Below are 461373 nucleotides of genomic sequence, written 5' to 3'. Positions count from 1 at the left end.
CGTCCTGAGGCAGTTGAGCCGGGCCGTGGGACCGGTCCGGGCCCCGGAGCCCGGCCGCGGCGCCCGCCTGCTCCCCGGGTCCTTCGGTGAGGATCCGCTGCTGGAGCTGGTCCAGGCCGGGGCCCGGGCGGATGCCCAGCTCCTCGGCGAGCGCGCGGCGGATCTGCGCGTGGACGGCGAGTGCGTCGGCCTGCCGTCCGGCGTGGTGCAACGCCGTCATCAGCAGCTCGTGGACGCGCTCGCGCCAGGGGTGTTCGGCGGCCAGCCCGCGCAGCGGGCCGATCGCGTGGTCGCTCCCGCCGCAGGCGATCTCGGCCTCCCAGCGGGCCTCGACCGCCGTCAGGCGCAGCTCCTCGAGGCGGGTGCGCTGGGCCTCGGCGAAGGGGCCGGGCACACCGGCGAGCGGCCTGCCCTGCCACAGGTCGAGGGCGGAGACGAACAGGGACCGCGCCTGTTCCAGCCGGCCGGCGGCCCGGGCCCGCCGCGCCTCGGCCGTACGGAGCTCGAAGACCGTCAGGTCGACGTCCTCCGGGGCGACGTGCAGGGTGTAGCCGTCGCCCGTCGTCCGCAGCGTGCGCGCGGCGGCGCGGGGTGCCCGGTCGGGCTCCAGGAGTCGGCGCAGGGTGAAGACGTGCGTACGCAACGACGCCAGCACGCCGGGCGGGGCCTCGTCGCCCCAGGCCCCGGCGATCAGCTCCCAGGCGGACACGGGGGTACGCGCCCGGAGCAGCAGTACCGCGAGCACCGCCTGCAGCTGGGGCGCGCCGACGGACACCTCGGCCGAGCCGTCATGGACACGAAGGGGGCCGAGAACGGTGAAGCGGTGGGCGGCTCGACCGGATGCGCCGTCGGAGGAGCGGCCTGGCGGGGCGGTGGGGGGCATGGGATGTCTCCAAATGACGTCAGGACCAGGTGGCGTGCGGGCCATGTGGGGTGACGGCCTTTGACGTGAGGGGCCATGTGACGAGAGGGGCTTGGGGGGCGTGAGGTCACGGCTTGGGGGCGTGCGGAAACGGCTTGAGGACCGTGCGGTCAGGGCTTGAGGGGCGCGAGGTCACCGCAGGGGGATCACCCGTGGCGCCGGTTCCGCTGTGGCGGGTTCGGCACGGGAGGTGAGTCGGCCGGTCCCGCCGGGGAGAGACGTGCCGCTTCCCCCGTTCGGGAGACCGGTCCCGGTTCGCACCCGTCCCGGCTCCCGGGCCCGTCGCCGAGCAGGGCCAGCAGGTCGTCGGCCTCCGGCATGCTCAGGCGGGCACAGATCTCGTACGCGGCGCGCCGGTGGGCCCGGGCGCCGTCGTGGTCCCCGAGCCGGACGAGGGCGGAGCCGAGCACGGCCAGCGCGTGGGCGCGGCCCCAGTCGTTCCTGACCTCCTCCAGCGTCGTGGCCGCGGTCCGGGCAAGCCGCGCGGCCTCCTCGGCACGGCCGGTGGCGAGCCGGTTCTCCGCGAAGCGGAAGAGGGCGAGCCCCTCCCACAGCCGGTTGCGGCGGTCGCCGAAGAGGGCCAGCGCCTCGGTGAGGCGTGCGGCGGCCTCGGCGGTCCGCCCGGCGGTGTCGAGGACGACGCCCAGTTCGTACAGGGCGAACCCCACCCGGTGGCCGCCGCTCAGACCCTGGTGGACCGCCAGGGCCCGCTCGGCGTCCGCGACCGCCCGGTCCGTCTCGCCCGCCGACTGGCGCACCCGGCAGCGCACTCCGAGGACGTTCGCCTCGCCGAACCGGTCGGCGTGCGCCCGGAAGACCTCCGACGCCTCGGTGAGGAGGGCACGGGTCTCGTCGTAGCGGCGCAGGTGGTACGAGCAGCGGGCGAGGAGCACCATGGCGTCGGCCATGACGAGCGCGTCGTCGGCCGCGCGGCTCGCCGCCACCGCCCGGCGGCAGACCTCGACCAGTTCGGGAAGGCGGGCCGCGTAGTAGTAGCCGTGGCCGAGGGCCAGGTAGGCGCGTCCGGCGCTGCGCCGGTCGCCCAGGCGGAGCGCCGCGGAGATCACCGCGTGGGCGGCCTGCTCGAACTCCGGCCCGGGGCCCCCGCGTTCGAGGAGCTCCTCCATCATGAGCAGCAGGTCGGCCGCCGGGGCGACGGCGTGGGCGGGGCCTTCGGCCGCTTGGCGCACGGCCGCGAACAGGCACGGCGCCTCCTCGGCGAGCCAGGCACCGGCGGCCCTGGCCGTGGCGAACGACAGGCCGGGGACCGTAGCGGTCACCCCCAGGCGCTCGGCCCTGCGCAGGGCGTCGGGGTGCGAGGCCCGCACGGTGGACACCAGGAAGTCGAGGAGGCGGCGCAGACCGGCGGCCTGTTCCTCCGGATGCTCCTCCGCGCCGGCGCGTCCACGCGCGTAGAGGCGGAGCAGGTCGTGGTAGCGGTAGCGGCCGGGCGTGGGCGACTCCAGCAGGCTGACGTCGACCAGGGACTCGCACAGCGCCTCGGCCTCCGCCTCCGGCAGGCCGAGGACGGCGGCCGCGGCGGCGGACGAGACGTGCGGGCCGTCGGGCAGGGCCAGCAGCCGGAAGGCGCGCTGCTGGTCCGGCCGGAGCTGGGCGTGGCCGAGGGCGAAGGCGGCCTCGACGGTCAGGTCGGCGACGCGCAGTTCGGCCAGGCGGTGCCGCTCGTCGGCGAGCCGGGCGTGCAGCGCGCCGAGCGGCCACGCGGGGCGCGTGGCGAGGCGGGCCGCCACGATCCGTACCGCCAGCGGAAGGTGGCCGCAGGCCGACACCAGCCGGGCGGCGTCGTCCGCCTCGGCGGCGACGCGGGCCGGGCCCAAGGCCTTGCCCAGCAGGTCGAGCGCCTCGTCCGGGGTCATGACGTCGAGGTCGACCAGGCGCGCGGACGCGGGCCCCGCGAGCTTGGCGCGGCTGGTGACCAGGACGGCGCACCGGGGCAGCACGGGCAGGAAGGGCCGCACCTGCTCGGGGCCGTGGGCGTTGTCGAGGAGGACGAGGACGCGGCGGCCGTCGAGGCGGGCGCGGAACAGCGCGGAGCGTTCCGCGAGGCCGTGGGGTATCTCGGCGTCGTCCACGCCAAGGGCACGCAGGAACGAGCCCAGTACGGCGGCCGGGTCGGCCGGGTGGCCGCCGACGCCTTGGAGGTCCATGTAGAGCTGTCCGTGCGGGAAGGACTTCCGTACCAGGTGCGCGACGTGCACGGCGAGGGCGCTCTTGCCCACCCCGCCCGCTCCGGAGACGGCCACCATGGGGGCGGCCCCGGGCCGGTCGGACGTCAGCAACGCGCACAGGTCCGCCACGAGCGTGGCGCGCCCGGTGAAGTCGGCGAGGTCGCCCGGGAGCTGGGCGGGCAGCGGCGGTGCGCCCTGCTCCGGTGCTCCGGTGCTGCCGGTGGCCTTCGGTGTCGTGAGCAGATCGCGCGCCTGGGCGAGGTCGTGGCCGGGTTCGAGCCCGAGTTCCTCGCTCAGCAGCAGACGGGTCTCGTCGTAGAGGGCGAGCGCTTCGGCGGACCGGCCGTCGCGGTGCAGGGCCTGCATCTGGAGGGCGCGCAGCCGTTCCCGGAAGGGGTGGCGCGCGGCCAGGCGAGCGAGTTCCGCGAGGACCGGCTGCGGGCCGTCCAGTTCCAGGTCGAGTTCCAGACGGGCTTCGAGGGCCGTCAGGCGCTGGTCGGCGAGCCGGGCGCGGTGCGCGTCCATGGCCGCGCCGGGGACGCCCGCCAGGGGGTCGTCCCGCCAGGGTTCCAGCGCGAGGCGCAGCCGGGCGCGGGCCTCCGCGAGCTGCCCGGCCGCACGGGCCCGGCCCGCCGCGGTGACGTGGTCCTCGAACCGGGCGAGGTCCACGGCCTCGCGCGGCACGTGCAGCGCGTAGCCGTCGGGGACGGAGACCAGGACCCGGGGGGACTCGCCCGCGGCCCGCTCAGGTTCGAGGAGTTTGCGCAGCCGCGAGGCGTACGTCCGCAGGGCCCCCACGGCGCGGGGTGGCGGATTCCCGCCCCACAGTGCCTCCACCACGTCGCCCACCGAGGCGGCCCGCTCCTGGCGCAGCAGCAGCACCGCGAGGAAGGCCTGCTGCTGCGGGGAGCCGAGCTCCAGCTCCCTGTCGCCGCGCCACGCCCGCAGCCGGCCGAGCAGCACGAAGCGCAGCCCGGTCTCCCCCGTGACCATCTTCCGCCCCACCCCATTGACGCCTTCAGGCGCGCATGCCGCGCGACGGGCCGCCCCCGTCTTCCCGTCGGGGCTCGGCACGTCGCCGTCCCCGTCGTCGTCCTCACGGGTCGTCCCCGTCGTCGCCCCCACGGCGTGCGCTGGCCTGAATCGTACCTGGGTGACGCCCGTCAAACCGTCGCCGGACCGCCCTCGGGACCTGACCGCCGTGCGGCTGGGCGCCGCGCTGCCACGCCTTTCGGCGACCACCACCGGCGCACTCGCCCCGTACCGGGCCCGCCCTTCGCGTACGCGCTCTCCGACGATCAGGAACCGTGCATTGTCCACGCACATTTCGGCCAGACCTCGGTGCGCCTCTGCCAGGGGCGGTCAGGGAGCCGGAGGCTAGTCACCTCCGCCTCCGCCTCCGTCGCCACCGCCACCGCCGTCGCCTCCGCCGTCACCCCCGCCACCGTCCCCGCCGTCGCCGCCGTCCGAGCCCCAGCCGTCCCCGCCGCCGGACTCGTTGTCGTCGCTGCCCCGGCCCAGGTTGCTGAACCAGGGGCGATCCCAGTCCTCGTCGAGGACGATCGGTTCGCCCCCGTCCGACGGGCGTCGTTCCGCCCGGAACCGTGCCGAGCCCGTCGTGTCGCCGAGCCCGAAGGCCGTGGCGAAGACGTGCGCCATGACGGCGTCCAGCGGATCGGCGCTCTCGTACCGCACCGGAGCCAGCGGCAGCAGCACCGTGCCCGGCTCCAGGACCGGTCGGCGCGGGGGCCGTGCCAGCAGGGCGACCCGGCGCTCGTCGCGCAGCAGCCACGAACTCGTCGCGTTCTCCCGCCGCAGCGTCCACGCCTGGCCGGGCAGCCGCACCTCCACCCAGCTCTTGGACTTGCGCAGCTTCTTCTTCAGGGTGAGCTCGGCGGTCACGTCGCCGACCGTCAGCCGCAGGCCCTGGGACGGTTCGGGGGCATCGCGGAAGAAACCGTACGGAGCCCGGATCCGTACGACAGGAGCCTGCGGCCCCCACACGTCCACGCGCACCAGGCGCCGGTCCACGGCCACGGCGACCGGCCCGAGGGGCCCCGGCGCGGACCGCCGCGCCATCCACAGCGGTACGTCCTCGGCACGCGCCCGGGCCGCGAGGGCGGCCACCTGGTCGGGGCCGCCGCACTGCCCCACGGCCAACTCCCCCAGCTTGCAGGCGAACGCGAAGGCCTGCCGTACCTTCAGCGGTGTGGCCGTGCCGGTCACGCGGGTCACCGGGACGACGCCGGGCCCCTCCGCGAAGCGCTCCAGCGGCCGTTCCGCCCCGCCGCCGCCGAGCCAGGATCCCCGCAGGAACGCCTCGGCCATCGCGCCGAGGTTCAGCTCGCTCAGCGGCGTGGTCCTGCCCCCTCGCCGCAGCCCGTCCTCGGACAGCTCCACCGTCCGCGCCAGCGGATTCCACGAACGCTCGCCATAGAGCACTTCGCTCACAGCTCCCCCGTACCTCACCCGAACAGCCGGCTCAACGGGCTCACCCTCACACACCGCACGGCGGCGAGTGGCACCGAGCCCCCCCCGTCAGGTCAGGGTGGCGGCTTCGAGGACGGCGTCGGTGAAGGCCCCGGGTTGTTCCTGGGGGAGGTTGTGGCCCGCGCCCGGCACGACGTGGTGGGTCCAGGGGCCGGAGAAGTGGGCGGCGTACCCGCTGCCGTCGGTCGGCGGGACGGCGCCGTCGGCCTGGCCGTCGAGCGTGACTGCGGGAACGGTGATCTTCGGCTGGCCCAGCAGCCTCCGCTCCAGCGCGGCGTACCGGCGGTCTCCGGGTGCGGCCGCCAGGCGGTGTCGGTAGCTGTGGATCACCACGTCGACGTAGTCGGGGTTGGTCCACAGCCGCGCCGCCTCCGCGAACTCCGCTTCGGTGAAGCGCCATTGGGGCGAGTTGCGGCGCCAGACGACGCGGGCCAGGTCCTCGCGGTTGCCCTGGAGCCCCGTCCGGCCGCGCTCGGTGAGGAAGTAGAAGAAGTACCAGTAGGCCTCCTCCCGCGCGGGGGCCAGGGGCTCTTGGGCGGCGGCGAGGTTCTGGACGAGGTAGCCGTTCACGGAGACGAGGGCGGTGCAGCGCTCGGGCCACAGGGCCGCGGCGACGTCAGCGGCCCGGCCGCCCCAGTCGTAGCCCGCGAACAGGGCCCGGGGGATGCCCAGGGCGTCCATGAAGGCGATGAGGTCCGCGCCGAGCGCCGCCTGCTGGCCGGAGCGGACGGTGTCCTCGCGCAGGAAGCGGGTCCGTCCGTGGCCGCGCAGATAGGGGACGTAGCAGCGGTGGCCGCGCCGGGCCAGCGCGGGCGCGACCTCGGCGTAGGAGCCGACGGGGCTGAACGGCCAACCGTGCAGGAGGATCACCGGCTCGCCCCGGGCCGGTCCGACGTCGTGGTAGGCGATGTCCAGTACGTCGGTACGGGTGTGGCGCACCGGCCCCAGGCCGTCCGCGGCCCGCCCGGGCGCGGGCGCCGCAGCGGTCACGGCCCGGGCCGGTCCTCGCCTACTGATCATGTCGCTTCCTCGCGTTCGACAGGGGTGCCGGGGGTGTGCGGACAGCGCGTCAACACACCCTTCAAACGTCACCACCTTAACCAGTGACGCCGCTCGGCGTCAGCCTTTTCACCAAGCCGGGAGAACGTCGCGCCGAACCGGCGGACAGCGACCTCGGTCGACACCCGCAGCCGCGGCCTTGCCGTAGCGCGGATCACACAGTGATGGTCTTGTACTCGGTGTACGTACCGAGCCCGACCGTGCCGAACTCGCGGCCGACACCACTCGCCTTGAAGCCGCCGAACGGGCCGTCGAAGCCGACGGAGGCGCCGTTGACCGTGACGGTGCCGGTGCGGACGCGGCGGGCCACCGCCAGGGCGTGCTCCTCGTCGGAGGACCAGACGCCGCCGGACAGGCCGTACTCCGAGTCGTTGGCGATGCGGACGGCGTCGTCCTCGTCGTCGTAGGCGATGACGACGAGGACCGGGCCGAAGATCTCCTCCCGGGCGATGCGCATGGAGTTGTCGACGTCGGCGAAGACGGTGGGGGTGACGTAGTTGCCCCGCTCCAGGCCGACGGGGACCTGCGGGCCGCCAGTGACCAGGCGGGCGCCCTCCTCGATGCCGAGTCGGACGTAGTCGCGGACGCGCTGCTGCTGGTCGGGGCGGATCATCGGGCCGATGAACGTGTCGGAGTCGCCCGGGTCGCCGACCTTCAGCGACTCCACCAGCCCCTTGAGCCCGGCCACGACCTCCTCGTACCGGCTGCGCGGAGCCAGGATCCGGGTGTGGGCGATGCACGACTCGCCGTTGTTGAGCAGGGAGGCGAACCTGACGCCCGCCACGGCCTTCTGGATGTCGGCGTCGGGGAGGATGATCGCGGCGGACTTGCCGCCGAGCTCCAGGCTGACCCGCTTGAGCTGTTCGCCCGCGATCGAGGCGATGCGACGACCGGCCCGCGTCGAACCGGTGAAGGCGATCTTGTCCACCTCCGCGTGCGACACCAAGTACTCGCTGGTCTCCCGGTCCGCGGGCAGGACGCTGATGACCCCTTCGGGCAGGCCCGCCCGTTCCAGGAGTTCGGCCAGGACGCCCATGCTCAGCGAGTTCTCCGGGGAGACCTTGAGGACCACGGAGTTTCCGGCGAGCAAGGCGGGGACGACCTTCGAAGTGGCCGAGGAGAAGGGCGAGTTCCACGGGATGACCGCGGCCACGACGCCGACCGGCTCGCGGCGCACCACACTGCGCAGGGGGGACGCCGGGTCGGACGGGGCAAGCGTCTCCTCCCAGGCGAAGTCCTCCGCAGCCTTCAGATAGGCGTTCGCCTGCCGGGTCAGGCCCGTCTGTCCGGCGCGGGTGAACCATCCCGCCGAACCGGTCTCCACGGAGATCAGACGGGCGATCTCCTCCGCGGCCTCCTCGCGCAGCGCGTTGAACTGCCGCAGGCGCGCGATCCGTTCGACCGGAGGAGTCAGCCGCCATGTGCCCGCCTCGAAGGACTCCCGCGCCGCGGACACCGCCCGGTCGACGTCCGCCGGTCGCGCCTGCGCGGCGCGGCCGATCACCGTCCGGTCGTGCGGCGAGGCGATGTCGAGCAACCGCGGGTCGCTCGGCTCGACCCAGGAGCCTCCGATGAAGAGCCGACCGTAGGCGATCATGCGCTTCCCCTCTTCCGTGATCTCGGTTCGTTCTTGAGTGCTCATTAACTGTCACATCAATGTAGCAGTTCTATCTATTAACCGCCTCGGTCGCGAGGCCATCACAGGGCGTTGGACATCACCCACCGCCCGGTCAACGCGGCGCCATTCGTCACCCCCTTGACCGGTGACACACCATCTGCGAGTGTCGCCCCGACACCCGCACACACGAAGAAGGGCTTCAGATGATCAACAGGCGCACCTTCAGCAAGGCCGCTGCCCTGGGCACCGGCGCCGCGGCCGTCTCGCTGTCCGGCCCGCACACGCGGGCCTCTGCGGCGTCTGCCGATTCCGCCTCACCCCGGCCGCACGGCGGCCCCACGCCCGCCGTGCCCGTCGTCACCCCCGGCACCCACACCGCATTCGCCACGCTGAAGCACGTCAAGGCGGGTGTCCTCGACGTCGCTTACGCCGAGGCGGGACCGGCTCACGGGCCGGTCGTCCTGTGTCTGCACGGGTGGCCCTACGACATCCACAGCTTCGTCGACGTGGCACCGCTGCTCGCCGGGATGGGCTATCGCGTGATCGTTCCCTATCTGCGCGGGCACGGCAGCACCCGCTTCCTCTCCCGGCGCACACCCCGCACCGCCGAGCAGTCCGCCGTCGCCCTCGACGTCGTCGCCCTGATGGACGCGCTCAAGATTCCCCGAGCGGTCCTCGCCGGTTTCGACTGGGGCTCGCGCACCGCCGACATCATCGCCGCCCTGTGGCCCGAACGCGTCAAGGCCCTCGTCTCCACGGGCGGTTACCTCATCACCGACGTCAAGGCGCAGCGGGAGCCCGCCGCCCCGGCCGTGGAGCACACCTGGTGGTACCAGTGGTACTTCGCCACCGAACGCGGCAAGAAGACGATGGAGGACGTGGACGACCGCATCGCCCTCTGCCGCTACGTGTGGACCCTCGTCTCCCCCAACTGGCGCTTCGACGACGCCACTTTCGCCCGCACGGCCCACGCCTTCCGCAACCCGGACTACGCCGCCGTCGTCCTGTACAACTACCGGTGGCGCATCGGCCTCGTCGAGGGCGAGCCCCGCTACGACCGCTACGAGAAGCTCCTCGCCGCCCAGCCCTCCCTCCACGTGCCCACCGTCACCCTCGACGCGGCCCTCGACCCCTTCACCCCGCCCGGCGACGGTTCGGCCTACCGCCATCACTTCACGGGGCCCTACGAGCACCGCACGATCGCGGACGTCGGGCACAACCTGCCGCAGGAAGCGCCCACCGCCTTCGCCCAGGCGGTCGTTGACGCCGACCACCTCTGAACCCTGCCGGTGGGACGGCTCCGCCGGTGCGGCGGCTCTGCCGTCAAGCTGCACACCACTGTGGCGTTAGGCAGCTCAGACGCCCCACTTCACGGCTAGACTCCGTGCGGTGAGAGCCGACGCAGCACGCAACCTGGAAGCCGTCCTGACCACCGGGGCCCGCATGCTCGCCACCGACCCCGGTGCCAGCATCGCGAGCATCGCCGCCGAGGCGGGCGTGGACCGGCGTACGGTCTACCGGCGCTTCGCCTCCCGCGAGGACCTCCTGGCCGCCATCCACGACGCCCGCCTCACCGCCGTCGAGCAGGCCATCGAGGACGCCCGGCTGCGCGAAGCGCCCGTCGCCGTCGCCCTGCACCGCTACGTCGAGAACGTCATCGCCGTCAACCGCACCTGGCCCGTGGACCTGGCCCGCATGCTCACCGACGACGCCGTCCGCCGGCGCAGGGACGCGTCCGTGCACGAGGTCGACGCCTTCCTCCAGCGGGCCACCGACGACGGCCTCCTGCGCCGCGACAGGCCCGAGGGCTGGGCGAGCGTCCTCCTGCCCCAGCTCATGCACCTGGTGTCACGGCACCTGCCCGACCTGAGTGCCGGTCAGGCGGCGGACGTCGTCGTCGACACCCTGCTCCACGGCATCGGCACGCCCTGACGGGGACGCCACCGGGCGCATCCGGTGCACGGATGCGCCCGGCCGGGCTCTAGTAGGTGGTCACCAGGGGCTTCGTCTCGTCGACGACGTAGGTGGAGAGCATCATCGTCGTCACCTTGCCCACGTTGCGGGCGTTGTGGACGACCCCTTCCGGGATGAAGAACGGGTCACCCGTGCGCAGGCGGAGCGGCGGCCTGTCGTCGAACTCCATCAGCACGTCACCGCGGATGATGTAGCCGACCTCGACACCGGGGTGACTGTGCCGCCCCGACTCCTTGTGCCGCGGAATCCGTACGAGTGTCTGTACGGTCTCCCACCCCTTCGCGGGCGAGGGGTGCTCCTGGAGGAGCGTACGGGTGACGCCCCCGGTCGGATCCGGGTCCCCGCCGGGGCGCGGGGACGGGCCTCGGGCGGGCTCCGCGGCCGAGGCGCCGGCCGACGGAGCGGCAGCGCCGAGGGCGCCCGCCGCGGCGGCACCGCTCGTGCGTAAGAGGCGGCGTCGATCGATCATCGTGGCTCTCCATTCATGTCGTGTCATGCGGTTCATGACGTGTCGTGCCGTGCCATGGATGTCATGGCGGAGGGAAGGTGAGGCGGTCAGCGCCGCTCGCAGCGGAAGCTGGCGGCGTCGGCAGGGTCGCCGTGGCCCCGGTAGCGGGAGACGCGCGGGTAGCCGCACAGGTCGCGGGTGACGCTGCGCCCCCGGGCGTCGACGAGGGTGGCGGGCAGGACCGCGGGGGCCTTGCCGCGCTCGACCCAGGCCCGCAGCGCGCCGAGGTCGTCGGTGGTGCCCCTGCCCCTGTTGAGGCCGCAGTGCACCGTGCCCGGGGCGAGGAAGAGCCGGTAGAAGTCGTCGACGCGCCGGGCGCCGCCCATCGTCCGCTCGACCTGCCGGCGGTAGTCGACCGTGCCCTGTGTGGGGATGTACTCGTCGGCCTGGCCGTGCCAACTCAGGAGCTTTCCACCGGACTTGCGGAAGGCCGAGAGGTCGGGGTCGTCGGTGCCGATGACCTTGCCGTACTCGGCCTGCGACTGCCGGAACAGCCGGGCGAACCGCTCGTAGGTGATCGTCGCGACGTCGAACGACGGCTGCTTCTCCAGCCAGGTCGCGACCCAGAACCGCGGCACGGGGAACGGCTCACCCTTGACGTCGCCGTGCGCGTCGGGCTCGGTGACGCGGGCCAGGCCCGTCAGGTCGGCGCCGACCGGGACGCCGGACCACAGCTTCTCGCCCGAGGGGGTGCGCGGGCCGTCCCAGACCTTGCGGACCACGGCCGCTTCGGCCGCCGTGATCGTGTGCTTCCCGCCGTCGCACAGCACGTCTGTGCCGATCAGGCGGCGCGGGTCGAAGTCGCACCGGGCCGCGTCGTTGACCAGGCCGTCCCTGACTCCGTCGAGCGGGTCGCAGGCCTTGACGGCGGCGTCGGTGAAGGCCTTGAACGCGCAGGAGGACGGGTAGGTCCGCTCGTTGTTCATGACCACCTGCGGCCACAGGGTGGCCACCTCGAACTCGTCCCAGCTGACGGCGGGCGCGTTCGCGAGGATGCCGTCGTAGTCGTCGGGGTGGCGCTGGGCCTCCATATGACCCTGGCGTCCGCCGGTGGAGCAGCCGTTGAAGTAGGCGAAGGAGGCACGTCTGCCATAGGCCCCGGCGACGGCCTGCTTGCCGAGGACCGCCGCCTCGTGCTGGGAGCGGGAGGCGAAGTTCGTCAGCAGCGCGGTGTTGACCCGCCCGTCGCCGCGCAGCCCCCAGCCGACGTCGAGGACGTCACCGACTCCTGCGTCGGTGGTGGTCGCCGCGTAGCCGTTCTTCACCGCGGTGGCCAGGCCGACGCCGTTGTCCCCCGCCGCGTACGCGCTGCCGCCGAGCCCCTGGAAGCGGCCGTTCCAGCCGTCCTCGGGCAGCCAGGTCCGCACCGTGGCGCGGTCGTGGGCGCCCGGGTGGGTGAGAGTGACCGTCACCTCGCAGTAGGCGGGGACGCCGGTGACCGTGCCGCCCAGGATTCCGCTCCCGTGGACGGTGCCGCCCGGTCGGCGGACCGCCGTCACGGACTCCACCTCGGCACCGGCCGGAGCCTTCAGGGACGGCGCGACGCAGGCAGCCCTCGCCGGGCCGGAGCTGTCGTGGCCGGCCGCCGTCGCGGTGGGCAGGTACACGGACGCGGCCAGCGGGGCACCGGCGGCCAAGACCGTCAGAAGTCGTCTCATGGATCGTCCCGTCAAGGAAAGAGGTGGGCGCGAGTGCGCCGTCATGGGGTCCGGATGCCACTGACGGTATCACCGGTTAGACCGGTGACGGCAAGAGTGGCGGGTCGACGTCACTCCGGACCGGCGGCCCGGCCAAGGCCCGCACCACGGGCGCGACGCGAACGCGACGGATGCGGCCGCCGCCCGACGCACGTCGGCGAACACGCCTGCTACTGTGTGCGCGACGTGGACCCATCGAACTAGGAGTGGCAGTCGTGGCAGGTGACGACGACATCTCCGGGTGAGACCCGGATGTGACCGGCCGTCGGACGGCGCTGTACGAGCGCCCGTACCGAGGCCCCTTCGTCGTACCCCTTTTCCCCCACCTGCCCAGGGCAGAGCTCTGTCTGCCCTCAAGCCTCCGAGGTCACCTCCATGTCCGACGCCGCTGTCGTCTGCTCGAACGTCTCCTTCGCCTGGCCCGACGACACCCCCGTCTTCCACGACCTGTCCTTCACCGTGGCCACCGGCCGCACCGGCCTGGTCGCCCCCAACGGCTCCGGCAAGAGCACCCTGCTCAAGCTGATCGCCGGTGAACTCACGCCCGCAACCGGCTCGTTGTCGGTCGGCGGCACGCTCGGCTACCTCCCGCAGAGCCTCCCCCTGACCGGTGACCTCACGGTCGCCGAGGTGCTCGGCGTCGCCGCGGTGATCCGTGCCCTCGACGCCGTGGAGTCCGGTGACGTGAGCGAGGAGCACTTCACCACCATCGGCGACGACTGGGACATCGAGGAGCGCACCCGCGCCCAGCTCGACCGTCTCGGCCTGGCCTCGCTCGCCCTGGACCGCACCCTGAGCACGCTCAGCGGCGGCCAGGTCGTCTCCCTCGGCCTCGCCGCCCAACTGCTCAGGCGCCCCGACGTCCTGCTCCTCGACGAGCCGACCAACAACCTCGACTCGGAAGCCCGGCACAAGCTCTACGACGCCCTGTCGGACTTCACCGGCTGTCTGCTCCTGGTCAGCCACGACCGCGCACTGCTCGACCGCATGGAACGCGTCGCGGAGCTCGGCAGCGACGAACTGCGCTTCCACGGCGGCAACTTCACCGCGTACGAGGAGGCCGTACGGGCCGAGCAGGAAGTCGCCGAGAAGAACGTCCGCAACGCGGAGCAGGAGCTAAAGCGCGAGAAGCGCGAGCTGCAACAGGCCCGCGAACGCGCCGAACGCCGCCAGAGCAACGCCGCCCGCAACCTCAAGAACGCGGGCCTGCCCCGCATCTTCGCGGGCAATATGAAGCGCGGCGCCCAGGAGTCCGCGGGCCGCGCCGGGCAGATGCACGCCGCCCGGGTCAGCGAGGCCAAGTCCCGGCTCGACGAGGCCGGGCGCGCGCTGCGCGACGAACAGCGCATCACCCTCGAACTGCCCGACACCCACGTGCCCGCAGGACGCAACCTCTTCCTCGGCGAGGGGATGCAGGTCCACCACGACGGCACGGCCGTCTTCGCCGACGGCGGCGTCGACCTCACCGTCCGCGGCCCCGAGCGCATCGCCCTGACCGGGCCCAACGGCGCGGGCAAGACCACCCTGTTGCGTCTGGTCACCGGCGAACTCGCCCCGGACAGCGGTGAGATCAAGCGGAACGACGGGCGGATCGCGTATCTCTCGCAGCGCCTCGACCTGCTGGACGTGGACCGTACCGTGGCGGAGAACTTCGCCGCGTTCGCCCCCGAACGGCCCGAGGCGGAGCGGATGAACCTGCTCGCCCGCTTCCTCTTCCGCGGGCCGCGGGCCCACCTGCCCGTCGGGGTCCTCTCCGGCGGGGAGCGGCTGCGCGCCACGCTGGCCTGCGTCCTGTGCGCCGACCCCGCCCCCCAGCTCCTCCTGCTCGACGAACCCACCAACAACCTCGACCTCGTCAGCGCGGCCCAGCTGGAGGGCGCCCTCAACTCCTACCAGGGCGCCTTCATCGTGATCAGCCACGACGAGCGGTTCCTCACCGAGATCGGCGTGGACCGCTGGCTGCGGCTCGCCGACGGACGCCTCAAGGAGACCGGGGCACCCGCGATGTGAGGCCGGCGCGTGCAGTGGCCCGCGCCGAGGCCGTGCGCCCCGCGGGCCGACCACCGCCACCGACCACGTGGAGCGGATCCCTGTGTCCCAGCACGCCCAGCACTCCCAGCACGCCTTGCTCGCCCATGACCTCGTCCGCGTCCTCGGCGGCCGACGCGTCCTTGACGGCGTCGGTCTCACCGCGTCGCCCGGCCACCGCATCGGCCTCATCGGGGAGAACGGCGTCGGCAAGTCCACCCTCCTGCGGCTCCTCGCGGGCACGGACCGCCCCGACGCCGGAACCGTCACGCGCCCCGACGACCTGGGCTTCCTGCACCAGGAGATGCCCTTCGCCACGGACGCGACCGTCGCCGCGGTCCTCGCCGACGCGCTCCGCGAGGCCCGCGCCGACCTCGCCGAGCTCGCCCGGCTCGGCGACGAACTCGCCCGCGTCCCCGAGGACGCCCCCGGCCACCAGGAGCTCCTCGGCGCCTACGGCAGGCTCCTCGAACAGGCCCAGGACCGCGAGTCCTGGGACGCCGACCGCCGCGCGGCCCTGGTCCTCGACGGCCTCGGCCTCGGCGCGCTCGACCACGACCGCACGCTCGGATCGCTGTCCGGCGGGCAGCGCGGCAGGCTCGCCCTGGCCGCGCTGCTCGTCCGGCGGCCGTCGGCGCTGCTCCTCGACGAGCCGACCAACCACCTCGACGACGGCGCCGCCGCCTTCCTGGAGGAGCAGCTCCGCGCGCTGCCCGGAGCCGTGGTGTTCGCCAGCCACGACCGGGCGTTCCTCGACGCCGTCTGCACCGACCTCATCGACCTCGACCCGGCGGTGGCGGGCCCGGTGCGCTACGGCGGCGCCTACACCGCGTACGTGGACGAGAAGCGCGCCGAGCGGCGGCGCTGGGAGCGGCGGTACGCCGAAGAACAGGAGGAGTTGACGGAGCTGCGGCGCGCGGCGCAGGTGACCGCGCACCGCGTCGCGCCGGACCGGGGGCCGCGCGACAACGAGAAGATGGGCTACGGCCACCGGGCCGGACGCGTGCAGCACCAGGTCTCCCGCCGCGTACGCAACGCCGCACGGCGCCTCGCGGAGTTGGAGCGCGACCGGGTCGCCGAGCCGCCCGCCCCCCTGCGGTTCGCGGCCGGGGTGCTCGCCGCGGTGACCGAGGACGAGCACCGGCCCCTGGTCGCCCTGCGGAACGCACGGATCCCGGGCCGGCTCGCGCCGACCGCTCTGGAGGTGTCACCGACCGACCGGCTGCTGGTCACGGGCGACAACGGAGCGGGCAAGTCGACGCTCCTCGCCGTGCTCGCCGGACGCCTCACCGCCGAGGGCGTCGTCCGCGCACGGCGTCAGGTGTCGGTGGGCCTGCTCGACCAGGACACCGTGTTCCACCGGCCCGAGCGCACGGCGCGTGCCACCTACGCGCGGTCGCTGGGCCCGGCGCGGGCCGAGCAGGTGCCCCTCGGCTCGCTCGGCCTGCTGCACGCGGGCGACCTGGACAAACCCGTCGGGCAGCTGTCCGTGGGGCAGCGGCGGCGGCTCGCGCTCGCCCTGCTGGTGGCCCGCCCGCCCGAGCTGCTGCTCCTGGACGAGCCCACCAACCACCTCTCCCCGCGCCTGTGCGACGAACTGGAGGAGGCCCTGGGCGGCGGCCCGGGCGCCGTCGTCCTCGCGAGCCACGACCGCTGGCTGCGCCGCCGGTGGCCGGGCCGCACGATCCACCTGGAGCGCGACCACGAGCGGTGAGCGGGCGGCCCGGCGCGGTGGCGATTCTTGCGTCCCTCGACAGTCACCTGCCAGGATGGTGATGTGAATCTGGACCACGTCTTCGTCTGCGGGCATCCGGCGCTCGACTTCGCGGCCACGCTCCGTGCTCGGCGCTCGGTGCGGTTCGAGATGTTCGTGACGCCGGAGCGCCTCAACGCCTGGTATCTGGAGTCCGGGCTCGTGGACACGATCACACCCGGCCACGAGGAGGACGTCCGGGCGGCGATCGCCCTCCGCGAGGCCGTCTACCGGCTCATCACCAACCGCCGCCTCGGCGAGGAGTTCGACCGCGAGGCCCTCGCCGTGCTCAACGGCGCCGCCCGCGCCACCCCGGTCACGCCCCAGCTCTCCCTGTCCGGCCGGCACAACGAGGCGACCCCCGCCCAGGCCCTCGCCACCGTCGCCCGCCACGCCGTCGAACTGCTCAGCGGCCCCGACGTCCCGCTCCTGAAGGAGTGCGGCAACCCGGAGTGCACCCGCGTCTACGTCGACCGCTCCCGTGGCATGCGGCGCCAGTGGTGCGGCATGGAGTCCTGCGGCAACAAGATCAAGGCCGCTGCCTACCGCGCGCGGAAGAAGACCGCGCCCGCCCCGACCGCCTGAGTCGGCCCGGTACGCCCCGGCGGCGTCGGGACGCGCCTGGACCCGCCTCACCCGCACGGCCCGGCCGAGGTGCTCCCCGCCCCCGGAGTCCGCAGGATGGTGGCCCGGACCAGGCGGCGGAGGGCGGAGCACGGCATGCGAGGGCGGCCACGGGCAGGGCGCGGATGACGGGCTCCGGCAGCGGCGCCGCCGCGCGGCTCCTCGCCCGCCTGGCCGTGCTCGCCGCGCTCGGCACCTTGGCGGTCCTCGTCCTCGTGTTGCGGGAGGGCGGTCTGCTGATCCTCGGGGCCGGGCTGCTGGGTCTCGTCCTCTGTGCCGCCGGGCTGTGGTGGTTCCTCGCGCACCGCGGCGTGGTGCGCCTGTCCGGGGCACTCGTCGCGGTCGCCGCGCCCGTCGCGGTCCTCGTGTACTTCGCGTACGACGGCCTGTGGCTGGCCGCGCTCGTCCTGATCCTGTGCTGGGGCGCGACGCTGCTCTGCGCCCGGGCGGCGCTGCGCGAGGCGGTCCCGGCGCGGCCGCGACGGGCGGTCGCAGCACCAAGGCCCCGGCAGCCGGTGCTCATCATGAACCCCGAGTCCGGCGGCGGAAAGGTCGGCCGCTTCGGCCTCGCGGAGCGGGCGCAGGAGCTCGGCGCGCGCGTGCTCCTGCTCGACCCGTCCGCCCCGGCCGACGTCGCCGAACTGGCCCGCCGGGCCGTGGCCGACGGCGCGGACCTGCTCGGCGTCGCGGGCGGCGACGGCACCCAGGCGCTGGTCGCGGCGGTCGCCGCCGAGCACGGCCTGCCGTTCCTCGTGGTCTGTGCCGGTACCCGCAACCACTTCGCCATGGACCTCGGCCTCGACCGGGCCGACCCGACGCGGTGCCTCGACGCCCTGACCGACGGCGAGGAGGTCCGGGTCGACCTCGGTGACGTGGCGGGCCGCGCCTTCGTCAACACGGTCTCCTTCGGCGTGTACGCGGACGTCGTACAGCGGCCGGAGTACCGCGACGACAAGGCGGGCACGGCCCTGAGCCTCATGCCGGACCTGCTGGTCGGCGAGGGGGTGCGACGGCTCGACGCCCGGGCGGACACCACCGCGCTCGCGGCCCAGCAGGCGCTGCTCGTCAGCAACAACCCGTACGGCTCGCCCGACGACCTCGGCGTCGGCGGCCGACGGCCACGGCTCGACAGCGGCGAGCTGGGAGTCCTCGCCCTGCGCGTCGAGGGCGCGGCCCAGGCCGCTGACCTGGCCGTGCGCGGGTCGCAGTCCACGGGCCTCACGGTCATGACCGCGCGGCGGGTCGAGGTGACCTCCGACGCCGCCGAGATCCCCGTGGCGGTGGACGGCGAGGCGCTGCGCATGCCCACGCCGGTGGTGTGCACGCTGCGCCCCGGCGCGCTGCGGGTCCTGGTGCCGCGCGACCGCCCGGGCGTCGTGGTGCCCGCGCCGCCGGTGAACTGGCGGCGGCTCCTCGACCTCGCGTTCGGCGGGCCGGGGCGGACCTCCGGACGGGAGACCCATGGCTGACGAGGACACTGTCACGGACCGGCCCCGGTCGACGGCGGCAGCCGTGCTCGGGGACCTGCGCGCGATCGACGGGGCGCTGTACGCCGCCGTGGCCGCCACCCCCACGCCCACGCTCGACCGGGCGCTGCGGCGCCTGTCCCACGCGGCCGACCACTCGAAGATCTCGTTCGCCGTCGCTGCGGGCCTGGCCCTCGTGCCGGGACGACCCCGGCGTGCGGCGCTGGCCGGGACCGGAGCGGTCGCGCTCGCCTCGGTGGCGGCGAACCTGTTCGGCAAGCGCATGGTCCGCCGGAGACGGCCCGACCGGGAACAGGCCCGCGTCGTCGTGGACCGGCACGTGCCGATGCCTCAGTCGGCGTCCTTCCCCTCCGGCCACACGGCGTCGGCGGCCGCCTTCGCCACCGCCGTGGGCGTCGTCCTGCCCGCGGCGGCCGTGCCGCTCGGGGCGCTCGCGGTCGCCGTCGGCTACTCCCGCGTCCACACGGGCGTGCACTACCCCGGCGACGTCGCGGCCGGCGCGGTCCTCGGCCTCGCCGCGGCGGCGGTGTCCCTCGCGGTCGTGCGCGTCCCGCCGGACCGCCGCGGCGGCTGACACGCGTGCCTGGACCGGGCAGTCACGGTGGCGAACAGGGCACCCGTAGCGTGCCCGACGGCCACGGCCCCCGGTACCGGGCCGCGTACGTCGACAGGTGGTACGCCGTCGTGCGGCCGCCCGGCGTCAGCGAACGGGACCTCGCCCGCCTGCGGGACGTCGTGGCGGGTCGCACCTGACGGACGGCGGGGCGCCGGTCGCGGTTGCCGACTCGCGGTGGATGCCTCGCCGATGCCGTCGGCGCGGCGCTACGTGCCGGGGTGCTCGTCAGGGGCCGGGCCCGTGCCCCGCCCCTCGGCCGGCTCCGTGCTCGGCACCTCGTCCCGGTCCTTGCCCCGGTCCTTGTCGGGGTCCCTGCGGAAGCGGCCGAACGCCCGCGTGAGGGCGCTCAGCGGTGAGCCTTCCGCCTTGGCGGGGCCCGATCCGGACAGCAGGGGCGCGCCGGGGCCGGACGCGTCGGCCAGCGCGGCCTGAGCCGCCTCGGCCGCCTCCCGGTACAGGTCGCGCGACTTCGTCATGGCGTCGAGCGCCTCGGCGTACTTGGTGACCATGTGCTGGGCGTGGGCCAGCTCCTCGTCCGGGGTGAGCAGGTGCCAGCCCTGGCGCAGCCGGGTCAGGGCCCGCTCGGCCTCGTCCGGCAGCGGCCGGGGCAGCGCGGCGAACTCCGCGATCTTGTCGAGGAGTTCCGTGGGCTCCGAGCCGTCGAGGAAGACGCTGCGCACGGTGAAGCGCTCCGCGTCGTAGTCCGGGCTCCGCGGCTCCACGGGCAGGATGACGGCGCCGCCGCGCGGCATCCGGACGCTCAGTTCGCGCTTCATCGCGAAGTCGGCGATCTGTGCCTGCTCCGGCGTGCCCCGGTGCTCGACCACCCGGTGCCGCAGGCCCGGCGGCAGGAACGCCGAGACGGGCTGCTGCCCCGTCGCGTCGGGCGTCATCGCCTCGTGCACGACGACATGGATGAACCAGCTCTGCCGGATGCTGTCCCGCAGCCTGCGGCGCAGTTCGTCGTCGTCCTTCGGCAGGTGGTTGGTCGTCCGCAGGCGCAGCTCCCCCACCGTGTCGTGGTCCCAGGCGACGCGGTCGCTGTCGGGCCAGAACATGGTGGCGGGCGAGGGCCAGTGCGCGTCCCACACGTGGTCCGCCTCGGCGGCGAGGACCCAGACGACGCCCTCGCCGTCCTTGCGGCGGCCCTCGAGGTCGTACGTCGTCAGCTGCGCGCGCACCGTGACGTCGTCGGCCACGTGCCAGCGGGCCTCGAAGAGGCGGCGGGCCGAAGGGCCGGGGTCGGCGGCCCCGTCCCGCGGGTGCAGGACACTGGAGCGGGCGGCGTCGGCGGGGTCGAGGTCCAGGAAGTCGTCGAGCACCCCGGCCGCCTTGAGGGCGATCAGGTTGCGCCGGACGTCCTGCTCGGGTTCGGGCCCGAGGTGGCGCCCGCGCCCCAGCCACGCGGTGTCGGGGGCGGTGGTCGCGGAGGTGCTGTTCTCGGCCATGGACTCGTTCTGTGGGTGGTCAGGGCATGACCAGTATGGTCGGTGATTCCGTCGGAGGAAGCGCTACCCGTCCACAACTTCGACACTCCTGCCGCACGACGGGCGAGGTTCCGGCCACCTTCGGTATGCCGGGTGTTTCCGGCGCGGCCGCCTTGGGCCGGTCGGCCGGGTGGTTCCGCCTGGCCGACCCGGCCGGTCAGAGGCCGGCCAGCAGCCCGTCGAGCGGGGCGGGCACGCGGTCGGGCGCGAGTCCCTCGACCAGGACGCGGCCGTAGCGGATCTTGCGGCCCTTCTTCGTGCCGAAGAAGCGGCGCAACTGCTGGTGCGCGGTGCGGTCCCGCTGCGCGGGCTGGCGCAGGAAGGTCTCCAGGGCGCGCAGGTCGCCCTCCGCCCGGACCAGCTCCTCGACGCGCGGCACGCCCAGGGCGCGGATGAGCTCGTCCTCCAGGTCCGCCGCGCAGACGAAGAAGTCCCGCGGCGCCGCGCTGGCCCGCTCCCAGCCGCGGACGTAGTAGCCCCGCTCGGCCTCGTCGCACAGCCCGGTGAGCCTGAGGCCGAGTCCGGAGGGGCCGAGGAGCCGGGCGAAGCGCCCCACGCTCATCGCGCCGCCGATGGCCAGGACACAGACGCCTTCGGCCGCCAGGTCCCGGCCGCGGCTCGCGGCGAGCGCGTCGACCGCGGCGACGTCGCTCGGCCCTTCGAGCAGGACGACCGCCCGTACGGGCAGGCGCTCGGCCAGCTCGCGCGCGAGGTCGCCGGGGCCTCCCGCCACCCACGCGATGACCGCTTCACGGAACGCCCCCATGTCAGACATGAGGCGAGTCTCCGCTGTTTCCGGCCCTCGGGACAGTGAATTTCCGCCGCGCCACTCGGCACCACGCTGCACCACTCGGCACCGCTCGGCACCGCTCTGCCTCACTCAGCACCGCTCCACGCCGCTCCGCACTGCTCAGCGCTGTGCGGACGGCAGCGCCGGGCCGGGCACGCGGAGCCGCTCGATCCGCGCCTGCCCGGGCGGGTACGGGAAGAAGGACGTCGACCCCACGGCCCAGTACGCGCGCGTCCCGGGCACCCGCGCGATCCCGTTCATCAGCACCGGAGACGTGGACTCCGGCCCCCGCTCGCTCACCCAGCCGCCATTCTCCCAGCGGAGGTAGTGCGCCTGGTTCCAGTTCGGGTACTCCCAGCCCGCGATGCGGTCCGGCCGGTCCCGGCCGTCCCCGACGATCCCGACGAGTTCCCCCGCGACGAAGGGCAGCTCGACGTGGTGCCACGCCGTGCCGTCGTAGTGGCGCAGCCGCGCGCCGGGAGGGCGGCCGCCGGTGAGGGTCCAGTTGTAGCCGCACACCCAGATGTCGTCCGCCGCGACCGGGAGCTGACCGGTGACGTAGTTCGGGTGGCCCTCGACCGGGATCTCGTGCCAGGCACCGTCCCAGCGGGCGCACACTCCGTTGCCGTGGATCCAGACGTCCCCGCGGCGGGTGCGCCGCACCCCGACCGCGGGGCTGGTGTTGCCGCTGGGCAGCGGTCGGAGCCAGCGCCAGCGCCGTCCGTTCCAGTGCATCGTCCGCGACCCGTTCTCGTACGAGCCGACGGCCCAGGCGTCCCCGTCGGGGGCAACCGTGAGGCCGTGGACGGTGGTGCCCGGGGTGCCGTCGCCGGGGAAGGGGACGCGCTCCCAACCGTCGCCGTCCCAGGCGTACAGGTGCCACAGGCTGTTCTCGTGGTCGAGCCCGACGGCCCACGCGTCGCCGGAGGCGTTGGCCGCGACGTCCATGAGGAAGCCGTTGAAGCGCAGGCCCGCCGTGTCCGTGCGGGACCAGTCGGTGCCGTTCCAGAGGTACGAGAGCGGCCTGCCGTACGTGCCGCGGTCGAGGCCCTCCGTGCCCACGGCCCAGGCCAGGCGCGGCCCCGCGGCGGCCACGGCACGCAGGCTCGCCATCTCCGTCGCGCCGGGCACCGGGACCTGCCGCCAGCCGTCGGCCCGCGCGGCGGCCCCGGCCTGCGACACCGGCAGCAGAGCGGCTCCGGCCGCCGTGCCCAGCGCGCCGCCGACGAAGCGTCTCCGGTCCATGGCGATGCCCCCTGGGACGTGCGGCCGTGTGAGCGGTGCGAGCCGTGCGTGGGGAGAGCGTGCAGCAAGCGGCGCGAAGAGGGAACGCACGCGCGTGAGTGTTTTCCGCCCGCTCCGCTTCCGTACGCACACACGCACACCCACACGCGCACCCGCACCGAGCGGCCGACGCGGTCCCGCCCCCGGGCCAGGTGGCCTCAACACCACCCCCGTCTCGGGTCCTAGGCCGACTGCCCCGGCGCCTCCCGCGGCGGAGGCTTGTCCGTGTCACAGCTGAGCGGTTCGACGAGCGACAGGGAGACATGATGGCCAGTCACACGCGGCGGAGGGTCCTTCAGGGGGCGGCACTCGCGGCGGCGGGCAGCGTGGTCGGCGGCTACGGAGGCGGCCACTACGCGGCGGCGGCACAGGCGAGGCCCGGCCACGCGGCCAAGGGCGGTCGTCTCCCCTTCCTGGAGGGCGCCTTGGCGCCGGTCACGGAGGAGCTGACCGCGTTCGACCTGGAGGTGACCGGCCGGTTGCCGCGCGACCTGGACGGCCGCTATCTGCGCACCGGCCCGAACGCGCTCGGCCTGGAGGACCCGCGGGCGCACCACTGGATGCTCGGCGACGGCATGGTGCACGGGGTGCGGCTGCGCGACGGGCGCGCCGAGTGGTACCGCAACCGCTGGGTGCGCTCCTCCGGGGTCGCGGAGAAGCTGGGCGAGCCCTACCCGGGCCGGGTGCCGCCGGACGACTTCGCGTGCAACACGCACGTGATCCCGTACAAGGGGCGGATCCTGGCGCTCCAGGAAGGCGGGCCGCTCCCGTACGAGTTGGACGGGGAGCTCGGTACGGCGGGTCCGTACGACTTCCGCCACACCCTGAAGGGCTCGTTCACCGCGCACACGAAGTACGACGCGGCGGCCGACGAGCTGCACGCGGTCACGTACTACCCGACCTGGGACCACGTGCGGCACCTGGTGATCGACAGCACCGGGCGGGTGGCGCGGACCACCAGGATCCCGGTGGCGGACGCGCCGATGATGCACGACTTCGCCCTCACCCGGAACCACGTGGTGATCGTGGACGTGCCGATCACGTTCGACCCGGCGGCCGCCGAAGCGGGGGCACTGGTGCCGTACGTCTGGAACGAGCGCCACCCCCCGCGCGTGGGTGTCATGCCGCGCGCAGGAGGCGCCACGCGCTGGTTCGAGGTCGACCCGGTCTACTACTCGCACACGCTCAACGCCTACGACCAGGGCGACGAGGTGGTGGTGGACTTCACCTCCATGCCCGCCCCCTTCCACGCGGCGGGCCGGGGCAGCGGCGGCCCCTCCGCGACAGGGACGCCGACGCTCGACCGCTGGCGGATCGACCTGCGCGGCGGCCGGGTCCACGGCACCCGCGTCGACGACCTGCCGCAGGAGTTCCCCCGCGTCAACGAGTCCCTGGTCTCCCGGAGGCACCGCTTCGGGTACACGGTGAGCGCGGCGGAGATGTGGCGCGCGTACCTGACGGTCGACGGCGTGCCCCCGGCGGGGAAGTCGACCGACCACCTGGTCAAGCACGACATGCTGCGCGGCACGCGGCAGACGCACCGCCTCCCGAAGGGCGCGGCGGCGAGCGAGCCGGTGTTCGTGCCGCGCCGGGGCGCGCGGGACGAGGACGACGGCTACGTCCTCACCTATGTGAACGACCCCGATCGCGGCGCGACCGACCTGGTGGTCCTCGCGGCCCAGGACTTCACCGGCCGCCCGCTGGCCCGTGTCCGTCTGCCCGGCCGGGTGCCGCTCGGCTTCCACGGCAGCTGGGTGGCGGACCGGTAGCCGGGGCTCGTCCGCGAGGAGAAGCGCCTGACCGGGCCGTGCCCCGTCAGGCGCCTTCGCGCGGGATCAGGCGCCGGGCGGGGTGACGCACTGCACGCGGGTGGTGGGCGTGGTGAAGATGCCGTCCTTCTTGCCCTGGCCGTCGTCGTACTCGTAGTAGACGTACGAGTCGAAGGCGATGTTGCCGTTGCAGCCGGAGTCCGCGGCGATCTGGACCGGCAGCGTGACGGTGCGGGCCTGGCCGGGCGGCACGGGGACGGAGTAGCTGAAGCCCAGCTGGTGGGTGCCGGTGGTGCTGCAGGTGACGCCGGTGCCGGTGCAGGCGCCGAAGGCGTACTTGAGGTCGGGGCGCTGGGTGGTGGCCCAGGTGGGCTGCATCGTCTGGTAGACGAACCAGATGTCGGTCGCCTGGTTGTTCGTGAAGGTCATCGTGAGGTTGACCGTCGAACCCGGAGTGACCGTGGCCTGGTCGGCGCTGAACGTGACGTCAGCGGCGGCCGCGCCGTCGGCCCGGGCGGTCTGCCCGAGGCCCAGCAGCGCGAGACAGAAGGCGAGGAACGCGGCGAGGCCGAAACGCCGCAGGTGTGTGATTCGCATGGGGGTGGAGAGTACGAGCGTGCCCACGGGCCGTCTGCCCTCCCGCAGAGGTGAGGGAGGGCTCCTGTCTCATCCCCATGTCCGCCCGGCTCCCGTCAAGTAGCGTGCTTCCCACCCTTGCGTCCCGCGTCTCGCGACGCCGGGCGCGCGCCACCGGGTGCGCGCGCACCGGAGCTGTCCGGTAGTCGCCGCACCGCGCGGCGGGGTGAATGGCGGGAACCGGGCGAGGGCGGGTCCGGTCGGCCGCCGACGCGGCGTCGTCACGCCTCCGGTTCGGGGAGCCTGACGGGTTGGTCGGTGTAGGGCCTGCACTCGAAGGTGGGCCCGGCGTAGTACCCCGCGTACTCTCCCTCGGCGATCCGGCACGCGAGGACCTCGTCGGCGAGGACCTCCAGCTGGTGCATCTGCCCCACCGCGCTGTCGACCTGCTGCGGGTGGCCCGTGAGGCCGGTCTCCAGGTTCGCCACGAGCCGCTCGTAGAAGCGGTTGAAGGCGTCCGCCGCCCGCCACTCGGGGGAGCCCTTGCGGTACTTGCACATCTGCGGATCGGGCAGGACGCGCACGATGTCGGTGTCCACGGGCAGGGTGAGGCGCGGGCCCGTGGGGTGGCAGGGCTTGTCCTGCGGCAGATAGCGGCGGCCCTGTGCCAGCTCGTCGAACTTGTAGTAGTGGGACAACTCGCCGTTGTCGTCCCACATGCGGTGCGGGTCGCCCTCGCCCTCGTGGATGACGTCGGTCAGCAGGGCGACGGCTTCCGCGGAGGTGCGCACGCCGATGTTGTCCTGGCCCCCGAAGTGCGTGTACTGCCGTGTGATGGTCTCCGGGTGGAAGACGTCCTCCTCCTTCCCCTGCTCCACCAGGTAGCGGATGCCGTCGATGAGGGCGTTGTAGAAGTCCCCGATGGACTCGAAGCGCAGCGGGATGGGGCTCGGCAGGGCCTTGATCAGGTCGAGCCCGCCGCCGGTGCGCAGCCGCGGCGACTCCAGGTCGATCGCGCCGCGGATCCGCTCCCGTGTGTCCGTCGGCAGGGGGTCGGGCTGCTCGATGAAGAGGCCGAGCCGCCAGAGGTCGTCGCCGCAGGGGAGCAGCCGCACCAGGCCCGCCCGGGTGAAGTCCGGGATCTGGCAGGGGTACACGGGCGTCGCCTTCGTGACCTCCGGTCGGCCGCCCACGGCGGTGAGCACGTTCGCGGCGATGGCCATGTGCCGCATCTCGGAGATCACGACGCTCTGGACGATCCGGGTGACGTCGGGGAACCTCGTCCGCCGGTCCTTGATGGTGAGCCATCCGGAGAGGTAGGCGGGAATGGTGGTGAACTCCAGGGCCACGGCGTCCTGGAGCTCCGCGCGCAGCGCCTCGATGGTGTGGATCGGCGGCGGATCGGTCTGGGCCATGTCGGGGTCTTCCTCCCTGCGAGGTGCGGCGGCTACCTGCTGAGCACGTCGCCGACCCCGGCGAGCAGGCCGGGGGTCGGCAGCAGCGCGGCGAAGACGACGTTCTGGGCGATGACCTCGTCCGGGTGGAAGAGCTCCGATGCGGTGTTGCGCCCCACCTTCTCCAGGTACTGGTCCCACAGGGTCCTGTTGTCGTCGGGCCTGAACGGCATGAGGTACGTCAGGGGGCGCCCGTCGTCCCCAGTGACGGGCGCCCACCGCCCCCCTCCTTGGTCCTCGACCGCCATGAAGTACCACCGCAGATAGCCGAAGAAGCTGCCGCCCGCGTACGGTCCGTCCGCCATCAGGACCGGCACCAGGTCGCGCGGGACCAGGTCCTGCGCCGGGCCGTCGTAGGGCCCCTTGGGCACGTTCAGCCGGATCCGGACGTCGAGGAGCGGGGTGTCCGGGTTGGTGATCTTCAGTTCCGGCATGGTGGTGGGCGAGGCCGCCTCCGGCCAGGGCACGGACGGCAGCTGGACCGGTGCGGTCATGAGGGTGTATCCGACGAGGTCGTACAGCCGTGCGCGCAGCTCCCGGTTGTTCTTGCTCACCAGGTGGAAGAGCTCGTGCACGAGCAGGTCCCGCAGGCTCGTGGTGTTCTGCGCGGCGAACAGCGGGTCGCTGTCGGGGGACGGCAGGTGCAGCGTCTCCACCTTGCCCGCGGGGACCACGATGGTGTCCTCGCCCCGGGTGTAGGCAGCGCGCCCCTCCTCCTGGCCGGAGGTCTTCACCAGGAGGACGGTCGGGGGCAGTTGGAAGGACCAGGGCTTGAAGAGCCCGTCGATCTCCTCGACGATGCGGGTGAGGGCGGCCAGTTCGTCGTCCGTCCAGTCGAGGGCCTGGTTGCCCACGTAGTCGAGGTAGCCCTCGACCGTCACGTCGAGCACGTCGGCGCGCAGACACAGCCGCGCCTGCCGGTCGAAGGGGCTCAGCTGCCGCACGAAGGCGTCCCGCCGCCGCAGCAGCTCGCGGCCGCGCTCCACCGAGGCGGCGACGACCTCCGACGCCGCGACCTCGCCCACCCTGGTGCCCGCGCTCGTTCCCGTCATCGCCACTCCCCCAGCTTCTCCGCCGGCCAGCCCTTGCCGACCAGGCCCTGATACGTCTTCAGTACGCGCCGCTGCCCCTCGGAGAGCTCGCGCGTCACGGGCATGTAGAGGGTGGAGTGCAACAGGTCCCGCTCGGCGAGGGCCACGATCTGGTCGATGTTGCGGTCCACGGACTCCTTGTCGCCCAGGTCGAGGTGGGCGTAGTGCTTCATCACCGGATACACGACGTCGTGTACGTACAGGACCTTCCGGTAGAGGAAGTCCCAGGCGTCCTGCGGTGAGAACCCCGCGTTCCAGCAGTCGGCGAACTGCCGGGGCAGGTCGTCGTGGAACGGCAGCACGCGCACACAGGCGTAGGAGGCCCACGAGATGCCGTAGGGCACCCCCGAGCCGTCGTCCGTGCCGGGCGCGGGGCCGATGGCCGCGGGCGGCGTCCCCGGGCCGTAGCGCTCGACGGGGAAGAACGCGACGGTGGCGCAGCCGGAGCGCACGGGCCGGAAGGAGACGGTGGCCTCACCGGTCCCCGCCGACACCGTGACGGTCTGCGTCGTGAGGTCCAGCACCTCCTGGTAAGCGCCGCCGTCCGGCTTGCGCCAGGCACCGCCCTCCGCGCACGGCTGCGGCGGGTCGGGCACGTACTGCTGGACCACGAGCTCCACGTCCCGCCGGGGGATGGCACCGCGCTCCCGTATCTGCACGGTGATCGTTCCGGGCTCGCCCTGGTCCAGATAGACGCTGCGCTGGTCGGTCTCGGCGGTGACGGTGCTCTCCGTGAGCAGCGCCACCGGGTCGCCGCCCGGGGCGTGGTGGAGTTCCAGGGTGCCCGTGTCGAGCAGCGGCACGACCTCCGCGGGCGCCTTGATGTCGACGATGCCCGCGGTCGTCTCGTACGCCGAGGTGCGGTAGGCGTCGAAGGGGAGGTCGCCGACGGCGTGCACGACACCGTCCCCGTCGCGCACGACGAGCCGCAGATCGCCGAGGTTCGCCTTCTCCCCCAGGGAGTCGATCTCCGGAAGGGTGTTGCCGAGGTCGAGGCTCACGTACACCGCGTCCCGGGTGTGCCGGGTCTCCGCCACCGCCGGGGCACACCACCCTTGCAGGGCCGTCCCTCGGGGAGACGTTCCGCGCTTCTCCTGCCGGCCCTCGTACGCGCACTGGAACATCCGTGCCGGCAGCAGGCACCGGCCGCCGGGCGCGCTGGTCGGCTTCTCGCCGTCGTGCCAGAGGCCGACGGTCCCCAGGACCGTGGACACGCACGGGTTCTGGGTCGGCGTCCGCCCTTCCCTGAGCTCGCGGTCCCACAGCTCGGTGAGCCGCCGGTACTGGGCCGTCGTCCGTTCCTGGGGGTCGCTGATGCTGTCGCAGTGCTCGAACTCGGCGGCTGTGAAGTACAGCGTCCGGTACGCGGTGAGGCGCACCATGAGGCCTTGGACGCCCCGCTGGGCGAGGGCCGCCCGGAGCGCGTCGAGGAGGGCCGAGGTGCCGGACGCGATCCGCAGCGTCTTCGGGTCGCCGGGAACGCAGGCCTGGAGCACCGCGCCGCCCACGCCCGCGATCTGGAGCTGCCCGTCGGCGTTGAGGTTGCGGGCCAGGCTCAGCCACCGGGAGTTCATCGACGAGCCCGGTGCGACGTCCCCGCTGAGGTGGCACTGCGGCGCGATGCGCGAGCCGACCTGGAAGCGCTTGAGGTAGAAGGAACTGCCCCACCAGGCGTCCGGGTTGTTGTCGACCATGCGGCCCGGGGTGTGGAAGGTGCTGTGCGGGAAGGCGTCCCCGACGATGTCGATGATCCCGCCGCTGTCCGGGTCCTCGGGGTGGTGGACCAGCGGGTCGGAGGTGATCACGGGACCGCCCGGCTCCAGCTGGCCGCCGGTGAACCGGGTGTCCGTCGACGCGCCGGGCCCGGGGTCGTCGGGCCGGGCGGTGTCGTGCAGACACCACTCCATGCCGCCGAAGTAGCCCCACTCGCCGGGGTTCTGCCACCAGCCCGGCGCCGGCCTCCCCTGGTCGTCCACCGGCTGGTACCACCGCAGGGTGCGGGCCCAGGCGGGGAACTCCTCGCGGACGTTGTCCGGCGTGATGCCGATGGGCGGTTGCTGCGCCGGATCGTTCAGGAACTCCCAGTTCAGCTCGGCGCGGGTGAAGTCGTAGAGCGGCCACTGGTCGTTGTTGTTCCCGGTGGCCGGGTTCCACGACGCCCTGCCCTTGAAGAAGAGGCGCGGGACGGACAGCACACTCACGGTTCCTCCCGATGGGACGCGCGGGCGGGGTACGGGGGGTGGTGCCGGGCTGCGGGTTCCGCGTCAGTACAGGCGGGGCCTGGCCCGCACACCGAACGTGCCGAGTTCGAGACCGCCCGCGAGCAGGACGAGTTCGCTCGCCTCGTCGCCGTACAGCTCCAACTGGGCGCGCAGCGCTTCCCGTTGCTCGCCGGTGAGCTCGATGAGGATCCGCTTCCGCTCCGGCTCGCCGTCCGGTGCGGGCCGGGCGGGGACCGCACCCGGCGCGCCCGCGAGGGACCTCAGATTTCCGACCATGGCCTTGTCCGCCGTCCTTCCGACGCCGCTGCGCCTGCCGATGGCAAGCGCCGGGCGCACAGTTTCGAGGCCCGCGGGGGCCGCGGAAACCCCCGCGCGGCGCGAACGAGCCGACAGGATGTTGGGAAAAACCAGGCGCTGCGGAGCCGCACGGGACGGGAGCATTCGAGCGATTCCGGCTGCCGCGGCGCGTACTTCGGGCCACCCTCCCGCGCCGGACGCGCACCCGGACGGCCGTGTGCCCAGCGGTGCCCGCGCGCCCGGGGCGCGTGCCGTGCCGCGAACCGCGCCCCGCAGGCCGCGGGGCTCCGGCCGAGACCCACCGCGGGGCCCGGCCCCAGTTCGAATCCGATTCCGCCGTCGCGACAGTGAGGGGCGGCCCGCCCTTTGGCGCGCGGAGCGCTCCGCCCGGCCCGTGCGTCTACGCTCCGCCTACGTCAACCGTCGCTCCGCACGCCCGCCGTCGGGCCCGCTCCCGCCGGACCGTCACTCCGTAGCGCGAACCGTCACAACCGGTGATCGCTGTCGTCGTTAGGCGACCGGAGGGGCCGAGACCGGTGCAGGGACGACGGGCGGGCGAGGATCCATGACAGACACGTCGCTGTACGACACCGGCCCGCCGCGCGCGTCCGCCCCCGGGGCGGACGGCGAGGAGCTCCTGCGGCGCGGGGCGGCGCTCGTCGATCCCCCGCTGCGGGCGGCCGTGGCCGGGCTGCACCCGTCCACGGCCGCCGTCTGCCGCTACCACCTGGGGTGGGACGCCGACGAGTCCCCCACGTCGGTGCGGCACGTGGCCAAGCGCGTGCGCGCGGCGCTCGCGCTGCTCTCGGTGCGCTCCGTCGGGGCCCCCGAGCGCTTCGCCGCCGTCGCCGGTACGGCCGTGGAACTCGTGCACCAGCTCTCCCTGTTGCACGACGACATCATGGACGGCGACGCCGAGCGGCGCGGCAGGCCCGCCGCGTGGGCGCGGTTCGGCACCGGCGCCGCGGTGCTCGCCGGTGACGCCCTCGTGGTCCAGGCCGTCGCCACCGTCTTGCGGGCCGAGGCGCCGGGCGCCCGGGCCGCCATGGAGGACCTCATCACCGCGGTGGAGCAGATGGTGGAGGGCCAGGCGGAGGACCTCGCCCTGGAGCGGCGCGCGCTGCGCGAGGTGTCGACGAGCCGGTACGCGCGCATGGCGCGCGGCAAGACCGGGGCGCTCTTCGGCTGCGCGGCGGCCCTCGGCGCCGTGCTCGCGGACGCGCCGGCGCCGGTGGTGCGCGCGCTGCGCGCGGCGGGCGGCGACCTCGGCGTGGCCTTCCAGATCCTGGACGACGTGCTCGGCCTGTGGGGCGACGGCGCGCTCACCGGAAAGCCCGTCGGCGCGGACCTGGTGCGCGGCAAGAAGACGCTGCCGCTGGTGCTCGCCGCGGCGGTGGACTCCCCCGAGGGCCGCCGCGTCGCGGAGCTGCTCGACGTCGTGCCACTGCCGCAGGACCGCGTCCCCGAGGTCATGCGCCTCCTGGAGGCCGTGGGCGGCCGGGAACGCGCGGAGGAGGCGGCGGCCCGTCATGTGGCGGCGGCCCTCGCCGCGCTCGACGCGGCGCGGCTGCCCGGCGAGGTGCGGCAGGAGTGGAGTTCCCTCGTCGCCTGTCTGTCCCGCCGCAGGCGCTGAGGCCGACCGCGCCGCACCGCCGCGCGCCCCCGCCGCCGCCCATCCCCCGCAGGAGGAGATCGCCGTGCCGACCGCCCCGTACGCCCTGCGCGTGCGCGACGTCCACAAGGCCTATCGCTCGCGCCGCGTCCTGAGAGGGGTGTCGTTCAGCCTCGAACCGGGCACCCTCGCGGGCGTCGTGGGCGAGAACGGCGCGGGCAAGAGCACACTCCTTCGCGTCCTGTGCGGGCAGGTCGCCGCCGACGCGGGGCGGGTGGAGCGCCGCGGCTCGCTGGGGTACTGCCCGCAGGAGGCGGTGCTCAACGAGGCGCTCACGGTCGACCAGCACCTGCGCCTGTTCCGCACGGCGTACCGCGTCGACGGGCCGGGGCGCGCGGAGGAACTCCTCGACGAGCTGCACTTCGCCGAGTACCGGCACACCCGCGTGGGCCTCCTCAGCGGCGGCACCCGGCAGAAGCTGAACCTGACCCTCGCGCTCCTGCACGACCCGCGGGTGCTGCTCCTGGACGAGCCGTACCAGGGCTTCGACTGGGAGACGTACCTGCGGTTCTGGGACGTGGCGACCCGGCTGCGCGAGCGGGGCCGCTGCGTCCTGGTCGTGTCGCACCTGGCCTGGGACGCCGGGCGCCTCGACGTCGTGCACCGGCTGCGCGACGGCGTGGCGACGCCGTGGAGCGCGGAGGGCCGGCCGGCCGGTGTCCCGGGGGCGGCGCGATGAGCCGGACCTGGGAGGCCTTCCGCACGGGTGCCGCCTTCGCGCTGCTCGAACACGCCCGCAACCGGCTCGCCCTGGTGCTCGTCGTCGTGTACATCCCGCTCTGGCTGACCCTTGAGCACTGGTTCGTCACCCCCGACCGGCTGCGCTTCCTGCTGCGCGCCGCCGGGCGGACCGTGACCGTCGACGGCAACCACCTGACGATGGTGTCGGGGGCCGTCAACACGGTGACGCTCATCGTGGGCTTCATGATGTTCATGACGACCTTCAAGGCGCTCGCCTTCGACCGCAGGCTCGCGCTCGCGGGCTACCCCCGCTCCTGTCTGCTGCTCGGCAAGGTCGTCGCGATGGCGGTCGCCTCCGCGCTCATCGCGGTGTACGCCACCGCCGTGGTGTGCTGGTACTGGGATCCGGTCCGGCCCGTCCTGCTCGCGCTCGGCCTGTTCGCGGCCGCCGTGAGCTACGGCGGCATCGGCATCCTGCTCGGCGCCTTCCTGCGCAACGAGCTGGCCGGTCTCTTCGTCATCATCATGGCCAGCCTGCTCGACACCATGCTCCAGAACCCCATGAGCAACGCGGGAGCCGATAAGGACGGGCTCCAGCTCCTGCCCGGATTCGGCCCCACCCAGGTCGCGGTCGCCGCGGCCTTCACGCCCGGCGTCACTCCGTACGGTCATCTGCTGCTCGGCCCCGCCTGGTTCCTCGCCGTGTGGCTGCTCGGCACGGGCGCGTTCTTCGTCAGGACCCGTGACCATCTGCCCCCGCCCTCCGCCCCCCTGCCGACCGGGAGAACCGCGTGAACCGTCACGACATCCGCCTCTTGGGCACCTGGCGCGCCCCGCTCGCGCCGGACACCGTGTACGCGCTCCTCGCCGACGTGCCGTCCTACCCCACGTGGTGGCCCGCCTTCCGCTCCGTGCGGCGGACCGGCGAGCGGGGGTGCGAGGTCGTGATCAGGTCGGCGCTCCCCTACGCGCTGCGGGCCACGCTGACGGCCGTGGCGGAGGACCCGGCCGCGCGCGTCCTCGAAGCGGCGCTCGACGGGGACATCGCGGGCAGCGTCCGCTGGACCGTGGCCCCCGACGGGAACGACGGCTGCGTCGCCAGGCTCGCCCAGCACGTCACCGTCCGCAAGGCCGCGCTCCGGCGCTGGATGCCGATGGCCCGGCCGGTCTTCCGCGTCAATCACGCGCTGGCCCTGCGGGGCGGCCGGAGAGGGCTGACGGTCCGGGCCCGCCAAGGGCGTTAGGGCGTCAGGGCAAGCCGTCGGAGACCGGCGCGGGGCCGGGGTCCGCGTCTCCGTCGGCGTGGCGCAGGACCCAGTCGTCGAGGTCGCGCGCGGCCTCGCCGGGGGCCCGCCGCACGTGGGCGTGCCACCAGCGCTCCGGGGCCTCGGGGGTGCCCGCGCGGAACCGGGCCTCGGCGGGTGCGTACCGCTCGCTCGCGGTGCGTGCCGGTACGCCGAGCACGTCGCCGACGAGCTGCCAGGCGGCGCCGCCGAGACGTTCGTATACGACGGCCGCTTCGAGCAGCCGCCGTGCGGCCGTGAGCACGTGCGCGGCGTCGGCAAGGGCGGCGCCCGGGGTCCGGGGCGTGCCGTCGGGGCGCAGCTCGCGCGGGCCGACCGGCACGGCGGCGCGCGCGAGTTCGGAGAGCTCGTACGCCTCGTACGCGAGGAGCAGCCGGGCGCGCGCCGCCTGCGGGGAGAGGTCCGGGGACGGCGTGGCGGTTCCGGCGGTGCCTTCGCCTTCGCCCTCGTCCCCGGCGCCTCCGGTCGTGTCGGCCACCCCGGTCAGCCCCAGCTGCGGACGAAGTACAGGACGGTCATGGTGACGGCGGTGGTGAGGATGACGCCCCGCAGCACGCGCGCGGACAGGCGGCGGGCGAAGTGGGCGCCCGTGAAGCCGCCGGTCACCGCGCCGGTGAGCATGGCGGCGAGGAGCCAGGGGGTGTCCAGGGCGTCGGAGCACACGAGGAAGAGGACGGCCGCGGTGAGGTAGATGGCCGCGATCTGGACGGTCCGCATGGGGTTGCTGACCGCGGTGTCGAGGCCGAGGCCCACGCTCCACAGGGCCATCATCATGATGCCTACGGCTCCGCCGAAGTATCCGCCGTACAGGGCGAGCAGGAACTGCCCGCCGAGCACCGCCGTGGAGCCGAGGCCGAACGGGCGCCCCGTGGCGTCGCTCAGCGCCCGCGCCAGACGGCGGCCGCAGGCCAGGACCACGGTGGCGAAGGCGAGCAGCCACGGCACGGCCGCGTCGAAGGAGGCCGCGGGCAGGGCCAGGAGCAGTCCCGCGCCGAGGCCGCCGCCGACCGCGCTGACCGAGGTCAGCGCGGTCGTGGAGGTCTCGCCCACCGGTGCGACGTCGCGGCGGTACACCCAGGCGCTGGCCATGGTGCCGGGCAGGAGGGCCACGGTCGACGAGGCGTTCGCCGTCACGGGCGGCACGCCGACCGCGACGAGCGCGGGCAGCGCCACGAACGTGCCTCCGCCGCCGAGGGCGTTCAGCGTGCCGGCGGCGACTCCGGCGATGAGGGCCAACAGGATCTCGGACACCCGCCGAGCATCACGCGGTCGGGGGCGGGCCCACAATGCGTAATCGACACACTGTGCCTCAGCCTGTGCCATAGGCTCGCGGAGGTGCGTTACGACTTGGACGACCTCCGGCTCTTTCTGCACATCGTGGCGGAGGGGTCGATCACGGCGGGTGCGCGGCGGATGCATCTGAGCCTGCCCTCGGCCAGCGCCCGGGTGCGCTCCCTGGAGCGGCACGCCGGGGTGGCCCTGCTGATCCGGGGGCGGCGCGGGGTGCGGCCGACGCCGGCGGGCACCGCCCTCGCCCGGCACGCCCGCGACGTGCTCACGCACACGGCGCGCCTGGAGAGCGCCGTCGCCAGCTACACCCGCTCTCCCGCCGCGCCCCTGACCCTGTTGAGCGGCGGGTCCGCGATGCACGGGCTCGTGCCGCGGGCGCTGGTGTCGTTCCTGCGCGCGCACCCGGACACCGACGTCACGGTGTCCGAGAGCCGGACCCCGCGGACCCTGCGGATGCTCGCCGACGGCGAGGCCGACCTCGGGGTCGTCGTCGACGACGAGGCCCACGACAGCGGGCTCGTCCTGGAGCCCCTCGGCGACGACTCCCTCGTGGTGATCGGCCAGGCGGGCGGGATCCTCGCCGGGCGCACCGCCCTGACGTACAGCGAGGTCGCCGAGCATCCGCTCGTGGGGCTCGACGCCGAGTCCTCGCTGCGCCGCTGGATCGAGCAGCACCTCGGCCCGCACGCGCCGGTGGTGCGCTACCGCACGAGCGTCGCCGGACTGAGCACCCTCGTCGCGCTCGTGGCCGCGGGGGTCGGGCTCGCCGTCGTTCCGCGCCGCGCCCTGGACCCGCACCGGCCGCTCGACGTGTGCGCGCTCCAGGACGGCTGGTCGCGGCGGCGCCTCCTGCTGGCGTGGGGCGTCGGGGACCGGGCCGCGGCGCCCGCGGCGGTCGCCCTCGCCGAACACCTGCGGCGCGCGGCCTCGGCCGAGGCCCCGCCGCCCGGCGCACCGGGAACGGGGCCCGGCGACGGCTGAGCGGCGGCCGGGCGTCGAAGAGCGAGGCCTGCCGGCGGGGTTGGCCCACACGGGCCTACGAGCCCGCGGCCCATGGGTTCACGGCCCGCGGGCACGGCGGCCGGTCGACGGCAGCGGCACGGGGCGGTGGGCGGTCGCACCACGGAGCAGTGGGCGGCCACGGCGAGCCCGATCCCGGTGGCCACGGCGCACAGCGGTCCGTGACCCTCACACGCAGCGGTCCGCGGCCCCGCACGCAGCGGTCCGTGGTCTCCGCACGCAGCGGTCCGCGGCCCCGCACGCAGCGGTTGGCCCAATCTGCCCGGAACCGGCCCCTCCAGGCAATACCCGAGCCTAAGTCTATGACCTTTCCCATACCGCTCGTTTGCGGCGGGGCAGGACAGGCGCAGCCATATTGACAGACCCTCAAGGACTGATCGATCATCCCGTTGACGGCTCCCCACGTGTCCGGAGGTATCCAGGCCGCACAGCAGGTCAGACGGCACGTCGGGCCACGCGGCAACGAATTCGCTTACGATCAGCGCCCCTTGGGCCCAAAGGCCCGACGCATTATGGATCCGATTGCAAATTCGGAACTGCCGGGATACTCGGCCGACCTCGCTGAGTGATATCTCCGCGCCTTTCCGTCACCACTCCCCTCACCACCGTGAATAAGCCACCCGCAGAGTGGAAGAGTTAGCTTTGTCCGCGAACAGCGACGTCCCCCTTTCCGTGACCCTCCCGACCGCGGACCGCGCCGCCCCCTTGGCCGCGTCCTCCGCACAGCAGCGGCTGTGGTTCCTGTCGCAAATGCCGGGCGCGAGCGAGGCGCACCACATGCCCACGGCGGTGGAGCTGCGGGGCGCCCTGGACCGGGTGGCGCTGAGCCGGTCCCTGGACGCGCTCGTCGCCCGCCACGAAGTGCTGCGCACGCGCCTCGTGGCCGACGGGGGCGCGGCGGTACAGGAGATCGACCCGCCCGGCGGGGGCCTGCCCCTCACGGCCGAGGACCTGACCGGCAGGGCCGACGCCGAGGCCGAACTCGCGCGCGTGCTCCGGGAGGAGGCCGCGGCCCCGTTCGACCTGGCGCACGGCCCCCTGATCCGCGGCCGTCTGGTGACGCTCGGCGCCGACCGGCACGTCCTGATGCTCACGGCGCACCACATCGTGGCCGACAGCTGGTCCCTCGGCGTCCTGACCCGCGAGGTCGGCGCCCTGTACGCGGCCTTCCGCGAGGGCGCGCCCGACCCGCTGCCGCCGCTGCCGGTGCAGTACGCCGACTACGCCGCCTGGCAGCGGCAGTGGCTGGCCGACACGGCGCCCGACGGGGCCGCGGCCCGGCAGAGCGCCTACTGGCGCCAGGCCCTCGCGGACGCCCCGGCGCTCCTGGAGCTGCCGACCGACCGGCCGCGCCCGGCCGAGCAGGACTACCGCGGCGGACAGGTGCGGCTCGACGTCGACGCGGAGCTGACGGCCGCGCTCAAGGAGGCCGGCGGCGACGCGACGCTGTCCATGACGGTCCTGGCCGCGTGGGCTCTGGTGCTCGCGCGCGCCGCGGGCCAGCCCGACGTGGTGATCGGCACGCCCGCCGCCCACCGGAGCCGCCCCGAACTCGAAGGGCTCATCGGCTCCTTCGCCCACACGCTGGCGCTGCGGATCGCGGTGTCCGACGACCTGACGGTGGGCGGGCTCATCGAGCGCGTCCGCGCGGCAACGTTGTCAGCACAGCGCCATCGGGATCTGCCGTTCGAGCAGGTCGTCGAGGTCGTCAAGCCGGCCCGCAGCCTCGCGCACACCCCGCTGTTCCAGGTCCTCTTCGACTGGCAGGACGGCGCGGAGCAAGGCGCGTGGGCGCTGCCGGGCGTCGACGCGACGCCGCTCGCGACGCCGCTCCCGGTCGCCAGGTTCGACCTGACCCTGACCCTGGCGGAGGAGAACGGCGGGCTCACGGGCACGCTCGACTACGCCACCGCCCTGTTCGACGCCGGGACGGCCGAGCGGTACGTCCGTCAGCTGCGGCACGTCCTCCAGCAGCTGGCCGCGGGCCCCGGCACGCCGGTCGCCGAGCTGTCCGTGCTCGACGAGGACGCCCGCCGCCAGGTGCTCGTGGACTTCAACGACACCGCCGCCACGGGCTCGCCCGCCGGTCTGGTGGAGCGCTTCGAGGCCCAGGTGCGGGAGCGGCCCGGCCAGACGGCCGTGGTCCACGCGGGCGACGCGCTCGACTACGCCACCCTGGAGCGGCGGGCCAACCGGCTCGCCCACGCCCTGATCGCGCGCGGCATCGGCACCGACCGCGTCGTCGGCCTGCACACGCATCTGTCGGTGGACCTGCTCGTGGGCATCCTGGGCGTCCTGAAGGCGGGCGGCGCGTATCTGCCGCTCGACCCGGCGCTGCCCGCCGAGCGGCTCGCGGGCATGGTGGCGGACGCCGACGCCCTGCTCGTCCTGAGCAACGACGCCGCGCCGCCGGACGGGGCCTGGCTGCCGCTCACCGCCGTCGAGGCCGAGGGGCTGAGCGAGGACGCGCCCGGCCGCGGCTTCCGCCCCGACGACCTGGCGTACGTCATCTACACCTCCGGCTCCACCGGCCGCCCCAAGGGCGTGGCCGCGACGCACCGGGGCATCCTCAACCTCCTGGACTACTGGCAGACGCGGTTCGACGCGACGCCGGGCCAGGCCTCGGCGATGTGGCCGAGCTTCGCCTTCGACGCCTCGGTGCAGGAGCTGCTGCTCCCGCTCACCTCGGGCGGCGTCCTCCAGCTGGTGCCGAAGGAGGTGCGTGACGACCCCGAGGCGCTCCTCGCCTGGATGCGCGAGCACCGCATCGTGGAGGCACTGCTTCCGCCCGCCTACGTCAAGTGGATCTGCGAGGCGCCCGAGGAGCGTCTCGCGGGCCTGTCCCTGCGCTACATCCACACCGGCCTCGAACCCCTGCCCGAGGACAGCCTGCACCGCATGACCCGGGTCCTGCCGGGCCTGCACATCCTCAACGGCTACGGCCCGACCGAGACCGCCCTGTACTGCACGGCGTACCTCACCCCCCAGGACCTGGAGCGCCAGGCCCCGATCGGCCCGCCGGTGGCCAACACCCGTACGTACGTGCTCGACGAGCGGCTCAGGCCGGTGCCCGTCGGCGTGGTGGGCGAGCTGTACATCGCGGGGGCGGGCATGGCGCGCGGCTATCTGGGCCGCCCCGGCCTGACCTCCGAGCGGTTCGTGGCCGACCCGTTCGTGCCCGGCGCGCGCATGTACCGCAGCGGCGACCTGGTCCGCTGGCTGCCCGACGGCAACCTCCTGTACGCGGGCCGCCGCGACCACCAGATCAAGCTGCGCGGCTTCCGCATCGAGCTGGGCGAGATCGAGGCGACGCTGCTCGACCAGCCCGGCGTGTCCGAGGCGGCGGTCATCGCCGACCGCGACGGCGCGGGCGAGCCGCAGCTGGTGGCCGCCGTCGGCGTGGGCGACGCGACCCCGCGCCCGGCCGCCGAGTGGCGCGCGGCCCTGGCGCGACGGCTTCCGGCCCACATGATCCCGGGCGTGTTCGTCGAGGTGCCGCGGCTTCCGCAGACCCAGAACGGCAAGCTCGACCGTGCCGCGCTCCTGGAGCGGGCCCGCACCGACCGGCCCGCCCAGGTCAATCTGGCGAGCCCGCGCGACCACATAGAACTGACGCTGTATCAGATATGGCGGCGCCTGCTGCTGCAGCCGGACATCGGCATCCGCGACAGCTTCTTCGACATCGGCGGCACCTCCGTCTCCGCCATCAAGCTCGTGCACGCCGTCCGCGAGGCCTTCGGCGAGACCCTGTCGGTCCGCGACGTCATGCTGCACCCGACCATCGAGGAGATGGGCGGACGGCTGCGCCGGGGCGCCTCGGGGGCGCCGCCGAGCAACCTCCTGCGGTTCCGCGCGGGCGACGGCGACGCGCACGTCGTCTGCGTCCACCCGGCGGGCGGCACCGCCTTCTGCTACCTCTCGCTGGCCAAGGCGCTACCGGAGCACATCGGCGTCCACGGCATCCAGTCCCCGGGCGTGAACCCCGGGGAGTCCTTCCTGCCCACGGTCGAGGCCATGGCCGAGGCCTATCTGAAGCTCATCGAGCCGCTGTCCAGCGGGCCGCTGATCCTCACCGGTCTGTCCTACGGCGGTCTCGTGGCCCACGAGATGGGCCGCCTCCTCGCCGCCGCGGGCCACGAGGACGTCAGCGTGGTGCTGCTCGACGCCCAGGGCGCGGGCAACGCCGAGCAGCGCGCCAACATCGCCACCGTCGACATGGCCGAGTTCCGCGACAAGCTGGTGAAGTTCAACGGCATGTACCCGGGCATCGACGACCGGCAGATCGAGCAGTACTTCCACATCTACAACCACAACCGCACCACCGCGGTCGCCTACGACCCGCTGCCGACCGCGGCACGCACCGTCTTCCTCCAGGCGATCGAGGGCGCGACGGAGAACTTCCTCGCGGACGTGCGCGCCTTCTGGCGGGAGCGCGCCGACGGCGACTTCGAGGTGGAGTCGATCGCCTGCGACCACTGGGGCATGCTGGAGTCCGCCGAGATCCTCCGGGTCGCCGCGCGGATCGAGTCGGAACTGGCCCGCATCGCCGGGACCGGTCAGCCGCGGCTCGCCGAGTCCGCTCCGGCGCGGGAGGCGGAATGACCATCGCCGCACCGGTGCCGTCCCCGGCCCCCACGCTCGCCCGGTCGGTGCTCGACCGGGCCCGCCGCCACCCCGACGCCGTCGCGGTCGTCGAAGGGGAGCGGTCCCACACCTACGGCGAGCTCGACACGGCCAGCGCCGCCGTCGCCGCCGCGCTGCGCCACCACGGCGTACGCCCGGGCCAGGCGGTCGCGGTCTGTCTGCCGCGCTCCTGGGAACTGGTCTGCGCCATGCTCGGCACGCTGCGCGCGGGCGCGGTGGTCGTACCGCTCGACGCCCAGAGCCCGCCCGAGCGGCGCCGCCACATCCTGGCCGACTCGGGTTGCGTGGCGGTCGTCCACGGCGGCGCGGCACCCGACGCGCTGCCCGACGACGTGCGCCCGCTGCCCGTGGCCGCGCTGCTCGACGGCGGCAAGGACGCGCCGGACGCGCTCGCGCCCGCCGCGCCGGTGTCGTTCGTCTTCTACACCTCCGGCACCACCGGGCAGCCCAAGGGCGTCGAGGTCCGGGACGCGGGCATCCTGCGCCTGGCCGAGCCCGGCTACGTCGAGACCCACGAGGGCGCCGGCTTCGCCTGCATGTCCAACCCCGCCTTCGACGCGATCAGCTTCGAGGTGTGGGTGCCGCTGCTCACCGGCGGCCGCTGTGTGATCCTCGGCGACGCCACGGTCCAGGACCCCGAGGTCCTCGCGGCCGCCCTGGAGCGGCTGCGCGTCGACATCGTGTTCATCACGGTGGCGCTGTTCAACGCTGTCGTGGACAAGGTGCCGCACTGCTTCTCCTCCGTCGGCCAGCTCCTGACCGGCGGCGAGCAGCTCAACGCCCGTCTGATCCGCCGCTGGTACCGCGACAACGCCGACAGCGGCACCCGTCTGCACAACGTGTACGGCCCCACCGAGGCCACCACGTTCGCGCTGTGCCACCCCATCCCGCGCGACTTCGACGGCGACGTGGTGCCGATCGGGCGCGCCCTGCCGGGCACCGGGACGCTGCTCGTGGCGGCCGACGGCAGCCGCGCGGCCGAACCCGGCGAGGTGGCCGAGCTGTATCTGTCGGGCGAGGCGCTCGCCGCGGGCTACCGCAACCTCCCCGAGGAGACCGGGCGCCGCTTCGTCACGCTGCCCTGGCACGGAGACGGCTCCACGCGCCACTACCGCACCGGCGACCTGGTGCGCCTGGACGCCGAAGGCCACATCGCGTACGTGGAGCGCGCCGACCGCCAGGTCAAGGTCCGCGGCTTCCGCGTCGAACCGGGCGAGCTGGAGCGGCAGATCGTGGCGCACCCTGCGGTGCGCCAGGCGTACGTGTGCACCCGCCGCGACACGAGCGGCGTCAACGAACTCCTTGCCTATCTGGTCCTCGGCGCCGACCTTTCGTACGACGACTTCGACGCGCACCTGGCGGCGAGCCTGCCCGCGTACATGCGGCCGCACCGCGCCTACCTGGTGGACGCGCTGCCGCTCAACGCGAACGGCAAGGTCGACACGGCGGCGCTGCTGCGGCGCCCCGACGCGCCCTGGCGGCGCGCCGACGAGCCCGGTGCGGCCGAGGCCGTCACCGCCCTGGAGCGCGAGGTGCTCGATCTGGCGGGCGAGGTCCTCGGCCTCACGGGGCTGCGCCTCGCCGACCGCTGGATCGCCTGCGGCGGCGACTCCCTGAAGGCGCTGCGGCTGCGCTTCGAGGCGCGCCGCCGCTGGGGCTGTGAGCTGCCCCAGGCCCTGGTCCTGCACGGGGACTTCGCCCAGCTGGCCGCCGCCGTCGAGGCGGGCGGCGCGGACGGCACCGGCGGCTCGCCCTACCCGGCGGCGCCCGCCCCGGCCGGTGCGCGCTCCGCCCCCGCGACCTCCGAGCAGCAGCGGCTGTGGCTGCTCCACCAGCGCGACCCCGCGTCCCGGGCGTACCACGTCCCGATGGTCTTCCGCGTGGACGGCGAGGTCGACGCCGAGGCGCTGCGGCGCGCGCTGCGGCGTCTCGTCGACCGCCATCCGGCGCTGCGCACCGCCTTCGAGGCCACGCCCGAAGGGGTGCGGCAGGTGGTGGCCGAGCCCTACGACCCGTGGACCGAGCCCGACGCACAGGCGCTGCGCGACGAGGACGGCCGCCGCGCCTTCACCGAGCGGTTCCTCGCCGCCCCCTTCGACCTGGCGCTGCCCCGGCTGCTGCGGGCCTGCTGGCTGCCCCGGCCCGGCGGCGGCGAACTGCTGCTGCTCCTGCACCACATCGCGGTCGACGGCTGGTCCCTCAACGTGCTCTTCCGGGAGCTCTCGGCGGACTACGCGCGAGACGGCGCGGACCCGGCGCCGCAGGCGCGGCCCGCGCCGACGCCGCTCGACTACGCCACCTGGCAGGGCGAGTGGTTCTCCCGCGACGCCTACCGGGCGCTGCGCGCCGAACTGCGCGCGCACTACGCCGAGTCGGCCGACGCCGCGCCGGACAGCGCGCCGCTGGAGCCCGTCCGCGCGGGCGACCGCGCGGGGCTGTTGCACACCACGCTCGACGCGGACCGCCGCGCCGTGCTCGACCGGCTCTGCGCCGATCTCGGCCTCACCCGCTTCCAGCTCCTGCTCGGGGTGTACGCCTGGAGCCTGTACGGGGTGACGGGCCGCGCCCGGCCCCGGATCGCGGGGCCCGTGGCCAACCGGCCGGTGCAGGACTTCGAGGCCAGCGTCGGCATGTTCGCCAACACCGTGCTCCTGCCCCTGGACCTGTCGCCCGGCGAGCGGCTCCGCACCCAGGTGCGGCAGCACGGCGCCGCGGCGCGCGCGGTCCTCGACCGGCAGGACGTGGCCCTGGCCGACGCCCTGGCGGACCGGGGCGCGGGCGCGGGTGACGCGCCGTTCGACTTCCTCTTCGTCCTGGAGAACACCGACTTCGACGCGTTCGCGCTGCCCGGCTGCGCGACCCGCCCCGAGTGGCCGGTCCCGGACCGGGCGAAGTGCCCGCTGACCCTGTCGGTCATCGAGCGCGGCACCGGCTTCGACTGCCTGTGGGAGTACGACGCGGGCCACTTCGACACCGCCCAGGTGGCGGCCCTCGACGAGCTGTTCCGGCGCGGCATCGACCGGCTCGCCGACGGCTCCGACACCACCCTGGCCGAGCTGGTCGCGCCCTACCGCCGCGCCCTGCCGGAGCCGGGCCGCTCCGTCGCCCCCGCCCTGCCCTTCACGACCGTCGCCGAGGGCTTCGCCCAGCAGGCGCGGCGCACGCCCGACGCCCCGGCGCTCGCCACCGGGGACCGCACGGTGACGTACGCCGAACTCGACGCGCACGCCGCCGCGCTCGCGGCCGAGCTGAGCGAGCGGCACCCGCTGCCGCCGCGGGGCCGGTGCCAGGTCGCGCTGTACTTCCAGCCGTCGGTCGAGCACGTGGTGGCGCTCCTGGCGCTCGCCCGGCTCAACCTGACCGCGGTGCCGCTCGACCCGGCGTACCCGCCGGGACTGCTGCGGCAGATCCTGGAGCAGGTGGAGCCGCTGTGCGTGCTCGTCACGCCCGGCGACGAGGCGGCGCTCGCCGCGCTCGCCCCGGACGGACTGCCGCGCCACGAGGTCACCCTGGGCCCGGCGGCCGCGGACGCGCTGCCGCAGTCCCCGCCGCACGACGGCGCGCGACCGCTCTACACCCTGTTCACCTCCGGCTCCACCGGCACCCCCAAGGGCGTCCAGGTGCCCGACCGGACGATGGCCAACCTGCTCCAGTGGCAGCGCACCACCGGCGGCCTCACGGCGCCCGCCGCCACCCAGCAGTTCTCCATGCTGTCGTTCGACGTCTCCTTCCAGGAGATCTACAGCACGCTGTGCGGGGGCGGCACCCTGCACCTCGTGCGGCCCTCCTGGCGCCAGGACGCGCCCGCGCTCCTCGACCAGCTCGAAGCCGCGGGGATCGAGCGGCTCTTCCTGCCGTACGTGGCGCTCCAGGTCCTCGCCGAGCACGCGGTGCGGCTCGGCCGCTTCCCCGCACGCCTGCGCGAAGTGATCACGGCGGGCGAGCAGTTGCTGTGCACCGACGCGATCCGCGCCTGGTTCGCCGGGCTGCCGGGCGCGCGCCTGTTCAACCACTACGGGCCGAGCGAGACGCACGTGGTGAGCGCCCTGTGCCTGGAGGGCGACCCGGCCGACTGGCCGGAGCGCCCGGCGATCGGCGTGCCCGTGGCGGGTTCCTGGCTGCGCGTGGTCGACGAGGCCGACGAGCCGGTGCCGCCGGGCTGCCCCGGCCGGCTGCTCGTCGGCGGGCCGATGGTGACCCCCTGCTACCTCGGCTCCCCCGCCCTGAACGCGGAGCGCTTCGTCGAACTGCCCGGGCTCGGCACCTTCTACCGCACCGGCGACGTGGCCCGCTTCGACCACGACGGCCTGCTGCACTACCTGGGCCGCGACGACCAGCAGATCAAGCTGAGCGGCCACCGGCTCGAACTGGGCCAGGTCGAGGCGGCGCTCCTGCGCCACCCCGACGTCGCCAACGCGGTGGTGGCCCGGGACGACGACGCCCGGCTCGTGGCCTGCCTGGAGTGCCCAGGGAGCGTCCCGTCGCCGGAGGACCTCGCGCGCCATCTGGCGCCGCTGCTTCCGGCGTACGTACGCATCGACCGGTTCCGGCGGCTCGCACGCCTTCCGCTCACGCCGAGCGGCAAGCTGGACCGCCGCGGGGTGCTGACCGCGCCCGGTGAGGAGCTGCGGCCGCGGGGCGGGGCCGCGCCGGTCCTCTCGGCGCGCGAGGCCCGGCTCACCGAGCTGTTCGAGGCGGTGCTCGGCCGTCCCGTCGGGCCCGAGCAGCGCTTCTTCGACGCCGGGGCCACCAGCCTCGACCTGATGCGCTTCCATCTGCGCTGCGGCGCCGAACCCGGCCTCGACTTCACCATCCCCGACCTGTTCGAGCACGTGACGATCCGCAGCCTGGCCCGCTTCCTCGACCGGGGGGCGGCCGAGGCGGACGCGGGCCCCGCGCCCGCGCGCGGGGAGTCCGGGCCTGCGGGCCCGGCCGACGAGCCGATCGCCGTGATCGGCATGGCCGTGCGGCTGCCCGGCGCCGACGACCTGGCCGCGTTCTGGGACCTGGTGCGGTCCGGGGGCCGCGGCATGGAGCACTTCGAGGCCGCCGAAGGCCTGGTCGGCGCCCGCAGCCAGATGTCCGGTCTCCTCGGCTTCGACCCGGAGCACTTCGGCATCAGCCGCCAGGAGGCGCGGCTGATGGACCCGCAGCAGCGCCATCTCCTGATGAGCTCCGTCCAGGCCCTGGCGCACGCCGGGATCGCGGACCCCGCGGGGCGGCGCGTCGGCATCGTCGCCGGGTGCGGCGAGAACACGTACCACCAGTCCCTGATGCGCGAGGCCGACCCCGAGCGGCTGCCCGACAGCTTCCAGATGGCCCTCCACCAGGAGAAGGACTTCCTCACCACCAAGGTCGCCTACCACCTCGACCTGACGGGTCCCGCCTTCACCGTCCAGGCGGCGTGCGCCAGTTCGCTGGTGGCCGTGCACGTGGCGGCCGGGCTGCTGCGCCAGGGCGACGCCGACGTGATGCTGGCGGGCGGCGTGCTCGTCGACACGCTCCTCACGGACGGCTACCGCTACCGCCCGCAGCACATCTTCTCCAAGGACGGCCACTGCCGGCCGTTCAGCGACGACGCCAGCGGCACCATCGGCGCCAGCGGCGTCGGCGTGGTCGTGCTCAAGCCGCTGCGGCTCGCCCGGCGCGACGGCGACACCGTGTACGCGGTGATCACCGGTTCGGCGCTCAACAACGACGGCTCGGGCAAGCTGAGTTACAGCGCGCCCTCGCTGCCGGGCCAGCGCGAGGTGATCCGCTCGGCGCTGCGCCGCAGCGGCCGCGCCGGCGCCGACCTCGGCTACGTCGAGGCGCACGGCACCGGCACCCAGCTCGGCGACCCGGTCGAGGTCGGCGCGCTGCGCCAGGCCTTCGCCCTGGACGGCTCCGACCGGTGCGCCCTGACATCGGTGAAGAGCCAGATCGGCCATCTGGGCGCCGCCGCGGGCGTGGTCGGCCTGGTGCGGGCCGCGCTCGCGGTGCACCACGGGGTGATCCCGCCCAACGTCGACTTCCACCAGCTCAACCCGAAACTCGGCCCCGACATCGCGCCCTTCTACGTGCCGACGCGGGAGCTGCCCTGGCCCGACGGCAGACCCCGGGTCGCGGCGGTGAGCAGCTTCGGCATCGGCGGCACGAACGCGCACCTGGTCCTTGAGGCCGCCGAGGCGCACGAGGCCGCCGCCGAACCCCCCGCCGTCCCCTGCCTGGTGCTCTCCAGCAGCAGCGCGGAGGGCCTGCGCGCCGACGCCGCGCTCGTCGCCTCCTACCTGGAGGCGCGGCCGGAGGCGTACGCGCAGGTGCTGCGGCACCTGCAGGCGGGTCGCACGCCGCGCCGCCTGCGGGCCGCGGCCGTGTGCGCCGACGCCGCCGCGGCGGTCGCGTGGCTGCGCACGGTGTCCGGTGTCGAGGTGACCGCCGAGGCCACCGCGGACGACGAGCCGTACCGCGCCGAGGGCCGCACGGCCGCCGAGCTCGCCGAGGCCTGGCTGTCCGGCCGGGCCGTGCGCTGGCCCGCCGGCCCCGCCCCGGCGCCGTGGGACTTCCCCCCGCCGGTCTTCCGCCTCACCCCGTACGCCTTCGAGCGCGCCACCGCCCCCCGCGAGTCCGTCGCGGAGCCGCAGCGGCTGCCCGAGGCCGACTGGCTGCACCAGCCGCACTGGGTGCGCCTGGCCCGTGCCGCCCGCACCGACGGCCCCGCCGCGTCCGGCCTCCTCGTGGTCATGACGACCGGGCCGCTGCCTTCCGAGGCACTGCGCGTCTTCGAGGCGGCGTACGAGCGGGTCGTGCGGGTCGACGCGGCCGGTGCCTTCGCCCGCGTCGACGACGACGTGTACGAGGTGGACCCGGCCGACGCGGACTCGCTGCGGGAGCTGTTCGCCGCCCTGGGCGACGCGACCCGGGCCGGCGTCGACTGGCTGCACGCGCTGCCGCTCGCCGTCGAGGGACCGGTCGGCGGGGCGAACCTGGAGCGCGCCCGGTGGGCCTGTCTGGACACTCCGGCCGCGCTCGTGCAGGCGGCCGGTCCTCTCCGGCTGCGGCCCTGGTGGCTGTCGTACGGCGCCCAGCCCGTCGTGGGCGACGTGGACCGGCCCGAGCTGGGGCTCCTCGCGGGCGCCGGTGAGGTCGTGCCGCAGGAGTCGGGCGTCGACGGCCGCTGGCTCGACCTGCCCGGCGCCGCGCCCGCCGACTGGGCGCGTGCCGTCGCGGGCCTGCTGACCGGCGCGGACGCCACGGCCGACCTGCCGCGGCGGCTCGCCCTGCGGCAGGGCTACTGGTGGCGCCAGGCGCTGCTCCCGGTGCCCGCGCCCGCGCTCGCGGCGCCCTCCGGCCTGTGCGTGACGCCGGGCGGCACCTATGTGGTCCTCGGCGGCACGGGCGGCATCGGCTGCGCCCTCGCGGCCGTGCTGCTCACCCACGCCGACTGCCGCGTGGTCCTGCTGTCCCGCAGCGGACGCCTTCCGGCCGACCTGGCGCAGTGGGCGGACCGGGTGGACCTGGTCGCGGCGGACCTGGCCGAGGACACGGCCGACGACGTCCTGGCCAGGATCGAGCGGCACACCGGCCGGGTCGACGGCGTGGTGCACGCCGCCGGTGCTGCGGGCGGCGGTCTCCTCGCCCGCCGCGACGGCGCCGCGATGCGGTGGGTGACGGCGGCCAAGCTGGGCGGCGCCCTGCTCGTGGAGCGCCTGATCGAGCGGCACCGGCCGGACTTCGCCGTGTACTGCTCGTCCATGGCGGCCCTGTTCGGCGGCATCGGCCAGTTCGACTACGCCGCGTCCGCGGGCCTCCTCGACGGCTTCGCCCGGCACCGGTCCGGCGCGGACGAGGCCACGCTGCGCATCGGCATCGACTGGGACATCTGGAGCGAGGTCGGCATGGCGCGCGACGCGCTGCGCTCGGACGCCCGCCACCAGGCCCACCTCGCGTTCGGCCTCGCGGTCAAGGAGGGGCAGCGGCTCTTCGAACGGGCGCTGCGCCTCCAGCTGCCGCAGCTCCTCGTCTCCACGACGGACATCGAGCGGGTGCGGGACTTCTACGCGCCACCGGACGACGCGCCCTTGGCCGGACGCCAGGACGCGCCGCCCCTCGCGGAGCGGGACGCGCCGGTGAGCGCCGGCGGCGACGCCGGTGAGCTCGCCGGGTGGCTCCGGGACGCGCTCGGCCTCGACGAGCTCGACCCGGACGCCTCGCTGTACGACCACGGCGCCGACTCGCTCACGCTCATCGACCTGATCGCCGAGGTGGACGAGCGGTTCGGCGTCGACATCGAGCTGTCCCGGCTCAGCCACCGGGTGAGCCTCAACGAGGTGCTCACCCACCTCGGCGAGGCCGCGCCCGCCACCGCGGAGCCGGTCACCCTGGAGGTCTGGCAGGAGGGCACGGGCCGCGAGCTGGTGTGCCTGGTGCACCCGGTCGGCGGCGACATCCAGGCGTACCGCGCGCTGGTGTCGGCCCTCGACCCCCGCCTGACGGTCTGTCTGATCGCCGACCCGGCGCTCCGTGCCGGCGACCCGCCCTCCTGGTCCCTCGCCGAGCGGGCCCGCCAGTACCACGCCGCGCTCCAGGCGCGCTTCCCGCACGGCACGTGGCAGTGGCGGCTCGCGGGCTGGTCGTTCGGCGCCTGGGTGGCCCAGGCCATGGCCGCCGAGGCGGAGGCGGCCGGACGCCCGGCCGACGGGCTCTATCTGCTCGACCCGCCGCCGCCGGACGCCGGGCCGCACTTCCGGGCGTACGACGACACGCGTCTGGAGGCGGTCTTCGCCCACGAGCTGAACCAGGGCGGCGGCGCCGGGCAGGCGAGCGCCGGGGCGGCGGCCTACGCGGAACGCCTGGCGCGCTGCTGCCGGGCCAACATCGCGGGCATGGCGGAGCACGAGCCGCCCGTGCTCGCGGCGACGCCCGCCTGGCTGTGGCTCGCGACGCGGCCGGTGGCGGGGCTGCCCGCGCTCGGCGCGCCCGAGCGTCAACAGCGGCTGTGGCAGGAGCGGCTGCCCGCCCTGCGGGAGTGCCACCCGCTCGACACCACGCACTACGACATCGTCCGGGCACCTCGGGTGCGGGCGGTGGCCGACACCGTCAACGCCACGTCGGCACCGCTCCCCGGGGCCTGCTGACACCGCCCGACGCACCATCGAAGGACCCTCATGAACCCCTATCAATCGCTGCCGCCGCGCTCCTTCTGGCGCACCGCCGTGGCCGAGCCGGACCCGCGTGACATCGCGGAGCTGTGGACGCCCAAGTTCGCCCTCGGGCAGGACGACGTGATCCTCACCGCCGGGTCGTGCTTCGCCCGGCACATCGGCCGCGCCCTGCTGGAGCGCGGCATGAACTGGCGCGACGCCGAACCGGCCCCGCCGGGCCTGACCGCGGCCGAGCGCGAGGCCCGCCAGTACGGCGCGTTCTCGTTCCGCACCGGCAACATCTACACCGCCGCCACGCTGCGGCAGTGGCTGTCGTGGGCGCTGGGCGAGAGCGCCCCGCCCGAGGGGGTGTGGCAGGACGAGGGCCGCTTCTTCGACCCGTTCCGCCCCTCGGTCGAGCCCGCGGGCCACGCCTCGCCCGAGGAGGTGGCCAAGGCGCGCGAGCACACCCTGGCGGCGGTCCGGGGCGCGGTCGCCGAGGCGAGCTGCCTCGTCTTCACGCTCGGCCTGACGGAGGCGTGGCTGGACCGCGTCGACGGCACGGTCCACCCGGTCTGCCCGGGCACCGTGCGCGGCACCTACGACGCCGAGCGGCACGCCTTCCACAACTTCACCTTCGCCGAGGTGTACCGGGACCTGTCCGCGGCCGTCGAGCTCGCCCGGGGCGTCAACCCGGGGCTGCGGGTGCTCCTGACCGTGTCCCCGGTCCCGCTGACGGCGACCGCGACGGGCGGTCACGCGCTCACCGCCACCACGTACTCCAAGTCCGTCCTGCGCGCGGTGGCCGGGCAGCTCGCGCAGGAGCTCGACCACGTCGACTACTTCCCCTCGTACGAGATCGTGACCGGCGCGCCGTTCCGGGCCGGGTTCTTCGAGCCGAACCTGCGTACGGTCACGCCGGAGGGCGTCGACTTCGTCATGGGCCGGTTCTTCGACGGCCTCGCCGGGGCCCCGCGCCCGGCCGAGCGGCCGCGGCCCGCCGACCGCCCCACCACCCCGAACGCCGGAGAGGACTTCTGGTGCGATGACGCCGTACTCGACTACTACAACTCCCACTGACACGGCCACGGCCCGCTTCCTGCTGCTCGGCGACTCGCACGCGGGGGTGATCGGCCGTGCGGCCAAGGCCGCGGGCATCGCCTTCAGCGGCGGTCCCGTGGGCGCGGGGCGCGAGTTCAACGCGGGGTTCTTCGACCGGCGCGGGAACGACGTCGCCTTCCGCAAGCCCGAGACCGACACGCTCTACCGGGGCTTCCTCCAGGAGATCGGCGTCGACGGGCTCGACGAGCTCACCGTGCCGCTGGTGTGCACGTTCGGCTTCAGCGCGCACTTCGTCGCCACGACGGCGAACTGGGACGTGTACCGCGTCGGCGGCGCGTTCGTCCCGGGCTTCCTGGAGAGCCGCCTCTTCGACGACCTCGTCCGGGCCACGGTCCGCGACGCCCTCGCCTTCTACGGCCACGCGCGGGACCTGGGGCTCCGCGTCGTCTCCGTGATGCCGCCGCAGCGGGTGCCCGGCATGTCCGACCCGGTGGTCTTCATGGCGGCCCAGGACGTCGTGCGCCGCGCGCTCCTCGAGCTCGGCGTCGAGGTCGTGGACCTGCGCGCCCGCGTCACCGACGGGGCGGGCGTCCAGCGCCCGGAGTTCAGCGAGGCCACCGACGCGATCCACGGCAGCCTCGCCTTCGGCCGCCTGATCCTGGCCGAGCTGCTCGACCTCGGCCTCTGACCCGCCGCACGGCCGCACCGCGCGGGCCGGCACCGGCCCCGCCCACTCATCCGATCCGCAGGAGGAACACCACCATGGAACAGTTCGCGCTCGACGCCATCGAGGCCATCACCACCCGGCCGCCCGAGGTCTACGACCACATCACGGTCGACGCGCTGACCCCGGTGATCGGCGCCGAGGTGTCCGGACTCGACCTGTCCAAGGAGCTCACCGAGGAGCAGGCCGCCGAGGTCAAGCGGGCGTTCCTGCGCCACCACGTCCTCGTCTTCCGCGACCAGGAGATCAACGGCGAGGAGCACAAGCGCTTCGCCCGGCACTTCGGCGAGCTGCACCCGGTGGCGCTCGCCCCCGAGGGCTCCGACCCGCACATCCTGGAGATCAGCGCCGACGCGGAGTCGCGGAACGTCGCCGGGCACGGCTGGCACGCCGACGGCACCGCCGACCTGCGGCCGTCGCTCGGCTCGATGCTGTACGTCACGCGCACCCCCGAGGTCGGCAGCGGCGGCGACACCATGTTCGCCAACATGCACCTCGCCTACGAGATGCTGTCGCCCGCGATGAAGGCGCTCCTGGACCCGATGACCGCCGTGCACAACGGCCTGCTCGCCTGGGAGGGCGCCACCCCGCCGCCCGAGTACGACGTGCCGGTGAACACGCACCCGGTGGTGGCCCGCCACCCCGACACCGGCCGCAAGCTGCTCTTCATCAACGGCATCTACGTCTCGCACATCGAGCAGCTCTCCAAGGGCGAGAGCCGGGCGGTCATCGACATGATCGTCAAGCAGATCACCAACACCGCGCTGCTGAGCTGCCGCGTCCGCTGGACCCCGAACACGCTGGTGTTCTGGGACAACCGCTGTGTGCAGCACCACGCGATCTGGGACTACTTCCCGTACTCGCGCTACGCCCAGCGCGTCGCGATCGCGGGTCACCGGCCCACGGCCTGACGCACGACGAGAGGGGGCGGAGGCCGCTGTGGCCTCCGCCCCCTCGTCCGTTCCTCACAGGTGTGTGAGCGTCCTTGCGCGTCCTGCTACCTACCGGTTCGCGGCGCGGTCCAGGGCCGCGGCGAGCCCGTCCGCGAGCCGCGCGCACGCCGCCCGGTACCGCTCGTCGCGTCCGGTCTGCTCCGCGCGCTCGGCGTCGGCGAGCGCGTAGGCGTGGACGTACGCGAACGGATACGCCTGCGCGAACGCCTGCCCGTCGGCCGCGGCGAAGGCGGCGGCCAGCGCCCGGGTGTTCGCCAGGGCGTTGGCGTCGGCGTAGGAGCGGGCGTTGGCGTCGGTGTTGAGCTTCGCGTACATGGCGGCGAACTCGGCTGCCTTCTCCTCGCCGTAGTCGTTGTCCATCGCGTACTCGCGTGCGTTGACGGAGGCCGTGGCGTAGGCGTCGGCGTACGCGTACGCGTAGCCGTAGACCTGGGTGAGGGCGGGGCCGAGCGCCTCGGTCCACTCCTCCTCCGTCGCCCGCTCCCCGGCCAGGGCCCGCTCGTGCAGGCGGCGTACGGACTCCAGGGCCGCGCCCTCGCCGCCGCGCCGGGCGCTCACCTCGGCCAGGAGCAGCGCCACGGCGTGGGCGTGCCAGTCGTGGACGACGGCGAAGGGAACCGGCCCTTCGAGGCGGCCGAGGGCGGTGTGCGCGCTCCGCGCCCAGCGCCGCGCCGTCGGTTCGTCCTGGCCGCGGAACAGGGCGGCGGCCAGCTGGGCCAGCCACGACGGCAGCTCGGCTCCCAGGTCGGCGGGGGCCGCCGGGTGCTCCGGCCCGACGGGTCCTGCCGCGAGCCGGGCGACGAACCGGTCGAACGCCTCCGTCGTCTCCGCCGCCTCCGCCGGTTCCGGGGCGTCCGGTGTGCGACTCATCTGCCTGTCTCCTGTTCCGTCCGTCCCACGGCTCGGTCACCGGCCGTCCGTACACCCTCTCATGGGGCCTGACCAGCGGCGCGGCCGGTGAAGACGGGGTGAGCGCGGGGGGCCGGCGGGCAGGGGGTCAGCCGCTCGCCGCCGCCAGGTGCTCCAGGGTGTCCGTGAAGCCCTTCCACGCGGACTCGGTGTCCTGCGTGCGCTGGTGCTCGCCGCGGAACCACTCCACGAACTCGGCCACGTCCAGGAGGCTCCAGCGCAGCCGGTAGAGCGCGAGGGCGTCCGGGTCCGGGGTGCGCCCGGTCAGCTCGGTGTAGCGGGTGAGGGCCGCCGGGTCGTCCGAGAGCAGGGAGAGGTCGCGCTCGGGAAGGGCGAGGCCCACCGTGTCCCAGTCGACCAGGAGATAGCCCTCCTCGCCGAGGATGAGGTTGCCCGGATGCGGTTCGCCGTGGGTGACGACCAGCGGCGCGCCCCGGCCCCGCACGCGCGCGACGAGCGTCTCGAAGGCGGCCAGGCGCTCGCGGAGCGTCGCCTCGTGCTCGCGCAGGAGCTTCCGCGCGGGCTCGGCGAACGGTCCGCCGGGCCAGGGCCCTTCCGACGCGTCGAGGGCCGCGAGGACGCCGTCGAGGCCCGGGGGCTCCACCGCGGCGGGCGGCGTGGTGTCCGGGGGCGTCCGGCCGTGCAGCTCCGCGAGCAGGTCGAGCACCTGGTCCCGCTCGGCATCGGACAGGCGCTGCCCGAACTCCCCCGCGCGGCCCGGGACATGCGGGAACACCGTGAGGGCGTACCGGGCGTCCAGGGGCAGGACCGGACCGCCGTCGGTGGCGGCGACCGGGGCCACGACGAAGCGCAGTCCGTCGCGCTCCCGGAGGGTCAGCGCCGTGTCCATGGCCTGGCGGAGGCCCTTGAGCGCGGCCACCGCGCCCTGTCCGCAGTGCTCCTTGTGCTCCAGGTCGGAGACGGTGGCGAACCACGGCCGGCCGTCCTCGTCGGTCACCGTCCAGTGGTAGTCCCCGAATCCGACCGGGGCGTAGGTGACACGCGACGGGGACACACCGAATCCCCTCAAAGCTTCCCATAGACGCGTTTCATCAAACTTTTCAGGAAGATTCTGCATTGCTCCACGCTAGCAACTAGAGTGCGTGGTGGGGAAGTTGATGTCGAAGTCCCGCGTCCGGCGCAGCGGGGAGCAGAGCAGGAGCGGCGCCACGGCGAGCAGCGCGACCGCGAGGGCCCACAGCGCGGGGCGGACGCCGAGGTGCGTGGCGAGGGCGCCGCCCGCGAGGGCTCCCAGGGGCGCGGCCCCCCACACCGCGCAGCGGAAGATCGCCGACACCCGGCTGAGCATGCCCGGCGGGCACACCCGCTGCCGGTAGGTGACTTGAAGGATGTTGAAGACGGTGACGCCGACGCTGATGGCGATGTGGGCGAGGGCGAAGAGCAGCACCCGCCAGTCGTCCTGGGCCAGCGGCGCCAGCAGCAGGAAGGGGGCGGCGACGGGCACCGCGAGGACCACGGTGCGGGCGTCGCCGAAGCGCCGGGCGAGGCGCGGCGTCAGCCAGGCCCCGGCGAGCGCACCCACCGCGCCCGAGGCGAGCAGCACGCCCACGAGCCCCGGCGAGATGCCGACGACCTTGCTGAGGAACACCACGTCGAGTGCGAAGGCGGCGGAGAAGACGAGGTTGTTGAGGCCCGCGGAGAGCGCGATCATGCGCAGGACCGGCTGGCGGCGCACGAAGCGCAGGCCTTCCCAGGTCTGGCGGGCCAGGCCGTGCGCGAGCGCGGGCGGCTCGGGCTCGGGCACCTTGATGCGCCACAGCAGCACCGCCGAGACGGCCGAGCCGACGGCGTTCGCCGCGAGCGCCCAGTACGCGCCGAGCCACTGCACGGAGAGCCCGCCGAGCCCGGGGCCGCCCAACTCCGCCCCTGAGCGCACCAGTTGCAGCGTGCTGTTGCCCTGGACGAGCCGCTCGTCGGGCACCAGGCGCGGCAGATAGCTGTGGTCGGCGATGTCGCCGAACAGCTGCGCGCAGCCGAGCAGCAGCGCCACGCCGTAGACCATGGGCAGGGACAGCGCGTCGGCCGCCCAGGCGAGCGGCAGCGACGCGAGGGCCAGACAGCGGACCAGGTCGGCGCCGATCATGACGCGGCGCGGGCGTGCCCGCTCGACGAGGGCGCCCGCGGGCAGCCCGAGCACCAAGTAGGCGGAGAAGTAGGCGGTTTCGATCAGGGCCGTCTGCCAGGCCGAGGCGTCCAGGGCCAGGACGGCGGTCAGCGGCAGGACGACGAGCGTCGCCGCCGCCCCGGTCTCGTTGAGCACGTGGGAGCCGACGAGCAGCCGGAAACCGTGCCGCACGGCCCGCCCGGCACCCGGGTCCGGCGCCGTCAGCGTGCCGGAGGCCGGGGACTCCACCGGGTCAGGCATGGCCCACCAGGGCGCGCAGTTCGTGCGCCACGTGCGGGGCGGACGCGATCGTCATCGCGTCGCCGGGCGGCTCCCCGGCCGCGCCGCCGCCGACCCAGGCCCCGGCCTCCCGCGCGATCAGCACTCCGGCCGCGCGGTCCCACAGACGCGTACCGGATTCGTAGTACGCGCCCAGGCGGCCCGCCGCCACCCAGCACAGGTCGAGGGCGGCGGAGCCGCTGCTGCGGATGTCCCGGACGTGGCGCACCACGTGGGCGGCGAGGGCCGCCTGCCGGGCGCGTGCCGCCGGGTCGCTGCTGAACCCCGTGGAGACCAGGGCCTGTTCGAGCCGATCGGGGCCGGACACGGACAGCGGCCTGCCGTCGCGGGCGGCGCCCCGGCCGCGGATCGCGGTGAACGTCTCGCGGCGGGACGGGTCGTGCACGACGCCCACCTCGGTACGGCCGTCGCGCTCGGCGGCGACGGACACGACGAACGCCGGATATCCACTGACGAAGTTCGCGGTGCCGTCCAGGGGGTCGATCACCCAGCGCACCCCGGAGCGGCCCGGGCGCTCGCCGCCCTCCTCCCCCAGGATGCCGTCGTCCGGGCGGGCCGCGGTGAGGACCTCGACGACGCGCTCCTCGCTCGCACGGTCGAAGGCGGTCACCAGGTCCGTGGGGGACGACTTGGTCCGGACCTCGGGCGGTCCCGACGCGGCCCCCTCAAGCAGCAGGTCACCGGCCAGGCGCGCGGCCCTGACGGCGAGTTCGAGTAAAGCGGCACCGCCCTCGGCATGTGCCAAAGACATGGACAACCCCCTTGTGGTGTACACGCGACTATGTAAAGGTATCACCAAGTCGTTCCAAGGGTGTGAGCCGTGCCGAGCACTTATCGGCACGCAGGAACTCGCCTGCCGTGTACGTGCCTTGGTGCCGTCCCAAGCACGGGGGATTTGAGTCAGGTTCGTTAGCCGAACGATGTCCGGGCACAGAGGAGACCTGTGTGGAATTCCGCCCAGTTTCATCGGTGACGTAAGCCAGTAGACGTCATCGCTCGTTTCCCTCCGGGCGCCGCGCCCCGTTGGGTTAACCCCTTTTCGGGACAGCAGGTCCGGCCTTTTCGTGCTGCCCTGCTTCCCCGCTCCACCGCTCCCCTCCGCTCCTGTCGAGAGAAGTTGGTGCCGTGCAGAAAGAACGTGTCCGCGTGGGCGTCATCGGTTGCGGAACCGTCGCCCAGATCATGCATCTGCCCTATCTGCGGAGCCTCTCCGACCAGTTCGAGATCACCGCGCTCAGCGACCTCTCCCCCGGCCTGCTCGACGCCCTGGGCGATCGGTACGGGGTGCCGCCCGAGCGCCGCTTCACGGATCACCGCGCGCTCCTCGACACCGACGTGGACGCCGTCCTGGTGCTCAGCGGCGGCAGTCACGCGCCGCAGGTCCTCGCCGCCGTCGAGGCGGGCAAGCACGTCCTGGTGGAGAAGCCGCTGTGCTTCACGCTCCGCGAGGCCGACGAGATCGAGGCGGCCGCCGCCCGGGCCGGAGTGCGCCTCATGGTCGCCTACATGAAGCGCTACGACCCCGGCTTCCTGTATGGGAAACAGCTGGTCAGCGCCATCGAAGAGCCTCGGTACGCGCAGATCAACACCCTGCACCCCAGCGAGGACCAGTACATCTCCATGCACGGCGTGCGCCGCTTCGACGACGTGCCGCGCCAGGTCGCCGACCGGGCGCACCGGGCCCAGGAGGAGCTGCTCGACGAGGCGGTCGGCGCGGTCCCCGACGCCCTGCGCTTCGTCTACCACGACGTGTTCCTGGGCAGCATGGTGCACGACGTCAACGCGCTGCGGGCCCTCGTGGGAGAGCCGGACGACGTGCTGTTCACGGAGATCTGGCCGCGGGACTCCCGCTATCCGTCCGTGACGACGATGCTCTCCCATCCGGGCGGCCTGCGCACCAGCTACACCTGGACCTATCTGGACGACGTCCGCGACTATTTCGAAGAGATCGCGGTGCTTTCCCCGGCCCAGCGGGTGCGCATTCAATTCCCCTCGCCTTTCCTCAAGCACTGGCCGACTCCCGTCGTCGCCCAGCACATGGAGGACGGCGCACTCGTGGAAAGACGGATCCAGGTCTCGTACGACGAGGCGTTCCGCGAGGAACTGCGGGCCTTCCATTCCTGTGTCGTGGACGGCACACCGCCGCTCACCGATGTGCGCGACGCCCGGGAGGACATCGCGGTCCTCCAGCGCGTCTTCGCCCGGTGCGCGCCCGAAGGGCTCGGCGGCGAAGCGGGCAAGTGCCGCTGAGGCGCGGCCCGAAACCCGTCGTCTCGAACTTCAAAGGAATGTAAAGCGATAGCGCGAGAGGCAATGCGCAGCGGACGCAATCGTGGCAGAAAGGCCCAAGGAAGCATGAGTCCCACCGCCCTGCCCGCGTCGTCGACCCACCACACCATCGCACTCGAGCGGAGCCACCGGCTGCCGGGCGGACAGTCCATGACGGACCTGTCCGGCCTCGTCGTGGACCGCGCGCGCAACGCCGAGGTGTGGGACAAGGACGGCAAGCGGTACATCGACTTCTTCACCGGCGTCGGCGTGTGCAACATCGGCCACGCCCACCCCAGGTTCCTGGCCGAGGTCGGGGAGCAGCTGAGCGCGTGCGCCGTCGGCACGTTCTACACCGACGCGCGCTCCCGCTACTACGAGCTGCTCGCCGCCCAACTCCCGGAGCGGCTCGGCAAGATACACATGTTCTCGACCGGCAGCGAAGCGGTCGAGGCCGCCGTGAAGCTCGCCCGCGCCGCCACCGGCAAGCACGAGGTCGTCAGCTTCTGGGGCGGCTTCCACGGCAAGACCCAGGGGGCCCTGAGCCTGCACGGCGGGCCCCGCAAACACCGCTCGGGACCGTTCCCGCCGGGCTCCCACCAGGTGCCGTACGCCTACTGCTACCGCTGCCCGCTCCAGCTGGAACACAGCAGCTGCGGCCAGGCCTGCGTGGACCTCGCCGAGCAGTCCATCGAGAACGGCTCCGTCGGGGACATCGCCGCGATCATCGTGGAGCCGGTGCAGGGCACGAACGGCAACATCATCCCGCCCGCCGGATATCTGCGGGCCGTGCGCCGCCTCGCGGACCGGCACGGCGCCCTGCTGATCCTGGACGAGGTCATCACCGGCTTCGGCAGGACCGGTGCGCTGTTCGCCTTCGAGCACGACCCCGAGGTCCGCCCGGACGTCGTCGTGCTCGGCAAGGCGATGGCGTCGGGCGTCCCCGCCAGCGCGATCGTCAGCCGCGCGGAGCTGGTCGAGGGCACCTCCTTCGGCGAGCCGAGCGCGGCCGCGTCCACCTTCGGCGGCAACCCGCTGGCCAGCGCCGCCGCCCTGGCCACCCTGCGGATCCTGCTCGACGAGGGCCTGCCCGAACGGGCCCGCGCGCTCGGGGGGACGGTGGCACGCCGCCTCGCCTCCTGGACCGAGGAGTTCCCGTTCGTGGGCAACGCCGCGAACGTGGGCCTGATGGTCGGCGTGGAGCTCGTCGAGCCCGGCACGCGGCAGCCGCTGCCCAAGGACGTCACCCGCCGGATCTTCCAGGACCTCCTCGCCGAGGGCGTCCTGGCCATGGCGTACGACAGCCGGATCCGGATCTACCCCCCGCTGAGCATCCCGGAGGACCACCTCGACGAGGGGCTCGCGGCCTTCGAGTCGGTCTTCCGGTCGCTGCGGTCACTCCGGTCGACGCAGCGATGACGCAGCAGTGCAGCAGCGATGAAGCAGAAATGAGGAGCGCCATGGAACTCGGGTGCGTGGTGCGCAGCGCCCCGGAGGCCGAGCAGGCCGCCCGGCTGCCGCTGGACTACCTGGAGATCAAAGGAGACATGCTGTGTGTCGAAGGCGATGAGTTCGCCGCCCTGCGCGCCCGCCTCGGCGCGGCGGGCCTGCCCTTCAAGGCCATGACGTCACCGCTGCCGCGCCGCTACGGGTGCCGGGTCGTGGGCGCGGAGGCCGACCACGCGGCGGCCCTGGAGGTGTTCCGCGACCTGTGCGACCGGGGTGCGGCGCTCGGCGTGCGCACGGTCGTGCTCGGCAGCGGGCAGGCCCGCGGCATCCCGCCCGGCTTCGCCGCCGACCGGGCCCTGCGGCAGTTCAGGGAGTTCCTGGCCCGGGCGCACCAGGAGTGTGCCCGGCGCGACATGACGCTCGCCCTCGAACCCCTGAACCGTACGGAGACCAACTTCGTGAACTCCTGCGCCGAGGCGCGGGAGGTCGTCGACGGCCTCACCGGGGCGGACGTGCGGATCACCACCGACTGCTTCCACATCCTGAGCGAGCAGCTGCCCGTCGCCGAGGAGGTGGCCGCCGCGGGTCCGGCCATCGGGCACGCGCACACCTCGTCCGTGCCGCGCGGCAGCGGTGACTTCCACGAGGGCGCGCAGAAGGAGTTCGTTGCGGCCCTGCTCGCCGCGGGACACCGGGGCGGGCTCACCATCGAGGACGACTTCGGCGACTTCGGGCGCGAGGCGTCCGCCGCGGTCGACGTCTTCCGCCGCGTCCTCGCCGCCGCGTCCGACCCGTCCCCGGCCTGAGGAGTCCGTATGCCCTTGAGCTTCCTCACCGACCACACCTCCCCCCTCATGCGCGGCTTCGCGGACGAGGTCGTCGCCCGCTGGAACGAGCGGCGGCCCGACTCGCCGGTCGACCTGGCGGTCCAGGACCACGAGGAGTTGCGCGCCCTGCTGCACGCCGGGCTCACCGGCGAGAGCCCGCCGGACGTCATGACCTGGTTCGCGGGCAACCGCATGCGCGCCCTGGTGGACCAGGGCCTGATGCTCGACATCTCCGCGATGTGGCGCGCGGAGGGCTTCGCCGATGTGTACCTGCCGAGGTTCAGCTCCATGACCGGTGGCATGGGCCCGTCGTGCTTCCTGCCGACCTCGCACTACTGGTGGGCGGTGTACTACCGACCCTCGGTCTTCGCCGAGCTCGGCATCCGCACGCCGGTCGAGACGTGGCAGGACCTCGACGAGGCGTGCGCCGTGCTGCGCCGCGCGGGCCTCACCCCGTTCTCCCTCGGGGCCCGGCACCGCTGTCCGGCCGCCGCCTGGTTCGACTACCTCGACATGCGGCTGAACGGTCCCGCGTTCCACCAGGACCTGATGGCGCTGCGCGTGCCGTACACCGACGCGCGCGTGACCAAGGTGTTCGCCTTCTGGCAGCGGCTCGTCGAGAGCGGCTGGTTCCTCGGCGACCCGGCGGCGTACGACGAGGAGGAGGCCGTCGCCGCGGTGCTGCGCGGCGAGGCGGGCATGACGCTCGTGGGTGCGTACGCGACCGACGAGTACACCCCGCCCGGCGAGCCGGACATCGACTTCTTCCGCTTCCCCCTGATCGACCCGGGCCTGCCCGTCGGCGAGGACACCCCGGTCGACGGCTACTTCGTGACCGGGACCAGCGAGGCGCCCGCCGAGGCCACCGCGTTCCTCGCGCACCTCGGGTCGCGCGAGGTGCAGCAGCTGACGATCGAGCGGCTCACCACGCTGCCCACCCGCACCGACGTCGACGTGGCCCGGGGCGGGCGGCACGTCACCAAGGGCATGGAGATCGTCCGGGGCGCCGACCACCTGGGGCAGTTCTACGACCTCGACACCACCTGGGAGCTCTCGGACACCGGCATGGCGGCGTTCGTGTCCTTCCTGCGGGAGCCGTCGCGCGCCAAGGAGCTCCTCCAGGAGGTGGAGGCGGCCCGCGGGGAACTCCTCGCGGCCCCGGCCTCCGCACGGGCCTGACCACCCGGTCCGCCCGTCCACCGGCCCGGCCGGCCGGGCACCCCACCGCCCTTCCCGTACCTCCCGATCCCGCACCCCCGTTCCTGACGACCAAGGGGACACACATGTCAGCGGTACGCAGTTCACCCCTCGCCCTGCACGGCGGCACCCCGGTCCACGACGGCGCCTGGCCCGCCTGGCCACAGGCTCCCGAGTCCACCCTGACCCTGCTCAACGCGGCCGCCACGTCCGGGCGTTGGGCGGTCAGCGGCGTCTACACCGGCACCCCGAGCTTCGAGCGGCGCTTCTCCGAGGCGTTCGCCGCCTACCACGCGGCCCCCGGTCTGACGCCCTACGCGGTGCCCACCACGAACGGCTCGGCCGCGCTCACCATCGCCATGGAGGCCCTCGGCGTCGGCCCCGGCACGGAGGTCATCGTGCCGGGCCTGACCTGGGTGGCGTGTGCGTCGGCCGCGCACGCGCTCGGCGCCACGCCGGTCCTGGTGGACGTCGACCCGCACACCCTGAGCATCTCGGCCGACGCGGCGAAGGCCGCGGTCACCGACCGGACCCGGGCGATCCTCGTCGTGCACGCCTACTGCTCGGCCGCCGACGTCGACGCGTTCCAGGAGCTCTCGCAGAGCACCGGCATCCCCCTCATCGAGGACTGCTCACAGGCGCACGGAGCGGAGTGGCGCGGGCGCAAGGTGGGCACCTTCGGCACGATCGGGGTGTTCAGCCTCCAGCAGACCAAGGTGCTCACCTGCGGCGAGGGCGGCGTCGTCCTCACCACGTCGGCCGAGCTGCACGACCGGCTCCAGCAGTACCGCGCCAACGGACGGCGCTACACGGCCCGGCCGGTCGCGGGCCAGCTCGAACTGGAGGACGTCGGCGCGGTCGAGGGCCACAACCACTCGATGTCCGAGTTCCACGCGGCGGTCGCGCTCAGCCAGCTGGAGTTCCTGGAGGAGCAGACCGCGCGCCGGGAGCGCAACGCCGCCGCCCTCACCGACCTGCTCGCCGGCATCCAGGGCGTGTCCACGCTGCCCGCGCCGCCCGGTCTGACCCGGCGCACCTACTACGACTTCGTCATCCGCCTGGACGCGGAGCTGCTCGGCCCGGTGCCCGTCGGCCGCGTCGTGGACGCCATGTCCGCCGAGCTGAACATGTTCTTCGAGACCCTCGACACACCGCTGAACGCCAACCCGCTGTACGTGCCGCTCAAGTCCCCGCGCACCCCCGGCTCGGACGACGCGCGGCGGGGCCTGGACCCCGCCCGGTTCGACCTGCCCGCCGCGACGGCCGCGTACCGCACCTGCTTCGCCTTCCTCCACCAGGCGCTGCTCGGCACCGAGCGGGACGTGACCGCGATCGCGACCGCCGTCGAGAAGGTCGTCACCCACCTCGACCGGCTCGGGGACGGGGCGGAGAGGGGCCGGGCATGAGCGTGCGCCTGGCCGACGGCAAGGTGTTCAACCCGGAGGGAGTCGAGGTCAACGCGAGCCTCCAGTGCAACATGCGCTGCCAGTCCTGCGCCCACCTCTCGCCGCTGTACCGCCGCGAGAACGCCGACCCCGCCGAGATCCACGACACCCTGAGCGTCCTCGCCAGGAGCTACCACGCCTCGTACGCGAAGATCATGGGCGGTGAGCCGCTGCTGCACCCGGACGTCGTCGGTCTGATCGAGGCGGTGCGGGCCACCGGGATCTCCGACACGATCCTCGTGGCCACCAACGGCACGCTCCTGCACCGCGCGCCGGAGCGCTTCTGGGAGGCCGTGGACTCCCTGGAGATCTCGGTCTACCCGAGCCGGATGCTCGCGCCCGAGGAGGTCGAGCGGTACCGCGGGCTGGCCCGGGACCACGGGGTCTCCCTGCTCGTCAACTACTACGGGCACTTCCGCGCGGTGTACTCGGAGTCGGGCACGGACGCGCCGGGCCTGGTGCGGGACGTCTTCGACACCTGCAAGCTCGCCCACTTCTGGAACTCGCACACCGTCTACGACGGCTGGCTCTACCGCTGCCCGCAGAGCGTGTTCATGCCCCGGCAGCTGCGCGACGGCGGCTGGGACCCGCACGTCGACGGCCTGCGGATCGAGGAAGGACCGGACTTCCTGGAGCGCCTGCACCGCTTCCTCACCGGTGCCGATCCGCTGCGGGCCTGCCGGAACTGCCTGGGCAGCGTCGGCAAGCTGCATCCGCACCAGGAGCGGCCGCGCGCGGGGTGGCAGGTGACCGAGCAGCTGGAGGAGCTGGTCGACTTCCCGTTCCTCGAGGTCTGCAAGGACGACATCACCGCCGACGACGGCTGCGTGGAGCGGTCCCTCTCGGCGCCGGTGGGAGGTGCCTGACATGACGGCGAACGAGAACCCGACCGGCGGGGCGGCACCGGAGGAGGGCGGCGAGAGCATCACCGTCGTCACCCTGACCCGCTACCGGCCGGTGCTCGTCCAGCGGGCCATGCGCAGCGTCCGCGCCCAGGTGACCGACGTGCCGGTGCGCCACCTCGTCCTCATCGACGACAGCGAGGAGACGCTCACCGCGCTGCGCGAGGTGACGGACGCGTTCCCGCGCTGCGAGATCCGGTACGTGCCGCGCGAGCCGCACGAGAAGTCGGGTCCGGGCCGGTCGTCGCGCCTGCGCAACCTGGGGGTGCGGCTCGCCGACTCCTCCTGGATCGCCTTCCTCGACGACGACAACGAATGGACGCCCGACCACCTCCAGTCCCTGCTCGACCAGGCCCGCGCGCACGCGGCACGCGCCGTCTACAGCGAGGTCGGCCTCCTCGACAAGGACGGCGCCCCGTACCTCGAACCGCGCTGGCCGTGGGCGAACAGCGTCGCCGAGGCGGAGCGGATGTACGCGGACTACGTGGCCAAGGGCATCTGCGTGCCGGGCTCGAACGTCATCAAGGACCGGCCGGGGACGTTCGAGGTGCCCGTGGACACCAGCGCCTGGCTGCTCGCGCGGGAGCTGCTGCTCGACGTGCCCTTCGAGGAGGAGTTCTCGGCGGCCGACGCGGACGGTCTGGTCAGCGAGGACGACAAGCTCTACTACCGCCTCGTGCAGCGCGCGGAGCCGATGGTGTGCACGGGGCGCGCGACGCTCCGCTACTACCTGGGCGGCTACTCCAACAGCGGCGAGACCGTCGCCCCCGAGGAGCGGGGCGCGATCGCCTGGGCCTCGGAGTGAGCCGCTCCGACAGCCGCCGTACGCAACGACGACAGGGAAGGGAGAGGGTCCCGTGGTGACCGAGTCGACGACTGTGGCGGGAGACCGCTGCGCTCTGGGGGCCGAACACGGCTCCTACTACTGGGGGGACAGCCTCGCGCTGATCAAGGGGGTGCCCGACGGCAGCGTGCGCGCGGTGGTCTGTTCGCCGCCCTTCGAGGGGCCGCGGCTCATCGCCGACGAGGACCGCACGGGCGCGGAGTTCCTCGACTGGATCCTGCCGTTCTTCGAGCAGTTCGACCGGGTGCTGCGCCCGGACGGCTGTGTCGCGTTCGAGCTGGGCGGCATCTGGCTCTCCGACGCGCCGGGCAAGGCGGTGCAGCACGCCGGTGCCGTGCACGCCCTGGCCGCGGCGGGCTGGCGCCTGGTGCAGGACTTCTACTACTACAACCCGCAGTTGCTCAACCCGGAGCCGGACGGCGCGGCACGGGCCCCGGACTCCATCACGCCCATCTGGGTCATGGCGCGCACGCACGACGTGCACTACGACGTCGCGGCGCTGCGGCACCCGGCGCGGCAGCCCTTCGTCCGGGGCAATCTGCTGGAGTTCGACACGTCGGGCGTCTACGACCAGGCGTATGAGAAAGCGCTGGCGGAAACGTCTCTGCACCCGTATGTGGACCGTTGGCCCACGGTGGTCCCGGAGTTGTTCGTGGAGCTCCTGACCGAGCCGGGCGACCTGGTCCTCGATCCGTTCGCGGGCAGCGGGGCGACCTGCTTCGCCGCCGAGCGGCTGCGCCGGCGGTGGCTCGGCTTCGAGCTGGACCGGGGGCTCGAACAGCACGTGCGGGCGATGTTCGCCGCCCGCCGCGCGGGCTAGCGGGTGGTCCCGTGCCCCTCCGGCACGGGACCACCGCACGTCCCTGTCCGCGATCTTGACGACCCGTCAGGCCGGGGCCAGGAGCGCCTCGGGCACGCGGCAGTCGACCCACCGGCCGCCGTCGGCGGCCGACGCGTAGGCGCCGTCGATCACGAACGAGGTGGTCAGCGCCTCGCGGATGAGGTCACGGCCCCGCTCGGGCGCGGCGACCACCGCCGTGAAGTCGCGCAGCATCCGCTCGAACCACTCCTGGTGGGACGGGTCGTCGAAGCCGGACTCGATGGACGTGCGGACCACGTCGCCGTCCGCCGCGTAGGTGAGGTCGTCACCGTCGACGACCACGGAACCGGAGGTCCCCATGATCGAGTACCCGGTGCTGCGATGACCGGCGGCCCACGACAGGTGCAGCGCGATCTCGACGCCGTCCTCGCACCGCAGCCGCATCAGGGCGGTGTCCTCGGTGTCGGCGTACGCGGCGCCGTCCCGCAGCCGCCCCGTGAGGCAGGACACCGAGACCGGGGTCAAACCTGTCAGGTTCATGGCGAGGTACACGCTGTGCGGGCCGTGGTCGCGCAGGATGCCGCCGTGCGAGGTGCCGGGTTCGCGCCGCCAGTGCGGCCGCCAGTCGGGCACGCCCTTGGCGTGTCCGGCGCGCAGCGTGCGGAAGTGGGCGCCGACGACCTTGCCGAAGCCGGGTGCGGCGATGCGCTCCTTCATCGCCGCGAGCACGGGCGCGTACTTGTAGACGTGGCACGGGTAGTAGACGCGGTCACTGGCGCGGATCCTGCTCAACTGGCCGGCGTAGCCGTCCTCGTCGGGCAGGAAGACCGGTTTCTCGCACAGGACGTGCAGTCCGTGGGCGAGGCCGAGCGCCGAGTACTCGGCGTGGCTGCTCGGCGGTGTGCAGATGTCGATGAAGTCCAGGTCCTCGTTCGCGACCAGCTTGGCGAAGTCGCTGTAGGCGGAGAGTCCGAACGATTCCTCCGCATGGCTCCGCCGTTCCTTCGACACGTCGACGACCGCGGCAATGGATAAATCCTGTACCCGCGAATAGCCGACCATGTGCCCCAGGGCGATGGTGCCGAATCCAATGATGGCTCCGCGCATGGCGAACCTCCTTCGTCAATACGGCTGCCGGACGCGTGGAGAGCACGCGAGAAAGGGGGATGCGTGCACAATTTTTAAGCGCCGTACGACGTGCTGTCAACCTGCGGCCAGAATTAAAGAGAAGCCATTTCCGGCTCCCCTGAATTACCCGGAGCCGTTTATCAGGCACGCCCGGAAAGAAATATCAGGAAGCGGTTTTCGAGGAATGTGGGGGCCACGTCATGACATCGAGCCGAGGCGGTGCGGCCGGATCGTCCGCGGCCGCGCGGGTCGCCGTGGTCGGCGGTTCCGGGTTCATCGGCAGGAACCTCCGCGCCGCGCTCGACGCGGCGGGCCTGCGGACGTGCTCCTTCACCCGGCGGCACCCCTTCATGCGGGGCGACCGGGTGCACCGCGCCCTGCTGCGCTCGCACACGGTCTTCTACGTGGCGGGCGGCGTGACACCGGCGCGGGCGGAGCGGGAGCCCCGGCTCGCCGCGCAGGACTACTGGAACCTGCAACTGCTCCTGTGGGGGCTGCGCGGCGCCGCCCACCGGCCGCTGGTGGTCCTCGCCAGCTCGGGCGGGACCGTGTACGACCCCGACGCCGGGGCGCCCTACCGGGAGGACGCCCCCACCCGGCCCGTCACGGCGTACGGCGCGGTGAAGCTCGCCCAGGAGCGGGCCCTGGTCAGCGCCGAGTGGGCGGCGCCGGTGATCCTCCGGCTCGCCAACGTCTACGGCCCGGGGCAGCCCGCGGGCGCGGGGTTCGGGGTGGTCCCGCACTGGGCCGCGGCCGTGCGGGCGGGCCGGGCGCTGACGCTGATCGGCCGGGCCCGGCGGGACTACGTGCACGTCGCCGACGTGTGCGCCGCCCTGCTCGCGGTGCACCGGCGGGCGGACCGGCTGCGGGCCGCGCCCGGGCCGACGACCCTGAACATCGGCTCCGGCGTGCCGACCTCGCTCGACGAGCTGCGCCGGCACTTCGAGCGGGCGGCGGGCCGCGCCCTCGACGTGCGGCGCGAGCCCGCCCGCAGCTTCGACCGGTCGGACGTGTGGCTGGACGTCACGGCCGCCCGGGAGCAGATCGGCTGGCGCGCCCGGATCGGCCTGGCGGACGGGCTCACGGGCACGCTGGCCGCCGCGGGGGCGCCCGCCCGGATGCCGTCGTGACCGGGCGGGCGGGGGCGTCCCGGCGGTGGTTACGCCGGGGTCCGCAGGGCCGCGCGCCGCTTCAGCGGCTCCCACCAGGAGCGGTGGTCCGCGTACCAGGCGACGGTCTCGGCGAGGCCGCGCTCGAAGCCGACCAGCGGCGCGTAGCCCAGCTCCGTGGCGGCCTTGGTGCAGTCCAGGGAGTACCGCGCGTCGTGCCCCTTGCGGTCGGGGACGCGCTCGACCCGCTCCCAGCCGCAGCCGGTCGCGGCGAGCAGGTGCCCGGTCAGCCGCTCGTTCGTCAGCTCCGTGCCGCCGCCGATGTGGTAGACCTCCCCGGCCCTGCCGTGGCGCAGCGCCAGCTCGATGCCCCGGCAGTGGTCCGACACGTGCAGCCAGTCGCGGACGTGCTGTCCGTCGCCGTACAGCGGCACCGTGCCGCCGTCGAGGAGGCGGGTGATGAACAGCGGGATGACCTTCTCGGGGAACTGGTACGGCCCGTAGTTGTTCGAGCAGCGGGTCACCACCACGTCCATGCCGTGCGTGCGGTGGCAGGCGAGCGCGAGCAGTTCGGAGCCCGCCTTGGTGGCCGCGTACGGCGAGTTGGGCGCGAGCGGGCTCTCCTCGGACCAGGAGCCGACCGGGATCGAGCCGTAGACCTCGTCGGTCGACACGTGCAGGAACCGGCCGACGCCGTGCCGGCGCGCCGCGTCGAGCAGCAGCTGCGTGCCGAGGACGTTCGTCGTCACGAACGGGGCGGAGCCCGTGATGGACCGGTCCACGTGGGTCTCGGCGGCGAAGTGCACCACCGCGTCGTGGCCCGGCACCACCTCGTCGAGGAACGCGCCGTCGCATATGTCCCCGTGCACGAAGGCGTGGCGGGGATGGCCCGCGACCGGGTCCAGGTTTTCCCGCACTCCGGCATACGTCAGCTTGTCCAGGACCGTGATACGGATGTCGCGCGCCGCGCCCGGCGCCAACAACATGGACCGGACAAATTCGGACCCGATGAAACCGGCACCGCCCGTCACAATAATCCGCATGGAGAAAAGATACACACGGACGGGGGTACCGCGGTAGGGACCCCGAACAGGAAGGGAGGAAAGGGCCGGTCCGTAAGAACGTCCGGCCCGCCGTCAGCAATGCGCGGAATCATACTTGCAGGTGGCACAGGATCCCGTCTGTGGCCGGTCACCCAGGCCGTTTCCAAACAGCTCATGCCGGTCTTCGACAAACCCATGGTCTATTACCCGCTGTCCACGCTGATGCTGGCCGGAATCCGCGAGATCCTCGTCATCACGACGCGCGAGGACGAGGACGACTTCCGGCGGCTGCTCGGCGACGGCTCGCACCTCGGCCTGAGCCTCACCTACCGGGCGCAGGACCGCCCCGGGGGCATCGCGGAGGCCTTCCTCATCGGCGCCGACTTCATCGGCGGCGAGCCCGTGGCCCTGATCCTCGGGGACAACATCTTCCACGGCCGCAGCTTCGGCGTGCAGCTGCGCGAGCACACCGCCCCCGACGGCGGCCGCATCTTCGCCTACCCCGTGGCCGACCCCACGGCCTACGGCGTCGTCGAGATCGACGAGCACGGCACGGCCCTGTCCATCGAGGAGAAGCCCGCCAAGCCCAAGTCCCGCTACGCCGCCGTCGGTCTGTACTTCTACGACAACCGCGTCGTCGACATCGCCGCGGGCCTGCGCCCGAGCGAGCGCGGCGAGCTGGAGATCACCGGGGTCAACGAGGAGTACCTGCGCCGCGGCGCCCTTGCCGTGACGGTCCTCGACCGGGGCACCGCCTGGCTCGACACCGGCACGTTCACGGCGATGGTCCAGGCGTCGGAGTACGTACGCGTCATCGAGGAACGCCAGGGCCTGAAGATCGGCTGCGTGGAGGAGGTCGCGTGGCGCTGCGGCTACATCGACGACGCGCGCCTGCGCGCGCTGAGCGGCCCGCTGCTCAAGAGCGGGTACGGGCGCTATCTGCTGAGCCTGCTCGACGAGGAGGCGCTGTTGTGAGGCGCGGGCCCGGCGCGGTGCGCTGCGCCGGGCCCGTGCGGTGCGGGCGGGCGGCGGCCTCGGCGGCCGTCACCCTCCGTCGGCGGATCAGGGGTTGATCTTGGTCCAGGTGAAGGCGACCTTGTCGCCCGCCTTGATGTGCAGCTGGCAGCCGCCGACCTGGGTGGCCTCGCCGTTGACAGCGATGTTCCAGTAGTACGCGTTGCCGCCGTTGTGGCCGCCGATGGTGGTGACGAAGTAGTCGTCGAAGGACGGGTACCAGGTGCCGTCCCAGGTGAAGCCCTGCTTCTTGGCGGCGTCGTCGAGGGCGGCCGTCGGGGTGGGCCCGGCCGAGGTGTTGGCCTCGTTGTTGGTGCCGTCGCACTTGTGGGTGCCGCCCGTGGCCGTGGTCACGGAGTGGCCCTTGGTGGTGACGCTGCCGTTGAAGAGGGTGCTGTTGGGCCCCTTCACGGTGACGGTCACCTTGACCGCCGTGTTGGCGGTCGCCTTCGCGGGCGCCGCGTCGGCGACCGGAGTGACGGCGAGGGCCAGGCCCAGGGCGCTGACGACGAGGGCGGCTCTTCGGACGGGCGACAGCGTCGAGGTCTTGTTCATGGTTCTCCTTGCGTAGGTGCGGAGTTGCTGGTGCTGGGGAGGGAGGTTCAGGGGGTGGGGCGGCGGCGCCGGGCCACCAGGACGGCCGTCGCGCCGGCGGCGAGCAGGGCGCCCGCGGTGGCCGTCATCGGCAGGGGGGAGGTGCCGGTGGAGGCGAGGCTGCCGCCGGGGTTGCCCACGGGCTGCACGCCGGAGCCGCCGACGTCGCCGCTGCCGCCGGAGCCGGTCTGCGGGGCGGGTGTGTTGCCGCCGCCGCCCGTCGCGTCGTCGTCCGAGCCGCCGATGGTGGTGTCGTCGCCCCCGCCGCCGCCCCCGGAGCCGGTGCCGCCGTCGGATCCGGTACCGCCGTTGTTGTCACCGCCGGTGCCGCCGGTGTCACCGTCGTCGCCGCCGTTTCCGCCGTTTCCGCCGTTTCCGCCGCCGGACGTGCCGCCGTCGTCACCGTTGCCGCCGGACGTGCCGCCGTCGTCGCCGCCCGGGGTGCCACCACCCGGTACGCAGGTGATCTTCTCTAGCTCCGGAGCGGAGTCGGCGGCGTCCACCTGGGCCAGGGACTTGCCTGCGAGAGCGGGCACGACCTGGGCGGTGGCGCGCAGGGCCATGCCGTCGGCCTTCGGTTCCAGGAAGCCGACCGCGCCCCGGTCCTTCGCCGGGGCCGAGCAGTTCACCTGGCGGGACCTGAGCCAGGCGACGCCCTTGGCTGCGGCCTCGGTGCGCCCGCCGACCGCGAGGGCCTGGACGGCGAGGGCGGTGCTGTTGGAGTTGGCCTTCGCGCCGGAGCCCATGGAGTTGTCGGGGAATCCCCCGTCGGGCAGCTGGTTCTTCACCAGCCAGTCGAGCGCGGGCTTCACGGCGGCGGTGCGGCCCGACCCGAGCAGGGCCTGCACGGCGAGGCCGGTGCTGTCCATGTGGGACTTGCACGTGGCGGGGGTGGCGCCGAGGCCCAGCGGGAAGCCGCCGTCCGGGCAGCGGGACCCGGCGATGAAGTCGACGGCCTTCGCCGGTGCTCCGCCGGTGCGCTGGAGCGCCAGGACCGCCAGGGACTGGGTGAACTGCTGGGAGCCGTCCCCGGTGGGGTTCTTGTCGGTGAACCGGCCGTTGTCCTGCATGCGTTCGGTGAGGGTCTTCACCAGGTCGCGGCCGCCGAAGTCCTTCGGGTCGCGGTGCTCGACGGCGGCGACGAGGGTGAGCTTGGCGAGGCCGCCCGCGAAGACGGTGCCGGGCCCGCCCTTGCTCTCGATGTAGGCCCCCGCGTTGGCCTCCAGCCAGTCCGTGGCCTTCTTCTGCACGGCGCCGCCGGTGTCGGCCGACGCCAGGCCCATGATCACGTCGGCGGTCAGCCCCTGGTCGCCCTTGGCGTTGGAGCCGTCGGTCAGCTTCGAGGCCATCCAGGTGGCGGCAGCGCTCGCCGGGGCCTTGGGGACGGGCGCCGCCCCCGCCGCCGGTGGCGCGGGCTCAGCGTGGGCGGTGACCGGAAGGAGCACCGTGGCCAGCGCGGCCACCGGTATCCCCACCGCCGTTCTCGACCGTACGGACAGAGGCATGGTGAAGCTCCTTGTGCTTGCGGAAGAAGGGCGGGGAGGAGGGCGCGGCCTCGGTGTCCAAGAGCGGCGCGGCGGGCGCCGACAGTGTCACCGGCGCCCCGAAGGCGGCCCGGCGCGCGGCCCGGCGCAGGACGGCGAGGACCGCCGGGCCGAGCGTGACGACGGCGACGAGGTTGGTGAGCGCGCGGCCGGTGTCCCAGCCGAAGGTGGAGGTGAGAAGCGTGAAGACGGCGAAGCGGTGCAGGTTCTCGCCGACCGGCGCGCCGGGCACGAAGGACAGGTCGGTGTCGGGCCCCGCCGTGAACGGCCAGAACCACATGTTCAGGAGGAAGCCGAAGAGGTACGCGACGACGACGCCGTAGGCGGCGAGCATCGCGATCTCCGCGCGCCCGGACACCCGCTTGGGCAGCAGCCCCGCGCCGAGGCCGATCCACCCGGAGGCGATCATCTGGAACGGCAGCCAGGGCCCGACGCCCGCGGTGAGCAGCGCCGAGGCGAACAGCGAGGTGCAGCCGAGCACGAACCCGAAGCCGGGGCCGAACACCCGGCCCGCGAGGACCAGCAGGAAGAACACGGTCTCGATGCCCGCCGTGCCCGCGCCGAGGGGCCGCAGCCCGGCGTTGACGGCGGAGAGCACGCCGAGCATGGCCAGGGCCTTGGTGTCGATGCCGCCGGACGACATCTCGGCGAGGACGACGGCGAGGAGCACCGGCATCGTCAGGAGGAAGACGAGGGGTGCGTCGGCGGTGTGCGCGACGCCCTCGGGCCGGGGCGCGGCGAACAGCGGCCAGAAGAACATGGCGAGCCCCGCGAGGCTCGCGAGGGTGAGCACGGTGGCGGTGCGCGCGCCGAGGGGCAGCACGGGCACGCGCAGCCGCCGGGCGCCGCGTACTTGACGGCCTGTCATGGATGGCCGCTGGGTGCTCATACGGCCTCCAGAGCGGTCCGTACCTGCTCCACCGTCAGCCACTCCTGGGGGCTCAGCACCTTGGCGACCTGCGGCGCGAACGCGGGTGAGGAGACGACCACGTCGGCCGTCGGGCCGTCGGCGACGATCTCGCCCTCGGCCATGACGACGACGCGGTCGGCGGCCCGCGCGGTGAACTCCACGTCGTGCGTGGCGACCACGACCGCGCGCCCCTCGGCGGCGAGGCGCCGGATGACGCCGGTGAAGGCCTCCTTGGCGTGGTAGTCGAGGCCGCGCGTCGGCTCGTCGAGGAGGACGACGCCGGGTGCGGCGGCGAGCTGGACGGCGAGGACGAGGGCGAGCTGCTGTCCCTCGGACAGGTCGCGCGGGTGCCGGTCGCCCGGGATGCCGGGCGCGAGCGCGTCGAGCAGCTCCCGGCAGGTGCCGTCGGCGGTGTCCGACTCCCGGTCGGCCTGCGCGCACTCGGCGTCCACGGTGTGCAGGTAGAGCAGGTCGCTCGCGGTCTGCGGGACGAGCCCGACGAGCGCGCGGGCTTTGCGGGCGGCGACCTTCCCCGGGTCGGTGCCGCCCACGTCGACCGTCCCCGAGTGGCGGGGCCCCGAGCCCTGGAGCGCCCAGAGGAGCGAGGACTTGCCGGAGCCGTTGCGGCCCATGAGGGCGGTGACCTCGCCGCCCGCCAGGTCCAGGTCCAGCTCGCGTACGGCGACGGTGTCGGCGTACGCGACGGTGACCCGCCGCGCTCTCAGGGAGGGCTCGCCCCGGGGCGCGGGGGCGGCGGCCGGGGTGTGGCCGGTGAGCCGGGTGCGCAGCGCGGCGGCCCTGCGGCGCGCGTCGCGCACCGAAAGCGGCAGCGGCTCCCACCCGGCGAGCCGCCCCAGGCGCACGACGGGCGGCGCGACGTCGCTGTCGCGCATCAGGTCGGCCGGGTCGCCCTCGCGGATCCGGCCGTCGCCGGTCAGGTGCACGAGCCGGTCGGCGTACTGGAGCACGCGTTCCACGCGGTGCTCGGCGACCAGGACGGTGGTGCCGAGGTCGTGGACGAGCCGGGTGACGGCGGCGAGCACGTCCTCGGCGGCGGTGGGGTCGAGCGCGGACGTCGGTTCGTCCAGGACCAGGACCTTGGGGTGCGCGGTGAGGACGGAGCCGATGGCGACGCGCTGCTGCTGCCCGCCGGAGAGGGTGCGCAGCGCGCGCCGGCGCAGCTCGGCGATGCCGAGCAGGTCGAGGGTCTCCTCGACGCGCTTGCGCATGACGGCGGCGGGGACGGCCAACTGCTCCATGCCGTACGCCAGTTCCTCCTCGACCGTGTCGGTCACGAAGGAGGCGAGCGGGTCCTGCCCGACCACGCCGACGACGTGCGCGAACTCCTGCGGCGGCGCCTCGGCCGTGGAGAGGCCGCCGACGCTGACGCGGCCCTGGAGGTGTCCGCCGGTGAAGTGCGGCACGAGGCCGTTGACAGCGCCGAGCAGGGTCGACTTGCCGACGCCGGTCCGCCCGGTGACCAGGCACAGCTCGCCCTCGCCGATGGTCAGGTCGACGTCGCGCAGGGCGGGCTCGGGAGCGCCCGCGTAGGTGAGGGTGACGTGCTCGAAGCGGATCACGCGGCGGCCTCCCCCGGCCGGGGCGCGGCGCGCGGCGGTGCGGGCGCGAGCCAGGCGGGCAGGGCCCCGGCCAGGGCGGCGAGCGCGGGGAGCACGGTCACCTCGGGCCAGGCGAGGGGCGAGAGCGAGGGGTAGAGGGAGGCCGCGTCCGTGCGGGAGACGACGTACATCAGCGCGCCCGCGGCGAGCCCGGACGCGGCCACGGTCCACTCGGCGCCGCGCCACGGGTCGGGCCGGTACGTGCTGCGCAGGACGCGCCGTCCGCCGAGCACGAACCCGGCCACGGCCAGGGCGAGTCCGGCGAGCAGCAGCGGCGTGCCCAGATAGGGCAGCGTGCTCGCGCCCAGGGCGCCGTACAGGCCGCCGCACACGCCGAGCAGCCCGGCGATGACCAGCGAGCCGGTGAGCAGTCGGGTGCGCGGAGCAGTGCGCCCGGTGCGGCCGTAGCCGTGGGAGGCCATCGCGGCGGCGAGCGCCAGGGAGCGGTTCATGGCGTCCTCCAGGACGGGGACGACGATGCCGCGCAGCGCGCCGATGCCGCGGTAGCCCTTCTTGACCGTGCCGCCGCGCAGCAGCCGGGCCCTGCGCACCCGCTGCACGCTCTCGACCAGCTGCGGCGCCACGGTGAGCGTGACGACGACGGAGGTGCCGATCTCGTGGAGCGCGCCGGGCAGCGCCTTGAGCATCCGCTTGGGGTTGGCGAGGGCGTTGGCCGCGCCGACGCACACCACCATGGTGGCGAGCCGCAGCCCGTCGTACAGACCGCCGAGGAGCTGCTCGGCGGCCACGGGTCCGAACAGGCGGATTCCGGCGGCCCATGCGGGCAGCGGCACCTCCGGCAGCGTGAACAGGACGGTGTCGCCCTGGCCGCCGCCGAAGACGATGCGGAAGCCGACGCGCATCACGACGATGAAGGCGCCGAGGCTCAGATACATCCGGAACGCCAGGGCCCACGGCGCGTCGTCGCGCCGCTGGGCGACGACGAAGCCGACCGCGGCCAGGATCAGGACGAGCAGCACCGGGTTGGCAGTGCGGCTCGCCGCGGCGGCCATGCCGAGCGCCCACAGCCACCAGGCGCCCGGGTGGACCGACCGGGCGAGCCGGGTCACGGCGCACCGCCCGAGGCGCGCCGGCGACGGCGCCGGGCCGTCACTCCCCCGGCGACGGCGAGGGCCACGGCGGCGGCCGCAGCGACGACCGTGCCGGTGGGCACCCCTTCGTCCTTGCTCGCCGACACGGTCCGCGTGTCCTCGCCGCCGGTCCAGTCGGCGGCCTCGCTCGGCTTCGGCGCGGGGCCCGAGCCGGAGCCGGCGGGCGGGGACGGCTCGGCGTGCTGCTTCTTGCCGGTGTCCTTGGCCTTGCCCTTCCCGGCGTCCTTGCCCTGCTTGCCCTTGGCGTCCTTGGCGCCGTCCTTCTTGTCCTGGTGCCCGGGCGGCTTCGCCAGGCCGCCGCCGTCGGCGGGCGGCCGGGCGCCGTTGCCGGGGCCGGTGCCTCCTCCGGCGGGCGGCTGCACCCGGTCCGGGCGGTCGGGCGCGGTGCCGCGGTCGGGCGCTCCGGGGCCCGGCCTGCCGCCGCCCGTATGTCCGCCGCCCGTATGTCCGCCGCCCGCTCCCCCGCCGCCACCGCTGCCGGGGGCGGCGGGGCGCCGGGGTGCCACGCGCGGCGCGGGGGCCTCGCCCTGGTCCCGGTCGAGGGAGAACGACCAGCCTTCGAAGCTGCCCTTCGGCGGGGTGCGGTAGGTCGCCCCGTACTGGCTGTAGGTCCAGCGGCCGCCGTTGGAGGCGTGCCAGTAGGACCAGTAGGCCTTGGCGGGCGGGGTGTCGACGCAGGGCTCGCGGTCGGCGTTCGGCCTTCCCTCCAGGCGGCAGACGAAGGACTCGCCCCAGCGGTTGGTGCCGGTGACCTGGATGCCCGCGTCCTTGAGCGCGGCGAGGCCGGTCCGCTGGGAGCCGACGGCGCACCGCACCAGGGTGGTCCCGCCGAGCTCCCGGAAGTCCACGACGACGGTGACGCCTTCGCCCGCCTTGCAGAAGCCTCCGTGGCCGCGCCCGGTGTCCACCGCGGCGGCGGGCGTCGCCGGGCCGGGGCCGACGCCGAGTACGGCCGACGCGAGCAACAGCCCGAGCGCGGCGGCGGACGCGCGGATCGCACCGGCCATGTCGTGGGGGCCCTTCGGTTCGGGGTCGCACGAGGACCCCGCGCCACGGGCCGCCGGTGCCGCACGAAAAACCCCTACGCGCGTTCCAGGAAGGAAGCGGCAGGGGGCCGTAGAACCGGTGACGGGCTCTGGGCTCCACGCTGCAGACCATGACAGTGAGAAGCAGTGCACGTGCCACGCTGGGCAGCCCGACTCGCGGTCACGCCGAGGCGTGCCGCACACGGTTGCAGGTCAGTGCCGGAGTCTCACCGGCTTTCCCCAGTCGCGTACGCATTCAGTTGTCCGTGTGCCCTCGGCCGCACGTTCCGCCACGGCCGGAGCACACGCATCGTAGGCCCGCCGCCACCGGCCGCGCCAGGGCGGCGAGTTGTGACGCCCGCCACCGAATGGCCTGATCCTTACGGACGATGACGTTCCCTCATCGATCACTCGATCGGCCCAAGCGGAAACGATCCACCAGGTGAGCCCCTCGCGTTCGCCCGTCCGGGGCGGGGCGCGGCGGCGATCCTCGGGGCCGACGACCGGGGTCCGGCGGCCGCTCGCGCGGCTGGTCCGGACCCCTTCTTCCGGCCTCTTCCGGCCCCTTCCTCTTGAGGAGTCCTCTGGTGCGTATCCGTCGCAAGGTGATCGGCGCCCTCGGTTCGGCCGCTCTCGCGCTGACGTCGTTCGGGGTGGTGACCGTCTCCGCGAGCCCGGCGGCCGCCGATCCGTGCGGCTTCTTCGAGACGAGCTCCGACGCCTACTACCGGCACTGCACGTCGGACGGCTCCCGTGTGGTGATCAAGGTCAGGGTCGCCCTGGCCCCGGACTACGAGCGGTGCGTCGCGCCCGGCAAGACCTGGCTGGGCTCCGCCGACAAGATCCAGGGCGCCCACTACGTGGGCCGCACCTGCTGACACCGGTCACCGGCGGGGCGCTCACAGGGGGGCGCCCCGCCCGGCCCCGCGGGCATCAGCCCCAGACCGCCCGGGCCACCGCCGCGCCGGTGACCGCGGCGCCGAGCCCCGCCACCACACTGGCCGCCGCGTTGGCCGCGGCCAGGAACCGCGCGCCGGTCTCGGCCAGGCGCAGGGTCTCGTACGAGAAGGTGGAGTACGTGGTCAGCGCCCCGCACAGGCCGGTGCCGACGAGCAGTTGCGCGGAGTGCGAGGCGGCGCCGTAGGTGACGGCGCCGCTGAGGACGCCCAGGACCAGACAGCCCACCACGTTGACCGTGAAGGTGCCCCAGGGGAAGACGGAGTCGTGGCGGCTCTGGACGGCCCGGTCCGTCAGATAGCGCAGGGGCGCGCCGACGGCGGCCCCGGTGAGCACGAACACCCAGTTCATCGTCGCCTCCCGGAGAGCACGCGGCGGGTCGTCGCCGCCGCCGTCCACACCGCCACGAGCGCCAGCGCCGGGGTGGCGGCCAGATAGGCGAGCGCGATCCGGGCGTGGCCGTCCCCGAGCAGCCGCTGGATGTCGATCGCGTACGTGGAGAACGTGGTGAAGCCGCCGAGGACGCCCGTGCCGAAGAAGGGCCGCAGCAGGCGGTGGACGCTCCACGCCTCCGTGACCAGGACCAGGAACACGCCGATCACCGCGCAGCCGAGCGCGTTCACCACCAGCGTGGTCCAGGGGAAGGCGTCCGTCCCGGTGGGCCACAGCAGTCCCGCGCCGTAGCGGGCCGCCGCGCCCGCCGCGCCGCCCGCCGCCACCGCGACGAGCACGGGCGCCTGGCCGGGTGCCGGTCCCGCGTGCCCGGCGGGCGCCGGGACGTCGAGGTCCGGGTCGATGGGTTCGGGCCCTGCGGTCCGGTCGCGCGGTGCTGTCATCCGGTCGTACGTCTCCCACTCGTGCGCCGCCCGGGAGTGTGCGGGCGCGTGTCCTCACAAGCAGGGACCGTCGGCGGCGTCGTCACCGCGGTTGGGGTACGGCGGGCCCCACCGCCGTGCGGCCGTCCCCCGCGTACGGGGCCGGCCGTGCCGCCCAGGATAGTCGGCGCCGGGCGGACCGGCCGGAAGGGGCCGCGGGCGTGCCGGGCCGGTCAGCGCCGCAGCTTGACCCGCGAGAGCGCCGCCACGCCGAGCGCGGCGAGGCCGATCTGGATGAGCCACTCCGTCCAGTCGACGCCCTTGGTGTCGGCGACGTCCAGGCCCGAGGCGATGGCGGTGCCGATGAGCGCCGCGACGATGCCGACGACGATGGTCCACAGGACGCCGATGCGCTGCCGCCCGGGGACGACGAGCCGCCCCAGGATCCCGATGACGGCGCCGATCACGATCGCACTGATGAGCCCTGAGATCTCCATAGCTCCGCTTTCCTTCGGCAGAAGTCCGTTCCGCGTCCCCGGGTTCCCTGGAACGCGCCCGGCAGTCGTGGCGGCGTCCGGGGGCCGGGCACAGCGGTGGACGTTTCCGCCCCGGTCGTCAGGGCACCCGCGACCATGCAGGTCCGGCTGTTCGCGGAGTGGGGCAGTCGTGCGGGCCGTACGGCGGACGGCCTCCTGGCGGAAGCCCGCCGGGGCCTTGGGCGGGGGCCCGTACCCCGCGCCCAAGGTTCCTCACTCCCCGTGGCTTCCCAGCCGGGGCTGCGAGTCCCCCGGCGGGCCACCGGCAAACCCGGATCCGCCGGTCACCGCCCACCGAAACATCCACCGCGAAACGAGGGGCACCATGGCCACAGTGGAAACGGCGATCCTTGTGCTCGACAGCGGCGAACCGGAGCAACTGGCCGAGTTCTACGCCGGTCTCCTGGGCGAGGACGTGACCTACAACCCGCAGGCCGACCGGTTCGAGACCGTCGGAGCGTCCGGTACGCGCCTGGGCTTCCGGCGCGACACCGGCTTCGCGCCGCCCAGCTGGCCGCGGCCCGACGACGCCCACCAGACCCATCTGGAACTGCTCGTCGCCGAGGGCGACATGGACGAGGCCGAGCGCGCGGCCATCACGGGCGGTGCCCGGCCGGTGGACACCCAGCGCGACGGGGTGCGCGAGGTGCGGCTCTACTCCGACCCGGCCGGGCACACGTTCGCGCTGCGCACCCGCTGACGCGTTCCGGGTACGCGGCGCGTTCGCGGGTACCCGGCGCCCATGACGACGCAGAACGCACCGATCGCACTGGCCGCGCCGGGCGGCTCCCCGCTCGCGGCCTCGCCCTCCGCGAGCGCCTTCCTGGCCTTCGGGCTCGGCCTGCTCATCGTCGCGGCGCTGACGTGGGCGGTCTGGCTCGGCATCCGGGTGCGCAGGAGGGAGCCGGACCGGCCGCGTCCCGAGGAGCAGCCCCGGCTGCCGGACGGCGGTCCGGTCCGCGAGGTCCGGGAGCGGCGCGAGCCCGACGAGGTCCCGCGGGACGGCGGCAGCCTGACGCCCCACCAGCTCAAGGGCGGGGGCACGGTCGGCAGCAAGCCGAGCGACGACCAGGAGCCCAAGCGCTGGACCCCCGGCTCCAGCGGGGCCTTCGGCAGCGGCGGCCCCGGCCGGACGTAGCGCCGGTGGCCCGAGTGGGGCGTGCCGCGGGGCGCCCGGCTGCAACCTCCTCGCAACCTCCGGCGGTGTTGACTGGCCCGTCCGGGCCACCGCCCGGTGACCCGTGACCCGGAGGAGGCCGACCGGCCATGGCCGACACCCCGCGCGTGGAGCTGACCCCCGCGGCCGCCGAACTGCTGCGGCGGCTGCGGTCGGCCCACGGCCCGCTGATGTTCCACCAGTCCGGCGGCTGCTGCGACGGCAGCGCGCCCATGTGCTACCCGGAGGGGGAGTTCCGCACGGGTGACTCCGACGTGCTGCTCGCGTCGCTGACCGTGGACGGCGTGGCGGAGCCGGTACGGTTCTGGATGTCCAAGAGCCAGTACGAGGTGTGGAGTCACACCCGTCTCATCGTCGACGTCGTCGAGGGGCGCGGCAGCGGCTTCTCGCTGGAGGCCCCCGAAGGCGTCCGTTTCCTCATCCGTTCGCGGCTCGTGGGCGCCTAGCCCTGTCATCGCCGTCTGGTGAACTCCCCCTACTGCTGGGACAGTTGGACGGCCCAGCCGACCCGAGGGGGATCCGTGACACGACGCGGGCAAGGCAGCAGACGCTTCAGAGCGGTGCGCGGCGCGTTCGCCGCGCTGACGGCCCTCGGCACCCTGGCCGGTGCCGCCCTCCTCGGGGCGGCACCGGCCAGCGGTGTTCCGGGGGCCGCGCCCGCGGTCACCGAGATCGCGCCGGGCGTGGAGTACCGGGACTACGACATCCCGACGCCGCGCGGGACCGCGCACGCACACGTCCTCGACGTCGATCTGCGCCACCCGGGCGTCCGCGTGGGGCTGCTGTACCCGGGCGCGGTCGGCGCCCGGCAGCCCGTGTCCACGCTGGCCGACGAGGCGGGCGCGGTCGCCGGGGTCAACGGCGACTTCTTCAACATCACCGAGACCCAGCACCCCGGCGTCGAGGCGACCGGCGCGCCCGTCGGCCCCGCCGTCGCCGCCGGGCACACCCTCAAGGCGGCCGTCCCGAACGGCCAGCGCTTCGGCCCGGCCCTGCCCCCGGGCACCACCACCGAGGACGTCATCGGCGTGGGCGTCGACCGCAGGGCCCGTCTGGACCGTCTGACCCTCGACGGCAGCGTGCGCACCCGCGAGGCGCGGCTTCCGCTCGGCGGGCTCAACCAGTACGCGCTGCCGGTGGGTTCGGTGGGCGCGTTCACCAGCGACTGGGGCACCACCTCGCGCGTGCGGGCGACCTGCGGCACCGACACCGACCGGGGCGCGCCGTGCAGCACGGACACCTACGAGGTGACGGTGCGCGGCGGGCGGGTCGCCGCCGTGGCCGACACCCCCGGCCGCGGCGCCATCGCCGCGGGGACGACGGTGCTCGTGGGCCGGGAGGCGGGCGCGCAGCAGCTGCGCAAGCTGGCGTCCGGCGACCCCGTGCACGTGCGCCACCGGCTCGTGCCGTCGGTGTCGGACACCCCGTACCGCTTCGTCGTCGGCGGCTATCCGCTGCTGCGTGACGGGGCGCCGCTGCCGGGCCTCGACGACCGGACGTCCGCCGTGCGCACGGCCGCCGGGATCGACGAGGGGGGCCGCCGTCTGGTCCTGCTCGCGCTCGACGGCGCGCCCGAGTTCCGTGGCGGCCTGACGATCGCCGAAGTGGCCGCGTCCCTGCGGGAGTTGGGCGCCGAGGACGGCTTCAGCCTCGACGGCGGCGGCTCCAGCACGCTGGCCGCCCGGGAGCCGGGCGCGCCCGCCGTCTCGGTGCGCAACCATCCGAGCGGCGGCGCGGAGCGCCCGGTGCCCAACGGCATCGGGGTCTTCTCCCGCGCGTAGGGGGCCGCCGCCCTCACTCCCCCGCGTCCCGCACGGCCACCAGGCCGTTGAAGACACCCACGTACGCGGTGCCGTCGGGCCCGAGCGTCACGGGCGCCCAGTTGTTGTCGTACACGACACCGGTCCCGGCGAGCCGCTTCCAGCGGGTCTGGCCGGTGCGGAAGTCGACGGCCGTCAGGTACCAGGCGTCGATGCCCAGGGGGTGGGGGTCCTTGGTGTAGAGGTAGAGCAGTCCGTTGGTGGTGGACAGCTTCGGCACGGTGGACGGGGAGCGCTCCCGGCTCTGCCACACCGTGTCGCAGCCGCTGCCGTCACCGCGGACGTCGACGCGGGTGACGCCGCCGACGACGCTGCGGCCGAGGGTGAGCGAGGTGATGTTCTCGTAACCGTAGTTGTTCTCGACGACGAGGCTGTTGCCGTAGCTGATCAGCGAGTTGTCGGTGGTGGACGCGCCGGACCCGAAGACGGGGACCGAGCAGACCAGGCGGCGACCCTCGGGGACGCCGGCGCCGCGCCGGTAGACGAGGACGTGCATGCGGTCGTCGGCGTTGTCGGTGATGGCGACGTACTTCTCCGCCGTGCCGAAGAGGTCGGGGGTGGTGCCCGAACCCTGGTTCACGGAGCCGGGTTTGGTGCCGGTGCCCCGGTCGTAGGTTTGGCGCCAGGTGACCTCCGGCGTGCCGTCGGCGGCGGCCTCGAAGCCGTACAGGGCGTGGTCGGAGACGATCGACACGCCGTCCTCGGCGACCGAGAACGAGTTCTGGATCTCCTCGCCGCGCAGTCTCGTCGACCGTATGGCGCCGGTCTTCGGATCGACGGTGCCGACGCGGCCCTGTCGGGTCACCCACCAGATGCGGCCGTCCCAGTCGGGCTGCACGGAGGTGACCGGGTCGCACTCGCCGCTGGGGTGGAGGTTCGTCCAGCTGACGCAGTCGTGCGGGACGTGCGCGGTCAGGTCCCAGTCCTTGTCGACGACGAAGCGCCACCCGCCGCCGTCGGTGCGTTCGTGCGCGAGCCGTACGACGTGCTGGCGCGAGTCGGCGAGCACGAGGCGGTCCTTGTCGTCGAGGTAGGAGTACGCGCCGCCGGACGTGTCCTTGAAGATCCGGGAGAAGTCGAGGCGCGTGATCGCCTCGACGGTGGAGGGGCGTTGCGGCAGCTTGTACTCGGCGAGCGTACGCAGCGTGCGCGGGTCGAGCAGCTTGACCAGGAAGCCGGAGAAGGTGCCGCACACAGTGACGATCCGGCCGTCGCGGTCGAAGGTGACGGTGGCGCACTCGCCGCCGAGCGCGGCCATCTTCTCGCTGCCGACCTCGGGCGCGCGGCCGAGCGGACCGTGCCACGGATATGTGCCGCTGCCCGCCGCGTCGGCGTGCATGCCGCTGCGCCCGTTCGGGGCGAGGTGGGGGTGCTGGGGCGGCGGGTCCCCGGGGACGGGCGCGGCGGTGGCGGGCGCTCCCGTGTACGGGGCGACGAGCCGGTGCCCCGGCGCCTTGGGGATCTCGTCCGCCTGCGCGGCGGGCAGGGTCAGGGCCGTGGCCCCGAGGGCCAGGGCGAGGACGCGGCCCACGAGCGTACGGGGTCGGAGCGTACGGGTCAGACGAGGCATGCGCCGAAGCTAGGACCGGCCTCGTGAAGTGTCCATGCGCGTGCGGAAGTTGTTCACGGGGCCGCAACGCTCACCCGGCACCGGGCTCCGGCGCGGTCACGGCCGGATGCCGCTGACGATGTCCGCCGTGGCCGTCAGGCCGTCGTGGATGGTCGGCGCCACGCTCGTGCCCGCGAGGTAGAAGCCCAGCAGACCGCAGACCACGGCGTGCGAGACCTTCATGCCCCCGCTGCGCAGCAGCACCACCGCGATGATCAGGAGCAGCAGCCCCACCGAGATCGAAAGGAACATCACGGACCTCCTCCGCCACGCCGACACCGTGGCTTTCGGCGGCAAGTGTGGCGTAGCGGAGGGTTTGTCCGGGTGAGCGGCGTGTCCGCCGGACGAGTGGTGTGCGGGGGACGTCGCCGTGCGGGCCGTCAGCCGCGGCGGGCGTCGAGGAACGCCTGGAGGCCCGCGAGGTCGTCGGTGTTGAGGTGGTCGACACCGGCGTCGAGGAGTTCGGTCCAGACCGCGTCGCGGGCCGGGCCCGGCAGGTCGGGCGTGGCCCAGAAGCGGACGCGCTGCCCGCGCTTGTGGGCGGTGGAGACGATGCCCCGCAGCCTGGCGCGCTCGGCGGGCGGAATCGGGCCGACGCCGTTCCAGGTGAAGTTCAGGGACCAGTTGTCGCTGATGAGCGGGGCGAAGGAGGCGGGCGCCGGGCCGCCGAGGTCGGCGAGGCGGCCGTCGTAGAAGGCGCGGCGCACCGGCTGCGCCTCCATCACCGGGCGGGCCGCGCGGTCGCCGGAGACCACGGCCGTGATCGCGGAGCGGCGGACCTTGCCGTGCGCGTACGTGGTGAACAGGCGCCGGTAGGGCCGCAGATGGCGGTCCAGCTCGCGGTACGTCGACGCGCCCTCGGTCTTGAGGTCGATCAGGAGCTGGAACTGGCCGTGCCAGTGGCGGTACACGGAGCCGTGGTGGGCACGGACGCGGGCCGCGAGGGGCTCCAGGTACAGCGACTCCAGGGTGCGGCTCGGGTCGAGGTCCGCCGGGTCGTGGGCGACGAGGAGCTGTCCGCCGACGAGGAAGACGTCGGCCTCGACGCTGGTGAAGCGGTGGTCGAGGGCGTCCAGGAGGGGCCGGGGGTGCTCGTAGTCGTTGTGCGCGTGGGCCTGTGCGAGGGGGCGGGTGCGGGGGTGCCGGCCGTGCGCGAGCGGACGGGTGCCCGGCACGGGGTCGGTCGCGTGGGCGATCCCGGGCGCGGCGACGGCCGTCGCGACGGCCGCGCCGAGGGTGGTCAGGGCTCTGCGACGGGTGACGAGGGCCATGGAGTACCTCCCGAAAGGGCGAAAGTGGGGACGGGAATCGGCCGGAGCCTCAGTGAGTATGGCCTCCGACCACTCCGAAGAACCCTTCTGGCCTGGGAGTTGGCGTGATCGACGCCTTCAGTTCACCGCGCCCGCGGCCCGCCCCGCGCCGCTCGCCCAGCGGCCGGGCACCGCCCTTCGTGCGCGCGTCGACGGTGCGCCGAGCCGACAGCGGCCCGCCTCGGCCCAGGCGATCCGGCGGCCTCGCGGGCCGGCCCCTTGCCGCCGCCCGCGACGTGCGGGGCATGACGATGCCGGGGCGGACGGCGCCGGGGGGCGCGACGAGGCCGGGCGGACGGCCGCTTGGCCCTTTCTCCAGGCACCTTGCATCTGCCACGTAGAATCGCATCAATATCTGTAAATGCAAGATGAAGACGGCTATCTTGTCGCACATGCAATCCCACACCATCGGTCAGGCGGAGGGCGAGATCCAGACGGGGCCCCACCGGCTCGTGTCCCTGCTCACCCGCGAAGCCGTCGAGGAACTCGGCCTGGAGGTCGGCAGGCAGGCCACCGCCCGCGTGAAGTCCACCGGCGTGCCCATCGACCGCGTCTGATCCATCCGTCCCCAGCGGCACCGCCCGTCCCCGGTCACCGCGTCGTTCCGTTCTCCCGGGCGGCCCCGCACCGTCCGCAGCAAGAGGAGCCCCACCGCATGAACACCGTGATCACCAAGCGGCGTGCCGCCGCCGCGCTCGTCACCGCCGCCCTGCTCCTGCCGCTGACGGCGTGCGGCAGCGACGACGACAAGAAGGACGAAGGCGGCAAGAAGGACGGCGGCACGCGGCAGAAGGCCGACCTCACCGTCCTCGCCGCCGCCTCCCTCACCGACGTGTTCAAGACCGCGGGCGCCGCCTACGAGGACGCGCACCCCGGCACGAAGATCACCTTCTCCTTCGAGGGCTCGCAGGAACTGGCCGCCAAGGTCCGCCAGGGCGCCCCGGCCGACGCGCTGGTCACCGCCGACACCAAGACGATGGACGGCCTCAGGTCCGACACCGGCACGCCGACCGTGATCGCCAAGAACCGCCTGGTCATCGCCACCGGCAAGGGCAACCCCAAGAAGGTCGGGCAGCTCAAGGACCTCGCCGACAAGGATCTGAAGGTGGTCCTCGCCGCGCCCGAGGTGCCGGTCGGCCGCTACAGCGAGCAGATCCTCGACCAGCAGAAGGTCGACGTGAAGCCGGTCTCCCAGGAGCCCAACGTCCGTGCCGTCCTGTCCAAGGTCGAGCTCGGCGAGGCCGACGCCGGCCTCGTCTACAAGACGGACGTCCAGGCCGCCGACGGCAAGGCCGAGGGCGTCGACATCCCCGACGGCCAGAACGCGATCGCCGAGTACCCGGCCGCTACCCTCAAGACGTCCGAGCACACCGCCGCCGCGGCCGCGTTCGTCACGTGGCTGAACTCCGCCGAGGCACAGAAGATCCTGCGGGACGCGGGCTTCCAGAAGCCGTAGCCCCCGCGCACCGACCTGGGAATCCCCGATGAGAACACGCCGTGGAGCCGGTGCGCGCCCGCCGCTCACCCTGGCCGTGCCCGCGCTCCTCGCCGTCGCGTTCCTGCTGCTGCCGCTCGTCGGCATCCTCAGCAGGACCGCGTGGGGCGACCTCGGGACGCATCTGAGCAGCCCCGGAGTGACCGAGGCGCTCAAGCTCTCGCTGTACGTGTCCTTCTGGGCGCTCGGCCTCTCCCTGGTCCTCGGGGTGCCGCTGGCCTGGCTGCTCGCGCGCGTGCCGTTCCCCGGCAAGGCCCTGGTGCGCTCGCTCGTGCTGCTGCCCATGGTGCTTCCGCCCACCGTCGGCGGGGTCGCCCTGCTGCTCGGCTTCGGGCGGCGCGGGCTGCTCGGGCCCTGGCTGGAGGACACCTTCGGGATCGTCCTGCCGTTCCACACGTCCGGGGCCGTCGTGGCCGCCACGTTCGTGGCCATGCCGTTCCTGATCATCAGCCTCGAAGGCACCCTCGCGGGCATGCGCCTCTCGTACGAGGAGACCGCGGCCTCCCTCGGCGCCTCGCCGGTACGGGTGTTCTTCACCGTCACGCTGCCGATGGTCGCGCCCGGGCTCGCCGCCGGGGCCGCGCTCACCTGGGCGCGGGCGCTCGGCGAGTTCGGCGCGACCATCACCTTCGCGGGCAATCTGCCGGGCACCACACAGACGCTGCCGCTCCAGGTGTATCTGCTGCTCCAGGACCAGCCCGAGGCCGCGACCTCCGTGTCGCTGCTGCTGCTCGTGATCGCCATGGCCGTCCTCATCGCGCTGCGCGGGCGCTGGACGGGCGGGACGACCGACCGCGCGGCGCGCCCCCGCGGCGGCTCCGCGCCCCTGCCCGACGAGCCCACCGGCGCACCGGAAGCGACCGGGCCCGTCCCGGCCGAGGCCGCGCGGGAGCGCTGGCCCCTGCACGCGGACGTCACCGGCTTCACCGAGCTCACGCTGACGGCCGAGCCCGGCACCACCATCGCCGTCGTCGGGCCGAACGGCGCGGGCAAGACCACCCTCCTGCGCGCCCTGCTCGGGCTCACCCCCCGCGCCCACGCCCGGCTGCGCCTCGGCGCGGCGGACGTCAGCGCGCTGCCGCCGCACCGGCGCGGCGTCGCCTGGGTGCCCCAGGACGGCGCGCTCTTCCCGCACCTGAGCGCCCTGTCCAACACCGCCTACGGCCTGCGCGCCCAAGGGGTGCCGCGCGCCGAGGCCCGCCGCAGGGCGCGGCTCTGGCTCGACCGGCTCGGCGTCGGGCACCTCGCGCACCGCAGGCCCGCCCAGCTCTCCGGCGGCCAGGCCCAGCGCGTCGCCCTCGCCAGGGCCCTGGCGCCGCACCCGCGGCTGCTGCTGCTCGACGAGCCGCTGGCCGCCCTGGACCAGACGACGCGGGCCCACGTCCGGCACACCTTGCGCACGCATCTGGCCGGCTTCGGCGGGGTCTGTCTGCTCGTCACCCACGACCCGGTCGAGGCGGTCTCGCTGGCCGACCGGGTCCTTGTCCTGGAGGACGGGCGGGCCCTGCAGGACGCCTCGCCCGCCGAGGTCACCCGGCGCCCCCGCTCCCCCTGGGTGGCCCGCATGCTGGGGAGCAACGCCCTCGCCGGGACGGGCACCGGGGACGGCACGCTGCTGCTCGCCGACGGCGGGCGTCTGGTGGCCGCCGACCCGCTCGGCGAGGGCACGCCGGCCCTCGCGGTCATCCCGCCCGAGGCGGTGTCGCTGCACCTGGAGCACCCCGAGGGCAGCCCGCGCAACGTCTGGCACGGCACGGTCCGGGAGATCACCGCGGTGGGCAGCAGGCTGCGGGTCCTGGTCACCGCCGAGAAGGCGCCGGACCTCGTCGCCGAGATCACCCCGCAGGCGGCGGCCGAACTGGGCCTGGCCGACGGCACCCCGGTGTACACGAGCGTGAAGGCGACCGAGGTCACGCTGGTCACGGTCTGACGCGCGGGATGTGGGCAGAGGGTCCGGCCGGCCAGGAGGCTCGTGGGTGAGGTTGCCCGCGTCTCCGTGGTGGCCCGACGCGAGCAACCGGCATCCGGCCGGGCCGGCCTCGCGCCGTCGGGGAGGGCCCGGGTACGGAGTGATCGTTCCTGATGTCAGGCGTTGAGTCGCTCTTGCAGGTGGACGGTCACGGTGTCCCCTTCCTCCTTGCCGATCGCCTTGCGCACCTCCGCCTTCACCGGCAGCTTGTGCGTCCCGTCCCCCAGGGCCATGAACGAACTCCGGAACGGATGGCCGTCGATCGTGCCCCGGACCTTCACCAGGCCGCGGGTGCCGAAGAACGCGGCTGACTCGGGCCACACGACGTAGGTCCAGCCGCCGTAGTTCGGGCTCTTTTGCAGGGTTGCGGTGAACTGCTTGTCCATCACGGACACCACCTGTTCAGGAGCCTTCGATGAGGATGAGGTCGTTGCCGTCGGGGTCACGCACAGCGAACATGGGCGGCACCGCGGGCCCCGTCCGCAGGACTTCCGCATCCGCATCGACGCCGCGTGCGCGCAGGTCCGCGTGGTCGGCGTCGGCGTCCCGGGTCGTCAGACGGATCCCGGCCGGGACGCCTTCGGGAACGAGCGCGACAGTCGTCGTCGCCCCGGGCGGCGCCACCTCGATCCAGCGCCCGTCGCCGAAGGGGACGTCCCGGCGCACCTCGAAGCCGAGCTCATCGACGTAGAACTCGATTGCCTTCTGCTGGTCGGTGACGCGCATCCCGACCGTGGCCACCTGTGTGATGTGAGTGGTCCTGCTCATCCCGTGCCTCCGCTTCCTTGGTATGCACAAGGTGAGACGGAGGCAAGCGGGGAAACTCATCGCCGGCCACGAGGTTCGGCCGAACAGGGTACGTCAGCAGCGCGCACGCCGCCTGAAGCGGCCCTAGGGCACCGACCCGCCGGTCAGCTCGTCCCAGTGCACCGTCCGGTCGCACCACCGCTCCAGGAGCACCTTGTCGTGCCCCACGGCGAGCAGCCCGGCCCCGGTGGCGGCCCGGTACTCCTCCACGGCGGCGACCAGGGCGGCCGTCGTGGACGCGTCGAGCATCGCCGTCATCTCGTCGCAGATCAGCCAGCGGGGCCGCAGGACCAGGGCGCGGGCCAGACAGGCCCGCTGGAGCTGGCCGTCGCTGACCTCGTGCGGGCGGCGGCCGAGCAGGTCGGCGCCCAGGCCGACGGCGGGGGCCAGCTCCGCCACGCGGTCGGCGGCCCCGGCGGCGCGGCCGGTGGCCCGCAGGGGCTCCGCGATCAGCTGGGTGAGGGTCAGGCGCGGGTCGGCGGAGAGCCGGGGCTGCTGGAAGACCACGCCGAACGCGGTGCGCTGGGCGCGCGGGGCCCGGTGGCGCCAGCCGCGCGCGGCCTCGCCGTCGATGACCACCTGGCCCGCGTCCGGCCGGTGCAGCAGGGCCGCGACCCGGGCGAGGGTCGACTTGCCGCAGCCGCTGGGGCCGAGCAGGCCCACGGACTCGCCGGGCGCGAGGGTGAGGCTGACGTCCCGTACGACGGGGTCGCGGCGGTCGTACCCGGCGGTCAGGGAGCGCAGTTCAAGCACGGGGCGCCTCCAGCGCGGCGGTGACCGGGTGGTGGCAGGCGACGCCCGCCGTGAGCGCGGGGCGGGTCGCGCAGCTCTCGTCGGCCCGCGCGCAGCGGGCCGCGAAGGCGCAGCCCTCGGGGAGCGCGGACAGCTCGGGCGGCATGCCGGGGATCGGGGTGAACTCCCGCTCGGGCAGGGCGTCCAGGAGGCCGCGCGCGTACGGGTGGCGCGGTCCGGGCTCGCCGAAGAACGCCTCGGCGGCGGCGATCTCGACGACACGGCTCGCGTACATGACGGCGACGCGGTCGGCGATGCGCCGGGCGGCGGCCAGGTCGTGGGTGATCAGGAGCAGCGCGCGGTCGGCGCCGACGTGGCGGCGCAGCTCGTCGACGGTGCGGTCGACGAGCTCGCGGTCAAGCCCTGTGGTGGGCTCGTCGGCCAGGAGCAGCGGCGCGTCGCCGATCAGGGCGAGCGCGGTGGCGGCGCGCTGGGCGAGGCCACCGGACAGCTGGTGCGGGTAGCGGTCGAGGTGGCCGACGGGGAAGGAGGCGCGCTCGGCCGCCGCCTCCGCGGCCGCGCGCAGCGCGGGGCGGCGCACCCCCGTCAGCTCCCGCAGGGTCTCCTCCAGCTGGGAGCGCACGGTGCGTACGGGCGTCAGATGCGCGGCGGGGCTCTGCGGGACGAGGCCGACGCGCCGGCCGCGCACGGTGCGGGCCAGGGTGCGCTCGTCGGCGGTGAGCAGGTCGAGGTCGCCGAGCAGGGCGGCCCCCGCGGTCTCGGCGTTGCCGGGCAGGAGGCCGAGCAGGGCGGAGGCGAGCACGGACTTGCCGCAGCCGCTCTCGCCGACCAGGGCGAGGCATTCGCCCGGCGCGAGGTCGAAGCGGGCGTCGGTGACGGCGGCGACGTGGCCGCCGCCGCGCATGCGGAAGCGCACGGAGAGCCCTCGTACGGAGAGCACGGGTGGCCTGGACGCGGCGGTCACAGCATCAGCTCCGATCGGCGGCGCGGGTTGATCCGCTCGCGCCAGGCGCCCGCAAGGCCCGCGATCGCCAGGGTGGGCACGATGATGAACAGGCCGGGGAAGAGCGTGGGCCACCAGTCGCCCGCGAGCAGCGAGCTGCGGGCGCCCTGCACGAGCGTGCCGAGGCTCGCCTGGTGCGTGGGCAGGCCGAGGCCGAGGAAGGACAGCGCGGACTCGTGCCAGATGGCGTGCGGCACCATCAGGACGGCGGCGAGCCCGGCCTGCGGCAGCACCCCGGGCAGCAGGTGGCGCACGGTCACGCGCCAGCGTGAGGCGCCGCCGGAGATCGCCGCGTCGACGTAGGGGCGGGAGCGAAGCGACAGGACCTCGGCGCGCACGATGCGGGCGGTGGACAGCCAGTGGGTGAGCCCCACGGAGATCACCACGGGCCAGACGCCGGGCCGGAACATCGCGACGATGAAGATGCCGAGCAGCAGGTGCGGGACCGACGCGAAGACGTCGACGACGCGCATCACGATCCGGTCCACCCAGCCGCCGCAGGCGGCGGCGAGCGCGCCCACCGCGGTGCCGACGACGGTGGCCACGACGGCGGCGACCACGCCGACGAGCAGCGAGACGCGCAGCCCGTACACACAGCGCACCAGCAGGTCGCGGCCCACGTCGTCGGTGCCGAAGGGGTGGGCGAGGGACGGCGGGAGGAGCTTGTCCGCGAGGTGCACGGCCTGCTCGTCGAGGTCGACGACCGGCGGCACGATCAGGACGGCGAGCACGACGGCCGCGACGATCGCGGCGGAGCTCCACACGCGCCACGCGCGCGTGGCGGCGGCCGAGGTGCGCGCGGCGCGCGCGGAGGCCGGGCGCCAGGTGGTCTCAGCCATCGAATCCCACCCTGGGGTCGGCGAGCCCGTACAGCAGGTCCGCGAGGAGGTTGCCGAGCAGGACGGCGGCCGTCGCGAGCGCGGTGAGCGCGGCGAGCAGCGGGAAGTCCACGGAGGTGGCGGCGCCCACGGTGGCCGCGGCGATGCCCGGCCAGCTGAAGACGGTCTCCACGAGCAGCGCGCCGGTGATGAGTTCGGGCACGCGGGAGCCGACGAGGGTGAGCACCGGCAGCATGCCGGAGCGGAAGGCGTGCCGCAGCAGCACGGTGCGTTCGGCGAGGCCGCGGGCGCGGGCGCCGCGCACGGGGTCGTCGCCGAGCGCGTCGCCGACGCTCTGGCGCACGTACAGGACGAACCACGGCAGCTGGGAGATCGCGAGGACGGCGGCGGGCAGGATCAGATGGCTGGTGACCTGGCCGGACGTCACCGTCGTACTGGCGGTGTCGGTGAGTCCGCCCGCGGGGAGCACGTCGAGCTTGAGCGCGAACAGCCACATCACGAGGAGGCCGAGCCAGAACGGCGGGGCGGCTTCCAGGGTGTAGGCGAGCGAGGTGATGCCGCGGTCGAGCCAGCCGCCGGGGCGGCGCGCGGCGAGCACGCCGAGGGCCGAGCCGAGCAGGATCGCGAGGAGGAAGGCGGTGGCGGCGAGCAGCACCGACCAGCCGATGCGCTCGCCGATGGCGTCGGCGACGGGCTGGCGCAGCGTGCTGGAGTCGCCGAGGTCACCGGTCAGGGCCGAGGTGAGCCAGTCCCACCAGCGGCCGGCGAGCGGCTTGTCGACGCCGAGGTTGGCGCGCAGCTGGTCGAGGTTGTCCTGGGACGCGGTGAGCCCGGCCGTGCCCGCGTACGCCTTGACGGGGTCGAAGGGCGAGGCCTCGGCGACGGCGAAGACGCCGAAGGTCACGACGAGCAGGACCGGGACGGCGAACACGGCCCGTCGTGCGACGAGCCGTGCCATGGGCCCCCAGGGGACCCGTCGGGTCCCCTGGGCGCGCCGCTTGTCGGGCGCGGAGGTCACTTCTTCGGCTGCCAGTCCTCGACGTTCCACCACGGGCCGGAGGCCAGGCCGTGGTCGTGCGGCTCGACCTGGGTGGTGAGGTCGCCGAAGGACTTGTTCACCACGTACAGGTGGTCGATGTGCGTGAGGAAGGTGTAGCCGGGGTTCTTCACCAGCTCGCGCTGGATGGTGTCGTACGCGGCGCCGCGCTCGGCCCGGTCGCCGCTCTTGCGGGCGTCTTCCAGGGCCTTGTCGACCGTGGCGTTGTCGTAGTGCGCCATGTTGTTGAAGCCGTCACCGGCGAGCGAGGACTTCAGGAGGGTGTACTGGTCGAAGTCCGGGTCGGCCGGGGAGCCGCCGCCCGCGAGGACCGCGTCCTTGGCCATGCGCGGCTCGATGACCTCCCAGGTGCCGGACTGCACCTCGACCTTGATGCCGAGCTTCTTGGCGTCGGAGGCGTAGGCGAGCGCGTGGTCCTGGCGGAGCTTGTCGCCGGTGAGGTACCAGAGCGGGAAGGAGGCCTGGACGCCGTCCTTCTCGCGGATGCCGCCCTTGCCGGGCTTCCAGCCCGCGGCGTCGAGGATCTTCTTGGCCTTGGCGGCGTCGAACTTCCGCTCGGTGCCCTTGGTGAACCAGGGGCTGTCCGTCGGGACGGGGCCGTAGGCCTCCTTGCCCGCGCCTTCGAGGATGGAGTCGACCATGGCCTTGCGGTCCACGCCGATGTCGAGGGCGCGCCGCACGGCCGTGTCGCCCGCGACCTTGTTGCCGGTCGGCAGGGTCACGACGCGGTAGTCGAAGGTCTTGGCGGCGTACGTCTTCTTGGCACCGTCGGACGCGAAGGTCTCGGCGAGGTTCGGCGGCAGGATGGCGCCGTCGAGGTCGCCGGTGCGCAGCCGCGTGGCGCGCACGTCGTCGTCCTTGATGATCGCCATCGTGAAGTTCTTGATCTTCGGCGCGCCGCCCCAGTAGCCGGGGTTGGCCTTGAAGACGATCTTCTCGCCCTTGGACCACTTCACCAGCTCGTAGGGGCCGGTGCCGACGGGCGCGGTGGAGAAGTCGCCCTTGTTGACGTCCTGCTTGCCCGCGATGTGCTCGGGCGCGATGGGCAGGACGGTGCGCTCGGCGAACGGCGCGTAGGGGTACTTCAGGTGGAAGACGACGGCGTCGTCGCCCTTGGCCTCGACGCTCTTGAGGGCGTCCAGCTCGGTCTTGGAGGCGTTGTTTGTCTTCTTGTCGAGGATCGTCTCGTACGTGAAGACGACGTCCTTGGCCGAGAAGGGCTTGCCGTCGCTGAACTTGACGCCCTCGCGCAGCGCGAAGGTGTAGGTCTTGCCGTCGTCGCTGACCTTCGGGAGCTTCGCGGCGAGCGCGGGCCGCAGCTTCATGTCGGCGTCGTGCGTGAGCAGACCGTCGAAGATCTTGGAGTTGCCGTCCTTGCCGTAGCCGAGGAGCGGGCTGAGCGTCTCGGGTTCGTACGCGATGCCGACGACGGCGGAGTCCTTGGCGCCGCCCGAGCCCTTCCCGTCGTCCGGCGACGAACAGGCCGAGGCGGCGACCGCCAGTGCGGCGGTCGCCGCGACCGCGCCCGTGGTCCGTATGGATCGGGCCCTCATGCTCCACACCCCTACTGAAGATCAATCCTTCTTGCGAACAGCTCGCAATTATGCCTCAAGTAATGGGTGCGTAAGGCACGGGTCCCCTACGGATTTCGGACTACGTGCAGGTCAGGGCGCTGGCAGGGCGACCAGTCCGGCCAGGGCCTCCTTGTGCCGCCCCGCCGTGCCGAGGGCGAGGGAGTCGGCCTTCGCGCGCTTGAGGGCGAGGTGGACGGGGTGTTCCCAGGTCATGCCGATGCCGCCGTGCAGCTGCAGGGCCTCCTCGGCGGCGCGCACCGCGACGGGGGACGCGTAGGCCTGCGCGAGGGCCGTGGCGAGGTCCGGCTCGTCGCTGCCGGTGGCCAGGGCGTCGGCGGCGTTGCGGGCGGCGGCGCGCAGGTTCACCACGTCGAGCCAGACCTGGGCGAGGCGGTGCTTGAGGGCCTGGAAGGAGCCGACGGGGCGGTTGAACTGATGGCGTTCCTTCGTGTGGCGCACGGTCTCCGCCAGGCACCACTCGGCGAGGCCGAGCTGCTCCGAGGCGAGCAGCCCCGCCCCGGCGCGCAGGGCGAGGGCCACCGGCGCCGCCGCGTCGGGGGCGAGCGGGCGCGCCGGGGCCGCGTCGAAGGTGACCGTGGCGAGCGGGCGGGTGCGGTCGAGCGAGGTCAGCGGGGTGACGGTGACGCCGCCCCGGCCGGTGTCGACGGCGCACAGGCCGCCGTCGGACGGGACGAGCAGCACGTCGGCGGCGCCCGCGTCCGCGACGCCGGTCACCTCGCCGCGCAGGACGCCGTCCGCGTACCGCGCGAGCGGGTACGCGTCCCCGGGGGCGGTGGCGAGGGGCACGGCGAGCGCGCCGACCGTACGGCCCGAGGCGAGCGCGGCGAGCAGGTCGGCGGCCGCCTCGCCGCAGCCGAGCAGCGCCTCGGTGGCGATGACGGCGCTCGTCAGATACGGCACGGGGGCCACCGCGCGGCCGAGCTCCTCCAGGACCACGGCCGCCTCGCGGTGCGTGGCGCCCTGGCCGCCCCGGTCCTCGGGCACCAGGAGTCCGGCCAGACCCATGCCCTCGGTGAGGGCCTTCCACAGGTCGCGGTCGCAGGCCTGGTCGGACTCGGTGCGGGCGAGGACGGTGGGCGGGTCGCAGTGATCGGTGAGGAGGGCGCGCACGGCGGCGCGGAGCGCCTCCTCTTCCTCCGTGTGGAGCAGATGGCTCGGCGGGGTCATCGGGTCAGGTCCTTCCAGGCGACGTCCTTGTCGGTGCGCGGTTCCGGCGGCAGGCCGAGGACACGCTCGGCGACGATGTTCAGCAGGACCTCGCTCGTGCCGCCCTCGATGCTGTTGCCCTTGGCGCGCAGATAGCGGTAGCCCGCCCCGCGCCCGAAGAAGTCGACCCCCTCGGGCCGCCGCATCGTCCAGTCGTCGTACAGCAGCCCTTCCTGGCCGAGGAGTTCGACCTCCAGGCCGCTGATGGCCTGGTTGAGGCGGGCGAAGCCGAGCTTGGCCGCGGAGCCCTCGGGGCCCGGCTGGCCCGCCGCGAGCTGCTGGCGCAGGCGCTCGCCGGTGAGCCGGGCGACCTCCGCCTCCACCCAGAGGGTGAGCAGGCGCTGGTGCAGGTCGTGGGTGCGCAGCTCGGGGCGCTCGCGCCAGGTCCGGGCGAGCGGCTCGATCATGCCGCCCTCGCGCGGCAGGCGCGTGCCGCCGATGGACACGCGCTCGTTCATGAGCGTGGTCTGCGCGACCCGCCAGCCGTCGCCGACCGCGCCGAGCCGGTGCTCGTCGGGGATGCGGACGTCGGTGAGGAAGACCTCGTTGAACTCGGCCTCGCCGGTGATCTGCCGCAGCGGCCGCACCTCGACGCCCGGGTCGGTCATGTCGCACACGAAGTACGTGATGCCGCGGTGCTTGGGCACGTCCGGGTCGGTGCGGGCGATGAGGATGGCCCAGCGGGCGAGGTGCGCGCTGGAGGTCCACACCTTCTGTCCGTTGACGACCCAGGTGTCGCCCTCGCGCACCGCGCGGGTGCCGAGCGCCGCGAGGTCGGAGCCCGCGCCGGGCTCGCTGAACAGCTGGCACCACACCTCCTCGCCGGCCCACAGGGGCCTGAGGAAGCGGCGCTTCTGGTCCTCGGTGCCGAAGCCGAGGATCGTCGGCGCCGCCATGCCGAGGCCGATGCCGATGCGGCGCGGGTCGTTGTCGGGGGCGCCCGCGGCCTCCAGCTCGGCGTCCACGACGGACTGCAGCGGGCGGGGCGCGCCGAGGCCGCCGAGGCCCTCGGGGTAGTGCACCCAGGCGAGCCCGGCGTCGAAGCGGGCCTTCAGGAACGCGTCGCGCTCCGTCGTCCCCGGCGGGTGGGCGGCGAGGAACTCCCGCGTGCGGCGCCGCAGTTCGGCGGCGTCGGACCCATCGGGGGCGTCGGGCCTGTCCGTGGTGTCGGTCATGCGGCCGCTCCGTCCGTGAGACCGGGCAGGACGACGACGCGGCCGGTGGTGGCCCCGTCGGCGACGCGCTGGACGGCCGCCGCCGCGCCGGCCAGCGGCACCCGTTCGCTCACCAGGGGCTTGACCGCGCCCTTGGCGGCGAGCGCGGTCAGCTGCTCGTGACAGTCGAGGACGGCCCGCGGGTCCTTCCTGGCGTACAGGCCCCAGTGCAGGCCGACGATCGAGTAGTTCTTCACCAGGGCGTGGTTCAGGGCCGGCGCCGGGATGGTGCCGCTCGCGAAGCCGACGACCAGGAGGCGGCCCTCGAAGGCCACGCACTTGGCGGACTGGGTGTACGCGGCGCCGCCCACGGGGTCGTAGACCACGTCGGCGCCGCGCCCGCCGGTGGCGTCCTTCACGGCCGCGACGACGTCGTCCGCGTGCCGGTCCACGACCGCGTCGCAGCCCAGTTCGCGGGCGACCCGGGCCTTCTCGGCGCCGCCGACGACGCCGATGACGCGGGCGCCCGCCGCCTTGCCGAGCTGCACGGCCGCGCTGCCGACGCCGCCCGCGGCCGCGTGCACCAGGAGCGTCTCGCCCGCCTGGAGCCGGGCCCGCCGGTGCAGGCCGAACCAGCCGGTCTGGTAGCCGATGTGCAGGGCCGCGGCCTCGGCGTCGTCGAGGGCGTCCGGGGCGGGCAGCAGCGCGGCGGCGTCCGCGACGGCGTACTCGGCGAAGCCGCCGTACGGCAGCACGGGGTTGGCGATGACGCGCCGCCCGTCCGCCGTCGTGCCGCAGACCTCCACGCCGGGCGTGAACGGCAGCGGCGGGGTGATCTGGTACTCGCCCCGGCAGAGCAGCGCGTCCGGGAAGTTGACGTTCGCGGCGCGGACCTCGATCAGCACCTGGCCGTCGCCGGGCACCGGCGTCAGCGCCTCTTCGAGCCGCATCACCTCGCCCGGCTCGCCGTTGCGGGGTACGTGCCATGCGTGCATGCGAGGCCTCCACGGGGCGTCGGTGGACCGTGCTCCCGCGCATACTAAGCGGTCGCTTGCCTCAAGGGAACAGGGTCAGCCCTCCGCCGCGGACCGCTTCTTGGGCTGGGCCCGCACGTGCATGCGCTCGCCCTGCGGCCCGAACAGGCTCAGGAACTCGGCGGGGCCCTCACCGGTGGAGCCGAACCAGTGCGGCACCCGGGTGTCGAACTCGGCGGCCTCCCCCGCGGTCAGCACCACGTCGTGCTCGCCGAGGACCAGGCGGAGCCGCCCGGACAGGACGTACAGCCACTCGTAGCCCTCGTGCGTCCGCGGTTCGGGCTCGGCCGCGCGCTGGGGCTCGATGACCTTGTACGCCTGGAGCCCGCCGGGCTGGCGGGTCAGCGGCACCATCGTGCGGCCGTGGCGGACGATCGGCTTGGCCCGCACCCGGGGGTCGCCGACGGGCGGGGCGCCGACGAGCTCGTCCAGGGGCACCTGGTGGGCGCGGGCGATGGGCAGGAGCAGTTCCAGGCTCGGCTTGCGCCCGCCCGACTCCAGGCGGGAGAGGGTGCTGACGGAGATGCCGGTGGCGGCGGAGAGCCCGGCGAGCGTGGCGCCGCGCTCCTTGCGGATCCTGCGGAGACGGGGGCCGACGGCGGTGAGGACCTGGTCGGTCGCGCCGTCGTCCCCCTCGGGGGTGTGACTCTCTTCGCGTGCCATGCGCCCATTGCAGAATCGGCAACGCGTGATGTCAAACCCGCACCATCGGTCCCCGGCCGGAGAGGCCTCAGGCCGGAGGGGTCCCGACCGGAGGGGGCCCGGGAGGCCTCAGCGGGCGAAGACCTGGAACGCCACCGCGGGGACCCCGCCGAAGCGCGGCGCGAGCCCCTCGGCGATGCCGCCGAGGAACGAACGGCAGTACTTCTCCGGGTCCTCGTCGGTGAGGGCCTCCAGATAGGCGCGGTGTTCGAGCAGGGACCGGACGGAGCGCTCCAGGCCCGGCCGCGCGTCGACCGCGTGCGTGGGCCGGTCCGTCCCGGCCACGGCGACCCAGCGCACCCCGTTCCACGGCTCCAGGCCCTGCTCGGTCAGCTCCGGGAAGATCCAGCGGTTGCCCGCGTCGGCCACCGCGTCCAGGGTGGCGCGGCCGACGGCGACGTGGTCCGGGGTGTTCCAGGCGACGCCGCCCCACGTGTCCTGGTAGTTGAGCGTGACGACCAGCTCGGGCCGGTGCCTGCGGATCGCGGCGGCGATGTCGCGGCGCAGCGCCGTGCCGTACTCGATCACGCCGTCCTTGTGGTCGAGGAACTCGACGGTGTCCACGCCGACGACGGCCGCGCTCGCGCGCTGCTCCCGCTCGCGCACCGGGCCCGCCTCGGCGGGCGCCAGGGTGTCGATGCCCGCCTCGCCACGGGTCGCGAGGAGGTACGCCACCTCGCGGCCCGCGTCCGTCCAGGAGGCGACGGCGCCCGCGCAGCCGTACTCCAGGTCGTCCGGGTGGGCGACGACGGCGAGGGCCCGCTGCCAGTCCTCGGGCAGGGGGGCCAGCTGCTCGGGCGCGGCCGTACTCGTGTTCTGCGACTCGGTCATGCCCGCAGCCTATCCAGCGTCACATTCCGTGGCCCACCAGGCCGACCGGTGCCCGGCGCCCTGTCAGACCTCGCCCCGCACCAGGTCGATGAGCCGGTCGAGGACCCGGTCGCCGCTCGCGCGCAGGCCGTCGTGCTCGTACTCGTCGGTGACCCAGGTGCGCAGGCCGCCGATCGTACGGGCGGTGCGCAGCGCGTCGGCGGTGTCGACGTACAGGTCGTCGTGGTAGACGGCCGCGGCCACCGGCACCTCGTTCGCGGCGAGGCGCTCGGCGTCGTACAGCGGGGCCCAGTCGGCGCGTTCGGCGAGCAGGTCCGCGGTCTCGCGCAGCGGGCGCAGCGCCGGGTCGCAGTCGAACATCCAGCGCTGCACGGCCTCCCCGGTGAACAGGACCGGTTCGCCGCCCGCGAGGCTCTTGCCCGCGTCGAACGCGGGGAACTCGCCGCGCACCCGCTCGGCCGACCACGCGGTGGCCCGGCCGCCCTGGGCGTAGCAGGCCTCGTGCAGCAGGGCGTACAGCGGGTGTCCGGCGTACGACAGGAGCGCCTGGGCCTTCTCCTGGAAAGCGTCGGACAGTTCGTGCCCGCCGGGGGTGGGCACGAAGGCGTCCTCCAGGAGGTGGTGCAGGCGGTGGCTGCCGTCGCCGGTGCCGAGGAGGATGCCGAGGGCCTGGAAGGCCTCGACGGTGAAGCGGTAGCCGCCGTTCAGGACGGGCTCGTGCTCGGCGGCGTACTCGGCGACGCGCCGGGCCCGCTCGACGTCCTGGGGGTAACGCGCGTAGTGGGCCAGGGACTTGCGCTCCATGCGCGGGTAGGCGGCGCGGTAGACGTCGTCCGCGTGCCCGTCGAGCGTCGGGAGCCCGCCGGTGATCAGCGCGGTCGCCAGGCCCTCGGGGGCGGTGGACAGGTAGTGCGTGGCGCAGAAGCCGCCGAAGCTCTGGCCGAGGACCGTCCAGGGGGCGCCGCCGGTGACCTCGTGCCGGATCGCCTCGCAGTCGCGCACGATCGCGTCGGCGCGGAAGTGGCCGAGGTAGTCGGCCTGTTCGCGGGGTCCGCCGCGCAGCGGCAGGGTCTGGCGGTTGGCGGGCGTCGACGCGGCGGTGCCGCGCTGGTCGAGCAGCAGCACGCGGTAGTCGCGCAGGGCGCGGCCGAGCCAGGCCTGCTTGCCGACGAAGCGGTCGGAACCGAAGCCGGGGCCGCCCTGGAGGTACACCAGCCAGGGCAGGTCGGCGTCCTGCCCCGCCGCCGCCACGCACTCCCGCGCGAACAGCTCTATCCGCTCCCCCGCCGGGTCCGCGTGGTCGAGCGGGACGCTGAAGCGGCGGTCGGTGAGCACGACTCCGGGCTGGCGGTAGGTGGGGCTCAAGGCATCTCCTCAACAGTGCGCGGAAGCGGAACCGTCCTAGTGGAGCACACCGCCCACCGGGGCTCGTGTGCCGCCGTCCGCGCCAGTACGCTCGGGCCATCCGATGATCGACGAGGAGGAACGCACCATGCGTGTCGCACTCTTCCTGACGTGTGTCAACGACACGCTCTATCCGCACACCGGCCGCGCCACCGTGAAACTCCTGACCAGGCTGGGCGTCGAGGTGGACTTCCCGCAGGCCCAGACCTGCTGCGGACAGGCGCACTACAACACCGGCTACCGCCGTCAGGCGGAGCCGCTCGCCCGCCACTTCTCCGATGTCTTCGCAGGGTACGAGGCGATCGTGACGCCGTCCGGCTCGTGCGGGGCGATGGTACGCGAGCTGTACCCGCGCCTCGGCGAGCGGGCCAGGGCCGAGGGCCGCGGCGGAGGGCTCGCGGCGGCCGTGGCGCCGGTGGTGCCCCGGACGTTCGAGCTCACCGAGTTCCTGGTGGACGTCCTGGGCGTCACGGACGTAGGCGCGTACTACCCGCACACGGTGACGTATCACCCGACGTGTCACGGCCTGCGCTCGCTCGGGCTCGGCGACCGGCCGACGAAGCTGCTCGGCGCGGTGAAGGGGCTCGACCTCGTGGAGCTGCCCGGCGCCGAGGAGTGCTGCGGCTTCGGCGGCACCTTCGCCGTGAAGAACCCCGACGTGTCGGCGGCGATGGGCGCCGACAAGGTGCGCAACGCGGAGTCGACCGGGGCCGGGGTGCTGTGCGCGGCGGACAACTCCTGTCTGATGCACATCGGCGGCACGCTGTCCCGGCTGCGGGCCGGCCTGCGGCCCGTCCACATCGCCGAGATCCTGGCGAGCACGGAAGAGGAGCCCCTGGCATGAGCGGCACCTTCGTGGGCATGCCCGCGTTTCCCGAGGCGGCGCGCGCCGCCGTCGGTGACGCCACGCTGCGCGCCAATCTGCGGCACGCCACCCGTACCATCCGCGACAAGCGGGCCCGCGCCGTCGCCGAACTCGACGACTGGGCGCAGCTGCGCGAGGCGGGCAAGCGCATCAAGGACCACACGCTGCGCCACCTCGACCACTATCTGCTGCGCCTGGAGGAGGCGGTGACGGCGGCGGGCGGCACCGTGCACTGGGCCGCCGACGCCGCCGAGGCCAACCGCGTCGTGACCCGGCTCGTCGCGGAGACCGGCGAGTCCGAGGTCGTCAAGGTCAAGTCGATGGCCACCCAGGAGATCGGCCTCAACGAAGCCCTGGAGGCGGCGGGCATCCGCGCCTACGAGACCGACCTCGCCGAGCTGATCGTGCAGCTCGGCCGGGACCGGCCCTCGCACATCCTGGTGCCCGCCATCCACCGCAACCGCGGCGAGATCCGCGACATCTTCGCCGCGGAGATGGGGCGTTGGGGCCGCCCCGCCCCGGACGGGCTCACCGACACGCCCGCCGAGCTCGCCGAGGCGGCGCGGCTGCATCTGCGGGAGAAGTTCCTGCGCGCCAAGGTCGGGATCTCCGGCGCCAACTTCATGGTCGCCGAGACCGGCACGCTGGTCGTCGTCGAGTCCGAGGGCAACGGCCGCATGTGCCTGACGCTCCCGGAGACCCTGATCTCCGTCGTCGGCGTCGAGAAGGTCGTGCCGACGTGGCGGGACCTGGAGGTGTTCCTCCAGACCCTGCCGCGCTCCTCGACGGCCGAGCGCATGAACCCGTACACGTCGACGTGGACGGGCACCGCGGACTCCGACGGCCCCCGGGCCTTCCACCTGGTGCTGCTCGACAACGGCCGCACCGACGCCCTCGCCGACGAGGTCGGCCGCCAGGCGCTGCGCTGCATCCGGTGTTCGGCCTGCCTCAACGTGTGCCCGGTGTACGAGCGTGCGGGCGGGCACGCCTACGGCTCGGTGTACCCGGGGCCGATCGGCGCGATCCTCAGCCCGCAGCTGCGGGGCACGGCGAGCGCGGTCGACGCGTCGTTGCCGTACGCGTCGTCGCTGTGCGGCGCCTGCTACGAGGTGTGCCCGGTGGCCATCGACATCCCGGAGGTCCTGGTGCACTTGCGGGAGCGGGTCGTCGAGGGCGGCGAGGTGACCCGCCGCGGCGTGCGGGTGCGGCTGCGGCCCGCCAAGGGGCACGCGGCGGAGCGGGCGGCGATGCGGGCCGCGCGGTGGGTCTTCCGGCACCCCGGCGCCCTGCGCGCGGGCCAGCGCCTGGCCTCGCGCACCCGGGCCGTGCACCCCCGGACGCTGCCGGGGCCCGGCCGGGCGTGGAGCGCCACACGGGACCTGCCGCCGGTGCCCGCCGAGCCGTTCCGCGACTGGTGGCGGCGTACGCACGACGAAGGGAGCGGGACGTGAGCGGCAGGGACGTCGTCCTCGGCCGGATCAGGCGCGCGCTCGGCCCGGCGCCGGACGACGCCCCCGACCCGTACGCCGTCCACGAGACGGCCGTGCCGCGCGACTACCTGCGCGAGCACGGGACGCGCACCGAGGCCGAGACCGTCGACCTGCTCGCCGAGAACCTCGCCGACTACCGGGCGGTCGTGCACCGCGCGGACGCGGACGGCCTCGCGGAGCTCCTCGCGCGGCTGCTCGCCGCGCGGGGCGCGCGGACGGTGCTCGTCCCGCCCGGTCTGCCGCCGTGGTGGCTGACCGCCGCCGACCCCGTCCGCGTCCACGACCGGGCGGCGGACACGCCGCGGGAGCTGGACCGCGTCGACAGCGTCGTCACGGGCTGCGCGGTCGCCGTCGCCGAGACCGGCACGATCGTCCTCGACGGCTCCCCCGATCAGGGACGCCGCCGCATCACCCTGGTCCCCGACCACCACGTCTGTGTCGTCCGCGTGCCCGAGCAGGTCGTCGCCTCAGTGCCGCTCGCCCTCGAACGGCTCGACCCGCGCCGCCCGCTCACCTGGATCTCCGGTCCCTCCGCGACCAGCGACATCGAGCTGGACCGGGTCGAGGGCGTGCACGGCCCCCGCACCCTTGAGGTGGTGCTGGTGAGCGGGGTGCGACCGGCGCGGCTAGCGTGAGGGGATGATCCGGTTCGAGCAGGTGACCAAGCGCTACCCGGACGGCACGACGGCCGTGGACGACCTCTCCTTCGAGGTCGCCGAGGGCGAGCTGGTCACGCTCGTCGGCCCGTCCGGCTGCGGCAAGACGACCACCATGATGATGGTGAACCGGCTGATCGAGCCGACGTCGGGGCGCATTTTCGTGGACGGCGCGGACATCGCGGGCGTCGACCCCGTGCGCCTGCGCCGCCGCATCGGCTACGTCATCCAGCAGGTCGGCCTCTTCCCGCACCGCACGGTCCTCGACAACACGGCGACCGTGCCCGCGCTCGTCGGCTGGAAGCGGGCCAGGGCGCGGGCCCGCGCCGCCGAACTCCTCGACCTGGTGGGCCTCGACCCGAAGACGTACGGTTCGCGCTACCCGGAGCAGCTCTCGGGCGGGCAGCGCCAGCGCGTCGGCGTGGCCCGCGCGCTGGCCGCCGACCCGCCGGTGCTCCTGATGGACGAGCCGTTCGGCGCCGTCGACCCGGTGGTGCGCGAACGCCTGCAGAACGAGTTCCTGAGCCTCCAGCGCACGGTGCGCAAGACCGTCCTGATGGTCACGCACGACATCGAGGAGGCGGTGCGGCTCGGCGACCGGGTCGCCGTGTACGGGCAGGGCCGCATCGAGCAGTTCGACACGCCGGGCGCGGTGCTCGGCACGCCCGCCACGCCGTACGTCGCCGAGTTCGTGGGCGCCGACCGGGGCCTCAAGCGGCTCTCGGTGACCGTGATCGAGGCGGACGACCTGGAGCAGCCGCCGGTCGCCCGCCTGGAGGAGCCGGCGGCGCAGGCCGCGGCCCGGCTGCGGGCCGACGGCGCGCGCTGGGCGATGGTCCTGAACGCCGGGGGCGATCTGCACGGCTGGGTCGGCGTCGACGAGGTGGCGCTCGCCGGGGACGGCGCCGCGGTCGGCGACCTGGCCCACCGCATGAACGCCTGGCTGCCCGTGGGGGCCTCCCTGAAGCAGGCGTTCGGCGTGATGCTGCAGCACGACGCCGGGTGGGTCGCCGTGGTGGACGGGGCGCGCTTCGTGGGGGTCCTCACCCCGGCGAAGCTGCACGAGGCGCTGCGGCGGTCGGTGGACGCGGATGCTCAGGGGGTGGGCAGGGACGAGGTGGAGTTCGACTCGGTCGCCGACGCGTGACGCTGCGCTGTGCCGGTGCGTCGTCGCTGTGCCTGTGCGTCGTTCGCCTGCGGGTTCGCTGTGGCTGGTCGCGCAGTTCCCCGCGCCCCTTCGGGGCGCGCCCCCGACGGGGCGCTCAGGCGCGGCGGGCCAGTACGTACGCCCTGTGCGTCGGGGCTTCGTCAGGGCCGGGGGCCCGTTCCATGCGCATGTCCACGGTGAAGCCCGCCTGCTCCAGGAGGGCGGTCACGTCGTCGGTCACGAGGAAGCGGAAGTCCAGGTCCACGTCGTGGCCCCACCACTCGTCCAGGTGACGGACCTCCGTGCCGAGGTGGAAGGACACGAGGAGGAGGCCACAGGGGCGCAGCACCCGGCGGGCCTCCACGAAGGCGGGGAGGAGTTCGTCCGGCGTCAGGTGGATGACCGTGTAGAGGGCGGCGGCCGAGCCGAACTCACCGTTCTCGGCGGGCAGTGACAGCAGGTCGCCCTCGCGGAACTCCACGCCGGGGTGGCGCCGACGGGCCTCGGCGACCATGCCCGGGGACAGGTCGATGCCGACGGCACGGGCGCCGAGGCCGACGAGGTGGGACGCCACGTGGCCGGGGCCGCAGCCGAGGTCGGCGATCGGGGCGCCGGGCTCCGTCCGCTCCACGAGACAGGCCAGGAGCGCCCGGTCGAGCGGCTTGGCGTCGAGTTCGTCGTACAGCCTGCTCGCGTACTCCTCGGCAACCGTGTCGTAGCTGTGCCGGACTGCCGCGTGGTCCCCGTGATCAGCCATGCGGGCCAGCATGGCAGGTGCGGGGTCGCGGCCCTACAGCAGGCCCTTGTCCTTGAGGTACTTCTTCGCGACGTCCTCGGGGAGTCTGCGCCAGCTGTCCACCTGGCGGTTCATGTCGGCGAGGTCGTCCGTGGTCAGGACGGTGTTGAGGCGGCCGAGGGCGCGGGCGACGCCCTCGCTGCCCGCGCGGGAGCGGTTGACGACGGGGACGACGTAGTCGGCGTTCTGGAGGTGCTTGTCGTCGGCGAGCAGCACGAGGCCGAACTCGTCGAGGGTGGCGTCGGTGGACGTGGTGAGCACCATCTGGTCCTGGCCGCTCTGCACCGCCTTCTTGGCCTGGGTGGTGCCGACGCCCTTGGGGTCGACGGCGGTGACGTCGATGCCGTACACCGACTTCAGGCCGGGCTCGCAGTACGGGCGCTGCACGCACTCGTCGCCCGCGGCGAGCCGCACCTTGAGGCCCGACTTCCCCAGGTCGGTGAGGGTCTTCAGGTGGTGCTCGCGGGCGTAGGAGGCCGCGACCGCGAAGGCGTTCTGGTCGACGGCCCTGCCGGGGTCGAGGACGGTCAGGCCGCGCGGGGCCGCGAGGGCGCGCAGGGCCTTCATGGTGGTGTCGAGGTCGGGTGAGCCGACCGGCTCGGCGTCCGCGCCGTTGACCTTGGCGTTCAGCCAGTCCGCGAAGGTGGCCGCGTACTCGGGCACGACGTCGATCTGGCCGGACTCCAGGGCGGGTTCGTACAGCTCTCGGTTGGCGACGGACAGGAACTCGGTGCCGTATCCGGCCTTCTCCAGGAGCTGCGCGTACATGTGCGCGAGCAGGTCGCTCTCGGTGAAGCCCGCGGAGCCGACGACCAGGTGCTTGCTGTCGCCCGGCGGCAGGCTCGCCTCGCCCCGGTTCTCCAGGGCGGGGCCCGAGTCGCAGCCGGAGGCAAGGACGGCGGCCGCGAGGAGCACGCCGCCCAGCAGGCGGGTGCGCCACGCCGTCGCGGCGGGCCGCCCGCGCCGGGGGCCTCGGGCGGAGCGGACGCGCCACGTCATGGAGTTCTCCTTCCGCGCGCCGTGCGGGACCGGCCGGGCGTGAGCCGCTCCGCCGCCTCGAAGCACGCCTCGACGACCAGGGCGAAGACGGCCACGAGCACCGCGCCCGCGACGACCTGCGGGGTGCTGGCGAGGTTGAAGCCCGCGGTGATGATCCGGCCGAGCCCGCCGCCGCCCGCGAGCGCCGCGATGGTGGCCGTGGCGACGAGCTGGACGGCGGCGATGCGCACCCCGCTCATGATCAGCGGCAGCGCGAGCGGCGCCTCGACCCGCCACAGCATCTGCCACCCCGTCATGCCCATGCCGCGCGCGGCCTGGACGACGCCCCGGTCGACCTCGCGCATCCCGACGTAGGCGTTGGTGAGCAGCGGCGGCACGGCGAACAGCACGAGCGCGACCACGGTGGGCCCCTCGCCCCACTTGCCGACCGGGGTGAGCAGCAGCAGGACGAGGACCGCGAAGGTCGGGACGGCCCGGCCGACGTTGGAGATGTTCACGGCGAGCGCCCCGCCCCTGCCGAGGTGGCCGAGCACGAGCGCGACGGGCAGCGCGATGAGACAGCTGATCAGCAGGCACACCACCGTCAGGACCAGGTGCTGGACGAGGCGGTGCCAGATGCCGCCGTCGCCGTTCCAGTGCGCGGAGGTGCTGAGCCAGTCCCAGGCGTCGCCGAGGGTCTTCACGCGCGCCCCGCCCTCGTCCAGGGGGTGAGCAGGCGCTGCACGCCGAGCAGCGCCACGTCGGCGGCGACGGCGATGACCACGCACAGGACCGAGGCGGTGAGGACCTGCGCCTTGAAGTAGGTGTTCATGCCCGCGTAGATCAGGTTGCCGAGGCCCCCGAAGCCGACGATCGCGCCGACGGTGACGAGCGAGACGGCGGAGACGGTGGCGATGCGCAGGCCCGCCATGGCGGCGGGCAGCGCGAGCGGCAGCTCCACGGTCAGCAGCAGCCGGATCGGCCCGTAGCCCATGCCGCGGGCGGCCTGCCGGGTGTCCTCGGGCACGGCGCGGAGCCCGGCGAGGATGTTGCGGACAAGCAGCGTCAGCGAGTACAGGACGAGCCCGGCCACGACGAGCGGAGCGGACAGGCCGTACACGGGCAGGAGCAGCGAGAACATCGCGAGCGACGGGATCGTGTACAGCACGGTGGTGACGGCGAGGACGGGTCCCGCCGCGAGGCTCCAGCGGCGGGCGAGCACGGCCAGGGGCAGCGCGACGGCGAGCCCGATGAGGACGGAGACGGCGGTCAGCTCCAGGTGCTGGACCACGGCGTCGAGGAGGATCCGGCGGCGGGTGCTCAGGTACTCGCCGCAGATCCACTCGTTGCGGGCCAGGCAGTCGTCCGGGGGCGTCACCTTGTCCATTCCACCGGCGGTGGCGCGCCGCGGCGCGTCTTGCTGGACCGTACGGGGGCCGCCCCCTGTCGGCGGGGCGGCCGCGGGCCCTATGCTTCCGGGCCGGTGCGTCCAGGGAGGACTGTTGACTGTCGGACCCGCGACCAGCGCGACCGTCTACGAACCGGTGCCCTATTGGGCCAGGATCCCGCACGGGATCTGGCTCCAGGAGGCCACGTCCGTCGCCGTCGACTCGGACGACCGGGTCTACGTCTTCAACCGGGGCAACATGCCGGTCCTGGTCCTCGACCGGGAGGGGAACGTCGTCGACATGTGGGGCAACGACACGCCGTTCACCGGCACGGAGCTGATCGAGAACCCGTACGGCGCGCTGACCCCGCGCTGGAAGGGCTGCCGCTTCCTGCATCCGCACGCCGTCACCGTCGACCACGAGGACCACCTCTGGCTCGTCGACGACATCGGCAACAAGATCACCAAGACGGACCGTGCGGGAAACACCCTGCTCGTGCTCGGCACCGGGAGCCCCAGCGGCTTCCAGAGCGGCGAGCCCTTCAACCGCCCGACCGACGTGGCGATATCCCCGCTGACGGGCGACGTCTTCGTGACGGACGGGTACGGCAACTCGCGGGTGCACCGCTTCGACGCGCGCGGCCGCCATCTGCTGTCCTGGGGCGCGCCCGGAAGCGACGACGGGCAGTTCAGCCTCCCGCACAACATCGCCCTCCTCGGCGACGACGCGGTGATCGTGTGCGACCGCGAGAACCACCGCGTACAGGTGTTCTCCCTGGACGGCGATTTCCGCGCCTCCTGGCACGCCCACAAGGCGGTCGCCGTCTGCGCGGGCAAAGGCGCGGACACCCGTGTGTACGTCGCCGAGCAGGGGCCGCCGCCGGTCCAGTACGGCGTGCCCGGGCTCGGCCACAAGGTGCGGGTGTACGACCGGGACGGCCGCCGTGTGACCTCGTTCGGCGCCGACCTGCCCGGGGAGGCCCCGGAGCAGTTCAACTGGCCGCACAGCGTGGCCGTGGACTCCGAGGGCAGCGTGTACGTGGCGGAGGTGTCCTACGTGGAGGTCGGCAGCGGGCTCACGCCGCCGCGCGAGCTGGTGAGCCTGCGCAAGTGGCGGCGCGCACGGGGGTGAGCGCGCGCGGGGCGGCGTCGGCCCCGGGCCCGGTCCCCCGCGTACGCCTTTGCGAATCACCGCCCGACGGGGAGAACCACGCCAGGTGGCACGAACTCGCCCTGCACCCAGGACATTTAAGGCTGTACCGCCGCAACGGGACTCCTTGACACCCCGGATTGGTATAGGCCAACATCCGGCACGGTCGCCCGCTTCGCCGCGGTCAACCGATTCCGACCGCACTGCCCGTCGCGCGCCCCTGTGGAGGTCTCCCATGGCAAGCACCAGCCACCCGCACCTCACCCGCCTTGCCAACTCCGTCCTCCAGCCGGGGTTCGTGGGCACGACCGCCCCGGACTGGGTGCGGCGCAGGATCGCCGACGGGCTCGCCTCCGTGGTGCTGTTCGGGCGCAACATCGAGAGCCCGGAGCAGGTCGCCGCGCTCACCGCCGAGCTGCGCGCCGAGAACCCCGATCTGATCGTGGCCATCGACGAGGAGGCGGGCGACGTCACCCGCATCGCCGCGCGCACCGGCGCCTCCTGGCCCGGCAACCTCGCCCTCGGCGCCATCGACGACCCCGATCTCACCGAGCGCGTCGCGCGGGACATCGGCCGCCAGCTCCGCGAGATCGGCGTGTCCCTCGACTTCGCGCCGAGCGCCGACGTCAACTCCAACCCGATGAACCCCGTCATCGGCGTGCGCTCCTTCGGCGCCCGCACCGACGTCGTCTCCCGGCACACCGCCGCCTGGATCCGGGGCCTGCAGTCCGCCGGGGTCGCCGCCTGCGCCAAGCACTTCCCCGGCCACGGCGACACAGCCGTCGACTCCCACCACGGCCTGCCGCGGTTCACCGCCGACGCCGAGGAGATCGCCCGCACGGCGCTGCCGCCGTTCACCGCCGCGATGGAGTCGGGCGTACGCGCCGTCATGACCGCGCACATGCTCGTGCCCGCGTACGACGCCGAGCTGCCCGCGACGCTCAGCCCCGCGATCCTCGGCGGCGTGCTCCGCGGCCAGTTGGGCTTCACCGGCCTCGTCGTCACCGACGGCATCGAGATGAGCGCCGTGTCCGGGCCCTACGGCATCGCCGGCGCCACCGTCCGCGCGGTCACCGCGGGCGTGGACGCGGTGTGCGTCGGCGGCGAGAGCGCCGAGCAGTCCACGGCGGACGAGCTGCGCGACGCCCTGGTGCGGGCGGTGCTCGACGGTACGCTCCCCGAGGAGCGCCTGACCGAAGCGGCGGGCCGGGTCGGGGAGTTCGCCGCCTGGTCGGCCGGGCTCGGCCGGGAGGCCGCCCCGGCGGCGGACGCCTCCGACATCGGCCTGGTCGCCGCGCGGCGCGCGGTCCGGGTGCACGGCGAGTCCGGCGCGAAGCTCCCCCTGACCGCCGATCCGCACGTCGTCGAGCTGTCCCCGACGATGAGCCTCGCCGTCGACGGCGCGACCCCCTGGGGCGTCGCCGAGCCGCTGCGCGCGCTGCGCCCCGGCACCACGTCCGTGCGCGTCGGCGAGGCCGAACTCACCCGCGAGGCCGGCCTCCTCGACCGCGTCGCCCTCGCCCCCGCCAGCGGCCGCGAGCTGGTCGTGGTGGTCCGGGACGCGGCCCGCCACCCCTGGATGGCGAAGGCGCTCACGGGCCTGGTGAACAGCCGCCCCGACGCCCTCGTCGTCGAGATGGGCGTCCCCGCGGGCGACCGGGTCGGCGCCGTCCACCTGACCACGTACGGCGCCACGCGCGTGTCCGGCATCGCCGTCGCGGAGGTGCTCGCCGGCGCCGCGTGAGCGTAGTTCCGCCGCTCCGACGGCGTACTCACCCTTGGCGATACGACCCACTCACCGGCGTCCGCGCAGCGGCGCCCGCGCAGCTCGACGGCGGCGTGCGGGATCCTTCCCGCACGCCGCTGACCAGTACAGACGCCGCCAATGCGGGCGTCAGGTGAACAGCCGGACACACCAACACAGCTCGTCAGGACGGGGCTTGACTCCACCGGTGGCCTAGTCCATCTTTGGAGCACCCAAGAGCTGGTCTAGTCCTTTGCGGCCCCGGTCGGGCCACCGTCCCGCACACGTCACCACCGTCGCTCGAACCGACCCGCCGGGGCGCTCCGCGCCCGGCCCTCCACTTCCCGGCCAGGGGAACGCCGCTGTTCCCCGGCCGCGTCGGCGACAGCGCTTCCACCGCTTCCGTCCGCCTCCGCCCGAGGCTCCCCCACGCCCGGAACCACGAAGCCGCGGTCGCTCCTGCCCGCCCGACACCACTCACCACGCCAGGAGTACGTGCATGCCCGCACCCGCCGCCCCCCTGCACCGAGCCGCGTCCTCGACCCCGTACTTCAGTGCCGACGGCGAGACCTACCTCGCGCAGACGCCCCTGAAGGACATCCGCAAGTCCCGCCCGCTGCGCGTCCTGAGCGAGGAGGAGTACACCTTCTGGCAGACGTACGGCTACGTCGTGGTCGAGGAGGCGATACCCGCCGAGGCCGCGCGCCGACTGCTCGACTTCACCTGGGAGTTCCAGGGCCTCGACCCGGACCGGCCCGAGACCTGGTACGAGGAGCGGGAGTTCCGCACCGACCTCGACCGGGACCTGTACGTCTACGGTTTCGTCGAGGCCTACCACCACCAGCTGCTCTGGGACAGCCGCCAGACCCGGCGCGTGTACGACGCGTTCGTCGACGTGTGGGACTGCGAGGAGCTGTGGGTGACCCTCGACCGGCTGAACCTCAACCCGCCCAACGTCAACAACCGCTCCCGCTCGCTGATCGCGCCCACGGACGAAGGCTTCGACATCGAGCTGCACTGGGACGTCGACTCCACGCTGAGCGTGCTGCCGCAGCGCGTCCAGGGCATCATCGCGCTCCACGACACCGACGCCGAGCTCGGCGGCTTCCAGTGCGCGCCCGAGCTGTTCCGCCGCTTCGACCGCTGGCGGCTCGACCAGCCCGCGGACCGCGACCCGGTGCGGCCGAACACCGACCGCGCGGAGTTCCCCGTGGTCCGGCCCGAGCTCAAGGCGGGCGACCTGCTGATCTGGAACGGCATGCTGGCCCACGGCGTGGCGCCCAACACCTCCGCCGACGGGGTCCGGGCGGTGCAGTACCTGTCGATGATGCCCGCCCTGGAGGAGCACCACGCGCTGCGCACGTCCCGGGTCGCGTCCTGGCGGCACCTGAGCACCCCGGACTGGAACGCGACGCTGCTCGGCGACGCCCGGCTGCCCGAGTCCGAGCGCTACGGCACCGCCGCGCTCACCGATCTGGGCGAGCGGCTCCTGGGGCTCACGCCCTGGCACTCCGCCGACACCCACCGGTGAGGCGGGGAGCCGACATGCGCAAGATCTGCCTCACCCTGCCCACCGACCGGGCCTGCGTGCCCATGGTGACGGCGCTCGGCCGGGAGGCCGCCCACGCCGCCGCGCACTTCGACGTCGAGGTGCACGTGCTGATCCTCGACTCCGCCGAACCGACCGCCTTCGCGGAGCACGCCCGGGCCGCGCGCGCCGCCATCGGCACGCCCGACGTCGTCGTCCACCACCTCGGCGAGGCCGCCCAGCGCGTGTTCCTGCGGCAGGTGATCCAGCGCTCGGGCCTGCCGAAGCCCGAGCTGCTGCTCGACCTCATGCTGCCCGCCGAGCCGTCCTACGGGGCCTGCACCAACCGGGCCTTCCTGATCGCGAGCGCCCTCGGCTGCGCGTCCGTGCACCGCAGGGACTCCGACAGCCGCTACCAAGTGCTGGACGGCGCGACCGTGTTCCCCATCCACCAGGAACTCACCTCGCTCGGCAAGCGCGCGGGGGACGCCGCGTCCGGCGTCACCGAGACGACGCTCGACCCGGCGCACGCGGACAAGCCGGTGGTCCTCGTGGGCAGCTCCTTCATCGGCGAACTGTCCGTCGACATCAGCGAGATCCGCGACCTCGACCCCGACGTCTACCACGACGTCGTCAGTCTCTGGGCCCCCGCCGACTGGTCCCAGGACGACAAGCGCGCGCTCGTCGAGGAGTCCTTCACGGGCGCGGGCACCGCGCCGTTCACCGGGGACCACGCGGTCCTCGGCCTCGTCGAACCCATGCGCGTCGACATGTGCAACGTCAGCTTCCACCAGGTGCACGAGCGCGTGCCCCTGCCGCCCGCCACCAACACCATCGGCAGCGACTACTTCCTCCTGCACGTCGTGTACAACGGCACGCTGCCCGGCGTCCTGCACAACCGCCACATCGTGAACTTCCACACCGGCGAGCGGCGCACCGACCGCGGCTTCGCCGCGTACCAGACGCGGTTCACGAAGTTCTTCCTGTCCATGCTCCACCTCCACCACGTCTACGCGGAGCTGGCGCGGGAAGGGGCCGCGCTCCTCGACCGCCGCCACGGCGTCCGGGCCCGGCGCGTCGCCGACCTCGTGCGGGCCAGCACCCTCCTGGACCCGGCCGAGAACGAAGCCCGCCTCGACGTCATCGAGCGCGCGTACCGCGGGCTCGGCGGCCGCTACGCGGAGTTCGCCGCCACGCTGCCCGGGCGCCGCTCCCGCCTGATCGACGAGGCGCGCCAGGACATGGAGGACTTCGCGCTGCTCATCGAGAACTGGGCCGCCCTGGTGCGGGCGAGCGCGTCGACGGGCGTGCCCCGCCTCGACGGGCACGCCCCCGAGCTGGACCGCTAGCGAGGGACTGAGCATCCACATGAACACCATGTACGTCACCCCACGGCTGCGCGCCGCCCTGGAGGCCGCGACCGAGGACCGGCTCGTCTTCGACCTGCCGGGCATCGAGGAGCGGTACGACGCGCTGCTGCGCGAACTCCCGGGCGTGGCCGTCCGGTTCGCGATGAAGGCCTGCCCGCTGGACGAGGTCCTCAACGGCCTGGCCCGGCGGGGCGCGGGCTTCGACGCGGCGAGCCCGCACGAGATCGCGCAGGCCCTCGCGACCGGCGTGCCCACCGACCGGGTCCACTACGGCAACACCGTCAAGTCCGACCGGAACATCGCCGAGGCCCACCGCCTGGGCATCAGGGACTTCGCCACCGACAGCGTGGAGGACGTCCTCGCGATCGCGTCGCTCGCCCCCGGCGCCCGCGTCTTCTGCCGCCTGGCCACCGACGGCGGGGGCGCGCTGTGGGGCCTGAGCCACAAGTTCGGCTGCTCGCCCGCCGACGCGCTGCGCGTCCTGGAGACGGCGCGGGACGCGGGCCTGACCCCGGCGGGCCTGTCCGTGCACGTCGGCTCCCAGCAGATGACGGCCGAGGCCTGGCGCGACGCCCTGGGGCGCCTGGCCGACGTGATCGCGGCCCTGCGGCCGCGCGGCATCCACCTGGACCACGTCAACCTGGGCGGCGGCCTGCCCGCGCTCGGCTACCGCGACCGGCACGGCACCCCCCTCCGACCGCCCCTCGACACGATCTTCGCCGTGATCCGGGAGGGCATGCGGCGGCTGCGGGCCGTGTCGCCGACGCCCCTGGACTTCGTCATCGAGCCGGGCCGCCATCTGGTCGCCGACCACGGGGCGGTGCGGGCCCACGTGTCCCGGCTCTCCACCCGGCAGCAGGCCACGGGGGAACGCGGGCACTGGCTGTATCTGAGCTGCGGCAAGTTCAACGGCCTGTACGAGATGGACGCGCTGCAGTACGCGCTCGTCTTCCCCACGCACCGGGGCGCGGACCGCGTCCCCGCCGTGATCGCCGGGCCCACCTGCGACAGCGACGACGCGTACGGCCACGAGCGCGGCCTGGTCCAGGTGCCGCGCCGGGCCGCGTCGGGCGACCCCGTCTGGGTGCTCTCCACCGGCGCGTACGCCACCAGTTACACGACGCAGGGCTTCAACGGGTTCCGGCCGCTGCCGCACACCTGGATCCGCGGCGAGCGCGACGCCCTCGCGGGCGCCGCTCCGGGAGGGACGCGCTAGATGACCGACGTCACCGCTGTCGCGGCCGGGGCACCCCCCGGCATCCGGATCCGCCCCCTCGCCCGGGACGACTGGGACGCCGTCGCGGCCCTGGAGGCCGAGGCGTACACCCCCCTCGGCCTCAGCGAGGGCCGGGCCGCCCTGGAGTCGCGGGCGCGGGCCTCGCCCGGCACCTGCTTCGTCCTGGACGGGGGGCGGATCGCGGTGGGCTACGTACTGGCCCTGCCCTACCCGCTGTTCCAGTGTCCCGACCTCTCGCACGGGGAGGACACCGCGTTCCCCTCGGGCAATCTCCACCTGCACGACCTGGTCGTCGCCGAGGCGTTCCGCGGCCGGGGGCTCGCGCGACGGCTGCTGCGCCATCTCTCCGCGACCGCGCGGTCGCGGACGTACGAGCGGATCTCCCTGGTCGCCGTCGGCGGCAGCGACACCTTCTGGTCGGCACGGGGCTTCGCCGCCCACCCGGAGGTCCCGCTCCCGGACAGCTACGGCACAGACGCCCTCTACATGTCGAAGGCGCTGCCGGCCACCGCTTCCCAGGCTCCATCGGAAAAGGCTCCATCGGAAAGACGAAGAGGCTGATGCACATGTTGCGTGTTCGCGAGGGATTTCGCCGGACACAGATCGCCATCGCGGCGCTGTTCTGCGCCCTCGGCTTCCAGTACGCCACGTGGGCCGCGCGGCTGCCCGCGCTCAAGTCCCGGCTCGATCTGAGCGAGGCCGAGCTCGGCCTGCTCCTGATGGCCTGCGGGGTCGGCGCCGCGGCGTCCTTCCCGCTGGTCGCCGTGCTCACCCGGCGGTGGGGGTCGCGGCGCCTGGCGTTCGTCTCCGCCGTCTTCCTCGGCCTGCTCCTGCTCGCGCTCGCCGTGGCGCCGAACTATCCGGTGGCCCTGCTGATCATGTGCGCGGACGGCGTGGGCGTCGGCTGTCTCAACGTCGCCATGAACGCGCAGGGCGCCGCGCTCGAATCCCGCTACCGGCGCACCGCCATGGCCAAGCTGCACGCCACGTTCAGCGCCGGTTCCCTCGGCGCGGCCCTGCTCGCGTCCGGCACGAGCGCGCTGACGTCGTCCGTGGCCGCGCACTTCGGGGCGGCCGCGCTCCTCGTCGTCCTGCTCGCGCTGTACGCCCATCCGGCGCTCCTGACGGACGATCAGCCCGCCGATACGCCCGCGGAGAAGCAGCGCCGCGGCTTCGCCCTGCCCGCCGCCCTCACGCTCTGGCTGGGGTTCGCCATGGTCTTCGGCACCGTGGCGGAAGGCGCGATGAACGATTGGTCGGCGCTCTACCTCAAGGACGTCGCCGACGCCTCGTCCCGGGTGGCGCCGCTCGGCATCGCCGTGGTGTCCGTGATGATGGTGCTCGCGCGCCTCTTCGCCGACGGCTGGCGCACCCGCTTCGGCGACGGCCGCGTCGTGCGCGCGGGCAGCGTCCTCGCCGCCGCCGGACTCGCCGCCGCCCTGCTCCTGGGCGGCGTCGTCCCGGCCCTGATCGGCTTCGCCTGCATGGGACTCGGGCTGGCGGCCGTCACCCCGTGCGTGTACGTCGCCGCCGCCCGGCAGGGTTCACGGGCCCTCGCCCTGGTCGCCGCGATGGGCACGACGGGGCTGCTCGCCGGTCCCCCGGTCATCGGCTTCGTCGCCAGCGGCAGCAGCCTCGTCTGGGGCATGGCGGCCGTCGCGGCCTCGGCCCTGCTCGTGTCGTGCTGCGCGCTGCGGATCGACTGGACTCCGGCGGCGTCGGCGGCGGACGGGGTCGCGGACGGGTCGGCACGCCCGGACCAGTCGGCAACCGGAGGCGAGCCGAGGCTGCTGGACGAGCCGACCGCTTCCACAACTTGACCGCCTTTGTCCCGCCTCTGACCGATATCTACCCGCAATCCGCTGCATGTTGACGGAATCACCGAGCGAATCGCGACACTGACGAAGCAACCCGACGGCCCCCGCAGCCCTCTCCAGGTCCGGAGGAGCCCTGTGACGTGAGGGCTCTCGGGGGAGCAAGTGACGAGGAGGACTGTCTTGATCCGTGTCCCGCGCTTGGCGACTGCCGCTGTGACGGCACTCGCACTGGCGGTGGGCTTGCCGGAGCTCGCGCACGCGTCGCCGGACCAGCCGCGTGCGCAGCGCTCCGACGACCTCATATCGCCCGACCGGACGGACGGAGCCGGGGACCGGCTCCCGCCGGGCTGGGAGCTCACCGGTGACGGCGCCGACCAGCATCTGGTGTGGCGCGCGCCGGAGCCGGTACCCATGGGGAACGCCCGCGTCGAGTTCTACGCGGGCGACCGGCTGCTCGGCCGCCCCACGGCCACCGACGACCAGCGGACGTTCCGGCTGAAGCTCGACGACGGCGTCGGCGCGAAGGACGCCCTGGGCGACCTCCAGGCGCTCGCGGGCGGCCGTCGTCTCGACAAGCCCGAGTCGGCCGCGCCGCGCAGCGCCCCGGCGCCCGCCCCGGCCCAGCTGCCCGCGGGCGAGGTCGACCCCGGCAAGCCGGGCAAGTACCGCACCGTCAAGGGCGAGTACGACCTGAAGTCGGTCAAGCTGCCCGGCTTCCCCGAGAAGGTGGAGATGCGGGCCACGGTGGTGGGCCCCGTCGACGCGCCGGGCAAGCGGCCCCTGGCCCTGTTCCTGCACGGCCGCCACGGCACCTGCTACAAGGGCCGGGACGCCGACGGCAGCTGGCCCTGCAAGGCCGGCTGGAAGCCGATCCCGAGCTACCAGGGCTATCTGCACGACCAGAAGCTCCTGGCCTCCCAGGGCTATGTGACGGTCTCGATCTCCGCCAACGGCATCAACGGCCAGGACGACCGCGCCCCCGACGGCGGTGCCCAGGCCCGCTCGTCCCTGGTGCGCCAGCACCTGGGCCGCTTCGCCGACTGGGCCGCCGACCCGAGGACGGCGCCCGACGCCGTCCGCGGGACCGCCCCGGTCGACCTGTCCCGCGTCATGCTCGTGGGGCACTCGCGCGGCGGCGAGGGCGTCAACCGCGCGGCCTTCGACAGCCGTTACCAGCCGCCCGCCGACGTGGACGGCTACCCGCGCAAGGCGCGCTGGCAGATCCGCGGCACGGTCCTCATCGGCCCCACGGTCTTCGGGCACAACCCGGACCCGGACGTGCCCTCGATGACGGTCCTGCCGGGCTGCGACGGCGACGTCTCCGACCTCCAGGGCCAGCTCTACCTGGACAACACCCGGGGCGTGGGCAACGGTTCCGCGCTGCACAGCGCGGTGTACATGGTCGGCGCCAACCACAACTTCTTCAACACGGAGTGGACACCGGGCCAGGCGCAGGCGCCCGCCGACGACGACTTCTCCTCCGGGCCGCGCCCCGACCCGGTGTGCTCGCCGGGCCACGGCCCCCGGCTGAAGGCCAAGCAGCAGCAGAAGGCGGGCTCCACCTACATCGCGGCCGCCGCCCGGCTCTTCGTCGACGGTGACGACGAGGTGCGTCCGCTCCTCGACGGCTCCGGCAAGGGCGCGCCCTCGGCGAACCCGGCCCGCGTGCTCACCCACGCCGTCGGCGGACAGCGCACGCCCGCCGTCGTCCCGGGCCGCTCGCTCGCGGTGACCGGCGGCAAGCTGTGCGACCAGACCGCCTCCAGGGGGGCGGGCGCCTGCTTCAAGCGCGGCACCAAGGGCCAGTCCCCGCACTTCGCGAGCTTCGAGGTGTCCCCCGACCCCGGTCGGTACGCCCTCGCGATGGGCTGGTCCCGCACGGGCTCCACGATGTCCGTCAAGAACGCGCGCCCGGTCTCCCTCGAGGGCTCCGAGTCGCTCGCCCTCCGGGTCATCGTGCCGCCGAACACCAAGGGCACCAAGCTGGACGTGACGGCCGTCGACGCCTCGGGCCACCGGGCGAAGCTCGGCCAGGTCCGCGCCGACGGGCTGCCGGGCAGCGGGTACATGGCCTCGTACTGGGGCCAGGAGCTGCGGGTTCCGCTCGCGGCCGCCGCCCGCGCCGGGCTCGACCTGAAGCAGATCGCGTCCCTGGAGCTGACCTCGCGCACCGCCTCCGGGCAGGCATGGCTGATGGACGCCTGGGGCTGGCGCCCCGGCACGGCCGAGGTGCGCCCCTCGAAGCTGGCGCGCGTCGACGTCGGGCAGCTGCGGGTCGACGAGGGCGACTCCGGGGTCCGTACGTACCGCGCTCCGGTCCGCGTGACCGGTGACGGCACCGGCAAGGTGCGGCTCTTCGTCCCGGGCACGGACCCGGACAAGTACGACACCAAGACGGTCACCGTGCGCCCCGGCGACACCTCCATCGGCGTGCCCTTCAAGGTCAAGGGCAACAAGCGCTACGGCGGTTCGAGCACGCACCCCGTCCTCGCCAAGTCGATCAGCGGCGCGGTCGTCGGCTCCCACCACGGCGGGGTCTTCGTCCGTGAGGACGACCCGATGCCCAAGGTCAGCGTGAAGCCGGTCGCGGCCAAGGTCACCGAGGGCAAGCCGCTGAAGTGGCGCGTCTCGCTGTCCGCGGCCGCCGACGTCGAGACGTACGTGGCGTTCCGCGTCGAGCGCGTCAGCGGCGGCAAGGAGCTGTCCACCAAGGACGTCGACAAGACGTGGCTGAAGCGGCAGTTCGACGCCAAGCCGAACCCGGCCCGCCCGCTGTCCAAGGTGGCGCGGGAGCCGTATCTGTCGGTGGTGGTCGACGCGGGCAAGCGCAGCGCCGACCTGAGCATCCCCACCGTGAAGGACCGGGTCCGCGAGGGCCAGGAGTCGGTGCGGCTGCGGCTCTACACGTACGACGAGAACTGGAACGAGCACCGGGGTCCGGTGTTCACCGGCCGGGTGCGCGACGCCGGTTAGGCACGCGCACCGCGACGGTCAGGGCGGGCGGCTCCCTCACGGGGGCCGCCCGCTCCGTCGTGTGCGGGGCCGCTCAGCTCCAGGGGTTGGCGGGCTGGTCGTTGATGTACGTCCAGAAGCGGGTGCCGATGGGCACGTCGCCGTACGCCCAGAAGCTCCAGCCGCCCGAACTGTCGAGGTTCGGGCCGTACTTGCCGTCGTGGAACTCGGCCATGCGCCAGCCCGCGCCGAAGGTGTTGGCGCACAGGCCGTCGGCGGCCGCGAGGCTGGTCAGACGGGTGCCGCGGATGGGGTTGCTGGCCGCGACGGTGCCCTTGGCCCAGCCCGCGTAGAAGTCGGGGGTGATGCCCGCGGGCGCGGGGCTGCCGTCGACCTTGAGACAGAGCACGGGCAGCGCCGTGCTGGTGGCGGTGTCGCCCTGGTACGGGTTGCTCAGCGGGCCGCCGCCCACGCGCACGGTGCCGTCAGGCCCGTCGGCGAGGAAGGTCCAGGTCATGGCCTTGGTGTTCCGGGTGTCGGACGGCGCGGCGGCCGCCGGGGTCACGGTGCCCGCCGCGACCGCGACGGCGGCCGCGGCGAGGCAGAGGGAGCGTACGGACGTCTTGATCGAACGCAAGGCTTCTCCTCATGGCTGGTGTGGAGCACGGCTCCTGGGGAGCAGGACCCTTGAGATGCCGGTCGATCGAGGATTCTTCACTTCCTTCACAGCTTCTCCTAGAGCCATAACCGGACATCCACGGCCCCTTGGTCACGGCGGCCCCGGCCTGGATGATCGACGCAAGGGAACAGGCCCGGAGAACCAGCTCAAGGAACCGGCCCGAGCCAGCGGGAGAAACCGGAAGGAACACGGGTGGGAGACACACAGCGGCACGAGCCGGGCGGCGGCCACGCCCCCGGGCATCCGCCGCTCACCTTCGCCGACAACCGCCGCCCCACCCCGCACGCGCTCATCGGCGCGGGCGTCGTCGTCACCGACGGGCGGGGCCGGGTGCTGCTCGGCCACTCGCGCCGCGGGGCCTGGGAGCTGCCCGGCGGCAAGCCCGACGCAGGGGAGTCGTTCGAGGAGGCCGCCGTCCGCGAACTCCTGGAGGAGACGGGCCTGCGGGCACGACCGGCCGACGCCCGGGTGCTCGCGGTCCTCATGGACGCCACCCATGGCGTGCCGCGCCTGACGGCGGCCGTCCACGTCACCCGCGCCACCGGCGTGCCCACCGTGACCGAGCCCCAGCTCATGCACCGCTGGGAGTGGCACGAGGTGACCGCGCTGCCGGGGCTCGGCGCTGCCCTGTTCACCCCGAGCGCCCACGTCCTGGACACGGTGTGGCCGGGCCTCCTGCCCGGTCTGCCGCCGGTGCACCGGCATGCCGTGGCACGGCACGCGGGCGAGCCGGGGGCGGCCGGATCCCGCGCGGCGGCGGACGGAGTCGATCACTCCGGATAAGGCGGAGGGGAACCCGTTCCAGGAAGGGTGAAATCCGTTTGCATGGCCCCGCCGCCACCGGGTACCAGACGTGTGGGCCCCGCCGCGCTCCCCCGTCGCGGCGGGGCCTTCTCACGCCCCCGCCGGGTCAGACCGCCGGAGCCGGGTAGGTCGGGTACTCCACCCCGGAGACGTGCTGGACGACGCGGATGACCTGGCAGGAGTAGCCGAACTCGTTGTCGTACCAGAGGTAGAGGATCGCGTTGTCGCCGTCGACCTTGGTGGCGCCCGCGTCGACGATCGAGGCGTGCCGGGAGCCGATGAAGTCGTTGGAGACCGCGTCGGGGGCGCTCGTGAAGTCGATCTGGCGGCGCAGCGGCGAGGTCAGCGACACCTCGCGGAGGTGGTCGAGGACCTCCTCGCGGGTGGTCTCGCGGCCGAGCCGCAGGCTGAGGATCGCGATCGAGACGTCCGGCACCGGGACGCGGATCGAGCTGCCGGTGATGGGCGCCTTGAGGTCGGGCAGCGCCTTGGCGACGGCCGAGGCGGCGCCGGTCTCGGTGATGACCATGTTGAGCGGCGCGGAGCGGCCGCGGCGGTCGGCCTTGTGGTAGTTGTCCAGGAGGTTCTGGTCGTTGGTGAACGAGTGGACGGTCTCCACGTGGCCGCGCAGCACGCCGTACTCGTCGGCCATCGCCTTCAGCGGCGGCACGATCGCGTTGGTGGTGCAGGAGGCGCAGGACAGGACCCGCTCGTCCGGCTTGATCGTGTCGTGGTTGACGCCGTGCACGATGTTCGGCACGTCGCCCTTGCCGGGCGCCGTCAGGACGACCTTGTCGATGCCCGGACGCAGGTGCTGCGACAGGCCCTCGCGGTCGCGCCACTTGCCGGTGTTGTCGATGAGGATGGCGTCCTTGATGCCGTACGCCGTGTAGTCGACCTCCGACGGGTCGCCCGCGTAGATCACCTTGATCTCGTTGCCGTTGGCGATGATCGTGCTGTTCGCCTCGTCGACGGTGATCGTGCCCTGGAACTGGCCGTGGATGGAGTCGCGCCGCAGCAGCGAGGCGCGCTTCACGATGTCCTGCTCGCCACCCCGGCGGACCACGATGGCGCGCAGCCGCAGGCCGTTGCCGGACCCCGCCTTCTCGATGAGGAGCCGGGCCACGAGGCGGCCGATGCGGCCGAAGCCGTACAGGACGACGTCGCGCCCCTGGCGGCACTCGATCTTGTTGGCGCCCGTGGCACCGGCGACGGCCTCGGCGGTGAACTCCTCCACCGACAGACCGCGCTCGTCGGTCTTGTACGTCGCGGCGAGCATGCCGATGTCGATCTGGGAGGGGCCGAGGTCGAGCGTGGTGAGGGCCCGCAGGAACGGCAGCGTCTCGGTGACCGAGAGCTCGTCGCCGGCTATCTGGCGGGCGAATCGGTGGGTCTTGAGGATGCTGACCACCGACTTGTTCACCAGGGAGCGGCTGTGCAGCAGGACCGTGACGTCCTGCTCGCGGTGCAGCTTCCCGATGAGCGGGATCATCGACTCCGCGGTTTCCTCGCGGTGCTTCCAGTTGGTGAACGAGTCGTCATTGACAGTCACAGGAATATCTTTCGAGCTAGGCGGCGCTCATATGCTAACCCCACGTTCATTCGAGCCCGCATGAGGTGTTGCCCACACCACGCCCCGGATTCACTGAAGCGCCGCTGACCTGGGCTTGTGCCAGGGCGCCCGGGAGGCTCGTGCGGAGGCGGCCGCTCAGCCGAGCGCGGTCGCCGCCACGGCCGTTCCCCCCACCACCAGGCAGCCCACGGCCCACCGCAGCCACCGGTACTTGACCGCCAGGATGGCCCCGAGCGCGCACGACTGCTCCAGGAGCCAGTGGCCGGGGTCGCGGCCCGCGGTGAGCACCGCCGCCGCCACCTCCCCCGGGTCGGCCCGCCGGTGGAGCGACACCACCGAGGGGCCCCGCCCCGCGGCGGCCGTCCCGGACCTGGCGTCCGGCCTGGTCCGCGGCAGGATCACCAGGGTCAGCATCACGATCCCGGCCAGCCACAGCACGGCGCCCGCCCGGTCCAGCGGGCCCGGGCCGAGCCCGCCGCCATCGGCCGACACGACGAGCGCGGGCAGGGCCACCGCACCCGAGAGCAGGATCGAGGCCTTGGTGTCGGCCCGTGTGACCTCCTCGCGCACGGTGGTGAGCAGCCGCTCCGCGACGTACCGGCAGCCCGGCTCGGACAGCGGCGACACCGGGGTGCCGCGCACGGCGGCGCCGCGCCGGGGCGCGGGGCCCGTGCCGGAGCGGGTGCCGGTGCCGGGCGGCGTCAGTCCTCCCCCGGTCACCGGGGTGTCCGCTCGTCGGAGCCGTCGCCGCGCGCGTCCGCGGCGTCGTCGTCCCGCGCGTCGTCCGCCCGCTTCCAGAAGGGGGTGCGCCGGGACTCGCCGCCGCCCGCCGCGTGATCGGTCAGGACGTGGCGCGCGCTCGACCGCAGGAACTCCACGACCACCATGGCCTGGTCGCCGAGTTCCCAGCGCTCCAGGAGGCCGCCCTCGATCAGACGGGACATCAGCTCCATGCCGTCCTGGCGCTCTTCGCGCTGCTCCTTGCGGAACAACTGCCGGATCTCCGCCAGGTCCTGGGGGTTGCGCGCCATCATCTGCGCCATCACGGCGTGGTCGCCGCGCTCGATGGCGCGCTGGAAGTCGGCGGCCCACTGCCGGATGAGCTCCCGCTTGTTGTCGTCCCTGAGCTGGCGCAGCTCCTGGTTGAGCCGCTCCAGGTCGGTCTGGTGCAGCACCCGGCCCAGGCTCCTGCCGTGGTCCTGGATGAGCGTGTCCCAGGAGATGGTGACGAAGACGTCCGTCTCCAGGCCGAACTGGCCGCCGAGGTGCTGCCCGGCCAGCGCCTCGTGCACCGCGTCGCGGACCTCCTCGGCCCGGTTGATGGAGTAGCCCCGGGACACGTCGCGCAGCCGCTGCTCCAGCTCCGGGACGAGCAGCGCGGCGACGTCGGTGACCTGGCTCCTGGCCACGAGGCAGGGGTCACCCACCCGCCAGCGCACGCGCACCTCGGCGGGGAAGGACCTGCCGTGCTCCGCCGCGGGCAGCTCGACCTTGAACGAGACCGTGTGCCAGCCCAGTTGCAGCTCGAACGCCGTGTACGGGCGGGCGAACCAGCGCAGCAGGAACCCCTCCTCGCCCTCGGGTCCCACCGCGCGGGGAGGCCGCCCGCGGTAGTAGAGCACGACCGCGACCTGTGCGCTGCGGTGCCGGTAGGGCCAGTCCGGGCGGTACTCGCGCAGGAAGGGGCCGGCCAACTCCTGGGTGGCCGCCGGGCGTTCGGCGGGCGAGCGCCACGTGCCCGGGTCCGGGGAGCGCGGCAGGGGCGTCGACGCCACCGGGATCGGGGCGCCACCGGCGCGCGGCGGCACGACGGGCCGCGCCAGGGGTGCGGGCGGAAGGGCGTGCGGCGGGTTCTGGGTGTTCATCTCACTCCGTCTCCTCGGCTTGCGGGCTGGGCGCGGTCACCTGCACGACCACGTGCGGCTGTCCGTCGATGGCGGCGCGCAGCCTGCGTACGGTGGTGGGTGCCACGGATTCGTCGGGGTCCCGCTCCAGGCCCCGGACCAGGTTCCGCAGCCGCTCGGCGTCGGCCTCGCCGCTCACGAGGGCGGGCAGGAAGTCGCACAGGACGTCGAGGAGCGGGGGGTCCTCCTCGCCGCGCCGTATCCACTCGCACAGCGACCACTGCACGTCGGGCCGCCAGCGGGCGGTGTCAAGGCCCGACCAGACCAGGTCCGCCAGCATCCCGGCGTACCGGGGGCGGGCGGTCAGGAGGGCCGCGGCGAGCGGCCAGTTCGTGTGCTCCTTGAGCGCGGGCGTCTCCTCCAGGCCCCACAGGTGCGCGGCGCGCTGCCAGATGAGGCGGTCCACGGTGAGCAGCGCCAGGTCCCTGCGGTTGGTGCGCCGGTCACCCATCCAGGCGCCGAGCCGCCGCAGCACCGTCTCCGGTTCTCCACCGGCGACCAGGCGGCCCACGCTGAAGGAGGCGTGCACGAGCAGGTCCCAGTCCTCCCGGCTCGCGAGGCGGCCCAGTTCGTCCAGGGCGGCCGGGACGGACCGCTCCACGGTGCCGAAGCCGTGCACCAGGGCGGCCGTGCTGAGCCGCGCCTCGTCGTCGCCGCGCGCCCACCCGCGCACGGTGTCCCGTACGACCGGCCGCACCGACTCGCTCAGGGCCGCCGCCTGGGCGAGCGCGGTGGCGGCCGCGAGGCGCTGCTGGACGGAGTCGCTGGAGGCCATCGGGAAGACGATCTCCTCCAGCGCGTAGAAGTACTCCAGCGCGCACAGCGCCCCTGCGGTGATGGCCGCGGGCACCCACACGGCCGGTCTGGCGTCGTCGCACTGGGTGCGCAGCCACAGGCACAGCGGCCTGCGCGCGTTGTGGTGGTCCTCCCACACGTGGGCCAGGACCGCCCGCGCGAGCGCGCTGCCCTGGAGCCGCACCTTGCGGGTCTCCAGGCTCCGGCCGTCGTACGTGACGTCGCCGGTGAAGAGTTCGGCCCGCGCGGCCGCGAGCCGGGCCGGGCGGTGGTCGCCGAACAGGGGCCGGCCCGGCTCCCCCTCGGGGTCCATGGACTGCGCCCACTCCCAGGCCAGTTGCTCCGCCGCCTCGGCGGCCACGCTGTGGGGCGAGCCGTTGTAGACGGCCACCGCCGTGCGGAAGGCCGCTTGCCGCAGCGCCGCGGACACCGTGTCGCGGTGGCGCGGCGCGGCCCGGCCGGTGGCGGCGAACCACGCCCCGGCCTGCCGGTGGGCGAAGGCCCGCAGCTCGCCGAGGAGTTCGTCCTCGGCGGTCTCCTCCTTGAGCCGCCCCACCAGAAGCCGGGCCAGGGACTCCACCTCGTGGGGGCGCAGCGGGTCGAGCCCCACGGCCCGCACCACGCGGGGCTCGCGCGCGAGGGCGAGGGCCTGCTCGACGCGGTCGTTCTCGGTGTGGCCGAGGAGCGCCACGAGGTGCTTGCGCAGCATGCCGTCGGCGGACGGGGGGCGGAACAGCCGCCCGTAGCGGCCGCGCAGCAGTTCGTCGGCGAAGGCGCCCGCCCCGACGACGAGGACGGCGTACGCCCCGCGCCGGTCGAGGAGGGTGCTGAGCCGGTCCAGGTGCAGTTCGGCGGGGTGTTCGGGCTCCCGCCCGCGCCGCCGCTCGGGCGCGTCCCGCTCGTCGCGCCCGCGGCGCCGCGGGGTGGTGATCGCCTCCTCGCCGGTGATCTCCACGACGTAGCCGCAGCCCTCCTCCAGGTCCGCCTCCCCGATCCGGTCCAGTTCCGTGCGCGGGTCCAGGCGCGCGACGCGCCCGTGCGTGACCTCGTCGAGGAGGGAGAGGGCCGTGTAGCCGCGCCCGCTGCCCGGGTCGCCGCACAGGGCGATCAGCCGCTGCCGCTTCAGGAGTCCGCCCAGGTCCGCGTAGCCGAGCGGCTCCTCGAAGACCCGGCGCAGACGCCGCAGTTCGTCGCGGGGCACGGGGCCGGACACCAGGCGGGGCGCACCGGCCCGGGCGTCGTGGTAGTGGTGGTGGTCGCCCAGGTGCACATCGCCCTGGGTGCCGTCGAGGATCGCGCTGCGCCCGTTGACGTCGACGAAGTTGGCGCGCGCCTGGCGCACGGCGTCGCCCGCACCCGCCGCGGGCAGGTCCCCGAGGAGGCCGGAGCGGGCCGCGCCGTGCCTGCGGCCCTCGTCGGCTCCCGCCGCACCGGCGCCGCCGGGGGCACCGCGCCCCGGCCCGCCGCCCGCCGCCTTGTCGCCGCCACCGCCGCCGGGCGCCGGTCCGCCGCCGCCCCCCTTGCCTCCGCCGCCTTGCGGCCCGGCGCCTCCCCCGGCTCCTCCCCCGTCGTCGCTCACGTCGGCCCGGCTCCTTCCGCGCTGTCGTCGTCCGGCGCGACGCGCACGCCGACGATGTCGCCGTGGACCTCCGCGCCGTCCACGATCTGGTTGTGTCCGTTGACGTTGATCCAGTACTTCGTCGGCCACTGCCGCGCCTCGTCGACTCCGGCCCCCTCAGGGGGAGTCGAGCCGGTTCCGGGAGCGGGCGGCGTCGCGGGCGCGGGCAGGGGCGGCCGGGTCCTGCGGGGCACGTGGAACCACGCGACCTCGTCGGTCTCCTTGGCCCGTACCGGCAGCGGGCGGTAGTGCTCGGGCTCCACGAAGCGGCCGCCCTCGGCGACCACCGAGCGGTAGAGGACGTCGGAGACGACGAAGACCACGTCGACGCCGTCGTCCGCGGCCAGGATCGCCCTGGCCGGTTCGCTGTCGCACAGCCGGCACGTCAGGTCGACCGCGCGGCCCACCAGGCCCCGGCCGTCGTGACTGACGGGGCCGCCGTGCATCGCGATCCGCAGCCGCAGCGGCTCGCTCGCGCCCCGGTTGTGCTCGCGCACCCCCTGGTGGACCTCCTCCAGCCACAGCCCCACCATCGCCGCGGGCGGCACCTGCGGGGCGAGGGCGGCGAGCACCCCGTCGCCCCGGTCCTCCACATGGACCTGACCGCCCACGCCCACGGCGGCGAAGGCGGCTTCGAAGACCCCGTACATCGCCCGGCGCGACCGGAGCTTGGCCTGGTGGCCGAGGCGCCCGGACCCCTTGACGTCCGCGCTCACCACCAGCCGGTGGACGGCCTCGTGACTGCTCACTGCATCCCCCCTCGACGACGGTGCGGCACCACCCAGGATGAGCGCGGACGGCCGCGGTGTATGTAGCCGTTTACACAACCGGCCCCACTCCTGATGACCCCTCGCCCGCGAGCAGCCGCAGCACTTCGACGTCGGTGACGACCAGGCGCCGGGTGGCCGTGCGGACGACGCCCTGCTCGCGCAGCAGCCGCAGCGCCTTGGCGACGGCCTCCCGGGTGGAGCCCACCGAGGCGGCGAGGTCGTGCTGCGGCAGCGGCAGGTCGATGGTGACGCTGCCGTCGGGGTGGTGGCGCCCGGCGCGGTGGGCCAGCTCGACGAGGCGCGCCGCTAGCCGCTGGAGCACGTTCTCCGAGGCCAGCGAGCGGCGTTCGCCGTCGGAGCTGCGCAGCCGGGAGCTCACCTGCCGGAGCACGAGGACGCTGACCGCGGGGCTGGAGCCGAGGAAGCCGCGGAACCGGTCCCCGGGGATCACGACGGCGTCGACGCGCCCGAGCGCCGTCACCGTGGCGCTGCGCGGCCGCCGGTCCACGGCCGCGAGCTCGCCGACGAGTTCCCCGGCGCCGCGCAGCGCGAGGATGAGCCGCTGGCCACGCTCGGTCGCCACGGAGACCACCGCCCAGCCGCCGAGGATCGCGACGACGTACGAGGTGGTGGCGCGCTCGGGCACGAGCACCTCGCCGGACGCGTAGCCGCGCGGGGTTCCGAGGGCGAGCAGGGCCGCCCGGTCCCGCGGCCGCAACGCGTCGAGCAGGGGCTGTTCCTGTTCGATGAGACTCAAGCTGACCGCCCCTGGACCGGCGCCTACGCGGAATCGACCTGCGATCGACCCCTCATCGACCGGGCCCGGCCCGGATCGCCCTGGAATCGACAGCACGCTAGGCAGCTGACAAGCGCACGTCAATGAGATCGGCGCGGTCCGTCTCCCCCCGACGGCGGCCGAGGCGCCGCTCGCCGCGCCCGGCGCGCTCCGCACTCACCCCTGCTCACCCCTCCCAGACGGCCATTCGGCCCCGCACCTGCTGCACCCGCCCGTGCGCCGAGTGATCGTTCTCGTGCCCGGACCGTTCGTCCGCGTACACGAAGGAGCCCCATGATCCCCGCCAGGTTCGCCGTGGTCGGAGCCGCCGCCGCCCTCGCCACCACCCTGCCCGCGGCCCCGAGCCCCGCCGCCGCGCCGCCCGCCCCCGGCCTCCCCGGCCTGCTGCGCACGGGCGAGGCCGACTGGCCCGAGGGCACCTTCCGCGCCCTGTGCCGACGCGGGCCCGTCACCGCGGCACCCGACCGGCGCGTCCTGCCGCTGCCCGGGGGCAAGTCCGTCACCGCCCAGGCCCTGAAGGTCTCGCGCGACCGCGAGGGCACCCTGTTGTGGAGCGGGCACCTGGCCGGGCACCCCGACCGGCCGGTCACCCTCGCGGTCGACGGCGCCTGCGGCAAGGGCAAGCCGCGGGTCGCCGGAGAGATCCACGAGGGGCGGGTGCGCCACGCCCTGGACGCCGTAGGGCCCGGGGTGTCGCGCGTCCACTCGTTCGACACCGTGCGCCAGACCCCGCTCGTACGCGACGCGCTGCGCCTGGCCGGACCCGCACGCCCGGCCGCGCCACCCGGCCGCCGCGCCGAGCCCAAGAACCCGGTCATCGACGTACTCATCGGCTACACCCCGGAGACGGCCGAGGGGACCGAGGGCGGCGCGGACGCCATCGAGCTGAAGGCCAAGGCCGCCGTCGAGGGCACCAACCAGGCGTACGCCGACAGCGAGGTGAAGGCCCGCCTCAACCTGCTCGGCACCTTCGAGACCCAGAGCTGGAGCGGCGCCGCCAGCGACATGGACGGCATGACGAACGCCCTGGCCAATCCGGAGGACCCGCGCTACTCCGACGACTGGGCCACCGGCGTCCGCGCCACCCGGGACGAGAAGGGCGCCGACCTCGTGCACGTCCTGTCGAAGTTCACGCCCCCCGAGGGCCTCTACACGGCCGGGACCGGCATGACCCCCTCCCTGCCGCGCCTCATGCCGGGCGACAACGCCAAGTACAGCACCGACGACACCGGGTTCGGCGCGCAGCAGGCCGACACCTTCGGCACCCACCACCTCGCCCACGAGATCGGTCACAACTTCGGCCTGAACCACGACTACGTCACCGACCCCGTCGACCCGGACGAGGACAACTACCGGCCGGGCAACTACAACCCCTACTACCCGGACAACCACGGCTTCCTGCCGAAGGACCGCACCTGGGTCGACATCATGGGCTACAACATGAGCTGCGCCGACGAGGACAGGTGCGAGAACAAGATGTGGTTCTCCAACCCCCGTCAGGACTACGACGGCGCGCCGCGCGGCGTGGCGCTCGGGTCCGAGAAGCCCGCCGACTCCACCCGCGTCATGAACCTCACGGGCCCGGTGCTCGCCAACTACCGCACGCCCGCCGACAGCGCGGAGGCCAAGCGCCACGCCCTCACCGCGGTGCCCCAGGACGGCACGGGCGGCACGGTCAGCGCCCCCTCCACGGGCCTGTTCGCCACCGGGGACAAGGTCACGGTCACCGCGACCCCGGACTCCGGCTACAAGATCGACCGCTGGTCCGTCGACGGGAAGGTCCAGCCGACCCGCGCCGCCTCCCTGAGCGTCACCATGGGAAGCGACCACTTCGTGACCGTGAAGTTCATCAAGGCCACCGCGCCGCTCAGCCCGGTCCCGGCCGCGCTCACCGCCGTCAGCCCCGCCACGGGCCCCGTCAAGGGCGGCTTCACCGTCACGCTCACCGGCGCCGGGCTCACCGGCACCACCCAGGTCCTCGCGGGCACGCCGACGGCGGGCGGCTTCCGCGGGGTCGCGGCCACCGACGTGCGCGTCGTCGACGACACCAAGGTCACCTTCACCGCGCCCGCCTATCCGGAGGCGGGTCCCGTCCAGTTCGCCACGGCCCGCGGCAACAGCCTCACCGCGTCCATCGGCTTCACGTACACCGACTGACCACGGACCGCCGCGGAGGGCCGGGGATTCCCCGCCCTCCGCGGCACGCGACGCGCTCAGGCCTGCGTGGCGACCTTCCACAGATGCCCGTCGGGGTCGCTGAAGTAGCCCTCGTACCCGCCCCACTCGGCCGCGGTGGCCTCCTTGACCGCGGTGCCGCCCGCGGCCACCGCGGCGCGCATGACCTCGTCCACCGCCGCCCGGGAGTCGGTGACGAAGTGGAACGAGCAGCCGCGGAACCCTGATCCCTCGGCCGGGACCCCGGCGTCCCGCGCCGCCGCATCGCGCGGGTAGAGCACCAGGGACGAGGAGCCCTCGCCCAGGCCGCACCGGACGAACCCGGGGTGGTCCTGCTCGACCTCGCAGCCGAGCCCTTCGACGTAGAACTTCTTGGCGCGCACGACGTCATCGACGCCCAGCATGATGGCGTTCACCTGCAATTTGATGTCCATGACGACCACGGTAGGCACCCGACGACAGGCGTCGCTTCTCGAAAACTGACCGTCTTCGCGCGGGGTCGGCCCGGGGCGTCGGCGGGGTCGGCCCGGACTCAGCGCCCGCCCGTGCGGACCGCGCCCACGCTCGCCGCCACCACCAGCGCGATCGCCGCGCACTGGACCGGCGAGAGGCCCTGGCCGAGGACCAGGTATCCGGCGAGCGCGGCCAGGGCGGGCGACAGGCTCGTCAGGACCGCGAAGGTCGCCGCGGGCAGCCGGCGCAGGGCCAGGAGCTCCAGGGCGTACGGAATGCCCGAGGACATCACCGCGATCACCAGGCCCAGCGCGAGCACGCCCGGTTCCAGCAGCGTCGCGCCCGCGGCCCCGATGCCGAGCGGCAGGCTGACCAGCATCGCGACGGTCATCGCGATCGCCAGCGCGTCAAGACGCGGGAAGCGGGCCCCCGCGCGGGCGCTGAAGACGATGTACGCCGCCCACATCGCCCCGGCCCCCAGCGCGAACGCCACTCCGGCGGCGTCGAGGCGCCCGAACCCGCCCTGGCCCAGCAGGAACACCCCGGCCAGCGCGAGCCCCGCCCACAGCAGGCTGGCGGCGCGGCGCGAGGCGACGACCGAGAGCAGCAGCGGCCCGAGCACTTCGAGGGTGACCGCCGCGCCCAGCGGGATCCGGTCGATCGCCTGGTAGAAGAGGACGTTCATGCCGCCGAGCGCGAGGCCGTACCCGCCCGCCACCGCCCAGTCCGTACGCGTGTGGCCGCGCAGCCGGGGCCGCGTGACGACCAGCAGCAGCACCGCGGCGAACGTCACCCGCAGCGCGACCGTGCCGAGCGCCCCCGCGCGGGGGAAGAGGAGCGCCGCGACGGCCGACCCGAACTGCACGGTCACCGCCCCGGCGAGCACCAGGCCGACACCGCCGAGGGTGCCGCGCCCGGCGGCCCGGCGGAGGACGGCGGGCGCGGTGGGCCCGGGGGAAGCGGCCGGGGCGGATGCGGCCGTCACCGTCGTCGCAGCCGCCGTCGCCGGGGACGAGGTGCGCGCCGCAGCCGGCGCCGCCGGGGACGAGGTGCGCGCCGCCGCCGCATTCGCAGCCGTGGTCGTCGTCGCTGTCGTAGAAGTCATGTGCTTCACGCTAGGGAGCCGTACGCGCCGCGTGAAATGCCTATTCCACCGCGGTTATGCTCTGGAGGCATGACCATTGAGCTGCGGCATCTGCGCGCCTTCCTCGTCATCGCCGAGGAGGGCAACGTCACCCGCGCCGCCGCCCGCCTCCACGTGGGCCAGCCCGCGCTCTCCCGCACCCTGCGCCAGCTGGAGGACCACCTCGGCGCCCGCCTCGCCGACCGCTCCACGCATCATCTGGAGCTGACCGCCGAGGGCCGTACGTTCCGCGACAAGGCCACCGCCGCGCTCGCCGCCGTCGAGACCGCCCTCGACCCGGCGGGGCTCACGAGCCGGCCGCTGCGCCTGGGCCACACCTGGGCGGCGCTCGGGGACCACACCGTCGCGCTGCTGCGCCGCTGGGACGAGACGCGCCCCGGCGTCCCGCTGGAGCTGCTGCGCGTCGACGACCGCACCGCGGGGCTCACCCAGGGCAAGGTCGACGCGGCCCTGCTGCGCGGCGCGGTCGCCGCGCCCGGGCTGCGCACCGAGCTCCTGCGGATGGAGGAGCGGGTGGTGGTCATGCCCGAGGACAGCCCGCTCGCGGCGCTCCCCCGGCTCACCCTGGCGGATCTGACGGCCCGCCCGATCGCCCTCAACACCGTCTCCGGCACCACCACGGCGGAGCTGTGGCCGTCGGCCGCCCGGCCCGCCGCGACCCTGGAGGTGACCAACACCGACGAGTGGCTCATCGCCATCGCCGCGGGCCGCGCCGTGGGCGTCACCACGTCGGCCACGCCGGGCAACTACGCGCATCCGGCGCTGGTCTACCGCCCGCTCGCGGACGCCCCGCCGGTCCCGCTCGTGCTGGCCTGGCGCGAGGGCCTCGGCCACCCGGCCGTCCCGGACCTGGTGACGCTCGTCCACGAGATCCTCGCGACCGGAGCGACCGGAGCGACCGGAGCGACCGGAGCGACCGGAGTGACCGGAGCGACCGGAGCGACCGGGACGGCCGGGACGACCGGGACGGCGTGAACCGGGGCCGCGCGGCCCCTCGTACCGCGTGACCCGATCCTGTCGCTCCCTGGCCCTCAGGCCCCTACTGGAGCCCTCTTCGCCCCGGCACGCTGAGGACGCGCCCCGGGCAGCACCCGGCGCGCGCCACCGGAACATCCGCAGGAACGACCGCCGAAGAGGGCACACGCCACCATGCACCGCACCACCACCCCCAGGACCATGCGCGCCGTCTCCCAGGACGCCGCCGGAGCGCCGGACGTCCTCAAGGTCGTCACGGTGCGGCGACCGGATCCGGGCCGGGGCGAGATCCTGGTCCGGGTGCACGCGGCGGGCGTGAACCCCGCCGACTGGAAGACCCGCGCGCGGGGCGTCTTCGCCGACGGTACGACGCCGCCCTTCACCCTCGGCTTCGACGTCTCCGGCGTGGTGGAGGCGGTCGGCGACGGCGTGGCACTCTTCCGGCCGGGCGACGCGGTGTTCGGCATGCCGCGCTTCCCGCACCCGGCGGGCGCCTACGCCGAGTACGTCACCGCCCCGGCCCGGCACTTCGCCCCGCGCCCCGAGGGCCTGACCCACGTCCAGGCGGGGGCCCTGCCGCTGGCCGCGCTGACCGCGTGGCAGGCGCTCGTGGACACGGCCGACGTCCGGCCGGGGCAGCGCGTCCTGATCCACGCCGCCGCGGGCGGCGTCGGCCACCTGGCCGTGCAGATCGCCAAGGCCCGCGGCGCGCACGTCATCGGCACGGCCAGTGCCGCCAAGCACCAGCTGCTGCGCTCGCTCGGCGCCGACGAGCTGATCGACCACCGCACCCAGGACTTCGCCGCGCTGCTCCGGGACGTCGACGTCGTCGTGGACGGCATCGGCGGCCCCCACTGGGCCCGGTCCCTGCGCACGCTGCGGCCCGGCGGCACGCTGGTCTCGCTCCTTCCGCCGGACGACGCCTTCCCCGTGCGGGAGGCCGAGGCGGCCGGGGTGCGGGCGGTGTTCATGCTCGTCGAGCCCGACCACGGCGGCCTGCGCGCGATCGCCTCGCTGGTCGAGGAGGGCCTGCTGCGCGTGCTCGTCGACGCGGTCCTGCCGCTCGAAGAGGCCGCCCGGGCCCACGCGTTGGGCGAGAGGGGCCGGACGACCGGCAAGATCGTGCTCTCCGTCGCCGGGGCGTGATCAGACGGCGCAGGCCGGGCAGAGCCCCCGGTAGGTGACCTCGGCACCGGAGACCGCGAACCCGAACCGCTCCTCCTGCGGAAGGGCGGACAGCGGATCGCCCGTCGGGTGGACGTCGCGGATGGTGCCGCAGCGGGAGCAGACCAAGTGCTGGTGCGGGTGGTGCGCGTTGGGGTCGTAGCGCTTGGCGCGGCCGTCGGTGGAGACCTCCATGACCTCACCGAGGGAGACCATCTCGCCCAGCGTGTTGTAGACGGTCGCGCGGGAGATCTCTGGCAGTCTCTCGGCCGCGCGCGCGTGCACCTCGTCGGCGGTGAGGTGCACGTGGTCGCCGTCGAGGACCTCGGCGACGACACGTCGCTGGGAGGTCACCCGCCAGCCACGGCCGCGCAGTCGCTCCAGCAGGTCGCTCATATGTCGGTTCACCTACTCGGTTCGGTGGAGTACCCGGAGTTTACGGCAGCGCTACTTGCTCCGAATGAATATGGATCAGGTGAGCTTCTTGACCTGGATCCCGTCCATCGTAGGATCGGTTCCCGACGATGGCCAAGGGCAGCCTCGCCCCTGTCCCAAGGACGCGTCAGGGACAACCACCACAAGTCGTACGGAGTCGTTCCTGACGTCGATCACGCGGTCGGTGCGGCCCCTTCCACCGCCTGCTGTTCTTCGAGCACCACGATTCGCCTAGACCGATCCGAGAGGATTCCCATGGCTGAGAACCCCGACGCAATCGTCACCGACCCGAAGACGGAGGAGACAGGCGGCTGCCCCGTCGCGCACGGGCGCGCCCCGCACCCGACGCAGGGCGGCGGGAACCGCCAGTGGTGGCCGGACCGGCTGAACCTGAAGATCCTCGCCAAGAACCCGGCCGTGGCGAACCCGATGGGCGAGGACTTCGACTACGCCGCGGCGTTCGGCTCCCTCGACCTGGCCGCCGTGAAGCGGGACATCGCCGAGGTCCTGACCACCTCGCAGGACTGGTGGCCCGCCGACTTCGGCAACTACGGCCCGCTGATGATCCGCATGGCCTGGCACAGCGCGGGCACGTACCGCATCAGCGACGGCCGCGGCGGCGCGGGCGCCGGTCAGCAGCGGTTCGCCCCCCTCAACAGCTGGCCGGACAACGCGAGCCTGGACAAGGCCCGCCGCCTCCTGTGGCCGGTCAAGAAGAAGTACGGCAAGAACATCTCCTGGGCCGACCTGATGGTCCTCACCGGCAACGTGGCCCTGGAGACGATGGGCTTCGAGACCTTCGGCTTCGCGGGCGGCCGCGAGGACGTGTGGGAGCCGGAGGAGGACGTCTACTGGGGCCCCGAGACCACCTGGCTCGACGACGAGCGCTACACCGGCGACCGCGAGCTGGAGAACCCGCTCGGCGCGGTCCAGATGGGCCTCATCTACGTCAACCCCGAGGGCCCCAACGGCAACCCGGACCCGGTCGCCGCGGCCCGCGACATCCGCGAGACGTTCCGCCGCATGGCGATGAACGACGAGGAGACCGTCGCCCTCATCGCCGGTGGCCACACCTTCGGCAAGACCCACGGCGCGGGCCCCGCCGACCACGTGGGCAACGACCCCGAGGCCGCCCCCATGGAGCAGCTCGGCCTCGGCTGGAAGAGCACGTACAACACGGGCGCGGGCAAGGACGCCATCACCTCGGGCCTCGAGGTCACCTGGACCGAGACGCCCACCCAGTGGAGCAACCTGTTCTTCAAGAACCTCTTCGAGTACGAGTACGAGCTCACGAAGAGCCCGGCGGGCGCCCACCAGTGGGTGGCGAAGGACGCCCCGGAGATCATCCCGGACGCCTTCGACGCCACGAAGAAGCACCGCCCGACGATGCTCACCACCGACCTGTCGCTGCGCTTCGACCCGGTCTACGAGCCGATCTCGCGCCGCTTCTACGAGAACCCGGCCGAGTTCGCGGACGCCTTCGCCCGCGCCTGGTACAAGCTGACGCACCGTGACATGGGCCCGGTCGTCCGCTACCTCGGCCCGGAGGTTCCCTCCGAGGTGCTGCTGTGGCAGGACCCGCTGCCGGAGCGCACCGGCGAGACCATCGACGCCGCGGACGCCGCCGCCCTCAAGGAGCGGATCCTCGCCACCGACCTCACCGTCGCGCAGCTCGTCTCCGCCGCGTGGGCGTCGGCGTCCTCCTTCCGCGGCAGCGACAAGCGCGGCGGTGCCAACGGCGCCCGCGTCCGCCTGGAGCCGCAGCGCAACTGGGAGGTCAACAACCCGGACAGCCTCGCGCAGGTGCTGCGCGCGCTCGAGGGCGTCCAGGAGTCCTTCAACTCCGCCCAGTCCGGCGGCAAGCAGGTCTCCCTCGCCGACCTGATCGTCCTCGCGGGCAACGCGGCGGTCGAGCAGGCCGCCAAGGACGCGGGCGTCGAGGTCGAGGTGCCCTTCTCGCCCGGCCGGGTGGACGCGGCGCAGGAGCAGACGGACGTCGAGTCGTTCGCGGCGCTGGAGCCCGCGGCCGACGGCTTCCGCAACTACGTGGGCAAGGGCAACCGCCTGCCCGCCGAGTACCTGCTCATCGACAAGGCGAACCTGCTGACCCTCAGCGCGCCCGAGCTGACGGTCCTCGTCGGCGGTCTGCGCGTGCTCGGCGCGAACCACGGCGGGTCGAAGCACGGCGTCCTCACCGACCGCCCCGGCACGCTCACCAACGACTTCTTCGTCAACCTGCTCGACCTGGGCACGACGTGGAAGTCGACGTCCGAGGCGCAGGACACCTTCGAGGCCCGGGACGCGAGCGGCGCGGTCAAGTGGACCGGCACCCGCGCCGACCTGGTCTTCGGCTCGAACTCCGAGCTGCGGGCGGTCGCGGAGGTCTACGCGAGCGACGACGCCAAGGAGAAGTTCGTGAAGGACTTCGTCGCGGCGTGGGCCAAGGTCACGGACCTGGACCGGTTCGACCTCGTCTAGTCCTCCGTAGCCTCCCGGTCGTTGTGCGACCCGAAGTCCGGGCCGGGCCCGTGCGGGCCCGGCCCGGACTTCTTCGTGCCCCCGTGCGCCCCGTGCCGACGGCCGCCGCCCCGCTCCCGGCCGCGCTCAGAAGTCGTCCGGCGTACGCACCCGCTCCCGTATCCAGGCCCCCGCGGGCTTGAGCCGGCTCGTGCCGGTCCAGGGGCCGCCGGCCTCGCAGGTGCCGGGCTTGTAGACGGCTCCGGTGCGGTCGTCGTCGGAGAAGTTCCAGTTGACCCAGCTGATCTTCTTCGAGGCCATCAGGTCCAGGTACTTCTGCGCCATGGCGAAGTCGTTCGAGCCCTCGCCCGCGTAGTTCTGGGTGCCGAACTCGGTGACGAACACCGGGAGCTTGCCGGCCGCTCGCGCGAGGGTGTCCAGATACTCCTCGCGGTGCGAGTCGGCGTAGAAGTGGAACGTGTACATGATGTTCTGGGCGTTCACCGGGTTGTTGACGACCTCCTTCTCGTCGCCGTCCTCCGAGACGCCGAACGACGACCAGGCGCGGGTGCCGACCAGGACGGGCGCGTCGGCGTCGATGTTCCTGATCACCGGGATGATCTGCTCGGCGTAGGACTTGATCCGCGACCAGCTCACACTGCTGGGCTCGTTGGCTATCTCGTAGATGATGTTGTTCTTGCCCTGGTGGCGCCGGGCGATCTCGGTGAAGAAGGTCTTGGCGCGCGCGAGGTTGGCGTGCGGGTCGCCGGGGTCGAGCATGTGCCAGTCGACGATCACGTACATGCCGCGGGCGCTGGCCATGTCGATGAACTTGTGGGCCAGGTCGGTGAACTTGCGCGGGTCGGACGCGTAACCGCCCTCCTGCACGTACGTGGACACGCGCAGGACGTCGGCGTTCCAGTCACCGGCGAGGGCGTCGAGCGAGCCGTCGGTGAGACAGCCCGCGTACCACTGGGTGCCGTGGCTGCTCAGCCCGCGCAGCTGGACGGCCTTGCCCCGCTGGTTGCAGAGCTTGGTGCCGCAGACGGTGAGCTGCCCGTTGGCGGCGACCGGGGTCGCGGCGGCGGGCCGCGGCGCGGTGGGGCCCGTGGCGGTGGCGGGCGCGGCGGCGGACACGACGCCCGCCACGAGCGCGGCGGCGAGGGTGGCGGCCAGGCGAGGGGATTTCATGGGGGGACTCCAGCCGTTGAAGGTTAGGAACCTTTCCTAACCATGAGATACCAGCGGCGGGAGTGGCTCACAAGGTTCATGACAAAACAGGGGTGGTCGTGGGGCCCGGCAGTCGCCGGGCGACCGGTTCGTGGACTACACGCTCGGCGAGAACGGGCCGGCGGCGCGCGACTGGCGCTTCCGCCGCGGGGCAACCGCTGCTCCGGCGCCCGGCCGGGCCCCCCTCACACGCCCCACGCCGTGAACGCGCCCCAGTGGACGGGAGAGTCGAAGGGGCGCTCCCGCCTGGCCCGCGCGCGGGCGGCGTACGCGTCGCTGAGGACGGCCAGGTGGCGGTGCGTCTCCGTGTACCGCGCGAGCTCGTCCCAGGTGAGTCGGCGCAGCCATCGGCGGGAGCGGCGCAGGGCCGGTACGGGGTCGTGGGTCTGGGAGAGCAGTTCGTAGAAGCGCGTCATGAGGACCGCCGTGGCCATGTCGTCCACGAGCCACAGGCTGCTGACCGCGCAGGCCGCGCCCGCCTGGAGGAAGGCGGCGGGGAGGCCGAGGAACTCGTCGGGGGCCTCGATGATTCCGTAGTGCCCCGATTGGCAGGCGCTGGCCACGGTCAGGCGGCACACGGGCAGTTGGTGGTGCACGAGGGCGTCCATGTCCACGTGGCCGTCGGCGAGCGCCAGCGCTCCGCCCCGGCTGTCGAACCCGGCGCTGCCGTGACAGCTGAGGTGCAGGTACGACGCCGTGGCGAGCCGGTCGAGCACCCAGGCCACGGTGGCCTCGGGCCCCACCGCGTGGGCCGTGTCGCACCGGCCCGCGAACAGGTCGAGGATCTCGGCGAGTTCGCTGCGGCTGCCGGGCAGCGAGCCGTCGGGGTCGGCGACGGCCACCAGGCGCGGCGGTGACTGCGGCGGCCGCGCGGCCCGGGAGCGCGAGGCCTCGTGGACGGCGGCGGACGGCGCCAGGATCAGGGTGCCGACGTCGTCGAGCACGTCGTCCGCCCCCGGGGCCACCGGCAGGGCGTGCAGGGGCACCAGGCCCAGCAGGCCCGTCGGCACCAGGACCGCCTCGTGCCGGGCGTCCTCGGTCAGGAGCGCGGCGAGGGGGCGGACGAGCGGTTCGAGCGCGGTCAGGCGGTCCAGGGCCGCCGGGAGCAGCCGCCGGTACGTCGAGGTGGGGGACTGCTGCACCAGCCACAGGCCCACGGTGTCGGATTCCGGGTCGTCCAGGTCCAGGAGCAGGAGACGGGCCAGGGTGATGCTGGTGACCTCCGGCACGAGCACGGCGCGCACGGTCGGCCGCGTGCCGACGACCGCGAGGACGTAGCTGCCCCAGGGCGAGTTCACCAGATACGCCAGCGGCCTGCCGCCCGCGGCCCGGACGATGTCCCGCAGTTCGGTGGTGCGCAGGAAGTCCTCGAAGCCCGGGATCGCCTGGACGTCCCGGACGACCGCCCGCAGGTCACGTTCGGCCGCGGCCTGTTCCCGGCTCGCGGGCGCCGCCCCGTCGGGGGTCATCGGTGCGGGCGCCGCGACCGCGGACCGGTAGCGGGCGCGGGCCTGCCGGTAGCGGCGGGCGATGACGGGGTCGACGCGCTCCAGCTCCTCCAGGTCGGCGGCTCCTCGTCCGGCCACCACGGACAGCTCGCAGGCGAGGCCGCGTTCGAGCGCCGCCACAGCGTGCTCGGGGCGGCCCGCCCGCGCCAGCAGGAAGGCCGTCCAACGGGCGAGCCGGTCCACTTGGACGAGGACGCCGCGGCGGCTGGCGACCGTGACCTGGGCGTCGTAGAGCGCGCTCACGGCGGTCAGCATGTCCGAGGCGACGTCGGCGGCCTCGGTCCAGCGCTCGGCGGAGGCGTAGGTGCTGAGGAGCTCCCTGGCGATGTTGAGGTGCAGGGAGGGCGCGACCGCGGGCGGCGCGGCCGCGAGGGCCTCGCGGCGCAGGCGGGTGCTCGCGGCGCTGCCGGGCCCGTCGAGCAGGTCACCGGCCTGGGCGAGGAGCCAGGCGATGCGGCTGGTGTTGAGCAGGCCGGGGCGCGTCACGGAGAGGTCACGTGCCGCGGTCGCCGCGGCGCGGGCCCCCTCGGCGTCGGCGGGGTCGCGGCTCAGCAGCAGATGGGCGAGGTTGCACTGAAGCTGCGACCACAGCACGGAATCGTCCTCGGGGCGCAGATGGCGCAGGGCGTCCCGGTAGCAGCGCTCCGCCTCGGGCAGGTCGTCCGGCTCGGCGCGGCGGAACAGCACCAGACCGAGGTTGACCATGGAGTAGGCCCAGTTCACCACGGAGCGCTCGGGGGACCGCTCGGTGAGCCCGGCCCTGATGTGCTCGATGCCGCGCGTGAGGTCGTCGGCGCCGCCGCCCGGCCGCTCGGCGAGCAGCAGCCCGTAGTTGGTCTGGATCCGCGCCCAGAACTCGGGGTGCTCGGATCGGTCCAGCGTGCTCGCGCGCTCCAGCAGGGCGCGGGCGGTCTCCCAGACCTCGTGGCGGTCGCCGTCGTCGCGCGCGTAGTGGGCGCTGGCGAGGTTGTTCGCCACGCGCACCCAGGCGAGGCTGCCCTCGGGCAGCATGCCGAGGGCACGTTCGAGGGCCTCGCAGGCCTCGGAGAGCTCGGCGTCGAGCCCGGCCCGGAAGGCGGCGGTCAGGCGTTCGCCGAGCATCTCGGCGAGCGCGCTCTCCGTCTCCCGCTCGCCGAGGTCGGCCGCGAGTGCCAGGGCCTCGCGGACCAAGGGGATGCTCTCGGGGCCCGGGGTGTCGCGGGCCCTGTCGTACAGGTCGCGCAGCTGGGTGCGCAGATCACCGCCGAAGCGGCTCAGGGACGCGAAGTAGCGGTCCACCGCCACCTGCGTGGGCGTGTGGTCGTCGCAGAGGCCGTCGAGCAGTTCCTGCCGCCGCTGGAGAACCGGCTCCAGCGGCGTTCCGGCCGCCGCGCGCAGTTCCTCGCGGGCGGCGTCCCGCACCCTCGTGTCCTCGGTCAGCTCCGGGTGGGCGCGCAGGAGTTCGGCCAGCGCGTCCGGCGGGCTCGTCAGGACCGCGCGCAGCAGCTCCGCCGTCCGGGCCTCGCCCCGCGCGTCGGCGAGCAGGCGCAGGAAGACCTCGTAGTGGGCGACGGTCTGCGACCCCTGCGGCTCCAGGTCGCGGCATGCCGCCCCGGGGTCGCCCAGGTCCCGCTCGACGTCGCGGGTCAGGATGAAGGGAAGCAGCCCGCGCGGCACGGGGATCGCCTGCCCGGTGAAGACGTCGTCGCGGAACGCCCCGGCGCGCTCGGCCTCCTCCAGCAGCGGCAGGGCGAACTGAGGCGGGCCGCCCCGGAGTTCCGCGAGCGAGGTGGCGTACAGCAGCGGTGCCGTCGCGCCGGGGCGCAGGACGAGCAGCGGCGCGTCGACGTGCGCCCTCGCCCCGCAGGCCGGGCAGTCCGCCCAGGCCACGCCCGGTCCGGGCCCCTGAAGGACGTCGGCGCGCTCGCGGGCGTCGACCACGCGCCACACGGGGGCGGCGCACTCCCGGTCACATTTCTCGCAGCGCCATGTGTAGGACGCCCTCACCGAGACCGTCACGCCCCGCCCCCCGACCGTTGTCCTCCTTGCCGTACGGACATTCTGACGCGCGCCGCCGACCGGCCGGGAGGGATCGCGCGAAAGCCCGGCGGACGGGGAGGCAGCCTGGTAACCGGGCGCTGCGCAGGGCCCAGGGCCCGGCGTCCGAGGAGGGCGAGGCGCGCCCCGCCGCGCCGACCCGTCGGACAGGCCCTAGCCCGCGCGGCCCCGCCCCCGCCGTGTGAGCGCGTGGCGTGCCACCTTGGCCAGGACCGCGGGGTGGAACAGCAGGGAGGGCGGCGCCGTCATGTTCAGCACGCGGACGAACCGGGCCCACACACCCGGGTCGTGGACGGCGAGGGCGAAGACGTGCTGGTTGTACCAGTGGGCGAAGCGCGCGGCCAGCGGCTGCTTGCCGGGGGCCCACATGAGGTCGGAGCTGCTGGCCATGGTCCAGGGGACCTGGATGACCCGGGCCGCGGCGCGCTGGTAGGCGCGGCTGAGCCCGTCGAGCCCGGACGCGTGCGTGCGGCGGTGGCGCAGCAGACGGCCGAGGAGTTCCGCTTCGAGCGCGGCGACCGTGAGGCCCTGGCCGTACACCGGGTTGAACACACAGACCGCGTCCCCGACGGCGATGAGGCGCTCGGGCCAGCGGGGGTTCTTGTGGTGCAGGCGCCACTCGTTGCCGGGGTTGGTGTAGCGGTGGATCTCGCCCTCCCTGGTGCCGCGCTTGATCTGCTCGGCCAGGCGCGGGTTGCCCAGGGAGCGGGCGAAGTCGAGATAGTCCTCGTCACCGGTGGGCGGCACGTGCCGGTCGACGCCGAACAGCGAGCACATCCAGCGGTGGCGCTCCACGGCGAGCACCACGCCGCCGCGCGGCACGTCGGGCGCGAAGGCCATCTGGTACGCGACGTCGAAGTCCTGCTCGTCCCCCGGCGGGCGGGCGTAGCACGCGGACGTGTAGGTGATCTTCGCCTTGACGACGGTCCTGCCGGACACCGGGAGGCCCGCCTCGGTGAGCCAGCGGTCGACCGACGTGGAGCGGCCGGAGGCGTCCACGACCAGGTCGGCGGCGACCTCGGTGGGCGCGTCGGCGCCGCGGGCTCGGTAGCGGACCCGGTCGAGCCGGTCCGGGGCGCTGCCCGTCACCGTCTCGCAGGACGTCGCGGCGAGCAGCCGCACGGCGGGCAGCTCCGCCACGCGCTGCCGCAGCCGCCGCTCCAGCTCGTCACGGGTGAAGGTCTGGATGGACACGCCGACCGGGTCGGGCGGCGCGTAGCCGGTCGGCAGCAGGAAGCTGATCCGCTCGCCGTAGTCGAAGACGGGCGCGCCCAGGTCGGCGAGTTCCGCCCGCAGGCCGGGGAAGAGCTCCTCCAGGACGTCGCCGCCCTTGGCGAGGAGCGCGTGCGCGTGGTAGCCCTGCGGGACGCCCGGGTGCACCCCGCTGTCCGGCCGCAGCGCGTCGCGCTCCAGGACGAGCACCTCGTCGAAGTGGTCGGCCAGGACCCGCGCGGTGACCAGACCGGCGTGCCCGCCGCCGACCACGACGGCCCGGCCCCAGCTGCTGTCGGACGACGGGCTGCGCTTGCTCTCGGCCATGGCGGGGTCCGTTCCTCTCGGGGCGGCTGCGCTGACACTTCATCCCGTGCGACCGGGGCGATCAAGACCGGGCGGGGAGCGCACGGAAGCACACCGCGTCACGCGCCCGGCGTTCCGCAAGGCCATCACTCCCGGCAGGAATAGAGAACCCCCTCTCGCGCCTTGGCTTCAGACATGACTGACACCCCCTTCGCCCCGCGCGCGCTGCTCGCGGAGAGCCGGCTCGGCGTCCTCGCCACGATCAAGTCGGACGGCCGCCCCCAGCTCTCCCCCGTCATGCCCTACTACGACCAGGAGGCCGACGTCGTCCACGTGTCGATGACCGAGGGGCGGGCCAAGACGGCCAACCTGCGCCGGGATCCGCGCGCCGCACTGGAGGTCACCAGCCCCGACGGCCGGTCGTGGGCCACCGCCGAGGGCACCGTGACCCTCACCGGGCCCGGCACCGACCCCTACGGACCCGAGGTCGAGGCCCTGGTCCGCTACTACCGCGCGGCGGCGGGCGAGCACCCGGACTGGGACGAGTACCGCGCGGTGATGGTCGCCGACCGCAGGGTCCTGATGACGATGCCGGTCAGCCACGTGTACGGCGAGAAGCTCGGCTGACGCGGTCGCGCCCTCGGCCTCGGCGCTCGTGCCGACCGCGCCGTCCGCCCCAGGGGCCCGCGGGAGCCCCAGGGGTCGCGCGGTGGTGAGCGCGCTCTTGCTAGGCGCACGCCTCCCGGCATAACTTCACGCTGTCACCGTGGTGTCGCGCCCGTCGCCCTCGTGTGCGCCACGGTCCCCACAGGCCGGAGCCACCCATGACCGCCTCCCTCCTGCGCACCCCGGAAGCGCCCGTCCTGGTCGGCCGGGCGGCGGAGTTGCGCGCGCTGGCGGATGCGGTGGCGCGCCCGCCGTCGGTGGCCCTGGTCGAGGGCGAGGCCGGGATCGGCAAGACCCGGCTGATCCGCGAGGCCCTGCGCCACCGGGGCGGGCGCGGGCGCCGCGTCCTGACGGGCAGTTGCCGCCCGCTGCGCGAGCCCTTCCCCTACGGGCCGGTCTTCGACCTGCTGCGCCCGCTGGCCGAGGGCGGGCTGCCCGCCGCGCTCGACCCGGTCTGCGGCGCGCTGCGCCCGTACCTGCCGGAACTCGCCGGGCGGCTGCCGCCCGCCCCCGAGCCGCTGCCCGAGCCGCGCGCCCACCGGCACCGGCTCTTCCGGGCCGTGCGGGCGCTGCTGGCCGCGCTCGGCCCGGCCGTCCTGGTCGTGGAGGACCTGCACTGGGCCGACGACGGCACCCGGGACCTGCTGCGGTTCCTGGTGGACGACCCGCCGGCCGCCCTGTCGGTGGTCCTCAGCTACCGCCGCGAGGAACTGCCGGGCGCGCGGCTGCCGTTGGGGCGCGCCTATCACCACCCGCCGGGCACCACGGCGGTCGTCGTCCCGCTGCGGCCCCTGGACGTGGCCGCCGTGCGCACCATGTGCGCGGCCCTCACCGGCACCGAGGACGCCTCCGCGGCCCTGGCCGCCGAACTGCACCGGCGGACCGCGGGCATCCCGTTCGTGGTGGAGGAGGTCGTGCGCGCCCTGCCGGAGACCGTGCGGCACGCGCCGCGCGCGGGGCGCGAGGCGCTGGACGGGCTGACGGTGCCCACGCCGCTCCAGGAGGCCATCGCCGACCGGATGAGCGCGCTCTCCCCCGGGGCGAGCGCCGCCGTGCACGCCGCCTGCGTGCTGCGCGTCCCCGCGGGCGAGGAGCTGATCGCGAACGTCGTGCGCGGCACGGCCGGGCTGCCCGCCACGGCCGAGGACGCGGCGGGCGTACGGGAGGCGCTGCTCGCCGGTGTGCTGTACGAGTGGGGCGACGACCAGTACGGACTGCGGCACGCCCTCGCCCAGCAGGCCGTCTACGCGAGCCTGCCGGGGCCCGACCGGCACCGGCTGCACCGGCAGGCGGTGCGCGCCCTGGCGGCACAGGACCCGCAGCCCCTGGTCCAGCTCGCGTACCACGCCCGCAGGGCCGGGGAGTTCGCGCACTGGCAGCACTACGGCGAGGCCGCGGCGGCCTCGGCGCGCGAGATGGGCGACCTGGCCCTGGCCGTGGAGCTCCTGGAGGAGCTGCTCTCCGACGGCCGCCTGGGCCGGATGGCGTGCGCCCGCGTCGCCGTGGACCTCAGCCGGGACGCGGTGGTCGGGCTCACCCACCGCAGGGCGACGGCGCTGCTGTGCCGCATCGTGCGCGACCAGCACCTGCCCGAGGGCCTGCGCGGCGAGATCCGGCTCCATCTGGGCCTGTTGCTCTACAACCAGGCGGGGCGGCACGAGGAGGGCCGGATCAACACGGAGTGGGCGATCAGGGAGCTGCGCCGCCGCCCCGCCCTCGCGGCGCGCGGCATGGCCGCCCTGGCCATGCCCGCCTGGGGCGACCACCCGTACCAGGTCTACGAGCGCTGGATCGAGCAGGCCGAACACCTCGCGGCCCGGGAGCCGGGCCCTTCGGCGTCCACCGCCGTGCGGGCCAACCGGCTCGCGCTCGCCATGTACGTGGGCGACCCGGCGGTCTGGGAGCACGCGGAGCGCCTCATCGACGCGGCCGGGCCCGGGGGCGACCGCCGCCAGGTCGCCCGCGCCTGCGGCAACTTCGCGGACGCCGCGACCTGTCTGGGCCACTTCCGCGCGGCCCACCGCTTCCGCAGGCTGGGGCGGCGCCTGGCCGCCGAGTGCGGTGCCGCGTTCCTGTCGGGCATCGTGGAGGGCACCGCGCTGCGCCTGGACTGGTACGAGGGCCGCTGGCAGGGCCTCGCCGAACGGGCCCGGCACGTCCTGGACATGATGCCGGGCGTCTCGGGCATCGCGGCCGACGCCCACCTCGTCCTCGGCCTCCTGGCCTCCGCGCGCGGCGAGTGGGACGAGGCCGCGGCGGAGCTCGGGGCCGCCGGGCTCGCCGCCCCGCACAACGCCCCGGGGCCGGTCCTCGCCACCGCGTCCGGCGCGATGACCCGGCTGCTCCAGGCCCGCGGCGACGGCGCGGAGGCGCGCATCGAGGCCGAGCGCGGCATCGCCAGGATCCGCCGCAAGGGCATCTGGTCCTGGGCGGGCGACCTGGCGCCGATGGCGGTGGCGGCGCTGGTGCGCGGCGGCCGGCAGGCGGACGCGGAGCGGGTCACCGCCGAGCTGGCCGACGGCATCGCGGGCCGGGACGCGCCGCTGGCCGCCGCCGCTCTCCTGGCCTGTCGCGGCTCCCTGGCCCTCGGCCGCGGCCGCCCGGAGGAGGCCGCGGCGGCCTTCGACAGGGCGCGGACCGCGTACGCCGTCCTGCCGCTGCCCTACGCGGCGGCCCGTGCGGGCGAGGCGGCGGCGCGCTGCCGTCTGGCCGCGGGTGACAGGGAGGCCGCGGAGCAACTGGCGGCGATGGCCGAGCGGTTCACCGGACTCGGCGCCACCCGCGACGCGGCCCGCTGCCGCCGGGTGCTGCGCGGCCACAACGTGCCGCTGCCGTCCCGGCGCGGCCGTCGGGGCTACGGCGACGAGCTCTCTCCCCGGGAGCGGGAGGTAGCCCGGCTCGTCGCGCTCGGGCACACCAATCGGGAGATCGCCGACGTGCTGTTCCTCTCCCCGCGCACCGTCGAGCAGCACGTCGCGAAGGTGCTGCGGAAACTGCGCGTCGGCTCACGGGCCGAGGTCCACCGACAGGGGCGCGCGCTCGCGCCCTGAGGAGTGCGTCGGCCCTCCCCGAGCGGTCCGGGAGAGCCGACGCGTCCTCGGGGCAGGGCCGGTGGTCAGCCGGTGAAGCCCGCGGTGATGGAGGTGAACTGCCACGAGGGCCGGTCGCGGTTGACCGCCCAGAAGGCGAGCCGGCCGATGTGGTGGGCGTTGGACCAGTCGCGGATCTGGGTCCAGATCTGGGGCGTGGTGACCTCGCCCGCGTCGCTGTTGCCGTTCATGCCCGAGATGCCGATGTGGGCGTAGGCCTCCGCGTCGGACCAGCCGTACACGGCCTTGAGCTTGGTCTTGAGGCCCTCGGTGGCCTTGACGGTGTTGCCGTACATGTCGGCGTGGCCGCCGAAGTTGAACGGCATGATCGTGAAGTTGTCGATGTCCGCCTGCAGGGCCTTGGACCGCTCGATGAGGCGGTTGCCCCAGGAGTTGGGCCCGGTGTTGAGCGTCGGGAAGGTGAGGATCGTCCTGAGGCCCGGGTTGTTCTGCTTGACGATCTTCAGGGCGCCGAGGATCCGGTCCTGGACCGCCGGGCTCTCGAATTCGTCGGTGTTCTCGATGTCGACGTCGACCGCCTTGAGCCGGTAGGCGTCGATGACCTTCTGGTACGCGCCGGCCAGGGCCTGCGGGGTGGAGCAGTTGGGGCCGAGCTTGTTGCCGCTCCAGCCGCCGATGGAGGGGACGATGTCCCCTCCGGCCGCGCGGATCGACTTGATGGTGGTCTCGTCCACGCCGCCGGTGAGGGGGCGCTGGCTGTCCCAGGCGGGGTTGCAGCCGCCCCGGGCGAGGATGAAGGCCATGGTGTACCACTTGATGCCGGTGGCTCGCATCACGTCGGTGGCGCTGGGCGGGTTGCCCCAGCCCAGGTAGAGGTAGGGCGCGGCCTGGACGAAGGGCGCGTGCCCCGCGTCCGCCGCGGGGGCGTCGGCCGCCCGCGCCGGAGCGGCCAGGGCGGCGAACGGGACGACCAGGCTGACGAGCGCCGTGGCGAGCCGTCGGGGAAGGCGTCTGCGCGTGGGGGATCTCAAGGGGTCTCCCTCGAGTGTCGGTTCCGGATGGGTGGTGCGGACGGCGCGTCCGGACACTGCCGCCCGTCGCTCACGAGCCCGTTGGCCGCGGCACCGCAGTGGCTCGCTCGGAGGTTATTGGCATGTACCAATCTGGTCAATAGGTCTGGACCACGCGACGCGCCCCGGTTTTCTGCGTACCCCTACCTACCGATACCCGGATTGTTCTCACCAGCGCTTCCGCCAACTCTGGGACTACACAACGCCGTTGGCCCAGACCAAACGGCGTACCGGCGGGCGAGCCCCCGTCGGCGCTCCCCCGCACCGGCACGGCACCCCCGCCCCCTCAGCGCCACCCCCCACACCCACCCCCCACACAGAACGCCTCCCCCCACGGAACTCCCCCCACAACGCACGCCCCCCCCCCACAGCAGGAGGAGAACCATGCGAAGGAACCTGCTCCTGAGATCCGTCGTCGCGGTCGTGGTCACGGTGGCCATCGCCCTGCTGGGCTCCGGGGCCCAGGCCGCGCCCTCCCCCCAAGGGCGGCCCGCCGCGGCGACGGACACCCCGGCGAAGGGCCACGGCATCACCGCCGACGAGCTCACGGCGCTCGCGGCGGCGGGCCAGGGGACCCTGCAGCCCCCGCCGGGCGGCTGGCCGGTCCCCTCCGACCGCAGCTACCGCCTCACGCCCTCCTGCCAGCAGTACGCCGCGACCATCCGGCAGGGCGCGGCCGCGTGGGCGAACCTGGACGAGACCACGAACCGCGACACCCCGGTGGAGTGCCGCAACAGCTACATCACCGACTGCGGAGGAGGCGGCAGGATCGTCGGCTGCAACTGGGGCCGCGGGCAGCGCATCGCCCTCTACATGGGCGGCGTACGGGACCAGACGTTGCTGGCCGCGCACGAGTTCGGCCACGACTGGTACAACCACTCCGGCTACCAGTGCGCGGGCTGGACCAGCCCGCAGCACGTGATGGCACCCTCGATGTGCGGCTTCGGGCCCGGCACGAAGAACCCGGTCCGCATCGACTGAGCACGCCCTCCCCTCCAGGGCGTGCGCACGAGAGCCCCTGTGGTGCCTTCCCCTTGACGGGGCCGGTGGCGGCACATCGCCACCGGCCCCGTCAACGCGCGGGCGCGACCGCCGGGCCGCTCACGTCCGGCCCGCCTCCAGCACGACGGGGCCCTCCGTCCCCAAGTGCCGCCAGCGCACCGGGTCGTGGTCGTCCGCTCCGGGCCTGCCTGCGGGCAGCGGGCCGGGGGACCTGGCGTCGAGGATCAACGCCTCGTCGCCGCCCGGCTGGAACGCGTAGTCGACCCGGTCGAGGCGGGACGGCACGCCCAGGGCGTCCAGGGCGGCGCGCAGCCGTTCCAGGGCCTCGTACCGGCGGTCGCTGGTGTGCAGGACCACCGGGAAGAGCCGCACCTCGCGGCGCGCCACCCGCACCAGCTCGATCAGCGCGCTCAGATGGAACTCCTCGCTCAGCTGCGCCCCGTAGGAGAACAGCAGGTGCGAGCTGAGCACGAGGTCGAAGGAGCGGTCCTCGAAGGGCAGGTGCGGCAGCGAGCCCGCGACGTAGCGGTCCGGGCGGGCCGCCAGGTCGGCGCCGAAGGCGCGCGCCGACGCCGCCCTCAGGCGGGTGTAGCGCTCGGGGCCGCCGAACCAGTCCCACACGTAACGCTCCGCGTGGTCGGCCACGTCCGCGTGCTTGTGCTCGATCTCGCGCAGCGCGAGCGTGCCGAGGAGGTCGCGGCCCTGGCCGTACTGCGGATCGACGGCGACCGCGTCGGTGCCCCGGGCCCCGGCCTCGGCCACGAAACTCGCGGCGCCGCCGGGGCAGTCGAGGATCCGCAGGCCGAGGTCGTCGTCCGTGAGCGCGAACATCGCCCGGTACTCGTCCAGGGAGCGGGCACTGACCAGCATCGCGTCACCCCCTGCCGACGTAGGGCATCGTCGTGGGCAGCACCGTCAGGGACTGGACGTTGGTGTCGAGCGGCATCGACGCCATCAGCACCAGGGCCTCGGTGAAGCGCTCCACCGGGATGGTCGCCTCGACGGCCAGCGTGCCGTCGCCCTGCCTGGAGGGCGGCTGCGGGCTCCCGTCCACCGGCGTCACGTTGCCCACGTCGATCTGTCCGCAGGCGATGCGGTAGGGGCGGCCGTCCAGGGACAGGCCCCGGGTGATGCCGAGCACCGCGTGCTTGGCCGTGGTGTAGGCGATGGCGTGGGGGCGCGGCGCGTAGGCGGACGGCGCGCCGTTGTTGATGATGCGGCCGCCCTGCGGGACCTGGTCGCGCATCACGCGGAACGCCTCCTGGGAGCAGAGGAAGGTGCCGGTGACCGTGGTGGCCATGATCTGGTTCCAGTCGTCGACGGCCACCTCCCCGACCGGCTTGCGGGGCACCACCGCGCCCGCGTTGTTGAACAGCAGGTCGAGGCGGCCGAAGTGGTCGACGACCGCGCGGAACAGCGCCGCGACCTGGTCCGGGTCGCTGATGTCGGTGGGCACCGCGAGCACCCGGTCCGCGCCGGCGCCCGACAGGGCCGCGGTCTCCTCCAGGGTCTCCTTGCGCCGCCCCGCGAGCGCGAGCGACCAGCCCTGGTCCAGCAGGGCGAGCGCGGCGGCGCGGCCGAGGCCGCTGCCGCCGCCGGTGACGACACCGATCCTGCCGTGTCCGCTCATCGCTCGTTCATCCAGGCGCGCAGGATGCGGCGGGCCTGCGGGCCCGGGGCGTCCACGTACGGGGAACGGCCGTGCAGCACCCGGCTGTTGCGGATCATCAGCAGGTCGCCCGCGCCGAGCTGGAGGCCGAAGGCGATCTCCGGGCGGTACAGCACCTCGTCCAGGTAGTCGAGGGCCTCCAGGCGCCGCGCGTCGAGCTCCGCGGACGCCCGTACCGTACGGGTCTGGTAGTAGCAGCCGATCGTCCCGTCGTCCTGGGTGAACAGGATCGGGGTGACGACGATCTGCTGGCCCGCGCGGCCGCTGCGGTCGAAGCGCCACTCCTGCTGCAACAGGGCCAGCACGTCGGGGCGTTCGCGCTCGATGATGTCGTACACGTGCCGGGCGCTGGCCAGCTTGGTGGTGCCGCCGCCGTCCGCCGCGGGCTGCAGACAGAGCAGCACGAGCAGGTCGCAGGTGTCGCAGTGGAAACCGAGCTCGGTGGCGCCGTCGCCGTCGCGGTCGCGCAGGATGGTCCACAGGTCGCCCTGCGAATTCTGCGGAATGGCCCCGCCGATCTCGTCGAGGACGCGGGAGAGACCGGTGATGAGGTCGGCGTCGGACGCGTCCGGGGACATGACGTTGCGCACGTTCACGAAGCCCACGGCGTCCAGGCTGCTGCTGATGAAGGAGCGCACGGTGGCGTACGCGGCCTCGCCCGCGCCCCAGCGCCCGGTGAGGGCGTCCGGCCACAGCAGCCGCCGGTCGTCGTCGGAGACCGACAGCGACCACACGTCGCGCGCCGACTCCAGGTAGTCGCTGGTCCAGCCGATGTCGTCGATGGTGGTTCCGGTCATGGCGTCATCAGTCCTTTCGAAGGCGTACGGGCGGGGTGCTGGCGCGGTGGCGGGCGGTCACCGCACGGCCGCGGCGACGGCGTCGGACCACAGCGTCAGCGCCTCGTCGATCTGCTCGGCGGTGACGACGAGCGCCGGGATCATCCGTACGACGTTGCCGTGCACCCCGCAGGTCAGCAGGAGCAGGCCCCGCTCGGCGGCGGCCTGCTGCACACCGCGGGCCAGGGCCGTGTCGGGGGATCCGTCGGGGCTCTGGAACTCGCTGGCCAGCATCAGGCCCGTGCCGCGCACGTCGGCGATCGCCGGGACCTCGGCGGCCACCTTGCGCAGGCCGTCCGCGAGGCGGCGGCCCTGCACGGCGGCGTTGGCGACCAGGCCCTCGTCGCGGATGACGTCGAGGGTGGCGAGCGCGGCGGCACAGGCCACGGCGTTGCCGCCGTAGGTGCCGCCCTGCGAGCCCGGCCGGGCCCGGCCCATCAGCTCCACGGACGCGGCGATGGCCGACAGCGGGAAGCCGCTGGCCAGGCCCTTGGCGGTGATCAGCACGTCCGGGGCGACCCCGGCGGCGTGCTGGTGGGCCCAGAACCGCCCGGTGCGGCCGAAGCCGGTCTGGATCTCGTCGAGGACCAGCAGGATCCCGTGCCGGTCCGCGCGCTCCCGCAAGCCCGCGAGGAAGGCCGCGGGCGCGGGCACGTAACCGCCCTCGCCCAGGACGGGTTCGACGAAGATCGCGGCGGTCTCCTCGGGCGCGCTCACGGTGGCCAGGACGTGGTCGAGGCCGCGCAGCGCCTGCGCGACGGCCGCCTCCTCGCTCAGGCCGAGCCGGAAGGCGTGCGGGAAGGGCGCCACCGCGACGCCGGGCATCAGCGGGCCGCTCGCGGCGCGGAACCGGGTGCCCGCGGTGCTCATCGCCGCCGCGCCCATGGTGCGCCCGTGGAAGGAGCCGTCGAACACGATCACGTTCTGCCGTCCGGTGGCCTGCCGGGCGAGCCGCAGCGCGGCCTCCACGGCCTCGCTGCCGGAGTTCAGGTAGAACAGCGCGTCCAGGCCCTCGGGCAGGACGTCGCCCAGGCGCTCGGTCAGCGTGAGCAGCTGGTCGTGCAGCACGGTCGTGTACTGGCCGTGGATGAGCCGGCCCGCCTGCTCGCGCACGGCCTCGACCACCCGGGGGTGGCAGTGGCCGGTGTTGGTCACGCCGACGCCGGCGGTGAAGTCGAGGTAGCGACGGTCGTCGGCGTCGTACAGGTACATCCCCTCGCCGCGGGTGGCGACCACGGGCGTGGCCTGCTGGAGCACCGGGGAGAGCTGGGGCATCGCGTCACTTCCTAGGGGTTCGGTGGCCCGCCCGGCGGGCGGGACCAGGGGAGCTCGGCCGGGTGGGCCGCATGGGGGGTCAGCGGCCCGGGTCGGCCGGGACCGGTGAGCGGTGCGGCAGGAAGCCGACGTCGGCCGCCCAGGAGAGCGCGGCCGACCACCACTGCGCGGTCGGCTCGGCGAACCGCACGCCGAGCCGGTCGAGCACGGACTGGGTCCACGCGCTGTCCACGACGACGTTGCGGTCGCCGAGCTGCGACCAGGTCGAGGCGAGCCGGGCCATGGTCGGATGGTGCTGCTCGGCGCGGGCGAGCGCCGCGGCGAACGTGGCGTCGTCCGTGAGCCGGATCGGATAGCCGTGCCGGACCATCCACGCCACGAGCGCGTCGTGGGCGACGGTGTGCGGCGACTCCTCGTGGTAGACGCCGGGCGCCGCGTGCGGATGGACCGCGAGCGCCGCGATGCCCGCCGCCACCGTGTCCACGTGGGAGAACTCGAACGTCGTCGAGGGCCTGCGCGGCGCCGCCCCGGCCAGGACGTAGCCGCGCACGGTCTGGTAGATGCGGTTGTCCGCGACGTTGCGCTGGAAGGCCCCCGTCCTGCTGTGCGCCGCGATGTGGCCGCTGCGGTGGACGTAGGCCTGCCGGCCGGTGGCCGCCCAGGCGCGCACGGTCTCCTCGGCGTGGAACTTCACCTTCTCGTACGGGGTGCGGAAGGTCTGCCCGATGCGCAGGTCGGCCTCGCTGAAGCGGCGCGCGGGCCCCTCCACCTCGCCCGAGACGGCCAGCGTGGAGACGTGGTGGAAGCGGGCACCGGGGGTGTGGGCGTCGATCCAGTGGAGCAGCCGCCGCACCGCGGTGTGGTTGGTCCGCTCCAGGTCGGCGGGCGAGGCGACCAGGCGGACGTCCGCCGCCGCGTGGACGACGACCCGGGCCGTGCGGGCGCGGGCGAGTCCGGCGGGGGTCAGGCCGAGGCCGTCCGCGGTGATGTCACCGGCGATCGCGTCGGCGCCGCCGAGCCGCCGGGCCGCCTCGGCATCGTTGTCGCCGCGCACCAGGCAGGTCACGCGGGCGCCGCGCTCGACCAGTTCGGTGAGCACGTGCCCGCCGAGATAGCCGGTCGCCCCGGTGAGGAGCACGGGCACCGGCTCGCGCACCACCGTCCAGTGCCCGCGCGCGGGCGCGACGGCGGTGTGCACCAGCTGGCCGGACGTGGAGACCGCCGTCTGCACGTACGCGGGCGGGGCGGCGTCCGCTGCGGCGGCCACCGCGGCCGAGAAGGAGGCGACGATCCGCTCCGCGCTCTCGTGCGACAGGCGCGGCCAGGCGTAGACCAGGTCGGTCACCAGGCGGCCTTCGACGATCCGGGCGGTGAGCCGCAGCCGGTACAGCGAGTCCCCGGTGGCGCAGCGGGCCGCCCCGGCCTGCTCGTCCGCCACCGTCCAGTCCAGGGACGGCTCGTCGGGCAGCCGGAAGGTGCCGAGGAAGTTGAACGCGGCCTCGGGGCGGGCTCCTTCGACGTCCATCGGCAGCTGGGGCGCGCCGCGCACGAGGTCCTCGACCTCCGCCGTGCGCGCGGTCCCCCCGGCCGTCTCCGCGGCCTTGACGGCCAGCCACTTGACGGCGGTGAACCAGCCCACGGTGTCCAGGTACTGACCGTCGTCGCCGTCGGTCCCCCGGCCGTGGGTCTCCACCTCCACGCCGAGGCTGCGCTGCCCGCTCCAGGCCAGCGTGGCGTCGGCGAACGCCGCGAGCAGGACCGCCTCCAGGCGCTGGGCGCCGCCGTGGCGCTCCAGGAGCCTGCCGGTCGCCTCCTCGTCGAGGCTCCACACGAGGGTCGCGGGTTCGGTGCTCGACGTGGCGTCGTCCACCGGGAGCCGGGGGGCGACCGCCGGGTGCGCGGGCGCGGTGCGGGGCGTGGTGGCGGCCCAGGCGTAGAAGTCGGCCGTCGGCGCCAGGTCGGCCCGCTGTCCGGACCGGGCGGCCCGGTAGGCGGCGGCGAGGTCGTCGAGCAGGATGCGCCAGGAGAGGCCGTCGACGACGAGGTGGTGCGCGATCAGCGCGAGCCGGTCGTCGACGCCCTGGCCTCCGGAGAACAGATGCACCCTCAGTAAGCGCCCGGCCTCCGGGTCGAGGCTGCGGTGCAGCTCGGTACAGAGCGCGCCCACCGTCTCGGGGAGGGCGTCCTCGGGCCGCAGCCGTGAGTGGCTCACGGCGTCCAGGTCGCCCGCGGGGCGCAGCGGGCCGAGGCCGCCGGGGCCGACCGGCCTGCGCAGCGCCGTGTGCCGGTGCAGCACGGCCTCGACGGCCCGTGCCAGGGCCCCGGGGTCCACGCGCTCCCGGCAGCGCAGCAGCACGGACTGGTTCCAGTGCCGGGGCTCGTCGACGGGCTGGCGGAACAGCCACCGCTGGGCGGGGGCCAGGTGGCGCGGCTCGGCGGCCAGGCTCTCGGCGCGCGCTTGTGGGCGCCGCCGGGAGGAGGCGGCGACCGCGGCGAGCCGGGTGGGCGTCGGGTGGGCGTAGAAGTCCTCGAACGCGACGCGGTGGCCGCGGCGGCGCAGGAAGGCGATGGTGCGCATGGCGAGGATCGAGTCGCCGCCGAGGCCGAGCACGTCCGCGTGCGGGTCGACCACGGGCAGGCCGAGCGCGTCCGCCCACAGCTCGCACAGGGCGTGCGCGAGCGAGGCGGCGGAGCGGTCGGCGGGCCGGGTGGCGGCAGTGGGCTCGGGCCGCGCGGTCCGGGCCCGGGACTCGATGAGGCCGGACACGGTGTCGCCGAGGCGGGCGCGGTCGAGCTTGCCGTTGGCGCCGAAGGGGAACTCCGCGAGGGCGAGGATCGGCTGCGGCACGGAGTATCCGGGCAGCCGGTCGTGCAGGTGGGAGCGGAGCGCGGCGAGGGTGTCGGCCTCGTCGCGCCCGGCGGTGAGGCGTACGGCGGCCAGGAGTTGGTTGCCCGCCGGGGTCGCGCGCACGATCACCGCGCCCTGGCCGACGCCGGGGAACTCCTCCATGGCCCGCTCGATCTCGGCGGGGTCGACGCGGAAGCCCCGGACCTTGACCTGGCGGTCCGAGCGGCCGACGAAGACGAGGTTGCCGTCGGGCCTGCGGCGGCACACGTCGCCCGTCCGGTACATGCGCAGGCCCTCGTGGGCGATGAAGCGGCGTGCCGTCTCGTAGGGGCGTCCGAAGTACCCGGCGCTCACGCCGCGCCCCCCGATGTACAGCTCGCCCTCCGCCGCGTCGGGCTGCGGCGTCTCGGGCGCGCGGGTGTCGGGCACGAGCCGCAGTTCGGCCTCGCCGATGGCGGTGCCGATGGGCACGGTGGGTTCGTCGGCGGGCAGGTCGGCCACGGCGGCGGCGAGGAAGCAGGTGGCGCCGACGGTGGTCTCGGTCGGGCCGTAGTGGTTGGCGACCCGTGCGGCGATCCCCTCGTCGAGCAGGCGCGCGGCGAGCGACCGGGGCAGCGCCTCGCCGCCGAGCAGGACGGTGTCCAGGGCGGGCGCGTCGGACGGCCGCCCGGCGAGCAGCGCCGTCAGGTGGGACGGTGTCGTCTTGAGGACCGAGACCCCGGCCTCGCGTATCGCGGCCCAGAACGCCTCGGGGTCCCGTGCGGCCGCGTCGGGCACGACGTGCACCGACCCCGCGGTCGCGAGGGCGAGCAGCCAGGAGGTGTGCCCGAGGTCGGCGGCCAGGGTGGTGACGTGGGCGACGCGGGGCGCGGCGGTGCCGGTGAGGCCGAGCCGGTCGCGCAGGGCGAGCGCGTAGTGGGCCGCGTTGGCGTGGGTGACCGCGACGGCCTTCGGCTCCCCGCTGGATCCGGAGGTGAAGGACAGGTACGCCAGGTCGTCCGGCGCGCAGGGCGGCGCGGCGGCGGGTGCGGCGGGCGGGCTCGCGGCGAGGTCGTCGACGTCGACGACCTCGGTGCGGTAGGGCTCGGGCGCGCGCAGTTCCGGCGCGGTGGTCAGGGCGTGGCGCACCTTGACCGCGTCGAGGCGGCGGTGCACGTCGCGCGGGCTCCACCCCGGGTCGACCAGGACGGCGGCGGCACCCGCGCGCAGGACGCCGTACAGCAGCGCGCACATGCGGGCGTCCCGGGGGCCGAGCAGGGCGACGCGGTCGCCGCGGTCGGTGCCGAGGCCGATGAGGCGGGCGGCTATGTGCCCGGCGGCGGTGTCGAGTTGCCGGTGGTCGAGGGTGCGGGTCCCGTCACTGAGGGCGGGCCGGTCCGGGTGGGTCCTGGCGTTGAGTTCGAGCAGGCCGGGCAGCGTGGCGTCGGGCAGCGAGGCGGGGGGTCGCATCGCTCGCGTCATGGGCGCAGACCTCCGGTGGTGGCGTTCGGTGCGTCCGCGCCGCCGGTGAGCGGGGTGAGGTCACCGGCGATGTACGCGGTCAACTCCTCGCTCGGCGAGAGGCGTTCGGCCAGCTCCCAGGCGAGCAGGCGGTGCAGGCCGTCGAGGTGGACCAGGCCGTCGTCGGTGGGCAGGTCCGCGTAGTGGTCGTGCGGGATCGGCCGGGTGGTGAGGTAGATGGAGCTGAAGGCGGAGCCGCGGAACAGGGCGATCTTGCCGGTGCAGACGGGGTTGGCCGCCGTGAACTCCGCCGCGTGCGCGCGCAGCAGGTCCGCCGCCTGGCCGACGGTGAGGCCGGTGCGCGGCACGAGTTCGCGGCCGCCGCCGCAGCCGAGGTGCCAGGGGAGCAGCACCGAGCGGACGTCGGCGCGGGACAGCCCGATCGTGGACCAGGTGCCGAAGGTCGCGTCGGCCAGGCGCAGCGCGCTGTCCGCGTCCTCGTTGGTGTTGACCTCGTGGGCGCGGCCGACGGGATGGTCCCGGTGGAAGCGGGCGCGCACCTCGTCGAAGGTGGTGGGGCCGATGATGTGCATCCGTGCTGTCCCTTCTCACGCCGACCGGGCGTACTCGGTGAAGTGCCGTTCCGCGAACAGCTCCGGCCAGCGGCCGCCGTCCAGGTCACGGGCGCGGGCCGTGGCCAGCATGTGTCGCCAGTACGGCTTCACGGGCCGCCAGCGCGCCCCGGTCTGGCAGTATGAGGCGTCGACGAAGTAACGGGGTAGGGTGCCCGGCGGACTGGGCGCGGGCCTGCGGGCGTGCAGCAGCGCCGAGTTGATGAGCACGGTCGAACCGGGCGGCAGGTCGTCGATGACCACCTCGTCGGGCAGTTCGGTGGTGCCGAGGTGGGCGAGATCGGCCTTGCTCCAGGGGTCGCGGTGGGAGCCGGGCACCACGGTCAGGGTGCCGACCGTGCCGTCGAGCCCGCCGAGGTAGTGCAGCGCGTGCACCATCACCAGGTCGCGGTCGCCCAGGTCGTTGGGTTCGTGGTCGTGGTGCCAGGACTTGCCGGGCGCTCCCGGGTTGTGCCGGTCGCTGTGCAGATGGTGGAAGACGAACGGCGCGCCCAGGAGGTCCGCGATGATCCGCAGCAGCGGATCGTAGGTGAGGAGTTCCCCGTGTGCGGAGAGTTCCAGCTCCATGACGGGCGGTGGATCGTCGTGTGGCCCCGGGTCGAGGCAGGCGGCTATCGAGCGGGAGCGCAGCCCCTCGTCGACCCAGCGGTCCACTTCCGGTACGAGCCGGTCCCGCAGCGCCGCCGGCAGCAGGGCGGGCAGGACCAGATAGCCCGAGTCCGCGAAGTGCTCCCGCTGCGCCGACAGCGTCTCACTGCCTTCAAAGGATAATGGCATCTACCCCACACCTTTCTGTGACCAGGAATGACGCAGTGAATTGTGGATGTTATCAGTGCGACCGGTCCGGACAACCGTTGTCGGCTTAATTCCCGCCGGTGCGACTCGGCTGTGCCGCCGGAATTACCGACGGACCTGCCACTTCGACACTCGACGAGCCGGATCTCCCCAATGGCGAGAAACGAGTACCGAGCCAGACGAAGAACTGAATGACCGCGATGGCCGTGAACAGGGTGGCCACCCCGAACTCGACGACCAGCCAGCTGCCGAGCAGCGAACTGACCGGAACGGCCGCGAACGGAATGGCCCGCTGGAGCCCCACCACCCTGCCGAGGAATTCCGGGTCGACCGCGCCCTGCCGATAGGTCCGCCACGGCACGATGAACGTGGAGGTCGTCGTGCCGACGACGAACCAGCACACGGTCAGCGCGCCGATGCCGGGCCACAGCGCGGGCAGCGTCAGGGCGAGGGCCTTCACCGCCATGGCCGCCGCCATGAGCGCGCCCGCGGAGAACCTCCGCAGGAGCACGGGGGACGCGGCGGCGCCCAGGACGGCGCCGAGCCCCTGGGCCGCGGCGATCACCGCGAGGGAGGCGGGGACGTCCCCGGTGGGCCCGGCCACGATGTAGACGAGGTTGGCCGCCGCGGCGGGGAAGGTGAAGTTCGCCAGGGTCAGCAGGATCGTGGCCCACAGGAGGGCGCTCTGCGTCATCACCATGCGCAGCGCCGCGACGGCGTCCGGCACGAGCGAGCGGCACGCGGCCCCGATCGAGGCGCTCAGCCGCCGCCCCACCGCGACGACGGCGGTGGCCGCGATCAGCAGGGCGGAGACGGCGAACGACGCCGCGTTCACGAAGCTCGCCGCGGTCGGCCCGAGCAGCGTGACCACCGCGACGCCCGCGACCGGGCCCAGCATGCCGAGGGTGCCGTCCGCCCCCTGGACCCAGGCGTTCATCGAGGCCCGCCGGTGTTCGGCGACCCGCTCGGTGATGAACCCCTGGAACGCCGGGAACGAGAACGGCCGTACGCACCCCAGCAGAAAGGCGGCCGCCATCACCAGGACCGTCGGCGGATCGATCAGACAGAGCACGCCGATCCCGGCGACGATCACCGCGGAGACGACGTCGCAGGCAATCATCAATTGCCGTCGGTCGGCCCGGTCGGCGACGACTCCGCTGAAGAGTCCGATGACCACGAAGGGCACGAATTCGATCGCGTAGGTCAGCGCCGTCGAGACCGCCGAACCGGTCAGCTGGAGCACGAGCACGGGTAAGGCGAAGCGGAATACCCAGTCCCCGGTGCTGGAAATGATGAAGGCCGTCCGCAGCAGCCGCTCGTCGCGCCGCTGGGCGTCCCGTTTCACCACGGGCCGCCGACACCGGGTGCAGGCCGCACGGGATGAGCGCGTGACGTGCGGGCGCCGCCCATGCGTGTGCACAGCAATCACTAACCCTCCCCGCCAAGAAAAGGAAAAGAAAACGGAAGCGCGCACGGGGTGGTCCGTACGGTGCCCTCGGATGTCGCTCGGCTCGGGCTCAGAGAAGCACAGGAAGCTCCGGTTCCACCATCCTTGTCCTGCCATCTGAGACCATTTCAACATGTGCAACGCCAGGGATTTCACCATGTGCAACGGCGGCTAATTCCAGGCGGTGCTTGGCCGGGGAATCTACCCGCGCCCCGAATGGAAAGACAAGACGTTGACTGGGTGCCGCGCCAGGAGTATGGTCTACACCACTTCTACGGGAATGTGATGGCTTTGCGCTGCCCACTCGCGCCCTTGGCGCCGACGCGCCCCATAAACTACTCGTAAGTTATACCGGCGAGTTAACATCGGCCGCCCGGCCGCATTCGAGCCGCCCGCCGCCCTTTCCATTCCAGTGGGTCTGCTTCCCCCGTGCGCACTCCCCTCGGAACACCGGGAAAGCAAGGCGGCGCGCCGGTGGACCGCCGCCGGGATCGACCTCCACGGCCCGCCCCGGCCCCCACACCCGGCCGCCGGATCCACCGCTTCCGCGTACCGCTCCAGAACCACCGCGTACTCCGCGGGGTTCGGGGCAAGCGATCGGTGTGAACCGCGGAACGACGGGAGGTTGTCGTGATGCACCCTCCGAAGGAGCAGCGAGTGGTGCGCGAGTGGGAGCGTAACGGGGCGGTGTCGGCGGCCGAGGCACGCGCGGCGGCGCGTGACTTCATGGCGTCGGTGGGATACGGCGACGAGCGGCAGGCGGAGGCGGTGCTCCTGGTCGTGTCGGAGCTGGTGACGAACGCCCTGCGGCACGCCCACGGCGTGACCGCCCTGCGACTCGACCACAGCGACCGGGGTCTGACCGTGTCCGTGTACGACGCCGCCGACGAGCCGCCGCGCACCCTGCCCCTCGACCCGGCGCGGCCGGGCGGCTTCGGGCTCCACCTGGTGCGGGACCTGGCAGGACGCCTCGACGTCGAGTGGTGTCCGGGCGGCAAGAGAGTGCGCGCCACCGTGCCGCTGGCGTGAACTCCGCGGCACTCCAGGTCCGTTCGCCGTCCGCGGGCGTGCCGCGTGCGCGGTGTGTGAGCAAGGCGACATGGACCCTGATCACCGACGCGCAGGTAAGGGCGTCGAGTCGGGGTACAGGTCAGCTCCACGAACGCACGTCAGCAGCGAGTCGGGCGGTGACGGCCCGGGAGAGGTGCGCAGCCATGGACAACCGCTTCTGGCTCGGCCGCGAGGACGAAGAAAAGATCGGCCACGAGGGCGAACCCCCGGGAGTGCGGGCCGTGTTGCGGCTCTCGGGCGAGCTGGACCTGGAGGGCGCGCCCTCGCTCGCCGAAGCCGCGGGACCGCTGCTCGGGGATGGCTCGCGGACGCTGGTCCTGGACTGCCACGGTGTCACGTTCTGCGACTCCAGCGGGCTCAACACCCTGCTGAACCTGCGGCAGCGGGCGGCCGACTCGGGCGCTCGGCTGCTGCTCGCGCGGCCGTCCGCCAGCGTCCGTCACCTGCTGCGCCTGACGCACACGGAGCGGGTGTTCCACGTCGTCGAGGCCACCGACGCCGTGGGCGACGCGTCGGTGCCGCGCTCCTGACCCCGCCCTACTCCCGCGGCCCCGTCGGCCCCGCGCCGAGGCGCACCGCGAGGGCGAGGGTGTCGTCGGCGTGGAGTATCACCGCGTGCATCTCCTTGGCGAGCGCCCTGGGGAGGTGGGCGGTGGGGCGGTGGGCGTGGTCGCGGACCGCGCGGGCGAGGCGTGCCTCGCCCTCCTCGGGGTCCCTGCGGCTCTCGGTGAGGCCGTCGGTGTAGAGCAGCAGCAGGTCACCGGGGCGCATCCGGGTGCGGCGGACCTTCTCGCTGCCGGGCAGCGGGAAGCCGATGCCGCGGCCGGGGGTTTCGAGGTACTCGGTGCCGCCGCCTTGGCGCATGAGCAGCGCGGGCGGATGGCTGCCGCCCGCGAGGTGGAGCTCACCGGTCTCCGGGCGCAGCCGGGCCAGCAGGACGGTCGCCATCAGGGCGGGGTCGAAGGGCGCGAGCACCTCGTTCGTGCGGACCACGATCGAATCCAAGGGGTGGCCTTCGAGGGCCAGGGTGCGCACGGCGTGCGTGACGTTGAGGGCCGTGCGGGTGGAGCGGACACCGTGGCCGAGCGCGTCCACGACGGTGATGTGCACGGTGCCGTCCGGCAGGACGAACCAGTCGTACAGGTCGCCTCCCGTGGGCGCCTCGGAGTCGGCCGGGGCGTAGTGCACGCCCAGTTCGAGGCCGGGCACGTCCAGGACGGGCGGGCGCAGGGCGTCCTCCAGTTCCCGCAGGACGCGGCCGTGGGCGCGGCGCACCTGCTGGTCGCGCTCGTCGAGCTGGACGTACAGGGCGAGCACACCGCTGTTGGTCTCGGCCAGTTCGTGCTTGAGGAGGCGGTGTTCGGCCTTGAGGGCGTCGACCTGGGCCAGGGCGGCGCCGAGTTCCTTGAGGAGCACCTCGGTCTCGCCGTGCGGCAGTTCGTCCGCGGCCCGCGGCTCCGGCGTCACCCCGGCGGTGTCGAGGGCGATGTGCCAGGTCACGGTGGACGGCGTGGTGCTGTGCGCGGTGAGGGGCAGCTCGTCGTCGCCCACGTCGACGCGGCACGCGCGGTGGCCGAGGGTCACGACGAGCAGCGGCGCCCCGTCCTCGACGCCGTCCTCCCGGGTCGCGGCCAGGGTGACCGGGTGGTCCGCCGCCACGAACGGCGCTGCCACGCGGGTCACGGCGAGCGCGAGGCGGGCGCGTACCTCCACGCCGAGTCCGTGGGTGTCGGCGAGCGAGCGGACGGCGTGTCTGAGCGCCGGGAGGGAACGCAGGTCGGTGACGGTCATCGGGGCCTCTGAGGGGTCTTGACGGTGACGACGGTCGCGTCGTCGCGGCTGCGGCGGAAGCCGTGGACGAGGGCGGCGGCGAGCAGCGGCGGCGGAAGGCGCAGCAGGAACGGCTCCGGGTCCCGGGACCACCGCTGGTCGACGCCGTCGGTGTGGAGCACGGCCGTCGTGCCCGGGGGCGCGCCGAGGCGGCGGACCTGCGGCGGCGGCATGTTCCAGCCGACGACGCCGGGCTGGCCGCTGAGCCTTTGGCCGACGTCGTCGGCGGACAGGAGCGCGACGCGTACGTTGCCGACGCCGCAGTAGTCGAGGGTGTCGTCCCGCAGCCGCAGTACGCCGATGGCGGCGCCCCGGGAGTGGCGCAGGGCGCGGTGCGCCGCGGCGAGCAGGTCGGGCAGATCGGCGTCGGGCACCCGGTGGAAGCAGCGCACGGCGGCGCGGGCGGCCTCCTCCGCCTCCGCTCCGTGGCCGAGCCCGTCGACGGCGAGGGCGGTCAGGCCGCGGTCGGTGAGGGCCACGGCCGCGGCGTCGCCGCAGTGCCGCTCCCCCTCGGCGGGCAGGCACAGGGTCCCCACGGGCCGTTCGGCGTCCGTGGTGCGGTGCGGGGGCGCGAGGCGGGCGCAGACCAGGGTGCCGGTGCCCGCCCGGGTGCGGATGGTCAGGGTGGTGGCGATGCGGCGGATCGCGCCGAGCCCCGCGCCGAGGGTGTTGGTGGTGGTGTAGCCGTCGGTCAGACAGCGCTCCAGCTCGCGCATGCCGGGCCCGCGGTCGGCGGCGATGATCTCCAGGCCGTCGCCGTGCGGGAGGCGCTGGAGGTAGAGGCTGCCGCCGCTGGCGTGCTTGGCGATGTTGCTGGCCAGCTCCGACGCGACGACGGCCGCGCGGTCGGGCAGGGCACCGGGCAGCCCGCACCGCCGGGCCAGGGTGCGGGCGGTGGCCGCGGCGAGGTGCACGGCGCTGAAGTGGTCGATGGGGACGGCGCGGGTGGGCTCCGCGAGGCCGGGCCGCGCGGCGCCGGGTCCACCGCCGGGGCCAGGGGTCACGCGCGCCTCTTGTGCCACCGCACGGCCGTGACGACCGTGCCCCGCCCGGCCTCGGTGCGCAGCGTGAAGTCGTCCATGAGCCGGCGGGCGCCGCCGAGGCCGTGGCCGAGGCCCGCGCCGGTGGTGAAGCCGTCGGTGAGGGCGGCCTCCACGTCGGCGATGCCCGGCCCGTCGTCCTTGACCGTCAGCCGCAGGCCCGTGGTGCCGAGCCTGCGCACGATCTCGACGGTGAGGGTGCCGCCACCGCCGTGCACGTAGGCGTTGCGGGCCAGTTCGCTGGCGGCGGTGACCACCCGGGTCTGGTCGACGATGCCGAAGCCCGCGAGCACGGTGGCGGCCCGCACGGCGTGCCGGACGTGCAGCAGGTCCTCCTCGCTGTACACGGTGTGGGTGGTGGACTCCTGCGGGCGGACCCGGCCGGACGCCCCCTCGGTGCGGGGCGCGGCGGCGGTCCCCGCGTCGGCTCGCGTCATGGCTCCGCCCTCTCCCGCGGCGGCGCGCCCTTCCGCCAGCCCAGGGCGGTCAGGCCCTGTTCGGCGCTGAGCGCCGTCTCGACGCCCGCCAGCTCGATGCCGAGCTCGACGAGGGTGATGGCGACCGGCGGGCGCATCCCGGCCACGATGACGCGGGCGCCGAGCAGCCGCGCCATGGTGCTGAGGTCCATCAGCATGCGGGCGACGAAGGAGTCGACGAGCTCCAGGCGGGAGATGTCGATGAGGACGCCGCGCGCGCCGCTGGCCGCGATGGTCTCGGTGAGTTCCTCGGTGAAGGCGAGGGCCGACTTGTCGTCGAGCTCGTTGAGGAGCCCGCTGACCAGGACGTCACCGAGGCGCAGGATGGGCACTCCCGCGGTGGGGCGCTCGGTCACCGGCCGTCCGTCCCGTCGGGGCCGGGGGTGTCGGCGAGCTTGATGGCGGCGGCGAGCGCGTCCGCGAGCGTGGCGCGGGTCAGGATGGTCGACAGGTCGATGCCGAGCTGGGCGATGGTCTGGGCGATCGGCGGCCTGATCCCGCTGATGACGCAGTCGGCGCCCATCAGCCGTACCGCCTTGACGGTCTGCATGAGGTGCTGGGCGACGGCGGTGTCGACGGTGGGCACACCGGTGATGTCGATGATGGCGACCAGCGCCTGGTCGTCCTGGATGGCCTGGAGGAGGTTCTCCATGACGATCTGGGTGCGCGCGGTGTCCAGGGTGCCGATCAGCGGTACGGCGAGGACCTGGCGCCACAGCCGTACGACGGGGGTGGACATCTCCAGGAGCTGACGGCTCTGGCGGCGGATGATCTCCTCGCGGCCCTCGACGTAGACCTCGAACGACAGGGCCCCGGCGCTGTCCAGGAGCTGGTTGATGAGCAGCGCGGCCGCGAGCATCTCGTCGCTCTCGTGCGTGCCGCGGCGCACGGCTTCGAGGAGCGCCTGTTTGAGGGCCTGGACGGCGAGCGAGGCCACGGTCGGCGTCGCGCCGGCGCGGGCCCGGCGCAGGGCGAGGTCGGTGACGCTCCTGTTGAGGTCCTCGTGGGTGTGGACGAGGCCGTGCGCGTTCCCCGGGCCTGCGAGGGCCCCGGTCAGGGCGCCCACCAGGGCGTCGGCCTCCTCGTGCAGTTCGCCCTCGGTCAGGTCGCTGCCGAGCACGGCTTGTTCGCGCTGTAGGCGCACCCAGCGGTCCGCGATGTCGTCGGCGTTCGCGCGCAGGACCTCGGTGACGCGTTCACGTACGGCGGTGTCGCTGCCAGTCACAGCCCAACCTCTCACCTTCCGGAGACGCCCGACGGGGCGTCATCCTTATTGCTGCTGACCGGGAGTTGGGCGGACGTTCGGCTCACCCGGCCGGTTGTCGCCCGCTGCCCGGCACATGTTATCGATCCCCTTCGCGCCGCTACCGGCGGGTTCCGCGCGGCGGCGGAGCGGGGGCCGTCGTACTCGTCCGACTCCGTGTACCCCTCAGTCCCGTACGAACCATGGCACTTAAGGGTGAGCCCGGAACACATGAGCGGGCGCGATCGGGGAACCGAGACGAACGTGGCGGGGCCGCATGCGGCCCCGCCACGTTCCTGTCGTGCTGCGGCGTGGGGACGCCGCGCACCGCGTGCAGTTGTCCGGTCGGCCCGTGACCGGTGGGGCTCAGGCGCCTTCGGGCAGCAGGCCCGCGCGCAGACGGCCGAGGATGCGGTTCAGCAGGCGGGAGACCTGCATCTGCGACACCCCGATCCGCTCGCCGATCTCCGCCTGCGTCAGCTCCTCCACGAACCGCATGTGGACGATCTCCCGGTCCCGCTCGGACAGTTCGCCGATCAGCGGGGCCAGGCTGTTCAGGTCCTCCACGAGTTCGTATCCGGCGTCCTCCGCGCCGATGAAGTCGGCGAGGACGGCCTCGCTCTCGTCCCCTCCGGCGCCGGTGAGCAGCGTGGTGTCGAGGGACGAGGACGTATAGGCGTTGGCCGCCTTGCGGGCCTCGACGACCTCCTCCTCGGGCAGGGACATCAGCTCGGCCAGCTCGGCGGTGGTGGGGTCGCGGTCGAGGCGGCTGGACAGCTCCTCGGTCGCCTTGACCAGCTCGATCCGCGCCTCCTGGAGGCGGCGCGGCACGTGCACGGCCCAGCTGGTGTCCCGGAAGAAGCGCTTGATCTCGCCGACGATGTAGGGGACGGCGAACGTGGTGAACTCCACTTCGCGCGTCAGGTCGAAGCGGTCGATGGCCTTGATCAGACCGATCGTGCCGACCTGCACGATGTCCTCCCGCTCGTCGCCGCGGTTGCGGTAGCGGGTGGCGGCGTAGCGGACGAGGGAGAGGTTCAGCTCGATCAGCGTGTTGCGGACGTACTGGAATTCATGGGTGCCTTCTTCCAGCACGGCGAGGCGGGCGAAGAACTGCTTGGACAGCACCCGGGCGTCGCGCGGCTCGACGGACAGCGGCGCTTCGATCAGTGGCAGTTCACCGTCCGCGCCGCCGTGCGTTGCGGGCACCTGGACCTCGGACACTGCACCTGTCGCGGCAGCCACACCTTCCACCCTTCTCTCGACGTCACTGGCTCTCTCCCCTCCCCCGAGGGGGATGTGACGTGCGTCTGCCCGCCGTTCGCTGTTCCATGCACGCGGATTCGCGTGATCCCTGAGTACGGCTACTCATCCGCGGGCCGCGCCCCTCGGCCGCCGGTCGGGTCGACGGCGACGAGTTCGACCTCGAAGCCGTCGGTGTTCTCCAAGTAGGCGGCGTAGGTCCGTTCACCCCCGGCGTGCGGGTGGCGGTCGGGGAACAGCAGGCTCCAGCCGTGCCGCGGCGCCTCGGCGGCCAGCGCCTCCACGGCGTGGGCGTCCTGGACGTGGAACGCCAGGTGGTTCAGGCCGGGCCGGCACCGGTCGTGCCGGTCCGAAGTGAGCGCCGGGGACTCCTCAAGGACCAGATACGTCGCTCCGAGCCGCCAGCTGCGGCCCGTGCCCCAGCGCTGGAACTCCGTGTGGCCGAGGGCCTCCAGCAGCCAGCCGAAGGAGGTGACGGCGCGGGCCAGGTCGGGCACCCAGATCTCGACGTGGTGGAGCGTCCCGGTGGCCGGTCGGGTCATGGGGCTCTCCCTTCTTCTCTTCGGTACGTCCCCGGAGTTCGCTCCTCGGGGCCGCGTGGACGGACGGTGGCGTGCGGGCACCCGCCTCAGGACAGCGAGGCGAGCAGCCCGAGTTGCGGTTCCAGCACTCCGGGCTGCCCGAGGGCACGGAAGTCGGCTTCGACGGCCGCCAGGTCGAGGACACCGGCGCGCACGGCGTGGTACCGGACGACCGACCACACGAAGACGTCGAGACTGTCGTACTGGGTGTGGGCCTCGATGACCTCCTCCTCGTGGAACCACACCGCGACACGGCCACTGGTGAGCACGACGTAGTAGTTGCCCCCGCCGTCGGCGCCGACGGACCACACGTCGTCGTCGGAGAGCTCCGTCTCGTGGTCGGAGTCGAGTATCCGGCAGCCGTTGGCCGCGAAGTCGAAGCCGTACGACCAGTCGGCCACGTCCAGGACGCCCGGCAGGGTTCCCGACCGGACCCGGCGGTCGAAGGCGGCAAGGGCGGCCGCGGCGTCGCGCGGGAGCCCGGCGAGGAACGGGGCGACCGGGCGGGTCGACGCGGGCACGTCGACCCGCGGCCCGCCGGGGAACCAGCGCGCCAGATCGGCGTCGAGGCCCCGCTCCACGTATCCGGTCAGCTGATCAACGGTGAGAGGCATGCGGGGAGGCTAGCGGAGGGGTCCGACACACCCGGTCGCCGGCCAGGAGGAAGCCCCTACCGCGGCGGCGCCGCATGGGGGATATTGACCATGACGATGCGTCTCGTCTCGTCCGTTCATCCATCACCAGGGGGCACCACCCATGTCGAGCACAGCACACGGCACCGGCCGCGTCTGGTTCATCACCGGCGCAAGCCGCGGACTCGGCCGCGCCTTCGCCGAGGCGGCGCTGACCGCGGGCGACCGCGTGGCCGTCGCCGCACGCACCACCGGGCCGCTGGAGGAGCTGGCGGCGGCCCACGCCGGGCGCGTCCTGGCGCTCGGCGTCGACGTGACCGAGCGGGACGCCGTGTTCGCGGCCGTCGCCGAGGCCGTCGAGCACTTCGGCCGACTCGACGTCGTCGTCAACAACGCCGGTGCGCTGTCGATGGGGATGGTCGAGGAGTTCACCGAGGCCGAGGCGCGGGCCCTGATGGACCTCAACTTCTTCGGCGCGCTCTGGGTGAGCCAGGCCGTGCTGCCCACCCTGCGCGCGCAGGGCTGCGGGCACATCGTGCAGATCTCCAGCATCGGCGCCCTCGGCGGCTTCCCGAGCAGCGGCCTCTACAGCGCGAGCAAGTTCGCCCTCGAAGGCCTCAGCGAGTCCCTCGCCATGGAGGTGGCCGACTTCGGGATCAAGGTGAGCATCGTCCAGCCGGGCGGCTACTGGACCGACCTCTACACGCGCATGGGCAGCACGGAGCCGCGGGAGGCGTACGCCCCGCTGCGGGCGGAACTGGAGAAGCAGTTCGCGCAGGGCTCCGTCGACAGCGACCCGCGGCTCGCCGCGCGGGCCCTCCTCACGCTCGTGGACAGCGAAAGGCCCCCGCTGCGGCTCCTGTTGGGCAGCATGGTCTACGACCTCGCCTTCGACCTGACGCGCGGCCGCATGGACACCTGGGCGTCCTGGGAAGAGGTCAGCCGCGCCGCGGAACAGGCGATCGCCGCCCCGGGCACCACCGACGAGGAGCCGACGGCCTGACGATGTCCGGGCGACGACCCGGCGACGACCGAGGGCGACCGACGACGGCACCGCCGGTCGGGCCGGGCCTGCCGGGCGAGGCCGCCGTCCGCCGCCGGTCAGCGCGGATCGTCCGGTGAGGTGGCCGGGAGGCGCAGGGCGGTCCTGCTCGCACCTCCGGGTGTGCCGCGCCGGCCCGTCGGGCGCTGGAAGTGGTCCAGCAGCGGGCCGGTGATGACGGTGGTCACGACGGCCATCATCACCATCGCCGTGAACATCTGGCCGTCCAGGGCCCCGATGCCGAGGCCGACGTTGAGGATGATGAGTTCCGTCAGGCCGCGCGCGTTCATCAGCGTGCCAAGGACGGCCGCCTCCCGCCCGGTCGCTCCCGTGAGCCGTGCCGCGCCCGCGGCGCCGAGGAACTTCCCGGCGCACGCCACCACGAGCACGGCCAGCAGGATCACCACGCCCCTTCCGCCGAGCCCGCCGAGGTCGACCGCGAGGCCCGTGACGACGAAGAAGACCGGCAGCAACAGCAGGCTGGTCTGCTCGATGCGCTCCGGGATCTCGGGGGCGCTCGCGTCGACCTCGGCCCGGGGCACGACGGCCCCGAAGGCGAAGGCCCCGAACACCGCGTGCAGCCCGATGACCTCGGTCGCCCAGGCGCTCAGGAGCAGCCCCACGACGAGCACGGCGTGGGTGACCAGGGCGCCGGACCACGGGCGCGCCGGGGCCAGCGCCCAGGTCAGCGCGGGCCGGACGAGCCAGACCAGGCCGGCGAGCAGCGCGGCCGAGGCGAGCGCCATCCGGGCGAGCGGCCAGGGGGCGGAGCTCTCCGCGAGCGCGACGACCAGGGCGAGAATGATCCAGGCGAGGACGTCCTGGACGGCCGCGCACGCGATGGCGACGGCCCCCATGGGGTCCTTCTGGAGGCCGCGTTCGCTGATGATGCGGGCGAGTACCGGAAACGCGGTGATGGACATCGCGGCCCCGAGGAACATCGCCGGCACGAGCAGGCCGTCCGTCTTCATGTCCGACCGCTCGAACCAGGGGGCCAGGGCCACGGCGAGCCCGGCCCCCAGGGCGAACGGCAGGGCGACGGAGCTGAGCGACACGGCCGTGATGCGGCGGCCGTGTCGCCGCAGGTGCGAGGTGTGGAACTGATAGCCGACGCCGAACATGAAGAGGGCGAGCCCGAGTTGGGACAGGGCCTGGAGGACGGGCCTGATGTCCGCGGGGAACAGCCTCTCGACCAGGTCGCCCGGCAGCAGCCCCAGCACGCTGGGCCCCAGGGCGATGCCGGCGACGATCTCACCGACGACCGCGGGCTGCCGGGCGCCCTTGGCGAGCCTGGCGAAGAGGAAGGCGGCGGCGAGCACGAGGGCCAGCGCGCCCAGCAGGCTCGCCGTGGTCACGGAGGAGGACCCGGCCGCGGCGACGTGTGTACTCACTGTCCGGCTCTCCGTTCGCGGTCCGGCGGAACGCTACTGCCCCTTGTGCAGCCTGCGCAGGTACTCGTAGGTCGACGGCAGCGTGTCGACGAGTTCGGTCTGTCGGCGTTTGATGTCGGCGAAGACGGCGCCCGACGCCTCCACGGCCTCCCGCCGCAGGGACAGCGACGGCAGCGGGTGGTCCGGGAGCATGCCGAGCCCCGTGAAGATGCAGTAGTAGCTGGAGTTGTTCCAGAAGTTGCGGAACTCCGCCTCGAAGTTGCCGTAGTAGTTGCCCTCGTCGACGACCGGCGTCTCCACGGAGAGGCCCGCCTTGTACATGTTCACCTTCTCGACGAAGTCGTCGGAGAATTCGAGTTCCTTGCAGGCCCGCCAGAACGGTGTGTCATTGCGGGGCGCGAAGCCGAAGTGCCCTTGGATGAAGTCCCGGGTGTCGTCGAACATCTTCTCCACTTCGGTGTTGAACCGTTTCGTCAGGATCGGCTCGAAGTGTTTGTCCGGGAAGTGCTTCACCAGCTGGTAGAGGGAGGCGTAGATGAAGTAGATGCCGGTGGACTCCAGTGGTTCGACGAAGCAGGAGGAGAGGCCGATGCCGACGCAGTTGCGCACCCAGGCCCGCCGGTTGCGGCCCACCCGGAATTTGATCTGGTTGAGCGGCTGTGTCTCCGGGTCGAGGTTCCACATCCGGCAGAATTCAGCTGTTGCCGAATCCACGGACTGGAAGCGGCTGGAGTAGACGTAGCCGGTGCCGAACCTACCGAGCATGGGAATCTTCCAGGTCCAGCCGGAGGACATCGCGATGGCGGAGGTGTAGGGCTCGATGCCGTCCTTCTCGTCGTCGTTCGGGACCGCGGTGGCGACCGCGCTGTCGTTGAGCAGGTAGTCGCTCATGTCCAGGAACGGCTCGCGCATCACCTGGTTCATCAGCAGGCTGCGGAAACCGGAACAGTCCACGAAGAGGTCGGCCTCCAGCCGGTTTCCGGTCTCGGTGTTGATGGCCGTGACGAACCCGCGGTGGTCCATCTCGGCGTGTGTGTAGCGGTCCTTGACGTGGGCCACGCCCAGCTTCCCGGTGGCGAAGCGGCGCAGGTAGTCGGCGACCAGGTTCGCGTCGAAGTGCCAGGCGTAGTTCGTCCACCTGGTGCCGTCGAGGTGGCGCGGCGCGAGGTTGCGGTCGAGGACCGGGGGCTGTACGTAGCAGGCGCGGTCGAAGGACTCGTCGGTCGCGCCGGACGCCCGGCGGTACGTCCAGTAGTGCGAGAGCGGCAGGTTCTCGTGGTCGGGGAGCAGCCCGAAGAGGTGGTCGAAGTGGTCCCCGCGGCCGTCGGCCGCGGGCCGCGCCGCGCTCTCGCCCGCGCCGGGCGTGCGCCAGTTGATGAACCTGATCCCCGCTTTGAAACTGGCGTTGCACTCGCGCATCCACTCCTCTTCGGCGAGGCCGAGGAAGTCGAAGAAGACTTTGTGCAGGTTCGGGATGGTCGCCTCGCCCACGCCGATTCTCGGGATCGCGGGCGCTTCCAGGAGCGTGATGTTCACCTGGGGGCCGAGAGCCTTGCCGAGATAGCACGCCGACATCCATCCCGCGGTACCGCCGCCCAGAATTACGATGTTCCGTATGCGGTTGTCGTCCATGGGGCACTCCTTGTCTTGGTCGCGGTGTGAGAGAACTCGCTGGAATCCGAAGGTTTCGGAGCCGGGCGGCCAGTGATACGTTCGCTGTGCTTCAGTGCCTGGGGCACTGCGCCACGGTGATCCGTCCGGGCCACCGATTGGCCCCCTCGCGATGCTCCGTTCCCGTCAGTCGAAATCCTCCCGCGTCACGTCCGTTGATGATTCCTTCATGGGTGTGGCATGCGACCGTCGGCTCGATGCCGGCAGAAAGAGGGCAGGAATGACAGAGTCGATCGAACACAGGGACAGGGCGGCAACAAAGGGTGAGGGATTCCGTGCGATGATGCGTGGTTTCCCGACGGGAGTGGCCGTGGTCACCGCGCTCGATCTCGACGACCGTCCGTGGGGGATGACCTGCTCGTCGTTATGCAGTGTCACGCTCGATCCGCCGACCCTGCTGGTGTGCCTGCGCGGGAAGAGCCCGACGCTGGCGGCCGTGGTGGACCGGGGGGAATTCGCGGTGAACCTGCTGCACGCCGAGGCGCAGACGACCGCCGAGCTGTTCGCTTCGGGCGCCCCGGACCGGTTCGACCGCGTGCCCTGGCACCTCGACGGCGACTGCGCCGGTCCGCACCTGCGGCAGGACGCGCACGCGGTCGCCGACTGCTGGACCCGTACGCCGCAGCCCGTCGGCGATCACGTCATCGTGTTCGGCGAGGTCTACGGGGTGACCAACGGCTCGCGCTGCCGGCCGCTGCTGTACGGGCTGCGCCGCTACAGCGTCTGGCCGCACTCCTGAGGCGGGTCCTGGACTGTCGTACCGCATCGCTCACTTCTCCCCCGGCCCTGTCGTGGCGCCTTCAGCGGGCGTGGGCGCGGCTTCGATGACGTGGTAGTCGGGCAGCCCGTCGGCGGCCGGTACGGCGGTGGCCGCGACGCGCGTGAGTCCCGCCGCTTCCAGGAGCGCCTGGTACTCCTCCGCCGTGCGTTCGCGGCCACCGGTGTAGATGAGGTTGTTGAGGTCGGTGAGCCCGAAGCTCGCGGAGTCGGCGGAGGTGAGCAGCGGCGGCATCACGGTCTCGAACAGGAGCACTCGGGCGGTGGGGGTCATGGCGGCCCGGCACCGGGCGAGCAGGGCGACCGCCGCGTCGTCGCCGACGTCCCGGACCAGGTGGTTGAGCAGGTAGGCGTCGGCGTCCGTGCGGATCCGGCCCGTGACGTCGCCTTCCACGACGTCACAGCGCTTGCCGACCCCCGCCGCGTCGAGGGTGGCCCTGACGCCGTCGAGCGCGGTGGGCAGGTCGTACAGGACGCCGTGCAGTTCGGGGGCGGACGACAGGACCGCGGCCATGAGGGCGCCGTCGTCGCCGCCGAAGTCGACGACCGTACGGAAGCGGGAGAAGTCGTACACCTCGGCGAGGCCGGGGGTGAACTCCTGCGAGCTGCGGGCCTTGGCCTCGCGGTACAGCGCCGCCGTCCGCGGGTCGCGCAGCGCCGACTCGTGGGCCGTGAGCCGGGTGCTGGCGTGCCGCCAGGGCTCGCCGGTGCGGACGACGTGGGTGAGCGCGCCCCACGCCTGCCACAGCTCCGGCGTGACGGACAGCAGGACGTCGTCGCGGAGCGAGTCCGGCGCCGCGGTGCGCAGCTGGCCACCGAGCGGGGTGAGGGCGAACCGGTCGGCGTCGAGCTGTTCGACGAGGCCGAGGCCGACCAGGGCGCGCAGCAGGCGGCGCAGGGCGGCCGGGTCGGTCCCGGTGTGCTCGGCCAGCTCGGTGTATCGGCGCGGGGCGTCCGCGAGTGCGTCGGCGAGGCCCAGTTCCGCCGTCGCGTGGACGATCTGCGAGGACACATAGCCCGACACCATGGCGGGAAGGGGGGACTGCATCGTGGTGGCTCCCTCGTCAGACGGTGTGGAGGGGAAGCTTGTTGACCCCGATCATGTCGGGCGTGTCGAAGAAGCCGGGCGGTGTGTCCGGGTCGGTGCGCAGCACGGGGAAGCGGTCGAGGAGCGCATTCAGCGCGATGCGTCCTTCGAGACGGGCCAGTCCGGCGCCGATGCAGAAGTGGATGCCCCCGCCGAACCCGAAGTGCGGGTTGGGGTCCCTGGTGGGGTCGAAGCGGTCGGGGTCCTGGAACTCCAGCGGGTCGCGGTTGCCCGCGCCCAGCCACAGGAACATCAACTGGTCCTTCGGGATGCGCAGGCCGCAGACCTCGGCCTCGGTCTCGGTGGCGCGTGTGAGCACGGTCGCGGGCGGCAGCAGCCGCAGCGCGTCCTCGATGGCGCCGGGGACCAAGGACCGCTCCGCGCGGACGCGCCGGCCCTGCTCGGGGTAGGCGTCCAGGCAGAGCACGGTGTTGCCGAGCACCATCGAGGTGGTGATGTGCCCGGTGATCAGCATGATGTTGGCGATGTTGACCGCCTCGTTGTCGGTGAGGCGTTCGCCGTCGATCTCGGCGGTGGCGAGCACGGTCATCAGGTCCTCGCGGGGCCGGCGGCGGCGTTCGGCGATGTGCCCGCCCAGGTACTCGAGGAGTGGTTGCAGCTGCTGCGTGCCCTCGCGGATGTCCTCGGGCCCCTGTTCGGTGTCCAGGGAGGTGAACCCGCTGAAGCTCTCGATGACGTTGTCCGCCCAGCCCTTGAACAGGGCGCGGTCGCTCGCCGGGACCCCGAGGAGTTCGGCGACGACGATGACCGGCAGCGGATAGGCCAGGTCGGCGACGAGGTCGATGTCGGGCTTGCCCGTGACGGCGTCGAGCAGCTCGTCGGTGATCGCGGCGATCCGCGGCTCCATCGCGGCGATGCGGCTGGGCGCGAAGGCCGGGGTGAGCAGTTTGCGGTACTTGCGGTGGTCCGGCGGGTCCATCTGGGAGAGGTCGCCCTCCATGAGGGAGGCGTCCACACTGACGGGCAGCAGGCGGGCCGTGCCGGAGGAGAAGGTCCGGTAGTCGCTGAGCATCTCCCGGCACGCGGCGTAACCGTAGACGTTCCACAGGTTCTGGGTCTCGTCGAACTGGATGGCCGGGTCGGCTCGTTCGCCGCGCAGCCAGCGGTGCTCGGGGTGGATGTTCCACCGGTCGACGACCGTGGTCATGGTGGGCTCTCCCTGCGCTGGGTGGGTCAGTTGACCAGGACGGGCAGGCTGTCCATGCCTCCGGCGTCGGCGATCTGGATGAACGAGGGGGGACGGTCCGGGTCGGTGCGCAGGGCCGGGCACCGGTCCAGGAGCACGTTCACCGCGGTCTTGGCGATCATGCGTCCCAGGCGCCTGCCCACACAGAAGTGGACGCCGCGGCCGAAGCCCAGATGGGGGTTGGGGGTGCGCGCCGGGTCGAAGGTGTGCGGGTCGGCGAAGACGCGCTCGTCGCGGTTGGCGGCGCCCGTCCACACCATGACCACCTGGTCCTTGGGGATGCGGGTCCCGGCCACCACGACGTCGGTGTTGGTGGCCTTGCCGACGGCCGAGATGGGCGAGATGTACCGCAGCGACTCCTCGATCGCGGTGGGCACGAGGGAGCGGTCCGCGCGGACCCGCGCCGCCTGGCCGGGGAAGGCGTCCAGGATCAGCACGGTGTTGCTGAGGAGCATCGACGTGCTGTGGTGGCCGTTGATCACCAGGCGGTTGGCGATGTTGAACACCTCCGTCTCGCTCAGCTTCTCGCCCTCGACCTCCGCGTGCACGAGGTGGCTGAGCAGGTCCTCGCTCGGCTCGCGCCGCCGCACCTCGGCGAGGCCGGTCCAGTACTCGCGCATCTCGCGGAGCAGGTCGAAGGCGCGCTGGAGCGCGTGCACGTCCTCCTGCGCGGCCTCGGGCGACTCGAAGTCCCCGGAGTCGTCGACCATCTTCTGGGACCAGTGGTGGATCCGGGCGCGGTCCTCGCGCGGCACCCCGAGGAGTTCGCAGATCACGGTCAGCGGCAGCGGTGTCGCCAGGTCGGCCACCAGGTCGAAGCCGTCCTTGCCCGCCTGGTCGTCCAGCATCTCGTGGACGAGGGCCTCGACGCGGGTCTCCAGGTCGGCCACCAGCTTCGGCGTGAAGGCGAACTCGACCAGGCCGCGCACCGTGCGGTGCTCGGGCGGGTCCATCTGGGAGAAGTCGCCCGCGCAGATGTCCTCGGGCAGCTCGCCCACGTCAAGACGTCCGCAGTTGTTCGAGAATATCGAGGGCTGGGTGAAGATTTCGACGGCCTCCGGATAGCCGTAGACGTTCCACATTTTCAAGGTCTCGTCGTAGTCCACGATCTTTCCCGGGCGTCGGCCGTGCAGCCATAAATGCTTCGGGTGGACGTCCCATTCGTCAACGTGCATTCCCGAACACGTCCTTCCGGGGAGTCTCTGAAAATGCAGGCCAGCCCATCGTTCAAGATGGGCTTCCGACTGTCAAGGAATCGCTTCAACTCCCGTCGGCGCAGCGCTCTTCCACCAGCTTGATGAATCGGCTCGCAGTCGAGTTGACGTAGAAGTCGCGGGGGGCGACCCGAGGAAGTCCCCTTTCCCGCATGGCGGTGATGACGCGCAGGATCAGGAGCGAGTTTCCGCCGAGTTCGAAGAAGTTGTCGTCGGCGGTCGCGTCGGTGTCCAGGCAGTGGCTCCAGACGGCGAGGACCCGCCCCGCCACGTCGTCGGGGCCGGGGCCCGGGTCCCGTACCCCGCCGGAGTGCTGTCCGGCGCGCGTGGCGGGCGCCGGGAGCCGGGCCAGGTCCGGCTTGCCGTTCGCGGTGAGCGGGATCGAGGGGACCGCGGTGAGGGTCGTCGGGGTCATGTAGTCCGGCAGGAGCCGGCGGGCGTCGGCGAGGATCTGCCGGGGGTCGCACGGCTCGACGAGCACCACGTAGCCGTCGATCCGGCTGCTCGCGCGGTCGGCCGCGGAGGCCTGGGTGACCGTGACGACGGCCGCGCCCACCCGGGGGTCGGCCGTCAGGACGGACCGGATCTCGCCCGGTTCGATGCGGTGACCGCGGATCTTGACCTGGTCGTCGAGGCGGCCCAGGTGGTCGAGTCGGCCGTCGGGGCGCAGCCTGCCCCTGTCGCCGCTGCGATAGAGCCGTTCGTCCGAGACGTCGTCCAGGACGAAGTGCTGCCGCGTCAGCTCGGGGTTGCCCAGATAGCCGTGGGCGACGCCCGCGCCGCCGACGTGGATCTCACCCGCCGCTCCCGGGGGGAGCACCCGGCCGCGGGGATCGCGTACGGAGACCGACCAGCCCGGCAGGGGGCGGCCGACCGAACGGGATTCTCCGGCCACATCGGCCGGAGTGACGGAATGCGCGGTGACGTGGACGGTGGTCTCCGTGATTCCGAACATGTTCACCACGTGGCAGCGCGCGGGGGAATAGCGGGCGAACCAGGGGGCGAGCAGCTTCACGTCGAGCGGCTCGCCCCCGAATATCAGGAGCCGAACGAGAAGGTCGCCCTGCGCCCCGCGGTCTGCCTGGGCCAGTGCGGAGAACGCCGAGGGAGTCTGATTGAGTACGGTGACGCGCTGCGTCAGCAGAAGCGCGCGGAATCCATCGGCGTCCCGCGCCGTCCAATAGGGCACGACGACGAGTCGACCGCCGGTCAGCAGGCAGCCCCAGATCTCCCAGACCGAGAAGTCGAACGCGGCGGAATGGAAAAGCGTCCAGACGTCTTCGGGGCCGAATGAGAATTCCGGGGCGGTGGCGGAGAGGAGGGAGAGGACATTGTGGTGGGGGACGACCACTCCTTTGGGGCGGCCCGTCGATCCGGAGGTGTAGATGACGTACGCGGGGTCGGCGGCGGAGCGGGTCGGCGGCACCCGGTGACCGCGGTCCGTGGCCGTGGCCAGGTCGTCGAGCCCGACCGTGCGCACGCCGGCGCTCGCCGGGAACGAGGCGTGGTCGGTGATGACCACGGGGACCCGGGCGTTCTCGGCGATGTACCGCATGCGCTCCGGCGGGTAGCCGCGGTCCATGGGCACGTAGGCGTACCCCGCTTTGAGGACGCCGAGCAGGGCGATCACGAGGGGCGCGTCGCGGTCCAGGCAGACGCCGACCTTGCCGGCCGGGGGCAGGCCCAGGGCGCGCAGGCCCGCGGCGACGGCGTCGGCGCGCTCGTCGAGTTGGCGGTAGGTCAGCTCCGTGCCGTCGCCCGTGACGGCCACCGCGTCCGGCCGCGCCCGTGCCACCTCCTCGAAGCGCTGCTCGATCCGCACGTCGCCGACGCCGGGGCGCGGGCGGCCGCCACCGCCGAGCCGCAGGACGTGGGCCGTCTCCTCCGCGTCCAGGAGGGGAAGCGCCGTCAACGGCACGGCTCCCAGGCTCGCGGCCCCGCCCTCCCCCGCGCCCTCTGCGAGGCATCCGGCCAAGCGCTCGACACAGGCGCAGAACGCGGCCGCGACGGAGGGACAGAGCACCCCTTCGTCGAACCAGCAGGACGCCTCCACCGAGCCGTCGGCCCGCTCCATGACCTGGAGGGTGCAGGGGAAGGGGGGCGTCTGGAACGGCAGATGGATCCGGTCGTACCGCCCCGGGGAGAACACGACGCCCACGCCGGGCCGTTCGGTCCGCGCCGTCGCGTCGGGGGCGGCGCCGAGCGCGGCGTCGACCTGGGTGAGATAGTCGGCCAGGCTCCGGTCCTCGTCGATCCCTTCCACGGTGACGGCCGCGCCGGGGCCCGCGGCGGAGCCCGGGTCGAGCCGGCCCACCTCGGCCGTCGCAGCACCGGAGTAGCGGGCCAGGGCGAGCGCCACGGCGCCGATGACCAGCCGTCTGCCGCCTCCTCCGGCGGGCTCGGGCAGGGTCAGCGGGCGCACCTGGACGGTACCGGCGCGTCCGGGGTCGGGCAGCCCCCAGGGCAGGTCGGCGCACCGCGGCGGCGGGGGCTCCGCCCCGTCCGGCAGGGCCGGGGGCGGGCCGGGTGCTGAGCCGGTGGCCAAGAGGTCGGCGACTTGGTCGAGCACGGCGTGGGGAACGCGGGAGCGCCGGGCCGCGAGCACGAGGTCGGCGCTGTCGTCGGCGTATCGCAGCAGGACCGCGCGCAGGGGCGGTGAGGCCTCGCGCACGGGGCGGAGTGCCTCGCGGCGCGTCCGCTCGCGGGCACATGACGCCTCGGGCGGCGCGGGAACGGCGGTCTCCCACAGCCGCGAGTCGTGCAGCGCGGGCCAGTGCCGCAGGGCCTCGTCCCACCGCTGGTGGACCTGTGCCGGCTGGACCGCACGGGGCAGCCGTACGATCACCGCGTGGCAGGCGTGGCCCTGTTCGGGCCGGGCGTGCCGGAAGGGCGGCAGGTCGTGGAGTGCGGCCGAGGGCCTCGCTCCCCCGGCCGCGCGCGGCGGTGTCCCGGTCGTCGTCGCCATGCCCGGCCCCCTGCCGTGTCGGAGTGGTCTCGGCCGCTCACCTGCTGGTGAAACCCGCGTCGACGGTGAGCACGGTGCCCGTCACCCGGGGGGATTCGTCCCCGGTCAGCCACAGCGCGGCGGCGGCGACGTCGGCGGGCTCGACGAGGGCGTTCATCGGCTGGTCCCGCAGGAAGAGCTGCTCGTGCTCGTCGTCGGGCAGCCGCAGCGCGTGCCCGATCTCCCGGAGCATCCGCCCCTCGACCAGCGGATCGTCGCGTACGGACCCGGGGCACAGCGCGTTGACCCGTACCCGGTGGGGCGCGTAGTCGAGGGCCGCCGCCTTGGTCAGGCCGACGAGGCCGTGCTTGGCGGTGACGTATCCGCCGAAGTCGCGGTAGCCGACGAGGCCTGCCGTCGAGGAGACGTTGACGATGCTGCCGGTCCCCCGCTCCACCATGGCCGGGGCGACGGCTTTGATCATGCGCCAGGCGCCGGAGAGGTTGACGTCGAGCATGAGCGCCCAGTCGGACTCGGCGATCTCATGGACCGGGACGCCGGCCGGTGCCGCGATGCCCGCGTTGTTGACCAGCCCGTCGAGCGAGCCGAACCGGTCGAGGGCCTCGGCGACCGCCGCCCGGACGGCCCGCGGGTCACGCACGTCGACCGCCGCGGTGAGGACGGCGCCGCCTTCCCGTTCGCACAGGGTCGCGGTGTGCCCGAGCTGCTCGGGGCCGCCGAGGGGGTAGCCGACGCCCGGCAGGTCCGCGGCGATGTCGAGGAGCGCCAGGTCGGCGCCCTCGCGGGCGAACCGGACGGCGCACGCGCGGCCGATGCCGCGGGCGGCTCCCGTGATCACGACGGCCTTGCCTTCGAGTGACCTGCCCATGCCCGCGCCCGGTTCAGTCGCGGCCGAGGGCCCGCAGCAGGGCGTCGGGCCCGTCGGTCAGGTACATGTGCCCGCCCGGGAATTCGCGATAGCTGAACGGGCCCCTGGTGACCTCGCGCCACTGCCGCGCGTGCTCCCTGGTGACGAGCGCGTCCTCGGCGCCGCGCAGCGCGGTCACCGGCACGTCGAGCGGTTCGTTCGACGAGGGCTTGTAGTTCTCGTGCATGGCCACGTCGGCGCGGAGCGGGGGCAGCAGCAGGTCCCGCAGGTCCGGGTCGTCGAACGCCGCGTGCCGGTATCCGGCGAAGTCCTGGACACGGGCGAGGAACTGGTCGTCGTCCAGGCCCGTCGCCCGGTCGTCGCGTCCGGTCCAGGGCCCGGGAGAGCCGCTGACGTAGAGGTGGGCGAGGCCGGCCCGGCCGAGTCTGCCGAGTTCGCGGGCGATCTCGTACGAGAGCACGGCGCCGAGGCTGTGCCCGAAGAGACCGAACCGGGGTACGTCGGCGACGAGTTCGGCCACCTGCGGGGCAAGCGCGGCGGCGGCCTCGACGACGTCGGTGAACGGCTCCTCGCAGAACAGCTCCTCGCGGCCCGGCAGCTGCACGGGCAGCACCGTGACGCCGTGGTCCTGACTCTTGCTCCAGGCGCGGTAGAAGCCCGCGCCGCTCCCGGCGAAGGGGAGGCAGACCAGCGGGTAGGACGCTGCAGTCATGGTTTCCTCGCTAAGGCGTACCCGTGGACGGTGGTGGCGCCGCGGCCGGTCGTGCCGAGACGGTTTCGCGGTCCTCCGTGCCGAGTCGGGCCATCAACGCCGCGACATCACGATGGGCGGTGGACGCTTCGCACGCGAATGAGGCCCGGACGCGCTCGCGCACGTGCGGGGGTTGCTCCTGGCTGAGCTTGAACATGCCGTCCGCGAGGGAGATGGCGATCCGGAAGGCTCCTACGCCGGGCAGAATCCGCCGAAAGTATTCGACGGATTCCTTCATGGACCAGTCGGCCCCGAATTTGCGCTCGTATGCCCGGACCGTCTCCTGCACCGTCGCCAGCGTCTCGTCGGTGGAATCAACCTTACGCAGTACGCCCGCGATATGGACAGCCGTGAAGTTCCAGGTGGGTGCCGCGGGCCGGGTCTCGTACACCGTCGGTGACACATAGGCGTGCGGACCGCTGAACGTCACGGCCACGGGTGTGGCCGGCCCCAGGGCACGCCAATGGGGATTTCCCCTGTTCATGTGTCCCCACAAGGTGGTGCCGGACAGCGAGGTCACCGGTTCGGTCACCCGGGGGTCAATGATGATCGGCACATGAGTCACCCACGGGGCCTCTCCTTCCGCGCCATTGCTCACCAATTGGCCCAGGGGGTTCCCACGTACAAGATCTATTTTCCAGGACTCCTCGGGCTCGCGGTAGACACGAGGAACGAACACGGGACGCTCCTTCCGCTCTCGCTGCCGAGTCGGTCTCCCGCAGCCGGGTCGATCGGGCTTCAGGTGAGGTGAGACCGGGCGATGTCCTGCTGCCGGGACATCGGGGGCCGCTCCATCGAATGGCCCCGAATCGGGTGCGGAGATCGCGGTCATTGCCTGCCGGTCTCCCGGGGCACCCGGATCTGTTCCGCGGGGCATGAGCGTGGTTACCGTACAGACGAATGCCTGCCATTGCCAGGATCATTTCGCGGACGGGTGCGGGGGGCGCTGGTCAGGGCAACCAGCCGGTCTCCGTTGCGATACGGACGGCGTCCACCCTGTTGCGCGCATTCAGTTTCGCCACCACCGCCGTCAGGTAATTGCGAATCGTGCCGACCGACAACTGAAGGGCGGTGGCGATCTCTATGGGTTCGGCCCCCTGCGCGACATACCGCAGCACCTCGGCCTCCCGCTCCGACAGCGGGTTCTCCCCCACGTCCCACATGAGCGTGGCCAGTTGGGGATCGACGAGGCGGTGGCCGGACGCCACCTCGCGCACGGCCTCCGCGAGCCGTTCGGACGGGGCCGTCTTGAGCAGCAGGCCGGCCACGTGGGCCGTGCGCGCCCGCAGCAGCACGCCCGGTCGCGCGAGGCCGGAGAGAATCACCGTCCGGCAGGTCGGCAGGGCCTCGTGCATCGTCTCCGCCAGGGTCAGGCCGTCGAGCCGGGCGATGTCGAGGTCGATGATCGCGACATCGGGATGGCATTCCAGGGCGGCCGGGACGACGAGTTCGCCGCGGCCGATGCTGGCCACCACTTGAAGGTCACGTTCCGTCTCCAGTAAATTCACCAGCGCCCCACGGACCATGTGCTGCTCGTCGGCGACCAGTACTTTCAGCACCCGCATGGTTCACCTCTTGCCTCAACAGGACATACCGGGAACGGCCACCGCAGTCACGAAATCCCGCCGGAGCGGGATGGGCCGTGGGTGTCTGGTGGACCTTCACAGGCCCACTGTTGAACGCTCTGCCGCTTGATCGATGCGCCCGTCAACCGGACCACGCTGGTCGGCGTGTCCGGCGAGAGGCGGTGCGGCGCGAGGAAGAGGCGCTGTCTCGATATGCGTCGGCGGCTCTTTCGCCGGAGAGGATCACGACTCGGTTCGGTGTCGTCATCAGATTTTCCCCGTGTGATCAAAAAGACGTCCGAAAGCCGTGGCCCCCGGACTGGTCTCGGGACGGACCGATCGCTGTGGGACGGAAATCCGAGTGGTCGGCTTGCACGGGATCCTCGCAGCGGCTCCACTGCGGCTGATGCCGGTGCAAGCGGCAGACAGGCTGATCACTATGTGTGCAACTCCCCTCTTCTCAGAATCTCCGTGCCGGGGCGATATCAGCGAACGTGATCCGAACGAGCGGGACGTTATGCCCGGAGTGAGCGGCGGGCGCCGGTCACGCGAGCGCGACACCGGACCGGGAACGAGCATGGAGCCCCTCGGCGGTCGAGGTCTCACTACCCGTACCTCGATGTACCGTGAAAGGGCTCCAGGTGACTGCCCATCATGCCACGGCCGATGTCTTCGGGGAAGCGCGATGCCCCCCGGGAATTCTGGTGCGGCATGTGGCTCATTGCCGCCCGGTGACGCCGTATCAGCGGCCCCGCAATTTCGTTCACGACTCATGTTTCTCCGGCCGCGCGCCGCCGGGTCCGTTCCGGCCACGGCCCGCGCGAGCCGGACGGACAGCGATCGGGGCGGCCGGTGTCCCGGCCGCCCCGACCGTGGTGAGCTGTCGCCTTCGCCCGGTCCTAGCCGGGGCGTTGCAGGGCCTTCTCGCGGTACTCCGCGACGCGGGCCCCCGACTGGCGCCGCGCCATCCGGCCCAGGACGAGCGGAGCGAGGACCAGCCCCAGGGCCGCCCACGCGCTGAGGACGCCGAGGGTCTCCAGGTGCCGCCAGGAGTCGTTGATCTCGACCACGACCATGTCCTCGGGCAGCAGCGCGGACCGCATGCCCAGGCCCAGCCAGTACACCGGGAAGACCTGGGCGACCCACTGCAGCCAGTCCGGCATCGAGGTGATCGGGTAGAAGATCCCGGAGATGCCGATCAGGCCCATGACCGGGACCGACATGGCGCCCGCCGCCCGCGGGTTGGACACCAGGGCGCCGAGCACGGCCCCGATGGACTGCGTCGCCACGAGTCCCAGAGCCAGCACCCAGGCCAGGGTGAGCCAGGCGCTCACCGCGTCGAGCCTCAGTCCGTCGACGATGAACGTCCCGGGGATCAGCAGGATCGCGAGGTACACCACGATCGACCCGGACGTGGTCACGAGTTTGCCCAGGAAGTAGGCGCGGATGCCGTGCGGCAGCGCCTTGGCGCGCAGCAGCGTACCGTCCTCGCGCTCCACGGTGAGGTACTGGATCATGAGGAGCATGCCCAGGGCGATGAACATGCCAAGGACGCCGGGCATCACGAGGGTGCCCAGCTTGAATCCGCTGTCCTGGAACTCCTTGTTGCGCAGGAAGAAGACGGCCGTGAGGGTCAGCACGGGCCACAGCAGCTGGTTGATCAGCTCGGAGCGGTCGAATGCCTGGCGCAGCTCGATCAGGCCGCGGGAGAGCCCGGAGCGCATCGGTGTCGTGGCGGGATTCATGGCGTCGGCACCTTCACCTCGTCGGCGCGGGTCTCGGATCGGCCGGATTCGGCCCGGCGCACCAGGAACAGATAGGTGTCCTCCAGGGAGGACCGGTGGACTTCGAGGTTGGCGACGGCCCCGCCGTGCCGCTCGAACAGCTCGCGGACGAACTGCGTGGAGTCGCTCACCGACCGCACGTACCGCTGGCCCTCGATGGACCAGCGCACCTCGTCCTCGCCGACGAACTGCTCGGCGAGTTCGCCGGCCGTGCCGTCGGCGACGATCCGGCCCTCGTTGAGGATGATGATGCGGTCGGCGAGCTTCTCCGCCTCGGCCAGATCGTGCGTGGTGAGCATGATCGTGGTCTCCTGCGTCGCGACGACGTCCAGGATGAGGTCGTGGAACGCGCGCCGCGCCTCCGGGTCGAAGCCGGCGGTGGGCTCGTCGAGGAACAGGATCTCGGGGCGGCCGACCAGGCCGATCGCCACGTCGAGGCGTCGGCGCTGTCCGCCAGAGAGCATCCTGACCTGTTTGTCGGCGTGCTCCGTCAGGCCGACGTGGTCGATCAACTCCGTTATGTCCCAGGGGCGTTGGGTGTCCGGGGTGGCGTAGGCGGCGTAGTAGGTGCCCATGTGGGCCAGGAGTTCGCGCACCCGCCACTTCGCGTGGTCCCGCCAGGACTGCAGGACGATGCCCACGCGGGCCCACCAGGCCTCGCCGCCGTGCTCCGGGTCGACCCCGAGGACGTCGACCTGCCCGGCCGACCGCTTCCGGAAGCCTTCCAGAATCTCGATGGTGGTGGTCTTGCCGGCTCCGTTGGGGCCCAGCATGACCAGCACCTCGCCCTTGCGCGCCTGGAAGTTCACGCCTTTGAGGACGTCGTTGGCGCCGTAGCGCATGCGCAGCCCGTCCACCTTCAGGGCGACTTCGTCGCTCGGTTTCATCGGCTTGCCTCTCGTGTCGTGGTGTAAGTCGTCCATCGGGGCCGTCCCTTGAGGAAGGTGTGTCGTATCGGTGGCCGCCGCCGTGGCCGGTCGACCGGAACGTGGGCGGGGCGTACGGGGTGTACGGGGCGGGCGGCCTCCGCCCGGGCGGAGAGGGCGCGCGGCCGCGAGCCATCGGCGTGGCGTCACGACGGTCTCCGTGACGACGGTCTCCGTGACGACGGTCTCCGTGACGACGGCCTCGTGGAGAGCGAGGAGCGTCCGCGAGGAACACGGGCGTCAGGGGTGCCGCCACGGGTCGACCGGCGGTTTGGTGCGGCGCTCCGCCGCGTGATGCGCGGCGCCGCCGGGCGGCGGGGAAGGCCGCCGCGAGCGCGGTGGCGACGTTTGGCGCGAGGGACCGGCGCCGCAGCCGGCTCGTAGTCAATTCACTGGACGGGCCCGGCCGTTCGGCGCCGAAGCCGCCGAGGGGGGCGGGAACGCCGTCCGTCGTGCGGGTACGTCTCGGACCGGGCCGCCCCGGCCCGCTCGTCTAGGCCTGGTCGTCGCGCAGCGACTGCTCGACGCGCCGCCTCAGGGCACCGCGGTCGACTCCCGCCACGGACAGGGCGCGCGGGACCGTGCCGTGCTCCAGCCGCAGGATGCCGAGGAGCAGATGCCCGGGCCGCAGGTCCTTCTTGTTCTGGACGGCCGTCAGGCCGCGCTCCAGGGCCAGCTTGGCGGACTGCCCCATCTTCGAGGGCGGCACGGTGGACACCCGCGGCGCGGGCAGGTCGCGGTCGGCGATCGACACGCCCGCCACCTCCAGGCTGGCCCGGAACTCCCGCCGCAGCGCCTCGCGGATCGTCGCGGGGTCGAGCCCGGCCGAGCCGAGCGCCTGCCCCGCCGCGCTCTCGCGCTCGGCGGCGATCGACAGGAGCAGGTGCTCCGCTTCGATGGTCACGGAGCCCGCCTGCTGGGCCTCGCGCGCGCCGGCTTCCATGATGGCTCCGGCGTAGTCGTCGAAGAGCTGTCGCTTCACTTCATCCTCCTCTTCAACTCGACCCCGGCATCGATCAGACGCCGGGCATGCTTCTTGTGGACCGCTTGGCGTGTCACGCCGAGCGCCTCGGCGACTTCCAGCCAACTCCAGCCCGTCCGCATGGCCTTCTCCACCGCGGAGTCCTCCATCTGATCGGCCAGTCGCCGCAGCGCCGCCACCGCCGCCAGCTGCTCGGCGGGGTCCTGTGACACGGCCCTCTCACTCACACTCGCCATGTAAGCAACCTAGGTTGACAGCCGAAGCTTGTCAAGTCAGGTTGCTTAGCGAGGGGGGCGGACCGCGGGCCGCGGCCCCGCCGGGACCGGACGATCACCGTCCGCACACCGGGACCGATTCACGCTTTTCCCGTGAGAATTTCACGACCAACGCATGAAGTTCGCAATGGCGTATATGTGTTTGACTCGTGCATACTGTGCCCAGCCGTAATTCCCCTACACACGTTCATATGCACGCACCACTAAACGGAGGGACGATTACTCATTTATCCGGGTTCCACATGACCAGTGGAGAGAAACATGGACCTGGCACTGACCGACCCGAGGGCCGGAATCCGGTCCGGCGGCACGCGTGGCTCGCATGCGACGCGACCCACGGCGGCGGGGAACAGGGACAGAATGTTCGTCACGGCAGGGCTCGGCAACGATGTCGGCATCCAGACGCGCCGCGCCGAGCTTCGCATACCCGCGGGCCTGACCTTCGAATCCTGGCGGCACATCGGATGCAACCTGACCATGATCTCCAACTCTTCCGGTTGGTGGCTCGGCGACTGGCTGGTGTACGGGGAGAACAGGTTCCCTGAGCGATATCGCGTCGTTCTCGACGAGACAACGCTCGACTACAAGACCCTGCGGAATTACGCCTGGGTGGCCCGGAGGTTCCCGCCCTCCCGGCGGCGCGACGGGCTGAGCCTCCAGCACCACGCCGAGGTGGCCGCCCTGCCGAAAGCGGATCAGGACCGCTGGCTGAAACAGGCGGAAAGAGAGAAATGGTCGACCCGGCGGCTGCGCAAGGAACTGCGCCAGACCCAGGGAACGGCGGACGAAGCATCGGAAGAGAAATCCATAAAGTTCGTCATGAGCCTGGACGCCGGCCGGAAGGACCTGTGGACGCACGCCGCGGACACGGTCGGCATGCCGCTCCAGGACTGGATGGCCAAAGTGCTCGACGAAGCGGCCGTCGCCGTGGAATGACGGTGTACGCCCCGCGGCCCGGTGCCGCCCCCGACCCCGTGGGTCGCGGGACGGCTCCGGGCCTTTCCGCGTGGCTCGTGCCCCGCTCGCCCGTGACTCCCGCGCGGCTCAGCCGGCGCGGACGCGGACCGGCAGCGACGAGACGCCCATGGTGTCGGGCGCCTGCATGAAGGTGGGGGGCTTGTCAGGATCGGTGCGCAGCTCCGCGTAGCGGTCAAGGAGCATGTTCAACGTGACCCGGCCCTCCATCCTCGCCAGGGAGGCGCCCAGACAGAAGTGGATGCCCCGGCCGAAGCCGAGCTGCGGGTTGGGCGTGCGGCCCGGGTCGAACGCCATCGGGTCGGCGAAGATCCGCGCGTCGCGGTTCGCCGCGCCGAACCACAGCAGGACCATCTTCCCGGCGGGCAGCCGCTGTCCGGCCAGCTCCACGTCGCTGGCGGTGGCCCGGTAGGTCGCCGCGACCGGGCTCAGATAGCGCAGGGACTCCTCGATCAGACCCGGCACGAGCGTGCGGTCCGCCCGGACGCGCGCCAGCTGGTCGGGGAAGTGATCCAGGCACAGCACCGTGTTGCCGAGCAGCATCGTGGTCGACAGGTACCCGGCGATGAGCAGCATCTTGGCGAAGCCGACGATGTGCTCGTCGCTGAGCCGCTGCCCGTTCAGCTCGGCCGCGAGCAGCCCGCCCAGCAGGTCGTCCCGGGGGCTGCGGCGGCACCGTGCGATGTGCTCCCGCAAGTAGCCGAGCATCGCGCGCATGTACTCCATCGCGGCCCCGAAGGCGCGCTCCTGTTCCTCGGCGCTGTCGGCGAGGGACGTGTCGCCCATCTCGCCGACCACTCCGGTCATCCACGCCTCGAACAGATGGCGGTCCCCGGCCGGGATGCCGAGCAGCTCGGCCACCACCGTTACCGGCAGGGGATAGGCGATCGACGTCATCAGGTCGAACTCGTCCTCGTCCCGGACGGCGTCGAGGAGTTGGCGGGCGAGCCGGGTGATCTGGGGCTCCAGCTCGGCCACGACCTTCGGCGTGAAGGCGTGCCGCACCACGTCGCGCAGCCAGCGGTGGTCGGGCGGGTCCATCTGGAGCAGATCGCCCTCGGTGAAGGAGTCACCGGCGTTGTCGGGCATGAGCCGCGCCGTCTGCGCCGACGAGAAGGCCCCGGGCATGCCGAGGGCCTCGAGCACCTCCGCGTGACCGTAGACGTTCCAGGCGTCCATGGCCTCGTCGTACCGCACGGGCTGCTCCAGCGGGCGGCCGTACAACCAGAACTGATCGGGGTGGATGCCCCACCGTTCCGCGAGGGAGGTCATCGGCCCGCACCCGCCGTCGGCCCGTCGGCCGGTGCGGCCATGGCCGCGCGCAGGCTCCGGGGCCGCAGATCGGTCCAGTGCTCCTCGACGTACGCCAGGCACGCGTCCCGCCGCGCGGTGCCGAAGACCACGCGCCAGCCCTGGGGAACCGAAGCGAACGACGGCCACAGCGTGTGCTGGTCCTCGTCGTTGACCAGGACGAGGAAGTCCCCGTCCGCCGCGTCGAAGGGGTTGGCGCTCATGGACGGACTCCCTTGTCTCCGCCGGCGTTCGCGCCGGCCAGCCTGTTCGCGATCGACACGGTGATCTCGCCGCTGCGCGTGGCCAGGTTCGACAGCAGCGACGAGGACAGTCCGTGGGTGTGCTCGGTGCCGCCCTGCAGATAGATCCCGCACTGCAGGCCGGGCGCGGTGACGAGCCGGAAGTCCCGGTCGACGTGGAGCCGTCCCTCGGCGTCGCGCAGGCACCAGGGGGCGAGGTCGCCCAGGACCGCCGCGGGGTCCATGGGCTCGTACCCGGTGGCGCAGACCAGCACGTCGAGGTCCATGTCGTAGGACTCGTCGCGGGCCGTCGAGTGCAGCGTGACCCGGACGTCGTTCTGGACGGACTTCACGCCCGCCACCCGCGTCAGGTTGAGGAAGCGCAGCCGCTCCGTGCCCGCCAGCTCGTCGTCGTAGGCCCGCCGGTAGAGGTCCCTGATGACCTCGCTGTCGACCACCGAGTAGTTGGTGTTCTTGTGGTAGTGCCAGAAGGCGTCGCGCGAGCGCCGCGTCCCGTGGAAGTAGTCGTCGATCGCGTCCGGGTCGAAGACCTGGTTGGCGAACGGCGTGTTGTCCGCGATCGAGTAGCCGTACGCCGGGACGATCGCGTGGATCTCCGCGTCCGGCAGGGCGTCGTGGAGGAACCCGACGATCTCGGCGGCGCTCTGCCCCGCCCCGGCGACGGCCACGCGCCGCAGCGGGCGGTGGTGCCGCCGGAACCGGTCGAGGAACTCCGAGCTGTGCCACACGGACGCGTCGGCCTCCACCCCGGCCGGCATCCTCGGCACGAGCCCGGTGGCGATGACGACGTTGCGCGCCTTCACCAGGCGGGTGGCGCCGCCGGGGGCCGTGTCGCACACCGTGAGCAGGGCGTGGTCCAGCGGCGTGCGGGCCCCGGCCGGTGTGCGCAGGGCGGTGACCCGCGCGCCGTAGCGGACGCGCGGGCGCAGCCTGGCCTCCGCCCACTCCAGGTAGTCGTGGAACTCCTTGCGGGTCGGATAGAAGTCCTGGTTGTTGACGAACCTCGCGAGGCGGCCCGACGCGTGCAGGTAGGCGACGAAGCTGTAGGGCGAGGTGGGGTTGCGGAAGGTGGCCAGGTCCTTGAGGAACGAGACCTGCATCTTCGCCGACGGCAGCAGCATGCCGCGGTGCCAGCTCAGCGAGGCCCGCTGTTCGAAGAACGCGGAGGTGACCGGGTCGGGGTGCTCCTCCAGCGCGATGGCGAGCGAGAGGTTGGCGGGTCCGAAGCCGATGCCCACGACGTCGTAGGTGTCCGGTCCTTTCATGTCCACGGGGAAGTCCCTTCGTCTTCTTCCACCGGCATCGGCCGGCGGCCGCCGTCGTCGCCCACCGGCGTCCACCGGCACGCCCTCGTTCACCGTCGTTCTCCGGCGAGATGACGGGCGATGACCTGGCAGATCCCGGTGGCGGGGCCGGGCAGATACAGATCCTCGTGTGCGCCGGGGATGTCGTACTGGTGCAGCGAGCCGTGGACGTACGGGCGCCAGTGCCCGGCGAAGCCGCCCGCGGGCCGCGGCACCGCGTTGAAGAGCAGGGCGTCGCCCCGGTACACGGGTGAGGCGAAGTCCCCGATCAGGCCGGTGTAGTTGACGATCGCGGCGACCGCGGTGTCCACGAACGGCGCGTCGACCCCGCCGGTGAGGTGTTCGGCGAAGTAGTCCCGCACGGCGGCCTCGGTGGGCGGTGCGTGGGCTGCCAGGTGCTCGCCGGGCGCGCTGTCGAGCAGGGCGAGAAGGCCCACCTCGTGGCCGCGGCGCTGCAGTTCCGTGGCCACCGCGTGCGCGAGCGTCCCGCCGACCGAGTGGCCCATCACGTGGAACGGGCCCCGCGGCTGGACGGCCAGGATCTCGTCGGCGTAGTCCGCCACCATCTCCTCGATGGACCGGGGCAGCGCGGCCGACCCGTCGAGCCCCTTGGCCTGGATCCCGTACGCCGGCCGGTCCCGCGGGAGCAGCGCGGCGAGCCCCAGATAGGGCCAGCAGATCCCGCCCCCGGGGTGGATCCACCACAGGGGTTCGCGGTCCCCCCGGGTCCTGAGGGGCAGGACGGGGCCCAGGGGGTCCGTGGGCCCGGCCGGGGCGTCGCCCGCCGCCACGGCCTCGGCGAGTTCGGCGACGGTCGGGTGCTGGAACACGGTGGCGAGCGGTACGTCGGCACCGATCACGACGCGGATCCGGTTGACCAGGCGCGCCGCCGAGAGGGAGTGCCCGCCCAGGGCGAAGAAGCCGTCGTCGAGGCCGACCCGGTCAAGTCCCAGCGTCTCGGCGAACAGCTCGCACAGCAGGCGTTCCCGCAGGGTGCGCGGGGGCCGGCCGGTCGAGGACCGGGCGTAGTCCGGGGCCGGGAGGGCGCGCTTGTCCGGCTTCGCGCTCGCCGTCAGCGGAATCTCGTCGACGACCATGACGACGGCGGGTACGGCGTGCTCCGGCAGGCGCTCCCGCAGGTGGGCCCTCAGCTCGGCCTGTGCCGTCGCGCCGGCCTGATCGGTGGGCGTGACGTATCCGACCAGGCGCTCGTCGCCGCCGGGCGCGTCGACGACGACCACGGCCCGGTCGACCGCCGGGTGCTCAAGCAGGGCCGCCTCGACCTCCCCCAGCTCGATGCGCAGCCCGCGGAGTTTGATCTGGTCGTCCTCGCGTCCGCGGAAGGTCAGTTCGCCGTCCGCGGTCCACGCGACGACGTCGCCGGTGCGGTACATCCGCTCGCCCGCGGGCCCGAACGGGCAGGCCACGAAGCGCTGTGCGGTGAGCGCCCGGCGGCCGAGATATCCGCGCGCCACTCCGGCACCGGCGATGTACAGCTCCCCCGGGACCCCGGCGGGGAGCGGCCGCAGCGCGGCGTCGAGCACGTACACCCGGGTGCCGGGGATGGGGCGGCCGATCGGTGGGATGCCCTCGTCCCCGGTGAGCGGGGCGGTCATGAGGGTGGCCGCGGTGGTCTCGGTGAGGCCGTAGATGTTGACCATGCGCCGTCCCGGTGCCCACCTGCTCACCAGGTCGGGCGGGATCAGCTCGCCGCCGGTCGCGAGCGAGGTGACGGTGGACAGGGCTCCCGGCGGCAGCTGTGCGAGCGCCCCGATCGGGCACATCAGGTGCGTCACGCGGTTCTTCGCGACGGTGGCGGCGAGCACCGGCCCGGCTGTCAGCTCGGCCTCGTCGGCCACCACGAGGGTCGCCCCCGACAGCAGCGTCGTGTAGATCTCGCACAGCGAGACGTCGAAGCTCGGCGACAGCAACTGGAGCATGCGGCTGCCGGACGTCACCTCCAGCCTCTCGGCGTGCGCCGCGACGAGGGCGGCGATGCCCCGGTGCGGGACCGCGACGCTCTTGGGCCGCCCCGTGGACCCCGAGGTGTACAGCACGTACGCGAGGCCGTCGGGGTCGGTGGCGCCGGGGACGGTCACCTCCTCGCCCTCGGGCAGCGGGCGGTCGAGCCGCAGCACCGGTACGGGGAACCGTGACAGCGCCTCGGCGGTGGCGGCGTCCGCCAGGGTCAGGCACGCCCCCGAGTCGGCCATCATGTAGGCGATGCGCTGGTCCGGGTAGCCGGCGTCGACGGGGAGATAGGCGCCGCCCGCCTTGGCCACGGCCAGCAGCGCCACGATCAGCTCGGGTGAGCGCCGGCAGGAGACCGCCACCACCGACTCCGGGCCCACCCCGTGCTGGAGCAGTGCCCCGGCGACCCGGTCGGAGCGGGCGTCGAGGTCCTTGTAGGTCAGCGCGTGCGGCCCGTGCGCCACGGCGGTCGCGTCGGGGCTCGCGGTGACCTGGGAGGCGAAGAGTTCCGTGAGCGTGCCGGGGACCGGCTCGGGCGTCCGTCGGCGCGCGGGGGCGTCCTCGGTGGTGATCGCCCCGATCGGCGTGTGCGGGGCCTCGGCCAGGGTGCGCAGGGCCGCGGCCAGCCGGTTGACGATCTCCGCGGCGGTCTCGGGGGCGAACAGGGCTTGTTGGTACTCGACGACGACGCGCAGGGCGGGGTCGGCGGACGCCGCGACGCCGAGGGGGTAGTGCGTGCCGTTGGGTGAGGTGACTCCGGTGATCGTGATGCCACCGGTGTCCTTCGGCTCGTCGTCCGGCAGCGGACGGGAGGGGTCGGAGGCCTTGGAGGGAGCGGCCTCGAAGACGGCGACGGTGTCGAAGAGGTCGGGCAGGCCCGTCTGCCGCCGGATGTCGGTCAGCGGATGGTGGTGATGGTCGAGCAGCGCGGTCTGCCGCCGCTGGAGGTCGCCCAGGACGTCCTGGAGGGTGGTCCAGGGCGTGCAGGTGAGCCGGACCGGGACGGTGTTGATGAAGAGGCCGACCATCGACTCCACGTCCGCCACGGCGGGGGGACGTCCCGAGACCGTGGTGCCGAACAGCACGTCCCGCCGTCCGGTCAGGCCCGCGAGGACGATCCCCCACACTCCGTGCACCAGGGTGCTGAGGGTGACGCCCATCCCGGCTGCTCTGCGCGGCAGTTCGGCCGCGACGTCCTCGGGCAGCGGGACCTCCAGGCGCCGGGCGGTGCTCTCGGGTGCCGTCGGCTGCGGCTGCCGGGAGGGGGCCAGCAGGGTGGGTTCCTCGACACCGTCCAGCTCCTGTGCCCAGGCGCGGGCGGACGCCTCCCGGTCCCGTCCGCCCAGCCAGGTGAGGAAGTCCCGGTAGGCGGGCGGCGGCGGCAGCGCCGAGGCGTCGCCGCCGGCCGCGTACAACCGCAGCAGTTCGCGCATGAGCAGCGGCACCGACCACCCGTCGAGCAGGACGTGGTGGGCGGTGAGCACCAGGACGGCCGACTCGGTTCCCGTCAGGACCAGGGTGAGCCGGATCAGCGGCGGCGCCGCCGGGTCGAAGTGGGTGGCCGCGTCGTCGGCGAGGAGCCGCCGCAGCGCCCGGTCCCGCTCCGGTTCGGCGAGGTCGCGCAGGTCCGCTTCCCGCCAGGGCAACGTGACGCCGTCCAGGACCAGTTGGACCCACTCGCCCGCGGAGGCGCCCGCGAAGGCGACACGCAGGTTGGGGTGCCGGTCCAGCAGGGCCTGCCCCGCGCCGCGCAGGCGGGCCGGATCCACCGTCCCGGCCAGGTCGTGCACCAGTTGTACGTGGTAGGGGTCGTGGCCGGTGCCGGAGAGCAGGGACTGGAAGAGCAGGCCGGACTGCAGGGCCGTGAGCGGCCAGACGTCCGAGAGCGCGGGGTGGCGCTGCCGCCAGGTGTCGATCTGCGCCTGCCGCACCGCCACCAGGGACACGTCGGCCGGGACGAGCCCGCCCGCGCCGGGCCGGGCGGCGTGGCGCGCCAGTTGGGCGAGGGCGGTGCGCCACAGCTCGGCGAGAGCGCTCACCTCGTCCCGGGTCAGCACCTGGCCCGCGAAGCCGAACCGGGCGGTGAGGCGGGGCCCGTCCGCGGTCTCGGTGACGTACGCGTTCACGTCCAGCGTGGACATCAGGGACATGTCCGGGTCGCACCGCACGGTCAGGCCGACGGCACAGGGGGCCTCGGTCCAGCCCAGGGAGCGCAGGTGCTCGGGCATGTCCGTCGCCGCGAAGCGTCCGAGGTAGTTGAAGGTCACCTGGCCGGAGGGGTACCGCGCCAGCTCGGCGGCGGTCTCCTCGTTCAGGTGGCGCAGCATCCCGTAGCCGAGGCCCTTGTGCGGCATCCGGAGCAGTTGGGTGCGGACGGCCTTGACCACGTCGTCGACGGCCGCGTCCACGAGGGCCGGATCGGCGTCGTGGGCGGCCGGTCGCAGCGCCGTCCCGGGCAGCTCGACGCGGAGCGGGAAGAGGCTGGTGAACCAGCCCACCGTGCGGGACAGGTCGGCCCCCGAGGCGATGGCCTCCTCCCGGCCGTGGCCTTCCACGCGCAGCAGCGTCGAGGGCTCGCTCACGCCGCGCGCCCGGCGCCACCGGCCGAGGGCGAGCGCGAGCGCGGCGAGGAGCCCCTCGCTCGGCCCGCAGCGGAAGGCGGCGGGCACCGTCGTGAGCAGTGCCGTCGTCAGGTCGGGCGGCACCTCCACGTCCAGGCTGTCCGCCGTGGCCTGGACGTCGATGGCCGGGTCGAGGGCCCGGTCGCCGAGGAGCGGGTCGGGGCCGTCCAGGACGGACCGCCACAGCGGCAGCTCCGCCGTCAGCTCGTCCGTCGACGCCAGGTGGGCGAGCGTGCGCGCCCAGTGCCGGAAGGAGGTGCCGACCGCCGGGAGCCGCGGTGTGTCACCGGCCCTGACGCGGTCCCACGCGGCGGCGAGGTCGGGCAGCAGGACGCGCCAGGACACCGCGTCCACGACCAGGTGGTGCAGGGCGACGACGAGCAGCCCCGGGTCGGCCCGGACGAAGCGCGCCATCACGCCTGCCGCCGGGTCGAGCAGGCCGAGGGCGGTGTCCAGCGCGCGCTGGAGGCCGGCCGTGCCGTCGCCGTCGCCGCGCTCGACCCGGGTGACGAGGGCGCGGACGTCCACCGAGCCCGGCGGCTCGACCCGCAGCGTGCCGTCCACGAGGCGGGAGCGCAGCACGTCGTGGTGGTCGACGACCGCGGTCAGCGTGGCGATGAGCCCCGCCTCGTCGATGTCGGCGGGCAGGTCGAGCACGGTGGCCATGGCGAAGCGGTCGATCGTCCCGTGCTCCAGCAGGTACGCCCCCATGGGCGGCAGCGGCAGGGTGCCGAGGCCGCTGTCGCCCGGCTCCGCCGGGGTGCGCGCGAGGGCGGCCCGTTCGTCGGCCCGCGCCGCGAGCTTGGCCACTGTCCGCAGCTCGAACATCTCCCGCGGGGTGATCTCGACGCCCCGCGCCTTGGCCCGCGAGACCACCTGGATGGACCGGATGCTGTCGCCCCCGGCCAGGAAGTAGTCGTCGTGGACGCCGACCCTCTCGATGCCGAGGACGTCGACGACGACGGCGGCGAGCGCCGCTTCCGTCGCCGTGCGCGGCGCCCGGTACTCGACGGCGAGCGCGGTCGGCTTCGCGGCGGCCGGGGCCGGGGCGTCGACCACGCCGAGCGGGGCGCGGGGGTCGGCCACGGCGCCGCGCAGCAGCTCGACGAACCGGTGCGCCAGGTCCTCGACGGTGGCGCGGTCGAACAGGTCGGTCGCGTACTCGACGTAGCCCGTCACGCCGCGTCCGGGTACGTCGACCATGATGAAGGACAGTTCGAGCTTGGCCGTGGCGGTGTCGACGGTGTCCATGGCCGTCCGGAGCCCGCTCAGCTCGAAGTCGCCGTCGGTGACGTGCTGCCAGGAGAACATGACCTGGAACAGCGGGTGGTAGGCGGTGGACCGTTCCGGGTTGAGCAGCTCCACCAGCCTTTCGAAGGGGACGTCCTGGTGGTCGTAGGCGGCCAGGGCGCGGTGCCGCACCTCGTCGAGGATCTCGGCGAACGTGGGGTTCCGCGGTGTCCGGACGCGCAGCACCCAGGTGTTGACGAAGAACCCCACCAGGTCCGTCAGCGCCTCCTCGGTGCGGCCCGCGATCGGGGACCCGATGGTGAGGTCGTCGCCGCAGCCCAGGTCGCGCAGGAGCGCCGCCAGGGCCGCCTGGAGGACCATGGAGGTCGTCGCGCCGCGGGCCGCGGCCAGTTCCTCCACGGCGGTCATCAGGCCGGGGTCCAGCGGGAAGGTGACGAGGTCGCCGCGGTGGCTCATGACGGCGGGCCGGGGGCGGTCGGTCGGCAGGCTCAACGGCTGGGGGACGCCGTCGAGTTCGGCCCGCCAGTAGTCGGCCTGGGTGGCGAGCACGCTCGCCGGGTCGTCCTCGTCCCCCAGCAGTTGCCGCTGCCACAAGGTGTAATCGACGTACTGCACGGGCAGTTCCCGCCACTCCGGCGCGGCGCCGCGCAGCCGGGCCGCGTACGCCGTGCTCAGGTCGCGCATCAGGGGGGCGATGGACTCGCCGTCGCCCGCGATGTGGTGGATGAGCAGCAGCAGTACGTGCTCCTGGGGGCCGCACCGGAAGAGGCGGGCGCGCACCGGGGGTTCGGTCGCCAGGTCGATGAGGTGGACCGCGGCGTCGGCGACGGCGTCGTCGAGGGCCGCGGGGTCGACCTGGACGACGGGGACGTCCAGGGACACCTGGCCGATCGGCAGGATCCGCTGGAAGGGCACCGCGTCGTCGTCCTGCGCCACCAGCGTGCGCAGGCTCTCGTGGCGCGCCACCACGTCCCGCAGCGCCGTGCGCAGGGCGGCGACGTCCAGGGCGCCGTCCAGGCGCAGCACGATGGGGACGTTGTAGGTCGCGGACGCCCCGTCGAAGCGGTGGGCGAACCAGACGCGGTGCTGGGCGGGTGACAGCGGCACGTGGCCGGGCCGCGGCTCGGCGCGGTGCAGCCCGGGGCGTTCCGACGGCCCGGTGGGCAGGTGCTCGACCAGCTCGGCGACGGTGGGCGCGTCGAAGACGGCGCGGATGGGCACGTCCACGCCCAGGGCCACCCGGATCCGGCTGACCAGCCGGGTGGCGAGCAGCGAGTGGCCGCCAAGGGCCGAGAAGTCGTCGTCGATGCCCACCTTCTCCAGGCCGAGGACCTCGGCGAAGAGCAGGCACAGCAGCTCTTCGCGCCGGGTGCGGGGGGCCCGTCCGCGCCCCGCGCCCGCGCCGAGGTCGGGGGCGGGCAGCGCGGCCCTGTCCAGCTTGCCGCTGCTGGTCAGCGGCCAGGCGTCGAGGGCCACGACGGTCGTGGGCACCAGGTGGGCGGGCAGGCGGTCCGCCGCGTGGGCGCGCAGGTCCTCGCCGAGCTGCCGGGGGTTGAACCAGCGCTGCTCAGCGGGTGCGGGGGCGGCCGACGGGATCACGGCCCCGGGGCGGACGGCGTAGAGCGAGTGCATGTCCGTGCCGGCCAGTTGGTCCTCTTGCCGCACGGTGACGTCGAAGCCGTGCTCGCGCAGGAGGCCGCAGATGTGGGCGAGACGCCCTTCGATGTCGTGGACCTCGACGGCCAGCTGGCGGATGAGCGGCCAGTGCTCGGCCTCGATGCCCCGCAGGACGTCCAGCTCGCTCTTCTCCGCGTCGATCTTCAGCAGGTCGATCACCGGGAGGTCGTGGTCGCGTATCACCTGCGAGAGCGTGCGCATCTCGATGTCGAGCCGCTCGCTGTGCAGCCGCTCCGTCAGCAGTTCGGCGAGTTCCGCCTCGTCGAGCCCGGCCCGCTCGCCGTCGTCGCCGACGACCAGCTCCAGCATGCGGCGCTCCTCGCCCTCGTCGGCGAAGCGCCCGGAGAGCAGGGACAGGTCGGGGTAGTAGGTGAACTCGGCGGTGCCGGTCGCGCTGCCGATGCCGCAGTTGGTCACCACGGCGTCGATGCCGTGCAGTTCGGCGTTGAGCTGGAACATCCGGGCGAGTTCGGGGATCGGTTCGAACGCGTGGATCCGGGCGTCGGGCCACTGCCGGCCGACGAACAGCGAGAACAGGCCGACGTGGCCGCCGACGTCGACCACCCGGGCGCCCGGCGGCAGGGTGATCCCGGCCCGGAGGTAGGCGTTGTGCGCGAAGATCTCGTCGTACAGGAACGCGGTGCTGGAGGGGTTGCGGGCGTGGACGGTCATGCCGTTGGGCAGCTCGTGCAGCTCCTTTCCGTCGAGCCGTCCCTCGCGGCGCAGGCGGCACAGGTTGGCCACGGCGGACGCCGTGGCCGGGTCCGGCACCACGTATCCCACCAGCAGGGGTCCGGCGCCGCTCTCGCGGGCGAGGACGACGGCCCGCTCGACGCCGGGGTGAGCGGTGAGCACGCTCTCGATCTCGCCGGGTTCGACGCGCCAGCCCCGGATCTTGACCTGGTGGTCGGTCCTGCCGAGGTAGGTGACCTGTCCCTGGCTGTCCCAGCGGACCAGGTCGCCCGTGCGGTACATGCGCGTGCCCGGCGCGCCGAAGGGGTCGGCGACGAACCGGTCGGCCGTCATCCCCGGCCGGTGGACGTAGCCGCGGGCCAGCTGGTCGCCCGCGAGGTAGAGCTCCCCTGCCATGCCGGGGGCGACGGGGGCCAGGCGCTCGTCCAGGACGTAGAGCCGGGTGTTCCACACGGGGCGGCCGAGGGTGACCGGGCCCGGCCCCGCCGGACACGGCGCGGCGGTGACGTCGACCGCGGCCTCGGTGGGTCCGTAGAGGTTGTTCAGGCGGGCGCCGAGGACGGTGTGGTACTGGTCCCGCAGGGCCGGGGGCAGCGCCTCGCCGCTGCAGATGACCTCGCGCAGGCTGGTGCACCCGGCCGCCGCGGGGTTCTGGACGAAGTCCTGGAGCATCGACGGGACGAAGTGGGCGAGCGTGACCTGGGCCCGCTGGATCAGCGCGGCGAGATACGCCGCGTCCCGGTGTCCGTCCGGCCGCGCCACCACCAGCGTGGCGCCGGACATCAGGGGCAGGAACAGCTCCCACACCGAGACGTCGAAGGTCAGCGGCGTCTTGTGCAGGACACGGTCCTGTGAAGTCACCGCGTAGTGGTCGCGCATCCACAGCAGCCGGTTCACGATGGCGGCGTGGTCGACCGCCACGCCCTTGGGCCGACCGGTCGAGCCCGAGGTGTGCAGGACGTACGCCAGGTTCGCGGGGGTCGCGCGGGTGCCGCGCCCGTCGCTCGCGGGAGCGACCACGGCGTCGGTATCGGTATCGGTATCGGCAGGGTGGTCCGGCTCGTCGACGGTGACGCGGGTGGCCCCGCTCGGGAGCGGCGCGTCCGGCGTCGTGAGGGTGAGCACCGGACGGGCGTCAGCGTGGACGTGGGCGATCCGGTCGGCGGGGTGCTCCGGGTCGACCGGCACGTAGGCGGCGCCGGTCTTCAGGGTCGCCAGGAGGGCGACGACCATCTCCACCGAGCGGGGCAGCATCACCGCCACCACGGTCTCCGGCCCGGCGCCGCGGGCCGCGAGGCGGCGCGCGAGCCGGTCGGCGCGCTCCGTGAGTTCGGCGCAGGTGATGGCCTCGTCCTCGTACCGCACCGCGACGGCCGCCGGTGTCCGGGCGAGCTGCTCCTCGATCAGTTCGGTGAGGGTGACGGAGGGCACCGCGTGGGCGGTGTCGTTCCACCGGGTGACCACCAGCTCGCGCTCGGCCGGGTCGAGCAGGGTGACGCGGCCGACGGGTGTCCGCGGGTCCTCGGCGAACTGCCGCAGGATCCACTGGAAGCGGTCGGCGATGCCGGTGACCACCGCGTGGTCGAAGACGTGCTGCTGGTACTGGAGGACGAGCCGCAGCTGCGGGTCGGCGTCCGCCACGACCGCGAGCGGGTAGTGGGAGCCGCCGTAGGGCGTCAGGCCCGTGACGGTCACCCCGGTGCCCGCGTAGGCCTCGCTGAGGCCGACGTGGTCGATGGGGTACGACTCGAAGACCACGAAGGTGTCGAACAGCGGATTCAGGCCCGCGGCCCGCTGGATGTCGGCCAGGCCCCGGTGATGGTGGTCGAGCAGCGCCGCCTGGCGGTCCTGCTGGCGGGTCAGCAGGTCCGCGAGGGTGTCGTCGGCGAGGCAGTTCACCCGCACGGGCAGCGTGTTGATGAACACGCCCACCATGGAGTCGACGTCGGGGATGGCGGGCGGGCGGCCCGAGACGGTGGCGCCGAACACGACGTCCGAGCGGCCGGTCAGCCGGCCGAGGAGGATCGCCCAGGTGCCCTGGACCAGCGTGTTGAGGGTGATGCCCAGCTCGGCCGCGCGCCGGGACAGGGCGCGGGCCAGGGCGGGGGGCAGCGGGACGGCCACCTGGCCCACGTCGGCTGCGCCGACCGCGGAGGCGCCCGGGGCCAGCAGGGTGGGCCCCTCCACCCCGTCCAGCTCCGCCGCCCAGGCGCGCGCGGCCGCCTCGTGGTCCTGCTCCGCGCGCCACTGGAGGAACTCCCGGTAGCCGCGCACGCGGGGCAGCGCCGAGGCGTCGCCGCCCGTGCCGTACAGCTTCAGCAGGTCGCGCAGCAGCAGGGGAACCGACCATCCGTCGAACAGGACGTGGTGGGCGGTGAAGACCAGCTCCGCGGTGTCCGCGCCCGTCGTCACCAGGGACAGGCGCAGCAGCGGCGGCGACGCCAGGTTGAAGTGGGTGCTGCGGTCGTCCTCCAGGAACCGCTCAAGCTCCGCGCCCCGGTCGGTGCGGCCTTCCTGGCCGCTGAGGTCGAGGTGGTGCCAGGGCAGCTCGATCCGGTCCGATATGACCTGTACATGATCGCCGTCGCCGTTCGGTACGAAGGCGGCGCGCAGGTTCGCGCAGCGATCGAGCAGGCTCTGTCCGGCCGCTCGCATCCGGTCCGGGTCGACCCTGCCGGACAGGTGCAGGACGAGCTGTACGTGGTAAGGGTCGAAGCCCGAACCCGCCAGCATCGCGTGGAACAGCAGCCCGGACTGCAAGGGCGTCAGCGGCCAGATGTCGGCCACCGACGCATGGCGGCGCTCCCACTCCTCGATCTGGGCCTGGCGCACCGTCACCAGCGGCACGTCCGAGGGCGTCAGGCCCCCGGCGCCCGGCTCGGCGACGTGCCGCGCGAGGGCCGTCAGCGCGGCGCACCACAGGTCGGCGAGCTCGCGCACCTCCGGCGCGGTCAGCACCCCGCGGGGGAAGCTGAACCTGGCCGTCAGCAGGGGCCCCTCCTCGGTGTCGGTGACCAGCGCGTTGACGTCGAGCGCGGACAGGGCGGGCATGTCGGGGTCGAGGTCGGCGAGGAGTTCGGCGGTGCCGGGGGCGCGGGTCCAGCCGAGCCCGCGCAGGTTCTCCGGCATGTCGGCCTCGGAGTAGCGGCCGACGTAGTTGAACGCGATCTGGCCGGAGGGCAGCCCCGCGAGCTCGGCCGCGGTGTCCTCGTTCAGGTAGCGCAGGAGGCCGTAGCCGAGCCCCTTGTCCGGGATGCGGAGCAGTTGCTCCTTGACCGCCTTGACGGCGCGGCCCACGGCCGGGCCCGAGGCGAAGGCGCCGTCCGGCGTGCCGTCGCCCGGTGCGGCGCCGTCGTCCGCGTCGGCGACGTCCAGGCGTACGGGGAACATGCTGGTGAACCAGCCCACCGTGCGGGACAGGTCCGCGCCAGGGACCACTCCCTCCTCGCGGCCGTGGCCCTCAAGGCGCACGAGCAGGGAACTCTCGTCGACGCCCCGGGCCCGCCGCCACCGCCGGACCGCGAGGGCCAGGGCGGCCAGCAGGCCGTCGTTGACGCCGCCGTGGAACGTCCGGGGCACGTCCGTCAGCACTGCCTCGGTGACCTGGGCGGGCACCCGCACCCACAGGTGCTCGACGGTGGACATGACGTCCACGGCGGGGTCCGGGCGGCGGGTGCCGAGCACCGGGTCCGGGCCCTGGACCACGGAGCGCCACAGGGGCATCTCGGCGGCCCGGCGCGGCGCCTCCTCCGCCAGCGCGTGCGTCCAGCGGCGCAGCGAGGTGCCCACGTCGGGGAGGGTCGGCGTCCGGTTCTCGCGCACCCGCTCCCACGCCGCCGCGAGGTCCGGGAGCAGGATCCGCCAGGAGACGGCGTCCACCACGAGGTGGTGCAGCACCATCAGGAGCCGCCCAGGGTCGCACCACACGTACTGCGCCATGACTCCGGCCGCGGGGTCCAGGCGGCCGGTGGCCGCGTCCAGTTCGGCGCGGGCCAGGTCCTCCCACGGCCCGTCCCACGTCACGCGGCGCAGCAGGGCGCGGGCGTCCACCGAGCCGGGCGGCAGGATCCGCAGGCCGTCGGCGTCGAGGCGGGACCGCAGCACGTCGTGCCGGTCGAGTACGGCGGCCAGGGTCGCCACGAGACCGGCCTCGTCGATGCCCTCGGGAAGGTCGAGCACCATGGACATGGAGAAGCGGTCGTACCCCCCGCCCAGCTCCCGCATGAACCGGGCCACGGGCGGCAGCGGCAGGAACCCCACGCCGCCTCCGTCCAGCTCCGCCAGGTGTTCGTCGGTGCCCGAGCGCGAGCAGGCCAGCTCCGCGAGGCGCGCCACCGTGCGGCACTGGAAGACCTCGCGGGAGGTCAGCTGGATGCCGTGGGCACGGGCACGGGCGACGACCTGGATCGAGCGGATGCTGTCGCCGCCCCGGGTGAAGAAGTCGTCGTCGACGCCGACCCGGTCCACGCCGAGGACTCCGGCGTACACCGCGACGAGGATCTCCTCCTCGGGGGTGCTCGGGGCGCGGTACTCGCCGCCGGTGAACTCGGGGGCGGGCAGCGCCGCGCGGTCCAGCTTGCCGGTCGGGGTCAGCGGCAGCTGGTCGAGGACCACGAAGGCGGCCGGCACCATGAACTCCGGCAGGCGCTTCACGACGAAGGCGCGCAGCTCGGCGATCGAGAGCCCGGCGGACAGGTCGACGTTCTGGTGGCGCCCGCCGCTGCCGGTGTCGCGCGCGGTGCGCCCGGTCGGGACCACGTAGCCCACGAGGTGGCGGCCGGTGGGCAGGTCGTGCGTGGTCACCACGGCGTGGGTCACGCCGGGGTGCGCGGTCAGCGCGGCCTCGATCTCGGCAGGTTCGATCCGGAAGCCGCGGACCTTCATCTGGCTGTCGTCGCGCCCGACGAACTCCAGTAGGCCGTCGGCGTCCTGGCGGACGAGGTCGCCGGTGCGGTACATGCGCTGCCCGGGGGGCCCGAAGGGGTCGGCCACGAAGCGTTCGGCGGTCAGCGCGGCACGGCCGTGGTAGCCGCGGCCCACCTCGCCGGCGACGTACAGCTCCCCGACGACTCCCGGTGCCACGGGTGCGAGTCCCGGGCCCAGGACGTAGGTGCGCATGTTGCCGAGGGGGGTGCCGATGGGTGAGCTGCTCGACGCGTCCGGCGGGGGCGGGCCCTGGATGACGTGCGCGGTCGCGTAGAAGCTCTCGCTCTGGCCGTAGCCGTTGACCACGCGGACCCCGGGGAACGCCTGCTGCACCTGGCGCACCAGTGACGTGGGCAGCGCCTCACCGGCGAAGACCAGGCTGTCGACCCGGGTGTGCGGGGCGATCTGGTCGACGAGTTCGGCGAAGACCGAGGGCACGGAGCTGATCACGCTGCCGGACCAGCCGCCCCGCTCCCCCAGTTCCAGCACGTCCCGCACGACCTCGACGGTGCCGCCGGTGGCCAGCGTGGTGACGATCTCGAAGACGGACACGTCGAAGCCGATCGACGTGCCCGCCAGCATCCGGGCGCCCGGCCCCAGTTCGAGCGTGGCCGCGAGCCGGGTCACGCCGTTGACCACGCCGCGGTGGGTGATCGCGGCGCCCTTGGGCGTGCCCGTGGAGCCGGAGGTGTACAGGACGTAGGCCAGGCCGTCCGGGTGCGGCGCGGCCACCGTGACGTCCGGGTCCGTGTCCTGGGCCGTCAGGTCCTCCAGGCACACCACGGGGAGGTCCCCCGTCGGCAGCGCACCGGCCGTGCCCGCCTCGGTGAGCACGAACACCGGGCGGGCCTCGGCCAGCACGTGCTCCAGGCGGGTGCTCGGATAGCGGGGGTCGACGGGCAGGTACGCGGCGCCGGACTTCAGGATCGCCAGCAGGGCGACCACCAGGTCCGCCGACCGCGGCAGCGCGAGGGCGACCAGCCTCTCGGGGGCCGCGCCCCTGCGGACCAGGGCGCGGGCGACACGGGTCGCGCGCTCGTTCACCTCCCGGTAGGTCAGCTCGCGCCCGTCGTGGACCAGCGCCACCGCGTCGGGCGTCGCCTCGGCCTGGCGCTCGAAGAGTTCGGGGACGGTCGCCCGCGGTGTCGGGGCCGCGGTGTCGTTCCACCGCGTCAGCAGCACGTGCTCGGCCGGGGTCAGCACGTCCACCGCGCTGATCGGCGCGTCGACGTCCGCGGTGAGCCGGCGCAGCACCCGTACCAGGCGTTCCCCGACGCGCACGACGGTGTCCCGCTCGAAGAGGTCGGTGGCGTACTCCAGGTTGCACACCATCCCCGGGGCGGCGTCGGCGAAGTTGAACTCGAGGTCGAACTTGGCCGTCGGTGTCGCCACGGTCCGCATCGACGCGCGGAGGCCGGGCAGGTCCAGGTCCGTCCGCTGGTTGTTCTGCCAGCTGAACATCACCTGGAACAGCGGGTGGTAGGCGGTGGAGCGCTCGGGGTTGAGGGCCTCGACGAGCCGCTCGAAGGGGGCGTCCTGGTTGTCGTACGCGCTCAGGGCCTTGTCCCGTACCCGGTCGAGCACCGTCCCGAGCGAGGGGTTGCCGCTGAGGTCGGCCCGCAGCACCCAGCTGTTGACGAAGAACCCGATCAGGTCGGCCATGGCGTCGTCGTTGCGGCCCGCGACGGTGGCGCCCATCGTGATGTCCTCGCCCGCGCCCAAGTGGTGCAGCAGGACGGCGAGGGCGGACTGCAGCACCATGGCCGTGGTGACGCCCCTGGCCGCCGCCAGGTCCTCGACGGCGGCCACCAGGCCGGGCTCGATCGCGACGGTCACGAGGTCGCCGCGGCGGCTCGGCCGCGGGGGCCGCGGCCGGTCGGTGGGCAGCCGCAGCTGCTCGGGGGCACCGGCCAGTTCGGCCTTCCAGTACCTGAGCTGGGTGGCGAGCACGCTGTCGGGGTCGTGCTCGTCCCCCAGGATCTCCCGCTGCCACACGGCGTAGTCCCGGTACTGCACCGGCAGGTCCGGCCACTTCGGCTCCTGCCCGGTGACGCGGGCCCGGTAGGCGGTGGTCAGGTCGCGGGCGAGCAGTTCCGTCGACTCCCCGTCGACGGCGACGTGGTGGACCACCAGGACCAGCGCGTGCCGGTCAGGACCGGACCGCAGCAGACACGCGCGTACGGGGATGTCGGTGGACAGGTCGAAGCGGTGGGCCGCCTCCTCCGCCACCGCGGCCTCCAGGTCGTCGGGCGGCACGACCGTCACCGGCACGGGCAGCACGAGGCGGGCCACCGGGACGATCTTCTGCGTGGGCACGCCGTCCTCGTCCTCGATGAACACCGTGCGCAGGGACTCGTGGCGGACGACGACGTCCCGCAGGGCCGCGCGCAGTGCGGTGACGTCCAGCTCGCCGTGGAGACTCACCTCGAAGGGCACGTTGTAGACCGCTGAGGGCCCTTCGAGCCGGTCGATGAACCACAGCCGCCGTTGTGCGAAGGAGATAGGGATCACTACGTCCGCTCCTCGATCGTTCTTGCCACGCGAGCCAGGGCCGGTAGACAGCGCACGCTCTTCAGAAGGGAGGCCTCGGAAGGGGGGATTCGGGGGGAGGCGCAAGGGGGGTGACTTCCGCCGGGGGCGTGCGGCGTCGTTCGACGGTCGCGGCCATGCCCGCGACCGTCGGGTCCTCGTAGAACTCCTGGGTGGTCATGCGGACCGCGATCCGGTCGTCGACCAGGCCGAGCAGCCGGGCGGCGCGCAGGGAGTCGCCGCCGAGTTCGAAGAACGAGTCGTCCCTGCCCACCCGTGGGCGGTCGAGGGCGTCGGACCAGATGCGGGCCAGGCGCCGTTCGAGTTCGGTGGCCGGCGGGGTGTGGGCGCGGGCGGCCCGGCGCGGGGACGCGTCGAGCAGGAGCCGCGGCACGTCGACGGTGCCGTCGGCGTGCCGGGGGATGCGCGGCAGCTCCACGAGGCGCACCGGCACCGGACAGGCGCGGACATGGGGCTCCAGGGCGGCGCGCACGGCCTCGGGGCGGGCGTCCTCAGCGGCGGCCCGCGGGGTGGAGGGGGCGTCCCGCCGGGTGTAGGCGACCACGAGTTCGCTGACGCGCAGCCCTTGCGGGGCCAGTTCCTCGACGATCCGCGGATGGGCGAGGTCGAGGCCGAGGAGCAGGTAGTGGTGGGGGGAGGTCAGGGCGCCCAGGAGCAGCTTCAGGCCCTCGTCGGGGTCGACGGCCAGGAACCCGCGGCGCCGCGCGGGCTCGCTCGGCTGGTCCCGGTTCATGCCGACGCCGCTCCACATGCTCCAGGCCAAGCACCGTACGGAACGGCCGTGTTCGTGCCGCCAGTGGTCGGCGAAGCCCACGAGGAAGGCGTTGGCCGCGGAGTAGGCGCCGAACGAATGGCCGCCGAACTCGCCGTTCACTGAGCCGAAGAGGACGAGCGTGGCGTCCGGGCGGCGGTGGAGCACCCGGGCCACGGCGAGCGTTCCGGCCACCTTGGCGTGGTACTGCTCGGCGAAGGTCGCCGCGGTCTCCCGGGCGAGGGTGTGCCGTTCGAGGGCCGCCCACTGCCCGGTCGGGTCGGCGGCGGCCAGATGCAGCACCCCGTCCACGGGCGCGCCCCAGGCCTCCTCGGCCGAGGCGAGCGCGGCTTCGAGGGCGATGTCGTCGGCGACGTCGGCCCGGTGGTGTCGGACGTCGCCCAACTCGGCCAGTTCGGCGAGGCGGGCGGCCTTCTCCCCCTCGGCGGGCGAGCGCCCCACGAGCAGCAGCTTGGCCCCGTACGCGGCCAGCAGGTGTCCGGCGATGTCCAGGGCGATGCCGCCGAGGCCGCCGGTGATCAGGTACCGGCCGCCCGTGATCACCGGCGGTGCGGCGCCGTCCGTGCCGCTGTCCTCGGGGACGGGTACCAGGACCGGCCGCCAGCGGTGCTGGTCCCGTGCGGCGACGACGCCGGTACGGTCCCGGTCGGTCAGTTCCGTGCGCAGCGCCTGCTCCCACCGCCGGTGGTCGGCGGGCAGGTCGAGGTGCCGGATCCGCGGCGTGGCGGACTCTCCGGCCGCGGTCCTGACCAGGCCGGGCACCGCGCAGGTGCCGAGGTCGACCCGGTCGCCGTCGCGGACGTGCAGCGCTCCCGCGGTGAGGACGAGCACGAGGGGACTGCCGAACTCCTCCTCGGCGAGCGCGCCGATCAGCGCGGTCAGTTCGGCCGTCGTCGCGGTCAGCTTCGTCAGGGGGTCGCCGTCGCACGACAGCGGGAGGGCGAACACGACGGTGGAGATCGCGCCGTGCCGGCCGGTCACCGACCGCAGCAGGTCCCGCATCCGCGCCCGGTCGTCCGGCCGCACGCGGTAGCGGTCCGGTACCTCCTCGACGAACCCCTCGCCCCGGGCCGCGACGACCAGCGGGCCGTCGGGGCGCAGCCGCCTGAGCACCTCCTTGTCGGCGAGCAGCAGCCGCACGCCGTCGTCGGCCCGGGGGGTGTGCCTGGGCAGGGGTGCCCACTGGCGCCGGGCGACTCCGCGTCGTTCCGTCTCCCCGGTGGTCGTGATGAGGCGGTCGTCGAACGCTCCGGCGCGCAGCCGGTCGGCCAGCGCGGACCGCTGGATCTTCCCGCTGCTGGTCTTGGGGAACTCGTCCTCCCTCAGGGGCACCAGCAGGTCCGGGGCGAGCCCGGCCTCCCGCCCCAGGACCAGGCGCGTGTCCTCGGCGATCCGGGCGAGCGTCTTGGCCTCGTCGTGCCCGGCCGGGTCCTCGGGCACGAAGAAGACAGCGAGGCGGTCGGACGTGGCGGCGGGTTCGCGCACCCCCGCCGCGGCCACGAACGTGGGCCGTACGCCGTCGACCCGCTCGACGACGCTCTCCAGTTCGTGCGCCAGGTAGTTGATGCCGCGCACGATGATCTGGTCCTTGGCACGCCCGGCGATGACGACCTCGCCGTCGCTGACGAAGGCGAGGTCACCGGTGCGGAACCAGCGGTGCTCGTCGTACGCGGCACGGTTGGCCTCGTCGTTGCGGAAGTAGCCGCGCGTCATCGTGGCGCCCTGGATGCGGAGTTCACCCACCCTGTGCTCCGGCAGGACGGACCCGTCGTCGCCCGTGACGCGCAGCCGGACTCCGGGAATCGGCCGTCCCACGGTGGAGAGCACCGTCGCGCGCCGGTCGTCGGGCGGCAGCAGGCGGACGGCGCCGCCCAGGGACGCGGGGTCCACGGCGACGGTGCCGACGGCGGGCTCGGTGCGGCTCTGCCGGGTGTAGGTGACCCCCGAGCACGTCTCCGACATGCCCCAGCACGGCACCATCGCGTCGGCGCGCAGCCCGTGCGGCGCGAGGAGTTCCAGGAACCGGTGGCTGGTCGCGGCGACGACGGGCTCCCCCGCGTTGACCAGCTCGCGGACGCGGGACAGGTCCCAGGACCGCCGGCGGATCTCCGCGCCCTGTTCGTTGACCATGGAGAAGGCGAAGTTGGGCGCCCAGGTGTTGGTCACCCGGTACCGGTCCATCCAGTCGAGCCAGAGCAGGGGGTCGACGAGGAAGTGGTCGGTCCTCGCGTTGACGTGCCAGCACCTGACGAACACGTCGCGCACGTTGTACATCGCGACGGTCACGTGGTCCAGCGGCATCCAGATGAGGCTGACGTCGTGCTCGGTCAGTCCGCAGTGCGCGGCGACCGCGTACGTACGGGCCGCCACTGAGGCGTGGGTGTGCCGTACGCACTTGGGCACGCCGGTGCTGCCGGAGGTGAGCAGGTCGAGGACGGTGTCCTCGGGGGTCGCGGGGAACCAGTCGTGGTCCGGCGGCGCCTGGAGGAGGTCGTGGGTGGTGAGGACGCGCACGTCGGGCTCGCCCCACAGCGCGCGCACCTCGGCCAGCGTCCCCGCGGTGGCCGTGTCGGTGAGCAGCACCGGCCGGCCGAGCAGTTCCCAGGCGTTGTGCAGCTTGCGGTTGGGTTCGTTGCGCGTCCGGTACGTCGGGGCGACGGCGACGGGCGCCGGGACGAACCCGCCGAGCACGCACGCCCAGAAGGCCGTGAGGTAGGCGCGGTTGTCGGCGAACACGAAGAGGGCGGAGTCGCCGGGGCGCAGTCCCGCCGCGCGCAGACCGCCGAGGGCTCGCTCGGCCTCGGCGAGCAGCTCCGGGTACGTCTGGACGTCGTCGTCGTGGTCGCGCCTGATGAAGACCGTGCCGCGGTCGGGGGCGTACGCGGCCGCCGTACGGAGGGCCGCTTGCAGCGTGGCGGGCGCGCCGTCGGGAACGGTCAGGGGCCCGCCGTCGAGGTCGGCGAGCGGGCCCTCGGCCGCGGCCGCGGGCGGCGGCGGGCCGGGGGCGGCGGACGCGGGCGGCGCGGCGGGGCCGGCCGTCCTGCGGGCGACCGCGGCCGCGTCGGCGACGCCGGGGAGCCGCCGGGCCGCGTCGGCGACGCGGTCGAGGGCCTCCTCGTCGAACTGCCCGGACGCACCGCACCGGCCGAACCGACCGGTCGGGGAAGGCCGGTCGGCCCGGTCGCGCGGGCCGGGCCCGTCGACGTGCGTCATCTCGTTCCCCCATCCGTCGCCGGGGCCAGTGTCCGCTCGCCGACGAACGCGACCACGTCGGCCAGCTCGTCCAGGAAGTAGAAGTGGCCGCCCTCGTACAGCCGGGTGGTGACGTCCTTGGTGGTGCACGCCGACCACCCGCCCAGGGTGTCCACGGGGGACCGCGGGTCGGCCGTGCCCGCGAGCACGGTGACGGGGCACTCCAGCGGCGGCCCCGCGGTCAGGCGGTGTCGTTCCCACAGCGCGAAGTCCGCGCGCAGGACGGTCAGGAGGGAGCCCAGCACGTCCTCGTCGGCGAGGATCTCGGCCTCGATCCCGCCGAGCCGGACGATCTCGGCGCGGAACTCGTCGTCCGGCAGTTCGTGGAGCTGCCGTACGCCCGTTCGCCCCGGCGCCGGTTGCGCGGAGAGGAAGAGCTGCTCGGGGCCCCGGTGGCCCCGCGCGCGCAGCGCCTGGGCGAGTTCGTAGGCCAGCGCCGCCCCGCAGGAGTGGCCGAAGAAGGCGACCGGGCCGTCCAGGACGGCGCGCAGGGCGTGGACCAGGACCCTGACCAGCGGGCCGACCTCGGTGAAGGGCTCCTCGGTGATCCGGTTCTGACGGCCGGGCAGCTGCACCGCGACCAGTTCGACGTCCGCGGGAAGCCGCTCGGCCCAGGCCGTGTAGGCGGCGGCGCCCGCGCCCGCGTGCGGGAAGCAGATCAGCCGCCGCCGGTGACCCGGCCTGCGCGCCCGCCAGACGTAGGGGCTCTCCGGGACCAGCTCGTCGATGTCGACACTCATGCGCGGCTACTCCTCAGGGATCTCGGTGACCCGGCGCAGCCCGGGGCGGCCGACCGCGGCGACGGTCGTCCACCGCGCGGCCAGCTCGGCGACGGTCGGGTACGCGAAGACGGTCCGGATCGACACCTGCGCCCCCAGCTCGGTGCGCATGCGGTTGATCAGCCTGGTCGCCCGCAGGGAGTTGCCGCCGCAGGCGAAGAAGTCGTCGTCGATGCCGAGCCCGTCGTGCCCGAGCGCCTCGGTGAACAGCTTGACCAGCGTGGTCTCCCGCTCGTCGCGCGGCGCTCTGCGGCCGGCCGCGGTCCGCCGCGGGCGGCGGGCGGCCCCGGCCGCGCCGGACAGCAGCCGTTCGACCCGCGTCACGGCGAGGGGGACCACCCGGGCGGGCAGCCGCTGGACGACGAGGTCGAGCACCTCGTGCGTGGACACCGGACGCCCGTCGACCGTGACGACGTACGCGGTGGACCCGGTCGTCCCGGGTCCACCGGTGACCACGAGCGCTTCGGCCACCTCGGGGTGGGACAGCAGCACGGTCTCCACCGCCGTGGCCTCGGTCCGCGCCCGGTCGCCCACGGGCTCGACGCGGTGGTCGGCGCCGCGCCGGGCGCGTACTCCGGTACGGAGCATGCGGGCGCCGGGCGGCCCGTAGGGGTCGGCGACGAAGTGCCCGGCGCTGAGCCCGGGGCGCCGGTGCAGGCCGCGGGCGAACTCCCCGGCGACGTACAGCTCGCCCACGGCGCCCGGCCCGGCCGGGGCGAGGGTGGGGCCGAGCAGCCGGATGTGCGCGCCCTCCGCGCGGAGGGCGTCCGGCGGCGGTGCGTCGCGCCGCACGTCGACGGCGCGGCCGCGGCACAGGCCGAGCAGCGGGTCCCAGACACCGGCCCCGGGGCCGGTCGCGGGCGCGCCGTCGGCCAGGGCGGCGTGGGTGAGGGCCACGGCGTACGGCTGCGCTGCCGCGTCCGGACCGTAGCGGAGGTAGGCGAGGTGTTCCGGCCGGACGGGTCGGGCCGGTGGCGGGGTCGGGTCGCCCGGCGGGGGCGCGGGATCCGTGCCGTCGTCGCCGGGGGCGTCGACCGGTATCGGCGTCAGGCCGGGCCAGGTCAGGGCGGCGGCGGCCGGGTCCGCGACGAGCGCGTGCGGGCGGGCGTCCGCCAGGACGGCGGCAGTCCACGCCCGCGGGTCACCGGGGTCGATCGGCAGCAGGCAGGCGCCGCTCCTCACCACGGCGAGCAGGGCCACGGCCCGGTCCGCCGGGTCGGAGCAGCAGGCGGCCACCACGGCTTCGGGTCCCAGGCCGCGTCGGCGCAGCCGCCGCGCGAGGCGGTCCGCCCTGTCGTTCAGGTCCCGCCAGGTCGGCGCGGAGCCGTCGGCGATCAGGGCTTCCGCACCGGGGTCCGTGGCGGCGCGCCGGGTGAAGAGGTCCGTGGCCGAGACCCGGCGCGTTCGGGCGGCCGACCGTGCCGGGCCCGGGGTGTCCGGGACCGTCACGCCGGGCTCCGTCACGGCCACGGAGGCAACCGAACGGCCGGGATCGTCAGCGAACGCGCGCAGCACGCGCCCGAACGCGTCCGCGACCCGCGTGGCCGCGGTCCGGTCGAAGGCGCCGCGCCGGTACTGGAGCCGCAGCCGCAGCCGGTGGTCCTGGTCCGCGTACACGACCAGCGGATAGTGCGACGCGCCGACGGACCGGCACGCCGTGACGTCAAGGCCTCCCGTGGCGCCCGCCGCGGCGATCTCCGGGTGCCGGGGCGGATGGGACTGGAAGGCGACGAGGGTGTCGAAGAGGACGTCGAGACCCACGGCCTCGTGCACGTCAAGGAGGGCACAGTGGTGGTGGTCGAGCAGGCCGTTCTGGGTGGCGCGCACCCCCGCCGCCACCTCGGCGAGCGTCTGCCAGGGCCCGCACCTCGCCCGCACCGGCACGGTGTTGAGGAACAGCCCCACCATCGACTCGACGCCGTCCACCTCCGGGGGCCGGGCGGACACCGCGCCGCCGAACACCACGTCGGTGCTCGCGGTGAGCCGGCCAAGCACGATCCCCCAGGCCGCCTGCACGACGTTGTTGAGGGTGCAGCCGAGTTCGACGGCGCGCCGGGCGAGCGTGTCCGCGTCACGGTCGCTCAGGGGTACGTCGAGTTCGCCGGGGCCGGTGGAGTCGGTGGTCGCGGGCGGGGCGGCGGCCGGGTCGGGTGCGCGGGCGGGGGCCACCAGGGTGGGCTCGCTCAGCCCCGCGAGCGCCTGCGCGTGCGCGCGCGCCGACCGCTCCCGGTCCCGGCGCGCGAGCCAGCCCAGGAAGTCCTTGAAGGAACGGGGGTCCGCGACGGCGCTGTCCCCGCCGTACGAGCGCAGCAGGTCCCGCGCCAGGATCGGTTCCGACCAGCCGTCGAACAGGGCGTGGTGGGCGGTGAGGATCAGCTCGGCGCGGCTCGGGCCGACGCGGGCGAGGGTCCACCGCAGCAGGGGAGGGCCCGCCAGGTCGAAGGGCGCGCCGCGCTCCTCGGCCAGGAAGGCCTCGAACGCGGTGTCGTCGGGCAGCGTGACCTCGCGCCACGGGGGCTCGGCGCGCGCGACGACCAGCTGGACCCGGTCCCCCGCCTCCGTCGTCACGAATGCGGTGCGCAGAGCCGCGTGCCGGTCGACCAGGGAGCGGGCCGCCGCGCGCATCCGCGGGGCGTCGACCGCGCCGCGGACCCCGATCACGAGCTGTACGTGGTAGGTACCTGAGTCCGTGCCCGCGAGCGTCGTGTGGTGCACCATCCCGGCTTGCAGGGGCGTCAGCGGCCATACGTCCACGAGGCCCGGGTGTTCCTTGCCCCACGCGTCGAGTTCGCTCTGCGCCACGGCGACCAGCGGTACGTCCGAGGGGGTCAGGCCTCCGGCGCCCGGGGCGCGCGCGTGCCGGGCCAGGCCCTCCAGGGCGGCGCACCACAGGTCGGCCAGCTCGCGCACCTCGGCACGGGAGAGCACGCCTTGCGGCGCGGCGAACGTGGCCGCGAGGCGCGGCCCGTCGGCGTCGTCGGCCACCGTGGCGTTGACGGCCAGTTCGCAGGGCGCGGGCATGAGGGGGTTGTGTCCGGCGTCGAGCGCCGCGAGGGTCTCCAGCTCGGCGCGGTCACCGGTGCGTGTCCAGCCGAGGCCGCGCAGTTCGTCGGGGAGGTCGGCGGCGGAGAAGCGGCCCAGGTAGTTGAACCCGACCTGGCCGAGCGGGTAGGGCGCGAGCGCCGGGGCGGTCCGGCCGTTCATGTAGCGCAGCAGTCCGTATCCCATGCCCTTGCCCGGGACGGCTCGCGACTGCTCCTTGACCAGCTTGAGGGCCGTGCCCGCGGCCGGCCCCCCGGCGAAGGCCTCCGCCACGTCGATCCCGTCCAGGTCGAGGCGGACGGGGAAGACGCTGGAGAGCCAGCCCGCGGTGCGGGACAGGTCCGCGCCCGGTGCGATCTCCTCCTCCCGCCCGTGGCCTTCGAGGTGGAGCAGCAGGGACGGCTCGTCCGTGCCGCGTCGCCGGCGCCAGTCCGCGACGGCCAGGGCGAGCCCGGTCAGCAGGCCGTCGTGGACGCCGCCGTGGAAGGCCGAGGGCACGGCGGTCAGCAGCGTCCGCGTGACGTGGGGCGGCAGCGAGACCCGCACCCGTCGCACGGTGTCCATGGTGTCGACGGCCGGGTCGAGGCGCCGCGCTCCCAACTCCGGGTCCGGCCCCTCCAGGACGGAGCGCCAGTAGGGCAGTTCGGCCACCCGCGCCTCGGCGTACGCGGCGTCCGCCATCGCGTGCGCCCAGCGTCGCGCCGAGGTGGCCACCGGCGGCAGCGCGGGCCGCTCCCCCGCCCGTATCCGCTTCCAGGCCGCGGCGAAGTCCGGCATCAGGATCCGCCAGGTCACCCCGTCGGCGGCCAGGTGATGCACCACCATCAGCAAGCGGCCCGGCCCCGCGGCGGCGTCGAACCACACGCATGCGGCCAGCAGGCCCCGGGCGGGGTCCATCTCGCCTGCTGCCGCGTCGAGTTGGGCCGTGAGCAGGGGATGCCAGCTCTCCTCGTCCCAGTGCCCGTCGCACTCGACCCGCCGGACCAGGCGGCCGACGTCCACCCGGCCCGGCGGCTCGACGACCACTCCGTCCGGTACGAGGCGGGCCCGCAGCAGGTCGTGCCGGTCGACGACGGCGGCCACCGTGGCGACGAGACCGTCCCGGTCGATTCCCTCGGGAAGTTCCAGGACGGCGGCCTGGGTCAGCCGCTCGAACCCGGCGCCCCTGTCCTTGATCCACCGCGCCGCGGGCAACAGCGGCATCCACCCCGCTCCGGCGCCTTCGAGCTCCTCCAGCTTCCTTTCGGCCTCGCCGCGCCCCGCGGTGGACGCCGCCGTCGCCAGGGTGGTGACCGTGCGGCGCTGGAGGATCTCCCGTACGTCGAGCGTGAGGCCCCGGGCACGGGCGCGGGCCGCCACCTGGATCGACTGGATGCTGTCGCCGCCCAGGGCGACGAAGTCGTCGTCGCCCCCGACCCGCTCCAGACCGAGCACCTCGGCGAACACCTCCGCGACGACCTGCTCGTGCGCGGTGCGGGGAGCGCGGTAGGCGCCGGCGCCGAACTCCGGTGCGGGCAGGGCGGCCCGGTCCAGCTTTCCGTTCGGGGTGAGCGGCAGCCGGTCCAGGGTCACGAACACCGAGGGCACCATGTATCCCGGAAGGCGCCGCGCGAGGAACTCCCTGAGCCACTCCGCCTCGGCACCGCCCGGCGCGGTCGGGTCGTCGGCGGGCACCACGTAACCCACCAGGTGCTTGCCCAGGCCGTCGTCGGCGTGGACGGCCGCCGCCGCGTGTGCCACCGCCGGGTGGGCGAGGAGGGTCGTCTCGATCTCGCCCAGCTCGATGCGGAACCCCCGCACCTTCACCTGGTCGTCGGCCCGGCCCTGGCAGACCAGCGTGCCGTCCGGCGTGCTGAACCCCATGTCGCCCGTGCGGTACATGCGTGTCCCGGCGGGCCCGTACGGACAGGCGACGAACCGCTCGGCGGTGAGCCCGGCCCTGTTCAGATAGCCGCGCGCCAGTTGGACGCCCGCGAGGTAGATCTCGCCGCGCGCCCCCGGAGGCGTCGGCCGCAGCCGCTCGTCGAGCACCAGGGCGCACATGCGCTCGAAGGGACGCCCGACGGGGACCTCCCCGGCGATCTCGACGACGGACTCCGCAGCGGACGACGTACCTACGTCAGCCGGTACGCCCGCTTCGGCCTGTATGCCTGTCTCCACCGGTGCGTCCGAGCGCGCCGCGGGCGCCATCACGTGGGCGGTGGCGAACACCGTCGTCTCGGTCGGTCCGTACAGGTTCGCGAAGACGGTGTCCGGGCAGGCGGCCCGGGCGCGCCGGACGAAGGGCGGCGAGACGCGTTCCCCGCCGATGACCACCTCACGGATGCCCGCGAGGCAGCGCGCGTCCTCCTCGACCAGCAGGTTGAACACCGAGCTGATCACCATGGCCGCGGTGACTCCGTGGTCGGCCACCATCGCCGCCAGCGTGGCAGGCGTCAGCTCCCGCGCGGTACTGACGACGAGCCGGCCTCCGTTGATCAGCGGCACCCACAAGGGATACACCGAGGCGTCAAATGCCAAGGGCAAGTGCAGGAGTACGCGTTCCTGGGTCCCCGTGCGCCAGACGCGGTCGCTCGCGAAGGCCACCAGGGCCCGGTGGGTGACGGCGACTCCCTTGGGCACACCGCTCGACCCCGACGTGTAGATGACGTAGACGAGTTGATCGGGGTGGCAGGCCGCCGTCCCGCAAGAGGGTTTCGCGGACGAGGCGGGGTCGGCCCGGCCCGTGGCGGCCGGGGCGGCGAGGCCGGCCGCGTCGCCATCGTGGTCATGGAGGCCGGCCGCGTCGTCGAGGCCGTCGAGCGTCACATGGGGGCAGGTTCGCGGCAGCCGGGCCGACGCTTGTTCCGTGGTCAGCACCAGGACCGGCTGCGCGTCGCCGAGCATGAACGCGACCCGCTCAGCGGGATAGTCCGGGTCGATCGGCAGGTACGCGGCACCGGCCTTCAGCACTCCCAGCAGGACCACCATCAGGTCGGCCGACGCGGGCAGCACCACGGCCACGACCGACTCCGGCCCCACACCGCGCCCGGCCAGCGCCCGCGCGAGCCGGCCCGCCCGGTCGACGAGGTCCCGGTAGGTCAGGCGGACGTCACCGCACGCCACGGCCACGGCCTCGGGGGTCTGTACGGCCCAGCGGTCGACCAGGGCCGGAACCGTCACGTCCAGGTCGGGTGCGGTCGACTCGACGGCCCTGCTCGGCGACCGCTCCAGGCCCACCGGTTCTCGCACGTCCATCACCCCACCACAAGAAATGCACCAGAGAACGAGTCACATCGGGGCACGGCCGAACGCGGTCTCGCCCAACCGAAAAGGCACCCCTGTCCTGGGCCGTCCGCAAAGAAAATCTCCGGCAGCCAAAGCCTTCCGGAGTCGATAAGGGCGGCAGCCGTTCATCCGGCGCCCGGCCCTCAGGCATCCCCACTGTCCAACGTCGGCACTATGAGGTCAAGCGCCGTACCCGGGCCGAACTCCCCACCACGTTCCGATTAATGTCCTGGCACCAGGACATCCCTATGCTGGATGGCCCGTCATGCTGGCATTCACGTAATGCGGACGATGCCAGATTAAGACCGTCGTGACGGTGAAACAGCTCCCACGGCACCGGCGGCACAGGGTGTCACGAACCGGAGGAGGGCACACATGACAGCGCCGAGCAAGGAACCCTGGTGCGTGAAAGTCGACACCTCCCTCTGCATGGGGTCCGGCATGTGCGAGGGCATCGCACCCGACTATTTCCAGCTGGTCGACAACCGCGCGCAGCCGACCCACCCCCGCGTCGAGCAGAACGATCTCGTACGCGAAGCCGGCGAGAGCTGTCCGGTGGAGGCAATCCTCGTACGCGACGAGCGGACGGGCACCGTGATCGCACCCCGCGAACACTGACCCGCCCCCGGCTTCAGGCCCGTCGGTTCCCTCCGCTCCAAAAGACCGGATTACGGCGCGCGGCAGGGCGAAGGCATACCGCGAGAACGCGTCAGCCAGGTATTCCCCGCCCGTCCTTGCGCATTCCTTGCACCCGGGTAGGGCATCTGCAAGCCTCGCATGGCCACCTGCTGTCCCCTGACCCGGCCGCGTCGTTCGCCCTTCCCCTGTCACCCGTCGTCCCTGATCGATGCGCCGCGCCTCCGTCCGGAGGGAGCGGTTTTCGGCGGGGCGCGCCGCGACACGGGCGTGACGGCCCGAGCGCCCGGCAGGACGCTCCGACCCAGCACGGAGAAGGAGAGCATCATGCGGATCGCCCTGGTCAACATGCCGTTCGCCGACTGGTACCGCCCATCGGTGGCGTTGAGTCAGCTCGCCGCGCACACCGAGCGCGAGTTCGGCGATTCGGTGCGGACCGACATCTGCTACGTCAACATTGACTTCGCGCTCTCGTTCGGAGCCGGTGAATACAACCGGCTCGCCAACGAATACGGCAACCTGACCACCGGAATCGGCGAGTGGCTCTTTCGCAACCTGGCCTTCCCGGACTCCGACGACAACACGTCCGACTACTTCCAGCGCTACTTCGCCGACGAACGGTCGGGCGATTTCCGGTCCCATCTGCTGCGCATACGAAATCGTCTGGGCGACTTCTGCGAAGGCGTCATCGACGACTACGGCCTCGCGACGGCCGACATCGTCGGGTTCACCTCCATGTTCTCCCAGAGCATCCCCAGCATCGCCCTCGCGCAGCTGATCAAGCAGCGGAATTCCAAGGTCACCACGATCATGGGCGGAGCCAATTGCGAAGCCCCCATGGGCGCGGTCCTCGCCGAGCGGATCCCCGCCCTCGACTACATTTTCTCCGGGCCCGCCCTGCACACCTTTCCCGAGTTCGTCCGGCGCCTGCTCGACGGCGAGCCCGCGCAGGCCGAGGCCATCCCCGGAGTGATGACCAGGCACAATGTGAGCGTCGACCGATTCCGCCGCGCCATCGGCCGGGACTGCGACATCGACGACTACGTTCAGCCGGAGTACCAGAGCTTCGTCGACAAGTTCAAGGATTCGCAGGAAGCCCTGCGCGCGAGCGGCGGCACGGACGAACCCACGCTCTACTTCGAGACGTCACGCGGCTGCTGGTGGGGAGAGCGCTCGCACTGCACGTTCTGCGGGCTCAACGGCTTGGGCATGGGATATCGCGCCATGGCCCCCGAGAAGGCGCTGGCGCAGCTCCACTGGCTCTTCGAATACCACCCCTGGTGCACCGCGTTTCACGGCACCGACAACATCATGCCGCGCAACTACCTGCGTGACGTCTTCCCGCACCTCAAGACGCCGCCCGGAGCGCGCCTCTTCTACGAGGTCAAGGTGCCCATCTCGGACCGCGACTTCCGCACCATGGCGCAGGCCGGGGTGCGCGAGGTGCAGCCCGGCATCGAGGCCCTCGCGACCTCGACCCTGAAACTCATGGCCAAGGGCACCACGTCGTTCCTCAACCTCCAGTTCCTCCAGAAGTGCCTGCGGTACGACATCGCTCCGGTGTGGAACCTGCTCATCGGCTTCCCCGGCGAGGAGGAGGACGTCTACCGGAAGTACGCGACGGACCTGCCGAACCTGGTCCACCTGCCGCCGCCCGACGGGACCTTCCTGGTCCGCTTCGACCGGTACAGCCCGTACTTCACCAAGCGGGACGAGTACGAACTCGCCCTGCAACCCCTGGAGTTCTACCGGCTCGCCTATCCCGTGGTGCCGGACGAGCAGCTCCACGACCTCGCCTACTTCTTCGTCGACGAGAACCTGGCGCCGTATCAGCTCCAGTCCATCGAGTGGATCACGAAGCTGCGCGAGCTGACCGACGCCTGGCACGCCGCCTGGCAGCAGGACACCCCGCCCCGCCTGGTGCTCACGGCCGACGGCGCCGGAGAGCCCGGCGTGCTCGACACCCGGTTCGGCACCCGCCGGTGGATCCCGGTCGAGCCCGAGACCGAGGCGATGCTGCGACGGCTCACGTCCCCCGCCCGCCCCGCCAAGCTCGCGTCCGACCTGGGCATTCCGATCGACCAGGTGCGGGCACGGCTGGCCGAACTGGCCGACCGGAAGGTCCTGTTCGAGGAGAGCGGCACCGTCATCAGCCTCGTCACGACGGAAACGGCCGCCACGGAAGCCGAGACCGACGAGGACGCCGGCCACCGGCCCGAAACGCTCAGCATCCTCGGTCTGTGACCGGCACGACGGCCCGGGAAGGCGCCGCGCCACGACGGATCCGAGGCCTGGCTCGTGGAGCCGCGCCCCGGGCGGCCGGGCCTCAGAGCAGTGCCGCTCCCACCACAGCCGTCGCCGCGAGGACCACGATCGCCAGGACGTTGACCACCACGTCCAGGTTCTCCGAGCGCCGCTCGGCCGCGCGGTCCAGCGTGAAATCGGACGGATCGGCGGGCGTGTGGTGGACCGTGACGTCACGGCCGTACGCACGGGCGGGGTCGGGCAGGTGTGCCGTGCAGTGGGCGGTGACAGCCGTACCCTCGCGGGTGGTGAACGAGACGACCGGGGTGATGGTGGTCGAGGTGTGGCCGTCGGCCTGGTCGACGGTGACGTCCTTCAGGACCGCGACGATCCGCCCCTGCGCGGCCTCCATCGCGGCCAGCCTGCCGATGCGGTCGTGCTTGGCACGTACCGTCCCGGGAAGGTGGACGGCCGCGTAGACCGCCAGCGGCCCGCCGAAGCCGATCAACGCCCACGGCCACCCCCGGTCGACCGCGGCGAGGGCCACAAGCCCGGCGTAGACCAGGAAGAGCGCGCAATGCGGCCCGCCCAGCCCCCTGCTGGCCTGCTCGGGGCCGGTGGAGAACCGGTAGGCGTGCGGTCTGCCCCGCGGGTGGCTGACCCCGACCTCCCGGCCCTCCCACGCCGCGGTGATCACCTCGCCGCGCTCACCGTCGTTCGTCACCGTCACCTCCTGCCCGGAGGCCGGATCGCGGTACGAGACGACCACGGATATCCCGCCCACCCGGGACCCGCCGTGACGGGGCTCCCGCACCCGCTCGATCCGCCCCGTGAGCCGGACCGCCCGCTGCGCCTTGGTCACCCCGGCCAGCGACATGCCGTACCCGACCACCGCCGCCGCGCCCCACACCGCACACCACAGCACCAGGAACTCGTCCCACCCCATGCGCCCCTCCTCCTGCCGACCCGGTCAACTGCCGCTGTGCCGCAGCACTTTGCCCCGCCCGTCCGCCTCCAGCGTCCCCGTGCCCCCCTCGCCGGTCACCACGACCCTGAGGGTGAGCGAGCCGCTGACGCCGTCGGCGGTCAGCTGCCAGCTCCGCGGCGAGTCGGCGCCGAGGTCGGCCCTGGCCTTCTCGACCAGCGCGGGCACGCGATCGTAGGGCAGGGAACGCGGGTCGAACCCGGCGCCCTTCACGCCGGTGGGAGAGAACGCGACCGTCAGCATGCGGTCCTGCACCACGACGGTGAGCGCTTGGCGCCGCCCCGCGCCCCGCGTCAACGACTCGACGGCCCTGCGCAGTTCACCCCGGTCGAGCATCGACTGGCCCGGGCCGAGGGTGACCGTACCGGTCGTCGACGTCACGGTGGTCGTCGTCGACGACGACGAAGAAGAGGAGGAGACGGACGGCCCCCGCGACGCGCCGCTTCCGTCGGAGTCGAACAGGTCGGCCCGGAACAGCAGGAGCACGGCGGCCACGCCGAGCAGCAGGCCGAGGAGCGTGAGGAGACCGCCGGCAAGTCCCTCCGGGGCCTCGCTCTTCATGGCAGGGCCGGGCGCCGAGTCCAAGAGCTCCGTGGCCGCCCGCTCCTCCCACTCCGGCGTGGGCCGTTCCACGATCCGCGCCTTCCACGGCTGGTCCGGCGGGTAGGCCACCACCACGACGCCGCGGCGCCGGTAGCCGGACAGCTCGACGAGGTTGATGTCCTGCCGGATCTCGACGCGGTAGGCGGGCGCGTCGTCCGGCGCGACGGTCAGGTCGAACCGCACCGGTACGTCGCTGGTCTCACCCCTGACGGCCTCCAGGCTCTCGATCATCGCGAGCGCCGTGCGCGGTGCTACGGCGGCCTCACGGGCGCGGCGCGGCAGGGTGACGAGGAAGAAGACCAGGCCGTAGACCGCGGGCAGCGCCAGCCCCGCGACGATCAGCGTCACCTTCTCGACGACGCACCCGCTGATGAAGGCGGTCAGCGACGCCCCGATCACACCGCCCGTCAGGAACCCCAGGGCGAGTCCTGCGGGCGTGTGGTGCGTGGGCGGCGCGCCCGCGGTGATCGTCATGCGGCTGATTGTGCACGCCACGGGTAACGGCCGACAGACCTGTGCACAACCCTGGCGGTCGCCACTCCGACCGTTTCCTCAAGCGGTACGCCCCCGCCCGCGAGGCCGGGCTCAGCCGCCGCGCCGCACCCGGGCCGCCTGGCGGGCCTCCGCCAGCTTGCGGGCCTCGCTGGTCTTGCGGGACGACCTGGTGCCGGAGCCGGAGCCGCCCTTCGCGTCCTTGGTGCTGCCCAGGCCGCGGAAGGGGGCGTTGTGGTTCTTGGGGCGCGAAGCCGCGGCCCCGGCGTCGAGGGGCTTGCCGGAGGGGGTCCTCGCGCCGGTGATCCGGCTCAGCTCCGCTTCGCCGGAGCGCACCTTGGTGACCTTGGGGGTGACGTCGGCGTCCGCCATGACCTGGCTCGTCTCGCGGCGCTGTCCCGAAAGGACGAGCGTCACGACGGTGCCGGAGCGGCCGGCCCGGGCCGTGCGGCCCGCGCGGTGCAGATAGTCCTTGGGGTCGGTGGCCGGGTCGACGTTGACCACGAGGTCGAGGTCGTCGACGTGCAGGCCGCGCGCCGCGACGTTCGTCGCCACCAGCGCGGTGACCTCCCCGTTCTTGAACTGGGCCAGGGTGCGGGTGCGCTGCGGCTGTGCCTTGCCGCTGTGCAGGGCGGCGGCGGCCACGCCGTTGGCCCGCAGGTGCCGGGTGAGCTGGTCGACGCCGTGCTTGGTGTCGAGGAACAGCAGGACGCGGCCGTCCCGGGCGGCGATCTCCGTGGTCACGGCGTACCGGTCCGGACCGTGGACGACGAGGACGTGGTGCTCGATCGTGGGGACCGCGCCGGACGGCGGGTCCACGGAGTGGACGGCGGGGTCGCGCAGATAGGTCTGCACGAGCTGGTCGACGTCGCGGTCGAGGGTGGCGGAGAACAGCATCCGCTGCCCGTCGGGACGCACCTGGTCCAGGATCTCGGTGACCTGCGGCAGGAACCCCATGTCACACATCTGGTCGGCCTCGTCCAGGACCGCGATGCGCACCCGCCCGAGACGGCAGCCCTTGCGCGCGATGAGGTCGTGCAGACGGCCGGGCGTGGCGACGACGATCTCGGCGCCGTCCCGCAGCGCGGCGGCCTGCCGCCCGATGGACACGCCGCCCACCACGGTCGCGAGCCGAAGCCGCAGGGCCTCGGCGTACGGGGTGAGTGCCTCACCGACCTGCTGCGCCAGCTCCCTGGTGGGCACCAGGACGAGGGCCAGCGGCTCCTTGGGCTGTGCGCGCCGCCCGGCCGTCCGGGCGAGCATTCCCAGGCCGAAGGCGAGCGTCTTGCCGGACCCCGTGCGGCCGCGGCCGAGGACGTCCCGTCCCGCGAGCGCGTTCGGCAGCGTCGCCGCCTGGACGGGGAAGGGCACCGTCACCCCGTGCTCGTCGAGCACCCGCAGCAGCGCGGCGGGCAGCCCGAGGTCCGCGAAGGACGCCGCCGCGGGGGCCTCCGGTGCCTCGTCCTGCGGCCGGGCGTCGGTACGTGCTGATTCGCTCACAGAGAGCCTTCCTCCGAGGGGACCGTACCGAGGAAGGCGCGGCGGGGACGCGGCCACCGGCACGGGGCACCGAACGGAGCTCCGGCACAGCGACGCTGCAAACGCCCCACGCTAGCACGCGGCCGGGCCTCCCGAGCAGCAGCGTCGGGGCCGGGCCGTGTGCTCCGTGGCCGGTCGTCGGCTGTCGGACGACGAGGGCGAGGTAGCCGCCGTCCGCGTTCAGCGACGGCCGGCCGCAGCTGTGGGGTCAATGCGGCACAGGGGGCGCCGAGGGGTGGTGCATGTTGGCTCGTTCATGCGGTTACGTCGAGGCCGAAGGCCTGGTAGGGACCTCGGCGCGGCAGCCCTCCCCGGCGACCGCGGCTGCGGCTGCGGCGGAGAGCGTGTGGTTGGCCAACGGCGGAAGGGCCCGGCCCGCGGTGCGGGCCGAGCCTCCCCCGCTCACCCGTCGCCGAGCACCCCGTCGAGGCGGTGTCCGGCAACGGGCGGCGACGTGGACCGAACCGCTCAGTGCCCGATCGGCCCGTCCGCCGGCTTCGCGCTCGGCGTGTACTTCTTCGCCGTCTTGCCGTTGAGGTCCCAGACCACCTGGCCGCCGCGGACCGTCAGCTCCGTGGACAGCTTCTGGGTGCCGTCCACGCGGAAGCCGAAGCTGTCCACGTACCCGAAGTTGCCCTGCTCGCGGGCGAACACCGCGATGTCAGCGGGCGCGCCCACCGAGAGGTTCCCCAGGTCGGGGCGCTTGATCGACTGGGCGGGCTTCCACGTCGAAGCGCTGATGACGTCCTTCAACGGCATGTTGAGGGCGAGGAACTTGGACATCACGTTGGTCATGTCCTTCATGCCCGAGTTCATGCTGGTGATGTGCAGGTCGGTGGAGATGGCGTCGGGGGTGAACCCCTCCTTCAGCGCCGGGACCGCGACCCGCCAGCCGAAGCTGCCGCCGCCGTGACCGACGTCGTAGAGGACGCCGCGGTCACGTCCCTGCTGCATCGCCGGGTTCAGCTTGCCGTCGGGACCCAGCTCGCCACGGTTGCCGGAGTAGGCGTGCGAGTAGATGTCGCCCGGGCGCAGCTTCTCGGTGAGCAGCGTCTTCAGGGGGCGCTCGGGGCGGGGCTCACCGAAGTCGACGAGGACAGGGACGCCTGCGTCCTTGCCCGCCTGGATGGAGTTGTCGACCGGCGTCCACTCCGGCCCCTCGTAGTGCGCCGTCTTGATGCCGACGATCGTGTCCGGGTACTGGCGGGCCTTCTCGGCGGCCGGGCCCGGCTTCATGTCGCTGAGGTCCTGCTCAGCGGGGTTGCCCGCCATGCCCTTGCCGACGATGTTCAGGAAGGCGAGCACACGGGTCTTGGAACGGTCGATGGTGTTCTTCTTGAAGAGGTCGAAGTTGGAGGCACCGGCGGATCCCGCGTCCACCGCGGTGGTGACACCGGAGCGGAAGGTGAACCCGTCAGGGGCGACGCCGTTCTTGCCGTTGGCGTACGCGTCCTCCGGCCCGTTGAACAGGTGGGCGTGCAGGTCGATCAGACCCGGCGTGACGAAGTTGCCCCCCGCGTCGACGGTCTGCTTCGCGGCGGACGCGTCGATGTTCGCGGCCACCTTGGCGATCTTGCCGTCCTTCACGGCGACGTCGCGCACGGCATCGAGGTTGCTCTTCGGATCGATGACGTGGCCGCCCCGGATGACGAGGTCGTAGGCCTCGGGGGTGCCGGTCTTCGTCCCGGCCGTCGCGCCGGTGGAGGGGGTGGCGCCGATCGTGGCGCCGACGATGAGGGCGATCCCTGCGGGCAGCAGGATTCGGTGGAGCCGGTCTCTTGTGGGCATGCGGATTCCCATCTCAGATGACGGCGATGTGGTCTAGACAACTGTGCCCGATGGGACGCCTTTCAATCAATGAAGCGTCCATGTATTTCTGTGGTCACACAGAAGACCGAACAGATCAAGCCACATGGGGAGTTGGCGCCGAGGCGGAGCAAGCCCGCCTGTTCCAGGAGGCGATGCGGTGGGCGGCGGCGACGATTCAGGCCGCCGAGAGGGCACGCCAGGCCACCCGACAGGTCCGAAACCTGTCGCCCGGGACATCTGGGGTTCTGGGTCCGCAGCCCCCTGAAACCCAGTCAGTGGGACCGGCAGCCACCGCAGAGGAGGCCATCGCCATGACGGTTCAGCACCTCCCCGCGGGCTGCGGTCCCACCTTCCCGGGCACCCCCGAACAACTCGCCGTTCACGAAGCCGCTACTCGCCCGGCGGACGGGGGAAGCCCGAGGGGCGGGCTTACGGCAGGGGACCGCCACGGGCGGTGACCCACAGGTCGTACCACTCCTCGTGGGTGAGTTCGGGCTCGCGGCCGACGGCGTCGCGGCAGGCGCGGATGCGTTCGGGTCGGCTGGTGCCGATGACCGGGGCGATGCGGGCCGGGTGGCGTTGCAGCCACCACAACAGGATCGTCTCCGGTGTCGTCCGCTTGCGTGCGGCGAGGCCGGAGAGGAGCTGCGCGGTGGGTGAGTCACTGTCGCCGGTGTAGCGGCCCTGGGCGAGGGCGCCCCAGGCCTGGAGCTGGATCTCGTGGGCCTGGCAGTACTCGACGGTCCCGTGCGGGAAGCCCGTCTCGGCCGCGGCCGGGGTGTTCACGAGGACGCCCGCCTCGACCCAGTCCCGGCTGCCCAGGCTCATCTCCAACTGGTTGGCGACCAGCGGGACATCGAGGTGGCTCTGGAGGTGTGTGATCTGCGCGGCGCTCATGTTCGACACACCGAAGTGCCGCACCAGACCCTGCCCGTGCAAGGAGGCGAAGGCCTTCGCGATGTCCTGCGGGTCGGCCAGCGGGTCGGGCCGGTGCAGAAGCAGGACGTCGATCACGTCGGTGCGCAGACGGGTGAGGCTCTCCTCGACGCTCCGGAGGATGTGTGAGCTCCGCAGGTCGTACATGCCGGGGTGGCGGCCGTCGGCCTGCCGGATGCCGCACTTGGTCTGCAGGACGATGCGCTCCCGCAGCCCGGGCGCCCGGTCGATCAACTCGCCGAAGACCGCCTCGGACTTGCCGCGCCGGTAGATGTCGGCGTGGTCGAACACCGTCATGCCGGCGTCGAGCGCGGCCTCGACAGCGGCTTCGGCGTGCGCGATGTCCGCGGCGGTGTACGGCACGTCGTCCCAGGTGCCGCCGAGCCCCATGCACCCGTACACCGGCTGTCCGGTGCGCAGGCCGGTCGTCTGCCCTGTCATGCGTGGCCCTCCCTCTCCCAGTGATCCTTCACCTAGAGATGTGCCCAGGACGCACGTTCCTACGGGTGGCCCGCGCAGGGTGGTGGGGCGGCGGCCCTCTGCCCCCGTACGGCCCCGATGATCAAGTGGCCTCGCCCCGCGCGATGTAGAGCTTCATGTCCGTGAAGTCGAGGGTCGCGTGGTACGGCTTGTGGAACGTGTGGAAGAAGGCGGCCCGCACGTCGAACCCGTAGGGGGTGAGCGCGGCCTGGGGGTGCGTCTCGCAGTAGATGTCCTCGGCGGTGGCGTCGCCGAGGCGGATCTCCTTCGGGTAGCAGGGGTAGGTGACGGCCGGGTGACTGTGGGCGAACGTCCCGATCGGGCGCTCGTAGTCGGCGCGGATCCGCAACCGCTCGGCCGTGTCCCCGAACACGACCGCGGCGCTCTCGCCCCCGCTTCCGCCGAAGTTCACGCCCACCACACCGGCGCGAGAACCGCCGACGCCCGTGATGCTGCCCCTGGTGTGCAGATACTGCTCGGCCAGCCACAGCGGCTGGGGCTCGGCGCCCGCCCGTGCGGCGGCGGCACGTACCTTCCTGGCCGCTTCGGGGGTGCGGCGGCGCAGGATCAGCTGGCGGCCCGCGTAGTCGAAGGTGGTCAGCAAGTGGGCGAACAACCACGTGCCGATCATGCCGCCACCACCGTCGGTGGTGGGGTCGACGTCTCCGCCGGACTCCGTCGTCGACCACCCCACGGGGACGTTCCGGAGTTCGATGTCACCCAGCCTGAAGGAATCCAGTACTCCGTAGTGCGCCCAGAGGGAACGGCCCTCGAAGTCGATCCTCTGGCTGGCGAGGGGGCTCAGCCCGGCCTCCTTGGCCTCCGTCGCGGTCAGGCTCAGATTCGAGGCGCCGGTGTAGAACGCGAAGGGCTTCGGCGGTCCGCCATTGACCGAGGCCTCCACCAGCGGGTTCGGGTCCATCTGCTTCCACGCCAGCCGCGCGGTGTCACCGTGGACCTGGTACGGCTCGCCGCGGACGGCCGCGAACCACTTGGCGTAGGCCTCTTCGCCACCCGCTCGCCAGTGCGGTGCGGACAGGGCGAGCTTGTCCTGCCGCAGGTAGCAGTCGGCCAGGAAGAGGTGGGCGTCCTTGTCGTCGGGCGCCAACTGGACTGCCGTCTTGAGGTACTTCTCGGCCGCGGGGAACTCGTTGGCCAGCAGTCCGACATGGCCGCGACGGCGGGCCGCGTGCAGGTTCTCGGGGTCCGCTTTCAGGATCTCTTCGTACGCGCGACCGGCCTGCTCGAACTTCCCGGCCTTGAACAGCGCGTCGGCGTCACCGCTGCCCGCCAGCGCCGTGGCCGTCCCGCCCAGCAGCGGCGCGGCCGCGACGGCGCCGGTCAGGACGGCGGCTCCCCGTAACAGCGCACGCCGGTCCCATGCCCCGCCCTCAGCCATGCCTGCTCCTCTTCGCGAGTGCGCTCGTCGTGAGGCCCTGTCCCGGATGAACCGGCCGCAACAGCTCCGGTTGGTTCGTCCGGCCCTGTCCGACCTTTTCCGGCCTTGTCCGAGGGGCCGCTTCCACGACTCCACTGAAGACTCAGGCCTGTTGCGGGGACGTATGCGCTTTTTGATACGCCCGCGATACTCCACCCACTCAGAGCGTCAAGGAACGGCAAGGGGCCTCTAGGCCTCGATGGGCGCGGCCGATCTGGCGGCCTGCTCGATCCTCGCCCAGTAGGCCGCACGGGCTTCCTCGTCGACCTGTGTCTGGTGCTCGGGGCGCATTCCGGTCCGGCCGTCGAGGCCCTCGCGCAGGATGTCGGCGTGCCCGGCATGCCGGTTGGTCTCGCCGAGGACGTGGACCATGACGGCGAACAGGTTCGTGTTGGGACGAGGCTCCGGCCACCACGGCACGTGGCCGGGGGCGTCGAGGGGAAGCTCGTCGATCGTCGCGTCCGAGTGTTCCCACGTGCGCAGGTAGAACCCGGTGATCTGTTCGCGGGTCTCGTCCTCACTCGCCCACAGATCGCTGCCGTCGTGGTCCTGCCACGGCACCAGCGGCTCCGGGGAAGGACGGTCGAAGACCTCGCCGAAGTACCGGGCCTCGACGCCGGCCACGTGTTTGACGAGGCCGAGGAGGTTGGTCCCGGTCGCTGTCAAAGGCCGACGGGCGTCGTACTCGGACAAGCCGTCGAGTTTCCACAGCAGCGCCTTGCGGTCCCGCCGCAGTCTCCCGTGCAGGTTTCTCTTCGCGAAGTCATCGATCATGCGGCATGAGCCTGCCACGGGCTGCTCGTGGTCTCAAGATCCCGACGTGGTCCGCGACGACGGGCAGAGCCGGGGCCCGGCCGGGGCCGAGACGCTGACCTGCTGCAAGAAGCCCCTTTCGGCGGGCCCCGGCCGATGAGCGCGGACGACGGCGGGAACCATCCCGTCCAGGCCGCCTTCGACGGCGGCCTGGACGGGACGACCTAACGCACCCGGCCGTACAGGTTCGGGCGGTATCGCTCGAAGGACGAGATCCGGACCCGCTTGCCGGGGCGCGGGGCCTCCAGGTACTGGCCGTTGCCCAGGTAGATCGCCACGTGGTGGATGCCGGAGGAGCTGCCGTCGCCGCTCCAGAACACGAGGTCCCCGCGGCGCAGGTCGCCGCCGGCGATCGGGGTGGTGGCGCGGTACTGGTCGGCGGCCACCCGGGGCAGCGAGATCCCGGCGGTGCGGTAGGCGGCCATCACCAGGCCCGAGCAGTCCCAGCTGTGCGGGCCGTTGCCACCCCAGGCGTAGGCGTCGCCGAGGTGGGCCATGGCGAAGCTGACGGCGGCCTCGGTGCCGTGCCGATGAGGGGTGCTGAAGACGGGCGAACGACCGGAGGAGGAGCCGCCCGAGGGCGTCGGCGCACCCGCGTACCGCTGGTACTTGCTCTGGTGACTGGTCCACCACCAGCCGCCGTCGCGCTGGTACCAGTACACGCGGTCGGTGGCGTCCCAGCCCGCTCGGCCGCGGAAGGTGGGGTGGGGGTTGTGCCCACGGCTGCCCCGCGAGGACGAGCTCGTGGGCGAACCACCGGCGTGCTGCTCGTACTTGCCCTTGTGGGCGGTCCAGTGCCAGTGGCCGTTCTTCCGGTACCAGTACACCCCGTCGGCGGCGTCGTATCCGGCGCGGCCCCGGAACGTCGGCTCGGACGACGGGGTCCGGCCGGGCCGTGAACTTCCCGCCCCCTTCGGTGCGTTCGCGTCGCGGCCGGAGTGCGCGACGTACTTGTCGTAGTGGGACGTCCAGCGCCACCAGCCCGTGGCGTCCTTGTACCAGTACTTGGAGCCGTCCCAGCCGGCATGGCTCGGGGCGGGTTCGGCCGAGGCGGTGCCGGTGGCGGTGCCGACCAGGACGGCCGCGCCGACGGCGGCCACGACGGCGCCGCGCACGGTGCAGCGCCGGTCGGCGCGCGTGCGCGAGGGGCTTCCCGCGCAGGCCGCCGTGCAGGCCGCGCAGGCGCAGTCGACGGGCGTCTCCTCGGTGAATTCGGGTGTCCGCACGGAGGTTCCTTTCAGTGAGTGTCCACGGCGGTGCCGCGCGCCGTGTAGAAGGCCACCGTCAAGTCCTTGACCAGGGCCTTGCGTTCGTAGTCGTCGAGAGCGACGAGGCCTCGCTGGGTGAGTCGGCTGACGGTGTCGTCGACGGCGTCGAGCACCGACGTGATCACGCTGTCGCGGTGTCGGGCGTCGATCGCGGCGATCTGCCGGCGCTGCATGGCGGCCGCGACCTCGGGCGCGTACGCGATCCCTGTCGGCCGCGCCGAGAACACCTCGATCCCGACCGCCCGGCACTCGGCCGCCAGGGCCCGGCTGAGCTTCTCCCCCACCGCCTCGGCGTCCCTGAGGGTCTCGATGTCGGCACCGACCTCGCCGAACGCGTCGGCGGGCAGCTGGGAGACCACCCGCGCGGTCACCGCCTCGACCTGCTCACGCAGGTACGCCGCGTAGTCGTCGACCGCGAACAGCGCCCGCGCGGTATCCGTGACCCGCCACACCACGAGCACCACGACCCGCAGCTCCACGCCCTGCGCGTCGACCGCGGCCATCGGTTCGCTGCGCCAGTGCCGCAGCCGTACGTCGACGCGGCGGCGCAACGTCAGCGGGCTGATCCACACCAGGCCGGTGCGCCGGACGGTGCCCCGGTAGCGGCCGAACAGCGAAAGCACCCAGGCGGAGCCGACCCGGCCCCGGGTGAGCCCCCCGAGAGCGAGCAGCGCGAGGGCCCCGCAGCCGCCGACGGCGCCCCACTGCCGGACGCCGAGCCCGTCCGCGGACCGATCGGGCAGCCGCAGCAGCTCCGTCAGCCGTACGGGCACGAGCCCGCCGGACCAGACCAACGCGCCCGCCCCGGCCACCGCGAGGAGCGCGACGAGCACCGCCCACCACCCCGAGCAAGCGGGCCCGCACCGCTCGAAGAGGTCCTTCTCCAGCCGAGGAGGAGGCACGAGCCGACGGGTCCTGGCGGGGCGGGCCGGTCCTGGGGCCGCGGTGGCCGTCCGCGGCGGTGGCCTTTTGGCCGGCTCGACGCCCCGGAAGAGGAGGTCCATCGGGATCGTTTCGTGGTACTTCCGCACGACGAACTCGGAGTTCGTCGCGTTCATCGCGTGCGACGCGTGTGCCGGGGGACCGCCACCCGCACCGGCGCTCTTTCCGGTTTCCGTGGTCGCCCCCTCTCTGTGGGCCCCTCTCTCGAATTCCGGCTGCTTCTCGGTGGCTTCGGGTTCCGGTAAAGGCATAGCAACCTCCAAGCGGCGCCAAAAGCACTCCCCCCAGAGCCCTCTGACGCCATGCCGAATGAACGATAACCAATCCGCTCCTGCCCGAATCAAGCGTGATCAACGGTCACCATAGGTCCCTCCTCCTGGGGACTTTGGTCCCGAAAGGGAAGGCATGGGACAGCACTGGGATGCGAACGTCCCCCATTCCGTACAGGTATCGGAAGAGCCGCTCACGCTTCCCGTGCGCCTTCACCGACCGCGCGGCTCGTGCGCTGTTCCGCGGCCCGGCGGACGAGTATGGCGTGCAGGTCTCGTTCCGCCGTGGGAACCGAGCGTGCGCGGCGCCGATGGATCACGACGCGGAGCTCGGTGGAGTCGTCCGCCAGGGGACGGCACGTGATCGTGCCGCTGCGTTCCAGCGGGTCGTCGAGCACGCTGTAGTCGGGCAGCACGGTGGCTCCGAGCCCTTCGGCCACCATCAGCTTGCACATCTCGGCGCCGTCGGTCGCGTACGACAAGGAAGGGGTCCTGCCTCCGAGGAGCCGGTGGACGTAGCGGTGCATGGCATAGCCGGACCGCATCACGATCAGCGGCTGGGCCAGCAGGTCGGCGACGGTGACCGCGCCGAGCGCCGCCAGCGGACTGTCCCGGCGGACGCAGACGACCGGGCGTCCGCGCAGCAGCTCGGTGGTGTGCAGGCCGGGTGGCGGGTCGTCGTCCCGGAGGTAGCTGATCACCCCGAGGTCGAAGCTTCCCTCCGTGAGGTGTTGCTGGATGCCGTCCTGCCGGTCCGCGATCACTTCCACCTGTGTCGAGGGGTGGGTGGCGCCGAACTCGCGTATGGCCGGCGCGAGGAGCGTGGCCGTCGCCGCGTTGACCGTGCCCAGGCGCAGCCTGCGGCTCACCTGGTGCTGGCCGTCGGCTGCCTGGCGCAGCCGGTCGACCGCGTCGAGCACTTCGGTGATGTGCGGCAGCAGTTCGCGTCCTTCGTCGCTGATCCTCGCCCCGGAACGCCTGCGTTCCAGGAGCTCCACTCCCAATTCCCGCTCCAGATTGCGGAGTGTCTCGCTCAGCGCCGGCTGCGACAGGTGCAGTTCCTCCGCGGCGCGACGCAGAGAACCCAGCCGTGTGACTGCTGCCAGGTACTCCAACTGTTCCATGCGCACGGCGAACCACCTCCGACGCACATCATAAGCAGCCCAATCCACCGGGCATTTGAAGGGGCGAGAGGGTTCCCCTATCACCGCATCGGAAATTCCTTACTGCCCCGAGCCGCGTCTCTGAGTAATCCCCGGCCGCAGCAGAACCCTTGCGATGCGCCTCCATCAGGCAGTGGGGCCCGGTCGAGGGAGCCTCAGCGAACTGAGCACCCGCATCAGACCGTTCTGCGCCTTACGCGAAGTCATTTCGCTACAGCGACATTGCATGTATACGGCTACATTGCGGCCTCATTGCAGAACCGGCCAAAACCTGGCGTAGCCGCCCACGGCACATCAAGCTGACATCCGCCCCTCCTGGTGGCACATCACCCGCACGCCCAGAGAAAGCCCCACCGCACATGTAAAGGACGTGCGTCCCGCCCCCGACGAAGGGCAGATCTCCCGAGCTCTCGCCCCCTACAACCTGGACCCCGCGACGCCGCTGGTGCAGCGCTGGTGGAACTGGCTCACCTGCTCCTGCCGACGCTCACCCTGACGCTGATGGGCTACGTGGGCTACCACCTGACACAGCGTTCGCTGCTGCTCGACACGATCAACGCCGACTTCGTGCGCACGGCCCAGGCCACCGGACTCACGCGCGCTCAGGCCGTCCGCAGGCACGCGCTGCGGGCCTCGCTGATCCCGACGGCGGCCTCCGTGGCGTTCAGCGTGCCCGCCGTCTTCACCGGAGCCGTCATCACCGAGACGGTCTTCGGCTGGAACGGCATGGGCCGCTACCTCATCGAGACCATCAGCAAGAACGACGTACACGGCACGGCCGCGTTCGCCGGGCGGGGAGGCGTGACCGCCATGACGTCCACCGGCGGTACGTCACGAGTACGTCCAGCGCGGCAGTGCTCCCAGCCCGCCCACCGGGTGGGCGGAGTCCGCGGGGACGAGGACCGCGTCGGCGCCCGTAGCGACGGCGGAACGCAACAGCGCGTCGTCGGCGCGGGCGGCGAAGGGCTGTTCGGCGCCCAGCGCCGCGGCATCCGTACGCCGCAGGGCAAGCTGGTCGGGGTCGGTCCCCGTCCAGACCTCCCGCGCGGCGTCGGGGCCGTCGTGGCGGACGAGGAGCGTGGCGACGCGGTGCTCCCGGGCGGCCTCCACCAGCGCCTCCAGGTGCTCCATCCCGTCTCCCCCGTCGCCGAACCGGTCCAGGAGGCCGTCGGTCCGGTGACGCGCGTGGTCGGCGGCGATGCGGTTGACGTCCTCGTCGAGAAGGCGCCCGTCCGCTCCCCGAGCGCGTCCCCCGTGCTCCGAGTCCCCTACACGGGTGAACCCCTGGGCGGGCAGATGGGCGTGGACCGCACTCCGTTCGCGCACGTCGCCCGCCAGCACCAGCAGCTCGGCGCCGGTCTGCTCCTGGCAGCTCGCCAATGCGTGGGCGATCGCCTTCGCGTTCTCCTCCCATGTGTTCTCGACCTTGAGCTGGAAGTGGCGCTCGGACCAGTCCGCGGAGGCCGTGCGATGCAGCGGCCACTGCTTGCCCTCGACCTCCCCCACGGGCCGCCGCCCGGCGGGCGTGCGCAGCTCGATGTCCGCGCCCGCCCGGTCCACGTAGGCGACCAGGCAGTCGGGTTCGTCGTGCGCGTACTCCAGCAGCGGGGTCAGGCGCGGCAGCCGCGACCACCACACGGACGGAGCGTCCCCGGGCGGCCCCTCGGCCAGCGGTTCGGCGCACACGAGGTCACCATCCGCGGCGAACAGCACGTACGGAGAGTTCCGCCGCTCGTCCGCGAGGGCGGACAGGGCGTCGTCCACCACGCGGCGCGTGCCCTCGTCGGCGCCCATCCGCCGCAACTCGCCCTGGACGTGCCGAGCCCGCAGATCCCGGCGCCGGAGCGTCGACTCGTCGGCCGTGACGACCGGCACGTACACGCTGGCCCAGGGGCCGGGGCGCTCGACGAGGGGATGCAGCGTTGAGAGTTTCACGGTGCCTCCGGTGGTACGGGGAAACGCTTGCAGGCCGGGCCGGGTACCCAGCCCCGCCCGGGAGCACACGTTTGTGCCTGGTTTCGATGTGCCTCGAAAGGCTTTGAGGGGCGGGTGGGACCCCCGCGAGACTCGGCCGCGAACGGGAAGCGACCCGGGCCCGCCACGCGGTACCGGACGGCCCCCGCCAGCATCCGCATCCGATGTCAGGGAGATGACCGCACATGAAGCTCAGCAGCTCGTTCACCGTCCGTGCCGGGATCGCCGCGAGCGCCGCTCTCGCGGCGACCGCCGTGCTCGTGGGCCCGGCCCACGCCGGGGTCTCCGGCCAGTACTCGTTCCGGAACGCGGGCACCGGCAAGTGCCTCGACGTGCAGGCCGGTTCGTCGGCGGACAACACGGTCCTCCAGCAGTTCAGCTGTAACGGCAAGGCCCACCAGCGGTTCTCGCTGAACTTCGAGGTGGACAACCCCACGTCCCTGATGAGAGCCGCCCACTCCAACAAGTGCATGCAGGTGTTCAGTGCCACGCCCGGCACCAACGTCGTCCAGCGTCCCTGCGACAACGTCTCCCAGCAGCGCTGGGAGTTCATCGAACTGGGCAACAACAACGTCACCGTCAAGAACGTCGCGAGCGGCCTGTGCCTCGACGACGGCGCGGCGCCCTCCGGAAGCCGCCGTGAGGTGCGCCAGACGGTCTGCACGGGTGCCGCGACCCAGGTGTGGACCCGCTCCTGACCCACCCGCGTGGGTGCGACCGCCGCGCGCCGGTGGCCGCACCCACGCGATGCCCGGCCCGCGGTGAGGCCACTTGACCTCATGTGTCGAAGGCGCTGAATCTTGGCTCACTGTCGTCCGCGGGAGGGGCACACACGATGGGTGCTGTCGACGAAAGCGGGACCGCACAGGCCGCGGACGATCTGCGGGCCACGTTGCGTGAGGCGGCAAGGCCGCACGCGCGGGGAGCCCGAGTGGACTCGGCCTGGCACAACGGGGGCACGGGGCTCGCCTTGGCCGCGACCACCGCCGCCACCGTCCTCCCTGTCGGCTACTCGACCTGGGCCCGCGTGGCAGCCGGCGTGGCCACCTTCCTCATCGCGCTGCTGCGCGCACTCGATTTCGGCTCCCGCTGGCGCTGGCACCTGAACATGCGGGCCCGATACACCAGCCTGGTCGACCGGGTCGACCGCGTGGCCGTCCTCCCTCCCGACCAACGCGCCGAGGCCCTGCGGCAGCTCTACGACGACCTCTCGAAGATCCGCGCCCAGGAACGCGCGATCCCCGGCAGCGCGAGCGGCATCGCCGCTTCCGGGAGCCCGCCCTGAGCGGAAGGCGGAGCCGGCTCATCTCGTCCACCACCTCCGCCCGGGTCAGCGCACACGCGCCCCCGAGGCTTCGACGCCACCGGCGGCAGCTCGGGGGCCGGGAGCGGCACCCCGCCGTAGCCCTCCACCTCGCCGAAGCGCGAGCCCGTCATCCAGAACCCCCTCAGCGGAGCCTTGCACCAGGCCGGTGTGGAGGCGCTCGGCATCGCACGGGCCAGCGCGATGGCCAGGCCCAGGCCGGCTCCGCCGGTGTGGTGGGTGCGTGCTTCGTCGAGGCGGGTGAAGTACCCGAGGACTCGGGCACGTTCCTCTGCTGGAATGGCTTCCCGGAGTCGTCAGGTTCGCCCGCGGGTCGAGGCGCGCGAGCATGAGCGTGTCGTTCATGGTCACTGCCAGTCGGCTGATCTCGTTGTTCCGCTTCGGTACGGGGACACGCTGGTCGAGGCGGTGGGTGCTCAGCTCCGTGAACTGCCGCCGGATGGCCTCCATGGGCCGCAGGGTGCGACCAGCGACACACCAGGCTCCCGCCGCGGTGAGCAGGACCAGTCCCGCCGCGATGCCGACGGTCCACTGCGCCACGGTGTCCAGCTCGGCTTGTTCCCTCTTCAGGTCGTTGACGGTGACGAGCCGGTGGGGCGAGGGCGTCGGATACTCGGGGTGGACGATGCGCAGACTCCGGTGCCTGCCGATCCCGCCCCGCAGCTCAGGCCACAGCCATAGGGACAGCGCCCCTTGATCCGTGGTGCCGTCCCGGTCGGCACGGGAGGTGACACCGTCCGCCCCGCGCGCGTTCGGTCTGCCGGAGACGCAGTACTGACGTATCCCCGCGGGCAGCTCGGCCGCGTTCGACTTGACGCCTCGGGCGAAGGTCGCGGCCGCATCGCCCCGCAGGCCCGTGGATTCCATGGCGTCCTCAAGGAGGTAGCGGCGCCAGAAGTCCGTGGCCAGGGAGGAGCCGACGGCCAGCGGGAAGGACACAAGGAGGGCGGACAGCAGCGCCGCCTCGGCCCGCATGCTGAGCGTCGGCAGCAACCGCACCCCCTGCCAGGACGCCGGCGGCGGTCGGTCCGCTGGGCCCGGGCCGCCGGGCGGTCGCGGGCCCAGCCCCTAGGGCGGGACGACGCCCCAAGTAGATTAGGATTCAACCTTTTCTCGCCACCGTCGGCCCGGTGATCCCGCGTCGGCCACCTGGGCGGTGGGCCGCCGGAACGGGCGGGAGACAGCCGCATCGAGCCTGGCCGGAGCCCCTGACCCCAAGGCCCCTCCGTGCCGGACGGCCACCCCGCCCCGGCGCGCATGACCCCCGACGCACACCTCGGCCAACGCCAGCCATCCGATTCCGCCCTGACAGGACGGTCGGCGGGCGGCCGATGCCCCGGCGCGTCAACAATGGCCCGATTTGATTTAACGTTCAATCGATTCGAGCGGCATGCTGGCCAGAGCGTGGGCAACCACCCAGGTATCCGCCCCAACACCCCATCCGACCAACGGAGATGACCCGCGATGAGCCAGACCATGCCGCTCCGCCTCCACCACCACGCCTGGATCACCGACGACCAGGAAGCCAACCGGCGCTTCTACGAGGACGTGATCGGGCTGCCCCTGGTCGCCGCGTGGACCGAGCGCGAGGTGCTGTCCGGGGCCGAACGCGCTTACAGCCACGCCCTGTACGGTCTGGCCGACGGCAGCGCGCTCGCCTTCTTCCAGTTCGCCGACCCCAAGGACCAGGAGGAGTTCAAGACCGACATCAACTCCACCCCCTTGCGCCACCTCGCTCTCAAGGTCGAGGCGGAGACCCAGGAAGCCATACTCAAGCGCATCAACGCGGCCGAGTACCCGGAGTCGAACGCTCACGTGATCAACCACGGGTTCTGCGTCTCGCTGTACATCACGGACCCCAACGGACTCATCCTGGAATTCGCCGTCGACCACCCCGACGTGGAGAAGATCGACGCCGAGCGCCGCGCCACAGCACACGCCGACCTCGCCCGCTGGCTCGCCGGAAACCACACCAGCAACAACCACTGGCGCTGACCCCGGCCGTCGGCGCGTCGAGGCCGAGCCGGATACCGGTCGAGACGGCAGACCGTCATTCGCCGCCCTGTTCTCAAAAGCGTGCCGCGCAAGGCGCAACGCTACCCGTGGGACCGGGCCAAAGGTCCGCGAGCCATGGCGGAGACCGGTGCGGCACCGCTGTGCCCCGGTCACGGCAGGCCCGTCGTGAACGACTGAGGGTTTTTCATCCTGACGCGGCCGCGAGGTGAAGGGCGAGGACGGCCTTGACGATCGCGGTGGTGCCGCTTCTTGCCGCAGCAGTAGAGCCGGGCGGCGGCGATCCGGCTGATCGGCAGCACGGTGCCGTCCAGGATCACGTACGCCTTCGTACGAGCCGTCACCATCGCCTCGGCGAGCGTCGGTGAGAGCACGGTCAGAACGTCGATCGCCTCGCGGACGCAGCGGTACACGGTGGCGATCCCGATGCCGAACCCGGCCGCGAGCTGCGCATACGTGTCGCCGCACCGCAGATGAGCCAGGGCGAGCAGGACCTGGCGTCGGGCAGTCGGCCGCCGCCACCGACTGCCTGTCTCCCGGCGACGTGCCGCCAACTCCCGGCTCAGGTGGCGCAGGTGCGCGGTGGACAGAGCGATGGCCGACAGGCAGACAAGCACACGGAGCTCCTGGAACGACGGTTGATCTTGGTCGACAACTCGTCCACCAGGAGCTTCGCCGTTCTGCAGATCCGTCCAACTCACCGTTACTCTCGACAGGTTGGAAGATCCTCAGTGTTGCCATCGCCGCCTACTCAGCCGATCTCACCAACGACCATGGTCGGTGGGTCAGGAACGCCGTCTACACCTCGGGCGACGAGCTAGGCATCCAGCTCGACCAGGCCGCCAACCGGCACGACATCGTCGGCGGCGAAGGCGGCCTCCTCGCCGCGGGCATCGGCGGCGGCCTCACCAGCCACGGCGCCCCCCATCGCCATCGCCGACGACCCCACCCTGGACATGGCCGACGCCGACAGCCCCGCCCTCGCTGACAGCCCAACGCCTCCCTCGGCCGCATGCCCGGCGAACCGCTGAGCGCGAGGCACTGACGCGCGCGGGGTGGGAGGCGACCACCGCCCAGCCCGACTCACCTGTCCCGGGACACCATCGGGACAACCGCCCCTGGTGACCGGGACGCGCCGCGCATGACGATGCCACCGGTGCGGAAATCCCGCGCCGGGTTCTCTCTCATCGAAGGCGGAGCAATGACGCACGCGGTTGTGGAAACGCCCACCCGAGCCGACGAGTTCGACGCGGTCGACGAATTCGACTTGGACGTGCGGATCGCCGTGAACACGGAAATCCACTCGCCCGAAGGCTCATCCAGCAACTGGCTCTCCTGCAAGGGGACCTGTTCCCTCTCCCTCTGCTTCTGCGGGGGCAGCACGTCCTGCCGGCTGTGCTGATCTGAGATCGCCGGAGCGGCCCTCCCGCCGGAGGGCCGCTCCCTCCAGGAGAAAGGAAGACATGACCACCGAACGCGTACTGGTGATATCTCCGCGCAAGAGCGGAACGCACCTCATCCAGGAACTGATGGTGCAGCTGGGCTTCCGGGTGTACGGAGAGCCTGTGCCGCCACGCGAGGGTCGGCCCGCCTTCAGCATCACGGAACGGCAGGAGCTGGCCGAGCGCTACCTCGACCCGGACGAGCTGGCCGGGCTCGACCACCGGCGCGACCGGGCGGAGTTCCTGCGCACGACGGACCAGCTGTGGCAGGAGCTCGCGTGGGCCTGGCAGGTGAGGCTGGCCGTGGCGCCGCTCACTCAGGTGGAGTCGGTCGCCCCCGACTCCGTCCTGAAGCTGAAGACCCGCACCGACTTCTGGACCTCGCCGTTCTCCGCCACCCCCGCGGGAATGAGCTGGATCTTCCACTCGGTGGATGTCTGGCGCATGGACAACACATTCCTCGCCGAGTGGCTCCACACCGGGAATCCCAAGGTCATCCTGAACTACCGGGACCCGCGGGACGCCCTGCTCTCGCTCGTCAACTTCTTCTCCCGGAGCAACGGGCTCGACTTCATCAGGTATCCGGAATCCGCTGTCTTCGGCCCGACGATGGAATCGATCGATTCCCTGGCCGACAAGCTCGCCTACGCGATCACCGACCCGAACATGCCCCTCCTCGACGACTTCGAGTCCGCCATGACGCTGCTGCGGCACCCCCAGGTGTGCAAGGTGTCTTTCGAGGAGTTGGTCGGGCCCCGGGGCGGCGGCACTCGTGCGGAGCAGCTCGCCGCCGTCGGCAAGGTGGCTGACTGGCTCGGTCTGGACGTGGACCGGGAGTCGGTGGCCGACGCGATGCTCGGGAAGAAGTCGTTCACGCTCAACAAGGGGCGCGCGGGCCGCTGGCGCGAAGCCTTCACCCCTCGACTGACCCAGCAGTTCGAGAGCCGGTACGGACACGTCCTCGACGCCTTCGGATATGCCTGGGGCGCGAGCGGGAACCGGGAGACGGCATGAGGGCGGCCGTCGTGGCCGACGCGCTGCTCGACAGACCGCTCGCCGAGCGGGCCCACGACACCGCGCGTCTCCTCGCCACACGGATCGCCGACCCCGAGCACGTCACGGCAACCGTGGCCGCGTCGCCCACGGACCCGAACACACCCGGTGCGAGACTCGGCAGCTCCCTGCTCGCCGGGGACGCGGGAGTCGCCCTGGTGCTGCGCACGGCGTCCCGCGCGCTGCCCGAATCCGCGGAGTTCTGGGCGCGGTCGGCGCGCGCCCGCCTCGCCACGGCGGTGCGCAGCACACGGGAGACTCCGGTGCGGGGCCCCGGCATCGGGTTCGGCACGGCGGGCCTCGCCCTGGTCGTGTCGGACTTCGCCGCCGACGAACCCCGCTACGGCGAGGCCCTCGGCAAGCTGCACGGCCAGCTCCTGGACCAGCTCGCCGCCGCACCGCTCACGGTCGGCGAGGGCGGAGTCCGGGACAGCGACTACGACGCCATCCAGGGCAGCGCGGGCATCCTCGGCCATCTGGTGTCCGTGCCCGCGCCCCGTGCCACGCTGCGGCAGGGCGCCCACTTGCTCATCGACCACCTGGTCCAGCTGTGCCTGCCGACCCGGCGGGACGCGGCCCCCAACTGGGTCATCCCGCCCCGGTACTACCCGCTGCCCGAGTACCTGGAGGAGTACCCGCACGGGTACGTCAACCTCGGCCTTGCCCATGGTCTCGCCGGGCCGCTGGCCGCGCTGTCGCTGGCGTGGCGGGCCGGATACCGGCGCAAGGGCCTGGCCACCGCCGTTCAGCGGACCTCGGCGTACCTCTGCGCCACCGCCGTGCAGGACGAGTTCGGTGTCGACTGGCCGACCGGGGTGCCCCTGGGCCCCGACGGCGACGAGACACCGGTCAAGAGCCCGGCGCGTGCCGCCTGGTGCTACGGAGCGCCGGGGATCACGAGCGCTCTGCTCCAGGCCGCGCACGCCACGGGCGACGACAGGCTGAGGGAGTTCGCGACCACCGCGCTGGAAGCGTCGCTGCGGCGCATCCGGGCCGGGCGGCACGCGTACTCGGCGACGCTGTGCCACGGTCTGGCCGGGGTCCTCGCCATCACCGCCGCGGCCGCACGCAGCACGCGGAGCGCCTCCCTGCGCGCGTCGCTGCCGTGGCTCACCGAACGTGTGGTGGACGCGTGCCACCCCGACCTGCCGTTCGGGGTGCGCAACAGCGAACCGCACCACCCGCCCATCGACAATCCGGACCTTCTGGTGGGCGCGGCCGGTGTCGCGGCCGCCCTGTGGTCGGTGTCCTCATCGGTTTCCGGACGCTGGCAGCGCTGCCTGCTCATCGCCTGACCCTCGCGGAGAGAACCTTCATGCCCCGGTCCCACAGCCCAGCGCACCCGGCGGTGTACCGCCCCGCCGGTTTCTTCCTCCTGCGCACCCCCACATTGACCACCGACTCCTACCGGTACGTTCTGGACGACGAGCCGAGGGAGCTCCGCGACTACCACAGCGCCGTGACAGGCGACGGGGAGACGGAGCTCTCCGCCCTCGCGTGGCCGCCGGAGAACCTCGCCCACCGGCGTCAACGGGCCCGTGCGCGGCTCTTGGACCTGGCGGAGGAGCCGTTGCTGCGCGAGGCCGTCCAGGTGGCGAGCCCCAGTCTCTTCCGGGAGCTGGAACGGATGGCACGCGACGGCGACAACGGCGACGCCGACGAGCGCGTGCACTCGTCCCTCCTTCGGTATGTGGCGCGGATGAGCACTCGGCCGACCCCCTTCGGTCTCTTCGCCCAGGTGGGGGCGGGGGAGTTCGGTGACGCCACGCGGCTGGCGCGGATGCGGGAGGCCCCGGCCTCCACCCGGACCCGGGCCGACGTGGGCTGGCTGCTGACGTTGATCAGGACCCTGGAGGGCGACCGGTTCCTGCGGGACTCCCTGCGCGTCGTGGTGAACCCCTGCCTCTACCGCAGCGGCGGGCGCCTGGTTCTGCCTGTCACCGACGTCTACGGGCAGTCCGACAACCGCTCGGCCAGCGTGCGGACCACCCGCGCCGTGGACCTGGCGCTGCGGTGCGCCGAGGGCCGGCCCTCGTACGCCGAGCTGATCGCACGCATGCGGTCCGCACTGCCCGGAGCGGGCGAGGACAGGATCAGGGCGCTGGTGGACGGGCTCTGGGACCTGCACATCCTCACCAGCGATCTGCGCCCGGCCACCACTGACACCCGGCCTGAGCGGGCTCTCCTCGAACGGATCCAGGGCGTCGACAGTGCCGAGCCGTACCGGAGCGCACTGGAGCGCACACACGCCTACGCGGCCCGGGTGGACGAGGCGCCGCGAGCGGATCTCTCCCGCCGCCTGTCCCTGCTGGACGCCCACCAGCGATCGACAGCACCCGACTACGAACGCGACGCGTACCAGGTGGACGCCACCGCTGCTCTCCTCACCCCGGTGATCAAGGCCGACGTCGCGGAGGCCGCCGCGGACGCCGCCGAGACGCTCCTGCGGCTGGGGCTCCAGCGCAGTCGCCCGCGCCACCTGGCCCAGTACCACCAGGCGTTCGTCGAACGCTACGGCGTGGGCGCCGAAGTGCCGGTCCTCCAGCTCCTCAACGCGGAGCAGGGGCTCGACGCACCCGAGACCTACTCCTATCCTCCGCGGTCGACCCCGTTGCCGCCCCTGCCCGAGCACGGCCCCGGACGGGCCGAGCAGGCACTCGCCTCCCTCACGGCCGCCGCCCTGCACCAGGGCCGGAACGAGATCGAGATCACCGACGCCTTCCTGGAGACGTGGGACCCGGCCGGTACCGCGGACCCTTCCGCCAGGCCGTCGCTGGACGTCACCGCGCAGATCGCGAGCAGCTCCAAGGAGGCCCTCGACCGGGGCGAGTGGAAGCTGGTGCTCTCCCCCGCGCCGCTGCGGGACGGCGGACGGCTGCTCGGCCGGTTCTCCGACGTCCTCGGGCACGATCTGACGACGAAGCTGCGGCAGATCGCCACCGCGGAGGAAGCGCTCTGCCCAGAGGCGCTGTTCGTCGAGCTCAGCTATGTCCACCAGGAAGGCAGGGGCGGCAACCTGGCCATTCACCCGTCCTTGCGCAGCCATGAGATCTGCGTCAACACCTCCCCCTCGGGCGGACCCGTCCAGCAGATCCTCCTCTCGGACGTGCTGGTCGGCGCCACCGACGACCGTCTCTACCTGCGGTCGGCGACGCTGGGAAGGGAACTGAGGGTCACTCAGAGCCACGTGCTGAACCCGTACAAGGCCCCGAACATCTGCCGGTTCCTCCTGGAGGTGTCGGACGACGGCTTCGCCCAGCTCGCGGAGTTCGACTGGGGCCTGCTGGACTCGGCACCGGTGCTGCCGAGGGTCTCGCGCGGCCGCGTCGTACTGCGACCGGCGCGGTGGCGCATCGACGTCGACATGCCCGGCGCGGTCCAGCCCTTCACCGGCGCGCTGCCCGACCGTGACCGGTTCTTCGACGCCTTCCAGGAGTGGCGTCGTACGTGGCGCGTGCCGAAGTGGGTCTGTCTCTCCGTCCTGGACAACAAGCTCCTGCTCGATCTCGACCACCCCCTCTGTGTGGACGAGATCCACCGCGAGCTGCGCCGCACGACGGCCGTCGGCTCGCTCCCGCTCATGCTGGAGGAGATGCTCCCGGACTTCTCGCAGCTGTGGCTGCGGGACCCGGACGGGCGCCCGTACGCCAGCGAGATCGTCGTTCCGCTTCTCGCGCGGGACGCGGCGGCCACCCGTCGCCCGGCCATCGCCGCGCCGGTCACCGGGCCCGCCGCCCGCCGCAGCGCGTCGACGCACGTCAAGCACCACCTCGTGGGCGGTGACTGGGCCCATCTCAAGGTGTACGCGGCACTCGGGCGGCACGACGACATCATCAGCGGTCCGCTGCCCGCTTTCGTCCAGGAGCTGCGCGAGGAGCACCTCATCGACCGGTGGTTCTTCATCCGCTACTGCGACCCCCACCCCCATCTGCGGATACGGCTGCGGCGCGCACCGGGCACGGACGGCGCGCCCCTCCTCCACCGCGCGATCGCCTGGGCCAGGACTCTGGTGGACGAGGGGCTGGCGCGCGACCTCGCCGTGGTGGCGTACGACAGGGAGACCGAGCGGTACGGGGGGCCCGAGGCCATCGAGACGCTGGAGGCGGCCTTCGAGGCGGGGAGCGACGCCGCCGCGGCCCTGGTGGGCCTCCAGCGTGCCCGCCCCGGGCAGCTGGACCCGGACGTGGTGGGTGTGTTCGCCATGGACACCCTCTCCCGGCAATGGGGGGCACCGGCAAGCGCATCCGGGACTGCGGGCGACGCGCACGGCGTCTCCGTCGAGGCACGAACCCGGTTCCGGGCACTGCGCGCCACCTTGTGCGACCTCCTGGCCCCCTGGGACGCCCATCCCGACCCCACCGCCCGGCTCTGGGCGGACGACCTCGGCGCCATCCTCGCCAGGCAGTCGCGGGCGGTGGCCCGGGCGGGGCAGCACGTCCGGCAGCTCGCGGCAGCCGGACGGCTCGTCGGCACGGAGGACGAGATCCTGCGCAGCCTGCTGCACATGCAGAGCATTCGCCTTTCGGGCGTGGACCGGGTCCGGGAGCGGCGGTGTCACGACCTGTGGGCCCTCGCGCTGCGCTCGTTGTCGGGGCGCCCGGACGCACCGGAGGAGAGCCGTCGCCGATGGCCGCTCCCGGAGACCGCATGAGCCGCTCATGGCAGCGGGCCCTGGCTCTCCTGTGGGGCATCGGCCGTTCGCAGGTCCTGGTGCTCACCGCGGTCACCGCGCTCGGCGCCGTCGTCCCCGCGCTCCAGGTCCACCTCACGGCCCGCACCGTCCAGCACGTGGCGGACAGCTTCGGCGGCACCGGTGCCGCCGAGCAGGGTCCCGCGCTGCTGTCCGGAGGCTGCCTGGTCGCTCTGTCCGTCGTCGGTCACTTCCTGGGGGTGCTGCGGACGTACCAGGAGACGCTCCTGCGCAACAGGCTGTCGGACGCCGTCACTCTGCTGCTCATGGAGAAGGCCGCCGGGCTCTCACTCCAGCAGTTCGAGGACGCGGAAACCTACGACGCGCTGCAACGTGCCACCCGTGAGGCCACTTTCCGCCCCTACCAGGCGTTCACCGGTTTCGCTTCCGTGGTCTCGTCCCTGCTGTCCTTCCTCTCCGTCGGCGCCGTGCTGCTGCACAACGACATTCCCTTGGCGCTCGCCCTCTGTCTCGCCCCCGTGCCGTCCGCTCTGGTGGGGCTGGCGTTCAGCCGACGCACGCACGCCGTCCAGAACGCGCGGGCGGAGGACCGGCGCAAGCTCATCTATCTGGAACATCTGCTGACCAACGACCAGACGTACAAGGAGACGCGCCTGCTCGACCTCGCCCCCTTGCTGCTGAGCCGGTCGAAGGCCCTGGTGGACGAGTTCTACAGCGTCGACCAGGACATCGAGCGACGCCAGGCCCTGGCCACGGCGCTGGCCGGTCTTGTGAGCACGCTGGTCACCGGCGGGGCCGTACTGCTGGCCGTGCACACGGCCCTGCGGACCGGACAGGTCGGGGCGCTCGCCGGGTACATCACCGGCATAGCGCTGATCCAGACGTCCGTGCAGACCCTCTTCGCCAGCGCCACGCAGCTCTACGAGAACAACCTGTTCCTCGGGAACCTGTTCGCCTTCATCGATCTCCCCTCGGAGTCCGTCACGCAGGGGCACCGCGTTCTTCCGGAGCGGTTGCGCCAGGGCATCGAGTTCCGCCAGGTGTCCTTCACTTACCCCGGGAGTGCGGAACCGGTCCTCGAAGACGTCTCGTTCACCGTTCCCGCGGGCACCTGCGTCGCCCTGGTGGGGAGCAACGGAGCGGGCAAGTCCACCCTGCTCAAGCTCCTCGCCCGGTTCTACGAGCCGACGAGCGGAACCATCCTGGTGGACGGCCGCCCCCTTGCCGAGTACGACCTCGCCGAGCTGCGAAACGGCATCGGCGCGATCTTCCAGGACTACATCCAGTACGAGGCACCGGCCCGCGAGAACATCGGCCTGGGCAGGGCCGGCCGCCTCGACGACGAGCAAGGCATCCGCGCCGCGGCCGACCACGGGCGGGCACTCGGCTTCCTCGACGAACTGCCGCAGGGGCTGGATACGTATCTGGGCCGCTGGTTCACCGGGGGCCGGCAGCTCTCCGGCGGGCAGTGGCAGAAGGTGGCCCTGGCACGCGCCTTCTTCCGCGAGGCCCCCGTCATGCTGCTGGACGAGCCGACGGCCGCCGTCGACGCCGCCGCCGAGGCTGAGATCTTCGGCCTGCTCAGGAAGGTGCACGAAGGGTCGACGTCCCTGCTCGTCGCCCACCGGTTCTCCGCCGTCCGCACCGCCGACCACATCGTCGTCATCGACGCGGGCAGAGTGCGCGAACAGGGCTCGCACGACGACCTGATGACGTCACAGGGCCTCTACGCCCGCCTCTTCCGCCTCCAGGCCTCGGGATACCAATAGCGCCCGGCCGCGGTCTCCGTGCATCCGCCCAACGGGCTCGCACGGCCGCCCCCTTGGCACCGGCGCCCACCCGAAGTCCCGCGCCGTGCACCACAAGCACCAGATCACAGACGCAGAGGAGCAGCATGGGATCAGCACAGACAGGCGCCGCCGTGCCGACAAACGCGACGAGAGCGGCCCCGGGGGAACGAGCCGGTGGCGCGAAGGCGGGGACACCGTGACGCGCATCCCCTTCAGCGTGCTCGACCAGGTACCCGTTCACTACGGGACGCGGAGAAGCACCGCCCTCGCCGAGACAGTCGCATTCGCGCGGGCCGCCGAGGAGTTGGGCTGTCACCGCTTCTGGGTGGCCGAGCACCACGGCGACCGCTCGCACGCCTGCGGCTCCCCCGAGGTGCTGGCCGCCGCGATCGGCGCCGTCACCACCCGCATCAGGGTGGGAGTGGGTGCCTTCCCCTTGCCGCTGTACGCGCCCTGGAAGCTGGCCGAGTCGATCAGCGTCCTGGCGGGTCTCGCTCCGGGACGGACCGATGCCGGAGTCTGCCGCGGTCCCGGTGCCACACAGGAGGCGCTCGCGGCCCTGCTCTCCCATCACGCTCCGGGCCTCCCCCGGCCCTTCGAGGAACTCGCCGCCGAACTGGTCGAGCTCCTCGGACGCCGCGCGGGAGACCTGAAGAGCATGCCTCTGGTCATCACCGGTTCCGGGCCCGGCAGCGCACGGCTCGCCGCGCGCCTGGGGCTCCCCTACGTCTTCGGCCAGTTCGCCCTCAGGGACGCACGGCCCGACCTGGTGGGCCTGTACCGCGAGGAGTTCGAGCCCTCGCCGTGGCTGGACACGCCGAAGGCCGTACTGGCCGTCCGTGTGGCGGCGGCCGACTCGGCCGACACGGTCGACGCCCTGACCGCAGGCTTCGCCGGTGTCCTTGCCGGCGCCGCCCACCTGCCGCCCGAGGCGCGCAGGCAGCTGGCTTCCGGCGCCCTGCCGACGACGGCCTCATGTCTCCCGGACGCTCCGCTGCCGCCCGTACCCGTACCGGACGTCGGCAGCATGCTGATCCGCGGAGACGGGCGAACGCTGCGTCGGCCCCTGGCGGACCACCTCTCGCTCTACGAACCGGACGAACTCATGGTGACGGTCTGGGCCTCCGACCTCAACGGACGCGTCCGCGCGCTGGAGCTCGTCCGGGACGCTCTGCCTCACTGAGCTCCGGGGAGCACGGCGGGCCGCCGCGGCCGGGTGTCGAACATCCGGAAGCCTTCCGGGAATCGCCCCGGGCGGGAGGCGAGCGGCGACCGGGCCGGGCCCCGGTCGCCGGTGCCCGTCAGCCCCGCGGAGAGGGCCGCCACGATGGCTTCACCGCGGCTGCCGACACCGAGTTTGCCCAGGACAGCCGAGACGTAGTTGCGCACGGTCTTGTCCGAGAGGGTCAGCTCGCGCGCGATGCGCCGGTTGTCGAAGCCGCGGGCGACGAGCCGGAGCACGTCGTACTCACGGGCCGTGAGCGCGGGGAGGGCACCCCGCCTCCGAGCCTCCGCCGACGGGCCCCGCAGGGCGGAGAGCGCGTACTCGACACCGGGGCTGAACGCCACGCCTCCACCCCGGACGAGCCTGATGGCGTCGAGGACCATGGTGGGTTCCGAATCCTTGAGCAGGAAGCCCTTGGCTCCCGCGCACAGGGCCTTCAGCACCAGTTCGTCCCAACCGCCCCGCGCCCACCCCGTCACCAGGATGCCCAGGGGCGGGTAGCGGCGCGCCAGCGCCCGGACAGTGTCCAGCCCCGAGCCTCCCGGCAGGTCGAGGTCCAGGAGCACGACGTCGGGCCTCGCGTCCCCGATGCCTTCCAGACATGTCCCGGCGTCCGGAGCCTCGCCCACCAGCCGTACGGCGCTGTCCGCGAGAACGGCACGGATACCGATCCTGACGATGGGATTCCGTTCGACGAGGAACACGCGAATCGGGTCTGCCGGCGAATGTGTCACTGCGCATACCTCTCGAACAGGCCAGGTCACACGCCCGGAATCCTGCGGATGTGAAAACTGGATGTACTGGTACATCGAACGGTAACCAAGTGAGTTTGATTTTCCAACCCACTAGAGGGTCGGCTGGTCCTCGCCCGACACGACGGACCCGTCGTGCCCCTGGTGTCTACCCAGGACGTCGGCCAACTCGTCACCGCGAGCGACAGCGGCGCCGTGCGGCTGTGGAACCTCACCGCCCACAAGGTGACCGGCAAGATCCACACCAGCGACGGGCCCACGTTGTCGGTGGCGTTCTCGCCGGACGGCACTCTGCTCGCCACGGCGGGCAAGGACGGCACCCTCCGGTTTTGGGACGCCACCAGCCACACCCCGATCGGTGACCCCGTCACCGGGCACACCGGACCCGTCCGGGCGGCGGCGTCCTCACCCGCAGGACGCCTCCTCGCCACCGTGGGCGAGGACCCCTCCGTACGACTCCGGGAAGAGGCCGCCTCCGTACGGCCGGGGAAAACGAACGCGCCCATGGCGCTCGGGGGAGCGGACCCGTTCGTACGGCTCCGCTACGAGGACTCCCTCGTACAGCCCCGGGAACCGGAGACCCCGGACAGCACACCGCCCCCGCAGCCGCCCGCAACGCCGCCCCTCGCCGTCCGGACGATGCTGCACCGCCGACTGCACGCGGGCCACCTCCTGGAGCTGGGCGGACTCCAGCACGACAGCCACGTCCACACGGTGGCGTTCGCCACGGACGTCCTCGCGATCGGCAGCGAGACCGAAACAGCACCTGACATGCCATCAGCAAAGTCAGCATCAGGTCAGCAAGAGTCCGCCTAAAGCCGACCGCACCCGCCCGCAGACCGGAATCAAGCTCGACGCCGTCAAGGTAAGGAGAGGGCGGCCGAAGGCCGTCACTCAGCGGGTCCGGCGACCGCTACACCGGTCGCGCTCGCCCATCGCCCCGAACCGCCACTCATCCTCATTTCCGCAGATCAGCGCACGCGCCCCCGCGGCTTTAGCGGCACTGACGGCAGCTCCGGCGCGGGTAGCGGGCCTCCGTCGTAGCCCTTCACCTCGCCGAAGCGCGTGCCCGTCATCCAGTCGGTGCGGGCCTGTTCGATGTCGGACTGGGTGCGGCCGATGAAGTTCCACCACATGATGAGCTCCTCCTCGAACGGCTCGCCGCCGAGGAGCATGAGGCTGGTGTCGGACGTGGCGCGTACGGGGAGTTCGGTGCGGCCGCAGCCCAGGTAGAGCATGGAGCCGGGGAGCAGCGGGACGCCGTCCACGTGGGCCTCGCCGGACATGGACAGGACGGCGTACTCGAAGTCGGTTTCGAGGGGGAGGCGCAGGTCGGCGCCCTGGGTGAGGGTCAGGTCCGCGCCGACGATGGGGGTGTACGTCGTACCGGGCGACGTGGTGCCGTCCAGGGTGCCGAGCAGGAGCTTCGCGCTCAGGCCCGGTGCGGTGACGACCGGCAGGTCGGGGTGGTGCTCGAAGTGCGGCTCGGTGTGGCGGTGGGCGTCCGGCAGCGCCACCCAGAGCTGCGCGCCGTGCAGGAGGCGGGCGTGGGCCTTGGGGCTCTCCTCGGAGTGGGAGATGGCGCGGCCCGACGTCATCAGGCCCAGCTCGCGGGGGCGGACCGTCTGCAGGCTGCCGGTGCTGTCGCGGTGCAGGACCTCGCCCTCGTGCAGCCACGACACGGTCTGCAGGCCCATGTGGGGGTGCGGCGGCACCTGCATGCCGGGCTCGTCGGCGATGTCGTCGGGGCCGTAGTGATCGACGAAGCACCAGGCGCCCACCATCCGCCGCCCCAGGTTCGGCAGGAGCCGGCGCACCTCGGTGGACTCGCCGAGCTGCACGCGTCGAGGACTGAGGAGTTCCCGCACCGGTTCCGCGACGACGAACCCGCGGCCGCCGCACTGGGCCGGCACCGCCTCGCGATCAAGATTGCTCATACCGCCCAACCTAGCCCCGAGGGGCCCGGCCCGTCAGCATCCACCCCGGCCCGCCCGCATCAGCGGATTCGTGCCGTCCGGCGCCGGGGCCGCCCCCGCCCCCACACGGCCACCCCCACGTAGTGGAATATTCAATTACCTGGTGCTGTTGTGTGCCGTCGAGGAGGCAAACAGTGAACATCACCTACTACGACCACGGCACCTCCGCCGAGCGCTGGGAGCGGGCGGGGCAGTTCTTCGACGCCAAGGAGTACGCGACGGCCGCGCGCATCCTCGCCCCGCTGGCCGACGAGGTGCCCGAGCAGGTCGCGCCGCGGCTGCTGCTCGCCCGCGCCTACTACCACTCGGCCCAGCTGCGCCGCGCCGAGACGGAGCTGCGCGCGGTCCTGGAGCTCGACCCCGTCGAGAGCTACGCCCGGCTGATGCTGGGCCGCACCCTCGAACGGCAGGGCCGGGACGCGGAGGCCGTACCGCACCTGCGGATGGCCGCCGCGCTGGACGGCGAGCCGGTCCTGTAGGACGGAGGCCGGGGCGTGCCCCGGCCTCACGGCTCGCCCAGGGTGAAGCCCACCACCGCCCCTCCCCCGGGCCTCGCCCCGGCGAACACCGTGCCGCCGTGGGACACCGCCACGTCGCGGACGATGGACAGGCCGAGGCCCGAACCGGGGAGGCTGCGCGCGGCCGGGGCGCGGTAGAAGCGGTCGAAGACGCGGGCGAGGTCGGTGGCCGCGATGCCGGGGCCGCGGTCGTGGACCTCGACGCGGCCGGTGGAGACCAACAGGTCGATGGGGGCGGTGCCGTCGCGGTCGAACTTGGCGGCATTCTCCAAGAGGTTGGTGATGGCGCCCCTGACCGCGGCGGGGCGGGCCCGTACGGGCCCGTCGTCCCGGGCGTGGACCGCGATCGCGCGGCCGGTGCGGCGGCGCGCCACCACCGCCGCCTCTTCGGCGACCTCGGCGAGGACGACGTCGACGGGCGGTTCGTCGTCGTGGCGGCCCGCCGCGATGGCGACGAGGTCGTTGACGAGGTCGGTGAGTTCACGGGACTCGTCGGCCAGGTCGACGACCAGCTCCGCCCGCACGGGCGGCGGCAGTTCGTCGATGCGGCACAGCAGCGCGATGTTCGTCCGCAGGGAGGTGAGCGGCGTGCGCAGCTCGTGCCCCGCGTCCTGGACGAGCCGCCGCTGGTCGTCCTCGGCCTGCGCGAGCCGGCCCAGCATGCGGTCGAAGGACCGGCCGAGCCGCCCCACCTCGTCGCTGCCCGCCACCGGCACCTGCCGGTCGACGCGGCCGGTCTGCGCCACGTCCTCGGCCGCGTGGGCGAGCCGCACCAGACGCCGGGTGATCCGGCGGGCCAGCCACCACCCCGCCACGGCGGCGGCGAGCACCACGAGGGTGGCGAGCAGCAGCGTGCGCCGCTGGAGGCTGTGCAGCAGGTCCTCGGTGTCGCTGAACTGCCGCGCCACCTGGACGGCGCCCTGGCCTTCGCCGAGGGAGACGGTGACGAGCCAGTAGTCCCCGCGGGCGAGTTCGACGTCGCGGCGCGTCACCACGCCCGCCCGCTCCTCGGCGGCCGTCGCGCGTTCCTCGTCGCCCACCGGCAGGCGGCGTCCGCCGCGCTCGGTGACCCCGCCGCGCGGGCCGAGGACCTGGGCGTCGGAGCGGGTGGGCCGGAGCAGGTCGTCGCGGATGCCGTCGCCGTCGAGGTCGGCGACGACGGTGATGCCCGTACGGTGTCTGCGCACCTGCTGGCGCAGGTCCTCGACGACCTCGTTGAAGGCGGCGTGCTGGTCGCGGCGGATGAGGCGGGCCGCGGCGTCGTAGCTGAGGAAGCCCACCAGCAGGGTCACGACGACGGCGACCGCGGCGAAGGAGGCGGCGAACCTCGTGCCGAGGCTGACCCCGATCCGGGCGCGCGCCCGGCGGCCCCCGTCGGCGGTGCCACCCGGCGTGCCGAGGTCGCCGCCGCTCATGACGCCCGCAGGACGTAGCCGACGCCCCGCAGGGTGTGGATGAGCGGCGGCGCCCCGGGCACGTCGAGCTTGCGGCGCAGGTAGCCCACGTACACGGCGAGGTTCTTGGAGCTCGGGCCGAAGTCGTAGCCCCAGATGCGGTCGTAGATCGTGGCGTGGTCCAGGACGATGCCCTCGTTGCGGGCCAGCAGGTGCAGGAGGTCGAACTCGGTTCGGGTGAGCTCGACTTCGCGGGGGCCGCGCCAGACGCGGCGCGCCCCGGGGGCGATGCGCAGGTCGCCCGCCGTGACGACGCCGTCGGGCTCCTCTCCCGCGCCCGCACCGGGCAGGGGCGCTGCGTCCGCCCGGCGCAGCAGCGCGCGCAGGCGGGCGAAGACCTCGTCGACCTCGAAGGGCTTGGCCACGTAGTCGTCGGCGCCCGCGTCGAGCCCGGCGACGCGGTCGGCGGTCTCCACCCGGGCGGTGAGCATGAGGACGGGTGTCCTGCTGCCTTCGGCGCGCAGCACCCGGCAGACCTGGAGGCCGTCGATGCCGGGCATCATCACGTCCAGGACGAGCAGGTCCGGCGGTTGCCGGTGCACGGCCGCGAGTGCTTGGACGCCGTCGGCGACGGCCGTGACGCGGTAGCCCTCCAGGGTCAGGGCGCGCTCCAGGGCGTTGCGGATGGCGCGGTCGTCCTCGGCGAGCAGCACGGTGTGCGGTGGACCGCCGGGAGTCGGCGTGTTGCGATACGGCTCGGTGTGCGGCATCCCGTTAGTCTGCCAACCGCCCCCTGTTCCACCGGCGCGCGGCCGCGTTCTTACCGTCCTCTCACCGTGGCCGGAATCCCGGCTTACCCGGGCGCGGAAAGGTGGCCCGCGGTTTCCGCCGCGTCATTTCGCCGCGCGTCCCGACCCACGCGCGGATCTGTCGAGCACCGCCGAGGGGAAAGCTCCGCATGAAGGCTCTGAAGGTCGTGTTCCTGCTGCACAACGTGTACGGGGTGGGGGGCACCATTCGCACCACCCTCAACCTCGCGTCCGCGTTGTCCGAGCGCCACGACGTCACCGTCGTCTCACTGATGCGCCACCGCGAGCGGCCGCGCTTCGAGGTCGACCCGCGGGTGCGGCTCGTCCCGCTGGTGGACGTCAGGGCGGGGAGCGCGGACACGCTCGATCCGCTGTTCGCCGAGCCCGCCGAGGCCTTCCCGTCGGCGGAGCGGCGCCACCACCAGTACACGCGCCTGCACGACGCGCGCGTCGCGGCGTATCTGCGGCGCTGCGACGCGGACGTGATCGTCGGTACGCGGCCGGGGATCAATGTGTACCTCGCGCGGTTCGGTCCGCGCCGCGCGCTGCTCGTCGGTCAGGAGCACCTGCGGCACGACGCGCACAGCAAACGCCTTCGCGCCCAACTCGCGCGCCACTACCGCCGTCTCGACGCCCTGGTGACGACCACGGAGGCCGACGCGGACGTCTACCGCAGACGGATGCCGCTGCCTGGGGTGCGGATCCTGAGCATCCCGAACATGGTGCCCAGGCCGCAGGTCCCGCCCTCGGACGGCACCGCCAAGGTCGTCGCAGCGGCGGGGCGGCTCGTCCCCGGCAAGCGGTTCGACCTGCTGGTGTCGGCCTTCGCCACGGTCGCGGAGCGGCACCCCGACTGGCGGCTGCGGATCTACGGCGGCGGCCAGCAGAAGGAGCCGCTGGAGCGCGCGGTCGAGGAGCTGGGCCTCGGCGGGCGGGTGGAGCTGATGGGGGTGCGCTCGCCGATCGAGCCGGAGTTCGCGCGGGCCTCCGTGGTCGCGTCCGCCTCGGACGCCGAGTCGTTCGGCATGACGCTGGTGGAGGCCATGCGGTGCGGCGTTCCGGTGGTGAGCACCGACTGCCCGCTCGGCCCCGCCGAGATCATCAGCGACGGCCACGACGGCCGCCTGGTGCCGACGGGCGACGAGGCCGCGCTCGCCAAGGCGCTGCTGGAACTCATCGAGGACGCGCCGCGGCGGCGTGCGATGGGCGCCGCCGCCCTGGAGAGCGCCCGCCGCTACGACCCGGAGCCGATCGCGGCCCGGCACGAACTCCTCTTCGCCGAGCTGCGCTCCACCCGCCGCAGGCGGGCCTGGCGGCGCATCCTGCCCGCGCGGGCGCGGCGCGTGCTGCGGCGGCTGCGCGGGCAGGGCGGGGGCGGCGCCGCGGTCCCCGCGCCGTCCGCGGGAGGCTCCGCCGGGCCGGGCCGGGCGCCGCGCGAGGCGCGGACACCGGTCTCCGCCAGCACCGACTAAAGCGCATTAGTTCCCGTCGGGATCCAGCTTCGGCTCTCCTGCGTCGTCAGAATTGCGGCGGTCCCGATCAGCGGTCGGCCGGACCGTCATCAACGCGGTCGCCATCGGCGTGGCCGCAGTCGGTCGTGGCCACGTCCAGCGCGTCGACTGGCGTCGACGGCGAGCTATGAAGCGGTCGTCCGGCGCGGCCTCGCCCCGGCGTCGCCCGGCGGCGGGGCACCCGGAAACTCGGTGGACAGCGGATCCGGCCGACGGGTGGGATGGGGCACCTTCCACCAGGTCGACGAAAGCGCCGGGCACACGGTCCGGCCGAGGAGTTCCCGTGACATCGAGCGGTACCGACGAGACGTACGACGAGCAGCACATCGCCATCGACGTCGACGAGCAGGGCGTCCCGGACGCCCAGGACGACGACGATGTCGCGGTCACCATCGACGAGCCGCTGGTGCGGCGCCTCCTGGCGGCGCAGTTCCCGCGCTGGGCACACCTGCCCGTGACGCCGGTGCCGCGCTCCGGCATGGACAACGCGACCTTCCGCCTTGGCGACGACATGGCGCTGCGGCTGCCCCGCTACGCCCGCTGGACCGGCCAGGTCGAACGGGAGCAGCGCTGGCTGCCGTGGCTGGCCCCGCAGCTGCCGCTCGCGGTCTCGCAGCCGCTGGCGCAGGGCGAGCCGGGCGAGGGGTATCCGTTCCCGTGGTCGGTCTGCCGCTGGCTTCCGGGCGAGCCCGCCACGACGGACGGCCTGGCGGATCCGCACGAGGCCGCGGTCCAACTCGCCGGGTTCATCCGGGCGTTGCAGCGCGTCGACGCGACGGACGGCCCGCCGCCGCAGTGGAGCAATGCCTTCCGGGGCACGCGCGTGGGCACCGAGTGCCCGCAGCTGGCCGCCGACTCCACCGTACGGGCGAAGATCGCGAAGCTGGACGGCACGGTCGACACCGACGCGGTCACGGCGGTGTGGGAGCAGGCCCTCGCGGCGCCCGCCTGGGACGGTCCGCCGGTGTGGCTGCACGGCGACCTGGCGACCGGCAATCTGCTGGCGGCCGGGGGGCGGCTGAGCGCCGTCATCGACTTCGGGACGCTTGCCGTGGGCGACCCGGCGTGCGACCTGATCCCGGCGTGGATGTTCCTGCCCGCGCAGGCCCGCGCCACGTTCCGGGTGGCACTCGGCGCCGACGACGCCACGTGGGCGCGCGGGCGGGGCATCGCGCTCGCCGGGTCGCTGCCGGTCCCCGACGACCCGTTCTTCCAGCAGGACCCGGCACGCGTGACGACGGCGCTCCGGCATCTGGACGCGATCCTCGCGGACGGCTGACCGGACAACGCCGTTTCGTCCCCTTCGCTCCCGGGCACCCGCCGCGGCATGGAAACGGTGCCCCTGCGACAGGACTGGATCCACCGGGCCGCGTGTGCTGATGAGGACCCTGAGCTGTTCTTCCCCGTCGGCACCTCCGGACCGGCCGAACAGGAACAGGAGGAGGCCAAACGCATCTGCGAGAGCTGCGCGGTAGCGCGTGAGTGCCTCACGTACGCGCTGAGCTCCGGCCAGACGTCGGGAGTCTGGGGCGGCAAGGGCGAGGACGAGCTCGCGGCGCTGCGGCCCTCCCGGGCCGCCAGGACGGCCCGGAGGCGGGCGTAGGGCACGGCCGCCGTCCGGCCGTGCCCTGCTGACGGGGCGGCCCCCTGTCAGATGAAGGGGGTGGGCCCCGTTGAAGGGGGCCCCGTCAGCCCCGGTACGTCTCCAGGAGCCGCAGCCACACCTCGCTGATCGTCGGGTACGCCGGGACCGCGTGCCACAGGCGGTCGATCGGCACCTCGCCCGCGATGGCGACCGTGGCGGAGTGGATGAGCTCGCCGACGCCGGGGCCGACGAAGGTGACGCCGAGGACGACTTCGCGGTCCAGGTCGACGACCATGCGGGCGCGGCCCCGGTACCCGTCGGCGTACAGGCCCGCCCCGGCGACGGACGCGAGGTCGTAGTCGACGGCGCGCACGCGGTGGCCCGCCTCCTCGGCGGCGGCGAGGGTGAGGCCCGCCGACGCCACCTCCGGGTCGGTGAAGACGACCTGCGGGACGGCGTCGTGGTCGGCGGTCGCGCTGTGGGCGCCCCACCGGTCGGTCTCCAGGATCGGCACCCGCTGAGCGCGGACGGCGATCGCGGCGCCCGCGATCCGCGCCTGGTACTTGCCCTGGTGGGTCAGGAGCGCCCGGTGGTTCACATCGCCCACGGCGTACAGCCAGTCGCTGCCCGCGACCTGGCAGCTGTCGTCGACGGGCAGCCACGCGCCGGGCTCCAGGCCGACCGTGTCCAGGCCGAGGTCATCGGTGCGCGGGGCGCGGCCGGTGGCGAAGAGGATCTCGTCGGCCTCGATCCGGTCGCCCCCTTCGAGCTCGACGGTGACCGTGGCGCCGTCCCGGCGCACCGCCTTCACCGAGGTGTCCGTCCGTACGTCCGCGCCCGCCTCGCGCAGCGCGTCGGCGACGAGCTCCCCGGCGAACGGCTCCATCTTGGGCAGCAGGCCCTCGCCGCGCACCAGCAGGGTCACGCGGGAGCCGAGCGCCTGCCAGACCGTGGCCATCTCCACGCCGACCACGCCGCCGCCGACCACGACCAGGCGGTCGGGCACGTGGTCGGCGCTGGTCGCCTCGCGGCTGGTCCACGGCTTGGCGTCGGCGGCGCCGGGCAGGTCGGGCACCACGGCCCGGCTGCCGGTGCACACCGCGACGGCGTGCCGGGCCGCAAGCCGTGTGAGGGTCCCGTCGGCGGCGGTCACGGTCACCCGGCGCGCGCCCGCGAGGCGGCCGTGGCCGCGGAACAGGTCCACACCGATCGAGTCCAGCCAGCCGACCTGGCCGTCGTCCTTCCAGTGGGAGGCGTACGCGTCCCGGTGGGCGAGGACGGCGGACGCGTCGAGGGCGCCCTCGACGAGGTGGCGCAGGCCCGGCACGCGGCGCGCGTCCGCGCGGGCCACGACGGGCCGCAGCAGCGCCTTGCTGGGCATGCAGGCCCAGTACGAGCACTCGCCGCCGACCAGCTCGCTCTCCACGATCGCCGCGCTGAGGCCCGCGGCGCGCGCCCGGTCGGCGACGTTCTCGCCCACGGGTCCGGCCCCGATGACCACTACGTCGTACGTGTTGTCCGCTGCTTCGCCCGTGGCGTCCGTGGATCGCTTCATGGGGCCAGTCTGGTGCCAGGTGTGCGGCGTGGCCACACGGGTACGCGCGCGGAATACGGCCGCCGCCGCGGCCGTTGTGCACGACGGCTTCGCCCCCACGCAGGAAGAGAGACTCATCATGAGCACGACCGTGGAGCTCACGAAGGAAAACTTCGACCAGACGATGACGGAGAACGACTTCGTCCTGATCGACTTCTGGGCGTCCTGGTGCGGGCCCTGCCGCCAGTTCGCGCCGGTCTACGAGAAGGCCGCGGAGGCCAACCCGGACCTGGTCTTCGGCAAGGTCGACACGGAGGCGCAGCCGGAGCTCGCCGCCGCCTTCGGCATCCAGTCGATTCCCACGCTGATGATCGTCCGGGACCAGGTCGCGGTGTTCGCGCAGCCGGGCGCGCTGCCCGAGTCCGCCCTGGAGGACGTGATCGGTCAGGCCCGGGGGCTCGACATGGACGAGGTCCGCAAGTCGGTCGCGGAGCAGCAGGCCAAGGAGCAGGGGGCGTAACGCCTGCTCCGGGGCGCGGGGCCGGGGCTCAGCTCGACTCGCGGTGCACCACGCTCGCGCCGAGGACGTCGTGGACCTCCGGCCGCGCCCCGGGCTCCCGCACCACCCGGTCGACGAGCTCGGCCAGGCCGCGGCCCGACGGCAGCTCGATGCGGACGCTGCTCAGGCGCGGGCGGAGGAGCCGCCCGAGCATCAGGTCGTCGGCGCCGACGACGGCCGCGTCGTCCGGGACGCGTATGCCCTCGTCCTGGAGGGCGCGCATGAGGAGCATCGCGTACTCGTCGTTGTACGCGAAGACGGCGTCCAGGCCGAGACCGCGCCAGCGGCCCGCGAGCCGGGCCGCGGAGTCCTCGCCGTAGCCCAGCGGCAGCTCGGTCACCCCGCTGTCGCCCGCGCCGCGCACGGCGGCCCGCACGCCGTCGAGGCGCGGCCGCGAGAAGGGTTCGAGCCCGGGCTCCTCGGGGACCACGACGCCTATGCGGCGGCGGCCGCGGGCGAGCAGGTGCTCGGCGGCGCTGCGGCCGACCAGGCGCTGGTCCATGAGCAGCGCGTGCGCCCCCTCGGCGCGCTGCGGGCCGAGCGTGAACACCGCCTTGGCGCCCGAGCGCTTGAGGACGGAGACGCCGCGGGCGCCGAGCGCGGTCGCGTCGGGGGCGAGCACCGCGACCGGGCGCAGCTCGGCCCAGGCGCGGGCGGCCTCCTCACCGGTGAGGCCGAGACTGCCGTACTGCACGACGGTGTAGTCGAACCGGCTGAGCGCCCACTGGAGTTCGCTGAAGAACTGGTTGAAGAGCGGGCCCACGGGGATCTGGGGCGTGGGCATGAGGACCATGCGGGTGTGCCCGGCGCGCAGGCTGCGGGCTGCGGCGTGCGGGACGTAGCCCAGCTCCTTGGCGGCCTCGCGGACGCGGCGGCGGGTGGGCTCGCTGATGCGCACGGCGCTGGTGTTGTTCAGGACGTAGCTCACGGTGGCGCGCGAGACGCCCGCGAGGCGTGCGACGTCGGCGCTGGTCGGAACGGAGTGCGGCACGCGCTGGTCGGCGTCCTGCGGCTCGGGGTCGGGTGGCGGGCTCGGCGCGGTCGGCGCCGGATCCGGCGCGGCCTGCTGCTTCGGTATCTGCACCATGACGAAGGCAATCCTTCCAGACGGCCCCGGGGCGCACCCAGGCGGGCGCGGGGGCGCTGCCGGGCAGTCGACGGGGCACGGGCGCGCACGCCATCGTGGCTGGTAGCGCGGGAGGTCACACACGCCGCTGACCGCGCACACGCGGCTCGGCCGGAGCGGCACACGCCGCTCACGCGCGCCGCGGCCCCGCGGAGCGCGCGCGGCGGGCGGGGGTGAACTCCGCTGCCCCGATACCGCGTTGGCCCGCCGGAAGCTACCGTGCGGTAAGCAACCGCGGCCGCGCCGCCCGACCGAAGGTGCCCCCACATGAGCAGCGACCGTTCCGAAGGCCTCGCGGAGACCGTCCGCGCGCTCAGCGCGGGCGAGGTGTCCGCCCGCGAACTCACCGAGCGGACGCTGAGCCGGATCCTGGCGACACAGCCCACGCTCAACGCCTTCCGCGTGGTGCGCGCCGAGGCCGCGCTCGCCGAAGCGGACGCCGCCGACCGGCAGTTGGCGAGTGGCGCCCGCGCCCCGCTGCTCGGGGTGCCGCTCGCGGTGAAGGACGACACGGACGTGGCGGGCGAGCCGACGGCGTTCGGCTGCCCCGGCGACTTCCCGCCCAAGGCGCGGGACGCGGAGGCGGTGCGCAGGCTGCGGGCCGCGGGCGCGGTCGTCGTCGGCAAGACCAACACGTGCGAGCTGGGGCAGTGGCCGTTCACGGAGGGGCCCGCCTTCGGTGCCACCCGCAATCCGTGGAACACCGCTCACACGCCGGGCGGTTCGTCGGGCGGCTCCGCCGCGGCGGTCGCGGCGGGCCTGGTGCCGGTGGCGCTCGGCTCGGACGGCGCGGGCTCGGTGCGGATCCCGGCCGCGTGGACCCATCTCGTCGGGATCAAGCCGCAGCGCGGGCGGATCTCGACGTGGCCGTGGCCGGAGGCGTTCAACGGCATCACCGTCAACGGCCCGCTCGCGCGCACCGTGGCCGATGCCGCGCTGCTCCTGGACGCGGCGAGCGGCAACCACAGGGACGACCCGCACCAGCCGTCCTCGATCCGCGCCGCCGAGGCCGCCACGCGCGAACCGGGCAGGCTGCGCGTGGCGCTCTCCCTGCGCACGCCGTTCACGGCCACGCCCAAGCGTCTGCACCGCCTCGTGCGCGCCAAGGTCGTGGAACTCGCCGACCGCCTGGCCGCGCTCGGACACGACGTGGAGGAGGCCGACCCGCGCTACGGCCAGATCGGCCTGGCCTTCGTGCCCCGGGCCACGGCGGGCGTCGCCGACTGGGTGCGCGAGGTGCCCGACCCCGCTCTGCTCGACCCGCGCACCAAGGAGGCGGCCCGGCTCGGGCGGCTGCTCGGCGGCGCGCCGCTGCGGCTCTCCCGCCGGGCGGAGGCGACCCTGCAGCGCCGGGTCGGCGCCGTCTTCGCCACGTACGACGTGGTCCTCGCGCCCACGACGGCCACCCCGCCGCCGCCCGTCGGGGCCCTCGCCGGGCTCAGCGGTTGGCGCACGGACCAGGCGATGATCGCGGCGTGCCCGTACGCGTGGCCGTGGAACGTGCTCGGCTGGCCGGGTGTGAACGTGCCCGCGGGCCGGGTCGCGGGCGGCCTGCCCGTGGGCGCCCAGCTCCTCGGCCCCGCGGGCAGCGAGCCGCTGCTCATCTCCCTGGCGGCCCAGCTGGAGGCGGACCGGCGCTGGCACGCGCACTGGCCGGAGCCGGCGGACACGCGGGCGGCGCCCTGAGAGGGCGGGGCCGTCGGGGCCTGCCCGGGGGCGAAGCGGCGACCAAGGGGCGCGTGGAAGCCTTGTGCGGCGCCCGAAAATGCCGTGCGCCTCGGGAAAGCGCCGTCTACCGTCTGGCCCGTGCAGCTCTACGAGATCCACATCCACGGTTTCGCCGACACACGAGCGGCGCTCGCGCTCCAGGAACCCCTCGCCCGCCTGCTGTGTCCCGTCGAGGACCACGCCGGGCCCTGCGAGGTGCCCTGGGGCTTCACCGCGGGTGACGGCTCCCTGGTGCTCGGCATCTACGCGAGCGCCGCGAAGGCGGCCGAGGTGACGGACCGGGTGCGGTCCTTCGTGGGCGGCGCCCACCCGGCCGTCCTGGGCGGGCCGACCAGCGACGTCTTCGACGAGCTCGCGGAGCAGTACCGCATCGAGCACCCGGCGTCCCGCGACTGACCGGCGCTCCCCCCAGGGGCGGACGTGCCGTTTCGGCCATCCCGTGCGGGAACGGCACGCGCGTGGTCTATTGGAAGGAATCCCGCGTGTGGTGCGTGAACGGGCGGCGTGGCGCGGCCGTCGTTCACCACAACGGCACTTCCCGGCCACCCGGGGCCGTCTTGTGCGAAATAGCTTCAAGGTCTTGGGTGTTACGAGCGCTGCCCGGACGCGACGTCCGGGCCGCCCGGAACAGGAGGACCCCCGGCATGCCAGAGGGAGACTGTACGAACCGTCGCGTGCGTCCTCGGGACGCCGTGACCGAGGCGGAGGTCGAGGCCCTGGTGCGCGGCATCTGCTTCAAGAACGGACCGCCCGCCGCCGTCGGCGTGGAGCTGGAGTGGCTCGTCCACGACCGGCGCTCCCCGCGCCTTCCCGTCACGTCCGCCCGCGTCGAGACCGCCCGCGCGGCCCTGCGGACCGAATCCCTGCACTCGGCGGTCACCGTGGAACCCGGCGGTCAGCTGGAGCTCAGCTCGCTGCCCGCCGCCTCGCTCATGGAGTGCGTATCGGCCGTGGCGGCCGATCTCACCGTCGTCCGTGACACGCTCCGCCCCCTGGACCTCACCCTCACCGGCCTCGGCGCCGATCCGTGGCGTGCCCCGACGCGGCTGCTGCGGGAGCCGCGCTACGACGCCATGGAGTGCTGGCTCGACCGCGCGGGCGAGGCGGGCCGCCGCATGATGTGCTCCACGGCGTCCGTGCAGATCTGCCTGGACGCCGGGTACGCGGAGCCGGGGCCGCTCGGCTTCGCCCGGCGCTGGCGGCTCGCGCACCTGCTCGGCCCGGTCCTGGTGGCGGCGTTCGCCAACTCGCCGGTGCAGGACGGCCGGGCCACGGGCTGGCGGTCCACGCGGCAGGCCGTGTGGGCGGGCATCGACCCCGGCCGGTCGGGCGCGCCCGCGCTCGACGAGGAGCCACGGGCGGCCTGGGCACGGCACGCCCTGGACGCGCCGGTGATGTGCGTACGTACCGAGAACGCAGCGCACACCGAGAACACCGGGAACGCCGAGAGCGCGGCGGGTGCCGGGCGCTCCGGGGCCGCGGACGGGGCGCCGTGGCTGGTCCCCCAGGGCCTGAGCTTCCGGTCCTGGGTGCGCTCGGGGCTGCCGCGGCCGCCCACGCGCGGGGACCTCGACTACCACCTCACCACGCTGTTCCCGCCGGTCAGACCGCGCGGGCACCTGGAGCTGCGCATGGTCGACGCGCAGCCGGGCGAGGACGGCTGGGTGGTGCCGCTCGCCGTGACCATGGCGCTCTTCGACGACGCGCAGGCCACCGAGACCGCCTACCGCACCGTCAAGCCGCTGGCCGAGCGGGCCGGGGTGACGCCCGCGCCGCACAGCCCGCTGTGGCTGGACGCGGCGCGCCACGGCCTGGCGGACCCGGAGCTGCGCGAGGCGGCGACGGCCTGCTTCGCCGCGGCCCTGGAGGCGCTGCCCCGGCTCGGCGCCGCCCCCGAGGTGCTCGCCGCCGTCACGGCGTACGCCGACCGGTACGTCGCCCGGGGCCGCTGCCCCGCGGACGACCTGCTCGACGAACTCGACGCACAAGGGGCGCTCGTCCCCGGGAAGGACGTACCGCGATGACCGGTTCCACGGCCGGAGCCCCGCACGGCGCGCCCGTCGGCCCCGAGGAGCTGCGGGAGCGCGCGCTCGGCGCGCTCCGGGCCGCGCGCGAGCGGACCGCGCTGCTCACCTCCTGCGTCGAGGACTCCGAACTGACCGCGCAGCACTCGCCGTTGATGTCGCCGCTGGTGTGGGACCTCGCCCACATAGGCAACCAGGAGGAGCAGTGGCTGCTGCGCGCGGTCGGCGGCCGCGACGCCCTGCGGCCCGAGATCGACTCCCTGTACGACGCCTTCGAGCATCCGCGCGCCGCCCGTCCCTCGCTGCCGCTGCTCGCGCCCGAGGAGGCCCGCCGCTACGCCGCCGACGTGCGCGGCCGGGCGCTCGACGTCCTGGAGAGCACCCCGTTCACGGACGGCACCCCGTTCGCGCCGGACGCCCCGATCGCCGCGGGCGGCACGCAGGCGGTGGCCGGCCTCACCGACGCCGGCTTCGCCTTCGGCATGATCGCGCAGCACGAACAGCAGCACGACGAGACGATGCTGATCACCCATCAGCTGCGCGCGGGCGGCCCGGCGCTCACCGCCCCCGACCCGGAGCCCGCTCCGGCCTTCGGCGGCCCGGACGAAGTCCTCGTGCCCGGCGGCACGTTCACCATGGGCACGTCCACCGAGCCCTGGGCGCTCGACAACGAACGCCCCGCCCACCAGCGGCTCGTGCCGCCCTTCTTCCTCGACACCACGCCGGTGACGAACGCCGCGTACCAGCGCTTCATCGACGACGGCGGGTACGAGGAGCCGCGCTGGTGGCACGAGCGCGGCTGGGAGACGGTCCGCAAGAACGGCCTCGCGGCGCCGCTGTTCTGGCGCCGCGAGGGCGGCCAGTGGCTGCGGCGCCGCTTCGGCCACGTCGAGCCGGTGCCCGCCGACGAGCCGGTGGTCCACGTCAGCTGGTACGAGGCGGACGCGTACGCGCGCTGGGCGGGGCGGCGCCTGCCCACCGAGGCCGAGTGGGAGAAGGCGGCCCGCCACCGGCCCGACGAGGACCGCTCGGCGCGCTACCCATGGGGGGACGAGGACCCCGCGCCCCAGCACGCGAACCTGGGCCAGCGCCATCTGCGCCCGGCGCCCGCCGGCAGCTATCCGCAGGGCGAGTCGCCGCTCGGCGTAAGGCAGTTGATGGGCGACGTGTGGGAGTGGACGGCGAGCGACTTCCTGCCCTACCCGGGCTTCGTGGCCTACCCCTACCGCGAGTACTCGGAGGTGTTCTTCGGCGGCGACTACAAGGTCCTGCGCGGCGGCGCCTTCTCCGTGGACGCCGTGGCCTGCCGGGGCACCTTCCGCAACTGGGACCACCCGGTGCGGCGGCAGATCTTCTCCGGCTTCCGCACGGCCCGTGACGCCACGGCCGCCGAGCTGGCCGCGGAGCTCGGCTGATGTGCCGTCACCTCGCCTACGTCGGCGCGCCCGAGCACCTGGGCGCGCTGCTCGTCACGCCTTCGTCCGGTCTCTTCCGGCAGTCATGGGCGCCCCGGCACCAGCGGCACGGCACGGTCAACGCCGACGGCTTCGGCGTGGGCTGGTACGCCGACGGCGACCCGGTGCCCGCGCGCTACCGGCGGGCCGGGCCGATCTGGGGCGACCAGTCGTTCGCCGACCTCGCGCGCGTGGTGCGCTCCGCGGCGGTGCTCGCCGCCGTGCGCGACGCCACCGTGGCCGGGGCGGACGGGGAGGCCGCGGCGGCGCCGTTCGCCGCGGACCGCCGGCTGTTCAGCCACAACGGCGCGGTGTCCGGCTGGCCAGGCTCGCTCGCGCCGCTCGCCGCCGGGCTCCCGACCGCCGACCTCCTCTCCCTGGAGGCGCGCTGCGACTCGGCGCTGGTCTGGGCGCTCGTCCAGGCCCGGCTGCGGCGCGGCGAGCCGCTGCCGCAGGCGCTCGCGGACACGGTCGTGGAGGTCGCGGAGGCGGCCCCGGGATCACGGCTGAACCTGCTGGTCACCGACGGCGCGACGATCGCCGCGACGGCCTGGGGCGACACCCTCTGGTACCTGGCCGTGCCCGGGCGCGGCACCGTCGCCGCCTCCGAGCCGTACGACGACGACCCGCGCTGGCGCGAGGTCCCCGACCACACGCTGCTCCACGCGAGCCGCACCGACGTCCTTCTCACCCCGCTCAAGGAGCCACCTGCGTGAGCCCGTTCCTGCTGACCCGCACCCTGCCCGAGGACGCCACCGACGCGGCCCTGCGCGCCGACGTCCTGCACGGCCTGTCGCGCACCCCGAAGACGCTGCCGCCCAAGTGGTTCTACGACGCGCGCGGCAGCGTCCTGTTCGACGAGATCACCACCCTGCCCGAGTACTACCCGACGCGTGCCGAGCGCGAGATCCTGGTGGCCAGGTCGGCACGGATCGCCGAGGTCACCGGGGCCCGCACGCTGATAGAGCTCGGCTCGGGATCCTCCGACAAGACCCGGCACCTCATCGACGCCCTGACGGACCTGGACACGTACGTGCCCGTCGACGTCAGCGAGTCCGCGCTCACCGGCGCGGCGAACACGCTCCTCGCCCAGCGGCCCTCCCTGAGCGTGCACGCGCTCGTGGCCGACTTCACCCAGGGCCTCGCGCTGCCGGGCACGCCGGGGCCGCGCCTGGTGGCGTTCCTCGGCGGCACCGTCGGCAATCTGCTGCCCGCCGAGCGCGCCGCGTTCCTCGCCTCGGTGCGCGGCCTGCTGTCCCCCGGGGACGCGCTGCTCCTCGGCACGGACCTGGTCAAGGACGAGTCGGTCCTGGTGTCGGCGTACGACGACGGGGCGGGCGTGACCGCCGCGTTCAACAAGAACGTGCTGCACGTCGTGAACCGCGAGCTGGGCGCGGACTTCGACCCCGACGCGTTCAGCCACGTGGCCGTCTGGGACCGCGACCGGGAGTGGATCGAGATGCGGCTGCGGTCCCGGCTCACGCAGACGGTGAAGATCCCCGCCCTGGACCTCGCGGTCGACTTCGAGCGGGGCGAGGACCTGCGCACCGAGGTGTCCGCGAAGTTCCGCGAGGACGGCGTGCGGTCCGAACTGGCCGCGGCGGGACTGAAGCTGACGCACTGGTGGACGGACGAGCGCGGGCGCTTCGCGCTGTCCCTGAGCACCGCGTCCTGAGGCCGGGGCCCGGGGCCCGGCGCCGTCGGCGGCGGGCCCCACGGGCCGGGCTCAGTGCGCGGCGTCCTCCAGGGCCTCGGTGATCCGGCCCGAGGCCGCCTTGGCCTCGGCGGCCGCATCGCCGCCCGCGAGGACCTTCGACATGTACGTCTTGATCGGGTTCTTGGCCTCGACCAGGGCCCAGCGCGGCGAGTTGGGCGTCGCCCGGCCCCGCGCGGCCCCGGCCGCCATCGCGGCCACCCCGGCGTCGCCCGACACGGTGGGGGCGAGCGTCGTCTTGTTCGGCACGTAGTCCATGGTGCGGGCGAGCTCCTTCTGCCACTTCTCGCCCGCGAGCGCCTTGACGACCTCGACGGCCGCCTTGCGCTCCTTCGTGCCCTCGCGCACGACGAGGTCGGAGCCGCCGGTGAAGACCGCGCCGGGCTTGCCCGCGGTCTTGCCGGGGATCGGGAAGTAGCCGATCTTCCCCTTCAGGGCGGGGTTCTTCGCCTCGATGGCACGGGCGCTGCCGGGCACCGCGATGATCTGCGCGACGTCGCCCTTGGCGAACACCCCGGCCTGCGGCGGGTGTTCCTCGTCGGCGTTCTGGGGGCCGTCGCCGAGCGCCTGGAGCTGCTTGTAGAAGTCCATGCCGCGCAGCGCGGCCGGGGAGTTCAGGGTGCCCTTCCAGACGCCGCCCTTCTCCTTGGCGAGGTCGCCGCCCTCGTCCCAGATGAACCCGGCCAGCGTGTACCAGTCCTGTCCGGCGAGGTAGATCCCTTGGTCCGCGCCGGAGTCGAGGCGCGCCGTCGCGTCCAGCCACTGCTGCCGGGTCTTGGGCGGCTGCTTGATCCCGGCCCGGGCGAACAGGTCCTTGTTGTAGAGGACGACGCGGTTGGCGGCGTACCACGGCACGCCGTACTGGGCGCCGCGGTAGCGGCCGGGCTCGGCGAGGCCGGGCAGCCAGTCCTCCATGCCGAGGTCGCGCGCGGACTCCAGGGTGAGGTCCTCCAGGCCGCCCCCGTCGACGTACTGGGACACCTGGGTGTTGCCGACCTCGATGACGTCGGGCCCGTCGTCCTTCTTGAGGGCCTTCTGCACCTTGGGGCCGATGCCGGTCCATTCGTGGATGCGGACGTCCAGGTCGATGTCGTCGTGCTGCTTCTCGAAGTCCTCGGTGAACCGCTTGACGAACCCGTCCGACGCGCTGCCCCGCATCAGCCAGACCGTGACGGAGCTCTTGTCGTCATCCGAACCGGTCAGGACGCCGCAGCCGGGCAGCAGGGCGGTGGCGGCGAAGGTCAGGGTGAGGGAGAGCGAGATGCGTCTGTGGCGCGCGTTCACGTCGGTCACTTTCTGCGGGGGACAGCACGGGGGAGGGGCCCGACGTGGGGAAGAGCGGTGCTCGAACGGGTGTGTGGGATTTTGGTACGGACCTCAACATCGGGTCAAGGGGCGCGAGCGCATCGGTCTCTCACGGCACCTCCATCAATCGATCACATCGGTCCACCCCCGCACCGCCGCCAACAGGCCCGCGCCACCGCCCGGCACTACCGTGGAGGGCAGCCGCACCGCCGCGGAGAGGAGAAGGACCTCATGTCCGAGCACACCTACCGGGTCACCGAGATCGTCGGCACGTCCCACGAGGGCGTCGACCAGGCCATCCGCAACGGCGTCAGCCGCGCCGCGCAGACGCTGCGCGGCCTGGACTGGTTCGAGGTCACGCAGGTGCGCGGCCACATCGAGGACGGGGAGATCCGGCACTACCAAGTGGGCCTGAAGCTCGGCTTCCGCCTGGAGGCCGCGGACTGACCGCCCGGCGCCGCCTCGGGTGCCGCGTCGTCGCGGGCCCGGCCCGCCCGGTGGCCCTGGCCCGCGCCCCTCGTGGCCTCAGGTGCGCCCCTCGCGTTCCTGGGCGTCCTTGAGCGCGGCCGACGTCCGCGCCCAGCGTGCCCGCACCACCGTGAACCCGGCCCGCTCCGCGTCGTCGCACACCAGCTCGTCGTCGTCCACGAGCACGCGCACCTCGCGGCCCTGCGCGAGGTGCCGCAGGACCTCCAGCTTGGTGCGGCGCGCGGGCCGCCGGTCGCGGTCGCGCCGCATCCAGATCGGCCCCTCGGGCAGTCCCTGCGCGGCGAGCCACGCCTCGGTGTCGGCACGGCAGCGCTCCGGCCGCCCCGTCAGATACACGACCTCGCACTCCCCCGCGCTCTCCCGCGCGAGCGCGACGCCGCGCGGCAGCGGCGGATCGTACGGCGCCGCCGCGAAGAACGCGTCCCAGTCACGCGGCTCGCGCTCCAGGAACCGCTGGCGGTGCGCCGTGTCGGCGAGCGTGCCGTCGAGGTCGAACACGGCCAGGGGTCTGTCGTCGTGCGTCACGTGATCAGCGTAAGGACAAGGACACGGCATCGGCGCACGGAACGCGACACACCTCATGAAGTGCGCGACGCCGTGGGCGGCAGCGGGAATCCTCAGCCGCGGCGAGCGTTGAACACGTCTGTGAGCACAGTGATCGAATCCACCCGCTTCTCCGTCCTCGACCGTTCGCGCGTCCGTGAGGGGCACGAGGGGGCCGAGGCACTGCGTGACACGGTCCGTCTCGCGCAGGACCTGGAGGCGCTCGGGTACCACCGCTTCTGGGTGTCCGAGCACCACGGCGTGCCCGGAGTCGCCGGTTCCGCGCCGACGGTGCTCGCCGCGGCCGTCGCCGGGGCCACCCGTACGATCCGGGTCGGCACGGGCGGCGTGATGCTGCCGAACCACCAGCCGCTCGTGGTCGCCGAGCAGTTCGGGGTCCTTCAGGCGCTCTTCCCCGGCCGGATCGACATGGGGCTCGGCCGCTCGGTCGGGTTCACGGACGGCGTGCGCAAGGCGCTCGGCCGCGACAAGCACGCCGCCGAGGACTTCGCGGCCCAGCTCACGGAGCTGCTCGACTGGTTCCGCGGCGCCTCGGACACCGGTGTGCGCGCCTACCCGGCCGACGGCGTGCGGATCCCGGCGTACGTCCTGGCCACCGGCGAGGGCGCCGCCATCGCGGCGGCCGCGGGTCTGCCCCTTGTCATCGGCGACCTGCGGGGCCGGGACCGGATGCTGCGCGCCGTCGAGGGCTACCGCGCGGCCTTCACGCCCTCGCCCTGGGCGCCGGAGCCGTACGTGATCGTCTCCGGCTCGGTCGCCGTCGCCGACACCGAGGAGGCAGCCCGCCGCCTGCTCGTGCCGGAGGCCTGGTCGATGGCGTACTCCCGCACCCACGGCACGTTCCCGCCGCTGCCGCCCGCCGAGCGCGTCGAGCGGCTCGCCGCGACGGGCGGCATGACCGACAAGGAGCGCGAGCTGTACGAGTCCGGGCTCCAGGGCCACCTCCACGGCACCGAGGAGCAGGTCGCCGACGCCCTGGAGGCGCTGCTCAAGGACAGCGGCGCCCAGGAGGTCCTGGTGACCACCAGTACGCACGACCGCGAAGGCCTCCTCGACTCCTACCGGCGCCTGGCACGGGTGGCGGGCCTCGCCGGGGCCCCGGAGGCCACCGGCACGTGACCGCCCGAGGTGCGCGAACGGCCCCGGCCTAGAATCGTGGGGTTTGCCCCATCGCCGCGTTCGGAGCCCGCCCCATGCCCAGCCCCCGCGCCCACGACCCGTTCGTCCGCGTCCGGGGCGCCCGCGAACACAATCTGCGCGGCGTCGACGTGGACGTCCCGCGCGACGTGATCGCCGTGTTCACCGGCGTCTCCGGCTCCGGGAAGTCCTCGCTGGCCTTCGGGACGATCTACGCGGAGGCCCAGCGGCGCTACTTCGAGTCGGTGGCCCCGTACGCGCGCCGCCTCATCCACCAGGTAGGAGCGCCCAAGGTCGGCGAGATCACGGGCCTGCCGCCCGCCGTCTCGCTCCAGCAGCGCAGGTCCGCGCCCACCTCCCGCTCCTCGGTGGGCACCGTCACGACGCTGTCCAACTCGCTGCGGATGCTGTTCTCGCGCGCCGGTACGTATCCCGCAGGCGCCGAGCGGCTCGATTCGGACGCGTTCTCGCCGAACACGGCCGCCGGCGCGTGCCCCGCCTGCCACGGCCTCGGCCGGGTGCACCGCACCACCGAGGAACTCCTGGTCCCCGACCCGTCCCTGTCCATCCGCGACGGCGCCATCGCCGCGTGGCCCGGCGCCTGGCAGGGCAAGAACCTCCGCGACGTCCTGGACACGCTCGGCCACGACGTGGACCGGCCCTGGCGCGAACTGCCGCAGGGCGAGCGGGACTGGATCCTCTTCACCGACGAGCAGCCGGTGGTGACGGTCCACCCCGTCCGCGAGGCGGGCCGCATCCAACGCCCCTACCAGGGCACGTACATGAGCGCCCGGCGCTACGTCATGAAGACGTTCGCCGACTCCAAGAGCCCGACCCTGCGCGCCAAGGCCGAGCGCTTCCTGACCAGCGAGCCGTGCCCGGCGTGCGGCGGCAGCAGGCTGCGGCCCGAGGCGCTCGCGGTGACGTTCGCGGGCCGCACGATCGCGGAGCTCGCCGCGCTTCCGCTGAGCGACCTCGCCGCGTGCCTGCGGGACACCGGCGGTTCGCAGACGGCCCGCGTCCTCACCGCCGACCTCCTCTCCCGCATCGACACCATCACCGAACTGGGCCTCGGCTACCTCTCCCCCGACCGCGCCACGCCGACGCTCTCCCCCGGCGAACTCCAGCGCCTGCGCCTGGCGACCCAGCTGCGCTCCGGGCTCTTCGGCGTCGTGTACGTCCTGGACGAGCCGTCGGCCGGGCTGCACCCGGCGGACACCGAGTCCCTCCTCACGGTGCTCGACCGGCTCAAGGCCGCGGGCAACTCCGTGTTCGTCGTGGAACACCACCTCGACGTGATGCGCCACGCCGACTGGCTCGTGGACGTGGGCCCGCGCGCGGGCGAGCACGGCGGCGAAGTCCTGCACAGCGGCCCCGTGGCCGACCTGGCCGACGTCGCCGGGTCCGCCACGGCCCGCTACCTCTTCGGCCGCGCCCCGGCCCCCGTACGGCAGGTCCGCGAGCCGCGCGGCCGGCTGAAGGTGGGCCCGGTGACCCGGCACAACCTGCGGGACGTGACGGTGGAATTCCCCCTCGGCGCGTTCACCGCGGTCACCGGCGTCTCCGGCTCCGGCAAGTCCACGCTCCTCGGCGAGCTCACCGAGGAACTCGACGGCGTCGGGCGCCTGGTCCGCGTCGACCAGAAGCCCATCGGCCGCACCCCCCGCTCCAACCTGGCCACCTACACCGGTCTCTTCGACGTCGTACGCAAGGTCTTCGCGGCCACCGACGCGGCACGGGAACGCGGGTACGGGGTCGGGCGGTTCTCCTTCAACGTGGCGGGCGGGCGGTGCGAGACCTGCCAGGGCGAGGGGTTCGTGAGCGTGGAGCTCCTCTTCCTGCCCAGTACGTACGCGCCCTGCCCCGACTGCGGAGGTGCCCGCTACAACCCCGAGACCCTCCAGGTCACCCACAACGGCCGCACCATCGCCGAGGTCCTCGACCTGACCGTCGAGGCCGCCGCCGGCTTCTTCGCCGACACGCCCGCCGTCCAGCGCAGCCTGAGCACCCTCATCGACGTCGGCCTGGGCTATCTGCGCCTCGGCCAGCCCGCCACGGAGCTCTCCGGGGGCGAGGCGCAGCGCATCAAGCTCGCCAGTGAGCTGCAGCGGGCGCGGCGCGGGCACACCCTCTACCTCCTGGACGAGCCCACCACCGGGCTGCACCCCGCCGATGTGGAGCTCCTCGTGGGGCGGCTGCACGAGCTCGTCGACGCGGGGCACTCCGTGGTGGTCGCCGAGCACGACATGGCCGTGGTGGCCGGGGCGGACTGGGTGGTGGACCTCGGGCCCGGGGGTGGGGCCGGGGGCGGCCGCGTGGTGGCCTGCGGCCCGCCTCGGCAGGTCTCCGGTGCCGCCCTCAGCCGCACGGCCCCCTACTTGGCCGCGGCCCTGCCCTCCCCTGCCTGACCGGCGTCCCTTCTCCCACCCACCCACCCGTACCTGCCCCGGCGCCCGGACCGGCCCCGGCCTGGCGGCTCTCGGGTTGTGGGGTGTCTGCTGCCTTGGGTGGGGTCGGGTGGGTGGGGGCAGAGCCCTGCCCGGTGTGAGGTGGGGCTTACGGGGGCTCGTACACCACTGTCCAGGGGCGAGGGGGCGGGGCCGGGGTGGACGCCCGGGGCACGGCCGTGCCGTCCCGGGTCAGGACCTGCGCCGCGAAGCCCGCGAACCGGGCGGCCCCCGCATGCGCCCCCTGCACGGGCCACGCCCCGGCGACCCGCTGTGCGAGGGGCCGGTCGGCGAGCGGGCGCCAGACCACCCTCGGCTCCTTGCGCGCGGCGGTGCCCCGTTCGAAGGCCACGCCCTGCCCCGCCGCCACGAGGCCGAGCAGGAACTCGGGGTTCCGGGCGTGCCGGACGCGGCCGGGCACGAAGCCGCCCCCGCGGCAGACGTCGAGCGTGGCGTCGTACCACCCCGGCGCGGCCTCCCGCGGGCCGAGGACCAGGTCGTGCCCGGACAGATCCGCGAGGGAGACCTCCGCGAGCCGGGTCAGCGGGGACGTCCGGGGCAGCACCACGCCCAGCTCGACGGCGACTTCGGGCCCGAGGACGAGGCCGGTGGCGTCCACCGGCAGCTGCAGCAGGCCGACGTCGAGGCCACCGGACGCGAGCAGGCGCAGCTGCTCCTGCGTGGACACCTCCTGGAGGTCGACGCGGAGGCCCGGCGCGTGCTCCGCGCAGGCGGCGAGGAGCGCGTGCAGCACGGGCGCGGCGGTGTCCTCGGGCACACCCGCGCGCAGCGTACCGACGTCGCCGTCGACGGCGCGCCGCACCAAGGACCGCAGCCGCTCCTCGCGCACGAGGAGCTCACGGGCCTCGTCGTACAGGACGGACCCGGCAGCGGTGAGCCGCACCTGCCGGTTGCTCCGGTCGAAGAGTTCGGCGCCGAGCTCCTTCTCCAGGCGGCGCACGGCCTGGCTGAGCGGCGGCTGTGCCATGCCGAGCAGCTCGGCGGCCCGGCTGAAGTGCAGCTCCTCCGCGGTGACGAGGAAAATACGCAGGTGCCGCAAGAGATCCACGCGACGAGCGTAGGCGAGAGGAAGTGAGGGGCGGGATGCGGGTCGAGGAACGCATACGGGAGGTCTTCGCCCGGGCGGGCGCGGAGGGCGCGCTGCACGCGATGCGCATCGACACCACCGGAGGAGCCGGTCCGGCGGCCGCCCCACCCGGCGGCCCGGCACCAGTGACCGCCCCCGCCCCCGCGGCATGGCCGACCACTGCCTCCCTCGACACGTCGGAGCCGGCCACCGACCCCACCACCCGTGCGGCCGGAGCCGTCGCCGCCCCCGCCGGCGGACCGAGGGCCCACCCCACCCGTACGACCGGACGGACAACCGGCCCCGCCCGCACCACGACGCCGACGACCGACCCCGGCCCTGCGCACGGAGCGGCACCCGGCCCCGTCCCTGCGGCCGGTCCGGCGATCGGCGCCCACCCCGCGGCCGGATCACCGCTCCCGCCTTCATCCCCTACCGGAGGACCAGCGACCGCTCACCCCCAGGGCGCGAGCCCGGACGTCTCCCTCTCCCCCGACACCCCCGTCCCCATCTCCTCCGTCTTCAAGGTGCTGCTCGTCCTGGAGTTCGCGCGCCAGGTCGCCGCGGGGCAGCTCGATCCGCGAGAGCGGGTCCTGGTGACGGACGGGCAGCGGCTGGGGGGCTGGGGGATCGCCGGGTGCGTGGACGACGTGGAGGTCTCGCTGCGCGACCTCGCGTACTTCGCGCTGACCGTGAGTGACAACTCCGCGGCCGACGTCCTGCTCTCCCGCGTCGGCCTCGACACGGTGGGCATGCTGGCGCGGGAGCTGGGTCTCGCGCGGACCCGGATCGTGGGCGGGCCGCGCGAGGCCCTCGCGTCGATGCTGGACGACGTCGGGGCGCGCACGGCGGAGGAGTTCGCCCCGCTGTACCGCGCCCTGCCGGACGAGGGGAAGCGGCGCCTGAGCGTCCTCGACCCGGCGCGGGCCAACGCCAGTACGCCGCGTGAGGTCACCCGCCTGCTCGACCTGATCTGGCGGGACGCGGCGGGGCCGCCCGAGGCGTGTGCGCAGGTGCGGGCGCTGATGGGGCGCCAGGTGTTCCGCCACCGGCTCACCTCGGGGTTCCCCGACGAGGTACGGATCGCCGCGAAGACCGGCACGCTGCCGGGGCTGCACATCGAGGCGGGCGTGGTGCGCTGGCCGGAGGGCGACACGTACGCGGTGGCCGTGTTCGCGAGGAGTCACGCGATGGCCGCCGACCTCACCCGGGTGGACGCCGCGATCGGCGCCGCCGCCAGGATCGCCGTCGACAGTTTGCGTGCGGGGGGCGAGCCCTCTTAGCCACCGTTCCGAGCTGGTGTCATATCGGATCGGATATCCACCTCGCGGATTTTTGATCTTGGACGGCGCCCTTCGCCTCCTGGTCTGCTGCCGCCATGAGCACCCACGCACGCCCCCTCAGCCCCGGCCGTCGCACCCTCCTGCGCGGTGCCGCTCTCGGCGCGGCCGTTCCCCTGGTCCCCGCCACCGCGTCCGCCGAGGGGCGCGCCCCGGCCCGCCGCCGTTCTTCCGCGCCCGTCTCGTACCGCTGGCTCGGCACCTCGGGCTGGCGGATCGACCTGCGGAAGAAGAACACGACCGTCCTCGTCGATCCGTACGTCACCCGCTTCGACACCGGCCTGTTCACCGGCTCCTTCGACCCCGGCACGCGGCTGCGCACCGACGAGGCACTGGTGCGCGAGCACGCGGGCACGCCCGAGGTCATCTGCGTCACGCACACCCACTGGGACCACCTCAACGACGTGCCCCAGCTGGCCCGTTCGACGGGGGCGCGGGTCATCGGCACCGAGACGACGTACCACGTGCTGCGCTCCTTCGGCGTGGACGCCGGGCAGATCTCCGTGGTGAAGGGCGGCGAGGTGCTCGACTTCGACGGGTACGTGATCGAGGTGGCGAGCTCGCGGCACAGCCGCAACGGCTCGTACTCCTACTTCGCGCCCGGCACCCTGCACGCCCCGCCCGCGGCCGCGCCCCGGACGGTCTCCGACCTGCCGGAGGGCGACACGCTGGCGTTCAAGGTGACGCCGGACGGCGCGCCCTCGGCGCTCTTCATGGGGGCGAGCGACTTCGACGAGCGCTCCTTTCGGGGTCTGGAGCCGGACATCGCGATGGTCGCGGTGGCGTCGAGCACGTCGACGCGGCGCTATGTGCCGCGGCTGCTCGACGCGCTCGGCCGTCCCGACGTGCTGGTGCCGGTGCACTGGGACGACTTCGAGAAGCCCCTGAGCCTGCCGCCCCGCAAGGACGGCACGGGCCTGGACGACTTCCTCGCCCAGGCCCGTGCCGTCAGCCCCCGCTCCCGGCTCGTGGTGCCGGACTACGCGACGGTGTACGGGGCGGACCTGCGGCCCCGCCGCTAGCGGCGGGGCGCCTTGCGGGTGGCCCGCAGCCACTCCTTGTTCATCGCCGCGATGGACGGCAGCGGGATGCCCTTCGGGCAGGCCGTGGCGCACTCTCCGGTCAGGGTGCAGCCGCCGAAGCCCTCGGAGTCCATCTGCGTGACCATGTCGAGGACGCGGGTCTCGCGCTCGGGCGCGCCCTGCGGAAGGACGCTCAGATGGTTCACCTTGGCCGAGGTGAACAGCATCGCCGAGCCGTTGGGGCAGGCGGCCACGCAGGCGCCGCAGCCGATGCACTCGGCGTGCTCGAAGGCGTAGTCGGCGTCCGGCTTGGGCACGGGCGTGGCGTGTGCCTCGGGCGCGGAGCCGGTCGGGACGCTGATGTAGCCGCCCGCCTGGATGATGCGGTCGAAGGCGGAGCGGTCGACGACCAGGTCCTTGATGACCGGGAAGGCGGCCGCGCGCCACGGCTCGACGTCGATGGTGTCGCCGTCCGCGAAGGACCGCATGTGCAGCTGGCAGGTGGTGGTGCGCTCGGGCCCGTGCGCGTCGCCGTTGATGACGAGCGAACAGGCGCCGCAGATGCCCTCGCGGCAGTCGTGGTCGAAGGCGACCGGCTCCTCGCCCTTGACGATGAGCTCTTCGTTGAGGGTGTCGAGCATCTCCAGGAAGGACATGTCCGGCGAGATCCCGTCCACGTCGTACGTGGACATGGCGCCTTCGGCGTCGGCGTTCTGCTGGCGCCAGACGCGCAGGGTGAGCTTCATGCGTAGCTCCGCTGAGTGGGGTGGACGTACTCGAAGACCAGGTCTTCCTTGTGCAGGACGGGGGCGGTGCCGGTGGCGGTGAACTCCCAGGCGGCCGCGTAGGAGAACTCCTCGTCCCTGCGGGCGGCCTCGCCGTCGGGCGTCTGGGACTCCTCGCGGAAGTGGCCGCCGCAGGACTCGGCGCGGTGCAGCGCGTCGAGGCACATCAGCTCGGCGAGCTCCAGGTAGTCGACGATGCGGTTGGCCTTCTCCAGGGACTGGTTGAACTCCTCGCCGGTGCCGGGCACCTTGAGGCGCCGCCAGAACTCCTCGCGGATCTGCGGGATGCGCTCCAGGGCCTTGCGCAGACCCGTCTCGGTGCGGGCCATGCCGCAGAACTCCCACATGAGTTCGCCGAGTTCGCGGTGGAAGGAGTCGGGCGTGCGGTCGCCGTCGACGGCCAGCAGGCGTGCGATCCGCTCCTCGGTCTCGGTGAGCACCTCGCGCACCTCGGGGTGCTGGTCGGTGACCTCCTCCTGGTGCGGGTTGCGCGCGAGGTAGTCGTTGATGGTGGACGGCAGGACGAAGTAGCCGTCGGCGAGGCCCTGCATCAGGGCGGAGGCGCCGAGCCGGTTCGCGCCGTGGTCGGAGAAGTTGGCCTCGCCGATGGCGAACAGGCCGGGCACGGTGGTCTGCAGGTCGTAGTCGACCCACAGGCCGCCCATCGTGTAGTGCACGGCGGGGTAGATCCGCATCGGCACCCGGTACGGATCCTCGTCGGTGATCCGCTGGTACATGTCGAAGAGGTTGCCGTACTTGGCCTCGACGGCTCCCCGGCCCATGCGCGCGATGGCGTCGGCGAAGTCCAGGTAGACGCCCTGGCCTCCGGGGCCCACTCCCCTGCCCTCGTCGCAGACGTTCTTCGCGGCCCGCGATGCGATGTCGCGCGGGACGAGGTTGCCGAAGGAGGGGTAGATGCGCTCCAGGTAGTAGTCGCGCTCGTCCTCGGGGATCTCGTTCGCCGGGCGCGTGTCGCCCTTGGCCTTCGGCACCCAGATGCGGCCGTCGTTGCGCAGCGACTCGCTCATCAGCGTCAGCTTCGACTGGTGGTCGCCGGTGCGCGGGATGCAGGTGGGGTGGATCTGGGTGAAGCACGGGTTGCCGAAGTAGGCGCCGCGCCGGTGGGCCCGCCACACGGCGGTGGCGTTGGAGTTCATGGCGTTGGTCGACAGGTAGAAGACGTTGCCGTAGCCGCCGGAGGCGAGGACGACGGCGTCCGCGAAGTAGGTGTCGATCTTGCCGGTGACCAGGTCGCGGGCGACGATGCCGCGCGCCCGGCCGTCGACGACGATCACGTCGAGCATCTCGGTGCGCGGATGCATCTCGACGTTCCCGGCCGCGATCTGGCGGCTGAGCGCCTGGTACGCGCCGAGCAGGAGCTGCTGGCCCGTCTGGCCGCGGGCGTAGAACGTGCGGGAGACCTGCACGCCGCCGAAGGAGCGGGTGTCGAGCAGTCCGCCGTACTCGCGCGCGAAGGGCACGCCCTGGGCCACGCACTGGTCGATGATCTCCACCGAGATCTGTGCGAGCCGGTGCACGTTGGACTCGCGGGCGCGGAAGTCGCCGCCCTTGACGGTGTCGTAGAACAGGCGGTGCACGGAGTCGCCGTCGTTGCGGTAGTTCTTGGCGGCGTTGATGCCGCCCTGCGCGGCGATCGAGTGGGCGCGGCGCGGCGAGTCCTGGTAGCAGAACTGCACGACGTGGTAGCCCTGTTCGGCGAGCGTGGCCCCGGCGGAGCCGCCCGCGAGCCCGGTGCCCACCACGATCACGGTGTGCTTGCGGCGGTTGGCGGGGTTGACCAGCTTGGCCTCGAAGCGGCGGGTGTCCCAGCGCTCGTTGACCGGCCCGCCCGGCGCCTTGGTGTCGACGACCGGCTCTCCGGTGACGTACTCGGCAAAGGAATTCATCGGTCAGCTCACCACTCCGGTCATGACGCCGACGGGTACGGAGACGAAGCCAGCGGTCAGCAGGAGCGCGAGGCCGTTGGCGCAGGTCTTCAGGGCGCGGTCGCGGCTCGCGCTGCCCGCGCCGAGGGTCTGTGCGGCGCTCCAGAAGCCGTGCCGCACGTGGAAGCCGACGGCGACCACGGCGACGATGTAGACGACGTTGCCGTACCAGGTCGAGAAGGTGTCGATGACGTTCTGGTACGGGTGCAGGTGCTGGTACTCGCCGGGGTGCGCGGTGCCCGTCGTCAGGTCCAGGATGTGCCAGACGATGAACAGGCCGACGATGACGCCGCCCCAGCGCATGGTGCGCGTCGCGTAGCTGCTGCGCGGCTTCTTGTGCACGTACTTCGTGGGACGCGCCTTGATGTCGCGCTTGCTGAGCTGGTACGCGGACACGGCGTGCGCGACGACGGAGACGACGAGCACGACGCGGATGACCCACAGGGTCCACTCCCAGCGCATCACGGGCTCGCCGAGCGTGCGCAGCCAGTGCGCGTAGTGGTTGAAGTCGCCGGGACCGAAGAAGATCTTCAGGTTCCCGATCATGTGGGCGACCAGGTAGAGCAGCATGATCAGACCGCTCACCGCCATCACGGTCTTCTTGCCGACGGTGGAGTCCCACACCGATCGCGGAAGTGACGGCCGTCGGTCCGTCCGCGTTGCCAGAGCCATGTCATCCACGCTACGGGCGAAGGTCCCGATCAGTCCAAGAGATGATGGCGCTCATCTCCATAGCGGGAGACTATGGAAAGTCTAGAGTGTGAGCATGCAATTCCAGCAGCTGCTGTACTTCGTCGCCGTCGCCGAGACCCGGCACTTCACCCGGGCCGCCGAGCGGGTGCACGTCTCGCAGCCGTCGCTCTCGCAGCAGGTGCGCGCCCTGGAGAAGGAGCTGGGCGCCGAGCTGTTCAGCCGGGCGCGCGGCAACATCACACTCACCGACGCGGGCGAGGCGCTGCTTCCGCTGGCCCGGCGCATCCTGGCCGACGCCGACACCGCCCGCATCGAGGTGCAGGAGCTGGCGCAGCTGCGCCGCGGCCGGGTGCGCCTCGGCGCGACCCCGAGCGTCTGCACCGGTCTGCTTCCGCAGGTCCTGCGCGACTTCCACGACCGGCACCCCGGCATCCAGCTCCTCATCGAGGAGGGCGGCAGCCACGACCTCGTCCGCCACCTCGCGCGCGGCGCCCTCGACCTGGCGCTCGTGGTGCTACCGCTGCCGAGCCCCTCGCCCGCCCTGACCACGGTGGAACTGCTGCACGAGGACCTGGTCGTGGTGTCGTCGCCGGACGCGCCCGGCCTCGGCGCCACGGCGCGCGTCGCCGATCTGCAGAGCGAGCGCCTCGTGATGTTCCGGCACGGCTACGACCTGCGGGAGCTGACGGTCGCGGCCTGCCGGGCCGAGGGCTTCGAGCCCGAGTTCGCCGTCGAGGGCGGCGAGATGGACGCGGTGCTCGGCTTCGTGCGCGCGGGCCTCGGCGTCGCCGTCGTCCCCCGCATGGTCGCCGAACGCGCGGGCGGCGACCTGCGGATGACGCCGCTCGCCCGGCCCCGCCTCCGCCGCACGATCGCGCTCGCCCACCGCAGCGACGTGGCACCGCCACGGGCGGCCCGGGAGCTGCAGCGGATGCTCCTCGCCCGGTGAGACCCGGCGCGGGCCCCCGAGGTGAGCGCCGGTGCCCCGCCGCGAGACCCGGTGCAGCGCACGCCCACGCCGTGCACGGGCATGCGCGCGCCCCCACTCCACTCCCACGCGCCCTCCGGAACAGCACGTACGTAGGAGATTTCCCGCCACCCGAAGCCTCCCGGCCACCCCTTACCCGGCCCTACCCTGGCCCTCCGAACGCGGGAGGGGGCGCGCATGGGGGCTGCGCGGGGCGTGCGCCACAGGGTCGCCAGGGCTGCTCGCGCGACGGCCGCGCTGCTGCTGTGCGGCCTTGTCGCGGCGTGTGTGACGTGGGCGTCGGACGAGTGGGGTGACACGGCGCGCGCCCAGGTCCTGGCGCAGCGGGCGGAGCTCGCCACACCGCGGCCTCCGCAGCCGTGGTGGGCGGAGGAGGAGGGGGCGCAGGCGGCGTCCGGCCGCGTTCCGGTGGGCTCGATGATGGACGTTCCGGGCCGGGGCAGCCGTGGCGAGATCGCGGTGCGCATCGAGCGGACGCCCCAGAAGTCCTGGCAGGCCCTGGTCCACTACCGGCTGCGGCTGCGCGCGGCGGATCCGCTCGTGAACCGGCTCAGGGCGCAGCCGGGGCGGTTCGCCCAGGTCTCCAGCAGGCTGCCGGGCGGGTACCCCACCGCCGCCGCCCTGCACGACGGCGCGCGGCGGCCCGGCTACCCCAGCTGGTGCACGGTCAGCCAGGCATCGGCGCGCGACAGCGTGACCGTCACCGCCGAGCACCGCGTCCCCTTGACCGACGCGACGGCCACGAGCGGCCTCAAGTACTCCATCGCCTCCTCGTTCAAGGACGAGAAGGGCGACCTGGTCCCCCTCGTCCGCCTGCCCGGCCACTGGGTCTGGAGCATCGAGGTGCCGCGCGGCTGGGGCCTCGCGGTCACCGTCACTCCGACCCGGCAGCGGGCCCGCACGGTCGAGTTCACGCTCAGGGACACCGACAAGCCCGGCCTCGGCGCGGTGACGGCGAGCCTCCGGACCTCCCGCGAGGCGTCCTTCACCCCCTACGGCTCCCCCACCCCGCAGGACCCGCCCGGCAGCAGCCCCGAAGCCCTGCTGTCCCTCGTCGTCCTGGCCGTCGTGATCTGCGCCGCACTGGTCGGCTACCGCGCCGCGCCGGGCGGGAGTCCCCGCGCGGGTCCCCTCGTTCCGCTCGTCGTCGTGGGCCTCGCCGTCGCCGTGGGCGCGCTGCTGCTCGACTCCTACTCCACGAACTGGAAGGTGCTCTCCTGGCTGTGGGGAGGCCTCGTGTACGGCCACACGGGCCTGGTCTCGGAGCCGCTGCCCATGGAGTCGCGCACGGAAGGCGTGCTGCTCGGGACCGTCCTGTTCGTCCTTCCGGTGCTGACCGTCGTCGTCGCCCACCGGCGGCGCGGCGCCCCCTGCCCCGCCGTCGTCGAGGCGGGCGTCCTCGCCGCGCCCGCCGCGGCCCTCGTCCTGCTGGCCTGGCTCATGGGCGGCGGCACGTGGACGCGGGCCGCCGTCACCTGTCTCGTCACTGCCTCGCTCGCGGCCGTCGTCGTGTACGCGGTCCTCCGCCTGCGGCTGTGCGGCGGCGCGGCGCGCCCGTGGGCGGTGCCGCTCGCCCTGGCCACCTGGACCGCGGGGATCTCCTGCGTCGTCCTCCAAGTGCTGCCCTGGGAGTTCCATCTTGCGACGCCGTTCACCGGGCAGTGGCTCTTCACCGGACGGAGCGCCGGAGCCTCCTGGCCGCTCCTGTTCACCCTGCTCACGCCCTGGGTCACCGCGCTGCTGCTGATCGTCGTCCCGCTCCTGCCGCCCCCGGCCCGGATCGGCTGGAAGGGGCGCCTGGCGCTCGCGGCCGTGCTCGTCCCCGCGCTGCTCCCGTGGTGGACCACCATGACCTCCACGGACCGGCCCGCGACCAGCGACCTGTTCGCCCAGCTCGCCGGGGAGTGGCCGGGCGACAGCCTCGTCTACGGCGTCCGCACCGTCGCGCCCGGCGCACAGGTGGTGTGGTGCGCTGCCGTCGCCGTCCTGTTGGCCCAGCTCTACGCCACCGGTGGGCAGCGGGGCCGCTGGGGCTCGGGCGCGCGCCGGAACTGCCTCGCCCTGCTGCTGTTCGCCGCCGCCGCGACCGTCATCGGCGCCCCGAGCAGCTGGCTGCCGTACTGGACGACCGCCGCCGCGCTCCTCGTGGCCTGGGCGGGCGCCCACCTGCTGCTGCCGCCCGGCCGTGCGGAGCGCGCCGGGCAGTTGCACGCGCTGTCCGGCGCCGCGCACGCCCGGCTGCTCAACTCCCTGGCCCGCGCCCTGCTCTTCGCCGAGGGGCGGCACCGCTTCCTGACGTCGTCACGGGGCACCCTCGCCGACACCTCCCTGCCCGCCGACACCTGGGAGGAGAAGTGGCAGAGCCTGCGCCGGCCCACCGCCGCCGACGCGGCCCGGGAGACGGCGAGGCTCAAGGCCGTCGCGCTCGGCGGCTCGGCGGGCCGCACCGCCTGGTCGAACGGCGTCGCCGCCGCGGCGGCCACCGCGCTGCTCACCCTGCCGTGGACGGCGTGGACGGCCTGGCAGGCCGAGGGCTACAGCGGCCTGCCGGAGTCGGTGACCGTGGCGGGCGCGCCCACCTGCGTCTGGCTGGCGCACGGCTTCACGTACGGCTATCTGTATCCGTGGCTGCGCGGCAACACACCCGTCGGCAAGGCGGGCTGGCTGTGGGCGGTGATGTCGGCGGTCCAGCTCCTGCTGCTCGTGCCGCGCCTGCGCGTGCCCCAGGGGCCGACCGCGCTCTCGGTCTTCCTGATCCTGGCGCAGAGCACCGTCATGGCCCTGGGCCTGGCGCTGTACTGGGAGATGCGCCTGGTCCGCAGGGCCGACCTCCTGTGGGGCCACATCCGCAACTTCCGCCGTCTGTCGTCCCTGGCCACCCCGGTGAGCGCGGTCCTGGTGGCGGCCGTGGCGGCGGTGGCCACGGTCCTGGCGACCACCTGGGCGAGCAACGTCACGGCCCCGGTGGAGACCCCCAGCCCGTCCCACTCGACCACGTCGGCGCCGCCCGAAGGGCACTGACGCGGGCCGCCCCCGTCAGGGCACGTCCGCGAGCGCCAGCTCGTGCAGCCGGTCCGGCGGGCCGGGCCGGGCGTAGTACCAGCCCTGGGCGGTGTCGCACCCCAGCTCCCGGAGCTGGTCGGCCTGCGCGCCCGTCTCGACGCCCTCGACCGTCACGGCCAGGTCCAGGCTGTGCGCGAGCGACACGATGCCCTCGACGATCTTCAGGTCGACGGGGTCGACGGGGTAGTGCTGCATGCCCTGGGTGAAGGCCCGGTCGAGCTTGAGGACGCTGACCGGCAGGCGCCGGAGGTTCGCCAGGTTCGAGTAGCCCGTGCCGAAGTCGTCGAGCGCGATGTCGACGCCCATCTCGGCGAGCCGCCGCAGCGGCTTGAGCAGGTCCTCGTCGGCACCGATCAGCGCGGACTCGGTGACCTCCAGGCACAGCGCTCCCGGCGCGAGCCCCGTCCGCTCCAGGATCTCCACGGTGTCCGAGACGAGGCCGGGGTGGGTGAGCTGGCACGGCGAGAGGTTCACGTTCACGCGCAGCGGACCCGAGTCCTCGTGCCGGGCCTCCCAGGTGCGCGCCTGGCGCACGGACTCCTCGAGGACCCAGCGGCCGAGCGGCACGATGAGCCCGGTGTGCTCGGCGAGCGGAATGAAGCGGTCCGGGCCGATGACACCGTGCTGCGGGTGCAGCCAGCGCACCAGCGCCTCGGCGCCGCGCACGCTGCCGTCCTCCAGGTGCACAAGGGGCTGGTACTCGATGAAGAACTCGCCGCGCTCCAGGGCCACCGGCAGCGCCGTCGTCAGGCCGTGCCGGGTGATGGCGCGGGCGTCGGCCTCGGGGTCGGCCAGCTCGTAGCGGTTGCCGCCCGCGTGCTTCGCGCGGTACATCGTGATGTCGGCGCTGCGCAGCACCTCGGCCGCGCCGCGCTCGGCGGCCGGGCCCTCGACGATGCCGATCGAGCCGCGCACGGTCAGCTCACGGCCGTCGACGCTGATCGGCGTCGCGAGCGCGTTCATGATGCGCCCGGCCAGCTCGTCGACCTCCCGCTCCGTGTCGGGCCCCGTGGTCAGCGCCACGAACTCGTCGCCGCCGAGGCGGGCCACCATCTCGCCGGGCGCGGTCGCGCAGGCCTGGAGACGGTCGGCGACCTCGACGAGCAGCCGGTCGCCCGCCGCGTGCCCCAGGCTGTCGTTCACCGTCTTGAAGCCGTCGAGGTCCAGGTAGCAGAGCCCGAAGCGGGCGCGCTCGCCGGCCGCGAGCGCCTTCTCCAGGCGTTCGAAGAACAGCGTGCGGTTGGGCAGTCCGGTGAGCGCGTCGTGCGTCGCCTCGTAGCGCAGGCGCAGATTCAGCAGGCGGCGCTCGGTGGTGTCCTCGACGAGCGCCAGCTGGTACTGCGGCACGCCGTCGGCGTCGCGCAGCAGAGAGACCGTCAGATTGGTCCACAGGACCGTGCCGTCGGGACGGTAGAAGGCCTTCTCCACGCGGTAGTGCTCGCGCTCGCCGTGCACCAGCTCCTCGTACAGCTTCCACACGTGCGGGGAGTCGTCGGGGTGCGTCCAGCTGCCCACGTTGCGCCCGCGCAGCTGGTGCTCCAGGCCGCCGAACATCCGCACGAGGGCGTCGTTGACCTCCAGGACGGTGCCTTCGAGGTCGGCGATGCCGATGCCGACCGCGGCGCCGTGGAACACCGCGCGGAAGCGGGCCTCGCTCGCGTGCAGGGCCTCGGCGACGGTGCCCCGCGCGTCGAGCGCCGCCCGGGATATGGCCTCCTGCTCGGCGAGGGTGCGGGCGCGCAGGGCCCGCGCGAAGCCCGCGGCGACCGCGTGCTGGATGCGGGCGCAGCGGGCCCGCAGCTCCTCGCGCTCGCCCTCGGCGCCGCAGTACAGGACCAGGTAGGCGTCCACCACGTTCAGCGTGCGGCTGAGCGCCTCGGGCTCGGTGCAGTGCGCCTCGACCAGGGCCGCGCCCACCGCCTCCCCGGTGGCGGCGCGGAACGGCCGCTCCTCCAGGGCGTCCCGCAACCACCGGGCGAGCGGCCGCAGTTGCTGCTCGAACTCGGGCCGGGTCAGCGAGGTGGCGGTCACCGGGAAGAGCGCGCGACTCCAGATCGTGGCGAATCTGCGCAGTCTGTCCTCCGGCCCGTCCGGCTCCGCGCTCAACGCTTGCGTCCCACGCCGGCGAACCCGGAGAAGGCCCAGGGGTCCTCGGCCTCGCACTCGTCGTACTCGTCGAGTTCCGTGTCGGCCCGCCACTGCGGCATCGGCACGAGGCCGGGTTCCACCATGTCGTATCCCTCGAAGAACCGCGCGATCTCGGCACGCGATCGCATGATCAATGGATTGCGGATGTCCTTGTACACGCCGACGGCGCCGGCGGCCTGCTCCTGCGGAACCGGTATCCCTTCGTACGAAATGTGAGTGACGGCCAGCAGGCTGCCGGACGCCGTCGCGTCCCGCAGTTCTCCGACCGCCGCGTAGGGATCGTACGCGTCCTCGACGAAGTGGAGTATGGCCGCCAGGAGAAGCGCAGTCGGCTTGTCCAAGTCGATCAGTGCCCTGACCTCGTAACTGCCCAGGATGTCACGGGGTTTGCGCAGGTCGGCGAAGACCGCGTCGACCTGGGGCTCGCCGTCCACGACCGCCCGGGCGTGCGCGACGGCGACCGGGTCGTGATCCACGTACACCACGCGCGCCCCCGGGGCCGCGGCCCGGACCGTCTCGTGGACCGCGCCGAAGGAGGGGATGCCGCAGCCGATGTCGAGGAACTGGTCGATGCCCGCCGCGGCGGCGAAGCGCACGGCGCGGCGGGTGAAGGCACGATTCGCCTGCACGATCTTGGGGAACCCGGGCAGGAACTCCATGGCCCGGCGGGCGGCGTCCCGGTCCGCCTCGAAGTTGTACGAGCCCCCCAGGTAGCAGTCGTTGATCCGGGCCGCGCTCGGCATCGCGATGTCGATGCCGGGCGGGGCCCAGGCGGGACGCTCCATCAACACTCCAAGGCATAGGCATCAGGCTGAGGCGAGCCGGTGTTCGAAGGTGAGGCTACTGATCGCCAGCCAAGGGAGCGAGTCAAACCGGAAATTGGCCGTCCGTTCTCGGTCACTGCCTGGGCCACTGCCGGTGGCACATGCCGTACGCATCCTGAGATACGCCGAAGAACCGGCCCATTCCCTCCGTCTCGGTACGGAAGGAACGGGCCGGTCGGACGGGCTCGTCCGGGCTACGGGGTGGGGCGCCGGACGGGCCCGGCGCCGCGCGGCGGCGGCAGGGGCCTACTGCGCGGCGCGCACCGCCTTGCCGTCCGGGGCCGCGGCGAACCACGTGCCGCCCACGCCCTGACCGTTGGTGTCGCCGGGCTTCGCGTCCCCGGCGAAGGTGTACAGCGGCCAGCAGTCGAGCGTCTGCTGCTTGAGCCCGTCGGGGCGGTTGAAGGTGACGAACCCCTTCTTCAGGACGCCCTTCGTGTCGTTCTTGGCCACGGGCTCCACCACCGGCCACTTCTTGAGGCAGGCGCCGGTACAGGCGGACTTCATGGGCCAGGCGGAGTCCTTGGTGAAGCGGTAGACCGTCATGCCGTTCTTGTCGACGACGATCTCGCCGAGCTCGGGGTCGACGCGGGTGGAGAGCCCGGCCGGGTCGGCGGGCCGCGCGGCGCCCGCCCCGCCGCCGGGGGCCGCCGGCTTGGCCTTCTTGCCGTCGGGAGCCGCCGCGAACCAGGTGCCGCCCACACCCTGCCCCTTGACGTCGCCGGGCTTGGTGTCCTTGGCGAACCGGTACATCGGCCAGCCGTCGATGGTCAGCTGTTTGCCGCCGTCGGACCGGGTGACCTCGCCGATCAGCGACGCGTCGACGCCGGGCGCGGCCTTCGCGCCCTTCGCGGACACCACGGGCCAGGCCTTCTCGCAGGCGCCGTCGCAGTTCGACTCGGGCGGCTCGGCGGAGTCCTTGTCGAAGCGGTACAGCGTGAAGCCCGCGCTGTCCGTGACGACCTTGCCGAGCTTCTTGCTGTCCCGGACGGCCAGCTGCCCGGCGGCCTTCGCCCCGCCCTTGGCGCCCGCGGCGCTGCCGGAGTCCGAGCCGTAGCCGTCGTCCGAGCCGTAGCCGTCGTCCGCGGGTGCCTCGTTGCCCACGTTCTGGCCCTTCGGGGACTGCTCCCCCTTGTCCTGACCGCACGCCGTCGTCAGCGCCAGCACGGCCGCAGCTGTCGCTACGAGCGAAGCGCTCCGCCAGGTCTTCATCTCTCACTCACTCCCGCTGTTCGCTTGGGTGGTGCGACGGCCGCTCGCGTCACACATGGCCCTAGGTACGGGTGGGGCGGGGGAGAGTGTTCAAGACGGGTTCAAGATTCTTTGCGGGGCCGGTGACACGGCCGGTGGACGCGGGACGTGCACGGCGCGCGGGGCGGCGCCTCCGAGCGGCACCCCGGCGCGAACTCGCGTACGACCGCTCCCTCCTTCGAATGATTCATCCCAACATTGCGCGCGAGCCGGGCGCACGCCCCTCATCATCTGCGTCGTGCCCGGATCATCCAGGGGCTTCCTCGCTCCCGTCACACGTGTGTTCGCGCTGCTCGCGCTGGCCCTGTTCGTGGGTGTCCCGGCGGGCTCGGCCGTCGTCGTGGCCGACGCCTGCGCGTACGCCTCGACCGGCCCGGGCGGAACGGCCACGGCGTACGCGGGCAGCGGGAAGTGCCCTCCGCCGCCCACGAAGCCACCCAAGCCGACGCCGCCGAAGCCCACGCCCACGCCGCCGAAGCCCACACCCACCCCGCCGAAACCCACGCCCACGCCCCCCAAGCCCACACCCACGCCGCCGAAGCCCACTCCCCCCAAGCCGACGCCCCCGAAACCCACGCCTCCGAAGCCGACCCCGCCCGCGCCGCCGCGGCCGGTGCCGCCGCCGAAGCCCGCGCCGCCGCCTCCCCCGCCGCCCACGCCCCGGATCGCCCCGGCGCCGCCCGCGCCGTCGGTCGAGCCGCCGCCACCGCCCAAGCCCCCCGCGCCCCGGCCGACACCCTCACCCCGGCGCTCCCAGCGCGCGCCGGAGCCCGTGCACTACCCCGCGTACCACGCGCCCCCGCGCAAGAGCCCGCCGCGCGACGGGGCCTCTCTCGTCCAACTCACCCTGCTCATCACCGCACCCGCGGTGCTCGCCGTCGCCGCGCTGCGGCCGCGCTGACCGCCGGAGGACTCCTTGACGGAATGGCTTGTTCTCACCCTCGCGATGGCTGCCGCGTGCGCCGTCGTGCTCCTCATCGTCGTGCTGCGGCACTGGCGAAGCTCCGCGGACGCTGACGTGTCGGAGACTCCGGACGTCATGGAGTACATGACGATGATGATCGGCGTGGTCTACGCGATCGTCCTCGGTCTGGCCATCGCTGGCGTCTGGGAGGCCCGCAGCGCCGCCCAGGACCACGTCCGCAACGAGGCCCAGGCGCTGCACGAGGTGCACGAGCGGGCCCGTGTCTACCCCGCCGAGGTCCGTGACCGCATCCGCAGCGACGTAAGGGCGTATGTCGGCCATGTGGTGACCAAGGAGTGGGACCAGATGGCCGACAACGGTGAACTCAGCGCGCGCGGCACCGCCCTGCTCGCCACGCTCCGCCACGACGTCACCGACTACGAGCCCAAGTCCGACTTCGAGGCGCAGGCCTATCAGCCGCTCGTCGACCAGGTCGCCCTCGCCGACGACGCGCGCGGCGCCCGCGGCGACAGCGCCGAGGCCACCATGCCCGGAGTCGTCTGGTTCGGCCTGATCACCGGCGGGCTCGTGACCGTCGGCCTCATCTTCGCCTTCCAGATCCGCCGGACCGGCCGCGAGCTGGTCCTCGCCGGTCTCTTCTCCGCCCTGATCGCCTTCCTGCTCTTCCTGATCTGGGACTTCGACGCCCCCTACAGCCGCGGCATCGCGGCCACGGCGGAGCCCTTCACGGCGCTCTTCCCCGGGATCGGCGACTGACCGCACGCATACGGCGCCGCCGGGAGCGGTCCGCGCGACCCGGACACGGGCCACGCGGACCGCTCCCGGCCCTACGCCCCGGGGCGGCGGCCGCTGAAGATGCCCCAGCGCAGGCGGCCGGCGCCGGCCGCGTCCACCCACAGCGGCAGATTGGCGAGCAGCCCGTCGACGTAGCCGGGGCTGATGACCGCGCGCAGGTCGGCCTCCTTGGCGCGCGTCTCGTCGGTGAGGCGGACGTAGTGGCGCTCCACCTGGTCGCTGTGGTCGGCGAAGTCGACCGAGCCCAGGCCGAGTTCGCCCAGAATCCGCAGATAGAAGGTGGGGGTGGCGAGCGCGTCCACGCCGAGGCGGGACACGGCCGTGTGCAGCACCTCGGCGGGCGTCTCCTCGTCGGCCATCAGATCGGTGAAGGCCAGGGCCCCGCCGGGGGTGAGCACCCGGACCGCCTCGCTCAGGACGCGGTTGCGGTCGCCGCTGTGGCAGAAGGCCTCCAGGGAGCACACGGCGTCGAAGTGGCCGTCCGCGTAGGGCACGTCGTGGAAGGAGCCGGTGACGACCTCGATGAGGTCGCCGAGGCCGCGCGAGGCGTTGGCCGCGCGGTGCCGCTCGTTCTGGGCCTCGCTGAGGTTGAGCGCGACGACCCGGCAGCCGAAGCGGTCGGCCAGGTAGCGGGCGGTCCCGCCGTAGCCGGACCCGAGGTCCAGGACGGTCCGCTCCGGGCCGAGGGTGCCCTGGAGCCGGTCCGCGAGCTCCTGGACGGTACGCCGGGAGGCGTCCGCGATGGGCTCCCGCTCGTGGGCGTAGATGCCCGTGTGGATGTCCTCGCCGCCCCACACGATGTCGTAGAACGCGTCGACGTCACTGGTCTCGTAGTAACGGCGCGTCGCGTCCTCGCCCGTGCCCGATGCGGTCACGTCACTGCCCATAGCCGCTTGCCACCTCTCGCCGGTCGGCCCCGGGCCCTTCGCGGGCCCTGCGGCCAAGCCTCGGCGTCTTCGCACCGAAGATCAACGAGGGCGAATCAGCCATGTCGGCGCCCTCCGGGCGGCCGCCGCGGGGTGGGGCGCGCCGGGCCGGGACCGTCCGTTCGGGAGGCGTGAACGCCGGTCCTGCCCGGCCGCCCGGCGGGCCACCGGCGCGTCGCAGGGAAGTACCGGTGGCCCCGCCGCACGGATGCCCCCGCCGTCCCCCGTCGTGCCCCATCCGCGCGGCATATGCGTCATGAAACCCCCTCGCGGGGCCGCCCGGGGAGTGTGTGCGCCGCGCCGGTTCGGGTGCGGCGAGCACACGGCGTGTGACCCGGGCGGCGCCGCTGGGCGTGCCCCGCCCGCGCGCCCACCGCGCGCCCTGGTCCGCGCTCCCCCTCACGCCCCCGCCGCTCCCGCGCTGCGACCCGGCCCTGACCAGCGCACCCTGGGGGGAGGCAGGCCCTGGAGCGGGGCGGTCGGCAGGAAGCGAGCGCGTGTGGAGCGGGTGGTGACGGCCGCGGGGCCGCTGGACTGGTCGCTGGTGGCCGGAACCGTGCCGGTCCTGCTGCGGGTGCTCGGCGCGCTGGGGCTCGCGGTGCTGCTGTGGTCGCGGGAGCGCCGGTGGTGGACGCGGCTGCTGCCCGCCGCCCTCGTCCTCGCCGCGCTGCTCGCGTTCCTGGTGCCGGTGGTGGTGGACGACTGGTGGCAGCCGTTCCCCGACGCGCTGCCGACCGACGTGGTGGTGTGGATCGGCGTGACGCTCCTCGGCGTGTGCCTGGCCCTCTTCCGAATGCCGACGCTGCGCCCGCGCGGCCGGGCCGGGGCGCTGGTCGCCGGGGTGTTCGTGGTGCTGTTCGGCCTCTCCGAGGTCAACATCCATTACGACAACTACCCGACCCCGCGCACCCTGCTCGGCCCGCAGGACACCGTCGGCTTCCGCGAGGCCGCGGGCGGCAGGGAGCCGCTCGTCGAGGTGCCGCCGGGCAAGGCGGTGTCCGAGGTCTGGCGGGCCCCCGCCGGGCTGCCCGCCAAGGGCACGGTGTCGAAGACCCCCGTCCCGGGGAAGCGGTCGCGCTTCGCCGCCCGGGACGCGTACGTCTACCTGCCGCCCGCCTACCAGGCGTCGCCGCGGCCGCCGCTTCCCGTGCTCGTTTTGATGGCGGGGCAGCCCGGCGCGCCGGAGGACTGGATCACCTCGGGCCAACTGCCCGACATGATGGACGACTTCGCCGCCGCGCACGCGGGTCTCGCGCCCGTCGTGCTCGTCGTGGACCCGCTCGGCGGCTCGTTCGACAACCCGCTGTGCATGAACTCCCGCCTCGGCGACGTCCAGACGTATCTCGCCGAGGACGTGCCGCGCTGGGCGGCCGACCACCTCCAGGTCGCCTCCGGACGCGCGCACTGGGCGGTGTCCGGCCTGTCCAACGGCGGGACCTGCTCGCTCCAGCTGGCGGTGAACGCGCCCGGCCGGTTCGGCTCCTTCGTCGACATCTCCGGGCAGGACGAGCCGACGCTCGGCAGCCGCGAGAAGACCGTCGAGGCGGCCTTCGGCGGTGACGAGGCCGCCTTCGAGAAGGTCAACCCGCTGGACGTGCTTGCGCGCGAGCGCTTCCCGGACACCTCGGCCGTGTTCGTCGCGGGGAAGGACGACTCCACGTACCGGCCGCAGGCGCTCAAGGCGTACGCGGCCGCGAAGAAGGCGGGCATGAAGGCCGAACTGGTCGAGCTGCCCGGCGGCCACAGCTGGCAGGTGTGGCGCCCGGGGCTGAGGGAGCACCTGGGCTGGCTCGCCTCCCGGACGGGCCTGACGCCGTGACCGGGCACGCCTGCGCTCCCGCCTGAGTCCCGCGCGCCCGCCCGGCTCCGCGCCCGGATTCCCCGCTGACGGAAAACGTGCTGGAAAAGCGGTGCCCGGTGGGTCAAATCGCCCTGGGCCGTGGCGCGTTCGGCGTGCCTTCACTTCCTCGCGCAACCCTCGAACACCCCTGCCACGTCTGGTCCCACGAGGGCAACGCGGAGGCGGTGGATCCGCCGCCGCGCCCCAGCACCACCGATTCAGTTATCGCTTCTTGCAAGGAGATAGACATGGCTGCCATCGACGCCCCCGCCACCCCCCTGGAGCTGTTCCTCATCACCACCCTCTTCGACGGCGGTCACATCGCCCCGGCGGTGGAGGAGCTGCGCGCGGCCGGCCTCGGCGACAAGGTCGACTCGTGGATCAGCACGGGTGAGAACCAGCCCCTCACCGCCGACGAGCTGGCCAAGGCCCTCGGCGACAGCATCGCCCGCATAGCCGCCATCCAGGGTCTCAGCACGGACGAGGTCGCCCAGAAGGCCGCGGCCGCGCTCCCGGTCACCTTCGACGCGCTGAGCCCGGAGGGCCAGGTCGTCACCGAGTAGGGCGCACCGCCCCGCTGATGCTCCTGTTCCGCTGACGCAGCTCCGCTGAACGACCTGCCGCCCGGCGGCCGAGGCTCCCTCACGAGGGCCCGGCGCCGGGCGGTTTCCGCTGTCCGGGCACAGCGCGACACGCGGCCGTTCCCCTGTCCGGCCCACAGGAATGCCCCGTTCGCACGACAGCGATCGCGGCGCATCCCCGGCCTGCCTAGCGTTCGACGCATCGAGGTGCGCATCAGGCGCCGGCGGAAGAAGGTCCGCGGCCGCTCCTCGGGGACCCGGAGGATTCGCCATGCGCGCGATACGCGTCGCCTCGGCCGCCCTGTTCACCACCGCCGCCCTGGCCCTCACCGCTCCCACCGCGGGCGCGGCCGTCGCGGGCGACGAGAACATCACCTCGTTCGGCTTCCGCGTCACGCCCTCCACGATCGCCGCGGGCGGGCAGGTCACGCTGACCGTCGACGGCTGCGACAACACCACCAAGGTGACCTCCGGCGTGTTCGACGACGTCACCATCCCCAAGGGTCAGTCGTCGGCCACCGCGCACGTCTTCTGGGACGCCAAGCCCGGCGCCATGTACGAGGTGACGTTCACCTGCGGCCAGGAGTCGGGCAGGACCGACCTCACCATCGCCACCGGCGGCGGCCACTCCAGCCCCGGCACGCACCACAGCAGGGGCGTCAGGGCGGGCGTCGGCGGGAGCGTCGGCGGGTTCGACGGGGGCCAGCTGGCCCTGGGCGGCGCGCTGATCGCGGGTGTGCTCGGCACGGCGTACTACTGGACGCGCCGCCGTACGGACGCCGACCACTCCTGACCCCTCGGGTCACACCGGCCCCGGAGCTCCGGGGCACGGACGGGAAACACGGCCGACCGGCCCGGCGCGGAAGGGGACGCGCCGGGCCGGTCGTGTCTGGTCACGCCCTGTTCTCGGCCCGGCGCCGCATCCAGAACACGCCGCCGCCGACCACCGCGGCGGCGACCAGGGCCCCGCCGATCGCGATGTCGGTGCTGGTCGCCCCGGACGTCGAGCTGCCGCCGAGGCCGCCGCGGGCGGCGCCGTGGATGACGGTGAAGGCGTGCGGGCGGGTGAGCGGCTGCTTGCCGTGGCAGAGCGCGGTGATGTCGTAGGCGCCGGGCTCGGCGTGGTGGTGCACGGTGACGGTCGCGCTGGAGGTGGTGCCGCCCGGGATCTGCTTGAGGTCCGTCTTCGGGAAGGCGGGCGACTCGACGCTGCCGGGGTGGTCGCAGCCGTCGACGGTGACCGTGAGCTGGCCGCCCCGGGCGATCACGCTGGGCATGGCGACGATGTTGCTGGGGCCCGCCCAGGCAGCCGCCGTCGGCGCGGCGAGGCCGACGACGGCGCCTGCGGCGACGACGGCCGCCAGTGCTCGAGAGTTACGCATGGAATTCCTCCGCGAGAGGCACCCCGGGGAAACCATTCCCCGGTCGTTCGGCGAGAGCGCCCTCAGACAGACCCTCAGACGGCGTGCGTACAGCCGCACTTCGGGGATCGTCCGTCCTGGTGAGGGGACACGCCGGGAGGCGTCCGCAGGCGTGGTCATCACCGCAGGTCACGGACCGTCAGAAAAAACCTGCGGGCGGCGACTCGGATGGCGCAGGCCGCCGTGGCCCGCCACCCGTTCGCGCCCGCCCTTTCGCACGCCGCGCGCGCTGCACTTAGCGTTTTCGTACGCGCCACGGACACGGCTGCGAACGCCGTGTCGAGAGGGGATAGGGAATGTCTTCGTCCCAGCCGTTCGAGCCCGCGAAGCAGCCTTCCGACGCCTCCGTGTTCGAGGAGTACGAGGAGTGCGAGGAGGAGCGGCCGCGCAAGCGCGCGCCGTGGGGCGCGATGGCGCTGGTGCTGCTCACCGGGCTCGCGCTGATCCGCAACGGCTCCGGCGAGTTCGACGTGGGCCCGCCGCAGCCCGCGTCGGCCGCGGCGGCGGACCGCGCGCCCACCAAGCCCGGCGCCCCCGCGCCCCTGACGTTCTCGGCCGCCGACCGCGTGCGCATCAAGGCGATCCGCGTGGACGCCCCCGTGATGGCGGTCGGCCTGGACACGGAGGGCTGGGTGGACGCGCCGCCGCCGGACGACCCGAATCTCGCGGGCTGGTTCACCGGCGCGGTGTCGCCGGGCGAGAAGGGCACGTCGGTCCTGGTCGGGCACGTGGACAACCAGCAGGGGCCCGCGGTCTTCTACGGCCTCGGCTCGCTCAAGAAGGGCAACCGCGTCGAGGTCCTGCGCCAGGACCGGCGCACGGCCGTCTTCGAGATCTACGGCATCGAGGTGTTCGCCAAGAACGACTTCCCCGGCCGGCGCGTGTACGGCGACACGGGCGCGCCCGAGCTGCGGGTCATCACCTGCGGCGGCGGCTTCTCGAAGCAGAGCGGCTACGACGGGAACGTGGTGGTGTTCGCCCGCCTGGTCGACGTGCGCTGACGCGCGGCCCCCGCCCGCCGCGCCCCCGCGCCGGGCGGGGGCGCGGCGCTCACACGCGGTAGCGGCTCGGCACCGTGAGGTGGAATCCGGCGTCCAGGAGCTCGGGCAGATAGGCGTCCAGGGCGTGCACGCTCTGGGTGCGGTCGCCGCCCGCGTCGTGGGACAGGACGACGACGCCGGGGCCCGCGCCACTCAGGACGCGCTGGACGATGGTGCCGGTGCCGGGGGTGCGCCAGTCGAGGGTGTCGACGGTCCAGGCGAGGGGCTCCATGCCGAGCTCGGCGCCGAGTTCGAAGGCCGCGCGGTTCCAGGCGCCGTACGGGGCGCGGAACCACAGGGGCGGCGTGCCCACGGTGCGCTCCACCACCTCGCAGGTGCGCTCCATCTGCTCGTGGATCGCGGACCGCCCGAGGGCGGGGAGCAGGGGGTGGCTCCAGGTGTGGTTGCCGATCACGTGCCCGTCGTCGGCCATCTGCCGCAGCAGGTCCCCGTTGTCCGCCGCCATCTCGCCGCACACGAAGAACATCGCGCGGACGCCGTACCGCCGCAGGGTGCGCAGGATGGCCGGGGTGTAGCGCGGGTCGGGCCCGTCGTCGAAGGTCAGGGCCATGGCGCGGGCGCGGCCCGGAAGACGCAGGATGGGCGCGCGGCGCACGGTGAGGCGGGCGGGCGCGGCGCGCTGCGGCCCGTGTCCGGTCATGGGCCGCAGCCGGTACGCGGAGGGCTTGCGGGCCCGCAAGGCCTGCGGCCCCGCGGCGGGGGCGCCGGAGGCGGCGGTCCGCCCCGGCGCGGGTGCGCGCCGGTCGGCGGAGCAGCCGGTGGCGGCGGCGAGGCCGAGGACGGCGGCGCCGCGCAGCAGCGCGCGCCGCCCCGGAGGCATCTGATCGTCTTTCATGACTAATGCCTCGCATGGCCGAAGGCCAGGGGCTCTCAGCAACACTGCGGGACCGCGCGAATACACCCGTTGGGACCAGCGCGGGCTCGCACAGCGGAGTGGCCGGGTCGGGCAGCGCCCCGAAGGGGCGCGGGGCTGAGTCAATGTGCGGCTCCGCCGCGTGGGCGCGACCAGCCACAGCGGACCGCCGGACGAGCGACGACCCCACACGCCAAGGCCAGCGCCGGCGTCAGCGGCGGCGGACCAGCGGGAACGGCAGCGTCTCGCGGATGGTCAGGCCGGTGAGGAACATGACGAGCCGGTCGACGCCGATGCCGAGGCCGCCGGTGGGCGGCATCGCGTACTCCAGGGCGTCGAGGAAGTCCTCGTCCAGCTCCATCGCCTCCGGGTCTCCCCCGGCGGCGAGGAGCGACTGCGCGGTGAGGCGGCGGCGCTGCTCGACGGGATCGGTCAACTCCGAGTAGGCGGTGCCCAGTTCGGTGCCGAAGGCGACGAGGTCCCAGCGCTCGGCCAGGCGCGGGTCCGCGCGGTGCTGGCGGGTCAGCGGGGAGACCTCGGTCGGGAAGTCCTTGTAGAAGGTGGGCAGCTCGGTCCACTCCTCGACGAGCCGCTCGTACATCTCCAGGACCACGTCGCCGCGCCCGTCGTCGGCGGTGTACGGCACGTGGGCGCGGTCGCACAGGCGGTGCAGGCCCTCCAGCGGCGTGTCGGCGTCGACCTCCTCGCCCAGGGCCTCCGACAGCGCGCCGTACACGGTCTTGACGGGCCAGGGCCCGGAGATGTCGTACTCCCGGCCGTCCTTGCGGGCGACGGGCGTGCCGAAGGCGGCGGTGGCGGCGCCCTGGATGAGCTCGCGGGTGAGGTCGAGCATCACGTCGTAGTCGGCGAAGGCCTGGTAGGCCTCCAGCATCGTGAACTCGGGGTTGTGCTTGTACGAGACGCCTTCGTTGCGGAAGGTGCGGCCCATCTCGAAGACCTTCTCCAGGCCGCCGACGCACAGCCGTTTGAGGTACAGCTCGGGGGCGATGCGCAGATACAGGTCGAGGTCGTAGGCGTTGATGTGGGTGGTGAAGGGCCGGGCGTTGGCGCCGCCGTGGATCTGCTGGAGCATCGGCGTCTCGACCTCCAGGTAGCCGCGGTCGAGCAGGCCCTGGCGCAGCGCCTGGACGGCGGTGGAGCGGGCCCGTACGACGTCGCGGGCCGCGGGGCTCGCGACCAGGTCGAGATAGCGGCGGCGCACCTTGGCCTCGGGGTCGGCGAGGCCGCGGCGCTTGTCGGGCAGCGGGCGCAGGCACTTGCCGGTGAGCTGCCAGGAGGTGACGAAGACGGTCAGCTCGCCCCGGTCGCTGTGGCCGACCTCGCCGGTGGCGGTGACGTGGTCGCCGATGTCGGTGCGGCTCGTGAAGGCGTCCAGGACGCCGGGGCCCGCGCGGTCACGGGTGAGGGCGAGCTGGAGGTCACCCGACCAGTCGCGCAGGACGGCGAAGACGACGCCGCCGAAGTCGCGCACCAGCATGACGCGGCCCGCGACGGTGACCTGTTCGCCCGCCGTGTCCGGGCGGATCGCGGCCAGTTCGTGGGTGCGCGGCGCGATGCCCACCGGGTAGGGGTCGACGCCTTCGGCGCGCAGCCGCTCCAGGGCCCGGTGGCGGATGCGGATCTGCTCGGGCAGCGCCTCGACGGGGTCGAGCCCGGCGTCGGCGCCGCCGCCGAGGCCGAGCGCGGCGATGGACGGCAGGCCCTCGGTGGTGGCGGGCTTGGTGACGCCGCGGGGCTTGTGGCCCTTGCCCCACAGCTGGCGCAGCGAGGGCACGGAGACGAAGCCCTCGGCGATGCCGGAGGCCAGGCCGATGCGGGCGAGGGAGCCCGCGTCGCCGTAGCAGAGGAAGCGCGGGTACCACTCGGGGTGGTACTTGGCGTTGGAGCGGTAGAGGGCCTCCAGCTGCCACCACTTGGAGAAGAAGAGCAGCAGCTTGCGCCACAGGCGCAGGACGGGGCCCGCGCCGATGCGGGCGCCCTCCTCGAAGACGGAGCGGAACACCGCGAAGTTCAGCGAGATCCGCCGCACGCCGAGCTTGGGCGCCACGGCGCACAGCTCGGCGACCATGAACTCCATGACGCCGTTGGGCGCGCTGCGGTCGCGGCGCATCAGGTCGAGCGAGATGCCGTCCCTGCCCCAGGGCACGAAGGACAGCAGGGCCAGCAGCTTGCCGTCGGGGTCGAGGGCCTCGACGAGGAGGCAGTCGCCGTCCTCGGGGTCGCCGAGCCGGTCGAGGGCCATGGAGAAGCCGCGCTCGGTCTCGGTGTCCCGCCAGGCGTCCGCCCTGTCGACGATCGCCTCCATCTCCTCGTCGCTGAGGGTGGCGTGGCGGCGGACGCGGGCGGTGGCTCCGGTGCGCCGGACCCGGTTCACGGCCTGGCGCGTGACGCGCATGTCGCGGCCGTCCAGGTCGAAGTCCGCCACGTGCAGGATGGCCTCGTCGCCGAGTTGGAGGGCGCCGAGCCCGGCGCGGGCGAAGGCCGTCGCGCCGTCCTCGGAGGCGCCCATCACGGCGGGCGCCCAGGCGTAGCGCCGGGCCACGTCGAGCCAGGCGCCGATGGCGTGCGGCCAGGCCTCGCGGTCGCCGACGGGGTCGCCGCTCGCCAGGCAGACGCCCGCCTCGACGCGGTAGGTCACGGCGGCCTTGCCGCTGGGCGAGAAGACGACGGCCTTGTCGCGCCGGGTGGCGAAGTAGCCGAGCGAGTCCTGGTCTCCGTAGGCGCCGAGGAGGGCGCGGATGCGGGGCTCCTCGTCCCCGTGCAGGGCGGCTTCCATGCGCTGGGAGCGGAACAGGGTGGCGGCGGCGTTGAGCAGCGCGAGGGCGCCGAAGAGGCCGAGGAAGAAGTACAGCGGGCGCGGCGGTGAGCCGTCGAAGTAGTCGTGGCCCTGGAGGAGGCCGCCGCAGACCCGGTTGGCCGCCCACAGCAGCCGCTCGCCGCGCGGCAGCGTGCCCGGGAAGAGCTCGACGAGGCCCCAGCCGACGAGCACCGCGAGGCCGAGCCCGGCGGCGAGCACGGCGACGGCCCGCCACAGGGCGCCGCGGCGCGAGTCGGCGGAGAACTCGGCGCGCGCCAGGATGAGCACGACGAGGGCCACGCCGCAGACGACGAAGGACGGCAGCGACTCGCTCCAGTAGCCGAGGGCGAAGCCGAGGACGTCGAAGGCGACGAGGAGGCCCAGGTAGATCACCACGAGCCACCAGGCGACCTTCTTGCGGGCCGCGGTGGCCGCGGCGAGCAGGAAGAGGAAGACGGCGTAGGCGAGGTTCGGGCTGACCGGCACGGTGAGCTGGTCGAGGAAGCGGATCACGGGCCGCAGCAGGCGCCGCAGCGGCGCGATCACGGCGAGCACCGCGCAGCACAGGCCGAGGGTGCCGAAGAAGGCCGCGAACACCTCGGGCACGCGGTTGAGGCCGCTGACGCGGAAGCCGCCGGGCCGCGCGGCGCCCGCGGGGCCGGGCTCCTGGACGGTGGCACTCATGGTCACGACTGTAGGAAAGGGCGGGGCGCGCCGCCCGTCGAACGCCGGGGGCGGCGGGTCCGCCGCAGCCCGAAGAGGCCGCCGATCCCCGGAACCGGGTCCTCCGATAGCCTCGGAAGCGTGACCGAAGAGCCCACGCAGCAGCCGTCCCAGCAGTTCGAGCGGGGCACCGACGGCCCCAAGGTGATCGTCGTCGGGGTCGACGGCTCGGATTCCTCGCTCCGCGCCGCGGCATATGCCGGTGGCCTGGCCCGGCGGCAGCGGGCGCTGCTCGCCGTGGTGTACGTCCAGCCGGTGCTCGCGGCGGGCGCGGCCCTCGGGGCCCCGGTCGCGGAGACCACCGACGAGATCGCCGAGGGCCTGATCGCCGAGATCCGGGACGCCACGGAGCGCGTGAAGGGCATATTCGACGTGCGCTGGGAGTTCCACACCTTCCGCGGCGACCCGTACAACGGCCTGGTCACGGCCGCCGACGAGCTCACGGCCGACGCCGTCGTGGTCGGCGCGTCCGAGCAGGCGGGCCACCGCATCGTCGGTTCGGTCGCGGTGCGCCTGGTGAAGGCGGGGCGCTGGCCGGTCACCGTGGTGCCGTAGGGCCGACCGGGGGAACCTCGCCCGTGCGAAGGGGGCGCGCCGACGCGTGGTGCGTGGTGTCTTCCGCGCCGGGTGCGCCTGAGCCAGGATGATCCGCCAGCAGCCGACCGCCGCCAGCGAAGAGGTGAGGCTCATGGCCGGACTACGGATGGGGCAGGGCGTCCTGCGGCGCAAGCCCATCGAGCACATCGAAGACACCGAGGCGGGCGGCGGGGGCACCCAGCTCACCCGCACCCTCGGTCTGTGGCAGCTCACGGCGATCGGCGTGGGCGGCATCATCGGCGCCGGGATCTTCACGCTCGCCGGTACCGTCGCGAACGAGAAGGCCGGGCCCGCGGTCCTCATCTCGTTCCTCATCGCGGGCGTCGCCAGCGCCGCCGCGGCGTTCTCCTACGCGGAGTTCGCGGGCCTGATCCCCAAGGCGGGCTCGGCCTACACCTACGGCTACGCGGTGCTCGGCGAGATCACCGGCTGGTTCATCGGCTGGGACCTGCTCCTGGAGTACACGGCGATCGTGGCGGTGGTCGCGATCGGCATCTCCGGGTACTTCAACTTCCTGCTGGGCGAGATGGGCGCGGACCTGCCCACCTGGATGCTGGGCGCGCCCGGCACCGGCGACGGCCACAAGGTCGACCTGTTCGCCGCGGTCCTGTGTCTGTTCATCGCGTACATGCTCACCCTCGGGATCAAGAACGCGGCGCGCTTCGAGATGATCGTCGTGGTCCTGAAGGTGCTCGTGGTCCTGCTCGTCATCGGCGTCGGCTTCTTCCACGTCGAGACCGGCAACTACTCGCCGTTCTTCCCGTTCGGCGTCAGCGGCGCGTTCACGGGCGCGGCCACGGTGTTCTTCGCGGTCTTCGGGTACGACGCGATGAGCACGGCCGCCGAGGAGTCCAAGGACGCGCAGCGCCACATGCCGAAGGCCATCCTGTACTCGCTGGCGATCTCGATGGTCCTGTACGTCCTGGCCTGCCTGGTCCTGACGGGCATGCAGGACTACAAGGACATCGACCCCGAGAGCGGCTTCTCCTCGGCGTTCAAGGCGGTGGGCCTGAGCGGACTCGCGGACGTGATCGCGGTGGGCGCGATCATCGGCATCCTCACGGTGATGTTCACCTTCATGCTGGGCTGCACGCGCGTGTGGTTCTCGATGAGCCGCGACGGGCTGCTTCCGAAGTGGTTCGCCAAGACGCACCCGACGCGGCACGTGCCCACGCGCGTGACGTGGATCGTCGGGTTCGCCTCGGCCGCGATCGCCGGTTTCCTGCCGATCGGCGAGGCGGCGGAGCTGACCAACATCGGCATCCTGCTGGCCTTCGTCGTGGTGTGCGTCGCGGTGATCGTGCTGCGGTACAAGCAGCCCGACCTGCCGCGCACGTTCCGCTGCCCGGGGATGCCGGTGGTGCCCGCGATCGGCGTGGTCTTCTCGATCTGGCTCATCACGTTCCTGGAGTGGCAGACCTGGGTCCGCTTCGCGGTGTGGTTCGTGGTGGGCCTGGGGGTGTACTTCGGGTACTCGTACCGCAAGTCGGAGCTCGCGAAGAGCGAGCGGGGTTCCGGTCCGGTCGCGTGAGCACCGTCAGGGGGTGAGCAGGTCCGCGACGGCGCCCGCGAGCCCCCCGACGACGGTGCTCACGAAGTCGATCACCCACTGTCCGAGGTCGGTCGGGACGACGAGCACGACGAACAGCAGCACCACGCCCGCCATCAGCAGGTCCCCCGGCCGGCCGCCGGTCAGCGCGTGGCCGCGCAGGCGCAGCACGATGACGACGGCCAGCAGGAACGCCACGTTGATCGACATGCTCACCCGGCAGGCCTCCCGTCAGGTGTGGCCCCGGCGCGGCGCCGGACGTCCCCCCCACCCTTCTTGGATAGCCACCACCGGGCGCCGAGGGGGGCGCTTTACCCGTGATTGACGGGGAAAAGCCACCCCGAGGCCGGAATCGTGGGACGCGTGGTCGAGGCCCGCGCCCCGGCGGCCTCAGGGGGCGGCCCTCACTTCCCCATCACCAGGCCGTCCGCGGCGGCGCCCCGGCTGAGCACGACGCGGCGGATGCGGTCGCGCACGTCCCGTACGTCGGCGCCCCGGTCCAGGGCTGCGTTGAGGTTGACGACGCGTCCGGCTCCCGTGTCGAACCAGTGCGGGACGAACTCGGCCTTCGTCACCTCCCAGCGGCCGCCGGGCGCGGCGGGCGGGGCGAAGGTGAAGCGGCCGATGGTGCCCTGGTTGCCGCGCGGGTCGTGGGCGCCCTCGTGGTTGATCATGTCGCCCGCGATCTGATCGCCCATGCCGTAGATCACCCAGGTGCCGTTGACCTTCTGGTACGCCTGCGGGACGTGGGCGTGGGTGCCGAGGATCAGGTCGATGTCGGGGCGGCCCGCCGTGCGCGCGGCCGTGAGTGCGCGGCTCAGGCGCAACTGCCGGCGGTCGGGCGCGTCCTGCCACTCGGTGCCCCAGTGCAGCGAGACGACGACCACGTCGGCACCCGCCGTCCGGGCGGCGCGCGCGTCGGCGAGGATGCGTGCGCGGTCGATGAGGTTCACCGACCAGGGCCTGCCCTTGGGCAGCGGGATGTCGTTCGTGCCGTACGTGTAGGACAGCTGGGCGACCTTCGCGCCGCCCGCGCGCAGCCAGGCGGGCGAGCGGCCCTCGGTGGCGGTGCGGCCCGAACCGGAGTGTTTGATCCCGGCCTTGTCGAGCGCGGCGAGGGTGCGGTGGATGCCGGGGGTCCCGGCGTCCAGGGTGTGGTTGGAGGCGGTGGAGCAGGCGTCGTAGCCGGTCGCCTTGAGGCCGGTGGCCACCTGGGGCGGGGACTTGAAGGTGGGGTAGCCGGTGTAGTCGCCGTTCGCGCCGTACACCGTCTCCATGTGACAGATCGCCAGGTCCGCGCGGGAGACGACGGGCCGGGCGCCCGCGAGCATCGGCGCGAAGTCGTAGCCCTCGCCGCCCGCGTCCGCCCGGGCGGTGCGGATGATCGAGGAGTGCGGCAGGACGTCGCCGGAGGCCACGAGCGTGAAGGGCCGGGCCCCGCCCGTGCTGCCGCCCGCCGCGGACAGGGCGGGCGCGGGCGGGCGGCGGGAGGCCCGCCGCTCGTCGTGGTCCGGCGCGGCGGGGGCGCCGCAGGCCGTGGTGACGGCGGCCACCGCGGCCGCGAGGAGGGCCAGGGCCCGGCGGGAGGAGAGCGGGTACGGGGCGGCGGCCCGGGTGCGCTGTGTCATCGGCCTGTCTTCCCTGAGAGAGGAGCATATGAGGGGAAATCAGATAAACAGACACAGAGCGGGATGAAGGGTTCACCCAAGGACCGATGCCGCTCATATCACTGAAACGGACCTCAACACAGAGTGATCTGAGGGGAAAAACACAGAGCCGCCGACCTGCGACGAAACCGCACGCATGGTCAAGGCTCAGTAAAGCGCCTTGCTCAGTACCCCCGTTGGGTAATCGTCTTGGCTCATCCGTGTTCCGGGTTGGGGGGCCAGCAGCCGGTGACGCACACACGGAGCCTCGAAAGCTAGGAAGGCGGAGCGTGATGCTGCACGAGAGCACGGGCGGCACCGGAGGCCCCAGCGGAGACGAGCTGACGGTGCCGATGGCGTGGCTGTACGCCGAGTACATCGCGGACGAACTGCTGCGCACGGGCGACCTGATGCCGCCCACGTCGTTCGAGTACAGGGCGGGGCGCGACGCGCTCGCGCTCACCATCTTCCTGTCGGACACGCGCGGCGAGCTGTCCGGCATCCGCGTGGTCTCGCAGCTGGAGACCTGGCTGTCCCTGACGGCCCACGACACGGCGTGGCAGGAGTGGGTGCGCGAGCGCATGGACGGGGTCACCGCCGACGCGATGGCCGCGCGCGGGCCCGCGCCCGACCTCGTGCTCGCCGAGGCCGCGTGGCGCTGGCTGGAGGAGACCGAACTCCTCGCGCCGGACCTGGACGCGGTGCCCGGCGGCGGCCCCGGGCCCGGCGAGGACGACGTGCCGAAGGTGTGGACCCCGGCGTGGCAGCTGGGCCTGCCGCTCGGCCACCTGGCGATCCAGCTGTTCTGACCGCCCGGCGGCGGGCACCGGCGGGGCCGTGCGCGGCCGCCCCGGTGCCGTGCCGCGCGCGGGCGACCGGTGGGCCGGCGGGTCCGTTGAGCGATGCGGTGGCCGATTCCGTACCCAAGGGCAGCACGGAGCACCCCCACCGACAAGGAACGCCATGAGGTCCCTGGAGCGGCACCGCGACGCCGGAGCCTACGCGCTCGGCGTCCTCGACCCGGCGGACGCCTTCCGCTTCGAGGGCCACCTCGAGGACTGCCCGCGCTGCCGGGCAGGCGTGGACGACCTCGCCCTGCCCGCCCGGCTGCTGCGCGCCCACGGCCGCGAGCTGCCGCCCGTGCCCGGCCCGCTGCTGCTCGACCGGCTCGTCGGCGAGGCCGCGCGCTGCCGCCGGGTCCGGCGCAGGCGGTGGCTCGGGGCCCTCGCGGCCGGTCTTGCGCTCGCCGTCGCCGCCCCCGCGGCGGCCGTGCTCACCGCGGACGGCCCCGCCCCGCTGCGCGCCGCGGCCACCGACGCGCACGGCGAGCTGACGGCCGTGCTCACCGCGCGCGCCGCCGCCGGGGGCACCGCGGTCGACCTGCGGGTGCGGGACACGGCGGGGCGGCGCGTCTGCGCGCTCGTCGCCGTCGGGCGCGACGGCGCCGAGGAGACCGTGACGACGTGGCGGGGTCCGGGGCAGGCCCTGACGACCCACGGCGGTACGGGGCTGGGCCCCGACCGCATCGAGCGCTTCGAGGTACGGGCCGCGGGCGGCGCCAGGCTGCTCACCCTGCGCCCCCACTGACGTGGGGCAACCCCGGCACAGGGGACCGGGGTTGCCTCTCCGCCGCCCCCTGCGCCGCGCCGGGCGCGGGCCGCTTCGCGCGGGCTACTTCAGGAACCGCGAGGTGCGGCGGTCGGCCAGGGCCTTGCCGCCCGTCTGGCACGTCGGGCAGTACTGGAGGGACGAGTCCGCGAAGGACACCTCACGGATGGTGTCGCCGCAGACCGGGCACGGCTCGCCGGTACGGCCGTGCACGCGCAGCCCCGACTTCTTCTCCGCCTTCAGCCGGGCGGCGGCCAGACCGTGGGCGCGCGCCACGGCCTCGGTGAGGGTGGCGCGCAGGGCGGCGTACAGGCGGCTCGTCTCCTCGGCGGTGAGCCGGTCCGCGTGCTTGAAGGGGGACATGCGGGCCGCGTGCAGGATCTCGTCGCTGTAGGCGTTGCCGATGCCCGCGATCAGGCTCTGGTCGCGCAGCGCGCCCTTGAGCTGCCGCCCCTCGGCGGCCAGCAGGTGCGCGAGGCGGTCCTCGGTGAAGTCGGCGGCCAGCGGGTCGGGGCCCAGGCGGGCGATGCCGGGGAGGGCGGCGGGCGCGTCCGTCACGTACACCGCGAGGCGCTTCTGCGTCCCCGCCTCCGTCAGGTCGAAGCCCGCGCCGGTCTCCAGGGCCACGCGCAGCGCGAGCGGTCCCTTGCCCGGCCGGGGCGCGCCGCTCGGCAGCGGGTCCTGCCAGCGCAGCCAGCCCGCCCGCGCCAGATGCGTGACGAGCCACAGCCCGTCCGCCTCGACGGCCAGGAACTTGCCGTGGCGGGCGACCCCGGTGACGGTCCGGCCTTCGAGCGCCGTCACCGGGGGGTCGTACGTCTTCAGGACGCTCACCGCGACGGGCAGCACGCGGACGATCTCGTGGCCGGTCAGCTCGCCGCCGAGGAACTCCCGCAGCGCCTCGACCTCCGGCAGTTCCGGCATCGCTCACCTCTCGTCGCGCCGCGGGCCCCTCCCGGCATCCTCACGCCGTGGGGCGCCCGCCGCATCCGCGGGCCGGGTCCGCTCTCCCCTGTCGAGGGCGCGCACCGTCCCGGCGCGGTGCAGCTTGTCGGGGTTGCGCATGCCGTACAGGCCGGTGATCCGGCCGTCGTGGATCTCGAAGGCGAGCAGCCAGTCGAGCGCGCCGTCGACGACGAACCGGGCCGCGGGCATGCCGTTGTAGGTGGCGTGCTCGAAGCGGGTCGTATCGGTGCCCGCGCGGGCCACGCCGAGGGCGAAGCGGGCGACGTCCTCGCGGCCCGTGATCGGGCGGCGGGCGGCGACGGCCTTGCCGCCGCCGTCGGAGAGCACCACGACGTCGGGCGCGAGGAGGTCCATCAGCGGCTGCACCTCGCCGCCCGCCGTGGCGAGCAGGAAGCGCCGTACGACGTCGCGGGTCGCGGCGGAGCCGGGCTCGAAGCGGCGGCGCCGCGCGTGCACGTGGCGGCGGGCACGGTGGGCGATCTGCCGCACGGTGACCTCGGACTTGCCGATCGAGGCGGCGACTTCGCCGTGCGTGTAGCCGAACACGTCGTGCAGCACGAACACCGCGCGCTCGGTGGGGTTCAGGGTCTCAAGGACCAGCATCATGGCCATCGACACCGACTCGGCCAGGATCGCGTCGTCGCTGACCTCGGGCGCGGTGCGGATCGGCTCGGGCAGCCAGGGGCCGACGTAGTCCTCGCGCCGCGCCCGGACCGAGCGCAGGTGGTTGAGGGCCTGCCGGGTCACCACGCGGACCAGATAGGCGCGCGGGTGCGCGACGTCCGCCGGGTCGACCGCGCTCCAGCGCAGATAGCTCTCCTGGAGCACGTCCTCGGCGTCGTCGGCGCTGCCGAGCATCTCGTAGGCGATGGTGAACAGCAGCGGGCGGTGTGCGGTGAAGGCGTCCTCGGCCATGCGGCTCCTTTCCTGACCGCCCATCGAGACACACCGCGCCGGGAAAGCGTGACCATCCGGCGCTGTGATCTCCTTCACGCCCCGCGGTCAGTCCGCGCCCCGCGCCGGGACGACGAACTCGCACCACACGCACTTGCCGCTCCCCCGCGAGTCCACGCCCCACACGTCCGCGAGCCGGTCCACGAGCAGCAAGCCGCGCCCGGAGACGCCGTCGTCGGAGGCCTCGCGCAGGCGCGGCAGGGCGCTGGAGGAGTCCTCGACGTCGACGCGAAGGCGCCGGTCGCCGCCGCTGACGACGCGCAGGGTGACGACGGCGGGCCCGTCGGTGTGCATGAGGGCGTTGGTGATCAGCTCGTCGGCGGCGAGTTCGATCTCGTCGGCCCGGCCCCGCGCACCCCAGGCGCGGACGGCCGCGCGGATCATGTGCCGGGCCTCGGCGAGGCCGTCGGGGTCGCCGGGCGCGACGTGCTGCTGGAGCCGTCCGCCGGAGCGCGGCGCGTCCACCGCGACGCGGCGCAGCAGGAGCAGGGCCGTGTCGTCGTCGCCCCTGCCGTCGTCGACGCTGCCGGACAGCAGGTCGGCGAGGTGCTCCAGGTCGCGCGGGCCGGTGCTGACGAGCTCGGCCAGGGCCCGGGTGCCGTCGTCGAGGTCGGCGCCGGGCTCCTCGACGAGGCCGTCGGTGTAGAGCAACAAGGTCTGGCCGGGGTCGAGTTCGAGGGTCGTGACGGGGTAGTCGAGCCGCCCGAACTCGGCGGAGAGGCCGAGCGGCAGGCCCCCGTCGACGGGCACCCGGCGGCAGGTGCCGTCGGTGAGCTGGAGCAGCGGGTCGATGTGCCCGGCGCGCACCAACTGGACCACGCCGGTGGACAGGTCGGCCTCGGCGTACAGACAGGTGGCGAAGCGGTCGGTGTCCAGCTCGTGCAGGAAGCCGGAGGCGCGGGCCACGACGGTGGCGGGGGTGTGGCCCTCGGCGGCGTACGCGCGCAGCACGATGCGCAGTTGGCCCATGACGGCGGCGGCGTGCGTGTCGTGGCCCTGGACGTCTCCGATGACGGCGCCGACGCGGCCGCCGGGCAGCGGGATGACGTCGTACCAGTCGCCGCCGATGTCGCGGCCGAGCGCCGCGCTGCGGTAGCGCACGGCGATGTCGGCGCCGGGCACGCCGGGGATGGTGCGCGGCAGCATGGCCTGCTGGAGCCCTTGCGCGAGGTCCTTCTCCTGTTCGTAGAACATGGCCCGTTGCAGGCTCTGCGCGATGCTGCTGCCGAGCGCCACGATGACGTTGCGCTCCTCGTCGGTGAAGCCGGTCCTGTCCTGGTAGAGCAGGCCGAGCGCGCCGATGGGCCGGGCCTGCGCGATCAGCGGCAGATAGGCGGCGGCCGTGATGCCCAGGTGCTCGATGTGCGGCCACAGGATCGGGTACGAGGACGCGAAGTCGTCCGGCGACTCGATGAAGCGCGGCGAGAGCGTGCGCACGGTCTCGCTCATCGGGTACGGCTCGTCGACCCGGGTGACGCGGGTGCCGGGCACGTAACTGCCGGACGGGCCCTCGGCGACGAGGCGGATCCGCCCGGACTCGACGAGGCCCATGACGATGTTCGACGCGCCGAGGTTGGCCAGGCCGTGCCGGTCCTTGAGGACGTCGATGACGTCGGCGACGGTCCGGGCGTGGGCGAGGGCCGCCGTGGTGTTCCGCACGATGCTCGTACGGCGACGCCGGTCCGCCTCGGCCTCGACGCGTTCGCGGTGGGCCGTCCGCTCGCTGAGCTCGCGGGTGGCGTCGCGCACGATGCCGACGATGCGCAGCGGGCGGCCGGTGGCGTCGCGCAGGATGTGGCCCTGGGTGTGGGTCCAGTTGAGGGTGCCGTCGCGGCGGCGGACGCGGAAGTACGCGCCGTAGTTGAGGCTGCCGTCCTTCATGGCCTGCGAGACCTGGCTGTCGAGGCGGTGGGCCTCGACGGGCAGGACCCGCCCGGCGAGGCTCTCGGGCCGGTTGTCGAATTCCTCGGGGCGCAGGTCGAACAGGGCGAGGGCCTCCTCGTCCAGGAACAGCAGCCTGCTGCCCAGGTCCCAGTCGAAGCTGCCCATGCCGAGTCCGGGCCCGTACCTGGCGAGGAAACAGCGGGTGGCGGCGGATGCGGAGCCGTCGCAGCAGCGCCGCACGGTCGCCTCGACACCTTCCGTGCCCGCGTCCATGGGCCAACGCTAGGCGCCCGCGGGGACGGCCGCATGTGCACGGCGTCGTCCCTGCTGGCGGCGGTCGTCGCGGGTCATCCGGCGAAGGTGTCGGGGCCGGTGGGGGCGTCCGGCAGGCCGGGGGCGTCCGGCACCGTCTCCCCGCCGATGCCGGGCCCGGTGTCCTGGCCGGGCGGCGGCACCACGTCGGTGTCGTCGGGCGGCGTCGGGGTGTCCGGCTCCAGGAGCGGGTCGGAGGGCGAGGGGCAGCCGGGCGGGAGCGGGGACGGGACGGCGTCCTCGGGGGTGGGGGTGCCGGGCGTGGGGCAGTCCGTGGACGTGGTGTCCTCGCCGGGGGCGGTGCCTTCGTCGGTGCCGTCGGGCTCCAGGCTGCCGTCCGAGCCGGTGGGGTCGGGCTCCTGGCTGCTCTCGTCGGGCGAGGTCGCGTCGGGCGAGGTCTCCTCCGGTGTCGTCCCGTCGGGCGAGGTCGGGTCCGTGGGGCCGGTGGGGGTCGGGTCCGGGGGCGGTACGGGGCGGTCGTCGCCGCCGTCCTCGTCGCCGGTCCGCCGCTCGATCCAGGTGTTGTTGACGATGTTGATGATCGTGATGTGGGTGATCGGGCGGGGTGCCGGGGTCACGATGATCACCTGGGTGGGCCGGTAGCCGCTCCAGGGCTCGCCGCTGTGGCGCGGGGCCTGACGGAAGGCGACGGGCGGTTTCAGCGGGTTGCCGCAGGCGCAGCGCACCCGGGGCAGGCCGCGGTCGTCGACGAGGACGGCGGTGCCCGCCTGGAGCACGGACTGGAAGCTGTTGGCGTGCCCGTCGCGGTAGCCGTGGTTGGTGATCCGGGTGTCGGCGCGCAGCACGACGGGCGTGAGGCCGCGCAGATACGCGGGGACGCCGGTCCGCGCGATGCCCGACGCCTCGGCGAAGGCGGCGGCCTTGGCCCGGTCCGCGGTGAGGAAGTCGATCTGCCGGCCGACGTCGCAGCTGCCGAGCCGGTGCGTGCCGCCGTACAGGCCCGGTGTGCCGCCCGCGAGGGAGCGCAGGCCCTGGTCGGTGGGCGAGGCGGATCCGGTGGGCGAGGGCTGCGGCGAACGGGTGACGGGCGGGGGGCTCGCGGCGGCCCTGGCAGTGGACGCGGTGAACGGGTCGGGCCCCTGGGCGGCGACGGGCTGGAGGAACAGCTCGCGCCCGCTCTCGGCGGTGTCCTTGGTGGTGGTGTCGCCGTCGCCTCCGGAGCAGCCCGAGGCCGCCAGGACCACGGCTGCCGCGAAGGTCGTCGCGTACGTGCGGAGCGTCGCGCCCACGGGTGTCTCCCGCCTGTCGCCGGGCAGATTGCCCCCTATTGTCTGGACCGGGACCGGACGACCCGCAAGCGGAGCGGGGCCCCGGGGGCGGGGAGGGGCAGCAGCACGGGGCGGGGCCCCGAACAGGCCCCTGCGCGCATGCCGAGCACGACCCCCGCACGAGAGGGCGGGCGAGCAGCGGGGCCGGACCCCCGCGCGCGACCGACACCGGCCCGGAGGGCGCAGGACGAGCAGGAGCCCGGGACGGGCCAGGCACCCAGGCCGAGCGGGGTCCGAGCCGGCGGTAGCGCGGGCTGGGGCGGGCGCGCCGCAGGCCCCGCCCCCCGGCTGCCGCTCCCGCTCATCGCTCAAGGGCACCGGGCCCGGTCACTGGTCCCTGCGGTGCACCCCCGCCACCGTGATCAGCACCGCCGCCGCGGTCCAGACCGCGTACACCGTCCACGCGCCGCCCGTCGACCACGGGAACGGCGTCACGAAGGTGTGCGGCTGCGTCAGGCGCTGCCAGGCCTCCAGCGGCATGGTGTGCGACACCACCGCGGACCAGTACCGGTCGGAGGTGAAGACCACGGGCAGGATGAGGAGCGTGACGACGCTCAGGACGATCGTCGTGCCCATGTGCCGCACCAGCGTGCCGATCGCCATGCCCGTGAGCGCCCCCACGGGCAGCAGCAGCGCCGAGGCCGTGATGACGCGGAGGGCGCCGGGGTGGTCGAAGGGGACGCCGAGGTCGCGGCCGGACAGGATCGCCTGGGTGGTGGCGAAGGACGTCACCGCGATCAGCGCGCCGAGCACGGTCGTGACGGCGGCGAGGACGGCCGCCTTGGCCGCCATCACGGACCGGCGCGCCGGGACGGCCGCGAACGTCGTGCGGATGAGCCCGGTGCCGTACTCACCGGTCACGGTGATGGCGCCGACGGCTCCGGCCGCGAGCACGAGGATCGTGGCGGCGTTGCCAGTGAAGGCCTCCTGGAGCGCGATGCCGTCCTGGACGAAGTCGGCCCGGCTCCGCGCGTCGCGGGCCGTCCAGTAGCGGTAGGTGTCGTAGGCCGTACCGGCGTTGAAGCCCACGACGGAGAGGAGGACGACCGCGTACGTCCACGGGGTGGAGCGCAGCGACCACAGCTTGAGCCACTCGGCGGCGAGCAGGTCACGGAAGCGGGCACGGGGCTCGGCGGGCGCCTCGACGGCGGCGTCACGGGGCAGGGTCGGATGCGCGGTCATCGGGTCTCTCCGGTGGGGGCGACGGGGGCGACGGGGCCGCCGGTACGGGACGGGGCTTCGCCGGTGCGGGCTGGGGCCTCGACAGTGCCAGTGGCGGCGTCGGCGTCGGGCCCGGGGTGGCCGGTGGCGGGCGAGGCGTCGCCGGTGCGGAATTCCGCGCTGTCCGCGGTGAGTTCCATGAAGGCGTCCTCCAAGGAGGCCTGGTGGGCCACCAGTTCGTGCAGCGGCAGGGCGTGGCGGCAGGCCAGGTCGCCGACCCGGCCCGCGTCGAGGCCGGTGACGGTCAGGCGCGGGCCGTCCCGCCGCACCGCCGCGCCCTCGGCGGTCAGCACCTCGGCGAGGTCCGCCGCGCGGGGCGTGCGCACCCGCACGCCCGCTCCGGTGCCGCGGGCCGCGAACCGCTCCAGGCTCTCGGCCGCGATGAGCCGCCCGCGGCCGATGACGACGAGGTCGTCGGCGGTGTGCTCCATCTCGGACATCAGATGGCTGGAGACGAAGACGGTGCGCCCCTCGTCGGCCAGGCGCCGGAACAGGCCGCGCACCCACAGCACGCCTTCCGGGTCGAGGCCGTTGAGCGGCTCGTCGAACAGCAGCACCGGCGGGTCGCCGAGCAGCGCGGCGGCGATGCCCACGCGCTGCTTCATGCCGAGCGAGAAGCCGCCGATGCGGCGCCGGGCCGCTCCGGTGAGGCCGACGTCGGCGAGGACCTCGTCGACGCGGCGGCGCGGAATGCGGTTGGAGCGGGCGAGGACCGCCAGGTGCGCGGCGGCGGTGCGGCCGCCGTGCACGTCCCCCGCGTCGAGCAGCGCGCCCACGTGGCGCAGGCCCCGCGGCCGTTCGCGGAAGGGGCGGCCGCCGACGGTGACGGAGCCCGACGTCGGGTCGTTCAGGCCGAGGATCATCCGCAGGGTGGTGGACTTGCCCGCCCCGTTCGGCCCGAGGAACCCGGTGACGCGGCCGGGGCGCACGCTGAACGTCAGGTCGTCGACGGCCGTGGTGGGGCCGTACCGCTTCGTCAGCTCCATGACTTCGATCATGGGGACAACGGTGCCGCCGACGGGGGCCGTCCGGCATCGGACCGGGGCTGACACTTGGCGGGGCCCGGGTGTCGACCGGGGGTGTACACCCCTGGTCCGATGCCCGTTGTCGATCATCTGGCTACGATGCCGGGCATGTCCGCGACATCGGCTCCGCCCCTGCTCAAGCGCCATTCCCCGGCCACCTGGATGGCGCTCGCCTGGTGCGCGGGCTCGGCGCTCACCTTCCTCTTCCGGTTCCGCCTCCCCGGCGAGTCACAGCCGTCCGTCTGGCCGGGCGTGCTGCTCTTCCGGTGGGACGGCCTGGTGACCCTCGCGCTCGCCACCGCCGTCACGCTGTGGGGCTGCGTCCGCGTCGAGCGCCGACCGCTGCGGGGCCTCACGCTGCTGCTCGCCGGTTCCGCCCTGGGGGCGATGCCGCTGAGCGTGGGCGAGATCCCGCTGCTGCAGTTCCTCGCGGTCGACGTCGCCCTGTACTTCGTCGCCGCGTTCCGGCCGCGCGGGACCGGGGCCGTGGCCCTGGCCATGGCGCTCGGCACGCTGGCCGCCTATCTCGGCGTACGGCTCCTGAGCGGCTGGGTCGTCGGCACCTCCGCCGAGCTGACCGTCGCGCTCACCGCCGTCATCGCCTGGCTGCTCGGCCGGGCCACGCACGAGTCCCGCGCGCACGCCGAGCAGGTGCGCGCCCAGGCGGCCGCGCAGGCGGTCACCGCCGAACGGCTGCGGATCGCGCGCGAACTGCACGACATGGTCGCGCACACCATCGGCATCGTCGCCCTCCAGGCCGGTGCCGCCCGGCGCGTCATCGACACCCGGCCCGAGCTCGCCCGCGACGCCCTCGGCGCGGTGGAGACCGCGAGCCGCGACACCCTCTCGGGTCTGCGCCGGATGCTCGGCGCGCTGCGGCAGGCCGAGCCGGGCGGGGCCGCCGACGCGGCGCCGCTCGACCCGAGCCCGGGCCTCGCGGACGTCAACCGGCTCGCCGCCCGGACGACGGCCGCCGGGGTCCGCGTCGACGTGCGCTGGCTGGGGCCGCCCCGGCCGCTGCCGCCGGAGGTCGACGTGTCGGCGTACCGGATCATCCAGGAGGCGGTCACCAACGTGGTGCGGCACGCGGGCACCGCGTCCTGCCGGGTGACCGTGGAGCGGCACAGCAAGGAGCTGCGGATCGAAGTGGTGGACGAGGGCAGGGGCACCGGCGGCGCGGACGGCCAGGGCTCCGGCTACGGGCTGCTCGGCATGCGGGAGCGGGTGAGCCTGCTGCACGGCGACTTCTCCGCGCGGCCCTGCCCAGGCGGCGGATTCCGGGTCGCGGCCCGCCTCCCGGTCCCGGCGGGTGCGCGATGACGGTCCGCGTGCTGCTCGTCGACGACCAGCCCCTGGTGCGCACGGCCCTCAGCATGGTCATCGCCGAGGCCGAGGGGCTCGACGTGGTCGGCGAGGCCGGGGACGGCGCCGAGGCCGTCCGGCTCGCCGCGGAACTCGCGCCCGACGTCGTGGTGATGGACATCCGCATGCCCGGCGTGGACGGCATCGAGGCCACCGGCCGGATCACCGCGGCCGGGGGCGCCACCAGGGTCGTCGTCCTGACGACGTTCGACGACGACGAGTACGTGTACGGGGCGCTGCGCGCCGGTGCGTCGGGGTTCCTGGTCAAGGACATGGCACTCGACGACATCCTGGGCGCGGTGCGGGTGGTCGCGGCCGGGGACGGCCTGATCGCGCCGAGCGTCACCGGCCGCCTCATCAAGGAGTTCGCGGTCCGCCCCCGGGCCGTGGCCGCCCCGGCCCGGGAGGTCACGGGCATCACCGAGCGGGAGCGCGAGGTGCTCACGCTCGTCGGCGGCGGCCTGTCCAACACCGAGATAGCCGAGCGCCTGTGCATCAGCGTGGCCACGGCGAAGACGTATGTGACCCGGCTGCTCGCCAAGCTGGGGGCGCGCGACCGGGTGCAGCTGGTGATCATCGCGTACGAGGCGGGGCTCGTGACGCCCTAGGCGGCCGCGCGCCGCGGAGCCGACGGGACCGGTGGCTCACTCAGCGTCACAATGGTGAGGTGGAGTGGTTCACGGCGGACGGGTACTGGCTGAGCCGTCTGGTCTTCCAGCGGGCGCTCGCCGCGGTCTACCTCGTCGCCTTCCTCGGCGCGGCGCTGCAGTTCCGCGCCCTCATCGGCGAGCGCGGGATGCTGCCGGTGCCCCGGTTCGTCGCGCGGGTGCCGTTCCGGGCCGCGCCGAGCCTGTTCCAGCTGCACTACTCGGACCGGTTCTTCGCGGGCTGCGCCTGGGCGGGCTGCGCGGTCTCCGCGGCGCTCCTCGCGGGCGTGGACGGACGGCTGCCGCTCGGGGCCGCGATGGCGCTCTGGCTGCTGCCGTGGGTCCTGTACCAGTCCGTCGTGAACGTGGGGCAGACCTGGTACGCCTTCGGCTGGGAGTCGCTGCTCCTCGAAGTCGGCTTCCTCGCCGTGTTCCTGGCGGGGGACGACGTCGCGCCGCCGGTCCTCGTCCTGTTCCTGCTGCGCTGGGTCCTGTTCCGCGTCGAGTTCGGGGCGGGCCTGATCAAGATGCGCGGGGACGCCTGCTGGCGCAGGCTCACCTGTCTGTACTTCCACCACGAGACCCAGCCGATGCCGGGGCCGCTGAGCTGGTTCTTCCACCATCTGCCGCGCCCGCTGCACCGCGCGGAGGCCGCGGCCAACCACGTCACCCAACTCGTCGTCCCCTTCCTCCTGTTCACCCCGCAGCCGGTGGCGACGGGCGCGGCCTGCCTGATGGCCGCCACCCAGCTGTGGCTGGTGCTCTCCGGCAACTTCTCCTGGCTGAACTGGCTGACGGTCGCGCTCGCCCTGTCCGCCGTCGACTTCCGCCTCTTCCTCGGCGACGCGGCGGACCCGCCCCCGCACCTCGCCGCTCCCCCGCTCTGGTACGAGGTCCTCGTCATCGCCGTCACCGTCGCGCTGCTCGCCCTGAGCCACCGCCCGGCGCGCAACATGCTGTCGCGGCGACAGGTCATGAACACCTCCTTCGACCCGCTGCACCTGGTCAACGCCTACGGCGCGTTCGGCAGCGTCAGCCGGGTCCGCCAGGAAGTGGTCGTCGAGGGCACGGCGGACGAGGCGCCCCGGCGGGACTCCGTGTGGCGCGCGTACGAGTTCAAGGGCAAGCCGGGCGACCCGCGCCGCTGGCCGCGCCAGTTCGCCCCGTACCATCTGCGGCTCGACTGGCTGATGTGGTTCGCCGGGCTCTCCCCCGCGTACGCGCGCGCCTGGTTCGGACCGCTGGTGGAACGGCTCCTGGAGGGCGACCGCGACACCCTGCGGCTGCTGCGCCACTGCCCCTTCCCCGACCGGCCGCCGCGGTACGTGCGGGCCCGGCTCTACCGCTACCGCTACACCACCTGGCGCGAGCTGCGCGCGACGGGCGCGTGCTGGGAGCGCACGTACGTACGGGAGTTCCTGCCGCCCACCCGGCTCGACACGGCGCGGCGACGGGAGCGCGGATAGTACTCCGGCATGCCCGTCCTGTCGCATGCCTTGGACACCCTCGGCGCCCGGCCCTACCGTTCCTCCCCAGGGGAAGGGACGGGCTCGCGCCGGGGGGTGGGGCGAGCGCTCTCGGGGGGAACGATGGACTATTCGTCCGTCCTGCGGTTCCGCTGGAACTGCGAGGACTGCGGCGCGTCGGCGGACGACGAGACGTACATGGCCGTCGACGCCGACGCGCGGCCGGATCTGGTCGAGAAGGTCATCGCCGGAGAGATCCCGGCGGTCACGTGTCCGGCCTGCGCGAAAAGGACCCGCCGGGGCGTTCCGCTGCTCGTGTACGGCAGCCGCTCCGTGCCGCAGCTGTTCTTCTTCTGCCCGCCGGACTCCTCGGCCACGGCCGACGAGGCGAACCGGAAGACCTATGTGGACGCCCTCCTGGACCGGCTCGGCCCGGTCAGCGCCGAGGAGGCGGAGGAGTTCGGCAGCGTCTGCCTGCCCTTCGATGCGGCGTCCGTCTTCCTGCGCTCCTACGTGTCGGACGACCTCCCGGCCGACGAGTCGGGCTCGTTCCTCGCCAAGTCCGGGGACGGGCCGCCACCGGCGCGGGTGCTGGAGGTCCTCGCCCGGATCGCCGCGACGTGGCCGCCCGGCCTCGGCCGGTCCGTCACCCACGGACCGCTCGTCGACGAGCTCGTGCGCCTGGCCGAGCAGGGCCTCGACCTGCTCGGCGACGGCGACGCCCACCCGGACCTGCGGGCCACCCTCCGGATGTGCCTGGGCCAGGTCCTGTGCGCCATGCGCCGCGAAGGCGACGTGATCGACGTCGAACGCGGCATCGGGCTGCTGCTCCGCGCGGCCCGCGGCCTCACCGACGACGAGGACTCCACGGCCCGGGCCGTCGCCCACCTCGAAGTGGGGCGCGCCTACGGCCGGCGGGCCATCGGCGACTTCCGCGCCAACCAGGAGTACGCGACGCGGCATCTGCGCACGGCCCTGGAGGCGGTCACGCCGGAGACGTCCGAGCAGACGTGGGCGCGGGCCCGCACCGAACTGGCGATCGTGCTCATCGAACGGGGCTCCCAGTCGGGCCCCGAGGAGGTCGAAGAGGCCATCGGCCTCCTGGTGCCGGTCGTCGAACGGCTCGACCCCGCCGCCGCCCCATACCTGTGGTGCGACGCCCAGAGCCTCCTCGCGGGGGCGTACAACGTACGGCAGCAGGGCGACCCGGCCGTGAACCAGGAGCAGGTGATCCGCCTCTACGAGCGCCTCAACGAGGTCGAGTCGGAGGAGACCGACCCCGAGCAGTGGGCCAACACCCAGGCCAGGCTGGCGGTCTCGCTGTGCAAGCGGACCCGCGGGGACCGGCGGGACAACCACCTCCGGGCCCGCGAGCACGCGCTGCGCGCGCTGCGGATCTACGAACGCGTCGGGGACCGCACCGAGGCGTCCAGCACGCGCGACAAGCTGGCCCTCATCGCCCACGCCCTCGGCGAGTACGACGAGGAGGTGCGGCTGCACCGGGCCGCCCTCGCGGACCGCCCCAAGGACAGCACGCCGCAGCTGTGGGCCCGCTCCACGACCAAGCTCGGCGTCGCCCTGCTCCGGCAGGCGGAGCGGGGCGCGACCGGCGATCCGGTGGCCACGGCCCGGCGGGGCCTGCGCCATGTGCGGGAGGCCGTCGACGCCTACGAAGGACTGCCGACCCGGGTGGAACTCGCCCTCGCGCACGGCCAGGTGGCGGACGCCGCCCGGCGCTGCCGTGCCCTCGACCCGACCCGGGAGCCCGAGCTGCGGGCCCTTGAGCTGTCGGCCCTCGAAGCGGCGGTGGACCGGGCGCACGACCGTCCCGAGGTGCTGCGCGAGGTGGCGACGGGCCTCGGGAACGCCCTCGCCGAGCGGGACGACTGGACCCGGGCGAGCGCCGCGTACGGGCAGGCCGTGGCGGCCGACGACGAGCTGTTCCGGTCCTGCCTGGTGAGCGCGTCGCGGGAGCGCCACCTCAGGGCGGCGGGCGATCTGCACCAGCGGGCCGCGTACGCGCTCGCCCGTGCGGGGCGGCTCAGGGACGCGGTGCTGTGCCTGGAGCGGGGCCGGACGCGCACCTTCCATCTGGCGCTGTCACCGGACCGGGCCCAGCTCAAGGAGGTGTCCTGGACGGCCCCGGAGGCGCACGCCGCGTACGTACGGGCCGCCGAGGCCGTCCAGGCCCTCGAATCGCGCAACCGCGAGCTGGGCAGGCCGCGTTCCGCCGCGGGCGACGGACGGCAGGTCGAGGCCGCCGAGTACGAGGTCGGCGAGCTCCTCGGGGAGGCCCGTGCCGCGCTGGCGGCCGCCGTCGCGCGGATCCAGGAACTGCCGGGCATGGAGACCTTCCTCCGGGACACGACGTGGGCCGACGTCCGCGCCGCGGCCCGCCCCGGGGAGCCGCTGTGCTGCGTCGCCTGCGCCCCGGCCGGGAGCGTGTCGCTGCTCGTCCGGCACGGGAGCGACGCCGGGCCGGGACTCGAAGCCGTGTGGTCCCCGCTCACCGCCGGGGAGGCCACCGGCCTGGCCCGGGCGGTCGCCCGGGCCGCGCGCGCCGACGGGCGCGGGCTGCGGCCCCTGCTGGCCCGGCTCGGCAGCCGTCTGGTCGCGCCGCTCGCCGCCGCCCTCGGCCCCGCGGCGGCGGGCGCGACCGTGGTGGCCTGCGGGCCCCTGGCCCACCTCCCGCTGCACGCCGCGACGCTGCCCGCGACCGGCGAACCGCTCCTCGCCACGCACTCCGTGGCCTACGCCCCCTCGGTGCGGCTGCTGCGCGCGGCCCGGCGGCGGGCCGGGGCCGCGCCGTCCGTCCCGGTCCTCGTCGCGGCCTCCGCCTCCGGTGCGGACAGCGGCCTCCTGGCCGCACCGGAGGCGGCGGCGCTCACCCGTCTCTTCGCCGCCGTCGGCGAGGGCCACCACGTGACCCGGGACCTGCTGACCGGCCTGGCCCGCGCGACCCATGTGCACCTGGCCTGCCACGGCGCCTACGACCCCGGCGATCCGCTGGCCTCCGGGCTCGACCTGGACGGCGGCCGCGTCACCCTGGCCGATCTGCTGGACGCCCGGCCCCGGCCGCTGGAGCGCGCCCGGCTCGTGACGCTGTCCGCCTGCGAGTCGGGTCTGGTCGACGCCCGGCTGCCCGACGAGGCGATCGGCCTGCCCACGGGCATCATGCTCGCGGGCGGAGCCGGGGTCGTCTGCACGCAGTGGGAGGCCCGCGACAGCGCAGCCGTCCTGCTGATGCTCGCCTGCTACCGGCGCCTCCTCGGCCTCGACGCCGAGCCGGGCCCCGGCACGGCACCGCCGCCCGGACCGCCCACGCCCGCGCGGGCCCTGCGGGCGGCCCAGCTGTGGCTGCGGTCCGCGCCCCTGTCCGCACTGCTCGCCCTGGACTGGCTTCCCGAGGGGGTCCGGCGCCGCCTGTCGTCCGACGGCGTGCCCGAACGGCCCTTCGCCCACCCCTACTTGTGGGCGCCCTTCGCGCTGGTGGGCACATGAGGCCGCCCCCGCCCGCCCGGGACTTCGCGGAGCTCGAACGGATGCCCGCGTACGCGCGGATCGCTCACCTCCAGCTCGTCGAGCTGCCCCAGCTCCGGCGCACCACCGCCCCCGACACCCTGGGCTATCTGCTCGGCTGCCTCTGTCTGGCCTACGCGGACGAGGAGCGCTACGACGAGGCGATCAGCACCGGAGAGCGGGCCCTGCGGATCGCCACCGAGCAGGCCGCGGCCGACGACGCCCTCCTCGGCCATGTGCGCCTCAACCTGGGCGTGGCCCTCAGCCGGTCCGGTGACCTCGCGCGCGGGCTCGCCTCGTATCTGGAGAGCTGGACGCACTGCCGCCGGGCCGGCGCGCGCGAGACGCTGGTCAAGGCAGGGAGCAACGCCCTGCTCGCCCTGGAGTCCGGGCAGCCCACGGCCGAGCGCGAGCTGGCCTTCCTCCAGGACTGCCGCTCCGTCTTCGCCGCGGCGGGCCTGTGGCCGCAGACGGCGCGCGCCTGCCTGCTGCTGGGCGCGGCCCTCCTCGCCCGGGGGCGGGCGGCGGACGCCGTCGGCGTACTGGACCACGTCCTGGTCCTCACCGAGTCGATGGGCGGGGCCCGCCCGACGCGGCGCGAGGCCGTGCGGCTCCTTCAGGAGGCTGACCACTCGCTCGCTGGCCTGCCGGGCGCACCGGCCCTCGGCCCCGGCGTGCTGTCCCAGGTGTGCGCCCTCGTCGTCGACGGGGTGGAGAGCCTGTGCCGTGACCGGCTCGACCGCGCGGCGACCTGCTTCTCGCGCGCGCTGCTCCTGATGGAGCGGCGCACTCGGGACCCGCAGCGCATGCTCGCCGCCTTCCTCCTGCTGGTGCTCGGCCGCCTGGCCTGGGCCCGCGACGACGAGGCGGCCGCGGCCGAACTCCTCGGCAGGGCCCGGCAGGAGCTGACGAGGATCGGTCGCGCGCAGGGCGACTGGGTGAAGCTGCACGCGCACCTCGGCGACCTGGACGATCTGCGGAAACTGGCGCAAGGTGTGGCCTGGGAGGCCCGACAGGGCGGCACGTCCGGTGGCGGGGGCGGCAGGCGCGGCCGCCGGGCACGGCGAAAGGCGCGTGAATGACCCCGGGCACGGTCCAGCAGCTGGCGATCGTGGTGCTCCTCGTGCTGCCCGGGACCACGTACCTCTTCGCCAGGGAGGGGTTCCTCGGCATCCGGGAGGCCGAGCAGGAGAGCGGCAACCGGATCCTGCGCGCCCTGGGCGTGGGCGTGCTGCTCGACACGGCGTACCTGATGGCCGCCGGGCCGCAGCTCGTCCGGCTGCTGCGGGGCGGCGGGAGGACGGCCCTCGCCGGTGTGGCGGACCGTCCGCGCGCGTTCGGCCTGTGTCTGCTGCTGCTCGCCGTCGCCGTGCCCGCCCTGCTCGCCTGGGCGGAGGCCCGCTGGACGCGGCGGCGGCGAGCGGCCCTGCACGAGCGCACCCCCACGGCGTGGGACGCCCTGTTCCAGGACCGGGGCGCGTGTTTCGTCCGGGTGCGGCTCAAGAGCGGCGGCTGGGCGGGAGGCTGGTACGGCACGCGCTCGCGCGCCTCCGCCTACCCCCGGCCCGGCGACCTCTTCCTGGAATCCCAGTACCGCATGGAGGCCGACGGCGCGTTCGGGCCGCGGCTGCCCGGCACGGGCGGCCTGTACGTACGAGCGAGCGACCTGGACCTCGTGGAGATCTACGAACCACGGCGCCGGACCCGAGGAGACAGCGATGACCCGTCCTGACGTTCCCTCCCGCGACACGGACCGCGGGTCCGTCGAGCCGGACGCACCCGTCGGCCTGGAGGGCCCCGACGAACTCGACGACCTGGGGATCTGGGCGGGGCCGCCGCGCGGCTGCCACCGCCCCAAGGCCGAGGACTGCCCCGAGGAGGAGGCCCTGCCGCCCGACGGCCCGGCCGGGGTCACCCCGGCGGTTCCTGCGGAGCCGCGGGACCCGGAGAGCTGAGGCCGCCCGCGCGGGCACGGCCCGGCCGCGGCAGGCCGTACACGCGCCGGGCCGTGCCCGCGAACACCCGCGCTCGCTCGGCGGCGCTCAGGTCCGCCGTCACCGCCCGTGCCGCGTGGACGACTCGGCCGTACGAGGCGGCGAGCCCGCACACCGGCCAGTCCGAGCCGAACATCAGGCGCCCGGGCCCGAAGGCCTCCAGGACGGTGTCCGCGTAGGGCCTGAGGTCGGCCGTGGTCCAGGCGGTCCAGTCGGCCTCGGTCACCAGGCCGGACAGCTTGCACACGGTGTTCGGCAGGGCCGCGAGGGCGCGCAGCGACGACGCCCAGGGTTCGAGGGCGCCCGAGGCCACGGGCGGTTTGCCCAGGTGGTCGAGGACGAAGGTGAGGTGGGGCAGGCTTGCGGCCGCCTCGGCACACCGCGGCAGCTGGCCCGGGCGCACCACGAGGTCGTACGCGAGGCCCGCGTCCGCCACGGCGGCGAGGCCGCGCCGGGTGTCGGCGCGCAGCAGCCACTCGGGGTCGGGTTCGCTCTGCACCTGGTGGCGGATGCCCACCAGGTGGTGTCCGCCGGGGAGTTCGCGGAGCGCGGCCAGGGTGTCGGCGACGCCGGGCCGGGTGAGGTCCGTCCAGCCGACCACCCCGGCGACGAGGTCGCTGCCCGCCGCGAGGGCCAGGAGCTCCGGGGTCTCCTCGGGCACGGTGACGGTCTGCACGAGGACGGTGGCGGTGACGCCGTGCGCGCGGGCGTGCGGCGCGAGGTCGGCGAGCGTGAAGTCGCGCCGCAGCGGGGCCAGCGCGGGCCCGGTGATCCAGTCCTGGTCGCGCACGGCGAGGTCCCACACGTGGTGATGGGCGTCAACGACCCCTTCTGGAGCGGTGGTCGGCTCCTCGTCCCGTTGCGTCACGGCAGCTCCTCCCCCGGTACGGGCACGTGCGGCGGCAGCAGGCCCTCGGCCCGCACCTGGGCCCAGAAGGCGGCGGGCACGTCCACGGCGAACTGCGCCACGGCGTCGCGGACCTGGTCGGGGTCGTGGACGCCGACGAGCACGCTCGTCACGGCCGGGTGCCCGAACGGGAAGGCAAGGGCCGCGGCGCGCAGCCCGACGCCGTGCCGGGCGGCGACCCGCCGCAGCCGCCGGGCGCGGTCGAGCAGCGCGGGCGACGCCTGCGCGTAGTCGAAGCGGGCCCCGTCCCGGGGGTCGGCGAGGAGGCCGGAGTTGAAGACGCCCCCGATGACGACGGACACGCCGCGCTCGTGCGCGGCGGGCAGCAGCGCGGGCAGCGCCGTCTGGTCGAGGAGGGTGTAGCGGCCCGCGCACAGCACGGCGTCGACGTCCGTGTCGCGGACGAAGCGCGTGAGCATCCCGGCCTGGTTCATGCCCGCGCCGATCGCGCCCACGACGCCTTCGGCGCGCAGCCGCTCCAGGGCCGGATAGCCCTCGTGGAAGGCCTGTTCGCCGTGGTCGTCGGGGTCGTGGAGGTAGACGACGTCCACGCGGTCGAGGCCGAGCCGGGTCAGGCTCGACTCCAGGGAGCGGCGCACCCCGTCCGCGCTGAAGTCCCAGCGGCGGCGGTGCGCGGCGGGCACGGCGAAGCCGCCGTCGGCCAGGTCGTCGCTGCGCACGGGCCCGGTGACCGGCTCCAGGAGCCGCCCCACCTTGGTGGAGAGCGTGTACGCGTCCCGGGGGCGCCCGCGCAGGGCCGCGCCGAGCCGCCGTTCGGACAGGCCGAGGCCGTAGTGCGGGGCCGTGTCGAAGGAGCGCAGGCCCGCGTCCCAGGCCGCCTCCAGGGCGCGGGCGGCGGTCTCGTCGGCGACCGGCGCGTAGAGGTTGCCGAGGCCCGCGCCGCCGAGGGACAGCTCGCCGACGGCGACCGTGCCGCGGCCGAGGCGGCGGGTGCGCGGGCCGCTCACCGGGGGGCCGCCGGCCTCAGCCGCAGGCCCTGCATCCCGCCGTCCACGGCGAGGGCCGTGCCGGTGGTGGCGCCGGACAGGGGGCTCGCCAGATACGCGATGGCCGCCGCGACCTCCTCGGCGCGCACCAGACGGCCGGTGGGCTGGCGCGCGGCCAGGGCGGTGCGCTCGGCGGCCGGGTCGGGGGCGGCGTCGAGCAGCCGGGCGACCCACGGGGTGTCCACGGTGCCGGGGTTGACGCAGTTCACCCGGATGCCCTCGCGGACGTGGTCGGCGGCCATGGCGAGCGTGAGGGAGAGCACGGCGCCCTTGGACGCCGAGTACAGGGCGCGCTGCGGGAGTCCCGCGGTGGCGGCGATGGAGCAGGTGTTGACGATCGCCGCGTGCGCGGAGCGGCGCAGGTGCGGCAGGGCGGCGCGGGTCACGCGGACCAGGCCGACGACGTTGACGTCGAGGACGGCGTGCCACTGGGCGTCGTCGTGGTCGGCCACGGTGCCCTGCGCGCCGATGCCCGCGTTGTTGACGAGGACGTCCAGGCCGCCGAGTTCGGCGGCGGCCGCCGCGACCGCGGCCCGTACCGCCGTGTCGTCGGTGACGTCGGCGGTGTACGCGCGCAGCGGCTCGGGCACGCCGCCGGGGTCACGGTCGAGCACGGCGACGCGGGCGCCGCGGGCGGCGAGGAGGTCGGCGGTGGCCCGGCCGATGCCGGAGGCGCCCCCGGTGACCAGGGCGCGCGTTCCCTCGAAGTCCGTCATGCGGCTGCTCCCTTCCGCCGGGCGCGGTCGGCGGCCCAGAACGCTCCGTCGGGGTAGGTGAAGCGGGCGATGGACTCGGCGCGCATCGTCGCCGAGAAGCCGGGGGCGGTGGGCGCGGCGTAGTGTCCGGCGCGTACCTCGACGGGGTCGGTGAAGTGCTCGTGGAGGTGGTCGACGTACTCGATGACGCGGTTCTCGGTGGTGCCGGACAGGGCCACGTAGTCGAACATCGACAGGTGCTGGACGAGTTCGCACAGGCCGACGCCGCCCGCGTGCGGGCACACCGGCACGCCGAAGCGGGCGGCGAGCAGCAGGATGGCGAGGTTCTCGTTGACGCCGCCGACGCGGGCCGCGTCGATCTGGAGGACGTCGACGGCGTCCGCCTGGAGCAGCTGTTTGAACACGATGCGGTTCTGCACGTGTTCGCCGGTGGCCACTTTCACGGGCGCGACGGCGTCGCGGATCGCGGCGTGCGCGAGGACGTCGTCGGGGCTGGTGGGCTCCTCCACCCAGTACGGGTCGAACTCGGCGAGGGCGCGGGTCCAGCGCACCGCCTCGTCGCGGTTCCAGCGCTGGTTGGCGTCGAGGGCGAGGCGGATGCCGGGGCCGATGGCGGCGCGGGCGGCGCGGCAGCGGCGGACGTCGTCGGCGAGGTCGGCGCCGACCTTGAGCTTGATCTGGGTGAAGCCGTCGGCGACGGCCTGGCGGGCGAGCCGGGTGAGCTTCTCGTCGCTGTAGCCGAGCCAGCCGGGCGAGGTGGTGTAGCCGGGGTAGCCGTGCTCGCGCAGCCGGGCCTCGCGCCGTCGTGCGCCGTCGCGGCCCGCGCGCAGGAGCGCGAGGGCGTCCTCGGGCGTGAGCGCGTCGGCGATGTAACGGAAGTCGACCTGGGAGACGAGCCAGGCCGGGTCCGCGTCGGCGAGCAGCTTCCACAGCGGCTGCGCGGCGCGCTTGGCGGCCAGGTCCCAGACGGCGTTGACGACGGCGCCGATGGCCATGTGCATCACGCCCTTCTCGGGGCCGAGCCAGCGCAGTTGGCTGTCCCCGACCAGGTCGCGGTGGAGGGTGCCCGGGTCGGCGCAGAGCGCGTCCAGGGAGCGCCCGACGACATGGGCGCGCAGCGCGTCGACGGCGGCGACCTGGACGTCGTTGCCGCGCCCGATGGTGAAGGTGAAGCCGTGTCCTTCGTAGCCGTCCTCGGCGTCGGTGCGCAGGACGACGTAGGCGGCCGAGTAGTCGGGGTCGGGGTTCATCGCGTCGGACCCGTCGAGCTCCCGCGAGGTGGGGAACCGTATGTCGTACGTGTCGACCGCCGTGACGCGGCGGGGAGTCGGGGACACAGAAGGCCTTTCCGGAAGGGAGGCGGGGATGCGGCGGCTCAGTCCTGTGCGCGGCCCGTGGTGACGCGGGCGATCATCAGGGCGACGAGGATGATCCCGCCGTAGATGGCCTGGATCCAGAAGGACGGCACCTGGGCGAGCGTCAGCAGGTTCTGGACGACGCCGAGCAGCAGGACGCCGGTGAGCGCGCCGACCATGGTGCCCTTGCCGCCTTCCAGGCCGATGCCGCCGATGACCGCGGCGGCGAACACCGTGAAGATCATGTTCTGGCCCTGGTTGGCGTTGATGGCGCCGACGTAGCCGGTCTGCATCAGGCCGCCGACGGCGGCCAGCGTCCCGGCGACGACGAACACGCCGAGCATGACGCGCTCCACGCGGATGCCCGCGGCGCGGGCCGCGTCCGCGTTGCCGCCGATCGCGTACAGGGCGCGGCCGACCCGGTGGTATTTCAGGACGAGCCCGGTGGCACCGAACGCGGCCGCCGCGATCCACACGGAGACCGGCACGGTCAGGAAGGTCGAGGTGGCGAGGGTGAAGAAGGACTCCGGCATGCCGAAGAGCGTCTTGCCCTCGGTGGCGCCGACGAGCACGCCGCGCAGCACGATCAGCATCGCCAGCGTCACGATGAAGGCGTTGAGCTTCAGCTTCACCACGAGGAGGCCGTTGAAGGCGCCGATCGCCGCGCCCACCAGGACGATCGCGAGCAGCCCGACGGCGGCGGGCAGTTCGGCGCCGAACCCGGCCTGGGCGGCGGGCAGGACGAGCAGCGCGCCCACGGCGGGCGCGATGCCGACGACCGACTCCAGGGAGAGGTCGAACTTCCCGGTGATGAGGACGAGGGACTCGGCGAGGACGACCATCGCGAGCGCCGCGGACGCGCCGAGGACGGAGATGAGGTTCCGCTCGGTCAGGAACGAGTCGTTGACGAAGGCGCCGAGCACCATGAGCAGCAACAGGGCGGGGAGCAGGGCGAGTTCGCGGGCGCGGCGCAGCAGGGCGGCCTTGGCCGCGCGGGGCTCCACGGCCCGCGGGGAAGCGGGCGCGGGTGTCGTGGCGTCGGCCGTGTCGGTCACGGGGGTGTCAGCCGTGTTGGTCACGGGCCACTCCTTCGATGGAGGCGATCAGCTCGTGGTCGTGCCAGCCCGCCGGGTGCTCGGCCACGACGCGGCCGTGGAAGAGGACGAGGACGCGGTCGCAGCGGCGCAGGTCGTCGAGTTCGTCGGAGACGACGAGCACGGCGGTGCCGTCCTCGCGGGCCCGGTCGACGCGGGCGAGCAGGGACTCCTTGGACTTCACGTCGACGCCCGCGGTGGGGTTGATGAGGACGAGCAGACGCGGCTCGGAGGCCAGGGCCCTGGCCATGACGACCTTCTGCGCGTTGCCGCCGGAGAGGTCGGAGACGGGCTGGTCGGGGCCCTCGGCGTGGATGTCGAGCCGCTCGATGAGCTCGCGGGCGACGCCGCGCTTGCGGTCGGTGGAGACGAAGCCGAGGCGGCCGAGCCGGCCGAGGACGCTCAGGGTGGCGTTGTCGCCGATCGACAGGGAGAAGACCAGGCCCTCACCGTGCCGGTCGCGGGGTACGCAGCCGACCCCGGCGCGCAGCGCGGCGGGCACGTCGCCGAAGGGCAGCGGGGCGCCGTCGAGGGTGGCGCTGCCGCCGGTCGGGGTGTGCAGGCCCGCGAAGGACTCGGCCAGGTTGACCTTCCCGCTGCCGCTGGACCCGGCGAGCCCCACGACCTCGCCGCGGCGCACGGTGAGGTCGACCTCGGCGTACGACGGGCTGGTGAGGCCGCGCACGTCCAGCAGCACGGGTGCCTCGTCGGGGACCCCGGGCACGGCTCGGGTCCCGTTCTCGGGGAGTGCCTCGCCCGCCATGGCCTCCACGAGGGCGGCGCGCGGCAGGTCGGCGACGGGCGCGGTGGTGATCCAGCGGGCGTCGCGCAGCACGGTGACGGCCTGGCACACCTCGTACACCTCTTGCAGGTGGTGCGAGATGAACAGGAAGGTGACGCCCGCCTCCTGGAGCGCGCGCATGCGGGTGAAGAGCCGCTCGATCTCGCGGTTGTCGAGCTGCGCGGTCGGCTCGTCGAGGACGATGAACCGCGCCCCGAAGCTCAGGGCGCGGGCGATCTCGACCATCTGCCGGTCCTCGACCTTCAGGTCGGCGGTACGGGTCGCGGGGTCGACGCGCACGTCCCAGGTGCGCAGCACGTCGGCGGCCTCGGCCCGCAGGCGGCGCCAGCTGATGAGTCCGGCGCGGCCCCGCGGCTGCCGGTTGATCAAGAGGTTCTCGGCGACGGTCAGTTCGGGGACGACGGTGGGCTTCTGGTAGACGCAGGCGACCTTGCGGCGCCAGGCGTCGCGGTCGGCGAGCGGCGGCGCGGGCTCGCCGTCGAAGAGGACGCTGCCCGCGTCCGGGGCCTGGAGGCCGGTGAGGAGGGAGACGAGGGTGGACTTGCCCGCGCCGTTGCGGCCGACGAGGGCGTGGGACTCCCCGGCCCGGACGGTGAGCCGGCCGTCCTGGAGGGCCACGGTGGGTCCGTAGCGCTTGACGACGCCGCAGGCCTCAACGAGGGGCGGGGCGCCGCGCGGACGCGGTGCGCTCGATGGGTTCTGCGTGCTCGGCGTGTTCATCGGGCCGCGTTGCCCCACAGCTCGGCGTCGTCGACGTTCTTCCGCGTGACGAGCGGCGCGGGCAGCTGGTCCTCCAGATTGCCGCCGGGCAGCTTCACGATGGTCGAGCCGTGGTCGGTCGGGCCCGGTGAGAACGTCTTCCCGTTCATCGCGGCCTTGATGTAGTACATGCCGTACTTCGCGTACGCGTCGGCGGGCTGCGAGACGGTGGCGTCGATCTGGCCCTTGCGGATCGCGTCGAACTCCTGCGGGATCCCGTCGTTGGACACGACGGTGATGTGCCCCTTCTCGCCCGCCTTCTTCAGCATCCCCTTGGACTTGAGGGTCTGGAGCGTGGGCGCGAGGTAGACGCCGCCCGCCTGGAGGTAGACGCCCTTGAGGTCGGGGTGGGAGTTCAGCAGGGTGTCCAGCTTGGACGCGGCGGTGTCCGACTCCCACTTGGCGGGGATCTCCAGGACCTTCAGCCGGGGGTACTTGTCCTTGACGCAGGCGCGGAACGCCTCGGAGCGGTCGCGTCCGTTGACGGACGCGAGATCGCCCATGATCTGCGCGACCTTGCCGCTGCGGATCTTCTCGCCCAGGTAGTCGCAGGCCTTGCGGCCGTACGCGACGTTGTCGGCGCGGACGACCATCGCGACCCTGCCCTTCTCCGGGGCGACGTCCACGGCGACGACGGGCACGCCCTTGCGCTCGGCCTGGTCGAGCCCGGCGGAGACCGCGGCGCTGTCGAGCGGAGCCACGACGAGGCCCTTCACGCCCTGGTTGAGCTGGTTGTTGATGTCGGTGATCTGCTGCGAGGGGTCGCTGTTGGAGTTCACGGTCTTGAGCGCGTCGACGTCCTCGGACTTCGCCATCTTCGGTACGTAGTCGTTGTACGACTGCCAGAACGGCGAGGTGAGCAGCGGCAGGATGACCCCCACCTTGCCCTCTCCCCCGCCGCCCGCTCCCCCGGTGTCCTTGGTGCTGCCGCAGGCCGCGAGGGCCAGGGCGGCGCAGGCGGCCGCCGCGGTGGCGCCGAGCGCCCGCGACCGCCGGGCCCTGCCGGTGGTGTTCCGCACTGTGCTGCCGACCATCTGACGGCTCCTCATCGGGCGGGGTCGAGTGGTACCGGGTCATCGAGCGGGTCCGCGTGGTGCCGAGCGGGACCGGGCCGCGGTTCAGCGGCGGATGGGCGACATACTTATCAGACCACTTGGGCGGCACAACACCCCTCGTCGCCAACTTCTCCCGCATTCCGGCCGTAGTGGTCGGACCACATTGCTCGCTACACTGCCCGGCACCCGGCCAGTGGATGAAGGAGCGTCACGTGAACCAGGCCCCGCAGAGCGCCGTGCCCGCGCAGAAGGGCACCGTGACGCAGCGGGCCATCGAGCAGATCAAGGCGATGATCGCGGAAGGGCTCCTGGAGCCGGGCCAGCGCCTGCCCACCGAACGGGACCTGGCCGCCCAGCTGGGCATCTCGCGCAGCTCCATGCGCGAGGCCATCCGGGCCCTGACGGTGCTCGGCGTCCTGGAGGCGCGGCACGGATCGGGCATCTACGTCACGCAGTTGGAGGCCGGTGACCTCCTGGAGACCTTCGGCGTGGTCGCGGACCTGTCCCGCGGGCCGCGCCTGGTGGAGCTCCTCGAAGTGCGCCGCGTCCTGGAGTCCACGGCCACGGCCCTGGCGGCCGCGCGCATCACGTCCGACCGGCTGGCCGAGGTGGAGGAGCACCTGGCGGCGATGAACGCCACCGACGACCCCGAGGAGATCCTCTCCCACGACCTGGCCTTCCACCGGGCGATCGCCCTGGCGGCGGGCAACGACACGATGGCCGCGATCCTCGAAGGCCTGTCGTCGCGCACCTTCCGGGCCCGGGTGTGGCGCGGCTACCAGGAGGAGGGCGCCTTCGAGCGCACCCGGCGCGAGCACGACCGCATCCACCGGGCCCTGGTGGCCCGCGACCCGGAGGCGGCACGGGCGGCGGCGGCCGCGCACGTGGGGGAGGTGGAGGCGTGGCTGCGGGGGCAGTACGAGCGCTGACCCGTCTCACGCTCACGGCGGGCCGGGCCCCCTTCGGCGGCGGCCTCAGTCCACGTCGACGTCGTCGAACAGCTCCAGCATCCGCGTGAGGACGTGCACGCACGCCGTCACGTCGGCGTCGGTGATGTCGCCGCGCACCTGCCGCAGCACGGCGCGCTCGCGCGCCACCGCGGCCGCGATCGCCGACTCCCCCTCCCCGGTGAGCCGGATCAGGGACGACCGGCGGTGCGCGGGGTTCGGGGTGACCCCGACCAGGCCGCGCGCGGCCGCGTCGTTCACCGTGCGCTGGACGAACTGACGGCTCAGCGACTGGGCGCGCCCCATCTGGGGCACGGTCATCGGGCCGTTCCTGTGCAGCAGGTCCAGGACCGCGCGCACGCCGACGGAGAGGCCCTCGATCGGCTCGGCCCGCTCCACCGTGCGCTGTGTGCGCCGGTACAACGGGCCCACCAGGTCGAACACTTCGGTGAGCCGACCGGCGAGGGCGTCGGGGTCGAGGGGCTCGCCGGGGCTGCGCTGCTCATCACTCACCCCCGCATCATGACACCTCGGTTGCCATCCCAGCGCCAACATGACACCTTGGTTGTCATGACTGACGCTTCTGCTCCGTACGAGGCGGACGGCTCCGGCCTGCACGCGTTCACGACCGACGACGGCACGCTCGCCTACCGCGACACCGGCTCCGGCGATCCGCTGGTCCTGCTCCACGGGGGCTTCCTCGACCACCGCATGTGGGCCGCCCAGATCGACGTCTTCGCCCGGCACCACCGGGTCATCGCGCCGGACGTGCGCGGCCACGGGCGGTCCGCGAACGCGACCGTGCCGTTCCGCCAGACCGACGACCTGGCCGCGCTCCTGCGCCACCTCGGCGTCGGCCCCGCGGTCGTCGTCGGCCTGTCGATGGGCGCGGGCATCGCGGTCGACACCGCGCTCGAACACCCGGACCTGGTCAGCGCCCTCGTGGTCTGCGGCGCGGGCACCAGCGAGCCGGAGTTCACACACCCCTGGGTCCTGGCCATCCAGGCCGAGTGGGCGCGCGCCGCGGCCGCCGGGGACGCCGCGGCCTTCACCGACGCGACCATGCTGTTCGCGGCGGGCCCGCACCGCTCGCTCGACGACGTCGACCAGGACGTCGTACGCCGTCTGCGGGAGATGACGGAGCACACCGTCGCCAAGCACAGCGGCGCCGAGGCCTCCCTGCTCGCGCCCGTCACCGACACCTGGGCGCGGGCCGCGGAGCTGCCCTTCCCGCTCCTGGCCGTCACCGGCGACCTCGACACCTCCGACAACATCGCCATGGCCCACCGCCTGGCCCACTCCATGCGCCACGGCCGCACGGCGACGATCCCGGGCACCGCGCACTACCCGAACATGGAGCGGCCCGAGGCCTTCAACGAGCTGCTGCGCGACTTCCTCGCGGCGGCGTGCTGACCGCCGCCGCCCGCGCCTGTTCTCCCCGTTCAGGGCGCGGGCGGCGGCTCGCACACGCGGTGCGGGGCGTGGCCCGTCAGGCCCGCCGCACCCGCAGCGTCACCAGCTCGAACGGCCGCAGCGACACGGCGATCGCGCTCCCGTCGCGCTCCGGCGCCTCCGCACCGGCCAGGGGCCGCTCCAGGAGGTCGGTCACGTCCACGCCCGCCGCCTCGAAGCCGAGGCGCAGCGTGGTGCGGGCCCGGCCGCCCCGCGCCTCGTGGAAGCGGATCACGACGTCACCGCTGCCGTCGTCGGCGAGCTTGACGGCCGTGACGACGACGGCGTCGTCGTCCACGCCCACCAGCGGCGCGACCTCCGCCGCGCCCCCGGTGACCCGCCGCTCCGGCAGATTGATCCGGTAGCCCTCGCGGACCGCGTCGACGATGCCCGCGCCGGGCGCGAGCGCGTGCCGGAAGCGGTGGACGCCCTGGTCGGTCTCGGGGTCGGGGAAGCGGGGCGCGCGCAGCAGCGACACGCGCACCGTGGTGGTCGTCCCTGCGTCCGCGTCCCGCACGGTACGGGTCACGTCGTGGCCGTACGTGGAGTCGTTGACGAGGGCGACGCCCCAGCCGGGCTCCTCCACGTGCACGAAGCGGTGGTTGCAGGCCTCGAACTTCGCGGCCTCCCAGCTGGTGTTGGTGTGGGTCGGCCGGTGGAAGTGCCCGAACTGCGTCTCGGACGCGTACCGCTCGGCGTGCACGTCCAGCGGGAAGGCCAGCTTGAGGAACTTCTCCGTCTCGTGCCAGTCCACCTCGGTGTCGATGTCGAGGCGCCGCCCGCCCGGGGCGAGGGTCAGGACCTGCGTCATCCGCGAATCCCCGAAGCGGCGCTCGACCCGCACGGACGCGCCGTCGCCGGGGGTGACGGCCTCGGCCTCGGTGAGGTCGGTGACGGTGTGGCGGTAGAACTCGTCGACGTCCCACGCGTCCCACATGTTCGGGAAGTCGGCGTGCAGCTGCGGCAGGTTCAGGGCCTGCCCCGGCGCGACCGTCTCCCGTCCCGACACCAGGTCGTAGGCGGAGACCACGAGCCCACGGGCGTCGATCTCGACCCGCAGCAGGCCGTTGTCCAGGACGTAGCCGCCGTCGGCGCGGGCGGCGATCCCCGACTGGCCGTCGGCCACCGGGGCGTGGGCGCCGCCCGCGGGGACACCGGCGCGGACGTGCGGCGCGGAGTTGAACACGAGGGTGCGCCCGCCCTCGCCCGCGAGCGCCCGCTGCGCCGCGTCGATGATCGCGTTCAGGTCGTCCGCCACGGCCGCGTACGTCGCCCGCGCCTCGCGGTGCACCCAGGCGATCGACGAGCCGGGCAGGATGTCGTGGAACTGGTGGAGCAGGACCGTCTTCCAGATGCGGTCCAACTCCTCGTAAGGGTACGGGAATCCGGCGCGCACGGCGGCCGTCGCCGCCCACAGCTCGGCCTCGCGCAGGAGGTGCTCGCTGCGGCGGTTGCCCTGCTTGGTGCCCGCCTGGCTGGTGAGCGTCGCGCGGTGCAGCTCCAGATAGAGCTCGCCGACCCACACCGGCGCGTTCGGGTACTCCGCCTCGGCCTTCTCGAAGAACTCCGCCGGGGTCTCCCAGCGCACGGTCGGCGAGCCCTCCAGGTTCCGCAGCCGGGCCACCTTCGCGATCATCTCGCGGGTCGTGCCGCCGCCCCCGTCGCCCCAGCCGACCGGGGCGAGGGAGTGCCGGGCCACACCCTTGTCCTTGAAGTTCCGCGCGGCGTGCGCGATCTCGCTGCCCTTCACCGCGCAGTTGTAGGTGTCGACGGGCGGGAAGTGCGTGAAGATCCGGGTGCCGTCGATGCCCTCCCACTGGAAGGTGTGGTGCGGGAACTTGTTGGTCTGCGACCAGGAGATCTTCTGGGTGAGCAGCCACTTCGACCCGGCGGCCTTGATGATCTGCGGGAGGCCCGCGGCGAAGCCGAAGGTGTCCGGCAGCCACGCCTCGTCGTTCTCGACCCCGAACTCATCGATGAAGAAGCGCTTGCCGTGCACGAACTGCCGGGCCATCGCCTCCGAGCCCGGCATGTTCGTGTCGGACTCCACCCACATGCCGCCCGCCGGTACGAACCGTCCTTCGGCGACTGCCTTCTTCACCCGCGCCCACACCTCGGGCCGGTGTTCCTTCACCCACGCCCACTGCTGCGCCTGCGACATGGAGAAGACGAAGTCCGGGTCGTCGTCGAGCAGGCCCGTCATGTTGGAGGTGGTCCGCGCCACCTTCCGTACGGTCTCGCGCAGCGGCCACAGCCACGCCGAGTCGATGTGGGCGTGGCCGACGGCGCTGATGCGGTGCGCGGAGTCGTGCGCGGGCGCGGCGAGGACGCCCTCGAGGCGGGCGCGGGCGGCGGCGGCCGTGCCGTTCACGTCCTGGAGGTCCACGGCGTCGAGCGCGCGGTCGACCGCCCGCAGGACCTCGTGGCGGCGGCCCGAGTCCTCGGGCAGCTCCTGCATCAGCTCGCCCAGGACCTCCAGGTCCATGACGAGCCCCCACACCGTCTCGTCGAACACGGCGAGGTCCATGCGCTCCAGGCGGTACTGCGGCTCGCTGCCCGCGGTGTCCTTGTCGCCGAGCTGCGTGGGCAGGAAGGGGTGGTAGTCGAGGATGACCGGGTTGGACGCGGCCTCGACACGCAGGTCCACGCTCTCGCCGCCCTCGGCCGGGGAGGCGATCCGCACCCACTGGTTGCGGGGGTTGAGGCCCTTCACCGGGGTGCCGTCGGGCCGGTAGACGAGGCCCTCGCACTGGAACCCGGGCATGTTCTCGTCGAAGCCGAGGTCGAGGACCGCCTCCACCGTGCGGCCCGCCCAGGCGGCCGGGACGGTCCCGGTGACGTGGAACCAGCTGGTGCCCCAGGGGGCGCCCCAGCGGGCCCCCACCTCGATGGGCTCGGGGGTGGCGGCGAGGCCTTCGGCCACGGGTACCGGTTCGCCCGGGGCGTTCCAGACGGCCACGGTCAGGGGGACGGACTCGGGGTAGACGGCGGGCCGTATGCGCTCGTCCAGAACGCGCTTGAGCCGGCCTTCTACGAGCTTGCGGTCGTCGTGCATGAGGGGTGTCTCCAAAGGTCGCGCGTGAGTGGCTGAGGCTGGTGGCCCTGCCGGGGGCTCCCCAAGCCCGCCCCTTCCCGATGTTCCAGAGTGACACTTCTGGAGTGGTCGGGTCATGGCGGTATCTACGCAGGTCAGGGACGCACGGCAAGGCTTGCTCTCCACGGAGAGCATGGAGAACACCACCACATCTGTAAAGGATCTGCCTACTGAGACCCTGCGCGGTGTCCGCTGCATCCGTCTGTCCGTCCGTACGGATGAGACGACGAGCCCGGAGCGGCAGCGCGAGGCCGACGACCTAGCGGCGGCGGCCCTCGGTATCGAGTTCGGCGAGGGTGCCGCCCTGCGGGAAGCGGTCGACCTGGACGTGTCCGCGTCCCTGGTCGGCCCCTTCGACCGTCCGCAGCTCGGTGGATGGCTCACGCGTCCGGATGACTTTGACGCCCTGGTGTTCTGGCGCTTTGACCGTGCCATCCGGGACATGGACGACATGCACGAGCTTGCCAAGTGGGCACGCAGGCACCGCAAGATGATCGTCTTTGCCGAGGGTATCGGCGGGGGTCGGCTCGTGTTCGACTTCCGCAACCCCATGGACCCCATGGGGCAGCTCATGATGCTCATGCTGGCCTTTGCCGCTCAGGTCGAGTCGCAGAGCATCAAGGACCGCGTCGCCGGGGCCCAGGCAGCCATGCGGAAGATGCCGTTGCGGTGGAGGGGCGGCGGCAAGCCCGCATACGGCTACCTGCCCGCTGCAATGCCCGCCGAGCACGGCGGCGTGGGCTGGACCCTGGTCCCGGACCCGTACGCGGTCACGATCATTGAACGCATCATCGCTGAGCTGATGGACGGCCGAGGACTGCACAGCATCGCGCGCGCCCTCAACGCGGATGGCGTGCTGTCCCCCTCCGCACACTGGACCGCCTACCAGGAACGCACCAAGAAGCGCACCACGGTGGCCACGGACCAGCCCGTGAAGAAGCCCGCGCAGTGGCGTGCGCAGACCATCGAGAAGATGCTGACCAACCCCGCACTCATGGGGTGGAAGATGCACCGCGGCAAGCCCGTGCGCGACGATGCGGGCAACCCCGTCATGGCCACCACATCCCCCATCTTCAGCCGCGAAGAGTTCGACCAGGTCGCCGCACTGCTCACCCCCAAGCCGATCACGGAGAAGGCACCCGAGCGCAAGGACTCCACGGCGCTGTTGCTGCGGGTCGCCCACTGCAACGGGTGCGGCGAGCGGATGTACCTGAACCGGTCCTCGGGCACCTACCGGTGCTCGTCGTACAAGTACGGGACGCACTGCCCCGCCCCGTGCACTGTGCGCGCCGTATGGGTCGACGACTACGTGACCGACGAGTTCCTGAAGGCTGCGGGACAGGTGCAGATCAACCGCGTCATCGAGATACCGGGCTATGACCCGCAGCCCGAGATAGACGCGACGGCGGCAGAGTTCGCCGAGCACCAGAAGCAAGAGGGACGCCAGAAGTCCAAGACCGCGAAAGCCGAGTGGCAGCGCCGTGCGGATGCCCTTGACGCCCGGTTGGCAGAGCTGGAGTCCCGGGAGAAGCGCGAGCCCCGCCGCAGCGTCGTCCCCACCGGCCGCACCTACGCCGACGACTGGAACGAGGGCGACACCGCAGCACGCCGCGCCATGCTCATCGACGCGGGAGCACGCCTGATGGTCAAGCCGGGCAGCAAGGGCGGATGGCGACGGCTCGACCTACGCCGCGTCGAATTCACCATCACGGGAGAGCTGGACCCCGCCATTGCCGAGCTTGCGACCGTCACGGCGGACGACGAGTCCGAAGCACGGAACGACGCGCCCCCGGCTCCCGGCAGCGCGGTGCGCCTCGCCGAGCCCGAGCCCGTACACACACACGCCGAGCCCACCACGAGCCCCGTGCGTGTGCACCCCGAGCCCGACCCTGCCCCTGCCCCTGCCCCTGCCCCTGCCCCTGCCCCTGCCCCTGGCGAGCCCACGCGCGAACTGGTCGCCGCGTAGCCGTGCCGTAGGCCTGAGGTTGTCCCGGCGGTCCCTGCCGACTGCCGGGGCTCTCGGCTGCCCCGGTACAGTCCCTGAGCGGTTAGGTATCCGGTTGTATGCGGTGCAGTACAGCTAACCGCGAGAGCCCCGGTCGGTCCCCGTGACTGCCCGGGGCTTTCCGCTGCCCGCCCTCGGTTCCCTCGCGCGCTCGGGGCAGCTCGACAGCGGGGCGAGGGGTGATGGAGTGACGGTTTACACCACTTTTTTGGAACGCATAGAAAAAATCCAAGAAAAGAGAGACCGGTACCTCAAACGGCACTCCGCCACCGCTTCGCAGCGGCCGGGCAAGGCTTGCTCTCCACTAAGGAGTAGAGGGCAGGGCATCCCGCTCATCCGAAACGGCAGGCAAGGTCTGCTCTCCACTAAGGAGTAGGAGGGGAAGCCCGCTCGGTCGAAACAGGGCGGGCAAGGCTTGCTCTCCACTGACAACTGAGAGCGGGATTACCGCGCACCCGCCCTACAGGGGGACACACGGCGGACTGAGTGTCCGCTCTCGGTGACAAGCGCTGTTCATGCACCACGCACCCCGCGTTACTCGGGGTGGCCGCGGGGGTCGTGAGGCAGCGCGCGGGGGCCGTACCGCCCATCAGTAACCCACTCGTCCGCGAGTGCGCCGAACGGGGTTGGAAGCCCGTACGGCCCCCACAACGTCCAGACCGGCCCGAGCCGGCGAGGACGACCATGCCCGCTGACCCAACGGCTAGAGGTGCGCGGTACCGGCCCCCCTCGGGGAGACCCGGAAGCAACCCGCAGAGTTCCCCGGTTCGAGTCCGGGGGCGGGCACTCCACCACAACGACGACCAGGCGGTGACCCATGACCCCATGCATTGAGTGCCCCAACACGGCAACTCGCCGCGGACGCTGCGACGTTCACGACGCACAACACCAGAACCGTCCCTCGGTTCGCTCCCGACGTTCACGCGGTAGGCGCCGAGCGAGACGCCATGATGCGGCGGCGCGGCTCCGTGCACGGATACAGGAGCGCGGTCACGCCTGGTGTGACTGGTGCATGGGCGACTTCCCCGCGGATGCGGTGGACGTGGACCACGTGCGGCCCCTCGCGATGGGGGGCACGGACACGGCGGGCAACGTTCAGGTGCTGTGCCGGGGCTGCCACCATCTCAAGACCCGTACGGAGTTCGGGGCCGCGAGCGTCGCCGGGTAGAGACGCCACCCCGCCCGGACCTTGACCAGGCTCGCGCGGGGCGGGAGCGGCGTGGTGCGCTCCTTAGCCCGATTCTTCCGTTCCACCCTTTGACTTGCCCAGCTCTTTAAAGAGGTAATGGCAGGATGCGATCGAGTGGTGCAGAGTTTCCAACCCAAGGATGGGGCTCGCGTAGTAAATCTGCTTCGTTTCCGCTGACTTAGTCGCAGCGGCGGAGGGCCCTATCGTGTAGCTGCCCACAGCGACACCTGTGCTGTTCATGACGACAATCTCAGCGGGAATTTTTGTACCGCCGCTCATCACTAGCATGGGTTCCCCATTGCGATAAAGCAGCGACAGTACGCTCAGTTCTTTGGGATCAACTTGACTGGCTGGGATTAGGGGAAGTTTCGCAGTTCCTGGCTTCGCTGCCTTATCGGGCATGTTCCCTCCGCGTTAGCCGGGTGCTTTGGAGCGATCGATGACACGCTACTCATCCAACGAGTCGGCTAGCGAGATAGGTCACCCGGTTGGCTTAGCCGTGCTTCCCCGGGTGCCCCGAATTGACGTGCGGCGCTGACGCAACGAACCACCCTGCACGGGACGTTGGGCGGCTCGCACGGGGTGGAGGGTGTAGGCGTGCACGCAACAACGAGCACCAGGACGACGAGCTAGGGGGCGACGTGCGCTGTATCGACTGTCCCCGACCGGCGACGCACCAGGGTCGCTGCGAGGAACGCCATCAGGCGTACGAGAACCGCGAGCCGGTCCGTGCTCGGCGTGCTCGCCGCTCGGTGCTTGCTCGGGTGTACTCGGGGGCTGCTCGGCTCCGTGCGCTGGTCGGCATCCGTGGCGGTGCTCGCTGTGCGCGGTGCGCTCGTCCTCGCTGACGGGGTGGACGTGGACCACGCGAGACCACCTACCCATGGGCGGGACGCACACGAGCGGCAACGTTCAGGTGCTGTGCTGGGGCTGCCACGAGCTGAAGACGAGCACGAAGTTTTGCATAAGAGGTACTTCGGGGATTCGGGATTTTTGATTCGTGTACGGATTTAGACGCCACCCTTTCCGTCACGCTTCGCTTCGGGCGCGTCCGGGTATTCCCAGTCGATGTCAATGCCGGTAAACATCGGGAATCGACCGAAGAAGTCCACGACGGATTCCACAAAGTTGGGGTTTGCTGAACCCCGGGCGTGCTCAAGCGACTTTGCGAGAGCCGCAGTCTGCTTCTCGATGAGCTGCAACAGTTCCTTTTCCTTAGCGTTGAGCATTCGCCCACCTTTCTGATGCCTGCCTGCCACACGGGTTGCGATGGCCACGATGTCAGATCGCTCTCGGGCACACACCAAGAACTGCCCCAAGTAACCCGTTAGGTGGACCCCATGCCGCGTAAACCCCGTACCCCCTGCACGATCCCCGGGTGCCCCGAGCTGACGAGCGGGGGACGCTGCCCGACCCACGAGCGCGAGGCGGAACAGCAGCGAGGCACGACAGCCGAGCGGGGCTATGACACCCGCTGGCAGCGCATCCGGCGGCGCTATCTGTACGCGCATCCGTGGTGTGTGCTGTGTTCGCGCGTCGCGACGGTGGCCGATCACTTCCCGGAGTCGCGCCGCTCGCTGGTGGCTCGGGGCGTGTCCGATCCGGACGCGTTCTCTCGTCTGCGTCCGCTGTGCACGTCGTGCCACAACCGCGAGACCGCGAAGCATCAACCGGGCGGTTGGGCTGCCGAGCGCGTCCGTCCTCGCCGCTTCTGATTCGGCGACCAGGGGGGTACTCCCTCGCCCCGCCGAGATTGATCGGCAGGGAGGCAAAAAACTCGCATGGCTCATTTGAGCGTTCCTGTGGGTCGTGCGCGCCGCCAGTCATCGACTGACGCTTACTTGATATTCCGAATTTTGATTAACCGTTGAGGAGAATTCTCATGACTTTGACCCTTGCTGAGTCCGCAAAGCTCTCACAGGACGATCTGCGGCGCGGAGTGATCGAGACGTTCGTTCAGGAGTCCCCGATCCTGGACCGGCTTCCCCTCATAGACGTGGAGGGCAACGCCTACCGGTACAACGAGGAATCGAAGCTGCCCGGAGTCTCCTTCCGGGCAGTGAACGAGGCGTATCCGGAGAGCACTGGTGCTGTGAACCAGCGAATTGAGACGCTGGCCATCCTCGGCGGTGACGCGGACGTGGACAAGTTCATTGCCCAGACCCGGGGCAACATCAACGATCAGCGGGCCATTCAGACCACGATGAAGGTCAAGGCCGCCTCCATCCACTTCGCGGACCAGTTCTTCAACGGCGACACCGCAGTGAACCCCAACGGGTTCGACGGCTTGCGCAAGCGGCTGCTCGGCTCACAGGTGCTGGACGCAAAGGGCCTTGGTCCGGTCGCCAACGGCTATGACTTCTTTGATGCCTTGGACGCGCTGACCGCGCAGGTGCGCGGCATCAACGGTGCCAACGGCGCGCTCTACATGAACGCCGAGATCCGCGCCAAGATCGTGTCAGGGTTCCGTCGGCTCGGCGGCGGGGAACTCCTTCCCGCCGAGATCGCAGGGAAGCGCACAGTCGCGTGGAACGGCATCCTGCTCCTGGACGCAGGGCAGAAGCTCGACGGCACTGACGTCCTGCCCCTGACGGCTGGCACGGGCGGCAAGCAGACCGGCGACATCTACGCCGTGCGCTTCGGGTCCTCCGAAGCCGATGCCGCTGTCTCCGGGCTGACCAATGGCGGCATCCAGGTCACAGACCTTGGCGAGTCACACGACAAGCCCGTCTACCGCACCCGCATAGATTTCTACTGCGGACTCGCCCTGTTCGGCGGCCGAGCAGCCGCACGGCTGACTGGCGTCCTCAACGGCTAGCCCACTCAAAGCCCCGTATTTGTCACCCTTACCAGGATGGCGAGTACGGGGCTTTTGGCGTGACTTGGAGGCTAACTAGCGCGCCTCTATTGCGGGTTGCCGCATTCCCTCATACGCCTCTCGCAAGTCACCAGCTTCTGAAATTTTGCGAGACTCAACGGCCTGTACGACTTCCAGGGCACGCCAGCGGTTGGAGGGGACGACTCGCCCCGAGAGAATGGCTCGCTGCGCTGCATCGCAGGCTTCGTCCACTCGATCGGAAACGACGAGCGACAGTGCGAGATCGATGTTCGCTGAGGCTACGCGGCGCGGCCATTTTGAGATGTCATTCGACGGAGCAAGCCGGTTGATTACCTCGCGGGCGTACTCTTCGGCTGCCGGATCACCTACCCAAGCCAGAGTGGTCGCAGTATAGGAAACGGATTTTCCGGGGTCGTACTGGTAATGGTGTTCAGGGTGATCAGGGAATTGCAGGGGGGAGACGAGTGTGTTGACTCGACCTATGGCGCCGTACGTCTCATTGGCTTGTCCGAGCCTGGCGTACGCGCGCCCTTCTTGAGCCGTCGCCTGGATTTCAACGGAACTCCCCTTCGGTGCAAGAGCTTGAGCCGCCTTGCTCAGCTCTACAGCCTTGGCGTAATCACCGGAAGTAAGAACCCGCCACGCGTCCGTCTCGAAACACCAGGCTTGGATTTCAGCATGCCCGGCGTGCTTGGCCAGCGTCATGGCCGTGTGCAGCCGTGCCGTCGCGGCATGCTCCTGGTTCAGGTCGATGTGGAGCGTTGCTCCCAACAGTGAGAACCAACCACCGAGGACCAGCAACTGCCGATGCTCGGCCAGGGTCTTCCTCGCGTCCAGCAAGTGACTGACGTATGACGAGTACTTACGCACCCGCACCAAGAGGTCCTGCGGAGCAGAAGACGGATACAGCCTCGCTAGTTCATCAAAAACCAGCTCAAGGCGTGAGAGCGTTTCACTCCCGACGTCACTTGCTGCCACTCGCCGCACAAGTTCCAGAGCTTCCATTTCGTCATCATGTGCGGGAAGAGGCGCCGCCAACTGGGTAGTTGTCGTGGGTGCTGCCTGCGGGGCACCATCTACACAGTGGATCAATGAATCCAGTTGAGATACGGACACCTTCAGCTCTCGGCAAAGGTCCGGTCGATGGAAGGATTGTGGAGCGGTTTCACCAGTCTCCCAACGGCTTACGGTTGTTCGCTCTACTCCGATGGCGTCAGCTAGCGATTCCTGGCTGAAACCCATCGCCTTGCGGCGCTTCACGAAGTTCTCTCGCCTGGCCATGTCGCCTCCCCGCTCTCTGGCTTGCCGTTGTACCAGGTCAGAGGGTCCGTTGAGTCCAGTATGCGGCAGCGATGCGGCAGAGATGCGGCACTCCCGCGCTGGCACGTCATGTTGCCCGGCCCTGTACTGGTGAATCGCCCAAGACGGGGTACTGCCGGAGCGGCCTTTGTAAGCCGTCTGGATCTCCCTGGATGGGCAGTCGAACAGCTCTCGCCTGGACCCGAGAGAGAGGCCCCATGGAAGCCACGGACCGTGCGCGACTGGAAAGCTACTTCAGCAGGATCGCTGATGAGTTCACGCCGCCCGAGCGGCCGTCGTCACTGCTGATCACACACCTGTTACCCGAGCGCCCCGCATTCATCAGGGCGGTCAGCAAGGCAACCAAGCTGCGGGCCGTGCTGCCCAAACCGAAGTCCATCAACACGATGGCCCGGCGCGAGGTGGAACAAGCCGTGGCGTGCGACGAGCTGATGCGAGAGACGTTCGCCGACGCGGACACCGCCGTGACCTACCTGGAGACGAGGGCGGCCGGGGAACCGGTCGTGCTGCTCGACGTAGGCGGGTACTTCGCACCCTCGCTGGACGCGCTGTGCGCCCGCTTCACAGGCCACGTCCTCGGCGTGGTCGAGGACACCGAGAACGGCCACAAGCGGTACGCCGACAGGGACAAGCTGCCGTGCCCCGTGGTGTCCGTCGCCCGCTCGCCCCTCAAGGACCCGGAAGACTTCCTCGTGGGTCAGTCGGTCGTCTTCTCCACCGAAGCCCTCCTCCGAGGGCGCGGCGACATCCTGCACGGACGTCCCGCACTGGTCCTCGGGTTCGGCAAGCTCGGTTCGAGCATCGCCCGGCTGCTGCACGTCAAGGGCGTACGGGTCATCGTCTACGACATCAACCCGGTACGGCAGACACAGGCCATGTCACACGGGTTCGAGGTGGCCCGAGACCGCGACCGAGCCCTAGAGACCGCAGGACTGGTGTTGTGCGCTACGGGAGGACTCAGCTTGCGAGGCGAGGACTTCCCCCGCCTGAAGAACGGCGCCTACGTGGCCACCGTGACCAGCTCGGAAGACGAACTGGAACTGGACGGCCTGCCTGCGGGCTACGTCCGGGACAGCGCGGGAGAGAACGTGACCCGGTACACCACCACGGGGCACTACTTCTATCTGCTGAACGGCGGCAACGCGGTCAACTTCCTGCACGGCGCGAGCGTTGGACCGTTCATCTTCCTCGTCCAAGCCGAAATCATCGCGGGCGCGGCCATGCTCGCTCACGGCGGCCTTGACGCCACCCTGCACGAAGTCCCCGCCACCGACCGGGCAGCCATCGCGGCTACCTGGCTCCACTACTACAACAGGTGATCGAATGCCCATCACGGCAGACCACATCCGCACCACCCTCGCCGAGTACGCCGACGCGCACCCCGAAGACAAGTGCACGCTCACACCCCTGTCGGAACTGTTGGACGAGGGCGCCGACGTGACCAGCCGGAAGGAATTCCGCGGCCACGCCACCGCGGGCGCCGTACTCGTCAATGACCAGCGCCAAGCACTGTTCATCCACCACGTCGCCCTGAACAAGTGGCTGACCCCCGGCGGGCATCTGGAGCCCGAGGACACGAACCTGATGCACGCCGCCCTACGTGAACTGGTCGAAGAAACCGGGATCACGCTCAGCGTCGCTCCCGTCCAGCCGACCCCGATCCACGTGGACGTGCATCCCATCCCTGCCAACGACAGCAAGGACGAGCCCGCCCACTGGCACGCGGACTTTCGCTACGTCTTCCAGGTGACGGGCGAACACTCCGTAACACTCCAAGAGGAAGAGGTCAGCGGGTACGCGTGGCGGGGAATCGACACGATCACTGACGAGACGCTACGCAGCCGCGTCCTCGCTGCCCTGCGCTGACCTCTCGTCGCCCCGTCTGTCCCGGCGCCCCTCCGCTGCGGATGGACGGGGCTTCGTCGTCCTGGTGCCCTCCGAGACGGCCCAGGTAGCCAAAACGCCCCGACAGACCGCGTAGGACCGGTCTACCGGGGCTTGCCGAGACAGCTTCCAAGGAGCTGAAACGACCGTGCGTGATGCTATCGCCAGAGCACTTCTCTGGGTGCTCGCCTTACTGCCCCGCACCCCTCGCGTCGAACCGGGGCGCCACACCGCCAAGTTCCTCTCACCCCGACCCATGTCAGTGAGGGAAGCCCACTCCGAGCCCGATTCCACCGCTGCATGGCGTACCCCATGGCGGACGCCGAGCGCCGAGACGGTCCGGGAGGTCTTCGAGCAGCGCCCCGATCTGCCGTACCTGCAACGCGAGCGGTGGCGCGCGGCAGCATTCGCAGAACTCGGCGTGGACTACGACCACCCCACCACGAACATCACTCCGGTTCGGCGCGTGAACGCATGAGCCGCGACGGAGGCACCAGCGAGCCCGCCACTCACGCATGGCCTGTGCTCGGCATCTGCGGGCACCAGACGACAGCCCCCGTCCCCGTCGGGGAGATTCCGCGTGCGAGCGGCGGAGGCTGGCACACCCACTACGTGTGCCCTGATTGCGTGCACCGCTACGGACCGCTCGCGCAGTGGGACGAGCTGCCCGCAATGCGCTGGACCACTCTTCGCTGATCAGCTCACGCAAGACCACGCCCCGCTCGGCCACATCCCGAGCGGGGCTTTTGCATGCTCTGACCAGGCACTACCCTCAGAACTCCTACTAACGAGCATCGGGGCTTCCCGAACAAGGGGGCTCCGCCCCCTTGGACCCCCTTGCGGCTGGGTCTCAGCCCCTCCGGCGTTTGAGGAGCGGGGGTCTGGGGGCGGAGCCCCCAGGATCGGGAAGGGGCGGGTCAGGGGCGCACCCGCGAGGGCAGGCGGAACGATCAGAGGACGTCGGACGGGTGGACCACCTCCGTGATGCCGCGCTCCGCGAGATGGCCGAGGTCGGAGACCCGTTCGGCCAGAACCAGCGCGGGCCGCACCCCCTCCCCGGCAAGCCGCGCGAAGGCCTCGAACACGTCCCCGCCGGGCCCGCACCGGGCCCGCCGCCCCGCGTCGGGGCCGACGTCGACGACGACGGCCGTGCTCCGCGCCGCGGGCGCCTCCCACCGCTCCTTGGCGAGCCGGGCGAGGGCGGCCCCCGCGGGCTTCACGCGGCCCTCGTTCGTGAGCAGCCCGAGGCTGTACTCCAGCTCGGGGAAGTCCGCGAGGGAGCGCGACACGTCGTGGGAGCACCACCACGTCACGCCCCACACGTCGGCGCAGTCGAGCGCCGCGGCCACGGTCGTCTCGGTGAACGCGGCCGCGTCCGCCGCGAGGATGAGCGGGGCGGGCGCGCCGACCTCCTGGAGCCACACGGGCCGGTGCGGGTCCAGGGCCCAGGCCTTGGACAGCTCGATGAGGTACGCGGCGTGCTGCCCGGTCGCGACCCCGTCGCGCCCGTGCCGCTGCGCGGTGCCGTTGAACACCCACGAGTGCACGGCCGTCACGGACCCGAGCCGCGCGGCCTGCGCGGGGGTGAAGGGCTGGTCGTCCTGGTACCAGGCGGCGTCGTACTCGGCGTGCAGGTGGAGGCGGCCCGGCGCCCCTTCCTCGCAGGCGGCGAGGACCTGCTCAAGCCAGGCCCCGGCCTGCTCCTGGGTGATCCGGTCGGGATCGGGGTGCGGCCCGGCGGCGAACTGGTTGATCTCGTTGCCGATGGTCATGCCGATGAAGTTGGGCCGGTCGGCGAGGGCCGCGGCGAGGGTGCGCAGGTACTCCCGCTGGCCGGAGATCACGTCGGGGTCGGTGAAGAGGTTGCGCCGGTGCCAGGTCTGCGTCCACGCGGGCAGGAAGTCGAAGCTGGACAGATGGCCCTGGAGGCCGTCGACGTTGACGTCGAGCCCGCGCTCGGCGGCGGCGTCGGCGAGCGCGACGAGCTGCTCGACGGCGCGCGGCCGGATGAGGGTGCGGTTGGGCTGGAAGTACGGCCAGATCGGGAACACCCGGACGTGGTCGAGCCCGAGCGAGGCGATGGCGTCGAGGTCACGGCGCACGGAGTCCAGGTCGAAGTCGAGCCAGTGGTGGAACCACCCTTCGCTGGGGGTGTAGTTGGCGCCGAAGCGGGGCGGCCCCGCGGGGGCGGCGGCCGTGCCGGACAGGTTCTCTGACGTCAAGGCGGATCCTGGTTCTCAAGGAGAGGGACGGGTGGGGCGGGCCTCAGCCCTTGACGGCGCCCTCCCCGACCCCGCGGAAGAAGTACCGCTGGAGGCAGGCGAAGAGCACGATCAGCGGCAGCACGGCGATCACCGTGCCCGCGGCGACGAGGCGTTCGTCGTTGGCGAAGGTGCCGTGCAGGTAGTTGAGGCCGATGGTCAGGGTGAACTTGTCGGGGTCGCTCAGCACGATCAGGGGCCACAGGAAGTCGTCCCAGGCACCCATGAAGGCGAAGATGGCGACGACGGCGAGGGTGCCCTTCACGGCGGGCAGCGCGATGCGGAAGAACCGCTGCCACACGTTCGCCCCGTCGACGAACGCGGCCTCCTCGATCTCGTACGGGACGTTGAGGAAGGCGTTGCGCATCAGCAGCACGTTGAGCGCCGAGACGCAGCCGGGCAGCAGGACGCCGATGAGGGTGTTGTTGAGGCCGAGGTCCCGCATGGTGGTGAACTGGGCGATGATGATGCCCTCGACGGGCACGAGCATGGCCAGGATGAACACGAGCGTCGCCGCCTTGCGGCCGCGGTAGCGCAGGCGCGCCAGGGCGTATCCGGCGAGGGCCGCGCCCACGCAGTTGGTGACGACGTTCGCCGCGGCGACCTTCAGGGAGTTGAGGGCGTAGTCCCACACGGGGATGGTGTCGGCGACGCGTTCGTAGTTGTGCAGGGTCGGGTCGGACGGCAGGAACTTGGGCGGCGAGCTGAAGATGTTCTCGTGCGGTCCCTTCAGGGACGTCGACAGCTGCCACAGGAACGGGCCGATCATCAGGGCCAGGACGAGCAGCAGCAGGAGGTAGCGCAGGGCGAGCTCCCACACGCGCATCCGGCGCCCGTTCTCGTCCGTGGGCCGCCACTTGCGCGGGCGGGGGGCCTCGGTGCGCGCCGCGCGGACGGCTTCGGTGTCCGGGGTCGTCATCGGTTCTCCTTCCGGTCCGCGCGCAGCACGAGCAGCATCAGCGCGACGGTGACGACGAAGATGACGACGGAGATCGCGGAGGCGTAGCCGACCCGTCCGGTCAGACCGGTGCCGGTGCGCTGCACGAGCATCACGAGCGTGGTGTCCTCGCCCGCGGGCCCGCCGGCCGGCCCCGCCATCAGATACACCTCGGAGAACACCTTGAACGCGGCGACCGAGGACAGCGCGGCGACCAGGACCATGGTGGAGCGCACGGCGGGCACGGTGACGCTGACGAAGCGGCGGATCGGGCCCGCGCCGTCGACGGCGGCGGCCTCGTGCAGTTCGCGCGGGACGTTCGCGAGCGCCGCCAGGTAAATGATCATGTAGTAGCCGAGGCCCTTCCAGACCGTGACGGCCATGGCGGAGAACAGCAGCAGCCACTGGTCGCTGAGGAAGCCGACCTTGCCCGCCCCCACCGCCTCCAGGACGGCGTTCACCAGGCCCCGCTCGTCGAGCATCCACACCCAGATCAGACCGACGACGACGATGGAGGCGACCACCGGCGTGTAGAAGGCCGACCGGAAGAACGTGATGCCGGGGATCTGCTTCTGTACGAGCATCGCGAGCAGCAGCGGCAGGATGACGAGCGCGGGCACGACCACGAGGACGTACAGGGTGCTGTTGCGCAGGCCGATCCAGAACATCTCGTCGTGCAGCAGCTCGCGGAAGTTGGCGAGGCCCACGTACTTGCCCTCGACCAGCTGCCGTTTGTCGGTGAAGGCGTTGATCACCGTGCTGACGAAGGGGTAGAGGATGAACCAGCCGACGATCACCAGGCCCGGGGCGGCGAACAGCCAGGGGCTGGTGGGCAGTTGGCGCCGGACGCGGCGGCGGGCGCCCGCCTCCCCGGCGGCGGTCCGCCGGGCGGCCGAGAGGGCGGCTCCGGCGGGCCGCACCGGGGAGGCGGCGGGGCTTGAACTCTTCATGGCTGCGGTTCCCTGGTCGGCGGATCAGCTCTGCTGGAGCAGCCGGTCACACTGCTTGACAGCGTTGTCAAGCGCTTCTTCGGGGCTCTCCTTGCCCTGCAGCGCCTTGGCGACGGAGTTGCGGAGGGCGACCTTCATCTGCTCGCTGAACAGCACGGGCGTGTAGTTCACCGCGGTCTTCAGGGACTTGGCGGCGGCGACGCGCACGCGCGTCTCGTCCGTGCCGTCCTCCTTGGTGAAGTACGGGTCGTCCAGGGAGCCCTTGGTGCTCGGGAAGATCGCGACCTTCTTGGCGAAGGACATCTGGCGCTGCGCGTCGGTCACGAAGTGCGCGAAGGCGACGGCGGCGGGCGTCTGCTTGGTGCGCTTGTTCACCATCACGCCCATCACGTACATGTTGTCCTTGCCGGTGCTGCTGATCTGCGGCGTGATGCCGATGTTCTTGTAGAGGCCCGGGGCGTCCTTCTTGAACTTCTCCAGGTCGAGGGCGCTGCCCGGGTTCATCGCGACGGCCTCGGTGAGGAACTTCTTGCCGGTCGACTCGGGCGTCGCGGTCAGGGCCTGGCCGTCCAGGGCCTTGGCGTCGTAGAGCTTCTTGTACTTCGTGAGGAGCTGGACGCCCTTGGCGTCGTTGAAGGTGAAGCCGGTGCCTTCCTTGTTCATCAGCGGGACGCCGTAGCGGCCGAAGTCCTCGATGGTGGGGACGTTGGCGAGCGTGGCGATGTCGCCGTCGCTCTTGTCCGCGATCTTCAGGGCGTCGTCGAAGAGCTGGTCGTAGGTCTTCGGCGGCTTCGCCGCGTCCAGGCCCGCCTCCTTGAACAGCCGCTTGTTGTAGAACAGCGGGCCGGTGTTCAGGTACCAGGGGAAGGCGTACGTGCCCTGCACGCCGGGGACCTGGTGGCTCTTCCAGGCACCCGGCAGGTACTCCTTCTCGTACTTGCCCGCCGCCTGGTCGAGGTCGAGGGCGATGCCCGCCTTGGCCAGCGGCGCCACCAGGTCCGGCGAGACGTTCACGACGTCGGGCAGGGTGCCCCCGGCGGCGTCCGCGCTGATCTTGTCGGCGTAGCCCTCGCCGGGCTGGTCGACCCACTTGACCTCGGTGCCCGGGTACTTGTCCTCGAAGTCGTCGATCAGGCCCTCGAAGTAGGACTTGAAGTTCGCCTTCAGGTTCCAGGTCTGGAAGGTGATCTTGCCCTCGACCTTGCCGGAGGCGTCGGTCGAGCCGCCGTCGTCATTGCCGCCGCAGGCGCTCAGGGAGATCATCGAAGCGACGGCGACGGCGGCGGCAGCGGGGACCGCCCGGCGGGGGCTGCGGAATATCCGGGAATGACGCACGTGAACGGCTCCTTTGCTCGGCCCGGCGCATGGCGGCACGGGCCACCGGCAGCGGTGGCGACCCGCAGGGAATCGCGGAATCGCACCGAGGCAGACCCTGCATGGAGTTCCGGTGAAAAGTCAATGGATTGGTGTCGATTCGTCTCCCCCGAGGCCGCTCGACCTCACTAACTCGCAGGTCAGAGCCATTGGTTGAAAGCCTTGTCACCAACAGCTAATGCGCTTTAGGGTGTGCTAGCTCAAGCGCATTAGTACCTGCGCGGCCGGAGCGCATCGGGCGCTCCGCACGCGGAAAGGGGCAACGGGTGCAAGGCAAGCGGTCACCGGCACGCCGGCCGACCATGAAGGACATCGCCCGGCGCGCAGGCGTCTCCGAGAGCGCCGTCTCCTTCGCGCTCAACGACAGACCCGGGGTCTCCGAGGTGACCCGCGACCGGGTGCGCAGGGTCGCCGAGCAGCTGGGCTGGCGGCCCAGCACGGCGGCGCGCGCCCTGTCCGGCGAGGGCGCGGCCACGGTCGGCCTGGTGGTGGCCAGGCCCGCCGCCACGCTCGGCGTCGACTCGTTCTTCCTGCAGCTGATCTCGGGCATCCAGGAGGTCCTGGCCGAGCGTCAACTGGGGCTGCTCTTCCAGGTGGTGGAGGACGTCGAGGCGGAGTGCGCGGCGTACCGGCGGTGGTGGGCCGAGCACCGCGTCGACGGCGTCCTCGTCGTGGACCCGCGCACCGACGACCCGCGGCCCGCGCTCCTGGAGGAGCTCGGGCTACCCGCGGTGGTCACCGGCGGCGTGCCCGACCCCGAACGGCCGCCGCGCGCCGGGCTCTCGACCGTGTGGGCCGACGACGCGGGCGCAATGGCGGCCGTCGTCGGCCATCTGCACGCGCTCGGGCACCGCCGCATCGTGCACATCGCCGGGCTCCCCGGCCTCGCGCACACCGAGCGCCGCGTGCGCACCCTGCGTGCCGAGGCCGAGCGCCGGGGCCTGCGCGGGGTCCGGTCGGTCACCACCGACTACTCGGACGCGGAGGGCGCCGCCGTGACCCGCCGGGTGCTGCGCTCGGCGAGCCCGCCGACGGCGCTCGTCTACGACAACGACGTGATGGCCGTCGCCGGGGTGGCGGCCGCGGCGTCCCTCGGCTTCGCCGTGCCCGCCGACGTGTCGGTGGTGGCCTGGGAGGACTCGGCCCTGTGCCGCATGGTGCACCCGTGGCTGACCGCCCTGTCCCGGGACACGGTGTCCTTCGGGCGGACGGCCGCGCGCGAGCTCCTCGGCCTGCTCGACGACGGCCCCGCGGAGACGGTGCAGGTGCCGCTGCCCACGCTGATCGAGCGGGAGAGCACGGGGGCGGTGCGCGCGGCGGGGTGAGGCGCCCGCGCGGTCACGCGAGGCGGCAGCGCGCGTCGACACCGCCCAGCTTGCCCGTGAGCCGCAGCACCCGGCCGAGGCCCTTGGGGACGATGCGGGCGCGCAGGGTCACCGAGGCCTCCACGGGGGTGTTCTCCGGGGCCGAGACGAGCAGCCGCAGCTCCTCGTTGACGTGCAGAAAGGCGCGGTCGGAGGTCCTGAAGTCCCAGTAGGCGGTGGTGAAGCCGACGCCGGAGGACGTGATGCGCGGGCAGTACACCGTCTTGCGCCGGGTGACCTGCGGGGACAGCTGCGCGCCGAGCCCGGAGGCGGCCACGCTGAAGCTGAGGCCCGCGCCCAGTGTCGTCTCCAGCTCGACGGGGCTCTCGCCGTCCACGAGCGCGGGCGACATGTCCGCCACGACCACGCCGGGCGACAGGGACAGGTCGATGACCAGGCGGGACCAGCGCACATCGGTCTCCGGGTGCGTCTGGACCACGCAGATCAGCGGGATGTCGTAGCCGGTGCGGCCCGGCTCCGTGCCGGGCACGCGCCGCACCGCGCCCCGGGCGAGTCCGATCCGGGTCTCGCGCCGCAGCAGGGTGACCGTGGTCTCGCCGACGGGGGCGGGGGCGCGGTCGAGGTCGTCCTCGTCGACGGCGGGGGTGACGAGGCCGATCAGCTCGTATCCCGCGGGCAGGCCGGTGGCGGTCAGCATGGGGTGCTCCCTCGGGTCGCGGTACGGGGGTCGGGGTGCGGGGCGCGCCAGTCGCCGAGCAGGCAGAAGGCCGCCCAGCTCTCCAGGCGGCCGCCGCCCGGGCGGTCGCGGGCCGCGAGCATGGCGGTGCGCAGGGCGGCGCCGGGTGCCTCGCCCGCGGCGGTCAGGTCGTGGAAGTCGCCCATGAGGGCGGCCGTGGTGGCGTCCGGCACCCGCCACAGGCTCATCACCAGGGACCGCACGCCCGCGTAGAGCAGGGACCAGCTCAGGCCGAGGGTCTCGTCGGTGCGGCTGGTGCGGCCGAGGCCGGTCTCGCAGGCGGACAGGACGGCGAGCCGGACGCCGTGCCAGTCCTGCCGCAGGATGTCACGGGCCGTCAGGACGCCGTCGGCGAGGACGAGTCCGGAGGACAGCGGGTCCGCGGCGTCGAAGGAGGCGTGGCAGGCGGCGTGGAACACCTCCGCTCCGGGCAGGGCGCGCAGCACCCGCTCCCGGGTCGCCCCCTCGCCGAGCAGCGGGGCGCAGCCGAGGCGCCCGCCCAGGGCCAGCGCCTCGTCGCGCGCGTGCGGCAGGTCGCCGCCGGGGTCGCCGAGGACGACGGCGCCGCCGCCCGCGACGGGCGCGCGGTGGGTGAGCGTGCGCAGGAGCGACACGGTGGGCAGATACGCGACGGCGTTGCGGTCGATCAGTGCCCCGGAGCCGTCGGGGCTCAGGGCGTGGAAGGGCACGTGGTGCAGGGCCCCGGTGGGGCAGATGACGACGGTGTCCTCGGGGCGGGTGAGCGCGGCCAGCGGCGCCACCAGCGGGTCGAGGACGCGGTGGAAGAGGCCGGGCATGTCCTCGGCCATCTCGCGGACGCGCCCCGCGCTGCCCAGGTTGTCCCCGATGAAGCGCAGCACCGCCGCGCCGTCGGCGTCGACCGGGGTCACGCGCACGGGGCCCTCGTCGCCGTCGCCGCCCAGGGTGAACAGGGCGATCTCACCGGTGTCGAGCAGCGCGTAGGAGGCCACCACCGTGCGCTGCCCGGCGAGTTCGCGGGAGACGGCGGCGGGATCCATGACGGTGGCGCGGCGGACCCCGACGTACTCCTCGGCGGGCGGACCGTATCCGGCGAGCCGCCGCCACAGGGCGTCGAGGCGCGCGGTGAGGTCGTAGTGGCGCTTCCAGTCCACGGCGGGCGCCGCCGCGAGGGCCGCGCGCTCGGCGATGAGGGCCGCCTCGTCGGCCAGCAGGTCGGGTGGTACGCCGTCGGGCGCGCGGAGCCGGGCGGTGCTCATGGCGTCGAGCAGGGAGCGGGCGCGCAGCCGCTCGGACGCGGTGAAGGCCGCGGCGATGTGGTGGCCCGGGTCCCGGTCGGGGCGGTCCGAGCCGTCCGTGGCGGGTCCCGCTTCCGCCGCGCGCCGGGCCTCGCTCTCCGCGCGCTGGAGGCGGTAGCGGGTCAGCAGTTCGTACGCCTCGGCCCGGCCGTCCTGGAGGTGGCCGCGCCGCTCGGGGTTCGGCTCCGCCGCGCGCACCAGGTCGGCCAGTTCCACGCCGAGTTCGAGTACGTCCGTGGCCGTGTACGGCTCGCCGTGCTCCCAGGCGGCGCGGGCCATGGGCAGGATCGCGGGCCAGGCGCGCTCGGCTGACAGGACCCGCCGGCCGCGCGTCGCGGTGGGCTCGCTCCGGGGTGCCCAGAACAGCGGGTCGCCCCGCTGTCCCGGCACGCCCGACAGGTGCAGCACCTGTTCGTAGGCGAGCACGGCGTGGCCGAGGTCGGGCCGGCGGCGCAGCACGGCGGCGGTGGCGAGCCAGTCCTGGGCGAGCCGGTCGGCGTTGCCGGAGTCGCGCTCGCGGGCCTCGGCGAGGTGGTGCAGGGCCATGCGCGGGAACCCCTGTTCGCCGAGGACGACGCCCAGGTGGTGGTGGACGATGGCGAGCGCGATCGGCACCGGGGAGCGCAGCGCCTCCCGCTCGGCGAGCGGCAGGGTCTCGTGGAACCAGCTCAGGGCGCGCTCCCGCTCCCCCAGCTCGTGCCAGGCCAGGGCGAGTTCGACGAGCGACACGATCCGCTCGTGGTCGCTGTCCGGGACGTCGGCGGTGATCTCGTCGAGCCTGCGCTGGTACTCCTCCGCCGCGGCCGCGTCGCCGCAGCGGCGCGCCACCCGCGCGAGGTCCCGGTACAGCTCCGTCCAGTGGTCGAGGCCGCTGAACTGGCCGTAGTCGAGCCACGGGTCGCGGCCCGTGCGCTCCCGCTCGTGCTCGTCGGTCACCAGCCACCGCTCGGTCTGGCACAGCAGGTCGTACGCCTCGCTGTAGCGCCCCATGGCGTCCAGGACGCCCGCGGCCTGCTTCAGGGCGTCCGCGAGCAGCCGCGCGCGGCCCGGCTCCTCGGGGTCGCCGGCGGGCCACTGCCGGTCGAGGTGCTCGGCGATCTGTACGCCGCGCCGGGCGAGCAGCAGGGAGCGCTCGAAGTCGCCCGCCTTGGCGGCCCACTGGAACACCGTCATCCGCAGCGTGTCGAGGGCGTCCGCCCAGTGGTCCGCCCCTTCGGCGCGCAGCCAGGCGTCGAAGCGGCCGTCGTCACCGGCCGCGGCGAGCAGTTCGCCGAGCACGGGCTCGCGTTCCCGCACGGCGGCTTCGAGCTCGGCGGGCAGCGTGTCCTTGATGCCGGTACCGGCGGCGGGTCCGGACAGGGGCAGGCCGATGGGGCCGCCGTAGGGGGCGCCGAAGCGCGCGGGCGCGGGGGGCTCGGCCGCCGGGGGTTTCGCCGTGGCTTCACCGGTGGCCGGGGCCGGGTCGGGCACCACGGCCGGGGGCGGCAGGGCTTCGAGGGCCTGCCGGGCCCCGCCGTAGCCGGGGTCGAGGGCCAGCGCGCGGGCGTAGCAGCGCCGGGCCTCCTGCGTGCCGTCGAGGGTGTCGCGGAAGGTGTCGCCGAGGAAGCGCCAGGCCATCGGCGTCTCCTCGACGGCGAGCGACTCCTGGAAGTAGACCCGGGCGAGCCCCGTCTCGCGGCGTACGAAGTGCACGTCGCCGAGCATCAGCAGGGCGAGCGAGCTCTCCGGGTCGGCGTCCAGGGCGCGTTGGTAGTACGTCGCGGCGTCGGTGTACTCACCGCGGTGGAAGTGGTGCTCCCCCTGGCCGATGAGCTCGGACGCCTCGCGCTGGGCGCGGGTCACCAGGGGGACGCCGAGCACCTTGGCCACCTTGGCCGCGAGGCCCGGCTCCTCCTCGGCGAGCTGTTTGAGGCGGTCCGCGCCGTCCGGGCTGCCCGCGATCATGGCCGCCCAAAGCTGGGCGGCGACCTCGCCCGGCGGCACGCCGACGCTGTCGGGGTCGAGGAGCAGTGTGCCGTCACGGAACAGCGCGTGCACGGGCGGCGGCGCGGCGGGGGCGGGGGCGTTGCCCGTCGTGGGCAGGACGTCGGTGATGTGACGGCCGCCGGTGATCCGGGCCAGCTCCTCGTCCCACTCCGCCGCCTCCGGGCGGAGCCTGGCGGTGAGGAGCAGCACGATCAGCTCGACGAAGGGCTCGTCGTCCGGCACCGGCGGGTCCGAGATCCGGGAGCGGAGCAGCGCGACGGCCTCGTCCAGCCGGTTGGATCCGGCGTAGGCGTTGGCGAGCGATCTGACCGCCGGCACATCCGCGGGATCGTCGGCCACCAGGGCCGTCAGGACGCGGATCTCGCGGGCCGTCGCGCCCTGGGCGCGCAGATGCCGGGCCAACGTCCAGCGGAAGCCCGGGCGCCCCGGGCCGGCCGCGAGCACCCGGTCGCCGAGCGCCGCCCACGCCAGCAGCCCCTCGCCACCTTCACCACCCCCGCCGCCCAGCCCACGTCCGTCGCTCTCCCGACGCCCGTCGCCGAGCCCGCTCCCACCGCCTTCCCCACGCCCCTCACCTAGCCCATGCCCGTCGTTCTCCCCGCACTCATCGCTCTCCCCGCACCCATCGCCCAGCCCGCTCCCGCCGCCTTCCCCACGCCCAACACTTTCCCGACGCCCGCCCCCTAGCCCACGCCCGTCGCTCTCCCCACACCCATCACCCAGCTCGCTCCCGTCGCCCTCCCCACACCTGTCGCCCAGCCCACGCCCATCGCCCAGCCCGCTCCCGCCGCCTTCCCCCCGTCCACCGCTTTCCCAGCGCCCGTCGCCCAGCCCACATCCATCACTTTCCCGACGCCCATCGCCCAGCCCACTCCCATCGCCCTCCCCACACCTGTCGCCCAGCCCGCCTCCGCCCCCGCTCCCGGCCCCGCCCCTGGCCTCGTCCTCGTTCCCGGCCCTGGCCAACCCGCGGAAGAACTCGGTCGTCCAGGCGATCCACAGCTCGGCGTCCGCGCCGGGGCCCCACCGCTCCAGCCAGCGCTTCAGGACGGCTTCCCGGCTTCCCTCCGTGTGGTCGCCGCCCTCGGCGACCGTCGCCACCACGTCGTACGCCGCGCAGCGCACCGTCAACGCCCGGCGGAGCCCCGTGAGTTCGTGGCCGCACATCTCCTCCAGCGGGCCGAGCACGTCCCGTGCGGGTGCCGGGACGTCGGCGAGGGAGGCCCGGTCGGTGCCGTCGTCGGTGAGGGCGGCTCCGGCCGTGCCGAGCGCGAAGGCGACGCCGTCGACCCGGGCGGCGCCCGGGTGCGCGGCGAGCGAGAAGTGGCGGTGCGCCTCGGCCCGGTGCCCGGTCGCGTCGGCGGCGATGCCGCGCATCAGATGGGTCTGCGCGGCCAGCATCTGCGTCATGCGGCGGACGTCGTTCCCGCGGGGGTCCTGACCGACCACCAGCGCGGCGCCGATCCCTTCGAGCACGTCGGCCAGGAGCCCGGCGTCCTCGTGGACGCGCCAGGGGTCCTCGCAGGTCGCCCCGTACCCGAAGAGGTCCGCGAGCAGGCACGTCGTCGCATCGGGGGAGCGCTGTGCCACCTCGTCCCGGCGGGCCGCGAGGGGCAGTGCCGCGAGGGCACGCAGCCGCTCCCCGGCCGCCGCCCGGTCGGCCGCCACCGGGCCCCGCGCCCCCGACGCCTCCGGCGGCTGCGGTCCGAACCGGTCGTGCATCGACCCGGCCCACGTCACCAGCATGGTCAGCCCCAGCACCGCGTCCCCCTCGCGCCGTCCGTCACCTCACCCCCCAGGAAACGCGGTGTGCGGCGTCACGGTTCCACGGCGTCACGTCAACGTTCCGCCGCGGACTCGGAGTTGACCAGCGGGAACCGCTCTGCGGGCGCGCCGGGACCGGCGGCCGGTTCCGCGCGGCGCGCCCACAGCGCGGCGCCCGCGAGCAGGACGACGGCGCCAAGGAGCCAGCGCGCGGGCCCGGCCGGCAGGAAACCGGCGATCAACCCCGTGAGCGCGCCGACCAGTTGCAGCGCGAGGGACTGGACGGAGAGGGCGGTGGCCCTGCCCTCGCTCGGCACGCGGCGGTGCAGCAGCTCGTTCTGGCTGGGGTTCGCCGCGCCGAGGCCCAGGTACACGAGCGCGTAGCCACCCACCGCGAGCAGCACCGGGACCGGTCCGGCGGCGCTCGCCGTGACCGCGAGCAGCAGCAGGCCGCCCCCGGCGGCGCCGAGGCAGAGGAGGACGGCGCGCTCCCCGCCACCGGCGAGGCGGGCGACGGGCGGGGCGAGCTGGCTGCCGAGGGCCGAGCACAGGTATCCGGCGCAGGCGAGCCCCGCGAACACCACAGCGCCCGACTCCGCCGCGCCGGTCAGGTCCGCGGCGCGGCCCGGCGTGAGCAGTTCGACGGTGACCAGGGCGCTGCCCGCCGCGCCCGCGCTGAGCACGACCCGGCGCACCAGGGCGTCGCTGCCGCCCAGGCGCATCCCGGCGACGATGGTGCCCGGGACGCCGCGCAGCACGCCGCGCAGGGTGGCTCGGGGCCGGGGCGGCTCGGGCAGGGCGGTCAGGACGTACACGATGAAGACGAAGGCGACGCCCACGCCGAGCAGCGCCGGTACGGACAGCGGCAGGACGAGTCCCGACGTGGCCCGGTCGAGGCGGGCGCCGAGGTCGGGGCCGAGCCCCAGGAGCCAGGGCAGCGAGCCGCCGACGAGCGTGCCGACCGCCAGGGCGGCGGAGGAGGCGGTGGCGCCGCGCGCCAGGCCGGTGCGCAGCTCGGCGTCGGGCCCCGCGCTCGCCTGCACGGTGTCGACGTACCAGGCCTCGGCGGGGCCGCTGGACAGGGCGCGGCCCGCGCCCTTGAAGGCCATGGCGAGGGCGAGCACCCAGGCGGTGGTGCCGAGCGCGTGCAGGGTGAGCGCCACCACGTCGAGCACGCCCGCGGCGGCGAGCACGGCCTTGCGGCCGAGGACGTCCGCGAGCCCGCCGGTGGGCAGTTCGAGCAGCGCGGCGGTCAGCGAGTGCGCGGCGACGCAGCCCGCGACCGCCGCGAGGGCGAGGCCGCGCTCGGTCATCAGCGGGACCATCGGGGCGATGGCGAGGCCCAGGGGCAGCCAGAAGAGGCCGCAGGCGATCACGTATCTGCGCCGGGCGCTGCGGGGGTCGAGCGGGCGGCGGACCGTCATGACACGCCCCAGCTGACGTTCCGGTGCGTGCCGGAGCCGCCGCGTCCGCCGGGGCCGTCCGGCTCGTCGCCGCGGGTGTCGTCCGGTCCGTACGCGCCCGGGTCGTCAGGTCCGTCGGACGCGCCCGCGGCGCCGCCCTCCGCCAGGCCGGGTTCGCCGTCCTCGGCGGGCGCGGGCGTCGCCACCGGCAGGGTCGCGGCGAAGACCACGACCTGCTCCGCGTCCGGGTCCGCGGCGTCCCGTGCGCTCAGTTCCGCGAGCTTGCCCTCGAAGGCCCGCCACAGCTCGGCCAGGGAGGCGGCGGTCAGGCGCGGCATGAGGTCGGTGATCCCGGCGTGTTCGCGCCACTCGGGCCCGAAGCGCCCGGCGTCGAGGTCCCGCTCGTGCCGGGCCAGGGACCGGGTCAGGTGGTCGAGCTGGCGCCGGGCCATGCTGCTCCGGAAGGCGCGGCCTTCCGGCGAGGCGTCCATGTCCGCGTTGTTCCAGCTGGTGACGGCGTGGACCGACTGCCAGCGCCGCTCGCGCCCGTCGCGGTGCTCCGCCTCGGCCACGAATCCGTACTTCGCCAGGACCCGCAGGTGGTAGCTGGTGGAGGCGGACGACTCGCCGGTCTTGACGGCGAGCTCGCTCGCGGTCGCGGGGCCGTCGGCGCGCAGCAGGCCGAGCAGCCTGATGCGCAGGGGGTGGGTGAGGGCCTTGAGGGCGGCGGCGTCCCGCTCGGGGTCGAGGATCCGGTGTTCATCAGCCATAGGGGGAGGCTAGGCCGCCACTCCCACTTTCCAAAAGAGTTTTTGCAGAATTTCTTTGGGGAAATCTTGGCGGACACGGACGGACCGGCGGGACGCGGGGCGGCCCCGAGGGCCAGGGGGCAGGAAGACCGGGAACGCAGGGCGTACGACGGCACGCACCCCGCGCCATGGGGTCGGCGCGGGGTGCGTGTGACGTGCGAGCGGATACCGTCAGTCGATACCCGGCAGGATGTGCGGCTCGGCGAGGTCGTCCTCGTAACCGGCGAGACGGATCGGGGCCGCCTTGGCCCAGGCCTCCAGGTTGCGGAGCTGCTTCGGGCGGCCCGCCCGCTCACCGCCGGTCTCGGCCTGCCGCTTCTCCTGCTTCGTCAGATCTGGTGTCACCGCGCACTCCTCTGTGTCGCGTAACGGACAAACGATGCCTCATTGCTTTCGCTGTCTTCGCGGTCGCGGTGGCGCCGGGTTCGGGCGGGATCGCGGCCGTGGTGGCGAGCCTGTCCCGGGACGGCAGCGAGGCGGTGGTGGATGCCTTCCAGCCGTCCGTTCGCACCAGATTAACCAAATGAGCGGCAGTCTGCTCGATAGCGCTAGACCTAAGGGGTGACTTCCGGACATCTCCCTGCGAGGAGACGCCCCGTCAGCCGAAGGAGGCGCGCGCCGCCCTTGACGCGGGGGCGGGCGCGCGGTGCGTCGGCGTCACCACTTGCCGGGCGCGTAGTCCTTCAGGAAGACGCCGTACACGTCGTCGCCCGCCTCGCCGCGTACGACGGGGTCGTAGACGCGGGCCGCGCCGTCGACCAGGTCGAGCGGGGCGTGGAAGCCCTCCTCGGCCAGGCGCAGCTTGTCGTAGTGGGGACGCTCGTCGGTGATCCAGCCGGTGTCGACGGAGGTCATGAGGATGCCGTCGCTCTGGAACATCTCCTGGGCGCTGGTCCGCGTCACCATGTTCATGGCGGCCTTCGCGGCGTTGGTGTTGGGGTGGCCCGCGCCCTTGTAGCCGCGGCCGAACACGCCCTCCATCGCGGAGACGTTGACGACGTACGCGCGCTTGCTCGGCGCCTTGCGCGCCGCCTCGGCCATCACCGCGCGCAGCTTGCTGATGAGGATGAACGGCGCCGTGTAGTTGCACAGCTGCGTCTCGAGGAGCTCCACGGGAGAGATCTGCTCGATGGACTGCACCCAGGTGTTGCTGTCCACGACGTCCGGCACCAGGCCGCCCGCGTCGATGGCGCTGCCGTCGCGGTGCCGCTCGACGCTGGCGTTGCCCGCGACCAGGGCGAGGTCGGCGACCTTCTGCGCGTCGAGTCCCGTGACCCCGACGGGCAGCGCGGCGAGGCCGTCCACCGCGCCGGAGTTGAAGGCGCCGATCACGTGGTGGGCGGGGAGCTCACCGGCGGGCAGCGGAGCGCTCTCGCCCTCGACCAGGGCGGCGTAGGCGGAGGGCAGCCGGCGCACGGTCTGCGTGGCGTTGTTGATCAGGATGTCCAGCGGGCCGCGCTCGGCGACCTGCTCGGCCAGGGCCACGGCCTGGGCCGGGTCGCGCAGGTCGATGCCGACGACCTCCAGGCGGTCGATCCAGTCCGCCGAGTCCTCCATGGCCTTGAACCGGCGGATGGCGTCCTTGGGGAACCGCGTGGTGACCGTGGTGTGGGCACCGTCACGCAGCAGCCGCAGCGCGATGTACATGCCGATCTTGGCGCGGCCGCCGGTGAGCAGCGCGCTCTTGCCCCTGAGGTCGGCACTGGCGTCGCGCTTGGCGCGGTTCAGGGCGGCGCACTCGGGACAGAGCTGGTGGTAGAAGTAGTCGACCTCCACGTACCGCGCCTTGCAGGTGTAGCAGGAGCGGGGGCGCTGGAGTATCCCCGCGATCTTGCCCGCCTCGGTGACCGACGACGGCAGGATGCCCTCGGTCTCGTCGTCGATGCGCTGGGCGGAGCCGGTGGCGGTGGCTTCGGTGACGGCCTTGTCGTGGGCGGTCTTCGCGGCCCGGCGCTCCTGGCGGCGGCGCTGCTTCACGGTGCGGTAGATCCCGGCCGTGGCGCGGCGCACGGTGATCGCGTCGGGGTGGTCGACCTCCAGCTCGTCGAGCTCCTCGAGCACGCTGAGGCAGACGGCGAGGCGCTCGGGGTCGATGCCCGGACCGTACGCGTCGGCCCCGGCGACGGCGCCGGTGCCTTCCTGCTGGCTCTCGTCTGTGACCGTCATCGCCGCTGTCGTTCCTCATCGCGCTCGTGCCGCGGCCCGTCTGGGGTCGACCGCGGATGCTCCAAAAGCGGAACTTTACGTAGCGCGGGGGCCCGGTATCAAACTCGTTCGGTCGTCGCAGGCGGCCACGAGCCCGGCGAGCTCCGCGCGGACGCAGGCCGCGAGCCGCTCCAGGTCCGGCACCGCGGCCCCGTCGGCGACCAGGCCGTAGTGGACGCGCCCCCGGTAGGTGGAGACCGCGACGGCCAGGGCCTGCCCGCGCGCGAGCGGAGCGAAGGGGTAGACCTCGGTGAGCGGGCAGCCGCCCAGGGCCAGGCCGAGGCTCGGCAGGGGCACGCTGGTGACGAGGACGTCGAAGAGCAGCCGGGCGGCGTGGGCGAGAGCCGGGCCGCCGACGCGGTGCCCGAGCGACGGCACGTGGTCGGCGAGCAGCGCGACGGCACCGGCGCCGCGCAGGGGCCCCGCGTCCTTGTTGCGGTCCATGGCGGCACGCACGGCGGCCAGGCGCGCCAGCGGGTCGGGGTCGTCCACGGGCAGCCGGACCAGATAGCCGGAGAGGCGGTTGCCCTGGGGGTGGGCGGTGCGCGGGCGGCGGCGCGACACGGGGACGAGGGCGCGCGGCGCGACGCCCGCGCTGCCGTCGCCGCGCTCGTCGAGCCAGCGCCGCAGCGCCCCGGCGACGACCGCGATCAGGACGTCGTTGACGGTGCCGCCCGCCGTCTTGCGTACGCGGTGGACGTCGTCGAGGTCGAGCAGGACGCCCTCGGTGCGGCGGGTGCCGGTGGGCCGGGAGGTGAGGGCGGCGCAGGAGCGCGCCCCCCAGGTCGCGCGGGCCACCGACGCGCCGATGCCGAGCGCCCGGCCGGCGTCACCGGCGGCGGACCGCAAGGACCCGGCGGCCGATCGTAAGGACTCGGCGGCCCGGCCCGGCCCGGCGCGGCGGCGGCCAGGCCGGGCAGCGCGCGCGGATCGAGGGCGCGCCACCACGGCGGGCGCGGTGCGGGGTGCGCGGCGGGGACGGCCGGGGGCTCGGCGGAGGCGGCCGGGTCCATGACGGCGGCCGCGAGCGTGAGGGCCCGAAGGCCGTCCGCGAGCGCGTGGTGGAACTTGAAGAGCACGGCGAAGGACCGGCCGTCCGCGCCGGGCAGCACGTGTGCCTCCCACGGCGGCCGGTCCCGGTCGAGGGGCCGCTGGAGCAGCGGGCCCGCCGCCGCCTGGAAGTCCCGCACGGGCGCGGCGAGCCGTACGTGCTCCAACGGGTCGAAGCCGGGCGCGGGGTGGCGCGCGGCGCCGCCGAGGGGCAGCAGCACCTGCCGGATGCGCAGGCGCAGGCCCGGTACGGCGGCGGCGCGCGCGGCGAGCAGCTCGGCGGCGTGCGCGGCGGCCGACGGCGAGTCGGCCGCGAAGACGCCGAGGGCCCCCAGGTGCACGGGGTGTTCGGCGGACTCGATGCTCCAGAAGGCGAGATCGAGGGGTGCGAGCAGGTCTGAGCTCTCAGAGGTCATGGCTTGCTCTCGCGTCGATGACGGGGAGCAAGCAGCCAATCACCCTCTGACAATTACGGTCAAGTACGATCTAGCTACGTACAGTTAACGCCTCATGAAGGCCCGCGCACCCCTCGATCCTCGGCTCACACCGTCCTGGCGAGGCGGTCCGCGAGCAGCTTGGCGAAGCGCGCCGGGTCCGCCAGGTCGCCCCCTTCGGCGAGCAGGGCGGTGCCGTAGAGGAGCTCGGCCGTCTCGGTCAGCTCCGGGGCGTCGGCACGCTGCTCGTGCGCGGCCCTGAGGCCGGTGACCAGCGGGTGCTCGGGGTTCAGCTCCAGGATGCGCTTGACCGGCGGGACCTCCTGGCCCATCGCCTTGTACATCTTCTCCAGCGTCGGCGTGAGCCCCTCCGCGTCACTGACCAGGCACGCGGGCGAACTGGTGAGGCGGGTGGTCAGCCGGACGTCCTTCACGTCGTCGAGGGCCTCCTTGAGCCAGCCGAGCAGCGGCGCGTAGGTGCCGGACTCCTCCTCCGACAGCTCCTCGTCGGCGGGCAGGTCGACCGCGCCCCGCGTGACGGACTGGAACTCCTTGCCGTCGTACTCCCGCACGCCCTCGACCCAGATCTCGTCCACCGGGTCGGTGAGCAGCAGGACCTCGTACTCCTTGGCCCGGAAGGCCTCCAGGTGCGGGGAGTTCTCGACCTGTGCGCGGCTCTCGCCGGTCATGAAGTAGATCTTGTCCTGGCCGTCCTTCATCCGGGCGATGTAGTCGGCCAGGGTGGTGGGCTCCTCGCCCGCGGTGGAGGAGAAGGACGCGATGTCGAGGAGCGCCTTGTGGTCCTCGGACCCGTCCAGCAGGCCCTCCTTCACGGCGGGGCCGAACTCCCGCCAGAACGTGCGGTACTTGTCCGCGTCGTTCTTCATGAGGTCCTTGACGGTGGACAGGACCTTCTTCGCCAGACGGCGGCGGATCAGCTGGATGTGCCGGTCCTGCTGGAGGATCTCGCGCGAGATGTTCAGGGACAGGTCGGCCGCGTCCACGACTCCCTTGACGAAGCGGAGGTGGTCGGGCAGCAGCTCGCGGGTGTCGTCCATGATGAACACGCGCTTGACGTACAGCTGGACGCCGTGCCGGGCGTCGCGCTGGAAGAGGTCGTGCGGGGCGCGCGACGGGATGAAGAGCAGGGCCTCGTACTCGAAGGTGCCCTCCGCCCGCATCTGGATGACCTCAAGCGGGTCCGCCCAGTCGTGGCTGACGTGCCGGTAGAACTCCTGGTACTCCTCGTCCTTGACCTCGGAGCGCGGCCGCGCCCAGAGCGCCTTCATCGAGTTGAGGGTGTCGTCGCCCATCCGGATGGGGAACGAGATGAAGTCCGAGTACCGCTTGACGATCTCCCGGATCTTCCGGTCGTCGGCGTAGTCGTACAGCGCGTCCTCTTCGTCCGCGGGACGCAGGTGGACGGTGACCGCGGTGCCTTCCGGCGCGTCCTCGACGGTCTCGATGGTGTACGTGCCGTCGCCGTCGGACTGCCAGCGGACGCCGCCTTGCGCACCGGCCGCGCGCGTGAGCAGGCTGACCTTGTCCGCGACCATGAACACGGAGTAGAAGCCGACGCCGAACTGGCCGATCAGCTCGGCCGACTCCGTGTGCTCGCCGTTCCCCTTGTCCCCCTTTTCCCCCTTGTTCGCCTTGTTCGCCTTGAGCCGGCGCAGGGTCTCGGCCGTGCCGGACCGGGCGATGGTGCCGATCAGCCCCACCACGTCCTCGCGGGACATGCCGATGCCGTTGTCCCGCACGGTCAGGGTGCGGGCCTCGCTGTCGGCCTCGATCTCGATGTGCAGGTCGTCGGCCCGCAGCGCGTCGTCGGTGAGGCCCGCGAGACGCCGTTTGTCGAGGGCGTCGGAGGCGTTGGAGATGAGCTCGCGCAGGAAGATGTCCTTGTTCGAATAGATCGAGTGGACCATCAACTGGAGGAGCTGCCGCGCTTCCGCCTGGAACTCCAGCGTCTCGGTGCTCATTACGTCCCTTCGCTCTGTCTGATGTGCACAGGTCGGTCACAGGATGCGCGCGTACGCGCCACCGAAATCTGACACACCGACATCCGCCCGGACAAGCGCACACGGCAAGGCGACGGGCCCTCCCCCGGCCCCGTCCGGGCAGCGGGAGGGCCCGCCGCCTCACTCCGCGACGTAGGTGCGCTGGGTCCACACGAAGACGCGCAGCTCGCGGTCGTCGACGCGGGTCGTCTCGGAGCTGGCCTCGAAGTGTTCGTAGCGGTTGCCGCACAACACCTTGACCTTGTCCACGCCGAGGTCCGGCAGATAGTGCAGTCGGTCCTCGTCCGTGATCAACGAGCGAGAGCCGCCGCTCAGGAAAACGTTGGGAGTGCCTTTGTCGACCATGCTCATCCTCACCTTCCGGGCCAGCGGTTCCGGTTGTCGCGCTGAACTTGCGTTTCCAGGACTGTGGTTGCGCCGGGTGACCGCCCGCGGCGACCTGCTCCCGCGCGGGTGGCGACGGCCGTGAACGGATCAGTGGAGGGCCGGGTGCGACGGGGGGCGCACCCGGCCCTGGTCTGTGGGGAGCACTCGCGCACCGACGCGATCTGCCGTCCCGTCAGCTCACCTGGTCCGCCGGTCCGTCAGCTCGGCGGGGCGGACGCGGGGTCTCTCGCGCGCGTTCGGCCCGCTTTCCCCATTTCCGGCCTCGAATTCGGCCGCGGGTCGCGAGCGCGCGGACGACTCCGGAATACGGAGATCATTCACCTGCGGGAAGACGTCTTCCCCGCCGCGCTCCCGTGCGACGAAGGCGTACCCGCGCAGCCCGTCACTCCGGCTCACTCGCCCCATGGCCATCCCCCACCCCCGCTCCTTCCAGGAACTGCCGCCCAGCGTACGCGGAGCGTACGGGCAGCGGTATAGGTACCGGCGTCCATATCTGGCCTCGGTATCAGGTCTACCAAAGCTAGTAGACCCGTTGCTCCTCGTGCAGGGTCGGGCGCGCACGCGCCCCCGCGCGCCGCCGGAACTATCAATTCTGATGATGGCGTGCCGCACGGGGATTCGGGATGGTGGAGGCGGCCCGTGGTTCACCGGTCGTCCGCTCCCCGAAGGAATAGCGAGGTGCCGCCTTGAGTGTCGTCCTTCTCCTGAACGGGCCCAATCTGGGCGTGCTGGGCCGACGCGAGCCCGAGATATACGGCACGGATACGCTCGCGGACATCGAGGCGGCGGTGGCCGAGGAAGTCGGCGTCCGGGGCTGGGAAGTCCTCTCCCTCCAGCACGACTCGGAAGGCGATCTCGTCGGGGCGATTCACCGGCACGGCCCGAGTACGGTCGGGGCCGTCGTCAATCCGGGTGCCCTCATGATTGCGGGATGGAGTCTGCGCGACGCCCTCGCGAGCTATGCGCCGCCGTGGGTCGAAGTGCATCTCAGCAATGTGTGGGCCCGCGAGCAATTCCGCCACGAATCGGTGATCGCGCCGCTGGCGAGCGGGGTCGTGGTCGGCCTGGGGGCCTTCGGCTACCGCCTGGCCGCCCAAGCCCTGTTGCATCTCACGGCGACCGCCCCGCGGAGCCCTCAGCGGCTGAACGGCGAGGTGGGCGGGGTCAGGCCCTAACGGAGCCCGCGGTTACGGCGAGTCGCGCGCGCCGGCCGACGGCACGGAGCCGAGCCGGAATCCGATGCCGCGTTTGGTCTCGATCCAGTCGTAGGATCCGAGCTTCTGACGCAGCGCCCCGATATGCACGTCCAGGGTGCGCGTCGAGCCGAACCAATGCTCGTTCCACACCCGCGCGATGATGGCCTTGCGGGTGTGCAGCGTATCGGGGTCCTCCATCAGCATGGAGAGCAGATCGAACTCCTTGGGGGTCAGTCTGACCGGCCGCCCTTCCAAGGTCACGTCCCGATTGCGCGGATTCAGCCGCAGCGGCCCCGCGACCAGTATCTCGCCCGCCGGGGCGGACGGTCCCGGAGCGTTCTGGCCGACCGGACAGGAAGAGGAGCGCCGCATGACGGCGTCCATGCTCGCCTGCAACTCGTGGAGCGAGTCGGATTTCACCACGCAGTAATCCGCTCCGGCGTTCAGGGCGAGCACCCGGTCGATCTCATTGGCACAGGCACCGACAATGATGATGGGCACGGATGCCTGGTTGCGGATTCTTTTGCACACCTCGTGGCTGTCCATGCCGGGAGTGGAGGAGTCGAGCAGCAGCAGATCGAAGTCTCCGAAGCTCTCCAGGGCCTGCGCGCCGGTCGGCACCGAGATGACGAAGTACTTCGCGGGGAGCGGTGGGTGGTGCAGGGCGGTGCTCAGACGCGCATCATTGCTGACCAGCAGAACGCGTGTGGATGGCTTTCCCAAAACGCTTCCCTCCTGAATTACCGTTGACCTGCCCGACTCCTCTTGCTGCGCTCTGGACTACCTGCCCCCTATTGATCCGACCTGAAGACCTACCCGGCTGCTATTGCTCCGAAACGGTAGCTGTTCTTCCGGCTTGGATTTTGCGTGAGTGAACTGGCGGGATATGTGGGGCAGTTGACACCCACGGCACGGCAGGCACCCCGGGCCCGGGCACCGTCGACGACATCGAGGGTTCGGACGCGTCCTCCGGCGGCCACGGGGCCCTCGGGCGCCACCGCAGGACGCCGCTCGCCGCCTCGCTCCCCCGGCCACCCCGCGGGCCACTTCACGCACAAGGTCCACCTCGTCCTGGACGGTCACTCCGCACACGGCCACCGCGAGGTCCGCACCCGAGGCACCCGCCGGCCCGGCCGGGTCGCACCGCGCGCCCCACCACCCCACTCCCGCCAGGGCGGGACACCCCGGCGTGATCGCGCAGGCACCCACCGTGCCACAGCAAGATCATCCTGCAAAGACCCCGAAAGCCCCTATCCTCACGCGATCCGACCGCCCTCAACACACCACCCGGGATGCGAGGGGCGCGAATGCGGGGGTTACTCATCCGTAAGTCCACGTGCGGCCGCTAAGGTAAGAATCTGGCCACAGCAAGAAATGGGCCACGGGAAAGCTGCCGCCCGGGAAGATCGCTGCAAAGCCGGTCAAATCGCAGGCGACACCACGGGACCCCTGTCGCAGCTTTGAAATTATGCTTCATCTCCGCTGAAGTGCTCCTGCACTTCAGGGGCTTAACGTTGGATCATCGGAACATGTCAGATGCAACGTGAGCCCCCTCCCCCTTCCGGCCGGTCCTTCCTCATCGGCACCGACCGGTGCCGCCCCTACGGCATGTCTGCCCGCATCACGGCGACGAAGTCGACACCGCGCGGTAGTCGACGAGGCGTCACATAGGGGTGGTACGCGCCCCCTTGCGCGCCTGCTCGCCATAACCGTTCCTGCGCGCACTTTCCCGTGGCCGACGTGGCCGGAGCGGCACACCGGCCACGCGGCGTCAGTGATGAGCCAATGATCCGTGCTGGGCCAATGACAGGAGATGTGATGCTCGATTCACCGTTCCGCTTGCAGCTGCCACCCTCCCTCTACGTCATGGGGGCCTGCCGCAACAGCTCCTGTGAAACCGTTCAGCTGGCCACACTCTCCTTTTCCGCCTGGTCGCGCGGTGATCTCACAGAAGGACTGCGCCTCGCGGAGAGAGCCGGAAAAACAGAACCGCGGTGCTCGGGGAATTGTGTGGGCCTCGCCAGGATCTGGCACTCCGCGCTCCTGGTGAGAATCCGGGAGCCCGCGGCCGGGGCGCGCGTGCTCGCCGGTGCGCAGGAGACGACGGTCAGCACCGCGGAGACCGGCGGCCTCGTCGCGGCCTCCCTGACGTGCGCGGCGGAACTCGCCTTCACCCAGGGGGACATCGACACCGCCGTCGACCTGGCGGCCCAGGGCGTGCGCGAGGCCCAGCAGCTCGGCCTCACCTGTCTGCTGCCCGAGGCGCACGCCGTGATGGCGCTCAGCGCCCTCCGGCAGGGCGACATGAGCGTGAGCTCGGACTTCGCCAACCAGCTGCGGGACGACGCCCTGCTGGGGCAGACCATCCACCGCCCCAGCCAGTGCGCCTGGGCGGCGGCCCAACTCCTGGAGGTGCAGGGCGGCGCGGCGAGCGCCGCCCATCTCGTCGTCGGCATCATCACGGACGACCAGCTCGTCCTGGAGCTCCTGGCCGCACAGCCGGCCGCCGCGGCCTGGCTGGTCCGGGCGGCGCGGAAGCTGGGCGACGAGGTCCTCGCCAAGCGGGTGACCGCCGAGGCGTCCGAACTCGCCGCGCGCAACCCCGGAATCCGTTCCGTGGAAGCGGCGGGAACACATGCCGAGGGGCTCCTCGCGGAGAATCCCGAAATCCTCATCACCGCGGCCGAAACACATCGGGACGCGTGGGCGGGCGCCTCCGCCCATGAAGACGCCGGAAAGCTCCTCGCGGACACCCGTCAGGAACGGGACCGGGCCGTGGAAATCCTGGAAAGGGCGGTGGACGGGTACTCCAAGTCCGCGGCCCCGCGCGATGCCCGCCGGGTCGTCAGCAGACTCCGTTCGCTGGGAGTACGGCGCGGCCGCTATCCGCAGTACGCCACCCACGACAGCGTGAAGATCGGCTCTCTCACCAATTCGGAAGTGGCCGTGGCCGAGCTGGTGAGCCAGGGGTTCACGAACTCTCAGGTCGGTGAGCGCCTCTTCATCTCCGGCCACACCGTGGCATTCCACCTCAAGAAGATTTTCCGCAAGATGAATGTGGCCTCGCGCGTCGAACTCACCCGCACGTGGAGCCGGATCTCCAGCGCCGATTACTGAACCCGGCGCCGTCGTTCGACATCCGGTGGTAACGTTACCCGGCTGCGGTCCGGAGCAGCGCACCGGAAAGAGGAAGTGTCCCGCGCGGGGTGTGGACGGAGTTTCTCCCGTTCGTGCCGTGCGGTCAACGGGGCACTTCCGCGAGGCAATTCACCGTGCCCCGGAGGCAAATCACCATGAAGATCATCGCGGATGCCGCCACATGCGTCGGCTCCGGCCAGTGCGTGTTCACCGAGCCGGGCCTGTTCGACCAGAGCGAGGACGAGGGCACGGTCGTCGTGCTCGACGCCGAGCCCACGGGCGACCTCCTGTTGCGCAAGGCCCGCGAGGCCGTCGACAACTGCCCGGCCCAGGCGCTCTCCCTGGCCGAGTGAGCCGCCCTGCGGCCTATCAGATCGAGGGGTGCCCAGCGGGTCGGGGCCGCCCTAGTCTTCGAGGAACGAGCCCGCCCCTTCCATCCGGCGCCGCACGGCGGAGCCCCCTGGTGTGCCCGCCTCGCGTCCGCGGGCCCGCGCGCCCCGCCCCTTTCGGCGTCCCGGGCGCTCGTGACCGCGGTGTCGCGCGAGAGCGGTGTGCCGCTCGGCTCGCGCGGTGACCGCCGCGGTCTTCCCGGCAGAGAGAGGACTTCGTCGATGACCGCGATCAACGCCTGGCTGGCCGAGGACTACGCGCAGGTGAACGCGCCCCACATCAAGACGGCGCTCGCCGCCCTCGAACGCGCGGGCGGCGCCCTGGACAAGGGCGGCACCTTCGCCGAGATCGGCTGCGGCACCGGGGAGGTCGCGCGGGCCGTCGCGGAGCGGGGCTTCGACGTGTGGGCCAGCGACGCGTCACCGTCCATGGTGGCGGCGACCCGGCAGCGGTGCGCCGGGCTCCCCGTGCGCGCCGAGGTCTGCCCGGCCGAGGAACTCCAGCTGCCGGAGGGGCAGTTCGACCTCATCCACTCCTCCTGGGTGCTGCACTGGCTGGCCGAGGCCGAGGAGCCGCTGCGCCGGATGGCCCGTGCGCTGCGCCCGGGCGGTCACCTCGTCCTCCAGTGGTCCGGCGCCCAGCCGCGCGGCGACGGCGCGGGGATGTTCGGGATCGTCCGCGAGGTCTCCGGCAGCGGGAAGTGGAAGGACCTGCTCGCCTCGGCGCCCCCCGCGATGCGCGACTATCCGGCCGACGACGTGGCCCGGGTGCTCCAGGACGCCGGTCTCGAACTGACCGACTACGACCCGGCGATCGTGCACGCGCTCGGCGGCAACGGCACGATGCCCTCCGACGCGGAGCTGGCGGAGATGCGCCGGCGCTACAAGCTGATGGGCTTCGCCACGCAGGCCGACGCGCTCGGCGAGCGCGTCGACGAGTTCGTGGACGAGGTCCTCCGGGCCGCCTTCGCGGCGGGCAAGGCCGGTCTCCACCACGCCAGGATCGTCGCCCGGCGACCGGAGTGAGTACGGGGCGCGGGATCCCCCGTTACGCAGCGGGACGTCGCGGCAGCCGACCAGCCGACCCGAAGGGATGAGTGCGATGAATGCAGCGGACACGTTCACGCGTCTGCGCGAGTACATGGTGGGGCCCTCGCGGTTCATGATCCTGCTGTCCTGTTTCGAGCTCGGCATCGTCGACGCGCTGCGCGAGCGGCCCGGCATGACCGCGGCCCAGCTCGGCGAGGCCGTCGGCGCCAAGCCGGACGCCGTGGAACAACTCCTGCACCTGCCGGTCAAGGAGGGCTTCGTCGCGTTCGACAAGGCCTCCGGCGGCTACTCCCTCGACGCGTTCGCGGGCGTGTCCGCGGCCGACCTCCAGCGAGTGCTCCCCGCCCTGAACATGATCAAGGTCGTCATGCTCCGGCAGATGTTCTACCTCACCGACAGCGTCAGGACCGGCAGCATCGTCGGCCTGGACAAGCTGTACGGATTCGAGGGCAACCTCTACGAGGCCGTGGCCGAGCACAAGGACCTGCGCGAGTCCTGGGCGACGATGATGGACGACGTCACCGCCCACATGGACCCCTGGTTCTTCCGCAACATCCACGTCCCGCCGGGCTCGCGCGTGCTCGACCTGGCCGGGAACACCGGGCTCGGCGCGATCCTCGCCCACCGCCTCAAGGCGTCGCCCGGCCTGCGCGTGACGACGTTCGACCTGCCCGAGAAGAAGGACGAGTGCCTGGCGAACTTCCGGGCCCAGGGCGTGGCGGAGCACTGCTCCTTCATCGGCGGCGACGTTTTCGAGAGCGTACCCAAGGGGTTCGACGTCGTCCTGATCAAGCACTTCCTCGACATGTTCGACAAGGACGACGTGCGGACGATCCTCCACCGCGTCAGCGAGGCGCTGGACGTCGGCGGGAAGGTCAACATCCTCGTGCCGGTCTACCCCGAGGACATCAGGGAGCCCAGCAGCGTCGGCGTCGACATCTTCCCCGCCTACTTCCTCGGCTGCACCATGGGCCAGGGCGGCCCGCAGAAGCTGTCGACGTACCGCAAGTGGCTGGAGGAGGCCGGGTTCCGGGTCACCAGGACGGTCGCCCAGGACCTCACCGCCCTGCCGGGGTCCCTGATCGCCCACGGCATCCTGTGCGCGACGAAGGCCGCCTGACCGCACCGGCTCGACACGCCCCGAGTGCTCGTACGCCGTACCCCCTCGCCCGGCCTGCTGTCAGGGGCGAGGGGGTACGGCGTACGAGCACTCAGACCAGGCGCAGCGGGAGCGTGTCGACACGGGTGACGCCGGGCCGCAGGGTCCACCGGATCTCCTCGCGCCGCACCGCCAGGGACAGGCCGGGGAACCGGTCGAACAGCGCGTGCAGCGCCACCTCCGCCTCCTGGAGCGCCAGCGGCGCGCCGAGGCAGTAGTGCGCCCCCTGGCCGAAGCCGAGGTGGCTCTGCCCGGCCCCGCGGCCGACGTCGAGGCGCTCGGGCTCCTCGTACCGGCGCGGGTCGGTGTTGGCGGGCAGGATCAGCGGCATGACCGTGGCGCCCGCCGGGATCGTCACGCCGCCCAGCTCGACGTCCTCCGAGGGGTGCCGGGGCAGACCCCACTGGGTGGGGCCCAGGCGCATGAGTTCGTTGACCGCCTGCGGCCAGCGGGACGGGTCCGCCCGGACGAGGGCCAGCTGGTCCGGGTTCTCCAGGAGGGCGAGCACCGAGTTGGCGAGCAGGTGCGTCGTCGTCTCGTGCCCGGTGATGACCAGGGTGAAGACGAGGGTGATCATCTCCCGTTCGGAGAGCCGGTCGCCGTCGTCCTCCTGGGCCTGGATGAGCGCGGAGATCAGGTCGTCGCGCGGCTCGGCGCGGCGCCGCGCGATGGCCTCCAGCATGTGGTCGACGCACGCGCGCATGACCTGCGGGAGGCGCTCGCGGTGCTCCGTCGGCGAGGACAGGCAGTGGCCCCACTCGAACCAGGGCGCGCGGTCCGCCTCGTCGATGCCGACCAGCTCGCAGATCACGGTGAACGGCAGCGGGTAGCAGAACGCGGTCAACAGGTCGACGGGGACGCCGTCGCGCCCCGTAGCGGCCATCCCGTCGAGCAGCGCCGTGGTGATCTCCTCGACCCGCGGGCGCAACCGGGCCACGCGGCGGGCCGTGAACGCCTTGGAGACCAGGCCGCGCAGCCGCCGGTGGTCCGCACCGTCGATCTGCATCAGCTTGTCTTCGAGGTAGTCGACCAGGTCGGTGGGGAGGTTGAGCTGGCGCATGATCGTCGTCCGGGTGTCCGGGGCGTCCGGCACCGAAGCGGGGTCGTTGTGGAACCTCGGGTCGGTCAGGACCCGGCGTACGTCCTCGTAGCGGGTGACCAGCCACATCGGGCGCCCGCCCATGATCGAGCCGGTCAGGGTCGGCGCCTGCTCGCGCAGCCGCGCGTACGCGCCGAACGGGTCGGCGATCAGGTCCGGCGAGAGCAGGTCGACCGGCTCGGTCGCGTTCTCGGCGGTGGCTGTCATGGGGCTCCCCCTCGGCGTCGAGGAATTGTCTCGTCGTCCGGTCCTGAAGGAGACCGGTGGATCCGCTGCTACGGAGTACGTGCGGCCGTACGGTCGTTGTCCGTGCGGCCGTACGGTCGTTGGCACGGTTCCTGGGCAGGCTAGGACAGGAATTTCCGGTGGAGCATCCCTCAACCTGGTAAGGTTTTCGGCTCCTTGACACCTTTCGTACCGTGGAATAGCGTGCCAGCGTTTTCCCTCGAATTCCCACGCGGCCGACGTCCCATGTGATCGATTTCCCGCGTGGTGGAATTCCGCCTCTGCCAACAGCGCGCACGTGCGAGGTTTTCCTTGACGCCGTTCAGCGAAGTTCCTGTGGACCCCGCGGACGCCGACGTCGTCGTCGTGGGCAACGGGCCGGTCGGCGCCGCGCTCTCGGTCCTGCTCGCCCAGCGCGGCTGGCGCGTGACCGTGCTGGAGCGCCGTCGGCGACCGTATCCGCTCCCCCGGGCGACCAGCTTCGACGGGGAGACCGCCCGGCTCCTCGCCACCACCGGCATCGGCTCCGGCCTGGGCCGCATCACCGAACCGGCCAACGGCTACCAGTGGCGGACCGCCGCCGGTGCGGCGCTCGTGGACATCCCCTTCACGACGGCGGGCCCCTACGGCTGGCCGGACGCCAGCACGATGCACCAGCCCGCCCTGGAGGAGCTGATCGCGGCCAGGGCCGCGGCGCTCGACGGGGTCACGGTCCTGCGCGGCCACGAGGTCGTGGGCATCGCCGACGGCGAGCGGCGGGTGGAGGTGACGGCCGCCACCGGCGACGGCTCCACCCACGTCCTGTCCGCGCGGTGGGTCGTGGGCTGCGACGGCGCCAACAGCTTCGTGCGCGACCACCTCGACGTGCCCGTCACCGACCTCGGGTTCTCCTACGAGTGGCTGCTCTGCGACGTCGAGCTGCGCGAGCCGCGCGCGTTCACCCCCACCAACGTGCAGGTCTGCGACCCGGCGCGGCCCACGACCCTGGTGGGCAGCGGCCCCGGGCGGCGGCGCTGGGAGTTCATGCGGCTGCCGGGCGAGAGCGCGGCCGAGCTCACCAGGGACGAGACGGCCTGGCGGCTGCTCGCTCCGTTCGGCGTCACCCCCGACACGGCGACGCTGCTGCGCAGCACCACGTACATCTTCCAGGCCAGTTGGGCCGACCGGTGGCGCGTGGGGCACGTCCTGCTCGCCGGGGACGCGGCCCACCTCATGCCGCCCTTCGCCGGGCAGGGCATGTGCTCCGGCATCCGGGACGTCGTCAACCTGGCGTGGAAGCTGGATCTGACGCTGCGCGGCCGCGCGGCCGCGTCCCTCCTGGACAGCTATGCGCAGGAGCGCCGCGCGCAGGCCAAGGAGGCGATCCTGGCCTCGGTCCAGCTGGGCCGGCTGATCTGTGTGACGGACCCCGTGGCCGCCGCGGAGCGGGATGCCACAGTCCTCGCCAACCGGCGCGGCCGCGCCCCCTCGGGGCCGGAGCCCGCGAAGCCGCTGCCCGGCGGGCTGCTGCACCGCGGGGCCGCGGCGACCGCGCCCGCGGGCGCGGTCGTTCCGCAGGGGCGCGTGGGCCGGGGCGGCCCGGCCGGTCTCTTCGACGACGTGGTGGGCCGTGGCTTCGTCCTGCTGACCACCGAGGAGCCGGGGGCCGTGCTCGACGCGGAGCGGCTGGCCTTCCTCGGGGAGCTGGAGGCCCACGTGGTGCGGCTGTTGCCGCCGGGAGCCACGGCGGACCACGCGCAGGGCAGCGCCGTCGAGGTGGTGGACACCGACGACGTCTACCGGCCGTATCTGGCCCGGTGCGCGGCGACGGCACTGCTCGTCCGCCCGGACTACCACGTCTTCGGCGCCGCGAGCGGCCCCGACGGCGTCCGCGAGCTGATCGACGACCTGCGGGAGCAGCTGTACGCGCCGCTTCCGACCGGCGTGCCGCACGGGACGGGCTGACAGGCCGTAGCGGGCGCACCCGGGCGCACGACCGCCGCGCCGGGGCCGGTCCCCGGCGCGGCCGGGCGTCTCAGGCCAGGCGCAGCGGTAGTTCCGCGACCCGGGTGAAGCCGGGCCGCAGGGCCCACGGGATCTCCTCGCGCCGCACGGCGAGGGACAGGTCGGGGAACCGGTCGAACAGCGCCTGGAGCGCCACCTCGGCCTCCAGATACGCCAGCGGCGCGCCCAGGCAGTGGTGCGCGCCCATCCCGAAGCCGACGTGGCTCGCCGCGCCCCTGTGCACGTCGAGGCGCTCGGGGTCCGGGTACTTGCGCGGGTCGGTGTTCGCGGCCAGGAGCAGCGGAGTGACCGCCGAGCCCGCCGGGATGCGCACGCCGCTCAGCTCCATCTCCTGCGCCGCGTAGCGGGGCTGCGCGAACTGGGAGGGACCCAGGCGCATGAGTTCCCGCACGGCGGGCTGCCAGCGGGAGGGGTCCTCGCGCAGCAAGGCCAGCTGGTCCGGGTTCTCCAGGAGGGCGAGCACCGAGTTGCCGAGGAGATACGTCGTCGACTCGTGCCCGGCGGTCACCATGGTGAAGACGAGGGTGACCATCTCCCGGTCGGAGAGGCGGTCACCGTCGTCCTCCTGGGCCTGGACGAGCGCCGAGATCAGGTCGTCGCGCGGCTCGGCGCGGCGGCGTTCGATCACGTCCGTGACGTGAGCGGCGCACTCGCGCAGGATGGTCGGGAGGTGCTCGACCTGCATCAGGGACAGCACGCGCCCCCAGCGCGACCACTGCGGGCGGTCCGCCTCGTCGATGCCGACCAGCTCACAGATCACGGCGATGGGCACCGGGTAGCAGAACGACTCCACGAGGTCGACGGGCGTGCCGTCGCGGCCCGCGTCGGCCATGGCGTCGAGCAGCCGCGCGGTGAGCTGCTCGATGCGCGGGCGCATCTCGGCGACCCGTCGCGCGGTGAACGCGCGGGAGACCAGCTTGCGCAGCCGGGCGTGCGGGGCGCCGTCGAGGTTCATCATCGCCTTGGCGATGAGGTCCTCCACGTCGGACGGGATGTTGAGCTGCTTCAGGATCGCGTGCTCGCCGTCCGGGTCGCCGCTCCGCACGGACGACGGATCGGTGACGAACCGCGGGTCGGTGAGGACCAGGCGCACGTCGTCGTAGCCGGTGACGAGCCACATCGGTGACCCCAGGACCGTGCCCGCGAGGACCGGCGCCTGTTCCCGCATCCGCGCGTACTTCGCGAAGGGGTCGGCCGTCAGGTCCGGCGAGAGCAGGTCGATCGGCTGGGTCGTGTTCTCGGTGGTGGCTGTCATGGGTCTACCCCTTCTGCGTCAAGGAAAATGGACCGACCGACCCACCACCGTGAGACAGGAACACGGGACGGGCATTGCCGTGCGAGGCGGTGAAGTCCGACGGCCCCTTTTCTCCCGTACGCCGTCGCGCCGCGGCGCATTTTGTGCCGACGCCTCGATACAGTCCGGCTCTTCGGGACGATAGGTCAGCCACGGCTGATTGAGCATCCCTCGACCTGATAAGGAATCCCTCGCTGTTTTCCTGGTTTTAGGGACCGTGGTCTTAGGGACCGTGGTCTTAGGGACCGTGGTCTTAGGGACCGTGGTCTTAGGGACCGGTTCTATGGGTGCGGGAATGGGCGGCGCGCGAGCAGACGGGCCAGGGACACCGCGCCGTGCAGCGAGGACAGGCCGCCGAGGGCGGCCTCCTCCACGGGCAGCGGGGGCCTGCCGGGGCGGGCCAGCTCCGTGACGTGATCGGCGACGAGCCCGGCGAACCCGGGGATGCCGTTCGCGAAGCCGCCGCCGACACGGACGAGGCGCGGCTGGAGCAGCTCCTGGACGCCCACCGCGGCGGCGGCCAGGGCCCGGCAGGTCCTGCGCAGCGCGGTGACGGCCCAGGGCCGCCCGTCGCCCCAGGCCTTGACCAGGTCGTCGAAGGCGGCCGTGCTCCCCCGCTGTCTGCTCGCGCGGCGCAGCGTCGCCGGGCCCGAGGCCACGGCCTGGAGGCACCCCCGGCGGCCGCAGCCGCACCGCGGGCCGCCCAGCTCGACGACCATGTGCCCGACCTCGAAGGAGCCCCGGCCCGGGCCGGGGCACGGCTCGCCCCCCAGGACGAGCCCGCCGCCGACGCCCGTACCGACGCCGAGGTAGAGCAGGTCGTCGCAGCCCGAGGACCGGGACTCCGCGAGCGCGCCGAGGTCGCCGTCGTCCGCCCAGGCGACGGCCGCCCCGGGGAACAGCGGGCGCAGGGCCGCGCCCAGGTCCGTGCCGGTCCACTCCGGCCGGCTCGGCCAGGCGGTGACGCGCTCGGCCGGTCCGACCGTGGCGGGCATGGCGATGCCCACCGCCCGGAAGGGGACACCGAGGTCCGCCCGTAACGCGGCGATCCGCGCGGCGAGTTGGCCGAGGTCGCGGGCGGCACTGTGGCGCGGAGGCCACGAGAACGCCCTTTCGTGGACGCACTGGTCGCCGGTCTCCACCCGGAGGGCGACCTTGGTGCCGCCGATGTCGACGCCCAGGTACGAGGCGCCCTCCTCACCGTCGCCCATGCCGTTCCCCCGCCTCAGGCGCCGGGCACGGGCGGGCACAGGTCCAGCAGGTCGGCCGGGCGGTGCAGGACGGCGTCCGGCCGGGCGGCGAGCAGCTCGTCCGCGTCGTCGACGGCCCACAGCGCGGCGACCGAGGTCACTCCCGCACCCTGGGCGCTGGCGAGGTCGGTCGGTGCGTCACCGACCATGACGGCCTCGTCGGCGGTCACGCCCAGAAGGCGCAGGGCGTGCTCCACGATGTCCGGCGCGGGCTTGGGCCGGGGCACCTCGTCCGAGCCGAGGACATGGGCGAAGAACGGGAGCAGGCCCAGCTGTTCGAGGAGGGAGCGCGCCCGCGGCCCGCTCTTGCCGGTGGCCACCGCGAGCTTGAGGCCGCGTACGCGCAGCGTCAGGAGCAGCTCGACGACACCCTCGAAGACCGGCACCTTGGGGGCGAGACGATAGCTCTCGCGGACGAACGGCTCCTCCATCTCCAGGGGCAGGCCCATGATCCGCATGATGTCCGGGAAGTAGCGGCCCAGGTGGCGCCGGTACTCGTCGAAGGGCGCCGGGCCCTCGCCGACGACCTCCTTGTAGGCGGTCGCGAACGCCTCGTACATCACCGCGAAGCTGTCGACGATGACGCCGTCCAGGTCGAAGACCACGGCGCGCCTGACGGGCACGAGCGTGTCCGTCGCGGTCGCCGTCGGCCCCGCCCCCGCACGTATCTCGTCCACTGCGTCGGCCGGCTCTCCCGAAGCCGCTGGTGTCACTGGCTCTCCCCCGTCCACCGCCCCGCGGGCACGCCGTCGCGCGGGTGCGCGGAGCGGGCCGAGGCGTAGAAGTCCTCGATGACGCGGACCGTCGTGCGGGCCTCGCCGATGGCCCGGCCGCGGCTGCCCGGTTCCTTCAGGACGGCGGCGAGGCCGTCCAGCTGCCGCCGGTACTCGTCGCCGATCGGCTCGTCCGGCACCGGGACCCGCGTGGTGGTGCCTTCGCGCGTCAGCGTCAGGACGGGCTCGGGGGCGCGATGGGGGCTGAAGCCGAAGGTGCAGCGCAGCTCGGCGGTGCCCGCGCTGCCCGCGAGCTGGATCCGGGTGACGTCCAGGGCCTCGTGCGACGCCCAGCCTGCGCGCAGCCCCACGGAGATCCCGTCGGCGCGGACGAGGAAGCCCCGTGCGGTGTCCTCGACGTCGCCGGCGGCCTCGGCGCCGGTCCTGTCGCGCCGCCAGGCCGCACCCCAGGCCGGGGCGTTGACGAAGTCGCTCGACGTCACGCCGACGACCTGGGTGAAGGGGGCCGGGCCGAGCAGTGCGGCGAGCGTGTCGAACAGGTGCCAGCCGAGGTCGAAGAGGACCCCGCCGCCCGCCTCGCCGCGCCGGGTGAACCAGCCGCCCGCCCTCGGCACGCCGCGCGCCCTGACCCAGGAGAGCTCGGCGTGCCGGACGTGTCCGAGGTCCGGCACCAGGGCCGCGAGGGCCGCCACGTCGCCGCGGTGGGGGGCCGCGCTGCCCGCGAGGAGGGTGGCCCCGCCCGCGCGTTCGGCGGCGGCCAGGGTATCGGCCTCGACGGTGGTCAGGCACACCGGCTTCTCCAGGAAGACGGAGACGCCCCTGCCGAGGAGGGCTCCGGCCACCTCGGCGTGCAGATGGTTGGGTACGGCGACGACGGCGAGGTCGACGTCCGCCGCGGTGAGCGCGTCCGCCGCCGGGTGCACGGGCACGCCCGGCAGGGCATCGAACGCCGCGCGCGCCACGGCTTCGGTGTCGACCACGGCCACCACGTCGAAGTCGGCGTGCGCCCGCAGCCGGGGCGCCCAGAGCTCCCGGCCCGCCCAGCCGAGCCCGACGACGGCCGTCCTGACGCTCATATGGCGGCCACAGCGTCCGCGACGATCGCGGCGGTCTCGTGCAGGGCCCGCTCGTCGGCGAGCAGCACCCGGTGGTGGAGCCAGACGCAGTCCTGGCTGATGGCCTCGGTTCGGGGGCAGCGCTCGGCGACCTCGTCGGGGGTCTCGTCGGGCGCGCCGAACTCCCAGAAGGCGGCGGTGCGGTAGATCGCGCGGAAGCCCGCGAACGCCGGGACGCCCGCCTCGACGAGCCGGTCGACGAGGGCGTTGCGCCCCTCCTCGCCGATGCCGGGGACGCGGAACATCGCCATGTAGTGGGAGGGGAAGTCGGTGCGCTCGTCGCCGCGCTGCGGGGTCACTTGGTCGATCGCGCCGAGGAGCCCGGACAGCAGCGCCCAGCGCTGCTGACGGGTGGTCACCTGCTGGTCGAGGCGGCCGAGCTGGGCCCGGAGCACCGCCGCCGAGAACTCGTTGAGCCGCAGATTGGATCCGGCGATCTCGTGCAGGTACCTGCGGTCGGTGCGGGGCCGCCCGCAGCTGTGCCGCAGGAACGCGGTCTCGTACAGCTCCGTGTCGGGGAACAGGACGGCGCCGCCCTCACCGGCGGTCATCAGCTTGCCGTTCTGGAAGCTGAACGCGGCCACGGAGCCGAGTTCGCCGACGCGCTTCCCGCGCCAGCGGGCGCCGTGGGCGTGCGCGGCGTCCTGGAGCAGCGGCACGCCCGTGTCGGCGGAGAGCTTGGCGAGGGCGTCCATGTCGGCCATGAAGCCCGCCATGTGCACGGGCATGATCACCCGGGTCCTGGGGGTCACGGCGGCGGCGGTCGCCGCCACGTCGATGGAGTACGTGTCCTCGTCGACGTCCACCGGCACGGCGACCGCGCCGAGGCGCTGCGCCGCCTGGGAGGAGGAGATGAAGGTGAAGGCCGGGACGATGACCTCGGTGCCGGGGCCGACGCCCATGCACTGGAGGGCGAGTTCGAGGGCGTGCGTGCCGTTCGTGACCGCGAGGGCGTGGGGGGCGCCGTGGTGCTCGGCGAACTCCCGCTCGAAGGAGTCGACTTCACTGCCGCCCATCCGCCACCACTGGCCCTGTTCGAGGGCGCGGACGAGCCCGTCCCGCTCCTGCACGTCGTACTGCGGCCACGCGGGGTACTCCGGCGCCTGTCGCACGTTCATGTGTCTCCAACCGTGGATGGGCTCGACGCGGGGCGCGGGGCGGTCGGGGCCGCGTGCCGTGGAGGGGGACGCGGGCGCACGGGGGCACTCGGCGTCGAGATCGCGGACGTCGCGCGCACTCCGCCCCGTGCGGCGTCACGCGTCGGAAGAAAAGCTGACCAACAGGTCCAAAGTAGAGGCCCGGCGGCGCCCCCGCATCCCTCGGTCAGGTAGTCGGCGCCGTCGCTAGGCGAGGCCGAAGAAGGCCTGATAGGCGTCCAGTTGGCCCTCCAGCATGTGGATGCCGTGATGGACGGGGTGTCCCAGGGCGGCCGCCTCGCGCAGGAGCCGCGTCTCGCGGGGCTTCATGACGATGTCGGCCACCACGCCGCCCGGCCGCAGGGAGTCCGGCGGGAAGGGCAGCGGATCGTCGGGGCGCAGTCCGAGCGGGGTGGCGTTCACGGCGATGTCGGCGCCCCGCGGGTGCGGTCCGGTCAGCGCGTGGACCCGGCCGGGCCAGTGCGCGTCGAGGCGGGCGACGAGGGCGCCGAGCCGCGCGGTGTCCGTGTCGTACGCGGAGAGGCGGTCGACGCCCGCAGCGAGGAGGGCCGCGGCGATGGCGCTGCCCGCACCGCCCGTCCCGACGAGCGCCACGTGGGTGCCCTTGGGTTCGTGCCCGGCGGCAACGAGTCCCGTCACGAAGCCCGAGCCGTCGAAGTTCTCCGCGAGCCAGCCGCCATCTGCCTCCCGGCGCAGCACGTTGGCGCTGCCGACGATGTCCACGGTCGGGCCGCGCCGGTCGGCGAGCGCGCGCACGGCCGCCTTGTGCGGGACGGTGACGAACATGCCGTCGAGGTTGTCGATCCGCCGCAGGCCGCGTACGACGGCTTCGAGGTGCGGCGGCCGGGCGTGCACCGGCACGAGCACCGCGTCCCGGCCGAGGCGCGCGAAGAGCGGGTTCATCAGGGCGGGCGACTGGACCTGGGCGACGGGGTCGCCCAGGACGGCGTACAGCCGGGTGGTGCCCGTGATGGGCGTGGCGGGAGGGTGTCCGGGGGCGGCAGAGTGTCCCTCGGCGGAAGGGTGTTCCTCGGCGGGCGGGTGCTCCTTGGCGGGCGGGTGCTCCTTGGCGGGGAGGTGTCCGGTCATCGCAGTCTCACCTTTCTGTCCGTGACACCGGTCGCCGCCAGCTCCGCGACGGCGGCGGCGAGTTCCATCGACTGCTCCGCGTTGAGGCGCGGGTCGCAGGCCGTGCGGTAGCGGGCGGGCAGGTCGGCCTCGGTGAGGCCGCGAGGGCCGCCGAGGCACTCCGTGACGTCGTCACCGGTGAGCTCGACGTGCAGGCCGCCGGGGTGGGTGCCGAGGCGCCGGTGCACCTCGAAGAACCCGCGGATCTCGTCGACGACGTGCCGGAGCGCGCGGGTCTTGTGGCCGCCTGCCGACGTGTACGTGTTGCCGTGCATCGGGTCGCACTGCCAGACCACCTGGTGTCCGGAGGCGGTGACCTTCTCCACGATCGCGGGCAGGACGGCGCGGACCCGGGTGTGCCCCATGCGGCTGATCAGTGTGAGGCGTCCCGGTTCGCCGTGCGGGTCGAGCCTGCGCACGTAGGCGAGGGCCTGCTCCGGGGTGGTGCGGGGGCCGAGCTTGAGGCCGATCGGGTTGGACAGGAGCTCCGCGAACGCGATGTGCGCGCCGTCGAGGTCGCGGGTGCGCTCGCCGACCCACAGGAAGTGCCCGAGGCCGCTGGCGAGCCGGGGCTCGGGGCCGCTGAGGTCCGCCCGCAGCGAGGTCCGCTCGTAGTCGAGCACGAGCGCCTCGTGGCTGACGTAGAGGTCGTCGTCGGGCCGTGCCCGCGTGCCGGTCCTGAAGTCCCGGACCACGGCCATGGCGTCGGCGGCGTCGGCGCGGGCCCGCAGCATCCGGGAGGGGTCCGGGGTGCGGGCCGCGGGCGTGGGCTCGATCGAGTTGACCAGGTCGCCGCGGTAGACGGGAAGGCCCCGCGCGTCCAGGGGCCGGGAGCGCGGCTTGGCGTACTGCCCGGCCATCCGGGCGACCGTGACGACGGGCCGTCCCGCGCGGCGGGCGAGCACCGCGGCCATGTCGGTGAGCAGGCCCAGGTTGGCCCGCTGGTGGGCCTCGGTGTTCTCGGCGAAGGCTTCGGCGCAGTCACCGCCCTGGAGCAGGAACGCCTCGCCGCGCGCGACCGCGGCGAGCCGCTCCGCCAGGCGCGCGGTCTCGGCGGGGGTCACGAGCGGCTCGGCCCGGCTCAGGGCCGCCACGACGGCCCGCGCCCGCTCCGGGTCCGGCCAGTCCGGCTGCTGTGCGACCGGCCTGGCCAGGGCCGCCGCGAGGCGGTCGGCCAGGAGGCGGTGCACGGGTCCGGCGGCGTCGGGTTCCGCTGCGGGCCGGGGCGGGCGGCTCATGTCCGGGCCGCTTCGGTCGCGGGAACCCCGGGCCCGGCGGCGCCGACGAGATCGGCGAGGGGCGCCCGGGGCATCCCTTCCAGGACGCGGGCGACGACCTCCTGCGGCACGTCGCTCACCAGCTCGGCGCCGTCGGGGCCGTCCAGGGCGAAGGCGAGGCCGGTGAGCGCCTTCTTGTCGTGCCGCATCAGCCGCAGCAGGGCGGCGGGGTCGGCCTCGGCGGGCAGCGCGGCGGGCAGCCCGTAGTACTGGACGACGTCCTGGTGTTCCGCCACCCGGGCCGGGCCGATCCGGCCCAGGGCACCGGCGAGGCGGCCCGCGAAGACCGTGCCGACGGCCACCGCCTCGCCGTGGCGCAGGGCGTAGCCGGTCTCCTTCTCCAGGGCGTGGCCCAGCGTGTGGCCGTAGTTGAGGATGTGCCGCACCCCGGTGTCCCGCTCGTCCGCCTCCACGATGCGGGCCTTGAGGGTGACGCTCGCGGTGATCTGCTCCACGAGCGGCAGTCCGCGCAGGTCGGCCGCGCCGATGAAGTGACAGCGGGCGATCTCTCCGAGCCCGTTCAGGAGTTCCCTGCGCGGCAGGGTCGCGAGGTAGTCGGTGTCGCACAGCACCGCACTGGGCTGCCAGTAGGCCCCGACGAGGTTCTTCCCGGCCGACAGGTTCACCGCCGTCTTGCCGCCGACGCTGGCGTCGACCTGGGCGAGCAGCGTGGTGGGCAGGTGCACCACGGGCACACCCCGGTGGTACAGCGCGGCCGCGAGGCCGACCACGTCGGTGGTCGTCCCGCCGCCGCAGGACACGACGACGTCGGACCGGGTGAGTCCGCACCGTACGAACTCGCCGCACAGCGCCTCCACCGTGGCGAGGGTCTTGTCCCGCTCGCCGTCGCGGGCCGGCAGCAGCAGCGTCTCGACGCCGGTGTCGGGCACCCACTCGCGCGGGCGTGCCGACACGACGACGGCCCGCCCGGCGCCGAGGCGCCGGACCACGTCGGTGAGCGACGCGCGTACCCCCGGGCCGATCAGCACGTCGTACGCGTGGTCGGTGAGGCGCAGCGGTACGGAAGCCATCTTGTCCCCCTTCGGGGCGCCGCGCGGGTGGTGCGCGCGGCGCGAGGTCAGCTGAGTTCGCCGGACAGAATGCGGAAGACCAGGTCGCGGTGCTCGTCGTCGTCCTTGATCGTGCGGACCTCCTCGCGGCCGCCGCGGACCGTCAGACAGCGCCGCCCCTTCAGGACGACCTGGCCGTCGTCGAAGGTGCGCCCGCACAGGACGTCCAGGCCGTCGTGCGCCCCGGTGGCCGCCTCGATCTCCGCGAAGATGCGGTCCGTTCCGCGCGCGATCGGGCACGCGTCGGGCGCGGGGGCGGTGACCGCGTACTCCCGGTTGAGGTGCTCCTCCAGTTCCTTCCAGTCGCTCCACTGCCGGGGCTTGGTCGTGAAGGTGTAGACGACGCTCCACCGGCTGACCCGCCCCCGGCGCTGGAGGGCGAACCCGGACGCGTTCTCGACCAGGCGGTACTGGCATCCGTACTGGGTCTGCACCGTGCCGGTGATCCGCAGCGGCTCGATGTAGTGGGGCCCCGGGTAGCCGACGTCGACGAGCCACTCCTCGCCGTCCAGGGCGACCCGGCTGAACATGTGCTCCACGTCGAGCCCGAAGTTCTCGCGGCCTTCGGCGGTGCTGGCCGCCAGCAGCGTGACGTCGTAGCCGAGTTCACCGAGCAGCCGGTGGAAGAGCCGGGCCAGCTGGAAGCAGGTGCCGCCGTGCCCGTCGACGACGCTCGTCTCGAACAGGGCGTCCTCGTCGAGGTCGACGAGGCGGATCCCGTCGCGCAGGTCCTGGGCGGCGCCGTTGTAGGGAATCGCCATGAGGTGGCTCTTGTGCAGTTTCCGCAGCGTCGCGGCGTCCACGCCGGTCTCGCCGCCGCAGCCGATCCGCTGGAGGTAGTCGCTCACGTCGAACACGTCGTCGCCTCTTTCCATGGGTTCCGCAGGGGGATCGCTGGGTTCATACGGAGAGCGCCACCGGGGTCGCGGCCTGTTCGCCGCACATCAGCGCGTGCAGGTGCGCGGCGAGCCTTCCTGGCGTCGGGTGGTCGAAGACGAGGCCGGGGGCGAGCTTCCGCTCGGTGAGGGTGCGGAGCCGGTTGCGCAGCTCGATGGCCGTGAGGGAGTCGAAGCCGATCTCGAAGAGCCCCTGGTCGGCGTCGATGTGGTACGTCGTGCCGTGGCCGAGGACCGCCGCCACCTGGCTCCGCACCAGGTCGAGCAGCACCGTCGCCTGCTCGGCCGCGGGCAGTGCGGCGAGCCGCTCGGACAGCTGCCGGTACTCGTCACCGCCCGCCGCGTGCGCCTGTTGCCGTCCGGCGCGGACGAGGCCGCGCAGCAGGTGCGGTACCCCGCCCCCGGCCGCCGCGTCGGCGCGGACGCCCCGCAGGTCCAGCCTGGCCGGTACCAGCAGGGCCTGCCCGGAGCCCACGGCCGCGTCGAACAGCTCCATGCCCTCCGCCGGAGTCATCCCCCGCAGCCCGCCCCGGCGGCTCATCCGGCTCTTGGTGAGGTCGTCCGTGTGGGCGGCCATGCCGCTGGTCTGCTCCCACAGGCCCCAGGCCAGGGACAGGCCCGGCAGACCCGCCGCCCGCCGCTTGGCCATCAGACCGTCCAGGAAGGCGTTCGCAGCGGCGTAACTGCCACTGCCCGCCCCCATAAAGACACCGGACACGGACGAGTAGACGACGAACGCACCGAGATCCAGACCCAGTTCACGCGTCAGCCCGTCCAGGTGCCGCACCGCGTCCACCTTCGGCGCGAACACCCGCTCAAGACGCTCCGGCGTCAGCGCCCCGATCACGCCGTCGTCCGTCACGCCGGCGGTGTGCACGACGCCGGTCAGGCGGTGCTCGTCCGGTACGCCCGCCAGCAAGGCCTTCACCTGGTCGCGGTCGGACACGTCACACGCCACCACCGACACCGTCGCGCCCTCTCGGGTGAGGTCGTCCACCAGCTCCGGCACGCCCTCCGCCTCCGCTCCCCGACGACTGGCCAGCAGCAGATGCCGTACGCCGTACCGGGTGACCAGGTGCCGGGCCGCGAGGGCGCCGAGGGATCCGGCGCCCGAGATCAGGACGGTCCCCTCCGGGCCGAACACCGGTGACGCGTCAGGGACTTGGCCGGTGGCGCGGGCGAGGCGAGGGACGGAGAGGACCGTGCCGCGCACGGCGACCTGCGGCTCGCCGCTGGCGAGGACCGCGCCCAGGACGGACTCCGCGCCGGTATCCGCGTTGACATCGGCGTCTCCATCGGCGTCGACATCCAGCAGGACGATACGGTCCGGATGCTCGGCCTGCGCGGCCCGCACCAGGCCCCACACGGCCGCCCCTGCCGGATCCCGCACGGTGTCCTCGCCCCCGGCGGGCACCGCGCCCCGGGTGACCACCAGCAGCCGCGACTCTTCCAGCCCGGTCCCGGCCAGCCAGCACTGCACGACGTCGAGCACCCGGGAGGTCAGGGACAGCGCGGCGTCCTCCTCGTCGCCGCCGACGGCGTCCATGACCGCCAGCTCGGGGGCCGCCGCGCCCGACTCCACGTCGTCGGCCAGCGTCGCCACCTCCTCCGCCGTGGCCACCGCCACGCACGACGGCGAGGTCCGCGCCTGTCGCATCGGGGGCAGCTCCGTCCACTCCACCCGGAACAGCGAGTCGGCCCGTGCCGTGTCCGACGCCGTCTCCAGCTGCTCGGCGGACACCACCCGGCCGACCAGCGAGTCCAACGTCACGACCAGGCCACCGGCCTCGTCCACAGCCTCCAGCGACAGGGCGTCGCGCTCGGGCTTCGCCACGCGGACCCGCAGGGCCGAGGCGCCCGCCGCGTGCAGTGCGAGCCCGTTCCAGGCGAAGGGCAGCCGCAGTTCGAGGCCGTCCGCTGCGCCGTCACCGGCGGCCGCCGTGACCGCCGCCACGGCGTTCAGCATGGTCGAGTGCAGGGCCGCGTCGAGAAGCGCGGGGTGGATGCCGTACCTGCCCGCTTCCTCCCGCTGCTCCTCGGGCAGGGCGACCTCGGCGAACACCTCGTCGCCACGCCGCCACACCGCGCGCACGCCCCGGAACGCCGGGCCGTACCCGTAGCCGCCCCCGGCGAGCCGACCGTAGCCGTCGCCGATGTCCACCGGTTCCGCGCCGGGCGGCGGCCAGGCCGTGAAGTCGTAGCCGCTCAGATCGCTGGGGTGCCCGATGGCGGCGAGGAGGCCGGTGGCGTGCCGCGTCCACGTGTCGGCGCCGCCGTCGTCCTCGTGCTGGGAGTACACCTCCACGGTCCGCGCGCCGGTCTCGCCCGGTCCGCCCACCGCGACCTGCACGCGCACCCCGCCGCGCCGGGGCACCACGAGCGGCGCCTCGATCACCAGCTCTTCGAGGATCCCGCACCCGGCCTCGTCACCGGCCCGCACCGCCAGCTCCACGAGCCCCGTGCCCGGGACGAGTACGACACCGCTGACCGCGTGGTCGGCCAGCCACGGGTGCGTCCGCAGGGAAAGGCGCGAGGTGAACACGAGCCCGTCCGTCTGCGGAAGGCGCACCACCGCGCCCAGCAACGGGTGACCGGCCCCGGCGAGGCCCAGCGCCGCCGCGCCCGTCGCCGACTCGGCAGGCTTGAGCCAGTAGTGCCGGTGGTCGAAGGCGTACGTCGGCAGGTCCGCACGCGAGTTCCCGGCTCCGGCGGGCAGCGCACCCGCCCACTCCACGCGCACGCCCTTGACGAACAGTTCGGCCATCGAGGCCAGCAGGCGCCGCAGTCCGCCCTCCTCGCGCCGCAGCGTGCCCGTCACCACCGCCGCGCTGTCGGCGGCATCGACGACCTCGGTGACCGGCTGGACCAGTACGGGGTGGGCACTGACCTCCACGAACACCCCGTGGCCCTGCGTGAGCAGGTCGTGGACGGCGGGACCGAACCGCACTTGCTCACGCAGGTTGCGGTACCAGTACGCGGCGTCCAGGACCCCGGCCTCCGCCACCCAGCCGCCGGTCACGGTGGAGTAGAACGGCACTGCCGGGGCCTTCGCGTCCACGCCTGCCAGTGCTTCGGCCAGCACGTCCTGGATGTCCTCGACGTGACGGGTGTGGGAGGCGTAGTCCACCGCGACCCGGCGCGTGCGGACGCCGTCCCCGGACAGGGCCTCCAGGGCCTCGTCCAAGGCTTGGGCGTCACCCGCGATCACCACGGACGAGGGCCCGTTGACGGCCGCGACCTGGATCCGATCCGCCCAGGGCCCCAGCCTCCCCAGAGCCTCCGCCTCACTCAGCGCCACCGAGGCCATCCCGCCGCGCCCGGCGAGCCGCGCCGCGATGGCCTGACTCCGCAACGCCACCACCCGCGCCGCGTCCTCCAGGGTCAGCGCCCCCGCCACACAGGCCGCCGCGATCTCCCCCTGCGAGTGACCGAGCACCGCATCCGGCCGGACCCCGACGGACTCCCACACCGCAGCCAGCCCGAGCATCACCGCGAAACTCGCGGGCTGCACCACATCCACCCGCTCAAACAGCTCGGGATCCGCCTCACCCCGTAGGACGTCGACGAGTGACCAGTCCACCCACGGCTCAAGGGCAGCCGCACACTCCCCCACCCGCTCCACGAACACCGGCGACGAGTCCAGGAGCTCACGGCCCATCCCCGCCCACTGCGCCCCCTGCCCCGGGAACACCCACACCACCTTCCCCGGCGCACCCCCACTGCCCGACACCAGATGCGGGCCGCTCTCACCCCGCTCAAGCGCCCGCAACCCGGCCAGCGCCTCCTCGCCCGAACCCGCCACCACCACCGCACGCTCACCCAGCACGGCCCGACCGGAGACCAAGGCCCCGGCCACATCCGCCAGCGAAGCGTCAGCGCCCGACTCCACGTACGACGCGAGGCGCCCGGCCTGCCCCGCCAGTGAAGCCCGGCTCCGCGCCGACACCACCAACGGCACCACACCCACAGGGACAACAGCCTCCGAGACCGGCTCCTCGGGCGCCTCCTCCAGGATCAGATGCGCGTTCGTGCCGCTGATGCCGAACGCGGACACTCCGGCCCGGCGCGGACGCCCGTCGCGCGGCCACGCGCGCGCCTCCGTCAGGAGCTCCACCGCGCCCGTCGACCAGTCGACCTCGGTCGTCGGCTCGTCCACGTGCAGGGTGGGGGGCATGACCGCGTGCCGCAGCGCCTGCACCATCTTGATCACACCCGCCACACCGGCGGCGGCCTGCGCATGGCCGATGTTCGACTTCAACGAGCCCAGCCACAGCGGCCGTTCGGGATCCCGACCCTGCCCGTACGTCGCCAGGAGCGCCTGCGCCTCGATCGGGTCGCCCAGGGTCGTGCCCGTGCCGTGACCCTCCACCACGTCCACGTCGGCCGGGGCGAGGCCCGCGTGGGCCAGGGCCTTACGGATCACACGCTGTTGGGAAGGGCCGTTCGGGGCGGTGAGGCCGTTGGACGCGCCGTCCTGGTTCACGGCGCTGCCCCGCAGCACGGCCAGGATCCGGTGCCCGCGCTCGCGCGCCGCCGACAGGCGCTCAAGGACCACCAGACCGACGCCCTCGGACCAGCCGGTGCCGTCGGCGCCCGCCGCGTAGGACTTGCAGCGCCCGTCGGTGGCCAGGCCCCGCTGCCGGGAGAACTCCACGAAGGCCCCGGGCGTCGCCATCACGGCGACGCCACCGGCCAGGGCCATCGAGCACTCGCCCTGCCGCAGCGCCTGCGCGGCCACATGCATCGCCACCAGCGACGAGGAGCACGCCGTGTCCACCGTGACCGCCGGGCCCTCGAAACCGAAGGCGTACGCCACCCGGCCCGAGGCCACGCTCGGCGCCGAGCCGGTGCCCGTATAGCCCTCCACGTCCCGAGCGTCCGCGCCCATCCCGTAGCCCTGGGTGGACACCCCGGAGAACACCCCGACATCCGTGCCCTTCAGCGCCACCGGGTCGATGCCCGCCTGCTCCAGCGCCTCCCAGGAGGTCTCCAGGAGCAGCCGCTGCTGCGGGTCCATCGCCTGCGCCTCGCGCGGGGAGATGCCGAAGAACCCGGGGTCGAAGAGGCCCGCGCCCTGGAGGAACCCACCCTGACTGGCGTACGACGTACCGGCGTTGTCGGGATCCGCGTCGAACAACCCCTCCAGGTCCCAGCCACGGTCCTCCGGGAAGCCCGACATGCCCTCGCGGCCCTCCCGTACCAGCCGCCACAAGCCCTCGGGGTCCACCACCCCGCCGGGCAGCCGGCACGCCATCCCGACGATCGCGATCGGCTCGTCCGGATCCCCGGCCACGGACGACGCGGACGGGGCCGTGGCGCCGTCCGCCGCCCCGGCCAGTTCCTCGCGCAGATAGCGGGCGAGCGCCTCCGGGGTCGGGTGGTCGAAGACGAGGGTGGCTGGGAACTTGAGAGCGGTCGCCTCGCGGAGTCGGTTGCGCAGTTCCACCGAGGTGAGGGAGTCGAACCCGGCTTCGTTGAAGGCCGTGTCCGGCCGTACGCCCCCGGGGCCCGCGTGCCCGAGGACAACCGCGGCCTGGGTACGGACGAGGTCGAGCAGCAGGGCCTCCTGTTCCGCCGCGGCGAGCCCGGCCAGGCGCCGGGACAGCTCGACGTCGCCGGAGGAGGCCCGCGCCTGCTGCCGTCCCGCCCGGACGAGACCGCGCAGCAGATGCGGGACCGCGCCGCCGGACGCCGCACCGGCGCGGGCTCCCCGCAGGTCCAGCTTGATCGGGACCAGCAACGGCTGCCCGGACGCCACCGCGGCGTCGAACAGCTCCATGCCTTCGGCGGCCGTGATGGCCAGCACGCCGCCGCGGTTCGCGCGTGCCTGGTCGACGTCGTCGAGGTGCGCGGTCATGCCCGCGGTCTGTTCCCACAGGCCCCAGGCGAGGGAGAGCCCGGGCAGGCCCGCCGCGCGCCGTCGCGCCATCAGACCGTCGAGGTAGGCGTTGGCCGCCGCGTAGTTGCCCTGGCCCGCCGATCCGAACACGCCCGCCGCCGAGGAGTAGACGATGAACGCGTCGAGGTCGAGGCCCCGGGTCAGCTCGTCGAGGTGCCGCACCGCGTCCACCTTCGGCGCGAACACCCCCGCGAGGCGCTCCGGGGTCAGCGCCCCGATGACCCCGTCGTCCAGCACGCCCGCGGTGTGCACGACGCCGCCCAGCCGGTGTTCGTCGGGTACGGACGCCAGCAGGTCACGGACCTGCTCGCGGTCGGAGACGTCGCACGCCACGACCGATACGGTCGCCCCCTGCTCGGCGAGTTCCGCCACCAGCTCCGGTACGCCCTCGGCGTCCGCGCCCCGGCGACTGGCAAGCAGAAGGTGCCGTACACCGTGCCGGGCGACCAGATGGCGGGCCACCAGGCCCCCCAGGGAACCTGTTCCACCAGTGAGTAGAACGCTCTTTCCAGAGCCGAATGTGTTCCCCGCCCCCGGCACCCGACCGGCGACACGGACAAGCCTGGGCACGCAGTACCTCGTTCCACGCACCGCGACCTGCGGCTCGTCACTGGCGAGGGCCACGCCGAGCACCACGTCCAAAGAGCCGTCCGCCATGGTGTCGGTATCCAGCAGAACGAAACGGTCCGGATTCTCCGCCTGGGCCGCACGCACCAGACCCCACACAGCCGCCCCCGCCGGGTCACTCACCACACCCGAACCCGCGGGCACCGCCCCCCGGGTCACGACGGCGAGGCGGGACTCCTCAAGGGCGGCCTCGGCCAGCCAGGCCTGGACGACCTCCAACACCCGTGTCGTCAGGGCGAGTACCGCTTCCTCACCGTGGCCGCCGACGGCTTCCAGGACGGCCACCGGGGGGACGTCGGCACGCGCGGCCAGGGCCGCCACCTCGTCGGCGGTGGCCACCGGCACCCACTGCTGCGACTCTGCCTGCGGTGGGGGCAGCTCGGTCCAGTCCACGCCGAACAGCGCGGTGGCGGCCGCCGTGTCGGCCGCGCTCTCCAACTGGCCCTCGGTCACCGGCCGGGACACGAGCGAGTCCATCGTCACGACGGGGCCGCCGGTCTCGTCCGCCGCCGTGAGGGACACGGCGCCGGGGCCGCCGGGGGCCAGGCGCACCCGCAGTGCCGAGGCGCCGACGGCGTGCAGCACGAAGCCGTTCCACGCGAACGGCAGCACGGGCCGCGCGGGTTCCTCCCCCGTCGGGTCCGCCGTGGCGGCGAGCATCCCGGCGTGCAGGGCCGCGTCGAGGAGGGCGGGGTGGATGCCGAACCTGTCGGCCTCCTTGCGCTGCTCCTCGGGCAGGGCGACCTCGGCGAAGAGCTCGTCGCCGCGCCGCCACACCGTCCGCAGGCCGCGGAAGGCCGGGCCGTAGCCGTAGCCGCGTTCGGCCAGGTCGTCGTAGAAGTCGCCGGGGCGCACGTCCACCGGGCGCGCGCCGGGCGGCGGCCAGGCCGTGAAGTCGAAGCGGCCTCGGTCCCTGGGGCGGGCGGTGGCCGACAGGAGGCCCGCGGCGTGTCGGGTCCAGGTGTCCGCGGCGCCGTCGTCCTCGCGCTGGGAGTACACCTCCACGGTGCGCGTGCCCGTCTCGCCCGGGGCGCCCATCGCGACCTGCACCCGCACCGCGCCGCGCGCGGGCACCACCAAGGGGGCCTCGACGACCAGCTCTTCGAGGGCCCCGCATCCGGCCTCGTCACCGGCCCGCACCGCCAGCTCCACCAAAGCCGTGCCCGGCAGGAGGGCCACGCAGCCGACGGCGTGATCGGCCAGCCACGGGTGCGTGCGCAGCGAAAGGCGCGAGGTGAAGACCAGGCCGTCGGAGTGCGGGAGGCGCACCACCGCGCCGAGCAAGGGGTGGTCCGCCGCCGTCTGTCCCAGGGAGGCGGCGTCCGTGGCCGACGTGCCGGCCTGGAGCCAGTAGTGCTGGTGGTCGAAGGCGTACGTCGGCAGGTCCACGTGCCGGGCGGCGGCCCCGGCGGGCAGCGTCGCGGCCCAGTCCACGGCCACACCTCGTACGAACAGCTCGGCCATCGAGGCCAGCAGCGTCGCCGCCTCCGGGCGGCCTTCGCGCAGAGCGGCGACGCACGTCACCTCGGTGGTCGTGGCGGTGGCCGTCTCCTCGACCAGGCCGGTCAGGGCCGCGCCGGGTCCCAGCTCCACGAACAGGGCACCGCCGAACTCCGCGGCGGCCGCGACGCCCTCGGCGAACCGCACCGGTCGGCGCACGTGTTCGGCCCAGTAGCGCGGGTCGGCGAGCTCGTCGGGCCCGGCGAGCCGCCCGGTCACGTTCGAGACCACCGGGATCACGGGCCGCCGCCACGTCACGTCGGCGAGCTCCGCGGTGAAGTCGGCCAGCATCGGTTCCATCCGCAGCGAGTGGAACGCGTGCGACACCGCGAGGCGCTTCGTCTTGTGGCCCCGCTCCCGCAACAGGCCAGCCACCGCGAGGACCGCGTCCTCGTCGCCGGAGAGCACCAGCGCGGACGGGCCGTTGACCGCCGCGACCTCCACGCCCTCGCGCAGCAGCCCGGCGACCTCCTCCTCGCGCGCGGCCACCGCGACCATGGCACCGCCCGGCGGCAGCGCCTGCATGAGCCGCCCCCTGGCCGCGACCAAGCGGGCCGCGTCCGGCAGCGTGAGAGCACCCGCCACGTACGCGGCGGTGACCTCACCGATCGAGTGCCCGATCACCGCGTCCGGCCGTACGCCCCCGGACTCCACGAGGCGGGCCAGGGCGCTCTCCACGGCGAAGAGGCCCGCCTGGGTGAACACCGTCTGGTCCAGCAGGTCGGCGCTGCCCGCGACCGTGCCCAGGACCACGTCCCGTACGGGGTGGTCGACCCGTCCGGCCAGGCACGCGTCCAGCTGCTCGCAGGCCTCGTCGACGGCTTCCGCGAAGACCGGGTACCGCTCGTACAGCTCCCGGCCCGCCCCCACCCGCTGCGAGCCCTGCCCGGGGAACACCCAGACGACCTTGCCCACTTCGCCCGACCCGGTGACCCGGCCGGACACGACACCGGCTGTGCTCTCGCCCCGCGCGAGCGCGCCGAGGCCGGTCAGCGCCTCGCCGGCCGAGCGGGCGACGACCACGGCGCGCTCGTGGAGCAGCGCGCGGTCCGACAGGAGCGCCCGGGCGACGTTCACGAGGTCCACGCCGCCGGACTCACCGGACTCCCGCGACTGGAGGTACGACGTCAGCCGTGCGGCCTGGCCCGCCAGCGCCCCGGCGCCGTGCGCCGAGACCACCAGGGGCACCAGGCCGCCGGGCTCCGCCCGTTCGGGGAGCGGCTCGGCGGCGGCCGGGGGTGCTTCCTCCAGGATCAGATGCGCGTTGGTGCCGCTGATGCCGAACGAGGAGACTCCGGCCCGGCGCGGGCGGTCGTCGCGCGGCCACGCGCGCGGCTCCGTCAGGAGCTCGACCGCGCCCGTCGACCAGTCCACTTCGGTGGTGGGCTCCTGGGCGTGCAGCGTGGGCGGCATGACGCCGTGCCGGAGCGCCTGCACCATCTTGATCACACTGGCGACCCCGGCGGCGGCCTGCGTGTGTCCGATGTTCGACTTCAACGAGCCGAGCCACAGGGGCCGTCGCGGGTCGCGGCCCTGCCCGTACGTGGCGAGGAGGGCCTGGGCCTCGATCGGGTCGCCCAGGGCGGTCCCGGTGCCGTGGCCCTCCACGACGTCCACGTCCGCGGGGACGAGTCCGGCTCCGGCGAGGGCCTTGCGGATCACGCGCTCCTGCGAGGGGCCGTTGGGCGCGGTGAGGCCGTTGGAGGCGCCGTCCTGGTTGACCGCGCTGCCCCGGACGACCGCGAGGATCCGGTGGCCGCGCTCCTGTGCGACCGAGAGGCGCTCCAGGACCACCACGCCCGTGCCCTCGGCGAGGCCCATGCCGTCGGCGGCGTCGGCGTACGCCTTGCACCGGCCGTCGGAGGCCATGCCGCGCTGCCGCGAGAACGCCACGAAGGTGCCGGGCGTCGACATGACCATCGCGCCCCCGGCCAGGGCCATGGAGCACTCGCCCTGCCGTAGCGCCTGCGCGGCCAGGTGGAGGGCCACGAGCGACGAGGAGCACGCGGTGTCCACGGTGACGGCCGGGCCCTCGAAGCCGAAGACGTACGACACCCGGCCGGAGGCCACGCTTCCCGCCACGCCGGTGCCGGTGAAGCTCTCCAGCTCCGGGGCGATCGCTCCGGCACCGGCCCCGTAGCCCTGGCTGGACACGCCGGAGAACACCCCGACGTCGGTGCCCTTCAGCGACAGGGGGTCGATGCCCGCGTGCTCCAACGCCTCCCAGGAGGTCTCCAGGAGCAGCCGCTGCTGCGGGTCCATCGCCAGGGCCTCACGCGGGGAGATACCGAAGAACCCGGGGTCGAAGTGGCCCGCCCCGCGCAGGAAGCCGCCCTGGTCGGTGTAGGACGTACCGGGGTTGTCGGGGTCCGGGTCGAAGAGGCCGTCCAGCTCCCAGCCCCGGTCGTCGGGGAAGCCCGACACCGCGTCCCGCCCCTCGCGCACCAGGCGCCACAGCTCCTCCGGCCCCGTCACCCCGCCCGGCAGCCGGCAGGCCATCCCCACGATCGCCACGGGCTCGCCCGCGTGCGAGGCGCCCTGTTTCCGCAGCTGGTGCAGTTCGGTCGTGACGCGCTTGAGGTACTGGAGGAGCTTTTCGTCCGTGGCCATTGTTCAGTCCTCACGAAGGTTGGATGGAACCGCGGGGCCTCGCACCGGACCCGGACGGGACCCGGCGCGTGCCGGTCTCACACGAGCCCCAGTTCGTCGTCGATGAAGTCGAGGACTTCGTCGGCCGACGCGGATTCCAGCTGTTCCGCGACCGTGGCGGCGTCCGTCCGCCCGAGCACGCCGTTGCACCTGGCCACCAGGCCCTGCAGGCGGAGCGCGACGCTGGACTTCATGGCCGCGTCGAGGGGCAGGGCGCCGATCAGCGCCTCGACGTCCTCGATCCTCGCGTGCACGCGGGCGAGCACGTCGTCGCTCACGCCGAGGCCGTCGCGCAGGTGCCGGGCGAGGGCCAGCGGGTTCGGCTGGTCGAAGACGAGCGTGGCGGGCAGCTTCAGACCGGTCGCCTCGCGCAGCCGGTTGCGCAGCTCCACCGAGGTGAGCGAGTCGAACCCCACGTCCTTGAACGCCGTGTCCGCCCGCACACCACCCGGCCCGCTGTGCCCGAGCACGACCGCGGCCTGCGTCCGCACCAGGTCGAGCAGCAGGGCCTCCTGCTCCGCGGCGGCGAGCCCGGCCAGGCGGCGCAGCAGCTCGCCCTCGCTCGCGGCCGCCGTCCGCGCCTGCTGCCGACCCGCCGGTACGAGTCCGCGCAGCAGGGGCGGCACCCCGCCGCCGCCCGCCGCCCCGGCCCGTACGCCCTGGAGGTCCAGTTTGACCGGCACGACCAGGGACCGCCCGGATCCCACGGCGGCGTCGAAGAGTTCCATGCCCTCGGCGGGCTTGATCCCCACGACGCCGGTGCGGTTGGCGCGCCGGTTCATCCGCGTCTGGTCGGCGGAGCTGAGGTGGGTGGTCATGTTGGTGGCGTGCTCCCACGTGCCCCAGGCGAGCGAGAGGCCGGGCAGGCCCGAGGCCCGCCGATGCGCCATCAGACCGTCCAGGAACGCGTTCGCCGCCGCATAGCCACCACTGCCCGCCCCCATGAAGACGGACGAAGCCGACGAATACACGACGAACGCCTCCAGCCCCGCGCCCCGCGTCAGCTCATCCAGATGCCGCACCGCATCCACCTTCGGCGCGAACACCCCCGCCAAACGCTCCGCGGACAACGCCCCGATCACACCGGCATCGAAGACACCCGCCGTATGGACGACACCCGTCAGCGGATGTTCGTCACTGCTGACGGACGCCAACAGTGCCTTCACCTGGTCACGGTCGGACACATCACACGCCACGACCGACACCACCGCACCCCGCTCGACCAGCTCGGCGACCAACTCCCCTACACCCTCGGCATCCGCACCCCGACGACTGGCCAGCACCAGGCTCCGCACCCCGTACCGGGCGACGAGATGCCGGGCCACCAAGGCACCCAACGACCCGCCACCCGAGACGAGCACGGTCCCCATGCCCCCGAACATCGCTTCCGCACCAGGGATCACGCGGGCGAGCCGGGGCACGGTGAAGGTGGTTCCGCGCACCGCGATCTGCGGCTCACCGCCGACGAGCACCGGCCCCAGGACGGAGTCGACGCCCTCCGGGGAGCCCGGGTCGAGGTCCAGGAGGACGAGGCGGTCCGGGTTCTCGGCCTGCGCGGCCCGCACCAGACCCCAGACCGCGGCCGCCGCCGGATCGGTCAGGGCGGCATCGCCGCCGGCGGCGACCGCGCCCCGCGTCGCCACCACCAGGCGTGACTCTTCGAGATCGGCCTCGGCCAGCCACGCCTGCACGACGGTCAACACCCGGGTGGTCAGGGCGAGTACGGCGTCCTCGCCGTTGCCGCCGACGGCTTCCAGAACGGCCACCCGGGGTACGTCGGCACGCCCGGCCAGGGCCACCACCTCGTCAGCGGTGGCCACGGGCACCCAGGCCCGCGGCTCGCCCCGCAGCTGCGGCAGTTCGGTCCAGTCCACGCCGAACAGCGAGGTGGCGGCCGGCCCGGCCTCCACCTGGTCGGCGGACACCGGCCGGGACACCAGCGAGTCCATGGTCACGACCAGACCACCGGTCTCGTCGGCGGCGTGCACGGACAGCGCGTCCGGGCCGCTCGGCGCGACGCGTACGCGCAGCGCCGCAGCCCCGGCCGCGTGCAGTACCAGGCCGTTCCACGCGAACGCGAGGATCGGTTCCCCGGTGTCCTCCGCCGCCTGGTCCGCGGCGGCGGCGAACGTCCCCACTTGCAGGGCCGCGTCGAGGAGCGCGGGGTGGATGCCGTACCGGGCTGCTTCCTTGCGCTGCTCCTCGGGCAGGGCGACCTCCGCGAACACCTCGTCACCGCGCCGCCACACCGCGCGCACGCCCTGGAACGCCGGACCGTAGGCGAAGCCCCGCGCGGCCAGTCCGTCGTAGAAGTCACCCGTTTCCACGTCGACCTTCTGCGCGCCGGGCGGCGGCCAGGCGACGAAATCGAGTTCCGGCCTCTCCCCGGCTGTGGCCGAGGATGCCGTCACCTGGCCGGTGGCGTGGCGTGTCCAGGCATCGGCGCCGTCCTCGCGCTGGGAGTACACCTCCACGCTTCGCGCGCCGGTCCCGCCCGGTCCGCCCACCACGACCTGTACCCGGACCCCACCGTGCTCGGGCACCACCAGCGGAGCCTCGATCACCAGTTCTTCGAGGACTCCGCAGCCGGTCTCGTCACCGGCCCGCACCGCCAGCTCCACCAACGCCGTGCCCGGCAGGAGCACCGCCCCACCGACGGCGTGGTCGGCCAGCCAGGGGTGAGCACGGAGTGAGAGGCGGGACGTGAAGACGAAGCCGTCGGAGTGCGGAAGGCGCACGACCGCGCCAAGGAGCGGGTGATCGGCCGGGGCCTGCCCCAGCGATGCCGCGTCGGTCGGCTCCGCGCCCGGTGTGAGCCAGTAGTGCTGGTGGTCGAAGGCGTACGTCGGCAGGGGCACACGCGCGGACCCCGAAGGCAGCACACCATGCCAGTCGACAGCCACGCCGCGCACGAACACCTCGGCCATCGAGGCCAGCAGGCGCCGCAGTCCGCCCTCCTCGCGCCGCAGCGAGCCCGTCACCACCGCCGCGCTGTCGGCGGCATCGACGACCTCGGTGATCGGCTGGACCAGTACGGGGTGAGCACTGACCTCCACGAACGCGCCGTGCCCCTGTCGCAGCAGCTCGGCCACGGCGGGACCGAACCGCACCTGACCGCGCAGATTGCGGTACCAGTACCCCGCGTCCAGCGCCCCGGCCTCCTCGATCCACCCGCCGGTGACGGTCGAGTAGAACGGCACCACCGGGGCCTTCGCATCCACGCCTGCCAACGCTTCGGCGAGGGTGTCCTGGATGTCCCCTACGTGGCGGGTGTGCGAGGCGTAGTCCACCGCCACCCGGCGCGTGCGGACGCCGTCACCCGACAGGGAATCCAGCACCTCGTCCAAGGCTTGGGCGTCACCCGCGACCACCACCGACGACGGCCCGTTGACAGCGGCGACCTCCACCCGACCCACCCAGGGCCCAAGCCGCGCGGCAGCCTCCACCTCGCTCAGGGACACCGACGCCATGCCTCCGCGCCCGGCCAGCCCCGCCGCGATGGCCCGACTCCGCAACGCCACCACCCGCGCCGCGTCCTCAAGAGACAACGCCCCCGCCACACACGCGGCCGCGATCTCACCCTGCGAGTGACCAAGCACCGCATCCGGCCGAACCCCGACGGACTCCCACACCGAAGCCAGCCCGAGCATCACCGCGAAACTAGCGGGCTGCACCACATCCACCCGCTCAAACAGCTCGGGCTCAGCATCACCTCGTAGGACGTCGACGAGTGACCAGTCCACCCACGGCTCCAACGCCGCCGCGCACTCCCCCACCCGCTCCACGAACACCGGCGAAGCATCGAGAAGTTCACGCCCCATCCCGGCCCACTGCGCCCCCTGCCCCGGGAACACCCACACCACCTTCCCCGGCGCACCTGCCTTGCCCGACACCAGATGCGGGCCGCTCTCGCCGCGCGCCAACGCCCGCAGCCCGGTGAGCGCGTCCTCGGTCGAGCCCGCCACGACCACCGCGCGGTCGTCGAGAAGCGCCCGGCCGGACACCAGGGCCCCGGCCACCGTGGCCAGGGGTGCCCCATCGGCCGTCTCGATGAACGTCGCGAGACGCCCGGCCTGCCCCGCCAGGGAACCCGCGCTGCGCGCCGACACCACCAACGGCACCGCGCCCACGGGGGCCGGATCCTCCGGCACCCGCTCCTCCGGCGCCTCCTCCAGGATCAGATGCGCGTTCGTCCCGCTCACCCCGAACGAGGACACACCCGCCCGGCGCGGGCGGCCGTCGCGGGGCCACGCGCGCGCCTCCGTCAGGAGCTCGACCGCGCCCGCCGACCAGTCGACCTCGGTCGTGGGCGCCTGCACGTGCAGCGTGGGCGGCATGACGCCGTGGCGCAGCGCCTGCACCACCTTGATCACGCTGCCCACGCCCGCGGCGGCCTGCGTATGGCCGATATTCGACTTCAACGAGCCCAGCCACAGCGGCCGTTCGGGATTCCGGTCCCGTCCGTACGTCGCGAGCAGAGCCTGGGCCTCGATCGGGTCGCCCAGGGCGGTCCCGGTACCGTGGCCCTCCACCACGTCCACGTCCGTGGGAGTGAGCCCCGCCGTGTCGAGGGCCTTGCGGATCACCCGCTGCTGGGAGGGGCCGTTGGGGGCGGTCAGGCCGTTGGACGCGCCGTCCTGGTTGACCGCACTGCCGCGCAGCACCGCAAGGACCCGGTGCCCGCGTTCGCGCGCCACCGAAAGGCGCTCAAGGAGTACGACACCCGCGCCCTCGGCGAGGCCCATGCCGTCGGCGCCGTCCGCGAAGGCCTTGCACCGGCCGTCCGTGGCCAGGCCGCGCTGCCGGGAGAACGCCACGAAGTTGCCGGGTGTGGCCATCACCATCGCGCCCCCGGCCAGGGCCATGGAGCAGTCGCCGTGCCGCAGGGCCTGGGCCGCCAGGTGCATCGCTACCAGGGACGAGGAGCACGCCGTGTCCACGGTGACGGCCGGGCCCTCGAAGCCGAACACGTACGCCACCCGGCCCGAGGCCACGCTCGGCGTCGCACCCGTGCCCGCGAAGCCCTCCGACTCCGGTGTCACCACCCCGGCACCGGCCCCGTAGCCCTGGCTGGACACGCCGGAGAACACCCCGACGTCGGTGCCCTTCAGCGACAGGGGGTCGATGCCCGCGTGCTCCAACGCCTCCCAGGAGGTTTCCAGGAGCAGCCGCTGCTGCGGGTCCATCGCCAAGGCCTCACGCGGGGAGATACCGAAGAACCCCGCGTCGAACAAACCCGCCCCGCGCAGGAAACCACCCCGGCTCGTGTACGACGTACCGGCATGATCAGGGTCCGGATCGAACAACCCCTCCAAGTCCCAGCCCCGGTCCTCCGGGAAACCGGAGACCGCGTCCACCCCGTCGGCCACCAGCCTCCACAACTCGTCCGGCGACCCCACACCACCCGGATACCGGCACGCCATCGACACGACGGCGATCGGTTCCCGCGCCTGGTCCTCGACCTCGCGCAGGCGCTTGCGGGCGTCGCGGGCGTCGGCGATGGCCCTCTTGAGGTAGTCGCGGAGTTGTACCTCGTCAGCCACTGAATTCAGCTCCCAGGAATTCGACGTGTGCGATTGCTGCGGGTGGGGCTCTTCGCCCGCTGGGGGTGTGGGGCCCTTCGCGTGCCGTGGACGGGACGCGAAGGGCCGTGCGGTCCGGCTCAGTCGAGCCGGTCGAAGATCGCGAACAGCTCCTCGTCGCTCGCGGTGTCGAGGTCCTCGTCCGCCGCGTCACCGCTGCCCGCCGCCTCGGCCGCCTTCAGCAGCTCCCGCAGGCGTACGGTGATCCGGTCCCGGGCCTCCTCGTCGTCCGCCGCCGCGTCGATGGCCGCCTCCAGCCCGGCGAGTCCGGCCAGGACCGGATCGGCGGGGGACGCGCTGCCGGGGGCGAGTTCGCCGAGCAGGTAGGCGGAGAGGGCCTGTGGCGTCGGATGGTCGAAGACGAGCGTGGCGGGCAGCTTCAGGCCGGTCGCCTCGCGCAGCCGGTTGCGCAGCTCCACCGCCGTGAGCGAGTCGAACCCGGCCTCGTTGAACGCCAGGTCCGCGCGCACAGCCGACGGCCCGGCGTGCCCGAGCACCACCGCGGCCTGCGCACGCACCAGGTCCAGCAGGAACTTCGTACGCTCGGCCGCGGGCAGCCCGGTCAGGCGCTCGGACAGCTGCCGGTGGTCGCCGCCGGTGCCCCCCGCCGCCCGGGCCTGCTGCCGGCCCGCGCGGACGAGGCCGCGCAGCAGGGGCGGAACGCCTCCGGCCGCCGCGTCCGCACGCGCTTCCCGCAGGTCCAGCTTGACCGGCACGAGCAGCGACCGCCCGGACGCGACGGCCGCGTCGAACAGCTCCATGCCTTCACCGGACTTGAGCGCCAGGACACCGCCGCGTCCCTCACGACGGCTCATTCGCGTCCTGGTGAGGTCGTCGATGGTGTCCGCCATGCCGGTGGTCTGCTCCCAGGGGCCCCAGGCGAGCGAGAGGCCGGGCAGGCCCGAGGCCCGCCGATGCGCCATCAAGCCGTCCAGGAACGCGTTCGCCGCCGCATAGCCACCACTGCCCGCCCCCATGAAGACGGACGAAGCCGACGAATACACGACGAACGCCTCCAGCCCCGCATCCCGCGTCAGCTCATCCAGATGCCTCACCGCATCCACCTTCGGCGCGAACACCCCCGCCAAACGCTCCGCGGACAACGCCCCGATCACACCGGCATCGAAGACACCCGCCGTATGGACGACACCCGTCAACCGGTGCTCCTCCGGCACGGCCGCCAACAAAGCCTTCACCTCATCGCGATCGGACACATCACACGCCACGACCGACACCACCGCACCCCGCTCGGCCAGCTCAGCGACCAACTCCCCTACACCCTCGGCATCCGCACCCCGACGACTGGCCAGCACCAGGCTCCGCACCCCGTACCGGACGACGAGATGCCGGGCCACCAAGGCACCCAACGACCCGCCACCCGAGACGAGCACGGTCCCCGTGGCCCCGAACGAAGCCTGTGTGTCTGCCAGTTGATCCGATACGCGGGCGAGCCGAGGCACACACAGCTCCGTGCCCCGGAGCGCGATCTGGGGCTCACCAGTGGCGAGTACGGCAGCGAGGACCATGTCCAGCACGGAGCCCGGGTCGTCGTCGGCGGCCGGGTCGAGGTCGAGGAGGACCAGGCGGTCCGGGTTCTCGGCCTGCGCGGCCCGCACCAGACCCCAGACCGCGGCCGCCGCCGGATCCGTCACCGTGCCGTCCCCGGCGGGCACCGCGCCGCGCGTCAGCACGACGAGCCTCGACTCCTCAAGACCGGCCCCGGCCAGCCACGCCTGAACCACCTCCAACACCCTTGTGGACAGGGCGAGTACCGCGTCCTCTCCGTCACCGCCGAAGGCCTCAAAGGCCGCCGCCATCGGCACGGCCGCGCCCGATGCCACCTCGTCCGCCAGCATCGCCACGTCGTCGGCGGCGTACACCGACATCCACGACAGCGCGGAGCTCGCCCCTCGCACCGGGGGCAGCTCGGTCCAGTCCACGTGGAACAGCGAGGTGGCGACCGTCGCGGCTCCCACCTGGTCGGCGGACACCGGCCGGGACACCAGCGAGTCCATGATCACGACCAGACCACCGGTCTCGTCCGCCGCCTCGACCGACAGGCCGTCCTGACGGCCGGGCGCAACCCGTACACGCAGCGCGGAAGCCCCGGCCGCATGCAGCACCAGCCCGTTCCACGCGAAGGCCAGCACCGGCACCCCGTCGTCCTCCGCCGCCGCACCGAGCGTGCCCGCCTGAAGCGCCGCATCGAGGAGCGCGGGGTGGATGCCGTACCGGGCTGCTTCCTTGCGCTGCTCCTCGGGCAGGGCGACCTCCGCGAACACCTCGTCACCGCGCCGCCACACCGCCCGCACACCCTGGAACGCCGGACCGTAGCCGTAACCGCGCTCGGCGAGGTCGCCGTACAGGTCGCCGACCTCCACCGGCTCCGCGCCCGGCGGCGGCCAGGCCGCGAAGTCGAAGCCGGTACCGTCATCGTCCGGCCGGGCCGTGGCCGAGAGGAGGCCGGTGGCGTGCCGCGTCCACGTATCACTGTCGGCGTCGTCCTCGCGCTGGGAGTACACCTCGACCGGGCGCGAACCCGTCTCGCCCGGTCCGCCCACCGCCACCTGCACCCGCACCCCGCCACGCTCGGGCACCACCAGCGGAGCCTCGACCACCAGCTCCTCCAGGACCCCGCACCCGGTCTCGTCACCGGCCCGCACCGCCAGCTCCACAAGACCCGTACCCGGCAGGAGCGCCACCCCGCCGATCGCGTGGTCGGCCAGCCACGGGTGCGCCCGCAAGGACAGGCGCGAGGTGAAGACCAGCCCGTCGGACTGCGGAAGGCGCACCACCGCGCCAAGGAGCGGGTGATCGGCCGGGGCCTGCCCCAGCGACGCCGCGTCGGTCGGCTCCGCGCCCGGTGTGAGCCAGTAGTGCTGGTGGTCGAAGGCGTACGTCGGCAACTCCACGCGCGGCGCCCCCGTCACAGGCAGCACACCACGCCAGTCCACGGCTACGCCCCGCACGAACAGCTCCGCCATCGAGGTGAGCAGCCGCCGCAGACCACCCTCCTCGCGCCGCAGCGAGCCCGTCACCACCGCCGTACTGTCGGCGGCATCGACGACCTCGGTGATCGGCTGGACCAGTACGGGGTGAGCGCTGACCTCCACGAACGCGCCGTGCCCCTGTCTCAGCAGCTCGGCCACGGCGGGACCGAACCGCACCTGACCGCGCAGATTGCGGTACCAGTACCCGGCGTCCAAGGCCTCGGCATCTTCCACCCAGCCGCCGGTGACGGTCGAGTAGAACGGCACCACCGGGGCCTTCGCGTCCACGCCTGCCAACGCTTCGGCGAGGGTGTCCTGGATGTCCTCTACGTGACGGGTGTGGGAGGCGTAGTCGACCGCCACACGGCGGGTGCGGACGCCGTCCCCGGAGAGGGATTCCAGTGCCTCGTCCAAGGCTCGGGCGTCTCCTGCGATCACCACGGACGACGGCCCGTTGACGGCCGCGATCTCAACCCGGTCCGCCCAGGGCCCAAGCCGTTCCAGAGCCTCCGCCTCGCTCAGAGCGACCGAGGCCATGCCTCCGCGCCCGGCCAGCCGCGCCGCGATGGCCCGACTCCGCAACGCCACCACACGCGCCGCGTCTTCGAGAGACAACGCCCCCGCCACGCACGCGGCCGCGATCTCCCCCTGCGAATGACCAAGCACCGCATCCGGCACCACACCCACCGACGCCCACACCGCAGCCAAACCCACCATCACCGCGAAACTCGCGGGCTGCACCACATCCACCCGCTCAAACAGCTCGGGATCCACCTCACCCCGTAGTACGTCGACGAGCGACCAGTCCACCCACCTCCCAAGGGCAGCCGCACACTCCGCCACCCGCTCCGCGAACACCGGAGACGAGTCCAAGAGCTCACGACCCATCCCCGCCCACTGCGCCCCCTGCCCCGGGAACACCCACACCACCTTCCCCGGCATACCCGCACTGCCCGACACCAGATGCGGGCCGCTTTCACCCCGGGCGAGGGCCCGCAGTCCGGTCAGTGCCTCCTCGGCCGAGTCGGTGATCACCACCGCGCGCTCGCCGAAGGTCCCCCGGCCCGACACCAGCGCCCCGGCCGTGTCGGCCAGCGGGGCCTCGCCAGCGGCGTCCTCGACGAACTCCGCGAGGCGAGCGGCCTGCTCCGTCAGCGACCTCCGGCTCCGTGCCGACACGACCAGCGGCACCGCGCCCATGGGGACGGCAGCCTCCGAGACCGGCTCGTCCGAGGCCTCCTCCAGGATCAGATGCGCGTTCGTGCCGCTCACGCCGAAGGACGACACACCCGCCCGGCGCGGACGACCGTTCCGCGGCCACGCGCGGGCCTCGGTCAGCAGCTCGACGGCGCCCGCCGACCAGTCCACCTGGTTCGACGGCTGCTGGACGTGCAGCGTGGGCGGCATGACGCCGTGTCGCAGCGCCTGCACCATCTTGATCACACCGGCCACACCCGCGGCGGCCTGCGCATGCCCGATGTTCGACTTCAACGAGCCCAGCCACAGCGGCCGTTCCGGGTCCCTGCCCTGTCCGTACGTCGCGAGCAGGGCCTGCGCCTCGATCGGGTCGCCCAGGGCCGTGCCCGTACCGTGGCCCTCCACCACGTCCACGTCCGTGGGAGTGAGCCCCGCCGTGTCGAGGGCCTTGCGGATCACCCGCTGCTGGGAGGGGCCGTTGGGGGCGGTCAGGCCGTTGGACGCGCCGTCCTGGTTGACCGCGCTGCCGCGCAGCACGGCCAGGACCCGGTGCCCGCGTTCGCGCGCCACCGAAAGACGCTCAAGGAGTACGACACCCACGCCCTCGGCGAGGCCCATGCCGTCCGCGCCGTCCGCGAACGCCTTGCACCGCCCGTCGTCGGCCAGCCCCCGCTGCCGGGAGAACGCCATGAAGGCACCGGGTGTGGCCATCACCATCGCGCCCCCGGCCAGGGCCATGGAGCACTCGCCCTGCCGCAGGGCCTGCGCCGCCAGGTGCATCGCCACAAGGGAGGACGAGCAGGCGGTGTCGACCGACACGGCCGGGCCCTCGAAGCCGAACGCGTACGAGACCCGGCCCGACGCGACGCTGCCCGCGAGGCCCGTGCCCGCGAAGCCCTCGACCTCCGGAGCGATCACTCCGGTGCCGTAGCCCTGGCCGGCCACGCCGGTGAAGACCCCGACGTCGGTGCCCTTCAGTGACAGGGGGTCGATGCCCGCGTGCTCCAACGCCTCCCAGGAGGTCTCCAGGAGCAGCCGCTGCTGCGGGTCCATCGCCAGGGCCTCACGCGGGGAGATACCGAAGAACCCCGCGTCGAAGAGACCCGCCCCGCGCAGGAAACCACCCCGGCTCGTGTACGACGTACCGGCATGATCAGGGTCCGGATCGAACAACCCCTCCAAGTCCCAGCCCCGGTCCTCCGGGAAGCCGGAGACCGCGTCCACCCCGTCGGCCACCAGCCTCCACAACTCGTCCGGCGACCCCACACCACCCGGATACCGGCACGCCATCGACACGACGGCGATCGGCTCATTCGTGTCGGCCGCCGCAGCCGTCGGGCGCGTCGGCGTCTGCGACGCGTCGGCCGTGTCGTCGGCCGCCTCGTCGCGCAGATGGCGGGCCAGGGCCAGCGGGGTCGGGTAGTCGAAGACGAGCGTGGCGGGCAGTTTCAGGCCGGTCGCCCCGCGCAGCCGGTTGCGCAGCTCCACCGCCGTGAGCGAGTCGAACCCGGCGTCCCTGAACGCGGTCTCCGCCTGTACGCCTCCCGGCCCGGCGTGCCCGAGCACGACCGCGGCTTCGGTCCGCACCAGATCCAGGAGGAAGGCCTGCTGCTCTACCCCCGCGAGCCCGGCGAGGCGCGCGGACAGCTGCCGGTGCCCGTCCCCGGCGCCCGCCGCCCGTGCCAGGTGGCGGCCCGCGCGGACGAGGCCGCGCAGCAGAGGGGGCACGGCTCCGCCGGACGCCGCGGCAGCGCGCACGCCCCGCAGGTCCAGCTTGACCGGCACGAGCAGCGCCTGCCCGGACCCCGCGGCGGCGTCGAACAGCTCCATGCCCTCGGCCGCCGCGATCGCCCGCACACCGCCGCGGCTCGCCCGCGCCTGGTCGACGTCGGTGAGGTGACCGGCCATGCCGAGGCTCCGCTCCCACAGGCCCCATGCCAGCGAGAGGCCGGGCAGGCCCACCGCCCGGCGGCCCGCCATGAGCCCGTCGAGGTAGGCGTTGGCCGCCGCGTAGCTGCCCTGTCCGGCGCCGCCGGACAGGCCCGCGACGGACGAGAACACGATGAACGCGTCCAGGTCCAGGTCGCGCGTCAGCTCGTCGAGGTGCCGCACCGCGTCCACCTTGGGCGCGAACACCCCCGCGAGCCGTTCCGGGGACAGCGCCTCGATGAGCCCGTCGTCGAACACGCCCGCGGTGTGCACGACACCCGTCAGCCGGTGCTCCTCCGGTACGGCCGCCAGCAAGGCCTTCACCTGGTCGCGGTCGGACACGTCACAGGCGATCGCCGCCACCGTCGCGCCCCGCTCGGTGAGGTCGGCGACCAACTCCGGTACTCCCTCGGCGTCCGGGCCCCGCCGACTGGCGAGGACCAGGCTCCGCACGCCGTGCCGGGTGACGAGGTGGCGGGCCACCAGGGCGCCCAGCGATCCGGCGCCCGAGACGAGGACGGTGCCCTCCGGCCCGAACACCGCCGGACCGTCCGTGACATGACCGGCGACACGGCCGAGCCGGGGCAGGGACAGAGCCGCCCCGCGCACCGCGAGCTGCGGCTCCCCGCTGGCCATGACCGCTCCCAGCACCGCGTCCACCGTGCTGTCCGCCGTGGGGTCGGTGTCCACCAGGACGATCCGGTCCGGGTGCTCGGACTGCGCGGCCCGCACCAGGCCCCACACCGCGGCCGCCGCCGGGTCCGTGACCATGTCCTCGCCACCGGCGGCGACCGCGCCCCGGGTCACCACCACCAGGGGCGACTCCCCGAGGGCCGTCTCGGCCAGCCACGCCTGGAGCACCGCGAGGACCTGGGACGTCAGCGTCAGCACGGCGTCGTCCTCGTCACCGCCGACCGCCTCCAGGACGCCCACCACAGGCCCGTCACCGGCTTCCAGGGCGCCCGTCACGGGCACCTCACCGGCCAGGAGCGCCACGTCGGCGGCGCTGGCCACCGGCGCCCACGGCGGGCACGGTGCCGGTCCCCGCGCCGAGGGCAGCTCGGTCCAGTCCACGTGGAACAGCGAGGTGGCGACCGTCGCGGCCTCCACCTGGTCCACGGACACCGGCCGGGACACCAGCGAGTCCATGGTCACGACCAGAGCACCAGTCTCGTCGGCAGCCTGCACGGACAGCGCGTCCGGGCCACTGGGCGCGACCCGCACGCGCAGCGCGGAAGCCCCGGCCGCATGCAGCACCAGACCGTTCCACGCGAAGGCCAGCACCGGCACCCCGTCGTCCTCCGCCGCCGCACCGAGCGTGCCCGCCTGAAGCGCCGCATCGAGCAACGCGGGATGGATGCCGTACCGGGCTGCTTCCTTACGCTGCTCCTCGGGCAGGGCGACCTCCGCGAACACCTCGTCACCGCGCCGCCACACCGCCCGCACACCCTGGAACGCCGGACCGTAGCCGTAACCGCGCTCGGCCAACACCTCGTAGAAGTCACCCACGTCGACCGGCTGCGCGCCGCGCGGCGGCCAGACGGCGAAGTCCACGTCAGTACCGTCACCCGGCCGGACCGTGGCCGAGAGGAGGCCGGTGGCGTGCCGCGTCCACGTATCACTGTCGGCGTCGTCCTCGCGCTGGGAGTACACCTCCACCGCGCGCGAGCCGTGCTCCCCGGGCGCGGCCAGGGTCACCTGCACCCGCACTCCGCCCCGCTCGGGCACCACCAGCGGAGCCTCAACCACCAGCTCGTCCAGGACCCCGCACCCGGCCTCGTCACCGGCCCGCACCGCCAGCTCCACAAGACCCGTACCCGGCAGGAGCGCCAGGCCACCGACCTTGTGGTCGGCCAGCCAGGCGTGCGTCCGCAAGGAAAGGCGCGAGGTGAAGACGAGCCCGTCGGTTTGCGGAAGCCGCACCACCGCGCCCAGGAGCGGATGCTCCGCCGCAGCCTGCCCCAGCGACGCCGCGTCGGTGGCCTCCGCGACCTGCTTGAGCCAGTAGTGCTGGTGGTCGAAGGCGTACGTCGGCAACTCCACGCGCGGCGACCCCGTCACGGGCAGCACACCACGCCAGTCCACGGCTACGCCCCGCACGAACAGCTCCGCCATCGAGGTGAGCAGCCGCCGCAGACCGCCTTCGTCCCGGCGCAGCGAGCCCGTCACCACCGCATCCCCATCGCTCGCGTCCACGGCCTCGGTCACCGGCTGCACGAGTACGGGATGGGCGCTCACCTCTACGAACACGTCGTGGCCCTGCCCCAGGAGGTCGAGGACGGCCGGGCCGAAGCCCACCCGCCCGCGCAAGTTGCGGTACCAGTACTCCCCGTCCAGCACTCCCGCGTCCGCCACCCAATTGCCGGTGACAGTCGAGTAGAAGGGGACCGTCGGCGCCTGCGCGCTCACCTCCGCCAGTGCCTCGGCGAGGGTGCCCTGGATGTCCTCTACGTGGCGGGTGTGGGAGGCGTAGTCGACCGCCACGCGGCGGGTGCGGATGCCGTCACCGGAGAGGGACTCCAGTGCCTCGTCCAAGGCTCGGGCGTCTCCTGCGATCACCACGGACGACGGCCCGTTGACGGCCGCGACCTCCACCCGGTCCGCCCAGGGCCCAAGCCGTTCCAGAGCCTCCGCCTCGCTCAGAGCGACCGAGGCCATGCCTCCGCGCCCGGCCAGCCCCGCCGCGATGGCCCGACTCCGCAACGCCACCACCCGCGCCGCGTCCTCAAGAGACAACGCCCCCGCCACACACGCGGCCGCGATCTCACCCTGCGAATGACCAAGCACCGCATCCGGCCGAACCCCGACGGACTCCCACACCGCAGCCAAACCCACCATCACCGCGAAACTCGCGGGCTGCACCACATCCACCCGCTCAAACAGCTCGGGACCCACCTCACCCCGTAGTACGTCGACGAGTGACCAGTCCACCCACCGCTCCAACGCCGCCGCGCACTCCCCCACCCGCTCCGCGAACACCGGCGAAGCATCGAGGAGTTCACGACCCATCCCCGCCCACTGCGACCCCTGCCCCGGGAACACCCACACCACCTTGCCCGGCGCACCTGCCTTGCCCGACACCAGGTGCGGGCCGCTCTCGCCCCGCGCCAGCGCCCACAGGCCGCCGAGGGCCTCGTCCGCCGAACCCGCCACCACCACCGCGCGCTCGCCGAACACCCCTCGGCCCGCCACCAGGGCTCCGGCCGCCGAGGCCAGTGACACCCCGTCGGCGGTGTCCGACTCCAGGTAGGCGGCGAGGCGCTTCGCCTGGCCCGCGAGTGAGGCCCGGCTTCGCGCCGAGACCACCAGCGGTACCACACCCCCCGACTCCGACCCCTCCGAGGCCGGCTCCTCGGGTGCCTCCTCCAGGATCAGGTGCGCATTCGTGCCGCTCATGCCGAACGCGGACACCCCGGCCCGGCGCGGGCGCCCGTCGCGCGGCCACGGGCGCGCCTCCGTCAGGAGCTCCACCGCACCCAGGGACCAGTCGACTTGGGGCGTGGGCGCGTCCACGTGGAGAGTCGCCGGGAGCAGCCCGTGCCGCAGCGCCTGCACCATCTTGATCACACCCGCCACACCGGCGGCGGCCTGCGCATGGCCGATGTTCGACTTCAACGAGCCCAGCCACAGAGGCCGTTCGGGATCCCGACCCTGCCCGTACGTCGCCAGGAGCGCCTGCGCCTCGATCGGGTCGCCCAGGGTCGTGCCCGTGCCGTGGCCCTCCACCACGTCCACGTCGGCCGGGGCGAGGCCCGCGTGGGCCAGGGCTCCGCGGATCACCCGCTGCTGCGCGGGGCCGTTGGGGGCGGTCAGGCCGTTGGAGGCGCCGTCCTGGTTGACCGCGCTGCCGCGCAGCACGGCCAGGACCCGGTGGCCGCGCTCCCGGGCCACCGACAGGCGCTCCAGTACGACCACGCCCACGCCCTCGGCCCAGCCGGTGCCGTCCGCCGACGACGAGAACGCCTTGCACCGTCCGTCAGCGGCCAGGCCCCGCTGCCGGGAGAACTCCACGAAGGCCCCGGGTGTCGCCATCACGGTCGCGCCCCCGGCCAGGGCCATCGAGCACTCGCCCTGCCGCAGCGCCTGCGCGGCCAAATGCATCGCGACCAGCGACGACGAGCACGCCGTGTCCACCGTGACCGCCGGACCCTCGAAACCGAGCACGTACGACACCCGGCCCGACGCCACACTCGTCGAGCCGCCGGTGCCCGCGAAGCCCTCCACCTCCGTCGTCACTCCGCCGGCCCCCGGGGCGACGTACCCCTGGGTGAACACCCCGGAGAACACCCCGACATCGGCGCCCTTCAGCGCGCCCGGGTCGATCCCGGCCGCTTCCAGGGCCTCCCAGGACGTTTCGAGGAGCAGCCGCTGCTGCGGGTCCATCGCCAGGGCCTCGCGCGGGGAGATGCCGAAGAACCCCGCGTCGAAGAGACCGGCTTCGTGGAGGAAACCGCCCTGCCGGGTGTACGACGTGCCCGTGCTTTCGGGGTCCGCGTCGAACAGGCCCTCAAGGTCCCAGCCCCGGTCCTCGGGAAACCCCGACACCGCGTCCCGGCCCTCGGACACCAGACGCCACAGGTCCTCGGGGCCCGCAACACCGCCCGGCAGCCTGCACGCCATCCCCACGATCGCCACCGGCTCGCGGGAAGCGTCGCGGAGCTGCCGGTTCTGCTGCTTCAGCGAGCCGACCTCTTCCAGCGACTTCCGTAGCGCCTGGACGACTGTTTCATACGACGCGCTCACTTGAATTCCCCAATCAGCCAGCGGTTTCGGAAGGTCTCAGTCGCCGAGCGCCAGGTGCACGAGGTCGTCGACGTCCAGCTCGGCGATCGCCCGCGTGCCGTCGGCCCCCTCGGCCCCCTCGGCCCCGTCGGTCGCGCCCGTGCCCGGTCCGGCGTCGCCCGTGGCGGCGAGCTCGACCAGGGCGTCCAGCAGTCCGGCCGCCCGGAAACGGGCCAGCGGGACGGAGGCGAGTGCCTGCCGCAGCCGCGCCTCGTCCGGCTCCTGTCCGCTCGCGGCACCGCCCGTGGCACCGCCCGCGTCGCCGTCCGGGAGCAGTACTCGGTGCAGATGCCGGGCCAGGGCGAGCGGGTTCGGATAGTCGAAGACCAGGGTGGCGGGCAGCTTCAGGCCGGTCGCCTCGCGCAGCCGGTTGCGCAGCTCCACCGCCGTGAGCGAGTCGAACCCGGCCTCGTTGAACGCCAGGTCCGCGCGCACCCCTGACGGCCCGGCGTGTCCGAGCACGGCCGCGGCCCGGCCCCGGACCAGATCCAGGAGCACGGCTTCCCGCTCCGCCGCCGCGAGCCCGGCGAGCCGGTCGGTCAGGCGGCGCCGCGCGTCGCCACCGCCCGCCGCCCGCGCCTGTTGCCGTCCGGCGCGGACGAGGCCGCGCAGCAGGTGCGGCACCCCGCCCCCGGCCGCCGCGTCGGCGCGGACGCCCCGCAGGTCCAGCCTGGCCGGTACCAGCAGGGCCTGCCCGGAGCCCACGGCCGCGTCGAACAGCTCCATGCCCTCCGTCAGCGTCATCGCTCGCAGGCCGCCCCTGCGGTTCATCCGATTGCGAGTGAGGTCGTCGGTGTGGGCGGCCATGCCGCTGGTCTGCTCCCACAGGCCCCAGGCCAGGGACAGGCCGGGCAGACCCGCCGCCCGCCGCTTGGCCATCAGACCGTCCAGGAAGGCGTTCGCGGCCGCGTAACTGCCACTGCCCGCCCCCATGAAGACGCCGGACACGGACGAGTAGACGACGAACGCATCGAGATCCAGACCCAGTTCACGCGTCAGCCCGTCCAGGTGCCGCACCGCGTCCACCTTCGGCGCGAACACCCGCTCAAGACGCTCCGGCGTCAGCGTCTCGATGACGCCCGCATCCAGTACACCCGCGGTGTGCACGATGCCGGTGAGCCGGTGCTCGTCCGGTACGCCCGCCAGCAAGGCCTTCACCTGGTCACGGTCGGACACGTCACACGCCACCACCGATGCCACCGCACCCAGCTCGGCGAGCTCGGCCACCAGCTCCGCCACGCCTTCCGCCTCCGCGCCCCGACGACTGGCCAGCAGCAGATGCCGTACGCCGTACCGAGTGACGAGGTGCCGGGCCGCCAGGCCGCCGAGCGCCCCGGTGCCGCCGGTGATGAGGACGGTCCCGCCCTGCGTGAACAGCGCCTCGCCATCCGCCCCTTGCGCGGCTTCCCGGACGAGCCGGGGAACGGAGAAGGTCCCTCCGCGCACCGCGATCTGGGGCTCCCCGGCGGCGAGGACAGCCCCCAACACCGTGTCCAGTACGGATCCCGTTCCGTCGCCGGAGCCCGGGTCGAGGTCCAGCAGGACGATCCGGTCCGGGTGCTCGGCCTGCGCGGCCCGCACCAGGCCCCAGACGGCGGCTCCCGCCGGGTCCGTCACCGCGCCCTCGCCCGCGGGCACCGCGCCCCGGGTCACGACCACGAGCCGCGCGTCCTCGACACCGGCCCCGGACAGCCAGGCCTGCACCACGTCCAACACCCTTGCGGACAGGGCGAGTACCGCGCCCTCGCCGGCACCTCCGAAGGCCTCAAGGACCGCCGCCGTCGGGACTGCCGCGCCCGACGCCACTTCCTCCGTCAGCGTCGCCACCTCATCGGCGGCGGCCACCGGCATCCATGACAGCGACGCACCCGCTCCCCGCACCTGGGGCAGGTCGGTCCACTCCACGCCGAAGAGCGAATCGGCGGCCACGGCGTCCTCCGTCTCCTCCTCGTCGAGGGACACCTCCCGCCACGTCAACGAGTCCGCCGTCACCACCAGGCCACCCGTTTCGTCCGCCGCCTCCAGCGACACGGCGTCGGGCCCGCCGGGCACGAGCCGCACCCGAAGCGCCGAGGCACCCGCGGCGTGCAGCACCAGGCCGTGCCAGTCGAGCGGCTGCCGCGGCTGCTGGAGGTCCCCGGAGGCGTCATCGCCGAGGCCGGCGAACACCCCCGCGTGCAGGGCCGCGTCGAAGAGGGCTGGGTGCAGGCCGAAGCCACCCGCGTCCTTGTGCTGCCCCTCGGGCAGCGCGACTTCCGCGAAGACCTCGTCGCCGCGCCGCCACACCGCCCGCACACCCTGGAACGCCGGGCCGTACGTGTAGCCCCGCTCGGCCAGGTCGGCGTAGAAGTCCCCGGTCCCGAGCGGCTCGGCGCCCGGTGGCGGCCAGGCCGTGAAGTCGAAGCGGGGGCCGCCACCACCGGCCGGATCGGCCGCCGACAGGGCCCCGACCGCGTGCCGCCTCCACGTCTCGCCCTCTCCCTCACCCTGGGAGTACACCTCCACCGTCCGCGAGCCGTCCTCCTCCGGCGCTCCCACCGTGACCTGCACCCGGACACCACCGCGCTCGGGCACCACCAACGGGGCCTCGAATCCCAGCTCTTCGAGCACCCCGCACCCGGCCTCGTCACCGGCCCGCACCGCCAGCTCCACCAGAGCCGTAGTCGGCAGGAGCACCGCACCGCCGAGCGCGTGATCACCCAGCCACGGATGCGACCGCAGCGAAAGGCGCGAGGTGAAGACAAGCCCGTCGGACTGTGGAAGCCGCACCACCGCGCCAAGGAGCGGATGCTCCACCGCCGCCTGCCCCAGCGACACCGCGTCGGTCGCCCGCACGACCGGCGTGAGCCAGTAGTGCTCGTGGTCGAAGGCGTACGTCGGCAACTCCACGTGCGGCGACCCCGTCACGGGCAGCACACCACGCCAGTCCACGGCTACGCCCCGCACGAACAGCTCGGCCATCGAGGTGAGCAGCCGCCGCAGACCGCCCTCCTCGCGCCGCAGCGAGCCCGTCACCACCGCATCCCCATCGCTCACGTCCACGGCCTCGGTCACCGGCTGAACGAGTACGGGATGAGCACTCACCTCTACGAACACCCCGTAGCCCTGCCCCAGGAGGTCGATGACGGCCGGGCCGAAGCCCACCCGCCCGCGCAGATTGCGGTACCAGTACGCGCCGTCCAGCACTCCCGCGTCCGCCACCCAACCACCGGTGACAGTCGAGTAAAAAGGGACCGTCGGCGCCTGCGCGTCCACTCCGGCCAGCGCTTCGGCCAGCACGCCCTGGATGTCCTCGACGTGACGGGTGTGCGAGGCGTAGTCCACCGCCACCCGGCGCACCCGCACTCCGTCACTGGAAAGCGCCTCCAGCATCTCGTCCAACGCCTCGGCGTCACCCGCGACCACCACCGATGACGGCCCATTGACGGCCGCGATCTCCAGTCGTCCCGCCCAGGGCTCCAGACGCCCGGCGGCCTCCTCCTCGTCCAGGGCAACCGACGCCATGCCACCCCGCCCCGCCAGCTCCCCAGCGATGGCCTGACTTCGCAACGCCACCACACGCACCGCGTCCTCAAGAGACAACGCCCCCGCCACACACGCGGCCGCGATCTCCCCCTGCGAGTGACCAAGCACCGCATCCGGCACCACACCCACCGACGCCCACACCGCGGCCAAACCCACCATCACCGCGAAACTCGCGGGCTGCACCACATCCACCCGCTCAAACAGCTCGGGCTCCACCTCACCCCGTAGTACGTCGACGAGTGACCAGTCCACCCACCTCCCAAGGGCAGCCGCGCACTCCGCCACCCGCTCCGCGAACACCGGAGACGAGTCCAGGAGTTCACGACCCATCCCCGCCCACTGCGCCCCCTGCCCCGGGAACACCCACACGACCTTGCCCGGCGTGCCCGTACCGGTCACCACACCGGCCGCGTCCTCGCCCCTGGCCAGCGCGTACAGTCCGGCGAGGGCCTCGTCGTCCGTGCCCGCCACCACCACCGCACGCTCGTCGAGGACGGCCCGGCCGGAGACCAGCACCCCGGCCACACCCGCGAGGGACACCCCGTCGGTGTCCGACTGCACGTACGCCGCGAGGCGCCCGGCCTGTCCCGCCAGGGAACCCGCGCTGCGCGCCGACACCACCAACGGCACCACATCCACCGGCACCGGCTCCTCCACGACCGGCTCCTCGGGCGCCTCCTCCAGGATCAGATGCGCGTTCGTGCCGCTGATGCCGAATGAGGACACCCCGACGCGGCGCGGACGGCCGTTGCGCGGCCATGCGCGCGCCTCGGTCAGGAGCTCGACGGCGCCCGCCGACCAGTCCACTTGGCGGGTGGGCTCCTGTGCGTGCAGCGTGGGCGGCATGACGCCGTGGCGCAGCGCCTGGACCATCTTGATCACGCTGGACACACCGGCGGCGGCCTGCGCATGCCCGATGTTCGACTTCAACGAGCCCAGCCACAGCGGCCGTTCGGGATCCCGACCCTGCCCGTAGGTCGCGAGGAGCGCCTGGGTCTCGATCGGGTCGCCCAGGGTGGTGCCCGTGCCGTGGCCCTCCACCACGTCCACGTCGGCCGGGGTGAGGCCCGCGTGGGCCAGGGCCTTACGGATCACACGCTGCTGGGAAGGGCCGTTGGGGGCGGTCAGACCGTTGGAGGCACCGTCCTGGTTGACCGCACTGCCCCGGATCACCGCGAGCACCCGGTGGCCGCGCTCGCGGGCCACCGACAGGCGCTCAAGGACCACCAGCCCGACGCCTTCGGACAGGACCGTTCCGTCCGCGCCGTCCGCGTATGCCTTGCACCGGCCGTCGGCGGCCAGGCCACGCTGCCGCGACATGCCGAGGACACCGATCGGGGACCCCATCACGGCGACGCCACCGGCCAGGGCCATCGAGCACTCGCCCTGCCGCAGCGCCTGCGCAGCCAGGTGCATCGCGACCAGGGACGAGGAGCACGCCGTGTCCACCGTGACCGCCGGGCCCTCGAAACCGAAGGCGTACGCCACCCGGCCCGAGGCCACGCTGCCCGCCGTGGCGGTGGTGACGAAGCCTTCGAGTTCGGCGGGCATGTTGCTGAGGGATTCCAGATAGTCGTGGATGGAGACGCCGGAGAAGACGCCGACGTCAACGCCGCGCGCCGTGGTCGGGTCGATGCCCGCCCGCTCCAGGGCCTCCCAGGAGGCTTCGAGGAGCAGCCGCTGCTGCGGGTCCATCGCGAGGGCCTCGCGCGGTGAGATGCCGAAGAACCCGGGGTCGAAGAGGCCCGCGCCCTGGAGGAAGCCGCCCTGACTGGCGTACGACGTACCGGCGTTGTCGGGATCCGCGTCGAACAACCCCTCCAGGTCCCAGCCACGGTCCTCCGGGAAGCCCGACATGCCCTCGCGGCCTTCGCTCACCAACTGCCACAGGCCGTCGGGGTCGCTCACGCCTCCGGGCAGTCGGCACGCCATGCCGACGACGGCGATCGGCTCGTCGGGGTCAGCGACGGCGGACGAAGCGGTCGGGACGGCCGCGCCGTCCGCCGTCTCCGCCAGTTCCTCACGCAGGTGGCGGGCGAGCGCCACGGGGGTCGGGTAGTCGAAGATCAGGGTGGCGGGCAGTTTCACTCCGGTCGCCGCGCTGAGCCGGTTCCGCAGCTCGACCGCGGTCAGGGAGTCGAAGCCGATGTCACTGAACCCCCTTGTGCCTTGGGTCAGTTCGGGGCCACTGAAGCCGAGTACGCCGCCCGCCTCGCCTTGGACGACGGACAGCAGGAGTGCCTCCTGGTCGGCCTGGGGAAGCCCGGCGAGGCGGCGGGTCAGGCCGCCGCTGTCCCCGGCCGCCGCCCGTGCCACGCGCCGTCCCGTGCGGACGAGGCCGCGCAGCAGATGCGGCACCGTGCCGCCCGCCGCCGCCTGGGTCCGCAGCGTGCGCAGGTCCAGCTTGATCGGCACGAGGAGCGCCTGGCTCATGTGCAGGCCGGCGTCGAGGATGCCCAGGCCCTCGGCCGGGGTCAGCGCCAGTACGCCGCCGCGGCTCATCCGCGCCTGGTCGACGCTGCTGAGGTGTGCGGTCAGGCCCGCGGCCTGTTCCCACAGGCCCCAGGCGAGGGAGAGCCCGGGCAGGCCCGCCGCGCGCCGTCGCGCCATCAGACCGTCGAGGTAGGCGTTGGCCGCCGCGTAGTTGCCCTGGCCCGCCGACCCCATGAGCGCGGCGGCGGACGAGAACACCACGAACGCGTCGAGGTCGAGGCCCCGGGTCAGCTCGTCGAGGTGCCGCACCGCGTCCACCTTCGGCGCGAACACCCCCGCGAGGCGCTCCGGGGTCAGCGCCCCGATGACCCCGTCGTCCAGCACACCGGCCATGTGCACGACCCCGCTCAGCCCGTGCTCGTCGGGCACCGCGGCCAGCAAAGCCCGCACCTGCTCGCGGTCGGAGACGTCGCACGCCACGACCGATACGGTCGCGCCCTGCTCGCGGAGTTCGGCCACCAGCTCCGGTACGCCCTCGGCGTCCGCGCCCCGGCGACTGGCAAGCAGAAGGTGCCGCACACCGTGCCGGGCGACCAGATGGCGGGCCACCAGGCCCCCCAGGGAACCTGTTCCACCAGTGAGTAGAACGCTCTTTCCAGAGCCGAATGTGTTCCCCGCCCCCGGCACCCGACCGGCGACACGGACGAGCCTGGGCACGCAGTACCTCGTTCCACGCACCGCGACCTGCGGCTCACCGCCCACAAGCACCGCTCCCAGCACCACGTCCAGGTAGCCGTCCGCCGTGGGGTCGGTGTCCAGCAGAACGAAACGGTCCGGATTCTCCGCCTGGGCCGCACGCACCAGACCCCACACGGCCGCCCCCGCCGGGTCACTCACCACACCCGAACCCGCGGGCACCGCCCCCCGGGTCACGACCACCAGGCGGGACTCCGCGGTGCCCGCCTGGGCCAGCCACGCCTGCACCGCTCCCAGCACGCGGGAGGTCAGGGCGAGTACCGCGTCGTCGCCGTCGGCGCCGTAGGCCTCCAGGACGACCACCGGCGGGGCGGCCGTGCTTGCGGTGAGGGCCGTGACGTCGGCGGCCGTGGCCACCAGTGCCCAGGACGGTGCGTCCCCCTGCGCCAGGGGAAGTTCGGTCCACTCCACGCCGAACAGCGCGTCGTGGGTTCCGTCCGCTGCCGCGGTGTCCAGCTGGTCGGTGGAGACGGGCAGGGACACCAGCGAGTCCATCGTCAGGACCATCTCGCCGGTGTCGTCGGCGGCGTGGAAGGACAGGGCGTCCGGGCCGCACGGGGCGACCCGCACGCGCAGCGCGGAGGCGCCCACGGCGTGCAGCAGCAGCCCGTTCCACGCGAACGGCAGCACCTTGCGGTCGTCGTCCGGGCGGGCGAAGGCGTTCGTGTGCAGGGCGGCGTCGAGGAGCGCCGGGTGAATGCCGAACCTGCCCGCCTCCTCCCGCCGCTCCTCGGGCAGGGCGGCCTCGGCGAAGACCTCGTCGCCGCGCCGCCACACCGCGCGCAGGCCCTGGAAGGCGGGGCCGTACGCGTAGCCGCGCTCGACCAGGTCGGCGTAGAAGTCCGTCACCGGGACCGGTGCCGCGCCGGGCGGCGGCCAGGCCCTGAAGTCGACGTCCCGGCGCGCACCGGGCGTCGTCGGCGAGGCCGCCAGGAGGCCGGTGGCGTGCCGCGTCCACACCTCGGCGCCGCCGGCGGCGTCCTCGCGCTGGGAGTACACGTCCACGGTTCGCGCGCCTGTCGCGCCGGGGCCGCTGACCGCGACCTGGACCCGCACCCCGCCGCTGTCGGGCAGCACCAGCGGCGCCTCGATGACGAGTTCCTCCAGGAGGCCGTGGCCGAACTCGTCCCCGGCGCGCACCGCCAGGTCGACGTACACCGTGCCGGGGACGAGGACCGCGCCGCCGATGGCGTGGTCGGCGAGCCACGGGTGGGTGCGCAGCGAGAGGCGTGAGGTGAAGACCAGGCCGTCGGACTGCGGCAGCGGCACGACCGCGCCGAGCAGCGGGTGGTCGGCCCCGGTGAGCCCGAGCGACGCGGAGTCCGTGGCGGCGTCGGCCATCCGGAGCCAGTAGTGCTGGTGGTCGAAGGCGTACGTCGGCAGGTCCGCGCGCCGGGCGGCGGCCCCGGGGGGCAGCGTCGCGGCCCAGTCCAGGGTCACACCTCGTACGAACAGCTCGGCCATGGACGTCAGGAGGCGCCGGGGGCCGCCGTCCTCGCGCCGCAGGGATCCGGTGACGACGACATCGGCGTCGGTGGCGTCGGCGGTCTCGGTGATGGCCTGGACGAGCACCGGGTGGGCGCTGACCTCCACGAACACCCCGTGCCCCTGGTCGAGGAGATCGGCGACGGCCGGGCCGAACCGCACGCGCTCGCGCAGATTGCGGTACCAGTACGCGCCGTCGAGGACTCCGGCGTCCGTCACCCAGCCGCCGGTGACGGTCGAGCGGAACGGCACCGCGGGCGCCTGGGCGCGGACCCCGGTGAGGACCTCGGCCAGGGTGTCGCGGGCGTCCTCCACGTGCCGGGTGTGCGAGGCGTAGTCCACCGCGATCCGCCGGATGCGTACGCCCTGGTCGTCGAGTGCCTCCAGCGCCACGTCCAGGGCTTCGGCGTCGCCCGCGATCACCACGGACGAGGGCCCGTTGACGGCGGCGACCTCGACCCGGTCCGCCCAGGGTGCCAGGCGTGCGGCCGTGTCCTCCTCGCTGAGCGCGACGGACGCCATGCCTCCGCGCCCGGCGAGCCGCGCCGCGATGGCCTGACTCCGCAACGCCACCACCCGCGCCGCGTCGTCGAGGGAGAGCGCCCCGGCCACGCAGGCCGCCGCGATCTCGCCTTGAGAGTGGCCGAGGACCGCGTCCGGCTCCACCCCCACCGACGCCCACACCGCCGCCAAGCCCACCATCACCGCGAAGCTCGCGGGCTGCACCACGTCCACCCGCTCGAGCAGCTCGGGCTCGGCGTCGCCTCGTAGGACGTCGATGAGTGACCAGTCCACCCACCGCTCGAGGGCAGCCGCACACTCCCCCACCCGCTCCGCGAACACCGGGGAGGAGTCCAGGAGTTCACGGCCCATGCCGGCCCACTGCGAGCCCTGTCCCGGGAACACCCACACGACCTTGCCCGGTGTGCCCGTACCGGTCACCGGACCGGCGGCCGCGTGCTCGCCGCGTGCCAGGGCCCGCAGCCCGGTCAGCGCCTCCTCGGCCGTGCCCGCGACCACCACGGCACGCTCGCCGAGGACGGCCCGGCCCGTCGCGAGCGTCCCCGCGACCGCCGTGAGCGGCGCCACGTCGGCGTCCGACTCCAGGTGCGCGGCGAGGCGTTCGGCCTGGGCCGCCAGTGAGGCCGTGGTGGCCGCGGAGAGCACCAGCGGGACCACGCCCGTCGGCTCGGGGGCGGGGTGCTCCTCCTCGGCGGGGGCTTCCTCGACGATGAGATGGGCGTTCGTGCCGCTGGCGCCGAAGGCGGAGATCCCGGCCCGGCGCGGACGCCCGTTCCGCGGCCAGTCCCTGGTCTCGGTGAGGAGCTCGACCGCGCCCGCCGACCAGTCGACCTGCGGGGTCGGCGCGTCCACGTGGAGGGTCGCCGGGAGCACGCCGTGCCGCAGCGCCTGGACCATCTTGATGACACCGGCCACGCCGGACGCCGCCTGCGTGTGGCCGATGACGGACTTCACCGAGCCGAGCAGCAGCGGCCGCTCCGGGTCCCGGCCCTGCCCGTACGTGGCCATCAGGGCCTGGGCCTCGATCGGGTCGCCGAGGACCGTGCCCGTGCCGTGGCCCTCCACCGCGTCCACGTCGGACGGGGAGAGGCCCGCGCCGGCCAGGGCCTTGCGGATCACCCGTTGCTGCGCGGGGCCGTTGGGGGCGGTGAGGCCGTTGGACGCGCCGTCCTGGTTGACCGCGCTGCCCCGGACGACCGCGAGGATCCGGTGGCCGCGCTCACGGGCCACCGAAAGGCGTTCCAGGAGCACCACGCCCACGCCTTCGGCCCAGCCGGAGCCGTCGGCGCCCGCGGCGTAGGACTTGCAGCGGCCGTCGAAGGCGAGCGCCCGCTGCCGGGCGAACCCGACGAACCCGCCCGGCGTCGCCATGACCGTCGAGCCGCCCGCGAGGGCCATCGTGCACTCGCCCCGGCGCAGCGCCTGCGCGGCGAGGTGGATCGCCACGAGGGACGAGGAGCACATGGTGTCGACGGTCACCGCGGGGCCTTCGAGCCCCAGGGTGTACGCGACGCGGCCGGAGGCGACGCCGCCCGCGGTGCCGAGGGCGCGCTCCAGGCTGAGGAACCCTTCGAAGCCGCTGAGGTCGGGGGCGTAGTCCTGGTGCACGATGCCCGCGAACACGCCGATGTCGCCGCCGCGCAGCGCGTGCGGGTCGATCCCGGCGCGTTCGAAGGTCTCCCAGGACACTTCGAGGAGCTGGCGCTGCTGCGGGTCCATCGCGAGGGCCTCGCGCGGGGAGATGCCGAAGAACGCGGCGTCGAAGCGGGCGGCGTCGTGCAGGAAGGCGCCCTCGCGCACGTACGTCGTACCGGGATGGTCGGGGTCCGGGTGGTAGAGGCCCTCGACGTCCCAGCCCCGGTCGTCGGGGAAGGCGCCGTAGACGTCGGCGCCTTCGGACACCACGCGCCAGAAGTCCTCGGGGCCGCGGATGCCACCGGCGTAGCGGCAGGCCATGGAGACGATCGCGACGGGTTCCGCGGCGGCCGCGACGAGTGTGCTGTTCTCCTGCTGAAGCCGGGCGTTCTCCTTCAGCGAGGCACGCAGTGCCTCGATGACCTGCTCGTCTGGCGCCGACATAGCCATCCTTCCGGGACTCGTTCACAGGTGGTCAGCTCGTCTTGCCCAGGGCCCGTCGCACCAGACCGGCGACGTCCATCGCGTCGATCAGTTCGGCGTCGGCGGGGGTCGTCTCCGTATCCGCGTTCACGTCGGCCCCGGCTTCGGCTTCGGCCCCGGCTTCGGCGAGGCCGAGGAGGGCGTCGAGCACCCCGGCCTCCTTGAACCGGGCCAGCGGCACGGACGCGAGGACCCGCCTGAGGTCGTCCTCCCGCCCGGCGAGGCCGTCGTCGGGCTCCCGGAGGAGTTCGGTGCGCAGATGGCCGACCAGCGCCTCCGGGGTGGGGTAGTCGAAGATCAGGGTGGCGGGCAGGCGGAGCCCGGTGGCCGCGTGCAGGCTGTTGCGCAGGTTCACGGCGGCCAGCGAGTCGAAGCCGACCTCCTGGAATGCCTGGCGCGGGCCGATGCCCTCCGCGCCGCCGTGGCCGAGGACCGTCGAGGCGTGGCCGCGGACCAGGCGCAGCAGGAGGCGGTTCTGCTCGGTGCCGGAGACCGCCCGCAGGGAGTCCGCGAGGGTCGCGGCGGTACCGCTGTCCTCGCCGTCGTCCCCCGCGGCCCGGAGCACCGCCTGCGCCTCGGGCAGGTCGGCGAGGAGGGGGCTGGGGCGTACCGACGTGAAGGCGGGCACGAAGGCGCCCCAGTCCATGTCGGCCACCGTCACGGACTTCTCGTTGCCCTGCACGGCCTGCGCCATCGCCGTCACGGCCAGCTGCGGCGCCATGGGCAGCACGCCGCGGCGGCGCAGCTGGGCGAGGGCCGCCTCGTCCATGCCCACGCCGATCCCGTCGAGGGCTCCCCAGGCGATCGACGTGGCCCGCAGCCCCCGGGCGCGGCGCCATTCGACCAGGGCGTCGAGGACGGCGTTCGCCGCTCCGGAGGGTCCCTGGCCGCCACCGCCCCACACTCCGGCGATGGAGGAGAAGACGACGAACGCGTCGAGCGGCGTGTCCTCGAACAGTTCGTCGAGCCACACCGCCGTGTCCACCTTGGCCGCGAACACCTCGGCGATGTCGTGCGCGCCGGTGTCGTCGACGGCGCTGGTCCACGTGAGGTCGGCGGCGTGCACGACGGCCGTGAGGGGCCGCTCCGGGTCCCGCGCGGCCGCGAGGCGGGCGAGGGCGTCCCGGTCGGTGTCGGCGCAGGACTCCACCTCCGTAGGGAGGTCCAATCCGGCGATGTCGGCGCGCAGTTCGGGAACGCTTCCGTCCGGCGCGTGCGCGGTGGTGGTGACGAGGAGCCGTTCGACGCCGGTGAGCGCGAGCCACAGGGAGACGTGCCTGCCGAGGCCTTCGGCGCCGCCGGTCACCAGGACCGTGCCCCGGGGCTGCCAGCCGCTGTCGCCGGTGACGTCCGGCGCGGCCTTGCGGACCAGCCTGCGCGCGTACGCGCCCGACCGCCGGACGGCGAGCTGGTCCTCACCGGCGGCGGAGTTCAGCACGCCGAGCAGCTGCCGGGCCGTGCGCGGGTCGGTCACGGCGGGCAGGTCGATCAGGCCGCCCCACCGGTCGGGCCGCTCGAGCGCGGCGGCGCGGCCGAGGCCCCACAGCGCCGCCTGGGCGGGTGAGGTGAGGGGGTCGTGGATGCCGATGTCCACCGCGCCCCGGGTCAGGCACCACAGCGGCGGTGTCGCGCCGGTGTCCCCCAGGGCCTGGATCAGCGCGAGCGCCGCCGCCGTGACGGCGGTCGGGTCCTGCGGGCCGCCGCGCGCGCCCCGGTCCAGGGCGAGCAGCGAGAGCACACCGGCCACGTCGTGCTCGGCGAGGACCGCGCCCAGCCGCTCGGCGAGCCGTTCACGGGTGCCGTCGGCCGCGCCCACCTCCAGGAACACCGTGGCGAACCCGAGGCCGGTCAGTTCCGCCAGGAGCGCGTCGGTACCGCTGTCCTCGGTGCGTCCGGACGGTACGACGACCAGCCACCGGCCGCCGGGCACGCCCGCGGCTTCGTGGGTGAGCGGCTGCCAGGTGACGTGGTAGCGCAGCTTCTCGGCGGTCGACGTCCGACGGCGCTTCGCGCGCCACTCGGCGAGTACGGGCACGAGGGTGTTCAGGGCACCGAGCTGGTCGGCCGCCGCCGTGTCGAGCAAGGCGCCGAGGGAGTCCACGTCGGCGTGTTCGACCGCGGCCCAGAAGTCGGCGTCCGCGCCCTCGGCGGCGTTCGCGCCCTCGGCCGCGTCGGCGGTGTCGTCATCGGCCGCGGCCTCGCGCAGCCAGTAGTGCTGGTGGTCGAAGGCGTACGTCGGCAGGTCCGCGCGCGCCGACCGGGCCGCGGCCGCGGCCCCGGCGGGCAGCACGGCCGACCAGTCGACGGCCACGCCCCGCACGAACAGCTCGGCCATCGACGCGAGGAGCCGCCGCGGACCGCCGTCGTCGCGGCGCAGCGACCCGGTCACCACCGCTTCGGCGGCCGCGCCGTCGACGGCCTCGCTGACGGGCTGCACGAGGACCGGATGGGCGCTGACCTCCACGAACACTCCGTGTCCCTGCCGCAGCAGCTCGGTCACGGCGGGTCCGAACCGCACCTGCCCGCGCAGGTTCCGGTACCAGTACGCGCCGTTCAGGACCTCGGCATCCGTCACCCGGCCGCCGGTCACGGTCGAGTGGAACGGCACGACCGGGGCCTTGGCACCGACCCCGGCCAGGGCCTCGGCGAGGGTGTCCTGGATGTCCTCGACGTGGCGTGAGTGCGAGGCGTAGTCCACGGCCACGCGCCGGGTGCGGACGCCTTCGGCGTCGAGCGCCGCCAGCGCCTCGTCCAGGGCTCGGGCGTCACCGGCGACCACGACGGAGGACGGGCTGTTCACGGCGGCCACCTCGACGCGACCGGCCCACCGCTCCAGGCGCGCGGCCGCGTCCTCCTCACCGAGCGCGACGGACGCCATGCCGCCCCGCCCGGCCAGCTCCGTGGCGATGACCTGACTACGCAACGCCACCACACGCGCCGCGTCGTCGAGGGACAGCGCCCCGGCCACACACGCGGCCGCGATCTCGCCTTGAGAGTGGCCGAGCACCGCGTCCGGCTCCACGCCCACCGACGCCCACACGGAAGCCAGCCCGAGCATCACCGCGAAGCTCGCGGGCTGCACCACATCCACCCGATCGAGGAGATCGGGCTCCACCTCACCCCGTAGTACGTCGATGAGTGACCAGTCCACCCACGGCTCCAACGCCGCCGCACACTCCCCCACCCGCTCCGCGAACACCGGGGACGAGTCCAGGAGCTCACGACCCATCCCCGCCCACTGCGACCCCTGCCCCGGGAAGACCCACACGACCTTTCCGAGGGCGCCCGGGCCGGTCGCGCTGCCGGTCACCACGTTCGGTCCGCCTTCGCCCCGGGCCAGCGCGTGCAGCCCCGACAGGGCCTCCGCGGGCGCGTCGGCCAGCACCACGGCGCGCTCGGCCAGGGCGGCACGGCCCGACGTCAGCGCTGCGGCCACACCTGCGAGGGGCACCCCGGCGGCGCCGGACTCCACGTACGACGCGAGGCGACCGGCCTGGCCCGCAAGCGATCCGGCGCCGCGCGCCGACACCACCAGCGGCACCACGCCCGACGGCTCGGGGGCGGGCCGCACCTCCTCGGCGGGCGCCTCCTCCAGGATCAGATGGGCGTTCGTGCCGCTGGCACCGAAGGCGGAGATCCCGGCCCGGCGCGGACGCCCGTCGCGCGGCCAGTCCCTGGCCTCGGTCAGGAGCTCGACCGCGCCCGCCGACCAGTCGACCTGCGGCGTGGGCTCGTCCACGTGGAGCGTGGGAGGCATGAGGCCGTGCCGCAGCGCCATGACCATCTTGATCACACCGGCCACGCCCGCGGCGGCCTGCGTATGGCCGATGTTCGACTTCAACGAGCCCAGCCACAGCGGCCGTTCGGGATTCCGGTCCCGTCCGTACGTCGCGAGGAGCGCGTGGGCCTCGATCGGGTCACCCAGGGCCGTCCCGGTCCCGTGGGCCTCCACGACGTCCACGTCCGCGGGGGTGAGTCCCGCGGTGTCGAGGGCGCGGCGGATCACACGCTGTTGCGAGGGGCCGTTGGGGGCGGTGAGGCCGTTGGACGCGCCGTCCTGGTTGACCGCGCTGCCCCGGATGACGGCGAGGACCTGGTGGCCGCGTTCCCGGGCGACGGAGAGGCGTTCCAGTACGACGACGCCCACGCCCTCGGACCAGCCGGTGCCGTCGGCGGTGGACGAGAAGGCCTTGCACCGGCCGTCGGCGGACAGGCCGCGCTGCCGGGAGAACTCCAGGAAGGCGTCCGGGCTCGCCATCACGGTCGCGCCCCCGGCCAGGGCCATCGAGCACTCGCCCTGCCGCAGCGCCTGCGCGGCCAGGTGCATCGCGACCAGGGAGGAGGAGCAGGCGGTGTCCACGGTGACCGCCGGGCCCTCGAAGCCGAAGACGTACGACACGCGGCCCGATGCCACGCTCGCCGCCGTACCGGTCATGAGGTAGCCCTGCACGTCCTCGGGCACCTGGTGGAGCCGGGTCACGTAGTCGTGGTGGACGATTCCGGTGAAGACGCCGATGTCGGCGCCCCGGGCCGACAGCGGGTCGACCCCGGCCCGTTCCAGGGCCTCCCAGGAGGTTTCGAGGAGCAGCCGCTGCTGCGGGTCCATGGCGAGGGCCTCGCGCGGGGAGATGCCGAAGAGCCCGGCGTCGAACCGTGCCGCCTCGTGGAGGAAGCCGCCGGAGCGCGTGTAGCTCGTGCCCGGGTGGCCCGGGTCCGGGTGGTACAGCCCTTCCAGGTCCCAGTCGCGGTCCACCGGGAAGCCGGAGATCGCGTCCCGGCCCTCCACGAGCAGCGTCCACAGCTCCTCGGGGCTGTCCGCTCCGCCCGGAAGGCGGCTGCTCATCGCGACGATCGCGATGGGCTCGTCGGCGGTCGCCGCCGGGGCCGGGGCGGGCACGCCGGGCTGCTCGCCGAGGAGTTCGGCCCGCAGGAAGGCGGCGAGGAGGGCGGGGGTCGGGTGGTCGAAGACCAGGGTGCTGGGCAGCTCCACGCCGGTGAAGTCGCGCAGGCGGTTGCGGAGCTTGACCGCGCCGAGGGAGTCGAAGCCGAGGTTCTTGAAGGGCTGGTCCTCGCCGAAGCGGTCCCGTGCGCGGTGGCCGAGTACGACCGCGGTGCTCTCCTGCACCAGGTCGAGGACCACGCGGTGCTGCTCCGCGGCGGAGAGCCCGGCCAGGCGGTCGGCGAGGGCGTCCCCCGCGCCTTCCCGTCGTGCGGCCACACGGCGGGTGACGGCCCCGGTCGCCGTCGGCACGTCGGCGGCGACGACTTCGCGCGTGGCGGGGGCCCCACCGCGCCCGGCCGGGTCGGCCAGGCTCAACGGGCCCAGGGACGCGACGGGTTCACCGTCCGGGTCCGCGAGCTCCAGCAGGTGGCGGCCGTCCCGCCCCGGCGTGATCCGCAGCCGCAGCGAGGCGGCGCCCTCCGCGTGCACCGCGAGTCCGGCGCAGGCGGCCAGGTCGGCGGCGTCCGCTGCCGGGTCCGCTCCCGTGCGTGCGGCCAGGACGCGCAGCGCGGTGTCGATGAGCACGGGGTGGAGCGTGAACCGGGCTGCTTCGTCGGCCAGTTCCCCCGGGAGCGTGATCTCCGCGCAGGTGTGGTCGCCCTGCTGCCACACGCGTTCCCCGGTGCTGCCCTCGGGCGGCTGCCAGGTGCGCAGGTCGAAGGCCGGGCGCGGGGTTCCGGGGACGAGGACGGCTCGGGCGTGGCACGTCCAGGGGCCTTGCTCCGGGCCTGTGGGGCGACCGTGGACGGTGGCGCGGCGGCGGCCGTCGGGCGCCGGGGCCGCCACGGACACCCGTACGTGGGTGTGGCCGCGACCCGGCACCGTCAACGGCTCGTCGACCTCGACCTGTTCGAGGCTGCCGCAGCCCACCTCGTCACCGGCCCTGACGAGCATGTCCAGGAGGACGGCGGCCGGGATCGCGGTGGTGCCGTCGGCGGCCGTCGGGCCGGGAAGGCGGCCCGGGCCGTGGGGTGCGAGCCGCCCGGTGAGCACGACGCCACCGCTGCCGCCTTCGTCGCCCGGCACGTCGATGACGGTGCCGAGCAGCGGGTGCAGGGCGGCGGTGGCGCCGAGCGCCTCCGCTCCGGCCGGCGCGGTGGAGTCGGACTCGATCCAGTACCGCTGGTGCTGGAACGCGTAGGTGGGCAGGTCGGCGCCGGCCGCCGCGGCCGGGGGTGCGAGTACGGCCGTCCAGTCCACGGCCGTGCCGCGCACGTGCAGTTCCGCGAGCGCGGTCAGGACGTCGGCGGTCTCCGTGCCGTCCTTGCGCAGGGTGGCGACGCCGCTCCGCTCCGGCGCGCCGAGGGAGCCGAGCGCCATCGCGGCGAGGGCCCCGCCGGGGCCCAGTTCGAGGAACGTCGTCGCCCCGAGGCCGCCGAGCGCGGTGACGGCGTCGCCGAACCGCACGGTGCCGCGCACCTGGTCGACCCAGTAGCCGGGGGTGGCGAGCTGCCCGTCCCGGGCGAGGGCGCCGGTCAGCGTGGAGACGACGGGGAGGTCACCGGTGCGGTACGACAGGCGCTCCGCGACCGTGCGGAACTCCTCCAGCATGGGCTCCATGAGCGGGGAGTGGAAGGCGTGGCCGACCGGGAGCCGCCGCGTCTTGCGGCCCTGGCGCGCCAGGTCGTCGGCGAGGGCCAGTACGGCGTCCTCGGTGCCGGAGAGCACCAGGGCGTCGGGGCCGTTCACCGCGCCGACGCAGACCGCGCCCCGCGCGCGGGCGAGCAGCGGTTCGACGTCGGCCTCCGTCGCCCGGACGGCGACCATCGCGCCGCCCGCGGGGAGGGCCTGCATCAACCGGCCGCGCGCGGCGACCAGTTCGCCCGCATCGGCCAGGCCGAGTTCTCCGGAGACGTGCGCGGCGGTGATCTCCCCGATCGAGTGTCCCGCGAGGAGGTCAGGCCGCACCCCCCAGGACTCGAAGAGCCGGAACAGCGCCGTTTCCAAGGCGAACAGGGCGGCCTGCGTGTACAGGGTCCGGCCGAGCAGTTCGCTGCCGGGTGCCCCGGGTGCGGCGAACACCACCTCGCGCAGCGGACGTGCGGCGTGCCCGCCCAGGTGTGCCTCCACGGCCGCGCACGCGGCGGCGAAGGCGTCGCGGAAGACCGGGTGCGCCGCGGCGAGTTCGCGGCCCATGCCGGGCCACTGGCTGCCCTGCCCGGTGAAGAGGACGGCGAGTTTGCCCGGGACGGCGGTGCCGGAGACCACGGCGGGGCTCTCCTCACCCCCGCCGAAGGCGCGCAGCTCCGCACCGGCCTGCCCTCTGTCGGACGCCAGGACGACGGCACGGTGGTCCAGCCGGGCGCGCGTGGTGGCGAGGGCGTGCGCCGCGTCGGCGAGGCGTACGTCGGGCCGGTCGTCGAGGAAGCGGGCGAGCCGGTCGGCCTGGCCGCGCAACCCGGCGGGGGTGCGGGCCGACACGGGCATCGGGACCGGAGCCGAGGCCGGGACGTCCGCACGCCGGGGGCCGGGCTGCGGCTCGGGCTCGGGCTCGACGGCCGCCGCGTGGCCGTGGGCCTCCTGGTGAAAGGTCGCCCGGCCGGGGGCCGCCTGATCCGGGGCCTCCTGATCCGGGGCCTCCTCCAGGACGACGTGCGCGTTGGTGCCGCCGATGCCGAAGGACGACACCCCGGCCCGGCGCGGACGGCCCTCGCGCGGCCATTCCCGGGCCTCGGTCAGGAGTTCCACCGCGCCCGCGGACCAGTCGATGCGGGACGAGGGGCGGTCCACGTGCAGCGTCCTGGGGAGCGTGCCGTGGCGCATGGCCATGACCATCTTGATCACACCGGCGACACCCGCCGCCGCCTGGGTGTGCCCGATGTTCGACTTCACGGACCCGAGCCACAGCGGCCGTCCGGCGGGCCGGTCCTGCCCGTACGTCGCGAGCAGTGCCTGCGCCTCGATCGGGTCGCCGAGCGTCGTGCCCGTGCCGTGGGCCTCCACGGCGTCCACGTCCGAGGTGCCGAGGCCCGCGTGGGCCAGGGCCTTGCGGATCACGCGCTGCTGCGCGGGGCCGTTGGGGGCGGTCAGGCCGTTGGACGCGCCGTCCTGGTTGACGGCGGAGCCGCGTACGACGGCGAGGACCTGGTGGCCCCGGCGGCGGGCGTCCGAGAGGCGCTCCACGAGGAGCAGCCCCGCGCCCTCGGACCAGCCGGTGCCGTCGGCGCCGTCGGCGAAGGCCTTGCACCGGCCGTCGGGGGCGAGCCCGCGCTGCCGGGAGAACTCCACGAACGTCTCCACGGTGCCCATCACCATCACGCCGCCCGCCAGGGCCATGGAGCACTCGCCCCGGTGCAGCGCCTGCGCCGCCATGTGCAGGGCCACCAGAGAGGAGGAGCAGGCCGTGTCGACGGTGACGGCGGGGCCCTCGAAGCCGAAGTGGTAGGCGACGCGGCCGGAGGCGACGCTGCCCGAACCGCCGGTGAGCCGCAGGCCCTCGATGCCGGAGGCACCGGCGGCACCGGACGCCTGGTGCAGCCGCACGCTGTAGTCGTGGCTGTTGACCCCGACGAAGACGCCGACGTCCTGCCCGGCCAGGGTGGCCGGGTCGATCGCGGCCCGCTCGAACGCCTCCCAGGACGTTTCGAGGAGCAGCCGCTGCTGCGGGTCCATGGCGAGGGCCTCGTTCGGCGAGATCCCGAAGAAGGCGGCGTCGAACCCGGCGGCGTCGTCGAGAAAGGCGCCGTGGCGCACGTAGGTGGTGCCCGCGTGGTCGGGGTCGGGATGGAAGAGCCGGTCGGTGTCCCAGCCGCGGTCGTCGGGGAACTCGGTGACCGCGTCGGTCCCTTCGGCCACCACGCGCCACAGGCCCTCCGGGCTGTGCGCGCCGGCGGGGAAGCGGCACGCCATCGCCACGATCGCGATCGGCTCGTCGGCCGTACGGGCGGGTACGACGGGCTCGGCCGGACGGTCCTGCGGTACGCCGAGGAGCTCGGCCGCCAGGTGACCGGCGAGCGCGGTCGGCTTCGGATAGTCGAAGACCATGGCCGGGGAGAGGGCGAGCCCGGTCGCGGCGGCGAGCCGGTTCCGCAGCTCCACCGCCGTCAGCGAGTCGAACCCGGCCTCCTTGAACGTCCGGTCGGCCCGCACGGCGTCGGCGGTGGTGTGCCCGAGCACCTCCGCGGCGTGCCCGCGCACCAGGTCGACCAGCGCCTCGGTCCGCTCGGCGGCGCCCAGGGCGGCGACGCGTTCCCGCAGCGACGCGGGCCCGGCGGGGGCCGCCGCCCGGGCCGTGGGGCGCGGTCGCGGGGCGAGGCCGCGCAGCGGCGGGGGCAGCGGCCCCTCGGCCGCGGCCGTGCGCAGCGCGGCCATGTCGAACCTCGCCGCCACCAGCGGGTCGTCCGCGTCGGTGCGCAGGGCGGCGTCCAGGAGGGCCATGCCTTCGGCTGCGGTCAGGCCCGCCATGCCGATGCGCTGGTTGCGCCGCAGGTCGGCGGCGCCCAGGTGCGCGGTCATGCCGCTGGCCGTCGCCCAGTAGCCCCAGGCCAGGGACACCCCGGGCAGGCCCGCCCGGCGCCGTTGGCACGCCAGGGCGTCCAGGGCGGCGTTGGCGGCGGCGTAGTTGGCCTGCCCCGGGTTGCCGAGGACGCCCGCCGCCGAGGAGAACAGGACGAACGCGGCGAGGTCCAGGTCCCGGGTCAGCTCGTGCAGGTGCAGCGCGGCGTCCGTCTTCGGCCGCAGCACGATGTCGACGCGTTCCGGGGTCAGCTCGGTGAGCACCCCGTCGTCCAGGACCCCGGCGGCGTGCACCACGGCGGTGAGCGGGCGCGCGGCCGGTATCGCCCGCAGCAGCTCCGCCACCTGGGCCCGGTCCGCCGTGTCGCAGGCGGCGACGGTGACGGACGCCCCCATTCCGGCCAGCTCTTCCCGCAGCTCCGGCGCCGCGCCCCGGCGGCCGGCGAGGACCAGGTGGCGGATGCCGTGGGCGGCGACCAGGTGCCGTGCCGTGGCGGCACCGAGCGTTCCGGTGCCGCCGGTGATCAGCACGGTGCCTTCGGGGTCGAGCGGGCGGGGCCGCCGCCCGGCGCCGGGCTCCGGTACGGGCACCCGCGCGAGCCTGGGCACCGCCGCGACCCCGCCGCGCACCCTCAGCTGCGGTTCGCCGCTGAGCAGCGCGGCGGGCAGCGCGGCCCGGGAGTCCGCGTCGAGCTCCACGAGGACGATCCGGCCCGGATGCTCCGACTGCGCCGAGCGCACCAGGCCCCACACCGCGGCCGCGCCGAGTTCCGTGCGGTCCCCGGTGACGACGGCGAGCCGGGTCCCCGCGAACGCGGGCTCCGCGAGCCAGGTCTGAAGCACCGCCAGAGCCGCGTTGACCGAAGGGCGGGGGTCGGCGGTCGCGCGCACGGCTTCGTACACCAGGACCTCGGGGACCGGCGCGTCCGGCGCCGCACAGGCACCGACGTCCTCGGCATCCGTGACGGTCACGACGTCGAGCGCCCGGTCCACGGCGGGCAGCGTCAGCTCCACCCAATCGACGCGGAACAGCGCGTCGTTCGCCAACTCGGCGCCAGCATCCGCCTGTTCGTGGGAGAACACTGCCCCGCGCACGGAGGCGACGGTCATGACGGGCTGCCCCGTGGGGTCCGTCAGCCGCAGCCCGGTACCGCCCGGCGACGTCTCGCCCGCTCGTACGTGGAGCGTGGTGGCGCCCGACGCCAGCAGGGTCACCCCGGTCCACACCGACGCCACCATGCCGTCGGGGACGACCGTACGGACGGCGGCGTCGAGGAGCGCGGGGTGCACACCGTAACGGCCCGCTTCGCGCAGGGCGGCACCGTCCAGAGCGACCTCGGCCGTGGGCCTGGCCCGCGAAGACGTCACCTCGGCCGTGAGCCCGCTCCGTGAGGATGTCACCTCGGTCGTCGTGCCGTTGGACAGCGTGCCGTGCGCGTGCCGGGTCCACCGCGCGTCCAGCGGGGCGTCCCCGGCGCGGGAGTAGACCGCCACCGACCGCCGCCCCGCCCCGTCCCGCTCACCGACGACGATGTGTACGCCACGGCTGCCGCGGCGCGGCAGCACCACGGGCTCGTCGACGGTGAGTTCGTCGAGTACGGGGCTCGCGACGAGGTCACCGAGCCGGACGGCCATCTCGACCAGGGCCGCGTTCGGCACCACGGCCACGTCCCCCGCCACATGCTCCCCGAGCCAGGGCTGCGACCGGAGCGACCACCTCGATGTGGCCATGAGCCCACCGGAGTCCGGCAGGGCGACGACCGCGCCGAGCAGTGGATGCTCCCCCGCCGTCTGCCCCAGCGAGGCCGCGTCAGTGGCCTCCGCGACCGGCTTCAACCAGTAGTGCTGGTGGTCGAAGGCGTACGTCGGCAACTCCACGCGCGGCGACCCCGTCACGGGCAGCACACCACGCCAGTCGACAGCCACGCCCCGCACGAACAGCTCGGCCATCGAGGTGAGCAGCCGCCGCAGTCCGCCCTCCTCGCGCCGCAGCGAGCCCGTCACCACCGCGTCGGCACCCCCGGCATCCACGGCCTCGGTCACCGGCTGCACGAGTACGGGATGAGCACTCACCTCTACGAACACCCCGTGGCCCTGCCCAAGGAGGTCGGCCACCGCCGGGCCGAACCGCACCTGTCCGCGCAGGTTGCGGTACCAGTACGCGCCGTCCAGGACCCCGGCCTCCGCCACCCAACCGCCGGTCACGGTCGAGTAGAACGGCACCACCGGGGCCTTCGCGTCCACGCCTGCCAGCGCTTCGGCCAGCACGCCCTGGATGTCCTCGACGTGACGGGTGTGCGAGGCGTAGTCCACCGCGACCCGGCGCGTGCGGACGCCGTCACCGGACAGGGCCTCCAGCACCTCGTCCAACGCCTGGGCATCACCCGCGACCACCACCGACGACGGCCCGTTGACGGCCGCGACCTCCACCCGGTCCGCCCAGGGCCCAAGCCGTTCCAGAGCCTCCGCCTCGCTCAGAGCGACCGAGGCCATGCCTCCGCGCCCGGCCAGCCCCGCCGCGATGGCCCGACTCCGCAACGCCACCACACGCGCCGCGTCCTCAAGAGACAACGCCCCCGCCACACACGCGGCCGCGATCTCCCCCTGCGAGTGACCGAGCACCGCATCCGGCCGGACCCCGACGGACTCCCACACCGAAGCCAGCCCGAGCATCACCGCGAAACTCGCGGGCTGCACCACATCCACCCGCTCAAACAGCTCGGGATCCGCCTCACCCCGTAGGACGTCGACGAGTGACCAGTCCACCCACCGCTCCAACGCCGCCGCGCACTCCCCCACCCGCTCCGCGAACACCGGTGAGGTGTCCAGGAGTTCACGGCCCATCCCCGCCCACTGCGCCCCCTGCCCCGGGAACACCCACACCACCTTGCCCGGCACACCCGCACTGCCCGACACCAGATGCGGGCCGCTCTCACCCTGGGCGAGAGCCCGCAACCCGGCCAGCGCCTCCTCGCCCGAACCCGCCACCACCACCGCACGCTCACCCAGCACGGCCCGACCGGAGACCAAGGCCCCGGCCACATCCGCCAGCAAAGGGCCAGCGCCCGACTCCACGTACGACGCGAGGCGCCCGGCCTGCCCCGCCAGTGAGGCCCGGCTCCGCGCCGACACCACCAACGGCACCACACCCACAGGGACAACAGCCTCCGAGACCGGCTCCTCGGGCGCCTCCTCCAGGATCAGATGGGCATTCGTGCCGCTCACGCCGAAGGACGACACACCCGCCCGGCGCGGACGACCGTCGCGCGGCCACGCGCGCGCCTCCGTCAGGAGCTCCACCGCACCCAGGGACCAGTCGACTTGGGGCGTGGGCGCGTCCACGTGGAGAGTCGCCGGGAGCAGCCCGTGCCGCAGCGCCTGCACCATCTTGATCACACCCGCCACACCGGCGGCGGCCTGCGCATGCCCGATGTTCGACTTCAACGAGCCCAGCCACAGAGGCCGTTCGGGATCCCGACCCTGCCCGTACGTCGCGAGCAGGGCCTGCGCCTCGATCGGGTCACCCAGGGCCGTCCCGGTGCCGTGGCCCTCCACCGCGTCCACGTCGGCCGGGGCCAGCCCGGCACTGGCGAGCGCCTTGCGGATCACGCGCTGTTGTGAGAGACCGTTGGGCGCGGTCAGGCCATTGGAGGCGCCGTCCTGGTTGACCGCGCTGCCCCGGATCACCGCGAGCACCCGGTGGCCGCGCTCGCGCGCCGCGGAAAGGCGCTCAAGGACCACGACGCCCACGCCCTCGGCCCAGCCGGTGCCGTCGGCCGTCGAGGAGAAGGCCTTGCACCGGCCGTCGGGGGCCAGAGCCCGCTGCCGGGAGAACTCCACGAAGGTGCCGGGCGTGGCCATCACGGTCGCGCCTCCGGCCAGGGCCATCGAGCACTCACCCTGCCGCAGCGCCTGCGCAGCCACATGCATCGCCACCAGCGACGAGGAGCACGCCGTGTCCACCGTGACCGCCGGGCCCTCGAAACCAAGCACGTACGACACCCGGCCCGACGCGACGCTGCCCGCCGAGCCCGTGCCGGCGAAGCCCTCGGCCTCGGGGGCGACGACTCCGGTGCCGGTCGCCCCGTAACCCTGGCCGAACACGCCGGAGTACACGCCGACGTCAGCGCCCTTCAGCGTGCCCGGGTCGATGCCCGCCCGCTCCAGGGCCTCCCAGGAGGCTTCCAGGAGCAGCCGCTGCTGGGGGTCCATCGCCGTGGCCTCGCGCGGGGAGATGCCGAAGAAGCCCGCGTCGAAGAGACCGGCCTCGTGGAGGAAACCGCCCTGGTCGGTGTACGACGTGCCCGCGCGGTCCGGGTCCGGGTCGAACAGGCCCTCCAGGTCCCAGCCGCGGTCCTCGGGGAACCCCGAGACCGCGTCCCGGCCCTCGGACACCAGACGCCACAGGCCCTCGGGGCCCGTCACGCCGCCTGGCAGCTTGCACGCCATCCCCACGATCGCGAGGGGTTCGTCCGGGTCGGCCGCCCTCGCCACCTCGGTCACCGGCCGGGTGACTCCGAGGATCTCGGCACGCAGCCGGGCGGCCAGCGCCTCCGGGGTGGGGTGGTCGAAGACGACGGTGGTGGGCAGGGGCAGGCCCGTGCTCTCCGTCAGCCGGTTGCGCAGTTCGACGACGGCCATCGAGGTGAGGCCCAGGTCGCGGAAGGAACGGTCGGACGGTATCGGTTCGGACCCCGACCGGTGCAGCACGGCGGCGGCCCGCTTACGGACCAGGTCCTCCAGGAGCGCCCGTTGCGCACGCTCGTCCAGCGCGGTCAGGCGGTCGCGCAGCGCCGCCGTGACGGCCGCGTCGGGCTCGTGCTGCCGCGGCGGCGCCAGCGCGTGCTCCGCCAAGTCCGCGAGCGGCGCGGGGAGTCGGCGGACGTCGGGCGGTGCGTTCGGGTCGAGGGTCAGGAGCGTCGCCGGATTCGCCGTCAGGGCGAGGTCGAACGCGGTGAGGAACGCGGCGCGCGCCCACCCCGTGTCGTCGTCCGCCGAGCGCGCGGCGTCGGGCTCGCCGACCCGTGCGAGGAACGTGCCGGGCAGGCCCCGTAGCCGCCGGTTCTGCACCACCGCTTCGGTCAGGGCTTCGTCGGCGGCCGTGTCCGGGGTGCCGGGCGTACCCGACAGCGCGGCCGCGCCGGACACCGCGACGAAGGGGACGGGTTTCGCCGCGCCGGTCATCTCGTCGAGGAGCAGGGCGAGTTCGGGCTCGTCGGCGGCGTGCACCACCGCGCTCACCGGTTGCCGCAGCCCCGCGAGGGCGGCCCGCAGCGGCTCCGGGTCGCGCCCGTCGGCGGCCACGCGGACGGTGTCCGTGCCCGTGGGGGCCGGGGCGGCGTCGGGTGACGTACCGGCGTCCGTAGGGGCGTCGACGAGCAGCAGGTTCTCCACCTGGTGGACCGTGGCGAGCCGGTGCGCGAGTGCCGTGCCGTGCTCCGTGTCCGCCCCGGTGACGACCACCGTGCCGGTGGCTCCCGGCCAGGTGGCCACGCCCGGCACGTCGCCCACGGGCAACCGGCTCAGTCGTGGGGCCAGCAGGGCGCCCGAACGCACCGCGATCCGCGGCTCGTTGGCGGCGAGCGCGACGAACAGCGTCTCCGGGGTCGCGTCCGCGTCGAGGTCGAGGAGGGTGAGCGAGTCCGCGCCCTCGTCCTGGAGGGACCGGGCGACGGCCCAGAGGGGAGCCTCCGCCAGGTCCCGCGCCCCGTCCCGTCCGGTGGCGGCGAGGGCCGCGCGGGTGAGCACCACCAGGCGGCCCGCCGCCTGCTCCGGCCCTGCCAGCCAGGCCCGCAGCTGTCCGTCCAGCCGCCGGGCGGCGGCGCGGCCCTCGGCGAGCGGCTCCCGCGCGGCCGCCGCGTGCCCCGCTTCCGGAGGGCCCGCCCGGTCCGCGGGCCGGGTGCCGACGGTCCGTGACGGCCGTACGAGGACCGTCACCTCGGGGACCGCGTCCCCGGCGGCCACCGCGGCCTGGACCGCCGCCAGGTCCGGGTAGTGCCGCACGTCGGCGCCCGCGGCTCGCAGGGCCGTGGCGAGTCCGGCCGCCGAGGGGCCGGCCACGGCCCACGTCCGGGCCGGGGGGCGGGGGCCTGCCGGTGGCGTCACCGGAGCCCAGTCCAGGCTCAGGATCCCTTCGTGGTGGCCGCTCGCCGCGTACCGGAGCCTGCTCGGCCGCTCGGCGAGGAGGCGCCGCCGCGTCTTGCCCGAGGCGGTCCGGGGGATGGCGGTGACCTCGTGGACGCGCTCCGGCACCTTGTACGCGGAGAGCCGTGCGCGGCAGCGGTCGATCAGCGCCGCGGTGTCGAATCCGGAGGGGCCCGGGACCACGTAGGCGACGGGTACCTCGCCGAGCGTGCGGTGGGGCGCGCCGGAGACGGCCGCGTCGGCGACGCCCTCGACGGTGCGCAGGACCGCCTCGACCTCCTCGGGGTGGATGTTCTCCCCGCCCCGGATGACCAGTTCCTTGATGCGGCCGCGGATGGTGACGTACCCGGCGTCGTCGCGCCGGGCGAGGTCCCCGGTGCGGTACCAGCCGTCGCGCAGCGCCTGGGCGGTCGCATCGGGGCTGTTGTGGTAGCCGACCATGACGTTCGGCCCGCTGACCCACACCTCGCCCTCCTGCCCGGCGGGGACGTCGCGGCCCGTGCCGGGGTCGACGACGCGGACCCCGACGCCCGGCACGGGCAGGCCGCAGGACCCGTCGACCCGGGCGCCGTCGGGCGGGTTGATGGTGATGGCCCCGCACGTCTCGGTGCTGCCGTAGGCGTCGACCAGCGGGACGCCGAAGGTCTCCTCGAAGTCCCGGCGCAGGCCGGGCCCGGTGACCGCGCCGCCGACCAGGCCGATCCGCAGGGCGGGCGCGGAGAAGCCGTTCTGCCGGGCGGCCGTCACCAGGTGGTGGTACGTGGTGGGCACCCCGGCGAGGAACGTCGTGTCGTCCTCGTGGAGCGCCTTGATCACGTCGTCCGCGGAGGCGCCGTCCAGGAGCCGGGCGGTGGCGCCGACCACGGTGACGGAGAGGACGCATGCGATGTGGGAGAGGCTGTGGAACAGCGGGAGCGGCCACAGCACCCGGTCCTCGTGCGTGAGTCCGGGTATCGGTACGTAGCAGGAGGCCACGGACCAGAGGCAGTTGCGCTGTGTCGACAGGACGCCCTTGGGCCGCCCTGTGGTCCCGGACGTGTAGAACATCCAGGCCACGTCGTCGAGGCCGAGGTCGTCCCGGGCGGGCTCGGCGGGCTCGGTGACGGCGAGCCGGTCGTACGCGTGCGCTCCCGTCCCCTCGACGGCCTCGGGCTCCTCGCCCGTCACCAGGAGCGCGATGGCGGGCGTCACGGCCGGTGAGCTCCGCAGCCGCCGTGCCCGCGCGGGGTCGGTGATGACCGCGGTGGCGCCGCTGTCGGCGAGTGCGTACTCCAGTTCGGCCGGGGCCGAGGCCGGATTGAGCGGCACCCCGATGGCGCCCGCGCGGACGACCGCGAGGTAACTCTCCACCGTGGCCACGGTGTTGCCGAGGCAGAGGGCCACCCGGTCGCCGCGTGCCACACCGAGCGCGGCGAGGTGCCCGGCCAGCCTGCGCGTCCGCGCCTCCAGGTCGCCGTGGGTGACCGCCCGCCGGTCGTCCTCGAAAGCCACCTTGTCGGGAAACCGGGCCGCGTTCTCCACGAGAACGCCGGGCAGCGGCTTGATGAGGTCGGTGCGCACGATGCCGCGGTTCCTTTCGGAGAGGGAGAAGGGCTCACCAAGAGACAGGAAGGCTCTTCACCGCGAAGACGGACCCCTTGAGCCGGAGCGGCACCTCGTCCGTCGCGACGGCGAGGCGCAGACCGGGAAACTCCCCGAGGAGGGCCGCGAGACCGGCGCGCAGTTCGACGCGGGCCAGGTTCTGGCCCAGGCACTGGTGGATTCCGTAACCGAAGGCGACGTGTCCCGTGGTGTCGCGGCCGATGTCCAGTTTCTCGGGGCAGGTGAATTTGGCGGGGTCGCGGTTGGCCGCGGGCAGGGACACCGTCACGGTGTCGCCCTTCTTGACCGTCTCCCCGTTCAGTTCGAGGTCTTCGAGGGCGGTCCGGTAGGTGTGGTACTGGTTGACGGTGAGATAGCGCAGGAGTTCCTCGACCGCGGCGTCGAGTCGCGCCGGATCCGTGCGGAGCCTCGCCAGTTGTTCCGCGTGGTGGAGGAGCGCGAAAACACCGACGGACAGGGCGCTTTCCGTGGTCTCGTAGCCCGCGAACAGCAGGAGTACGACGATGTTGCAGAGCTCTTCCGTCGTCAGTTCCCCGTCGGCGGTCAGACGGCTGAGGAGGTCGTCGCCGGGCTGTTTCCGTTTGCGCTCGATGACCTCGACGAAGAAGGAGCCCGCCTTCTCGAAGGCGGCGGCGACCTCCTGCGGATCCGCGTCGGGGTCGTGCAGGAGCGTCGGCGCGTGCTCGTAGTGTTCGCGTTCGTCGTAGGGCAGCCCGACCAGTTCGGAGAGCACCCTCAGGACCAGGGGCCTGGCGAAGGTCTCCACCAGGTCGGCGGGTGTGCCGTGGGCGCGCATGACGCCGGCCTGCTCGGCGGCCACGGCCTCCACCCGCGCCTTGAGCCGGCTCGCCCTGCGGACGGTGAACTCCCCGGTCAGCAGGCGCCGGTAGCGCGTGTGGTCGGGCGGGTCCATGTGGATGAACATCCCGGGTATCTTCGGGTGGTTGGGCACCAGCTGCCCCTGGTGGGTCACCGGGAAGTGCCCGATCTCCGTGCTGTGGCTGAACCTCGGGTCGCCGAGGACCTTGCGCACCACGTCGTGTCCGGTGGCGAGCCAGCCCTCGTGACCGTCGGGATAGGTCATCCGCGCGAGCGGCCGCTCGGCACGCAGCGCGTCGAACACGGCGGGAGGATCGAAGTGATGGGTCCGCGCCCACGGCACCTCATAGGAAATCGCGTCGCTCATGGAATCCTCCCGCTCGGGGTGATGTCCCGTATTGGCTGCGGCTCGCGAAAGGCTCGTATGCGGGCGCGAACACGGGGTCGTGGACCAAGCAGCGGAATTTCCGCAGACACGGGATGCGCACCACGCGCATGCTGCTTGAATCTCTGTGGCCAGGCTAGTCGCGGAGTGACCGCGCGGAATCCCCCAACCTGGTAGGGCCCGGTGGTGAAGTCGGCGCGGGCCGCCACGCGTTGTCCGTGCGCGCGCGAAAGGCGCCCCCGGCGGCCGGGAAGTGGCGGGGGCAGTGGGGCGGCCGCCGGCATGCGGGACTTCCCGCAGGACTACCCGCGTTGGTGATGGCTCTGCCGTACCGGGTGGGCGAAAATGACCAGGCTGCGGATCCGCAGGGCGCCGGCGGAAAGGCCATTCCTTCATGACGACAGCCGCAATTCAGCGTGCGCTGACACCCACCGAGAAAATCTATGCCGACGTGGAGATGTACGTGGGCTACACGGTGCGTACCGTCGGCCCACTGGATCCGGACGCGCTGCGGACCGCCTACACGGCGGTGTGCCGCGCGCATCCGCAGCTCGCCGCCCGGCTCGAAGCCGACGAGGGCGGGCTCGTCTTCGTGGCGTCCGGGGTCCCGCCCGAGGTGCAGGTCTGCGCGGGCGACCCCGACCACCCGCTGACCGGTGTGGAGTTGGACGAGTACCGGATGCTGAGCGCGCTCAACGTGGTGCGCGACGGGGCCGAGGCGAGCGTGACGCTGCTGACCCACCACAGCATCGCCGACGCCCACCACTCCATCGAACTGCTCGCGGCGCTGTGGGCCTGCTACACCGACGTCGTCCGGGGCGTGCCCGTGGACCTGCCGCCCCGCCCCTACCCCCGGTCCCTCGAAGACCTGCTGGCCGAGCGCGGCATCCACCGGGCCGGGTCCGGCGACGGGGACGCGGCGCCGCTCAGGACGGTGACGGAGCTGCCCGCCTCCGCGCGGGTCCCGATGGTCCGGCACGTGGTGCAGCACCGCTTGACCTCGGCCGAGACGCAGGCGCTCGCGGAGCTCGGCCATCGCGAGCAGGTGACGCTCAACGGCCTGCTTTCGGGGGCCGTCCTGCTGGTGGAGGCCGAGGTCCGGGGCCTGCCGGTCGACGAGCTGCTGTTCCGGTACACGGTGAACCTGCGCAACCGCCTCGCTCCCCCGGTCGGCCCGACCGAGGGGACGAACGTCGTCGGGGGCGGCCTCTTCAAGGCCGCCGACGACGTCGGGCCCGGTGCCGTCGCCATCGGCCGGGCGCTCGGCGAGCGGCTGCGGGCGGGCCTCGCCGACGGGTCCATCCAGCGCAGCCTCCTGGACATGGTCACCCAGCCCGCGCCGCACGCGAAGGCGCGGCCGTCGGGTCCGGCTCCCGCCGTGGTCAGCGTGTCGAACTGGGGCGTCGTGCCGCCCCTGCGGTCACCGGACGGCCTGCTCCTGGCCAACTTCCACTCCTCCTCGCGCCGGAAGGTGGCCCCGGGCGAGTTCGCGGCCATCGGCGGCTATGTGGCCACCACCTTCGACGGCCGCACCGGGGTCGACCTGGCGTGGCCCGAGGGGGACGCGGAGCTGCCCGAGCGCCTGGGGCTGCTGCGGGAGAGGCTGGGCCGTCTGACGGCGCGGACCTGACCGCCCCCGGACACGCAACTGCCGGAGCCCCGGCGGTCAGGGGCTCCGGCAGACGCCTGCCGACGCCTACCAGGTGACCGGCAGCCGGTGCACGCCGTAGGGGATGACCAGGTCGTCGCGCAGGGGTATGTCCCCGCCGGGCTCCGCGAGGCGCAGGTCCGGGAAGCGGGCGAACAGGGCGGGGAAGGCCACGCGCATCTCGACGCGCGCCAGCTGCATCCCCAGGCACTGGTGCACGCCGTACCCGAACCCCAGGTGCCCCACCGCGTCGCGCCGGATGTCGAGGGTGTCCGGGTCGCCGAAGCGGGCCGGGTCGCGGTTGGCGGCCTGCACGGAGAACGCCACCGACTCGCCGGCCCTGACCAGCTCACCGGCCAGTTCGACGTCCTCCAGGGCCGCCCGGGAGCCGGTGTGCACGACGCTCATGTAGCGCATCAGCTCCTCGACGGCGCCGCCCGCGAGGTCCGGCCGCGCGCGCAGGGCCGCCAGCTGGTCCGGGCGGTTCAGGAGCGCCCAGGTGCCGAGGGCCAGCATGTTCGAGGTCGAGTCGACGCCCGCGTGCATCATCACCGCGCACAGGCCGACCAGTTCGTCCTCGGTGAGGTCGGACGTGGTCAGCTCGCTCAGCAGGTCGTCGGTGGGCGCGGCCCGCTTGGCCGCCACCAGCTTGCGGAAGTACTCCTGCATGTCGGCGTACGTCAGCTCCACGTACGCCGCGACGTCCTCCTCCACGGCCGCGGCGTCGTCCGTGCCCCGTACCGGCGGGTGGAAGGTGGCGCGGTCCTTGAGCGGCACGCCGAGCAGGGCGCAGACCATCAGCGTCGGGACGGGGCGGGCGAAGGACTCCAGCAGGTCCACGGGGCCGCCGTGCCGCTCCATGGCGTCGAGCTGCCCGGCGACGATCTCCTTGGCGCTGCCGGTGAGTCGGCGCATCCGGCGCATGGTGAACTTGCCCGCGAGGAGCTTGCGGTACCGCGTGTGGTCCGGCGGGTCGATGTGGAGCATGTCGCCGGGCAGCGGCGGGAACCCCCGGCCGATGTCGGCCAGGGGCCAGTGCCTCCTGTCGTTGCGGTGGCTGAAGCGCGGGTCGGAGAGCAGCGCGCGCACCACCGCGTGGCCGGTGGCCAGCCAGCCGACGTGACCGTTGGGGAACTCCATGCGGGTCAGCGGGGCCCGGTCGCGCAGCGCGGCGAGGCCGGGCGGCGGGTCGAACGGGCAGCCTTCCGCGCGGGCGGTGGGCAGGCCCGTCGGTGCGGCGGGCGTTTCGGTCATGTCGGCCACCTCGGGTGCGGGTCCGGGCGCGGTCAGTCGCGCGTCGCTTCGAGGAGCCAGATCGGCAGCAGCGTGGCGCCGCTGTCGTCGGTGTCGAGCTGCCCCCCTTCGTAATCCTTGCGCAGGGGCTCGTCGAGGACGGTCGTCGTCAGGTGCTGGGCGCGCAGGGTGGTGACGGTCCAGCCGGGGCCGCTGAAGGCGTCGCGTATGGTCTCCTCGGTGATCGGCTCGGGGCCGGCCGCGGCGCCCCGGGAGCACCACTGGAGCAGCCGTCCGCCGGGCCGCAGGACCCGCGCGACGGCGTCCGCGTACGCGCGGCGCTGCGGGGGTCCGAAGCAGTGGAAGACCAGGCTGCTGGTCACCGTGTCGAACTGGTCGTCGTAGCCGTCCAGGCGCGTCGCGTTGCCGACGGCGAAGGTGACGTCGGCGCCCTTCTCGGCGGCGCGGGCCCGCGCCTTCTCGACCGCGGTGGGCGCGACGTCGAGACCGGTCACGCGATAGCCGCACTGGGCCAGGTGGATGGCGTTGTCACCGACGCCGCTGCCGATGTCGAGGACGTCGCCGAAGACGCGGCCCGCCCGCTCAAGCTCCACCAGGACCGGTTGCGGTCCGCCGATGTCCCAGGGCATCCGCTCCAGCACCACGCCTTCCACCAGGGAGCTGGTCCGGTACGCCCGTTCGTAGTCCAGGGTGGTCGCGTCGAAGTGCTGGTATGCGTTGTCGTCGGTCATCCGATCCGTCCCTGTGGTCGACGATTGGCTGGTGACGTCTCCCAGGGTGAGGCAGCGGTGGCCCGAGTGAGCACTCCTCAACCTGGTAAGTTTCCCCGCCGCACCGGAATCGCGCGGGCCTTTCGGGGGGGTGCGCCTACGTGCCGGGGGCGTCCCAGGTCACGGGCAGGCTGTGCAGGCCGTAGACGGCCATCTTCTCGCGCAGCGGCACCTCGTGGGCCGGGACGGCAAGGCGCAGGCCGGGCAGGCGCCGCAGGAGTTCGGGGAAGGCGATGGTCATCTCGCTGCGGGCCAGCTGCTGGCCGATGCACTGGTGGATGCCGTGGCCGAAGGCGAGATGGGTCCGGCGCGGGCGGCTCACGTCGAGGGCGGCCGGGGCGTCGTAGTGGCGCGGGTCCCGGTTCGCCTCGGACACCGAGATGATGACCAGGGACTCCGCGGGGATGGTCCGGCCCCCGACCTCGACGTCCTCGGTGGTGGTGCGCAGCAGGCCGTGGTGGACGATGGACAGATAGCGCAGCAGTTCCTCGACGGCCCCGTCCATGAGTTCGGGGCGTGCGCGCAGGGCCCCGAGCTGTTCGGGGTGTTCGAGGAGGGCGAAGGTGCCGAGGGACAGCATGTTCGCGGTCGTCTCGTGGCCGCCGACGAGCAGCAGGTTGGCCATGCCGACGACTTCCTCGTCGGTGAGCGCCGGTTCGGTGTCGGAGTGGATGAGGCCGGACAGCATGTCGTCGGTGGGGGTCGCGCGCTTGCGCCGCACCTGGCCGAGGATGAACTTCCGCAGTTCGTCGAGGGCGGCGAGCTGCTTCTCGAACGGGATGTCCAGGTTGAGCAGTTCCTCGGTGCGGGCCTGGAACTCCCCGCGCTCCTCGTAGGCGACGCCGAGCAGTTCGCAGATCACCAGGGACGGCACCGCGAGGGCGAAGTCCTTCACGAGGTCGGCGCTGTTCCCCCCGGCGAGCATCGCGTCGATGCGCTCGGTGACGATCTCCAGGATGCGCGGTTCGAGCCCGCGCACCCGCCGCAGCGTGAACTCCCGGGTCAGCAGCCTGCGGTAGCGGGTGTGGTCGGGCGGGTCCAGGGCGATGAAGTTGCCCGCGACGGCCTCGTCGGCCATGAGCTGGGCGCGCAGCTCCTCCGGCAGCTTCACGACCAGCGGGTTGCGCAGCCGGTCGGAGCTGAGCCGGGGGTCGGTGAGCAGCTTGCGGCTCTCCTCGTACCCGGTGACGAGCCAGCCGGTCCCGCCGTCGGTCAGGGCGATCTGCCGCACCTCGCCCTCGTCGTGGTGGTCGCGGAGCAGCGGCGGCGGGTCGAACGGGCAGCTGCCGCGTTCGGTGAAGCCGGGCGGAAAGGGCAGGCGGTAGACGGAAGGGGTGCTGTCGGCGGGCGGGGCGGGCTCGGTGGTGGGCTCCGCGGTCGGCGTGCTCATCGGTGGTCCTCCTTGCGCGTGCGGTGCTTCAGGCGTGGCGGAGTGGTGCGAGCGTGCGGGTCCGGGTGATCAGTTCGGTGAGCATCCGCTGGAGCACGGCGTCGTGGCGTTCGGCGGGGGTGAAGGTCTCGTACTGCTCGAAGTCGGTCAGGAGCGACAGGTTGACCTGTGTGTACACGGGCGAGAGCTGGACCGCCGCGGCGATGGCGCGCAGGTGCTCGACGGCCCGCACGCCGTTGGCGCTCGCGCCGTAGCCGACGAAACCGGCCGCCTTGTTGTTCCACTCGTTGTAGACGAAGTCGATGGCGTTCTTGAGCGCGGCCGGGATCGACCAGTTGTACTCGGGGGTGACGAAGACGAACCCGTCGAGTTCGGCGATCTTGGTGCTCCAGGCGCGGGTGTGGGCGTGCGCGTAGTCGCCCATGCGCGGGGACCGCGGCTCGTCGAAGAGCGGCAGGTCGTAGTCGGCGAGGTCGACGAGCTCGAAGTCCGCCTCGCCGTGGGTGCGGGCGGTCTTCTCGACCCACTGGGCGACCTGGGGTCCGACGCGGCCGGGCCGGGTGGTGCCGAGGATGATCCCGATCCTTGTCATGCGCGTCTCCCTGTCGCGGCGAAGGGGTGCGGGGCGGATGCGCCCCTCACCCCTTCGCCGAGGTTGAAGGTGCCGAGCGGGTCCGCTACGGCCGGGCGGGCTCGGGGACGGCCACGTCGACGGGCCGGCCCGTGCGCGCCGACTCGTAGGCTGCCCGGATCACCCGCAGGGTACGCACGCCGGTCGCGCCGTCAGGACCGGTCCAGTGGCCCGTGCCGACCGAGGCGACGAAGGCGTCGAGCACGGCCGCGTACGGGTCGGCTCCGCCCGTGGTCCGGCGTTCGCGGCCCGTGGCGGAGTCGAACCCGCCGAGCAGCTTCGGGCGGGCGGTGAACTCGACGCTGCCCCGTTCGCCGACGAAGGTCAGGGCGGGGCCGCCGCCCGCCGGGTCCGTCGGCGGGCTCCAGCTGCCGTCGAGGGCCGCGACCGTGCCGTCCGCGTAGCGCACGGTGAGCAGGGCCGTGCTCTCGACGTCCGCCTCGCCGCTGAGGACGGTGTTGGTCTGGGCGTAGACCCGCGCCGCGGGGGTGCCGTCGAGCACCGTGTCCACCAGGTCGAGCAGGACGGCCGCGTGGGTGCGCAGGGCGCCGCCCGCCTCCGGTGCGGCGGGGCCGTGGTAGGCCCCGTGGACGGTGGTGAGCGGGCCGATGGCCGCGCCGTCGGCGAGCTGTCGGCGCACGGCGGCGAAGGCCGGACCGCAGCAGGCCGGCGCCACGAGGGCGAGGCGCACCCCGGCGTCCGCGCAGGCGCGCGCCATGGCGTCGGCGTCGGCCTCCGTGGCCGCCAGGGGCTGTTCGCACAGGACGTGGGCGCCGATCTCGGCGGCCCGCTCGACCAGTTCCCGGCGGCGGGCGACCTCGCTCGTGACGACCACGGCGTCGGGGCGCAGCGCGAACGCCTTGTCCCAGCTGCCCGCGTACGTGGCGTCGAGCCGCAGGGCGGCGGCCGGGCCCCGGCCCTGCTCGTCCGGCGGTCCTTCGGGGTCCGCGACGAGCAGGTCGACGCCGGGCGTGGCGCGCAGCAGCCGGGCGTACGTCGCGGCGCGCTCGTGGGCGAACGACAGGACGGCGACCTTCATGCGGCCTCCTTCAGGCTTCATGCGGCCTCCTTCACGGGCAGGTCCACGGCCCGGCCCGTCCAGGCGGAGGTGGCGGCGGCCTGGGTGATGCGGACGGCGGCCAGGGCGTCCCCGGGGCCGAGGCGGGGTTCGGGGCCGCCCAGGAAGGCCTGGGAGAACTCGCGGATCTCGGCGAGGAACGGCGACTCGCCGTGCGCGCCGAAGGCCGCGGCGTCGCCGCCGAACACCCTGATCTCCTGGGGCCATTCGGAGTCGTGGAGCACCGTGCCGCCCGTGCCCGAGACGTGGTAGGCGACGCGGATGGGCGGCTGCGGCGTGGCCGTCCACCGGCTGACGACCCGGCTGAGGGCGCCGCTCGCGTGGGTGAGGACGGCGGTGCCGACCGCGAAGGCGCCCTTCGGGGCCGGTGCGGCGATCTCCCCCTGGTAGTGGGCGTGCACCCGGACGACGTCCCCGAAGATCCAGTGGGCGATGTCGACGCCGTGCAGCATCTGGTCGGTGAGGATCCCGCCCGACCGCGCGGAGGCGTGGCCGGTCCAGGGCCGCGGGTGGTACCCGGCGACGTCGAACCGGGCGACGGCCCCCTTGCCGAGCCCGCCCGCCGCGACCAGGTCGTGGAGCCGGGCGAACGCCGGGGCGAAGCGCGCGTTGTGGGTCGGGCAGAGCCGCACCCCGGCCCGCTCCGCCGCGGCGACGATCTCCTCGGCCTCTTCGACGCTGGCGGCCAGCGGCTTCTCGCACACCACGCCGACGCCCGCGGCGATGGCGGCCATGGCGATCTCGTGGTGGCTGTGCGTCGGGGAGCAGATGTCGACGACGTCCGCGCCGTCGAGCGCCTCGTGCAGGGTGTCGACGGCCCGCGCGCCGAACTCGCGTGCCAGGTCCGGGGCGCGGCCGTCCGTGGAGTGGACGCGGACGGCCGCCCCCGTACGGGTCCAGGCGTCGAGGTGCAGCCGGGCGATCAGGCCCGCGCCGATCAGGGCCACCTCCAACCGCCGCGCGGGGTCACCGGCTCTTGTGTCCGTCAAGTGAGGTCCTTCGGGTGGAGTGCCGCCGTGGCGGGCCGACCGGTGTCGTCGCTCCCGGCACGGCCGCCGACGCGCCGCGGGTCTGAAGTGCGCCCAGTCTTGCCCGCTCCGCCCGCCGGGACCATCACCAGCGTGGGTAGTCTCCGCCCGGCCCGCCGCCCCGGCCGCTCACTCCGGTACGCACTGCCCCTTGCCGAGGGCGATGACTCCGGCGCGCGAGACCGTGTACAGCTCCGCGTCCCGCTCGGGGTTCACGCCGATGGTGGCGCCGGGCGGGACGTCCACGTTCTTGTCCAGGACGGCGCCGCGCACCACCGCGCCCCGGCCGACGCGGACGTTGTCGTGCAGGACCGAGCCCTGGACGACCGCGCCCTCCTCGACCGTGACGCCGGGCGAGAGGACGGACCGCGTGACCTGGCCGCGGATGACGCAGCCGGGGCTGACGACGGACTCCCCCGCGATGCCGCCCGCGCAGAACTTGGCGGGCGGGAGCTGGCCGGGGTGGGTGTAGATGGGCCAGCTGCGGTTGTCGAGGTTGAACACGGGCTGGTCGGAGATCAGGTCCATGTGCGCCTCGTAGTAGGCGTCGAGGGTGCCGACGTCACGCCAGTAGCCGTGGTCCCGGGCGGTCTCCCCCGGCACGTGGTTGCCGTCGAAGTCGTACACCTGGGCGAGCCCGCGCTCGGTGAGCATGGGCAGGATGGAGCCGCCCATGTCGTGCGCGGAGTCCTCGTCCTCGGCGTCCTGCCGCAGGGCGTCCACGAGGGCCTTGGTGGTGAAGACGTAGTTGCCCATGGAGGCGTACACCTGGTGCGGGGCGCCCGGGAGTCCCGGTGGGTCCTGCGGCTTCTCCAGGAAGCGCTCCACGAGCGTGCCGTCGCGCGCCGGGGTGATGACGCCGAACTGCCGGGCCTCCGCGCGCGGCACCCGGATCCCGGCGACGGTGACGCCCGCGCCGGACTCGATGTGCTGCTCCAGCATCTGCCGGGGGTCCATGCGGTACACGTGGTCGGCGCCGAACACCGCGACGTAGTGGGGCTGTTCGTCGTGGACGAGGTTCAGCGACTGCAGGATCGCGTCGGCGCTGCCCAGGTACCAGCGGGGCCCCAGGCGCTGCTGGGCGGGGACGGGTGTGACGTAGTTGCCGAGCAGGCTCGACATGCGCCAGGTGGTGGACACGTGCCGGTCCAGGGAGTGCGACTTGTACTGCGTGAGGACGCAGATGCGCAGGATGTCTCCGTTGACGAGGTTCGAGAGCACGAAGTCGACGAGGCGGTACGTGCCCCCGAAGGTCACCGCCGGTTTCGCGCGGTCGGCGGTGAGCGGCATCAGCCGCTTGCCCGCGCCGCCCGCGAGGACGATTCCCAGCACCGAAGCCCCGCCGCGCATCGCCGCCCCCTTTGCCGCCCTGTGGGTCCGGACCGCCGCTCCGCGGGGGCGCGGGCGCGCCCCCTGGTGTCCGTGTGCCCCTACGTTGCCTTGAGTACGTCCTCGTACACCTCGACCGTGCGCCGTGCCACCGCGTCCCAGCCGAACTCGCGGTGGGCCCGGTAGCGTCCGGCCGCGCCCATGGCCGCGGCGCGGCGCGGGTCGGCGGACAGATGGTTCAGGAGCAGGCCGAGGTCGTGCTCGAAGCGCTCCTCGTCGTGCCGGTCGTAGGGCACGAGGAGTCCGGTCGTGCCGTCCGCGACGACCTCCGGGATACCGCCGACGCGGGAGGCGACGACGGCCGTGCCGCAGGCCATGGCCTCCAGATTGACGATGCCGAGCGGTTCGTACACCGAGGGGCACACGAACACCGCCGCGTGGCTGAGGAGTTGGACGACCTCGGGGCGCGGCAGCATGCGCGGGATCCAGTGGACGCCGTCGCGGGCGCGGCTCAGCTCCGCGAACAGGGCACGGAACTCCCGGTCGATCTCCGGGGTGTCGGGCGCGCCCGCGCACAGCACCAGCTGGACGCCGGGCTCCAGCTGCCGGGCCGCGCGCAGCAGGTGGGGCACGCCCTTCTGGCGCGTGATGCGGCCGACGAACAGGACGTACGGGCGGCCGGGGTCGATGCCGTGCCGGGCGAGGGCGCTGGTGCCCGGGTCGGGGCGGTACAGCTCGGTGTCGATGCCGTTGTGGACGACGCGCACCTTGGCGGGGTCGACGGCCGGATAGCAGGCGAGGATGTCCTCGCGCATGGCCCCGGAGACGGCGATGACGGCGTCGGCGGCCTCGACGGCGGTGCGCTCCGCCCAACTGGACACGGCGTACCCGCCGCCCAGTTGCTCGGCCTTCCAGGGGCGCAGCGGCTCCAGCGAGTGCGAGGTCAGGACGTGCGGGATGCCGTGCAGGAGCTTGCCGACGTGTCCGGCGAGGTTGGCGTACCAGGTGTGGGTGTGGACGAGGTCGCGGCCGCCGAGCGCGGCCGCCATGGTGAGGTCGACGGACAGGGTGCGCAGCGCGTCGTTGGCGGTGTCGAGGGCGCTCCACGCGCGGTGGCGCACGGCGTCGTCAGCGCTGCGGCCGGCGTCGGTGCCCCAGCAGTGGACGTCGAGGTCGGTCAGGGCGCGCAGCTCACGGGCGAGGAACTCGACGTGGACACCCGCGCCGCCGTAGACGTCCGGCGGGTACTCGCGGGTGAGCAGTCCCACTTTCACGAGCGGAGCCCCCCGTCGTCGGCCGGCCCCCTCATGGTCACCCAGCGGGCGCCCCGAGGGAAGACCGCTGCGGCGGCCGGTCGAAGCAGCAGTCGCCGCACAGGCCGCCGTTCGGGCAGCGGTAGTACAGACAGCAGCTGCGGCGCCGGAACGCGGTGCCGTCCAGGGTGCCGGTGGCGCGCAGCTCCATGTCGGCGAAGAGCTCGGCGGCCAGGGCGAGCGCCCGCCGCCCGGCGTCGGGGCGGCCGGTGCGCTGCGCCCAGGCGTGCAGTTCGCGGGCCGCGCCCGCGAGGGCCGAGCCCGCGTTGCCGCGCAGCAGCGCCGGGGAGATCCGGTAGCGGGCGCGCAGGGCGTCCGCGAGCGGCGCGAGGTGGCCGTCGAGGACGACCTCCCGCAGGCGCGCGGCGTCGGCCGGGAACGTGCGGTCGCCGCTGAGCCACAGGTCGTCCGGGGAGCTGCCGTCGGCGTCCCAGCGCAGCAGGCGCGGGTCGAGATCGGGCACCCGCCCGTACAGCGCGGCCGGGCCGAGCGCGAGGGACCACAGGCGGGCGGCGAGGCCGAGGTGGGCGATGGAGGCCGCGACGCGGGGTTCGGGCGCGGCGAGCCGGGCGGCGACCTTGGTGACGCGGAAGGACAGCGGGTCACCCTCCGTGACTCCCCTGCCGATCTCGTACACGCGTGCGACCATGGGGAGTGTCCGCTCCGGCGGCTCCCCCGTCCGCAGGGCGAAGAAGCCGCCGACGGATCCGACCACGTCCCAGGCGATGTCAGGGCTGCGAGCTGTCACCGCAGCAGTACATCAGAAGCCCCCGGCCCCGTGGGTAACCAGACCTGGGGAGGACATGCGGGAGGTCGTACTCCATCGGTAGTAGGACGGATTGACTGCTCAGGGACGACGACTTGCCGCGCTCCGCGCGACATTGTGGTGAACATGGAAGCCGACCGCACGCAGCACCGGACGTACCGGACGTCAGGGCACGACCCGTACCGGGACGACCGGCGCTGCCTTCCCCCGCGGAGCGCCTCATGAGTGCCCTCGCGCTGTCCGTCCTGCTCTCCCTCGTCTCCGCCGTGGCGTACGCGGGCGGGGCGATCCTCCAGGAGCGGGTGGCCGCGAAGGCCTCGCAGCACGAGTACGCGCCGCTGCGCCGCGGCGCGTGGTGGGTCGCGGTGGTCCTGAACGGCCTCGGCGGGCTGCTGCACGTCGTGGCGCTCGCCTACGGGCCGCTCAGCCTGGTGCAGCCCCTGGGCGCCCTGACGATCGTGTTCGCCCTGCCGATGGCGGCGCTGTTCGTGCGCCGCAGGGCAGGGGCCACCGCCTGGCGCGGCGCCCTCATGGCGACGCTGGGCCTCGCGGGCCTGCTCTCGCTGACGCAGGCCGCCGACTCCCGGTCCCTGGCCGACGCGGAGCGCGTGGTCCTTGCGCTCGGCACGGGCGGGGCCGTGGTCTGCCTGATGCTGCTCGCGCACGCGGCGCACCGGCACCCGGCCGTGCGCAGCGTCCTGCTCGCCACGGCCGCGGGCATCGCCTTCGGCATCTCCTCGGTGTTCACGAAGACCGTCGCGGTGGACTGGGACGCCCAGGAGCCGCTGACCCGGCAGGTGCCCAGCCTCGCGGTGATCGCGGTCCTGGCGGTGGCCGGACTGCTCCTGTCGCAGGCCTCCTACCGGGGCGCGGGCCTCGCGGCGCCGCTGTCCACGGTGACGGTGGTGAACCCGGTGATAGCGGCCGCGGTCGGCCTCACCCTGTTCGGAGAATCCTTCCGCTATGGAGCCGTGGGTACGGCGGTCGCGCTGACCTGCGGTGTCGTCGCCGCGGGCGGGCTGATCCTGCTGACCACGGAGCGCATCGGGGCCGAGGCGACGACCGCGGACTCCGCGTCGGCCTCGGTACGCGACGACGCCGCACCGGCCGTGCCGCGCACCGAGCTGTCCTCCGGACCGCTGACACGTGCCCTTCCCGGGGCCGCGCCCGTGCCGCCGGAGCAGGCCGCCACGGTCACCGAGCAGCGCGTGCCGGACCACGACGAGCGCCCGGGGACCGACGCGGTCACCCGGCCCCGGCCGGGCGAACAGGCCGCACCGGAGCAGTCGTTCCTGCCCGAGGGCCTGACCGGACTCGCGGGCCTGCCCTTGCAGCCGGTGCTGCAGACGTTCCCGCGCGCGGACGCCAGGGCGGGCCGCGCGTAACAACCACGCGTACGGGCCCCGGGTCTCCTGGAGAGACCCGGGGCCCGTACGCGTACGTCCCGTGACCGGCTCAGATGCGGACGCCGCGCGCCCGCAGATACGCCAGCGGGTCGACGTCCGAACCGAAGCCGGGGCCCGTGCGGATCTCGAAGTGCAGGTGCGGGCCGGAGCTGTTGCCGGTCGAGCCGGAGCGGCCGATGCGCTGTCCCGGCACGACCCGCTGCCCGGCCTTCACCGAGAGCGCCGACATGTGGCCGTACTGCGAGTACCTGCCGTCGGTGTGGCGGATGACGACCTGGTAGCCGTAGGAGCCGCCCCAGCCGGACTCGACGACCGTGCCCGCGGCGACGGCCTGCACCGAAGTCCCCGTGGGCACGGGGAAGTCGACGCCCGTGTGGTAGCCCTTCGACCAGGAGCTGCCGGACGCGCGGTAGGGCGTGCCGATCGACGCGGCGACGGGCACCGTGGCCCCCGACTGCGCCGAGGTGGCCGGTTTGGCCTTCTGCCGCGGCGCGGGCGCCGTGTCCCGCTTCGGCGCGGGCCTGGCCTGCTTCCGCTCCTGGTGCTTGGGGGGCTTGGGCTGCGGATGCGCGCGCTGCTTCTCGGGTGCGCGCGCGGGCCGCTCCTTGCCCTCCGGCGGCTTCCTGCGCTCGGGCGGGCGCGCGGGCCGCTTCTCCTTGCCGTCCGCGCCGCGCAGCGAGAGCCGCTGGCCGGGGGTGATGAGGTCCGGGTCGGCGCCGATGGTGCGGCGGTTGTTCTGGTACAGCTGCGGCCAGCCGCCGCGGACGCGGCGCTCGCCCGCGATGCCGGAGAGGGTGTCGCCGTGCACGACCGTGTACATCCGGGCGGTGCCCGCCGCGGACTGCGGGGTCACCTCGGGCTTGACGTCCTTGACGGTGCGCTGGGGCGGTCTCGGCGCGGCGCGCCCGCCCTCGGCCCTGGCGTCGTTCGACGTGCCCGTGCGCTTCCCGGGTGCCGTGGCAGGCTTGACGTCCGGGGTGTCGCCGCCCCGGGTCAGGCCCGCCCGCACCGAGCACACGGGCCAGGCGCCGGGGCCCTGCCCGTCGAGGACCTTCTCGGCCACGGCGATCTGCTGGTCCTTGGTGGCGAGGTCGGCGCGCGCCGCGTAGGCCGTGCCGCCGTAGGCCTCCCAGGTGGACTGGGTGAACTGCAGGCCGCCGTAGAAGCCGTTGCCGGTGTTGATGCTCCAGTTGTTCGTGGACTCGCAGGCGGCGACCTTGTTCCAGGTGTCGACGTCCGCCGCGTGGCCCGTACCGGCGGTCACCAGGGGCAGGGCGATGCCCGCGCCGCCCGCCGTGACGGTGAGCGAGGCACGGTTGATCCGGCTCGGCTGGTACCGGCGATGCCGGCCTCGTAAGGCCATGGAAGCCCCCTCAGACACGCGTTGTACGCAAGGTCCCACGTCAGCCACAGGACAGGGCGCAAGCTAGCCGGTCCGCCGTCGGTGTGACAAGAGTGCGGCGCCGAGAGGGCGTTGAACTGGTCAGTTCCCCATATGCCCCGGAAGCCACCGGAGTTGCACATCCTGGAAGAAGACGCCCCCGCCCTCGTGGTCGTTGAAGCGGTAGACCTCCATCGACCGCTCGCTGCCCGCGTAGGCGTTGAAGGCGGCGAAGACCGTCGACGGCGGGCACGTCTCGTCCTCCAGGGCGGCCGAGAACAGCGCGGGCGCCCGGCCGCGCGCCGCGAAGTGCACGCCGTCGAAGTACGCGAGCGTGCGGAACACCTGGTCCTCGCTCCCCCTGTGCGCCCGCAGATAGAGGCCGATCTCCTGGTACGGGAGCCGGGCGGTCAGCGTCGCCCCGCGCGGGAAGTCGCACAGGAACGGCACGTTCGGGGAGATCGCGGCGAGGTCCGGCACGAGCCCGCCGACGGCGAGCGTGATGCCGCCGCCCTGGCTGTCGCCGACCGCGGCCACGCGCGCGGCGTCCACCAGCGGGTGCGCGCGCACCGCCTCGACGGCGCGTACGGCATCGGTGAAGACCCGGCGGTAGTAGTACGCGTGCGGGTCCTCGACCCCGCGCGTCAGGAAGCCCGGATACGCCGGGGCGCTCCCCACGGGGTCGGGGGTGTCGCCCACCGAACCGCCGCTGCCCTGGCCGCGCGTGTCCATGATGAAGTGCGCGAACCCGGCCGCCGACCACAGCAGCCGCTCGTGCGGCAGGCCGCGCCCGCCGCCGTACCCGATGTACTCGACCACGGCGGGCAGCGGCTCGCGCGCCCCGGCGGGAAGGAGCAGCCAGCCCTTCACGGGGTGCCCGCCGAAGCCCGCGAAGGTCACGTCGAAGACGTCGACCGAGGCGAGCGGCGTGTCCACGGGCTCGAACCGGGCGTCCAGGTCGTGTTCCCGGGCGGTCGCGAGGGTCTTCTCCCAGAAGGCGTCGAAGTCCTCCGGTTCCGGCAGTTCCGGGCGGTACTGACGCAGTTGGTCGAGCGGCAGGTCGAAATGGGGCACGGGCGGCTCCTCCTTCAGGCACGGTGTCCAAGGTCACGGTACGCCGCGGAGTGATACTGACGGGCGGACGCGTTACCCACGACACATGCGTCACCCAGACATGCCCGGCAGGTCAGGCGGTGCGCCGGACGGTCGCGGTACTTCGGATTTCCAGGAACCCAGGAGCTAGCACATGAGCAGTTCAGCGCAGATCGGCGTCACGGGTCTCGCGGTGATGGGGCGCAACCTCGCCCGGAACTTCGCCCGCAACGGCTTCACGGTCGCCGTGCACAACCGCACCGCGGCCAAGGCCCGCGCGCTCGTCGACGAGTTCGGCGACGAGGGGGAGTTCGTCTACGCGGAGACCGCGAAGGACTTCGTCGCGGCCCTGGAGCGCCCGCGCCGCCTCGTCGTCATGGTGAAGGCCGGCGAGCCGACGGACGCCGTCATCAAGGAGTTCGCGCCGCTGCTCGAACCGGGCGACATGATCGTGGACGGCGGCAACGCGCACTTCGCGGACACCCGCCGCCGCGAGCGCGAACTGCGCGAGCTCGGCATCCACTTCGTCGGCACCGGCGTCTCCGGCGGCGAGGAGGGCGCGCTCAACGGCCCGAGCATCATGCCCGGCGGCTCCGCGGAGTCGTACGCGGCGCTCGGCCCGATGCTGGAGAAGATCTCCGCGAAGGCCGCCGACGGCAGCCCCTGCACCGCGCACATCGGCCCGGACGGCGCGGGCCACTTCGTGAAGATGGTGCACAACGGCATCGAGTACGCGGACATGCAGCTGATCGCCGAGGCGTACCAGCTGCTCCGCGAGGTCGCGGGCTACTCCCCCGCCGAGATCGCCGACATCTTCCGCACCTGGAACCGGGGGCGGCTCGACTCCTATCTGATCGAGATCACCGCCGAGGTCCTGGCGCACGTGGACGCCGCGACGGGCAAGCCGTTCGTGGACGTCGTGGCGGACCAGGCCGAGCAGAAGGGCACCGGCCGCTGGACCGTGCAGATCGCGCTCGACCTGGGCGTGCCGGTGTCGGGCATCGCCGAGGCGGTGTTCGCCCGCTCCGTGTCGGGGCACACGGACCTGCGCGCCGCCTCGCGCGGCCTCGCGGGCCCGGCCGCCGAGCCGCTGTCCAAGGAGGAGGCGGCGGCCTTCGCCGACCGCGTCGAGCAGGCGCTGTACGCCTCGAAGATCGTGTCGTACACGCAGGGCTTCCACGAGATCGCGGCGGGCAGCGCGGAGTACGGCTGGGACATCGACCTGGGCGCGGTCGCCTCGATCTGGCGCGGCGGCTGCATCATCCGGGCGGCGTTCCTCGACCGCATCCGCGCCGCGTACGACGCGCGCGCCGACCTGCCGAGCCTCCTCGCCGACGAGGGCTTCGCGCGCGAGATCGGCGCGGCACAGGACGACTGGCGCGCCGTGCTCGTCGCCGCGACCACGCAGGGCGTGCCCGCGCCGGGCTTCGCCGCGGCCCTCGCCTACTACGACGCGCTGCGCGCGGAGCGGCTGCCCGCCGCGCTCACGCAGGGGCAGCGGGACTACTTCGGCGCGCACACCTACCGCCGGACGGACCGCGAGGGCTCGTTCCACACGCTGTGGGGCGGCGACCGCTCCGAGGTCGAGGCGTAGCGGCTACCGGCTCATCGGCTCGGGCGTCGGGTCCGGCTCCGGTACGGGGTCCGGGCCCGGCGGCTTCGGCACCGGGGACGGCGGGGGCTGCGGCACGGGCACCGGGCCCGGGGCGGGACCCGGGTCGGGCGGCGGCGCGGGCACCGGGTCGGGCCGCGGGCCGGGCGTGGGCCCGGGCGGGACGGGGTCGGGGAACGGACTGGTCATGGTTCCTCCCGTACGTCTCGTGCGAGCGAGGGGCGGCCGGCCCCCGCGGAGCGGAGGCGCGTCGGCCGGTTCCACTCTCTCCCGCCTCGCGTGCCCCCGCGCGCCGAGTCCACGCATCCCGGCGGCGTGCGCGTCCCCTAGGAGCCAGGCCGCCCGCACAGCGCGGCGGCGGCCCGCAGCCCGGGGCGCGGGCTCGCGAGGACCGGCACCCTGACGGCGCAGCGCGCGGCGGCGTCCGCCATCGAGGCCTGGGCGAGCACGACGACATCGGCGCCGTCGGCGGCCACCCGCTCGACAGCGGCGGCGATCAGACCCACGTATCCGTCCTGGTCCCCGGCCGCGAAGCGCTCCCACGCGCCGTCCACCACGACGGTGCGCACGTCGACGGGGCGCGCGGCCCGCTCGGCCTCCTCCTCCAGGAGCGCGACGGTGGGCGCCAGCGTGCTGGCGACCGTGGCGAGGACCGTGACCGCCGGGCCCGCCGTGACGGCGGCGGCCGCCATGGGCCGGTCGACGCGCAGCACGGGCACGCCGAGCGCGGCGGCGCGGGCCTCGGCGACGCCGCCGATCGTGGAGCAAGTGCACAGCACGGCGCCCGCGCCGTCGGCGACGGCCCGCTCCAGGACGGCCCCGAGCTGGTCCGCGACGGCCTCGGGACCCTCCTGGCGGGCGCGGTCGAGCAGCCCCTCGTGCACGAGGTGGCGCAGCGCGAGCCCCGGGTGGTCCTCGTCCCGCAGCGCGTCGAAGACCGGCACGTGGACGGGCGAGGTGTGCAGGAGCGCGAGGGTCACCATGTCGACGGGTCCTCCTCGACCTTGGCGAGTGCGGCCTCGACGAGAGCGGCGGCGGGCGCCGGGGCCCGGTGCCGCTCGGCCCACTTGGCGACGTACGGGCACAGCGGCACGACCGCGCGGCCCTCGCGGGCCGCGAGCGCGTACAGCTCCGCGGCCAGGGCGCCGGCGATGCCGCGGCCCTCGTGGGCGGGCGGCACCTCGGTGTGCACGGGCACGAGCGCGGTCGCGGGATCGGGCGCGGTCGCAGGCTCGGGCGCGGTCGCGGGATCGGCCAGGGTGAAGTAGACGATCTGCCCGACCGTCCGCCCGTCCTCCTCGGCGAGCAGGACGCCGCGCGCCCGGTCGTCCCGGATCCCGAACGGCCGCCCGGCCGCCTCGGTGTCACTCATCGCCGCTGCTCCTCGCCGCGCCCGGCCGGGCGCCGTAGGCCGTACCGCCGTCGCGGGTGCCGCCGCTAGGCGCGCGCCACCGCCTGCGGCGAGCGCGCCATGTCGGGGTCGCCCGGCACCGGTGCGGCGGCGTCGTCACCGAGGGCCACGACGCGATTGCCCTCGTCGACGTGCACGACCCGCGGCCGCAGCGCACGGGCCTCGGCGTCGTCGACCTGGGCGTAGCTGATGATGATCACCTTATCGCCGGGGTGCACGAGGTGCGCGGCCGCGCCGTTGATCCCGATGACACCACTGCCGCGCTCCCCCTCGATGGTGTACGTCTCCAGGCGGGCACCATTGGTGACATCGACGATGTGCACGAGCTCCCCGGGCAGCAGGTCCGCCGCCTCCAGGAGGTCGGCGTCGATGGTGACGGAGCCGACGTAGTGCAGGTCGGCCTGGGTCACGGTGGCACGGTGGATCTTGGACTTGAACATGGTACGCAGCATGATCAATCAGCCATTCATGCGGTTAGGGCGCGCAAGGGCCCTAAAAGGGGTCACAACGAGTCCCCGGGTCTGCCTCGGGGCTCACGACAGACAGACTCCCATGGCGAGCACCGCCCTCGCACGCGGCATGGGCAGCTCCTTCGGACGCCCGGGCCGTTCGGCCGTGCGTGCTGATGGTCCGCGGGGCGGAATGCTCTGCTGCCGCGAGTGAGCGAGGGACGC

The 461373-nt window shown here is 73.4% G+C and carries 322 protein-coding genes and 9 pseudogenes (1 of these 331 cut by a window edge); 129 read left to right on the top strand and 202 right to left on the bottom strand.

Translation table 11 applies throughout. From position 1 onward, the window contains the following. The 5 genes from MQV74_RS36175 to MQV74_RS36155 form a co-directional block, all read right to left on the bottom strand. Positions 1 to 883, bottom strand: the start of a protein-coding gene (locus MQV74_RS36175) for an AfsR/SARP family transcriptional regulator (protein WP_242727516.1). Its footprint begins 2072 nt before the window's first position; 883 of the gene's 2955 nt are visible here — the first part of the coding sequence; the start codon lies at positions 881 to 883; its stop codon lies off the left edge, out of view. Positions 884 to 1068: 185 nt separating this feature from the next. After that, positions 1069 to 4104 (bottom strand): AfsR/SARP family transcriptional regulator, encoded by a 3036-nt coding sequence (locus MQV74_RS36170; RefSeq protein ID WP_242727514.1) that lies wholly within the window; start codon positions 4102 to 4104, stop codon positions 1069 to 1071. 384 nt (positions 4105 to 4488) lie between these two features. Further along, positions 4489 to 5562 carry a hypothetical protein gene (locus tag MQV74_RS36165; RefSeq protein ID WP_242727512.1) on the bottom strand — a complete coding sequence of 358 codons (1074 nt, stop codon included), beginning with the start codon at positions 5560 to 5562 and terminating at the stop codon, positions 4489 to 4491. Between the two features lie 87 nt (positions 5563 to 5649). Next, complete coding sequence (locus tag MQV74_RS36160) at positions 5650 to 6621, bottom strand: alpha/beta fold hydrolase (RefSeq protein WP_242727510.1); 972 nt, start codon at positions 6619 to 6621, stop codon at positions 5650 to 5652. A gap of 193 nt (positions 6622 to 6814) precedes the next feature. Continuing rightward, entirely contained in the window at positions 6815 to 8257 is a 1443-nt protein-coding gene (locus MQV74_RS36155; protein WP_242727507.1) for an aldehyde dehydrogenase, read from the bottom strand. A gap of 224 nt (positions 8258 to 8481) precedes the next feature. Here MQV74_RS36155 and MQV74_RS36150 point away from each other — a divergent pair, with 224 nt between their 5' ends. Both MQV74_RS36150 and MQV74_RS36145 read left to right on the top strand, forming a co-directional pair. Next, on the top strand, positions 8482 to 9558 hold the full coding sequence (locus tag MQV74_RS36150) for an alpha/beta fold hydrolase (RefSeq protein WP_242727505.1): 1077 nt from the start codon (positions 8482 to 8484) through the stop codon (positions 9556 to 9558). Between the two features lie 163 nt (positions 9559 to 9721). After that, a complete protein-coding gene (locus MQV74_RS36145) occupies positions 9722 to 10210 on the top strand; it encodes a TetR/AcrR family transcriptional regulator (RefSeq protein ID WP_242729315.1) in 489 nt (162 codons plus the stop codon). 49 nt (positions 10211 to 10259) lie between these two features. On the opposite strand, the gene MQV74_RS36140 is transcribed toward MQV74_RS36145, so the two are convergent. Further along, a complete protein-coding gene (locus MQV74_RS36140; RefSeq protein WP_242727503.1) occupies positions 10260 to 10721 on the bottom strand; it encodes a cupin domain-containing protein in 462 nt (153 codons plus the stop codon). Between the two features lie 86 nt (positions 10722 to 10807). Continuing rightward, complete coding sequence (locus MQV74_RS36135) at positions 10808 to 12418, bottom strand: tannase/feruloyl esterase family alpha/beta hydrolase (RefSeq protein WP_242727501.1); 1611 nt, start codon at positions 12416 to 12418, stop codon at positions 10808 to 10810. Positions 12419 to 12832: 414 nt separating this feature from the next. On the opposite strand from MQV74_RS36135, the gene abc-f reads away from it, so the two are divergent. From abc-f to MQV74_RS40970, 6 genes are all read left to right on the top strand, one after another. Next, complete coding sequence (gene abc-f / locus MQV74_RS36130) at positions 12833 to 14467, top strand: ribosomal protection-like ABC-F family protein (RefSeq protein WP_242727499.1); 1635 nt, start codon at positions 12833 to 12835, stop codon at positions 14465 to 14467. A 76-nt stretch (positions 14468 to 14543) separates the two neighbouring features. Next, positions 14544 to 16199 (top strand): ABC-F family ATP-binding cassette domain-containing protein, encoded by a 1656-nt coding sequence (locus MQV74_RS36125; RefSeq protein ID WP_374120817.1) that lies wholly within the window; start codon positions 14544 to 14546, stop codon positions 16197 to 16199. Positions 16200 to 16262: 63 nt separating this feature from the next. Next, positions 16263 to 16823 (top strand): CGNR zinc finger domain-containing protein, encoded by a 561-nt coding sequence (locus MQV74_RS36120; RefSeq protein WP_242727495.1) that lies wholly within the window; start codon positions 16263 to 16265, stop codon positions 16821 to 16823. 164 nt (positions 16824 to 16987) lie between these two features. Continuing rightward, a complete protein-coding gene (locus MQV74_RS36115; protein ID WP_242727493.1) occupies positions 16988 to 18331 on the top strand; it encodes a diacylglycerol/lipid kinase family protein in 1344 nt (447 codons plus the stop codon). After that, positions 18324 to 18923: a phosphatase PAP2 family protein gene (locus tag MQV74_RS36110; RefSeq protein WP_242727491.1), complete on the top strand. Its 600-nt coding sequence runs from the start codon at positions 18324 to 18326 to the stop codon at positions 18921 to 18923. Before MQV74_RS36115 ends, MQV74_RS36110 begins: the two co-directional genes overlap by 8 nt. A 50-nt stretch (positions 18924 to 18973) precedes the next feature. Beyond that, complete coding sequence (locus tag MQV74_RS40970) at positions 18974 to 19102, top strand: hypothetical protein (RefSeq protein ID WP_278194293.1); 129 nt, start codon at positions 18974 to 18976, stop codon at positions 19100 to 19102. A gap of 69 nt (positions 19103 to 19171) precedes the next feature. Here MQV74_RS40970 and MQV74_RS36105 read toward each other — a convergent pair whose 3' ends face one another. The 3 genes from MQV74_RS36105 to MQV74_RS36095 all read right to left on the bottom strand — a co-directional run bounded on the left by MQV74_RS36105 (position 19172) and on the right by MQV74_RS36095 (position 22487). Continuing rightward, positions 19172 to 20413, bottom strand: coding sequence for a hypothetical protein (locus tag MQV74_RS36105; RefSeq protein WP_242727482.1), 1242 nt, complete (start codon positions 20411 to 20413; stop codon positions 19172 to 19174). A gap of 196 nt (positions 20414 to 20609) precedes the next feature. Next, a complete protein-coding gene (locus MQV74_RS36100; RefSeq protein WP_242727480.1) occupies positions 20610 to 21227 on the bottom strand; it encodes a TOPRIM nucleotidyl transferase/hydrolase domain-containing protein in 618 nt (205 codons plus the stop codon). A gap of 135 nt (positions 21228 to 21362) precedes the next feature. Beyond that, complete coding sequence (locus MQV74_RS36095; protein ID WP_242727478.1) at positions 21363 to 22487, bottom strand: hypothetical protein; 1125 nt, start codon at positions 22485 to 22487, stop codon at positions 21363 to 21365. A gap of 305 nt (positions 22488 to 22792) precedes the next feature. Between MQV74_RS36095 and MQV74_RS36090 the strand changes: the two genes are divergently transcribed. Beyond that, complete coding sequence (locus MQV74_RS36090) at positions 22793 to 24295, top strand: carotenoid oxygenase family protein (protein WP_242727476.1); 1503 nt, start codon at positions 22793 to 22795, stop codon at positions 24293 to 24295. Between the two features lie 66 nt (positions 24296 to 24361). Here the strand turns inward: MQV74_RS36090 and MQV74_RS36085 are convergent, their stop codons facing one another. From MQV74_RS36085 to MQV74_RS36065, 5 genes are all read right to left on the bottom strand, one after another. Next, positions 24362 to 24892 carry a hypothetical protein gene (locus MQV74_RS36085; RefSeq protein WP_242727474.1) on the bottom strand — a complete coding sequence of 177 codons (531 nt, stop codon included), beginning with the start codon at positions 24890 to 24892 and terminating at the stop codon, positions 24362 to 24364. A 260-nt stretch (positions 24893 to 25152) separates the two neighbouring features. Continuing rightward, positions 25153 to 26286 (bottom strand): ferritin-like protein, encoded by a 1134-nt coding sequence (locus tag MQV74_RS36080; RefSeq protein ID WP_242727472.1) that lies wholly within the window; start codon positions 26284 to 26286, stop codon positions 25153 to 25155. Positions 26287 to 26318: 32 nt separating this feature from the next. Beyond that, the gene (locus MQV74_RS36075; protein WP_242727470.1) at positions 26319 to 27377 is read right to left on the bottom strand and encodes a hypothetical protein; all 1059 of its coding nucleotides are present in this window, start codon (positions 27375 to 27377) and stop codon (positions 26319 to 26321) included. After that, entirely contained in the window at positions 27374 to 29617 is a 2244-nt protein-coding gene (locus MQV74_RS36070) for a hypothetical protein (RefSeq protein WP_242727467.1), read from the bottom strand. Before MQV74_RS36070 ends, MQV74_RS36075 begins: the two co-directional genes overlap by 4 nt. A 63-nt stretch (positions 29618 to 29680) precedes the next feature. Then, complete coding sequence (locus MQV74_RS36065) at positions 29681 to 29914, bottom strand: hypothetical protein (RefSeq protein ID WP_242727465.1); 234 nt, start codon at positions 29912 to 29914, stop codon at positions 29681 to 29683. A gap of 586 nt (positions 29915 to 30500) precedes the next feature. Between MQV74_RS36065 and MQV74_RS36060 the strand changes: the two genes are divergently transcribed. The 4 genes from MQV74_RS36060 to MQV74_RS36045 all read left to right on the top strand — a co-directional run bounded on the left by MQV74_RS36060 (position 30501) and on the right by MQV74_RS36045 (position 33532). Then, positions 30501 to 31568 (top strand): polyprenyl synthetase family protein, encoded by a 1068-nt coding sequence (locus MQV74_RS36060; protein WP_242727463.1) that lies wholly within the window; start codon positions 30501 to 30503, stop codon positions 31566 to 31568. A gap of 64 nt (positions 31569 to 31632) precedes the next feature. Continuing rightward, positions 31633 to 32286, top strand: a complete 654-nt coding sequence (locus MQV74_RS36055; protein ID WP_242727461.1) for an ABC transporter ATP-binding protein — start codon at positions 31633 to 31635, stop codon at positions 32284 to 32286. Then, a complete protein-coding gene (locus tag MQV74_RS36050; RefSeq protein ID WP_242727459.1) occupies positions 32283 to 33083 on the top strand; it encodes an ABC transporter permease in 801 nt (266 codons plus the stop codon). The genes MQV74_RS36055 and MQV74_RS36050 overlap by 4 nt, the downstream gene beginning before the upstream one ends. After that, entirely contained in the window at positions 33080 to 33532 is a 453-nt protein-coding gene (locus MQV74_RS36045; RefSeq protein ID WP_242727456.1) for an SRPBCC family protein, read from the top strand. The genes MQV74_RS36050 and MQV74_RS36045 overlap by 4 nt, the downstream gene beginning before the upstream one ends. A gap of 4 nt (positions 33533 to 33536) precedes the next feature. Here MQV74_RS36045 and MQV74_RS36040 read toward each other — a convergent pair whose 3' ends face one another. Next, positions 33537 to 34070, bottom strand: a complete 534-nt coding sequence (locus MQV74_RS36040) for a hypothetical protein (RefSeq protein ID WP_242727454.1) — start codon at positions 34068 to 34070, stop codon at positions 33537 to 33539. 5 nt (positions 34071 to 34075) lie between these two features. Continuing rightward, positions 34076 to 34843, bottom strand: coding sequence for a sulfite exporter TauE/SafE family protein (locus tag MQV74_RS36035; RefSeq protein ID WP_242727447.1), 768 nt, complete (start codon positions 34841 to 34843; stop codon positions 34076 to 34078). Positions 34844 to 34927: 84 nt separating this feature from the next. Here MQV74_RS36035 and MQV74_RS36030 point away from each other — a divergent pair, with 84 nt between their 5' ends. The 6 genes from MQV74_RS36030 (at position 34928) to MQV74_RS36005 (ending at position 52365) form a co-directional block, all read left to right on the top strand. After that, positions 34928 to 35863 (top strand): LysR family transcriptional regulator, encoded by a 936-nt coding sequence (locus MQV74_RS36030; protein WP_242727445.1) that lies wholly within the window; start codon positions 34928 to 34930, stop codon positions 35861 to 35863. A gap of 711 nt (positions 35864 to 36574) precedes the next feature. Beyond that, the gene (locus tag MQV74_RS36025; RefSeq protein ID WP_308402345.1) at positions 36575 to 40504 is read left to right on the top strand and encodes an amino acid adenylation domain-containing protein; all 3930 of its coding nucleotides are present in this window, start codon (positions 36575 to 36577) and stop codon (positions 40502 to 40504) included. Then, positions 40501 to 49662: a non-ribosomal peptide synthetase gene (locus MQV74_RS36020; RefSeq protein WP_242727443.1), complete on the top strand. Its 9162-nt coding sequence runs from the start codon at positions 40501 to 40503 to the stop codon at positions 49660 to 49662. Before MQV74_RS36025 ends, MQV74_RS36020 begins: the two co-directional genes overlap by 4 nt. 30 nt (positions 49663 to 49692) lie before the next feature. Next, complete coding sequence (locus MQV74_RS36015) at positions 49693 to 50748, top strand: GSCFA domain-containing protein (protein ID WP_242727441.1); 1056 nt, start codon at positions 49693 to 49695, stop codon at positions 50746 to 50748. Further along, positions 50714 to 51418, top strand: a complete 705-nt coding sequence (locus MQV74_RS36010; RefSeq protein WP_242727439.1) for a hypothetical protein — start codon at positions 50714 to 50716, stop codon at positions 51416 to 51418. Before MQV74_RS36015 ends, MQV74_RS36010 begins: the two co-directional genes overlap by 35 nt. Positions 51419 to 51492: 74 nt before the next feature. Then, entirely contained in the window at positions 51493 to 52365 is an 873-nt protein-coding gene (locus tag MQV74_RS36005) for a TauD/TfdA dioxygenase family protein (RefSeq protein ID WP_242727437.1), read from the top strand. Between the two features lie 90 nt (positions 52366 to 52455). Here MQV74_RS36005 and MQV74_RS36000 read toward each other — a convergent pair whose 3' ends face one another. From MQV74_RS36000 to MQV74_RS35985, 4 genes are all read right to left on the bottom strand, one after another. Further along, positions 52456 to 53277: a SpcZ gene (locus tag MQV74_RS36000; RefSeq protein ID WP_242727435.1), complete on the bottom strand. Its 822-nt coding sequence runs from the start codon at positions 53275 to 53277 to the stop codon at positions 52456 to 52458. A 127-nt stretch (positions 53278 to 53404) separates the two neighbouring features. Continuing rightward, positions 53405 to 54331, bottom strand: coding sequence for a phosphotransferase (locus MQV74_RS35995; protein WP_242727433.1), 927 nt, complete (start codon positions 54329 to 54331; stop codon positions 53405 to 53407). A 72-nt stretch (positions 54332 to 54403) separates the two neighbouring features. Next, positions 54404 to 55702, bottom strand: coding sequence for an MFS transporter (locus MQV74_RS35990; RefSeq protein WP_242727431.1), 1299 nt, complete (start codon positions 55700 to 55702; stop codon positions 54404 to 54406). Then, entirely contained in the window at positions 55695 to 56492 is a 798-nt protein-coding gene (locus MQV74_RS35985) for an inositol monophosphatase family protein (RefSeq protein ID WP_242727429.1), read from the bottom strand. The genes MQV74_RS35990 and MQV74_RS35985 overlap by 8 nt, the downstream gene beginning before the upstream one ends. Positions 56493 to 56866: 374 nt before the next feature. Here MQV74_RS35985 and MQV74_RS35980 point away from each other — a divergent pair, with 374 nt between their 5' ends. The 8 genes from MQV74_RS35980 to MQV74_RS35945 all read left to right on the top strand — a co-directional run bounded on the left by MQV74_RS35980 (position 56867) and on the right by MQV74_RS35945 (position 65493). Then, a complete protein-coding gene (locus tag MQV74_RS35980) occupies positions 56867 to 57991 on the top strand; it encodes a Gfo/Idh/MocA family protein (RefSeq protein WP_242727428.1) in 1125 nt (374 codons plus the stop codon). Between the two features lie 105 nt (positions 57992 to 58096). Next, a complete protein-coding gene (locus MQV74_RS35975) occupies positions 58097 to 59428 on the top strand; it encodes an aspartate aminotransferase family protein (protein WP_242727426.1) in 1332 nt (443 codons plus the stop codon). A 41-nt stretch (positions 59429 to 59469) separates the two neighbouring features. Continuing rightward, entirely contained in the window at positions 59470 to 60264 is a 795-nt protein-coding gene (locus MQV74_RS35970) for a sugar phosphate isomerase/epimerase family protein (RefSeq protein ID WP_242727424.1), read from the top strand. A gap of 9 nt (positions 60265 to 60273) precedes the next feature. Continuing rightward, a complete protein-coding gene (locus MQV74_RS35965; RefSeq protein WP_242727422.1) occupies positions 60274 to 61464 on the top strand; it encodes an ABC transporter substrate-binding protein in 1191 nt (396 codons plus the stop codon). Between the two features lie 104 nt (positions 61465 to 61568). Continuing rightward, positions 61569 to 62888 carry a DegT/DnrJ/EryC1/StrS family aminotransferase gene (locus MQV74_RS35960; protein WP_242727421.1) on the top strand — a complete coding sequence of 440 codons (1320 nt, stop codon included), beginning with the start codon at positions 61569 to 61571 and terminating at the stop codon, positions 62886 to 62888. After that, positions 62885 to 63793: a radical SAM protein gene (locus tag MQV74_RS35955; RefSeq protein ID WP_242727419.1), complete on the top strand. Its 909-nt coding sequence runs from the start codon at positions 62885 to 62887 to the stop codon at positions 63791 to 63793. Before MQV74_RS35960 ends, MQV74_RS35955 begins: the two co-directional genes overlap by 4 nt. A gap of 1 nt (position 63794) precedes the next feature. Next, positions 63795 to 64634, top strand: a complete 840-nt coding sequence (locus MQV74_RS35950) for a glycosyltransferase family 2 protein (RefSeq protein WP_242727417.1) — start codon at positions 63795 to 63797, stop codon at positions 64632 to 64634. A gap of 55 nt (positions 64635 to 64689) precedes the next feature. Continuing rightward, positions 64690 to 65493, top strand: coding sequence for a DNA-methyltransferase (locus MQV74_RS35945; RefSeq protein ID WP_242727414.1), 804 nt, complete (start codon positions 64690 to 64692; stop codon positions 65491 to 65493). Between the two features lie 66 nt (positions 65494 to 65559). On the opposite strand, the gene MQV74_RS35940 is transcribed toward MQV74_RS35945, so the two are convergent. Then, positions 65560 to 66600: a Gfo/Idh/MocA family protein gene (locus MQV74_RS35940; protein WP_242727412.1), complete on the bottom strand. Its 1041-nt coding sequence runs from the start codon at positions 66598 to 66600 to the stop codon at positions 65560 to 65562. Between the two features lie 221 nt (positions 66601 to 66821). On the opposite strand from MQV74_RS35940, the gene MQV74_RS35935 reads away from it, so the two are divergent. After that, a complete protein-coding gene (locus MQV74_RS35935) occupies positions 66822 to 67751 on the top strand; it encodes an NAD-dependent epimerase/dehydratase family protein (RefSeq protein WP_242727410.1) in 930 nt (309 codons plus the stop codon). Positions 67752 to 67780: 29 nt separating this feature from the next. Here MQV74_RS35935 and rfbB read toward each other — a convergent pair whose 3' ends face one another. Beyond that, positions 67781 to 68773 carry a dTDP-glucose 4,6-dehydratase gene (rfbB, locus tag MQV74_RS35930; protein WP_242727408.1) on the bottom strand — a complete coding sequence of 331 codons (993 nt, stop codon included), beginning with the start codon at positions 68771 to 68773 and terminating at the stop codon, positions 67781 to 67783. 99 nt (positions 68774 to 68872) lie between these two features. Here rfbB and rfbA point away from each other — a divergent pair, with 99 nt between their 5' ends. Then, positions 68873 to 69748 (top strand): glucose-1-phosphate thymidylyltransferase RfbA, encoded by an 876-nt coding sequence (rfbA, locus tag MQV74_RS35925; RefSeq protein ID WP_242727406.1) that lies wholly within the window; start codon positions 68873 to 68875, stop codon positions 69746 to 69748. A gap of 87 nt (positions 69749 to 69835) precedes the next feature. Here rfbA and MQV74_RS35920 read toward each other — a convergent pair whose 3' ends face one another. The 6 genes from MQV74_RS35920 to MQV74_RS35895 are packed head-to-tail and all read right to left on the bottom strand — an operon-like array spanning position 69836 to position 76573. After that, positions 69836 to 70342, bottom strand: coding sequence for a DUF4430 domain-containing protein (locus MQV74_RS35920; RefSeq protein WP_242727404.1), 507 nt, complete (start codon positions 70340 to 70342; stop codon positions 69836 to 69838). Between the two features lie 47 nt (positions 70343 to 70389). Next, positions 70390 to 71886, bottom strand: a complete 1497-nt coding sequence (locus tag MQV74_RS35915; protein WP_242727402.1) for a prenyltransferase/squalene oxidase repeat-containing protein — start codon at positions 71884 to 71886, stop codon at positions 70390 to 70392. Then, positions 71798 to 72793: an ECF transporter S component gene (locus MQV74_RS35910; protein ID WP_242727400.1), complete on the bottom strand. Its 996-nt coding sequence runs from the start codon at positions 72791 to 72793 to the stop codon at positions 71798 to 71800. The genes MQV74_RS35915 and MQV74_RS35910 overlap by 89 nt, the downstream gene beginning before the upstream one ends. Before the next feature lie 17 nt (positions 72794 to 72810). Continuing rightward, entirely contained in the window at positions 72811 to 74415 is a 1605-nt protein-coding gene (locus tag MQV74_RS35905) for an ABC transporter ATP-binding protein (RefSeq protein ID WP_242727397.1), read from the bottom strand. After that, positions 74412 to 75524: an energy-coupling factor transporter transmembrane component T gene (locus MQV74_RS35900; RefSeq protein ID WP_242727395.1), complete on the bottom strand. Its 1113-nt coding sequence runs from the start codon at positions 75522 to 75524 to the stop codon at positions 74412 to 74414. The genes MQV74_RS35905 and MQV74_RS35900 overlap by 4 nt, the downstream gene beginning before the upstream one ends. Then, positions 75521 to 76573 carry a hypothetical protein gene (locus tag MQV74_RS35895; RefSeq protein WP_242727385.1) on the bottom strand — a complete coding sequence of 351 codons (1053 nt, stop codon included), beginning with the start codon at positions 76571 to 76573 and terminating at the stop codon, positions 75521 to 75523. Before MQV74_RS35895 ends, MQV74_RS35900 begins: the two co-directional genes overlap by 4 nt. Before the next feature lie 623 nt (positions 76574 to 77196). Between MQV74_RS35895 and MQV74_RS35890 the strand changes: the two genes are divergently transcribed. Beyond that, a complete protein-coding gene (locus MQV74_RS35890) occupies positions 77197 to 77469 on the top strand; it encodes a DUF6355 family natural product biosynthesis protein (RefSeq protein WP_374120816.1) in 273 nt (90 codons plus the stop codon). 55 nt (positions 77470 to 77524) lie between these two features. Here the strand turns inward: MQV74_RS35890 and crcB are convergent, their stop codons facing one another. The 3 genes from crcB to MQV74_RS35875 form a co-directional block, all read right to left on the bottom strand. Further along, positions 77525 to 77899 (bottom strand): fluoride efflux transporter CrcB, encoded by a 375-nt coding sequence (gene crcB / locus MQV74_RS35885; RefSeq protein WP_242727381.1) that lies wholly within the window; start codon positions 77897 to 77899, stop codon positions 77525 to 77527. Beyond that, entirely contained in the window at positions 77896 to 78384 is a 489-nt protein-coding gene (locus MQV74_RS35880) for a fluoride efflux transporter FluC (protein ID WP_242727379.1), read from the bottom strand. Before MQV74_RS35880 ends, crcB begins: the two co-directional genes overlap by 4 nt. 212 nt (positions 78385 to 78596) lie before the next feature. Next, a complete protein-coding gene (locus tag MQV74_RS35875; protein ID WP_138963637.1) occupies positions 78597 to 78860 on the bottom strand; it encodes a GlsB/YeaQ/YmgE family stress response membrane protein in 264 nt (87 codons plus the stop codon). Positions 78861 to 79224: 364 nt separating this feature from the next. On the opposite strand from MQV74_RS35875, the gene MQV74_RS35870 reads away from it, so the two are divergent. The 4 genes from MQV74_RS35870 to MQV74_RS35855 all read left to right on the top strand — a co-directional run bounded on the left by MQV74_RS35870 (position 79225) and on the right by MQV74_RS35855 (position 81857). Continuing rightward, complete coding sequence (locus MQV74_RS35870) at positions 79225 to 79599, top strand: VOC family protein (RefSeq protein ID WP_242727377.1); 375 nt, start codon at positions 79225 to 79227, stop codon at positions 79597 to 79599. A 42-nt stretch (positions 79600 to 79641) separates the two neighbouring features. After that, positions 79642 to 80037, top strand: a complete 396-nt coding sequence (locus MQV74_RS35865; protein WP_242727375.1) for a DUF6479 family protein — start codon at positions 79642 to 79644, stop codon at positions 80035 to 80037. Between the two features lie 128 nt (positions 80038 to 80165). Beyond that, positions 80166 to 80522 (top strand): DUF779 domain-containing protein, encoded by a 357-nt coding sequence (locus tag MQV74_RS35860; RefSeq protein ID WP_242727373.1) that lies wholly within the window; start codon positions 80166 to 80168, stop codon positions 80520 to 80522. Between the two features lie 114 nt (positions 80523 to 80636). Beyond that, positions 80637 to 81857, top strand: coding sequence for a phosphodiester glycosidase family protein (locus MQV74_RS35855; protein ID WP_374120815.1), 1221 nt, complete (start codon positions 80637 to 80639; stop codon positions 81855 to 81857). Positions 81858 to 81870: 13 nt separating this feature from the next. On the opposite strand, the gene MQV74_RS35850 is transcribed toward MQV74_RS35855, so the two are convergent. The 3 genes from MQV74_RS35850 to MQV74_RS35840 form a co-directional block, all read right to left on the bottom strand. Further along, positions 81871 to 83466, bottom strand: coding sequence for a hypothetical protein (locus MQV74_RS35850; RefSeq protein ID WP_242727369.1), 1596 nt, complete (start codon positions 83464 to 83466; stop codon positions 81871 to 81873). Between the two features lie 96 nt (positions 83467 to 83562). Beyond that, positions 83563 to 83757, bottom strand: coding sequence for a hypothetical protein (locus MQV74_RS35845; RefSeq protein WP_138963627.1), 195 nt, complete (start codon positions 83755 to 83757; stop codon positions 83563 to 83565). A 128-nt stretch (positions 83758 to 83885) separates the two neighbouring features. Next, complete coding sequence (locus MQV74_RS35840) at positions 83886 to 84776, bottom strand: phosphatidylinositol-specific phospholipase C/glycerophosphodiester phosphodiesterase family protein (RefSeq protein ID WP_242727367.1); 891 nt, start codon at positions 84774 to 84776, stop codon at positions 83886 to 83888. A gap of 455 nt (positions 84777 to 85231) precedes the next feature. Here MQV74_RS35840 and MQV74_RS35835 point away from each other — a divergent pair. From MQV74_RS35835 to MQV74_RS35825, 3 genes and pseudogenes are all read left to right on the top strand, one after another. Continuing rightward, positions 85232 to 85372: pseudogene (locus tag MQV74_RS35835) on the top strand (TOBE domain-containing protein); the annotation flags it as partial. Between the two features lie 98 nt (positions 85373 to 85470). Further along, complete coding sequence (gene modA / locus MQV74_RS35830) at positions 85471 to 86271, top strand: molybdate ABC transporter substrate-binding protein (protein WP_242727365.1); 801 nt, start codon at positions 85471 to 85473, stop codon at positions 86269 to 86271. Positions 86272 to 86299: 28 nt separating this feature from the next. Then, positions 86300 to 88240: an ABC transporter permease gene (locus MQV74_RS35825; protein ID WP_242727363.1), complete on the top strand. Its 1941-nt coding sequence runs from the start codon at positions 86300 to 86302 to the stop codon at positions 88238 to 88240. Positions 88241 to 88395: 155 nt separating this feature from the next. On the opposite strand, the gene MQV74_RS35820 is transcribed toward MQV74_RS35825, so the two are convergent. From MQV74_RS35820 to MQV74_RS35760, 13 genes are all read right to left on the bottom strand, one after another. Next, positions 88396 to 88665: a DUF1905 domain-containing protein gene (locus MQV74_RS35820; protein ID WP_242727361.1), complete on the bottom strand. Its 270-nt coding sequence runs from the start codon at positions 88663 to 88665 to the stop codon at positions 88396 to 88398. A gap of 16 nt (positions 88666 to 88681) precedes the next feature. Further along, entirely contained in the window at positions 88682 to 89047 is a 366-nt protein-coding gene (locus tag MQV74_RS35815) for a VOC family protein (RefSeq protein WP_242727359.1), read from the bottom strand. A 123-nt stretch (positions 89048 to 89170) separates the two neighbouring features. Next, on the bottom strand, positions 89171 to 89839 hold the full coding sequence (locus MQV74_RS35810) for an ABC transporter ATP-binding protein (RefSeq protein WP_242727356.1): 669 nt from the start codon (positions 89837 to 89839) through the stop codon (positions 89171 to 89173). Continuing rightward, entirely contained in the window at positions 89832 to 90743 is a 912-nt protein-coding gene (locus tag MQV74_RS35805; RefSeq protein ID WP_242729313.1) for an oligopeptide/dipeptide ABC transporter ATP-binding protein, read from the bottom strand. Before MQV74_RS35805 ends, MQV74_RS35810 begins: the two co-directional genes overlap by 8 nt. A gap of 56 nt (positions 90744 to 90799) precedes the next feature. Then, entirely contained in the window at positions 90800 to 91681 is an 882-nt protein-coding gene (locus MQV74_RS35800) for an ABC transporter permease (RefSeq protein ID WP_242727353.1), read from the bottom strand. Continuing rightward, positions 91674 to 92639, bottom strand: a complete 966-nt coding sequence (locus MQV74_RS35795; protein ID WP_242727351.1) for an ABC transporter permease — start codon at positions 92637 to 92639, stop codon at positions 91674 to 91676. The genes MQV74_RS35800 and MQV74_RS35795 overlap by 8 nt, the downstream gene beginning before the upstream one ends. Positions 92640 to 92695: 56 nt before the next feature. After that, the gene (locus tag MQV74_RS35790; RefSeq protein WP_242727349.1) at positions 92696 to 94291 is read right to left on the bottom strand and encodes an ABC transporter substrate-binding protein; all 1596 of its coding nucleotides are present in this window, start codon (positions 94289 to 94291) and stop codon (positions 92696 to 92698) included. Positions 94292 to 94402: 111 nt separating this feature from the next. Further along, positions 94403 to 95500 carry an acyl-CoA dehydrogenase family protein gene (locus tag MQV74_RS35785; RefSeq protein WP_242727347.1) on the bottom strand — a complete coding sequence of 366 codons (1098 nt, stop codon included), beginning with the start codon at positions 95498 to 95500 and terminating at the stop codon, positions 94403 to 94405. Beyond that, complete coding sequence (locus MQV74_RS35780) at positions 95497 to 96714, bottom strand: acyl-CoA dehydrogenase family protein (RefSeq protein ID WP_242727345.1); 1218 nt, start codon at positions 96712 to 96714, stop codon at positions 95497 to 95499. The genes MQV74_RS35785 and MQV74_RS35780 overlap by 4 nt, the downstream gene beginning before the upstream one ends. Continuing rightward, positions 96711 to 97688 (bottom strand): NADPH:quinone oxidoreductase family protein, encoded by a 978-nt coding sequence (locus MQV74_RS35775; RefSeq protein ID WP_242727343.1) that lies wholly within the window; start codon positions 97686 to 97688, stop codon positions 96711 to 96713. Before MQV74_RS35775 ends, MQV74_RS35780 begins: the two co-directional genes overlap by 4 nt. A gap of 75 nt (positions 97689 to 97763) precedes the next feature. Next, positions 97764 to 98390: a helix-turn-helix domain-containing protein gene (locus tag MQV74_RS35770; RefSeq protein WP_242727341.1), complete on the bottom strand. Its 627-nt coding sequence runs from the start codon at positions 98388 to 98390 to the stop codon at positions 97764 to 97766. Between the two features lie 108 nt (positions 98391 to 98498). Beyond that, positions 98499 to 99260, bottom strand: a complete 762-nt coding sequence (locus tag MQV74_RS35765; RefSeq protein WP_242727339.1) for a PIG-L deacetylase family protein — start codon at positions 99258 to 99260, stop codon at positions 98499 to 98501. A gap of 63 nt (positions 99261 to 99323) precedes the next feature. Further along, the gene (locus MQV74_RS35760; RefSeq protein ID WP_242727336.1) at positions 99324 to 100625 is read right to left on the bottom strand and encodes an alpha/beta fold hydrolase; all 1302 of its coding nucleotides are present in this window, start codon (positions 100623 to 100625) and stop codon (positions 99324 to 99326) included. Positions 100626 to 100752: 127 nt separating this feature from the next. Here MQV74_RS35760 and MQV74_RS35755 point away from each other — a divergent pair, with 127 nt between their 5' ends. From MQV74_RS35755 to MQV74_RS35740, 4 genes are read left to right on the top strand one after another with little or no spacing between them, the layout of a single operon-like run. Beyond that, positions 100753 to 101508: a (Fe-S)-binding protein gene (locus tag MQV74_RS35755; RefSeq protein WP_242727334.1), complete on the top strand. Its 756-nt coding sequence runs from the start codon at positions 100753 to 100755 to the stop codon at positions 101506 to 101508. Beyond that, positions 101505 to 102980: a lactate utilization protein B gene (locus tag MQV74_RS35750; RefSeq protein WP_242727332.1), complete on the top strand. Its 1476-nt coding sequence runs from the start codon at positions 101505 to 101507 to the stop codon at positions 102978 to 102980. The genes MQV74_RS35755 and MQV74_RS35750 overlap by 4 nt, the downstream gene beginning before the upstream one ends. Further along, positions 102977 to 103654, top strand: coding sequence for a LutC/YkgG family protein (locus MQV74_RS35745; protein WP_242727322.1), 678 nt, complete (start codon positions 102977 to 102979; stop codon positions 103652 to 103654). Before MQV74_RS35750 ends, MQV74_RS35745 begins: the two co-directional genes overlap by 4 nt. Positions 103655 to 103658: 4 nt before the next feature. Further along, positions 103659 to 104822, top strand: a complete 1164-nt coding sequence (locus tag MQV74_RS35740) for an ABC transporter ATP-binding protein (protein WP_172381282.1) — start codon at positions 103659 to 103661, stop codon at positions 104820 to 104822. Between the two features lie 115 nt (positions 104823 to 104937). Here MQV74_RS35740 and MQV74_RS35735 read toward each other — a convergent pair whose 3' ends face one another. Genes MQV74_RS35735 through MQV74_RS35720 form a run of 4 tightly spaced genes read right to left on the bottom strand, consistent with a single transcriptional unit; the run spans position 104938 to position 107983 of the window. Continuing rightward, entirely contained in the window at positions 104938 to 105579 is a 642-nt protein-coding gene (locus MQV74_RS35735; protein ID WP_242727320.1) for a class I SAM-dependent DNA methyltransferase, read from the bottom strand. A gap of 33 nt (positions 105580 to 105612) precedes the next feature. Then, complete coding sequence (locus MQV74_RS35730; protein ID WP_242727318.1) at positions 105613 to 106617, bottom strand: ABC transporter substrate-binding protein; 1005 nt, start codon at positions 106615 to 106617, stop codon at positions 105613 to 105615. Next, a complete protein-coding gene (locus tag MQV74_RS35725) occupies positions 106614 to 107300 on the bottom strand; it encodes an ABC transporter permease (protein ID WP_242727316.1) in 687 nt (228 codons plus the stop codon). Before MQV74_RS35725 ends, MQV74_RS35730 begins: the two co-directional genes overlap by 4 nt. Further along, on the bottom strand, positions 107297 to 107983 hold the full coding sequence (locus MQV74_RS35720) for an ABC transporter permease (protein ID WP_242727314.1): 687 nt from the start codon (positions 107981 to 107983) through the stop codon (positions 107297 to 107299). Before MQV74_RS35720 ends, MQV74_RS35725 begins: the two co-directional genes overlap by 4 nt. A 115-nt stretch (positions 107984 to 108098) precedes the next feature. Between MQV74_RS35720 and MQV74_RS35715 the strand changes: the two genes are divergently transcribed. From MQV74_RS35715 to MQV74_RS35680, 8 genes are all read left to right on the top strand, one after another. Then, on the top strand, positions 108099 to 109115 hold the full coding sequence (locus MQV74_RS35715) for a peptidyl-alpha-hydroxyglycine alpha-amidating lyase family protein (protein WP_242727312.1): 1017 nt from the start codon (positions 108099 to 108101) through the stop codon (positions 109113 to 109115). Positions 109116 to 109368: 253 nt separating this feature from the next. Continuing rightward, positions 109369 to 110877: a glycoside hydrolase family 3 protein gene (locus tag MQV74_RS35710; RefSeq protein WP_242727311.1), complete on the top strand. Its 1509-nt coding sequence runs from the start codon at positions 109369 to 109371 to the stop codon at positions 110875 to 110877. Positions 110878 to 111376: 499 nt separating this feature from the next. After that, the gene (locus MQV74_RS35705; RefSeq protein ID WP_242727309.1) at positions 111377 to 112408 is read left to right on the top strand and encodes a phytanoyl-CoA dioxygenase family protein; all 1032 of its coding nucleotides are present in this window, start codon (positions 111377 to 111379) and stop codon (positions 112406 to 112408) included. A gap of 14 nt (positions 112409 to 112422) precedes the next feature. After that, on the top strand, positions 112423 to 113754 hold the full coding sequence (locus tag MQV74_RS35700; RefSeq protein WP_242727307.1) for a DUF6271 family protein: 1332 nt from the start codon (positions 112423 to 112425) through the stop codon (positions 113752 to 113754). Positions 113755 to 113782: 28 nt separating this feature from the next. After that, positions 113783 to 114991: a type III PLP-dependent enzyme gene (locus tag MQV74_RS35695; protein ID WP_242729312.1), complete on the top strand. Its 1209-nt coding sequence runs from the start codon at positions 113783 to 113785 to the stop codon at positions 114989 to 114991. After that, positions 114992 to 115573, top strand: coding sequence for a GNAT family N-acetyltransferase (locus MQV74_RS35690; RefSeq protein WP_242727305.1), 582 nt, complete (start codon positions 114992 to 114994; stop codon positions 115571 to 115573). Between the two features lie 5 nt (positions 115574 to 115578). Further along, a complete protein-coding gene (locus MQV74_RS35685) occupies positions 115579 to 116832 on the top strand; it encodes an MFS transporter (protein ID WP_242727303.1) in 1254 nt (417 codons plus the stop codon). A 210-nt stretch (positions 116833 to 117042) separates the two neighbouring features. Next, on the top strand, positions 117043 to 119802 hold the full coding sequence (locus MQV74_RS35680) for a hypothetical protein (RefSeq protein ID WP_242727301.1): 2760 nt from the start codon (positions 117043 to 117045) through the stop codon (positions 119800 to 119802). 73 nt (positions 119803 to 119875) lie between these two features. Here MQV74_RS35680 and MQV74_RS35675 read toward each other — a convergent pair whose 3' ends face one another. Then, positions 119876 to 120418 (bottom strand): hypothetical protein, encoded by a 543-nt coding sequence (locus MQV74_RS35675; RefSeq protein ID WP_242727299.1) that lies wholly within the window; start codon positions 120416 to 120418, stop codon positions 119876 to 119878. Between the two features lie 234 nt (positions 120419 to 120652). On the opposite strand from MQV74_RS35675, the gene MQV74_RS35670 reads away from it, so the two are divergent. After that, positions 120653 to 121243, top strand: coding sequence for a nucleotide triphosphate diphosphatase NUDT15 (locus MQV74_RS35670; RefSeq protein WP_308402344.1), 591 nt, complete (start codon positions 120653 to 120655; stop codon positions 121241 to 121243). Between the two features lie 127 nt (positions 121244 to 121370). Here MQV74_RS35670 and MQV74_RS35665 read toward each other — a convergent pair whose 3' ends face one another. From MQV74_RS35665 to MQV74_RS35640, 6 genes are all read right to left on the bottom strand, one after another. Next, entirely contained in the window at positions 121371 to 122816 is a 1446-nt protein-coding gene (locus MQV74_RS35665) for a glyceraldehyde-3-phosphate dehydrogenase (RefSeq protein WP_138963570.1), read from the bottom strand. Between the two features lie 156 nt (positions 122817 to 122972). After that, positions 122973 to 123557, bottom strand: a complete 585-nt coding sequence (locus MQV74_RS35660) for a Pycsar system effector family protein (protein WP_242727297.1) — start codon at positions 123555 to 123557, stop codon at positions 122973 to 122975. Continuing rightward, positions 123554 to 124702, bottom strand: a complete 1149-nt coding sequence (locus tag MQV74_RS35655) for a hypothetical protein (protein WP_242727295.1) — start codon at positions 124700 to 124702, stop codon at positions 123554 to 123556. Before MQV74_RS35655 ends, MQV74_RS35660 begins: the two co-directional genes overlap by 4 nt. 1 nt (position 124703) lies before the next feature. Further along, complete coding sequence (locus MQV74_RS35650) at positions 124704 to 127115, bottom strand: hypothetical protein (protein WP_242727293.1); 2412 nt, start codon at positions 127113 to 127115, stop codon at positions 124704 to 124706. Continuing rightward, on the bottom strand, positions 127112 to 127903 hold the full coding sequence (locus tag MQV74_RS35645) for a hypothetical protein (RefSeq protein WP_242727291.1): 792 nt from the start codon (positions 127901 to 127903) through the stop codon (positions 127112 to 127114). Before MQV74_RS35645 ends, MQV74_RS35650 begins: the two co-directional genes overlap by 4 nt. Before the next feature lie 70 nt (positions 127904 to 127973). Then, positions 127974 to 128681, bottom strand: coding sequence for a Crp/Fnr family transcriptional regulator (locus MQV74_RS35640; protein ID WP_242727289.1), 708 nt, complete (start codon positions 128679 to 128681; stop codon positions 127974 to 127976). A gap of 312 nt (positions 128682 to 128993) precedes the next feature. Between MQV74_RS35640 and MQV74_RS35635 the strand changes: the two genes are divergently transcribed. Beyond that, the gene (locus tag MQV74_RS35635; protein ID WP_242727287.1) at positions 128994 to 130877 is read left to right on the top strand and encodes an InlB B-repeat-containing protein; all 1884 of its coding nucleotides are present in this window, start codon (positions 128994 to 128996) and stop codon (positions 130875 to 130877) included. A gap of 56 nt (positions 130878 to 130933) precedes the next feature. On the opposite strand, the gene MQV74_RS35630 is transcribed toward MQV74_RS35635, so the two are convergent. Further along, the gene (locus tag MQV74_RS35630; protein WP_242727285.1) at positions 130934 to 131329 is read right to left on the bottom strand and encodes a VOC family protein; all 396 of its coding nucleotides are present in this window, start codon (positions 131327 to 131329) and stop codon (positions 130934 to 130936) included. Between the two features lie 98 nt (positions 131330 to 131427). Beyond that, positions 131428 to 132453, bottom strand: coding sequence for an EamA family transporter (locus MQV74_RS35625; RefSeq protein ID WP_242727283.1), 1026 nt, complete (start codon positions 132451 to 132453; stop codon positions 131428 to 131430). A gap of 69 nt (positions 132454 to 132522) precedes the next feature. Here MQV74_RS35625 and MQV74_RS35620 point away from each other — a divergent pair, with 69 nt between their 5' ends. After that, positions 132523 to 133467, top strand: a complete 945-nt coding sequence (locus MQV74_RS35620) for a LysR family transcriptional regulator (protein ID WP_242727282.1) — start codon at positions 132523 to 132525, stop codon at positions 133465 to 133467. Positions 133468 to 133641: 174 nt separating this feature from the next. Then, entirely contained in the window at positions 133642 to 134613 is a 972-nt protein-coding gene (locus tag MQV74_RS35615; protein WP_242727280.1) for an NADP-dependent oxidoreductase, read from the top strand. Here the strand turns inward: MQV74_RS35615 and MQV74_RS35610 are convergent, their stop codons facing one another. After that, positions 134614 to 135027, bottom strand: coding sequence for a Fur family transcriptional regulator (locus MQV74_RS35610; RefSeq protein ID WP_138963550.1), 414 nt, complete (start codon positions 135025 to 135027; stop codon positions 134614 to 134616). Positions 135028 to 135321: 294 nt separating this feature from the next. Here MQV74_RS35610 and katG point away from each other — a divergent pair, with 294 nt between their 5' ends. Then, on the top strand, positions 135322 to 137544 hold the full coding sequence (gene katG, locus MQV74_RS35605; RefSeq protein WP_242727278.1) for a catalase/peroxidase HPI: 2223 nt from the start codon (positions 135322 to 135324) through the stop codon (positions 137542 to 137544). 126 nt (positions 137545 to 137670) lie between these two features. On the opposite strand, the gene MQV74_RS35600 is transcribed toward katG, so the two are convergent. The 3 genes from MQV74_RS35600 to MQV74_RS35590 all read right to left on the bottom strand — a co-directional run bounded on the left by MQV74_RS35600 (position 137671) and on the right by MQV74_RS35590 (position 143837). Beyond that, a complete protein-coding gene (locus tag MQV74_RS35600; RefSeq protein WP_242727275.1) occupies positions 137671 to 138714 on the bottom strand; it encodes a glycoside hydrolase family 5 protein in 1044 nt (347 codons plus the stop codon). 224 nt (positions 138715 to 138938) lie between these two features. Further along, a complete protein-coding gene (locus MQV74_RS35595) occupies positions 138939 to 142181 on the bottom strand; it encodes a CHAT domain-containing protein (RefSeq protein WP_242727273.1) in 3243 nt (1080 codons plus the stop codon). Positions 142182 to 142451: 270 nt separating this feature from the next. Continuing rightward, entirely contained in the window at positions 142452 to 143837 is a 1386-nt protein-coding gene (locus MQV74_RS35590) for an FAD-dependent oxidoreductase (RefSeq protein ID WP_242727271.1), read from the bottom strand. Between the two features lie 174 nt (positions 143838 to 144011). Here MQV74_RS35590 and MQV74_RS35585 point away from each other — a divergent pair, with 174 nt between their 5' ends. Next, positions 144012 to 144443: a PPOX class F420-dependent oxidoreductase gene (locus MQV74_RS35585; protein WP_138963528.1), complete on the top strand. Its 432-nt coding sequence runs from the start codon at positions 144012 to 144014 to the stop codon at positions 144441 to 144443. A 197-nt stretch (positions 144444 to 144640) separates the two neighbouring features. Next, positions 144641 to 147532, top strand: coding sequence for an ATP-binding protein (locus tag MQV74_RS35580; RefSeq protein WP_242727269.1), 2892 nt, complete (start codon positions 144641 to 144643; stop codon positions 147530 to 147532). 65 nt (positions 147533 to 147597) lie between these two features. On the opposite strand, the pseudogene MQV74_RS35575 reads toward MQV74_RS35580, so the two are convergent. Further along, positions 147598 to 148431: pseudogene (locus tag MQV74_RS35575) on the bottom strand (chitinase); the annotation flags it as partial. A gap of 555 nt (positions 148432 to 148986) precedes the next feature. Between MQV74_RS35575 and MQV74_RS35570 the strand changes: the two are divergent. Continuing rightward, positions 148987 to 149583 carry a hypothetical protein gene (locus MQV74_RS35570; protein WP_242727267.1) on the top strand — a complete coding sequence of 199 codons (597 nt, stop codon included), beginning with the start codon at positions 148987 to 148989 and terminating at the stop codon, positions 149581 to 149583. A gap of 120 nt (positions 149584 to 149703) precedes the next feature. Here the strand turns inward: MQV74_RS35570 and MQV74_RS35565 are convergent, their stop codons facing one another. The 8 genes from MQV74_RS35565 to MQV74_RS35530 form a co-directional block, all read right to left on the bottom strand. Continuing rightward, positions 149704 to 150474 carry a methyltransferase domain-containing protein gene (locus MQV74_RS35565; RefSeq protein WP_242727265.1) on the bottom strand — a complete coding sequence of 257 codons (771 nt, stop codon included), beginning with the start codon at positions 150472 to 150474 and terminating at the stop codon, positions 149704 to 149706. Between the two features lie 4 nt (positions 150475 to 150478). Continuing rightward, on the bottom strand, positions 150479 to 151234 hold the full coding sequence (locus MQV74_RS35560; protein WP_242727263.1) for an SDR family oxidoreductase: 756 nt from the start codon (positions 151232 to 151234) through the stop codon (positions 150479 to 150481). Beyond that, positions 151231 to 152070 carry a TauD/TfdA family dioxygenase gene (locus tag MQV74_RS35555; RefSeq protein WP_242727261.1) on the bottom strand — a complete coding sequence of 280 codons (840 nt, stop codon included), beginning with the start codon at positions 152068 to 152070 and terminating at the stop codon, positions 151231 to 151233. Before MQV74_RS35555 ends, MQV74_RS35560 begins: the two co-directional genes overlap by 4 nt. A gap of 57 nt (positions 152071 to 152127) precedes the next feature. Beyond that, positions 152128 to 153384, bottom strand: coding sequence for an aspartate aminotransferase family protein (locus MQV74_RS35550; protein ID WP_242727259.1), 1257 nt, complete (start codon positions 153382 to 153384; stop codon positions 152128 to 152130). Between the two features lie 79 nt (positions 153385 to 153463). Further along, entirely contained in the window at positions 153464 to 157681 is a 4218-nt protein-coding gene (locus MQV74_RS35545; protein WP_242727257.1) for an amino acid adenylation domain-containing protein, read from the bottom strand. An 8-nt stretch (positions 157682 to 157689) separates the two neighbouring features. Further along, positions 157690 to 158265, bottom strand: a complete 576-nt coding sequence (locus MQV74_RS35540; RefSeq protein WP_242727255.1) for a DUF6309 family protein — start codon at positions 158263 to 158265, stop codon at positions 157690 to 157692. A 15-nt stretch (positions 158266 to 158280) separates the two neighbouring features. After that, positions 158281 to 159081, bottom strand: a complete 801-nt coding sequence (locus MQV74_RS35535) for a phytanoyl-CoA dioxygenase family protein (RefSeq protein WP_242727252.1) — start codon at positions 159079 to 159081, stop codon at positions 158281 to 158283. An 85-nt stretch (positions 159082 to 159166) separates the two neighbouring features. Next, positions 159167 to 160447 (bottom strand): MFS transporter, encoded by a 1281-nt coding sequence (locus MQV74_RS35530; protein ID WP_242727243.1) that lies wholly within the window; start codon positions 160445 to 160447, stop codon positions 159167 to 159169. 732 nt (positions 160448 to 161179) lie between these two features. Here MQV74_RS35530 and MQV74_RS35525 point away from each other — a divergent pair. Together MQV74_RS35525 and MQV74_RS35520 are read left to right on the top strand one after the other, a co-directional pair. Beyond that, positions 161180 to 161575 carry an ATP-binding protein gene (locus MQV74_RS35525; RefSeq protein WP_242727241.1) on the top strand — a complete coding sequence of 132 codons (396 nt, stop codon included), beginning with the start codon at positions 161180 to 161182 and terminating at the stop codon, positions 161573 to 161575. 185 nt (positions 161576 to 161760) lie between these two features. Then, positions 161761 to 162147, top strand: a complete 387-nt coding sequence (locus MQV74_RS35520) for an STAS domain-containing protein (RefSeq protein ID WP_242727239.1) — start codon at positions 161761 to 161763, stop codon at positions 162145 to 162147. Between the two features lie 7 nt (positions 162148 to 162154). Here MQV74_RS35520 and MQV74_RS35515 read toward each other — a convergent pair whose 3' ends face one another. The 8 genes from MQV74_RS35515 to MQV74_RS35480 all read right to left on the bottom strand — a co-directional run bounded on the left by MQV74_RS35515 (position 162155) and on the right by MQV74_RS35480 (position 168664). After that, positions 162155 to 163408 (bottom strand): PP2C family protein-serine/threonine phosphatase, encoded by a 1254-nt coding sequence (locus tag MQV74_RS35515; RefSeq protein ID WP_242727237.1) that lies wholly within the window; start codon positions 163406 to 163408, stop codon positions 162155 to 162157. Beyond that, on the bottom strand, positions 163405 to 164451 hold the full coding sequence (locus MQV74_RS35510; protein WP_242727235.1) for a SpoIIE family protein phosphatase: 1047 nt from the start codon (positions 164449 to 164451) through the stop codon (positions 163405 to 163407). The genes MQV74_RS35515 and MQV74_RS35510 overlap by 4 nt, the downstream gene beginning before the upstream one ends. Next, positions 164448 to 164924 (bottom strand): ATP-binding protein, encoded by a 477-nt coding sequence (locus MQV74_RS35505; RefSeq protein ID WP_242727233.1) that lies wholly within the window; start codon positions 164922 to 164924, stop codon positions 164448 to 164450. Before MQV74_RS35505 ends, MQV74_RS35510 begins: the two co-directional genes overlap by 4 nt. Beyond that, positions 164921 to 165319, bottom strand: coding sequence for an STAS domain-containing protein (locus MQV74_RS35500; RefSeq protein WP_242727230.1), 399 nt, complete (start codon positions 165317 to 165319; stop codon positions 164921 to 164923). The genes MQV74_RS35505 and MQV74_RS35500 overlap by 4 nt, the downstream gene beginning before the upstream one ends. Further along, complete coding sequence (locus MQV74_RS35495) at positions 165316 to 166188, bottom strand: STAS domain-containing protein (RefSeq protein ID WP_242727228.1); 873 nt, start codon at positions 166186 to 166188, stop codon at positions 165316 to 165318. The genes MQV74_RS35500 and MQV74_RS35495 overlap by 4 nt, the downstream gene beginning before the upstream one ends. A gap of 384 nt (positions 166189 to 166572) precedes the next feature. After that, on the bottom strand, positions 166573 to 167430 hold the full coding sequence (locus MQV74_RS35490; RefSeq protein ID WP_374120739.1) for an RNA polymerase sigma factor SigF: 858 nt from the start codon (positions 167428 to 167430) through the stop codon (positions 166573 to 166575). A 140-nt stretch (positions 167431 to 167570) separates the two neighbouring features. Further along, positions 167571 to 168011: a VOC family protein gene (locus MQV74_RS35485; protein ID WP_242727226.1), complete on the bottom strand. Its 441-nt coding sequence runs from the start codon at positions 168009 to 168011 to the stop codon at positions 167571 to 167573. 86 nt (positions 168012 to 168097) lie between these two features. Then, positions 168098 to 168664, bottom strand: a complete 567-nt coding sequence (locus tag MQV74_RS35480) for a hypothetical protein (RefSeq protein ID WP_242727217.1) — start codon at positions 168662 to 168664, stop codon at positions 168098 to 168100. A gap of 142 nt (positions 168665 to 168806) precedes the next feature. Between MQV74_RS35480 and MQV74_RS35475 the strand changes: the two genes are divergently transcribed. Continuing rightward, complete coding sequence (locus MQV74_RS35475) at positions 168807 to 169685, top strand: SDR family NAD(P)-dependent oxidoreductase (protein WP_242727215.1); 879 nt, start codon at positions 168807 to 168809, stop codon at positions 169683 to 169685. A 98-nt stretch (positions 169686 to 169783) separates the two neighbouring features. Here the strand turns inward: MQV74_RS35475 and MQV74_RS35470 are convergent, their stop codons facing one another. Both MQV74_RS35470 and MQV74_RS35465 read right to left on the bottom strand, forming a co-directional pair. Further along, the gene (locus MQV74_RS35470; RefSeq protein WP_242727213.1) at positions 169784 to 171115 is read right to left on the bottom strand and encodes a cation:proton antiporter; all 1332 of its coding nucleotides are present in this window, start codon (positions 171113 to 171115) and stop codon (positions 169784 to 169786) included. Between the two features lie 33 nt (positions 171116 to 171148). Continuing rightward, the gene (locus tag MQV74_RS35465; RefSeq protein ID WP_242727211.1) at positions 171149 to 172747 is read right to left on the bottom strand and encodes a tryptophan halogenase family protein; all 1599 of its coding nucleotides are present in this window, start codon (positions 172745 to 172747) and stop codon (positions 171149 to 171151) included. A gap of 319 nt (positions 172748 to 173066) precedes the next feature. Here MQV74_RS35465 and MQV74_RS35460 point away from each other — a divergent pair, with 319 nt between their 5' ends. After that, positions 173067 to 173525 (top strand): flavin reductase family protein, encoded by a 459-nt coding sequence (locus tag MQV74_RS35460; protein WP_308402342.1) that lies wholly within the window; start codon positions 173067 to 173069, stop codon positions 173523 to 173525. A 30-nt stretch (positions 173526 to 173555) separates the two neighbouring features. Here MQV74_RS35460 and MQV74_RS35455 read toward each other — a convergent pair whose 3' ends face one another. From MQV74_RS35455 to MQV74_RS35400, 12 genes are all read right to left on the bottom strand, one after another. Then, entirely contained in the window at positions 173556 to 174611 is a 1056-nt protein-coding gene (locus MQV74_RS35455) for a methyltransferase (protein ID WP_242727208.1), read from the bottom strand. A gap of 16 nt (positions 174612 to 174627) precedes the next feature. Continuing rightward, entirely contained in the window at positions 174628 to 175818 is a 1191-nt protein-coding gene (locus tag MQV74_RS35450) for a cytochrome P450 (RefSeq protein WP_242727205.1), read from the bottom strand. Between the two features lie 26 nt (positions 175819 to 175844). Further along, positions 175845 to 177032 carry a cytochrome P450 gene (locus tag MQV74_RS35445; RefSeq protein WP_242727203.1) on the bottom strand — a complete coding sequence of 396 codons (1188 nt, stop codon included), beginning with the start codon at positions 177030 to 177032 and terminating at the stop codon, positions 175845 to 175847. A gap of 85 nt (positions 177033 to 177117) precedes the next feature. Further along, complete coding sequence (locus MQV74_RS35440; RefSeq protein WP_242727200.1) at positions 177118 to 180036, bottom strand: amino acid adenylation domain-containing protein; 2919 nt, start codon at positions 180034 to 180036, stop codon at positions 177118 to 177120. A 37-nt stretch (positions 180037 to 180073) separates the two neighbouring features. Further along, positions 180074 to 180904 (bottom strand): SDR family oxidoreductase, encoded by an 831-nt coding sequence (locus tag MQV74_RS35435; RefSeq protein ID WP_242727198.1) that lies wholly within the window; start codon positions 180902 to 180904, stop codon positions 180074 to 180076. A gap of 13 nt (positions 180905 to 180917) precedes the next feature. Further along, positions 180918 to 181616, bottom strand: a complete 699-nt coding sequence (locus MQV74_RS35430) for a thioesterase II family protein (RefSeq protein WP_242727196.1) — start codon at positions 181614 to 181616, stop codon at positions 180918 to 180920. 10 nt (positions 181617 to 181626) lie between these two features. Continuing rightward, a complete protein-coding gene (locus MQV74_RS35425; RefSeq protein ID WP_242727193.1) occupies positions 181627 to 182334 on the bottom strand; it encodes an FMN-binding negative transcriptional regulator in 708 nt (235 codons plus the stop codon). Positions 182335 to 182605: 271 nt separating this feature from the next. Further along, positions 182606 to 183220: a response regulator transcription factor gene (locus MQV74_RS35420; protein ID WP_242727192.1), complete on the bottom strand. Its 615-nt coding sequence runs from the start codon at positions 183218 to 183220 to the stop codon at positions 182606 to 182608. A gap of 899 nt (positions 183221 to 184119) precedes the next feature. Then, entirely contained in the window at positions 184120 to 184965 is an 846-nt protein-coding gene (locus tag MQV74_RS35415; protein WP_242727190.1) for an ABC transporter permease, read from the bottom strand. Beyond that, positions 184962 to 185927: an ABC transporter ATP-binding protein gene (locus tag MQV74_RS35410; RefSeq protein WP_374120738.1), complete on the bottom strand. Its 966-nt coding sequence runs from the start codon at positions 185925 to 185927 to the stop codon at positions 184962 to 184964. The genes MQV74_RS35415 and MQV74_RS35410 overlap by 4 nt, the downstream gene beginning before the upstream one ends. Positions 185928 to 186423: 496 nt before the next feature. Beyond that, on the bottom strand, positions 186424 to 186912 hold the full coding sequence (locus MQV74_RS35405) for a Clp protease N-terminal domain-containing protein (protein ID WP_242727188.1): 489 nt from the start codon (positions 186910 to 186912) through the stop codon (positions 186424 to 186426). Next, positions 186909 to 187148, bottom strand: coding sequence for a hypothetical protein (locus MQV74_RS35400; protein ID WP_242727186.1), 240 nt, complete (start codon positions 187146 to 187148; stop codon positions 186909 to 186911). Before MQV74_RS35400 ends, MQV74_RS35405 begins: the two co-directional genes overlap by 4 nt. Before the next feature lie 300 nt (positions 187149 to 187448). Here MQV74_RS35400 and MQV74_RS35395 point away from each other — a divergent pair, with 300 nt between their 5' ends. Continuing rightward, positions 187449 to 188123 (top strand): LmbU family transcriptional regulator, encoded by a 675-nt coding sequence (locus MQV74_RS35395; RefSeq protein ID WP_242727184.1) that lies wholly within the window; start codon positions 187449 to 187451, stop codon positions 188121 to 188123. A gap of 108 nt (positions 188124 to 188231) precedes the next feature. On the opposite strand, the gene MQV74_RS35390 is transcribed toward MQV74_RS35395, so the two are convergent. The 7 genes from MQV74_RS35390 to MQV74_RS35360 form a co-directional block, all read right to left on the bottom strand. Further along, positions 188232 to 189434 (bottom strand): cytochrome P450, encoded by a 1203-nt coding sequence (locus MQV74_RS35390; RefSeq protein WP_242727182.1) that lies wholly within the window; start codon positions 189432 to 189434, stop codon positions 188232 to 188234. Then, on the bottom strand, positions 189431 to 189676 hold the full coding sequence (locus MQV74_RS35385; protein ID WP_242727180.1) for an MbtH family protein: 246 nt from the start codon (positions 189674 to 189676) through the stop codon (positions 189431 to 189433). Before MQV74_RS35385 ends, MQV74_RS35390 begins: the two co-directional genes overlap by 4 nt. Next, positions 189673 to 190980, bottom strand: a complete 1308-nt coding sequence (locus tag MQV74_RS35380) for a lysine N(6)-hydroxylase/L-ornithine N(5)-oxygenase family protein (protein WP_242729308.1) — start codon at positions 190978 to 190980, stop codon at positions 189673 to 189675. Before MQV74_RS35380 ends, MQV74_RS35385 begins: the two co-directional genes overlap by 4 nt. Positions 190981 to 191069: 89 nt before the next feature. Continuing rightward, positions 191070 to 206669, bottom strand: coding sequence for a non-ribosomal peptide synthetase (locus tag MQV74_RS35375; RefSeq protein WP_242727178.1), 15600 nt, complete (start codon positions 206667 to 206669; stop codon positions 191070 to 191072). Between the two features lie 61 nt (positions 206670 to 206730). Continuing rightward, positions 206731 to 210693, bottom strand: coding sequence for an SDR family NAD(P)-dependent oxidoreductase (locus MQV74_RS35370; protein ID WP_242727176.1), 3963 nt, complete (start codon positions 210691 to 210693; stop codon positions 206731 to 206733). Next, positions 210690 to 211472 carry a thioesterase II family protein gene (locus MQV74_RS35365; RefSeq protein WP_242727175.1) on the bottom strand — a complete coding sequence of 261 codons (783 nt, stop codon included), beginning with the start codon at positions 211470 to 211472 and terminating at the stop codon, positions 210690 to 210692. Before MQV74_RS35365 ends, MQV74_RS35370 begins: the two co-directional genes overlap by 4 nt. Before the next feature lie 6 nt (positions 211473 to 211478). After that, entirely contained in the window at positions 211479 to 217790 is a 6312-nt protein-coding gene (locus MQV74_RS35360; protein ID WP_242727173.1) for a non-ribosomal peptide synthetase, read from the bottom strand. A 405-nt stretch (positions 217791 to 218195) separates the two neighbouring features. Between MQV74_RS35360 and MQV74_RS35355 the strand changes: the two genes are divergently transcribed. Further along, positions 218196 to 218438: a ferredoxin gene (locus MQV74_RS35355; RefSeq protein WP_242727171.1), complete on the top strand. Its 243-nt coding sequence runs from the start codon at positions 218196 to 218198 to the stop codon at positions 218436 to 218438. Positions 218439 to 218783: 345 nt separating this feature from the next. Continuing rightward, a complete protein-coding gene (locus MQV74_RS35350; RefSeq protein ID WP_242727169.1) occupies positions 218784 to 220700 on the top strand; it encodes a RiPP maturation radical SAM C-methyltransferase in 1917 nt (638 codons plus the stop codon). Positions 220701 to 220782: 82 nt separating this feature from the next. Here the strand turns inward: MQV74_RS35350 and MQV74_RS35345 are convergent, their stop codons facing one another. The 4 genes from MQV74_RS35345 to MQV74_RS35330 form a co-directional block, all read right to left on the bottom strand. Further along, a complete protein-coding gene (locus tag MQV74_RS35345) occupies positions 220783 to 221646 on the bottom strand; it encodes a DUF3592 domain-containing protein (protein WP_242727161.1) in 864 nt (287 codons plus the stop codon). A 24-nt stretch (positions 221647 to 221670) separates the two neighbouring features. After that, positions 221671 to 222762, bottom strand: coding sequence for a hypothetical protein (locus MQV74_RS35340; protein ID WP_242727160.1), 1092 nt, complete (start codon positions 222760 to 222762; stop codon positions 221671 to 221673). A 111-nt stretch (positions 222763 to 222873) separates the two neighbouring features. Beyond that, complete coding sequence (locus MQV74_RS35335; protein WP_242727159.1) at positions 222874 to 224280, bottom strand: DEAD/DEAH box helicase; 1407 nt, start codon at positions 224278 to 224280, stop codon at positions 222874 to 222876. 507 nt (positions 224281 to 224787) lie between these two features. After that, a complete protein-coding gene (locus MQV74_RS35330) occupies positions 224788 to 226107 on the bottom strand; it encodes an amidohydrolase/deacetylase family metallohydrolase (RefSeq protein ID WP_242727151.1) in 1320 nt (439 codons plus the stop codon). A gap of 17 nt (positions 226108 to 226124) precedes the next feature. On the opposite strand from MQV74_RS35330, the gene MQV74_RS40965 reads away from it, so the two are divergent. Continuing rightward, positions 226125 to 226586: a DUF6193 family natural product biosynthesis protein gene (locus tag MQV74_RS40965; RefSeq protein ID WP_308402340.1), complete on the top strand. Its 462-nt coding sequence runs from the start codon at positions 226125 to 226127 to the stop codon at positions 226584 to 226586. Here the strand turns inward: MQV74_RS40965 and MQV74_RS35325 are convergent. The 6 genes and pseudogenes from MQV74_RS35325 to MQV74_RS35300 form a co-directional block, all read right to left on the bottom strand. After that, the gene (locus MQV74_RS35325; protein WP_242727148.1) at positions 226558 to 227505 is read right to left on the bottom strand and encodes an aldo/keto reductase; all 948 of its coding nucleotides are present in this window, start codon (positions 227503 to 227505) and stop codon (positions 226558 to 226560) included. The two genes, MQV74_RS40965 and MQV74_RS35325, sit on opposite strands and share 29 nt — an antisense overlap. A gap of 121 nt (positions 227506 to 227626) precedes the next feature. Then, a complete protein-coding gene (locus tag MQV74_RS35320) occupies positions 227627 to 228943 on the bottom strand; it encodes a tetratricopeptide repeat protein (protein ID WP_242727146.1) in 1317 nt (438 codons plus the stop codon). Between the two features lie 228 nt (positions 228944 to 229171). Continuing rightward, positions 229172 to 229756, bottom strand: coding sequence for a DinB family protein (locus tag MQV74_RS35315; protein ID WP_242727144.1), 585 nt, complete (start codon positions 229754 to 229756; stop codon positions 229172 to 229174). A 203-nt stretch (positions 229757 to 229959) separates the two neighbouring features. After that, positions 229960 to 231021, bottom strand: coding sequence for a C40 family peptidase (locus MQV74_RS41250; RefSeq protein ID WP_242727142.1), 1062 nt, complete (start codon positions 231019 to 231021; stop codon positions 229960 to 229962). An 11-nt stretch (positions 231022 to 231032) separates the two neighbouring features. Next, positions 231033 to 231737: pseudogene (locus tag MQV74_RS41545) on the bottom strand (SPFH domain-containing protein); the annotation flags it as partial. A 731-nt stretch (positions 231738 to 232468) separates the two neighbouring features. Continuing rightward, positions 232469 to 233404 (bottom strand): LysR family transcriptional regulator, encoded by a 936-nt coding sequence (locus MQV74_RS35300; RefSeq protein ID WP_242727140.1) that lies wholly within the window; start codon positions 233402 to 233404, stop codon positions 232469 to 232471. Between the two features lie 534 nt (positions 233405 to 233938). On the opposite strand from MQV74_RS35300, the pseudogene MQV74_RS41540 reads away from it, so the two are divergent. After that, positions 233939 to 234157, top strand: a pseudogene (locus MQV74_RS41540) (ABC transporter permease subunit); the annotation flags it as partial. Positions 234158 to 234268: 111 nt separating this feature from the next. Here MQV74_RS41540 and MQV74_RS35290 read toward each other — a convergent pair. Beyond that, positions 234269 to 235372: a baeRF2 domain-containing protein gene (locus MQV74_RS35290; protein ID WP_242727137.1), complete on the bottom strand. Its 1104-nt coding sequence runs from the start codon at positions 235370 to 235372 to the stop codon at positions 234269 to 234271. A 224-nt stretch (positions 235373 to 235596) separates the two neighbouring features. Between MQV74_RS35290 and MQV74_RS35285 the strand changes: the two genes are divergently transcribed. Continuing rightward, positions 235597 to 236109, top strand: a complete 513-nt coding sequence (locus MQV74_RS35285; protein WP_242727135.1) for an RICIN domain-containing protein — start codon at positions 235597 to 235599, stop codon at positions 236107 to 236109. 137 nt (positions 236110 to 236246) lie between these two features. Beyond that, positions 236247 to 236696 carry a hypothetical protein gene (locus tag MQV74_RS35280; protein ID WP_242727133.1) on the top strand — a complete coding sequence of 150 codons (450 nt, stop codon included), beginning with the start codon at positions 236247 to 236249 and terminating at the stop codon, positions 236694 to 236696. Between the two features lie 53 nt (positions 236697 to 236749). On the opposite strand, the pseudogene MQV74_RS35275 reads toward MQV74_RS35280, so the two are convergent. Both MQV74_RS35275 and MQV74_RS40955 read right to left on the bottom strand, forming a co-directional pair. Then, positions 236750 to 236851, bottom strand: a pseudogene (locus tag MQV74_RS35275) (pirin family protein); the annotation flags it as partial. Between the two features lie 229 nt (positions 236852 to 237080). Then, positions 237081 to 237602, bottom strand: a pseudogene (locus MQV74_RS40955) (HAMP domain-containing protein); the annotation flags it as partial. Between the two features lie 597 nt (positions 237603 to 238199). On the opposite strand from MQV74_RS40955, the gene MQV74_RS35265 reads away from it, so the two are divergent. Further along, complete coding sequence (locus tag MQV74_RS35265) at positions 238200 to 238730, top strand: VOC family protein (protein ID WP_242727130.1); 531 nt, start codon at positions 238200 to 238202, stop codon at positions 238728 to 238730. A gap of 257 nt (positions 238731 to 238987) precedes the next feature. On the opposite strand, the pseudogene MQV74_RS35260 reads toward MQV74_RS35265, so the two are convergent. Then, a pseudogene (locus MQV74_RS35260) lies at positions 238988 to 239365 on the bottom strand (helix-turn-helix domain-containing protein); the annotation flags it as partial. Between the two features lie 524 nt (positions 239366 to 239889). On the opposite strand from MQV74_RS35260, the gene MQV74_RS35255 reads away from it, so the two are divergent. From MQV74_RS35255 to MQV74_RS35230, 6 genes are all read left to right on the top strand, one after another. Continuing rightward, positions 239890 to 240150: a hypothetical protein gene (locus tag MQV74_RS35255; RefSeq protein ID WP_242727128.1), complete on the top strand. Its 261-nt coding sequence runs from the start codon at positions 239890 to 239892 to the stop codon at positions 240148 to 240150. A gap of 61 nt (positions 240151 to 240211) precedes the next feature. Beyond that, complete coding sequence (locus tag MQV74_RS35250; RefSeq protein WP_242727126.1) at positions 240212 to 241204, top strand: sulfotransferase domain-containing protein; 993 nt, start codon at positions 240212 to 240214, stop codon at positions 241202 to 241204. Further along, positions 241201 to 242538 carry a lanthionine synthetase C family protein gene (locus MQV74_RS35245; protein WP_242727124.1) on the top strand — a complete coding sequence of 446 codons (1338 nt, stop codon included), beginning with the start codon at positions 241201 to 241203 and terminating at the stop codon, positions 242536 to 242538. The genes MQV74_RS35250 and MQV74_RS35245 overlap by 4 nt, the downstream gene beginning before the upstream one ends. 20 nt (positions 242539 to 242558) lie before the next feature. After that, positions 242559 to 245894: a lantibiotic dehydratase gene (locus tag MQV74_RS35240; protein WP_242727122.1), complete on the top strand. Its 3336-nt coding sequence runs from the start codon at positions 242559 to 242561 to the stop codon at positions 245892 to 245894. Then, complete coding sequence (locus MQV74_RS35235) at positions 245870 to 247663, top strand: ABC transporter ATP-binding protein (protein WP_242727120.1); 1794 nt, start codon at positions 245870 to 245872, stop codon at positions 247661 to 247663. The genes MQV74_RS35240 and MQV74_RS35235 overlap by 25 nt, the downstream gene beginning before the upstream one ends. 217 nt (positions 247664 to 247880) lie before the next feature. Then, a complete protein-coding gene (locus tag MQV74_RS35230; RefSeq protein WP_242727118.1) occupies positions 247881 to 248867 on the top strand; it encodes an MsnO8 family LLM class oxidoreductase in 987 nt (328 codons plus the stop codon). Here the strand turns inward: MQV74_RS35230 and MQV74_RS35225 are convergent. Then, positions 248861 to 249613, bottom strand: a complete 753-nt coding sequence (locus tag MQV74_RS35225) for a LuxR C-terminal-related transcriptional regulator (protein ID WP_242727117.1) — start codon at positions 249611 to 249613, stop codon at positions 248861 to 248863. The two genes, MQV74_RS35230 and MQV74_RS35225, sit on opposite strands and share 7 nt — an antisense overlap. A 183-nt stretch (positions 249614 to 249796) precedes the next feature. Between MQV74_RS35225 and MQV74_RS35220 the strand changes: the two genes are divergently transcribed. Continuing rightward, positions 249797 to 250477, top strand: a complete 681-nt coding sequence (locus tag MQV74_RS35220) for a WD40 repeat domain-containing protein (RefSeq protein WP_242727115.1) — start codon at positions 249797 to 249799, stop codon at positions 250475 to 250477. A gap of 155 nt (positions 250478 to 250632) precedes the next feature. On the opposite strand, the gene MQV74_RS35215 is transcribed toward MQV74_RS35220, so the two are convergent. Beyond that, positions 250633 to 251598, bottom strand: coding sequence for a pirin family protein (locus tag MQV74_RS35215; RefSeq protein WP_242727112.1), 966 nt, complete (start codon positions 251596 to 251598; stop codon positions 250633 to 250635). A gap of 173 nt (positions 251599 to 251771) precedes the next feature. On the opposite strand from MQV74_RS35215, the gene MQV74_RS35210 reads away from it, so the two are divergent. Continuing rightward, positions 251772 to 252116 (top strand): tetratricopeptide repeat protein, encoded by a 345-nt coding sequence (locus MQV74_RS35210; protein WP_242727110.1) that lies wholly within the window; start codon positions 251772 to 251774, stop codon positions 252114 to 252116. Positions 252117 to 252142: 26 nt separating this feature from the next. Here the strand turns inward: MQV74_RS35210 and MQV74_RS35205 are convergent, their stop codons facing one another. Then, a complete protein-coding gene (locus MQV74_RS35205; RefSeq protein WP_242727108.1) occupies positions 252143 to 253570 on the bottom strand; it encodes a sensor histidine kinase in 1428 nt (475 codons plus the stop codon). Next, positions 253567 to 254319 (bottom strand): response regulator transcription factor, encoded by a 753-nt coding sequence (locus MQV74_RS35200; RefSeq protein WP_242727106.1) that lies wholly within the window; start codon positions 254317 to 254319, stop codon positions 253567 to 253569. The genes MQV74_RS35205 and MQV74_RS35200 overlap by 4 nt, the downstream gene beginning before the upstream one ends. A 197-nt stretch (positions 254320 to 254516) precedes the next feature. Here MQV74_RS35200 and MQV74_RS35195 point away from each other — a divergent pair, with 197 nt between their 5' ends. From MQV74_RS35195 to MQV74_RS35185, 3 genes are all read left to right on the top strand, one after another. Further along, positions 254517 to 255830, top strand: a complete 1314-nt coding sequence (locus MQV74_RS35195) for a glycosyltransferase family 4 protein (RefSeq protein ID WP_242729307.1) — start codon at positions 254517 to 254519, stop codon at positions 255828 to 255830. Positions 255831 to 256200: 370 nt separating this feature from the next. After that, on the top strand, positions 256201 to 257148 hold the full coding sequence (locus tag MQV74_RS35190; protein WP_374120814.1) for an aminoglycoside phosphotransferase family protein: 948 nt from the start codon (positions 256201 to 256203) through the stop codon (positions 257146 to 257148). A gap of 48 nt (positions 257149 to 257196) precedes the next feature. Beyond that, positions 257197 to 257472, top strand: a complete 276-nt coding sequence (locus MQV74_RS35185; protein ID WP_242727102.1) for a WhiB family transcriptional regulator — start codon at positions 257197 to 257199, stop codon at positions 257470 to 257472. An 85-nt stretch (positions 257473 to 257557) separates the two neighbouring features. On the opposite strand, the gene MQV74_RS35180 is transcribed toward MQV74_RS35185, so the two are convergent. Further along, entirely contained in the window at positions 257558 to 259009 is a 1452-nt protein-coding gene (locus tag MQV74_RS35180; protein ID WP_242727093.1) for a dihydrolipoyl dehydrogenase family protein, read from the bottom strand. Between the two features lie 118 nt (positions 259010 to 259127). On the opposite strand from MQV74_RS35180, the gene trxA reads away from it, so the two are divergent. Continuing rightward, positions 259128 to 259508: a thioredoxin gene (trxA, locus tag MQV74_RS35175; protein WP_242727091.1), complete on the top strand. Its 381-nt coding sequence runs from the start codon at positions 259128 to 259130 to the stop codon at positions 259506 to 259508. Positions 259509 to 259536: 28 nt separating this feature from the next. Here the strand turns inward: trxA and MQV74_RS35170 are convergent, their stop codons facing one another. Beyond that, the gene (locus MQV74_RS35170) at positions 259537 to 260634 is read right to left on the bottom strand and encodes a LacI family DNA-binding transcriptional regulator (RefSeq protein WP_242727089.1); all 1098 of its coding nucleotides are present in this window, start codon (positions 260632 to 260634) and stop codon (positions 259537 to 259539) included. 306 nt (positions 260635 to 260940) lie between these two features. Here MQV74_RS35170 and MQV74_RS35165 point away from each other — a divergent pair, with 306 nt between their 5' ends. The 6 genes from MQV74_RS35165 (at position 260941) to egtD (ending at position 267554) form a co-directional block, all read left to right on the top strand. Next, positions 260941 to 262359 carry an amidase gene (locus MQV74_RS35165; RefSeq protein WP_242727087.1) on the top strand — a complete coding sequence of 473 codons (1419 nt, stop codon included), beginning with the start codon at positions 260941 to 260943 and terminating at the stop codon, positions 262357 to 262359. A 120-nt stretch (positions 262360 to 262479) separates the two neighbouring features. Then, complete coding sequence (locus MQV74_RS35160) at positions 262480 to 262797, top strand: hypothetical protein (RefSeq protein ID WP_242727085.1); 318 nt, start codon at positions 262480 to 262482, stop codon at positions 262795 to 262797. Between the two features lie 248 nt (positions 262798 to 263045). Continuing rightward, positions 263046 to 264425 carry an ergothioneine biosynthesis glutamate--cysteine ligase EgtA gene (gene egtA / locus MQV74_RS35155; protein WP_242727084.1) on the top strand — a complete coding sequence of 460 codons (1380 nt, stop codon included), beginning with the start codon at positions 263046 to 263048 and terminating at the stop codon, positions 264423 to 264425. Continuing rightward, entirely contained in the window at positions 264422 to 265840 is a 1419-nt protein-coding gene (egtB, locus tag MQV74_RS35150; protein ID WP_242727083.1) for an ergothioneine biosynthesis protein EgtB, read from the top strand. The genes egtA and egtB overlap by 4 nt, the downstream gene beginning before the upstream one ends. Continuing rightward, positions 265840 to 266595 (top strand): ergothioneine biosynthesis protein EgtC, encoded by a 756-nt coding sequence (gene egtC, locus MQV74_RS35145; RefSeq protein WP_242727082.1) that lies wholly within the window; start codon positions 265840 to 265842, stop codon positions 266593 to 266595. Before egtB ends, egtC begins: the two co-directional genes overlap by 1 nt. Further along, entirely contained in the window at positions 266592 to 267554 is a 963-nt protein-coding gene (gene egtD / locus MQV74_RS35140; protein ID WP_242727081.1) for an L-histidine N(alpha)-methyltransferase, read from the top strand. Before egtC ends, egtD begins: the two co-directional genes overlap by 4 nt. A 51-nt stretch (positions 267555 to 267605) precedes the next feature. Here egtD and MQV74_RS35135 read toward each other — a convergent pair whose 3' ends face one another. Next, on the bottom strand, positions 267606 to 268877 hold the full coding sequence (locus MQV74_RS35135) for an extracellular solute-binding protein (protein ID WP_441349349.1): 1272 nt from the start codon (positions 268875 to 268877) through the stop codon (positions 267606 to 267608). 252 nt (positions 268878 to 269129) lie between these two features. Between MQV74_RS35135 and MQV74_RS35130 the strand changes: the two genes are divergently transcribed. After that, complete coding sequence (locus MQV74_RS35130; protein WP_242727080.1) at positions 269130 to 269345, top strand: dodecin; 216 nt, start codon at positions 269130 to 269132, stop codon at positions 269343 to 269345. A gap of 78 nt (positions 269346 to 269423) precedes the next feature. Here the strand turns inward: MQV74_RS35130 and MQV74_RS35125 are convergent, their stop codons facing one another. Next, on the bottom strand, positions 269424 to 269942 hold the full coding sequence (locus MQV74_RS35125; RefSeq protein ID WP_242727079.1) for a phosphatase domain-containing protein: 519 nt from the start codon (positions 269940 to 269942) through the stop codon (positions 269424 to 269426). A 90-nt stretch (positions 269943 to 270032) separates the two neighbouring features. Between MQV74_RS35125 and MQV74_RS35120 the strand changes: the two genes are divergently transcribed. Next, on the top strand, positions 270033 to 271070 hold the full coding sequence (locus MQV74_RS35120; RefSeq protein ID WP_242727078.1) for an LLM class flavin-dependent oxidoreductase: 1038 nt from the start codon (positions 270033 to 270035) through the stop codon (positions 271068 to 271070). Between the two features lie 74 nt (positions 271071 to 271144). Continuing rightward, the gene (locus MQV74_RS35115) at positions 271145 to 273496 is read left to right on the top strand and encodes an ATP-binding cassette domain-containing protein (protein WP_242727077.1); all 2352 of its coding nucleotides are present in this window, start codon (positions 271145 to 271147) and stop codon (positions 273494 to 273496) included. Positions 273497 to 273644: 148 nt separating this feature from the next. On the opposite strand, the gene MQV74_RS35110 is transcribed toward MQV74_RS35115, so the two are convergent. Further along, positions 273645 to 274604, bottom strand: coding sequence for a LysR family transcriptional regulator (locus MQV74_RS35110; RefSeq protein WP_242727076.1), 960 nt, complete (start codon positions 274602 to 274604; stop codon positions 273645 to 273647). Between the two features lie 404 nt (positions 274605 to 275008). Between MQV74_RS35110 and MQV74_RS35100 the strand changes: the two genes are divergently transcribed. Together MQV74_RS35100 and MQV74_RS35095 are read left to right on the top strand one after the other, a co-directional pair. After that, complete coding sequence (locus tag MQV74_RS35100; RefSeq protein ID WP_242729305.1) at positions 275009 to 275905, top strand: serine hydrolase; 897 nt, start codon at positions 275009 to 275011, stop codon at positions 275903 to 275905. Positions 275906 to 276000: 95 nt separating this feature from the next. Further along, complete coding sequence (locus MQV74_RS35095; RefSeq protein ID WP_242727075.1) at positions 276001 to 276984, top strand: MBL fold metallo-hydrolase; 984 nt, start codon at positions 276001 to 276003, stop codon at positions 276982 to 276984. Here the strand turns inward: MQV74_RS35095 and MQV74_RS35090 are convergent. The 3 genes from MQV74_RS35090 to MQV74_RS35080 are packed head-to-tail and all read right to left on the bottom strand — an operon-like array spanning position 276981 to position 280387. Beyond that, positions 276981 to 277730, bottom strand: coding sequence for a succinate dehydrogenase/fumarate reductase iron-sulfur subunit (locus MQV74_RS35090; protein ID WP_242727074.1), 750 nt, complete (start codon positions 277728 to 277730; stop codon positions 276981 to 276983). The genes MQV74_RS35095 and MQV74_RS35090 overlap by 4 nt on opposite strands. Further along, entirely contained in the window at positions 277727 to 279676 is a 1950-nt protein-coding gene (locus MQV74_RS35085) for a fumarate reductase/succinate dehydrogenase flavoprotein subunit (protein ID WP_242727073.1), read from the bottom strand. The genes MQV74_RS35090 and MQV74_RS35085 overlap by 4 nt, the downstream gene beginning before the upstream one ends. Before the next feature lie 3 nt (positions 279677 to 279679). Next, a complete protein-coding gene (locus tag MQV74_RS35080; protein WP_242727072.1) occupies positions 279680 to 280387 on the bottom strand; it encodes a succinate dehydrogenase in 708 nt (235 codons plus the stop codon). A gap of 94 nt (positions 280388 to 280481) precedes the next feature. Between MQV74_RS35080 and MQV74_RS35075 the strand changes: the two genes are divergently transcribed. Both MQV74_RS35075 and MQV74_RS35070 read left to right on the top strand, forming a co-directional pair. After that, on the top strand, positions 280482 to 281357 hold the full coding sequence (locus MQV74_RS35075) for a LysR family transcriptional regulator (RefSeq protein WP_242727071.1): 876 nt from the start codon (positions 280482 to 280484) through the stop codon (positions 281355 to 281357). Positions 281358 to 281573: 216 nt separating this feature from the next. Further along, entirely contained in the window at positions 281574 to 284417 is a 2844-nt protein-coding gene (locus tag MQV74_RS35070; RefSeq protein WP_242727070.1) for a hypothetical protein, read from the top strand. A 15-nt stretch (positions 284418 to 284432) separates the two neighbouring features. Here MQV74_RS35070 and MQV74_RS35065 read toward each other — a convergent pair whose 3' ends face one another. The 3 genes from MQV74_RS35065 to MQV74_RS35055 form a co-directional block, all read right to left on the bottom strand. Beyond that, positions 284433 to 286565, bottom strand: coding sequence for a putative bifunctional diguanylate cyclase/phosphodiesterase (locus tag MQV74_RS35065; protein ID WP_242727069.1), 2133 nt, complete (start codon positions 286563 to 286565; stop codon positions 284433 to 284435). Next, positions 286562 to 287392 (bottom strand): SAM-dependent methyltransferase, encoded by an 831-nt coding sequence (locus MQV74_RS35060; RefSeq protein ID WP_242727068.1) that lies wholly within the window; start codon positions 287390 to 287392, stop codon positions 286562 to 286564. Before MQV74_RS35060 ends, MQV74_RS35065 begins: the two co-directional genes overlap by 4 nt. Positions 287393 to 287677: 285 nt before the next feature. Further along, positions 287678 to 288643, bottom strand: coding sequence for an SCO0930 family lipoprotein (locus tag MQV74_RS35055; protein ID WP_242727067.1), 966 nt, complete (start codon positions 288641 to 288643; stop codon positions 287678 to 287680). A 277-nt stretch (positions 288644 to 288920) separates the two neighbouring features. Between MQV74_RS35055 and MQV74_RS35050 the strand changes: the two genes are divergently transcribed. Then, a complete protein-coding gene (locus MQV74_RS35050) occupies positions 288921 to 289583 on the top strand; it encodes a hypothetical protein (RefSeq protein ID WP_242727066.1) in 663 nt (220 codons plus the stop codon). A 15-nt stretch (positions 289584 to 289598) separates the two neighbouring features. Next, positions 289599 to 290363 carry a bestrophin-like domain gene (locus MQV74_RS35045; protein ID WP_242727065.1) on the top strand — a complete coding sequence of 255 codons (765 nt, stop codon included), beginning with the start codon at positions 289599 to 289601 and terminating at the stop codon, positions 290361 to 290363. A gap of 71 nt (positions 290364 to 290434) precedes the next feature. On the opposite strand, the gene MQV74_RS35040 is transcribed toward MQV74_RS35045, so the two are convergent. Beyond that, positions 290435 to 291289 carry an SAM-dependent methyltransferase gene (locus MQV74_RS35040; protein ID WP_242727064.1) on the bottom strand — a complete coding sequence of 285 codons (855 nt, stop codon included), beginning with the start codon at positions 291287 to 291289 and terminating at the stop codon, positions 290435 to 290437. Positions 291290 to 291827: 538 nt separating this feature from the next. On the opposite strand from MQV74_RS35040, the gene MQV74_RS35035 reads away from it, so the two are divergent. From MQV74_RS35035 to MQV74_RS35025, 3 genes are all read left to right on the top strand, one after another. Next, the gene (locus MQV74_RS35035) at positions 291828 to 293147 is read left to right on the top strand and encodes an alpha/beta hydrolase (RefSeq protein ID WP_242727063.1); all 1320 of its coding nucleotides are present in this window, start codon (positions 291828 to 291830) and stop codon (positions 293145 to 293147) included. 269 nt (positions 293148 to 293416) lie between these two features. Then, positions 293417 to 293731, top strand: a complete 315-nt coding sequence (locus MQV74_RS35030) for a YidB family protein (RefSeq protein ID WP_242727062.1) — start codon at positions 293417 to 293419, stop codon at positions 293729 to 293731. A 289-nt stretch (positions 293732 to 294020) separates the two neighbouring features. After that, positions 294021 to 294542, top strand: coding sequence for a hypothetical protein (locus MQV74_RS35025; RefSeq protein ID WP_242727061.1), 522 nt, complete (start codon positions 294021 to 294023; stop codon positions 294540 to 294542). A 100-nt stretch (positions 294543 to 294642) separates the two neighbouring features. On the opposite strand, the gene MQV74_RS35020 is transcribed toward MQV74_RS35025, so the two are convergent. Continuing rightward, complete coding sequence (locus MQV74_RS35020) at positions 294643 to 295131, bottom strand: hypothetical protein (protein ID WP_138963249.1); 489 nt, start codon at positions 295129 to 295131, stop codon at positions 294643 to 294645. 449 nt (positions 295132 to 295580) lie between these two features. On the opposite strand from MQV74_RS35020, the gene MQV74_RS35015 reads away from it, so the two are divergent. Further along, entirely contained in the window at positions 295581 to 296171 is a 591-nt protein-coding gene (locus tag MQV74_RS35015) for a class F sortase (protein WP_242729304.1), read from the top strand. Between the two features lie 49 nt (positions 296172 to 296220). Here the strand turns inward: MQV74_RS35015 and MQV74_RS35010 are convergent, their stop codons facing one another. Together MQV74_RS35010 and lysX are read right to left on the bottom strand one after the other, a co-directional pair. After that, positions 296221 to 297066, bottom strand: coding sequence for a polysaccharide deacetylase family protein (locus MQV74_RS35010; RefSeq protein ID WP_242727060.1), 846 nt, complete (start codon positions 297064 to 297066; stop codon positions 296221 to 296223). A 229-nt stretch (positions 297067 to 297295) separates the two neighbouring features. Then, a complete protein-coding gene (gene lysX, locus MQV74_RS35005; protein ID WP_242727058.1) occupies positions 297296 to 300586 on the bottom strand; it encodes a bifunctional lysylphosphatidylglycerol synthetase/lysine--tRNA ligase LysX in 3291 nt (1096 codons plus the stop codon). A gap of 120 nt (positions 300587 to 300706) precedes the next feature. On the opposite strand from lysX, the gene MQV74_RS35000 reads away from it, so the two are divergent. Together MQV74_RS35000 and MQV74_RS34995 are read left to right on the top strand one after the other, a co-directional pair. Continuing rightward, complete coding sequence (locus tag MQV74_RS35000; protein ID WP_242727056.1) at positions 300707 to 301180, top strand: universal stress protein; 474 nt, start codon at positions 300707 to 300709, stop codon at positions 301178 to 301180. 133 nt (positions 301181 to 301313) lie between these two features. Continuing rightward, positions 301314 to 302753 carry an amino acid permease gene (locus tag MQV74_RS34995; protein WP_242727054.1) on the top strand — a complete coding sequence of 480 codons (1440 nt, stop codon included), beginning with the start codon at positions 301314 to 301316 and terminating at the stop codon, positions 302751 to 302753. A 6-nt stretch (positions 302754 to 302759) separates the two neighbouring features. Here the strand turns inward: MQV74_RS34995 and MQV74_RS34990 are convergent, their stop codons facing one another. Together MQV74_RS34990 and MQV74_RS34985 are read right to left on the bottom strand one after the other, a co-directional pair. After that, positions 302760 to 302987 carry a hypothetical protein gene (locus MQV74_RS34990; protein ID WP_374120734.1) on the bottom strand — a complete coding sequence of 76 codons (228 nt, stop codon included), beginning with the start codon at positions 302985 to 302987 and terminating at the stop codon, positions 302760 to 302762. Positions 302988 to 303175: 188 nt separating this feature from the next. After that, positions 303176 to 304399, bottom strand: coding sequence for a CapA family protein (locus tag MQV74_RS34985; RefSeq protein ID WP_242727052.1), 1224 nt, complete (start codon positions 304397 to 304399; stop codon positions 303176 to 303178). A gap of 311 nt (positions 304400 to 304710) precedes the next feature. On the opposite strand from MQV74_RS34985, the gene MQV74_RS34980 reads away from it, so the two are divergent. Both MQV74_RS34980 and MQV74_RS34975 read left to right on the top strand, forming a co-directional pair. After that, the gene (locus MQV74_RS34980) at positions 304711 to 305226 is read left to right on the top strand and encodes a hypothetical protein (RefSeq protein ID WP_242727050.1); all 516 of its coding nucleotides are present in this window, start codon (positions 304711 to 304713) and stop codon (positions 305224 to 305226) included. A 154-nt stretch (positions 305227 to 305380) separates the two neighbouring features. Further along, on the top strand, positions 305381 to 306004 hold the full coding sequence (locus MQV74_RS34975) for a zf-HC2 domain-containing protein (RefSeq protein ID WP_242727048.1): 624 nt from the start codon (positions 305381 to 305383) through the stop codon (positions 306002 to 306004). Positions 306005 to 306088: 84 nt separating this feature from the next. Here the strand turns inward: MQV74_RS34975 and MQV74_RS34970 are convergent, their stop codons facing one another. The 6 genes from MQV74_RS34970 to MQV74_RS34945 all read right to left on the bottom strand — a co-directional run bounded on the left by MQV74_RS34970 (position 306089) and on the right by MQV74_RS34945 (position 313649). Beyond that, a complete protein-coding gene (locus tag MQV74_RS34970) occupies positions 306089 to 306949 on the bottom strand; it encodes an Fpg/Nei family DNA glycosylase (protein WP_242727046.1) in 861 nt (286 codons plus the stop codon). A 3-nt stretch (positions 306950 to 306952) separates the two neighbouring features. Further along, complete coding sequence (locus tag MQV74_RS34965) at positions 306953 to 307906, bottom strand: RNA polymerase sigma-70 factor (protein WP_242727044.1); 954 nt, start codon at positions 307904 to 307906, stop codon at positions 306953 to 306955. 87 nt (positions 307907 to 307993) lie between these two features. Further along, positions 307994 to 310102: a SpoIIE family protein phosphatase gene (locus MQV74_RS34960; RefSeq protein ID WP_242727041.1), complete on the bottom strand. Its 2109-nt coding sequence runs from the start codon at positions 310100 to 310102 to the stop codon at positions 307994 to 307996. 74 nt (positions 310103 to 310176) lie between these two features. Continuing rightward, a complete protein-coding gene (locus tag MQV74_RS34955; RefSeq protein ID WP_242727039.1) occupies positions 310177 to 311391 on the bottom strand; it encodes a DUF6777 domain-containing protein in 1215 nt (404 codons plus the stop codon). A 366-nt stretch (positions 311392 to 311757) separates the two neighbouring features. Continuing rightward, a complete protein-coding gene (locus tag MQV74_RS34950) occupies positions 311758 to 312612 on the bottom strand; it encodes an ABC transporter permease (protein ID WP_242727037.1) in 855 nt (284 codons plus the stop codon). Further along, positions 312609 to 313649 (bottom strand): ABC transporter ATP-binding protein, encoded by a 1041-nt coding sequence (locus tag MQV74_RS34945; RefSeq protein ID WP_242727035.1) that lies wholly within the window; start codon positions 313647 to 313649, stop codon positions 312609 to 312611. Before MQV74_RS34945 ends, MQV74_RS34950 begins: the two co-directional genes overlap by 4 nt. Before the next feature lie 135 nt (positions 313650 to 313784). Here MQV74_RS34945 and MQV74_RS34940 point away from each other — a divergent pair, with 135 nt between their 5' ends. The 7 genes from MQV74_RS34940 to MQV74_RS34910 all read left to right on the top strand — a co-directional run bounded on the left by MQV74_RS34940 (position 313785) and on the right by MQV74_RS34910 (position 322625). Next, positions 313785 to 314996 (top strand): sensor histidine kinase, encoded by a 1212-nt coding sequence (locus MQV74_RS34940; RefSeq protein WP_242727033.1) that lies wholly within the window; start codon positions 313785 to 313787, stop codon positions 314994 to 314996. Continuing rightward, complete coding sequence (locus MQV74_RS34935; protein ID WP_242727031.1) at positions 314993 to 315646, top strand: response regulator; 654 nt, start codon at positions 314993 to 314995, stop codon at positions 315644 to 315646. The genes MQV74_RS34940 and MQV74_RS34935 overlap by 4 nt, the downstream gene beginning before the upstream one ends. 59 nt (positions 315647 to 315705) lie before the next feature. Further along, positions 315706 to 317151, top strand: a complete 1446-nt coding sequence (locus tag MQV74_RS34930; RefSeq protein WP_242727030.1) for a lipase maturation factor family protein — start codon at positions 315706 to 315708, stop codon at positions 317149 to 317151. Between the two features lie 123 nt (positions 317152 to 317274). Then, the gene (locus MQV74_RS34925) at positions 317275 to 320652 is read left to right on the top strand and encodes a CHAT domain-containing protein (protein WP_242727028.1); all 3378 of its coding nucleotides are present in this window, start codon (positions 317275 to 317277) and stop codon (positions 320650 to 320652) included. Next, positions 320649 to 321752, top strand: a complete 1104-nt coding sequence (locus MQV74_RS34920) for a tetratricopeptide repeat protein (protein WP_242727025.1) — start codon at positions 320649 to 320651, stop codon at positions 321750 to 321752. Before MQV74_RS34925 ends, MQV74_RS34920 begins: the two co-directional genes overlap by 4 nt. Next, positions 321749 to 322402 carry a DUF6338 family protein gene (locus MQV74_RS34915; RefSeq protein WP_242727023.1) on the top strand — a complete coding sequence of 218 codons (654 nt, stop codon included), beginning with the start codon at positions 321749 to 321751 and terminating at the stop codon, positions 322400 to 322402. Before MQV74_RS34920 ends, MQV74_RS34915 begins: the two co-directional genes overlap by 4 nt. Further along, positions 322389 to 322625 (top strand): hypothetical protein, encoded by a 237-nt coding sequence (locus MQV74_RS34910; RefSeq protein ID WP_242727021.1) that lies wholly within the window; start codon positions 322389 to 322391, stop codon positions 322623 to 322625. The genes MQV74_RS34915 and MQV74_RS34910 overlap by 14 nt, the downstream gene beginning before the upstream one ends. On the opposite strand, the gene MQV74_RS34905 is transcribed toward MQV74_RS34910, so the two are convergent. The 7 genes from MQV74_RS34905 to MQV74_RS34875 are packed head-to-tail and all read right to left on the bottom strand — an operon-like array spanning position 322582 to position 330338. After that, positions 322582 to 323532: an amidohydrolase family protein gene (locus tag MQV74_RS34905; protein ID WP_242727019.1), complete on the bottom strand. Its 951-nt coding sequence runs from the start codon at positions 323530 to 323532 to the stop codon at positions 322582 to 322584. The genes MQV74_RS34910 and MQV74_RS34905 overlap by 44 nt on opposite strands. Next, positions 323529 to 324539 carry an aldo/keto reductase gene (locus MQV74_RS34900; protein ID WP_242727018.1) on the bottom strand — a complete coding sequence of 337 codons (1011 nt, stop codon included), beginning with the start codon at positions 324537 to 324539 and terminating at the stop codon, positions 323529 to 323531. The genes MQV74_RS34905 and MQV74_RS34900 overlap by 4 nt, the downstream gene beginning before the upstream one ends. Further along, positions 324536 to 325294 (bottom strand): SDR family NAD(P)-dependent oxidoreductase, encoded by a 759-nt coding sequence (locus MQV74_RS34895; protein ID WP_242727015.1) that lies wholly within the window; start codon positions 325292 to 325294, stop codon positions 324536 to 324538. The genes MQV74_RS34900 and MQV74_RS34895 overlap by 4 nt, the downstream gene beginning before the upstream one ends. Then, complete coding sequence (locus MQV74_RS34890) at positions 325291 to 326631, bottom strand: enolase C-terminal domain-like protein (protein WP_242727012.1); 1341 nt, start codon at positions 326629 to 326631, stop codon at positions 325291 to 325293. Before MQV74_RS34890 ends, MQV74_RS34895 begins: the two co-directional genes overlap by 4 nt. 38 nt (positions 326632 to 326669) lie before the next feature. Next, positions 326670 to 327728, bottom strand: coding sequence for an ABC transporter permease (locus MQV74_RS34885; protein WP_374120733.1), 1059 nt, complete (start codon positions 327726 to 327728; stop codon positions 326670 to 326672). Further along, on the bottom strand, positions 327712 to 329265 hold the full coding sequence (locus MQV74_RS34880) for a sugar ABC transporter ATP-binding protein (RefSeq protein WP_242727010.1): 1554 nt from the start codon (positions 329263 to 329265) through the stop codon (positions 327712 to 327714). The genes MQV74_RS34885 and MQV74_RS34880 overlap by 17 nt, the downstream gene beginning before the upstream one ends. Further along, entirely contained in the window at positions 329262 to 330338 is a 1077-nt protein-coding gene (locus MQV74_RS34875) for a sugar ABC transporter substrate-binding protein (RefSeq protein ID WP_242727008.1), read from the bottom strand. Before MQV74_RS34875 ends, MQV74_RS34880 begins: the two co-directional genes overlap by 4 nt. A gap of 218 nt (positions 330339 to 330556) precedes the next feature. Here MQV74_RS34875 and MQV74_RS34870 point away from each other — a divergent pair, with 218 nt between their 5' ends. Further along, the gene (locus MQV74_RS34870; RefSeq protein ID WP_242727006.1) at positions 330557 to 331288 is read left to right on the top strand and encodes a FadR/GntR family transcriptional regulator; all 732 of its coding nucleotides are present in this window, start codon (positions 330557 to 330559) and stop codon (positions 331286 to 331288) included. 45 nt (positions 331289 to 331333) lie between these two features. Here MQV74_RS34870 and MQV74_RS34865 read toward each other — a convergent pair whose 3' ends face one another. Continuing rightward, positions 331334 to 331819: a MarR family winged helix-turn-helix transcriptional regulator gene (locus tag MQV74_RS34865; protein WP_242727003.1), complete on the bottom strand. Its 486-nt coding sequence runs from the start codon at positions 331817 to 331819 to the stop codon at positions 331334 to 331336. 57 nt (positions 331820 to 331876) lie between these two features. Between MQV74_RS34865 and MQV74_RS34860 the strand changes: the two genes are divergently transcribed. Then, positions 331877 to 332719, top strand: a complete 843-nt coding sequence (locus tag MQV74_RS34860) for an alpha/beta fold hydrolase (RefSeq protein ID WP_242727001.1) — start codon at positions 331877 to 331879, stop codon at positions 332717 to 332719. 76 nt (positions 332720 to 332795) lie between these two features. Here MQV74_RS34860 and MQV74_RS34855 read toward each other — a convergent pair whose 3' ends face one another. Beyond that, positions 332796 to 335813 (bottom strand): alpha-mannosidase, encoded by a 3018-nt coding sequence (locus MQV74_RS34855; protein WP_242726998.1) that lies wholly within the window; start codon positions 335811 to 335813, stop codon positions 332796 to 332798. Positions 335814 to 335985: 172 nt separating this feature from the next. Between MQV74_RS34855 and MQV74_RS34850 the strand changes: the two genes are divergently transcribed. Further along, positions 335986 to 337818 carry a recombinase family protein gene (locus MQV74_RS34850; protein ID WP_242726996.1) on the top strand — a complete coding sequence of 611 codons (1833 nt, stop codon included), beginning with the start codon at positions 335986 to 335988 and terminating at the stop codon, positions 337816 to 337818. 1051 nt (positions 337819 to 338869) lie between these two features. After that, complete coding sequence (locus tag MQV74_RS34845) at positions 338870 to 339025, top strand: HNH endonuclease (protein WP_242726993.1); 156 nt, start codon at positions 338870 to 338872, stop codon at positions 339023 to 339025. Between the two features lie 63 nt (positions 339026 to 339088). On the opposite strand, the gene MQV74_RS34840 is transcribed toward MQV74_RS34845, so the two are convergent. Together MQV74_RS34840 and MQV74_RS34835 are read right to left on the bottom strand one after the other, a co-directional pair. Next, complete coding sequence (locus MQV74_RS34840) at positions 339089 to 339448, bottom strand: hypothetical protein (protein ID WP_242726991.1); 360 nt, start codon at positions 339446 to 339448, stop codon at positions 339089 to 339091. A 608-nt stretch (positions 339449 to 340056) separates the two neighbouring features. Beyond that, complete coding sequence (locus tag MQV74_RS34835) at positions 340057 to 340275, bottom strand: hypothetical protein (RefSeq protein ID WP_242726989.1); 219 nt, start codon at positions 340273 to 340275, stop codon at positions 340057 to 340059. 111 nt (positions 340276 to 340386) lie between these two features. Here MQV74_RS34835 and MQV74_RS34830 point away from each other — a divergent pair, with 111 nt between their 5' ends. Beyond that, positions 340387 to 340761, top strand: a complete 375-nt coding sequence (locus MQV74_RS34830) for an HNH endonuclease (protein WP_242726986.1) — start codon at positions 340387 to 340389, stop codon at positions 340759 to 340761. Between the two features lie 167 nt (positions 340762 to 340928). Then, the gene (locus MQV74_RS34825) at positions 340929 to 341864 is read left to right on the top strand and encodes a major capsid protein (RefSeq protein ID WP_242726984.1); all 936 of its coding nucleotides are present in this window, start codon (positions 340929 to 340931) and stop codon (positions 341862 to 341864) included. A gap of 75 nt (positions 341865 to 341939) precedes the next feature. Here the strand turns inward: MQV74_RS34825 and MQV74_RS34820 are convergent, their stop codons facing one another. After that, positions 341940 to 343166 carry a helix-turn-helix domain-containing protein gene (locus MQV74_RS34820; protein WP_242726982.1) on the bottom strand — a complete coding sequence of 409 codons (1227 nt, stop codon included), beginning with the start codon at positions 343164 to 343166 and terminating at the stop codon, positions 341940 to 341942. A 236-nt stretch (positions 343167 to 343402) separates the two neighbouring features. Here MQV74_RS34820 and MQV74_RS34815 point away from each other — a divergent pair, with 236 nt between their 5' ends. Continuing rightward, complete coding sequence (locus MQV74_RS34815) at positions 343403 to 344524, top strand: adenosylhomocysteinase (RefSeq protein ID WP_242726980.1); 1122 nt, start codon at positions 343403 to 343405, stop codon at positions 344522 to 344524. A gap of 4 nt (positions 344525 to 344528) precedes the next feature. After that, positions 344529 to 345071: an NUDIX hydrolase gene (locus MQV74_RS34810; RefSeq protein WP_242726978.1), complete on the top strand. Its 543-nt coding sequence runs from the start codon at positions 344529 to 344531 to the stop codon at positions 345069 to 345071. 968 nt (positions 345072 to 346039) lie between these two features. Here MQV74_RS34810 and MQV74_RS34805 read toward each other — a convergent pair. The 4 genes from MQV74_RS34805 to MQV74_RS34790 are packed head-to-tail and all read right to left on the bottom strand — an operon-like array spanning position 346040 to position 350500. Beyond that, positions 346040 to 347311 carry a glycoside hydrolase 5 family protein gene (locus tag MQV74_RS34805; RefSeq protein WP_242726975.1) on the bottom strand — a complete coding sequence of 424 codons (1272 nt, stop codon included), beginning with the start codon at positions 347309 to 347311 and terminating at the stop codon, positions 346040 to 346042. 43 nt (positions 347312 to 347354) lie between these two features. Continuing rightward, positions 347355 to 348269, bottom strand: coding sequence for a carbohydrate ABC transporter permease (locus MQV74_RS34800; RefSeq protein ID WP_242726973.1), 915 nt, complete (start codon positions 348267 to 348269; stop codon positions 347355 to 347357). Continuing rightward, on the bottom strand, positions 348266 to 349237 hold the full coding sequence (locus MQV74_RS34795) for a carbohydrate ABC transporter permease (protein WP_242726971.1): 972 nt from the start codon (positions 349235 to 349237) through the stop codon (positions 348266 to 348268). The genes MQV74_RS34800 and MQV74_RS34795 overlap by 4 nt, the downstream gene beginning before the upstream one ends. A gap of 24 nt (positions 349238 to 349261) precedes the next feature. Beyond that, positions 349262 to 350500 (bottom strand): extracellular solute-binding protein, encoded by a 1239-nt coding sequence (locus tag MQV74_RS34790; protein WP_242729301.1) that lies wholly within the window; start codon positions 350498 to 350500, stop codon positions 349262 to 349264. Between the two features lie 413 nt (positions 350501 to 350913). Between MQV74_RS34790 and MQV74_RS34785 the strand changes: the two genes are divergently transcribed. Further along, positions 350914 to 351936, top strand: a complete 1023-nt coding sequence (locus MQV74_RS34785; protein ID WP_242726969.1) for a LacI family DNA-binding transcriptional regulator — start codon at positions 350914 to 350916, stop codon at positions 351934 to 351936. 13 nt (positions 351937 to 351949) lie between these two features. On the opposite strand, the gene MQV74_RS34780 is transcribed toward MQV74_RS34785, so the two are convergent. The 10 genes and pseudogenes from MQV74_RS34780 to MQV74_RS34730 all read right to left on the bottom strand — a co-directional run bounded on the left by MQV74_RS34780 (position 351950) and on the right by MQV74_RS34730 (position 365966). Next, positions 351950 to 352633 carry a hypothetical protein gene (locus tag MQV74_RS34780; RefSeq protein WP_242726967.1) on the bottom strand — a complete coding sequence of 228 codons (684 nt, stop codon included), beginning with the start codon at positions 352631 to 352633 and terminating at the stop codon, positions 351950 to 351952. Then, positions 352627 to 357696, bottom strand: a complete 5070-nt coding sequence (locus tag MQV74_RS40950; protein ID WP_308402339.1) for a CHAT domain-containing protein — start codon at positions 357694 to 357696, stop codon at positions 352627 to 352629. The genes MQV74_RS34780 and MQV74_RS40950 overlap by 7 nt, the downstream gene beginning before the upstream one ends. A 77-nt stretch (positions 357697 to 357773) precedes the next feature. After that, positions 357774 to 359123: an MFS transporter gene (locus tag MQV74_RS34765; RefSeq protein ID WP_242726965.1), complete on the bottom strand. Its 1350-nt coding sequence runs from the start codon at positions 359121 to 359123 to the stop codon at positions 357774 to 357776. Continuing rightward, entirely contained in the window at positions 359120 to 359872 is a 753-nt protein-coding gene (locus tag MQV74_RS34760; protein WP_242726963.1) for an ArsR/SmtB family transcription factor, read from the bottom strand. Before MQV74_RS34760 ends, MQV74_RS34765 begins: the two co-directional genes overlap by 4 nt. A gap of 210 nt (positions 359873 to 360082) precedes the next feature. Further along, on the bottom strand, positions 360083 to 360256 hold the full coding sequence (locus tag MQV74_RS34755; protein ID WP_172381448.1) for a hypothetical protein: 174 nt from the start codon (positions 360254 to 360256) through the stop codon (positions 360083 to 360085). A gap of 312 nt (positions 360257 to 360568) precedes the next feature. Beyond that, positions 360569 to 362077 (bottom strand): SDR family NAD(P)-dependent oxidoreductase, encoded by a 1509-nt coding sequence (locus tag MQV74_RS34750; RefSeq protein ID WP_242726961.1) that lies wholly within the window; start codon positions 362075 to 362077, stop codon positions 360569 to 360571. A 75-nt stretch (positions 362078 to 362152) separates the two neighbouring features. After that, on the bottom strand, positions 362153 to 363061 hold the full coding sequence (locus tag MQV74_RS41460) for a WS/DGAT domain-containing protein (protein ID WP_374120732.1): 909 nt from the start codon (positions 363059 to 363061) through the stop codon (positions 362153 to 362155). Positions 363062 to 363174: 113 nt separating this feature from the next. Then, a pseudogene (locus tag MQV74_RS41455) lies at positions 363175 to 363582 on the bottom strand (wax ester/triacylglycerol synthase domain-containing protein); the annotation flags it as partial. A gap of 125 nt (positions 363583 to 363707) precedes the next feature. Then, on the bottom strand, positions 363708 to 365582 hold the full coding sequence (gene htpG / locus MQV74_RS34735) for a molecular chaperone HtpG (RefSeq protein WP_242726959.1): 1875 nt from the start codon (positions 365580 to 365582) through the stop codon (positions 363708 to 363710). Positions 365583 to 365741: 159 nt separating this feature from the next. Further along, positions 365742 to 365966, bottom strand: coding sequence for a DUF5988 family protein (locus tag MQV74_RS34730; protein ID WP_242726957.1), 225 nt, complete (start codon positions 365964 to 365966; stop codon positions 365742 to 365744). Between the two features lie 728 nt (positions 365967 to 366694). Here MQV74_RS34730 and MQV74_RS34725 point away from each other — a divergent pair. Then, entirely contained in the window at positions 366695 to 367183 is a 489-nt protein-coding gene (locus tag MQV74_RS34725; protein ID WP_242726955.1) for a type II 3-dehydroquinate dehydratase, read from the top strand. A 12-nt stretch (positions 367184 to 367195) separates the two neighbouring features. Here the strand turns inward: MQV74_RS34725 and MQV74_RS34720 are convergent, their stop codons facing one another. Next, on the bottom strand, positions 367196 to 367927 hold the full coding sequence (locus tag MQV74_RS34720) for a response regulator transcription factor (protein ID WP_242726949.1): 732 nt from the start codon (positions 367925 to 367927) through the stop codon (positions 367196 to 367198). Between the two features lie 1287 nt (positions 367928 to 369214). On the opposite strand from MQV74_RS34720, the gene MQV74_RS34715 reads away from it, so the two are divergent. The 4 genes from MQV74_RS34715 to MQV74_RS34700 all read left to right on the top strand — a co-directional run bounded on the left by MQV74_RS34715 (position 369215) and on the right by MQV74_RS34700 (position 372901). Next, positions 369215 to 370321, top strand: coding sequence for a helix-turn-helix transcriptional regulator (locus tag MQV74_RS34715; RefSeq protein WP_242726947.1), 1107 nt, complete (start codon positions 369215 to 369217; stop codon positions 370319 to 370321). A gap of 176 nt (positions 370322 to 370497) precedes the next feature. Then, the gene (locus tag MQV74_RS34710) at positions 370498 to 370695 is read left to right on the top strand and encodes a ferredoxin (protein WP_242726945.1); all 198 of its coding nucleotides are present in this window, start codon (positions 370498 to 370500) and stop codon (positions 370693 to 370695) included. A 258-nt stretch (positions 370696 to 370953) separates the two neighbouring features. After that, the gene (locus tag MQV74_RS34705; protein WP_242726943.1) at positions 370954 to 371757 is read left to right on the top strand and encodes a methyltransferase domain-containing protein; all 804 of its coding nucleotides are present in this window, start codon (positions 370954 to 370956) and stop codon (positions 371755 to 371757) included. 76 nt (positions 371758 to 371833) lie between these two features. Beyond that, positions 371834 to 372901 (top strand): acetylserotonin O-methyltransferase, encoded by a 1068-nt coding sequence (locus tag MQV74_RS34700; RefSeq protein ID WP_242726941.1) that lies wholly within the window; start codon positions 371834 to 371836, stop codon positions 372899 to 372901. 91 nt (positions 372902 to 372992) lie between these two features. Here the strand turns inward: MQV74_RS34700 and MQV74_RS34695 are convergent, their stop codons facing one another. Beyond that, positions 372993 to 374246, bottom strand: a complete 1254-nt coding sequence (locus MQV74_RS34695; protein WP_242726939.1) for a cytochrome P450 family protein — start codon at positions 374244 to 374246, stop codon at positions 372993 to 372995. 354 nt (positions 374247 to 374600) lie between these two features. On the opposite strand from MQV74_RS34695, the gene mhpA reads away from it, so the two are divergent. Next, positions 374601 to 376208, top strand: coding sequence for a bifunctional 3-(3-hydroxy-phenyl)propionate/3-hydroxycinnamic acid hydroxylase MhpA (gene mhpA, locus MQV74_RS34690; RefSeq protein WP_242726937.1), 1608 nt, complete (start codon positions 374601 to 374603; stop codon positions 376206 to 376208). Positions 376209 to 376278: 70 nt separating this feature from the next. Here mhpA and MQV74_RS34685 read toward each other — a convergent pair whose 3' ends face one another. The 15 genes and pseudogenes from MQV74_RS34685 to MQV74_RS34615 form a co-directional block, all read right to left on the bottom strand. Then, entirely contained in the window at positions 376279 to 377523 is a 1245-nt protein-coding gene (locus tag MQV74_RS34685) for a cytochrome P450 family protein (protein ID WP_242726935.1), read from the bottom strand. 320 nt (positions 377524 to 377843) lie between these two features. Continuing rightward, a complete protein-coding gene (locus MQV74_RS34680; RefSeq protein WP_242726933.1) occupies positions 377844 to 378773 on the bottom strand; it encodes an ROK family protein in 930 nt (309 codons plus the stop codon). A 14-nt stretch (positions 378774 to 378787) separates the two neighbouring features. Then, positions 378788 to 379480: an HAD-IA family hydrolase gene (locus MQV74_RS34675; protein ID WP_242729298.1), complete on the bottom strand. Its 693-nt coding sequence runs from the start codon at positions 379478 to 379480 to the stop codon at positions 378788 to 378790. A gap of 41 nt (positions 379481 to 379521) precedes the next feature. Then, the gene (locus MQV74_RS34670; protein ID WP_242726931.1) at positions 379522 to 380622 is read right to left on the bottom strand and encodes a Gfo/Idh/MocA family protein; all 1101 of its coding nucleotides are present in this window, start codon (positions 380620 to 380622) and stop codon (positions 379522 to 379524) included. Further along, positions 380619 to 381779, bottom strand: a complete 1161-nt coding sequence (gene rifK / locus MQV74_RS34665; protein ID WP_242726929.1) for a 3-amino-5-hydroxybenzoate synthase — start codon at positions 381777 to 381779, stop codon at positions 380619 to 380621. The genes MQV74_RS34670 and rifK overlap by 4 nt, the downstream gene beginning before the upstream one ends. Positions 381780 to 382004: 225 nt before the next feature. After that, positions 382005 to 382907 carry a shikimate dehydrogenase family protein gene (locus MQV74_RS34660; RefSeq protein WP_242726927.1) on the bottom strand — a complete coding sequence of 301 codons (903 nt, stop codon included), beginning with the start codon at positions 382905 to 382907 and terminating at the stop codon, positions 382005 to 382007. After that, the gene (locus MQV74_RS34655; RefSeq protein ID WP_242726924.1) at positions 382904 to 384184 is read right to left on the bottom strand and encodes a 3-deoxy-7-phosphoheptulonate synthase; all 1281 of its coding nucleotides are present in this window, start codon (positions 384182 to 384184) and stop codon (positions 382904 to 382906) included. Before MQV74_RS34655 ends, MQV74_RS34660 begins: the two co-directional genes overlap by 4 nt. Next, the gene (locus MQV74_RS34650) at positions 384181 to 385254 is read right to left on the bottom strand and encodes a 3-dehydroquinate synthase family protein (protein ID WP_242726922.1); all 1074 of its coding nucleotides are present in this window, start codon (positions 385252 to 385254) and stop codon (positions 384181 to 384183) included. Before MQV74_RS34650 ends, MQV74_RS34655 begins: the two co-directional genes overlap by 4 nt. A 47-nt stretch (positions 385255 to 385301) precedes the next feature. After that, positions 385302 to 386150, bottom strand: coding sequence for an arylamine N-acetyltransferase (locus tag MQV74_RS34645; RefSeq protein ID WP_242726920.1), 849 nt, complete (start codon positions 386148 to 386150; stop codon positions 385302 to 385304). A gap of 43 nt (positions 386151 to 386193) precedes the next feature. Then, positions 386194 to 396825, bottom strand: a complete 10632-nt coding sequence (locus MQV74_RS34640) for a type I polyketide synthase (RefSeq protein ID WP_242726918.1) — start codon at positions 396823 to 396825, stop codon at positions 386194 to 386196. A 77-nt stretch (positions 396826 to 396902) separates the two neighbouring features. Continuing rightward, positions 396903 to 402401: pseudogene (locus tag MQV74_RS41535) on the bottom strand (SDR family NAD(P)-dependent oxidoreductase); the annotation flags it as partial. A gap of 125 nt (positions 402402 to 402526) precedes the next feature. Further along, complete coding sequence (locus MQV74_RS34630) at positions 402527 to 413305, bottom strand: type I polyketide synthase (RefSeq protein WP_242726914.1); 10779 nt, start codon at positions 413303 to 413305, stop codon at positions 402527 to 402529. A gap of 36 nt (positions 413306 to 413341) precedes the next feature. Further along, positions 413342 to 424144, bottom strand: coding sequence for a type I polyketide synthase (locus tag MQV74_RS34625; RefSeq protein WP_242726912.1), 10803 nt, complete (start codon positions 424142 to 424144; stop codon positions 413342 to 413344). A 31-nt stretch (positions 424145 to 424175) separates the two neighbouring features. Continuing rightward, positions 424176 to 441344 carry a type I polyketide synthase gene (locus tag MQV74_RS34620; protein ID WP_242726910.1) on the bottom strand — a complete coding sequence of 5723 codons (17169 nt, stop codon included), beginning with the start codon at positions 441342 to 441344 and terminating at the stop codon, positions 424176 to 424178. Positions 441345 to 441378: 34 nt separating this feature from the next. Beyond that, on the bottom strand, positions 441379 to 442572 hold the full coding sequence (locus MQV74_RS34615) for a cytochrome P450 (RefSeq protein WP_242726908.1): 1194 nt from the start codon (positions 442570 to 442572) through the stop codon (positions 441379 to 441381). A 412-nt stretch (positions 442573 to 442984) separates the two neighbouring features. Here MQV74_RS34615 and MQV74_RS34610 point away from each other — a divergent pair, with 412 nt between their 5' ends. Beyond that, the gene (locus MQV74_RS34610) at positions 442985 to 444220 is read left to right on the top strand and encodes a phthiocerol/phthiodiolone dimycocerosyl transferase family protein (protein ID WP_242726906.1); all 1236 of its coding nucleotides are present in this window, start codon (positions 442985 to 442987) and stop codon (positions 444218 to 444220) included. A 66-nt stretch (positions 444221 to 444286) separates the two neighbouring features. On the opposite strand, the gene MQV74_RS34605 is transcribed toward MQV74_RS34610, so the two are convergent. From MQV74_RS34605 to MQV74_RS34565, 9 genes are all read right to left on the bottom strand, one after another. Further along, entirely contained in the window at positions 444287 to 445492 is a 1206-nt protein-coding gene (locus MQV74_RS34605) for a cytochrome P450 (RefSeq protein ID WP_242726903.1), read from the bottom strand. A gap of 32 nt (positions 445493 to 445524) precedes the next feature. After that, a complete protein-coding gene (locus tag MQV74_RS34600; RefSeq protein ID WP_242726901.1) occupies positions 445525 to 446223 on the bottom strand; it encodes a class I SAM-dependent methyltransferase in 699 nt (232 codons plus the stop codon). Positions 446224 to 446359: 136 nt separating this feature from the next. After that, positions 446360 to 447652 carry a cytochrome P450 gene (locus tag MQV74_RS34595; protein ID WP_242726899.1) on the bottom strand — a complete coding sequence of 431 codons (1293 nt, stop codon included), beginning with the start codon at positions 447650 to 447652 and terminating at the stop codon, positions 446360 to 446362. Between the two features lie 28 nt (positions 447653 to 447680). Continuing rightward, a complete protein-coding gene (locus tag MQV74_RS34590; protein ID WP_242726897.1) occupies positions 447681 to 448244 on the bottom strand; it encodes an NADPH-dependent FMN reductase in 564 nt (187 codons plus the stop codon). An 85-nt stretch (positions 448245 to 448329) separates the two neighbouring features. Then, a complete protein-coding gene (locus tag MQV74_RS34585) occupies positions 448330 to 449343 on the bottom strand; it encodes a Gfo/Idh/MocA family protein (RefSeq protein WP_242726895.1) in 1014 nt (337 codons plus the stop codon). Next, entirely contained in the window at positions 449340 to 450350 is a 1011-nt protein-coding gene (locus MQV74_RS34580) for a Gfo/Idh/MocA family protein (protein ID WP_242726893.1), read from the bottom strand. Before MQV74_RS34580 ends, MQV74_RS34585 begins: the two co-directional genes overlap by 4 nt. A gap of 168 nt (positions 450351 to 450518) precedes the next feature. After that, positions 450519 to 451739, bottom strand: a complete 1221-nt coding sequence (gene glgC, locus MQV74_RS34575; RefSeq protein ID WP_242726891.1) for a glucose-1-phosphate adenylyltransferase — start codon at positions 451737 to 451739, stop codon at positions 450519 to 450521. An 80-nt stretch (positions 451740 to 451819) separates the two neighbouring features. After that, entirely contained in the window at positions 451820 to 452992 is a 1173-nt protein-coding gene (glgA, locus tag MQV74_RS34570; RefSeq protein ID WP_242726889.1) for a glycogen synthase, read from the bottom strand. A gap of 37 nt (positions 452993 to 453029) precedes the next feature. Further along, complete coding sequence (locus tag MQV74_RS34565) at positions 453030 to 453779, bottom strand: (2Fe-2S)-binding protein (RefSeq protein WP_242726887.1); 750 nt, start codon at positions 453777 to 453779, stop codon at positions 453030 to 453032. A 239-nt stretch (positions 453780 to 454018) separates the two neighbouring features. Between MQV74_RS34565 and MQV74_RS34560 the strand changes: the two genes are divergently transcribed. Next, on the top strand, positions 454019 to 455182 hold the full coding sequence (locus MQV74_RS34560; protein ID WP_242726885.1) for a DMT family transporter: 1164 nt from the start codon (positions 454019 to 454021) through the stop codon (positions 455180 to 455182). A gap of 70 nt (positions 455183 to 455252) precedes the next feature. On the opposite strand, the gene MQV74_RS34555 is transcribed toward MQV74_RS34560, so the two are convergent. Both MQV74_RS34555 and MQV74_RS34550 read right to left on the bottom strand, forming a co-directional pair. Continuing rightward, the gene (locus tag MQV74_RS34555; RefSeq protein WP_242726883.1) at positions 455253 to 456566 is read right to left on the bottom strand and encodes a transglycosylase family protein; all 1314 of its coding nucleotides are present in this window, start codon (positions 456564 to 456566) and stop codon (positions 455253 to 455255) included. Between the two features lie 120 nt (positions 456567 to 456686). Then, positions 456687 to 457658 (bottom strand): acetylxylan esterase, encoded by a 972-nt coding sequence (locus MQV74_RS34550; protein WP_242726880.1) that lies wholly within the window; start codon positions 457656 to 457658, stop codon positions 456687 to 456689. A 172-nt stretch (positions 457659 to 457830) separates the two neighbouring features. Between MQV74_RS34550 and gndA the strand changes: the two genes are divergently transcribed. Further along, a complete protein-coding gene (gndA, locus tag MQV74_RS34545; RefSeq protein WP_242726878.1) occupies positions 457831 to 459270 on the top strand; it encodes an NADP-dependent phosphogluconate dehydrogenase in 1440 nt (479 codons plus the stop codon). A gap of 3 nt (positions 459271 to 459273) precedes the next feature. On the opposite strand, the gene MQV74_RS34540 is transcribed toward gndA, so the two are convergent. From MQV74_RS34540 to panD, 4 genes are all read right to left on the bottom strand, one after another. Then, the gene (locus MQV74_RS34540) at positions 459274 to 459477 is read right to left on the bottom strand and encodes a hypothetical protein (RefSeq protein WP_242726876.1); all 204 of its coding nucleotides are present in this window, start codon (positions 459475 to 459477) and stop codon (positions 459274 to 459276) included. 137 nt (positions 459478 to 459614) lie between these two features. Beyond that, a complete protein-coding gene (locus MQV74_RS34535) occupies positions 459615 to 460271 on the bottom strand; it encodes an aspartate/glutamate racemase family protein (protein WP_242726874.1) in 657 nt (218 codons plus the stop codon). Beyond that, positions 460265 to 460660 carry a GNAT family N-acetyltransferase gene (locus tag MQV74_RS34530; RefSeq protein ID WP_242726871.1) on the bottom strand — a complete coding sequence of 132 codons (396 nt, stop codon included), beginning with the start codon at positions 460658 to 460660 and terminating at the stop codon, positions 460265 to 460267. Before MQV74_RS34530 ends, MQV74_RS34535 begins: the two co-directional genes overlap by 7 nt. A gap of 65 nt (positions 460661 to 460725) precedes the next feature. Further along, the gene (gene panD / locus MQV74_RS34525) at positions 460726 to 461151 is read right to left on the bottom strand and encodes an aspartate 1-decarboxylase (RefSeq protein ID WP_242726869.1); all 426 of its coding nucleotides are present in this window, start codon (positions 461149 to 461151) and stop codon (positions 460726 to 460728) included. Positions 461152 to 461373: the final 222 nt, after the last annotated feature.

Origin of the sequence: Streptomyces sp. AN091965 (genome assembly GCF_022698285.1) — a bacterium.
GTDB lineage: Bacteria > Actinomycetota > Actinomycetes > Streptomycetales > Streptomycetaceae > Streptomyces.
This window is presented reverse-complemented; position numbering and strand designations above follow the sequence as displayed.

Excerpts from the sequence above, each read along its gene's own strand:
- MQV74_RS36170 (WP_242727514.1), bottom strand. The coding sequence starts at position 4,104 with ATGGTCACGGGGGAGACCGGGCTGCGCTTCGTGCTGCTCGGCCGGCTG.
- MQV74_RS36160 (WP_242727510.1), bottom strand. The coding sequence starts at position 6,621 with ATGATCAGTAGGCGAGGACCGGCCCGGGCCGTGACCGCTGCGGCGCCC.
- MQV74_RS36155 (WP_242727507.1), bottom strand. The coding sequence starts at position 8,257 with ATGATCGCCTACGGTCGGCTCTTCATCGGAGGCTCCTGGGTCGAGCCG.
- MQV74_RS36150 (WP_242727505.1), top strand. The coding sequence starts at position 8,482 with ATGATCAACAGGCGCACCTTCAGCAAGGCCGCTGCCCTGGGCACCGGC.
- MQV74_RS36145 (WP_242729315.1), top strand. The coding sequence starts at position 9,722 with ATGCTCGCCACCGACCCCGGTGCCAGCATCGCGAGCATCGCCGCCGAG.
- MQV74_RS36140 (WP_242727503.1), bottom strand. The coding sequence starts at position 10,721 with ATGATCGATCGACGCCGCCTCTTACGCACGAGCGGTGCCGCCGCGGCG.
- MQV74_RS36135 (WP_242727501.1), bottom strand. The coding sequence starts at position 12,418 with ATGAGACGACTTCTGACGGTCTTGGCCGCCGGTGCCCCGCTGGCCGCG.
- abc-f (WP_242727499.1), top strand. The coding sequence starts at position 12,833 with ATGTCCGACGCCGCTGTCGTCTGCTCGAACGTCTCCTTCGCCTGGCCC.
- MQV74_RS36115 (WP_242727493.1), top strand. The coding sequence starts at position 16,988 with ATGACGGGCTCCGGCAGCGGCGCCGCCGCGCGGCTCCTCGCCCGCCTG.
- MQV74_RS36110 (WP_242727491.1), top strand. The coding sequence starts at position 18,324 with ATGGCTGACGAGGACACTGTCACGGACCGGCCCCGGTCGACGGCGGCA.
- MQV74_RS36105 (WP_242727482.1), bottom strand. The coding sequence starts at position 20,413 with ATGGCCGAGAACAGCACCTCCGCGACCACCGCCCCCGACACCGCGTGG.
- MQV74_RS36100 (WP_242727480.1), bottom strand. The coding sequence starts at position 21,227 with ATGTCTGACATGGGGGCGTTCCGTGAAGCGGTCATCGCGTGGGTGGCG.
- MQV74_RS36095 (WP_242727478.1), bottom strand. The coding sequence starts at position 22,487 with ATGGACCGGAGACGCTTCGTCGGCGGCGCGCTGGGCACGGCGGCCGGA.
- MQV74_RS36090 (WP_242727476.1), top strand. The coding sequence starts at position 22,793 with ATGGCCAGTCACACGCGGCGGAGGGTCCTTCAGGGGGCGGCACTCGCG.
- MQV74_RS36085 (WP_242727474.1), bottom strand. The coding sequence starts at position 24,892 with ATGCGAATCACACACCTGCGGCGTTTCGGCCTCGCCGCGTTCCTCGCC.
- MQV74_RS36080 (WP_242727472.1), bottom strand. The coding sequence starts at position 26,286 with ATGGCCCAGACCGATCCGCCGCCGATCCACACCATCGAGGCGCTGCGC.
- MQV74_RS36075 (WP_242727470.1), bottom strand. The coding sequence starts at position 27,377 with ATGACGGGAACGAGCGCGGGCACCAGGGTGGGCGAGGTCGCGGCGTCG.
- MQV74_RS36065 (WP_242727465.1), bottom strand. The coding sequence starts at position 29,914 with ATGGTCGGAAATCTGAGGTCCCTCGCGGGCGCGCCGGGTGCGGTCCCC.
- MQV74_RS36060 (WP_242727463.1), top strand. The coding sequence starts at position 30,501 with ATGACAGACACGTCGCTGTACGACACCGGCCCGCCGCGCGCGTCCGCC.
- MQV74_RS36050 (WP_242727459.1), top strand. The coding sequence starts at position 32,283 with ATGAGCCGGACCTGGGAGGCCTTCCGCACGGGTGCCGCCTTCGCGCTG.
- MQV74_RS36020 (WP_242727443.1), top strand. The coding sequence starts at position 40,501 with ATGACCATCGCCGCACCGGTGCCGTCCCCGGCCCCCACGCTCGCCCGG.
- MQV74_RS36015 (WP_242727441.1), top strand. The coding sequence starts at position 49,693 with ATGAACCCCTATCAATCGCTGCCGCCGCGCTCCTTCTGGCGCACCGCC.
- MQV74_RS36010 (WP_242727439.1), top strand. The coding sequence starts at position 50,714 with ATGACGCCGTACTCGACTACTACAACTCCCACTGACACGGCCACGGCC.
- MQV74_RS36005 (WP_242727437.1), top strand. The coding sequence starts at position 51,493 with ATGGAACAGTTCGCGCTCGACGCCATCGAGGCCATCACCACCCGGCCG.
- MQV74_RS36000 (WP_242727435.1), bottom strand. The coding sequence starts at position 53,277 with ATGAGTCGCACACCGGACGCCCCGGAACCGGCGGAGGCGGCGGAGACG.
- MQV74_RS35990 (WP_242727431.1), bottom strand. The coding sequence starts at position 55,702 with ATGCCTGACCCGGTGGAGTCCCCGGCCTCCGGCACGCTGACGGCGCCG.
- MQV74_RS35985 (WP_242727429.1), bottom strand. The coding sequence starts at position 56,492 with ATGTCTTTGGCACATGCCGAGGGCGGTGCCGCTTTACTCGAACTCGCC.
- MQV74_RS35975 (WP_242727426.1), top strand. The coding sequence starts at position 58,097 with ATGAGTCCCACCGCCCTGCCCGCGTCGTCGACCCACCACACCATCGCA.
- MQV74_RS35970 (WP_242727424.1), top strand. The coding sequence starts at position 59,470 with ATGGAACTCGGGTGCGTGGTGCGCAGCGCCCCGGAGGCCGAGCAGGCC.
- MQV74_RS35965 (WP_242727422.1), top strand. The coding sequence starts at position 60,274 with ATGCCCTTGAGCTTCCTCACCGACCACACCTCCCCCCTCATGCGCGGC.
- MQV74_RS35960 (WP_242727421.1), top strand. The coding sequence starts at position 61,569 with ATGTCAGCGGTACGCAGTTCACCCCTCGCCCTGCACGGCGGCACCCCG.
- MQV74_RS35955 (WP_242727419.1), top strand. The coding sequence starts at position 62,885 with ATGAGCGTGCGCCTGGCCGACGGCAAGGTGTTCAACCCGGAGGGAGTC.
- MQV74_RS35950 (WP_242727417.1), top strand. The coding sequence starts at position 63,795 with ATGACGGCGAACGAGAACCCGACCGGCGGGGCGGCACCGGAGGAGGGC.
- MQV74_RS35940 (WP_242727412.1), bottom strand. The coding sequence starts at position 66,600 with ATGCGCGGAGCCATCATTGGATTCGGCACCATCGCCCTGGGGCACATG.
- MQV74_RS35935 (WP_242727410.1), top strand. The coding sequence starts at position 66,822 with ATGACATCGAGCCGAGGCGGTGCGGCCGGATCGTCCGCGGCCGCGCGG.
- rfbB (WP_242727408.1), bottom strand. The coding sequence starts at position 68,773 with ATGCGGATTATTGTGACGGGCGGTGCCGGTTTCATCGGGTCCGAATTT.
- rfbA (WP_242727406.1), top strand. The coding sequence starts at position 68,873 with ATGCGCGGAATCATACTTGCAGGTGGCACAGGATCCCGTCTGTGGCCG.
- MQV74_RS35920 (WP_242727404.1), bottom strand. The coding sequence starts at position 70,342 with ATGAACAAGACCTCGACGCTGTCGCCCGTCCGAAGAGCCGCCCTCGTC.
- MQV74_RS35915 (WP_242727402.1), bottom strand. The coding sequence starts at position 71,886 with ATGCCTCTGTCCGTACGGTCGAGAACGGCGGTGGGGATACCGGTGGCC.
- MQV74_RS35910 (WP_242727400.1), bottom strand. The coding sequence starts at position 72,793 with ATGACAGGCCGTCAAGTACGCGGCGCCCGGCGGCTGCGCGTGCCCGTG.
- MQV74_RS35895 (WP_242727385.1), bottom strand. The coding sequence starts at position 76,573 with ATGGCCGGTGCGATCCGCGCGTCCGCCGCCGCGCTCGGGCTGTTGCTC.
- crcB (WP_242727381.1), bottom strand. The coding sequence starts at position 77,899 with ATGAACTGGGTGTTCGTGCTCACCGGGGCCGCCGTCGGCGCGCCCCTG.
- MQV74_RS35880 (WP_242727379.1), bottom strand. The coding sequence starts at position 78,384 with ATGACAGCACCGCGCGACCGGACCGCAGGGCCCGAACCCATCGACCCG.
- MQV74_RS35875 (WP_138963637.1), bottom strand. The coding sequence starts at position 78,860 with ATGGAGATCTCAGGGCTCATCAGTGCGATCGTGATCGGCGCCGTCATC.
- MQV74_RS35870 (WP_242727377.1), top strand. The coding sequence starts at position 79,225 with ATGGCCACAGTGGAAACGGCGATCCTTGTGCTCGACAGCGGCGAACCG.
- MQV74_RS35865 (WP_242727375.1), top strand. The coding sequence starts at position 79,642 with ATGACGACGCAGAACGCACCGATCGCACTGGCCGCGCCGGGCGGCTCC.
- MQV74_RS35860 (WP_242727373.1), top strand. The coding sequence starts at position 80,166 with ATGGCCGACACCCCGCGCGTGGAGCTGACCCCCGCGGCCGCCGAACTG.
- MQV74_RS35850 (WP_242727369.1), bottom strand. The coding sequence starts at position 83,466 with ATGCCTCGTCTGACCCGTACGCTCCGACCCCGTACGCTCGTGGGCCGC.
- MQV74_RS35845 (WP_138963627.1), bottom strand. The coding sequence starts at position 83,757 with ATGTTCCTTTCGATCTCGGTGGGGCTGCTGCTCCTGATCATCGCGGTG.
- MQV74_RS35840 (WP_242727367.1), bottom strand. The coding sequence starts at position 84,776 with ATGGCCCTCGTCACCCGTCGCAGAGCCCTGACCACCCTCGGCGCGGCC.
- modA (WP_242727365.1), top strand. The coding sequence starts at position 85,471 with ATGAACACCGTGATCACCAAGCGGCGTGCCGCCGCCGCGCTCGTCACC.
- MQV74_RS35825 (WP_242727363.1), top strand. The coding sequence starts at position 86,300 with ATGAGAACACGCCGTGGAGCCGGTGCGCGCCCGCCGCTCACCCTGGCC.
- MQV74_RS35820 (WP_242727361.1), bottom strand. The coding sequence starts at position 88,665 with ATGGACAAGCAGTTCACCGCAACCCTGCAAAAGAGCCCGAACTACGGC.
- MQV74_RS35815 (WP_242727359.1), bottom strand. The coding sequence starts at position 89,047 with ATGAGCAGGACCACTCACATCACACAGGTGGCCACGGTCGGGATGCGC.
- MQV74_RS35805 (WP_242729313.1), bottom strand. The coding sequence starts at position 90,743 with ATGCGCGGCGGCGGCCACGTCGCCGCCGTCACCGACGCCCGCTTCGAC.
- MQV74_RS35800 (WP_242727353.1), bottom strand. The coding sequence starts at position 91,681 with ATGGCTGAGACCACCTGGCGCCCGGCCTCCGCGCGCGCCGCGCGCACC.
- MQV74_RS35795 (WP_242727351.1), bottom strand. The coding sequence starts at position 92,639 with ATGGCACGGCTCGTCGCACGACGGGCCGTGTTCGCCGTCCCGGTCCTG.
- MQV74_RS35790 (WP_242727349.1), bottom strand. The coding sequence starts at position 94,291 with ATGAGGGCCCGATCCATACGGACCACGGGCGCGGTCGCGGCGACCGCC.
- MQV74_RS35785 (WP_242727347.1), bottom strand. The coding sequence starts at position 95,500 with ATGACCCCGCCGAGCCATCTGCTCCACACGGAGGAAGAGGAGGCGCTC.
- MQV74_RS35780 (WP_242727345.1), bottom strand. The coding sequence starts at position 96,714 with ATGACCGACACCACGGACAGGCCCGACGCCCCCGATGGGTCCGACGCC.
- MQV74_RS35775 (WP_242727343.1), bottom strand. The coding sequence starts at position 97,688 with ATGCACGCATGGCACGTACCCCGCAACGGCGAGCCGGGCGAGGTGATG.
- MQV74_RS35770 (WP_242727341.1), bottom strand. The coding sequence starts at position 98,390 with ATGGCACGCGAAGAGAGTCACACCCCCGAGGGGGACGACGGCGCGACC.
- MQV74_RS35765 (WP_242727339.1), bottom strand. The coding sequence starts at position 99,260 with ATGACCGAGTCGCAGAACACGAGTACGGCCGCGCCCGAGCAGCTGGCC.
- MQV74_RS35755 (WP_242727334.1), top strand. The coding sequence starts at position 100,753 with ATGCGTGTCGCACTCTTCCTGACGTGTGTCAACGACACGCTCTATCCG.
- MQV74_RS35750 (WP_242727332.1), top strand. The coding sequence starts at position 101,505 with ATGAGCGGCACCTTCGTGGGCATGCCCGCGTTTCCCGAGGCGGCGCGC.
- MQV74_RS35740 (WP_172381282.1), top strand. The coding sequence starts at position 103,659 with ATGATCCGGTTCGAGCAGGTGACCAAGCGCTACCCGGACGGCACGACG.
- MQV74_RS35735 (WP_242727320.1), bottom strand. The coding sequence starts at position 105,579 with ATGGCTGATCACGGGGACCACGCGGCAGTCCGGCACAGCTACGACACG.
- MQV74_RS35730 (WP_242727318.1), bottom strand. The coding sequence starts at position 106,617 with ATGACGTGGCGCGTCCGCTCCGCCCGAGGCCCCCGGCGCGGGCGGCCC.
- MQV74_RS35720 (WP_242727314.1), bottom strand. The coding sequence starts at position 107,983 with ATGGACAAGGTGACGCCCCCGGACGACTGCCTGGCCCGCAACGAGTGG.
- MQV74_RS35710 (WP_242727311.1), top strand. The coding sequence starts at position 109,369 with ATGGCAAGCACCAGCCACCCGCACCTCACCCGCCTTGCCAACTCCGTC.
- MQV74_RS35705 (WP_242727309.1), top strand. The coding sequence starts at position 111,377 with ATGCCCGCACCCGCCGCCCCCCTGCACCGAGCCGCGTCCTCGACCCCG.
- MQV74_RS35700 (WP_242727307.1), top strand. The coding sequence starts at position 112,423 with ATGCGCAAGATCTGCCTCACCCTGCCCACCGACCGGGCCTGCGTGCCC.
- MQV74_RS35695 (WP_242729312.1), top strand. The coding sequence starts at position 113,783 with ATGTACGTCACCCCACGGCTGCGCGCCGCCCTGGAGGCCGCGACCGAG.
- MQV74_RS35690 (WP_242727305.1), top strand. The coding sequence starts at position 114,992 with ATGACCGACGTCACCGCTGTCGCGGCCGGGGCACCCCCCGGCATCCGG.
- MQV74_RS35685 (WP_242727303.1), top strand. The coding sequence starts at position 115,579 with ATGTTGCGTGTTCGCGAGGGATTTCGCCGGACACAGATCGCCATCGCG.
- MQV74_RS35655 (WP_242727295.1), bottom strand. The coding sequence starts at position 124,702 with ATGAACACCCAGAACCCGCCGCACGCCCTTCCGCCCGCACCCCTGGCG.
- MQV74_RS35635 (WP_242727287.1), top strand. The coding sequence starts at position 128,994 with ATGATCCCCGCCAGGTTCGCCGTGGTCGGAGCCGCCGCCGCCCTCGCC.
- MQV74_RS35630 (WP_242727285.1), bottom strand. The coding sequence starts at position 131,329 with ATGGACATCAAATTGCAGGTGAACGCCATCATGCTGGGCGTCGATGAC.
- MQV74_RS35625 (WP_242727283.1), bottom strand. The coding sequence starts at position 132,453 with ATGACTTCTACGACAGCGACGACGACCACGGCTGCGAATGCGGCGGCG.
- MQV74_RS35620 (WP_242727282.1), top strand. The coding sequence starts at position 132,523 with ATGACCATTGAGCTGCGGCATCTGCGCGCCTTCCTCGTCATCGCCGAG.
- MQV74_RS35615 (WP_242727280.1), top strand. The coding sequence starts at position 133,642 with ATGCACCGCACCACCACCCCCAGGACCATGCGCGCCGTCTCCCAGGAC.
- MQV74_RS35610 (WP_138963550.1), bottom strand. The coding sequence starts at position 135,027 with ATGAGCGACCTGCTGGAGCGACTGCGCGGCCGTGGCTGGCGGGTGACC.
- katG (WP_242727278.1), top strand. The coding sequence starts at position 135,322 with ATGGCTGAGAACCCCGACGCAATCGTCACCGACCCGAAGACGGAGGAG.
- MQV74_RS35600 (WP_242727275.1), bottom strand. The coding sequence starts at position 138,714 with ATGAAATCCCCTCGCCTGGCCGCCACCCTCGCCGCCGCGCTCGTGGCG.
- MQV74_RS35590 (WP_242727271.1), bottom strand. The coding sequence starts at position 143,837 with ATGGCCGAGAGCAAGCGCAGCCCGTCGTCCGACAGCAGCTGGGGCCGG.
- MQV74_RS35585 (WP_138963528.1), top strand. The coding sequence starts at position 144,012 with ATGACTGACACCCCCTTCGCCCCGCGCGCGCTGCTCGCGGAGAGCCGG.
- MQV74_RS35580 (WP_242727269.1), top strand. The coding sequence starts at position 144,641 with ATGACCGCCTCCCTCCTGCGCACCCCGGAAGCGCCCGTCCTGGTCGGC.
- MQV74_RS35570 (WP_242727267.1), top strand. The coding sequence starts at position 148,987 with ATGCGAAGGAACCTGCTCCTGAGATCCGTCGTCGCGGTCGTGGTCACG.
- MQV74_RS35565 (WP_242727265.1), bottom strand. The coding sequence starts at position 150,474 with ATGCTGGTCAGTGCCCGCTCCCTGGACGAGTACCGGGCGATGTTCGCG.
- MQV74_RS35560 (WP_242727263.1), bottom strand. The coding sequence starts at position 151,234 with ATGAGCGGACACGGCAGGATCGGTGTCGTCACCGGCGGCGGCAGCGGC.
- MQV74_RS35555 (WP_242727261.1), bottom strand. The coding sequence starts at position 152,070 with ATGACCGGAACCACCATCGACGACATCGGCTGGACCAGCGACTACCTG.
- MQV74_RS35550 (WP_242727259.1), bottom strand. The coding sequence starts at position 153,384 with ATGCCCCAGCTCTCCCCGGTGCTCCAGCAGGCCACGCCCGTGGTCGCC.
- MQV74_RS35545 (WP_242727257.1), bottom strand. The coding sequence starts at position 157,681 with ATGCGACCCCCCGCCTCGCTGCCCGACGCCACGCTGCCCGGCCTGCTC.
- MQV74_RS35540 (WP_242727255.1), bottom strand. The coding sequence starts at position 158,265 with ATGCACATCATCGGCCCCACCACCTTCGACGAGGTGCGCGCCCGCTTC.
- MQV74_RS35535 (WP_242727252.1), bottom strand. The coding sequence starts at position 159,081 with ATGCCATTATCCTTTGAAGGCAGTGAGACGCTGTCGGCGCAGCGGGAG.
- MQV74_RS35525 (WP_242727241.1), top strand. The coding sequence starts at position 161,180 with ATGCACCCTCCGAAGGAGCAGCGAGTGGTGCGCGAGTGGGAGCGTAAC.
- MQV74_RS35520 (WP_242727239.1), top strand. The coding sequence starts at position 161,761 with ATGGACAACCGCTTCTGGCTCGGCCGCGAGGACGAAGAAAAGATCGGC.
- MQV74_RS35515 (WP_242727237.1), bottom strand. The coding sequence starts at position 163,408 with ATGACCGTCACCGACCTGCGTTCCCTCCCGGCGCTCAGACACGCCGTC.
- MQV74_RS35505 (WP_242727233.1), bottom strand. The coding sequence starts at position 164,924 with ATGACGCGAGCCGACGCGGGGACCGCCGCCGCGCCCCGCACCGAGGGG.
- MQV74_RS35485 (WP_242727226.1), bottom strand. The coding sequence starts at position 168,011 with ATGACCCGACCGGCCACCGGGACGCTCCACCACGTCGAGATCTGGGTG.
- MQV74_RS35480 (WP_242727217.1), bottom strand. The coding sequence starts at position 168,664 with ATGCCTCTCACCGTTGATCAGCTGACCGGATACGTGGAGCGGGGCCTC.
- MQV74_RS35475 (WP_242727215.1), top strand. The coding sequence starts at position 168,807 with ATGTCGAGCACAGCACACGGCACCGGCCGCGTCTGGTTCATCACCGGC.
- MQV74_RS35465 (WP_242727211.1), bottom strand. The coding sequence starts at position 172,747 with ATGGACGACAACCGCATACGGAACATCGTAATTCTGGGCGGCGGTACC.
- MQV74_RS35460 (WP_308402342.1), top strand. The coding sequence starts at position 173,067 with ATGATGCGTGGTTTCCCGACGGGAGTGGCCGTGGTCACCGCGCTCGAT.
- MQV74_RS35455 (WP_242727208.1), bottom strand. The coding sequence starts at position 174,611 with ATGCAGTCCCCCCTTCCCGCCATGGTGTCGGGCTATGTGTCCTCGCAG.
- MQV74_RS35450 (WP_242727205.1), bottom strand. The coding sequence starts at position 175,818 with ATGACCACGGTCGTCGACCGGTGGAACATCCACCCCGAGCACCGCTGG.
- MQV74_RS35445 (WP_242727203.1), bottom strand. The coding sequence starts at position 177,032 with ATGCACGTTGACGAATGGGACGTCCACCCGAAGCATTTATGGCTGCAC.
- MQV74_RS35440 (WP_242727200.1), bottom strand. The coding sequence starts at position 180,036 with ATGGCGACGACGACCGGGACACCGCCGCGCGCGGCCGGGGGAGCGAGG.
- MQV74_RS35435 (WP_242727198.1), bottom strand. The coding sequence starts at position 180,904 with ATGGGCAGGTCACTCGAAGGCAAGGCCGTCGTGATCACGGGAGCCGCC.
- MQV74_RS35430 (WP_242727196.1), bottom strand. The coding sequence starts at position 181,616 with ATGACTGCAGCGTCCTACCCGCTGGTCTGCCTCCCCTTCGCCGGGAGC.
- MQV74_RS35420 (WP_242727192.1), bottom strand. The coding sequence starts at position 183,220 with ATGCGGGTGCTGAAAGTACTGGTCGCCGACGAGCAGCACATGGTCCGT.
- MQV74_RS35415 (WP_242727190.1), bottom strand. The coding sequence starts at position 184,965 with ATGAATCCCGCCACGACACCGATGCGCTCCGGGCTCTCCCGCGGCCTG.
- MQV74_RS35410 (WP_374120738.1), bottom strand. The coding sequence starts at position 185,927 with ATGGACGACTTACACCACGACACGAGAGGCAAGCCGATGAAACCGAGC.
- MQV74_RS35400 (WP_242727186.1), bottom strand. The coding sequence starts at position 187,148 with ATGGCGAGTGTGAGTGAGAGGGCCGTGTCACAGGACCCCGCCGAGCAG.
- MQV74_RS35395 (WP_242727184.1), top strand. The coding sequence starts at position 187,449 with ATGGACCTGGCACTGACCGACCCGAGGGCCGGAATCCGGTCCGGCGGC.
- MQV74_RS35390 (WP_242727182.1), bottom strand. The coding sequence starts at position 189,434 with ATGACCTCCCTCGCGGAACGGTGGGGCATCCACCCCGATCAGTTCTGG.
- MQV74_RS35385 (WP_242727180.1), bottom strand. The coding sequence starts at position 189,676 with ATGAGCGCCAACCCCTTCGACGCGGCGGACGGGGACTTCCTCGTCCTG.
- MQV74_RS35380 (WP_242729308.1), bottom strand. The coding sequence starts at position 190,980 with ATGAAAGGACCGGACACCTACGACGTCGTGGGCATCGGCTTCGGACCC.
- MQV74_RS35370 (WP_242727176.1), bottom strand. The coding sequence starts at position 210,693 with ATGACGCACGTCGACGGGCCCGGCCCGCGCGACCGGGCCGACCGGCCT.
- MQV74_RS35365 (WP_242727175.1), bottom strand. The coding sequence starts at position 211,472 with ATGAGTGTCGACATCGACGAGCTGGTCCCGGAGAGCCCCTACGTCTGG.
- MQV74_RS35360 (WP_242727173.1), bottom strand. The coding sequence starts at position 217,790 with ATGGACGTGCGAGAACCGGTGGGCCTGGAGCGGTCGCCGAGCAGGGCC.
- MQV74_RS35355 (WP_242727171.1), top strand. The coding sequence starts at position 218,196 with ATGACAGCGCCGAGCAAGGAACCCTGGTGCGTGAAAGTCGACACCTCC.
- MQV74_RS35350 (WP_242727169.1), top strand. The coding sequence starts at position 218,784 with ATGCGGATCGCCCTGGTCAACATGCCGTTCGCCGACTGGTACCGCCCA.
- MQV74_RS35345 (WP_242727161.1), bottom strand. The coding sequence starts at position 221,646 with ATGGGGTGGGACGAGTTCCTGGTGCTGTGGTGTGCGGTGTGGGGCGCG.
- MQV74_RS35340 (WP_242727160.1), bottom strand. The coding sequence starts at position 222,762 with ATGACGATCACCGCGGGCGCGCCGCCCACGCACCACACGCCCGCAGGA.
- MQV74_RS35330 (WP_242727151.1), bottom strand. The coding sequence starts at position 226,107 with ATGCCCACAAGAGACCGGCTCCACCGAATCCTGCTGCCCGCAGGGATC.
- MQV74_RS40965 (WP_308402340.1), top strand. The coding sequence starts at position 226,125 with ATGACGGCGATGTGGTCTAGACAACTGTGCCCGATGGGACGCCTTTCA.
- MQV74_RS35325 (WP_242727148.1), bottom strand. The coding sequence starts at position 227,505 with ATGACAGGGCAGACGACCGGCCTGCGCACCGGACAGCCGGTGTACGGG.
- MQV74_RS35320 (WP_242727146.1), bottom strand. The coding sequence starts at position 228,943 with ATGGCTGAGGGCGGGGCATGGGACCGGCGTGCGCTGTTACGGGGAGCC.
- MQV74_RS35315 (WP_242727144.1), bottom strand. The coding sequence starts at position 229,756 with ATGATCGATGACTTCGCGAAGAGAAACCTGCACGGGAGACTGCGGCGG.
- MQV74_RS35285 (WP_242727135.1), top strand. The coding sequence starts at position 235,597 with ATGAAGCTCAGCAGCTCGTTCACCGTCCGTGCCGGGATCGCCGCGAGC.
- MQV74_RS35280 (WP_242727133.1), top strand. The coding sequence starts at position 236,247 with ATGGGTGCTGTCGACGAAAGCGGGACCGCACAGGCCGCGGACGATCTG.
- MQV74_RS35265 (WP_242727130.1), top strand. The coding sequence starts at position 238,200 with ATGAGCCAGACCATGCCGCTCCGCCTCCACCACCACGCCTGGATCACC.
- MQV74_RS35255 (WP_242727128.1), top strand. The coding sequence starts at position 239,890 with ATGACGATGCCACCGGTGCGGAAATCCCGCGCCGGGTTCTCTCTCATC.
- MQV74_RS35250 (WP_242727126.1), top strand. The coding sequence starts at position 240,212 with ATGACCACCGAACGCGTACTGGTGATATCTCCGCGCAAGAGCGGAACG.
- MQV74_RS35245 (WP_242727124.1), top strand. The coding sequence starts at position 241,201 with ATGAGGGCGGCCGTCGTGGCCGACGCGCTGCTCGACAGACCGCTCGCC.
- MQV74_RS35240 (WP_242727122.1), top strand. The coding sequence starts at position 242,559 with ATGCCCCGGTCCCACAGCCCAGCGCACCCGGCGGTGTACCGCCCCGCC.
- MQV74_RS35235 (WP_242727120.1), top strand. The coding sequence starts at position 245,870 with ATGGCCGCTCCCGGAGACCGCATGAGCCGCTCATGGCAGCGGGCCCTG.
- MQV74_RS35215 (WP_242727112.1), bottom strand. The coding sequence starts at position 251,598 with ATGAGCAATCTTGATCGCGAGGCGGTGCCGGCCCAGTGCGGCGGCCGC.
- MQV74_RS35205 (WP_242727108.1), bottom strand. The coding sequence starts at position 253,570 with ATGAGCGGCGGCGACCTCGGCACGCCGGGTGGCACCGCCGACGGGGGC.
- MQV74_RS35200 (WP_242727106.1), bottom strand. The coding sequence starts at position 254,319 with ATGCCGCACACCGAGCCGTATCGCAACACGCCGACTCCCGGCGGTCCA.
- MQV74_RS35185 (WP_242727102.1), top strand. The coding sequence starts at position 257,197 with ATGGAAACGGTGCCCCTGCGACAGGACTGGATCCACCGGGCCGCGTGT.
- MQV74_RS35180 (WP_242727093.1), bottom strand. The coding sequence starts at position 259,009 with ATGAAGCGATCCACGGACGCCACGGGCGAAGCAGCGGACAACACGTAC.
- trxA (WP_242727091.1), top strand. The coding sequence starts at position 259,128 with ATGAGCACGACCGTGGAGCTCACGAAGGAAAACTTCGACCAGACGATG.
- MQV74_RS35170 (WP_242727089.1), bottom strand. The coding sequence starts at position 260,634 with ATGGTGCAGATACCGAAGCAGCAGGCCGCGCCGGATCCGGCGCCGACC.
- MQV74_RS35165 (WP_242727087.1), top strand. The coding sequence starts at position 260,941 with ATGAGCAGCGACCGTTCCGAAGGCCTCGCGGAGACCGTCCGCGCGCTC.
- egtA (WP_242727084.1), top strand. The coding sequence starts at position 263,046 with ATGCCAGAGGGAGACTGTACGAACCGTCGCGTGCGTCCTCGGGACGCC.
- egtB (WP_242727083.1), top strand. The coding sequence starts at position 264,422 with ATGACCGGTTCCACGGCCGGAGCCCCGCACGGCGCGCCCGTCGGCCCC.
- egtC (WP_242727082.1), top strand. The coding sequence starts at position 265,840 with ATGTGCCGTCACCTCGCCTACGTCGGCGCGCCCGAGCACCTGGGCGCG.
- MQV74_RS35130 (WP_242727080.1), top strand. The coding sequence starts at position 269,130 with ATGTCCGAGCACACCTACCGGGTCACCGAGATCGTCGGCACGTCCCAC.
- MQV74_RS35125 (WP_242727079.1), bottom strand. The coding sequence starts at position 269,942 with ATGCCGTGTCCTTGTCCTTACGCTGATCACGTGACGCACGACGACAGA.
- MQV74_RS35115 (WP_242727077.1), top strand. The coding sequence starts at position 271,145 with ATGCCCAGCCCCCGCGCCCACGACCCGTTCGTCCGCGTCCGGGGCGCC.
- MQV74_RS35095 (WP_242727075.1), top strand. The coding sequence starts at position 276,001 with ATGAGCACCCACGCACGCCCCCTCAGCCCCGGCCGTCGCACCCTCCTG.
- MQV74_RS35090 (WP_242727074.1), bottom strand. The coding sequence starts at position 277,730 with ATGAAGCTCACCCTGCGCGTCTGGCGCCAGCAGAACGCCGACGCCGAA.
- MQV74_RS35085 (WP_242727073.1), bottom strand. The coding sequence starts at position 279,676 with ATGAATTCCTTTGCCGAGTACGTCACCGGAGAGCCGGTCGTCGACACC.
- MQV74_RS35080 (WP_242727072.1), bottom strand. The coding sequence starts at position 280,387 with ATGGCTCTGGCAACGCGGACGGACCGACGGCCGTCACTTCCGCGATCG.
- MQV74_RS35075 (WP_242727071.1), top strand. The coding sequence starts at position 280,482 with ATGCAATTCCAGCAGCTGCTGTACTTCGTCGCCGTCGCCGAGACCCGG.
- MQV74_RS35070 (WP_242727070.1), top strand. The coding sequence starts at position 281,574 with ATGGGGGCTGCGCGGGGCGTGCGCCACAGGGTCGCCAGGGCTGCTCGC.
- MQV74_RS35060 (WP_242727068.1), bottom strand. The coding sequence starts at position 287,392 with ATGGAGCGTCCCGCCTGGGCCCCGCCCGGCATCGACATCGCGATGCCG.
- MQV74_RS35055 (WP_242727067.1), bottom strand. The coding sequence starts at position 288,643 with ATGAAGACCTGGCGGAGCGCTTCGCTCGTAGCGACAGCTGCGGCCGTG.
- MQV74_RS35040 (WP_242727064.1), bottom strand. The coding sequence starts at position 291,289 with ATGGGCAGTGACGTGACCGCATCGGGCACGGGCGAGGACGCGACGCGC.
- MQV74_RS35030 (WP_242727062.1), top strand. The coding sequence starts at position 293,417 with ATGGCTGCCATCGACGCCCCCGCCACCCCCCTGGAGCTGTTCCTCATC.
- MQV74_RS35025 (WP_242727061.1), top strand. The coding sequence starts at position 294,021 with ATGCGCGCGATACGCGTCGCCTCGGCCGCCCTGTTCACCACCGCCGCC.
- MQV74_RS35020 (WP_138963249.1), bottom strand. The coding sequence starts at position 295,131 with ATGCGTAACTCTCGAGCACTGGCGGCCGTCGTCGCCGCAGGCGCCGTC.
- MQV74_RS35015 (WP_242729304.1), top strand. The coding sequence starts at position 295,581 with ATGGCGCTGGTGCTGCTCACCGGGCTCGCGCTGATCCGCAACGGCTCC.
- MQV74_RS35010 (WP_242727060.1), bottom strand. The coding sequence starts at position 297,066 with ATGAAAGACGATCAGATGCCTCCGGGGCGGCGCGCGCTGCTGCGCGGC.
- lysX (WP_242727058.1), bottom strand. The coding sequence starts at position 300,586 with ATGAGTGCCACCGTCCAGGAGCCCGGCCCCGCGGGCGCCGCGCGGCCC.
- MQV74_RS34995 (WP_242727054.1), top strand. The coding sequence starts at position 301,314 with ATGGCCGGACTACGGATGGGGCAGGGCGTCCTGCGGCGCAAGCCCATC.
- MQV74_RS34985 (WP_242727052.1), bottom strand. The coding sequence starts at position 304,399 with ATGACACAGCGCACCCGGGCCGCCGCCCCGTACCCGCTCTCCTCCCGC.
- MQV74_RS34980 (WP_242727050.1), top strand. The coding sequence starts at position 304,711 with ATGCTGCACGAGAGCACGGGCGGCACCGGAGGCCCCAGCGGAGACGAG.
- MQV74_RS34975 (WP_242727048.1), top strand. The coding sequence starts at position 305,381 with ATGAGGTCCCTGGAGCGGCACCGCGACGCCGGAGCCTACGCGCTCGGC.
- MQV74_RS34970 (WP_242727046.1), bottom strand. The coding sequence starts at position 306,949 with ATGCCGGAACTGCCGGAGGTCGAGGCGCTGCGGGAGTTCCTCGGCGGC.
- MQV74_RS34965 (WP_242727044.1), bottom strand. The coding sequence starts at position 307,906 with ATGGCCGAGGACGCCTTCACCGCACACCGCCCGCTGCTGTTCACCATC.
- MQV74_RS34960 (WP_242727041.1), bottom strand. The coding sequence starts at position 310,102 with ATGGACGCGGGCACGGAAGGTGTCGAGGCGACCGTGCGGCGCTGCTGC.
- MQV74_RS34950 (WP_242727037.1), bottom strand. The coding sequence starts at position 312,612 with ATGACCGCGCATCCGACCCTGCCCCGTGACGCCGCCGTCGAGGCGCCC.
- MQV74_RS34945 (WP_242727035.1), bottom strand. The coding sequence starts at position 313,649 with ATGATCGAAGTCATGGAGCTGACGAAGCGGTACGGCCCCACCACGGCC.
- MQV74_RS34940 (WP_242727033.1), top strand. The coding sequence starts at position 313,785 with ATGTCCGCGACATCGGCTCCGCCCCTGCTCAAGCGCCATTCCCCGGCC.
- MQV74_RS34935 (WP_242727031.1), top strand. The coding sequence starts at position 314,993 with ATGACGGTCCGCGTGCTGCTCGTCGACGACCAGCCCCTGGTGCGCACG.
- MQV74_RS34925 (WP_242727028.1), top strand. The coding sequence starts at position 317,275 with ATGGACTATTCGTCCGTCCTGCGGTTCCGCTGGAACTGCGAGGACTGC.
- MQV74_RS34920 (WP_242727025.1), top strand. The coding sequence starts at position 320,649 with ATGAGGCCGCCCCCGCCCGCCCGGGACTTCGCGGAGCTCGAACGGATG.
- MQV74_RS34915 (WP_242727023.1), top strand. The coding sequence starts at position 321,749 with ATGACCCCGGGCACGGTCCAGCAGCTGGCGATCGTGGTGCTCCTCGTG.
- MQV74_RS34910 (WP_242727021.1), top strand. The coding sequence starts at position 322,389 with ATGACCCGTCCTGACGTTCCCTCCCGCGACACGGACCGCGGGTCCGTC.
- MQV74_RS34895 (WP_242727015.1), bottom strand. The coding sequence starts at position 325,294 with ATGACGGACTTCGAGGGAACGCGCGCCCTGGTCACCGGGGGCGCCTCC.
- MQV74_RS34880 (WP_242727010.1), bottom strand. The coding sequence starts at position 329,265 with ATGAACACGCCGAGCACGCAGAACCCATCGAGCGCACCGCGTCCGCGC.
- MQV74_RS34875 (WP_242727008.1), bottom strand. The coding sequence starts at position 330,338 with ATGGTCGGCAGCACAGTGCGGAACACCACCGGCAGGGCCCGGCGGTCG.
- MQV74_RS34870 (WP_242727006.1), top strand. The coding sequence starts at position 330,557 with ATGAAGGAGCGTCACGTGAACCAGGCCCCGCAGAGCGCCGTGCCCGCG.
- MQV74_RS34860 (WP_242727001.1), top strand. The coding sequence starts at position 331,877 with ATGACTGACGCTTCTGCTCCGTACGAGGCGGACGGCTCCGGCCTGCAC.
- MQV74_RS34855 (WP_242726998.1), bottom strand. The coding sequence starts at position 335,813 with ATGCACGACGACCGCAAGCTCGTAGAAGGCCGGCTCAAGCGCGTTCTG.
- MQV74_RS34850 (WP_242726996.1), top strand. The coding sequence starts at position 335,986 with ATGGAGAACACCACCACATCTGTAAAGGATCTGCCTACTGAGACCCTG.
- MQV74_RS34845 (WP_242726993.1), top strand. The coding sequence starts at position 338,870 with ATGGGCGACTTCCCCGCGGATGCGGTGGACGTGGACCACGTGCGGCCC.
- MQV74_RS34840 (WP_242726991.1), bottom strand. The coding sequence starts at position 339,448 with ATGCCCGATAAGGCAGCGAAGCCAGGAACTGCGAAACTTCCCCTAATC.
- MQV74_RS34835 (WP_242726989.1), bottom strand. The coding sequence starts at position 340,275 with ATGCTCAACGCTAAGGAAAAGGAACTGTTGCAGCTCATCGAGAAGCAG.
- MQV74_RS34830 (WP_242726986.1), top strand. The coding sequence starts at position 340,387 with ATGCCGCGTAAACCCCGTACCCCCTGCACGATCCCCGGGTGCCCCGAG.
- MQV74_RS34825 (WP_242726984.1), top strand. The coding sequence starts at position 340,929 with ATGACTTTGACCCTTGCTGAGTCCGCAAAGCTCTCACAGGACGATCTG.
- MQV74_RS34820 (WP_242726982.1), bottom strand. The coding sequence starts at position 343,166 with ATGGCCAGGCGAGAGAACTTCGTGAAGCGCCGCAAGGCGATGGGTTTC.
- MQV74_RS34815 (WP_242726980.1), top strand. The coding sequence starts at position 343,403 with ATGGAAGCCACGGACCGTGCGCGACTGGAAAGCTACTTCAGCAGGATC.
- MQV74_RS34810 (WP_242726978.1), top strand. The coding sequence starts at position 344,529 with ATGCCCATCACGGCAGACCACATCCGCACCACCCTCGCCGAGTACGCC.
- MQV74_RS34800 (WP_242726973.1), bottom strand. The coding sequence starts at position 348,269 with ATGACGACCCCGGACACCGAAGCCGTCCGCGCGGCGCGCACCGAGGCC.
- MQV74_RS34795 (WP_242726971.1), bottom strand. The coding sequence starts at position 349,237 with ATGAAGAGTTCAAGCCCCGCCGCCTCCCCGGTGCGGCCCGCCGGAGCC.
- MQV74_RS34790 (WP_242729301.1), bottom strand. The coding sequence starts at position 350,500 with ATGATCTCCCTGAGCGCCTGCGGCGGCAATGACGACGGCGGCTCGACC.
- MQV74_RS34785 (WP_242726969.1), top strand. The coding sequence starts at position 350,914 with ATGAAGGACATCGCCCGGCGCGCAGGCGTCTCCGAGAGCGCCGTCTCC.
- MQV74_RS34780 (WP_242726967.1), bottom strand. The coding sequence starts at position 352,633 with ATGCTGACCGCCACCGGCCTGCCCGCGGGATACGAGCTGATCGGCCTC.
- MQV74_RS34765 (WP_242726965.1), bottom strand. The coding sequence starts at position 359,123 with ATGACGGTCCGCCGCCCGCTCGACCCCCGCAGCGCCCGGCGCAGATAC.
- MQV74_RS34760 (WP_242726963.1), bottom strand. The coding sequence starts at position 359,872 with ATGGCTGATGAACACCGGATCCTCGACCCCGAGCGGGACGCCGCCGCC.
- MQV74_RS34750 (WP_242726961.1), bottom strand. The coding sequence starts at position 362,077 with ATGACGGTCACAGACGAGAGCCAGCAGGAAGGCACCGGCGCCGTCGCC.
- htpG (WP_242726959.1), bottom strand. The coding sequence starts at position 365,582 with ATGAGCACCGAGACGCTGGAGTTCCAGGCGGAAGCGCGGCAGCTCCTC.
- MQV74_RS34730 (WP_242726957.1), bottom strand. The coding sequence starts at position 365,966 with ATGGTCGACAAAGGCACTCCCAACGTTTTCCTGAGCGGCGGCTCTCGC.
- MQV74_RS34710 (WP_242726945.1), top strand. The coding sequence starts at position 370,498 with ATGAAGATCATCGCGGATGCCGCCACATGCGTCGGCTCCGGCCAGTGC.
- MQV74_RS34705 (WP_242726943.1), top strand. The coding sequence starts at position 370,954 with ATGACCGCGATCAACGCCTGGCTGGCCGAGGACTACGCGCAGGTGAAC.
- MQV74_RS34700 (WP_242726941.1), top strand. The coding sequence starts at position 371,834 with ATGAATGCAGCGGACACGTTCACGCGTCTGCGCGAGTACATGGTGGGG.
- MQV74_RS34695 (WP_242726939.1), bottom strand. The coding sequence starts at position 374,246 with ATGACAGCCACCGCCGAGAACGCGACCGAGCCGGTCGACCTGCTCTCG.
- MQV74_RS34685 (WP_242726935.1), bottom strand. The coding sequence starts at position 377,523 with ATGACAGCCACCACCGAGAACACGACCCAGCCGATCGACCTGCTCTCG.
- MQV74_RS34680 (WP_242726933.1), bottom strand. The coding sequence starts at position 378,773 with ATGGGCGACGGTGAGGAGGGCGCCTCGTACCTGGGCGTCGACATCGGC.
- MQV74_RS34670 (WP_242726931.1), bottom strand. The coding sequence starts at position 380,622 with ATGAGCGTCAGGACGGCCGTCGTCGGGCTCGGCTGGGCGGGCCGGGAG.
- rifK (WP_242726929.1), bottom strand. The coding sequence starts at position 381,779 with ATGAACGTGCGACAGGCGCCGGAGTACCCCGCGTGGCCGCAGTACGAC.
- MQV74_RS34660 (WP_242726927.1), bottom strand. The coding sequence starts at position 382,907 with ATGACCGGACACCTCCCCGCCAAGGAGCACCCGCCCGCCAAGGAGCAC.
- MQV74_RS34655 (WP_242726924.1), bottom strand. The coding sequence starts at position 384,184 with ATGAGCCGCCCGCCCCGGCCCGCAGCGGAACCCGACGCCGCCGGACCC.
- MQV74_RS34650 (WP_242726922.1), bottom strand. The coding sequence starts at position 385,254 with ATGGCTTCCGTACCGCTGCGCCTCACCGACCACGCGTACGACGTGCTG.
- MQV74_RS34640 (WP_242726918.1), bottom strand. The coding sequence starts at position 396,825 with ATGGCCACGGACGAAAAGCTCCTCCAGTACCTCAAGCGCGTCACGACC.
- MQV74_RS34625 (WP_242726912.1), bottom strand. The coding sequence starts at position 424,144 with ATGTCGGCGCCAGACGAGCAGGTCATCGAGGCACTGCGTGCCTCGCTG.
- MQV74_RS34615 (WP_242726908.1), bottom strand. The coding sequence starts at position 442,572 with ATGAGCGACGCGATTTCCTATGAGGTGCCGTGGGCGCGGACCCATCAC.
- MQV74_RS34610 (WP_242726906.1), top strand. The coding sequence starts at position 442,985 with ATGACGACAGCCGCAATTCAGCGTGCGCTGACACCCACCGAGAAAATC.
- MQV74_RS34605 (WP_242726903.1), bottom strand. The coding sequence starts at position 445,492 with ATGACCGAAACGCCCGCCGCACCGACGGGCCTGCCCACCGCCCGCGCG.
- MQV74_RS34600 (WP_242726901.1), bottom strand. The coding sequence starts at position 446,223 with ATGACCGACGACAACGCATACCAGCACTTCGACGCGACCACCCTGGAC.
- MQV74_RS34595 (WP_242726899.1), bottom strand. The coding sequence starts at position 447,652 with ATGAGCACGCCGACCGCGGAGCCCACCACCGAGCCCGCCCCGCCCGCC.
- MQV74_RS34590 (WP_242726897.1), bottom strand. The coding sequence starts at position 448,244 with ATGACAAGGATCGGGATCATCCTCGGCACCACCCGGCCCGGCCGCGTC.
- MQV74_RS34585 (WP_242726895.1), bottom strand. The coding sequence starts at position 449,343 with ATGAAGCCTGAAGGAGGCCGCATGAAGGTCGCCGTCCTGTCGTTCGCC.
- glgC (WP_242726891.1), bottom strand. The coding sequence starts at position 451,739 with ATGCGCGGCGGGGCTTCGGTGCTGGGAATCGTCCTCGCGGGCGGCGCG.
- MQV74_RS34560 (WP_242726885.1), top strand. The coding sequence starts at position 454,019 with ATGAGTGCCCTCGCGCTGTCCGTCCTGCTCTCCCTCGTCTCCGCCGTG.
- MQV74_RS34555 (WP_242726883.1), bottom strand. The coding sequence starts at position 456,566 with ATGGCCTTACGAGGCCGGCATCGCCGGTACCAGCCGAGCCGGATCAAC.
- gndA (WP_242726878.1), top strand. The coding sequence starts at position 457,831 with ATGAGCAGTTCAGCGCAGATCGGCGTCACGGGTCTCGCGGTGATGGGG.
- MQV74_RS34540 (WP_242726876.1), bottom strand. The coding sequence starts at position 459,477 with ATGACCAGTCCGTTCCCCGACCCCGTCCCGCCCGGGCCCACGCCCGGC.
- MQV74_RS34535 (WP_242726874.1), bottom strand. The coding sequence starts at position 460,271 with ATGGTGACCCTCGCGCTCCTGCACACCTCGCCCGTCCACGTGCCGGTC.
- MQV74_RS34530 (WP_242726871.1), bottom strand. The coding sequence starts at position 460,660 with ATGAGTGACACCGAGGCGGCCGGGCGGCCGTTCGGGATCCGGGACGAC.
- panD (WP_242726869.1), bottom strand. The coding sequence starts at position 461,151 with ATGCTGCGTACCATGTTCAAGTCCAAGATCCACCGTGCCACCGTGACC.